We start from the raw sequence: 461,373 nt of genomic DNA, 5'->3' as shown, positions 1-461,373 counted from the left end.
CTCCTATAGAAAGTTTATAATGGTTGGTGCGGAAAAGTACATCTTGAAGTCCTTTTGCATCCTCAGATTATTCCTCTCTGAACTATATTAATTTCATTACGGTGAAACAATAGTCTTGCATAGCTTTGTTCTTTTAAAAAGAAAAGAGGCTATGAGAGAGATGAAGGGCTGGCTGGCTGGAGCTTTGATATTCTTTTCAGCAAATTTAATGGCACAATCTGGTCAAAATTACAAACAACAATTTTCACCTTCGAAGAGAGAGGAAAAGGATGAGCAACAGAAGTATTATGGGACTGTTGAAGATGAAAATCATTACCGGGAAAGTCACAACTATAAGAATACTTTTTCAAAACACAATAAGAAGACTACTACTATCATAGAAGATTGTGATGAGGCCATAAAGAGTTATCCATCTCATCAGAAAATGAAGTATGATTTGCCTGGAGGAGAATACATAGAACATAATTATAAAAGGTCATTCCCTGCCAGGAAAGAATGAGCTGATATAAACGCTCTGTAAATAAAAAAACTCATTGGATAGCTTAATACAATGAGTTTTCGGGGGTTCATTATTTTTTTATTCTTATTCTTTCAAAATAGTAATTTCAGATTTGTTTTCTTTTTTCTTGTCTCCATATCCTACTGGTTTTATTCTTGCACTTGCAATTCCTTTTTGGGTAAGATAGGTTGCTATGGCATCAGCCTGTTTCTGTGTAACATCATTATGGTAAATCTTGCGGATATATGCCGTGGTGTCCAGAGTTACAGTTTCCTCTTTTACTTCAGTGAGTTCATGTGCTTGTACTGTGTCAGACTTTACTTCCGATATAGATGTGCCTATTTCAATTGCTGCCGTAGGATTTTCCTGAAGCCATTTTACAAGTTTATCAAGATTCATAGTTGAGGAAGGAGATAGAGTGCTTCCCTCCATCTGAATATCGGAAAGATCAATAGCTGTATTTAGTTTTACTGCCGGAAGTTTAAAATCCTGCTCCTTATAAACAGATTTGGAAAGTGTATCAAGCGGAATGCTATTGCCTTTATAGAACCATCCTTTGGTGCTGCCATAAGCTGTGACATCAAAAGTTTTTCCTTTTGGAAGTATGATCAAGTATGGCTCGTCTTGTTTCAGATTTATAACTGAAATAAGTTTTTTGGAAGGAAGTTCAGTTACTATAATTTTTCCGGCAACAGTTTTTCCTGATTCTTCTTTTATTTTTCCTGCAAGCAAAAATACTCTGTCAGGTTGGAACTCTTGAGAAAGTTTACTTCTGTAAATGTCTTTAGATTTTCCATTTATGGAAGTGTAATAAATCATCTCCGCATTGGCGGGAATAGCTGCATAAACCTCGTCCTCTTTAGAGTTAATATATGTAAGCGGGATTGGAGTAGACCAGCTACCATCATCTTTACGCTGTGTCTTATAAAAGTCAAATCCCCCTTTGCTTCCGGTTCTTTCAGAAGAGAATATTAAAGTTTTTCCGTCAGAAAGAATTCTTGGAGAACATTCGCAACCTGAATTGACAGGAGAAGGAAGGTCTACTGGCTCCCTGAAACCTTCTTTGCTAGTACGCTGAGAAACTACTATTTTACCGCAAGGTAGTCCCGTAGAGGATTTTTTATCTGTCCATTTTACAAAATACAGTTGTTTCCCATCGGGAGATAAACTTGGGTCAGCTTCTCCTTGTGCAGAATTTAAAGGTTTTCCAGGGTTTTTGGGAGAAGACCAGCCTGTTGGTGTTTTTTCAACTATCCATATATCATTGCTTCCAATACCTCCATATCTGTTGCTTGAAAAGAATATTTCATTACCCATCGGGCTTAAATTATATCCAAGGTTGTTGTTAAGCTTGGTCGATGGGGTATTAAGAGCAGTTACTTCATCAGGTCTTGTCCATACCCCCGATTTAAGATAACTTATAACTGGATATGCTTTTTCCTCACCATAGTTGGATAGAAATAGTAATGTTTTGCCATCTGCGCTGACACTGGGGTTTAATTCATCCCCCAGTGGTGAATTGATTGGCTGACTGAGGCTTGTGCCTTGAGAATAAGCTTTTTTTGTTGTGTTGAAACAAATAATGAAAAAAAGTAAGAATGAAAGTTTTTTCATAGAATGTTAATACTTGTTTGTGGTAATAAAGTAAAATCCGAAGACAGGTCCAAACTTTAACGTGTAAAATAGAAAGATAGATGATCTTTGAAGCAGATTATATGAAATTTATATAGGGAAGGATGGAAGCGGTTGTGAATAAGGTTGTACTAAAATAAAGGAAGTCAGGTTAAAAGCACACTGAGAAGGTGTGCTTTTTTAAAATTAGGTTGAATACAATCAGGAAGTTTTTTTCTTTGAAGTTGCAACAGGAGTTGGTGTTGCATCAGACTTAACTTCCGCTTTTTCAACTTTTCTTTTTCTGGAGTTTCCAAAGCTCCCTTTAAAGATCTTTCCTTTTTTAGACTTTTTATCTCCTTTTCCCATGGTTATAAGTTTAAATGATTTATGAAAACTGAGAACCTTAATGAAATAATAGTTTAAAATGTTTGAGAATATTAAATATTTTTTTGATTCGAGAAAATATAAAAAGCTTATTTTTTGTCAAAAATGGCTGTTAATGAGTGGTATGCTTTTATTGTTGTTGTTGTTTTATAATTTTTATAAGGATGTTTTAATTTTGTTGGGAACGAATGAATATTTTTATAGTCTATCTTATAAATTTTGATCATCATACAGATAAAACCGTTTGTTTTATCTTAAGTGTTTTTAAAATGAAGGAGAATCATGAAGAAAATTTTACCTGCATTACTGATATTTTTCTCTCTAACTTCATTTGCTCAGTTTAAGACAATTCATTCTGACAAAACAGTTTTTTATGATAAAAAAGGAGAGAGTATTAGGTCCTTTATACCTGTGAAAGTCGAAAGTCAACAAATAGTAAACGAGGATACCCTTTTACTTAATTACCGGGTATTTAAACTAATTGAACCTTTTAACGAGGATTGTCAAGCTACCGGCAAAGGATGGCCCTGGACAGGCAAAAATATTATATTGACTAAAGATGAAAGGGAGATCTTTATTAATAAAAATGGCGACTCGATCATATTTCATAAGTATGCCGATGTTAATGATACCTGGATTTTTTGGTCTTCTGAGGAAAACTATTTTGAAGCAACTGTAATCAAAAAGGAGCAGGAAACATTTAACATATATGAAGATCAGGTAACTGATTCTGTTATGACTGTTTCTGTTACTCTTAAGAAGGTGGGAGATAATAGTCCTTTGAGCCATTCATTTAATGGTAAAGAGTGGAAAATAAGTAAGAAGTATGGCTTCGTTAAAACTTATGATCTACTGAATTTTCCTGAAGATATCAATGCCATGTTGTTGGCAGGAATAGAAGAGTCAAATATTGGAGTTAGAAATCTGACTTTAAAGGATATATATAATTTTGAAGTTGGAGATGAGTTACATGTTAGAGAATTTGAGAATTCTTCTGATCTCAAGGAAACAAAGAGCATTCATAAGGTAATTGACAAATCGATAACAGCAGGGAATGATTCAATTGTTTATCATATTTCTGTTTTGAGGAATTCAGTTTTTTTTGAATCAGGAGTAGAACAGTTTACGGTAAATGCAGATACCAATATACTTAATGTTCCAATAGCTCTGGGGGATAGCGGAATAAACTGGTTGCCATTAGTAGCACATATTGGAACTGCGTATGTAGATTATACAAGCCAGTCCTTGGATGAACCTACCTCAAGAATGTCCAAACGTTACATCTATGAAAGTTTGATTCCTTCAGATCCTTCAGATTCGTGTTATAAGCTTGTTGTTGATTGGGGAAGCGTGGATAATAGATATATTGAAGGCCTTGGTGGTCCATATAATTCAGGATGGTATGGAATGTTTTCTTATGGAAGAGAATTAGTGTATTACAAAAAAGGCTCTGTTGAATGGGGAACACCATATGATTTGGTGACGAGAGTTTTAGGAAAAAAATCAGGTGTGAACATAAGTCTTTCACCGAATCCAGCTACTGACAAAATCAGAATTTCAAGCGAAGGTATTCAGAATACTTTCTACAAGGTCTTTAATGTTGAGGGAAGGGAAGTATTAAATGGATATTTTATTGGTGCAGAAGAAACCGTTGATGTTAATAGTCTCAAAGTAGGAATCTATTCAATGATGATCCTCAATGAAGGTGGAGTTATTTATACTTCAAGATTTGTGAAAAATTGATTTTTAAAAATTAGCCTTCAGGAAATTTTCTGAAGGCTAATTATCTATTTTATGTATTCAGCATATTCCATCGATTCAAAGCCTCTCCTGAATCAAGCTTTTGCTGCAGAACAGGAATCAGATCTTTTTGTTGTATAAGGTTAAACTTTGTGATAATAACAGCAGCCTGATAAATGATAGCTTCCCTTGCAAAATTTTTCTTACCTTCAAGGGCTGCCAATCCTTCCGATAATACATCTTCCGGTTTGATGCTTTTATCCTGTTTGCTTTCCAATAGGGGAAGCCCAAAGTCTTCGGGAGAAACGAGTGATTCATATATATCATTACCATCATAAAATATGGCAACAGAGCCTCTGCTAAGCGTTAATTGTGTTGATCCCTCAAGTCCCTTAAAGATAAGTGCCATTTTACATTCACCCTGTACTTTCAGCTGTTTAACCACTTCTTCCTTATAATGTGGATGTGTGTATCCCGAGACAAGATAATTTCCCTGAGTACTTTGGATGGGCTGTAAAAGCTTTTCAAAGGTTGCCAGGAAGGGTCGTTTAACCATTTCCTTTCTCATTCTTTTGAGCTGGAAAAGTTCATTGAAAAATATTTGCTGATCAAGGTAGCAAAATCCTATAGACTTGTTTTCTAATGCTTGTTTAGCATTGGAAACAGATATGAGGGGATTTTTACCTGCCAGCTTCAAAAGCTGATGAGAGGTATATCCTTCCTTAGGGGCAACTTTGTCGATGGAGTGAACAATACAAGGAATGTCTAATGATGCAAGCAGTGCTGCGGTAAATAATGAAAAACTCGCAGTCCGGTTAAAACCATCATAGCTATCGGCAATATCAATTACAATTGGGAGGTCCGTTTTTATTCGCTCCACTTTTTTCCATAATCCTGAAAGGAAGGCTTTGTTTTCAATGAAGGTTTCACGTTTTAACCTTTGTGATTCAAGAAAAGCTCCTTTAAGATAATCAGGTATCTGACGATCGAATAATTGCTCTATCCCACTTTCAGCTTCCTCCTGGGATAAGTCTTCGTGTTTTATGACTTTAAGAATTAACTGATAAAACACATCCTTTGTATGGCCTGTAAAAAATGGTATTATTTCATCCGGAAGAAATTCTGAAGGGTACGCTTTTACCTTTTCTATCCATTCCTTTTCCTGAATATTGGCTTCAAGGGTAAGCAAAGCCGTAACCATTGTTGCAATAGTGGTAAGGCTTGCATCGGGAGATTTAAATAAATACTGAAGCTCACTCAGCTCCTCTTTTATAAGGCTTTTGCTTCCTTCAGGTCCTATACCTTTTTTCTTCAGCAATTCTGCTAATCTCTCCTGTACCATAGTATTTTATTCGTCATTAAATCTATAAAAATGTTTTTTAAAGTGAAAGATAAAATTGACTGGATGTTCAGATTTATGACTGGTTTATTTTAATTAATTGACCCTGAGGATGCAAAAGCGGCTGGTATTGTAAAATACTGGAGATGTCTTTAAGCCTGTATTTGGAGTGAACAAATAATATGCTGTTGAGTTGAAATTATGTAAGCAGCACACAAAGTTGCTGAATAATCCAATGAGAGTTTATAATTAGATACGAGGCAGAAGGCGATAATATTTATTTTGTATGGAAATACTGGAAAAGGCATTGCCAAAGGTTGAAAAACTTGTGGCAGAGAAGGGGAAAACAATTCTTGCAATTGATGACGTTGAGTCAACTTTAGATATAATTAATTGCACATTGTGTAAAAAGTATAATGTAGTTAAAAAAGCAAACGGAAAAGACGCATTTGAGTGGATGCATGAGGGAAATATTCCGGATTTGATAATTTGTGATTTGCGTATGCCCGAGATGGACGGTTTTGAATTTATTAAACATATCCGATCCAGTGGATTTTTCAGAGAGGTACCACTCCTAATTCTATCAAGTTATGAATCAAGCAGTGTTAGGATTCAGTGCCTTAAATGTGGCGCTGATGATTTTATGATGAAACCATTCAATCCTGAAGAACTTGAAATAAGAGTAGAAAATATTTTCAAAAGAATTTATAAGTAAAAAAGTATGGAGCTTATTGCACAGAAGAAGCTGGCTTATATAGACAATCAGGCAGATCGGCGTCATTCGTTTTCAAATCGGATGGCAGATGGGTTTGATGTTATTCATTTTGAAAACGGATTTAAGTTTTTCGAATGGCATTCTAAGGGTAATAAAGTTGATGCAATAATTTCTGCAGGACAATTACACAGCTCTAATGGGCTGTTATTGCTGCAGCACTTAAAACAATCGGATGTTGAGCCGGTTCCTTTTGTTTTTCTTGTTGACAGCATTACAGGACCGGTCCGTTCTGAAATGCTTAAACATAGTGTGTCAGAAATTTTTGAACAGGATGTTTCGAAAGACCCGTTTGCATTAAGATTAAATTATCTGATTAAAAATAAAATTCATTATAAACGTGCATATAAAGAGGGGCATGTAAAACATCCTGAGTATAAAATTCCTTTAATAAAAAGGATATTTGATGTCGTGTTTGCAACACTTGCACTCATCTTTTTGAGTCCTCTCTTTCTTTTGCTTGCAATATTAATCAGGCTGGAATCAAAAGGCCCTGTGTTTTATGCTGCAAAAAGGGTTGGTACGGGATATAAAATTTTTGATTTCTATAAGTTCCGATCCATGAGTGCCGATGCTGATAAAAAGTTGAAGGATCTTGCTCACATGAATCAATATAATAAAAATAAAAAAGTCTCTGAAAATGACAAAAAAAATGAAATTTCGATAGCGGTTGATGAAACGGATCATCAATCAAACCTTTGTGAAGAGTGCGCCAGAGGAAACAGAGTTTGTCAGTCTATGCTTTATCTTGATGGAAAGGAAATTTGTGAGAATAGATTTCTTTTGGAAAAGAAAGAAAAAGATGCAGCTGCATTTATTAAGATAAGTAATGATCCAAGGATTACAAAGATTGGTAAGTTTATTAGAAATACAAGTATAGATGAGCTGCCTCAGCTTTTCAATGTATTGAAAGGTGATATGTCTATTGTTGGTAATCGTCCGCTTCCGCTTTATGAAGCTGAAAAGATTACAGTGGATCAGTTTACCCTAAGATTCCTAGCACCTGCAGGTATTACAGGTCTTTGGCAGGTGACCAAAAGAGGAACCAAGGAAATGTCAGAGGCTGAAAGAATTCAGCTGGATAATGACTATGCCAGGAATTATTCATTCTTGAGAGATCTGAAAATTATTGCGAAAACCATTCCTGCATTATTACAGAAAGAAAATGTATAGTATGAATACCCTTTGGAATAATAAGCATTCTGCTAATAGTATGCTTCTTTTGATATTCACTCTGTTTTCGGTTACATCCTTCGGGCAAGTAAATAAAGATAGCGTTATTGTGCTACAGGATCTTGAAACTCAATTGCCTTCGTTGGATAATATTATTTTAATTGCAATTGAAACATCACCTTATATAAAGGTAGAGGATGCTAGTATAAAAGCTCGCAAGCAGGAAATTCACTTAGCAAGGAAGGATTGGCAAAAAGACATCCAGGCTTTTGGTAACTATGCTACAGGTGATCAGAAGTTTGGTGTAACATATGGAGACTTTAATCGTCAGACTAACTTCCTTAATGGATACAGGGTTGGCATAAATGTGAGTATACCATTGTTTGATGTTACGGCCAGACATAATAGAATAAGGTTTAGTAAGGCTGAGCTGGAAATGGCTGAAAGGAACAGAGATCGAGTAATAATAGAATTAAAAAGACAAATAGCAGCTGAATATAACAATCTTCTTGCAGCTCAGACGCTTCTTAAAATTAGAAGCGAAGGACTTCAGAATGCACAGCTTGTATATCAGATGGCAGAGAAACAATTTAAAGAAGGAACAATCTCTCTGGAAGATTATTCCTCGGTAAGTAATAATCTTTTTATGGCGGAGTCGAATTTTGAAATTGCAAGAAAGGATTATAATACAGTTTACAAACAATTCGAATATTTAATAGGGGTAAGTATTGGTTCTTTAATTAAACAAAAATGACCTTTGGTGATATATTTAGGATACTCAGAAAGCACTTGATGCTTCTGATACTTTTTCCTGTTGCAGTGGCCTCACTGGTATACATGAAAACAAGGAAGAAAGAAAAGGAATATGCTTCTACATGTCTGATTTATACAGGAGTTGCCAGCGGATACAATGTTACCACAGAAGAGCATCCGAGGCTTGATCACAATGCAGTCAGTAATGCTTTCGATAATCTTTTGAATACGCTAAAATCCAGAGAAACAATACAAGAGGTTTCTTTAAGGCTGGTTGCATCTCATATTTCCTTAGATAATCCGGATTTGAGGTACATCTCTCCTGAAAAATATAGTGAAATAAGAGCTATTGTGCCAGACTCTGTTTTGCATCAGGTAAAAGGAGCCACACCAGAGGCTACTTATGAAAAATTGCAAGCTTATATGAGCAAAAATAAGTTCAATGTATTTTCTGCTCTTGTTGCATCTCAAAATGGCATATATGGAGTAGATAAGATCCGGGAAAGAGTTAATGCTATCAGAAAGGAAAACAGTGATATGCTTGACGTGTCTTATAGTGCCAATGATGCGGCTATTTGTCAACAGACACTTTTGTTGCTCGCTCAAGTCTTTATCAGAAAATTCAGTGAGATAAAAGAATCGGAAGTTAAGAATGTGGTATCGTATTATTCTGACCAGACGGAAAAAGCAAGAGCAAGACTTAATGATGCAGAACTTAAGCTAAAGGATTTCCAGGTAAGAAATAAGATTATCAATTTTGATGAACAGGCAAAAGTATTGTCAGAGTCAAGACAAACATATGCAGATGAGATTGAAAAGGAAAAAATGATTCTTGCTTCAGCTCAGGCAAGTCTGGTAAGTCTTGAAGAAAGGCTGAAGGGAAGAAAGAATATTATGGAGAGTAATGACAGAGTATTGGCTAAAAGACAAGAGCTGTCAGATATTAATTATAAGATTGCAAATGCAAAAAACTTTGGTGAAACAAAGGAAAATTTAAGAGAATTAACAGAAAAAGCTGAGGCAATAAAAAAGGAACTTAAAGATCTTGTAAATAACCTTTACTCCATTAATAACAGTCAGGAGGGGATTCCAAGTGATAATATTCTTACGCAATGGCTAAGCAATGTTCTGATAATAGAGGAGAGTGGGGCAAGGCTTAAGATTATGCAAGAGCGTTTTAATTCCTTTAATACTACTTATAACGATTTTACTCCACTTGGTTCTTTGTTGCTTACTCTAAAAAGAGAGGTACAGGTTGCAGAGAAGGAATATATGAATAAGCTTGAGGCTCTAAATATGAACCAGCAGAGATATCAGAATGTGAAAATGTCAAGTAATATCAAACTTTTGGATCAGCCTTTTTATCCAGTAAAGCCTATCGCTTCAAAAGATTTTGTAATGATTCCGCTTTCAATGATAGCCTCGTTTTTACTATTGTTAAGTATTTATCTGGCGATGGAGTTGTTAGATTCTTCCGTGAAAAATTCCGCAAGAGCAGAGCGTCTCACAGGATTTGAAGTGGCAGGTATACTACCTAAAGTAACACAGAGAAACAGGATTACAGAATATTTTGAAGATTCTCTTATAGAGCAGGCAGTTAACAGAATAGTAATGGAAACAGAAAAGGCTGCTCCGGAAAAGAAAACTAAAATTATCCTTGTCGCCGGTACACAGATTTCAGAAGGGAAAACCTGGATGATCTATAAAATGGCAAAACGTATATCAGATCTTGGATACATTTCTGAAATATTCACTCCAGGTTCAGAAAAAGGATATCGCCCTGAAAGTATCGATAAGAGGGAAGTTGTAGATATTTCAAAAGTAAAAGTCAGACATTATGAAATTATCGAAAGGATGGTTCCCGCTACTAAGATCAGTGAAATACTTAAAACAATCGATAAAGCAGATTTCGTCTTTCTTGAAATTCCTTCACTTCAGGAATATCAACTTCCTCTGCAATTGGTTAAAGATGCGGATCTATGTCTGTTAGTTCTCAGAGCTGACAGGCCCTGGAAGGATTCTGATAATTACCTATCAGGATTGCTGACGAAGGTGTTGAAGTCAAAACCTTTATTGGTTCTTAATAAGGTTACTACAGACAGACTGATACAGATTTATGGAAGGGTGCCTAAATGGTTTTCTGCTAAACTTGTCAGTAAAGATAACCAGGATAAAAATGTGACCAAGAAAAATAAAGTATCTTATGATCAGGAATAAAAATATACTGTGCATGGCGCTTACTACATGGGATAAAGACTTTGTCAATACAGTAGTGAAGATGATGAGTATATTAAGTAAGCAAAACAGAATTCTATTTGTAGATTATGAGTATACTGTAAAAGACATTTTAGCTGCTTTGTCAGGAAAACAAAAGGTTCCTGTTACAAGAATAATAGGACTTGAAAATCGTCTGAGGACCGTCAATACAGTTTATGGAAGCGAAATACATGTATTGACTCCACCGCCGGTATTACCTATTAACTGGATTAAAAATGACAATCCCTACAGAGTATTGCTGAAGCTTAATGGCAATCTAGTAAGGGGGGCAATTCAACGAGCGCTCAAGACATTAAAGATGGAAAATCCTATTGTGGTGAATGGGTATAATCCTTTTTTTGGTCTTCCTTTAGTGGGTGATTTTAATGAGCTCTTGAATATCTATTATTGCTATGATGAGATTAAAGGTGATCAATGGTATCATTTTCACGGTCCGGAAATAGAGAAGGAATATATAAAGAAAACAGATGCCGTAATTACTACATCTGATGCTTTATTCAAATCCAAGAGTCCGTTACATCAGAATTGTTTTGTTGTTAAAAATGGAGTGGACTTTGATCATTTCAACTCCATTGCAGATTTAAAGATAAAATCTCCACATGCACCAAGAATTGTAGGTTATACAGGAAGTATAGATGAACGTTTTGATTATGAACTTTTATCATATTCGATAAAGATGCTTCCTGAAGTTCAATTCCAATTCATAGGAAGGGTTACTAATGAAATTGCGAGAATGGCATTGAAGAAATATCCCAATGCCAGGTTTATGGGAAGCAGGAAGCCTTATGAAATTCCATCTCTTCTTAAAGATATGGATGTAGGTATAATTCCATATCTGAAGAACGAGGTTACAAGTGGCGTTTATCCACTTAAAATTAATGAATACATGGCAGCCGGAAAGCCTGTCGTGATGACTGATTTTGCTAAAATTCCTGAATTTGAAAGTCATGTGTGGATAGCTAATAACAAAGAAGCTTTTCTTAATAGTCTCAGAGACGCTTTGTATAATGACTCTGTAGAAAAGATGAAAGCCAGAATAGAATTTTCAAAACATAATTCGTGGGAAAACAGAGTTGAGCAGTTCTCTTCAATAGTAGAGAGAATGCTGGAGTTGAAAAAGGAAAGAGTTATATGAGGTTTTTAAAGAAGGTTTTGTCTAATAATAATATTCTCTCTTTAACAGGTAATATCATTGCGGCTGGTTTTGGTTTTATAAGTTTTGCCTTACTCGCAAGAATATTTTCAAAGGAAGATTTCGGTAATTGGATATTGTTCATTACTGTTTATGTTTTTATTGAATTATTAAGGGTAGGTTTTTTACAGACACCATTAGTTAAATTTTGTTCAGGTGTTAGTGAAAGGGAGAAAGAAAAGGTAATTGGAAGTGCGTGGTTGTTCGCCATTCTGATTACCATTTCTTTTGTAGTCCTATGCTTTTTGCTTAAGCAAGTAATGCTCTTCTATATTGATTCAGAAGGAGCAATTTATTTTTTTAATTATTTCTGGATATTAATAATTGTTACCCTTCCTTATAATTTTTCATCATGGATACTTCAGGTAGATATGAAATTTAGCAAAATTATTTATATACGTCTGATTAGTATCGGTGTATTTATAGTTCTGTTATGCGTTGAAATGTTTCTTCATAGAGGTAAAGAGTTTATTGTTCAGTCTTACCTGATATCCCATTTTTTCGGGAGTTTATTTTGTGTTATTGCCGGATGGACAAATATAAAAAGTATCAGATTTGCTGAATGGAAGAAGGTTAAAGATTTATTTAATTTCGGGAAGTTTAGTATGGGCACCATGGTAGGTGCTAATTTGTTGAGAAGCTCTGATACCTTCCTGATCGGCGCTTTCCTGGGAGGAGAAGCAGTAGCAATATTTAATATTCCTCTCAAATTATTCGAATTGGTTGAAATTCCATTAAGGAGCTTTGCAGCAACAGCTTTACCTTCTTTTTCAAGATTAGTAAACAGTAAAGACCTTCAGGGCCTCAGTAAAAAGCTTGAACGAACTGCAGGCATGTTCAGCATTATGCTCCTTCCAATAGTAGTATTTTGTATCATATTTGCAGAATATTTGGTCGTTTTATTGGGAGGTGAAGGTTATGAAGAATCTGCCAATATTCTAAGAATATTCGCGCTTCATGCTGCTTTAATGCCAATTGACAGGTATTCAGGTTTGGCTTTGGATGTTCTCAGCAGGCCTCAGCAGAATATGTTTAAAGTCATTGTAATGGTATGTATCAATTCCCTTGGTGTATTCATCGTACTAAAGTCCTTTGGTATGTTATGGCCGGTTGCAATTGTGTCCATACTTACCTTTTCTGCAGGAGTCATTATGGGAATATTCTTCTTAAAAAGGGATATTAAGATAGTTCCTTCCAAATTATTTTCAGAAGGATTTAAAGAAATCAAAAGTTCAGTTAAAAAGTTGAAGAGTAAACTAAATCTTAGTGTTGACTGATGCTTAACCGGGATATCTTATTCGAAAATGTGAAAAAATATGGTCAATGGCCTTTATTGTTGTTATTTGCCTACTTTTTAGGTTTGTTGTTTGCCAAAGGAGGTATTGTTATTACTGCTGTAGCGGCTTCTCTTCCATTGGTACTTGTGGTTTTTGCAATTATATTCTCATATCCTATATCAGGAATGATTATGGCAATGATAGTAGGTTTGATTGTTAATGGTATCACAAGATATGTTTCAGCTCCTTTAGGAACATCTCTCGATATTGTGCTGGTAATTAGTATATTCTCTGCTCTGTTCAATGTTTCTTATGACAATGTCAAAAAACTGAACAATAGCTTAATTTGGGTATTGTTATTGTGGACAGGGTTTACAGTACTTGAAATACTGAATCCTGAAGCTGTAAGCTTTGAAGCATGGTTCTATGCGGTAAGAGCGATATCTTTTTATATCATTTTCCTTATTATACTGACATTCCTGGTGCTTAAATCAGAGAAACTCATTGATGTGTTCATTAATTTATGGATGATTGGGGCTTTGGTTTGTGCTCTATATGGAATGAAGCAAATGTATATTGGTCTTGACCATGTGGAGAAGGCCTGGCTTGAAACAGCTGCGGATACGCACATTCTGTTTGGTAAAATAAGATATTTTTCATTTTGTTCTGATGCAGGGCAATTTGGTGCCTTTATGTCTTTTTCTTCCCTAGTAGCAATTATACTGTCACTGAAATCTAACTCCACTTTTAAGTCGGGATTTTATTTTGTAGTAGCTGTACTATGTTTTTGGGGCATGGCTATATCGGGAACAAGAGGGGCTATGTTTGTGTTTGTTGGCGGTTTGTTTTATCTCTTGCTCACCAGGAACTTTAGAGTATTTACACTTGGATTCATTGCGATGGCTGCAGTATTCTGTTTCTTACGGTTTACTTTCATTGGTCAGTCTAATTATCAGATTCAAAGAATGAGAAGTGCTGTAAACCCTCAGAGTGACCCTTCTTTCAAAGTAAGGCTGGAAAACCAGAAAAAATTGAAGGTTTATCTTGCATCAAGGCCAATAGGGGGAGGAATAGGAACAATTGGCTACTGGGGAAGTCGCTTTAGTCCTGGAACATTTTTAGCTGAAACTCCTCCGGATAGCCACTATGTCAGGATTTGGGCCGAAACTGGAATTGTGGGATTGATGATTCATATATTTACTTTGTTATTTATACTTGGAAGAGGATTCTACCTGGTTTATAATCTTCGCGATCCACTCCTGAAACAGAAGATGATGGCTCTGTATGCGGGAGTATTTGGAATACTTGTAGCAAGTTATGGTAATCAGGTATTAGCTCAATTTCCTACAGTTGTGTTTTGGAGCATCTCTATTGGAGTTATTTTTCTTGCGCCGTCTTTTGATACTGAAGAAACTTCTAAAAATATAATACCTGTAAAGCCCTGACCGGTATTGGGTTGCAGGTTCTTATTAACAATCCCGTTTTTTTGTATGTTTCTCTTAAAAGAACTCATATACTGGTGATGTAATAAGAGAAAAGGTGGGACTGCAGACAGGATTTTTTTAAGATAATCTGATTCTTTATTCCTTACTATTTCTTTCCATTGACATCAAAGGGGGGTGGGTTGGTATGTTAAATTTCATTTTGATATGAGAAATGTGAGAGAGGATATTTACCCGTTGGTCTCAATAGTAACGATAAATTATAATGGAGCTGATGTGACATGCGCACTTCTTGAATCTTTACGGAAAATTACTTATCCTAATGTTGAAATCATTGTAGTGGATAATCATTCTAAAGAAGATCCTGGGGTTATTAAGGAAAGGTATCCAGAAGTAAGGCTGATAAGAAATAAAAGTAATATTGGGTTTGCTGGTGGAAATAACGTTGGTTTTAAAGCAGCCAAAGGTAAGTATTTCCTCATGCTGAATAATGATACGGAGGTAGCACCGGATTTTATGGAACCGCTTGTTTCGAAATTGGAGTCAGATCCAGGGGCTGGAGCAGCAACCGCAAAATTGATTTATTATCATAGTGATGGAAAGATTCAGTTTGCAGGAAGTACTAAAATCAACCCTATTTCAGGAAGAAATAAGTATATAGGTCAGCATGAAAAAGATAACGGGCAGTATAATCATTGTTGCTGCACTCCTTATGGACATGGGGCGGCAATGATGATTCCCAAAAAGGTAATTCAGGAGGTGGGTTTTATGCCTGAAATGTATTTTCTTTATTATGAAGAGCTTGATTTCTGCGAAAGAATAAAAGATGCCGGATATACGATCTGGTTTGTTGGTAATTCAAATGTGTTTCATAAAGAGTCTGCGACAGTGGGTAAACTTAATCCCATGAAAATTTACTATCTTACAAGAAACAGATTGCTGTTTATGCGAAGAAATGTAAAAGGAGTAAAGCTTTATCTCAGTATGATCTATTTTACTTTTGTAGCATTGCCAAAAAATTTATTGACTTATTTGTTATCAAAAAAAGTAGATTTTGCCAAAGCATTTATGAAAGGTTATTTATGGAATTTTAAGAACAAAGCATTATTGGAGAATAAAAGGATTAAACTTGAAGCCGCATGATTGCTATTAAAATTATATTATTAATTCTATTTGTTTATTTATCGGTCTGTGTATTTTATGGGTTTCTTTTCTCTTTTGCCGGAAGACTCGGTGGTCTGAGAAAATATAAATTGAAAGAACCATCGGGAAGATTTGCAGTTTTTATCCCATCATATAAAGAAGATGAGGTAATTTTAAACTCAGCAAGAGAGGCTTTGAAACAGAAGTACCCTGAACATCTTTATGATGTAATTGTAATAGCTGATTCATTACAAAACAGTACATTGAATTTGCTGAAATCAATGCCTGTTAAAGTGATTGAAGTTTCTTTCGATAAAAGTACAAAGGCTAAATCACTTAATGCAGCGCTCAGTCAGTTAGACGAGAATCTTTATGACTATGCACTTGTGCTGGATGCTGATAATATTATGAAAGAAGATTTCATAAGGAAGTTAAATTCGGTAATATCCGTAAAAGGCATAGGCGCTGTTCAAGGCCATAGAATAGCAAAGAATATGAATACTAATTTTGCCATACTGGATGCTGTAAGCGAAGAAATTAATAATCATATCTACAGAAGAGGTCATAGAGTATTAGGACTTTCATCCGGTCTCATTGGTTCGGGAATGGCTTTTCATTATAAGTATTTTAAAAAGGTAATGGCTACCAATCATGCTATAGGAGGTTTTGATAAAGAGCTTGAACATAAACTGCTGAGAGATAAAGTTAAAATCGAGTATGTAGAGGATGCTTATATCCTGGATGAAAAAGTAGAAAATGCTGAGATATTTCAGAATCAAAGAAGGAGGTGGATATCAGCTCAGCTGTATTATTTCAGGCAATATTTCTTCCAAGGACTTTGGCATCTTTTAACTAAAGGAAATATGGATTTCTTTGATAAAGCTTTCCAGCAATTCCTGGCACCAAGGGTGTTACTTTTGGGGGTAACAGGTGTAACAGCAGTATTATCGGCTTTAATTGAATTTACTTCAGGTATACTTGCCTTTCCTGGGGCATTTTACTGGATAAGTTTATTTCTTATTCAAACTCTTGGGTTGCTTATTGCTGTCCCTTCGGAGTTTTTTACCAGGAAGAATTTTAAGGCAATTGCCCAGCTTCCTAGGGCTTTCATTGTTATGGTTTTGGTACTGTTTAAGTTAAAAGGAGCTAATAAAAAATTTATACATACGCCCCATTCAGGAAGCTCAAAGGTATAAATCAAACATCCTAAAAAAAATTAATCCTTCTTAAAAGTGAAGGATTAATTTTTTTAGTTTTTAATGTTTTGTTTTAAGAGTGAAATTGATTCCTTAGGTTGTTGTTTTTTAAAATTATATATAATTCCTGCTATCAGTACTGCTGCACCCAATAGCAGTACCCTGATTTGTATTAGGTCATAAAGTATTCCGGCAAACAGACCACCAAGAAAAAAAAAGGATATAATGGTAAACCTAAGTTTGATAGAACTATAAAGCTTTAACCTTTGCTCCTTTTCTTTATAAAAGAATAGTTGTGATAACTCGATACCCAGATCAGTAAAGAGTCCTGTTAAATGAGTAGTTCTGACTGTAGCGTTACTGATTTTTGTTACCAGCGAGTTTTGCAAACCCATAGTAAAAAGTAGAATGGTTGCAATCAGATTTTCATTATTATTAATAAAGCTATAGCTCAAAATGCCTGTTGAAGTTAAAATTATACTTTCAAGAATGATTGGGACTACATATACAAATCTTGCACTTTTCCTTGAAAATATTTCTATCAATGCACCTGAGGTAAATGAGCCTGAAAAAAATGCTACGATAAAAAGTAGGTAAAGAAATGTCTGGACTATATTAAGCTTAAAAGCCTCGTCAATAAAAAAGGCAAAATGACCTGTGATATTAGTAGTAAGTTTTGCTACTGATAAAAATCCGGCAACATTAACTATTCCTGCCACGAAGGAGAGCAAAGATGCAATTTGAAGATTATGTTTGAAAGTTCTTTCTCTTCCATGATGAATAAACATTGCAAGATAATTTTCAAGGTTATAATTTACTAGTATTGATTTTCTGCAATTTATTAAAAATAAAATAAAAGAAAAATATGGAGAAGTAGTGCAAGCTTTGTTCCTATTATCTTTCCTGTTTTTAATTTATCTTCTTGATTTTATTTCTTATTCCAGTATATCTTACTATACTTTAGTTGGTCGTTATCCAGATTTAATTCTTGTGTAATATATGAATTTAAATAGGTCAAATGGTCTGAGAGATTTATTTCAACGAAGTTGTTATCTGTAAAAGTAAAATGATGTAACAGCAATGTAATTGTCATTCTTATCAATAATTGTAATTTCCAGAGTAGCTATAGCAATTCCAGAAATGCTTAATAATACTTGTCTGTATCAGTGCTTGGATTAGCATTTATATTGTTGTTTGAATAGAATGCCGGATTGTTCCATAATGTAACACGTGATTGGCATGTTGTTGTACTCTGTTTAGGTGGTTGATCTTTATTTAATATTGATAAATTTATTTTTGTCTTTATTATTATTATAGCTGATAGAATTAACATTTTCTTCTGTAATTATTGATCAATCTTTTTAATACAATTAAGGTTGAGAGAAAGCTGATTTATTATAAACAGAGATTTCGTTAAGATTATAAGAAGCTTTGAGTTGTTTATGATTGTTATTTCAGCTCCTTTCACTATTGTTCCGGACCTCAGTTTTCTTAAAGGATTATTATTCGTATGTTGGTGGTGTTTAATTGATTTGGGAGAGAACTTTGATTATGCAAATGTTATAATAATTTCTTCTAACTGGTAAATGGCTTTAAGGTTAATTTGAAAGAGTAGTAATTTTGAAATAATTAAGGGGCAGATATATTACCTGCCCTTTTTAAATTAATGTTTAATAAATTTAAGTGTTGCTGTTTTTGAATCCTTGGAAATGAGTTGCATAAAGTAAAGTCCGGGTTCAAGATCTGAAACATTTACAGATAAATCTTTTCCTTTGCTATCAGAGTTTATAATTGTTTCTCTCATTGACTTACTCATGCTATTGTATATCTTAATAGCATAGTTTTGCTCTATTTTATCTTTGAAGCTAATGTTGATGATATCTCTAGTCGGATTTGGATAAGCAATTATATTTGAAGGAGAAGAAGAATTATTCCAATTGATTGATGAAATAATTGCTGGCTTCACCTCTATGTAATCCCATGTCGCATTGAAAGTTTCATTGGCGTTTCTGGATGTAGAGATAATGCCTACAGCTAATGTGGTATCTGATTTTTGTATTGCGCCTCTCGTTCTTCCGGAAGTTGTGATTGGGGCAAAGCTATAGGAAGATTTTGCAATTTCGTACATTGGATAAACTACAGCGTTTTCAGGATCTATATAAAATTTGAATATAATTGGTCCTGTTGGAATAGTTGAACTAGGTAGTTCGTTTTGGACTATTGTTGCCTTGCCATTCACTTCTGTTACGAGAGCTATTCCTCCTTTACCGCCGTTAGAGTTAATAACAAGTTTGATATAGTTGTCCTGGTCACCATTTCCGATGTAAATCCCCTGGGATTGATCATCTTTAGGAGTTGTAGCATTAAAGTAGCTTGGAAGAATGGCGGCTGAAACCATGTATGTTCCAGAAAACTTATCGACATTTATTCCAAATTGAAATGCGTTCATCTGGGTGTTGATATCTTCAAAAGCATCCCCAGGTGTTACAGCTTCAAGGGTAAGCGCTCCTGCTGCTCCTCCTGCAACCATATTGTATGGATCGTACATATTAAGGTAATCTGTTTTGTAATTTGACATAAGTCCTGTAAATCCAAGACCAAAGAAGCCCGTTCCAGGATCATAGTTAAACAAAGCATAGTGTGTTGGAATGGTAGTAGAAGCGCCATTGTCTCTGTCTCTTACATAAAGATCTACAATATCTTTAATTCCATCATTATCATCATCATCATCTAAAAAATCACCTATTAAGTCACCATCAAAGTCAGTTGGTTTATCAGCGCCATTGCATGGATCTGTACCGCTTTTGGTTTCCTCATCATTAGAGTATCCGTCCTCATCATCATCATTAGGGGAGTTGGGCCCACTATTACATTCGATTTCTGCTCCAGGTTCAAAGATATCTATTCTGCTTTTGCCCCAGCTTGCTATCCAAATAGTTCCTTCAAATATTTCACCATCTGCCTGGGCAGTAATATCAAGAGGTTTAGCATCTCCGATAGACCATCCTTTCTCCATATTGACCCTGTTGGGCATTTGCTTATTGCGAACAGCTATTGGGTCATCGGTCATCTTTATTCTGAATATATCTCCTTCGTATCCAACAGCTAATATATCTCCATACATGCCATTACCTGAATAAAGATATTCACACATTCCATTTGTAGATTGTTCAAAGTATATAAGCGATTTGTCCTCGGTTGTTCCTGCATTATAATAATCAGCTTCTCTTGGATCTTTCATACTTTCTGGAACAGGAGGCCAGTCAACTGGAAGATCTGATTTATTAATTCTCCATTTGCTTCCATGTATTGAATCGTGTGTGAATAAACCTGCTCCTGAAGGATTAGCTCTGATAGGTGTTGGGTGCCCTGCATAAAAGTCCCCAGGTTTGTAGGTGTTAATATTACCTATATATTCCATACCATCAAAATTGTTAACTGTAAGAGAACCTGGTTCCCCTTCAGGGTAATTGTTCGTAACAGTTCCGTTTTCTTTTACAGGATATCCTCCCCAGTTCCTGTTAGGTCCGTTATCTATGCTATAGACTCTGCCACTTCTTGAGGGGTGTTTCGTAATTACAATATCATACGGATTTCGAAAACCTCCTGCATAAATTTGGACAGGTCCCCCTGGAATTATCTTTGCCTGGTTGAGCCCGTCATTCCCTCCCCAGGGATCATTAATATCACTGCCATCAGAATTATTAGGTCTGGTGGGATCATCTAAAGTTGGAATGTCATACTTATAAGGGTTTTTTTCAGTAGGATCTATCTTTGTTGGCATATCCTCAATTGCTGTAAGATCTATAACAAGTATGGCAGCACCCAGAGCATATTCTGTAATGTATGTCCATAAAGCTGAAGGTGCTCCTGCATTTGTTCCTCCCCCCTGACAAACTAAAAGTCTGTTTCCATGTTTTACTAATCCGTTTGTTGCATGGTTTTCTTCTGATCTTGGAAGACCTCTTACTAGATCTATCTTTGTCCACTTACCGTTTTCTTTAAATAATTTTGAAATGACACCTGAGTTAGTACAAAGATTAACATCTCCGAAGCTACCAGCTCCAATGCGAGGATCACTGGATGTTATATAAATGATTGGGTTACTGGGATTGCCGTCCACTAATAATCCCGTTACTTGTCTTTTCTTAGCAGGATAAGGAGTTCCATCGTCATTGTGATTAGGAATATCTCTGACTAATGTTAGAGTTTCAGTGCTTATAGCTGTATAGTTATTGGGACCATTGCGTTGTATAGTTACAATTTTTATCTGTCCATCCTGTTGCGCTATATATAATTTCCCATCTGGACCAAATTGAAGAGATGTTGGGTTAGCCAGACTAACATTTTTCAGATGGCTCATTGTGAAGTTTTGACCAAACACATTGATCAGACTAATCATGGGGAATGTCAAAATAAGTAATACTATTCTTAAAAAGCTGTGCAGATTTTTCATAATGTAGGTATTATTGAACATAAAAAATAACTGTATACCGATGTCAGCTGTTCATTGACATAGGTCAGTTTTGAGGGATAAGTTAATAAGAGAACCTCCAATGTGAAGGAAGAGAGTACTTTGTAAAAAAAAATAAAGATGAGATTTTTTGAAAAATCTCATCTTTGTCTAAGTTCTTTAGTTACTTTTAATAAATTTAACAGTTGCTGATTGTTCCTGGCCTTCAGTAATTACTTGAATATAATAGATGCCATTTGGGAAATTTTCTACTTTAATTTTATGATCATCGTTTCCAGGTACATATTCAACTTGGCTTTCATCAATTAGCTGACACAAGCTGTTAAAGATCTTTAGAGTATATTTTTGTGATGTTTCTTCATTAATATTCATATTAACGAAATCATTTGAAGGGTTTGGATACAAGTTTATATTTTTGGATTTAGCTCCATTGTGCCAGAAGTTTATAGATGTGATGCTTCCTGGCGTGACTTCTATATAATCCCAGGTAGCGCTGAATCTACTGCCAGATCCTCTGGATGTTGCAATGAGGCCGACTGCTAAAGCTGTTTCTTCATTCTGTATAGTAGTTGCAACTTTCCCTGTCGCCTGAATTGGATCAAAGCTATACATTGCCTCCTCTATTTTATATTTAGGATAAATTGTTCCTGTTTCAGGGTCAATGGTAAGGTAGAAGACGATGTTGGTTTTAGGAATATCTCCTGGCAAGGGGTTTTGAATACTGGTAGTTACACCATCTGTTTCAGTCATCAATTCAATTCCTCCTGCACCTCCATTGGCATTTAAAGAAAGTTTAATGTAATTGTCCTGATCTCCTGTTCCTATAAACATTCCATGGGATTGATAATTTTGTGGTGTTGTGGAGCTAAAGTAGTTAGGCAATATTCCTGTTTTGACAGTGAAGACACCGGTATTTTTGTTAGTATTGATACCAACCTGAAAAGCATATTGCTGATTGTTATTAGTTTGATACGCATCTCCATCTGGAACTTCTTCAACAGTAATTGCTCCGATTGCTCCACCTGCAATAATATTATCATTATTGTAAAGGTCTTGATAATCGCTGGTTCCATTGCTCATTAATCCTGTTAATCCAACACCAAAGAAGCCTGTACCAGGATCTGCATTTGTAAGATTAAAGATTTTGGGAATATTGTTTTGTAATCCATTTTGATTATCCAATGGAAAGAAATCTTTGTTGTCCGGAATACCATCATTATCATCATCAATATCCCATTTATCGCTTATCATATCTTTGTCATTGTCTGGTGGAGAATCGGCAGGATTGCAAGGGTCTGTCTGGTTATCATTTTCTTCTTGATTTGAATATCCATCGTTATCGTCATCGGCAGTAGGGGAGGTATTGCTGCATATGATAGTAGCGGGCTCAAATACTTTTATCAGATTTGCTGAATATACAGCAACCCATATAGTACCTTCAAAGGCCTCTCCATCTCCTTGTGAGGTTACATCCAGTGCTTTCCCTTCGAGCGCACTTCCTAAAGGGTTATCTAAGTTTAATCTATTGGCATCTTTATTGTTGAGAACAGCATCTCCTGTCTCATTGAGTTTTATTCTATAGAGATTTCCGTCAAAGCCAGCAGCAAGAATATCACCATAAAGTGGATTGCCTGAGTATCTGTACTCACATATTCCATTTGTTGAATTTTTGAAGTACAGAAGCGATTTGTCAGCGGCGGTTCCAGCTTTTTTATATTCACTTTGTTTTGGATCTGCAACAGGCACGGGAGGCCAGTCCTGGGGTAAAGGTAGAGTTGCGCTGTTTTTATCATAACGCCAGCCTTTCCCTGAGGGAGAATCTGTATAGAGTCCTGCGCTTTCTGGGTTTGCTCTTATAGGATTTGGATGCCCACCATAAAAAGATCCAGGAATATAATCGTCCATATCACCAATGAGTTCAAGTCCGTCAAAGTTCCCGACATCCTGAGATCCTGGTTCTGATGATGAATATTTGTTTGAAGATTTTCCATCATCACCATTAATTGGAGTTCCCCCCCAGTTTTTGTTTGGACCATTGTCTATGGTGAAAATTTTTCCAGCTTTGGATGGATGCTTTAATATTAAAACATCATATGGATTTCGAAAGCCTGAAGCAAATACTTGAACAGGGCCGCCTGTCACTATTTTAGCCTGGTTTAATCCGTCATTCCCTCCCCATGGATCATTTTGATCAGATCCATCAGGGTTATTTGGTCTGGTGGGATCATCCAGTGTAGGCATATCATATTTATACGGGTGCTTTCCTGTTGGATCTTGCTTGTCAGGAAGGTTTTCAACTACATTTAGATCAACAGAAAGGACAGCAGCAGAAAGGGCATACTCACATAAGTAAGCAAATACATTTGAGGGGGAACCTGCATTTGTCTGGCCTCCTACGGCTATTAGCATTGTTTTTTTTCCATTCCCTTCAAATAAGTATAGACCATTGCAGGAATGTGTTTCTTCTGATTTGGGAAGCCCTCTGACCAGGTCTGTTTTTGTCCATTTATTTCCTACTTTCGTTAATTTGGATAATACTCCGGAATTGGTACAGAGATCCAGATCACCATTGCTGGCTCCTCCAATTCTGAAGTCACTTGAGGTAGCATATAGTACAGGATTTTCAGCTGTCCCTGCAACAGCTATACCTGTCAGAAGTCTCTTAGATGAATTCTGAATTAATAAACTTCCATCATCACTATGATTTGGTATTTCTTTTACAAGGGTAATTGTTTCGGATCCAGTTACCGTATAGTTATTTGCTGAAGTCCGGTTGATGGTCAATACTTTTATAGCTCCATCCTGTTGTCCAACATACAATTTACCATCTGGTCCGAATTGAAGAGATGTAGGCGTAATAACTCCTGCGTTCTGAAGAGTGCTTGAAGTAAAACTCTGACTAAAGACAAAAGTTTTGTTTAGAACGAGGAACAGAAGAACAATTAAGATTTTTTTCGAAAATGGGTATAAGGTTTTCATGTCAGATAACTATGAATTTCAGTAGTAAACTGCTGTACCTTACCAGTGTTTAAGTAATAAAAAATGTATAGGGAGATAAAATAATTAATTATTCTATCTCCCTATACATTTGAACTGGTTATGGAATCTAATCTCTTAAAATCTTTATTGACATTTTTTCAGAGGGTTTTTCCGATACAATATTTACAATATAAAAGCCCTTGGGTAGTTCACTAAAGTCTATACGCTGACTGTTATTTCCATGTATAACTTTATTGCCGGTGCTGTTTATTATTTCCCAATATAGGCTTTTCCTGTTTTGACTATCAATCAGATTGAGGTAATCTTTTACTGGGTTAGGATAAATAGTTATTCCTGTTAATTTATTCTTAATCGATGCAATATTTCCAGGCTTTTCTCCATAAACCCTTATTGTTGCAGGATTATTACTCCCGGAATGGTTAATGTCTATGTAAGCTGATTTTAATCCTGCACCTCTGGGGGAAAAGCATAAATCCAAAGGGAGATTACTAAAAGGTTTAATAGTATAAGGAAATATCTGGTTCGTAGCAAAGCAGAAATCAGGAGCGTTTCCTCTTACAGATATTTCTTTGATCTGTATATTTTGTGATGTTGAATTTGAAAGGTTGACTGTTATTGTTTTCTCAGATGCAAGATAATCAAGCTTTCCAAAGTTTATAGAATCTGGGATTGTTAATGTTATTTGTTCTCCTGTTGAGGAAAGGTGATAAATTTCCTGATTTGAAAGCTCTGTACTTCCACTTCCCCCATTGGCTTTACTTCCCGATGCAATATAAATTTTGTTATTGTAAGCAATTGCCTGAGTCGCATGTCTCCCGTTATCCAGAGGGGCAAGGGTTCTCCAGGTTTGGGTAGTAAGATTAAGAGCTTCGGTTTTGTTGAAAGCCAGATTATTTACTGTACCGGGTCCTTCTCCTCCAATAACCAATAAGTCATCGCCCAATATTACTGAAGAGCATCCTCCTCTTGGAGTTGGTATATTATTGGGCCAGCTTTCCCAGGTCTGACTTGAAAAGTCAAATACATCTATTGCTGCAACTGTAAGGTTGTTGGTTTGTCCGGTAGCTACAGAAGTTCGTCTCCCTCCTGCAAGGTAAATTTTTCCATTATGTACAACAGCCTGAAAGTGATCTCTGGCATTTGGGGCATCAGGCAAAATTTTCCATTCATTGGTTTGCGGGTTGTATTCGTCGAACCAAGGTACATAATCACTATTATGCCCATTAATTAGTCCTCCAGCAATGTAGAATTTTCCTCCGTATACAACTACCCCGGCCGATCCTCTTCGTCTTTCAACTGGAATAATAGGTCCTTCAGACCAATTGTCAATAGTGGGATCATATATATATATCCTGTCTACAGGTACTTCAGAAGGATAATTTCCTGTGAATGCATTTATAATATAAATTTTATGATCGTAGGCTACAGCTTGAAAATGGTGTATTTCCAATGCTTTTGATGGAGCATCCGGGGAAGGAGGCAAGGTTGTTCCTTTTGCCCAGTCTTTAATTATAGGATCATAAATGTTCACATATTTATCGATCCCTAATCTTCTTCCTCCAATAAGATAAAATTTACCATCGCATTCAACATAACTACATTCATGTCTGTGTATTAGATCGGGATCTTCGGATTCTGTCTCCCAATAGCCCGTGTCCTGGCAAAATGAATTACAGCAGAATAAGAGTATGTAAATGCTAAAAAAGAAATATAAATTAATTTTCATTTCAATGAATTAAATTTTATATAAAAATGTTCTCTTTCCTGATTGTTAGGAATAAATTAAAACTCTGACTACTTAAAGCTCTTTGTATTTATGATATTTTAAATTGTCAGACTAATCAAAATTTTTTTGCTTTTTCTTCCTCTATATTTATTTCTCCCTTTGCAGTAAAGTAAATTCCTATTCTTGATATTTCGGTTTTTGCTCTATTATATAGTGCTTTTCCTATGGAACCATCATCCATTAACCTTCTGTCGCTCGTCCAAACCCGTGCAAGGGGAGATTCAACCAAATGGAGATCTCCTTTTTTAGTAAGACACATGGCCATCCAGCCGTCTTCACTTCTTTTAGTTATCTTACGGTTAAGCTGATGATAGAAACCTCCGACATCAAGAGCATCGGCTTTACGATAGGCAAAATTAAAGCCCATAACATTTACACATTCCCTTTGCATTCTTTTTAGTGCGAAAAAAGCATTAGCAGCGGTTTCGTATAATGCTAATGTTAATCTGTTATTCTCTTCGCCGGGAATAAATGAATATGTTCCATAACTACATGAAATAGCAGAATTGTGAAGGGGTTCAATAATTGTGTCCAACCACTCAACAGGATAAATAGAATCTGCATCAGCATTGGCGATGATTTGGGCTTTTGCTGCCTCAAGCCCTCCTTGTCTTGCATAGCTGATTCCTTGGTCTTTGACGAAGACAGATCGTACACCACATCTGTCTAATATTTCCTGTGTCCTGTCTTTAGAATTATTGTTTGCTACAATCAATTCAGTACGATAGCTGGTTTTTAATTCTGAAATTGATGACAGTGTTCTCAGGATATTTTTCTCTTCATTATATGCCGGAATTACAATAGTTACTTCCGGATCATCTTGTTGGAACCTTTTTAACTTTTCTTTGATTTTATCTACTATCTGAAGGGAATATAGATCATTCTCTTTAAACTGTATATTATTATGCCTGTACACCCAAGCAGGCATGCTAAATCTTGACATATCTATTTTATGAATTTTAATAAAATAAAAGGAAAATTAAATCTTCCATTAAAAATAGAACTGATTGAGAAGTGATAGTGTTTACACATGAACAAATATAAAAGGCTATCAACCCAGTAATAAATTAAAAACCAGCCTATAGGAATAAACTCTACTTTTTATGGAAGTCCCGGATATAATTAAACAGTCAACAATTGGGCTTCATAAATAAATCTCTAATATCTAACTAAATAAAATTTCAAATGAGACGATCCAGTATTTTGATGGCATTGTGTGCCATAGGTATTTCTTTTGCCTCTTGTAAAAAGGAACATGACATTGAAAATGTTAAGCCTTCTATGGCTGTCGGAGACAGCGCAGGAGTTGAAGGATATGCTTGTACCTATACCATAAAGGCTAATCAACCTATTGTAGATGGAAGTACGCTTAATATTCCAGCAGGAAGTGTAGTTTGTATAGAAGCAGGTACCAGAGGGCCACTGGTGCTTAAGAATTTTACCGGTCAGCCCGGAAAGCCAATTACTTTTGTAAACGGAAATGGAAAAGTAACAATACAATGTTCTCCCAGCAATGGATATGGACTAAAACTGGCCAATTGTAAATATGTAAAAGTTGCCGGCAATGGCTCTTCTGATCAGTACGGAATTCATGTAACCGGATCTCATATAGGAGTTAGCTTTGAGGCATTGTCTACAAATTGGGAAATTTCCAATGTGGAAATAAGTAAGATAGGATTTGCAGGCTTAATGGGAAAAACTGATCCTTCATGTGATCCAGCTACATGGAGAGGAAATTTTACAATGAGAGATGTATCTGCTCATGATAACTACGTTCACGATGTAACCGGGGAAGGTTTCTATATTGGAAACTCATTCTATGAAGGTGGAAGAAGCCTGTCATGTGGAAATATTTCTCCGCATAGCATAGAGGGAGTTAAAATCTATAATAACAGAGTATTAAACAGCGGTTGTGAAGGTATTCAGGTCGGATGTGCTATCAAGGGTTGTGAAATTTACAACAACTCTATAGAAAACTTTGGTAAAGACCCTTTCGCTGCAAACCAAAACAATGGTCTTCAAATAGGAGAAGGAACAGGCGGTTTGTGCTATAATAACATTATTAAAAACGGTCCTGGTAATGGTATTATCTGCCTTGGTTATGGTGACAATGTTGTTTATAATAATTTAATTATAAATGCAGGATCATTTGGTATCTTCTCTGATTCAAGATTTACACCAGGCCAGTTTTTCAAATTAGCTAATAATACTATTGTTAACAGTGGGAAAGATGGTATAATGGTTTATTCTGAAAAAATTCCGATGAACTATGTTGTAAATAACATTATTGCCGCGCCTAAAAATGGTAAGTTTATTTCAACGAGAAGTGGTAATGTAAAACTAACATCTTCCAATAACCTTAATGCTGCTACTATGGCTGAAGTTAAATTCGTAAATCCTTCAGGTAATGATTACAGAATAGCTTCTGGTTCTCCTGCCATTGATAAAGGGATGAATACAAGCTCTTATGGCATTACTTCTGATTTTGGCGGAGGAAGAAGACCAAGCGGCGTGGCATATGATATCGGAGCATTTGAAGGAAGCAGTTCTTCGCTTTCAAATATTACTTCTGGTTCTGCAGGTGCACCTGCTAGTTCAACCGGCACAGCTCAGATTACCAGCTTAACTCTTGTAAATGCAACTACAGGAAAAGATATCATGACAATATCCAATGGTGCAAAAATTAGCTTTAGTGCACTCGGTACGAATAAAATAAATGTTCGTGCAAATACATCGGCAGAAACTAAAAGTGTGATTTTTAAATATGATGGGGTGAATGTTAGAACTGAAAACGGTGTGCCATTTAGCATGTATGGAGATGCAGGAGTTGGTAATTATAATCCATGGACACCTGCATTGGGAGTACATACTATCACAACGGTTCCATATACTAAAGAAGGAGCTTCAGGTACAGCAGGTCCTTTATACACAGTATCAATTAATGTAGTAAGCTGATACATACATAAATTGTAGTCATTATGAGGTGTTCGGAAGCCTCTATATCAGAGGTTTCCGGATATTTCATTAAAAATACATGGCAAAATATAATTTACATATTATTTTAAAGTTTTTAAGGAGTATGAAATGGAGCTCTCAACATAAAGGCAATATGATATTTGATACTCCGTTTCTTAACTAAACAAAGCAAAGCTGTAAAGCAAAATTTGTCAAAATTATTTCCAATAAATCTCAAGTACCTATAAGTTAGACCTCTACTTTTTATCGTGCTTAAGGCAGTTAAATTCTGCGCAGAAACAATAAGCAATTTCGCCCGTGCTGGAAAAGCACCTTATTAAACAATCGATTGGCCTTTAATTGCGGTAAAATCCAAACAAATCTTTTGTACTCTTAACAAAAACACATTAAAAATGAGAAGATCTAGTATTTTGATGGCCTTATGTGTCATGGGTATTTCTATTACCTCTTGTAAAAAAGAACATGAAGTCACCAAAAATAATGCAGCTGAAAGTAGTTTAGCTGCTGCTGAGGGATATTCATGCGTCTATACAATTAAAACAAGTCAAACAGTAGTTGACGGAAGTACGCTTAATCTTCCTGCGGGAAGCGTTGTATGTATCGAAGCTGGTACCAGAGGTCCGCTTTGGTTGAAAAATTTTCAAGGCCAGGCTGGCAAACCAATTACCTTTGTAAACTCAAATGGTAAAGTGACTATCAGTGCATCCAGCAGCAACGGCTATGGTTTGAAATTTTCAAATTGTAAATATGTGAAATTGGCTGGTAATGGATCGAATGATCAGTATGGAATCCACGTAAAAGGTTCGCATATCGGTGTTACTTTTGAAAGCTTGTCTACCAACTGGGAGGTTTCTAATGTAGAAATCAGCAACATTGGCTTTGCAGGCTTAATGGGTAAGACAGATCCAACTTGTGATCCGGCTACATGGAATGGAAACTTTACGATGAGAGATATTTCTATTCATGATAACTATGTTCACGATGTTACTGGTGAAGGTTTTTATATTGGTAACTCATTCTACGCTTCAGGTAGAAACCTTTCGTGTGGAACTATCACGCCTCACACTGTAGAAGGGCTTCGTCTATTCAAAAACAAAGTTGTTAATACCGGCTGCGAAGGGATTCAGGTTGGTTGCGCAACAAAAGGTTGTGAGATCTTTGATAACACGATTGAAAATTATGGTAGAGATCCATTTGCAGCCCACCAGAATAATGGTCTTCAGTTAGGTGAAGGTACCGGTGGAAAATGTTATAATAATATTATCAAAAATGGTCCGGGTAACGGTATTATATGCCTTGGATATGGTGATAATGTAGTGTATAACAATTTAATACTCAATGCAGGTGCATATGGTGTATATGCCGATACCAGGTATACTCCAGGACAAGCATTCAGCTTCATCAACAACACAATTATCAATAGTGGATCTGATGGTTTCATGATAGCTGCTGGAAAAATACCGATGAATAATGTTATCAATAACATTATCGTAAATCCTAAAACGGGCAAGTTTATCAATTCCAGAAACAGTGCCAAAGTAACAGACAAAAACAACTATACAACAATGAACGTTGCTGATGTTAAGTTTGTGAATGCTTCTGGCGGAGATTATCGCCTAGCTGCAGGTTCTCCTGCCATCGACAAAGGTGCTGACGTTTCTTCTTTCGGTGTTACTTATGATTTCTCAAGCACAGCAAGACCTACAGGTAATGGATATGATATCGGAGCATACGAAGGTACTTCTTCAGGAACTTCTGTAAATCCAAATCCAGGTACTGGTGGTGGTACGACACCAACACCAACTCCAACACCAACACCAGGAGGAACAAAAGTAACTAGCATTACCCTTGTTAACGCTGATACTGACAAAGATATCATGACTTTATCTAATGGTGCAGTAATTGATTATTCTAAAATAGGTACAAAGAATATCAATGTCAGAGCTAATGTAGCATCAGGATTTGCAGGAAGCGTGCAGTTTAAATTAAACGGTGCAGTTGTTAATACTGAAAGCTACGCTCCTATAACTATGTTTGGTGATGAAGGCGCTGATTATAAGCCAGGTACCTTTGCTGCAGGAAGTCACAAGTTAGCTGTAACAGATTACGCAAGTGCAAATGCACAGGGATCAGTAGGAGGAACTACTGAGATTTCTTTCACTGTAACAAACGGAGCGACTACCACTCCGACTCCCGGAGCAACTAAAGTAACGAGCGTTACTCTTGTTAATGCTGACACTGATAAAGATATCATGACCTTGACAAATGGCGCAGTTATTGACTATTCTAAAATAGGTACAAAGAATATCAATGTCAGAGCTAATGTGGCTTCAGGATTTGCAGGAAGCGTGCAGTTTAAATTGGATGGTGCTGTTGTTAATACAGAAAGCTATGCTCCTATAACAATGTTTGGAGATGCAGGAAGTGATTATAAGCCTGGCACATTTGCAGAGGGAAGTCGTAAATTATCCGTAACTGATTATTCTGACGCTAATGCACAAGGAACTGTTGGTGGAACTACTGAGATATCTTTCACTGTAACAAATGGAGCAGTAACAACTCCAACACCTTCGACTGGTAATACTGTTGTTAGTTTCACTCTAGTCAATTCTGAAACAAATAGAGATATAGCAACGATTACTAATGGAGCTACCATCAGCCTTTCTGCTCTTAAAGCAAACAAAATCAATATAAGGGCAAATACAGGTGCCGAAGTAAAAAGTGTTGCTTTCAAAATGGATGGCAAAGCAGGCAGAATCGAAAGCGAAGCTCCGTTTGCTATAGGAGGTGATAATAATGGAAATTATGGATCTTATTACCTTGCCTTTGGAAATCACACTGTATCCGCAACTCCTTATACCCAGGCGGGAACTAAAGGAACTGCAGGGACTACGTTATCAGTGAACTTTAATCTAGTAAAATAATCATCTTAAAAAGTTAAACTTAAATACCCGGCCTTGCCGGGTATTTTTTTTATTAATATTTTTAAACAAATGTTTTTATATTTCTTTTTTATCTAAAAGCTTAATTAATGATTATCAGATTATTTCTTCCCTTAACCTTCTTATTCTTTTTTTTGAATTTTAATTTTGAGGAGCCCTCATGTCAATGCGATTTTAGAATATTGCCTGAAACTGAGCAAATTAACGGATTGAAAACTTTTATAAAGCCAGGAGACGTTGTTTGTATTATGGCTGGAAAGAGGAAAAATCTTCAACTTATTAATATTGAGGGTGATTCGCTAAATCCTGTAAAGGTCATTAATTGTGGAGGAAGAGTCGAGATTTCTAATCTGGTATTGGGTTATGGAATAAAATTAGACAACTGTCATTACATAAAACTTACAGGGACGGGAGATGAAAACTTCGAATATGGTTTTTTAATTGACTCCACCAAAAAAGGAGCTAGTGGTATCATGGTGGGTAAAGGGAGTTCAGATTTTGAAATCGACCATATGGAAATAAGGAATAGTGGCTTTGCCGGTATTATGGCTAAAACAGACCCTGAATGTGATGGTAATTACAATAGAGGCACCTTTGTTCAAAAAAACGTATCTATTCATCATAACTACATTCATCATGTTAAAGGTGAAGCACTTTATGTTGGCAACTCTTTTTATAGTGGGTGGAATGGAAATAAGAAATGTCCCGATACATTGCTCTATCCACATGAATTGAAAAATGTAAAAATTTTTAACAATAAGATTTCGAATACGCAATGGGATGGTTTGCAACTGGGATGTGCTGTAAGCAATGCAGAAATCTTTAATAACAGTATCGATAGTTTTGGTCTCGCTAATATAGGTTCTCAGAGAAACGGCATTCAGGTAGGGCTTGGCACTACAGGGCTTGTATATAACAACAGAGTGTCAAACGGAATGGGCAATGGTATTATTGTTCTTGGGATAGGAGATAATATTATTTATAACAACCTTATTTCAAACTGCGGTGAGTTTGGTATCTTTTGTGACAATAGAGAAGTAAGGGATTCTTCCAAAATAATTTTAGTTAACAATTCTATTTTAAATCCGAAAAAGCAGGGAATTAAAATGTCTAATGAATTAACAGATAACTATATTCTTAATAATGTAATAGTAAGGACAGGAGAGCCTGGCGATAAGAAAGATTATTACATATCCTTCGGAGATAAGGCTGAAGCCAAAACAGAAGGAAACTTCACTTCAAATAAAAAATCGTTACTTAAACCTTTGCTTCAGAGTGCTTTTGTTTCTGAGGTCGCTCAAAAAGGGAGGCGGCAGGATGTTTTTTCTGTAGATGAAGATATAAACGGGAAAGCCAGAAGAAAATCCGGATCGCCAGATCCTGGTTGTACTGAATTCTGATTTTTGGTAAAATAAAAGTTTTTCGTATCCCCTGTTTGTAAGGGTTTACAAGAATTTTAAAAACAAATAAAGTGAAGTTGAGATTTTTTAAATATGGAAAAGCTCAACAGCATTTTATCATATTTATTTAACGCAGTATTTTTTTTGTTTGCCTGTTCAGGCTTTTGTTATGGTGCATCCGGATGTAACTGCGACTTTATAATTGAAGAAAATATTCTTTATGTAGATGGGAATACTTTGAAAATTACTCCCGGATCTACAGTCTGCATCAAATCATCTGTAAAAAAATATTTAGGGTTTGCTAATATACATGGGACTGCAGATAATCCGGTAATAATTATTAATTGTGGAGGAAAAGTAACTGTCAAAAATAATGACTGGTATTATGGTATCAGGATAAATAACTGCTCACATTTCAGACTTACAGGTACTGGGGAATCTAAGTTAACTTATGGTTTTGCTGTAATGCAAACAGGCGAGCAGATTCCAGGTGTCTCCATTGGAATGATGTCAACGGATATGGAAATTGATCATATTGAAATCGCAAATACTGGCTTTGCGGGCATACTGGCTAAGACAGATCCGGATTGCAGCGGTATTCCTAATAGAGGCAATTTCGTTCAGAAAAATACTTTTATTCACAATAATTATATTCATAATACGAAAGGCGAAGGTGTTTATCTCGGTTTCCCTCATTACAGGGGTGTCTTTAAAGATTGCAATGGGGCTTCTGTAAGGGTTTTTCCGCATGACCTTATAGGGGTGAGAGTTTATAATAATCTTCTCGAAAATATAGGCAGAGAAGGTATACAAGTAGGATGTGCAACAAGCGATGTTAAGATTTACTCCAACAAGATTGAAAATTACGGAAGAAACAATGATAAATATCAATCCGCAGGAGTACATCTCAGTACAGGTACTACTGGAGAGTTGTTTAACAATATGGTAGCTGATGGCAGCGGACCTGGCTTATGGCTTAATGGAGCAGGTGATAATTTTGTATATAATAATGTCTTTACCGGAATAGCTAAAAACGGGGACATGGCAATTTTGCTGGAAGACAGCATGGTCACTCCAGGTAAAGGTTATCATCTCATTAATAACACAATTCTTTCAGAAGCCTCTTCAGGTGTTGTCCTGAATAATAATTTCAATAGTTCAGGAAATGAGTTTATCAATAACATTCTTGTAACAACAAGAGGAAATAATTTTTTCAGTGTCGCAAATCCTGATTCATGGAGGGAAGTTGCCAATATAAGTGCTGAGAATACGGAGGAGCTTTATCTGGATGGTTTCATGCTATCTGATAAATCTCCCATGATTGATACTGGAATAGAGGTTCCGGGCATGCCTGTTCCTGATGATTATGTGGGGAATAAAAGACCTAGGGGAAATGGAATAGATATAGGTGCAATAGAGTCTCCTTATGCCAAGGAAGTGGATGATTTTTCGGTTTATCCATCACCTTTTGCGGGAGAGGCTAAGATAGTGTTTTTCCTTAAGGAAGATAGCGAAGTTAGTCTTGGACTTTATGATGCAAGGGGAGTGTTGGTTAAGGAAATTATACCTGCTAAGAAAATGTATTCAATGTCTTATAATTATTCAATAAGTGATACGGATCTCAGTTCAGGCGTTTATTTCTGCAGGTTGCAGAGAGGTAAAAAGTTTAAAGCTAAAAAAGTAGTAGTGCAGAAGTAAGTAATAATTTTATTGATAATTTTAAATATGAAAACAATTGACGCATTTATAAAAAGAATAAAATCTGATCCTGTACTTAAGAAGATTATCCATAGATTGCTTATTCCTAAAAATCAGGCAAGGCCAAGATTCTGGGTAAAATGGCTGATTAATCCTTTAGTGCATAAAAAAGGATCAGGAAGTATTATTCGTCCAATAACGAGAATGGATGTAGTTCCTTTTAATCCGTTTGTCATGGGGAAAAATTCTACTATAGAAGATTTTTCTACAGTCAATAATGGAATGGGACCTGTAGTGATTGGTGACCATGTAAGGGTTGGCATGTCAAATGTTATCATTGGACCAGTGAGTATTGGAAATTATGTTATCCTTGCTCAGAATATTGTTGTATCTGGTTTAAATCATGGGTATGAAGATATCTCTACACCTATTTGTTTGCAGAAATGTTCCGTTGCGGATATCATAATAGAAGATGAAGTATGGATTGGTGCAAATTCCGTTATTACCGCAGGTATTAAAATAGGCAAACACTCTGTTGTCGCAGGAGGCAGTGTGGTTACTAAAGATGTACCTCCATATTCTATCGTTGCAGGTAATCCTGCTAAAATTATTAAACAATATGATTTTGGAACACAGAAATGGGAAAGGGTTAAAGAACTCGTGAAGCAAAACGGAGTTAACTAAATGGGTTGAAATATGGATGGGATTACTCTTTATTCAAAAATAATTTTCTGGATTGGCCTGTTTGTAGTATTCTATACATATATGGGATATGGTATTGTTATGTTTTTCTTTGTAAAAGTTAAGAGGTTATTTAAAGGTAGAAGAAAGACAGGTGATGTTGATTATCAGCCAGAAGTAAGTTTTGTTGTACCTTGTTATAACGAAGCTGAGGTTATAGAATCTAAAATAAAAAATTCTATTGAACTGGATTATCCTAAAGATAAACTGAAAATAATATTTATAACCGACGGATCTAATGATGGCACTCCGGAAATAGTAAAACACTATGAAAGTATACTTCTTCTGCATGAAGATCAAAGAGGTGGCAAATCTGCTGCTGAAAACAGAGCTATGAAGCATGTTACTTCTCCTATAGTAATATTCTCAGATGCAAATACTATTTTGCCTAAGCAGACAATTAAAGAAATTGTAAAGCATTATGCTGATCCACTTACAGGTGCAGTAAGTGGAGAAAAGAGAATAATGTCAAAGGAGGCAGAAAATGCCTCCAGCGCTGGAGAAGGAGTTTACTGGAAATATGAGTCTTTTCTTAAACGTATGGATTCGGAAATGTCAACTATCGTAGGAGCAGCTGGTGAATTGTTCTCTTTCAGAAAGGAATTGTTCACTGATCTGGAAACTGATACTATACTGGATGATTTTATGCTTTCTATGAGAATAGCTGAAAAGGGCTACAGAGTTGTTTACGAACCTAATGCCTATGCATTAGAAACGGCATCTGCATCAGTCAGGGAGGAACTTAAGAGAAAAGTAAGGATTTGTGCAGGCGGGTGGCAGTCTATGAGTAGACTTGTATCAGCAATGAATCCATTTAAGGATTTCTGGCTGGCATTTCAGTTTATATCCCATAGAGTGCTAAGATGGAGCATTACACCTGTATTACTGCTTCTGATGCTTCCGGCAAACGGCCTGTTGTTTTTCGAGCATTATATATATCAAATAATATTTTCGGCACAGGTGCTATTTTATATTTCTGCAATGATCGGATGGTATCTTGCCAATAGAGAGTTGAGAGTAAAATTGTTGTTTATCCCGTATTATTTCTTTATAATGAATTATGCGGTATTTGCTGGGTTTATAAGGTTTGTGAAAGGGGATCAGTCAGCAGCCTGGGAAAGATCTAAAAGGGGGGCTGTAATTTCATGATTATATAAATATTTAATGCTCCAATGACAGCCTTTAATCGCAGTAAAGGCTGTTTTTTATTTAAGTTTTTCAAGACGGACATCAAATTGATTACTTATAGAACCCTGCTTTTTAAATCTTACTCTTAAATTTAAAATTATAGAGAAAAGCGTAATTCATTTTGGCTCTCCCTTTCTTCAGGAAATACAGAATTGAAGTGCATCAATATATTTTTGTAAACACCGGGCAATATTATAAGTTTTCATAATAATCATTATTCCTGGATGCTTCTTTAGGGAAGATTGATGTTATGGATTTTTTATCTATGCAATACCTTCAGGTTTTAACCTAAAAATGATTTGATTTTGAAAATATAATATAAGCTAATTTGAATTTGAAAACTGTGGTTCAAACTTCCATTTAGGATATGAAATTTAAAGTCTGCTGTTTGCTTATTGGTCTTCCTTTGGCATCTCTTGCGCAGACGATCATTCCCGCTATTGCATCTTATAAGTTCTCAGGTTTGACGTCCTATTATCATCCCGGATTTCTTAATGATAACGGTCCTCAGTTTGAAATTTATTTTCCTCTCAATGGTTATGCCGGAATTGGTAATGATTTCATAAAGCTCAATAAATTGGTTTCTGCATTGGATGGTGAACAGAATGTTCAAAACGACATTCTTGATCATCCTGAAAATTTCAAGAATTCAAACAGAATCCGTATGAATGGGACAGCATTTACTATTTTAGCTTATTATGTTCCTGACAGACTGCGTGGCAATTGGGCTTTTAATGCAGGAATTGCAGAACGGGCAGAGGCAGGAGTGGTATTTCCCGGAGACCTTATGAGGCTTGTTCTTGAAACAGATAAAGCTTTTGCCGGTCAGAGTAAAAGAATTAGTAATATTGACCTCAATGGTATTTATTACAGGGAGTTTTTTATTGGTGGAACACGGAAAATTTTTAAAAGAAAAAACTTTTCGATTTCCACAGGTGGGAGGGTGAAGTTTCTTTGGGGAATAGCATCTGTCTTAACTAAAAATGCTTCTGTAGATTTTTATATGGATAAAAGCGCAAAGTATATAGATGTTAATTCAAATTTTGATCTCTATACTTCTAATATCTTAAATAGTTCATTAAATCCATTGAATAGTAATGGTATAGGTATGGCTTTTGATGGGGGTGTTTCTTTTAATTTAAAAGATTATACGGCATCTCTTTCTGTGGTAGACCTTGGAGGTATAAAATTCAATAAATCTCTTGAACATCTGCAGCATAGTTCATCCATTCATTTTGAAGGTTTCAATCCAGATGAAGGTTTTAAAGGGATTAAAGACGATACCATATTTAATGACTTGACAGTAAATAGAACTCCGGACCGTTATAAACATTTTTTAAATCCAAGATTGAATATTCTCTTTTCCTGGAGAAGCAAAGAGGATGATAAAATTTTGTTTAACCGAACACTTGTACAATATAGCAAACACAGGGCTTATATTTCTTTGTCAGGTCTTTTGAATGAATTCAGGATTAATGAATTGTCAAATCAGTTGTCGATTGGTTATACTTACAACTGGAAAGATTTTTTTGAGATAGGCCCTGGTTTTTTTGCGGGAGGAAATGCAAGAATTGGATTAGGATGCATGGCTTCTATTAAATACAGATGTTTTACTATAGGTGCTGCAACTTCAAACTTATTTCCTTTAGTTACCAAATTGGGAAAGGGAACAGATATTTCAATCAGTTCTCTGTTTTTCTTTTGAGTTTTATTATTTTTTTTACTCAAATTCTAGCATTCGAATTGCTTTAAAAATTTCATGGAAAATTGTAATTGTTTGTAATTCAGATTTTTTGAATTATATGTTTATAGTCGAATTTAATAAGGAAGTAATCTGAATCAAGGGTTCTTCAATGGAAAAATAATCTTCCATAAGCGAACTAATACTTAAAAATTACCTTTTTAATATTATTCTGTAAGATTTCAATCTAAAACCTGTCAGGAAATTGACGGAATCTTTATAGATTTGCCCTCTCATTGGAATAATATTATGCAATTAAGTGAACAGGAACTAATTAGAAGAGAAGAAAGGGAAACTTTGATGAAAATGGGGATAAATCCTTATCCATCAGAGACTTTTCATGTAAATGTATCAGCAAAAGACATCCATCAGCATTACGAACAGCGAAAGACCGATTATAAGAATGTTTCCATTGCAGGAAGGATCATGAGCAGAAGGATCATGGGAAATGCGTCTTTTGTAGAGCTTCAGGATAGTTCCGGCAGAATTCAGTTATATGTAAGAAGAGATGATCTTTGTCCTGAAGAGGATAAAACATATTACAATACATTCTTTAAAAAGCTTCTGGGTATAGGAGATTTCATCGGTGTTACAGGATATGTATTTACCACCCAGACCGGAGAAATTTCTATTCATGTTACCAGCCTTACATTGCTTACGAAAGCCTTAAAACCTCTTCCTATCGTAAAAGAAGCGGAAGATGAGCAAGGTAATAAAAAAGTATTTGATGCATTTTCAGATCCTGAGCAGAGATACCGTCAGAGATATGTGGATCTTATCGTAAATCCGGATGTAAAGGATACTTTTATTAAGAGAACTGCTCTTGTAAATACGATGAGAGATTACCTTAATAACAAAGGTTATCTTGAAGTCGAAACACCAATTCTGCAACCTCTTTATGGAGGTGCAGCAGCTAGGCCGTTTAAGACGCATCATAATACTCTTGATATGACTCTTTACCTTAGAATCGCAAATGAGCTATACCTGAAAAGGCTTATCGTTGGCGGTTTCGATGGTGTTTATGAATTTTCAAAAGATTTCAGAAACGAAGGCATGTCTCGTTTCCACAATCCTGAGTTTACCCAGATAGAGTTGTATGTTGCTTATAAAGACTATAACTGGATGGCTGACCTGGTAGAGGAAATGGTTGAGAAAATTGCTTTGAAACTTCATGGTACTACTGAGGTGAAGGTTGGTAACAACGTGATCAGCTTCCAGAGACCTTGGAAACGTTTTACTATGTTTGAAGCAATCAAGCATTTCACAGGTATCACTATTGATAACATGGATGAGGATGAACTTAGAAATGTTGCGAAAAGCCTTAACATAGATGTGGATGATTCAATGGGCAAAGGAAAGCTGATAGATGAGATATTCGGAGCGAAGTGCGAACCGAATCTGATCCAGCCTACATTTATCATGGATTACCCCGTAGAAATGTCACCACTGGCAAAAAGACACAGAACGAAAGAAGGTCTGGTAGAACGTTTTGAAGCTATCTGTAATGGAAAAGAAATCTGCAACTCATTCTCGGAATTAAATGATCCTGTGGATCAGAGAGCCAGATTTGAAGAGCAGCTGGAGTTAGGGAAAAGAGGAGATACAGAGGCTATGGTTCTTGATGAGGACTTCTTAAGATCTCTTGAATATGGTATGCCTCCAACAGCAGGTCTTGGTATTGGTATAGATCGTCTTGCAATGATCATGACCAATTCAAATTCTATTCAGGATGTTATCTTCTTCCCTCAGATGAAACCTGAAAAGCAGATGCAGCAGGCATCTGATGCTGAATATCTTGCCAGAGGAATTCAGAAAGAATGGATTCCATTGATGCAGAAAGCCGGAATAAATAACATTGAACAATTAAAATCCGCAAACGCCAATAAGTTGTTCAATGACCTTTGCGGAATGAGAAAAAAAATGAAGCTTGAAATCAAAGCTCCAACAATCGATGAGGTAAAATCCTGGATCGAAGCATAATTGCAAAATTATATTTATTAAAAGTGTAAGTATCGAAAGGTGCTTACACTTTATGTTTTTAATAGAACAGAGATTCCGAATAATTCCTAAAACCTCCATAAACATAATGAAATTACTTACTCCCGAACACTGGAAAAGCTATGAACTGATAGACTCGGGAAATTATAAAAAACTGGAGAAGTTCGGTGAATTCATTCTTTCCCGACCAGAACCTCAGGCTGTTTGGGATCCTTCCATGAGGGAAGATGAATGGAACAAATTGAACAATGCTGCTTTCGTTAAGAAAAAAGAAGAAGGCAATAAAAACTTTGATAGTGAAAGAGGAGAGTGGGTGCTGAAGAAAGGAATGAAAGAGCAATGGTTAATGCCATATTCTTACAAAGGAATGGAGTTGAAGTTCAGACTGGGTCTTTCAAGCTTTAAGCATGTTGGAATTTTTCCTGAACAGGCATCTAATTGGGATTATATTTATGATACTGTAAAAGCTATGTCAGGAAAGCCAAAAGTCCTGAATCTTTTTGCTTATACCGGAGGAGCTTCTATTGCAGCGAAAGCTGCCGGAGCAGATGTAACGCATGTTGATTCTGTAAAGCAGGTGATTACCTGGTCAAGAGAAAATATGGAAGCATCTCAACTGGCTGATATTCGTTGGGTTGTAGAGGATGCAATGAAGTTTGTACAAAGAGAAGTGAAAAGGGGAAATAAATATCAGGGCATTATTCTTGACCCACCTGCTTATGGAAGAGGCCCTACAGGAGAGAAGTGGATTATCGAGGAACATCTGAATCAAATGTTAAAGTACTGCGCAGATCTGCTGGATAATGAGAATTATTTCTTTATCATCAATCTTTATTCAATAGGATTTTCGGCGCTTATCCTTGAGACATTTACCAAACAACTTTTTGGCGATAGAAAAAATCTGGAAATAGGGGAGTTATTCCTTCAGGATGGGTTTAAAAAGAAATTGCCTTTAGGAGTATTCTCAAGATTTAGCTCTGTAAAAGGTTAATCCGGCTTTATAGATGCCATTGCTTCAGGCATTGGCATCTAATATTCTTTATTTTTTATAATTTTATTACTACATTTTTTCCTGCATTTTACCCACCTGTTCTTAAGCCTTAATTTTTCCCTTTTAAATCCTCTTAAAATATAATTGAATAACTATTGTTCTTCGAGCTCAGTTGAATAAATAAACATGCAATGACATCAGTATAGCTGTCTTTGCCAAAAGATAGACGCGTATGAGAAGTTGGACGAAATTAATGATGGCTCTGGTTCTATCCTTCACAGGAGTGAATCATTTTATATATGCAGGTCTTCAGGCCCCTGCTCCAAAAGACACAAATATTGTTGTTCCGGAGCGGATGAATTTCACCTTGGCGGCAGAGAGATCAAGGCCTGCTGTGGTTTTTATTCAGACATATTCAAATTCACCTCAAGGTTCTGCTTCTCTTGAAAATCCACTTCAGGATTTATTGGAAGAATTATATGGTGGTCAGGCAGAAACTCCTCAGGGAGATCAAAGTAAGGATAAGGAGCAGAAACCACAGGAGTATCCTATTGCATCAGCATCAGGGGTTATTATTTCAGGGGAAGGCTATATTGTGAGTAATAATCACGTGATTGAAGGTGCAGATAGAATTGAAATTGTACTGAATGATAAAAGAAGTTATAATGCAAAGGTAATAGGCATAGATCCCGAAACAGATTTGAGTCTTCTGAAAATTGAAAGCGGTGAAGTGACTCCTATAATTTATGGAAATTCAGACATTATAAAAATAGGGGAATGGGTACTGGCAGTTGGAAATCCATTTAACCTGACTTCAACCGTAACCGCGGGAATAGTAAGTGCCAAAGGCCGTAACGTAGGTGTGCTGGCAGAACAAAGCAATATGGCAATCGAATCATTCATTCAGACAGATGCTGTTGTAAACGTCGGAAACAGTGGTGGTGCCTTAGTCAATATAAAGGGTGAGCTGATAGGCATCAACACAGCTATTGCCAGTCCGACAGGTTCATATGCCGGATATTCATTTGCAGTACCCTCAAATATTGTTTTTAAGGTAGTAGAAGATCTGAAAAAATATGGTCAGGTTCAAAGGGCAATTCTGGGCGTTACGATTCAGGACCTGGATGCAGCTTTAGTAAAAGCTAAAAAAATTCCTGATTTCCACGGGGTCTATGTAGATTCTGTTGTAAAAGGAAGTTCTGCAGCCGAAGCAGGAATTCAAAAGGGAGATATAATTAAAATGATTGAAGGTCATATTGTAGACTCTCCTGCTGAGCTCCAGGAGATAGTCGCCATTCACAGACCAGGGGATAAGATCAAATTGTCTTATTCTCGAGATGGTAAAGTGCGTGAGACAGAAGCGCTTCTTAAAAACAGTACTGGAGGAACCAAGCTTAGCAAAAAAGATCCTAATGAAATGGGAGGGCTTGTGGGTGCTCAGATGAGGGACCTTTCAAAAGAAGAAGCAAAAAAATTTAAGGTTAAAGGTGGTGTGAAAATTGAAAAAGTATTACCGGGAAAGTTTAAAAGTGCCGGTATGGCCGACGGATTCATCATCACTCATATTGATAAAATCCCAGTGAAATCTATTGAAGATGCAACTAAGATCATTAATAAGAATAAACAAAATGGTGTGCTGGTACAGGGTATTTACCCAAATGGTGAAAAAGCATTTTATGCCATAGCTTTCTAAATTAAATAAGTTGTTTTAAGGGGAGAAATAAGCAGTCAGGAGTTGTACTCTTTACTGCTTATTTAATTTTAATTCAAAAATTTAGAAATACGATTTAGTTCGTTTTATGATTTTAAATTAATGAAAATTAGGTAGTTTATGGGGTGATTGAAATTAAGTTCTTTATATGTTTATTAAGTGAATGAACATTCATTTATATTTGCCAACTAGTATCAGAAATGAGAGCTAGAGACGAAAATAAGGAAATAGCAATCAGGCAGAAGGCTGTCGAGATGATTGTGAAGGAAGGGCTGGACGGGCTCAGTATGCAAAAGCTAGCCAGAGCTGCTGGTGTATCTCCTGCTACAATTTACATTTACTACAAAGATAGAGAAGACCTGATCATCCAACTTGCTTTGTATGCCAGTGAAAAGCTAACCTGTACAAGTCTTGAAAATTTCGACCCGGAAATGAGTTTTGAAGAGGGGATGAAATTACAGTGGAGAAACAGAGCCAGATTTTTTACAGAAAATCCAACAGAAATGCTTTTTGTGGAACAGATCAAACATTCCCAGTATTATGAGCGCTTTGTGGAAGCTAATAAAGAGCATTTCAGAGATGTAATGAGAAAATTTACACGGAATGCCATTAAAAACAATGAATTAATTGAATTACCTTTTGAAGCTTATTGGTCTGTGGCATTCGGCCCTTTATATCAATTAATCAAATTTCACTCTCAAGGTCATAGCTATGCCAATAAAGAATTTCACCTGACCGATGAGTTGATGATGCAGACGCTCCAGTTAGTTCTAAAAGCTTTAAAGCCATAATTTTTTACTGTTGGCAAAATGAAAAGTTTATTTTAAATAAGATCACTATGGAAACAAATACTACAGTGCTGGTCTTCAAGACTAATATCAATTATAAGAAAGACCTGAAGCTGATCGAACCTCTCTTCAGTAATGTAACAGAAATTTCTACATGGAGTGTAGATCTGGAAGATCATGATAAAGTACTTAGACTGGAATCTTCTACAATTGATATAAAAACAATAATTAAGATAATTAACGAAGCGGGCTTCTTTTGCGAGGAGCTTTTGGATTAAATAAAAAAATGACAACTACAATTCATAAGGAAAAACTCTTCACAGGATATCAGGTCTTCATGATTGCTATGCTGGCGATTCTGCAGTTTACAGTTATTCTTGATTTTATGGTTTTATCTCCACTTGGAGTAATACTGTTAAAAGAACTTAATATGAAAACATCTCAGTTTGGTCTGGTTGTTTCCGGTTATGCTATTAGCGCAGGTATTGCAGGAATCATGGCTGCTGGTTTTGCAGATAAATATGACAGAAAAAAAATGCTGATGTTTTTTTATATCGGCTTTATCGTGGGTACTGTTTTTTGTGCTTTGGCTACAGACTTTCTTTCACTGCTCATTGCTCGCATCGTCACTGGATTATTCGGCGGGGTTTTATCATCAATAGGCTTTGCGATTATCACAGACTTATTTAAAATGGAAGTAAGAGGGAGAGTAATGGGATTTGTGCAAATGGCATTTTCAGTAAGTCAGGTATTAGGTATACCTGTCGGTCTTTATCTGGCCAACCATCTGAACTGGCATGCTCCTTTCTGGATGATTGCAGGACTGGGCGTTATAATTGGTGTAATTCTTTTTACATATATGAAACCTGTTAATGAGCACCTGAAAATCAAATCAGACCGAAATGCATTATACCTTCTTGCAAAAACTTTTTCCAATATCCCTTATCTGAAAGCCTTTGCATCAACTACATTGCTGGCAACAGGAGGCTTTATGATTATGCCTTTTGCCAGTGCTTTTACTACTAATAATCTTGGGATTTCGCAGGAAGATCTTCCGATACTTTACGGTGTTACCGGGATATTTTCAATGATTGCAGGTCCTTTTATCGGAAAATACAGCGATGTATTAGGTAAGTTTAATATTTTCTTTATTGGAACAGTATTAAGCATTGTTACCCTATTGATCTATTGTCATCTTGGCGTTACACCTTTGTGGTTATTAATTGTTATAAATATCTTTATGTTTTTCGGAATTACTGCCCGCATCATATCTTCTTCCGCACTGATGACAGGAATTCCGAATCCTGATGACAGAGGTGCCTTTATGAGCATCAATTCTGCAGTACAGCAAATTTCAGGGGGAATAGGATCTGGTATTGCCGGACTCATAGTTGTTCAGACTTCTGTAGGAAAAATTCTTCACTACGATATACTTGGTTATGTAGTTACTGTAGCAATGATTATTGCTTTGGTTGCAATCTATTATGTCAATAAACAAGTAGAAGAAAAACAAAAGAATGTATTGAAATCAACAGGAAACCAACAAAAGATAGCTGTAGGATAGTTTATTTACTTATATCAATAGGATTCTTTCCATGTCGGCTATTTGCCTTACTCAAAATAATTTTAAATAAACATATTTATCTCTACTTTGTCACAACTAAGTTATTAGTTTTCTGCGATTTTTATTCAATGGTTTTGATACTTTGTTTAAGAGATCTTGCAGTGATAAAACCTTTTGAGGTAATAGTTTAATAATACTTTTGCAAAGTATGGGAGTAGTAGGTTGCATTCCTTCATTTCTATAGAGTTGTTTTTCTATTTGGACAAATAATAAAGCCAAGGATGTCATAGCCATGTGTCTATGCCACCCTTTATAACCTCTTATTTGATATTCATTCATCCCCAATTGCTGTTTGGCTTCCTGAAAAGATCTTTCTATAAAATATCTTTGAGCCTGCATGAAGGCAAGCCTTTCCAATGATTCATTTATTGCATTAGTTATAGTATACCTGATGGTTCCGTCCTCATCTTTACGGATTAATAATATAACATTCATTACAGATCCATCAGCTTTCTTTACAATATTTGCGGGGCAGGAGAAAAACTTAGCTTTTACATTTTTTCCATTATTGTTCTTTCTCAATATAATTTCTCTGTAATCGGTTTCCTTGATTTGACTGGCAATTTTATTAACAACTATCGACCGACCTTTAATTATTTTTCTGGTTGATTTTCTTCCCCTCTTTCCAATACTGTTAACAGGTTGTAAAACTTTTGGGAGCTTTAAATATACTGCATGGTGATTAGGAATATCGGCCACAAATGTGATAGAGAGATCCTGTAAAGAAAAAAGTAAACTAGAGTCTCTTCCGTAAAAACTATCAAAACAAACCCACTTAAATGGAATTTTAAAAACTGTTTTTACTCTGATTATAATTTCCAGAGCTATTTCTATTTTAGTCTTATAGGTTTTATCTATAGCAGGTATGTCTGTTTCTTTTATATCGATCCACTTTTGCGGTAAAAAGAGAACAGCCAAAATAAGACAGTATAGATTTCTGCAGATGAGACTAGCAAATACTCCAACTTGGCAATTGGCTAGTTTTCCGAGCTGTCCGCAATACTGATGTGAAACACCCACAGACTTGTTACCTTTTTTAGGAAAACTACTTTCATCAATTGCTAAGCATAAATCATTCTTCCAGCTTGAAGGAAGTATGCTTGTATATTTAGAGGCTATTAAAGAAAAAAGTTGATTATAATCCCAGGGACTATTAGAAATAAAATGATTTAAAGATTGTTCATTGCAGGAAACTTTCTCACTTATACTTTGACAGTTTCTTTTTTCAGAGAGAAAAAGGCCATTAAAATATTGATCACAAATCTGATCTGAAGAACTATTGTAAAGGGTGAATACTGACTTAAAACATTCTACAAAGGCCGTTAGCCGGCCTTCAAGGCCTTGCGCAAATGTAGTTTTCTTGTCATATTTGCTATTATCTTTTAAAAAGCGAGGGGTGGTTTTTCTTGTCAATTAAAAACCCTTCGCTTATTTTTTTTTATAAAGATATTATAACTTATTGAATATCTATATTTTTATTGTGACAAAGTAGAGTTATTTATATGAAATTGTTAAATATAATTATTGCGTTTGTTATGCTCACAAACCTTGCCTTTGCTCAGGGCAAAGATGTTATTTATTCCGATGGCTCTGCTTCTTTAAAAGGATATTATGCAAAGGCACAGGGTTCGAAAGGAAAAGTTCCTGGTGTGGTTATAATCCATGCGTGGATGGGACTTGATGATCATGCAAAACATTCTGCTGATAAGTTGAGCAAGTTGGGGTATAATGCCCTTGCTGCCGATATTTATGGTGAAAACTCAAGACCAAAAGACAGACAGGAAGCCGCGAAAATGTCTTCATATTATAAAAATAATCCTGCTATTTATCAATCCAGAATCAAAGCCGCACTCCAACAACTGATACAATTGGGTGCAGATCCTGATAAGATTGTTGTAATGGGATATTGCTTTGGAGGCACAGGGGCTCTGGAAGCAGCAAGGGGAGAGCTTCCGGTAGCAGGAGTAGTTTCTTTTCACGGTGGACTTGGAAAAGATACATCTCGTGCGAATGCATTAATTAAGCCTAAAGTACTTGTGTTACATGGTGCTGATGATCCTTATGTCCCAGAAAGTGAAATTAAAAACTTTCAAAAAGAAATGCGTGATGGTAAAGCAGACTGGCAGATGGTTTACTATGGAAATGCTGTCCATGCTTTTACTGAAGAACGAGCAGGTAACGACAACTCCAAGGGCGCAGCCTATAATGAAAAAGCTGCTAAGCGTTCCTGGGAAGCTTTGATCGTCTTCTTAAAAGAGGTTTTCGGAGCTTGAAAAAAGAGACTCTAATTTTTTTCATTGATGCCATCCCTTCTTGTGATGGCATCAGTTTTTTAAAACAACTTCTCATTATTCTTATGCCTGTCTTTATCTCTGATACTTTTCTTTGCCATACTTTTATTCAGAGCTTCAGTCAGATCTACTCCTGTCTGATTTGCGAGGCATATCAGTACGAACAGAACATCAGCGAATTCGTCTCCAAGATCTTTGCCATCTTCACCTTTTTTAAATGATTGTTCTCCATATCTTCTTGCCATGATCCTTGCAACTTCTCCAACCTCTTCCATTAAGATAGCGGTATTAGTCAATTCATTGAAGTAGCGGACTCCGGTAGTTTTAATCCACTGGTCAACAGCTTCCTGAGCTTCTTTGATAGTCATTTAATTTTTATTTTTTGTGTCAATAATAATAGTTACAGGTCCGTCATTTAAGAGTTGTACCTGCATATCCGCACCAAATTCACCTGTAAAAACCTTTTTCCCGAGTTCAACTTCACTAAGTTTTACAAATTGTTCATACATGGGAATTGCTTGATCAGGTCTTGCAGCATCAATAAAGGAAGGTCTGTTGCCTTTTTTAGTACTCGCATGTAAGGTAAACTGACTCACAACCAGCAGATCTCCATTGATATCTTTCAAAGACAAATTCATTTTGCCTTCATTGTCAGAAAAAATTCTCAGGTTAATTATTTTTTTAGTAAGCCATTCTGAATCTTCCTGTGTATCTTCATGTGCAATACCTAAAAGAACCAGAAGTCCCTGGACGATACTGGATTTTAGTGTGTTGTCAATTGTAACGGAAGCCTGTTTAACTCTTTGAATAACAGCAATCATTAATAAATTTTTCTAATTGAAATAAAAGTATAAATTTTGTAAAAAAATAATGCAAATGCTTTCCAAAAGCAAATCGGAAATAATCAATAATATTAAAGAAATTATTAGCGAAAAAAGAAATGCTTTAATTGCTGCAGGAATTTCTATTATAGGAATATTTCTCATCTTTATTGCTTTCAGATTTTATAAAAGTGAAAAGAATACAGTATATGAATTGTTATCTCCTTCATCAGTAGTATTAATGGAATCTGAAGATCTTACAGAAGTAATGAAGGAATGCAGGTCTTCTTCTTCCATGTTTTCCTCGGTTCCGTTTCTTGAGTTTCTATACACGCATTTAAATGAAGATCCACTTCTGGACAGCCTTATCAATTTTTCGGATAAACAAAAGGTGTACATATCTTTGAATGCTGCTGGTAAAAGTGATGTAGATCTTATTTACTATTTGAAAAGAGATAAAGAAAAAGCTCATGCCGATTTTGAAAAACTTGTCAAACAGGACGCTTCTTTAACGCTAGATCACCGGCTCTTCAATGATATCATGATTTACGATTTAGGTAGAAGGGGAGAGAGGAAAAAATTTTCGTTTATATTTTATAAAGAGTATTTTATTGGAAGTTTTTCCGGATTCCTTCTCGAAGATGTTATCAGAAATTTTGAACGGAATAAAGACCTCAACTGGACTAAGGCTAATGATTTTGATGGGATTAAAACTTCAACAAAAATATTTATAAATCATAAGAACCTGCCTGGATATTTATCACTCTATTGCACACCCAAATATGTTAAAGGTCTTAAAGGACTGGAAAGTTTTGCATCTTACTCAGGCGTCACCTGGGAAAAAGAAGGATCTGGATTGATTTTGAACGGTAAGACTGTAGCAGAGGAAAAACAGTTTCTATATACTTTTAGAAATCAAACTCCTGTTAAGTTTTCGATGGGATCTGTAATTCCTGAAAATGCTTCAACTATTTTCAGATTAAGCGTTTCCGATTTTTCCTCCTGGTTTGCTGAATATGATAAAATCAACGAAGAAATATCATTGAATGGAGGTAGCTTCCAACAATTAAATAAAACTGTTCAGCTTATTAAAGATGAAGTAGCTTGGGTGATTGTTGAGCCTGAATTTTCAGATAGAATATTTCAGTATGCCATCATAAAAACTTCTGATGCTAACAATTTTATGACGGCCTTCAGAAGCATTGCTGATTCTTCTACTTCTGTTACTTCTGCCAATCCGAACAGGAAGATTTATGCCGTACATAAAAAGGATATTCTTACTCATTTATTCGGTCCGGTATTTTCAGATTTTAAAGAATATTTCATTACAAGCCATGGCAATTTTGTTGTGATTGGAAACCAGCTGGCTGCATTGGAAACTTACCTGCAGCAGGTTCAAAACGGATACGTTCTGAAAAAGACACCAGGAATAAAGTTTTTTACAGAACCTTCGAATGTATCACTCTATATAAATCCAGCCCGTTCTGAATTCCTTGCGGGTAAATGCATCCGTGATACACAGATAAAAAACAATTGGACTAGATCCTCAGCTTCTCTTTCCTATACTGGTATAAGCTTTTCTATAGGCTCTGATGGAAAGTTTTCATTCAGGTATATTATTCAAAAGGGCAAAGCAGGCGCAACAGAAACTCCTAAGTCGCTTGCTGTCAATAAAACTATACAGTTCAATACGGGACTTATTTCGGAGGCTTATCCATTAAGAGTAATATCAGGACTGGAGGAGCATTTTCTGGTTCAGGATTCACTATTTAATACCCATCTGTTTTCCAGGTTTGGTACTTTGTTATGGAGCGCTAAAGTAGAGGGAAAATTAAGTACGGAACCGGTTTGGGGAAATATTGACAAGAAAGGAAAAGATGAAATAGTTTTTGCAGTAAGAAATAAAATTTATGCCATCAATAGTGCTAATGGTCAAGTTATAAAAGGGTTTCCACTAGCTATTGCAGGTAAAGTACATATTACTTCCCTTGCTTTGATTGATTATGATGGGAGCAAAAATTACAGAATTTTTGCGGGTGACGATTCTGGTAGTATTTATGCTTTGGATACTCAGGGAAAACTACTTGATGGATGGAAGCCTAAAAAAATTGATTATAGTTTAGTCGGCAGACCATATCATGTACGTGTAGCTGATAAGGATTACATCATAGCCTTGTCAAGGAAGGGGAAGTTGCATGTGTTCAATAGAAAAGGGCAGCTTATTGATGGTTTCCCTATAAAGCTGGAGCATGCAACAACAAGTCCGTTTTTTATCGAAAAGAGTTCTTCAGCAAGTAATAGTTATATCTCGATCCTGTCAGAAAAAGGAGAGTTGGTTAAAGTAGATTTTACGGGCAAAATAGCAAAGAGAACTCAGCTTTTTCGGTTAAGTCCTGAAAGCAAATTTTCCCTTTATCCAGATGATAGAATTAAGTCGTATACTATTGTGAGGAAAGATAAAGATCGTCTGGATTTTCTTGATATGTCTCTCAGTCCATTATTTACTCAGACAAATTTTCCCTTGGATAAGTATGATATAAAATATATCCATTCAATAGCGGCTAATATTTCTTACTGGCTTGTAATCGATCTTACAAATCGCAGAAGCATTTTGTTTACTCCAAATGGAAAATTTCTAGGCGAGGGATGGATTAAAAGTCAGGAAAAGCCTACCGCAGTTTATCTGGAAAAATATAATGAGGGAAGTTTAGTTAAAGTGAATAAAAAAAGTATTGAGATAGTCCGAATAAGATAACCTTTCGGGATTATTTCTGTAAATTTAATATACCAATCTATATAAATATACATGGCATTAAGAACAATAATTATTCTGGCATTAACTTTTGTTTCCCTGAATATTTCTGCTCAGAGCAGACCTAAAGAAGGTTTGGCTCCCAAAGCAAATATTTACCTTGTTGAGGGAGATTCGGAAAACCTGATTACATATTTGAAAAAGAACAAAGAAAACAAGATTAAAGTAAAGCTTGAAGGAGGAATAGAAAATGTAAAACACACTATGTACGTTACTTCCAAGCATGCTTCTATAAAACCGGATCTTGAAGTTGAAAACCAATACATAATCGTACCAAAGGAAGAAAACGTTGAAATCATTGTAGATATTAAGACAGAAGAAGATTACAATCAGATACAGATGGTTGATAAAAATGGTAAGCAGAAAAAGGAGATCGTGAAGAAGTTGACACCAAAGACCTATATGGTTGGTTATGAAAAGGTAAAAGTGAATTAAGCTTTAAGCAGTAGAGACGCTATGCCTGGCGTCTCATTTTCCGCCACAAATGATTTTTAAATTTTTCAGGGAGTGAGGATAAAAACTTGTAAGTGAATGTTAAAAGTCAAATGGTATCAAAGATATATCAGCATTGGTGTGAGCCTATGTTTTTATTTTAGTTATTATATTTTTTTTATTTAGTCAATGGAAAATAGTTGGAATCCTGAAAGGGAGCGTGTTAAACAATACAGAGAAAGTATCGGATGGAAAAAGTGGGGACCATATTTAACAGAAAGGCAATGGGGTACTGTAAGAGAGGATTATAGTGCTTCCGGAAGTGCCTGGGAATTTGTCTCTCATGATATGGCCAGAAGCAGAGCCTATAGGTGGGGAGAAGAAGGTATTGCAGGAATTTCAGATAATAAATCATTACTTTGTTTTGCTCTTGCTCTCTGGAATGGTAAAGATCCCATACTGAAAGAGAGACTATATGGCCTCTCAGGAAACGAAGGAAATCATGGAGAAGATTGTAAAGAGTTATATTATTACCTTGATAATACGCCCTCTCATTCTTACATGAAAATGCTCTACAAGTATCCTCAAAGGGCATTCCCTTATTCTAAAATAGTTGAAGAAAATGGAAAACGGACAAAGGCAGATCCGGAATATGAAATTCTGGAAACCGGAGTTTTCGATGATGATCGCTACTACGATGTTTTTATTGAATATGCAAAGGCTGACAAGGAAGATATTTTAGTTAAGATCAGTATTACCAACAGGGGGGCTGATCATTGCAGGCTTACAGTTTTACCTACAATATGGCTGAGAAATACTTGGTCCTGGGATAGTAAAAGTTTTAAGCCTTCCATGCAAGCCGTTTCTAATGATGAAATCAGTATAAATTACAGACGCGATAAAACCTTTCATTTGTATGCAGAGAATCATAGAAGATTCCTCTTCTGTGACAATGAGACCAACTACAAAAGACTATACAATTTTGCCAACTCTACGACTTATTGTAAAGATGGTATTAATGATTATATAGTTGAAGGTAAGAACGAAACTGTAAATTTTAAAGATGGGACGAAAGCTTCAGCGTTTTATGAACTTGATTTTGCTCCTGGAGAAACAAAAGTGATCAAGCTTAGACTTTCGGATAAGCCACATCATGGAGCGTTTGATGAGTTTGATGATATATTCGGATTGAGACTGAATGAAGCTGATGCCTTTTATAAGGATTTGCAGAAAAACGTTTTAGACCCGGAGTTGAGAATGATTCAGAGGCAATCCTATGCAGGAATGTTATGGAGTAAACAGTTTTATTACTTTAATGTAAATCAATGGCTGGAAGGAGATCCGGGGCAGCCAGCACCTCCTGAAGAAAGGAAGTATAAAAGAAATAGTCAATGGAGACACCTTAGTAATTCCAATATAATCTCAATGCCCGATAAATGGGAATACCCTTGGTATGCCGCTTGGGATCTGGCATTTCATTGTGTACCTCTTGCTCGGTTAGATCCTAATTTTGCAAAGAGACAACTGGTCGTGCTGCTGAGAGAATATTACATGCATCCCAATGGACAGATTCCCGCATATGAATGGAACTTCAGTGATGTTAATCCTCCAGTACATGCATGGGCAGCACATAAAGTTTATCAGATAGATAAAGAGTTTACCGGGAAAGGGGATTATGATTTTCTCGAAAAAGTCCTTCATAAACTCCTGCTTAATTTTACATGGTGGGTAAATCAAAAAGACATTAGCGGTAACAATATATTTGAAGGAGGCTTTTTGGGCCTCGATAATATTGGTGTATTTGACAGAAGTCAGAAACTGCCTACCGGGGGATATCTTGAGCAGGCTGATGGTACAAGTTGGATGGCTATGTATTCATTAAACCTTCTTAAAATCAGCACTGAACTGGCTATGGTGAAACCAGTTTATCAGGATTTGGCTACAAAATTTTTCGAACACTTTCTCTATATCGCCGGTGCCATTACCAATATTGCAGGACAAGGTATCAGTCTTTGGGACAATGAAGAAGAGTTCTTTTATGATGTGCTTCACAAGCCGGAAGGAGAAAGTATACCAATGAAAATCAGGTCAATGGTAGGTCTGATTCCAATGTTTGCTGTGGAAACTATAGAGCCGGAAATGGTCTCTGATCTTCCCGATTTTAAACGGAGACTGGAATGGGTGCTGGAAAATCGGCCGGATCTTTCTGTTTTAATATCCAGATGGTATGAAGCAGGGAAAGGTGAAACAAGACTGCTTTCATTGCTTAGAGGAGCAAGGCTTAAAAACTTATTGCAGAGAGCATTAGACGAAAAGGAATTTTTATCTGATTATGGTATCCGAGCTTTATCTAAATACCATAAGGATAAGCCTTATGAAATAAAGGTCAATGATAATTTATTCTCTGTGAGTTATCTTCCCGGAGAATCTGACTCAAAACTTTTTGGAGGAAACTCTAACTGGCGAGGACCAATATGGTTTCCTGTTAATTTCCTCCTGATTGAATCACTGAATAAGTTTTATCATTATTTCGGAGATGATTATAAAGTAGAATATCCGGTAAACTCAGGGAATCTTTTAAGTCTTAATGAAATTGCCCATCATCTGGGAGATCGTCTCATTAAGTTGTTTACAATGAATGCAGAAGGTAAAAGACCTGTATTTGGCAATGTCGACAAGTTAAACAAAGACCCTAATTTTAAAGACTATATTCTTTTTTACGAATATTTCCACGGTGATTCGGGCAAAGGCCTTGGAGCTTCTCATCAGACCGGCTGGACCGGGCTTGTAAGTGAACTGATATCTCAGAAATATGAATTCATGAATCGGAAGAAAGGTTAGATCTCAAAATGAACTTGTCCGGAAAGGAATCACAGGATTCTTAATCTCCGGACAAGTCATCTTTTGTACTCTGTATTAACCTCTTTAATTCAAAAAACCTGAGGGCAACGGAAATGTTTAAATGCAAACAATTTGCCGGTATTTAAATTTAGTCCGACCAGGATTTCTATGATAAACACCTGTATAGGTAAAACAGGTTTTCTATAAAGTTTCATGTGAAAGTAGTTCTCGATCATTTTTAATCGAAAAACTCCTCTGTTTTTTAAATTTGACAAAACTTGTACTATAGGGATATTTTTTATTGTTTTTTATATGTAACATATTTAGCTTCACATAACTGAATCAAATCTGATATTGTGTTTTTTCCTAAACGGAGTCATATGAAAGTACTTGAAAGAGTATTTTTTTGTCGAATCAGATAAACAATAATTGCTTTTATAGTTTTAAATCTTGAAATTTTACAAAAAAAGATTAAAAACTTTCAATTTCATGAAGCACTTCTCCTTCATTAGAAATATCGCTTTTCTAATATTATTTTTTTGCTGGCAGAATAGCTTTGCTCAAATTCCTGCAGGGTCACCCGTTGCTTTAAATGGCAAACTAAAGGTGGTCGGATCTCAATTGACTAATGAGTGTGGAAATCCGGTTCAACTTAAAGGGTTCAGTTCGCATGGTATGCAATGGTTTCCTAATTGTATGAAAACTTCTGCACTAGACGAGCTTGCCAACAACTGGGGAATAGATATCTTCCGTCTGGCAATGTATGTGCGGGAAGAGGGTTATATAACAGACCCTTCATACTGGAAAACATATATTGACACTTGGGTAGATGAATGTGAGAAAAGAGGTATCTATTGTATGATTGACTGGCACGTACTTACTCCTGGAGATCCGAATGCTAATCTTAACGAAGCCAAAGATTTCTGGGCCTATATGGCAACCAAACATGGTGGAAAAAAACATGTATTGTTTGAAATCTGTAATGAACCCAATGGAGTCAGCTGGTCTACAGTGAAGACATATGCAAATGCCGTCATTCCTGTAATCAGAGCTATTGATCCAAGTACAATTATAATTGTAGGTACACCAAACTGGAGTCAGGATGTTGACATTGCAGCCAATGATCCTTTAAACTATAATAACCTGATGTATTCTCTACATTTTTATAGTGGTACACACGGAGCATCTTTAAGACAAAAAGGAGATGCTGCGATAGCAAAGGGTAAAGCACTTTTTGTAACTGAATGTGGTTCTTCTGATGCAAGTGGTAACGGTGGTCCTTACCTTTCTGAATTTGATAACTGGATCAGTTGGATGAATTCAAAGAAAATAAGCTGGATCAACTGGAGTTATTGTGATAAAGCGGAAGCTTCTGCAGCTCTTAAGCCTGGTGCCTGTGATGCGGATGCCTGGAATGACCTTTCCACATCAGGGGCTTATATGAAAACTAAATTATCAGTTGCTGATAATTTTATTTCCTGTGTTGTAAATTCTGCTCCAACTGTTTCTATTACTGGACCTGCAAACAATGCTGCTTTTTTTGCCGGTGCAAGCATAACACTCACTGCCAATGCCGCAGATGCAGATGGGAAAATCAGTAAAGTGGAATATTATAACGGTAACACATTATTGGGGGCCTCAACTACCTCTCCTTATACTTATATCTGGACAGGAGTAGCAGCAGGAACACATACCATCACAGCTAAGGCTACTGATAACAGCGGGGCTACTACTACCTCAACAGCAGTCACTGTTGTTGTAACGGCAAACAAAGTTCCAACAGTTTCAATTACAGCTCCTGCCAACAATGCAACTTTTGAAGGAGGTACAAATATAACACTTACTGCTAGTGCTACAGATGCTGATGGCACAATCAGTAAAGTGGAATTTTATAATGGAACCACATTGTTAGGATCAGTAACTAATTCTCCTTATACATACACCTGGCCAGCAGTTGCTGCCGGAACTTATACTATCACTGCAAAGGCGACTGATGATAAAGGAGGTATTGGTACCTCAGCTTCTGTAAAGATTGTTGTCACAGTTCCTCAAACACCATATGGTGGTAAAGCTTGGCCTATTCCGGGAAGAATCGAAGCTGAAAATTACGATCTGGGAGGAAGTGGCCTTGGATATTTTGATTCTGATGAAGGGAACAGGGGGGAGGCTTTCAGAAAAGACGATGTTGATATTGAAGTGTCAACTGATGTAGGCGGAGGGTATAATATTGGCTGGACAGTCAAAGGTGAATGGCTGGAGTATACTGTGGATGTATCGGAGGCTGGGAAATATGATTTTAAAGTAAGAGTGGCCGCTATTGCTACGGGTAAAACCATGCATATTGAAATGAATGGGGTTAATGTTACGGGGGGGATTAAAGTTCCCAATACAGGTGATTTCCAGGTATGGCAGACAGTTATCATTCCTGCCGTCTCCTTAATGGCTGGAAATCAAATCATGAGGATTGTTTTCGATTCGGATGAGATAAACCTTAATTATGTCGATGTAGCTGCTGGTAATAAAGCTCCAATAGTGAGTATTACAGCTCCTGCAAATAATACTGCTTATGTTGCAGCAGCATCATTTACAATCACTGCAAATGCAGCTGATTCAGATGGTAATATTACCAAGGTTGAGTTTTACAATGGGAGTACTTTATTAGGAAGCGATGCAACATCTCCATATTCTTTCAATTGGAATAATGTTGCTGCAGGTACTTATTTGATTACTGCAAAAGCAACAGACAATAATGGAGCATCAACCGAAAGTACTCCCATTACTGTAGTTGTGAACGCCAATAAACTTCCATCTGTTGCATTGACGACCCCTGCCAATAACACGGTTCTTCAGGCTCCGGCTTCAAATGTTTTGTTGACAGCTTTTGCCACTGATACTGATGGATCTGTAGTTAAAGTCGAGTTTTATAATGGAGCCACATTGCTTGGAAGTGTTAATACTTCACCTTATACTTATACTATATCAAGTCTTACAGCAGGCACTTATACTTTAATGGCTAAAGTTACAGATGATAAAGGCGGAGTTTCTACCTCTTCAGCTATAACCCTTGTTGTGAACCAAAGTCCTCTGGTTTCAATTGCATCTCCTCTTAACAATGCATCCTTTGTAGCTCCCGGGGATATTACCATTACCGCAGAAGCTTCAGATGCAGATGGATTGATTTCAAAAGTAGAATTTTATAATGGAAGTACTTTGCTTGGGTCTGATTTAACAGCTCCATATAGTTTTACCTGGACTTCTGTACCTGCCGGAAAATACAATATTACAGTTAAAGCTACTGATAATAATGGTGGAGTAGCAATTTCTTCTTCTGTTTTGTTGATTGTAAACCAGGCACCTTCGGTTACAATAATATCACCAGCAAACAATGCGGCATTTGTAGTGCCTGCTTCGGTTGCAATAGATGTTGATGCAACAGATTCAGATGGATCAGTTATAAAAGTGGAATTTTATTCTGGAGAAGTACTGATAGGGACAGATCTTGCAGCTCCATTTAGCTATACAATGTCAGAACTACCTGTCGGTACTTATTTCATTACTGCCAAAGCAACAGATGATAAAGGAGAAACGACAACTAGTTCAGCTGTATCATTTACAGTGAATGAAAATCAGCCTCCTGTTGTTGTGGTCAATGCTCCTTTAAACAACAGTACAGTTAAAATCGGCTCATCTGTTAGTTTTGACATTTCTGTAAGTGATCCTGATGGAAGTGTTAAAAAGGTTGAATACTACAATGGAACAGTTTTAATAGGAACTTCAACTACTGCTCCGTTTAATATTAACTGGACTTTACCAGTAGCTGGTTCTTATAGTATTACTATTAAGGTTACTGATAACCATGGTGGAGTGACAGTTTCATCTCCCTTGCTATTGACTGCTGTGACAAATCAACCACCTAAAGTAAGAATCACATCTCCAAAAAATAACGATATATTTTTATCTTCAAAAGAGATAATTTTAACAGCAGACGCTTCAGATGCAGATGGAAAGGTATCAAAAGTTGAATTTTACATTGGTAGTTCACTCTTAGGAACTGCTGTTAATGCTCCATATGAATTTACATGGTTCGATCCTGGAGATGGCATATATACCATTATTGCAGTTGCATCGGACGACAATGGAGCAAAGATGCCGTCAGTTCCTGTTACAATTAATGTTGCTCCGGTTGTATCCGGAATTCAATCTGGATCAACATTGTCACAGTTGAAATTATATCCTAATCCTAGTAATGCTGACTTCAAATTTGTAGTAAATGAAGACATCGAAAGTTATTCGGTTATTAATCTTCTGGGTGAAGAGATTTCTTCAGAGGGAAGAGTCTCCGGCGGACAGGAAATGAATCTGGGAGGAGATCTTGAGCAGGGGGCTTATGTTTTAAAAGTAAATTATGCTTCTGGTAAAAAAGAGTCTGTAAGGATGATTAAAATAAAATAAAGTTATATGCCCCATTAAAAATGCGGATCATGCTTAGCATAGTCCGCATTTTTTTTAAGATATGTTGAAATTTTATAAGTATAAATGTTTGTTTAATTATTCTTTTCCTTTTTCTCCAACAAACACCTGAGATGAATTTTTAAATAATACATTGAACGTTGTTAAAGAACCATAAATGCGGGTGATATACTGCTGCATATCTACTTTTTCACTATCTGTCAATACAGCGTGTGCATTAATCTTTTGTTCCAAGACTCTCAACCGGTCTCTTAGCATTACAATTTTATGAAAGAATGTATCAAGAGGTACTTCCTTAGGTTTTACAGAATCATCATAAGATTTAATAACCAATGTACCTTTTTTCCATTTGTCTGCTATATGCACAACTTCTGATAGGTCGGACCACTTCCGGAGAATGCCGATCAATGTTGTCTCCACATCATCAGTGCTGATCATACGTTCTTCAGGAGCAAGCAACTCCAGTATTTCTATTTCTTCAGAATCTTTAGGGACTTCAATAATGCCTTTTCCAAAAAAGCTAATCCTGTAGTTTCCCAGTTTTGTTCCGGCAACTATTCCTTCCCCAAATCTATTGTGATTAATTCTGGAGCCAACGCCTAATATTCTTTCCATTTTTTGTGAAATAAAGTTTTAAGAATTTAAAATTAAAATAAGGGTTTTGAAAAATCAAATTCAAAAAAATAGAAGAGAAGTAAATATATTAATAGCACTTCCTTTTATGAGCATATAAAGCCTGGGATAAGAATTATATATATATACTTAAATATATATATGTTTATAATTTATTCTCTCTTAACCGAGGGGAAAACTGTAGAACTATTATCAATCTAAATAATTCCTGAAGCCATGGCTTTCTTTAGAAGATCGCCAGATCTTTTAACATTCATCTTCTTAAGCATATTTTTTCTATGTTTATAAATCGTATGTTCACTTACAAATAAAGAATTTGCAATTTCTTTGCTGGTATAGCCTTGGCCCATTAAATGTAACACTTCAATTTCTCTATCAGAAAGTACATGCTCAATGTTATCATTTTGAAATGATTTTTTAAATATTGTATGATATAATCCTTGTTTGTCTTTCTGTTCAATTGTGAAAATAATACTGTCATTATCTTTATAGTTGTGTATATCAGTAACCTGTTTTATTAAGATATGAGCTTTATTATTTTCATCTTTCATTAAAACTGTAATCTGATGAAGGTACCATCTTTGATGTCCTTCATTATGATTTACAAGAGTACAATATGAAATTTTCAAATCATCCACAGTGTCTGTATGGCTGTGCTCTTCGAATGCTTCAAACATCAAAGGGAAAATTTTATGAAGAACTATTTCAAGCTGGTCCGTTGGAAATATTTTTACTGTTTTGAGAAAACCCTCCTTGTAAAAATCATCCTGAGTATATCCTAGTACATCAAAAAGATTTTTACTTACATATATATATTCCTTGGATATAATGTCAATAATACATACAATGCTTGGAAAGTATGCAGTTAATGAACGGAATTGAGGTAAATCAATCAGATTGTAAGGCTTGTTATTTTGAGGATTTCTGGCTGGTATATATTGACCAATGACTTTTCCAGCTTGTTTATAATATTCTAAATTGCTTTTAGTGGCTTGGATACTTTTCATAAAAGTTAGAGACTACAAAAAAAATGGTAAGATCTAAACAAATACATTCTAATGCTAAGATACCTATTTCTGAGTATTTTAAAAATGGGATAGATTAATGGAATGTAATACGAATTAGATATTTATAAGGAATTATGGACCCTGTAAATTTTTAAAAGAGAAAAAAATAATGAAATTATGAACGTGAAGCGTTTGATTTTAAGAACCTTAATAGTTTTAAATGACTTAAAATAAGTGATTGCATAGAAAAAGCTGCCCCAATCCTGAGACAGCCTCCCTAAGGCAAAAAAAATATGAAAAAATAATTTGAAAAAAGTTAATTCACTATACAGAAATATTTAAAGTTAAATATTATTAGTGATCATTTAAGTTTGTATTTGAGTAAGATTTACTATGACAATATTAGAAAGGTTTAAGGAAGAGGTCAATTACCAATATTGGTTATTTTTTATAGCCTTCATTAAATTTTAGCTTTTAATAAGTTTCATGATTGTATTTTAGTCGAAAAAATGAAGCCCTTTATGGGGTATTCATATTAAACCTGCTTTCATTGCAGCTTTCATTAAATCTCCGGATCTTTTAACATCCATTTTTTTTAACATATTTTTTCTATGTTTATATACAGTGTGCAGGCTGATAAAAAGAGTCTCTGCAATCTCTCTGCTTGAAAATCCCTGGCTCATGAGGTGTAGAATTTCAATTTCCCTTTCTGTTAAATTGGTAGATTCCTCATCACATAAAAATGATTCTTTATAAATATTGTGATAAATACCACTTGGATTTTTTTGTGCTATTACAAAGGTTATAAAATTATCATTTTTAAAATCATGAATATCTGTTACCTGTTTTAGTAACCAGTGGGGATTGTTATCTTCATTTAGTCTCACAACAGTGATCTGATTTAGATACCATCTTTGAGAGCCATCTTTGTGGCTCATTAATGCAGAAAATGAGATTTTCAGATCCATTATTGTTCCCGATAGCTTATGCTGATTAAAAAACTTGAACATCGTAGGAAATATTTTGTCCAGTATTATTTGAAGCTGATTGGGCGCGAATAAAGAGAATGTCTTTCTGAAACCTTCTTTATATATATCGTAAGGCTCATGGCCAAGAATAGCAAGTATATTATCACTTACAAAAAGATATTCCTGAGTTAAGATATCTATAACACAAATAATATTAGGGGAGTGTTTCAGGTGCGGATAAATCTCCTGAAGTTTTTTTATTTTTTCAATATGAAAATATATATCAGGTTCATTTGCTAAAGAAACTATTTCTTGATTGATGACATTCAGTTCAGTATATTTTTTATGTAAATCGGTAGCCCCCATATTGAATAAGTTTGGTTAATAAAAAAGGTTTTGTAAAAAAAATAGATTAACCCTTCAAAAGGTACGATAAATTAAGGTGTAATAATAATAAATTTGCTGGAATAACTTAATGATAAGCAAAAAAAAACGGCAGCTTCAAAATTTGAATCTGCCGTTTTAGTTTAGTTTAGGTAAAAAAATTAGCTGGTTGAACTTCCCAAGTATTACTTAATAATCACGACACAAAAATTGAAAAATTATGACCTTAGGTCAATAACCACAAATGGTTATTTTTAATGATTGAAGAGAAAAGTTTAAAAGGAAATAGTAAGTGATAAAAGCTTTGTATAAATCTTTTAACTACGGTCTGTAAATAATCAGCTAGCCTTTTTGTGGATTCTTGCTTAGGGAAATTGAATGCCGGAAAGTTGGATAATTGCATTTAATTGTGATTGAAATAATCCTGCTAGATGAATCGGTGGTTATTAACAATGATATGCATTAGTTATATAAAAAAACGACAACTTCAAATATTGAGATTGCCGTTTTTTTAAAAACATAGCTGATTGAACTATCCAAGTATTATTACTTAATAATTACAGTACAATATTTGCCAAAAGATGAGAAGGTGTCAATAACCACAAATGGTTATTTTATTAATTGGATATAGAGAAGAAAAGGGTATTATATTTTTCTATTTAAGAAAAAAGCCCGAGAAATTTTACTCGGGCTTTTTAAGTTTAAAACGACTTAAATTATTTTTTACGGACAAAAGTGAAATACCTCACGCAATAATCCAGTTCTGGATTATTAAATAGGCCTGCTTCATCATACCCATGCCTAACATATAAAGAATCTTCGGTAATTCTCATAATTTTGCTTGTAAACCTATTTTCAAAATATCCCAAGTAACTACCGTTAAGGATTGTTAATGCATAAACATTACCAAGGTAAGTATCGTTTACAGGCGTTAGTTTAAATGGTGCTTGAGTATGCTTAGGATCTGAATATGCTATATCATTATAATCAGGTTGATTTTTCCCAAAAAAAGCGTTTGCAGCTGCCCAGTTTACTGTGACATTTGTGTTTTTAGGAATGTATTGATATCCACGAATATTGAAAGTAAACTCATTGTTTAACATTCCATTTTCAAATTCAGGTCCGGTAGGGCCGTTTAAAGCTAAGTTCCATTGAGGTACCAATGCATCTCGTCCACCATTACCACCAGAACCCTTAACTTTTGCAAGCACCCAGGTTTTGCCATTGACAGCTTCACGACCTCCAGTTAATAATCTGAAGGTTTCATTGGTCAGGTCAGGATTACTTTCATCGTCTTTTTTAACAGTAACCTTGCGTGTGATAGAAGAGGGACCTTTAGATGTATTTACCTTAAGTGTTATGTCATATGTACCGGCAAAAGGAAATTTAACGGATGCTTCTTCTGTTGTAGAACTGTCTCCATTTGCGAATTTGAAAACCTGAGTTAGAGGATTGGGGGTGGTTGATTTAACTTTAAACGTAAAGTCGTCTACCTCTTCAACTGTAAAATCAGCAGCATAAGGGCTGTTTTCTTCAATAACAAGGTCTTTTGTAATTGTTGTTGTTCCGCCTGGAGTAGAAGCCAGTAATTTTATCTTGTAAGTACCTTTATATCCGAAGAAAACAGTTTCATTAACATTTTTTGATTTTGCTACTCCTCCGAAATCCCATGAGGTGATAAAGGCTCCAGGAGTTGTGTTTCTGAAAGTATATGTATTCAGATCATTAGGATCATTAGGGTCTATTTTCCTTTCGAAAGTAAAGTCAGCTGCACTTGGTGCAGGTAGGTCTTCATCTTTGCCCTTTTGAGGTTTGCAGGAGGAGAATAATACTCCTGTAATAAGGATATACAATGAAAGTCTTTTGATATTCATGATAATTAAGATTTAAATGTTATTTTAATCCTGTTGTTTGCTTGATTTTTCCTTTTGACATATCAATTTCTGCCTGAGGTACAGGGAATACTTCTTGTGCATTGCTGAAAGTATAAGTTTTTCCCATAATCTGAGCAGCTCTTCCTTGTCTGACGATGTCAAAGAATCTATGGCCTTCTAGAGCAAGTTCCACTCTTCTTTCGCGCCAGATGATCTCTCTTAATAAATCTTTATTGGTCTCAATAATTTTAGGCATTTTAACTCTGTCTCTTACCTTTTTCAGATATTCAAGAGCTTTTTCAGTCATTCCCAGTTCATTGGCTGCTTCTGCCGCCATAAGCAATACATCTGCATATCTGATAAGTCTGTAGTTGGAAGGGCCATCGCTTTGGTTTAATCCAAACAGACTCTGAGGTTCTATATATTTTCTGCAATAAGTTCCAGTATAAGGATATGAATTGATATCAGCTTTGTATTTTTCATTTAAAACAGAATCTCCATTCTGGATAATAGTTGCTTTTAAACGAGGGTCATCATTTCCATCAACTGTTTTTTCTTTCTTAAATTCCTCCAAGAGATCAAGAGAAGGACAGTTGAAGCCCCAACCTCCATTATCTCTTCCTCTGAACATAACGTTGATCAATGTACCCTCATTCCCGTTGGACCAGTCTGAGTTATTATCCCCAGCAGCTCCACCAACTTTAGTATTGCTTTGGATTTCAAATATAGACTCAATTCCATTTTCTTTTGCCACTGTATGAATATCAGCATAGTTATTTTCCAGGTTATAAATTCCTGAATTAATTACAGATTCAGCATTAGTTAACACTTCATTCCATTTTCCATGATTATTACGAGTCTGATACATCTGAACTCTTGCAAGCAAAGCTAATGCTGCTCCTCTTGTTGCTCTCCCGGTTTCGATTGCTCCTTTTTGAGGTAGAGCAGAAGCATCTTTAAGATCAGCTTCTATTTGTTTGTAAACTTCAGCTGCCGGGGTTCTGCCCAGATTGTAATCGTTCGCTCCAAGTACTTTTGTTACCAATGGTACATCTCCATACATTTTTACCTGTTCGAAGTGATAGTAAGCTCTTAAAAACTTAGCCTCATTAATCACTCTGGTTTTAGTAGCTTCATCTGCATTTGAAAGAGGAGCTCTTTCAATTACAATATTAGCTCTATAAATACCAGTATAGTTTCTTTGCCATGGTAATAAAAGTGCAGGTAAGCCGGCATTTCCTGTGAAAGTTTCGAGTGCGTGAAAATCAGGAATATCACTGGTTCCGCTACCGCCTTTTATTGCATCATCAGAAACAACGTCTCCAAAGAAGAAAAGATTGGCGAAAATCTGACCTTTTCTTTCAGTTTCCCAACCCATTGGGTCGTATGCAGCATTTATTGCTGCATTTAGATCAGAGGCAGTCTTATAATAGTTTTCGTCTGTAACAGCAGCCTGAGGAGTCTTGTCAAGAAAATCTTTCTTGCAACCTCCCAATGTGCTGATCACGATTAAACCGATAAATGGATATATTTTTTTAAACATTGTTAATACGATTTTGAAGGTGATTAATTAAAATGAAGCATTGATTCCGAAAAACCACGTTCTGGCTTGTGGGTAAGTACCTCCTTTGTCAACTCCTATGTCAAGGTATGAACTAGTCACGTTAAAGTCAGGTGTGTAAGTTCCGATCTCCGGATCAAGTCCTGAATATTTAGTAAATGTGAATAGATTCTGAGCCATAATAAACACTCTAACTTTTTGCAGTTTCACTAATTGAGGCAATTTATCCGGCAGTGTATAACCTATCTGCATAGATCTTACTCTTAAGAATGAACCACTCTCTACATAATAGTTAGAAGGTCTTCTGTTATTATTTACATCGTTTGAAGATACTCTTGGTACATCGTTCGAAGTTCCAGGTCCAGTCCATCTGTCAAGCATAGCATCTGAAAAGTTGGAGTTTGGAACACCACCTTCAAGTGTGTATTTGCTTCCATTGAAAAGTTTGTTTCCGTAGCTTCCTTGTAATAACAATGAGAAGTCAAATCCTTTGTAAGCTACATTTCCATTAATACCATAAGTGAATTTTGGCAGTGGGCTTCCCAGCGTCGTTCTGTCTTTATCAGTAATAATACCGTCACCATCAAGGTCTTTGAATTTGAAGTCTCCAGGACGTACACCAGGTTGAGCGGTTTGAAGAGCAGCTGCTTCTTCAGCTGTCTGCACGATTCCGTTTGTTTCCCATCCATAGAATTGAGCAATTGGACTTCCTTCTTGAGTAATGTTGGTATATACAGTTCTGAATTGTCCTTGATAAATCGGATCTTCTAATTTGGTTACTTTGTTTTTGATAGTTGTGAAATTTACACCAAAGTTATATTGTAGTTTTCCAATCCAGTTGGTATAATCAGCGGCAAGCTCTAAACCTTTGTTTAGCATAGTTCCGCCGTTTACAAAAGGAGGTTCTTCAGTTCCTGCATAGTATGGAACCTGCTTTCTGTAAATCATATCTGCTGTTTTCTTTGTAAAATATTCAGCAGTGAACGCAAGTCGGTTATTCAAAAATCTTAAATCAACAGCGATGTTGGAAGTAGTAACTGTTTCCCATTTAAGGTCTTTGTTACCTGATCCAAGAGGAGCACTTCCGAAAAATCCACCATAGTTATATCCTGAAAATATGTTGGTTGTGGTAGGATATTCGGCATATCTGGCTGGATTATCCTGGTTACCAAGTTTACCATAGCTACCTCTCACTTTTATATAGTTTACATAAGATTTGATTGGTTGCATGAATGTTTCTTCTGTTAGAATCCAACCTGCAGCTATTGAAGGGAAAATACCATATTTGTTCTTGTCCAAATATCTGGAGGTTCCATCATATCTTGTGTTAACTTGAAGCTGATACTTATCTTTAAATTCATAGTTGATTCTGAATAAATAAGATAACATAGAGTATTCAGTCATCTGAGAATTCGCAGTGGCTGTACCGGTTGCAGAATTTAAATACCACTGACTCGGGTCATTGTTAAAAGTATTATTTTTTGCTCCGCGGAAGAATGATGCAGTATTATTCTGCGCTCCAAACATAAAAAGCCCGGAAAGTTTATGATTTTCGGCAACTGTTTTTTCGTAAGTTACAGAGTTTTCCCAGATAAGGTTTTTGTTCTGGTTTTGTTGTATTACAACTTGAGACTCTCTAAGGTTTTCATTTGCAGATACGAAATATCTTCCATTAAATTGTTGGTTGTCTAAGTTGTTATAAAGGTAACCCAATGAAGTTTTAATTTTCAGATTTTTAATAATCTCGTATTCTGCAAACCAGCTACCAAGAAAATTAAAACCTTTATATCTATTGTTGTAGTAAGTTAGCCTGGCAAGTGGGTTAGGAACGTCTGTTCTTGTAGCACCTGATCCGAAAATCGAATCACCACCAAGTCCTGAATACAATGGTGTGATAGGGTCCATATTCAAAGCATTTGCAATGATAGAGTTGTATGGATCTCCGTCATATAATTGCTTACGATTAAAAGATGCAATGTTCATGAAAGTTCCAACTTTCAATCTTTTTGCAAGCTGGTAATCAAGTTTTGTATTAAAAGTGTATCTTTCATAAGCAGAGTTTTTAAGAATACCCTCCTGAGACAGATAACCACCTCCCAAATAATAGCTAAGCTTATCCGTTGCTCCTGAAGCATTCAATGAATAGCTCTTCATCATTGCTTTTCTGAATATCTGATCCTGCCAGTCTGTTCCCGCACCAATTGTATCAGGGTTATAAAGAACTGTACCGTTATCTGTCATAGAAGCCTCATTTCTTAATGTTGCCCATTCTTTAGCATCTAGAAGGTTGTATCTCTTCCATTCACGAGAAACACCGGTCAGATAGTTAAAGTCAAAAGTTGTTTTTTTGGGGCTTCCGCCTTTTGTAGTGATAAGGACAACTCCGTTTGCAGCTCTTGATCCGTAAATTGCCGCAGCAGCTGCATCTTTAAGAATACTCATGGACTCGATATCGTTTGAATTAATCGTGCTGATATCAAGTACTGGTACACCGTTTACGACATAGAAGGGGCTGGAACCGTTGATTGTACCGATTCCTCTGACTCTTACTGATAAAGGTGCACCTGGGGCTCCACTGTTCTGTGTAACATTGACCCCTGTTACTCTACCCTGAATTGACTGTGTCGCATCGATAACAACGTTTTTGTTAAGCTCCGCCGATTTTACAACAGTTACAGAACCTGTTACGTCTTCTTTCTTTTGTGTTCCATAACCAACGACAACAACTTCGTCAAGTTTGTTGTCGGACGGCAGCTTCACATTTACGACTGTCTGACTTCCTACTTTTATTTCCTGAGTTACAAAGCCGATGTAACTCACAACTAATACTGAATTACTATCTGGTACCGATATGGAGAAATCTCCATTTTCGTCAGTGATTGTTCCTGCTGATGTTCCTTTGATAGCAATGGTAACTCCGGGTATGCTTTCCCCATCTTCGGATACTATTCGTCCTGTGATAGGAATTGCATTTTGTGCCATTGCCTGCATAAAGCCGACTAAAATGACAGCGAGGGTTAACGCAATCTTAAAAATTCTCGGAGATGTAATAAAATTACCTCTCCGGGAGATTTTCGGTGGTAGCTTTTTTCTCATGTTTAAGTGTGATTATTTGGTTAAATAGTTTTAATTTTTTTTTGACGAATCTGCGAGAATACAAATAAAAATAATAGGAGGCAAACAAAACCCCCTAAATTCCTTGTGAATCAATTGTGTGTTGTCACTTTTAATAAAGGTTACGTTTTTTAGATAAAAAAATTTTTTATCATAAGAAATTTTTAGTAATCTGCATTTTAGTATTATTTAAATAAAAAATTAAACTTATTGAGTGCGTTCGTTTTTTTAAAAAAGATATATCAGTGTATTATTTTATAGACTTTTTGCAATCTGATGCTTGTTAAAGTAGATAAAGATTTATTTTTTACTCACGAAATTTTATTATTAATAGGAGGAGGAAAAGGAGTTTGATATAATAATGGAAAAAAGTTGGATAGAAGACAAAGAAAAAGCCCCGACAAAAGTCAGGGCCTTTTAAAATTATGCTTCCATTAAAAATCCTTTGATATATTCGTCCAGATCGCCGTCCAGCACATTCTGAACATCGGTCCGTTCTATGCCTGTTCTTAAATCTTTGACGAGTTTATACGGATGCAGAACATAGTTTCGTATCTGTGATCCGAAATCTATTCGCTTCTTTGTGCTTTCTACGGCTGCTCTTGCTTCGTTTTTCTTGTCTACTTCTATCTGATAAAGTCTGGACTTTAAAAGTTTCAAAGCCTTGTCTTTGTTCTGGAGCTGAGAACGTTCCTGCTGGCACTCTATAATAAGTCCTGAGGGTTTGTGTCTCAATCGAACTGCAGTTTCAACTTTGTTTACGTTCTGTCCGCCTGCTCCACCTGCTCTGAAGGTATCCCATTCAATGTCTGCAGGGTTGATATCGATCTCAATAGTATCATCAACCACAGGATATGCAAAGACACTGGCAAAGGAGGTATGTCTTCTTCCACCTGAATCAAAAGGGGAGACCCTTACCAGTCTGTGGACTCCGATTTCTGATTTCAGGTATCCATAAGCGAAATCTCCAGTGATCTCCAAAGTAACTGACTTTACGCCTGCAACCTCACCAGCCTGATAATTGATTTCTTTTACACCAAATTTATGGGCTTCTGCCCACATTATATACATCCTCATTAACATTCCGGCCCAGTCATTACTTTCTGTGCCTCCTGCACCAGGATTGATTTCAATAATAGCGCTTAGCTGATCTTCCTCTCCGCTAAGCATTTTTTTGAATTCAAGTCCTTCTACATCTTTAGAAACCTTGATGAATTCTTTGCCAATCTCTGCCTCGTCCACGTCCCCGGCTTCGTAAAATTCATAAAGGGTTTCAAAATCATTGAAGCTATCTTCAACCTGTTTATAATAATCTGTCCAGATCTTTAATGACTTAATGGATTTAAGTGTTGCTTCAGCTTCTTTAGGGTTGTCCCAGAAATCGGCTGCTGTTGTAATTTTTTCTGATTCTGCTATCTGTTCTACTTTGTTGTCGTAGTCAAAGATACCTCCTCAAAGCAGCAACTCTGCCTTTTAGATCTTTGTATTGTTCGTTGGTCATACTTAATTTATATGTATATGTATTTAAAAAGATAAAACAAAATTAATATCAACCTGTTCAGGCTTTTCGGCCTTTCCAGATGTGTTCTTCAATACCTAGTTCATTGGACATTTTCCGGGAAAGAACAAATAGATAGTCAGAAAGGCGATTAAGATAAATAATAATGTTATTATTTACCGGATGTTGCTCGTGCAAGGATATTACAAGTCTTTCTGCTCTTCGGCAAATGCATCTGGTAATATGTGCATAGGACACAGAAGGATGACCTCCGGGAAGAATAAAGTTTTTCAGAGGCGTTAATTCACCTTCCATCATATCTATTGCAGTTTCCAGATTTTCAATGTCTTCATTTAACACTTGAGGTAGTTTCATTTTCTCAGGATCTTTTCCTGCCGCCAGAATGGCACCTATAGTAAAAAGTTTTTCCTGGACCTCTTGAAGGAGTTCACTTCTATCTTTATTCACTTCCTGATCTCTTACCAGACCAAGATAGGAGTTAAGTTCGTCAACTGTACCATAGGCTTCTATTCTTATATCGGATTTCGAAACTCTTCCACCTGATAAAAGACTTGTCTGACCTTGATCTCCGGTCTTTGTATATATTTTCATGTTAATCAGCGTCTTGATTTTTTGCAATCTCTTCCTGAAAGATTTTAAGAAACTTCGAAAACTCTGACGCACTCACGTAAAGTTTTAAATCTTCAAGAATACTCTCTCCGTAAGAAACCAGGTTTATCCTTACTGCTTGCAAAGCATAAGCCTTAATAAGCGGTACACTATATCTGTTGATTTCAATTCCTTTTAGCAGAATGTCATATGCTTTCTCCGATTGTTTATTTTTTTGATAAAATAATGCGGCAGCAATCCGCACCTCTTCATTGAATGGATTTAACTGTAAAGCTTTATCAAAATTCAGTATTGCATTTTGGGTGTTGGCTCTGAATTCATCATATAAAGCTTTAAAATACGATTTAAGTTTTGAATCTTCTGCATTAAGATAAACCTTGGAAAGTTGCTTGTTGAGTTCTTCATATTCACCTTTATATGCAAGGTACTTCAGATAAATTCTATTTAAAAAGCTTTGAGCATCATTTTCCTCCTTTTCAATTACCCCAAGTGCACCAAAGAAGTAATCAGCTTCTTGTATCTTATTTTGAGAAAGATAAAAATTCATAAGGTCGGCAGTGACTTCTATCTTGGCATCACCACGTGACATAGAGTTATATAATTCTTTTATTTGTTCTGTGTTTAAAAAGGCTTTTTTATAATGGATAAACTGAAGTTTCAGCTCGTCACTCCATAATTTAACTTCTCCAATACCTGAAGTATTAATGATCTTAAGAAGATTTTCTGTGATTTTATTTATGTTCTTATCAGGAATTGAGTTGAGCTGCATCAATATGATTTTACTGCCTTCAAAGTCTCCTGTTTCCATAAGTGAAATGGCATAATAAAGAATATTTGAACTTTTCAGTTCTGCCCTGCTTTTGGAAAAATAGTCTATAGCAACCTTATATAAATCATGTTGCATCATCCAAAGACCAAGTACAGAATTGTATGTTGGGGCAAAAGAAGAATTTAACCTGATGTTATCAAGTATAACTTTCCCTTTCAAACCTTCATTGTTATAATAGAAATATAATGCAGTTAAGTAAGTAAGTTGTTCTTTATAATCTTCATTTCCCTGCCATTTTGCGAATGATTGGAGTTGATCAAGGATTTCTTTGTTGCCATCTTTAAGGTGATTTAATGTTATATTGTTCAGATAAGAAAAGGATTCCAGAGATAAAATACTGTCTCTGACAAAATCATTTTTTAATCCTGATTTATATTTTTTACCATTGAAATTAAGAATAGAAAGCTTGTTTGTCTGATAGGCAATTGCATCTTCAAAAATTCCTTGGCTGCTGATTGAATCTGCTTCTGTTGTTAGTCCTTTTCTTGTAAGGAAATTCAGAATGTTTCCGGCGGCCACAGCTTTGTTCTCTTTAAGATTTTTTTCACTGTGAGTCAAATGGAAATAAGTAGAGTCAGACATGCTTTTGTTCATATATAGCAGACCAAGATTGTTTTGAATCATGCCATTTTCAGGGAATTTCTGTAGCCCTTCCTGTAGTGTAAATAGAGCAGGGAAGAACATGTTTTCCTGAAAATATATCCTGCTTAGATTTACATAAGCCTCTGCCATTGGTCTTTTGACGCTTGCTGAAGCGAAGTAATCAACAGCTTCTCTTCTGTTATTTTCTTTTTCCGCAATCAAACCCAGTGAGTAGTTGCTACGATGATTCTGAAAGTCATTGATGACTCCTTCTCTGTAATAATGCTTAGCAAGTAGAATGTTCTGTTCATGAAGGTAAACATCGCCTATTCCATTATTGTATCCCGAGATACAAAGGTGATATGCAAATCGGTTAGAATATAAAAAAAGCGCAAGTACGACTACTAACCCAATGCCTCTTACCATAAAGAATGGTAATCTTTTGGGCTGGTAGACGATATCATATACTTTAATATTCCTTGGAAAAAGTTCATAGAAGTTATATATAATATACAGGAAATATGAGGCTCCTATTCCGAGGTGTAAGTATATAATAGCATATTCAATAGATTCCTTCAACGGATCGTTTGCAGAAATAAAGGCATAACCGCAGACAGAAAGAGAGATGATTGCCAAGCCCATATAAAAATAAGCTCCAAAGGGGCGGAATGGGATTATGTCATAAAAAAGCGGAGCTCTCTTTTTGTATCCCCAAAGTCCGACAATAGAAGAAATAAGAAATATCCAGAATGCATTTAAAATCAAACTATCCCATTGGAGAATTAACATCTTTTTTAGAAGAAGAAGCAAAAGATTTCCAAGGTAAAGTGCGCTGATAATTATGAAATTTAAAATGGAGTTTTTACCAGCCATGTTTTTGGTGCCAGCTGTAAGAAATACGAAACTGTTAATAATCTCAAAAGAGATGAGAAATAGAAATAGTATAGTAAGCGCGATGGGAACAGCAATACCGAAATTGGCCATATAATAAAATGGAGTACTTACCTCACTGAACTTACCTAGGAGAATGCTGAGAACAACTGTAATAGCTGTAAATACCCCTAGCCGAACAGAAAATGCAGTATTTTTCTTAAATGCCTGGAAATAATAACTAGGGACAAGGTAGACCACTAGCATTCCTGCCAGAAATTGATTTCCATATATCTTAAAAACACCAAGTAAATCTGTTTTAAGGGTTGAAAGAAATAAAGTAAATACCAGCATTGCAGCGCCATACCATATGAGATCAAGATATGTAAAGGTGGTTAGCAGTATTATTATTGCAGCCACACACAGACCAAAGTAAATATATGAGGTTAATGGGTTCAGATGAAGACTACTACCTTTAAACGTCTGAGAAAGAAGGTAGCTGTCTGATTCAACAGTGTATTTAAAAAGATGCTTAACGAATGTGTCAATCGGAGTATCTAAAGTTTCAGCAGTCGAATCAACTTCCCATCGTATTACCAGTTTATCTTCAAGGTACCATCCGGTGAAGAAGTACATCAAAGCAAGAGCTGACAGGCCAATTGCTGAAATAAAAACTATCTTTTGACTTTTTTTCCAGGAGTTCCAGAAATAAATGCTATTCATTTTACTTCACTTTAAAATTAAATGGCAAACTTAAATCTTTAATCGGGTAAATAAAAAAAGCTTAAAGCAGAAAGTTTAAAGTTTAAGCTTCAAAAGTCGGCCAATGACCCTGTTGAATCTTTGTATTGAATATGCATCTAAGGTGACTTTTTTTAAAACTTTCATTAAAAACAAAGGTTTGAAAACCTTGACGATCTGAAAAAATATTGTTTTTTTTGGAAATATTTGAAAACAAGCAGAGTTTATAATAATATTCGTGAATGCCATCACACCTGATGCTCCCGATCCGAACAAGATTTTAGTCAATAACTTTTAAAATATTAAATCTAAAATATGGCCACATTCGGCAAAGATTCCAAACCCGTTGAGATTTCGGGAAATGAAAATACCAGTTATAAGGTGCCTTTGGCGCTTATGGTATCACTGTTTTTTATGATTGGTTTCATCACAGTGATGAACGATGTTCTGATTCCAAGTTTAAAAGGGGTATTTAACCTTCATTCCTGGAAGGTGATGCTGGTACAGTCATGTTTTTTCGGGGCTTATGCAATCATGTCTATTCCTGCCGGTAATCTTATTCAAAAAATTGGTTATAAGAAAGGGCTGGCAGTTTCATTGGGAGTTATGGCAACGGGGCTTCTTTTATTTATTCCTGCAAGTGACCTGATTTTATATCCTTTCTTTTTGTTTGCTTTGTTTGTAGTCGGGGTTGGTCTCACTATATTGCAGGTCGCTATAAATCCATATATAGTTGCCCTTGGTCCGGAGGAGACTGGTGCTTCAAGATTAAATCTTGGCGGAGCTCTTAATTCAACGGCCACATTTATAGGCCCTATTCTGGGAGGGGCTTTCATATTGGATAAAAGCCTGACTGATCCAATTCAAAAAGCTGCTGCTGTAAAAGGTCCATACATTGCACTAGCCATATTAACATTGACTATTGCAGTAATATTGTACTTTTTAAAACTTCCTAAATTAAAGTCTGAAATAGAAGAAGGAGAAATACTTGAAGGAAGTATCTGGGAGTTTAAGCATTTGATTTCCGGGGCTTTATCAATATTTTTTTATGTAGGGGCTGAAGTTGCTATTGGTAGTATTCTTATTTTATATATGGTTGAAGATCACCTGATAAAGGCTTCTACTGAAGTGATGAATCAATTTGGTGATGAAAAACTTGCATCTTCTTTATTAGCATATTATTGGGGAAGCGCTATGATCGGAAGGTTAATAGGAAGTGCTATTGGTCAGAGAGTAAGAGCAGAAATCATGCTGAGAGTTGTAGCTATTCTGGCTGTAATATTTGTAGGTATGAGTATGACAGGGCTGTTTGATTCTCAATATCTGAATATCAAAATTATGATTCTTGATTTTAAATTAAATTTTCCAATCGTATTTAGAACTGTTGAGATTCCTGTTTCTATACTTCTCTTGATTCTGGTAGGTTTGTTAAACTCTGTCATGTGGCCTTGTATTTTTCCTTTGTCTCTTACCGGATTAGGAAAATTTACAAGCAAAGGTTCTGGAATTCTTGTAACCATGGTAGCAGGTGGCGCTTTAATACCTCCACTTCAGGGAAAACTTGCGCATGTAGTTGGATATGGGTATAGCTTTGCCATCATCCTTATCTGCTATTTATACATCTTATACTTTTCTGTAAGGGGATATAAAAGCAAAAGGATCTTAACCTCTGGCGAATAATAATATTATCTTGATTTATCTCTAGTTAAAAAAATAAACTTTTATTCAGTTTATGGCATATAAGATTAATAATCTGCAGGAATATCAGACTGAGTATGCTGCAAGTGTTGAAAACCCTGAAGCATTTTGGGCGAAGCAGGCAGACAGATTTCAATGGAAGAAAAAATGGGACAGCGTGCTGGACTGGAACTTCTCTGAACCGGATGTGAAATGGTTCTCGGGAGGTCAGCTTAATATATCTGAAAATTGTCTTGACAGACATTTAAAGGATAAGGGTGATAAAGTGGCCTTCTTCTGGGAGCCTAATGAGCCTTCTGAAACAGGGCGCGCTATTACATATAAGCAATTGCATACTGAGGTCTGCAGGTTTTCCAATGTTTTGAAATCATTGGGTGCGAAGAAAGGAGAAAGAATCTGCATCTATATGCCAATGATACCGGAAGTTGTAGTGGCAGTGCTTGCATGTGCACGGATAGGTGCCATTCATTCAGTAGTATTTGCAGGATTTAGTGCAAGCTCTTTGACTGACAGGATCAATGATGCAAAAGCTGATCTAGTCATAACTTCTGACGGTTCATTCAGAGGAAATAAAACCATCGCTATTAAAGATATTGTGGATGATGCTCTGGAAAATAGTCCTGGAGTGAAGAATGTAATTGTCTATAAGCGAACTGGTCAACCTGTAAAAATGAAATCATCCAGAGATCTCTGGTGGAATGAGTTAGTGGAAAAAGCCAGTGCTGAACATAAAGCTGAAGCCGTAGAAAGCGAAGATCCGCTATTCATTTTATATACTTCAGGTTCGACAGGCAAGCCCAAAGGAGTTGTTCATACAACAGCAGGGTACATGGTATACTCGGAATACTCTTTCAGTAACGTATTTCAGTGCGAAAAAAACAGTATTTACTGGAGCACTGCGGACATAGGATGGATAACCGGCCACACTTATATTGTTTATGGACCTCTTCTTGCCGGGGTAACAAGTGTGTTGTTTGAAGGTATACCTACACACCCCACTCCATCAAGATTTTGGGAAGTTGTTGATAAATACAAGGTGACTCATTTTTATACAGCCCCGACGGCTATAAGATCTTTAATGGCTTGCGGACTTGAGCATGTTACTCCTTACAAGCTTGAAAGTCTGAAAGTGCTTGGATCTGTGGGCGAACCGATCAATGAAGAAGCATGGCACTGGTATGATGACTATGTAGGAAAAAACAATTGTCCGATAGTGGATACGTGGTGGCAGACAGAAACAGGTGGCATTCTTATTTCTCCATTAGCCGGAATTACTAAAACAAAGCCATCTTATGCAACACTTCCATTGCCTGGCATACAGCCTGTGATTGTAGATAGTGAAGGTCAGGAGCTTGAAGGTAATGATGTAGAAGGAAATCTTTGTATTAAATTCCCATGGCCCTCTATTTTAAGAACAACCTATGGAGATCATGAGCGTTGCCGTCAGACATACTTTTCAACCTATAAAAATCTTTACTTTACCGGGGATGGATGCCGCCGCGATGAAGATGGTTATTACAGAATACTGGGCAGGGTTGATGATGTGATAAATGTTTCAGGGCATAGAATGGGAACAGCAGAAGTGGAAAATGCTATCAATGAAGATGAAGCTGTCATTGAATCTGCAGTAGTTGGTTATCCGCATGATATTAAAGGACAGGGTATTTATGCGTTTGTAATATGTGAAGATTTTGATCAGGATCATGATAAAATCCGGCAAAGCATTCTGGCAACCGTTACCAGAATAATTGGTCCTATAGCTAAACCGGATAAGGTTCAGATTGTAAGGGGGTTGCCTAAGACCAGGTCCGGAAAAATTATGAGAAGGATCTTGAGGAAAATTGCTGAAGGTGATGTTTTTAACTTAGGTGATATTTCTACTTTATTGGACCCCGGAGTAGTGGAAGAAATTAAAAAGGGCGCCCTGGTAACATTAAAAGGATGATAGCAAACTTAACTTAAAGAATACAGTTCAATTAGGATAAAGAAAAAAAACAGGTATTGATATGAGTGAGGCTTCAATAAAAGGATCGACTGGCAATTCGGAAAATGGTATACAGAACAGTAATGATAAAATGTCTGTCTTAATACCTGATTCAGAATTGTCTAAACGATTTGAAAAGGTTCCTACAGAAATTTATCCGAATTCAGGAATTGCGTCAAAAGTTGTTGCTATAGAAATAGCACAGATTATTCGAAGCAAGCAAATGCTGAATAAGCCATGTATACTTGGACTTTCTACTGGTTCTACTCCTAAGGGGGTTTACAAGGAGCTTGTCCGCATACATAAAGAAGAGGGATTAAGCTTTAAAAATGTTATCGCATTTAATCTGGATGAATATTATCCAATGCAGCCAGACTCTCTACATAGTTATGTAAGGTTTATGAAGGAGCAGCTGTTCAATCATGTGGACATACTTCCTGATAATTGCTATATTCCTGATGGTACGCTAAGTAAAGAACGGATTGCCTCTTTTTGCCGGGACTATGAAAGTAGAATCGAAATGCACGGAGGGATTGATTTTCAGCTATTGGGAATAGGAGGTAATGGACACATCGGATTTAATGAACCCGGTTCTACATCCAACAGCAAAACAAGACTGGTTGCCTTGGATCACAGCACTCGTGCTGCCGCTTCTCAGGAATTCAATGGATTGCATAATGTGCCAAGAACAGCTATTACTCTAGGTATATCAGCTATACTTCATGCAAAGAGAGTAGTTCTAATGGCACTTGGAGAACATAAAAGCAGAATTGTAAAGGCATCGATAGAAGGGCTTGTTACAGAGTATGTTCCAGCTTCCTATCTGCAAAATCATCCTCATGCTACTTTTATTCTGGATGAAGCCTCTGCGGCAGAACTTACTCGAGTTAAAACTCCATGGCTTGTTGATACATGTATCTGGGATAAAAAGCTAATTAAGAAAGCTGTAACAGGTCTTGCTATATCTTTGAAAAAGCCTGTGCTCAAGCTGACAGATAAAGATTACAATGATAATGGGATGGGAGAACTTGTAGCGCAGCAAGGTCCTGCTTATGATATAAACCTAGATGTTTTTAATCAGTTGCAGCATACCATCACTGGCTGGCCGGGCGGTAAGCCAAATGCAGATGACAGTATGAGACCGGAGAGGGCTTTACCAGCTGTTAAAAGGGTATTAATCTTTAGCCCACACCCAGATGATGATATCATTTCTATGGGGGGGACGTTTATGAGACTCCAGGATCAGGGGCATGATGTGCATGTAGCGTATCAGACGTCTGGAAATATTGCCGTATCAGATGAAGAAGCACTCAGATATGCTGATTTTGTTACCGGTTTTGATCAAAAGTTTGGGTTAAACAACTCGGAAATAGATACTATTTATCAAAATGCCAGAGCGTTTCTGAAAAATAAAAAGCAAAGTGAAAAGGATATTGACGAAGTAAGACAGATAAAGGGGTTGATAAGGGTTTCAGAAGCGAAAGCAACCTGCAGGTTTGTTGGGATTCCGGATAGCAACGTACATTTCATGAATCTTCCTTTTTATGAAACAGGAATGATTCAAAAGAAACCTTTGGGGGAAGAAGACATACAATTGACAGTAGATTTGATCAAACAGATTAAACCTCATCAAATCTATGCTGCGGGAGATCTTGCAGATCCACATGGCACTCATAAAGTATGTCTTGATGCTGTTTTGGAAGCTCTCAGGAGATTAAAAAAAGATCCTGAAAATCAGGACTGGATTAAAGATTGTTGGTTGTGGCTTTATAGAGGAGCATGGCAGGAGTGGGATGTTTATCAGATAGAAATGGCAGTTCCAATGAGCCCTGATCAGGTTTTGAGAAAGAGATATGGCATTTTCAAACATCAATCTCAAAAGGATGGTGTAGTATTTCAAGGGTCTGACTCTCGTGAGTTCTGGCAGAGGGCTGAAGAAAGAAATAAAGCGACAGCAGACCTCTATAACAAGTTAGGCTTGCCTGAGTACGAAGCTATAGAAGCTTTTGTAAGATATATTTATTAGGAAACGATTAAATTAAGAAGTCATTCATCATGTTAATTCTTATGATGAATGATCTCTTCATATTCTTCAGAGGTATTATTTTTTTTTGGATTAGGTATAACAACAGAAAAGCAAGAACCTTCTCCAGGCTCACTTTGCAATGTTACCTTTCCATTAAGTTTTTCCAAAGCGATTTTTACAATATAAAGTCCAAGTCCGGTACCATTTGAATTTTCGTTTGCTTTGCAAAACATGTCAAAAATTTTTGTGTGATACTCTGGAGCTATTCCTAGTCCGTTATCAGTAAATATTAGTCTCGCTTCTTCATCATCACATTCAATTTTTATTTTCAGGAAGCTTTCGTATTTATTGAGATCTCTGTATTTAATAGGGTTCTCAATAAGGTTTTGAATTATAGATTTAATCAGATTTTTATCTGAATAAAATTTTATAGCTTCATTTATCTGTATATCAAAGACCATAGATGAGAATTCTGGAAAATTTTTAAAGCTGGATATTGCATCTTCTACCAATACACTAAAGTCGATTATTTCATAGATCAGGTTTGTTTTCTTTACTTTCGTGATAGAAAGAAGATCAAACAGAAGCTTATCAAGTTTTTCAGAACTCTTTAGTATATGCTGCATATAAGGCTCTGCAGCAGGGTCCTGTATGTCTTTCATTCCTATTTTTGTAAGGGCGATAATTGATTTTAAAGGACCTTTGATATCATGAGATGCTTTGAATACAAAGGTGTCCAGCTCAATATTTTTCTCCTGAAGCTCTCGGGTTCTTTCTGCTACCTGTGCTTCCAGCTCTTTAGTGGCTTTTTCATTCAACGCTTCATTTTTTTTGTATTCAAGAATGAGCTGATCTTTTAATAGCTGGTTTTCTTTCAATTCCTGGATCATTGCTTTTTGTGCACGTTCTTTTTCTCTTTTAATCGTACGGAACCTGTCTGCAAGTGCAAATGAGAGTAATACAACTTCAAAAGTGATACCGTAGTTGAAGCTGTATGTTGTGAGTATATTGGGTTTTACAATAGATAGCACCTGCAGGATTTTAATAATGATACTCACACAAATAAATGTATAGGCTATAATAAATATTCTTGCAGGATAATAACTTCTTATAGCCATGTAAAGTGTACAGCAAAGGACCACAAGAAATGGAATCGCATAAAATATGTAGGAAGGGAAATTGAATTTTATGTAAATAAAGTTTAATGAGAAGAAAAGAAAATAGATAGCAACTGTTCCGAAAACCACAAGTCTTATCACTGGAAATCTTCTTTTCAAGCCCATGAAAGAATCAAAATAAAATACAGAACTGCAAAGGAATAATGAAGGTGCTATATACTTATATAAGTAAGGAATTACTTCAGGATAATTCTTCCATATAAACTGGAACCCAAAGCCATCTTCTGTCAGAGAAAGGAGTATAGCGGTTAAAACGTATATCACATAATACAGATAGACTTTTTCTTTGGTGCTGGTATATATTAAAGCATTATATAAAGTTATGATAAGTAAAATTCCGTAATAAATGCCTAAATAAAGATATTCATGAGTTGAATAATATGAAAAATACTGTTGACTTCTTATCTTAAACTGAAAAGGTATATGATGTTGTGATTTTAACCTTAGCAAAAGTTGGTAATTATGATTTGCTTTAAAAGGGAGATCAAAAATGATATTTTTGGTGGGATAGTCTCTTTCATAAAATGAGTATTTTTCACCGGTTTTTCGGGATTGTATTAGTTTTCCATCTTCAAAGAGATAGAGATCAATTTCTTCAGTGTGAATTGCCAGAACTTCCAATATCCATTTGGTTTTCTGATATGCTTTAAATTGGATATCTGTATTAATCCAGTATGCAGAAGCGGGGTTGTCGTTATATAGTTTCTGTTTTTGGGGAAAAGTAAGAAGCGAATATTTGACAGGATCTGTAAAATGTTCATAGGTAAAACTACAAGAAGGATCTTCTATAATTGAAAAATTTCTTTCGGTTATCATGTAATCAAACCTATTATCAATTATAACAACTGGATTTTTTGAGTTAGCATTTAAGTTACCAATAAAGCAAAATGCAGCCAATAGCCCTGAAAGTATATATCGGACAGATAATCGTAACTTTTTAAAAGATGTATGTAAAAATTGTATCTCCCACATAAAAGTCTTTACTGGTTAAATGATATGATTGTGGTCTTCTATTTATAGAATAACCAAGCATAACACTTATCATGCGGAAATGTTTAAAAAATGGAGATGAATTTTGGTAAGGATTAGCTTCCGTGATTTAAATATTGCTCAATTTTAGGGAAGCATATTAGGAACCATTTTGTGTATCTTTCAGGATACTCCTGAATGTCCTGTTTCAGGTCTTCAAGTTTTACAAATTTCCAATCTTCAACTTCATTCGGGTTAATATCCGGAATCCCATCAAATGTGCCAATGAATACATGGTCATATTCGTATTCTGTAAGCCCGTTATTAAGTTCTGCTTTGTAAATGAAAGAAAAAATTTTCTGAAGGTTGGTGGAAAAGCCCATTTCTTCAAAAAGTCTTTTTTCTGCCTCTTCAGTAATAGAAGCTCCAGGAGCAGGATGACTACAGCAGGTGTTGGTCCATAAACCTCCTGAATGATATTTTGAAGATGCCCTTTTTTGTAAAAGGAGTTCATCGGCTGAATTAAAAATAAAAATGGAAAAAGCCCTGTGCAACTCACCTTTTTGATGGGCCTCCATCTTTTCCATTATTCCTTTCTCAGAATCATTTTGATCTACCAATATAACAAAGCTATTTGTCAAGCCGATATAGTTTAAAGTAAGTTCAACTTCTGTTTTATTACAGAGTTTAATGCCAATATAATTTTTCTATTATATGAAATCCCAATTTTGTTCGTTATTATTTTTTCAGAAGAAAGTTTTTTAATCTTTTTAAATAAAGTGCTGTAATATGCATATGCTATATATAATGCTCTTTTACTGCTTTGAGGAGCTCTGTCTATGTTTTCCTTTACTTTTTTAAGGTTATCTTCAATAGATATTTCCATGGCTATTTTCATTTCTTTCGAAAGCCATTCCAGCTGGATAGCAATTGCTGTCTCTGTATTGTGATAAAGTTTTGATGAATTCGTCAGTTTATTAATCATTAGAATTGTAGAAGAAAATTTTTTAGCAGATGTTTCAAGTGTTTCATATAACTGATGATTGCCATCACATAGGGCTTTTAAGATCATTAACCCTAAAGCTTCTGCTGCACTTGTTTCATACAACTCAATCTGTTCAGAATTCCCAGGTATCTGATAGATTTTTAATTTAATACCTTCTAAGAATATCCTTATCAAAGCTGTATCAATTTGGAATTCGTTTATGACTATCTGAAAACTATTAAGAATGGGATTCAGGCTGAAACGTCTTTCAATGGCTTTATAAGTCTCATTAATGTATTCAGATATTAATTCCTTTTTGTCTCTGTTTTCAAGACTGGTTACTATCTCTTCTGCTAAAGCAGCAAATGCATAGATGCTATATATCTTATCCCTTAAATGATGACTTAATGTATTTATCACCATAGTGAAATCAGTTCTGTATGTCTTTGATAAATCTTTGCTGCAATTAAAAGAAACTTGGTCGAATAGATTATTCATATGTTTAAAAGGTAGCTATTGGGATGATAATCAAAATGATTAAAAAAAATGGACATCCGATTTAAAATATGAGTAATAGAATTCAAACCTGAAGAGGATGAAATTGTTCGACGTTCTTTATTCAGGCTTCTCTTACATAAGTATTATTTAGGAGTAATTTGAAAATTATTTGTTTTCAAGTGCCAGAAATTCTTCTTAATTTTCAAATTGTTAAATACTTTTTCACATTGCTTAATTAAGTACAAATTTATGATTAAATTATCCATAATTGCAGCAGTTGCTACTTTAAGTTCTTTCTGTACATTGGCTCAGGTGCCGTCATATGAAGGAAAAATTTATAACATGCAAGGTAAAAGTGCAGCTGCCTGGGATTTCAGGAACGATAAGCAGAAGTTTTTGTCAGACAGCGATTCTGAAAAAGATCTCGTAAACCTTACTGAAAGCGCCGACCTGCCTTCTTTTAAGTTAAATTTTGCAAGTAAAAATCAAACTTCTTTTGTAGCTGCAGAAATTTCTAATCCTGCTTCTGCATCTTTTGCAGAAATACAAAAGATCTATTCAAGGGGAAAAGCATCGGTTACGCTTAATGATATTAAAAGTCAAAGCTATTATGTAGCAAGATTAAGGGGAGGTGAAGATTATTTGGTTGTTCGTTTTGATAATGCTATGGATGATAAAAAATCATTGGCCACAGGTGGTGATAATTTAGATTATATCAGTTTTACATATTGGAAGGGTTATTTAAATCCAAAATATCTTTCTGATCTAAAAAAGGAAGCTTTGGAAGAGTTGAAAAAAGGTAATTTTATGGTGGCTCTTCAAAAGGCTGAGGCGTTGTCAAAGCATGAAAAAGAGAACTATGAAGCTTATTATATCTCTGCGGTAGCCAAGTCTGAATTAGGTGATATTGAAGGGGCAATAGAAGATTTTAATAAATGTATTCGCTATAAACCTGACTATACAGATGCCTATATCAAAAAGGGGATAGCGGAAAGCAAAAATGGAATGAGATCTGAGGCGATTGAAGATTTCACAGCGGCATTAAAGCTGGACTCTTCAAAAGTGGAAGCACTGGTTCATAGAGGACATGAATACTATCTTTATAGCAGATATCCTGATGCAATTGCAGACTTTACCAAAGTGATATCCAAAGATCCTCAGAATTTTCAGGCATACTATCAAAGAGGTCTGGCAAGAAACGAGTATGGAAAATTTGAAGAGGCTATAGCAGATTTTACAAAGACAGTTGAATTGTATCCAAAATACAATTATGCTTACTTCTATCGTGGCTTTGCAAAGAGTGCTTTGTATAGATTCGCAGAGGCTTCTGCAGATTATGATAAAGTAATAGAGTTGGATCCGAATGATAAAGTAAGTTATTTTAACCGGGGGAATTGTAAAAGAGAATTGAAAGATTATAAAGCAGCTATTGCTGATTATGAAAAGGCTATTGAACTTGATCCTAGGTTTAATGATGCTTATTTCGAAAAAGCGCATTCAAAGTTTTTATCAGGAGACATAAAGTCAGCTATTATGGAGTATAACAATATCATAGAAAAGTTTCCTAATAACAGTCAGGCATATTTCAACAGGGGATTGTTTAATCTTCAGTTAAAGAAAGATCAGGAAGCTTTGTCTGATTTTACAAAAGCAATAGAGTTAAATCCCAGGGATGGCGAAGCATTTCATAACAGGGCAGTTGCCAAAGAGCAATTAGGAGACGACAGTGCATGTATCGATGCAAAGAAGGCAGTAGAGCTTGGAGATAAAGAAGCGGCAGAGTTGGTCAAATCTATATGCGGTAAATAATAAACTAAAAATTATAATGAAAAGAGGCGGTTTATCCGCCTCTTTTTGTTTCTGTCTGTTAAAACATCATTCTGTTTGAAATGTATAGTAATAAATTTCAGATATGCTGTTTAAGATTTTTATTGCTCTCATCCTTGTATTAATAAGTTTAACCTCCGTAAGGTTAGGAGACAAATGGCCGGAAGGCTATCAGGTTTATTTTGCAATTTATAAAGATGATTTGAAAACTGAGAAGAAACTCATCCTGAGAGAATTTCTTCAGGAAGGAAAGAAGTACTTTTTAGTAATTAACCCACATACCCTGAAGACTAGCATAATTGAAGCTTCTGAAATAATTCCCCCAAGGATTACATGGCAAGAGGTCAATCTGGAGTTTAAAAACACTCCTTATATACGTTTAATTGATAGTTCAATAAAAAATAGCAGTAACCTTCAGGATGCAGGTATTACACATGTAATGCCAGACCAGAAAGGTATTGACCTTACTATTGATCTTTGTCCTTCGGAAAGGCCTCTTGATAAAAGAATTTTTACTTCAATAATAGCAGAGTTTGAAAAAAATGATCACCCTGTTCCACTTGCTATTTCTGTCTCTGGCCTATGGATGGAGAAACATCAGGAGGATCTTAACTGGCTCAAAAAGTTAATAAGAGAAAATAGAATTACAGTGGAATGGATCAATCACAGCTATCATCATAAGGTAAGTGTGAATGAGCCTCTGAAAGAAAATTTTCTATTAGAAAAAGGAACAGATATAAACGAAGAAATACTCGATACTGAAAGGATAATGATTAAAGAAGGTTTGATACCTTCCTGTATGTTTAGATTTCCTGGTCTTGTTTCTGACAAATCCCTATTTGAAAAAGTTACAACCTTTGGACTGTTGCCTATTGGTACAGATGCCTGGCTTGCTAAGGGACAAAAAGTTTATGATGGAAGTATTGTATTGATTCATGGGAATGGTAATGAGCCACTAGGAGTAAATGATTTTTTGAAGCTTATTCGAACCGAGGGGCCTAATGTGCAAGCTGGAGATTGGTTACTATTTGATCTACGGAAAAGCCTTACCAATAAAATTCGACGATAACAATAAAGTCGGATAGATTGTTTGTTACGGTATTTATTTTAATTAAGTTTTAATGTGTTCATTTTTAGTGTTTTATGTGCTTGTTTGTGAGTCGTTATAAGGCTTGGTCAGCAAAACAGGACTTCCTACTTTACCCCATTTAACAAATGGTATTTTAATATTCTTATTATTTATGATGAGAGTTTTAATGAAAGGAGGGTTGATGAAAAGGATTATTAAAGCTTATCTTCAAAAACTACTGGGGTTCAGATTTTATCTGCACCTGTTTTCCTTATATAAGATCTATTCGTTAAGGATAGATAAGGGGGAGAAAGATTTTCTTCACTTTATCAAGCTTATTCCCAAGGATGGAATTATACTGGATATAGGAGCTAATATCGGTCTCATGACTGTAACACTTGCTAAAAAATTTCCAAAATCTACTGTTTATTCATTTGAGCCGATACCATATAATCTGATAACGCTGAATCAGAATATTGAGTTGTTTAAACTTGATAATGTTAAGGTGTTTCCTATGGCTTTGGGAAATGAGGATAGTGAAATCGACATGGTGATGCCTGTTGTAGATTCTGTAAAAATGCAGGGATTATGTCATGTAATTCATGATGCTATTCCGAAAAGCAGTATAGGCGAAACTTTTTCAGTGCCGCTGAGAAAGCTGGATAGTATTAAACACCTTAAAAATGCTTCTCAGGACATAGTGGCTATTAAGCTGGACGTTGAGCACTTTGAATGGGCAGTTCTTGAAGGAGCTCGCAAGATATTAAACAAACACAAGCCTGTCATCTATTGTGAATTGGGGGAAAATGAAAATAGAACCAAAAGTATGGAAGTATTATGCGGACTTGGATACAAAGCAAAAATTGTTGAAGGTAATAATCTGATTGATTTTGATCAGGAGGTACATAAAGCAACAAATTTTATCTTTATGCATTAGTATTTGAAATTCCGTAAGCTAAAGGGCAAGGTATTGTAGCCTTGCCCTTATTCTTTTTGGGGAGTTATTTTTTTAAGATTTTTTTCTTTACATCCCTTACCTTTTGTAATATTCCTTTTTCTTCAAGGAATGTAAGAGTGTTTCGGTAATATACAGATCCATGGGTTTGGAATTTTTCCTTAAGTACTTTTTCAAATATTTCGAATACAATAAAACCTATTAATATCGATACTATCCATTCAAGCTCTGCAAAAGCTGATTTACTAATGATTGTTTTCTTCGCTTTTAATCCCCAAAGGTTTTTAAGGCTTTTGGTTTCGAAGAAATGAGAAACTACTGTACTTGCCCAGGTACCGACTACAAATCCAAGTAGTCTTCCTGAAAGAATACTATACAGGTAATTAAGAAGTACTTCTTTGGATAAGTATTTTTTCATGATTAATCAGATGTTAAGTAAGTTTATTTCGAAACGACCGAATCTACCACTTGTTTCATCTAAAAAAAAGAGGTCTTTTTGAAAACAGGGAAAACTTTGTGGAGTAAAATATTAAAAGGATTCTATATTAAATTGAATGCTGATGATTATAGCTCTCACAATCTCTCTGGCATCTATAACAGATCTCAGCGCAGCTTTTGCATAATGGAATCTCTGGATGATTTTCACACTCTTCAGCACAGAGCCTGCAGATCTCAATGCATACTTCGAGTTGTTTGTAAAGCACTGCAGATCCTCTTACTGATAATTCCCCTGTAATATTTGTAATTCCGGCGCAATCAAGGTTCAGTCTGGCACAAATGGAATATTTTTCAAAGTTATTTTCCATTAAACATGCTGCTGCACATTTTTTACAGACTACAGAACACGCTGAAAGTATCTCTATAAGTTCATCCTGATTAACCATATATTGTTTCCTTGGTTATCAGTTAAACATACTTGCTCCTGCTATTGTTATTCTGTAGTTTAAGCTACAGAGTTTACAGCATTTTCAGTATTTGCAAGTTCCTGTTCGGGAATGTTTTTGGTTATGAAGTTGAGGAACGGCCCTGTCATGAATGTGGTAACAAGCGCCATAATAACCATCATTGTAAATATCTCAGGACTTAATACTCCCAAATCATATCCGATATTAAGGACCACAAGTTCCATGAGACCTCTGGTATTCATTAAAACTCCTATAGATAAAGCCCTTTTCCAGGAAAGGCCTGTAATCTTTGCTGCAAGTGCGCTACCTACCAGCTTTCCAAGAACAGCCAATACAATGATACACAGGCAAACCATCCATAAGTGGGGATTATTTAAGAGGTTGATGTGTGTTCTCAATCCTGTGAATACAAAAAATAGAGGGAGTAGTAAAACAAGGGCTACGTCTTCAATTTTTTCGGAAATGACTTTCTTCAGGTTTACCTCTTCTGGCATAATGACTCCCGCTATGAATGCTCCGAATAGAGCATGTATACCAATGACTTCGCATATATAAGATGATAACAATAATATAAGAAAAATTATCCCCGTCAGGGATCTGCTGACTTCTCCGTTTTGTGCCTTAATACTAAAAAGTTTATTAAGTCCAGGTTTTACTACATACAACATGATTAGAATATAAGCAGCAGCAAGAACAATTGTAAGAAGTGCGGAAAGGATAGTGCTAGCTTTTACGATTGCAATCACAGCTGCCAATACACACCATGCAGTAACATCATCTGCTGCTGCACAAGTAAGTGAAACAATTCCTATGGGATGTTTGCTTAATCCTTTTTCATGAACTATTCTTGCCAGTACAGGGAAAGCTGTTATGCTCATAGCGATTCCCATAAACAAGGCAAAGGCTACGAATGGTATATTTGTTGGCGCAAAACTGCTATACAGGAAGAAAGAACTTACTACTCCAAGGAAAAAAGGAAATATAATACTCGCATGGCTTATGATCACTGCCTGATGAGCCTGGTTTTTTATTGTGGAACTGTCTATCTCCATACCAACAATAAACATAAAAAGTATAAGCCCGATTTGACTTAAAAACTGAATGTTTCCTAAAGAAGATGCCGGGAAAATGAAAGAGGAAACTTCCGGTAGGTATAAACCTAAAAGCGATGGCCCTAAAACTATTCCTGCTAATATTTCTCCGACTACTGAAGGTTGTCCTGCTTTCCTGAACAGATACCCTAATATCCTTGCAACTATCAGGATAACAGTTATTTGTAATATTAAGGTGCTGAGTGAATTATGGATATTACTGTTCAATCCTGAAAATATCGAATTATTTTCAGAGGAAACTATTTGTGGCAATATTCTATTTGTCTCCAGATCTTTTCCATTGTTTAGTAAAAGCCAGATAAGCAGAGAAAAACCGCCAGTAAAGAGGGTATAGAAAATAAGATTTTTTTTCATAATAAGTAGTGGACAAAACAGTTGAAAAGGTTTTTGAAGACCTGTTTGTCAAATAAAATGGTGCTGCCTGCTAGGGTAAATTTACGAAAAATATTCTATATGAATGACTTTAAGGGTTCTGGAAAAATGTAGTATGATTATTGGGTACAGGTAATTCTGAGAATAATAAAATATCTGCAAGAACCTCCGCTTGTACCCTTAATTCCGGTACTGCAGTTGATTCAAATAGTACTCCTGTGAGTGCAGAACCAAGAGCATAAATGATATTTTCATTATAGTGATTTTTTACTTTTCCTTCTGGTGTAGCATCAACTCCCAAATTGAGAGGCCCAGGGTGAATCAGCCCTTTTTGAATCATATTTTTTATCAATGGATTTTGTAATTTGAGATAGTTCAGCTGTGGACCTGTGCAGTTTATAACCCTATGAACACTAAGGGAGGTAGGTTGTTCATTGTTCTTTTTTCTAACTGTTATATTTAGTTTTCTTCCAGTTTTTACAATTGTATCTATTTTACCTGAATGAATCTCCAACATATTATTCTTTAATAATTCATCAATAGTTATTTGATATTCCTGCGGTATTCTGTGTCTTGAAATACTCCATAGTCTGTTTAATTTTTGAATGAAAAGCGCTTTGTCATTAGTGGAAAAATTCATCCAGATTTTCTGGTTATAAGGTCTTAAACTGTCAATAATATCTCTCCAGTCTCCACCTTGTTGTTTGTGGCTGTGCAGATGTTTTTTTACTATGGATAAAACCTCGGATAAAGAGCTGGTCTTTTCGATTTCATGATAAAAAGGTTCATAGAAATACACTGGTTTATGCACAGCAGGTAAAAAGCCATGTCTGCTAAAGGCATGTATTTTCCCTTTGTGAGAATTAAAGTATAAGGTTGTGCATAAATCAATCATTGTTAATCCGGTTCCAAGAATAAGAATATCTTCTTCCTTATGAATTTTATCAATGATCGTTTGATGATTCCACGGATTCGTGAAATATATACCATCATCAATGTATTTTTCAAAAGGGTCATTGTCTGATTGAGGAGAAAAATTTCCCGGGGCCAGAACTACTTTATCACTAATGATTTTTTTTCCACTTTCAAGTAGTATAACTGCTTTATCATTTTCCAACGTGACGTCAATTGCCTCTTCAATGTGAATGTCAACATTATCGGGGGCCTCATTCAACTCATGGTAAAGAAGATTTGAAAGATAGTTTCCATAAAGCTTTCGGGGCACATAGTCTTCGTTGTTATAAGGATATTTATTCTCTTTCAGCCAGTTAATGAAATTATCTTCATCAGATTGTAAAGCGCTCATTTTGCCAGCGTTGACATTCAGCAAATGAAAGTTGAATTCTGTAGAATATGCTGCTCCTTTGCACAGTTTTTCGGACTTATCAATTAGATGTATTTTTATTTTAGATTGCCTTTTTTTTAGTAAGTGCAATGTGAGCATGCATCCGCAGAATCCTCCGCCTACTATACTGATAGTCTTCATACTTATTAACCTTTAAAAAGAACTGCATGGAAAAGAGATATGTTTAATCCTTTCAGTTAAGGTTTGTATATGAAGCAGTAAGGGAATGCTCAGTGGTGAACTCGTAAAAAGATGTTAAGTAAATAAAAGAAATGAAAGCGCTCTTTATTTCTTTTATTTACTTAGGAGGAATTTATTTTTCAATAGAAAAAGATAGTCCGAAATTGAATTCGAAGTAGCCCAGACTACTGAATTCCTGGTAGGAGTAAGTGGCATAGTTATACCTTCCGGAAACGATAAGCCCCAGGCCGTTTTTCAGATTTATTAGCGTACCAATCTCAGGACGCAAGCCAAAACTTGTTTTAGTATGTTTGGATTCTAAAGTCGAAAGATACTTCTGATAATTACTTACAAATGCACCTATTCCGATACCAGCGTATGGCTTGAATGCTGATATAGAATTGAGGTAATAAAAACCTGTTGCCAGCACAGGAACAGTATTGAAATATCTCGTCTGTACTGCAGATATATTACCACTTGCTGTAGGATACTCTTGCCGGTCAAAATATTTTCTGAAATCATTATAGCCCAGATTCAATCCAACAGATAGGTTCTTGTTGATAAAATATCTGCTTTCTATGGAAAAGCCATCAAATAATTTTTTGTCTATATACGACTTTAAATCCCCGGAAGCGAAACCCATTCCATAGTTATAGGAGAACAGTGACCTTATATTATCCTGAGCTTTGCAAATGCTTTGAGCGAAGACTAGTATTATGGTCATTAAGACCAGTAAAATATATTTTCTCATCTTTTGAGTATGAAGTCTGTATGTGTTTGTTGAGTTTATTGTCCTGCAAATAAATAGGGAGACTGTTTAAAAAGACTATTGATGCCATCTTTGGTTCTTTGTTCAGTTCCGGGAAATGCGCTTATTAATGCTCCAACAACAATACCATTCCAAATAATATTTAAAGAGTCGGTTGATGATTTTGCATTCACCATATCAATAGATAAGCTTCCGCTTATTACTGCTGGATTAGTGAATTCTAAAGGTGCTGAGAATGGTTTTGGAAAAAGAATTGTATCAGGATTTGCAAGTCCTTCATAAATCCCATTGTTAATATAAGAAAAGTCATTTCCACCAGTGTAAAACAACAAGCGGGATATAATTACAATAACATCAGGATTTGCATTTTTATCTACTCGAATAAATCCTCTTTGGGCAAGATTCGTATTTATAAGGGAAATGAATGCAGTGTCTACGTTTTTATATTGTGTAGTATCACTGGTAAGTTTTAAGGGAGTAACTTTATTGCTTATAAAATAAGTTTTTACTGTATTGAAATCAAAGTTCTTGTCATGATTGGTGACATATATATCCTGATCCTCAAATGAAAGATCATTTGCGGGGTCGACTTTCTGGCAGGAAAAAGCTATAGTTAAGAAAAGTAAGCCTGTCAGAAACAAATTTATTTTAGACATTGATAAGGGGATTGATTTTAGTGCCACAAAAATGATAAAATAAGTTTAGAAAGACAAAATGGAGTAGAGAATGAGAATAGGTGGGGATGAGTGAAAGTATTATTTCTAAGATATTTATCGGAAACAATTGTTGCTGATTTTGATTAATTCATTGATAATGAAGTTGAATGTTTATCTTTGGCTGATTGGTATAACCTTATTCTCTTGCAGAGGAAATCAGGAAGAATATTTTCGGTTCTCAAAGATTCCTGAAAGTCTGGAGCAAGTATTACATTTTAACGATGTTACTTTTAATGTTTCAGTAAAAGGAACAAGCAGTTTGAAAAAAATTACCATTATCATAAAATCACCAGAACTTAATGATACTTTAATAAGGATAGTTAATGGAAAAGTTTACGGAGTAAAAACAGGTGATCTCAATAATAACAATCTTCCGGAAATATATGCATTTGTAATCGGTAGAGGTAATAATGCAAAAGGTAGTTTTGTCGGATATGAATTTGGTAGTGATGAGGTAGTTCAGTTAGCTTTTCCTGAGCCAAATCCCAAGCTTATGGAAGGATATATGGGGCAGGATTCACTTTTTATTCAGGGGAAATACCTGGTAAGACAATTTCCAGTCTATAATGATTCTGATTTAAGTCTAACTCCCACTGCAAATACCCGGGTAATAGAGTATTCCCTGGATGACTCACATCCATATAAAGATATTCGCCTTCTGCATCTGGAAAATAGTTATGTGAAATAGCTATAAAAAATAATTTAATCTTTTGGCTTTCGTTAGCTTTTACCGACCCAGCTAATGGAATATTTGATTGAATTATGAAGAGTACCTTGCTAGCTATTTTAGTCTTGATCACCCTGAATGTAATGGGGCAGGATAGTACTTGTGTAAACACTGACCCGGAAGATTCTCTGGTAGTTTATACGCCTGATTTTAAGTTTAAAAAGGGGATTTACCTTACTTATGATGATTTTAAGAATAATTCTCCATTACCTTTATCTGCTATTAAAACTGATCTGGATTCAAATTCTATCCATTTTTTTAAAGACCTATTGAGTCATAAAAAAATTTACATTTATGAGAATGGGCAGCTGAAATGGCTTAAAAATACGGAATATTGGGGGTATTCAGACGGTAGAAGGGTTTATTGTAACTCATACGGCCGTTTTGCCAGACTTGATATCATCGGTAGTATTTGTTTTTTTGTAAAGGTCTCTCCAATGCTTGATTTCAACGATGCTTATTATTCCCATGCATACACCCATATTACCAGACGGAACATGATGGATCCGGGAAGAAAAACTCAGGCGGATAAATACATTATGAATTTTGAAAATGGAGAAGTGTTTTTGCTTAATAAAAAACAACTTGCAAATCTCCTTTCTAAGGATGCAGAGCTATTAAATGACTATAAAAGATTTAAAGGGAAGAAGGATGTAAAAACATTTATGTTTATCATGAAGTACAATCAAAAGTATCCCATTTCGTTTCTAAAATAGTATCGTTTAGTTTAATTTTCCCAATAACCCTTTTCCTTAATAGGAAAAGGGTTTTAAGGGAGATTCTGACTTGTTTTTTAAAGTTTATTCAGAGCTGCAGTTACCCAGTCTTCCGGGATATTTTTCAGAGCCGCTCTCAACTCTTCTTCCCACTTTGCTGAAATGTAGTGAAGGTCATCTTTTTCATATCTATGCTCCACCATATTAAATGTATCGGACTTATACAATACAACATCCAGAGGATAATCAACATCATTGGCACTTACTCTTGTTGAATCAAAAGATAGAAAGCCAGCTTTTAACGCTTCATTAAAATCTGTTTCATAAGTCAGTATTCTGTTGAGTATAGGTTTCCCATAACCTGAGTTTCCTATTATTACGAAAGGGGTGCTGGTAGAAATTTCTATCCAGTTTCCTTCTGGGTAAAGTAGAAATAGCTTATGCTCTTCATCGTCTTCAAGTTGTCCTCCAACTATGGTAAACAGGTTAATGAACAGACCGGATCTTTCAAGTGAACTTCTGTCTTCTTCAGCTACCCTTCGCAACTGAGAGCCAAATGCGTTAACAATTTTATATAATTTGTTAAAATGTTCGCCTTCGTTTTCCTCTATTACATCTTTAAAGTAGGTAAGAGCTTTATCTCTCACTGATCTCAGACCGCTTGTCATAATGAACACAGCATGTCGTTCTTTTTGATAAACATATACTTTTTTGGCAGTAGTAGTTTCTGATCCTGAAGTTATTCTTGTATCTGATAACGCAACAAGTCCTGATTTTAATTTAATTCCTAAACAATAGGTCATGTGATAAACAATATTTTATAATTTAATCTAAATGTTGATATTATTGTTGCTGCTGACTTACATGAACAAGATGGTGTGTTTTATTTTCTCCGATAGAAAGCAGCACTCCTTTAATCGGGCTGCAATCGTTATAATCTCTTCCATGGGCAACTTTTATATATTGGATGTTGACACGGGAGTTATTGGTAGGGTCAAAGCCTGTCCAGCCCATTCCTGGAATATAAACTTCTGCCCAGGCATGCATTCCGGAAGTGCCTGTATAAGTTGTTCCCTGGTCAAGGTAACCTGATACATAGCGGCAGGCAAGCCCGTTGCTTCTTGCCATAGCTAGGAACAAATGTGTATAATCCTGACAAACACCCTTCTTTAATAGGATAACCTCTGCTGCTGTAGTGTTTACATTTGTTACTTCTTTTTCATAAGATATAAGGTTATGAATATGTGAATTTAATTCCAGGGAATAGTCAAGCAGATCAGAACTTCTTCGGTAAATTAAAATTTCATTCTGATTTTGTTTGGGAATAATAGTGAGAGGGGAGGCATGGAGATAAAGAAAATTGTCTATATAAAAGTTTGTTGAGTTTATTTCGGCCCACTGCTCATGTGCTGAAGGTCTGAGGTTGTCATTATTATTAATTCCACCCTTTTTGACCTTTGTAGAATATTCCAGTTTAAAACTTTTGAAATAACCTGCAGGTCTTATTCTTATCTGATTAAATCCAAAACTGTTTTTAGTAGTGAAAACATCTTGTCCAGTAGAAGTTTTTATCTGAAATTCAACTAACGTCTGAAACTCGCATTCGCAAGGAGAGATCATAAACTCGAAAAATGCTTCCTTAACAGGATATTCATATTCGCTTATGGACTGATATACAATGTCAAAAAAAGTAGACATATTTTTATGTTAAGAAATTTTCTGGTCCACCAGCGATCCCAGTTTATATAAATCATCAAGTGTTTTCTCAAGAAAGGGAAGTATTTTGTCTTGAATTTCTTCTATAGTGAGGTAACTATAAGAAGCTTGCAGTTTTCCCGCAAAGAATTCCACAGAACCTTTTTCTTCCCCTTTTACAAGGCTGATTTTTTGAAGACAATCATTTACTGCTTCCAGATTAAATATAATGGATCTTGGGAAATCTTTATTGAGAATAAGAAATTCAAGAGCTTTTTTAAGGTTTGGGACAGATTTATAATGTACCCTGCTCATATCATATCCTTCAGCACTCTTTAGCATAGCAATGCACTGATATGTTTCCATTGCCTTCCCGAGCTTCAGCTGTTCTGTTTTTTCAATGTCACGAACCTTTGCTATAAGCATACGTGTCAGCTGTCCTGCCGCTTCAGTATGTATGCCTAATTGTATAAGCGACCATGTTTCATCATGAAGTAGGCTGTGATCAATATAACCATTTACGATCGCGCACTGGTGCACTACCATTTCAGTGAAGCTAAGTATCTCTTCTTCAGAAAGTGTTTTGCTTTGATATTCATTGGCGCTATGGTAAAACTTATTGATAGATTCCCAAAGCTCTGAAGAGAGAATGTCCCTGGCTCCTCTGGCATTTTCTCTTGCATTATTGATAAAGGATTTGATGGAAACCGGATTGGTTTCATCAAGTGTGATTTTATAAATAAGATTCTGATCTTCGAGATTAAGAATGTCTTCATCATATTCATAACTAAGGCCTGTCATGCATGAAATAGAATCCAATACATATTCTTTTTTGGATAAATTGGGTGCATCCAAAGCAGAAAAATAATGAACATTCACATAACGGGCAGTATGTTGAGCTCTTTCAAGGTAACGACCCATCCAGAGCAGACTATTTGCGATTCTTGATAGCATAGTTGTTTAACCTTCTAATACCCAGGTGTCTTTGGAGCCTCCACCTTGTGAGGAGTTTACAATAAGGCTTCCCTTTTTTAAAGCTACTCTTGATAATCCACCTTTAAGAACAAAATCCTTATTTTTACCCATCAGGCAAAAGCTTCTAAGGTCGATATGTCTTGGCTCAAAAAACTCAGACTCTTCAATAAAAGTTGAATGAACAGACAAAGACATGATGGGCTGAGCTATATACTTTCTAGGATTCTTTTTAATTCTTTCCTGAAACTCCTTTCTCTGTTCTGCTGTGGATTTATGGCCCATGAATATGCCATATCCTCCCGATTCGTCCACTGGTTTAACTACAAGATTTTCCATGTTTTCCATAACATACTTAAAGTCCTCTTCCAACTCACACCGATAGGTGTGTACATTTTTTAATATTGGTTCTTCGGAAAGATAATATTTGATAATGTCCGGAATGTAAGTATAGACAGCTTTGTCATCTACAGCTCCTGTGCCTGGTGCATTGATGATAGTAACATTTCCTTCTCTGTAGCAGCCCATTAGTCCTGGAATTCCGAGTACCGAATCTGCTCTGAAGCAAAGAGGATCTATAAAGTCATCATCTATACGTCTGTAGATTACATCGATTCTTTTAGCGCCGTGCAGTGTCTTCATATAGACAAAATTTTTGTCAACATAAAGGTCTCTTCCTTCAACAAGTTGTATCCCCATGCTTTGAGCAAGGAATGAATGCTCATAGTACGCTGAATTATACATTCCGGGAGTGAGTACGACGCAGGTGGGATTGTCTACTCCTTCCGGGGCTACCGATTGGATCATGGATAAAAGCTGTTCCGGATAATCGTGAACGGGTTTTATATTATAGCTTGAGAATACCTTGGACAAGGTTCTTTTCATAGCCTCCCTGTTAGACAGGACATAGCTTACACCTGAAGGACAACGAAGATTATCTTCCAAGACATAATATTCTCCGTCTTTGTGTTTAATTAAATCGGTTCCGGAAATGTGTGTATAAACTTTACCCGGCGGGGTAAATCCAATCATTTCCTTAAGGTAGTAATTGGATGAAAATATAAGTTCGGAGGGAACGATTTTATCTTTCAAAACCTTTCTGTCATGGTAAATGTCATAAAGAAACATATTGATAGCCCTGTTTCTTTGAATAATACCTTTTTCAAGGTTTTCCCATTCTTTTAAAGTTATGATTCTCGGAAATAAGTCAAAGGGGAATATTCGTTCAACACCTTTCATGTTATCCGAATAGACAGCAAAAGTAACTCCCTGATTGAAAAAGGAAGCCCTCGCAAATTCATTCAGCTTCTTTAAGTCTTGTAATGTAAGTTTATTAAATAAAGATAAAACTTTCTGGTAGTACTTTTTTACCTTACCGGTTTGGTCGAAGACCTCATCATAAAGGTTTTTCTCCAAATTATAGGAGGAGAAAACTGAATTGTCGCTGAGTTGGATGCTGTCTTTCATAAAAATATTAATTTTCTAATAATTTAATTTTAAACATAAAGGATAATATATCCTAATGTTTTTGGAGTTTTTTTATTATTATCCCCAAATAAACATGTAAATCAATTAATTGTTTTAGATTATTTATATGGGTTTTAATTTTTATCATATAGGGTATTTATATAATAATAATAATATTTGTGTTAGTTTTTCGTAAAAAAATTATATTTTGATTATTTAAGTTGAAAATTCGATTTGATTATTTTTTAGTATTATATAAAATGTTTAATATGATTAAAATTTCAACTAGTATTTTGATTAAGTGAGTAGTATTCGTCAAAGTAAGTTTAAAAGATGAGTGTTATAATTTGTGAGTAAAGCTCTTTTTAAGCGAAAAAATTTGGGGATTAAGGGTAGAATTTGTTCCTTGGTAGTAAATGGAATATTTAATTGAATTTTTTAATAAAGTCGAGCCCCTGAGTGAGGCTAGTAAAGAAATTTTACGAAGTTTTTTATATACAGAAAAATTGAAAAAAGGTAGTTTTTTTCTGGAATTAGGTACTTACTGTATGTAATAAAATAGGTTTTGTTAAATCTGGAATAATCAGAGTTCAGTTTTTAAATGAAATTGGAGAAGAATTCACCAGGTATTTTATTGATGAAGGACATTTCGCTGTGGATCTGACAAGTTTTAATGATAGGACTTCCTCAAAAGAATATCTTCAGGCTCTTACAGATATGGAATTGGTTATCATAACAAGAGAAGCAATGGAGTATTTTGCAGTCAATATTTCTAACTGGAATAGTATTATTAGAAAGTTAACTGAAAAAGCTCTTTTAGAGAAATTAAAACTTAGTAATGAAATGGTGCTGGATGATGCCTATACCAGATATCAGAAATTAATGGAAAGGCAGCCGGAAATTGTACAGAGAGTTCCTTTGAATATTATTGCATCATATCTCGGAGTAAGTCAATATACTCTTAGTCGGATAAGGAAACGATATCGGTGAGTTTTTGCCAAAAGGCAAAATTTTTTCAGTATCCATACTCTTACTTTGCCTGAAATCAATATTAATAACAATGACTCAAAAAACGGTTGTGATTACTGGTGTTTCTTCTGGTATTGGAAACGCTACGGCCAAGCTTTATCTTTCTAAAGGATATAGAGTGTTTGGATCTGTAAGAAATGTCAATGATGCTCAAAAGCTGAAAGCCTTATTGGGTTTTGACTTTTACCCTTTGATAATGGATGTATGTCAATTGGATGAAATTGAAAAATGTGCAGAAGTTGTTAGAAAAGAGCTAAATGGAAAACCTCTGGATTGTTTGATTAACAATGCTGGAATGGCATTGGCTGGTCCCCTAGAATATCAGAACATTCAAGAAATACAGAATATTTTTGATGTAAATGTTATAGGATTGATTAAAGCGACAAGGGCTTTCCTGCCAATGTTAAAGGTAAGAGACTTTAACACTAACAGAGCGGGAAAGGTAATCAACATCAGTTCTGTTGCCGGTAAGATATCGGCTCCTTTTTTAGGGGCATATGCCTCGTCCAAACATGCTGTTGAAGCGATATCTGCAAGTTTCAGAAGGGAACTTATGCCTTATGGAGTAGATGTGATCATTATTGGTCCTGGTAATGTACGCACTCCTATCTGGAATAAGGCAGCAAGACTGAATGAGTATGACCATACCAGCTATAAAAAAGCATACAGAAACTTTATTGACTATGCACTGGAAGGGGAGAAAAAAGGTATGGCTCCGGAAGAAATTGCTGAGGTTATATTGAATGCCTGTGAAGCAAGACAGGCCTCTTCCAGATATGCGCCCGTTGCACAAAAGGTCATTAACTGGATATTGCCAAGGTCTTTTTCAGATAGGACTTTAGATAAAATTTTCTACAAAAATTTTAAAATGGGAGTTTGAGCAGATTTTAAAAAAAAGAGAAAGCTTACTGTTCTATTTTAGATGGTCAGCTTTCTCTTCCTCAAGTGTAGTTTGTCTTATAAGAAAAGGCTTAGGGTTAATTGCAAAAATTAACAACCTGGTTTCTTCTCTGTTTAGTCTTTCGTTGATGTAGATAACTCCCAGGTTTGCATCAAAATCTACTAGGCTATCTTTTCTTAGTGAAGATAATTGATCCCAGTCGCAGGCTTTAAGATCGTTTAATTCTATACGTTTCAACGCATAACTGCTGATGGCAAGCTCGAATAGTTTTATTGTGTTTTCACGAGCTTCATTTTCTGAATGATAATACCATTTTGTAGCACTATCAGGCATACGAAAAACTTTGCCACTGTTGTAAAAAGTAATGTCAGGGTTCTTCTCCACAGTATATAAGGGAGGAGGGCCTTCAAATTCCAACAAAAGGTGAGTTTTTATTTTTCCTTTGTTGATTAGTTCGAGAACTTGTTTGTCTGTAGCGGATTGAGGAATTTGAAATTCAAGTGTGTCAAACAAATATTCAATATCCCCATCAGGATGCTCCTTTACAAGCGCCTTTCCAAATTGATCAGTGAAATATTCATTGATCATTAAAATTCTTTCATCTGAGAGAGTCAGGAGTAGATCGTAAAGTTTGCTTTCCCTGACTTTTAAGATGCATAATTCATTAAATTTCTTCTCTGCAGATAGCTTATTGTCAAACTCAAAAAGGATATGGCCGGGACCAAGCTCGGATTTTTCCCTGACAATTTCACGGATAATAAATTTATTTTGTTTGTCCAATTTCAATAAGGTTGTTCATCGGACTAAGATAAAACTCTCTAATGTTTTAATTAAGCATTTTTTGCTTTAAGAGGAGTTTTTTGTGGATTAAACTGATTTTTGGAAGGATGTAAAATCAGTTTTATCAATTGGTAAATTGTAAATACTTCAGATACAATTACTGATAAGCAGTATATTATAGCGAATAGCACGCCTCTGATTATAATTGAAATAATTTTGAAAACTATTTTCATGATGTATTACGTTTAGGCGTGAAAAATTACATGTGATATAAGAACAACCCACGAACTTCTTATTTGTTCTGCAGTCTGTAAATATGTCTGGGAATTTAGAACAATTCTATAGTTTTATTACTTTTAGATGTAGAAGCAAAATAAGATGGAAATGGAAAAGCATATCCCAAAGATCGAGACAAGGTATGATGACATGGCAGGCGCAGTATCATTGAACTTTAATGAAACTATGGATTTTAATGCCTTTTCTGAATCGGTAATGGGGGTTAATCTTCTTCAATATGAACCTATTTCGTTAAGGCTGTATCTGAATCATAAAGATATGGTCGTTACTGTTTATGCTATTGATAAAAAGTTTTTAGTAACAGAACCTCAGAATGCAGGTAAAATCAGAGTTAAGAAGTTTAAAAAGGATGTAGCCCCTGAAATACTTTTTTCCTATATACGGCAAATAGATTTCACCCTTGTTAACGGTGATTTTGACATTGAATCTTTTGAAGTGGTGAACTAATTGCGTTTGATTGAAATTTCTACATCAATTATTTTTGAGAGACTTATTTTTTAATTTTTATTTTATTATGAAAACGAACAATTTTTATTTTCTTTTATTATCAGGCATATATGTAATTGTGAATGATCCGTGGTTAGCTGATATCTGCCAGCTAATCCCAAATGTATCTCCGAAAGTTATGATAAAGTCGTTGCAATAAATGATAAGTATTTTTGCTTTATTGATGAAGAGGGTTTATTTGCTTCTGAAGGCAAATTATTAACGAGGTTAAAAGATATTTCGAAATATGGCTTATTTATAAAGGATCTAAAAGTATATCTTTTATATTATGGGAGTTCAGTTTTTATAAATGTTTATACAAATTTGGAAACCGGAAATTTATATTTTCTAATTTGAAATTGTTGAGATCCAATTTTATAGTTTTCAGGTGTTAATATATACTCTTGTTGAATTAATATAATTAGTATTGATAACGTTTATTTAACTTTCTTAGTAATTATTAATTTTAATGAAATAAAATCAAATTAATGTCATCTAGATCTTCTCTGGCTTCAAAATCAAAACACCTGGGGTTTCTTTCAGGAGAAGGAGAAATGGCATTACTCACCAAGACATTTGATTGGTGTAAGACTTCTGTAGGGGCAATAGAGCAATGGCCCCAAAGCCTCAAGACTGTTGTATCTATGGTTTTGTCTTCAAAGTTCCCAATGTTTATTTGGTGGGGAGAAGAGCTAATTCAGTTTTATAATGATGCATATCGCCCTAGTTTAGGAAATAATGGGAAACATCCTCTTGCACTTGGCCAAAAGGGAAAGGATTGCTGGAAGGAAATCTGGACCATTATTTATCCCTTGATAAATCAGGTGATGACCACTGGGGAAGCTACCTGGAGTGAAGATCAACTAATTCCTATTTACAGAAATGGCAAAATAGAAGATGTTTACTGGACATTTGGGTATAGCCCAATAATTGATGATTCAGGCGGAATAGGCGGGGTGTTAGTTGTTTGCAACGAAACAACTGAAAAGGTTCTTAATTCAATTAAGCTAAAAGAGAGTAAAGATCAATTGCATTTCGCAATAGAATCTGCCGAATTGGCTACCTGGGAATACAGTCCTTTAACTCATACCTTTAAATGCAACAACAGGTTAAAAGATTGGTTGGGAATTCCTGTGAATGCAGAGATAAGCTTGGAAGAGGCTATTAATAATGTTGCAAGCGTCGAACAGGTTACTGTCAGAGATGCCATTAAACAATCGCTGGATTCCAGTTCTGGGGGATTATTTAATGTTGTCTGTACAATACTACATTCGAAAACCGGAGCAGAGCGTATCGTAAGGGCAAAGGGCAGAAGTTATTTTGATCTCAAAGGCAAACCTTACAGATTTAGTGGGATTATTCAGGACATAACTGATGAGGAAATAGCCAAAAAAGAACTGGCAGATAACCGGAAAAGTCTTGAATTAAGGAATGCCGAACTCTTAAAGATTAATAATGATCTGGATAATTTTATTTATACAGCATCTCACGATCTGAAAGCTCCGATCTCCAACATTGAAGGGCTCCTTCAGGCTTATATGACGGAGGGATCATTTGATGAAGAGCAGCAATCATTAATTGATATGATGCTTTTCTCTATTGAAAGGTTTAAAACAACAATTAAGGATCTGACAGAAATTAGCAAAGTGCAGAGAGTAAGTAATCAAGAACCTGAAGAACTTACTTTTTCTGAGATCTATAATGAGGTAATCCTTGATATAAGGGAGCTTATAAAGGCCAGTAAAGAGCCTCTTATAGTTGCAGATTTCAAAATCGATAAGATCAGATATTCAAGAAAAAATCTGAGAAGTATTATATATAATCTTTTATCTAATGCATTGAAATACTCTTCTCCTGAGAGAAGACCAGAGATTCATTTGTCTACCCGGCTGGCAGATGATTTTATTTTGCTTGCAATATCTGATAATGGTCTAGGGATAAATCAGGAAAGTCAGCATAAGGTTTTTAATATGTTTGAACGGGCTCATCAGCATGTAGAGGGAAGTGGAGTAGGCCTGTATATTATCAAAAGAATTATAGAGAATTTCGGAGGGAAAATTGAAATTCAAAGTACAGAAAACGTTGGAACAAACTTTTATGTGTATCTGAAAAACTTGTAATATATAGTCAAAACAGTTGATCTGATTTGACTATATTTTATTAAATGGAATTTTTATGAATGTTGTTTCTGGGCTCCATTAAATATTTTTTGACATATAAATACTAACAACAGGATAATGATTGCCCCTGAGAAAGCCAAGCCCATATCTTTCTGCGCATCCCAGATATCTCCCTGTGAACCAAGATAAGCAGCTCCCTGCTCCGGAAATAACAGATCTGCAACAGCCCATTCTATCAGCTCATACATGGCGCTGAAGGACAGTGTTATTTCAGCTGGAAGAAGCCAGCAATATTTTTCAGGAAATTTAAATGTGTTTTTGAACAGATCTCGCATAGGGTATGCAAGCAGGAAACCAAAACTAAAATGAACAATTCGGTCATAATGATTTCTTGATGTATGTAATACTTCCTGAAGCCAGAATCCAAAAGGATTTTCAGCATAAGTGTATTTAGCTCCGTAAATGTGAAGGTTAAGGTATACAAAAATGAAGGTATAGCTGAGGTCTGAAAGTCTGTATTTTTTATATGTAAGAAGCAGGGTACTTCCGAATAAGAAGGTCAATGTATTTTCAAGAAACCAGTTGTTTATATCTGAGGTGTCTATCAATGTCCATAGCCATACCCCCATAAACAAAGCCAGGAGCGCCAATGGAAAGGTATTCGATTTTTCTTCCGAAAGTTTTAAACTTGAAGCTGTAGTGTAATTCATAATTCAGGTTTTCTGTGTAATCGTTTGATAATGATAGTATTTTGTAATTTATATTTTTTTAATAATTGATATACGTAGTTTCATAGAAACTGATTGTTAAACATTTGAATAGTCGTCGGGTATTTTACAAATAAGGGTAAAATTTCCGCATTATTATTTGAATGATAAGAACGATTGAAGTTAATATAGGGGTAAAGTTGGATGATTATGACTTGTATGCAACACTTTCACCTGGATTGCGGGCGCTGCAAAGTGAAGCATGTGTATTAGTGCCAAAGCTGAAAGGTACAAAAGTCTGGATGGTCAATTCTACGGCTCAGGGTGGGGGAGTTGCAGAAATGATGCCTCGTCTTATAAGTCTGTTCAGACAGATTGGAATAGATACTGATTGGGTTGTTGCAGGATCTGATAAAATAGAGTTCTTTAATATTACCAAAAAAATCCATAATCTTATTCATGGGGTTTGTTGTGACTTTGTATACGAAGAAGAAAGGGCATTGTATGAGCAGGTAAATAAAGAAAATGCAGAAGCCTTGCTCAAATTATTAAAACCTCATGATATTGTAGTAGTGCATGATCCGCAACCTGCAGGTATGATCAAATTTTTAAAAGGGAAACTTCCCTTAAAGTTTATCTGGAGGTGTCATATAGGAATAGATCAGCATAATGAGCAGACTAAAAACGCCTGGGACTTCCTTCTGCCATATACTGAACTTTATAATTTTAATGTATTTTCCGCTACAGCATATATTCCCGGTCATTTAGCTGGGAGGGCTACAGTAATGCACCCTACGATAGATCCTTTGGATCATAAAAACAGATATCTTTCAATTCACAAAACAGTTGGCATTCTAAGTAACTCTGGCTTATTAAGACCTTATCAGGCAGTTCTTACACCTCCCTTCTCCAACATGGCTAAGAGACTTCAGCCTAATGGCAATTTATCTAGATCATTTCTCCCCTCAGATCCTGGCTTGTTATTTAAACCATTCGCTTTACAGGTTGGTCGGTGGGATAGGCTAAAAGGTTTTTTGGAATTGATAAAGGGGTTTGAATTGATGAAGACCAGGACTTCTTATCAATATGATCACAGACATAGAAGACGACTGGAGATGCTTAAGCTAGTATTGGCAGGTCCTGACCCGAGTTATGTTTCAGATGATCCTGAGGGAGAAGATGTATTAAATGAAATTTTTGATTACTATAAAAGTCTTTCAACTGCACTTCAAAGAGATATTGTAATTTTAAATTTACCAATGGAGTCGAGGAAACAGAACCATCTTATTGTTAATGCTCTGCAACTTTGTGCTTCTGTAGTTGTTCAGAACTCTATCAGAGAAGGGTTTGGTTTAACTGTAACAGAAGCCATGTGGAAGAAGAAACCTGTGATAGGAGGCTATACCTGTGGAATAAACGAGCAGATAATGGATGATATTCAGGGGAAGATTATTAAAAACCCTGCAAACCCTGAGGATGTAGCACATGTTATGAATATGCTGCTTAAGGAACCTAAAAAAAGAGAAGTCCTGGGGCACAGAGCGCAGAAGACTGTAATAGATCACTTTTTGATTTTCAAACAGATTCTGCAGTGGTTACATTTGTTTGATAAATTTTAACTACTATCTCATATTGTTGGTACAATAAGGATAGGGATATCAGTGCAGCATGGCAATCTTTCAATATTATCCTGTTCAATGATCATCTGAAATATTCTGCTTGATTTTTCTATACAGATCACATCAGCTTTTTGTTCTCTGGCAAAGGTTTCTAATTGTATTAATACATTTTTACAGTCATGAATATGAACATCAATAGGAGGTGTTTTAAGAGAATGATGGAGGCTTTCAAAGTTTGATGCTATGTCCTTTTTCTCAAACCATTTAAGTCGGTCTTCAGCAAAGTATAGTACTTCAAACCTTCCGGAGTAGGGACGAATGAATTCAGCAATCCATCTGAAGCTAAGGTAATTCTGGTCTTTTAAATGACTAACAAATAGAAATCTGTTAAAGCTTTGGAAATTAGCATCAGGGGGAATGATTAATATAGGAAAACTGGACTGGTTTACAATTGATAAAGTTACTTTACTGATGAAGAAGTTTTCTTCTTTGTTTTTTCCTAAACTACTAATTCCTACTATGTCTGCATGAGTTTTAGTAATCTCATTGACAATCTCATCCGTTACATTTCCCCAAAGCACCAGTTTTTCATGTTTAATGTCTTGAAGTAATTCTTCCATTTCTGATGATAAAGAATGAGGAATAGGTGTTTCTACATGTACCAGCTCAATATTTGCGTTGCTTAAAGCGGCAAGATCTTTAAGGTACTTGATAGCATTGAATGAATTGTCGGAATAATCAGTTGGGCAAACTATTTTGCTGATCATGATGCAATGGTTTATTATCTCTATCACAACCCCATTCAACAATAAGTGTTAAAAAAAGGCAGGATAAAATTACCTGCCCTTGGATTTAACTGAATGTATTTTTAGCGAAAATCAGTTCTATTGTATTAAAGCCTTGCTGTGAGGCTTTTTCCACTAGACTTTTGGTTGTTTCCAGGTCAAGCTCGGGCTTTCTGCTCAATATCCATAAGTATTTTCTTGATTCAGTACCAACAAGGGCATACTGATAATCAGGGTCAACCTCAATGATATTATAATCACCAGTAAATGGCCAGAAAAACTGAACTTTTAACCGTGCTTTATCTGATGGATCTACAACCCATGCAACGGCTTCTTTAGATTTACTTTCTCCTTCTGTATCTGTCTTACAGGTGTTCACTACTTTGATGGTCCCATCTTCATTTAGTGAGTAATGAGCTTTTGAAGCGTAGCAATGCTTTTCATACCAATTTGGGAGACGAGCAATTTCATACCATTCCCCTGAATATCTTTCAAGGTCTACATTGGAAGCTACGTCAAGGGGAGGCCATTGATCAGTATTTTTCTTGTATAAATATACAAGTCCAGCCGTTACCCCTGCTGCAGCAATTGTCCCAAGGCTTAGCGTCAAGGTTTCTTTTATCTTTTGTTTTTTTCGTCTGTTCATCTGTCCCTCGTTTACTAATTTAAACATCCATAAGGAAGAGGAAGGTTTCTTGTCAAAGCAACCTTAAGATTTACAGTGATTTAGTTTTTTCCAAATAAGCGGATAATCCAACTGTTTCTTACTCTGCAGCTTGTAAGACCTACATCATCAGCAACAGTGTTTATCTTATTCATGGTTTTGTCAACGTTTTGAGCCATAACGGTATCAGCAATGAATTTTCCAAGAGTGCTGCTGTCATTATCCAGCTTTTCGGAAAATGAAACAATATTTGATGATGCAGTTATTGCATTGCCACTGGCGATTTTAAGACTATCTGTTAATTGAATCATATTTTCAGAGGCACGCTTTGTTTTTTTACCGGTTTGCTCAAAAGCGAGCACCATCTCCTGAACCTGATTCAGTAGTTGCTTATTAGTAAGCAATGTACCAAGTGTTCCCTCACCATTGTTTATCCTTTCGGTCATGGTGTTGATGTTATCGGTAATATGTTTTGCATTGGTCCCTGTTTCATTTAATTCAGCCAATAACCTGTCAAGATCCAAAGGTTCTGTGGTAGAAATTTCTTCACCAGTGCCAAGACTTAATTCTTCAGGCGTTCCTGGGGAAATATTTACGTATTTGGTTCCTAGTAACCCTTCATTACTTATGCTGGCCTTTGAGTCTTTTTTAATAAATTCAGAAGAGTTCTTATCGACCGCCATAGTTACCCGTATATTTGAATCTGATATGATCTGGATTGATTCAACTGAACCTATTTCCACTCCAGAATATCTTACAGCGTTACCTTCCTTCAGACCACCTACGTTCTTAAAGTTTGCAATAAGTTTTCTTTTTGTCCCGAACATTTGCTGATTAGAGCCTATATAAAAGATTAGTACAGTAAGCAGCACAATCCCCAGCAGCATAAAAACTCCTAACTTTATTCTGTCTAATATCCTTTTCTTCTTCATCTTTTTTATTCAAAGAATGCTCTTACCCACCCTTTATCCGATCTCTTCAATTCATCAAAGGATCCTTCAATATCCATCTTACCATTGTTCAGGAGTAATATCCTGTCAGCGGTTAGTCTTGCACAATACATATCGTGCGTTACAATGATAGCTGAAATTCCATAAGTAGCTCTCATCTCTAATATTAACTCTATTATTTCTTTAGATGTTACAGGATCAAGTCCTGTAGTGGGTTCATCGTATAAAATCACCTCAGGTTCAAGAATTAATGTTCGTGCCAGTGCAATTCTTTTCTTCATGCCTCCGGAAAGCTCTTGTGGCATTTTATTTATGGAACTTAATAATCCAACTCTCTTAAGTGCAAGTTGCACTGTAGCTTTGATTTCTTTGTGTGACTTAGGATGAGGCTGTCTTTTCAGAGGGAAAGCAAGGTTTTCTTCAACATTCATGGAGTCATACAGCGCCCCTTCCTGAAATAAATAGCCCACTTTTTTACGCAATGAAATGATTTCATCTTCATTGAGGTCATCAAGGTTTTTTCCAAAAACACTTATTGATCCTGAGTCCGGTTCAATCAAGCCTATTATAGAGCGCAGCAGAACCGATTTTCCGGATCCTGACTTTCCAATGATGCATAAGTTTTCTTCTTTCTTTAAGTTGATATTAATCCCTTCAAGCACCTTCTTTCCATTAAAGGATTTGAAAAGATCTTTTACTACAATAACATCTTCTTTCATACAAAATTACTTTGATAATAATGTGACAATTGTGCTGCCAACATATCAAGAAAAAAGATTATCAAGGATGAAATTACAACTGATGCATTTGCGGCTTTTCCTACACCTACTGTTCCATAATCGGCTCTGTATCCATAGAAACAAGAGACCATAGCTATTGTAAATCCAAAGAAAAAGGCCTTAATGATTGATGGAAAAAAGTCGTAGAAATACATGTAGTCAAATGCAGAGTTAATATACATTGTGACACTCATGTCATCTGTGATGTTTACTGCGATATATGATCCTACCAGAGACAATGCAGCGGAATAGATTACAAGAAATGGCATCGTTATAGTCATTGCTAATACCCTTGTTACTACCAGATATTTGTATGGGTCTACACCTGATATTGACATCGCATCTATCTGATCTGTAACTTTCATAGATCCGATCTCTGCACCAATTCCGGAGCCCGTTTTTCCTGCGCAGATAAGACCTGTAAGCACAGGCCCGATTTCCCTTATTACAGCGATAGCCACCATGTTAGGAATCAGATCTTCTGCTCCAAAAGTCTTCATGGAAGGATATAGTTGTAATGACATCACAAAGCCTATAATAAAGGCTGTAGTAGTCACAAGAAAAAGGGATTTATAACCAAGTCTGAAAATTTGAGTAAATAATTCATCAAGCTCATAAGGCGGAGTCCATACCAATGCAAAGAAACGAGAGGTGAATACAGTCAGTTCTCCGAGTGTACGAAAAAAATTTCCATTCTTTTTTTCGCTCTTTTCGGGTGTGTTTTCCTCAAGTTGTTCGTTATCTTTTTTCATGACTTAAAAAGGATCCCTCTGTTCTTCCGGGAGTATATTTTAATAACATGTTAGAACAAAAAATGGCCATAGAATAAATAAAAAAAATCGGAGCATCCTTATTATCAATGTCTTTGAATGAGAATTTTTGTAAATTTTTAATGTGTATAAAGAAATTGGATGGTGAAGTTTATTGTATATCTTTGTATAGTCAATATTCCTCCTGACTGCTTGGAAAAAATTCTTAAACATAAGGTTCTTCCTTTATTAATCCTGATAAGCATATTGTTTACTCAGGTAGCGGTCAATTATTTCCATCATCATAATGAAGACTCCTCAAAGGAACTAAGCATAGAAGTTGCAAAGGAAAAATGTAAAGTCTGTTCAATTGACCTTTATCATGATGTCTTTTATCAGGATATTCATACTTTATCATTCCAGCACAAGTATTTTGATATAAAGGGTAACTTTATTATCATTTACTTTGACAAGATTACTTTTTTCAAGTCCGGCCGAGCTCCCCCTTCCTGCTGAAAGTCATTTCTTTATTTGAATACCTGGATTATGGGTATTTATTTCCTTTAATTTTATACTATTTTATTATTCATTAAGGAAAATGAAAGTTCGGATACTTTTGGTATTTGGTCTTTTATTGTTTTCCTCAATTGTCTATGCCCAGAGAGATTCAGCTATTTCGAATACCTGCAGGTATAGGCTCGAGGGGGATATTAAAGACGGAGAAACCAATACCATTTTGCCTGGTGCTACTGTAGTTATTGATAGTGTTGAGGGAACTGTTTCTGATGAGGCAGGTCATTTCCATTTCATTAACCTTTGTAAAGGAAAGTATATGATTACTGTTACTTTTCTTGGCTATAAAACTATTGTTCAAACTCTGGACTTGAATGAAAATCTATATAAAACTTTTATTCTTCATTCAGACTCATGTTTGCTTGAATCTATAATAGTAACGTCCACCAGGCCAGTTCATGAAAGCAGTCAGAGCGTTCAGGAAATTTCGGGAAGAGACCTTGACAGAACCAGAGGTTTTTCTCTGGGTGAATCTCTTAAAGGTATAGCAGGTGTTAATACATTGCAGACCGGTCCTTCTATTTTCAAACCTGTTATTCAGGGTATGTATGGAAACAGAGTTCTGATACTTAACAACGGAGTAAGACAGGAGGGGCAACAATGGGGTTCCGAACATGCTCCTGAAATAGATCCCTTCATAGCTGATAAGATTAAGGTTGTTAAAGGAGCTTCTGGTGTCTTATATGGCTCTGATGCAATTGGCGGAGTAATACTAGTTGAACCCAGGCCTCTTCGAACAAAAAGCGGAGTAGGAGGTGAATTAAATCTTGCAGGATTCTCGAATAATCGGGAAGGCGTTGCTTCCGGAATTATTGACTATAGCGTTAAGCAAATCAAAGGTTTAAGCTTCCGACTTCAAGGAACGTTGAAACAGGCAGGTAATTCAAAAACTCCTGATTACTACATGAAAAACACGGCCTTCAGAGAACAGAATTTTTCCTGGGCTGCAGGGTACAAAAGGGAAGAATGGGGTGTTGACGTATTCTATAGTCAGTTTAATTCTAAGATAGGAATACTTTCAGCTTCTCATATCGGAAATCGCGATGATCTGATTAGAGCAATTGAAAGCCCCGTACCTTTGGAAACTTCAGGGTTTAGCTATGCAATAGACAGACCATATCAAAAGATTTATCATGAACTTGGCCGATTGCATGCTTTTCGGAAATTCCATAACAAAAGTAGTCTAGAGTTGATCCTTGCCCGACAATTTAACGACAGATCTGAATATGATAAGCATAAGCAGTTTAAGGATCAGTTTAAAAATGGCCCCGATTCAAGATTCAAAATAACAACGTATACTGGAACACTCTATCTGAATCAGAACTATTTTAAAAAGTATTCGGGTACCTGGGGGCTTAGTTTTATACAGCAGTCCAATACTGTAAGCAGATCTTTTATTCCTAATTTCAGAAGTTACGCCGGAGGTATTTTTCTTACAGAAAGAAGAAAGATTGAAAGTCTTGAGATAGAAGGAGGTCTACGCTATGATTATAAATGGATGCGTATCTATAAATATGAAAGTGGAGTTATTATTTCTCCTTCATTTGTATTTTCTAATCTCTCAGGCACTATAGGTGCAGTTAAAACAGTTAACGAACATCTGAAAGTAAAATTAAATTTAGGTACATGTTTCAGGCCTGCAGCTGTGAATGAATTATTCAGTGATGGGCTGCATCACGGTACTGCCAGAATTGAAAGGGGAGACAGGAAGCTTAATTCAGAGTATGCATATAATACTTCTCTAACTCTTGATTATAAGTTTAAGGAAATTTATGGAGAAGTTAGTCTTTATAATAATTTTATAAAGGATTACATATACTTGGTCCCGCGGCTTGTGCTTGACAGTTCTGGCAATTACGTTCCTGAATATGAATCATTGATAAACGGAACTTTTCCTGTCTTCAATTATGTCCAGACGGACGCTATGTTTACAGGAATTGATTTAACTTTTAATGATTCATTAAGCAAATATTTTATATTCAGCACAAGACTGTCTTTACTGCGAGCTTATAATACTAAATCTAAGGAACATATTATCCTGACGCCTCCTGCTAATATGGAAAATGGTTTGAAGTATTCATTTAATTTTATTCCAACCCTAAAAGAAGCTTATTTCAAAGTAGGGAATACTATAGTTCTTCAGAAAAGAAATATCCCTTCCGGTCAGGACTTAAAGGCAGCACCTAAAGGATATGTTTTATGGTCTTTAGAGACTGGCTTTGGAGTAATGGCAGGTAAGCAAGAGCTTAATTTTACATTTACTGTTTATAATCTTCTCAACAAAAAGTACAGGGATTATCTGGATGCCTTCAGATACTTTACTAACGAACCCGGAAGAAATTTTGTGGTCAGGTTAAAAATTCCTTTTGATTTATCAAAAAAATAATTTCCAAATCTTTAAAATTTATGAACTTTAATAATCTTACAATTCTACTGTTTCTTGGAGTTTTATTATCTTTTTCAGCTTGTAAAAAAGATGATGCTAATGTGGCCAATCCTGAAAATCCTAATGAAAATGAACTAATTACTACGGTACAGGTGCTTCTTACAGATACAGCAAACCCTGCAGACGAGATCAAGGTTACTTACAGACAAATGCCTGGACATAGAACTTCACTTTCGCCATTTGTAGAGTCAATGAAGTTGAAAGCAAATACAACTTATTCAGCAGAAATATTTTTGCTGGATGAGACTAAAACTCCTGCAGATACTCTTTCCGAAGAGGTGAGAGAAGAAGGCGATGAACATCAATTCTTCTTTAAAGTTCAGGATGCAAACCTAACTGTTTTATATGACGATGCGGATGATAATGGAGTTCCGATAGGTCTGAATAACATTTTCAAAACAGGAGAGGCAAGTACAGGCAGTCTTAATATTAAATTAAAGCACCAGGGAGAAGAAAAGCCTAAATCAGGAAAGGGAAACGAACTGCTTGGTTCAACTGATGTTGATGTAAGCTTTATTGTTGAAATTGAATAATATCCCGTATTTGAGATTTTGAATACAAATGGCTCATTGTTTTGCGATGGGCCATTTATATAATATTTTTCTCAGTATTTGGTTATATATTAATTGCGTATCTGGGAATATGGATGTGCTAGAATAGTTTGAAAAATGATTTCCTGCGTATTTAAAAAAATATCTTAATTTTACGGTAATGAAATCATTTATATCCATAACGATGGCAATGCTCCTTTTTCTGGGTGGATTGTTTTGCAACGATATGGAGGAAGTTTTTAAAGTGCCCTCTCTGATAAATCATTATCTGGAACACAAGAAGGCTGCCTCTGGTGATTTCAGTTTTCTGGATTTTCTGAAAATGCATTATGCAAGCAGTCACGCGCATGATGCCAACAATCCGGATTTGCCTTTTTACCATCACAATTATCCTCCTTTAACTTTCACAATTACCATTCCTTTTGAAATGAACTTCCGGATCTTCAAAAAGGAAAAATTCTATTACTCTCTCTATAAAAGCAATTATTTTTTAGATGTAGCACTTTCTACTTTTAAGCCACCTAAGGTTTAATCCCTTTTCTTCTTTATAAAATTTTGTTGCTTCTGTCACCCCGGAACCAGGCGGTGATGGCATGCTTTTATTTCATTTAGTAATAGATTATTATGATTAATAGGATCATTCGATTTAGTATTCAGAATAAATTGATTGTCGGAGTTTTTATAGCCATTTTATTGGTCTTTGGAGGATATTCTCTTAAAAACCTTCCGATAGATGCTGTACCTGATATTACCAATAACCAGGTACAGGTCATAACATTTTCACCAACATTGGCTGCGGAAGAAGTAGAGCGTTTTATTACTTATCCGGTAGAACTGCAAATGGCAACAATACCAGGTGTCATTGAAATCCGCTCTGTATCAAGATTTGGTCTTTCTGTAATTACCATAGTTTTTAAAGATGAAGTGGAAATGCTTGAAGCCCGTCAGATGGTGGGTGAAAGGATTGCTATGGCTCAGCAAGAAATTCCTCAGGGACTGGGTAATCCTGAAATGGCACCTGTCACAACTGGGTTAGGTGAAATATATCAATATATAGTGCGGACCAAACCAGGATATGAGAATAAATATTCTGCTATGGATCTCAGAACCATACAGGATTGGATCGTCAAAAGACAATTGCTGGGTACCAAAGGCGTAGCTGAAGTCAGCTCTTTTGGCGGGTTCGTAAAACAATATGAAGTAGCGATAAACCCGGAAAAACTACGAGGAATGAATGTAACCATTTCGGAGATTTTCAAGGCACTTCAGTCAAACAATCAGAATACAGGTGGAGCGTACATTGATAAGAAGCCTACTGCATATTTTATCAGAGGGGTTGGTCTTATTGAAAATGCTGCTGATATTGATGAAATCGTTGTTAAAAACGTTAATGGAATTCCTGTGATGATGAGGGATGTAGCAGAAGTGAGGTTGGGTTATGCAAATAGGTATGGCGCTATGACCTATAATGGTGAAGGAGAAGTTGTAGGCGCAATTGTACTTATGCTGAAAGGAGGGAATTCTGCTGAAGTAGTGGGAAATGTTAAAGAACGTATAGCGAAGATATCCCAAACACTTCCTGAAGGTGTTGAGATAGTGCCCTTTCTTGATAGGTCCGATCTTGTGGATCGTGCTATAAAAACAGTTTCAAAGAATCTTATCGAAGGCGCCTTAATAGTCATTTTTGTCCTGGTTATTTTTCTCGGAAATTTAAGAGCAGGATTGATTGTCGCTTCTGTAATCCCTCTCTCAATGCTTTTTGCGATAAGCCTTATGTACCTCTTTGGTGTGTCTGGTAATCTTATGAGCCTTGGTGCTATTGACTTTGGTCTTGTTGTAGATGGTGCAGTAATCATTGTAGAAAGTGTAATTCACAACCTTGTTTTAAAACATCCATCCCTGAACAGAAGACTTACTCAGAATGAGATGAATGAAGAAATTTATGGCTCTGCTACCAAAATGATGAATTCAGCAGCATTTGGCCAGATTATTATCCTTATTGTTTATTTGCCGATACTGGCACTTGTAGGTATAGAAGGGAAAATGTTCAGGCCAATGGCACAGTCCGTTTCATTTGCTATTCTTGGAGCGCTTATTCTTTGTGTTACTTATGTCCCGATGATGAGTTCCTTGTTTCTGAGCAAAAAGGTTTCCCAGCACAAAAACTTCTCTGACAAGATAATGGAAGCGCTGCATAAGGCTTATTTACCTGTCATTAAAACTGCACTAAAAGCAAAAGCCCTTGTTGTAAGTATTGCTGTGGTATTACTCGGAGTGAGTATCCTGATCTTTATAAATATGGGTGGTGAATTTCTGCCAACTTTAGAAGAAGGTGATTTTGCAGTAGAGACAAGGCTTTTGCCTGGAAGCTCGATTTCTCAGACCATTGAAACTTCATTAAAAGCTTCAGATATTCTTTTGAAGAAATTTCCTGAAGTAAAAATGACTGTTGGTAAAATCGGCACTGCTGAAATACCAACAGACCCAATGCCTATGGAGGCATGTGACCTTATGATTATTTTGAAAAACAAGGATGAATGGACTTCCGCCGAAACACGGGAAGAGCTTGCAGAAAAGATGTCAAAGGAATTGGAGCGCCTTCCCGGGGTTAACTTTGGATTTCAGCAACCTATTCAAATGAGATTTAATGAGCTCATGACAGGGGCTAAGCAGGATCTGGCTATAAAGATTTTCGGGGAAGATATGGAGGTGCTTGCATCTCAGGCGAATCAAGTTGCAAACCTCATAAAAGATATCAAAGGTGTTTCGGATATTTATGTTGAACCTGTAACGGGACTTCCTCAGATTACCGTGAAATACAAACGTGGTAAGATTGCTCAGTATGGTCTTGCCATTTCTGATGTAAATGACGTGATCAGAACATCTTTTGCCGGTTCTGTTGCGGGGCAGATTTTTGAAGGTGAACGGAGATTTGATCTTGTAGTACGTTTGCAGGAACCTTTCAGAAAGGATATAAAGGATGTTAAAGGAATGTATGTGGTTATACCTTCAGGCATGCAAATTCCTATTACGGAGGTTGCAGATATAGAATATTCAGAAGGACCTATTCAGATATCAAGAGAAGATACGAAAAGAAGAATAGTGATTGGTGTCAACGTTCGTGATCGAGATGTGGAATCTATGGTCCAGGAAATAAGCAGTAAGCTGAATTCAAAACTTACACTTCCTGCAGGATATTTTATCACTTATGGCGGGCAGTTTGAGAATCTTGTTGAAGCAAAGCAAAGACTTTCACTGGCTGTTCCTGTTGCGCTAGGACTTATTTTAATTATTCTCTTTTTTACTTTCAAATCACTAAAAGAAACTATGCTGATTTTTACAGCAATACCGTTCTCTGCTATCGGAGGTATTTTGGCATTGTTATTAAGGGATATGCCTTTTAGTATTTCTGCAGGCGTCGGATTCATAGCTTTATTTGGTGTGGCAGTGTTAAATGGTATGGTACTGATCAGTTATTTTAATCAGCTGAAAGCGGAAGGTGTTGTTGATGTTCAAGAACGAGTTTTAAAAGGTACAGAAATGAGGCTAAGGCCAGTGATTATGACAGCGTCTGTTGCCTCAATGGGATTTTTACCAATGGCATTGTCAAATACTTCCGGAGCTGAGGTACAAAAGCCTTTAGCTACGGTAGTAATAGGTGGGCTAATATCGGCAACTTTACTCACTTTAGTGGTATTACCTGTGCTTTATACTCTCTTTTATAAGAGTGAAAATAAAAATAATGAGTCAGGAATTAACAAAGCATTGGTGTTGATTCCATTGTTTCTTCTGGGTTTTATGTCTATAGGCTACGGACAGATTCAGGGAAAAGCATTAACATCTGACGAAGCATTTAATATTGCTTTTCAGAACAACCCTTCTATGTCAGCAGCAAGATATGAAATTCAGGCTCAGGAAGCCTTGAGAAAAACTTACCTGGATATTCCTAAGACCAATGTCAGTCTTATGTATGGTCAGTTTAACAGTCTTAATAATGACAATAACATTACCATTAGTCAATCTATAGCTTTCCCTACATTTTATACAAGTCAGAATCATTATTACAGAGAGCAGATAAAGGCTTCAGAAGCTAAGGCTGATATCACAGGTAATGAATTGAGGAAAAATGTCAGAAGCGCTTATTATAACCTGCTATATTTTGAATCAAGGCATAAGCTTCTGAATTATGAAGATAGTATCTATAATGATTTTATGAAAGCTGCAGATCTTCGATTTAAAACCGGTGAGTCTACTTATCTGGAAAAGATTACAGCAGAGGCGCAACTGGCAGATTTCAGGAATCTTATTTTAAAGAATCATGCTGATATGCAGATTTATCAAAAGCAGTTGAAGGTTTATTTGAATGTTTCGGATAGTATCATAATAGCTGAAAAATTTGAAAAGCTACAGCTTTCTGTTTCTGCAGATTTAGTCTCTGTTTATACCAACCCATTGCTCCGTTATATGCGCCAGCAATTAAAGGTGAGTAAAGCTATTTTAGGAGTTGAAAGGGCAAAGTTTCTGCCTGATTTCAATTTTGGATATTTTAATCAGACTTTGCAGGGAACGCAAAATATAAATGGAACAGATCGGTATTTTGGAGCTGGACACAGGTTTAAGGGGGTAACTGCCGGAGTTTCCGTTCCAATTATTTTTAGACCTTATCAAGCTAGAATCTTGAATGCAAAGTTGAATCAGAAAATAACAGAAAGTTTACTAGAGTATAATTCTAAAAACCTTGAGGGAGAATATTCTATGCTGATGCAACAGTATAAGAAGAATCTTAACAGTCTTGCCTATTACGAATCAATTGGTCTTAAACAGTCCGATCTTATTATTATTAATTCACAAAAGGCTTTCAAAGCTGGTCAGATTGGATATGTAGAATATCTCCAGGGATTAAACCGAGCTTTATCCATAAAATCCGGTTATCTGGACACAATCAATAATTACAATCAAACTGTCATTGCCATAGACTATATCGCAGGAGGAAATTAATTATGAAAGTTTATAATATAATAGTGCTATTAGCTTCTCTTTTTCTTTTTACACTATGTAATTCCAAAAAGAAAGAAGTCTTAGCAGAGTATTCTAAAGAGACAACTGTTACTGATACAATAAAGAACGGTGAAGAATTGAAAAGGATAGAGTTGTCCGAAGATCAATTTATTACAGCTGGTATTGAACTTGGAAGCTTTGAAAGAAAAAAACTCAAAAGTGTAATAAAATCCAATGGATATCTGGAGGTACCGCCTCAAAAAAGGGCATTTGTTTCTACTTTTATTGGAGGTGTGGTGAAGTCTTTAAATGTTATCCAAGGTAAGTTTGTAAAAAAAGGACAAACACTTGCGGAACTTGAACACCCTGATTTTACAAGAATACAGGAGGAGTTTCTAAAAACTAAAGATAATATGGCTTTTCTTGAAAATGAATATGAACGACAGAAAGAGCTCTATAAAGAAAATGTTTCGGCAGGAAAGGTGTTTCAGCAGGCGGAAGCAAACTATAAGGCAGAGAAAAGCAGACTAGCTTCTTTAAAAGATCAGTTAAATAAATTAAATATATCCATTACAAATTTAAATAATGGAATTATAGCTTCATCCGTTTCTGTAAAATCTCCCATTGATGGATTTATCACGGAGATTAATGTCAACATAGGAAGTTTTGCTCAACCTGCTTTTCAACTCTTTGAAATTGTAGACAATAGTCATCTTCATGTTCAACTAAATGTTTTTGAAAAGGACTGGTATAAAGTAAGACCTGAACAAAAAGTATTATTCACTCTTCCTTCAGGTAGTGAAAGGAAAATTGAGGGACATGTGTTTTCAGTAGGCAAGACGATTAATCCACAATCCAGAGCACTGCCTGTGCATGCTGAAATAGTTGGTAACACCGATTTGGTTCCAGGAATTTATGTTCATGGTCTTATTGATGTTGGCGAAAGTCAGGTGAATGCATTGCCCGATGATGCTATTCTAAAATTGGGGGATAGTGACTATATCTTTATATTGGTTGAAGAGAAGAGGAATGAAAAAGGTAAGGTCTATATTTTTGATATGGAAGAAGTTAAAACGGGTATAAGTGAATTGGGATATACAGAAGTGGTTCCTGTTCAATCATTAGATAATAAATTGATTGTAAAAAAAGGAGCTTATTACCTTTATGCCAAAATGAAGCAAGGGGAGGGTGAGTAATGGAGCAAGAGCAACACCAACAATACCACCACCAACAACAACAACAAATAAAAACAACAATATCACTGAAGGACTTGATCTTGCTCAAAGTATTGGTATATTAACTGTGCTGAAAAGATTGAAGAATTTTGTAAAAATGATTTTTGAAAAAGGAACAAACATTAAGTTCCTTTTTTTATTTTTAAATGGCGGGTAGATTAATAAAACAGAGTTTATATGGATTCTTCAATAAAGCATATTTTTGATCAGCAACAAATTTTTTTTAATGAACATCTTAGATATCAGGAAATCAGATTTAGAAAGCAAAAATTAAAAAGCATTCGAAAGTGGATTTTAAATAATCAAAAGGAGATCAGGAAAGCCTTATATGCAGACCTGCGAAAGCCTGAACCTGAGGCTGATTTTGGAGATATTAAACCAGTGCTTTGGGAAATAGATCACACATTGGAAAAGATTGATGAGTGGGGAAAAGAAAGAAGGGTTGAAAACATTGCTGCCATGTATGGAGTAAAACCTTCAGTGATCTTCGAGCCTCTGGGTGTTGTGCTTATTATATCCCCCTGGAATTTTCCATTTAACTTATCAATAGGACCGTTAGTTTCTGCTATAGCTGCAGGAAATTGTGCGGTTATTAAACCTTCAGAGTATTCAGAGGCAACCACAAAGATCATTATAAAAATGATCGAAAGTTTATTTTCTGAAAAAGAAATAAAAGTAGTTTCGGGTGAAGCGGATGTAGCGGAAGCATTACTAAAGCTACCTTTCAACCATATCTTTTTTACTGGAAGTACAGATGTAGGAAAAAAGGTAATGAAGGCAGCAGCAGAAAATCTGAGCTCTGTAACCTTGGAACTGGGTGGATGCAATCCTGTTATAATCGATGAAAGCGCTGATCTTAAAGATGCTGCGAAGAAGATTTTATTCGGGAAGTTTGTGAATGCAGGACAATCATGTCTTTCAGTAAATACAGTTTTTATAGATCATAAAGTTAAAGAAAGGTTTGAGAAAATACTATTAGAACATTTTTACAAGTATTATCCCGATTTTAAAAGCGGAAAAATGAAAGATCTGGCCTCTATCATCAATCAAAAGCATGTTGAGAGAGTATGCAAGATTATAGATACCGCAATAGCCTCAGGAGCATTAAATCTTCTTGATAAGATTGCCCCAAATGAAAATTTTGTACCTCCGGCAATCCTTACGAATGTGTCATTGAATGCTACGATTCTTAAAACTGAAATATTCGGCCCGGTTCTTCCAATAGTAGAGTATAGAAGAGTTTCTGAAGTAATAAATTTTATCAGGGCTAACCACAAACCATTGGCACTTTATATTTTTTCAAAAGAGCAGGATTCAGTAGATTATATAACACAAAGCCTGTCTTCAGGCACTGTTTGTGTTAATGATACAACATTACATTTTATACATCCATATCTTCCTTTCGGAGGAGTAAATTATAGTGGTATAGGAAAAGCTCACGGATATAGCGGCTTTAAGGCTTTCTCTAACGAACGATCTATGTTGAAACAGAGAGTAGGATTTACTGCAGCAAAGTTGATTTATCCTCCATATAATAAGAAGGTAAAGTTCTTAATCAGGTTTATAATGAAGTTTCTATGATCGGGAGCTATTCCTTAAAGTATGCCCAAGCTTTTATTTTCTCTGTTCTTTCTCCTAAATGTAAAAAAAATGTTTTTCGAATAGATGAAGAGGCAATGCTGCCACCAATGGTAAGCAGATGACTTGAGGAGGAGAGATAAACAAATTAAAGGTGCTGTCCGTGCAAGTCCCAAAATGCTAAAAAAATATCATGAGATTTATTAAGATGGTGTGATGATCAAAATGAAAATGCTTTTTGTTCATTTTACTTTTTTCAATTATGTAATTTATTAAGGATTGGGGTTAATAGAATATATAAAACGGTTAGCAGGATAAACTAATACACATTTTGGCTGTTTGATGTTACATGAAAAGTCAAAGACTTAAAGGGCAATCTGCTATAGTAACAGGTTCCAGTTCAGGCATAGGTATGGCTGTTGCAATAGAACTCGCCAGTGAGGGAGCAAAGGTCGCAATTAATTATTCTTCTAGCGAAAAAGATGCTTATGAAGTTGTTAAAACCATTGAAAAGGATGGCGGAGAGGCAATTGCAATTAAAGCAGACGTAAGCAGGGAAGGTGATGTGAAGGATATGTTTAAAAAGACTATTGCTACCTTTGGAACAGTAGATATACTCGTGAATAATGCAGGGATTCAGAAAGATGCCAGTATAACTGAAATGACTTTGGAAGAGTGGAAGTTGGTGCTGGATATAAACCTGACTGGCCAATTTCTTTGTTCTCGTGAAGCCATTAAAGAGTATAGAAAGCGGGGATTTACACAAAATTCCTGTGCACTTGGTAAAATAATCTGTATGAGTTCTGTTCATGAAATCATACCATGGAGTGGTCATGTCAACTATTCAAGCTCAAAAGGAGGAGTGAGTATGTTTATGAAGTCCATGGCTCAAGAGGTAGGTAGGGATAAAATAAGGGTTAATGCAATAGCTCCGGGAGCAATTAAAACAAGAATTAATAAGGCGACTTGGGAGACAAAGGAAGCAGAACAAAAGGTTTTGGAACTCATCCCATACAATAGGCTGGGAAATACAAAAGATGTTGCTAAAGTGGCTGTCTGGCTGGCCTCTGATGACAGTGATTATGTTCATGGTACTACAATATTTGTTGATGGGGGTATGGCTCTTTATCCCGGATTTGTAGACAACGGATGATATTCCGAATAATAGGAAGAAAAATCCTGATAAAGTATTGTCATTTATATATAGGAAAAGACTATTAAATTATATTATAGCTTTTGTACAATGGAATTTTTTAAACATGTTTTTTACCATTATATGTGACTTCAATTCAGAATTAATATTTGAAAAAAAAAATAGAATATTTTGATATAGAATTAATTATTTTATAATTGTTTAAATTTATCTTGTATCAAATTTGGGCTAACATGAATAATCTGGTTGAAATAGGCAAAAGACTTAAAGAGTTTCTTGATTATAAAAAGATGAAGGTTAATGAGTTAGGCAGAATGAGCGATACTTCAGGAACTCAGATTTATAATATAGTAAAAGGAAAAAAATACGGTGTAGATAAATTTATTAGCGTAGTAAATGCCCTTCCTGACTTAAATATCTACTGGTTGTTGTTTGGAGACGGTCAAATGTTAAAAGATACCGTTTTAAAATATAATAATGTAACTTCAGGTGAATCAGAATTACTGATAAAGGAACTTGAAAATCTGAAAGTGCTCATCAGTTATCAGGAAATGACGCTTAATGCTTATAAACGATCTCTTGATATGGCTGCAAGTACAAATGATGATTTGAAAAAGATGGTTGAGTTCTACAGATCTCAGGCTGAGAACAAATCTTCAAATATTAAGAGCGCCTGATTGAGCAGATCTTTATGACTTTTACTCTGAAAAAAATCAACGACCCGAATGTTTACCGCTCAATTGAAATCATTAGAGTTAACGACAAGTATTTTGTGGAGATTGGAGAATATGAGAATGTTGAGTCATTTGCAGATCTTACCTTATTACTAGCTTCACATATTGACTTTTTAAAAGCAAGGGTAGATTATCTGGAAAACGAAATTAAAAAATTTGATGCTTAATAGGGGCTACATGGCAGGCTTTTAATCCATTCTATTGCTTCTTTTTCCTTTCTGAAAAGTTTTGCTGGTATTGGCGGTTTATGCAAATTTAAGTATAATGTTCCTGTAATTTCCTGAAAAAGGCTTTCGACTATGAAAGCTCCGGCACATAACTTTTCAATACACTCAGGACGAGAAAGATATTCCCTGCTGGCTTTATCTATACTTTTTAGTTTGCGTAAATCTAGAACCAGTGGAAATTTTTCTCCATAGCAAAGCTTTAGCCTTTGCTTTACAATTTCTTTAGCAGCTTCCAGTGACAGGTTCTCAGTGAGATGATTTATAAAGATAATACCATTATCAATATGTATCTCTACATGTTCATTTACAAAGCTAGTCTTCATTCTCATAGATGTTTGAATTTCAAAAATAAATTATTCTATCATAAAAAAAAAGATTTCTTGTTGGTTATGAGGTTATTGTGCCACATAGTGAATTGGGAAATATTATGCGAATAAATCATAATTACTAAAAATAGATCATTGAAAAATAAGGGGAAGATCTGGCTGATATATGGATAATTTTATGTTAAATCTTTTTTCACCCACAAACTATTAAAAAAAATAAGGGTTTAGTAGATGGAAAGGAAGGTCATGGTTGAGAAAAAATCCATCCCCATTACAGATCTGACAGCAATTGTATTATTAAGGCTGGGCAAGGCTTTTTGCCTGATAGGGACAGTTATTCCTGTTTTAATACTAATTGGGCGTTTAATAGATTATCCATTCGTAGTGAGCCTGACACCAGGGAAACTTATTGTTATGAACCCGCTTTCTTCTATTTGTTTTATTTTAGTTGGTATTGCAATTTGGCTGGTTTGGGATGTTAATGCTCCTCAGAAAAACAGAAGGAGATCTAAGACATTAGTAATAATTGTTTCTTTTATTGGTTTTTTAAAATTACTCTCTCTTTTCATCGGTTTAGATCTCGGTTTAGATCTGGTTTTATTTAAAGAACAGCTAAATTTCCATAAAGAACTCTTCAATACTTCCTATAATGAAATGGCTCCCAATACTGCCTTGAGTTTCTTGCTGCTTGGCATTACAATATGGAGAATAGATTATAATGATAGTAAAGTCAAGTATTTTCAGTACATCAATTACTTTATTATTCTTATAGCTTTACTCTCACTATACGGATATATCTATGGTGTTAAGAATCTTTATGGGGTTTTTCACAGGGTGCCGATGTCCTTTTATTCGGGACTTTGTTTTCTGCTTTTTTCAATTTCTGTATTATTTATAAGGCCTATGAAAGGATCAATGGCTATCCTGGTAGGAGAAAATCCTGCAGAAGTAGTGCTACTGAGATTTCTTGCATTTGTCTTGCCGTTGATTTTTGGTTGGTTAAAAATTCAGGGGGAAAGACTTGACCTGGTTGAAAAGGAACTAGGTACAGCTGTATTGGCTGTGCTCACCTATGTCATATCTATGTTACTTATTGCCCGCAAATCTTCAGTGCAATACCGTCTTAGAAAAGCCAGAAAAAAGATAGTGGATTTAATCGAGGAGGATAACAAAAGGTTAAAAAGAATTCTTGATAACTCACCTACCTATATTAGCATCTATGACCTGGAGTCTGGGTTTGTTGTTTATTCCAATAATACCACAAGTATCTTTGGAAATAGGGAAAAAGTTACTTCAATACCTTTTGAAGATTTACTGAAATCAATTATACACCCTGATGACCTTGAAAAAATGTTGGATAAGTTTAAGAGGTATTCTTCTTATAAGGAAGATGAGGCCGGTCAGATTGAATTCAGGATGATAGATAAAGACGGTAAGTTACGTTGGTTCTATTCAAGAGCAATCCCTTTTAAGATCGATAATGGTAAAACGAGACAGATACTTATTAATGCTATGGATTTTACTAACTTTAAAAAGGCAGAGCAGGAGTTGCAGGAACAGAAAAAGTTTATAGGGAAGGTTGTCAGCGCTTCTCCTAATGTTATTTATATATTTGACATCAAAAACAGACAGAGTAATTTTTTTAGTAAAAACTTTTTTGAATCTCTTGGATATAGCAAAAATAAGTTTAATCCGTCAGATATTAACTTCCTTAGTACCTTGATATATCCCAGAGATCTGGTTCGCTTGCAAAAATATTTTCTGGATTTTGTATATGCCCGGAGTTTTGAGGTAAGGGATATAGAATACAGAGTTAAAGATGCAAAAGGAAACTGGAGGTGGATATATTCAAGGGAAACCGCTTTCGCCAGAGATGAGGATGGTTTGGTATCGCAGGTTGTAGGAGTTTTGCAGGATATTACTTCAAGGAAAAGAGCAGAAGAAGCTTTAAAATATAGGGAACTTCAGCTGGTAGAGGCACAAAAAATTGCTCGCGTAGGAAGTTATGAGTGGAACGTGATTAAAAATGAAATTGTCTACACTGAAGAAGCTTATAGAATTTTTGGTTTTCCAATCGAAAAGAAAATTTTTACAATAGAAGATTTCAAGGCGTTACTTTCAAATGAAGATCTGATCAAGTATGAGATAAACATGTCTATTGCCCTTCAGGAAAGCGATAATTATGAAGGGGAATTCAGAATTTACCTTGCAGATAAGACTCAGAAAACTATTCTTAATAAAGCAAAGATTGAAAAGAATGGTAATGGTAAGGCGATAAAAGTTTTTGGCACTATCATGGATATTACAACTCATAAACGGGATCAGGAGAAGCTCAGACAAAAAAATGAAGAATTGTTCCACGCATATGTTCAGTTGCAGGCAACCCAAAGAGAGCTGAGTATTGCCAATCAGGAGCTTGAAACAAAAGTGGTTGAACAGGGAGCTGAGCTTTCTGGAAGTGAAGAACGTTACAGGTCATTTATCAGTAATAGTTCTGAAGGTATTTACAGGTATGAGTTTAAAGGTATAGATCACGTAGATACATTTCTGCCAGCAGAGGTACAGGCCAGACTTATTCTGAAGCATGCTTATATTGCTGAAGCCAATGATATGATGGCCTGGATGCATGGATTTGATTCGGCTGAAGAATTGATTGGAGTAGGCCTTACCAAATTTATTATTCTTCCTGAAGCAGAAAAGGTGGAAATGTTAAAAAACTTTATTTTATCCAGTTACAGGCTTTCTGATATTCAGACACCTGAAGTTGATAAAAACGGAAAGCTCAATTACTACCTTAGTAACATAAGCGGGGTTGTCAAGCAGGGGAAGCTTCTGAGAGGTTGGGGGACTCAGAATAATGTTACGCAAAAGGTGTTAACCATGGAAGCTTTAAAAATAAGTGAAGAAAAATACAGGTTTCTTGCAGAGAATGTCCCAGAGATTTTCTGGACTGCTGACCCTGATGGTACTGTGGATTATCATAATAAAAGATGGTATGAATATACTAAAAGCAAGAAAGCTGACTCTTTAGAATGGATATCTATGGTCCACCCGGATGATTACCCTGAAGTCGAAAAGCTTTGGAATGAAAGTATGCAGACCGGTAAAGAATTTAATGCTCAATATAGATTGAAAGGTGCTGGTCAGGATTACAGATGGAATTTAGGAAAGGCTTCTCCCCTCAGGGATAATGAAGGGAAAATTGTAAAATGGATCGGAACTTCTGTCGATATTCATGAAGGAAAAATGCTTTCTCAAACACTTGCAGAAAAAAATGAAGAGCTCACAAGAATAAATAATGATCTTGATAATTTTATTTATACAGCCTCTCATGATCTGAAAGTGCCTATTACAAATATAGAGGGACTGCTTTATATTCTTCTTGAGGAAATGGGCGAGGTTTGTCGTTCTGATAAGGATGTAAATGAAATTCTTCTTCGGATGAACATATCTGTTAATAAATTTAAAAAAGTGATTACAGACCTGACTGAGATTACCAGAGCTCAGAAAAGTAATGATGATGAAGTTGTTGAAAATGAATTTTCTGAAGTTCTTGACGAAGTCCTTTTGATAATCAAGGACCTGACAGATACAACAGGAACAACAATTCTTACCGATTTTTCTGAATGTTCAACGATTTATTTCTCGGAAAGAAATCTTAAAAGTATTCTATACAACCTTATTTGCAATGCAATAAAATTTGCTTCTCCGGAAAGAGCTCCTGAAATTAAAATTACTAGTAGCTGTGTTAATGATATGATACTTTTGAGGGTAGAAGACAACGGTGCAGGATTTGATATTTCGCAAATAGATAAGGCATTTTCAATGTTTAAGAAACTTCATTCTCATAAAGAAGGCTCAGGTATTGGACTCTACATAGTTAAAAGGATTGTAACCAATGCAGGTGGTAAAATTGAAGTTGAAAGTGAAAAGGGAAAAGGGTCTGTTTTTAAGATATATCTTAAAAGGAATACTCAATAATTCTTTAATCAAATTTTTTATCTGAGCCCAACCGACAATTTCCTGATGTCTTTAGTTTCTGGCATGTAGTAAACCACAAATATAAATGTAAAGAGTGAGATCACAGAAAGAACGATGAAGCAATTATTGTAACCGAATAAATTTGAAATTTGGCCGGTGACATAGGCGCTGAGACCAGTTCCTATACCAATACAGGCGGTCACAACACCTTGAATAAAATTGAATCTGCCCGTTCCTTCCGTCAGATCAGCAATTATAATGATGACCATTACACCAAAAATCCCGCCTGCTATACCATCAAATAATTGTGTTATTGTCAAGTAAACGGGATCGCCTGTCAAAGTTACCAGGAGTGCTCTAATTGGGAGTATTAAAAATGAAACCATAAAAATACTTTTCCTTTTTCTGTTTGCGGAAAGCTTGCCGGAAAGTCTTGCCATAATGATCATTACCAGCTGAGCGATAATGATACAGCAGGACATAAATATATAAGCATTTTCTTTTTCTGTAGTTGCAATTTTCTGCCCTACCAGAGTCATCATAGAACCATTGCAGAATCCGAATAGAGTAACTGTGGTAAGGAGGATTATAATGTTTTTTTCTTTCACAATTTCTGTGTATGCGATAGGTTTGTGTTGAATATTACTTTCATCTTTAGCCCCTCTTGCAAGTGAGTGATCTATATCACTTCTTTTAATCATCAATACAGATATACTGCTGGCTATAGCCATTAATGTAACAAGGTAAAATATTCCTTCCAGAAACATATAATAACCTATTGTACCCGCAAGTATGGCATTAAGTACATTTCCAATGTGATTAAAAGATTCATTTCGTCCAATTCGTTTGGCCAGTCGGTCATAACCTACCATTCCAAGTGTAATTGCAGCTACTGTTGGTGTGTATACTGACGTTGCCAACCCTATGATGCATTGTGAAATACAGATAATGACAAAAGTTGGTGAAAATACGTCAATCAGGCAGGCAATTCCGATCATAAGGGATGAGAAAACAATGAGTTTCCTTTTATGATGGGTTTTATCTATCCATGCACCTGAGGGAGTCTGTACCAATATTCTGATAAATCCGGGTAAGCCCATGATTAATCCTATATCAGCTGCATTCCAGTTTTTTTCAGTTAAAAGGTAAATGGCAAGATATGGTCCTAAACCGTCACGCACATTAGCTAAAAAAAAGCTCAGGCAATCCAGTCCTCTCAAACTCCTCAGTGTAGTTCCCATAGAAAAATTACCAATTCTGATAGATATATAAAAGATAACTATAGTTTAAAAGATTGGTTTATTCATTTAGATTGAAATTTATTTTACTCTAAGTAAGGAGGATAAGATTTCTTTAAAATTATTTCAATTACATTGTTTATATTTGATTTTTCAGAACAGAAATAAACTATTTGTTTAAATGAGGGTTGTACTTTGTCCGGTAGATTTTTCGGAAAACTCGCTTAAAGCTTTAGAGTATGCAGCTGCTATTTCAGCTCAAACTAAGACGAAGCTTTTTATATTAAATAAATTTACCCTTACTGGGGGTGAAAAGGTTGAAGTGAGGGATAATGTTTTTGACAAAACAAAAGAAGAAGCAGAAGAAAAACTTAATGAATTAAGGAATATAATTCAGGCCGAACATAAAGATTTGGTGGTGGATGTGTCTGTAGCTTATGGAATTGAACCTTCTCAAGTTATATTGGATTTTGCAGAAGAAATTAAAGCAGATCTTATTGTGATGGGGACTAAAGGGGCGGGAGGTTTTAAAGAAATTTTCTTCGGAACTACCACTACATCCGTTACCAGCAAGGCATCGGTTCCTGTACTAGCTTTTCCGGTTACGGCAAAACCTATTTTGCCTAAGTCAATCGTATATGCCACAGACCTTAAAAGGGAAGATGAAGCGGTATTATATCCTTTATGGAATTTTGCAGTAATTCTTGATGCTCCGCTCACATTTTTGTATGTCGCAAAGGATGAAGAAAAAGGTATAGATGTTATCAGAAAAGAAATGGAAAGCAGTGAAGGGTTTACCAGAATAAGAAGAACATTGCAAGTACGTTTTGCGGAGGTAAAATCCAATGATGTTTTTGGTGCAATTCAGGATTTTGCAAATGAAACCAATGCAGGGCTTATAGTTCTTGGAAATCATCAGAAAAATTATCTGGAAAAATTGAGAAAAGGAGACTTGACTCGTTTGATGACTATGTATACTGAAGTTCCTTTACTTATTCTTCATAAAAACAAATAAATGTGAAAAACGCAGATGACCTGATTGTAGAATTGAATAAGTCTACAGAACTTCTTATCAGGGAAATTAGCCTCTTTAAAGAAAGTAATTTTAACATAAAACCTCATCCTGATCAATGGTCAGCCGGTGATATTGCGGAGCATATAGTTGTACTGGAGTCGTTTATTAATAAAGTACTAACAGGAACATGCGTTCCGGCAAATAGAAATCCGGAAGAAAAGATTTTGATTGTCAAAAACATTTTTTCAGATTTTGATAAAAAATTTAATGCTCCGAAGCCTGTTGCTCCTTCGGAAAATTTAAAATCCATAGCTCTGTTATCAGATGAAATCAAGGCTTCAAGAGTGGTAACCGAAGAAATTGTTATCGCTAATGATCTCACCTTAATTTGTAAAGATTTTGTTCATAGAGGCTTTGGAGAGATGACGCGCACGGAGTGGATTCATTTTTGCATTTATCATACTGAAAGACATCTTTATCAAATGCAAAAAATAAAAGAAAAAATAATAAGGTAGTTTATATTTTATTTTCCAAAGGATATAAGTTTTCTTGAATAGAATGGTTTTTAAACTATTATTCTTAGGTCAGTTTTTTAAAGTTATTAAAGTGACTTTATTTTTTTGTTTTTAGTCGATTTATTATAATCTTTCAAGCTTCATTTGATACCCAATAAATAGAAATGGTTGTAGAAATTATCATCATTCTCCTCTTGATCATAGTGAATGGTATTTTTTCAATGTCTGAAATTGCTCTTGTTTCTTCCAAGAAATATAAACTTGAATCTGCATCCGAAAAAGGTAATAAAGGAGCTAAAGTAGCTTTGGATCTTTCAGAAAATCCGGGAAAATTTCTTTCAACGGTTCAGGTTGGAATTACACTGATTGGAATTCTGACGGGAGTTTTTGGAGGCGCATCTATTTCAAGAAGGCTTGATGATTATTTTGAATCAGCTGGAATATTCGGGAATTATTCTGAAACAGCAGCAGGACTTATTGTAGTATTAGGAATTACTTATGTTACACTTATTCTGGGAGAACTGCTTCCCAAAAGAATAGGCATGAATAGTCCTGAGAAAATTGCTTCAGCTATTGCAATTCCGATGACAATCCTTGCTAAAATTGCCAAACCATTGATATGGTTACTTTCTGCATCAACTGATCTGTTTATTAAGATTCTTCAACTTAAACCTCAGGAAGATCATTTTGTAACAGAAGAAGAAATTAAAGCAATGCTGGAGGAGGCTTCTGATATAGGTGAAGTTGAAAAGGAAGAGAGAGAAATGGTGGAAAGGGTATTTTTTCTTGGTGATACTGATGTCGGTTCATTGATGAGCAGCCGCGCGGATGTTGTTTCCCTTGATATTAATGAAGACCTGGAGGTCAATAAGAAAATCATGGCCGAATCCATTCATACACATTTTCCGGTTTATGAAAATGAATATGACAACATCATAGGTATTTTAAGTCTGAAAACCTTCAGTTCTTCTTTATTAAAAAAAGAGGAAATAGACCTTCGCTCTATGCTTATTGAAGCCTTATTCGTACCCGTCCAGATGACGGCTTTTAAACTATTGGAAAATATGAAAGCCAGGAATACTCATTTCGCTGTCGCTGTGGATGAATATGGTTCCGTGAAAGGCGTAATTACTACCAATGATCTGGTCAATGTGGTAATAGGAGATGTATATCGAAAAGAGGAGGCAGAGATCATAAAAAGACAAGATGACTCTTACCTGGTAGATGGGCTAATCTCCCTGGATGAATTTTTTAGATATTTTGAAGTTGAGAAAACTGAAGAGATTGAAAAGGAAGGTTTTTATACTTTAGGAGGATTAATACTTTACATTTTTAAAAGAATCCCTTCATCAGGTGAAATTATTGACTGGAAAAATTTACATTTCGAAGTCCTTGATATGGATGGACAGCGGGTTGATAAAGTCCTTGTAAGACCATTGGATTCTTAATAGATTGGTATTGCCATGTAAACTGTGTAAGTTAATTAAGTATTTTGTTTAGCAATTTTCTTCTTTGATTTTTAATTTTGTAATTACACTTAATTAATTATGAAGAAGTTAATCTTATTAGTTTTTATTATCTTAGCAAACAATGCTTTCTCACAAACAGATTTTTCTAATCAGGATACTATTCCATCTCCTTGGAAAAAATCAATTGAAACCGGAGCCAATATTAATCAATCATCTTTTAGTCCAAATTGGAAAGGGGGAGGAGTAAATTCCATAGCAATGGGCTTGCTGCTGGATGGTCGTTTACTCTATGAATCAAGTAAAATTTCATTTGATAATGTACTTCAGTTACAATATGGGATGGTTAAAAATGATAATGCCATTTACAGAAAAACAACAGATAAAATATTTTTTGATTCAAAGTTGGGATACAGGATTACAGAAAAATGGAACGCGTTTGTTTCTGTAACCTTTCTTTCTCAATTTGCCCAAGGCTTTAAAGTTGTCAAAGACAGTCTTGATAGAGAATCCCAGCAATTGATTTCAAGATTTATGGCCCCCGGTTATCTTACTTCCTCTCTAGGTATGGAGTATAAGCCAGTAGATTATTTTTGGTTAAGATTTGGGGTAGGTAGCTTTCGTAATACTTTTGTTACAGATACCACACTCTATAGAAGTGTACCACAGAACTATGGAGTACCTATAGGTAAAAAAGTAAGAAATGAACTCGCGTTTGCACTCACAGCTAACTTTGATAAAGACATTGCTAAAAACCTTCACCTTTATACCAGATACGTGATGTTTGCTAACTATGAAAATCTCAAAGCCATTGACTCTCGTCTTGATCTTACCTTGTCAGCAAAAGTGAACAGATATATCAATGTGAATCTTACTGCAACCGCCTTATACGACCAGGATCAGGACTATGAGATTCAGTATACCCAAATGCTGTCTTTGGGTCTTTTATACAGGTTCTCAGAGTTTGATCCCAAAAAGTAAGTAGTAAAAGTTTTATAATGAAGAAATCAGATTATTAAGAACGGGCTTGTTTTGTTATTGTCCTTGATACAACAAAACAAGCCTTTTTTATTATTTTAACAAATAAGTTGCAATGCTTAAAATTCCAGTTACTATCATTACAGGCTTTCTGGGAGCAGGAAAGACTACCTTACTCAATTATCTGATCTCTAACCAGAAAGAAAAGAGATTTGCTGTGATTGAAAATGAATTCGGAGAAGTGGGCATTGATGGTGCTTTGGTGATGGATGCCAAGGAAGGAATTTTTGAGCTTTCTAACGGATGTCTTTGTTGTACACTTAATGATGATTTAATTAATGTTTTACAGAAAATTCTGAATAGAGATAGAAGAATAGAACACTTGCTTGTGGAGACTACAGGAATAGCTGATCCCGGACCAATCGCCATGAGTTTCCTTTCGGATCCATATGTCAAAGAGGCATTTTATATTGATGGTATTATAACTTTGACTGACGCTCAGTTTATAGAGCAGCAGCTGGAAGATCAGGAGATTGCTTGTAACCAGGTAACAATGGCAGATGTTATTATTATTAATAAAATTGATAAAGTTGATTCCTATCAGAGAGATACTGTAAATAATATCCTTCGCCGCATGAATCCAGGGAGTCGGATTATATTACATGGAAAAGATTCTTCATATGATGTAAATCTGCTTGAGCTAAATGCATTCTCCGAGCAAAGTTTTCTGAATACTTTCAATACTTTAAAAAAACAAACCCATACCTATCATAACGATACTACATCTTTTTCAAATTTATTTAGTCCCACAAAACAAGTGAGACATTCAGGTATTTATTCTCATTCCTTTGTATTTAAAGCACCTTTGGATGTACTTAAGTTTAATATTTTTATCAGAGCCCTCTTAACTGAGCATTTAAATGTATTTCGAATAAAAGGAATTTTGCATCTTAGTTCAGTTGAAGAAAAAATTTTATTTCAGGCAGTGAACAGTCAATATGCTACTGATTCAATGGGACCTTGGGTTTCAGAAGATGAAAAGGAAACCAAAATAGTTTTTATTGGAAAGAATCTAAATAATACATTACTGCAAGATGCTTTGGATTTATGTAGTTCTTCAGACGCATTTGAACCGGAAATTTTTTATAATCAATTGAATAGGATTATTTTGGGGATGAAGATATAGGGCGTACTGTGTTTTATTTATATTTTGTTGTATTATTTATAGAGGTTTGAGTTTCTGAAAAAATATCCCTGATAAGTTATATTTTTGGTGTTTACCTTTTCGCCCAAGTAATTATTAAAGAATATATTTTTAGCTCTTGTTGCCTGAAACTTTAAAAGTATAAATCTACGTTTAGCTTATTTTGAATTGTTATTTTTAGATATTAGACTATAAAATTGTTATATTTGTCTAAAGTAGTTGTTTTTAAATTTTGTTTTTAAAGATTCTTAAAACAATAGAGACTGATTCCTTATGATGACTTTTGAGACCTTGAAAAAATACCATCTATCAAAAATTAAAGTGGTATTGAAATCCGGAGAGGAATATATAGGAATAATCACTTCTCATGATTTTATAGATAAAGAAAGGGTAGTAATAGACCGAATATCTTTATTGGGTGATCTTAATATCTCTAAAATTAAATGTGAAGATATTCAGTCTATTTCTTTCGCTAAGGATTAAAAGAAGGCCTAGAAGGTATATCTTATACCCGTGCTTATATCCCCTTTTATAAACATCGGACTATTAAATACCTCGGTGTAAATTGTGTTTTCAGCAAATACCATGAGCGGGAAATTTTTTAAAGTGTATTCGATTCCCAGTACTGCGTCCGCCCCCATGGAAAATGTTTCTATATATTCCTTATCATAAATCACAGCATTGTTTTCTGAATAGTGGTAATTACAGTAGTAATTTGAATATCTTGATTGAATTCCTGCTCCATAGTACCATCTCAATCTAGGCAAAAGCGAGATATTATGATGTACAAGATAATGTAGCTGTAATATCCAAGGTCTTTCTGTATGATCATAGCCATCAAATATGTATCCCTTATTTCTAAGTCGTCTTTTGTTGCTGCGGTAATAATAGTCATAGTTTTTATAAGACCCATTTCGACCCGCCACAAATTCTATAGCTTTGTTTCCAAAATATTTTTTAATGGTAATCCCTCCGGGATTATGAAGTTTAAAACCTGCAGTCCAATTAAGAGTCCTTGTAGAAGCCGATTGACTGCTATCTGTCTGGGCGGTCGCATTAATAGAGAAAATTAAGAGTGTAATAATGAAGAAATTCCTGAAGGATATACTTCCTGAAAATGTTGTCATCTTGGTAATAGTTTTTTTGATTCTATTACTATGACAATCCTACGATCAGGGACCCCTATTCAGAAAAAAAATATTTAGCGGAAAAACCGGGCTAGATTTTACATGCAGGAAGTTCCACTGAAAATGTAGTCATTATACCAGGAGTGCTGTATGCATATATGTCACCATTATTCACATTGATAAGCTGTTTGCACAAAAGCAATCCTATTCCAGACCCCTTTTCTGCATTAGTGCCTAATCGGGTTTTTGAGATATTCGGTTCAAAAAGCTGGTTTAACAAGACATCAGGAATACCTATGCCATGATCCTCTATAGTTATTTGGATTTTATTATTCTTGTTAACGGCATAGACAATGACCTCTTGTCCGTTATGACTGAATTTGATCGCATTTAGGATAAGGTTTCTGAAAGTTATTTCCATCATGTCGTAATCACACCAGACATATGTATTAGCAGCAATTGAGTTTGTCAGCTTTACATTTTTATTTATAGCAAGGTAGCCTGTATAGTGAAATACATTATCAATAAGCTCCTTCACGCAGATTTTTTTTGGATCGGGTGAATGGTTGGTGAGATGTGTACTAGACCAATTAACTAAGTTATCAAGTAGCTGTTTGGTGTGAATAGAGGACTCTTTAAATTTTAGTGCAACAGCTTTTATTTCTTCTTTCTTTATTTTTTCTTCAAGAATCAGTTCTGTAATGGCCTGGATGTTGTTAATAGGACTTTTAAGATCATGGGAGAGGATGGATAAGAGTCGATCTTTTACTGAATTTAATCTCTCCAGTTCGCTTTTGGTTTTTTCCAATTCACTGTTTTGAGCCGACAACTGTCTTTGTTGTTCTCTAAGTTGATTACTTTTTTCATACAATAGTGTTTCTCCTAATTCTGACAAAGAAAGAAACAGATTTGCCAGAAAGATCATACAGAATATAGCTGTCAGATTAAATCCAGTATTAATCCATCGTTTTATTTCCGGAGAAATATTTTGTGCAGGCAAAGAGAGATTATATTTATCAAGGCTATAAATGATAGCTATATTTAACAGGGTAAATAATATGGATATATTAAAAAGCGGTCTTTCATTTTTCCCAAATATGATAAAAGGGATAATGGCAATTGGAATATAAAATACTTTGAGATCTAATTCACTTCCCAGGCTGGCAGACATAGATAATACCTGAAGTAATAGTGAAAAATATAATACAATCTTTGCAACTCTTGAAAATCCTGCCATGCAGATTCTCCAGGTTGAGAAATGAACTAAAGCAAAGAATGCAAAAATAAAGTTTAAAGGAAAAATATTAAAAATGAAAAACCCAATTCCAAATGTCACGCATAAAAAAATACAAAGAATTGAAGTGTATGCGGTTATTTTAATCCTTTTTGTTTCCAGTTGATTTTGACTTGGAGGGATGTCTTCTGATAAAAAAGATTGGATCATTCATTCTTTATTTACAAGTATGCAATAAAAGGTCTATAGTATTGAATTTTAATCTACAATATACCTATTTCTGATTTTAATTCTAATATTAGGACTTTTTTTGTGAGTAAATTCTGTTGTGGAAAAATACATATTCTTTTTTTGCAAGTAATTTAAAATCCGCTGAATAATTTATTTACCAGGATTATCATGTCTTCATAATATCGATAAATGACTATTTGCCCAATTAATAAAATAATCCAATTGCATAATTGGAGTAAAATGCTGCCAGAAATCAATTAATAAATGAAATAAATACTTTCGGGAAAAGATTACATGTATTTATATTCCGCTCAAATGCATTTGGTCATTATCCTGATAGCAATGATGGTCTACTAATGACGCTTCAGGATAAGCATCTTTATTGGAGCAGGATGGTGGTATGAAATTCTAAAATAGTTTGATAGATTTTTGGAAAAGATTTTTGATGAAAGACTTTCAGCATTGGTTTTTGAAATTGTGATATAGTAAGGATTTTAAAGCTAAAACTACTGCACATTTCAAAGCGAGCTTTGAAAACTATAATAACTCGTCGAAATGGCTAAACTTATATTGGAGAATCGTTCGATAATTTTTACCTTTAATAGCTATTTTTCTGTGCTTTAAGAGAACTGATTCGGTCAATCATTATTCCAGAAAAATCTAATTTCAATCCTATTTAAATTGTCATTATGCATAAAAGCAGTTTTTTAATCCTTTTTTATTTCCTCATTGTTTTCAGTTCCATTGCCCAACCCGCCGCTATTGATTCATCATTCAATAAAGCAGGTGTTTCTCCCGGAATTTTTGAAACAAGATTTTACGGTAAAGAGGAAGAAGCCAGAAGGATTGCAGCTCAATCGGATGAAAAGATGGTCATGGTTGGAACTTCATTGAATGGTTCTGATGGTCATGTTTTTACTTGTGTAAGAATCAATCCGGATGGAACGCTTGATGAAAGTTTTGCATCAAAAGGCAGGGGAGTATATTCTATTTCAGATTCTACAGATGATTATGCTGAAACAGTTGCAATTGATAAGGCCGGAAGGATTCTGATAGGAGGGTATTATAAGGCGGCAAGAACTACTTTGCCGGTAATTATCCGATTGACTCGCGATGGCAATATTGACAAGACGTTCGGAAAAGAGGGGAAGTTTTTTCCTGATCTCACTACCAAGAAAATGACAGGAATATATTCACTGAAAAGACAGGGAGATAAAATTCTTGCCGTTGGATCATATATTGATTCAATCGATATGTTTATAAATGGTCCTACTACAGTGGTTTTCCGGTTGAATGACGATGGAGAAGTTGACAGAACTTTTGGAAGCAAAGGTGTAACCATATTAGAACATGTAGCCTGCTATCAGATTGCATTGAATGAAACCAGCATTGCCTTGGGAGGTTATTATCCTATGCCGGTTAAAACATCTTCAATGACCAATCCTGCAATAGCAATGCTTAAATCCGATGGGATTATCAATACAAATTTTGGAGCAAAAGGCTTTTACAAAAGAGAGGTTGTCGCTGAGGAATTAATTGCAGATCTGGCCTTTCAGAAAGATGGTAAACTGGTAACAGTTGGGCACGTGAACAATCAAAGTGTTATTATGCGTTTAACTAATTCCGGAAAAATAGATTCATTATTTGCAACTAACGGAAGGCTTGTCAACCTTTTTGCTTACCTGGAACTAGGAAGGTCGATATTTATATTGCCGAATGGAAATATTTTAGCTGCAATTGAAGCAACTTATTTGAATGGAAATTTTACGAGTAAAAGATTGAGACTTGTCAAACTGAATGAAAAAGGACAGTTTGGCTCTTTTGGTTATGAGCAGATTTCAGATTTTTCAACATCATTTAATAACGCAGTTCTGACCTCCGACTACAACTTAGTATTTGCCAGATCAACCGGATATGATTTTAGTGCATTTAAAGTTAAAACGAGAATCAATACAAGCATAAGATTTAACGAATTGCCCAAATTAAACATAGCAAGTGGCAGTACTCCTCTTATTGCAAATGCTTCTTTCAACCTTCCTGTTTTGTTTAAATCGGATAATCCAAATGTTGCTGAAATCAGTGATAGTACTCTGATTGTTACAGGTGCAGGAATTACACTCATTACAGCATATATAGAAGGAAGTATAGATTATGAAGGTTCTAATGCTATCCAAGCCATTTTAGTTTCTCCTGCAGCTGAATTTCTGGTGGGTAAAAACTATACAGGCGCCAAAAAAGTACAGACCTATGCTGTAATTCCTTATAGAAAAGAATACTATTATGAATGGTCTTTTTCAGGGGAAAATGCATACTTGCTCAACACCAATCAGGAAGGCGACTCTACCAATAAGGTTAATATATATTTCACAGAAACTGCCAGCGATGGATTGCTAACTTGCAGAGTTTATGATCAGCAAGGGGCATTAAGATCTTTGTTAAGAAAAGAGATTCAGGTGGTGCAGGATGCAACAGATGGCAATATAAGCGAAAATAGCTGCCCTAAAAGTTTTGCTCCATGTTTTGCTACGCATATCAATTCATTCAGGATTAATACGCTGAAAAGTGATTCTTCAGGATGTCAGGGAACCGGATATACCGATTTTACAGAATCAGGCAGAACTACAGAGCTTTTTCTCGGGAATGTATACACTGCAGATCTTGAAATAGGTTCTATAGGCAAATCCAGTAAATACATCGGTATCTGGATAGATTATAATAATGATGGAGATTTCGAAGATGCTGACGAATTTGTAAATGCATCCTTCGGAGAAGATTCTCTTTTTTCAGTGAAACCTATCATCATTAAAAGTTCTAAAGAATATGCGGGTAGCAGGAGATTGAGAGTAAGATGCAGAACCAATGGTCGCTTTACATCTTCGGATGCATGCATTCTTTCAGGTGAAGCAGGGGAGACAGAAGATTATATGATTACTCTTAAAGCTCAGGATGCTTTGGAGGCCCCGGAAATTATAACTCCTAATGATGATGGAAAGAATGATTACTTTGTCATAAGAGGAGTTAACGACAAATCAGACAATAAACTGGAAGTCTTTGATAAATGGGGAGATATCAAATACAGCAAGGATAATTATCTCAATGACTGGAATGGGAAAACAAATAATGGAGATCAGATTACAGAAGGGACCTATTATTATGTATTTAAAAATGGAGCTAATGTTCTCAAAGGATTTGTAGAAGTAAAGTACTAAGTTTTAGAATTCAATATTTAAAGTAATATACAGCTCATGTTTCGCTATCTTTTATTATCAGTATTTTTAGTAAGCCTGACTATAAATACCATGGCACAGCAAATGCCCCTGGTTTCTAATTTCATGTTTAATCAATTGATCTATAACCCTGCCGCCGCGGGTATGCAGGAAACACAGTTCAATGCAAATCTCGTGTCAAGATTTCAATGGACAGGTATGAATGGGGCTCCTGTTACCAATATGTTCTGGGCAGATTACAGATTTCCTGCAAAGAAAATGGCACTGGGTCTTAATTTAAACTATGACAAATTCGGAGCGAATAGAAATACAGACTTTCTTCTTAATTATGCATATTACGTTCCGCTCACAAGCAAATGGAAGCTTTCCATGGGTTTGAGAATGGGATTTACCTCAGCTAAGTTCAGTACTGCTTATCTGGACAGAGTATGGGATCAGGGAGACCCCGTTGTTGAAGCTTCCAATGTGAGTGCTATGATGCCCAAAGCAGGAGCAGGATTGCAACTTTCTGCCAAAAACTTTTATGCAGGTTTTACAGCCCCTGACCTCATCATGAGTGACAAGCAGAACCTTTATGGTAATGAAGGCAAACCTTTCTTCAGTAAAAAAAGAAATTATATGATGATGGCTGGGTACAGGGTTAAGCTTAGCGATTCTTACAAACTTTATCCAAACCTCAGAATCTCGTATTTCCCGGATTCAAAAGTACGGGCAGATTTAAATTTGATTTTCGAAATTACTGACTATTTCTGGGCTGGAGCTACTTATTCTTCATATAAAAGTCATGCTTTGATGGCCGGTACTCATATAAGTTCAAGGGTGAGATTTGCATATGCATATGAGTTTAAAAGAGATTTGGGGGTTAATTTAAATACTCATGAGATAAATCTCATGCTGAATCTTGATGGTCTGTTTAGAAAAAAATAAAATTATGAATCGTTTTTTACTGGGAGTCTTCCTTTGTTTTCTTTCTCTGGTTACAAAAGGAGGAGACAATGAAAACCATCTGAAACAGGCTAAGAATGACAAAAAACTCGCTTTTCTTAAATATAAGTTTGATCAGGGGGAGTATGAAGAATGTATTGATGGAGCTAATAAGTTTGCCAGAAGCTATGACAAAGGTAAGGTAACCATATCCGATGCTACCAGGGCAAAGTTACTGGAAGCAAGTTCTTATTTTTCCATGTTGTCATTTGAAAAAGCAAGTCAAACCTATAATGCAGCTTTAAGCCTTGCAGAAAAAAGTAAAATTCAGCCAAGAGACGAACATAAATGCCTGCTTTATATTGCTCAATACCTTAATGAAACGGGAAATTATGTTGAAGAAGAAAACGTCCTTCATCAAATAGATAAAATTTCCGGAATAGATAAGGCTTCTACGGAGGTATTGGATTTTTTATTAACCCGTGCAGAACTTTATAAAAACCAGGGATACTGCTTTAAGGCACTTGAAATAATTGAAAATCAGGAGCCGTATAGATTAAAAATGGCATCATCTCAGTTGGTTGAAGATAAAGATAAAGCAGCACAGGATAAAGATATTGATTTTCTAACTCGCAAAGAGACCTATTTACATTTACTCAATCTTAAAGCAACTTGCTTGTTTCAGATAGGTAAAACAAGTGAGGCGGAAATGTTAATTAAAAACAACCTTTTGTGGGGTAATAAAAATCTTTCCTCTTCAAACAGATATGTGATTGAAGCATTAAGAGGGGAAGCAGAACTACTGGATAAGAAAAAATCTTATGGCAAATCAGCAATGGCCTATAATCAATGTTACGGTCGTTCCTCAGCAGCGGAATATGAGTCATCAAAAGTGGAAGACCTGGTCAATCAGACTATTGAATCTATAAAGGATGGACAGATCATTCAATATAAAAATTATCTGCGCAGACTTCAGATGTATGCATTCAGGTCAGTTGGGACAAAGGATAGATATGAAATTGCTTATAACTATTGTGAAGCTCTCAGATCCTTTTATGAAGGTGACCTGCAGGCTGCCGAAAGCAGACTTAATTCTTTGGTTTCTATAATTAAGTTTTTACCTCCTTACCATCCTTATCACTATAAGACACTTCAATTAAAAGCTGATATTAAGCTAAGACAGGGAGATCTGAAAAGCTATAGGAATGTATTATTGTCAAGAGCTGAGTTTAATTCAAAATTTAAAGGTGCCAAGTCCCCTGAATTTTTTAAAGCTAATTTGGAACTTGCATTGTACGAACTTAATTATGGTTCTGATCTGAATATGGCTGAAAAGATGTTCTTTGCCAATTATTCATCTCGCCTTAAAAACGAAATTGCAAAAGAAAGTGATCTGAATATCTTTTATTTAAAAGCGTTTGCAAGACTATTAGAGAAAAAAGATAAGCTGGATTCGGCCATTACTGTAATGAAAGATGTCGTATCAGGTTCTGTTCTCCAACATGGAGAAAAGTCTCCTGAATACGCAGCTGGTATTGCTAAATTGGGGGAATTACTGATTCTCTCAGGTAAATACGAAGATGGCTTTTCTTCAGTTCAAAAGGCTGAAATAGCTATGGAGTCTGGAAAGGAGAATCGTAACGAGCTATCGATAGAAGCTTATCTGATAATTTCCAGGCTTTATGCATTTAAGGGTGAATTTGATAAGAGTAAGAACTTGTTGAATAAAGTAGCACAATTGAATCTTAATAAAAAAGGATTTGATCCTCTTGCAGATGCAGTAGAGCATGAACAGGCAGCTTCTCTTTATCTTATGACTGGCAATTATTACAAAGGTGAGAAAGAAGTAAAGAAATCACAGGAGATAAAGGAAAGAATTCTTGAAGGAGGTAGTTTGCAACTTTTATCTGTTTATGAAACTTTAGCCAGACTTAATTTAATTAATGGAAATTATAATTTGGCAGATCAATATTTAAAGTATTCAAAGGATATAGCTGAAAAGGTTTTTGATAAACAGTCCCTTTATCAGACCGGAATACAGCTTATGCAAGGAGATTATTTTAATGAGATTGGTGATTATAAGAAGGCTGAAGATGCATTTGCTAAAGCTGATGAAATCTTTTTATCAAAACTCGGAAAGGAAAATCTTAAGCGTGCAGAAACTTTGTTTAAGCTCGCTGCTCTAAAATACAAAAGAGGAGCAAAGGTAGCAGAAGCAGAAAAGCTTTATCAGGAAGCCGGAAAAATTATTCAAAAAAGCGTTGGAGAGAATAATCCCCTATATGCACTGCATTTACAGAAGCTGGCTGAATTTTATATTCAGATAAAAAGAACTGAAGAAGTTGACAGACTTTTAAGCGAAGCAGAAAAATACTGGGATAAAAAGATAGGCTCGGATAACAAGTATAATGCAGAAATTAAGCTTCTGCAGGGTGATATAGCTTATAATAAAGAGAAGTTTGATGTTGCTGAGAAAAATTATCAGAAGTCAAGGCAGCTTTTTAGTACCATATTTAATGAAAAACATCCGGGTTATATACAGGCAACAGGCAAGCTTGCCAGAGTACAATATATGATGAAAGGGTATGATAAATCTCTGGAATTAATGGAAGAGATCATTCCGAAGTACCTGGATTATACGAGAAATTACTTTCCATCTCTAAGTTTCAGGGAAAAAAGCAAGTTCTGGAGTAAGATGAAAGACGAATTTGAATTTTATAATTTCCTTGCTCTTGATGTATTTGGCAACAAAAAATCCAGATTATCTTCTGAGGTATATAACAATACTATTGCAACCAAAGCTCTTTTGTTAAGTTCCAACATAAAGTTGAGGGAACAGATTCTGAATAGCAAAGATACAGTTCTTATAGGAATGTATAATGAATGGATTATGCAAAGCGAATCCCTTACCAGTTCGTTATCTTATACAAAGGAACAACTTACAGCTCAGAATATAGATCCTCATCGTATTGAAGCGTCTATTGAGCATCTGGAAAAAGAAATGAGCAAGCGCTCCACTCTCTTTAACGGAGAAGAAATCAAGAGAAGGGCTACCTGGAAAGAAATAAGAACAAACTTAAGTGAAAATGAATATGCAGTGGAGATGGTGCGTTATAGGTTCTTCAATAAGATGTTCTCCGACTCTGTAATCTATACAGCGCTTATAGTTAATAAACATTCAAGCGAATCTCCTGATGTGGTTTCATTTTCTAATGGTAATGCTATGGAAAAGAAATTTCTGAAATATTACAGGAATGTGGCAAATATGAATATAGCGGATGAATACTCTTATGATACTTATTGGAAAAATATCAAAAGTAAAATTCCCGATGGAGCTACAGTTTATTTTTCTTCAGAGGGTGTTTACAATCAGCTAAATATTGAAATGATGCCTGCACCAGATGGCTCTTTTGTATTAGAGAAGAATCAGATAGTTCTGGTTACAAATACTAAAGATTTACTAGGTGTTGCTGAGAGTAAAAAGAAAAGCAATATTAAAGAGGTAAGAAGAACTCATTCGGATGAATATCTTCTTTGTGGTAATCCTGATTTCTATTCAGAAAAAAACAATGGAAAAAGTGCTTCAGTTGTTGCCTTGCCTGGAGCTGAAAAGGAAGTGAATGAATTAACAACTTTACTTAATGGAACCGGAAAAAGGACCGTCAAAGTTTTAAGTAATCATGTGACGGAGGATACTATTGGTTCCTTCGTCAACCCGAAGGTGTTTCATATTGCTACTCATGGTTATTTTAAAGAAACCATGGCCCGAGTTAATGATGATGACTTTGCATCAAATCCTTTGTTAAATTCAGGTTTAATGCTGTCGGGAGCAGGGGAAATACTTAGCAATGCCGAAAATACATACGTGAATCAGAAAGATGGAATACTCACAGCTTATGAAGCGATGAATCTAAACTTCACTTCTACAGAACTCGTGGTGCTAAGTGCTTGTGAAACAGGTCGAGGGGATGTTCAGGTAGGGGAAGGCGTTTATGGTCTTCAAAGATCCTTCCTAATAGCTGGTGCTGATGCAGTAATTATGAGTTTATTTAAAGTAAATGATGAAATAACTCAAAAACTAATGCTTTCTTTTTATAAAAAATGGATAGAAAGTGGAAATAAAAGAAAAGCCTTTCTGGAAGCTAAGCGCGAAATCCGAAAGATATATGACAACCCCTTGAGTTGGGGGGCATTTATTATGATTGAGGGAAGGCCTTATCGGGAACAAACCTTGCAGGCTTTGGTTAAAGAATAAAGGTGTATACGGCTTATGATTAATGACGAAGACTTCTCAAAATTACCTTTGGAGGACCAGGCACTATTTTTATGGGAGCATGGGCAATTTGTGGATCTTAGAAAAGATTTGAATCATACCATTCAGCTTTATGCTGTTGGAAAACTTTTTTATGAGGTCTGGTATGAAAATGAAGACAATCAAACAGAAAAGATCCAAAAAATTGATGCTGACGATGTAATTATTCTATATCCGTAATTAATAATCATGGAAATAAAAAATGCCCCGGAATGTATTGTTTAAAGCATAGGTCGGGGCATCTTTTTTAGGCTTTTATTTGGAGAAGTTCAATGGAGTATTTAAAAAGTACTATTGTTCCTAATTAGAATTCTGATTTTATTATATCCATTTATAAAAATTTTTATTGTGTAATCTTTTGTTTTTTAGTTAGTTGTATTTTTTTGTTGATGTTTTTACTCCCTTGGTCTTTGTTTTTAATGATACAGCTCCTGTTTTCAGTGCAATTTATGTTGGTTGGAAAATCAAAGATTAATCTTTAAATTATTCAATAAATTTAAAAATATCAGGATGAAATTTATATCTAAAATTCAGTTTCTCTTATTATTCTTCCTCCTAGAGTCCAGCATAAATGCTTTTGGTCAATATCCTGCCGGATCTCCTGTTGCTATTAATGGTAAGCTTAAATTAATCGGTAATCAACTTAGTAATGAGTGTGGGAACCCTGTTGTTCTGAGAGGAATCAGTTCACATGGAATGCAGTGGTTTCCGGCCTGTATGAAGGATGAAGGGCTGTCTGAGCTGGCTAATAACTGGCAAATTGACGTATTCCGCCTCGCAATGTACATTCCGAGATCCGATAATGGATACCTAACCAATCCAAGTTATTGGAGAAATTATATTGATACCTGGGTTGACAAGTGCGAAAAGCTTGGGATTTATTGCATGATTGATTGGCATGTGCTACACCCGGGCGATCCTAATGTTTATGTAAAAGAATCAATGGATTTCTGGGCTTACATGGCCTCAAAACACAAAGGTAAAAGGCATGTGATATATGAAATCTGCAATGAGCCAAATGGACTTAAAGCAGATGAAGAACCGGTAGAATGGGAAGATGTGAAAAAGTATGCTGATCAGGTAATTCCTGTTATTAGGAATATTGATCCTAGTACAATTATCATTGTGGGAACTCCAAATTTTAGTCAGTCTGTAGATAAACCTTCTCTTTATCCTTTACAATATGATAATATAATGTATGCTCTTCATTTTTATTCAGGAAGCCATGGGGTTTCTTTAATGAAGTTAGCGGAGAGAGCTTTAAGTAGAGGAATAGCCTTGTTTATTACAGAAAGCGGTACCAGCGATGCAAGCGGAAATGGAGGTCCTTATCTTGATAAATATAAAGAATGGATAAATTGGATGGATAAAAATAAACTAAGCTGGATAGTCTGGAGCTTCGCAGATAAAAATGAATCTTCGGCTCTTCTGGCACAAAGGGCATGCGCTTCTAATCAATGGAACAACTTATCTGAGTCTGGCACTTTCATTAAAGAAAATATTAACGCACCAGCTGATAATTTTATCGCTTGTAATCAATCGCCAAAAGTTAATCTGATTTCTCCTGCTCAGGATACAACAGTTGTTTCTCCTGAGGAGTTAATATTGAAGGCAAATGCGGTCGATCCCAATGGTAATATAGTTAAAGTTGACTTTTATCTGAATACATCTCTGATAGGCACTGTTAATGCCCCATCCGATTCCTATAAGATAAGTTTGGCAGATATCCCTTCAGGGGTACATACCATTAAGGCAGTTGCAACTGATGAGAAAGGTGCTTTTGGATCCTCGCTAAGAACAATTACTGTCAATTCTGTAGATGGTTTGTTTTCAAAGCAAGTTTATGGAGCTGCGGAAAATCTTTTCCCAAATCCAAGCAGTAGTTCTTTTGCATTTAAGGTACCAGAGCAGGTTAGATCGCTTCATGTGCTAAACCTATATGGTGAGATTATAGAATCTAAAGAATATGTAGCTCCTGGGCAAACGCTGGATTTAGGTAGTACTTATGCTAATGGTACTTATATTATGAAGGTGCAGTATGATTCTGGAATTTCAGAGATATACAGGATGATAAAGGTGAGATAAAAGTTATCTTAAAAAATTAAAGTGGGTAGTCTGTTTGTGCAGGCTACCCATTTTTTTTGCACATTAACAAACTAATAATCTCGATTGGTCTTCCTGATAATAATAACTAGGAACTACTATTGATGGACAGGCATTATAATACAGTCCATATAACTTGAAAGCATAATTGTTAAAAATATTTAAAGAGGTATTTTGTATGCAACTTTAAAGGTGTATATTTGGTGCAACTTTAAAATCTACTAAAATTATGTTAACAAAAACAGAAATTGACTTAATAAAAGGTACTGTTCCTATATTAAGGGAGCATGGCCTGTTGCTGACCAAGCATTTTTATCAGAGAATGTTTAGGTTAAATCCTGAGTTAAAAAATCTCTTTAATATGGGAAATCAGAAAAATGAAACTCAGCAAACTGCACTTGCAAATTCTGTACTTGCTTATGCTGAGAATATAGAAAACCCTGGAGTTTTGTTACCTGTGTTACAACATATAGGAGAGAAACATACAAGTTTGATGATTACTGCAGAACAGTATTCAATAGTAGGAGAGAATTTATTAGCTTCAATACAAGAAGTACTTGGCGAAGGAGCTTCAGATGAACTCATTGCTGCATGGGGAAAAGCTTATACAATCCTAGCAGACATAATGATTAATCTTGAAAAATCGATTTATATTGAAAAAAGCAGTTTATCAGGAAGTTGGAGCGGATGGAGGAAATTTGTCATAAAGAAGAAAGTGCAGGAATCTGAGGAGATTACTTCATTTTACTTATATCCGGAGGATGGAAAGGATGTTTCATTACATAAGCCTGGACAATATCTAAGCATCAGAGTTTTTGTAAAAGAGCTAGGTATATTTCAGCCAAGGCAATATAGTATTTCATCAGCTCCTGGAAATAAATATTACAGAATTTCGGTTAAAAAAGAAGTTGGACAGGGGGTAGCAAAAGAAGATGGAATAATTTCTAATTATCTTCACAACTCATTGGGTGAAGGGGACATTGTTGAAGCTACACCTCCAGCCGGCGAATTTGTGTTAAATCTAGAAAATAAGGGTCCGGTTGTCCTTATCAGCGGAGGTATAGGTCAGACACCATTTATGTCCATGTTGGAATACCTTGCTGGTGAATCTGAGAGGCGTGAAGTAAAATGGATTCACGGTTGTCGATCAGCAAACGTTCATGCATTTAAGAATGAGGTCAGTGACTTGAATAAAAAGTTTGACTGGCTTGAGCATATTGTATTTTATGATGATTGTTCCGGTTCGGAGGAAAATGTTAAAAAGGGAAGAGTAGAACTGTCTGAAGTAAAGGAAACAATATTATTACCCGATGCGGATTATTATATTTGTGGTCCCAAATTATTTCTGGAAAAGGCAATAAAGGATCTTGCAGCATTGGGGGTCGATAGAGAACATGTCTTTTTTGAAGAGTTTGGTCCTCAGACATTGAATTTGAATTAGAATATAAAGGAATGAAACTGAATCAATTTACTGATTATGGATTACGGATTTTGATGTATATCTCACGAAAGCCGTCAAACATGCCTGCTACAACTATTACTGAATTGTCTGAAAGGTTTGGAATATCCAGAAATCACGTGGCAAAAGTGGTTCAGTTTCTTTCCAATAATAAAATTATTGATGCGCAGAGAGGAAGAGGGGGCGGATTGTATTTGTCAGATAAACCTGAAATGTATAAGATAGGTGATCTTATCCGTTTACTTGAAATGGAGGAGGAACTAGTCGGATGTGAAACCCCTCCCTGTATACTTGCTGATAGCTGTGGTTTTAAATCAGTTCTGAAAAGCGCATTATATGCCTTCTATGATTACCTTAATCAATATACATTAAAAGATATCAGCAAACCAAAGGTTACCAGAGCTCTTGATAGTCTGATAAAAGGTTAATAGGTGAACGCATTTGTATTTTTCCTTAAAGCTAAATCATTGCATTAATAATCGTATAAGGAGACCTCATTATGAATTATGGAAAAGAGTTTCATGTAGCTAAGCATATATAATTCCCTTGCTTTAAAAAAGTTTGTTAATAATTCCATTGGCGGGATTAAGCTAAATTTAGTCTATTTTGAATAATGCAGTAAGTTGAAAGTTCGGATATCTTTACAACTACCAACGATAATTTTTGAAAGCGCCTCACTAATTAATATTTTAGGCTTAATAGACCTTTCAAATCATTAGAGCTGATTCTGTTTTTCATAAATCTAAATTGTATGATTGCAACGGTAAAATATCCCATTGTTCTGATAAGTGTTTTTTTGTGGTTAGGATTTGCCTGTGCTTTAGATTTTATAGAGTTTAGTATTGAGTATAAGTCAATTTCTGTATCCACTTCTATTGAAATATTTTTGTCCGATTTGATATATAATACTATGACTAATTTTGAGTGGTTCTTCGTATTGTTGATTATTGGAACAACTTATTTCACAAGTATAGAAGAAATATTTCCTTTGTATACTTTATTTATTATTCCTTTCATTATCCTTAGTATTCAGACGTCCAGATTATTTCCAGGTATGAATAATCATTCGGTTTTTGTGATAGGAAAAACCAGTTATAGTTTATACAGTTCCTTTTGTTATCAGATCCTGGAGGGAATAAAGGTTATGTGTCTGCTGATATTCGGTTTAAAACTTATAAAGTTAACTAATAATAAAGAGGGAGCGAATGATAGATGATATAGTCTAAGCGTTCAGATTGGTAAAGGTTCCGGTTTATATTAAATTTTTTATTGATAAGGGATGACATTATTGCAAATTATATGGAGAATTAATTTAACTAATAAATCCAATGGGAAATCAAATTTTTGAATGTAGTCAGGTTATGGATTTTTTGAAAAATGAACATCATGTTATTTTTGAGTTGTGTTACAGAATAAGGGTTGGCCTATATCAAAAGGTACAAACAAAGAGAATAAAGATTTATGCAGACTTGTTTTACCACGAATATCTAAAACCACATTTTGAGCTGGAAGAACAATATATTTTTTCTGTTTTTGAAAAGGATAATCTTTTGGTAAAAAGAGCAGTATCGGAGCATAGAAAATTAAAGAGATTATTTGAAAACGGTGATAATATAGAAGGATCGCTCAGTCTTATCGAAGAGGTATTGGAAAAACATCTTCGATTTGAAGAGCACGTATTATTTACCAGTTTAATGGAAAAAACAGAGAGTAAAAAAATCTTATTTATTATGCCTGAACTTAATGAAACTTTAATTGAATGGCCTGATAAGTTCTGGGTAAATTGAATAGAGTTTTTTTACTTTTCTTTCTTAAAATCAGAAGGTCTGTAATTAGTAAGTTTTAAGAAAGTGCTGCTGAAAGATGCAAGGCTTTGATATCCGACTGTGTAAGCAATTTCACTGAGAGATAGATTGGTTTGAAGCATTAATTCAATTGATCTTACCATTCGAAGTAGTTTTAAGTATTGAAGAAATGACATGTTCAGTGTTTGCTGAAAAAGTCTTGATAATGATCTTTCACTCATCCCAAATCTATGGCTGATGCTTTCAAGAGAGTGTGTATCACCAATGTTTTTTTCCAGGTATCTTAGTATAGGAAGCATTCTTTCATGTTCCGTAAAAGGTAGAGCGAATGGGATTTTTTTTGAGCTGATTTCTGGTAAAATATTTTTTATAGCTGAAAGAAATAAAAATCTGTTATCACCAGGTAAAATATGTCCGTCCCATGGCTCAGAGTATTTTATCATCTGCATCAAAAGATCATTAATGGGGTAAATTCCCATCTGTGAATAAAATGGAGAGGTATTATCATCATGAGTATAAAAAAATAATGATCTGAGAACTGTTCCGGAATGCCCAATTTTTAATACATGTGATAGTCCTGTTGGAATCCAGAAATAATGTCTCGCAGGTATGACGTATCTTTGATTGCCTATATCAAGATAAGCAATTCCACCTTCTACATAAGAAAGCTGTCCCTTCGTATGTTTATGGTTAGGAATATATTTTTCAGATCGTTCATGCATAACAAATACTGACTCAGGACGCTTGTCAATATCAGGTAAACTTGCAATCAGACTCATGATATTTTAATAATATTATTATATATAATAAACGATGCAATCTATAAAAACATCCTTTATAAGGAATGAAAAATTTTACAAATTTTCTAAAAAAAATGATTGGCTGGAATAAACTAATATTAGTCCATTTTGGATAAAATTGAATTATATAAGACAAATAACTTTACAGCATAAATAGTAACAGAATGTTTAGCTGTCTTAGAAACACAAGTATATTAAGTATTCTTATTTTAATTTCCATTTCCATTCCGGTTTTTTCTCAAGATTCTCTTAACATGCCCATTCCTCTTTACATGGACAATATATGGCAGAAAGCTCTTGAAAATAGCAAAAAGATAGAATTGTCATATTTTGAAGAGTCAATTGGAAAAGAAGAAATCAGGGAAGTACAATATGAAAGACTTCCGGAAATACAATTCAGTGGACATATCGAACATGCTACGAACCTTGCTGTGTATACCCATGGCCTTTTAAATAAACCTGAACAACATGAGGTCATTCATACTTTGTACAGATTAGGGACTGATTTTTATCTTAATATATATGATGGAAATAAGTTAAATCTCTCCGTCGATAAAAGGAAACTTTTATATGAAATAGCTATGGAACAAAGAAAATATACTGTTTCTGATATCAAGCTGCAGGCATCGGTTTATTATTTGAATTTAATGCGGAATCTGATTTTTAAAGATCTTATGATAAAGGACATTGAAAATCAAGAGAAGCAACTCGCAGAGATCAAAGAATTATATAGCAATGGGGTGGTGCTGAAGAGTGATGCATTAAGGGTAGAGTTAAAACTGTCCAATCAGAAACTGATGCTGGTGCAGATTGAAAATAATATTGCGATAGCCAATCAAAAGTTAAATATACTTATTGGTCTTGCTGATACTGTTGCTGTGTTGCCAAAGGAGATTATCAATCCTGAGCTAATTTCATTAAAATCTTATGAATCTTACCTGGAAGAGGCAATGTCTAAGTCTTTCATATATCATATATCCGAGAAGAAAGAAAAGATCAGTCATATTCAGCTTCAATACACGAAAGCAGCGGTAAGACCAAGGTTTGGCCTATACGGAGATTTCTGGCTTGCAAATCCACAGATATTTCTTTTTCCATATTCTCCCAGCAACTATACGCTAGGTGTGATAGGATTCAAAGCTAGTCTTCCAGTCTCAGAATTGTATATCAATAGACCCAAAACAAAACTTGCTCATTTGAATCTGAAGAAAGAGGAATTAGAACACCATGATACAGAAGACAAGATAAGGAAGGATGTCTATGAAGCCTTTCTTAGATTCAGGGAATCACTTGTACGGATTAATGTTGCCAAGGCTAATATTGATCAGGCCGCTGAAAATGCAAGAATAGTAAGAAATAACTTCTTTAATCAGGCTGCTTTAATAACTGATCTGCTGGATGCGGATATTCAGGCTTTGCAGACACAGTTTGAATATGCTTCTTCCAGAATGGATGCACAAATCCAATATTATAAGCTTCAAAATATATTAGGTAATCTTTAATGAAAAAGGCAAGTCAATATACGTTAACGGATCAGTTGATCACCAGGATTACTGCATGGATAGCTGGTGGAATTGGAGTTGTTTTATTTATCTGGGGGGTAATAACCTTTTGGGATCTCTATAAAAATGAAACAACTAATGATGCACAGGTGCAGGAATATATCAATCCTATTATTTCTCGTTCAGGAGGTTTTATTGTAGAAGTGAAGTTTGATGAAAATCAGCCTGTGAAAAAAGGAGATACATTATTGCTTATTGACGACAGGGAATATAAAATACAACAAGCCCAGACAGAAGCCGCTTTAATGAATGCACAGGCACAGTTAAAGGTATTAGAAGTAAAAATAGTAACTCTGAAAAGGAGCTCTCAGGTTAAGTTTGCAAGGATAGCAATAGCAGATGCTGAACTATGGAAAAAGGAACTGGATTTTGTAAGATATAAGAAGCTACTGGCAACTGAGTCTGCCACACAGCAACATTTGGAAACTGTTGAAGCTGCATATAATGTGGCTAAGGCCGAAAGGCTTTCAGTCGGAGAGGACTACGAAGCTTCGGTTTCACAGGTTGAAGATGCAATTGCTCAAAAAGATGTAATAAAGGCAGAAATAAAGAGGTTGGAAGCCTTGTTAGAAAGGCATAAGCTTGATGTTTCCTATACGGTTATTACAGCATCTTATGATGGTGTAATGGGAAGAAGAACAATAGAAAAGGGACAGATGATTGAAGTGGGAGAGATTCTTGGTTATATAGTTAACAGGGAGACAGATAAATGGGTAGTGGCAAATTATAAAGAAACTCAGATTAAATCTATGGACATAGGGGATACAGCAGAGTTCACAGCAGATGCTTTTCCTGATAAGATTTTTAAAGGGATAATAATTTCTTTATCACCTTCAACAGGTTCCAGCTTTTCTTTACTTCCACCTGATAATTCCACTGGTAACTATGTGAAAATTGTTCAACGTATTCCTGTTCGTATTCGTGTAACGGGATCAGTAAAAGATGTCAGCCTGCTTAAGGCTGGAATGAACGTTAATGTTTCGGTACGCAAAAAATAAAATATATGCTGGAGAAAAGTTTCTTGTTTAAAGAGTGGGTGCCAGAATGGTTGGTTAAGATTACTCTGTTTATGGTCCTTCTGCCCGGCCTTGTTCTTTTCTTTCTTCCTCTGACTAATTTAAATGCTTCTGCAGGTAATACAGGCATGGAGACTTATGATGTATATTATTCAGTGGTCCTGTTCTATGCAGGTTATGCCAGTTTCTTTTCACTTGAAAGGAGATTCTTCAACTTTCTTGCTGCAAAGGAATATTTTGTAATTATTACATTTATTCAACTCCTAAGCTCATACATCTGTTTTATGACAGACAAGACTCTGGTACTGTTTATATTCAGATTTATTCAGGGAATGGCATTTACTATGACTGTCAATCTTGCTCTGACTTTAATTTTTATGCGGCTTCATTCTGAAAGGGCAAGGACAATTGGGTATTCTATATTTTTTGGTATGCTGGTTTGCATGATACCATTTAATAATTTTGCTACCTCAGAAATTGTAGACTCGTTTAATTTTAACTCACTCTATAAATGTGTGATGTATTCTTATCTTCCGGCACTTGGGCTCCTTTTGTTGCTGATGAACGATGTCAGAATCAACGTAAAATTTCCATTGTACAAACTGGATTGGCAGAGTTTTTTATTATATGCAGCTTTTCTGTGCCTGGTTGGATATATAATGGTTTATGGTCAACAATACTATTGGTTGGAAGATCCAGTAATCCGGGGATGTGTTGGCCTGATATTTATCATACTGACTTTATTCATAGTAAGACAGATTTATGCGAAAAGACCCTATTTTAATCTGGAGATCTTTCGTTATAGGAATTTTAAGGTTGGTCTCTTTCTTATGCTGATATTTTATATTTGTCGTTTTGCCTTCGGTATAACTACTAATTATTTTCAGTTTGTTTTAAAGTTAGATCCTATAAATATCGGATATATCACTTTGCTGAATATAGGGGGAATAGTTGCTGGAGTAATCATCGCCTGTGTGTTTGTTCTTGCAAAGCGCCCCATCAGACTTCTATGGATTTATGGTTTTTCAATATTACTTGTCTTTCATTTTTGGATGATTTGGCTGTTTACTCCTCAGGCAAATGAAAGCGAGTTTTTCATTCCCCTGATCCTTCAAGGATTAGGGGTTGGTTTGATTATGACACCCACTATTATATATGTTGTAGCATCTGTTCCTGAGAAATACAGTGCCTCTGCTGCTGGAATTTGTTTGTTTATGAGGTGTTTTGGGTTTTATTTAAGTATCGCCCTGATTAATTATTTTGAATTGCTTTCTAAAGGTATTCACTACAATACCTTCCAGGATCATGTTTCAAAACAAAATCCAGTCCTAATTCAGTCTGTCCATAAAATTAATCACTTGTTATCTATTCATGGAGCTTCTGTTGCAAATACCGCCAGGATGAGTAATAAAATGCTTGTAAATACTTTAAATGTTCAGACGCAGATAAGGTTTGCAATTGATTATTATGAATTGATATGCATTATGCTTGTTTTTACTGTTATACTTGTTGCGCTCTTTCCATATATCAACAGAACTATTATGGCTCTTACAAAGAATCAGCCATCCCCATTTTAATGTTAAATATTACTTTACATAGTACGTTGTAGAAGACTACAGTATCATAATCAAGAATTACACAAAAAATATATAACATGAGTAGAATCTGGATCTTTTTATTTATAAGTCTATTACCTGTCAGCTGTAAGAAGGATAGGTATATTTTTACAATGAAAACCATTAAGCTGAATTCTTACAGAAGGGCAAATTTCCCTTCTCAATTTCTGACTGTTAAAGTTGTGAATACAGGCTTTGGAAATCACATACTGGGAACCACCGGAAAATATCCAAGTGATTTTACGCTTCCTGCTATATTTGCACTGGATAAAGAGCTTGAATTACATTTGTATAAAGAAGATCATATCAGTATACAGTTGTGGGGAGATTCTACTGGGTTTATAGCTTCCAGTACTATAGACATGGAAGAGTATAAGATCATTTATCCGATAGATATGGAGACCAAAAGTGATAGTGTTAGTTTTTCTGTAATGGGTAGTTGGGAATAATATACAAAAATATAAGTATGGATTTTATACCAAAAGAAGACAAACTATTGATTCAATGGTTAAGAAATTATTCTCTCCATTTAACATCAGTAGGAGCTACATTAGGAATTACTCCAGCAGAAATAGCTTCATTAAATGCATTAATCTTTGATGTGACTACAGACCTTATTCAGGGTCGATATAAAGATGAAAATGATAAAAAGGATATAATGCTTAAGTTTTTAATCAAAATGATTAATAAAATGAAGAGCCATCCCCTGTATAATGAATATGAGCATGGAAAAAAGATGGGATTTGCTTGAAGCTACTTCTTTGAGGATATCCTGTTTAGTATAGCTTGTTGAATCTTTGTTATATCTGTTGATATCATTGCTGGAAGAATATAAAAAAACGGTTAGTAAGCGCCGGACCTTCCGATCCGACACTACAATTAACCAAACAAGTTTAAGGATTGATTCCAATAATAACTAGATTCAATCAATGTTTCCTGGTGACGATGCTATCTTATAGCTGAATATATCTATGGATTCTAATAATGCTACTTATACTTACTAAGCACTTTTTGAAACTACTTCCTGAATCTCATTGGTGATACTGGCCTTTGATATCAGGGAATCTTCGTAAAATTCAACCAGACCTGTTTCAAGGTTGTGCATAGCGCCTATAATTGCAATTTCTCCTTTTTCAACCATTTGTTCTAATATATAACTTCTGGATATAATCGAATTAACTGCTCTGTAAACATTGATAGAAGCAACATTTTCTACAAATTCGGCATTTGAAGAATTTCTAAGTTTAACGTCTGTAAACTTCTTTTCTTCATAAACTGCAGGTTGAAGCTTTGCCAGGAGTTCTGATAAATTTCCCATTTCAACATGATCGCAAGCTCCTTTTATTGCTCCGCATTTTGTATGGCCCAACACAACCAGTAATTTTGATCCTGCAACTTTACACGCAAACTCCATGCTTCCAAGGATATCTGTGTTAATGATATTGCCTGCAATTCTTATTGAAAATATATCGCCGAGACCTTGATCGAAAATTAATTCAGAAGAGGTGCGGCTATCAATACAACTCAAAATTGTCGCAAACGGCCATTGACCATTTCGCGTATCATTTGCTTGTTGTAGTAGGTTACGATTTGCTTTTAAATTATTTATAAATCTAATATTTCCCGCTTTTAAAATTTCAATTGCTTTAAGCGGCGTTATAGTAGCTTGAATTTCTTTGGTGCATGTTTTCATATACTTCACATTAATATTAGACAATAGATTAAATTTTAAAAGATTATTTCCTGTTAGAATTTAGGAATTAACAGCTTCCTCAGTGGATGCCTCTATAGAGGTCACTCTTGTTGAGTTATTTATTTTATACTCCTTTCTGAATCCAACTAATTGAACGTTGATTTTTTTATCTTTGGAACCAAATTCCAGAAAATCTTTTATTAGTTGTAATACATCATGATCTATGTATACTGTATGTGATGCATCTATGATTACAGAACTGTTAGCGGGGATATGAACCAATGTCTGTTTGATAGCAGCTTTATTAAGAAATGAAACTTCCTGAGCAAGCTCAATGTGTATCACTTCTCCTTCCTGATGTTCTTCTTTTTTGAAAAAATAAGCAAGTTTTATGTTTCCCTTTAGTATAAAGAAAATGCTTACAGCAAGTCCGATGCCTACTCCCTTCAAAAGGTCGGTAGCTACGACAGCTATTACGGTAACCACAAATGGAATAAACTGGAATTTACCATTATCCCACATATGTTTGAAAACAGAAGGGTTGGCTAGTTTATAACCTATCATAATTAAAACACCTGCAAGACATGCCAAAGGAATTTTATTTAAGATGAAAGGTATTGTCAGTACCGCTGTCATTAAAAATGTACCATGTGCTATAGTCGCAAGTTTGGTTCTTCCACCGGAATTGACATTTGCTGATGTTCTTACGATTACTGAAGTCATTGGAAGTCCTCCGATTAAACCACTAAGAATATTTCCGAAGCCCTGAGCTTTTAGCTCTGTATTTGTATTGGTAAATCTTTTAAGAGGATCTAACTTATCCGCAGCTTCAATACATAAAAGCGTTTCAATACTCGCTACTGTTGCAATAGTTGCAGCCACGATCCAAACATCAATGTTCATAATCTGAGATATGTCCGGAGTGGCAAATTGCCCTATAAAATCACTCATTGACTCTGGTATAGGAAGATTTACCAAATGTTCCTGACTGATAATTAAACCGGAACCTGTAGCTTTAAAAACTTCATTGATGATTGTACCGGCAATTACTGCAACCAGTGCTCCCGGTAAAAATTTTATTTTCTTAAGAAAAGATAATTTATTGAAACTTATAAGTATAACCAACGAAACAATGGTTACAATTATAGCACCAGGATGCGAAAAGTTTACTGAATCAATAATATTGGTAAATAAAGTATGTTTTGATTCTTTATCTATATAGAAGAAGTCTCCTTCATTGGCTATATCATAACCTACTGCATGAGGTAATTGAGTTAGTATAATAATAACTCCAATTGCTGCAAGCATTCCTTCAATAACATTTGAGGGAAAGTAGTTTGAAATACTTCCGGCTTTCGCAAAGCCTAATGCTACTTGCATCAGTCCTGCCAGCACTACAGCCAATAATAATGTTTCAAAAGAGCCAAGAGTTGCAATAGCTGTCAAGATTATAGCTGTAAGTCCTGCCGCAGGTCCGGCAACACTTATCTGAGATTTACTTAAAAAACCTACTACAACACCTCCGATTACTCCCGATATAATACCGGAAAATAAGGGAGCTCCACTTGCCAATGCAATTCCTAAGCAAAGAGGTAGGGCTATTAAAAATACCACTAAACCTGCTAAAATATCTGATTTTAGGTATGTTGAATTGAAATTTCTCATTGATATCCAAATTAAGCCTCAAAAGTAAATGACATGACCTTAAAAAAAACTTAAAATGAATAAAGATTAGCTTAAAGGAATTGGAATAGCAGATTTGTTAGTTTGTATTTCCCTTTTAAACAGATAGTTCCTTGACTTGATCTTTATAATATGATATTTTTGTTAACAGAGATGTACCTTAAGTTTCTATATTAAACTGTTATAATATGGTATCAACTTCATGATTTATTAATGTATGATTTATTCACAAGTGGTAGTAAGCTTTTCAGTGGTATTGAATTCGAAATGATCAGGGGGATATATTTATTTATATACCTGATAATTATATGCTGGATAGAAAAATGCTAAATGAATTCATTTAGTCCTAACTTGGTGGCCTTTTGTTAATGTGATATTATCTCTGGAATATATAAATATTGGAAACGAAAAGTATAGATTGTAAAGAGGAATACCTTATGTCATAATGCTATTAATATAAGCAAGGAGAGGTGATATTTAATTTCGAAGCATATGAGTGTTCAATTTTTTATTACAAATATAAAGTTGTAATATTTAAAATTAAGATCAGTTTAGTGGAAGTGTGATGGTAAATTTATTTGAATTGGCTTCTTCATTTGCTACATAAGAAATTGTTCCATCGTGCATCGTTAGGATCTTTTTTATAAAAACAAGCCCCAGACCGAATCCTCTTTTCCCTTTGCTGTTTTCTCCTCTGAAATAGCGCCCGTAGATATATTGTCTTTCGTTTTCATTTATAACAGGACCGTTATTTATGAAATCTATTTGAAGTCGTTTATTTACCGGTGTAATAACAATTGTTGCCAGATTATCTACACTATATTGGATGCAGTTAATCATCATGTTGGACAAAGAAGCTTTTAAAAGACGCAGGTTAGCAAATATAGTGAGCTTGCTTTCATCTTCTATAGACTCGGAATATTTAATGGAAAACTGAAAGTCCGGGTATAATACATTGAGCTCATCAACCAAATCAAAAATAAGTTCGTCAATCCGTATTCTTGACAGTTTGGGAGTGTTGCCCGATTCCGTTTTGGCAATTTCCAGCAATGAGTTTATGATCTTACTTAAGTTTTCGGTGTCCTCTTTCTGATCTTTTATTAAAAATTTTATTTTATTAATATCTACCTCTTTCTCAATTCTCTCAAAGTTGGATACCAAAACTGCAATTGGTGTTTTTAATTCATGAGATATATGGTGAACGGCATTCTTTTGAAATGAAAATGCTTCATTCATTCTTTGCATTAATTCGTTGAACCTTTGCCCTAAAACCGCGACTTCATTTTTCCTGCCATCCATTACAGCAATTGGTTCATATTTACTTTCAAAGTTGAAATCTTTTATTTGTCGGGTAAGTGCAACGATAGGATTTGTTATTTTTTTTGAAAGGTAATATGACATAAAAATAACCACCAGAACGATTATCATAAAGGTTAGAAAGAGAATGTATTTGAGATAATTCAGCTTATGGTATCCTGGCAAGTCATAAGCATTACTGATTCCATAAAACACTTCTCCGTCTTGTTCCACATAGATTCCTAGTACATCATAACGGCCGCTTTTCTGCTCTACCTTTGTTTTAAGGGAAGATAGTCGGGAGAGAATATTCTTAGTAAGATCGGTGGGCTTATGATCCAACCTTGAGTAGAGGAGGTTTTTATCCTTATCAAAAATAAAGAGTTTTTGAGCATAAACATCATTAATTGTGATCCGATCCATAGCGGAAATCAATTCCTCATCTATCTCTTCAATTTTTGTGAGGAACTTTAATGTGTTAATTATTTTCTCCTTCTGCTGTTGGTGGAAATCTTCAGCACGGTATTCATAGAATAACATATAGATAAAAAAGAAGGCAGCTCCAACCATAACTATAGTTACTACTGAAAAGTAAAATAATATCTTTTGTTTAATACTCATTTTTCGTCAAAGTAGTATCCAAATCCTATTTTTGTTTTTATTGAATCCTTTCCAAAAGGTTTGTCCAGTTTCTTTCTGAGAAAGTTTATATATACTTCAATAGTGTTTGTATTTGCGTCAAAGGCTGTTCCCCAGATTTCTTTTATTAATTCTTTTTTAGGAACCAGTTCCCCTTTAGATAATACTAATCTCAATAATATCTGATATTCCCTTGGAGTTAATGTTATTTCTGTTCCCTGCCTTGAAACTTTTTTGTTATTTGTGTGGATAACAATATCACCAACAACTAATGTTGCAGAAATTGAATCTTTTACGCTTACATTTGAAGTGCTTCTTTTCAGAAGTGAAGTTACCCTTAGAATAAGTTCCTTCATGTAAAATGGTTTTGTTAGATAATCATCAGCCCCGCAGTCATAGCCTTGAACTTTATCTTCAAGTTCATCGAATGCCGTTAATATCAGAATAGGGGTTATTGTATTGTGTTTCCTAAAGTCTTTGCAAAGTTCGTAACCATTTTTGTGAGGGAGATTAATATCCAGTATAACACAATCAAAGTCACTTTTTTTTAGAACTTTTTCAGCGAGAAGTCCGTCAAAAACAGTTTCAACCTCCATTTGCTCTGCCGATAATGCTTCTTTGATATTCTTATTTAAGGCAGGGTCATCTTCTATGATTAATATTCTTTTCAATTTCTCTCTGGTTATAGCCTAAACCAAATTTATCATTTAAAAGTATGGAAGACAAATATCCTTTTTATCTAACCTATAGGGAAATGGTTTACCTTTAACTTTAACTCTACGGGCTCGTCCTTTAGTTCCATCATTTCTAAAAAATGGGCTCAATTGCAACGAAACTATTAATGGTAAGATATATTAGATCTGAAGGCAGTATTTATATGTTGGTCAGATCGTTTAAAGTACAATCGGCTTGCCGATATGTATTTTACTGGAATTAAGTAGCAGTAAACCTAAAATTTGATAAAATGATTCTTTATTTGAATACCATATTTGTGTAATTATATTTAAGAAACCAACCTTTATTGTTTGTTCTGAATGCTAGAAGATTTAGTTAACTAGATGGTATGTCTGAAAGTATAAAAATAGAAAAGCCTTGTCATGAAGACTGGAATAAAATGAAGCCGAAAGGTCAAGGGAAGCATTGTGAATTATGCAATAAGGCTGTAATTGATTTTACTAATGCAAAAGAAGATGAGATAATAAATTATTTAAAACAAAATTCAGGACAAAGAGTCTGCGGTCATTTTAAATCTGATCAGCTTACTAAAAAGCATTCTTATACTGATAGGTTGCTGAATAGTTTACTTGTATTTATTGAAAAGAGATTTTCAGTACGAATATTAACTAGTTCTTTTAGCTTTATAGTGGGAGTGCTCCTTGTTATGATCGGATGTCAAAACAGAACTACAGGAGAGGTGGAGCTTCAGAAGATTGATATAAAAGACAGTTCTGGTAATATGGGATCAATCGGAATTTCTGGGGGGAAAGTTAAAAAATCTTTATTTTGTACAAAGTTATGCAAAGTGAAGATTATAATTTAGTTAGTTTAGTGCTCCCTTCAGGTATCCTTGACTTCTTTTCAATAACCAAAGTTGCTCATACAGAAGAAGTACTGAATATTTATCTTGAAGAGAAAAACATAAAACCAGAAGAGTTTAAGACAAGCAAGCTCACTAGCAAGGGCTTTTTTGATGAAATAAAAGTTCAGGATTTTCCAATCAGAGGCAAAGATGTATTTCTTTATATCAGACGCAGGAGGTGGGAAGATGAGGAAGGATCGATTGTTTATCGGAACTGGGAACATGTAGCCAAAGGAACGCGAATGACAAAGGAATTCGCGGCTTTTTTAAAAGTTATATCTCGATTCCAGACCGGTAAGCTGTAAAAGTTTAGGAGATTATTTTGGAGTTGATGGTAAACTTCTGGAAGAACAATATAGAGATCATCTTAGCAATTTTCATTGCTGGGATCAACTAGAACATGCCGAGCAATGGATCCTTTATGAAGATAATCTTGGTCCATATTTAAGTATCGATGAAACAGCTCTTTCTCAGGGAGAGTTGTATACAGTTATCACTAATAAAGAAGCCAGAGGGCAAAAGGGATGCCTGGTAGCAATGATCAAAGGCACCAATAGCCAGACCGTACGAGAAGTTCTGAACAGGATACCAGATTATAAAAGGCATAAAGTAAAAGAAGTCACTCTGGATATGGCAGCTTCAATGGAAAACATAGTCAAATATTCATTTCCTAAAGCTACTCTTGTTACAGATAGATTCCATGTTCAGAAACTTGCATTTGATGCAGTGCAGGAAATGAGAATTCAGCTTCGCTGGGAAGCGATAGAACAAGAGAATAAAGAGTTTGAGCTCAGTAAAGAATTAGGGAAAAAGTTTATCCCGGATATTTACGAAAATGGAGATTCATTGAAACAATTGTTGGCCCGTAGCAGGTACTTGCTATTTAAAGCAAAAACAAAATGGACCCCATCACAAATACACAGAGGCGAAATTCTCTTTAGACTCTATCCATCGCTGGAAACGGCATACAATCTGTCAATACAGTTAGGCAATATATTTCAGACTATAAAAGATAAAAGAGTAGCCTTTACTAAACTGGCTCAATGGTATGATAAGGTAGAGAAAGCAGGATTTGAATCATTCATGACAGTGAGAAGATCAATTGAAGCTCATTATCCCACTATTTTAAACTTCTTTGATAACCGCAGTACCAATGCTTCTGCTGAATCTTTTAATGCAAAAATCAAAGCCTTCAGATCTGCTTTCAGAGGAGTAAGAAATGTAACTTTCTTTTTATTCAGACTTGCAAATATCTATGCTTGAAAAAATTATATCGCTCCCCAGGTTTTCCGATTGATCCGTAATATGCATCAAAGTCTAAGCTGTGATACATCTGAATCTGTTATGGCTAAGCCTATCTGGGTCAAAGATTCTGTAAAGATGAAGAATATAGATGGTAAGAATTAAACCATTTCTTTTTATGAGGAGGAAAGTCGGAGTCTTTTGGCTGATTTTCAAAATAAAAAAGCCTTCAATTGTAAGATTGAAGGCTTTACTCTTGTGGGCCCTGCTGGAATCGAACCAGCCACCTACTGATTATGAGTCAGTTGCTCTAACCGAATGAGCTAAGGGCCCCTTCCCTAAGAAGACTTTTATAAGCCCCCTTGAATTTGGGAGTGCAATTTTACATATTTGCATTCATATTGCCAAACATTTAAACACTATTTTCATTTGAATTTTTCAGAATATAAAAATATTATTTTTGACCTGGGTGCTGTAATCATCAATATTGACTTTCAAAAAACTTTTGAAGCATTTGCAAAACTTGGGAATACTGATGTATTACAGGTACTTAAGAAATTTGAAGATCAGAAAATATTGCATAGGTATGAAACAGGAGAGGTAGATGACAACGGTTTCAGAAACCTCATCAGGGAGGAGTTCGGAAGTCAGTTGTCAGATGATCAGATCGACAATGCCTGGAATGCCTTGCTTCTGGATATCCCTCAGGAAAGAATAAATTTGATATTAAAGCTGAAAAACAAATACAGATTATTTATACTGAGCAATACCAATGCAATCCATATAAAGGGTGTAAATGCTATATTGCATAAAACTACCGGTACCCCGAATCTGGATAAGATTTTTGAAAAGGTATATTATTCTCATGAGGTTTTGTTAAGAAAACCGGATGTAGCCATTTATGAGTATGTTTTGAAAGACAAAGACTTAAAGGTCTCCGAAACAATCTTCCTTGATGATAATTTAGATAATATAAAAGCATCTGAAAGGGTGGGAATTACAAGCTTATGGGTAAATCACCCATTGACGATTTTAGATTTATTGAAAGATGCGTAAAGAAAAAATTAAAACATACCTGATTCAGTTTTTCCTATTTGTTGCAACTTTAACTACTACAACTTTAGCAGGTTATACCTTTACATCTTCAAAGTCTGATAGCTTTGAAGCGATATTACAGGGATTATATTTTTCTATCCCATTTCTTGGTATACTTACCATTCATGAATTCGGACATTATATAACAGCCAGATTGTATAAAGTAAAGGTAACACTGCCTTATTTCATACCATTTATCACTTTTATAGGCACACTCGGAGCTTTTATAAGGATTAAAAGTAAGCTGGGGTCTAAAAAGGAAATCTTCGATATTGGTATTGCTGGACCACTGGCTGGATTTGTTGCTGCTTTGATATTGTTGTTTTACGGCTTTACCCATTTGCCTTCGCGTGAACATATTTTTACCATTCATCCTGAATATGAACAATATGGTCTGGAATATGAAAAATTTGTCTACACTCAAAAAAATCCAGACCCAAATGTTGTCAATTACAAATTAGGAGATAATCTCCTGTTTAAGTTTTTCAAGGAATATGTTGCACCTGATCCTTTAGCAGTGCCTAATGCTTATGAACTGATTCATTATCCATTTCTTTTTGCCGGTTTCTGGGCATTATTCTTTACTGCGCTTAATTTGCTGCCAATAGGGCAGACAGATGGTGGGCATATTTTGTATGGACTGGTGGGAGCTAAAAGACAAAGGCAGATAACTCCTGTAATCTTTACCTTATTTGTATTTATAGGTGGATTAGGAATTTTTTCCAATGATAATGTTTTTGGAAGTTACGTACCCTTAGGTTCATTTGAAAACTTTATTGGATTTGCTCCTTTTTACCTGTTTATCCTTTATGTGATATTTTCCAAGGTCAGCGAAAGCAAAGTCACTAATTTTTTAATTGCCACTGTTATATTTACACTGCAGTTTTTCCTTAGTATAATGTGGCCAACCATTCAGGGTGCTATAGGTTATTTGGTATTTGCATTATTGTTCGGGCGTTTTCTGGGTATATATCACCCACCGGCAGAAATAGAAGAACCATTAAGTACCTCAAGAAAAATATTAGGCTGGGTAGCTTTGATTATTTTTATAATCTGCTTTTCTCCCCAGCCTTTAATGATTGAATAGAAAATTTATTTGTTGAGTAATACCTTTTTAACAGTCAGCGCATTGCCGTCAGTAAGGTAAAGGAGGTAAAGACCATTATTCAGATGGCTTATATCCATCGTGTTTTCTGAAAAAGTATAATTATCGTAAAGCTGCTCAGCCATTACACGGCCAGACAAATCATATAATGTTGCTTTGGAGATTTTACCAAAGATATTAATGAGCCCTGCGCTTGGATTTGGGAAAACAGAAGCTTCAAGCTCTTGTACAGGAGGTTTATTCCCAACAGGAAATCCTTTTCCAAAGACGGGTCTGATCATGATAGTGCCGGCAGCTCTGTCAAAATGTTCCCAAACGTTTCCAAGATTTACATACATTTTATCCTGGTTATCATTATTCTTGTCAAAGCCAATTCCCAGCTGATAAGTATTACCAAAATTCTGGCGATATCCAACATAGAAGGAATCTGTTAATAATACCGGATTTGTCAGCTGATATCTCTTATAAGTATTGAGACTTGTGTATTCAATAATAATTTCTTGTGATGATATGATCTCTTCATTGTTAGTGCCAGGACTTATAGATTTCCAGACATGCAATCTGAGAGGTTGTTTGTCAAATGAGATTCCAACTCTTGGAATATAAATTTCTATATCGGTGATGGTATCAGGTTGGTTTAAACCGAACTTCAAGGCGAATCTTGATCCTGCAGAGTTAGAGCCTACATAAAATTCAGCAGTGCCATCATCATAAGCAAAATAATCGGATAAAGCCGTACTTCTGCATATACTGTCATTTACTCTGTAATCAATTCCTTTTTCAATAGTATCCTTTGCGTGAATAGCAAAGCATTGATTGATGTAAACAGGTTCATATGTTTCCGTTATATTAATATCATCAAGATCCCATGCGATAGTTGCCTGAGCAAAAGGGCCAATCAAAGCTCCCTGCAGGTTTCGAGTCTGAAGGATGTTTTCAGTGGTTTTATCAATTGCATAACTCGTATAGGTAGGAGTTCGGGTAATACCCATATTATGAACACGTACATTGCTTGATGATGCTATTGCACTTCCTCCACCAGCTACAAATTGATTTACCGGCATTGACTGATAATTTTTAAGTAAGGAGGTAGGTAAGGTTATAGGGGCAGCATCCGGATATAATGTATCACTTTGAGTTCTGTTGGCATCCAGGATGATGTAATCTATATTCCAGATATCAAAAGATCCGCTTTGTCTTCCATAGGAAGTAAAGCGAAACTGAAAGCCACCATGGAAGAAAGAGGAGTCTGTTAGCGGAATAATTTCCTGAAAGAAATTTGATTTATCAGCAATCGGAGGTTTTTTAGACCAGACTTTTTTCCATTCTTTTTTTGCATTTTTAAATTCAAGTCTCAGGGAATCAATTTTATTTTCAGAAGGGTCTCCGAAACCTGAGTTTTGCCAATAAAAACTCAGCATGACTGAGTCTGCTGGCGTTAATGTCTGAAGATTTATTGGTCTGGAGGTAAGGTCGTCTGTTTTTCCCTCTGCCGTTGGTATAGAAAAATTATATGGCATTCCTTCAGAATTGAGACCATCAAAAGTTGCTACTTTTACACTCGGAGGATTCATGGCGTAATCCTGGGAGATAAAAGTTCCACTTCCAGATTCCCATCTGGACAGATCAGGCGTACCTGTATTGTTTTGAGAAAAATCTTCGAAGAAGGGTAAAGAGAGCGTGTCATTAATAGCAGCTACTCTTGCATTTTTATTTAATCCTCTTGAAGGATCGAATTCGAGGGGGCGGATAAAGATCTGCCCCCAGGTATTTTCATTGAACAAGAAAAAAGAAAAAAGGAAAAAGAAAAATGGAGATCTTATAAAGCTTTTTAGCATATAGATAATTTTAACGAGTCAATGTAGTCGGTTGACCGGCTACCCATACATCAACGATTTCTCCTATTTTTAATTTTTCTCCGGCAGCAGGTTTTTGTCTGATTACTGTTCCTTCCGGCTCTGTGGATTCAGGGTCAGCTTTTTCTGAAATGGAAAGTCCCGTTCCGGCAAGTAAAACTCTGGCTTCATCCAGAGGCATTCCTATCAGATCAGGTATTTCTTTTTCTTCTGTCCCGGTTCCATTTCCTACCATTAATGTTACTTTGGTTCCTTTTGATACTGGTGCACCATGTTCGATATGCTTTCCGTCCACCAACTGGTCTATTACCACATTTGAGTATGGGCTTGGCACATATTGTGTTCCGGCAAGAATAAGATCATAACCTTTAAGCATCATTTCGGCACTTTTCAGGGAAAGGTCTACAAGGTTAGGCATTTTAACTTTTGGGGGATTCAAAGAGCTTACAGAAATATAAATCTTTCTGCCATCTTTTACTTTTGATCCTTCAAGTGGGTGTTGGGAAAGGACAGTATGTGGCTTGCTTCCGCTTACATAAGTAGAGTCATTGATTTGGTATCTCAGGTTTCTGGATGAAAGAAATTCGTCAAGTTCCGCTACAGTCATTCCGGTTAGTTTGGGTACTGTTATGCTTTCCCCATGCTTCGTGGCAGAAGGGAGATAGAAGTAAAAGAACATGGCCAACAGTCCGAAAAATAATACTGCAATGATGATCACATGAATGACTATGTGCTTCCAGGAGTTTGCTTTAAAAATCATTTATATTAAAACTTTTCTGTTATTTCTTTCAATTCCGAATGTAAGTATTTTGTCAATGAAATCATAAGGCTTATAACCGTTGATCGCAGTCTGGTGGAAAATACAGGTTGCCGGAGTCATACCTGGCAACGAGTTTACCTCTATAACTATTGTCTCTGCTCTGTTATCATCATATATTTTAACGAATGCATCAATACGGGCATATCCCTGAATATTAAGAATTTTTGCAGCTCTTTGCAGTTCAGTTCTTACCTGGGACGAAATATATTTCTGAGCTTCAGGATCTTTGCTGTATCTGGCTGGTGTTATATTCTGACCTTCACCGGCAAGAAATTTCTCCTCAAGAGAAAGGACATCTCCGGTAGCCAGGGTTTCACTAGGTTCAAACATTTCATATTCAATTTCCCCGCTTGCATTAAATCTGGTAAGTAAACCTCCTGTAACTTCAAGGAAATGTTTTGCATCACCCTTGCTTACAAGATCTTCTATCAGAAAATAGTTTTTGCAGGGAAACTCTTCGTTGTACTTTAGTTTTAAAGTTCTTGAAGACTCTGAATCTTTTAAATCATCCCATGCAAAGATCAATTTTGCATAAGCTGTCAGTTCTTCCAGGTTGTTAATTTTCTTTACCGCAGAGCTGCAACCATCGTCAGCTGGCTTTGCTATGATAGGATATTGAAAAGTGCTTTCGATTTCTTTAATAAGAGTTTCATAGTTATCTGCCCACTCATTTTTGAATACGAGTTTATGATTGGCAACCTTTACACCATTTTCTCTGAGAAGTTTATTTGTCTCATATTTATTAATGGTAATCTTAGAGCTTTCAACTCCTGATCCATTGTATGGAACACCGAATTTCTCCAGATTACTTTGAACTACACCATCTTCTCCGGGTCTTCCATGTAATGCAATAAATACCGAATCAACTTTTTCCGCCAGTTCCGGATAGCTGATTTCTCTGGGCTCAAGAATGGCATTACCTGTATATTTAACAGTGATATCTTTCGCTTCAGTGATTACTTTCTGTATAACAGGATGTTTGGATTTTGAATCCGCAGCAAGGACTTTGTCTCTGATATCATCTGCATTGTCTTTCAGCATGATGTTTACAGGGATAAGATACAATTTGTGCGAGTCTTCATTTCCTGTGAGGAAAATCGGTACAGGCTCATATTTCTTGCTGGAGGCCAGTTTCTCAAAGATGTTCCTTCCGCTTTCTACGGAGATATGTCTTTCGGAAGAATAACCACCCATGATTACAGCTACTTTTGTTTTTTCAGAAGCCTCTGTATTCAGTCTGTGCAGATTTGTATCAAGAGTGTTTAATAACTGCTTGAATGCAAAAGTTTTCTTACCTGTTTTTATTCTTTCCGCAATGGATGTTCTGATAATATAGGTCAGGAATTGAGATGGATTTAACCCTATCTCGGCAGCCTGATGGAAAAAGAAACTTGATGGAAGCATTCCCGAAGTAGTATTCGGATCGTTCAGAAAAATTTCTCCTTCCTGATTGATGAACCCATCAAGTCGTGCATATACATTAAAGTTTAATTCATTGAAAAGACGCTCGCATGCTGTTCGGATTCCTTCTATCTGATTGGTTGGAATGTCAATCGGTGTAACTTTCCTGCTCATTCCCGGAAGGTACTTTGAGCGATAGTCAAACACTTCATTGCCTTTGCGAATTTCTGTAGGAGGAAGGGCTATAGCTTTCCCATTTTCATCCTGCACTACTATACAACTGAACTCTTTGCCACTGATAAAACCTTCAATGACAATTTCTTCTTCGTTGTCAAGGCTTTCAAGGATCAGCGTGGAGTCAGACTGGCTGAAGTGATAGTTTAGTTGATCGAATAGATGTTCCGGATGATTGACTTTATTGCCACTGATCATTACCGGCAGACCTATACCATCACGTATATCCGTTAATGTTCTTATGAAATTGATTTTGCCTTCTTCTGAAAGGCTTGTCCAGTCGTGTTTTGAAACCGGCTGCATGAAAAAGCTTCTGTAAACAGCTTTCTCAAAAGCCTGAGTATCTTCTTTGCTGATTACCGAGATTCCTATTGAAGATCCTTGATAAGGAGCTTTTACCACAAATGGAAGTCCCAGTTCATTTCTGAAGTGATTAAAAAAAGTAGATTTGTCTGTTTCATTCAGCCAATCTGCTTTTTTCAGATAAAGATTTTTAGGTCCTGGAAATCCTGCATTCTTCATCAGTTTCTTCTGAACGATCTTATTGATTCCGATTGAAGAAGGGAGTATGCCTGATCCTGAATAAGGAATATTATACCACTCTAATAATCCCTGAATATTACCATCTTCACCGTATGGACCATGAAGTGCAAGAAATGCAAAGTCAAAGAGTTTTGAAAATTCATCCGGTTGAATTCTTCTTCCAACCTGACGGATAACGTTCTCTCTTTCTTCTATAGTTAGATCACCCAGAGATTCGATATATATCTGAAATCCGTGCGGAGTAGGAGGAAGATGGTTAAATGGGGGAAAAAAGTCTCTGATAGTTCCTTTATATATATATTGCCAATCCAGAAGGATAAAGTCACCTACACTGTCAACAAAGATTGGGACGGCTTCAAATAAATTCTTGTTAAGGTTGTCATAAACGGTACGTCCACCTGCAAAGGAAATTTCTCTTTCTCTTGACTGTCCGCCAAAAAATATTCCTATTTTCATGATATAATCCTTCTTTTTACCGGTTAAAGTATGTTTGGTTTGTTATATTAAAAATTAATACCGACAGCAATGAGGTATTATTGTTTTCGCACTAAGTTGAATAACTACTAGTATACCGTTGAAGGCATTACAGCGTGCGGGTCATCCGGGGCTGTGATATTTACAGCAACCACACTGGTAATTTCAGGAACAGCTTTTTTGATCGCTTCTTCAACTCCTGCTTTTAATGTCATCGTTGACATCGGGCATGAACCGCAAGCTCCCAGAAGCTCAAGTTTGGCAACCATATCTTCTGTTACTTCTATTACTCTTACATTACCTCCGTCAGCTTCTAGGTATGGTCTGATGCTGTTTAAAGCAGTTTCTACTTTTTCAATTAGTCCTGAATTTGGTGCTGTAGTATCCATTTTATCTTATATAAGCCTTTTAAACTTAATGTTTTAAACTTTTATTTCTACTCTTTTGGTAGCTTCTGCACTTGCATTTCTGATCGCTACTTGTTGAGCCAGTGTTTCTGCCAGTTCTCTGAATGCTTCGGCAATAACGTCATTTTGCATCGCTGCCGGTTTTCCGTTGTCTCCGCATTCTCTGATTCCCTGCACCAAAGGTATTTGTCCTAATAAAGGAACGTTATTACTTTCGGCAAATTCTCTGCCTCCATTTTCTCCGAAAATAAAGTATTTATTATCAGGGAGTTCAAGAGGGGTAAAATAAGCCATATTTTCAACAACTCCCAAAACAGGTACGTTAATTTGTGGTTGTCTGAACATCCCTAATCCTCTTTGTGCATCTGCAAGTGCAACTTTCTGAGGAGTGGTCACCACTATTGCCCCTGTTACTGATACAGTCTGTACGAGAGTCAGGTGAATATCGCTGGTTCCGGGAGGCAGATCTATCAAAAGATAATCAAGTTCTCCCCATTTGCAATCTGAAAAGAATTGCTTCAATGCAGAACTTGCCATTGGACCTCTCCAAACCATTGCATGGTCAGGAGGTGTAAGGAATCCGATAGACATTAATTCTACACCGTATTGCTTTACAGGAATGATGAAATTTTTTCCGTTTTCCTGAATAACGCTCGGGCGCACATCTTCAAGGTCAAACATCGTAGGCATTGAAGGCCCGAAAATATCCGCATCTATCAAACCTACTTTAGCTCCTAGTTTGGTAAGAGCTATGGCAAGATTGGCAGTTACAGTAGATTTACCTACACCGCCTTTTCCTGAAGATATGGCTATAATATTTTTGACTCCCGGAAGCATTGGTCCCGCACTCGTTCTTGCCGATGTAACGTCTGCAGTCATATGAACTTCAACCTTAGCATCAGCAGATACATGTTGGTGAATTGCTTCTATGCATGAAGATTTGATAAGTTCTTTGAGTGGGCAGGCAGGAGTTGTTAAAACTACTGTAAATGAAATTTTATTCCCTTCAGTCTGAACGTCCTTAATCATGTTTAAGGTAACAAGATCCTTTTTCAGATCAGGTTCCTGAACTGTAGATAAGGCTTTAAGAATTTGTTCTTTAGTAAAAATCATCAATTAAATAATCCTTCTGTTGTATCTGTGCAATTTACTCAAAAATGCTCAAAAGTCTTAACAAAACTATTCCCGAATAAGTTGTCCTTTCCCTTAATTAATTGAGTAATTATTCTTTTGGTGAAAATAATACTACATTATTTTTTACGGGAGGAATAGTTTTAAGGTAGGCATAAAGAGCTTTAAGGTCTCCTTCTTTCATTCCTGCATACATCGTCCATGGCATTGTCGTATTGAAACGCCCTTCCTGAACATTCATATTCCTTGCTGCTGAGTCCGAATAAGCCTTAAATCTTTTTACAAACTGCTCTTCAGTCCAGTTACCTATACCCGTCTCTTTATCAGGAGTAATATTTGCAGATCTGACAGTACCGCCATAAGGAAGGGGAAATTCAAATCCTCCGGCATCTTCCATGCCTTTGATTTTGCTTCCATTGTCTTGTTTGGTATGGCAATCCGTGCAGGCGGCTGCAGTATAGATATACTTTCCGTAGGCTATTTGATCTGTGGTGTCGGGAACTTTTTGAAAATCAGGCTTTTGAGGGATGGTATTGATAATGAAATTCATAGGGAAATCAGCTTTAGACTTCGGAGCCTGTTTGCCTACAGGCTTTAATGTTCTGAGATAAGCGATGATACATTTGATATCTTCTTCATCCATTTTACCATAGGCAGGGTGTGGCATCACAGGGAATAAGGCTGTTCCGTTTTTGGAAACTCCACTTGTAATTGCTCTGAAAATTTCTCCGTCTGTCCAGTCGCCAAGTCCGATTGGTGAAATATTATGTGCATAAAATGCACCTGGGAATCCGAATATCTGACTGAATTCTTCCCCTCCGCCGCCAAGTGTTCCTTCTATCATCGGACCTGCAAATTTATTCCAGTCTCTTCCCGAATGGCAATCCATGCAAACAGATACATGATTAGCAAGGTATTTCCCCCTTTCAATTCTTTCCTGACTCATATCGACTTTCATTTCCGGAGCGGGGCCAACATTTGGCAAAGCGACTTTCATATAAGTAAGAGCACCGATAAGCAAAATAAAAACGCCTGAAAAGATGAATAAGAGTGCTCTAAAAAGTTTTTTCATAAATAATTTTTAATCGAGTTTTAAAGGTAATAAAAAAAATAGGTCAAAGATACTTTTCCACATTAGGATTAATGAATGCGTGTATAATCTGTTGATAAAATGTGGGATATGAGAAATGAAAATTCATTTTCAATTCATTTGGACAAGTCTTTAAAAATGTTAAAATGTTATTAATCGTATAATAAAAAGTGTTGTTTCAATGCCTCATTTAAATTTGTTAAATTTAATACCTCATAATTTTAAGGCAGAATGGCAGTTTCAAAGGAGATCCTCGACAAGATTAATGAAAGCATTGATATCGTAGAAGTCATTGGGGATTTTGTAACACTCAAGAAAAAAGGTCATTACTACAGTGCCTGTTGCCCTTTTCATAATGAAAAAACACCCTCATTTGCAGTAACTCCGGCAAAAGGCATTTACAAATGTTTTGGTTGTGGCAAAGCCGGAGATGCTATCCGTTTTGTGATGGATATTGAAGGTTTGAGCTATATTGAGGCAATGAGATATCTTGCTAAGAAATATGGCATAGATATACCGGAAGGATCCACCAAAGATGTTGACTTTCATAAGCAAAATGAAAGGGAAAGTCTCCTGATCGTCCTGCAATATGCAAAGAATTATTTTCAGAAGATATTACAGGAACATGATAAAGGACAATCTATTGGTTACAGCTATTTCAAAGAAAGAGGTTTTTCAGACTCTACTATTAAGAAGTTTGATCTTGGCTATAGTCTTGAGGAATGGGAAGGGCTTTTTAAACAAGCTGTAAAAGAAGGTTTTTCTATTGAAATGCTGGAGAAAGCCGGATTGGTTGTGCGGAAGGAAAATGCGAATGATAAAAATTCTGTAAGACACTACGACAGATTCAGGGCAAGGGTAATTTTTCCAATTCACAATGTGACAGGAAAGGTAATTGCATTCGGTGCCAGGATTCTGAAAACAGATAAAAATCAGCCTAAATACCTGAACTCTCCTGAAACTGAAGTTTATCATAAAAGTAAAATACTTTACGGAATCTATCAGGCTAAACAGTCTATTCGTCAGGAAGATAACTGTTTTCTTGTCGAAGGTTATACAGACGTAATAAGTTTGCACCAGGCAGGAATTGAAAACGTGGTAGCTTCTTCAGGTACTTCACTGACAGAGGATCAGGTGCGACTGATAAGCCGGTATACCATTAATATTACCATACTTTATGACGGAGATATTGCTGGTATAAAAGCATCCATGCGTGGTATCGACATGATATTGGAGCAAGGGATGAATGTGAATGTGGTGACCTTCCCCGATAGTGAAGATCCAGACAGCTTTGTCAGAAAACTAGGAGGTGAAGAATTTAAGAAGTATATAAAGGCTTCCAAAAAAGATTTTATTAGTTTTAAAACAGCTCTATTTTTAAAAGAAACGGAAGGTGATCCTGTTAAAAAAGCAGGAGTGATCAGAGAGATTGTAGAAAGTATTTCTAAAATCCCTGATGCTATTAAAAGAGCTGTTTTTTTCAAACAATGCAGCGCCCTCATGGAAATAGAGGAGCAAACCCTCATTTCCGAATATAATAAGATTGTCCTTAAAAAGAATCAGGAAAAGAAGCACGAAGAAATTCCTCCTCCTGACTTGCCACCAGATTTTTTCAATCCTGATTATGAGCCTATCAGGGAAGAGAAAAAACCTGAAATGAGTGCTATTGAGGCACACGAGAGGGAAATATTAAGGCTTATTGTAAATTATGCCCCTGTAAAGCTGGAAGAATCGAAAAGATTATATGAGTATGTACTGGAGCAGGTGGAAGATATTGATTTTCATACTGATATATACAGGAGGATGCTCGAAATGATCAAGTCAGAGCATGATATGGGCAATTTACCTGACAAAGGCTTTTTTATTCAGCATAATGATGAAAAAATCAGAAATGAGGCTGTGGATATGCTGGTTACCAAATATGACTATAGCCCAAACTGGGAACAAAAGTTTAAGATCTATATTACCAAAGAAGAAGATAATTTAGCGGAAATAATATATTCCTGTGTTTTAAAGCTTAAAAAGCTAAATGTAATGTTCCTGTTGGAGCAAAATAAGGAACAACTGAAAAATAATCCTTCGGAAGAGGAACAGATAAGGCTTATGATGATCTATACAAATCTAAAAAAGGTTGATATGGAACTGGCTAAGATGCTAGGAAACGTAATCTCCAAATAATTTTTCTGATTACTTAATTTTTGTAATATTGTTAAACGTATAATTTAATTTTAAAAAAATGTCGGAATTTTTAAATTCGATTGAAGTAAAAACGGATTGTCTCTATTTTAAAGGAGATATTCCCTGCAAACCTAATAAAGAATTTGGGTACCACTGCCAAGGTTGTCCTTCCTACAAAAAAATCGAATACAAAATACTTATAATAAAGTTGGGGGCAATTGGAGATGTAATAAGAACTACCCCTATCCTCAGAAAGCTTAGAAAAGAATATAATAATGCGAAAATATCCTGGCTAACACTTTCTCCGGATATTCTTCCTAAAAGTTCTGTAGAGGAGATCCTTAATTTTGAATTAAAGAATATCCTTTACATTGAAAATACACATTTTGATGTATTGATAAATCTGGATAAAGATAAAGAGGCCTGTGCACTTGCTTCAAAAATCTCCGCTGGGAAAAAAATGGGATACATTTTGAAAAACGGAGTGCCGTTTCCTGTTTCATCTCTGGCTAATCATAAGTATCTCACTGGAATTTTTGATGATGTAAGCAAAGCAAATAAGAAATCTTATGTTGAGGAAATCTTTGAAATCCTTGACTGGAAATTTGAAAATGAAGAATATTTATTTGATGATCATGAAGATAAAGGTTTTGTCTGGAACCTTGATAAAAATAAAAAATACATTGGTTTAAATACAGGCTGTGGAGATCGGTGGACCAGCAGGTTATGGCCAAATGAGCAGTGGCTGGACCTAATAAAGATTCTTAAAGAAAATGGCTTTGAGCCAGTGCTTTTGGGAGGCGCACAAGAGAACGAGAAAAACAAGATGTTATCTGAAAAATCCGGAGCTCTGTATTTTGGATATTTTCCATTACCTCAATTTGTAAATCTGATGAATCAGATGGAGTTAATTGTTACACAGGTGACCATGGCGATGCATATCGCAGTCGGGTTAAAGAAAACACTTGTGTTGATGAATAATATTTTTAATCCACATGAATTTTATCTCTATAACCGAGGCCAGATAGTATCACCTCCAAAAGAATGCGAGTGTTTCTACAGAGGGGTTTGTGTGCATGGTACATCTTGTATGGCACAGCTTTCATCAGAAACAGTTTTTAAAGCAATAGTGAGTAGTTTAGAAAAAAGTTAAGTTAATTGAAAATTTTATACATCAGTCCCAGAGTTCCATATCCGCCTACAGATGGAGGAGCTATTGGGATATATAATATTGTAACCGGGGCTGCAAGAGCAGGGCAGGAAGTTTATTTATTGTCTATAAATACTCCTAAACATTTTCAGGAAGGACCTGTTGTGCCTGGGCTTGCATATCAGCAGACCGTATTCGTAAATACAAATTTTAATTTATTCAAAGCTTTAAATAATCTTTTAAGGAAAGAAATTCCCTATATAGCGGAAAGATTTATTTCGGATGATTTCTCCAAAGCACTTGAAGAGCTTCTGAAAAAAAATAAATTTGATATTATTCAATTCGAAGGAACTTATGTAGCATGGTATATAGATGTTGTTAGAAAGTTCAGTAATTGTCCTTTAGTTATTCGTGCCCATAATGTGGAGTATGTAATATGGGATAGAATGGCGGAGAATACGATGAATCCAGTCAAAAAATTCCTTTATAGTTCATTTGGAAAAAGGTTAAAGAAATTCGAAACCTATTATTACAATAAATTTGACGGAATAGCTTCTATTACAGATGATGATACAGACAGGCTAAGGGGGATGGGCATTATTAAACCTTCCATAAAAGCGGTTCCATTTGGTGTCAATATTGAAAAGTTTCTTCATCGTGTAGAGGTGCCTAAAAAGCCTTTTACAATTTTTATGTTAGGTTCTCTAGACTGGATGCCAAATCAGGAAGCTGTTTTTTGGTTTCTTAAAACAATCTGGCCTGAAGTACAAAAAGAAATTCCTCAGCTTGAACTTCACATTGCAGGCAAAAATGCTCCCAAGAAGTTTTATGAGCTGAATTTGCCTAATGTGACCATGCATGGATTTGTAGAGGATTCTCTGAAGTTTATGCAGCAGTATGATCTAATGGCTGTTCCTCTCTTATCTGGAGGTGGAATGAGAGTGAAGATTATTGAAGGAATGGCAGCACATAAGGCTATTATCTCATCCAAAGTAGGAGCAGAAGGAATAATGTGTGAAGATGGAGTAAATATACTTATGGCAGATAGTAAGGAAGAATGGATACAGAAAATCAAATTATATTTCTCTGACCAGGAAAGATTCTCATCAATTGGCAGAAATGCCGGGCGTCTTATTGAATCTACTTATTCAAATCAAATCGTTACAAGGAGTTATATTGATTTTTATAAACAACTTATTATAAAGAGAAAGGCATGAAAATACTAGTCGCGCTGTCCAGGTTTCCTTATCCGATTGACAAAGGAGATAAACTGAGAGCCTTCTATCAGATTCAGGGACTGAGCAAATATCACGAGGTTCACCTGGTTTGCATCGCCGATAAAACTCCGTCTCCAGCTGAATATAATGAAGTAAAACAATATTGTAAAAGTATTGAAGTCATTGAGACTGGAAAGTTAAAGCGCTTCATCAATCTTGGCTTGGGGCTTTTTAATAATCTACCTTTTCAGGTAAATTATTTTAAGTCATCAAGAATGAAAAGAACCATTGAAAAGGTGCTTAAGAGACACTCAATTGATATGTGCTATGTACAATTGGTGAGGCTGGTTGGAAATATCCCTTTCAGTCTTAATACAAAGTATTATCTCGATTATATGGATGCTTTATCTGAAGGCATGTATAAGCGTATAAACTTGTCCAGATGGTATGAAAAACCAGTGGTAAAACTTGAAGCAAAAAGATTGAGGGATTTTGAAGCAAAAGCCTTTTTTTTCTTTAATGGGTATTCAATCATTACAGAGTCAGATGCTACGGCTTTCCCTTTAGATATAAAAAAAAGGATGGATATTATTCCTAATGGTATTTCCAGTGGATTTTTTAACTTCCGGTCTTTTCCTAAAGATAAGAGCTATGATATCATATTTACAGGTAATATGGGTTATCATCCTAATGTTCAAGCATCAAAGTATTTGGTCAATCGGATCATGCCCTTATTGAACAAACAAAATGTAAAAATTTGTTTATCGGGAACCAGCCCATCTATTGAAGTGCAAAACCTTGAAAGCGAAAATGTGATTGTTACAGGTTTTGTACATGATATCAGAGACTATCTGGCCAAAGCTAAAATCTTCGTAGCTCCTTTGTTTTCCGGATCTGGGTTACAAAATAAATTGCTGGAAGCTATGGCAATGGGTATTCCGACCATTACTACTTCTTTGGCTAATTCTGCTTTGGGAGCAAGACCGGGACAGGAAATTATGGTTTGTGACGATGAAGAGTCTTTCGTGAAAGCAATCCACCAGTTACTTTCTGATCCTGAGTTTGCAAGAGAAATTGGCGCCAAAGGAAGGCTGTATATTCAGAAAAACTTTAACTGGGAAGTAAGTAATGACCTGCTTGAAAAAGCATTTAGAAAAATATTAAATTAATATCCGCAGAAACTTAAATCTGCAAGCTCATATGTCAGAAAAATTAGACACAATAGAAGAAGCACTCGCTGAGATAAAAAAGGGTAATGTAATCATCGTTGTCGACGATGAAGACAGAGAAAATGAGGGAGATTTTATCTGTGCAGCGGAATGCATAACGCCTGAGATTGTTAATTTCATGGCTACTCATGGAAGAGGCCTGATCTGTGCTCCTTTAATAGAAGATCGTTGCGAGGAACTTGGCCTGGATTTAATGGTAGGCAGGAATACTGCACAGCATCATACTCCTTTTACTGTTTCTGTTGACCTGTTAGGGCATGGATGTACTACAGGTATTTCTGCAAGTGACAGGGCTAAAACCATTAAAGCACTTGTGGATCCTGCTATAAAACCTGAAGAACTGGGAAGGCCTGGACATATTTTTCCTCTGAAAGCTAAAACAGGCGGTGTTTTAAGAAGAGCAGGACATACAGAAGCTGCCATAGATTTTGCAAGACTTGCAGGTTTTCAGCCTGCTGGGGTGTTAGTGGAAATCATGAATGAAGACGGCACCATGGCAAGGCTTCCGGATCTTAGAAAGGTTGCTGAAAAATTTAAGCTGAAGCTAGTCTCCATTAAAGATCTGATCGCTTACAGACTTAAAAATGAATCTTTGATAAAAAGTGAGATCGGTGTAAAAATGCCAACAGAGTTTGGTGACTTTGAATTACTCGCTTTTCGTCAGACCAATACTGAAGATCTACATCTGGCTCTTGTAAAAGGGACCTGGAAAGAAGATGAACCGGTACTTGTAAGAGTACACAGTTCCTGTGTAACGGGTGATATCTTCGGCTCTTGTCGTTGCGACTGTGGCCCTCAGCTGCATAAAGCAATGGAAATGGTAGAGAAGGAGGGTAAAGGTCTTGTACTTTACATGAACCAGGAAGGACGTGGTATCGGACTCCTTAATAAACTTAAAGCATACAAACTTCAGGAGCAGGGGAGGGATACCGTAGAAGCCAATCTTGAGCTGGGATTCAAGATGGATGAGAGAGACTATGGAGTTGGTGCACAGATTATAAGAGAACTGGGAATTACCAAGCTTAAGCTTATTACCAATAACCCGGTGAAAAGAGCCGGCCTGATAGGTTACGGTCTTGAAATCGTTGATGTAGTTCCTTTGGAAATCAATCCAAATGCTTATAATGAGCAATATCTTATGACGAAAAGAGATAAAATGGGACACAATATTCTTAATCCGAAAAAGAAATAAACATGGTGAAGGGAAAGAAAACAGCACCGAAAAAAAAGCCTCTGATATTAGTGTCAAACGATGATGGAATTTCTTTCTATGGAATAAGATTGCTGGTAGACATTATGAAGGAGTTAGGTGAAGTAGTTGTCGTTGCGCCAAGCGGTCCGCAGTCAGGAATGGGGCATGCTATTACTATTGGTAATACACTTCGTCTGGAAGAAACAAATATATTTAAAGGTGTAAAAGCTTTCGAGTGCTCCGGTACGCCGGCAGATTGTGTAAAGCTTGCTAAAGACTTTGTCCTTAAAGGAAGAAAACCTGATCTGGTTGTAAGCGGAATCAATCATGGTAGTAATTCTTCAATCAGTGTTCTTTATTCGGGAACAATGTCTGCTGCAATGGAAGCGGCTATTGAAGGAATGCCTTCCATTGGTTTTTCTTTATGCGACTATTCTCCGAATGCTGAAATGGAACACGGAAGAAAATTTATTAAGCAGATCGCAAAACAAGTCCTTGAAAAAGGAATGCCGAAAGGTATTGCGCTTAACGTTAACATTCCAGCCAAATCAAAAGGGAAGATCAAAGGTATAAAAGTCTGCAGGCAGGCCAGAGCCAGATGGCAGGAGAAATTTGAAGAGCGTAGAGACCCGAGAGGCAGAAGATATTTCTGGATGGATGGCAACTTTGTAAGCCTTGATAATGGACATGATACAGATGAGTGGGCATTGGATAATAATTATATATCTGTAGTGCCATGTTCTTTTGATATGACTGCTCATGAGACTTTGGCTGAGTTGAATGCGAGCTTTAGTAAGATGAAAAAAGCTTAAAGCGGAAAGCATAAGGCTGAAAGTATAATGGGCTAAGATCCAAATTTTTTGGTAGCATCAAGAGAGGTGTATAGAGTTCTTCTCTTGTTGCTTTAAGTCATTTTTTATGAAATACACGAAAGTTTATTGGGGGAGATTTTTAGTATATTTAAGTATCGTTTTATTTTTTGTATCCTTCTTTTTACCTGCATTTACTCTAATGGATGAAGGCAGTTTGGAAACAATTCAAGGTTTTTCTGCCGCACTATTAGGTGTTTTCTTGGGGATATTAGCTTTACTTTCAGCAGATAAAAATTCTTTATATGTTATAACTCTGCTAAGTGCATGGTTTGCAAATCCATTATATGTATTTCTGGTAATTGTAAAGTTAAAGAAACAGAGACTTCGCTGGATAAACTGGGGACCTAGTTTGCTTGCATTTTCATTTATATTTTGGGGGACGATGAGGGATGCAGCACATTTGGAGGAAGGGGATATGAAATTGCAAATTGGTTATTTCGTATGGCTTTGTAGCATAATGTTAATTTCATATTCATTTCATTTTCCTAATCCCGTAAAAGCTAAAATAGGTCCCAAAATAGGGGAAAGAGTAAATAAGAAAGTCAGGTATAAACAACTTCCATCTGCTGATATTCGAAGGATGCAGAAGCTTAGGAGAAGATAAGTTTTTTATAAATGCGCTTTATAATTCAATCTTTCCTCAGACCGGATATTCTGTTATATCTGATTGTTCTGGGTTTGATATTTCTTACAATAAAAGTCAGAGGACTCGTCGCTTGATATACAATTGAACGATACTTACTATGTTGTTGAATACCATTATTTCCTATATCCGTTTATTATTCTGTTTGCTATAGAGGGATTGGTTTATTTTCTGTTATATTTTTTAAGAAATATCCTAGTTATATACTTAGTCTGATTTATTTTATTGTATCTATAGTGTCTGTAATAAGTCTTATTACGGCAATGCAGCCTTTGATAGGCTTACATATATTTACTCGTCGATATTATTCTTTTGTGGATCCCATCTATCCAAGTCTTAAGGATGTACCGCTTCTTCTGATAGTATTTATTCTATCTAAAGTAATTTATGGGTTGAGTCTGCTGTTTAGAAGGAAAGGAGCTTTTTGAAAAATACATTGTTATCAAAAACTTTCTTTTTACAATAAACTTGAAGATATTTTAATGTCTAGGCTTGTTACCTTTCCTCATTTTACTCACCCACATAAAAAGTGTCCAGATTAATGTAACTGCAAAGATAATGGTAAGCGGAATGTAGTACCTGCTGAAGAATTCATGGAAGTAGGAACCTATGATTACATAAAACGAAGCTATGCAAAGTTTGAAAGGAGCAAATTCTATGTTTGACCAGGTAGTTTTTCGTGTAAAGAAGTTCATATAGTGTGATAAGATTTTAATTCATTAATTACTTTACGCCATTTTAGTTTTACACTTATGTATTTTATTCCTCAGGTGGAAATCTCTTTTCAGCGGCTTTACTATTCTTCAGTTTCAATGAATTTAACTTCGTGATTTAATTTTTTGAATTCGCCATTATCATAGATTAATGAGCCAGTTATTAACGAGTCAGAATCAAGCTCGCAGCAATATGCATAGTTTCTCCCAAATCTGTAATATAAAGTAGATATCAGAGTGTCAAATGTTAATTCTGGTTCTTCTGAAATGTTATGTTCCTGGCAAAATGTAAAGCTATTATTGTCAAATTGGAAGTCCTTTGAAAAATTATCATCAGTAACATCTTTTATTACTGGATAAAAAATTAAAGAATCATGTTTAATAGAAACTATTAATGCTGTTCTGCAACTTACAGATAAGACAGAGGCTGCCCGATAGAATTCTTCTTGAAATATCAAATATTTATTGTCATGTAATTTATAAATATCTGTTATATAATTAAAAGGTGAATCAACTTTCATTAATAGTTTATTACCAAGTTTTGAATAAACATGGGATTCCCAAAATGGATTACAATAACCTCCACAGCTTTGTCCTAAAATGACATAGATCTTAAACAGACTATCCGGTGAGTAAACGACTCTTCCATCACAACAAGTTGTTTGTTGCATATATAAAACCTCATTAACACTGTCCCAATCAATTATTGAAGATGTGTCAATGTCCCCAGATACAAAATCAAGTTTTAGGTTATTAATGAAATTTATGATTCTTATGGAATCCAAATTCGAGTTATCTGGTATTATTGCATCTTGAAAAAAAAATGTTGTTGTTTGTCTTGAACAAGAAGCGAAAAGTATACTTAGTGATACTATAAAAAAGAGCTTCTTCATCATTGTTAGAAAAGTTTTTAGTTCTTTTATAAGACAGTGATTGTTAAAAAAAAATAAATTAACAGCAGCTTCAGGAATGATTTTGATATAATTTGTAAGTGCTGAATATTAAATTAATTAACTTATTATCCAACACTTACTATGCTATCTTGTTATAAATTTTAATACTCTTCAATTTCAAACTCAGCATCTTTTTCCCAGATCTCCATCTCACAAGGCTTACAGTTGAATTTAAGTTTATATTCTACTTCACCGTGCTTCAATACAAGTGGTTCAGAGAGTTTTTCTCCCATTGTATCTTTGTTGTATTTCCAGCATTTTCCTAGTTCGTATTTCACACAATATTTAGTAACCATCACACGAGACTTACCAGGATCCCATTGCAGTTCAAAAGCTTTTTCAATATCTGTTACTCCATGCCTGTGATAAAAAGCTCTTGCCATTTTATTGGATACATTGTAAGTAAAATCAAGTTGAGCAACAGGGTAGGGGTGGTCCGTTTTAGTCATCTGGAACTCTTCGCGATGATATCCTTTAATGCGCACATCTATCAATTCGTCTAATACTGTTCTTCTGATATCATTGATTTTAGAGGTTGGCAGAAACCAGTTGTCAGATAATTCAATATTTATTTCATCAACAATAAAGGGAGTGCTACCTGCTTTCGCAAGGTTCTTCTTAATGCCTGAAATCGATTCTCCGCTTTTACTGATTTCCTTGGCAGCCTTAATAGTCGCACTGCTCGTGTGTCCGTCTTCATCTTCTACAGTCAATTGGAATCCATCGCCTGTTTCAGTAAATGTCATCTTAACTCCGATCTTACGGACAGCGCTGTCTTCCCGCTCTACTATTTTATTGAATTCAGCATCAGAGTTCCTGTAAATCATCGTACCTTCTTTGATAGGCTTGAAGGTATTAGGTATGACAACATTATTCAAAATCACATTAACCTGAGCCCCGTCTGCTTCTCCTTGTTCATTTACAAAGTAAAGTCCATCTCCGTTGTTCAAAAGATCTGAATTCTCGATGATATAACCCTTTCCTCTTACCTCAACCAGTTTACCTATCTGTTGACCTTGTGATTTGGGAGTTTCCCAGGAACCGATTCTTTCTTTTCTGTGATTAAGGAAATAGTCTGTATAACCCCTGTTGAAGCTTCTGTCCATTTCCGGTACGAAATTGTAAAACGTTCTTCCTGATGAAGCTTTCTCAAACTTGTCATTATTTTCGAGAAAGGCATCAAGCTTTTGCCTCAAGTAAGACACATTGTTTTTGACATAGACAATGTCCTTCAGACGGCCTTCGATCTTAAATGAAGTAATACCAGCCTCAATCAGGTTTGGAAGTTGATCACTCAGGTCAAGATCTTTTATTGACAATAAATGACTATTCTCTATCAGCGTTTCACCTTTACCATCGAAAAGTCTGTAAGGCAGCCTGCAGTTTTGTGCACACGAACCACGATTAGCGCTACGTTCACCATTGGCAACGCTCATATAGCAGTTACCACTAAAAGAAACGCATAGTGCACCAGATACGAAAAATTCGAGGTCTACATCCGTAGCATTTCGTATCTCCCTGATCTGGTCCAGATTTAATTCCCTGGCTAGTACAACCTGTTTAATCCCTGCATCTGCAAGAAATTTAACATGTTTTGGATCTCTGTTATTAGCCTGTGTGCTGGCATGAATGACAATCGGAGGCAGGTCCATTTCCAAAATAGCCATATCCTGAACGATCAAAGCATCTACACCAATAGCATATAGTTCGTAAATCAGCTCGCGACAGGTTTCCAATTCGTTGTCATACAAAATGGTATTGAGTACCACATAAACTTTTGCCTTGAAAAGATGGGCATATTCAACCAGTTGTGCTATATCTTCTACCGGATTGGTTGCATTGCTTCTTGCGCCAAACTGAGGCGCACCAATATAAACGGCATCAGCGCCGGCATTTATGGCGGCCATGCCCTGATATAAATTCTTAGCAGGAGCCAGAATTTCAACTTTCTTTTTCATATGAACTATAAATTTCCGCAAATTACCCCTGCTTTCCAAGTGAAGAGTGGACTTTGAAGCGATCAGTAAGAACAAGGGAAAAAGTTTAAAAGTTGCTAATTGATATTTGAATAATATTTTATAAGGTATAAGCTCTGTTTTTCAGTATATTAGAAAGTGTTTAGAATGCGAGGGTAATAATATTCTCCTGGTAAACAGTGAAATATATTTACCTAAGGAATACTTTGCAAAACAATTGAAATACAGGCAGGGTTTTAAAAGGAAGAAATAATATTTTTAAACGATCGGGTACTTCAAATCTTCAGTGATTTGTAAGACTGAAGTGAAAAAACTATCACAAGAGGCATGTATGTTTCGGAAATATTTTTTTAGGATCTTTTTGGCTTTGACATCTATCCTTGTCTTGTACTTCGGAATAGTATTTCTGCTTTCCGTAAATTACAAGCATGAGATTCGCGATTTTATTATCAGAAACATCAACGATAAGATTAAAAAGCCTGTAAAGGTCAAAGATATTGACTTATCTCCATTTTCAGATTTTCCATATATTACATTAATACTACATGATGTAATAGTTCCCAAATCTGACTCTAATGATCGCCCATTATTAAAACTTAAGAAAATTGAGGTTCTATTGAAACTGCATCGTCTCTTATTTAAAAATTATAATATATCAGGATTAACGCTTTCAGATGGGATGTTTGACGGGCGTGTTGATTCCTCGGGTACTAATGATTTTGATATTTTTATTAAAAGAGATTCTGTAAATGAGAAACCTCGACTTTCTGAAATTAAAATTGATAAAGTAAAACTCAAAAATTTCGAGATCTATTATGAGAATCAATACAAACCTAAGTGCATACATCTCCTTTTCAAAAATACTGAAAGCAGGTTAAGTCTTGATTCAAATAATGTCAAGATTGCTTTAGATGGCACTATATATTCCGAAGAGGTAACGCTACGTCCTGGAACTCTTTTTAAAAAGGCGGATCTTCAGAGCCAGTTGTTTATAAACTATGATTTCAATTCTAAATTATTGTCATATGATAACTGTACTTTAAAAGCTTATAATGATCAATATTATGTCAGTGGTAATGTTGATTTTTTAAATAAGTCTTTAATGACTTTGAAGATAAAAACCAAAGACGCGAGTGTACAGAATATATTCAGGCTGCTACCTGAAAGATGGACAAAAAGTATTGAACTATTGAATGTATCAGGAAGAGTCAATGCAAAAGCTTCTATTGCCATAAATCTCCTGCCTGGAAATAAACCAGATTTCAAAATAGATTTTTCCGGACAGGGGTTTTCTATTGCAAATAAATTACTGAATGCAAATGTTCATGACATATCCTTTTCTTCAGCCAATCTGACTTCTAACGGTAATATGGGGGCAGAACATTATACAATCACTTTTGAAAATTTGAAAGGAGTGATTAATAGAAGTGATTCAATTAAGGCTTCTCAGCTAATGTTTAAGAATTTTATTGATCCTGATGTAAATGCAGAAGTAGCCTTTAAGTTAAGAAGCAAGACGCTTTTTGATATTGTATATTTTGATAAATATTCCGAAGCAGGTGGGAGCTTTTTTATAAAGGGAAGCTACAAGGGTAAACTGAATTATTTATTGGGGAAGCCAACTAAAGTTCCTGTAATTAAAGGCATTGTAAACCTTCGTAATGTCAGCGTGAAGTTGAATAAAGTTTATTTTGCTTTTGATACACTGAATGGGGAAGCTGAGTTTCATAATGATTTTATAAGAATGAAAAAGCTGAGAGTCCAGTGTGGTAAAACTGATATGGAAGTGAATGGTATAGCAAAAAATCTGTTTAATTCTGTATACAATGATAAGCCTGGTCTTCAATTGGATCTTAAGTTTGTCTCTGAACAATTTTATTTCAGTGATTTCACTCAATTCCCTAGATCTAAAGAAAAAAATGAAAAAAGAAATATCCGGTTGGTAAAGGGAAGCCAATTTATATGGCCATACAATCTTAGAGCAAGATTAACTGGACGTACATCAAAATTTTATGCTCAGAATTATCAGGCTAATGATATAGAACTTGGTATTCAGGTGGACAGCAAAAACCTTAGAGTGTCAGAGTCCCTGAATTCATTTGGTGGCACAATGCGTTCTGTAACAGATTTTATTCCCAGAAAGAATCATATTCATTGCAACACAGACGTCAGAATTGAAAAGATAAGGATTGATAAGATATTCAAGGCCTTCAACAATTTCGGTCAGGAAATAATATTGTCAGACAATATCAGAGGAATAGTCAACGGAAAGTTTGATACTTATTTCAGGATGAACTCGTCATTAGAGTTGGACAGCACTTCTGTTTATGTAAATGGTAATTATGAAGTTCATAAGCTTGAAATGATAAATGTTGAGCCTGTTATGAAGTTGTCAAAGGTGGGATTTAAAGAAGAAGAACTTCAAAGGGTAACTTTCGATAAGATCAAATCTTCTGTTATTATCAAAAATAATGTGATAGATATACCGCGTACATTATTCGTGACCAATATCTTATATTTTTATCTGAATGCAACCATTCAACCTGATGGGGAAGCAGAGTTTAAAATGTTAGTACCAGTTAAGAATCTGAAGAAAAATCCCGACACCAGTGACTTAACGAATGATTCCAAAGCTGGTTTATCTCTACCTTTGAAGCTTAAAGGAAAAGCCGGAAAACTGAAAGTTTTATAGCTTTTCCTTTCAAATAATAAAATTTAATAATTGTCTAGTTCAAAATTTATCTTGTCCTGCTTGATCAGCTGTTTGAGCTCTTCTTACTTGGGCAGGTAGAGTAACTATTCGTTATTTAAATAAGGTTATTCTTATCATTAACATCAGAGGTTTTTAAGTTAATGGATATTGTTTTTAAATGATTAAAATTATAAAGAAAAACATCCGAAGAATAAGAATAGAATCTGCGGTGAAAAAAATCAAAACAATTTAAGAAATTAATTGAGTTACAATAAATAAAAGATTGGGTTGGATGAGATCATTTTTTGATAAGATCTTATTTACAATGTTTACTGATCAGCTCTTTTACCTCATTACCATAGAAGGTAGAAAATTTATATTTTTCTGCAGTATAAAGATCCTGGCAAGCTTCGGAAATCTGCTTAAGCTCAATATATATTAAGGCTCTGTTTCTGTAAGCGTAAGAGTTTTCCATATCCAGTTCTAATGATTTATTGATGTCCTTAAATGCTCCTTCATAATCCTTTAACCTGAATTTTACAAAACCTCTGTTATTGTAGGAGAAAGCCTTTAAAGAGTCTTTGGAGATAGCTTTATTATAGTCTTCTATGGCTCCCTTAAAATCTAATAGGGAATTTTTAATTAAACCACGATTGTTATAAACCACAAACGTAGTTGAATCCAAAAGTTCAGCTTTGTTTAAGTCTTCAAGTCCTTCTTCCAACCTGCCCATACTGAAGCCCAGTAATGTACCTCTTGATATATATAAACTGCTGCTATTGTTATTGAGGCTTATCGCTTTATTCATGTCAACCAGAGCCTCGCTGAATTTTCCCTGAAATTCCTTTAGTTTTCCTCTTCCACTATAAATAAATGCATTGTTAGGGTTATACTTTAGCGCAGTTTCGAAATCCAAACTTGCCTCTGAAAATTTACCAAGAAGTTTATATGCATCTCCTCTGGCCCTATAGTATTCATCATTTTTTTTGTTAAGTGAAATTTCAATTGTATAATCAGCAACTGCTTCCTGCAGATAACCAAGATTTACCTTGGCATTTCCTCTTCTATACCACGCCTGTTCGTATTGATCGTCAATTTTTAAGCACATATTAAGATAACGCACTACTTCTTTATCGTCATTTCTTTTTGAATATGCAATAGCTTTATTATAATAAAGAACAGGATTGTTTGAGCCTTTGACTATGGCTATATCATATGCCATTAGTGCACTATCAAGTTTATTCAATAATGCAAAATACACACCTTTGGCATGGTAATACTCAGCAATATTTGAATTATGCTCAATGGCTTTATTGATATTCTTAAGAGCGCCTTCATAGTTTTTAGTTTCCCCTTCCCAAATGCTAATCATGTAAAATGCATGTGCATATGTATGATCAATTTCTAGAATTTGCTTATATACTTTAACTGATTCTTCAAGCTTATTTTGTTTAGATAAAGTTTCAGCTTTTTTTATAAGCTTTTCTAAGGACTGCCCTTGTACTAAATTGTTAAAACTAATTGTTAAGACTAATAAAAGAATGCCAAAGGAATGGGTAAAAAGAGTTGAGGATCTCATTGCAACAGGAATGAAGGAAGTTTTAATTTTGATTTAGTAAATGCTTTGTTAATACTAATTTGAATTCAAAATATAAAAGTCAGGTCTAAGACCCTACTTTATACTTAATACTTACAACCTTCTAAAATTCCACCGGCCTTTGAAATCCCCAGCTTATGTTACCACGGTTAATGTCCTGGGTCATTACAACACTGAACTTCCCTGAATTCCACATACAGGACTTGGAGTAGTGATTGTGTTCTTCAACTTTTTCCTCTTTACAATGACCAAACTCTTTGTTATAAAACTGCTGAATTCCCAGGTAGATATCAGAAGCTTTTTCATAGTCCGCTTCAGTGATCGTATAGTAATAGCTGTATAAAGTGTCGTTTTTCATATTGAATTCAAGATCAGCTTTTTTGCCCATCAGGTCAAGCTTTACTGATGCTTCTGTATAACCTTGTTTGGCCAGTTCTGCGCTTCCGCCTTCTGGACGAGGGTCCTTCAAAGGTGGAAATAGTTCTTTAATCTTTTTGAAAGGAGTACCAAGCGGCAACTCTTTAATAACCATTAGATTCTTTTTGTCATCTTTTGTCAAACCTAGATTCACTACTTTTTCCTGTTCTACTTCCTCATGCTTAGGTTCTTCTATCACCACAGTGTCTTTTGGTTGGATAACTACTGTATCTTTAACAATTTCTTTGGTATCATCCTGAGCTTCCTGATTGCAGGAAATCAGACCTATCATCAGCAGACAGCAAAGGGAAATATTTAATGTAAGCTTCATATTTTATATACTCTTTTCTAAGTTCGAAAATAATGAATAAATCTTAAACAGGGTCTACGTCGCAGACAATAATCGAGTTTTTAAAAGCAGTTTCTGCAAGAACTTTCTCAATAGCTTCCTTGATTTTAAATTTTATAGCAGGAAGGTTTGCCTTATTTCTTTCAAATTTCAGGATTATTTCTTCCAGGTAGTAATTCCTTATTTTGTTGATTAAAGGCTGCTCAGGACCAAGAATTTGTTCTTTTGGTATGAAATATTTCAGTTTCCCGAAAAGCCTGTCAGCACCCTTGGAAGCGATTCCAGCATCGGGATCTTTAAATGTAATGCTTATAAGCCGGTAAAAGGGAGGGTAATGAAATTTTTCCCTTTCTGAAATCTCTGTATTAAAGAATCCCGAATAATCCTGTTGAAGCAATTTGCCTATCACAGGATGATTTATAGAGGAGGTTTGAAGAATTACAGTTCCAGCCTTCTCTCTTCTTCCTGCGCGGCCGCTTACTTGTGTAAAAGTCTGAAAAGCCTTCTCATGTGCTCTGAAATCTGGAAAGTGTATGAGTGAATCTGCATCGAGTATGCCGACAAGATTTACTCTGTCAAAGTCCAGCCCCTTGGTTACCATTTGGGTTCCAACCAGAATGTCAATCTTATTGTTCTGAAAGTCTTCAATGATCTTCTGGTAACTGTTTTTCTTACGCGTAGTATCCAGGTCCATTCTCTGGGTGACAGCATCTGGAAACAAAAGTTTAATATCATCTTCTATTTTTTCTGTACCCAGTCCAACTGTCTTTATTTTATTGGATCCACAAGCTTCACAACGTGTAGGGATACTTTCATGGCTTCCGCAATAATGGCATCTCAGCTCTTTATGATACAGATGATAGGTTAGGCTTACAGCGCAATTGTCACATTTAGGAATATGTCCGCAATCTTCGCAAGATATATAAGGAGCATAGCCCCTGCGGTTCTGAAACAGGATAACCTGATTTCTTTCATGAAGGCTCTTTTCTATTTGTTGAGTAAGCAAGCCTGTAAAGTCACCATGAAGTTTTCTGTCTCTCTTTTCTTTTCTAACATCTACAGCAATCAATTGAGGAAGCTTCGCATTTCCAAAGCGTTGTGTTAATTCCACCAATCCCCACTTTTTATTCACTGCTTGAAAATATGATTCGACAGAAGGTGTGGCAGAGCCTAATAGAGTTTTGGAATGATGCATTCTTGCCAGCATCAGAGCTGTATCTCTTGCATGGTATCTAGGTGCAGGATCATGCTGTTTGTAAGATGTTTCATGTTCCTCATCTATAATGATCAAACCAAGATTATCAAAAGGAAGAAAGATGCTGCTTCTTACTCCAACAACGAAGGAGAACCTTCCGGATATTATACCTCTCCATGTTTCCACACGTTCATTATCTGAAAATTTGGAATGATAAATTCCCATTTTATCCCCAAATATCTTGCGCAAACGCTGTACGATTTGGGTAGTAAGGGCAATTTCAGGTAAAAGATAAAGAACCTGGCTACCACCACTAAGTACATTTTTGATGAGTTCGATGTAGATCTCTGTTTTACCGCTTCCGGTAATGCCATGAAGCAGCACAGCTTCTTTTTCTCCGAATTGTTCGAGGATTGAATCTTTAGCGCTCTGCTGAGTTTCAGACAAGCGAACTTCTGCATATTTACTTTCTTCGTCGTCCTCTTCAAATCTTGAAACAACTATTTCATACTCTTCAAAAAATCCTGCTTTTACAAGAGATGTAAAAGGGGATAGAGAACTTTCTTCAATCAGTAGATTTTTATTAATGCCAGTTGTATTCTTGTCAGGGTTTTCAAGAAAGCCGGTAAGCTTTATATACTTTAATAATAGATCTGTTTGCTTGGGTTTTTTCTCCAGTTTTATAAAGAGTTCCTGCATGTTTCCCTTTTGATCATAGGGTGGACAGAGTCTTACCTTCTTTATTATTTTCGGAGTAAATTTTTCTTTTACCTCTTCAAAGACGATGATCCGATTTTTCTTAATCAATGACTTGATGAGAGAAGAGCCGCTTTTCTTTCCAACAATAAGACTTACTTCATCAAAGGTCAAAGCTTCTTTTTTCTCAAGCATTTCAATGATCAAAAGCTCCTTATCTGCAAAAGGTATTTTTTCTTCAAGATCTTCAAAGTTAGGGTTCAGTTGAATTTTGGATTCACTGCTGACTTTAAGTCCTGAAGGTAATGCTGCATTCAATACTTCTCCCGGATGACACATATAATATTCGGCCATCCATTCGAAGAGCTTGAGCTGAAAGGCATTTACTGAAGGTGCATCATCAAGAATTTCTATAATGTCTTTGGCTTCATATACATCAGGTTCTATAGAATGTACTTTAACTATTATTCCTGTTAAGATCCTTTTCTTTCCGAATTGGACAATCACTCTTGAACCTATGTTTACTTTTTCCCTTTCCGTATCAGGGATACGATAAGTGAAAGGCCTTGGTAAAGGCAGAGGAAGCAGAATATCTGCAAAGAGCCGGTCTTTTGTATTTTCCTTATTAAACTCCACTTATAAATTAAATAGTTTTATTAATCTGTTTCCAGGCTTCATCAACGCTCATGACCGGCCATTGACAGGAATTATTGTAGCATACGAAAATCCTTGTCTGATCTTTAGTAGCAGGACGATCAATCAGTAGGGGGAACTCACTTCTTGAGGCTGTGCCGGCAAGGATTTTATTAGGATAAAATGTCTTGTCAATTTCTTTTCTTATGTTCAGGTATTCCCTTCCTGAAATGGCAATCTCGGCAGTGGGCTCTATCAGAGAAGTCACAAGGCTGGCCCAATTGGAAACCCATGAAGGATCTGTTGTAATGAGTTTTTTCATATTGGAAGCCATGTTTTTTGCAAGATTACTAAAATCAGATCTTTCGAATAAGATACCAAGTTTATAAAGGTTTTGGGCCATCACAGAATTAGAGGCAGGAATCACGTTGTCAAAAAATTCTTTTTTTCTGGCTATTAGTTTCTCTGCATTATCAGAGGTGAAATAGAAAAGGTTTTCTACTTCATCGTAAAAATACATCACCACATGCTCTGTCAATTCCTTTGATAATGTGAGCCATTGTTCATCAAATGTAGCCTGATAAAGAGAAATAAAAGCATCTATAACCCAGGCGTAGTCTTCCAGAAAGCCTTCCTGACTTGCTTTCCCGTCTTTGTAGTTTCTGAAAAGTACTTTATTGTTGATCAGTTTATTTTTAATAAAAGAAGCGTTGAAAAGAGCGAGCTCAAGATATTCAGCTTTATCAAAAGTTCTGTAAGCTTCTGTTAATCCTTTTAGCATGATTCCATTCCAGCCAGCAAGGATCTTATCATCCAGGCCAGGGGAGGGTCTTTTACTTCTGGCTTGAAGCAAAATCTTTTTCCAGTTTGCGATTTTTAATTTCAGTTCATTCAGTGGAGTCTCAGAATAATTGGCAATCATTTCATCTGTTACCGCTCTGAATAGTATATTTTGGCCATGTTCCCAGTTTCCATTTTCACTGATGTTATAGTAGGATTTGAATAAAAGAATATCATCATGTATTAGTTTTTCAACTTCCTCCAAAGTCCATGTATAAAATTTCCCTTCCTCCCCTTCACTGTCTGCATCTAAGGCAGAGTAAAATCCACCCTCAGGAGATGTCATTTCTCTCCTAAGCCATTCAAAGGTTTCATTGACTATTGCTTTATAAGTTGTGTTTTTTGTTAATGTATATGCTTCAGAGTATAGGGCCATGAGCAATCCATTGTCATATAGCATTTTTTCAAAATGAGGAGCAAACCACTCCGCATCTGTGGAATACCTGGCAAAGCCGCCGCCTATCTGGTCATAGATGCCGCCTTTGGCCATTTCATCTAATGTCAGAACTAATTGTCTTAATGCAAGATCATCTTTAGTAAGATGATAGTACCTGAGCAAAAAGAAATACAAGGTTGGCATTGGGAATTTAGGCTCTTTGTCCATTCCTCCAAGGGTAGTATCAAACTGGGCTGACATGTTTTTGAAGCCAGTATTAAGGTCTTCTATGCTGAAATCAGTTTGAGTTTCTGTTAATCCATACTTTTGGAGTTCTGAAGTATTCAGAGCATTGGTAAAGGAATCTGCAGAATCTTCCAGAGCCTTTCTTTGATCCTGAAAAGCTTTTAAAACTTCTTTTAAAACATGCTTCCATTGTTCGCGGGGAAAATAAGTGCCACCGAAAAAGGGCTTGGCATCAGGAGTAAGGAAAACGTTCAGCGGCCAGCCCCCACCCAAATTCATCTGCTGGATTGCTTCCATATAGATATGATCCAGATCCGGCCTTTCTTCACGATCAACCTTGATGTTAATGAATCCGGAATTCATGATTTCAGCTACACCATCGTCTTCAAACGATTCTCTTTCCATCACATGGCACCAGTGGCATGATGAATATCCGATGCTGACTATTATAGGTTTATCTTCTTTTCTCGCCTGCTCCAGCGCTTCATTTCCCCAAGGCTGCCATTCTACAGGATTGTATGCATGTTGCTTCAGATAAGGACTGCTTTCCTTAAGCAATTTATTGGCTTTTTTGGATGTTGTATTTTCCTGCATATCCGTATGGCTTTTATTCATTAACAAAAATAAAAAGGAAAACGGGTCATAAAAGGTGTTTTTCCAAAGCTCTCATTTCAGCATCTACTGAAAAAAGGTTTTTAAATTTACTCAGTTTGTTGATTGTATCCCTGAGAAATTTTTGATGAGCAGCAGAAGAAGGATTAAATGCTTTGTGGTTCAGTGCTTTTTGAATCAGGCTCCATTCCAATAGAATGCTTCTTGTTTTTTCTGAAAAATAACACTCAGAAAATTTTTCCCAGATATAATTTTCAGCCATTGAAGTTGGGTGAATCAGATCATCTTTATAAAATCGATAATCCCTTAAATCATCCATCATTAGTTCATATGCAGGGAAGTAATACACATCTTTGAATTTTTCTGTAAGCTCATGCACTGCCACTCTTAAAATGGACTTGCTTACAGAATTTAAGGTAATGGTATCTTTTATATGTCTGACCGGACTTACCGTTAAAAGAATTTTGAGGTCCGGATTGAATTTCCTGAGTTGGGGATAGGCTTCAGAAAATGCTCTCACGATTTCCTCAGACTTCAGAAGGTATTTACTGAAATAGGAAGAAGGTTTCTTATGACAATTTGCTACAGCTTTGTTGTCGGGTAATAGTTTGTATATATAAGAAGTGCCTAAGGTAATAATGAGTAAATCAGCCTTTTTAAGAAAGCTATTCGTTTCATTAATTCTGGCTCTTATTTTATCCCAGAGTTCGTTTTTAGTAGGAGCAGAAAGGTCAGAATGGAAATCGTAGTTATACCATATGTCGTCTTGTTGGATAAAATAATCCTGACTAAGGTATTGATTGTCAATTGAGTTTTGGAGTAATGAAAAAAGTGAAAGCGGATTAAAAATGGTCCCGAAGGGATTGACAAGACTTTGGAATTTAGCGTCTTTTAGTTTATTTCCGATCACTTCAGCAAAGCAAGAGCCGGCTGTGAGTATGGTTGATTGATGGGAGAGTGTGAATCCCTGATTTTCTATTGTTAATTCAGTTCTTAGATTCATAGTTGTATAAAAATAAAAAATCCCGGATAAGCACTACCCGGGATTTTAAAATATTCTAAGTAAGTGCTTAACCAGCAACAACTTTGAATTTTACTTCGTGTTTTACTTCTTTGTGAAGGTCAAGGATTGCAGAATACTCTCCAACTTCTTTAACTTCAGATTTGAAGGTGATTTTCTTTCTGTCAACATTGAAACCTTTGTCTTTCAAAGCATCAGAAACCTGAAGAACTGTAACAGCTCCGAAGATTTTTCCGCTTTCACCTACTTTTGCAGGGATAGTAAGAACCAAAGCACCGATTTTTTCAGAAAGAGCGATAGCGTCTTTTTTAATTTTCTCAGCTTTGTGAGCAGCTTGTTTCAGGTTTTCCTGAAGCATTTTTTTGTTGCTTTCGCTAGCAATTACAGCAAGTCCTTTTGGGATAAGGAAATTTCTGCCGTGACCAGGTCTAACCTTTACAAGGTCGTTTTTGTAACCTAATCCTTTTATATCTTCTTTTAATATTACTTCCATGGATCCAAGAGATTATTTTAGTGAATCAGTTACATAAGGTAGTAAAGCAAGGTGTCTTGCTCTTTTTACCGCCTGAGAAACTTTTCTTTGAAATTTAAGACTAGTACCTGTTAACCTTCTTGGTAAAATTTTACCTTGTTCGTTTACAAATTTCAGAAGGAAGTTAGCATCTTTATAATCAATGTATTTGATGCCTAGTTTTTTGAATCTGCAGTACTTTTTGCGATTCTCAACTCTGTTTACGGGTTCGTTTACTAGTGTCATTATGCTTTTTCCTCCTGTTTTTCAGCTGATTTCTTAAATTCACCTTTTCTTCTCTTGTTGTTGTAAGCAACAGCGTGTTTGTCAAGAGATACAGTCAAGAATCTCATCACTCTCTCATCACGTTTGTACTCAATCTCCAAAGTGTTGATTGTAGTAGGCTTCGCGTTGAATTCGATAAGCGTGTAGAAACCTGTTGTTTTGTGGTTAATAGGGTAAGCTAGCTTTTTCAGACCCCAGTTCTCCTCGTTAATGATTTGAGCACCCTGATCTTTCAGAACTTGCTTAAATTTTTCTACGGTATCCTTCATCTGAGCTTCAGACAAAACGGGAGTTAAAATGAATACCGTCTCGTAGTTATTTAATTCCATAATTACTTTTATGTAAAATGATAATTTTTAAGACCGCAAATATACTGAGAATTACCGGAAAACAAAAAAATCTTTGGAAGAGGTTTATTTATAGAAATTATTTTTATTGTAAGTTTTTAAAATCTAGCACTTTGTCAGATTGTGAAACAAGAAAACCCGAACGATTAACTCGTCAGGGTTTCTTATACTTTCAGCTTTAAGCCTTTCGCTTCCCGCTCAAAAACCTATTTCACCAGAAAACTTCCCTTCCCAATTTCCTGATTCTCTGTGTATATTTGATAGAAATAAATTCCCGGCCTCAAGTCACTTCTGTGGATTGAAACTTCATCACCAGAGCCATCTTTTTCAAGAAGTTTAATTCCTTTTGAATCATAGACAGCTGTTTTGAATGCATTCAAAGTAGGAGCAATTCTTATGACAGAAGATTCTGTGATTGGGTTGGGGAACAGAATGATGGAATGAATAGAAGAAACCTTTTGAGTTCCTGTTGTGATGGATTCTTTATATGTTTCAGTTTCCTCTTCAGAACTGATAAGAGTGGTGGCTCTGTTGGTGATAACAGGTTCATTGTAGTCAAAATAAATGGCCGCTCCATTGGATACGATAGTTTTATCTTCTAGTCCGTCTTTCAGGTCGATGGAGAAAGAAATGAAGCCTTGACTTAGTTCTTCACTTTGGCTTTGATAGGGGAGATTGATGTTTTCAAAAAGCCATTCGATAATTAATGGATCAGAACTGATGATTTTAGTTGAAGAGCCATGACTTGTCTGTATAGAACGAATGGAATGAATGTCTAAAGAAGATGAAAGTGTGTCAACAACCCTGACGGTACGGGCCTCTCCGTTGCCTGTATTCTGGAATCTTATAAGATAGTTGAGCTCTTTATTTCCGTCAAAATAATCTTCAAAGTTAATTAATGAAGGAAAGACTTGTTTATCATTAGGATCAAAAGAGCCGGTAACAGAGAATCTGATTATGACTGTATCTTTACAAAACTTAGGTTTGATGCAATTGGTCGTTGTGCTCACTATTGATCTTATGTTTGCCACATCATTAAGCATTGCAATGCAAGAGATAGAATCTATTAATTTTATAGTTTTGATTTTCCCAGTCTCAATTTTTCCGACATTGAATTGAATAAACTTATCACTTTTTAAAAAGGGAAAGTTAGCCTCCTTTATGAAATAAAAGGATGGAGCCTCTACTGAAACGGTTACATTTTCAGCATCGGCAAACCCATAATTGGCTATTGTGATAGTAGATGCCCCGGTGAAGCACCTTGTTCTGTTGGATATGGAATAATTGATCTTCAGATCCGGATTCAATTCTTGTTTAATAAAGAAATCATTACCAGTAGAATCTTTCTGTTTCTGATTAAAAAGTACCGTCCTGAAAGGATAACATGATGATGATTGATTCCCGATCTTGCTGTTTATTATAGGAATTATTTTGTATGAAATACCAGTATCCACAGCTATGGAATAATTGCCGGATTCGTCTGTAATGGCATAAAGATTCTCTGGTTCGGTTTTTACTAACATGCCAGACATGTTTTTTGGTTCATTGCCATCTAATGAACAATTGTTATTGATGTCTTTGCTAATTTTTCCTTTTATATAATTGGAGTATATTTTCCCGTTTTTATCTCCTCGAATTAATATTGTTTTGTTGCCATCAACAAATGTGGTACAGGCAGCAATAAACCCTTGGTCAGGAAGTGCACGTACGGATAAGATTCTACTGGAAGGAATATCTAAACTCCATAGTTCTCTGCAATTTAAATCGTATTTGGTAAGATTTGCTGGAGAGTTATTATCAGAAGCCAGGAAAAAACCATCTTTTGTTTGCTCTATACAAGAGATGTATGATTTTTTGATAACGTTGGATCCAAGTGTGTCTCCGGCTTCACTGATTATGAAAATTTTTCCATTATTGCCAGTGGCAATTAGGTTCCCGTCTGAAGTTTGTGATTTAGCAAAAAGTGATGTCTTATATTTTTTTGTATAAATAGTATCTCCTAATTCGTTTAATTTTGAAAAAACTATTTTATCACCTTCCTGTCCGACTATTTTATATTCATTATTGTCAGAAAGATTAATGGATGCAACAGTAAATGGATAATTTTTTGTCCATAATTCTTTTCCTGTAGGACTATATTTTATAATCCGTTTCCCATTACTAGCAAGGAGATTTTTTTGAAGATCCTCAAGCATGAGAGTTGTATAAGAATTTGCTTCCCAAATGGTATTGCCGTCTGAATCCAGTTTCAGTAATTTACTTATTGGATAATCTCCGGCGTAATATGCACCATTATACGAGGATTGAACATCCATTAAAAACGAATATTCATTTTCTGATCGAAAATTAATTGGTTTTGAAGTTAATATATTGCCTTGTTGATCTATTTTTAAAAATGTATATCCTAAAGTTGTTAAAATATTACCGTTTTGATCAATTCCAATATCATAGAAAGCCTCTTTATAATACTTCATAAACCCTTGCCCATTCACCCAACAAGGAATAAAAATCAATAAAAATAGTATTGCTCTTTTCATATAAAAATTAAAATTATTTTTGCTATATACGAAGTTAAGGGAAATAAGCTTAGCTAAAAAAGAAAAACCCCGACGATCATCTCGTCAGGGTTTCTTTATACTTTAAGCTTTTAACTTTTAACTTTTAACTTATTTCACTAAGAAGCTTCCTTCTCCAATCTTATGTCCTTCTGTATAAACTTCAACATTGTGTTTTCCCGGCTTGTAAGCGCTACCTTTAACATAGGTGAAAACAACCTGAGGTTTTCTGTTGTCAAACAATACATCTTGTTTTAAGGTGTAGAAAATTTCTTTGCCTTCAAACTGGAAGCTTCCTCCGCCTGTCCCTACATCAAACAATGCACTTCCGTCCGGCTCAATTACTCTCAGGATAATTTCTTTTCCTTCTTGTTTCGCTACTTTGTTTTCGCCCAGGTAGAAAGAGATTTTTAATTTGTCAATGTTCTTAGCTTTAAATTCTCCACCATCTTTAACTTTACCTTTAGCTGTGATAGCATCTATCTGGAAACTTTCTGCTTTTAATACACTGGCGATTGCCACTTTTTCAGCAAGTTCGTTTTGGGTAACTTTAAGTTTATTGATAGTGTCGAGGTTAGCAACAACTTTAGTCTGATAATCTTTAATGCTGGAATCAGCTGCAGCCAGCTGGGCTTTAAGCCTGTCAACTTCAGCAGATGCTTCGCGCGCAATCTGATTTGCCTTATCTATTTCTTTCTTAATTCTGATGTATTTGCTGTAGTTTGCAGCACTTTCATTTTTCAGTTTTTCACTTTCAATTTCCAGGTTTCTTATTTGTTCTCCAAGTGCCGCAGTATCTCCACCTAGTCTTTCGATTTCCAGTTTCTTTAATTTCAGATCATCAATTGCTTTAGTCAGCTCTGAAGTAGTGCTGTCAATTTTTGCATTTGCTTCAACAATTTGTTGGTCCTTTACTGCAATATCGTTGCTTTTGTTGATATTAAGGAAAAGTTGTACGGCATTGATAGCCAATAAGATAATGATGAAAGCAATGATCAAGCCTTTTTTGCTTCCGCTTTTTTGCGTTTCTTTTGGTTCGTTAACTTCGGCCATGATTGTTGGTTAATGGGTGTCTTTTTGTTGAAATTTACGGTGTAAAATTAATTATATATTCAATTTTATCAATTTTTTTTTAAAAAAGGGCGTTAATTACAGCTAGATATGAATATAAATAAAGAATTTTGGGATCAAAGGTATGTCTCCAACGACACTGGTTGGGACGCCTCTTATATAACTACTCCGATTAAGGATTATTTTGATCAACTTGACGATAAAGACAAGAATCTCCGCATTTTAGTTCCCGGATGTGGAAACGCACATGAAGCGGAGTATGTTTTCCGTTCCGGGTTTAAAAATGTATTTGTAGCTGATATTTCTGCTTTTCCTCTCGAAAATTTCAAAAAAAGAGTTCCGGATTTTCCAGCTGAACAGCTCTTGCATGTGGATTTTTTTCTTTTAAAAGATTCATTTGATATTATAATCGAGCAAACTTTCTTTTGTGCTCTGGATCCAAAGCTAAGACCTCAATATGCAGCTAAAATGGCAGAGCTACTTAAAAAGGGAGGTAGACTTGTGGGTGTTCTCTTTAATGATCCCTTAAATAATGATAAACCTCCTTTTGGCGGTACGAAAGAGGAATATATTTCTTATTTTCGTCCTTATTTTGAAATAAAATATTTCGACAATTGTCATAATTCAATTCCACCGCGTGCAGGAAGGGAGTTGTTTATTTACCTGATAAAAAAATAAAGTTTATAATGATCAAATCCTTTTTACCGGAGATCAAACATACTGATTCCGGAAACTTCTTTCTGATTGCTGGTCCTTGTGTGGTAGAAAGCAGAGAAAATGTCTTCGAGGTAGCTGAAAAAGTTATTGCTATTACCGAAAAACTTAAAATACCATATATCTTTAAAAGCTCATTTAAAAAAGCAAATCGAACAAAAGGTGGTTCTTTTATGGGCATAGGGGATGAGAAGGCATTGGAAATTCTGGCTGAGGTAAAAGCTAAATTTGGCGTGCCTGTAGTTACGGATATTCATGAAAGCCAGGATGCTGCTTTTGCTGCACGTTATGTAGACATTCTGCAGATTCCGGCCTTCCTTTGTCGACAAACTGACCTGCTGGTTGCTGCTGCTAATACAGGAAAAGTTGTGAATGTAAAGAAAGGACAGTTCCTTTCCGGAGAAGCTATGAAATTTGCAGTTGACAAAATTGTTGATGCTGGCAATAAAAAGGTTATGCTGACCGACAGAGGTAATTCATTCGGTTATACTGATCTGGTTGTAGATTACAGAAATATTCCTGCGATGAAAGAGACAGGCGTTCCGGTAATTATGGATTGCACACATTCTCTTCAGCAGCCTAATCAGGCTTCAGGAGTTTCAGGAGGAAAGCCAGAGTTGATAGAAACAATAGCAAAAGCAGCTATAGCAGTAGGAGCAGACGGTTTATTTATTGAAACTCATCCGAATCCAAGTATAGCAAAATCCGATGGTGCTAATATGCTTAAGCTGGATTATCTGGAAGATCTTATGGTTAAGCTGGTAAGATTGAGACAAGCGTTGTAGAAGTTATAAGTTGTAAGTGATAAGTTTTAAGTCGAGAAATTACTTATAACTTATTACTTACAACTTTAGAATAAAGTGCTGTTTCGGTTGCTCTCTTCTGAAGAATACCAGGCCAACTTCAAAGAGATCAATAGTTACAACCGTTCTGTTATCTTCTATTATTTCCTTCCAGGCTTTTTCCATTCCTGGCGACCAGTGGATGTCATCAAAAATGAAAAGTGTGTCGTTATGAATTTTTTTGATGCACCATTCGAAATACCTTTTGGTAGCCTCATAGGTGTGATTGGCATCAAAATAAGCAAGGTCTATTTGTGTAATTTTTTCTATTTGTGCTGGCAAGGTGTTGTCAATGTTTCCCTCTATTGTAAGAACATTATCCGCTTGGGCAGTTTTGAATAATTTTTTTGCATATTCAACTGTATCATGGCATCCTTCAAAAGAGTATACAATACTTTGCTGAGACGCTTTAGATAAATACAAAGTGGTTAATCCGACAGAAGTACCAAGATCTATCAGGATAGAAGGATGAAAATGATTTGTTAGCCTGAAAAGTAACTCGGAAATTTTAGTGCTTTTGCCTGAATTTTTCACAATATCACTGACCAACCGTTCTTTGCTCTGATTTACTTTAGAGCCAGCTCCCAGATCATTTATTTTAAGGACTGTTTGGTCTGATAATAGATTGTGTCGGATTTTATTCAGATCTTCAAAAGCATAATAGTGCTTTTTCTTTATGATAATTTCCCTGTAAAGGTTAAAGACAAAAGGACTGTGAATTGAATGTTCGTCTTTGGAAGAAAAAAAGTATTTTATATAACTAATTATAAAAAAGAAAAAACGCTTCACACAAAAAGAACTCTATTATAAATTAATTTAGTTTATAAGGTACAACCATTACAAATTGTGGAATGACAGCTTTGAATTGCTTTCCATCTACAATCCTTTCCATCAGATAAGAACCTTTCATCTTTCCCAATTCTGTTTTGAGGTTGCAACCAGAAACATATTCATGAGCCTGACCTGGTTCTATGATTGGTTGTTGCCCAACAACGCCTTCACCCTCTACTTCTCTGATAATGCCATTTGCATCATAGATATACCAGTGCCTTTTTAGCAATTGCACGGTGTAATTGCTGAAATTTTCAATTCTGATTTTATAAGTAAAAACAAAATGAGATTGAGAAGGGCTGGAATACTCAGGCTGGTAAGAAGTAACCACGCTGACTTTAAGACCATCTGTGATTTCTGTTACCATATTTTTCTGAGTTTTTGAAGTTTTGACACTTAACTCTAAAGTTAAAGAGAAGTTTGTTTAATTCAATGATTTTGTTTGAAAATCTTTTAGGCATTGAAAGCTACATCGAAGGCTACCATTCATCGTGAGGCTATTTCTTATAAAATTAATTAAGTACAATTTGTCTATTGAATAATCTGATTTTAAATTGGGACAGCAAAATTTTAGTTAAATGGATGTTAAAATAGAATCTTCCTGGAAGGAGAGGGTTTATAAGGAGTTTGAAAAACCATATTTTCAGAATCTGGTAAACTTTTTAAAGCAGGAAAGGCAAAATCATACAATTTATCCTCCCGGAAATCAGATTTTTAATGCATTTGAATGGTGTGTTTTTGATAATGTAGAAGTTGTAATTATCGGACAAGACCCTTATCATGGGCCTGGACAGGCAAATGGATTGTGTTTTTCGGTTGCAGACCATGTTCCTCTTCCGCCCTCATTAAAAAATATTTTTAAGGAAATTAACAGAGATCTTGGAAGGCCGATGCCAAAATCAGGAAATCTTGAGAGATGGGCAAAACAGGGCGTCTTATTATTAAATGCTACTCTTACAGTTCGCGCTAATACGGCAGGTTCTCATCAGAAAAAAGGCTGGGAAGAGTTCACTGATGAAGTCATCAGGATTTTGTCAGCTGAAAAAGAGCATCTGGTTTTTATACTTTGGGGAGCTTATGCCCAGAAAAAAGGAAGTGTAATTGACCGTTCAAAGCACCTCGTATTGGAATCAGCACACCCTTCACCATTTTCAGCCGAAAGAGGATTCTTTGGGAATAATCATTTTAGCAAAACAAATGAATATTTGAGGGAAATGGGAAAGCGGGAAATTGACTGGTAGCTTTAAGTTGAAAGTAGTAAGTTTTAAGTTTTAAGTTTTAAGTTGAAAGTTTTAAGTTGAAAGTTGGAAATTGGAGAGGAAAGTAAACAACTATAAGAACTCTAAAAAGTTAAATTTATTCTCAAAAGTAAAAGTCTGAAACACACAGAGCCCCGGAGTGGGGATTTTGTCAGCATAAGGTGTTAGCCCTATGTTTCAGTGAAAAGAAATAATATTATGCATACCCTTACAGAGACGCCATGCTGGCGTCTTTATATCCAATATCATTGCATTTTATTTTTTTGACCAAGAATGAATTATTAAAAAAGCATAAAAAAAATCCCGGATTTTAATGTCCGGGATTTTTTTATTATCTAATAATATTGAAGAATCTGTTCCAGCGTATTTTATCAATAATGCCGCCGTTCTGATCAAGTGAAAGCCAGATAAACAAGGCTTTTCCAACTATGTGATCTGCTGGCACAAAACCCCAGTACCTTGAATCCAGAGAGTTATGTCTGTTGTCTCCCATCATGAAGTAGTAATTCTGCTTGAAGGTATATTCTTTAGCTTCTTTACCATCGATAAACAGCTTGTCATCCTCTAGTCTTACATCATCAAGATTCTCATAATTTTGGATTGTGGTTCCATAGAGAATAATGTTTTCAGGAGTCAGCTGGATTGTTGCACCTTCTGCAGGTACCCAAAGTGGTCCGAAGTTGTCTTCGTTCCAGTTAAATTTTGAAGAATGAGGAAATATTCTCGGTTCGGGTTCTCCTGCTGGTCTAATAATTGGCTCAACACTTTTGATTCCCTGAAAACCTTTAAATATGTTTGCCTGTTCTTCAGTGGTAAAGATATAGAATCCATTTTGTACAGGCTGATATTCCGTTACTCCAAATTTCCTGAATTCTTTTGAAGAAAATACTTCAGGAGTTTGCATGAAATACCTGTACTGAGTTTTAGGAGGATCTGCTACTGGTTTACCATTAACAAAAACTTTTGCTTTTTTGAGAGTAATAGTATCTCCGCCAATAGCGATACACCTTTTTATATAATTGGTCTTCAGGTCTGTTGGATATTCTTCTTCCGGTGGATAGTTAAAAACTACTACATCATTGTTTTTCACCTTGCTGATACCTGGCAGTCTGTATTGAGGAAGTTGGATCCAATCAACATATGAAGGTATTTCCGTTCCCCAGATTTTCTGATGTGTCAACGGCATCTGTAAAGGAGTTTTAGGGGTTCTGGCTCCATAGTGAAATTTACTTACAAATAGGAAGTCTCCTACTAGTAATGATTTTTCCATGGACGGGGTTGGGATAGTAAAAGCTTCCATGAAAATCCATCTGATAAGGGTGGCTGCTACAACTGCAAATACAATTGCATCTACCCATTCTCTGGATTTGGATTTCTTTTTTTGTGGTTCTTTTTTCTTTTCCCAGAATTTTAAATTCATACCTTATATGATTTATAAAAAAATACTTATTTTCTCTTAGTAACTGATTTTTAGCATATCGTCCATGCCAAAGACACCTTTTTTACCTACCAGCCATTCAGCTGCTACTACAGCACCTTTGGCAAATCCTTCACGGGAATGTGCTGTATGTGTTATTTCAATAGTATCAACGGGTGAATTATAATAAACAGTATGTGTACCAGGTACAGCATCAAGTCTTTTTGATGTAATTCCTAACAGACTTTTTTCTTTGGTAGGTTGATTTACCCAGCTATTGATTTTCGGGGTTGCATCAATAATTCCTTCAGCTAAAGTAATGGCAGTTCCGCTTGGTGCATCCAGTTTTTGTTTGTGATGAATTTCTTCCATGCTCACTTCATATTCAGGAAAGGGATTCATGATTTTTGCAAGCAATTTGTTAAGATGGAAGAATAAATTTACTCCTACACTGAAATTGGATGCATAGAAGAAAGCACTGCCATTTTTTCTGCAAAGCTCTTCCAGCTCTTTTTTCTTTTCAAGCCAGCCTGTAGTTCCACAAACTACCGGTATACCTTGTTCTATACAGTATTTTACATTGTTGTATGCACTTTCCGGTTGAGTAAATTCTATTGCAACGTCAACCTGATCTTTAGTTATTGAAGTAAGCGAACTGTAATTCTCAAGATCGATTTTGAAAGGAGCAGTGTGGTTACGACTTATGGCAATTTGCTCAATGGTTTTTCCCATTTTGCCATAGCCCAAAAGTAAAATTCTCATTTATTTTATAGTAAAGTTTAATTTTATTCCTCCTGCAAATTGGGAATAATTATAAGAATATAAAAGCGGATGAACAGATAAAGAAATATCTTCATTAATGTCAAATTGCCTCAGATGAGCATCTACATATGCATCCACAATGTTTAATGCATACACAGCTGTAGAGATGATAATCGAAAACTCAAGATCTCTTCTGTACGAGTCTCTTGTTAACTTTAACTCATTATCACTGTAATCTTTAAATTCACCTGGCTGTTTTACACTTGGATCATTACTGATTCTGAAGCCAACGCGACTACTATAGGCATTATGGAACCTGGTGTACTCAAGTGAATTAAACCTTATCCAATAGGCAAGTGCAGCAGCTCCTGCATATATAATAGGAGGTTTCCAGTATCTGCGGTTGTAAAACTGTCCTGCTCCGGGTAGAACTGTGGAAAGCAAAGCAGCTCTTCCTGGACGGTAATTGTGTTTGGGTTTTGATTTTTTAACGGGTGCCTGAGAAAGGGTATCATTCTGGGCTGTGGCCCCCATTGCATTAATAAAAGTTATAACCGTTATTAATACAATGGGTCTTACCAGCTTTAATATCATATCTAAAAATTTAATATATCTAATATCCGGTTTAAATCATCCGCATTTACAAATGGGATCTTAATCTCGCCTTTGTTTTGTTTATCACAATTAATATTGATTTTTGTTCCGAAATGTGTAGACAATTTTGTCTGTATATGTACTATTTCAGGGTTGAAGTAAGTCTTCTTGTCTTCACCTTTCGATTCCGCAACTTTTGCTTGTGAAGAAGGCTGAGAAAGTGATCTTACCAGGTCTTCAGTTTTTCTAACCGATAATTCTTCATCCAGAATTTTCTTGAAGATACTCAATTGATCATCAATTCTTTCAATGGTAATCAAGGCTCTGGCATGCCCCATTGAAATTCTGTTATCTCTTACAGCAGCCTGAATGTCTGGCGGAAGTTTCAGAAGTCTTAAGTAATTGGTTACCGTAGTTCTGTTTTTCCCCACGCGGTCCCCTAATTCTTCCTGCTTCAGACTGCATTCAGAAATTAATCTCTGATAGCTCAGTGCAATTTCAAGCGCATTTAAGTTTTCTCTCTGAATGTTTTCAATAAGAGCCATTTCCAGCATTTGCTGGTCATTAGCGGTTCTTATATAAGCAGTAATTTTAGGAAGTTGAGCAAGTTTGGTAGCCTGAAGCCTTCTTTCTCCTGAAATCAATTGATATTTACCAGGTGAAAGTTGTCTAACGGTAATTGGCTGAATAATGCCCTGCACCTTTATAGATTCAGAAAGCTCCTGAAGGGCTTCCTGATCAAAATGAGTCCTTGGCTGATATGGGTTGACTTCAATACTGTCAACAGGTATTTCGTTAATTGCACTTTCTGGTGCTCTTTCAACTTCTACTTTTCTTTCGGGTTTTGCAGTATCGGAATCCTGAAGCAGGGCTCCTAAACCTCTTCCCAAAACACTTTTTTTTGCTGCAGGTATCTGCGATTTCTTATCGTTCATTGAAATCGGGTATTAACTTAATGCTACTTTATTTCTTTCAAGAATCTCCTGAGCTAGATTCAGGTAACTGATAGCTCCTTTGCTTTCTGCATCATGAGCTATAACAGGCAATCCAAAACTTGGAGATTCACTGAGTTTAATATTTCTAGGAATAATAGTTTCAAATACAAGGTGCTGGAAGTGAGTTTTAACTTCTTCCACTACCTGGTTTGATAATCTTACCCTTGGATCATACATTGTAAGGAGAATTCCTTCGATTTCAAGCGCAGTGTTAAGTCTGGTCTGGATAATCTTAATAGTATTAAGTAGTTTTCCTAATCCTTCAAGGGCAAAGTACTCACACTGAACCGGTACTAATATGGAATCAGCAGCAGTCAAGGCATTTACCGTGATAAGACCAAGTGAAGGTGAACAGTCTATAACTATATAATCGTATCTTTCTTTTGCATTCTTTAAAGATTCTTTCATCTTTTCCTCTCTGTGATCAAGGCTGATCATCTCTACTTCCGCACCTACAAGGTCGATGTGAGCTGGAAGGAGGTCCAGGAATGCTACATTGGTGTTAAGAATTAGCTCATCAGCATTTATTCCGTCAACCATGCATTCATAGATACTTTTTTCAATTGTCTTTGGGTTAAAACTTAATCCTGAGGTTGAGTTAGCCTGAGGATCAGCGTCTACCAATAGGGTCTTAAATTCCAGAGCTGCAAGACTGGCAGCCAGGTTGATAGCGGTTGTGGTTTTACCTACTCCACCTTTTTGATTGGCAATTGCAATGATTTTACCCATTTAAATTAAAATAATTAAGTTTAACTGAATCTCCTATTTCCAAATAAAATTAACGCTTTTTCTCCTCATTGTGCAATTATTTTTACTTCAGGAAGCCAATTTAAATTTCAGATATTGATCTGTTTTTTAATTAATTGATTTTCTTTGGTTAAGAAATAATGCGCCAGAGGCTTATTACGCTCTGAAAACAATGCAGGATTTTACTCCAATCTTTTTCCAAACGAAGCTTTTAAGCAGTGGTTGGTGAATAAACATCAATTTTTCAAAATTTTTCAGAACTTAAAAGACATTCAGTTTCGAATATTTTCAAAATTTCTGACAAAGTGATTTTTAAAATTAAGATAAAATGAAATGAAGGTGTGCTAATTGTTTATTTTATTATACACATATTTTGCACTAATGGGATGTGGAAAGGATGTGGATAAGTGGAAGGTTGCTGGATGTTAGAGGGTTACTTTGAGTTAAAAGTTTAAAGTCGAAAGTTTAAAGTTTGAGAATGTATTTTCTCGTTCTGCAAAATATGTCTGGTTCAAAAGGCGAGGTCTTTCAATAAAAGTTGTCTTTTGTCTTGCTTCAAAATGAAAAAAGCAGCAAATCAGATCTCTCTGTCTTGCTGCTTTTTTACTTTCAACTTTAAGCTTTTAACTTTTAACTATTTTTTCTTCTTTTTAATTTCTTCTTCTCTAGCCTTCATAGCCTCCTCAACTCTCTGCATCCATTTGGATTTTTTCCCTCCTGTGGTAGCATATTTCTTTCTGTTTTCATCTAAAACAGCTCTGATTTTGTTTTCATCAACAAATCCTTTGATAATATATTGCTGCCCGATTGAAACTAAGTTGGAAACTAGGTAATAGAAACTCAAACCTGCAGGGAAGGAGTTAAGAACAAACATAAAGACAACCGGCATGATGTATGAAACAGATTTCATTGGTCCGGTAACTGTACTTACCTGATTATTTACCCAAGTTAACAAAAGGGTAGAAAGGGTCATCAGGAAGGTAAATAAGCTGAAGTGATTTCCGTAGGTATCGCTAAGACCCCAGATATGAGTGTTCCATGAGAAGATAGAATCATATGTGGAAAGGTCATTAGCCCATAAGAATGGCTCTTGTCTTAGTTCTATTGAGTTCGGGAAGAAGTTGAACATCGCAAGGAGGATAGGAGTCTGTAAAAGCACAGGAATACATCCGCTTAAAGGATTAATTCCAACTTTTTGATATAACTGCATCTGCTCAGCCTGCACTTTTTGCATATCATCGCCATTTCTTTCCTTTATTTCGTCAATTTCAGGCTTCAATACCTTCATTTTAGCCATTGAAATGTATGACTTGTAGCTAAGAGGAAATAGAATAGCTTTTAGTAAAAAGACAAGAATGATGATGATAACCCCGTAATTTCCAATAAACGTTTCGAAGAAATTAAATACTGGAATTACTATGAATCTGTTGATCAGATTGATAACGGGCCAGCCAAGATAAACGTTTTTGTCATAATCAGGAGCAGGAACTGCTCTAAGTGTTTGATAATGATTAGGGCCGAAATAAAATTTATATTTTCCTTTTCCTGAAGTTAAATCATTATAGGGCAATGTCACTGAAGCTTCCAGATGCTTCAGACTTGCAGTGTCTCCTTGATTTACATGACTTTTAACTGTCCCGTTAGAAAATTCATTTTCAGCGATAAATCCTGCGTTGAAGAATTTTTGCTTCATGGAAACCCATTTAATCGGTTCGCTTAAAGTAGTGCTTTCCGGATCATTTGAGGTTTCGTTAAGATGATCAAAACCTTCTTTTACAGTATAATAATTTACTGAGGTGGTAATTCTGCTTTGTTTCAGGTCATATTCCACCTTTGGGGCATCTGCTTTCCAGTCAAAAACAACAGGTTGGTTTTGCAGAATACCGGTCATACCGTCAAATTTCAGGTCATAGTTAACCAGATATCCTTCAGGTGCAATAGAATAAGTCTGGGAAATCGCATTACCTGGAGATAAAGTAGCCTTGAAAATTACCTTTGTTGTATCTCCTGACTTTTGAGTCTCAGCCTGATAAAACAGAGTTGATAAGTCAAGATTTCCGGTTTTAGATGCAGCGAGAAGGGATATGTTGCTATTAGCTTCATCTAAAAGGTATAAAGGTTTTTTCTGATCGGTCAGATAGTGTTTCAAAAGTACACTTTTGATTTTACCACCTTTTGAGGAAAAAGTAACCTTGATGTCTTTGTTTTCAGCGACAACATCTTTTGCTTCTCCTGAGGCCAGATTGGCAAGCTCCCCATATGCAGCCTTTAGCTGCTGTTGTTTTACCGAGTCAGGAATTACTTCTTCTGTTTTTTGGGGAGTAACCTGAGTCGATTGTTGTTGTTGTGCGTTTGGTTGGGGTTTATCTTTTTGCCCGAAGTACATAAAGTACAGTAACATCATGGCAGTAATTAACACTATCCCCGTAACCTGATTCTTATCCATCTTAAATTATTAATTATCTAAAAATATTTTCAGTTATTATTCTGTTTTAGACTCTTTTTCTTTTGAAAATTCAATGGCTGCTTTTACAAATTTAACAAACAGCGGATGTGGATTTAATACTGTACTTTTCAGCTCTGGGTGGAACTGTGTACCTATATAAAATCTGTGATCCTTTAATTCAATAATTTCTACCAGGCCAGTATCCGGATTTATTCCGGAAGCAATCATACCAGCTTTTTCAAACTGTTTCAGATACTTGTTGTTAAATTCATATCTGTGTCGGTGTCTTTCGGTAATTTTAGATTTACCATAGATATGATGCGCTTTACTTCCCTTAGTTAATTCGCATGGATAGGCTCCCAATCTCATAGTTCCGCCTTTTTTCGTAACATTTTTCTGAGATTCCATCATATCAATAACCGGGTTAGGGGTCTTTTTGTCCAATTCGGCAGATGCAGCATCTTTTATACCAACCACATTTCTGGCAAATTCGATAGCTGCACATTGCATACCAAGACATATACCGAAGAATGGAATGTGATTTTCTCTGGCAAATTTTACCGCTTGAATTTTTCCTTCAATTCCTCTTTCTCCAAAACCTGGTGCTACCAGTATTCCATCAAGATTACCTAAAACAGAAGGAATAGTTTCGGCAGTAAGGTGTTCAGACTGAATCCATTTAATTTTTACCTTACATTCATTTTCTGCTCCCGAATGTACAAATGCTTCAGCAATAGATTTATAAGCATCAGGTAATTCTACATATTTTCCTACAAGACCAATCTGTACTTCATGGGTAGTATTTTTCAGCTTTCCGAGAAAATCTTTCCAGGTGTCGATTTGAGCTTCTCCTTTATGTGGAAGTTTCAGCTTGGTTAACACTCTTTCGTCCAGTTTTTCCTTTTTCATTAATAAAGGAACATCGTAAATCGTTTCAGCATCAAGAGATTCAATAACTGAGTTTACATTTACGTTGCAGAAAAGGGCAAGCTTTTTTCTGATTTCAGCAGGAATTGGATGCTCTGAACGGCAAACTAATATATCCGGCTGAATTCCTGATTCAGAGAGTTGTTTTACAGAGTGTTGAGTTGGCTTGGTTTTTAATTCTCCTGCTGTTTTAAGGAACGGAACCAGGGTAAGGTGGATCACAAGCGTATCATGTGGACCAAGATCCCATCTTAATTGTCTTACAGCTTCTATAAAAGGAAGAGACTCAATATCGCCTACGCATCCGCCTATTTCTGTAATAACTATATCATAGTTTCCTTTTTCTCCTAAGGCAAGAAAATTTCTCTTGATCTCATCTGTAATGTGAGGAATAACCTGAACGGTTTTTCCTAAGAATGCACCTTCTCTTTCTTTCGAAATTACATTATGGTAAATTCTTCCTGTAGTGACATTGTTTGCCTGAGAAGTGTTGATATTCAAAAATCTTTCATAGTGACCCAGATCCAGATCTGTTTCAGCTCCATCCTCAGTTACATAGCATTCGCCATGCTCATAAGGGTTAAGAGTCCCCGGATCTATATTTATATAGGGATCAAATTTTTGAATAGTGACGGAAAACCCTCTGGACTGAAGCAGTTTCGCAAGAGATGCGGAGATTATTCCTTTTCCTAATGATGAGGTTACCCCTCCTGTTACAAAGATATATTTAGCAGAAGCCATAAGTACTAAAAAGACTCTATTTTACTTATGGGATACAAAGGTATATGTTTCGTCTTATAAATTTATACAAATCCCCTTTTTTGTGTATTATTTTTTTGAAAAGCTAAGAATGTGAAACTTTAATAAGGGTATACCATGAATCCACCTCTTGGAAATGGAAATCTGTCAAAATAAGTTCTATCATTATCACTTTTTGATTATCTTGTGAAGTTGTTTTCTGCAAATAAGGCACACCTGATCAATTGTTTATTGGATAAATTATAACAGTTGGGATTGTATTTATGCGTGAAAAGATATCATTTACCTGGAAAATCTGTATTTTATTTTTATTGAGTCTGGATTCATTTGAAGTCTTGGCTCAATGTCCTTTACCAGAGTTATATGATTTAACTTTCGCAAATCCTTCCTCTTCCCAGACATGGGTCAATTGTATCGATAACGAAACTGATCCGGATATATATAATCTGGAGTTGATGTCTCCTCGTGATATTGAAAATTATACCATTGATTTTGGTGATGGTTCTGCGCCCATATCAGGTACACTCTGGCCTTCCAATACAGTACTTTCTCACTCATTCGGTTTGGGGAAATTTTCAATAACACTTACGGAGAAGAAAACAGGTTGCACTATAAAAACAATAAAAGGTACCTTTATTAATGACCGAAAAGCGGGAGCAGCAGCTTTGCCTCCTACCATAGGAGCAAGTACCTGTGCACCCAATATTCTTTCATTTAAAAATACTTCCACCAATACTTCTCCTTTTACAAAGTTCGAATGGTCTTGGGGAGATGGGACTAAAGATGTAACAGATGCTTCCAATGCAGGACAGGTAATGTCACATACTTATCAAAAAGGAACGTCCAGTTGCAATATGATTGTCCGACTCACTGCCACGGGTTTGTGTGATGCCTCATTTGCAAGTTATGGCCCATTTAATTTTTGGGATACTGATTCGGCTATTATCAGTGCTTCTGTGAAACAAATTTGCGGGGCAGATTCAGTGGTTTTTAAAGATGTTTCTAAATATAACTGTAATAATAAACAGGCCAGGAAAATAAAATGGGAATCGGCTGATTTAGGTATTTCAACTTCCTGGCTTCAGGCTTCTCCCATAAACAGATCCCTTAAGGCATTCATTACCGGAGTGCCAGGTGCCACTTTTAATATCACACTTCTTGATTCCAACTTTTGCGGGGTTAGTCAGACCTCTATGAAAGTAGAAATTATTGATCCTCCTGTTTCTCAATTTACCACTTCATCTACTGATATTTGTGCAGGGGATTCAGTATTATTTCAAAATAGCTCAACAGGCGGTGGAAACAGATTTAGATGGAATTTCGGTGATGGAACGGGTTGGATTGAAAATAATAATCCTACTCTTTTCCATCAATACAGTGCTGCAGGAAAGTATACGGTCCAGTTGGCTTCCATTCAGGATAAAGCCCTTGGCTGTTCTGATACTTCTGTCTCTGTAATATCTGTTGTTGGGATTCCTCAAGCCAATTTTACTTTTGTTAAACCTACAAGTTGTGGAAAGGCCTCTGTCTTGTTTAATAATGCGTCGATCGGAGCATCTTCTTATACATGGGATTTTGGAAATGGAATAACTCAGACTGGTCCTGGCCCCTGGACTATTGACTTCGATCCAGGTTATTATAGTGTCCGATTAATAGTACATAACAACCTAAACTGTAGTGCAGAAAGAACTGCTGCTGTTATCGTACCTCCGGATATTTCATTTAATGTGTCCTCAGATCCTGTATGCCAGGGGAATATTAGTAAGTTTAAAAACTTATCCGATTTATTGCCTGCAGTACCTTGTGCCTCTGGATCAATATTGAGAGAACAATGGGATAATATTACAGGCGCAGCTACTGTAGTAAGACTTACTTCTCATGCAAATTTTCCGGATAAGCCTTCCTCAACTTCTTTACTTACAGATTATTTTGAGGGGCCTGTGAATATCGGAGATAATTACGGCTCCAGAATTCATGGATTTATTTGTCCTCCATCTGATGGTATTTATACATTCTGGATCTCAAGCAATGGAGATTCTGAACTCTGGCTTAGTTCCAGTTCAAAAGTTTCAGATAAAACAAAAATTGCTTATGTATCCGGAACTACCACTTTGAGGCAGTGGAACAGATATATTTCTCAGCAATCTTTACCTGTCTTTCTAAAAGCAAACCAAAGGTATTACATAGAAGCACTTCATAAGGAAAGTAATCTGGATGATCATTTATCAGTTGGCTGGCAATTACCGGATGGGACTTTTGAAAGACCTATTCCCGCAAAATATCTTAGCCCATATACTCCGGGAACTGAGATAACATCCTGGTCCTGGACCTTCGGAGATGGAGGGAGTGCTTCTGTAAAGCAGCCTGGTCATTTATATAATACTCCCGGTACTTATGAAGTGATTATTGAGGCAGCTACAGATGTCTGTAAGAGGAAGGATACAGTTTATACTATTGTCTCACCATTGCCGGTTCCTTCTTTTGAGTCAGATAAGTGGAAGGGGTGCGCTCCATTTGATGTTAAAATTGCTAACAAATCACAAAATACCAGCGCCTACGAATGGAGTTTTGGGGATGGTTCGCCAGGACTGTTTACGTCAGATAACTTAGATACTATCTTTCATACTTATTTAAATAAAGGGGATGATAGTTTGAAATTTCCATTGAAACTTATTGCCAAATCCGATAAGGGATGTATGGATACGTTAATTCGAAATGTTACTGTTTATCCGTCTCCTGTAGCTGATTTTTTGTACACTCCTTCAATTCCTCAGTGCAGCCCATCCAGTATAAAACTGTCAAATAATTCATCTTTAGCGTCTTCCTTTAAATGGACGATTGAGGGTAAGGATACTATTGTCTCTTCAATGGAGTTTAATCATACTTTTGTAAACAAGACAGGTATAGTAAAAGATGAATCCATATCCATCAGAGCTATTACAGATCATGGTTGTTTTTTAGAAAAAAGTAAAACTATAATTGTATATCCTGAGCCGGAATTCAAGATCGAAGCCAAACCTAAGGAAGGTTGTCATCCGCTTATCGTGGGTTTGTCTTCTGGAGGAGCACAATATAAGTTTGACTGGGATTTCGGTGATGGTTTTAAATCTTCTGCATCTACACCAACACATGTTTTTAACAATATTACTGATAAGGATACTTTATTTAGGATCTCTCTGAATGCCCTATCTTCATTTAATTGCTCTTCAACAGTCTATGACACAGTAATTGTACATCCCAAACCTGAAGCTGATTTTAGTGAATCTGTTTCCTTTGGGTGTAGTCCTTTGTCTGTAAGCTTTTCCAATAACAGTCAGAAGGCAGGATGGTATAAATGGGATTTTGGAGATGGTATATTGCTGGATACTTTATTTGGAGATGTTACCCATGTATATGAAAATAAAACAGGTTTAATTAAAGAGTTCTATGTGAAGCTGATTTCAGGAACTGCTAATAACTGTGCAGATACTATGATCAGAAAGATTTCTGTTTTTCCTGAAGTTTTTCCTGATTTTGTGGGAGAAATGGAAGGATGCAGTCCTTTCAAAACAAAGTTTGCACCATCAGGTTCATTAATATCAAATTACACCTGGGATTTTGGGGATGGAAGTACTTCTCTAGAAACTTCTCCTGTTCACATTTTCCAGAATCCATACGCAGAGGATACTGTATTTAATGTAATTCTAAAAGTTAAGTCAGTACACAATTGTGAGGCAGAAGTAACAAAGTCTGTTTCAATCTGGGCTGGTCCTGAAGCAAATTTTACAGTAACCTCAAACACTATTCAATTACCTGATTCTGCCATTTATATAACTAATAATACTGTTGCCGGAAACTTTGATATTAAATGGGATTTTGGAGATGGAAATACATCCGGTTTAAGAGATCCTCAGGTTCACTATTATGGTTTTTATGGCAACTACAAGTTGACTCTTTTTATAAATACAGGAAAATGCACAAGCTCTTTAACGAAAGATATCAATGTGTTGGCAACTTCTCCGATTGTTAATTTCACTGGAGAAGGAGAAGGGTGTTTGCCTTTGGAGATTTCTTTTAACAATACATCTAAATTTGCGGAGCAATATTTATGGGAGTTTGGGGATGGTGAGACTTCAGAATTGAAAAATCCAAAGCATAATTATGAATTTCCTGGAGTTTATTCTGTAAGACTTTTGGCGAAAGGTAAGGGGGGCGAAAATTATCTTATGAAAGATTCAATCATATACGTAAGACCTGTTCCGGACGCTTATTTTGTATCTCAGCCTAAGGTTGTTTTTATACCCGATCCGATTTTTTTTAATAATAAATCTAAAAATGCTATCAAGTTTACATGGGATTTTGGAGATCAATCTTTTTCTGAAGAGGTGAGTCCATTGCATATATATCAAACACCAGGCAGGTATAAAGTAAAACTTTTAGCTGAAAATGAATTCGGATGTGTGAATAGCTATGAATTGGATGATGCAGCATTTGCTGAAGAAGGCGGTTCAATTGAAATTCCAAATGCCTTTACACCCAACCATGGAGGTTCGAGTGGCGGGCGAAAAGATGGAAATGGATTGAATGAAGTCTTTTATCCGCGCCTACATGATGTTACTGATTTTTATATGAGTATTTATAATAAATGGGGAGAGATGCTTTTTGAAACAAAAGATTCTTCAATAGGATGGGATGGGTACTATAAAAATCAGCTTTGCCCGGAAGATGTATATGTGTATAGGATTAAGGTGAAAATGCCAAGTGGAAAGGTGAAGGAATATGCCGGTGATGTTACTTTGATATGGTAATGGAGCTTAAAGCTTAAAGTTGAAAGCTTAAAGTAAAAAGTATAAATAATCATGGTGATTAAGGTTTTAATAAAGACCTAAAGGTTGGTGATTAAAACTGAAATCTACACTGAAAGCTTACGGAAAATGATTAAAGATGAGGTCTTTTAAGTTGTACGTAACTTCACCTTATTTAAAAAAAACAATAAAACCAAAGCGATATAATGTCAATTGCTCATATATTTTTGAGCTCTAAGTTTTCCACTTTAAACTTTAAGCTTTTCGCTTTTCGCTTTATGCTTTTGGCTTTAAGCTTATCTAACTATGTGTATGCTCAGGACCCTCAGTTTTCCCAATATTATGCTGCACCTTTATATCTCAATCCTGCTTTTGCCGGTGCCACACATGAAAGCAGGGCGATGTTTAACAACAGGTATCAATGGGTGAACCTCCCAAAGCCTTTTATTACTTATGCAGCATCGTTAGATCATAATTTTGAAAAGTTCAGAAGTGGTGTTGGGCTAATGGCAATGCTGGACAAAGCAGGAGAGGGAGCATTAAAATCAGCCTCCATAAACGGAATGTATTCCTTTCGTGTAAATCTTTCAAGCAAACTGGTTTTCAGACCAGGAATTCAATTTGGATATGTTTCAAGAAGTATTGATTATTATAACCTTACATTCGGAAGTCAGCTTGATGGAGTTTCCGGAATTCCCTATAATGTAGCAGGCAAAAGTTCAAGTGTTAATTACTTTGACTTTGGAGCAGGTTTTTTATTCTATAATAATAAATTCTGGATGGGAATGGCATCCAGTCATATTAATCAGCCGGATCAGTCATTGAATACAGGTGGAAATAAACTTCCCATAAAAACGACAGTACACGGTGGTGTAAAATTTTTTTTGAAAGAAGGGGTACACAAAAAAAAATATGGAGAACAAAAAGAAAGAAGCATTTCTCCGACTTTTGTATATAAGCATCAGGAGGATTTCGATCAGCTTGATCTTGGTTTGTATGTATGTTATGAGCCTGTTGTTACAGGACTTTGGTACAGAGGAATACCTTTTAAACGATATAATCAGGAGAATTTCAATCACGATGCAGTTGTAGTAATGGTGGGAGTGCGGACAGACAGATGGGGGATAGGATACAGTTACGATCTGACCATTTCTAGCTTAACTGCTACAAAGACAGCAGGAGCACATGAATTTTCATTGTCGTATGTTTTTAAAACCAGGAAAATAATCAGAAGGAAAGATATGGTTATTCCTTGTCCTAAGTTTTAAATACTTTTGGGAAAATATGAATGTTTTCTAAAGTAGATTTCTTGAAGACTTGTGTTCCAGTATATTTTTAAAAAAAACGATCAGAAAATAAGGAGTAATAGGAGATGTTAGTCTTTAAATTTGTAATTACTGTCTATCTTTGAGAAAAATCACTAATCAAAAATAACCTAAATGAAGTCTGAGGAAGAGATTAACCTCTGTATTGAGCAGTTAAAAAAGGGAAATGTGATTGTGTATCCTGCAGATACAATATGGGGGTTAGGCTGCGATGCTACGAACACTGAAGCAATCAGGAAAATTTATGATATAAAGAAAAGGCCGGATGCCAAAGCCATGATTGTTCTGATTCATGATATAGGACAGTTACATGACTATGTTGTAAATGTGCCTGAAATTGCATGGGATTTGGTAGATTTTGCAGAAAGACCCTTGACAGTAATTTATCCCAAAGGTAAAAATGTAAGTCCGGATTTGCTTGGTGAAGATGGAAGTATAGCTATAAGGCTCATAAAAAATGATTTTTGCAATGCCCTGCTGAAAAAGTTCAGAAAGCCTTTAGTATCAACTTCTGCCAATATTAGTGGAAGTCCTTCACCAATGAATTTTGCAGGTATTGACGAAGCAGTACTGAAACAGGCTGATTTTGTAGTAGATGTCAAATATGGGAATAATATGACTTCAAATCCTTCAACCATTGTGAAGTTAGGTCTTGATGGGGAAATAAAATTTATCCGTAAATAATCCGGAGAATATTCGTTTAATGAATTTTTCAGAACTTTTAAATGGTAACAAATTATTCAATATTGTTGCCGAAGCTTCCAGGGAACTTGGAGTTGATTCTTATGTGATTGGTGGTTATGTCAGAGACCTTTTGCTGAAAAGACCATCCAAAGATATTGATATAGTTAGTGTAGGTAGTGGTATAGCATTGGCTCAGAAAGTGGCTCAAAAGATGGGAGACCTTCCTGTTGTTGTGTTCAAAAACTTTGGAACCGCAATGATCAAGATGGATGAGGGAGAGCTTGAATTTGTAGGTGCCAGAAAAGAATCATATAGCAGGAACTCAAGAAAACCTGTAGTAGAAAACGGAACATTACAGGATGATCAGAACAGGAGGGACTTTACCATAAATGCTCTTGCTATTAGTTTAAATGAAAATAACTATGGTGAGTTGCTGGACCCTTTCAATGGAATGTCTGACCTCAAGAGAAAAATAATTAAAACTCCCCTTGACCCGGGTATTACATTCTCTGATGATCCCCTCAGAATGATGAGGGCAGTAAGGTTTGCAACCCAATTGGGCTTTGATATTGATCCCAATACATTTCAGGCTATTATTGATAATAAGGAAAGGATCAATATTGTCTCTTGCGAAAGAATTTCTGATGAACTTAATAAAATTGTTTTAAGCCCTAAGCCTTCTTATGGTTTTAAACTGCTCTATCATTGTGGTTTACTGGAAATTATTTTTAAAGAACTTACAGATTTGCAAGGAGTGGAATCTGTTGGGAACAGAGCACACAAAGATAACTTTTATCACACCTTGCAGGTGTTGGATAATGTTGCTGAAAAGAGCAATGACCTTTGGTTGAGATGGGCTGCTATTCTTCATGATATAGCAAAGCCGGCTACCAAAAGATATGACGAAAAGATCGGCTGGACATTTCATGGCCATGAGGAATTAGGAGCGAGGATGACCCCTCATATTTTCAGAAAGCTTAAGCTTCCTTTGAATGAAAAAATGAAGTTTGTGCAAAAACTTGTACGTCTCCATTTAAGACCAATTGCACTGGTTAAAGAAAATGTTACAGATTCCGCTCTGAGGAGGTTGTTATTTGAAGCAGGAGATGATATTGATGCACTTATGACATTGTGCCGTGCTGATATTACTTCCAAAAATGAAGTGAAGGTTAAGAAGTATCTCACAAACTTTAATTCTGTAGAGCATAAATTAAAAGAAGTTGAGGAAAAAGATAAGCTGAGAAATTTCAAACCTGTTATAACCGGAGAGATTATTATGGAAACATTTAATCTGACTCCGGGGAAAGTTGTAGGAGATATTAAAGACGAGCTTAGAGAAGCAATATTGGCAGGAACTATTAAAAACGAATATGAAGAAGCTTATCAGTTTATGTTGGAATTTGCTTCGGATCGATTTAATCTGCAACCTGTAAGATAAATTTGGAGTCCGACTTTAGCATTAAGCGTATTTACTTAATTTTTCAAGATTCTTAGTTGGACAAAAACAGGTAAATATTTTTAGATTTTGACTAAGTTAAGCTTAGTGTGTATCAAGGAATATTTATCTTCCCGCATTTATTCTATTAGGACTTACTTTCCAAATCATCTTTTGAATCCAGCAGGACTCTGTCTTTGATTTTTAAGATTCTATTGGGGAATTTATTAATCAGCTCATAGTTATGAGTAGCCATGAGCACAGCTGTACCACTGTTGTTAATTTCTTTGAAGAGATTAAAGATTTCCTCAGCAACTTCAGGATCCAGGTTGCCAGTTGGTTCATCTGCAAAAAGGATAAGGGGCTCATTTATTAATGCCCTTGCAATAACTATTCGTTGCTGTTCACCTCCGGACAGTTGATGAGGCAATTTAAAAGATGCAGCACCCAGTCCTACGCGCATCAACACTTCGGATAATCTTGCTTTCATGGCAGCATTGTCTTTCCAGCCAGTAGCTTTCATTACAAAAAGAAGATTATCGGAGATATTCCTATCGTGAAGCAACTGAAAATCCTGAAATATGATACCAATCTTTCTTCTAAGGTAAGGAATTTTGGATCTTTTGGTTTTGGAGAGATCGTATCCTGCGACGTAGATTTTTCCTTTTTCAAAAGGAAGGTCAGCATACAGCGATTTTAATAATGAGCTTTTTCCGCTACCAGTTCTTCCTATAAGATAGACAAATTCACCTTTGTTAATGTCAAACGTTATATTGTCCAGGACTAGTTTGTCTTCCTGATATATGCTCAGATCTTTAACAGATACTACAGGTTCTGAGGAAAATGCCATCGATTATATTTTCAGTTTTTGAAGTTTTCCAAAAGGAAGATCTTTTATTACTTCTTCCAAAAGTTTTTCTTTACCCTCAAGCCCTGTTTTCTTTGGAAGTTTCACAGGGCGATCTGCCCGGAAATAAGCTACCAAAACGAAGTTTTCGTCTCTTAATTGAATGTAATCTGGAATTTTAGCTTTTCCTTTTACTTTGATAATGTACATTCTACTGAGCTTATTTCCGGCAAGATTCCTGATTAACCATTAAGCTTTTTATGATCTGCTAGAAACTTCTGCAAACCGATGTCTGTCAATGGATGATTTAATAAACTTGTAATCACGCTTAGAGGGCAGGTTGCAACATCAGCACCAATTTCAGCACATTGAATGATGTGCATTGGATGTCTTACCGAAGCAGCCAGTACTTCTGTTTCAAATCCATAATTATCATAGATCTGAACGATCTGGCTTATAAGCTCAAGTCCGTCAGTAGAAACGTCATCAAGTCTGCCAATAAAAGGAGATATGTAATTAGCTCCGGCTTTTGCTGCCAGAAGTGCTTGTCCAGGGCTGAAGCAAAGGGTACAGTTTGTTCTGATTCCGTTTTTAGAGAAATATTTTATCGCTTTAATTCCATCTTTGATCAAAGGAACTTTTACAACAATTTTCTCATCAATTGTAACCAGTTCTTCTCCTTCTCTGATGATACCTTCGAAATCAGTTGCAATTACTTCTGCACTTACATCTCCGTCAGTAATATCGCAAATAGCTTTATAATGGGCAAAAACGTTATTTTTCCCTTTAATCCCTTCTTTGGCCATTAAACTCGGATTCGTTGTAACGCCATCTAGCACACCAAGTTCATGAGCCTCTCTTATTTCATTAAGATTAGCCGTGTCAATAAAGAATTTCATTATTTGAATTATTTTTTACAAAGTGAAGGTACAAATCTAAGAATTTATTTCAACCTGAGTATAGGTTGGAGATAGCTATAAAACAAAAATGGCAAATCGTATATCGCACCGCTCTACCGTCTACCCTTGCTTCCTTCCGGACCTGGGGGGGTTCAACAGGAGCTGGTCGTATAGATTTGCCGGTGCAAATGTATATGAATTAATATTAGATTCAAAAGCTAAAGAGAAAATATTAATTTAAATCAATAATAATTTTTATTTAAGTTGAGAAACAGGTGGTTGAAGAGTAATAATATTTTCTTTTAAAATAAAAATACAAGAAAAGTGCCGGAGACAGGAATCAGAATGAAACCAGTTATCTCCGGCATAGGTGAGAAGGAAAATTATCTTACCAGTATATGCTTCATTGATTTTAATTTTTTCAATGAAGTGGAAGTTCCTTTTATAACTGATAATAAACTGTTTTCACAAAGATGAACTTTAAGCTTTGTCTTTAATTCCAATCTTTTGTCAAGTCCCTTTAAATTACTCCCTCCTCCTGTAATATGAATACCTTTCCTGTAAATGTCTCCAGCAAGTTCCGGTGGGCAGGTTTCTAGTGTCTTTATCACGGATTCTTCGATTACTGATATCGATTTTTCCATTGCAGCGGAAACCTCTGTATAATTAACTGTTACCTCTTTAGGAAGTCCGGTCATCATGTCTCTTCCGATTACAGTAAAATTAGCAGGTGCTTCATCCAGCTCCTGAAGGGCTGCGCCTACCTCGATTTTAATTCTTTCTGCTGATCTTTCTCCTATTAACAGGTTATGGCTCCTCCTCATAAAGTTCAGAATATCTTTATTGAGTTGATCGCCTGCAATTTTCAAAGATTGATTACATACTACTCCGCATAGGGATATAACTGCAATCTCTGTAGTTCCGCCACCGATATCTATTACCATGGAGCCGTTCGGTTCCTCAATATCTATTCCGATTCCTACAGCAGCAGCTATAGGCTCATGTATAAGGTATAGTTCTTTTACGCCTGCATTTTCAGCCGAATCTCTAACAGCTCTTTTTTCAACTTCAGTTGCCCCGTACGGAATGCAAATCACCATTTTCTGGGCAGTTTTAATAAGAGATTTTTTGCCTTCAAAAATCATTTTGATCATTCCTCTGATCATTTGTTCGGCTGCATTGAAGTTAGAAATAACACCATCCTTAAGCGGTCTTATGGTTTTGATGTTTTCAGGAGTTTTTTCGTGCATTTCCATAGCTTTTCTGCCAAGGGCAACGAGCTCTCCCGTAATTGTATCCACTGCAATAATAGATGGTTCGTTTAGAACGACCTGGTCGTTTAGCATGATCAGAGTATTGGCTGTTCCCAGATCCATGGCAATTTCATTATGAAAAAGATTTCCGAATAAACCCATATTATGGTTGATTATTTATTTTTTGAAGCTTTGTTTGATCAGTCAACATCAATAATGTTTTTAAAAGTTCATCATGATTTAAGAAAATATAAAGATTGGATTATGATTTGTTAATAACCTTTATTGCAATCTCTAGTTAGTATGACTCTATGCAAGTAACATTATATAATTGTTATGAAATTAATCAGTAAATACAATTATTATGATGCTTAAGAGGTTTGTTTAATAGTGAACACAAAATAATATTGATGCATTCTCTCCTTTATATTATACTACATGAGCTGGATTAGATCAACAAAATAAAATCATGGCATTAATTTGGAAAGAAGATAGAAGTTTCTTTATTAGTGTAATGGTTAAAATAATAATTATAGTATTCAGTATTAATAACTTATAGTGGATTATGCCAAGGAAAAGTTGAACGAAATATGAATCCGCAGAATTTTATAATCAAGATGAATTTTTTAAAAATATTTGTTGTTAAACCGGAGTAAGAATAAGTAGTATGGTAACAAGTCAAATGAAAAGGAATAATGTAAAGATCCAGTACAAATGTATTAGGACGCCTGATAACAAGCAGCTAAAAGATTTTAAGGAGAACCAGATTTATCGCGGTAGATCCTTTAATGACCTCTTTGAGGTGTCTACAGAATGGGCAAGTCATAAGCCGACTTTTTTGTTGGAGAAAAAAGATTTTGAAAAGTATTTTGAATTGCTGACACCAATAGAAGCAGGAGTATAACATTACTTCATGTTAGAAAAATGAACTAGAAAACCTGCAGATGGCAGGTTTTTCTATTTTATGGAATATTGTTCCTTTTCTTCAAAATTTCTCTAAGACATTTCAAAAAAACAACTTTCAGCTTTCAACTTTCAGCTTTCAGCTTTCAGCTTTCCACTTTTTCCAGTATGTTTATAACTTGTTCCGGAAAGGATTTACTTTTTTTGGAAAAACCGGACAACTAATGTTAATTTTACATTATGACTGAAAAAATATTAATTCTGGATTTCGGATCCCAGTATACTCAACTTATAGCCCGTAGAGTCAGAGAGTTAAATGTTTACTGCGAAATTCACCCTTTCAATAAAATTCCTCCTGTTGATTCAAGTGTAAAAGGTCTGATACTATCAGGAAGCCCATGTTCTGTTCGCGAAGCTAATGCTCCGGACGTAGATTTAACACCTTTTAAAGGAAAAATGCCTGTTCTTGGAGTTTGTTATGGCGCACAGTTAATGGCCCATAAAGCAGGCAACGATGTATTGCCTTCAAAGATAAGAGAGTACGGCAGAGCCAAACTTGTGAGCATTCACAACACAGATAAGCTGATGAAAGAGATAACGCCTGATTCTCAGGTTTGGATGTCTCATGGAGATACTATCTCAGGCCTTGATGACAAATTTGAAATTCTTGCCAGCACAGAATCTGTAAAGGTAGCTGCATATAAAGTAAAAGGGGAACAAACCTACGGAATTCAATTTCACCCAGAGGTAACCCATTCTCTTGAAGGTAAAGTAATTTTAAGAAACTTCGTTGTACACATCTGTGGCTGCAGTCAGGATTGGACTCCGGATATTTTCATTGATTCTACTGTTGCTGAACTGAAAGCTACTTTAGGGAATGATAAAGTAGTATTAGGTTTATCAGGAGGAGTGGATTCTTCTGTTGCTGCTGTACTTATTGATAAAGCTATAGGTGACAGACTTACCTGTATTTTTGTCGACAACGGATTGTTGAGAAAAAATGAGTTTGATGAGGTTTTGGCATCCTACAAAGACATGGGATTGAACGTGATAGGGGTTGATGCAAAAGAACAGTTTTATTCAGCTTTAAAAGGACTTTCTGATCCGGAACAGAAAAGAAAAGCGATCGGAAGAGTTTTCATAGAAGTCTTCGATCAGGAAGCACATAAAATCTCTGATGTGAAGTGGCTTGGACAAGGCACGATTTATCCCGATATCATAGAATCCGTTTCTGTTAAAGGACCTTCAGCAACTATTAAATCACACCACAATGTTGGTGGCCTTCCTGAAAAGATGAAGATGAAAGTTGTAGAGCCTTTAAAGACTCTATTTAAAGATGAAGTAAGAATAGTTGGAAAATCTCTTGGAATAGACGATACAATCCTTGGTCGTCATCCTTTCCCTGGTCCTGGTCTCGCAATCAGAATACTTGGAGATATTACCGCTGAAAAGGTTTCTATACTTCAGGAAGTTGATCACTTGTTCATTTCAGGCTTAAAAAGAGTAGGAGAATATGATAAGGTTTGGCAGGCAGGAGCAATTTTACTTCCCGTTAAATCTGTTGGTGTAATGGGAGATGAAAGAACATATGAAAATGTAGTAAGTTTAAGGGCTGTTACAAGTACCGATGGTATGACTGCCGATTGGGCCCATCTTCCTTATGAGTTTCTTGCAGACATTTCCAGTGAAATTATCAATAAAGTAAAAGGAGTTAACAGAGTAGTTTACGATATAAGTTCAAAACCACCTGCTACCATTGAATGGGAATAAAATGATCAACCGGATGAAAAAAATCTCATATGTACTAAGCTTTCTTGTTCTATATTTTATCTCTAATAATGTTTTAGGACAAACGGATTATCAGGGACAATTCCTGATTGGTAAAAACTTCCTTAAAGAAGGTAAGTACCAACAGGCGATGGATGTTTTTCTTCCGTTGACCAAAGAAAGCGAAGAAAATAAATTCGAAGCTTATTCTGCCTATTACTATTCTCTTGCTGCTCTCAAAAGCGGAAAGCTGAATGAAGGAAAAGCAATGGTCATGCAGATCAGGCAAAGGTATCCGGACTGGGACAAAATAGAGGATGTGAATTATCTTTATGCTAATCTGTATTTTGAACAGCAGAGATATTTTCAAGCCATAAAGATTCTTTCTTCCCTGAATTCTAAGGAACTGAAGCAGGATGCAGATAAGCAGAAAAACTACTATTTGCAGAAAGCCCCATTAGATACGCTCAAAAATCTGCAAAAACTTTTTCCAAATGATGCTGTGATAGCAAAAAATCTTATCAATAAACTTAGTTATACTCAGCTGAATGAGAAGGATAAGATGTTGCTGGAGTACCTTAGACAGGAATTTAAATTGGAAAAGGAAGATCTTCAAGCTACACGAGCCTCTGTAAAAAAACAGGAATATCATGTAGCTGTGCTGTTTCCTTTTATGGAAAAACAATTAAGTTCTGAGACATGGGGTAAAAGTTATCAATATGTCTTTGAGTTGTATGAGGGGATGAAAATCGCAATTGATTCTCTGAAAAAAGATGGTGTTAGTATTGTGCTCCATCCATATGATACAGAGAAGGATGATGCAAAGGTCGCCCAGATATTGAAATCTCCCGAACTTGTCAATATGGATCTTATTATTGGTCCCATTTTTCCTGCTAACTATCCGCTATCGGCTGAATTTTCTTTAAGGAACAAAATATCAGGAATAAATCCTCTTTCTAATAATATTAAATTCGTGGAAGGTAATCCATATGTGTTTTTATTTCAGTCAAGCCTGGAAGCTCAGGCAGGAAGAGCTGCTGAAATGGCTGCTGCAAAATTTCCTGTAGAACCAATGTCTGTAGGAACGGGAAAGAAAGCCAACACAGCACCTGAAAGAAAAAATGTGTATATATTCTTCGGCCAGGAAAACAGAGATTCTTTATTGGCAACAAGATACAGAGACAGCATTTCTCTGAAAGGATTTGCAGTGACTCAGTTTGAGAAAGTTGCTAAAGATAAACTTAAAAACATGCAAAAGCTTTTGTCTGATTCTGCAAAGCTTTTAGGTGTCAATCATATTTTCATAGCTGCAAACGATCAGGTAATTGCAGCTAACTTCATCAGTCAGATGGAGATCAGTAAATTTTCAACACCTGTAATCACAAGACAGGAATGGTTGCAGTTTCCTTTGCTTACCTTTGAACAGTTTGAAAGGAGAAATGTCCATTTTATCAATCCAGACTATATAGATTATGACAGCTATGCAGTTCAGAGTTTCAGGAATACATTTTTGAAAAAAGCTTATATCATTCCCGAAATTTATGCTTACCAGGGATATGATATGATGAGATTTTTCGGAAATGCATTGAAGAATTTTGGTAATGTATTCGGTTCAGGGCTCTCCGCTCAGGGATTTACCAGAGGGTATACACTATATGGTTATAATTTTACCAATTCAAATTCAAACTTATTTGTTCCAATAGTAAAATTTGAAGGGAACAAAATGGTAGTAGCAAATTCTGTAGATCAGATCAAATAAGTATATGAAGACTGAAAAAAGCCACAAACTTTTTGAAAGAGCCAAGAATGTAATTCCTGGGGGCGTTAACTCTCCGGTAAGAGCATTTAGGGCTGTGGGAGGAAATCCTTTATTTATCAAAAGAGCCGAAGGGGCTTACTTGATAGACGAAGATGATAACAAATATATTGAGTTGATCAACTCATGGGGGCCAATGATTCTTGGTCATGCCAATACGGATATTGAGAACGCTGTTTGTGAAGCGGTTAAAGATTCACTTTCATTCGGAGCTCCAGGAGAAAGGGAAGTATTTATGGCTGAACTGATCACTACTATGATTCCTTCTATTGAGAAGGTGAGAATGGTTAGCTCAGGTACTGAAGCCACAATGGCTGCTGTGAGACTTGCAAGAGGTTATACCAACCGGGCAAAAATCATTAAATTTGAAGGTTGCTACCACGGCCATGGGGATTCATTTCTGATTGCTGCAGGAAGTGGTGCAATTACCCTTGGCGTTCCGGATAGCCCTGGTGTTACTCAGGGAGTGGCCAATGATACACTTACAGCTCCTTTTAATAATCTTAAAGCAGTTCAGGATCTAGCAGCTGCCAATAAAGGTCAGATTGCAGCTATAATCATTGAGCCTGTAGCAGGAAATATGGGACTGGTTGTACCGGAAACAGGCTTTCTGCAAGGGCTTAGAACACTGTGTGATAACGAAGGCATTGTCCTGATCTTTGATGAAGTTATGACAGGTTTCAGATTGTCTAAAGGAGGAGCTCAGCAAATTTTAAATGTGAAACCAGACATTACTACTTTAGGAAAGATCATCGGAGGTGGAATGCCTGTTGGGGCTTATGGAGGAAAAAAGGAAATTATGGATTTTGTTTCTCCTGCAGGACCGGTATATCAGGCAGGGACTCTTTCCGGAAATCCTGTGGCTATGGCGGCTGGTTTGGCAATGCTAAATTATTTAAATACCCATCCTGAAGTATATACTCATCTGGAAAATATCACTGCCAGAATCTGTGAAGGCTTTGAGAAAAACCTTAAAGAGCTTGGTATAAAAGGAACAGTAAACAAGATCGGATCTATGTTTACATTATTTTTTACAGATCAGAAGGTTAAGGACTTTGAAACAGCCAAGACTTCTGATACCGCCCTTTTTGGCAGATACTTCAGAGCAATGCTGGAAGAAGGAGTTTATCTTGCTCCCTCACAATATGAAAGTCTGTTTATTTCAACGGCAATTACCGAAGAGCTTGCAGAAAAGATAGTAAATGCAAATTATAAAGCATTAAAAGCTGTGCTTCAAAATGCTTAAAAGAGAATTAATATAGATTGAATATGAGAATTGCAATTCTTGGCGGGGGAAATATGGGTACTACCTACGCCAAAGCCTTTGTTAGAAGTAACATTGTAAAAACAGGTGACCTGCTTATTATTGAAAAACATCCTGAGAAACGTAAAAGTCTTAGAGAGGAGGGTGTGGCTGACCTTAAGGAAGAAATAAACGAAAGTTTATCTACCTATGACATTCTGATTGTTGCAGTAAAACCTCAGGATTTTAAATCTCTGGTTCCGGATCTGGTAAAGGTTTTAAAGCCGAGTCAGCTGATTATATCAATTATGGCAGGAATTACGATTTCAACTATTCAGACGCTTCTGAAACATGACAAAATTGTGAGAGCAATGCCAAATACTCCTGCGCAACTGGGCTTTGGTATAACAGCTTTCACTGTTTGTAAGGATGCATCACTTGATCAGATATCTATCGTTGATACATTGCTGGAAACTACTGGTAAAGCAATTTTTATGAAAGATGAAGAATTGCTGGATGCCGTTACTGCACTAAGTGGAAGCGGGCCTGCTTATTACTATTATTTTGTGAAACATATGATAGAAGCTGGAAAGCAAATGGGAATGGAAGAACCTGTTGCTGCCATGCTTGTAAAACAAACAATGCTGGGAGCTTTCCAGATCATGAGCAATAGTAAAGATTCCCTGGATGATATGATTAAAGCTGTAGCTTCCAAAGGCGGAACAACCGAAGCAGCTCTGAATTCTTTTGAAAAATCAAATGTAGGGCAGGATATCATTGAAGCATTAAAATCAGCTGAAAAGAGAGCGAAAGAGCTTTCCAGAGAGTCAGCCTGAGGAGCTTTAAAAGTATAAAGTTAAAAGTATAAAGTTAAAAGTAGAAAGTTAAAAAAATCTGTAGGATTCATTACTTTCTGCTTTTAATTTTTGTCTCCAGTGAGACTTTCAAATTTTGAAAAACACTTTTTTTCTACTTTCAACTTTAAGCTTTCAACTTTTTACTTTTAAAAAACTTTTCGCTTTAAGCTTTCTGCTTTACGCTTTACGCTCCATATCTATTGATTAATAGATAATTATCCTCTTGTATTTTTATCCCTATAACTATTTGATTTTTTCCCTGGTTAGATTTATAAAGTCATTAATAATGAAAAAGCAATGGGGAGTTCTGCTGATGTTCATGGTGATGTTCTCAGTGGTCAGCGCTCAGGAGACTGAAAGTTATAAATCGGGAGGGCCTGTGAAAGACCTGTGCGTAAAAAGAATAACTCAAGTAAAAGATAGCATCAATACTAGTTTACAAAATGTAGCTTACCTGAGTTCGAAAAAGATAAGTAGTAATATCAGATATGACTTTGAAGCTGAACTTCAGCAAAATCTGGATGCAAAGAATATTTACTATAAAGATACTTCTACTGATTATGTAGAAGAAGTGAAAAAGCTAAAAATGCTTCAATGGCCTTTCCAAAAGAGACGAGGAGAAAGAGAGGGTTCGGCAAGAAGGGTTCGATATGAAAGAAGAGGACACGGAGAGGCCGGCAGGGACATGCAGGTAGATGAAGAGGTGTGTATATAGTTGAGGCGAGTGTTTCTGTTGCAGAATTTTCCGGAAAGTATTAAATGTTGATTGTGGGGAAGAGCTTACCGGAAAATTCTTTCACTTTAATAATTAAGGAAAAACAAAGGATGTTTTTCCTTAGTTATTTTATAAGAGTAGAATTAGTTGGTGATTAAACGTGAGAGATATGAGAGTAGGAAAATCGCTATTAATGATAATAATGGGAATAGGTTTTTCATTTATGACTATTGCCCAGGAAGATGATCAGGATCTGCAGGGAAGAGTCCAGTATGAAAGAAAAGAAAGTGAGCCGACTGTTAAAAGTAATCCTTCAAAGCCTGAGGTAGTGGAAGGTGAAATGGAAATGTCTCCTTCTATGACAAGGTTGTTTGAAAATAATCTTGCTGATCCGGAGAAGGAAGTCGAAGTCTTAAGAGTAATTGAAGACAAGGCCTTTATTCAGTCTTTGTCCGGACAAAATGATATGCCAGAAGACTTTGAATATAAGGATGATAAATTTGTACTAAAATATAAACGTTCCGGAGCCGAAGAAAAAATTAAAGCAGAAGGGGACCCTTCGGAATTTGTTGCTAAGTATAATGCATTCAGGCAGAATCAGGGTATCACCCCCGTGGAAACTCCGATAAGTAGAAAGGAGAGTCTATTTGCTGAGCCTAAAGAGGTAAATACCTCTACCAGAGGCGTAGATGCCAATACCAGAGCAAGAAATTATGAGCCTGAACAGATGAATATTATCAGAATAGGTGTTCCTATAGAAGAAACGGAAACTTGTCCTATGAATAACCCTGCTATGAAACAAAAGCAGATGAAAATGAAACGAAGTTGTCCTGGTCATTCAATAAATAAAGGTAGTAGTTCCACTGAAGATTATCACTACAATTCTTCAGGGGGTGAAATGAAAACCAAGAGGGAAAAGTATAAATCCAATTAACAGGATTTATAAATAAAAACTGAAAGTCTGGGATTATACTTCCGGACTTTCAGTTTTTATTTATATTTCATTTATAAGAATCTTTATTGCTTATTAAGGTTCTCAAGATGTTTTACCAGTTTACGACATAAAGCATGCATCTCCTCTGCCATAATATCATCACCTGTTGAGGTTTTTACAGTTTCAGCCATTCCTCCGATAGCTTCAATGAAGAAGCGTTTCATTTCATCTACGGGCATATCTTTTTCCCAAAGGTCTATACGCATAGTTGATTGTTGCTTTTGGTCCCAAATATTGAGGCTTATAGCTTTTGCTTCGGAAAGACTTCCCTGAGGGCTATCTGTAGCATCCCATTTTATCTTCTCTGGAATATTTTCGCTGTCTAGTTCAACTACAAATTTGATCTCTGATTTTTTCATTAATTATAGTCAGGTAATTTTTTCTTTACTCAAATTTACTTTTAATTTATAGGATTTCCATTACTTCTTATGAAGAAAATACTTTGGCTGTTCCTTACTCTTATAGTTACCTTCGTTTTATCCTTTTGTCTTCCTGATGAAAAATCTGATGTAAATACAATAGCATTTTATAATGTCGAAAATCTTTTTGATTATCACGACGATCCTGAGGCAAATGATGATGATTTTCTGCCCGGTGGTAAATATCACTGGACTCAAAAGCGATATGAGAAAAAGCTTAAGCAGATTGCGACTGTAATGAGTAAACTAGGTGATCATGATGGACCGGAATTGCTGGGATTAGCGGAGATAGAGAATAGCCATGTGCTAAAGGATCTCATTAATGTTAGTGCTTCATCGGATATTTATGGATTTATTCATCAGGAATCTTGCGATAACAGGGGTATTGATGTGGCACTTTTATATAAAAAAAAATCATTTAAACCATTATCTCATAAGCTATATTCTCCTAAAAGCATGGAAGGAGTAAAGTCAGGTTTAAGAGAGCTTTTATTGGTAAAAGGAATTCTGAATAAGGATACAACCTATCTGCTTATAAACCACTGGACATCAAGAAGGACAGGGGTGGAAAAGTCTGAAAGAAAAAGGCTAATTATGGGAATGTTGGTCAGAGAATTGTGCGATTCACTTTTCAAAATTAATAAAGACTCTGAAATTATTGTAATGGGAGATTTTAATGATACTCCACATGATCCAAGTATTGTGGAAGTTATAATGGCCAAAGGTGATGCAGAGAAAATGGGAGAGGAGGATCTCTTTAATGGATTTGGAAATTTTGATGCTTTGAAAATCGGATCTACTAAATACGGAAAAAATTGGCTGACCTTTGACCAGATCATGATGAGCAAAGCATTTTATAAACAGCATTATAAAAAAGGCTCTTCAGAGATTTATCATCCGGAGTGGATGCATTATAAAAGTAATCTGATGAATGGGCCTTACAGAACTTTCTCCGGGTCAAAATATCAGGAAAATGGTTTTAGTGACCATTTTCCTGTATTTATCAATTTCAAATAGATTAAAATCCTAGTTCCTGCTTCATTTGCTGAAACCCATTAGGATTTTTTTCAGTCACACTGCATCCAAGAGAGCTGGCCTTTGCTTTAATATTTTTAACTCTGTCATCTTCAGACGGGTGTGTGCTTAAGAAAGCAGGTGTGTTAGAACCAGAACCTGAAGCAAGTAGTTTTTCAAAGAAGCCAGCTGCTCCATCTGCAGAGTATTCGGCAGAGCTCTGACATAGGTATTGTACTGAATAATCATCAGCATCATTTTCATCCTCGCGGCTGAACTTTAATGAAAGTAGGCCTTCTGTCATCTGTCCTAACATTCCTTTGTTCTGGCCTAAAACCAGGCTGAATAAAGTTTCAACTCCATATTGTTTAGACATTTGAGATGTACCATGTCTTCTGTCTGCATGGGCCATTTCATGTCCCATCACCCCAGCAAGATGATCTTCTGACTCAAGATATTTAATAAGCCCTGTATAAACATACATATAGCCCCCTGGCGTAGCGAATGCATTGAGTGTATTATCGTCTCTGATGATGGTTACTTTCCAAGGAAAATCATTTTTATATTTCAGCTTTCCTGATGCCAGTATATAATTCCTTATTTGTTTAAGTCTGCCATAGGAAATTGGATATTGATCTTCTCTTAATACAACCATTCCTGATGAATCTGAGTTGATATAAGCATCCATCTGAGCACCCAGCTCTTTGTCTTTTTCAACCGGGAAGATATTAATTTTTGCGTCCTTGTCTTTTTTACAGGAAACAAAAATGATAAGAATAAAAATGGATAACAGAAATCCCTTTTTCATACTATTGAATTTTATTTGAATTAAGAATTATGATAAGTTTTATTATAGTTTTCAAGAATAGCTCTGGATTGTTTTTCATCCTCTTTCAGCTGGTGTATTAACGCATCGAGGTCAGGAAATTTTGCTTCGAATCTTAAAAATTCCAGAAAAGAAACTTCTACTGTTTCTCCGTAAATATTTTTATTGAAATCAAATATGTGGACTTCCATGCTTCTTCCTTTGCCTTCAACAGTAGGATTGAAGCCGAGACTTAACATGCCTCCGTACAATTTACCAGCTTCTTTTACAAATACTGTATAAATTCCGTCGGCAGGAAGAATTTTTTCAGGATCTTCCACTTCAATATTAGCAGTTGGGTAACCAAGCTCTCGTCCAAGTTTATTGCCTTCAACTACTTTGCCTTTGATACTATAGGGGCGGCCAAGTAATGTGGTCGCTTTGGATACATTATTCTGAGAAAGCGCTTCCCGAATTGCTGTAGAACTTATTGCATTATGTTCAATATCTTCTCTTGGTATTTCTTCAACCTGAAATCCGATTCTTGAGGCGTTTTCTTTCAGATATTCAAAGCTACCTTCTCTGTTTTTGCCAAATTTATGATCGTAGCCGATAACAAGTTTTTTAGTACCTATTTTGTCTATCAGAATCTTTTGTATGAAATCTTCTGAAGTTGTAGAACTGAATTCTTTTGTGAAAGGAATGAGGAGAAGGTGATCTACACCGCAGGATGCAATCAATTCTATTTTTTCTTCAAGGGTAAGCAGAAGCTTGAAAGAGTCAGCACCTTGGAGTACCTTTCTCGGGTGAGGCCAGAAAGTAATCACTACGCTTTCTCCTTTTTCTTCATTTGAAGTTTCCTTAAGACGACTCAAAATCTTTCTGTGTCCGAGATGAACGCCGTCAAAGGTACCAATGGTGACAATGGCATTAGGCAATCTGGTGAATTCATCGAAAGAATTATAAACCTTCATTTCCTTGTTTCTTTCCTGCTAACTTAAGAAAATCTTCTAATTTATAGGATTTATCTATCGTGAAACCTCCAATTCTGGTTCGTCTCAACAGAGCAAGGTGGGATCCTGCACCTAGCTTTTCCCCGAAGTCTCTGGCGATACTTCTTATATAAGTGCCTTTGGAACAAACTATATTAAATTCAATATTGGGAAAATCGATTTTTTTTATCTCAAAGCTTTTGATGAAAACCTCTCGTTCTTTCATCTCTACGTTAATACCTTTTCTTGCGAGTTTATAAACTCTTTTGCCGTTTACCTTAATCGCTGAAAAGCATGGAGGGACTTGCATTTGCTGGCCCAGGAATTCAGAAGCTACCCTGTATATATCATCTTCAGTAATATGAGAAATGTCGAACTCCTGATCAAATTCTGTTTCAAGGTCACAGGATGGGGTAGTTTTACCAAGGCAAATCAGGCCTTCATATTCCTTTTCCTGCCCCTGATAAGTCTCTATTTCCTTTGTTTTTTTACCGGTGCAAAGAATCAATAATCCGGTTGCCAGAGGATCAAGTGTTCCTGCATGACCTACCTTTTTCATCTTAAATGTATTACGGATTTTCCTGACTACATCGAAAGATGACCATTCGTAAGGCTTGTCAATAAGAAGCACTTCACCTGCTTCAAAATCAAATGTCATTTATTGTATTTTTAAATCTACTCCGAGTGCGAGTAATATTAGAAGGATTAAGCCCAGAGCGATTCTATAGTACCCGAAAACTTTAAATCCATATTTGGTTACGAAGCCTATAAAGAATTTTATTGCAAGCAAAGCAACGATAAATGCTACCACATTTCCAACGATAAGTACGTTAAGGTTTGAAGCATCAATTGCTTTATAATCTTTAAGCAGCTTGTACCCGGATGCTGCAAACATTGTAGGTACTGCCAGAAAGAAGGAGAATTCAGCAGCAGCTTTTCTGTTAAGGTTTTGAGCCATTCCTCCTATGATCGTTGCAGCAGATCTGCTCACTCCGGGGATCATGGCTATGCATTGAAAAAAACCTATGATTAGAGAGTTTTTGTATGATAGCTCATCAAGAGATTTACCTTTTAACGGATTGAAAATTCTGTCAACAAATAAAAGGAATATTCCCCCTAATAAAAGAGAAGCAGCAACCACAATTACGTTTTCAAGCAGGGAGTCAATAAAGTCTCCCAAAAGAAAACCAATTGCAGCAGCAGGAAGAAAGGCTACAAACAACTTATAGTAAAAGTCCAGTGAAGTGAAAAATCTTTTCCAGTAAAGGATTACAACAGAAAGTATTGCACCGAACTGAATCTGTACAGTGAAAATTTTTGTAAACTCCTGCTCATTAATTCCCATTAATGCGGAAGTAATGATCATGTGACCTGTGGATGAAACCGGCAAAAATTCTGTAAGTCCTTCAACAATGGCCAGGATTATGGCTTCTATGAAATTCATTCTTTTTTACCTTGCTTATAAAAGATTGCTACAAATTGTATTATAAAACCGATTAACAGGAATATCGGACCAATTGTTAAGCCCAGAGTTCCAAAACCATGAGGCTGGTCATCTTTACTCATTGTTATAAATCCGATAATAAGAAAAGCAATGCCAATAAGCATTATGACGTAATTGGCTTTTGAAAAAACTAGTTTGTTCATGGTTATTAATATAATTCGTCTAAAGACATTTTAAGATATTTATTAACTGCTCTGAAAGAGGAGATAAGTCCTATGAAAATACCTGCAGCAATCAGGGCTCCGAATACTATAGCTATATTTTTGGTTTCACCTAATTGAGATAATTCCGGGATCTCTCTATATGCATATTGCTGTAAAAGGAATAAAAGTCCAGCCGCAATAATGCCACTGAAAAAGCCCTGAAATGTAGCATGTAATAAGAATGGTCCTTGTATAAAGGAACGTTTGGCCCCAACAAGCTGCATACTCCTGATAAGGAATCGCTGACTGTAAAGTGCCAGTTTTATTGTGTTATTGATAAGAAGGTAAGTAGCAAACAATAAAATTAATGAAAAAGAAAGCATTATCAATGCTATGATTTTTATGTTACGGTTAATTGTATCTATTAGATTTACAGGATAGTCAACTTCAAAAACACCGGTCATAGCCTTTATTTCCTCAGAAATTTTTTTCATTTTGGTTTCTTCGAAATACCTGGAGGAAATTTTAACAACAAGGGAAGGTCTTAATGGATTTTCCGTTAAAACAGCAGAGAAGTCTTCTCCGGTTTCCTTTATAAACTTTTTGGCTGCCTCTTTCTGAGAAATATATTCAATTTGTGCTTTTCCCTTTTTCTTTAATACATAAGGTTTGGAAGCAATGATATTCTGAAGCGAATCCATCATGTCCGGAGAAAGGTTCTTGTCAAGATATACGTGGAGCTCCAGATTTTCACGGATCACTGTACTTAATTTTTTACCATGTAAAAAGACAAGAGCAAATAAGCCTATTACAAAAAGCGATAATGTAATACTGAAAACCACAGTAAGGTAAGGATAGCTCCCTAACTTCTTCTTTCTTTTTTTGATTTTTAATGGCTTATTCATAATTAAGGTTAGCAAATTTACTAGAATAAATCTTATTACCGAAGTTCACAATGCGGCTTTTTAACTTTATTTATGGAAATTCTTAAAACTTCTTCAGAGTAAGGGGGCAAAAAATAAAAGGACTTTATTCCTACTTGCTTGTCATAGGAATAAAGCCCTTTAAAGTATTGATAATGATTTTTTTATTTTTTTAAAGACTCCAGTTCTCTGGTAATGTCTTTGTCATGGATTTCTTTTAAAGGTACAATATCGATTTGATTTGATTTCAGAGAGAAATAGCTTCCTTCATATTTAAGATACAATTCTCTTCCACCTTTGCTGTTAAGCTCAAGTATTTCATACGGCTTTTCATCGAATTTCCCATATAAGAAAAGTTTGTTGCTGAAAAATTGATAATGAAAGTCTTTGTTTTTCTTTTTAGCTATTTTTACTGAAATGTTATCAAGCTTTGCAGCATCGCTTCCTTGTATATCACCTTTTTGAGGTTGAACAGCGCTTTCCGTATTAAAATCTTCACTTTCAAAATCGGAGAAATTCGGTTCTGAAACATTGGTAAAGTTATGAGGTTCAGAAGTTTCTGTAATAACAGACTCAGGATGCTTTTTCAGCTGGGTAATTCTGAGTTCTCTCTTTATTTCAAATTTATTTTCTTCCAAAGTTGGAGCAGCAGCTAATGTTTCAGATGTAGTTACTTCGGATTCTGTTTGCGGAGATAATTCTTCAACAGAGAATATATCTGCTGGATGGTCTGCCGATTGTTGAATTAAAGCAGATTGGTCTGCAGGTTTATTAAATAAAGTGAAATACAGAGTTGTGCTGAGTAACAATGTACCTACAATTCCAGCTGCTATTTTAAGGCTGGTGTATGAGGAAGTAGCTGTCACATTGATATTGTCCAGACGGGCTTTTAATTCAGCTTTTCGCTGACCTTTCAGGTGGCTGATTATTTCCTCCTGAAGTTTAAGCTCATTACTAACCAATGGATCTTTAGTCATATGTTCCTCGAACATGAGCTTTTCGGTCCCAGATAGTTTCCCCGAAAGGAAATCGTCTATTTTGTCCTGACTGTAAAAGTTGTTGTCCATATTAGTCCAAAAAATCTTTAGCGGTATATAAAGATTTAATTTTATTATCTAATTCTTTTTTACACTTGTATTTTTTTGTCTTTGCAGTATCAGCATTGGCAAAACCAAGTTTTTCAGCAATATCGTTCATTGACAGATCATCAAAATAGTAGTATGTCAGAATCTTCCGGCAAGTTTCTCCGAGATCTTCAATACATTTGTTGATAATATTTGCCCTTTCCTGTTTGTCAAGGTCATAACTTTCACCTTTTTCAACCGGTTGTTCCCCTGTAAGCCTGCTTTTTCTTTCAAGCTCTTTTCTCCAGAGGTTCTGGCATATACTGTATATGTAAGTACTAAGTTTAGAAGATAAAACAAATTCCGGTGAATATGCTTTTTGCCAGACTACAATCAAGGCATCCTGAAATATGTCCTTGGCTTCTTCTTCAGAACCATTATTTCTGATGATCATTTTGACCATCATTTTATAGTTCTTCTTATAAAGATAGTCTAGTGCAGATTCATCTCGTTTTCGTATCTTCTCTAAAATCTCACTATCTTTCATAGTTTATATACTTTATATAAGCATATTGTAACCTGCTTTAATTATAAATATAGAAAAAAGTAAGGGTAAATCCTTAAAATATTTAATAATTAGAATATTAGGTTAAATATATTTTTTGTCTTGCTTTTATACAAATCTGCCATTTTTCGATTACTATTCATGCTTAATTTTTATTCTTATGAAAAAGTAACTGAAATAGAGCAATTATTATAACTCATTTATTTAGAAAAAAATATAAACATATTGCTATTTTTTGAGGTTTAATAATTGATCCAAATTTCTAACCCCTTAATTCTATGCAAAATCTAAAATATAAAATTCCAGCACTTTATAATTTTTTAAAGCAGGATATAAAAGCAAAAGCTATAAAACTTGCTTATGGTTTAATGGAGGAAGGATTTGAGAAGGATTTATGTTTTGAGGTGGCTTTAGTAAAAGCGAATCTTACTATGGCTGATAATAACAAGATTCAGAAATATTCCATACACCTGATTCCGCATATGTCTGGATGGGGGGTATGTGATGTGGATGCTAAATTATTGTTTGTAGAGGAAAATAAATCTTTGGCTTTGGCCAGAGCTAGGAAGCTTGCTAAAAGTGCCAAGATTAAGTTGTTTATTCATAATGCAGATAAAACTCTGGACTGCGAGAGTTTTGAAGTCAATTTTCCAGTTTATACAAAGCCTCCTGTCAGAAATGAATATGCTGAAAGATGGAAGGTGAGAGTAAGAACCGAAAAATAAATTGGAGTCAGGAATTATAAAGAAAACAGCGTCGCCATGGAATGCGAAGCTGTTTTCTTTTAATCTCTCAGTTTGTCCAAAAGCTTGTTTAAAATGGTGGCATCTTCAATGGTGAGAGAATTAAATACTTTTTCATATTCATGAAAATTTTTATCTATGTCCGCCAGTAAATCCAATCCTCTTTGCGAAATTAAAATATTTACAGACCTTCTGTCTTCAGAAGAAGGAGTACGCTCAAGAAGCTCTTTAACTCTCAACCTTTCAACCAGTCTTGATGCATCAGACATCTTGTCGAGCATTCTTTCCTTTAATAAATTGATAGTGGATGGATTAGGATATTGCCCTCGGAGAATACGAAGTATGTTGTACTGCTGTGGTGTCAGATCATAATTCTTCAAAAAGCTTCTTGTCCTTGCATCAAGCCAATTGAAGGTAAAAATGATGTTGACTCCGGTTTTCTGAAATTCATTTTTGAATTCCTTTTGTTTTATTTCATCTTCTAACCTCATATTTCAAAGTAATAAAATTGGAAGAACTTCTGCAAATGCTTGATTATCTAATTTTTATATATTTTTATCGAATGGAGGATAAATATAAAGTGAACTAAAAATTACATGTACAGCTGAAGAATGAAAAATGAGCTGGTAAGTTGAAAAGTAAGAGGGGCAAGAATTATATTATTAATAAAAAGGAGAAACAAGTTTTACGCTTAATTTCTCCTTTTTAGATTCTTTCTTAAACTTGTTTTGTATGGTTAAGAAATTCAGCTTTAACGGCTTCTAACTTAAATTTCCCGGAATAATGAGCTGTCACTGTTCTACTGCTGGTATCACTTACTCCTCTGGAGGCGACACAAAGGTGACTTGCATCCATGATCACCGCAACATCTTCAGTTTCCAGTGTTTCTTTTAGATCATTGGCAATCTGCACTGTAAGTCTTTCCTGGACCTGGGGCCTTTTTGAATAATACTGAACTATTCTGTTGATTTTAGAGAGCCCTATCACCTTGCCCGAACTGATATAAGCTACGTGTGCTTTCCCGATAATAGGTACAAAGTGATGCTCACAATATGAATAAAAGGTAATATCTTTTTCCACAAGCATCTCATTGTATTTAAATTTATTGTCGAAGAGTTTTATTTTAGGTCTGTTTTCTGGGTTCAGACCGCTAAATACCTCCTTAATAAACATTTTAGCCACTCTTTTGGGCGTACCTTTTAAACTATCGTCGTTAAGGTCCATACCCATAATGGTCATAATTTCTCTGAAATGGTTTTCAATGAGCTGCATTTTAACTTCATCGCTCATTTCAAAGGCATCTGATCTTAATGGTGTTTCATAGGACCCAGGCACATGATCGTCTCCAATCTCCTCAATAGTCAGGTCTTTAATCAGCTGGGTATTCAACAAAGTTCCTTTCTGTTTCATATAAAATTACCTTAAGATCGTACTTTTTATCAATTTTATCCCTGAGTTTTGTCCAGATTACCATCGCAATATTCTCAGCAGTTGGATTGAGGTTTTTAAATTCCTCAGTATCAAGATTCAGGTTTTTGTGGTCAAATTTTTTAATTACATGCTCCTGCACCAGGTCACTTAAAAATTTCATGTCTATAACGTATCCTGTTATAGGATTAGTTTCTCCTGTGACCTTAAGAATTACCTCATAGTTATGTCCATGAAAATTCGGGTTGTTACATTTTCCAAATAAAGCGTCATTGTCTTCTTCAGACCATTCGGGAACAAATAGCCGGTGAGCGGCATTAAAATGTTCTTTTCTGTAGACGGCAGTTTTCATGTTTAACAGTTATATGAATTTACGCAAAAATAACTACAATTTAAATCTGGGAATCCAGGAATCAGGAAAAACGTGAATTTGTTCCTATCTTTAACGAAATGTTAGTTTTGGATCAATTTAATTGTATCTACTTTGATCCATAAAGATACTCTAATAAATCTTCATAAGCTTCTATTGGAGAATTTTTTTTGGTTTTTATAAAAAAAACCTCAATAAAATTCTTTTAGTTGCTGGTAATTCCTAAATTCACAGAATAAAATTTGGTTGGCCGTGGATATAGAATCAATAAAAATTAAGATAAACGAATATCTTCAGAAGGATCTGAAGTTGTTCACGACTTCTTCTTTTCAGACTCACAGTATTGTTCTTTTGCATATTCTCAGCAAAATTGACAACACAATACCTGTATATTTTATAAATACAGGGTATCATTTCCCTGAGACTGTAGAATACAGAGATCAACTGGCGGAATTAATGAATTTGAATATTCAGGAAGTAAGCTCGTTTACTCCTCGCCATATGCAAAAAGATGCTAATGGTCGATTACTGTTTGCATCAGATCCTGATTTTTGCTGTTTCCTGAATAAAACCCAGCCACTGGAGCCGGTATTAGCTGAAAAGGATGTCTGGATTAATGGAGTACGGGGAGATCAAAGTGCCGTGAGGAAGGCTTTTAAGATTGAGGAGAGTGCCCCACATAATACAATTCGTTTCCATCCTATGCTGGACTGGACAACAAAGATGATTGAATTGTACATCAAAGAACATAAATTGCCAAGGCATCCCCTTGAGGCCAAAGGTTATCTAAGTATAGGCTGTGAGCCGTGTACAAGAAAGTTTGATCTGGAATCTTACTCGAGAGAGGGAAGATGGTTCGGCTTAAAGAAAACAGAATGTGGTTTAAATACGGATTTAATAAATAAGCAATGAATGTATTAGTAACAGGTGGGGCTGGCTATATTGGGTCAGAACTGGTTTATCAGCTTAGCCAGGATAAGAATGTTGAGAAAGTTATCGTTTATGATAATTTGGGAAGAGAAAACTATAATCTTTTTACCAGCAGCAGCAACAGAATTGCAGGAGATAAAGTGAAGTTTGAGTTTGGAGATATTCTGGATACCAGAAAAATTAAAAAAGTTCTGAAAGATATAGATGTCGTATATCACCTCGCAGCAAGAGTTTCTACTCCATTTTCCAATATTGATTCTCACTTCTTCGAGCAGGTTAATAACTGGGGAACGGCAGAGCTTGTTTATGCAGTAGAAGAAACAAAAAGGGTTTCAAAATTTATCTACCTGAGTAGTACTTCAGTTTATGGTTCTTCTAAAAACCTGGCAGATGAATCTACTGAGCCTAATCCTAAAACCTTCTATAGTATTTCAAAACTAAGGGCCGAACAGCATGTACAACGCCTTAGTAAAAAAATCGAGACCGTAATCCTCAGAGGTGGAAATGTATATGGTTATACACCCGCAATTCGCTTTGATTCTGTAATCAACAGATTTATGTTTGACGCGAATTTTAACAACAGAATTTCCATTCATGGGTCAGGCAAGCAAGCAAGGTCATTTATACATGTGAAAAAAGTTGTGGATGCATTGGTTCAGCTGAGAACATTAAAAGTGCCATCTGACATCTATAACCTCACTGATAAGAATGTTGAAATATTAGATCTGGTAGATATTTTGAAAGAAATATACCCTGATCTTGAATTCCTTTTTATCAATCAGCACCTTGCACTCAGAGAATTAAAGGTAAACCCTGATTCAAAGCTGGATGCGTATTATAAAATACAGGAAAGTGATCTGAAACAAGACTTACTGGAATTTAAAGATAGATTTGCATTCAATTCACTTTCATCAGTTACAGCGGGTTAATTAACCCGCTTTTTTTTGACTATAATTAAGAACATTATCATAAGATTCATTAATATTGAGCTCTATCTTGCCAATAAATCATAACTTTTTCTTGTGAATTTTAATTAGGAAAAAGTGATATCTGATGTTTTATATTATCAGCATAGGTATTACTTTCACTCAAAATACTTGGAACCTAGAGAGATGTTCCTGGGAGCAAAATGGATAAGATAATTTCTATAACACAGCTGGACTCAGAAGTGTCGCCTCGTAAGCAATCGGCAATTTTCAGAAGCTGGGATGATGAGATTATTTATTTCATTATGCTGGATCGCTTTCATGATGGCTTGAACAGAACATCAATTGATTCAAGAACTGGTTTTGGTGATGAAGAAAAGTTGAAATCCTTTTGTGGTGGTAATCTCAAAGGAGTTCTACTCAAACTTGATTATATAAAAGCCTTGGGCTGTACTGCTATCTGGTTAAGTCCTTTTCTCGAGAACGATGACAAATATCATGGGTATGCCATCAGGAATTTTTTAAAGGTAGATCCTCGTTTTGGTTCTCTTGAAGATTTGAAATTATTGGTTGATGAATGTCATAAAAAAGATCTGAGAGTAATTATGGATGTGGTGGTGAATCACTCTGGAGATATTTGGTCCTATCAAGAACCTTCTGCTACATATGATAAAGGTAAGGTCTATACATTTGGGGCCTGGAAGTCACGGGAGTGGCCAGTGCCAATAGAATTAAGAAACCCTGGTTTATACAACAGAAGAGGTAGTATCATCAACTTTGACGAATACCCTGAAACATTGGAAGGGGACATCTTTGAGTTGAAAAGCTTCAGAAATGATCATTCACCGGAAGCTCGCAAAGTTTTGGAATTATTAGCGTCAATATATACTTACTGGATAAAGGAAATCGGAGTGGATGGATTCCGTATCGATGCTGCTAAACATTTTGGAATACCAGCCTTAAAGCAATTTGTCGAAAGTATAAGAGACTATACAGAGAAAGCAGGACATCAGGATTTTTTTCTTTTTGCGGAGGTGGCATCGGGAGATGATCTGGCAGAAGAATTTTTAAATGAAATCACAGGGCTGAACGCTGTAATAGATTTTCCTCTTCATTTCATATTGCCCGAAATGATAAGAGGGAATGCATATCCTGATCAGTTTATAAAGTTAATGAATCATAGAAAGAAACTTTCCGAAGGAAAGTCAAAGGTTACTTTCTTAGACAATCATGACCAGTTGGGGCAGCAGGTAAAAAAGCGTTTTGCAGCAGACCTTTCTGAGAAACAATTTGAGTTTGGAATAGGATTTTTGTTCTGCTTTCCAGGCATTCCATGCTTGTACTACGGGACAGAGCAAGGACTTGATGGTCGTGGGAAATCAGATAATGCAGTAAGAGAATCCATGTTTGCGCTTGATAATCAATTTGAAGACCTGTTTTTGCAGGATAATTTTTATTTCAAAAAAATTCAGGAGTTTAGTAATATACGAAAGCAATTTCCAGCGTTAAGCAAAGGTGGATTCAAACTCCTGGAAGTTCTTGAATTAACAAAGGGAGTAAAATACGGTAATAAAAAAAGTATATTAGCATTTTCAAGAACGTATGAGTCTGAATTGATGCTGATTATTTGTAATTTTTCTTCAAACAAAAAGATAAAGGGACTCGTAAGACCTGAGAAGGAAAGGTATGTTGGGGCTTTCGAAAAAATCAAAAGCACTTCTTCAAATTCAAACAACAATTTTTTAGAAGTAAAAACAGAAGAAAACGATTCAACTATAGCAGTAGAGTTGGAGCCATTTGAAATTTTGATCTTAAAGAAAATTAATGGAAAATAATAGTAATAGTTTTAAAGGTAAGAACCTGCAAATATTAATTTCATTTGGCGTTCTTTTTTTAATGTGGGGCTTTATCACAAATCTTAATTTTGTTTATAAAGATTATCTGGCCTACATTTTTAACTTAAATTATTCACTTTCTACACTTATTAACCTTACTTTCTTTACTACTTATCTGGTGGTGTCATTGCAGGCCGGAAATCTCATTTCAAAAATCGGGTATAAAAAAGGAATCATGGTAGGTTGGGTCCTGTCCTGTCTAGGATGTATTACCTTTTTTCTTGCAGTTTATTTCAGAAATTTTGAATGCTTTCTTGCTGCTTTGTTTATGCAAGCAGCCGGTATTACAATATTACAGGTAGGAGCTAATCTTTACATTGTATTATGGAAAAACTTATTGTTAAAAGCGAATATAAAAACTGCCGCTAGTCGCCTTGTATTGATGCAGGCTTTTAATTCACTTGGAGCATTTCTTGCCCCAATCCTTGCGTCTCCAATTTTATGGATGATGATTGATCTTCCTTCAGAGACCAAGAATATTATTTCAAGCGCTGACAGATTTTTAATTGAAGCACCTTATGTACATTATCCATATTTATTTGTAGCCATTGGAATGACAATGTATGCGATATATCTGTTTTTTGTGCAAATACCGCAGATCGACACCTCCGGAGTTGAACCGGCGAATAAGATGCCTCAGATCAGAAGACGTCACGTAATGCACTTCCCTCAGCTTAGATTGGGAGCTTTTGCCATATTTGCGTATGTAGGAGCAGAAGTGGCATTGGGGAATTACCTGACAGATTTTTCAAAAGATACAGTAAGCTATTACTGGGGAGCTGCAATGGTTGGTCGTTTTGTGGGCAGCTTTTTGTTGCAGCAGACTAGTCTTAGAAAGTCTGTAGGAATTTGCGCGGGAATGTCTATTCTGTTGGTTGTATTATCGGTGATAACCGGGGGAACAATCTCTTTCTGGATGATAGTGGCAGTTGGGTTGTTTAATTCAATACTGTTCCCAGCCATATTTACACTTGGTGTAAACGGACTTGGAAAATTTTCTGAAGACGGATCGTCAGTTCTTATTATGTCTATTGTAGGAGGAGCTATCATTCCGTTTAATGTAATTAACTTCTCATATGTGAGTTATAAAATCGCATTCCTGATTGTGATTGTCTGCTACTTCTACATCGCGCTGTATGGGCTTAAGCTGTCGAGATTCGAAAGGATCGAAGAAAAAGAAGAGTTACAACCCCAAAAAATTTAAACATTTTTATAGCTTATTTAATTTTAAAATATATATCTTAATTATAATGATTTATAACTTTTTTATATTGACGTTGCATGGGTCAAAAGTTGAATACTCAAAGTCTTAATTTTTTAAAATTAGGTCTGATTTATAACTCATTTCCAGGTAAAATAAACTTTATGTACAATAGGAAACTTTTTAAAAAGCAGCTGGACACGGATTTTTTCGGAGTTTTTGCAGAAGAAGATATTGAGCCTGGTGAGATTATCTTCAGCAACTGGAATGACAGTTGTGTCAGGCTAACAAGAAAAGAGGTCGATGCACTTCCTCAACCCTACAAAACTACCTTTGAAAAATATTCTACAGAGATTGAAGAGTTTGTATATGTAGGTCCTTTTGAAAATGAAGATGTCACTCCTCAGATGGATTACTTTATCAACCATAGTTGTAATCCCAATGCATGGATGATCAATGATGATGATGTTGCTGCAAGAAGGCTTATTAAAAGAGGAGAGCAGGTCACTATTGATTATGCTACATTTATAGTGAATGAGTTTGAAAGCTCGAAAATTAAAAAGTGCCTTTGCGGAAGTACTGCCTGCAGAGGAAAATTGGGAAAGCAGGACTGGTGGATCATGAGGGACACTTACCGCGGTCATTACATCAGCTGGATTGAAAAGAAAATTGAAAATAGAGAAAATAATGTGAGTAAAGTGTCTTAGGCTTTGCTCTTGTCATTTTAAGCTATCCCATTCTTTGAGCTTATGTACTTGAAGGATGGGATATTTTTTTGGACAGATATTTTTAGACATTTATCATAATCTTAGTGTTAAGATTAATCTTACAGTTTATAGGTAGGTTATCCTCTTTCTTAACTTTCAATATATTATCTTATACCTTTGGTTAGTAGAGCTTTTTTAAATTGTAAATTCATTTGTTCTAGCAGAATTGGGTTTAATTTGGTAGTATTTTCAAGTCTTGATTGTTGTCTTTATGCTACGTTCGGATTATAGGTAAGATATCCATTTACTTTACTTTCAATATGAAGTTTCATCTGTTTGATTTGTAAAGTCTTCATCAATTCCTAACTCCAATAATTTTAGATTTTTTATTTTTTGGTGGTATCAATTCCTGAAACAGCTACCCCTTCTTTGGTTTAAGGCTGCAAAGTCTATTAACTTTGTATAGTATTCTTTATCGTGAATATTGAATATCAGATAATTGTTAATTTAATTTATTGAAGATGGTTGATTTTACTAATGTGAAGCTATGGAAAACATTAATTTTTATTTTGGTCATTTTGGGAATTCACACTGTTACCAGTGCTCAGGAAGTCCTCAAAGGCAAGATTGCAGATGATAAGACTGGTGAACCTCTTGTAGGTGCTGTTCTGAAAATCAAAGACACTGAAGAGGGCTCGGTGACCGATATTGACGGGAATTATGAATTTACCACAACTCATCCTTTTCCATTTACACTTGTTGTAAAATATGCAGGGTATGAACAAAAGGAGGTGGAGATCTACGAATCATTGGAAGAGGATCTTACCATTAAGCTTAAAAATTCTTCATTATTAAATGAAGTTGTTGTTGTGGGATATGGTACGCAAAAAAGGTCAGATCTGACAGGTTCTGTAGCAACAGTTTCTGAAGAAGTACTGAAAACTCCTGTAACCTCAGTGGATAAGCTTTTGCAAGGTTCTGTATCTGGTGTACAGGTTACTCAGTCTTCAGGACAACCCGGTGGTGCAGTTAGCATAAGGATTAGAGGTGGAAACTCAATAAACGGAGGAAATGAACCTCTGTATGTAATAGATGGATTTCCGGTTTATAACGATAATTCTGATGCTAATGCAGGTGTGACCTCAGGTGGTAGTATCAATGCTTTGGCTAGTTTAAACCCAAGCGATATCGAATCCATAGATGTGCTTAAAGATGCTTCTGCAACAGCCATTTACGGAGCGAGGGGAGCTAACGGTGTTGTAATTATAACAACTAAAAAAGGAAAAGCAGGACAGAATACCGTTTCTTACGATAGTTATTATGGGGTTTCTAAAGTCATTAATACAATTGATGTACTGACCGATGCAAAACAATGGGCTCAATTGAAAAATGATGCTCGAATAAACTCGGGTAAAACGCCTTACTATACACAGGGACAAATAGACAGTATGTCCGGTGGAACAGACTGGCAAAAAGAAGCATTCAGAGAAGCGGGCTTTCAGAATCATCAGGTTACATTCAGGGGTGGTGATGAAAAGACGAGATTCTCAATCTCCGGAAATTATTACAAACAAAATGGTGTCCTTGAAAATACAGACTTTAAACGTTATTCAGGAAGGTTGAACCTGGAGCATAATTTTACTCAAAAGTTTAAAGTTGGAACCAACCTCACAGGAAGTCAGACAAGCGCTCAAGTTGCAAATGATAATATTGTAAGATTCCTTCTGCTAATGCCTCCGACGGTTCCGGTAAGAGATGCTAATGGAAAGTATACTTATCAAAGTGCATTTGAAACTCCGATAGGTAACCCTATTGCTACCTTGAAAAATGTAGTAAACAGGACAAATACATTCCGCTTGCTTGGTAATGTATATGGAGACTATACATTGATGAAAGGCTTAACAGCCAGAGTATCGTTAGGTACAGACATTATCAATAATAAGCAAAATTTATACATCCCTTCAACAATCTATCAGGGAGCCAATACCAACAGTACGGGAACTGCTTCTATCGGTTCTAAGTTTGTGAATACCTGGCTGAATGAAAATACATTGAACTATTCGACAGTTATAGGCAACAGACATAGTATTAATGCAGTTGGTGGATTTACGCAGCAATACTATAAAAGTGAAGCCGTTACTGCAGGATCTCAACAATTTGTTTCAGATGATTTAACTTATAATGATCTTTCAACAGGTTCAATATATTTAAAACCAACATCCAACACTGCAGATTGGGGATTACAGTCATTTCTTGGCCGAATAAATTATTCTTATGCTCAAAAATATTATCTGACTGTTACAGGTAGAGCGGACGGATCTTCCCGATTCGGAAAGAATAATAAATGGGGTTTTTTCCCATCAGCAGCTCTTGCATGGAACTTAAACAGAGAAAGCTTCCTGGCATCAAGCAACTATATCAGCACATTTAAATTGAGGTTAAGTGGAGGTATTACCGGTAACCAAGAGATTGGTTTGTACCAATCTTTATCAACACTTTCTACGAATACTTATTTTTTCAATAATCAGACGGTTATAGGGTTTTCTCCAAACAGGATAAGTAACCCCGATCTGACATGGGAAAGGACAAGACAGTATGATGCAGGTGTTGATATAGCTATTTTAAATAACAAAATTAACCTGACAATAGATGCATATTACAAGAAGACCAGTGATCTGTTATTAAATGTTCCGATACCTTATACTACAGGGCAGTCTACGGCACTTCAGAATTATGGAGTTGTATCTAACAAAGGTTTAGAGCTTGGATTGTCAACTCAGAATATTAAAACAGAAAAATTTAACTGGACAACCAGCTTTATATATTCAATGAATCGAAATAAAGTGGAAAGTTTGGGAGACGGAGTAGAGTATATCATTTCAGGTCAGAGTATTGCCAAAGTGGGACAATCATTGGGCTCTTTCTACGGATATAAATCTGTCGGTATTTATCAGACAGGTGAGTCTACGCCTGGTAGTATTAAATATGCAGATATTAATGGTGATGGCAAAATTACTCAGGATGGAGATCGTGTAGTAATAGGAAATGCTCAGCCTAAATTCCTTGCAGGGCTAACCAATAATTTCTATTACAAAAATTTTGATTTAAGCATATTCTTTTATGCGTCTTACGGGAATAAGGTATTCAATCAAAACAGACAACAATTGGAGCAGCTAACCGGTCAGCAAAATGCATCCACGGAAGCGTTAGACAGATGGACCCCTTCTAATCCTAGCGCCACTATGCCAAAAGCTTTTGAAGATCCCGCAGTTATCGTATCAGACAGACATGTTGAGGATGCGTCATTCTTAAGGCTTAAAAATATTGTATTGGGATATACGTTGCCTGCTAACCTGATCAATAAAACCCGTTTCGGAAATGTAAGATTTTATATAGCAGCTCAGAATATTATGACATGGACTAAGTATACTGGTTTTGATCCAGAAGTGAGCAGAAATGAACAGAGCACGCTTACACAAGGGGTTGACTATGGTGTTTATCCGAATAGTAAATCCTATCAGGTAGGTTTGAATGTAACCTTTTAAGTGTTACATCAATCGAAAAGCTTAAAGTATTTAGAATTAAATAAGTTAAAAGGACCACAGAAAAGTTTATGTCTATGAAGGTATTAAATTATACATATATATTAGTATTGATAGCAGCAATTGTTTCGTGCAAGAAACTTGACGAAAAACCAGCATCTGTTTTTACAGCGGATCAGTTTTATAAAACCCAGGAACACGCTATAGCAGCAGTAAATAGCATTTATAACGGAGGTTTGAATAATGGAGGTCTTACCATGTACAACCGATTAATGCATCTGGGGTTTGAGATCATGTCGGATGATGCTATTGCGGGTCAGAGAGTAACCAATGCCGATGTTCGATCAATTGCAGTATTAAATCATTCCACAACTAACGATAGAATAGATGAACTATGGAAAGAGCATTATATAGCCATCAACAGAGCGAATATAGCTATTGATCGCATTCCATTAATCGAAATGGATGCTACATTGAGGGTGAGACTTGTAAATGAAGCAAAATTTTTACGTGGCCTACTTTATTTCAATCTGGTAAGACTTTGGGGAGAAGTTCCATTGGTCTTGCATGAAGTAACATCGTTGGATAGATCTACAATTCATGTTGCTAAATCTCCGATAGAAACAATCTATACTCAAATTATTGCAGATCTTACCGATGCTGAAAAGCTACCTCCTGTAATGGGGGGAGCTGATGCAGGCAGAGCAACGGGCGGAGCCGCAAAGTCTATACTTGCCAAGGTTTATTTGACAAGGAAAGAATGGGAAAAAGCAGCAGCAAAATCTCTGGAAGTAATCTATGGCCCTTACGGCTACGATTTGTTTGAAGACTATGCGGATGTATTCAAAGCTGAAACCAAGAATGGTAAAGAACATATATTTTCAGCTCAATTTAAATCATTTGTAAACGGACAAGGGAATCGTTTGGCTTCATCAGCTACACCAGTTGGAATTCCGGGAATAGCTGCTGCAGGTACCGATGAACCAATGCTTCCATCTACCTATGCACTTTATTCTGAAAATGATAAACGTCGGGATGTAACATTCTTCACAGAGATTGTAAGCCCTTCCAATGGTAAAGTATACAAATTCGAACCCAGATTCTTTAAATACTTCGATCATTCTACAATTGCTAATCCAACAGAATCACCGAGAAATGTTCCTGTTATACGTTTTGCTGAGGTGCTCTTAATATATGCAGAGGCAGTAAATGAAGTATCAGGACCTGGAGGTGCTTATGATGCAATTAACAGAGTTAGAAAAAGAGCCGGTCTGGATCCTCTTTCAGGTCTGGATCAAAGTAGCTTCAGGGAGGCCGTTTACCTTGAACGCCGATTGGAACTTATGTTTGAATTTCAGCGCTGGTTTGATTTGATAAGAACAAAGAGAATGGTAACTGCACTACATGCTGTAGGCAAAACAAATGCATCTGAAAAGCATTATCTGCATCCTATACCACAAAGAGAGATAGACTTAAATCCAAAGCTAGTGCAAAACGATCTTTGGAAGTAAATTTTCACCACTATCAATTATTTAATCGGACAGGCATTCTCTGAAAAGTTGAATGCCATTTATAATCAATTATAATCTTATGAAGATAAAATACATGATTATTCTGACATTGATTTTTCTATTTGGAATCAACGTTGAATTTGCAGAGGCGCAGAAAAGTAGACCCAATATATTATTCATATATATGGATGATCTTGGATGGACGGATGTAGCCGCCGGCAGCAAGTATTATGAGACTCCTAATATAGATAAACTTGCTTCTGAAGGTATCAGATTTACTCAGGCTTATTCCTGTGGTCCCAATTGCGCTCCAAGCAGAGGTTCTCTTATGACTGGTCTTTATACTCCAAGACATGGAATCTATACTGTTGGTACAGCAGAAAGAGGAGACTCGTCTCAGAGAAAATTAATACCTGTAAAGAATAATACAATATTGGCTAATTCTTTTGTGACGATTGCTGAAGAGCTTAAGAATGCAGGTTATTACACCGGATTGATAGGCAAATGGCAGTTAGGAGAAAAAAGTCAGAATACAGATCCGAAATCTCAAGGATTTGACTATGTAATAGGAGGCGCCGGAGGAACATCATCCTATTTCTATCCATATTCCATGAAGAAAGACAAGAAGCCTTTTGAAGGTATTGATAGCGGTAAAGAAGGTGAATATCTAACAGACCGCCTGACGGATGAAGCACTTAAGTTTATCAATAGAAATAAAGAAAAACCTTTCTTCCTTTATCTGTCCTACTTCGCTGTTCATACTCCGATACAAGCTAAAGATTCATTGATTGAAAAATATAAGGCAAAGCAAGGAACAGAGTACCATAACAATCCTACTTATGCAGCCATGATCGAAAGCGCAGATCAGGGAGTTGGAAGGCTACTTGAAAACCTTAAGCGTTTAAATCTTGATAAAAATACTCTTGTAATTTTTTATTCGGATAATGGAGGATATGGTGGTGCAACTTATCAATATCCATTAAGAGGATCAAAAGGAATGCTTTATGAAGGTGGAGTTAGAGTACCATTATTCGTTCGCTGGCCGGGAAAAATTAAAGCAGGTGGGCAATCTGAAATACCTGTTATCGGAGTTGACTTCTACTCTACACTGCTTGAGGTAGCCAATATTACTAAGCCTCTGACAAAATCTAAGCTAGACGGACAAAGTTTTGCACCCATTTTATTTGACAAATCTTATAAAACGCGAGATGCAATTTACTGGCATTTCCCGGCTTATCTGGAAGGGTTTTCAGCAGATAAAAGGAACAGAGATCCTTTCAGGACAAGGCCGGTAAGTGCTGTCAGATCCGGAGATTATAAACTTCTTGAGTTTTATGAAGATAAAAGAATAGAGCTTTATAATATCAAAGAAGACATTGGAGAAACTAATAATCTTGCGCAAAAAAATCCAGAGAAAGCAAAGGAGTTATATGAAAAATTAGATACATGGAGAAAGCAGGTAAATGCTCCAATCCCAACAAATGCTAATCCTTGGTATGTTCATCAAGAATAAACTTTAACATAATATAAGCAAATGAAATTTAAATTTATAATTCTTCTGCTGATTGCGGTATTGTTCTCATTCACCAATGCTTCAGCTCAGACAAAGAAAAAAAGTACTCCTAATATTATTCTTATCATGGCGGATGATATGGGTAAGGAATGTTTGGGTACTTATGGTGGTACTTATAATACCCCCAATCTTGACAAGCTAGCCTCTGAAGGTTTGAAGTTCAATTATGGATTCTCTCAGCCTCTTTGCACACCTTCAAGAGTGCAGATTATGACAGGGAAGTATAACTATAAGAATTATGTGGAGTTCGGATATCTTGATCCTAAACAGAAAACTTTTGCACATCTGGCAAAGGATGCAGGATATAGGACCTGTATTGCAGGTAAATGGCAATTAGGAGCTAACAATAAGTTACCCGCTCACTTTGGCTTTGATCAGTATTGCTTGTGGCAGCTTGTCTATTCCAGGGAGCAGGGAGAGCGTTATGCGAATGCGTTGATAGAGCAGGATGGAAAAACATTAAGTCGTTCAGATGATGTTTATGGTCCTGATATCTTTACAAACTATATCCTTGATTTTATAGAAAAGAATAAGGATAATAAATTCCTTGCCTACTATCCAATGGCTCTGGTGCATGATCCTTTTTTACCTACTCCTGATAGTAAAAGCTGGAAAGAAGGAGCGGAAGCAAGATACAAAAGAGATACAGCGAATTTCAGAGATATGGTTGCCTACACCGATAAAAATGTAGGTCGCATCATTCAGAAGCTTAAAGATCTTGGTTTGTATGAAAATACTGTGATCATTTTTACAGGAGACAATGGTACAGGCAGATCTGTTGTGACACAGATGAAAAATGGTTCATATGTGAAAGGGGGAAAAGGACTTACTTTAGATAGAGGGCATCATGTACCTTTAATTGTTAATTATGGCTCCAACAGATATAAGGTTCATGAAACTGATGATTTGGTTGATTTTACAGACATACTTGCTACAATAGCTGATGCTGTTCAGGTTAAAGTACCAACGGAATGGGATACTGATGGAAAAAGCATATTTCCACAAATCAAAGGAGAAAAGGGAAAACCGCGTGAATGGATTTTCTGCCATTATTCTCCTTTACATAGTAATGAGATAAACAAACAATCTGCAAGGTTCTTCAGAAACCATAGATATAAGCTTTATCATGACGGGCGCTTCTATGATCTGGTAAAAGATATTGAGGAGATACAATCGATAGCAGAAGGTGAGGGAAGTCCTGAAGCTGAAGCTGCAAGAAAATTATTCAAAGCTGAATTTGCAAAACTTCCGGCTTGGAGTTTTGGAGATCCAGGTAAACCTAAATATGTTTTACCTGGTCTGGAATCGCAGAGGACCTCTGAAGTTAAAGGAGAATAAAGGTTCAATTGACAGTTTTTAATAAAAAAGTTAAACAAGAATTTTAAAAGGAAAACCTGTTATCATCCCTAGGAGATAATAGGTTTTCCTTTTTTTAGTGGTAAGATGTTCAAATAGATAGACTTCCCAATTGGCAATGATTTTAAGTTCTGTATTTTTGTATACCTATCCGATAGAGTTTGTATAATATTTTAATTATTTAAAAACTGCCGAATGAAAAAACGCTATACCACTTTTAAATTTAAGTACCTCTTTATAGCCTTCTCCTTAATCCTGATTGTGCAGGGTGTTGCGGTTGCGCAAACTGTTATTAAAGGAAGAGTTGTTGATGATAAAACTTCGGAGCCGGCAGTAGGAGCCGTAATTCAGATAAAAGGTACCAAAGAAGGTACTATCACAGATATAGATGGTAATTATGAATTAAAGACTGACCATTCTTACCCGTTTACACTTGTGCTTCAATATTCAGGTTATGAAACTAAAGAAGTTGAAGTGTATGAAGCTCCTGAAGAAGATTTAAATATCCAGTTAAAGAGCCGTCAACTGCTTAACGAAGTTGTAGTAGTTGGTTATGGAACTCAAAAGCGAAGTGATTTAACAGGGTCTGTAGCTACTGTTCCTGTAGAAAGCCTGAAACAACCTGTTAGCTCTGTTGAGCGTCTGTTGCAAGGGTCTGTTGCAGGTGTCCAGGTAACACAATCTACCGGACAGCCGGGAGGTGGAACCTCAGTGCAGATTAGAGGAAATAACTCCATTACTGCAGGTACAGAACCGCTATATGTTATCGACGGTTTTCCGATATACAATGATAATGCAAGCAACGACGCTGGTGTAACCAATGGATCCAAGATCAATCCCTTATCATCCATTAACACATCAGATATTGAATCTATAGATGTACTTAAAGATGCTTCTGCCACTGCCATCTATGGTTCAAGAGGTGCAAATGGTGTTGTTATTGTAACAACAAAAAAAGGGAGTTATAATAACTCTTCTATCAACTATGATGGATATGCAGGGGTACAAAGTGTTGTCAGAGAGATTCCACTAATGAATGCAAAAGAATGGGGAGCTCTTAGAAATGATGCTTTGATAAACTCTAATAAATCTCCCCAATATACTGCTGCACAATTAGACAGCCTTGGAGAAGGTACAGACTGGCAAAAAGCTGCATTCAGACAAGCTGCCATACAGAATCACAATCTTTCAGTACTTACCGGTAATGATAAAACAAGAGTTGCAATTTCAGGTAATTATTTTAAACAGGATGGTGTCTTAATTAACACTGACTTCGAAAGATATTCCGGAAGATTGAATCTTGACCATGAGTACAGCAATAGATTAAGAATCGGCTCCTATATCACAGCAAGCCAGATCTCTTCCAATGTAGCGCCTCAGGCGGTGGTTCCGGCCTTATTGTTAATGTCTCCTGCCGTGCCTATCTATAATCCTGACGGATCATTTGTATTAAGAAATCTTTTTGAAGGAGTATACGGAAACCCGATCAATACACTCAAGAACCAAATAAACGAAACTAAGACAGGACGTTTCCTGGGAAATGTTTCAGCAGAATATAAAATCTTTGAAGGATTGACATTCAAGGTGCTTGCTGGAGCGGATGTACTTAATAATAAACAGAACAGATATTTACCTTCTACTGTTTACGAAGGTTCTGGCTTTGGTGGATTGGCTCAGGTGGGATCTATATTCTCTACCAACTGGTTGAATGAAAATACAATCAACTACACAAGGAGGATTAGAAATGTGCATAACCTGAATGTCCTTGCAGGTTTTACCCAACAGGAATCAGTGACGAAAGGCTCTGTTTCCGGTTCAAGCGGATATGCAACAGATGCATTTGATTATAACAATCAGGAGGCAGGTAATGTGACATCCATCAGATCAAGTGGATTTGCACCTTCTCCTTCTTCTTTTGCAAGCAGATGGGCTTTGAGATCTTTCCTGGGAAGGGTTAACTATGGCTATAGAGAAAAATATCTATTAACAGTGTCTTTAAGAGCTGATGGTTCTTCTAAGTTTGCTCCAGGACATAAATGGGGATACTTCCCATCTGCAGCGGTTGCCTGGAATGCAAGCAACGAGGACTTCCTTTCTCAGATTAAAAATCTTGGACACTTGAAATTCAGACTAAGTGCTGGTCTTATCGGTAATCAACAGATTCCTTCTTATCAGTCCTTCTCACAATTATCTTACTACAGATATAACTTCGGAAATAACACAGTATCAGGTTTTGCACCAAACTCTATTGCTAACCCGAATTTAACCTGGGAAAAAACAGCTCAATATGATTTCGGAGCTGATCTGGGTTTGTTGAAAAACAGAATTGTTATTGCTGCTGATATCTATTATAAAAAGACAACAGATTTATTGTTGAACGTGCCTCTTCCGTCTACATCCGGACTTTGGAACATTGTAGTCGTAAATGGATCTCTTTCTACACCTAATCCTCAGGTTTATCAAAACTATGGGGCTGTTGAAAATAAAGGATTTGAACTTGCTGTTTCTTCCAAAAACCTTATAGGTAAGTTCCAGTGGAGCACTAGCCTCGTATACGCAGTAAACAGAAATAAAGTGTTAAGTTTAGGTGATGGAATTGAACAGATCATTCCTAACAGTGCATTACCTTCCATTGCTGCAGTTGGAAAGCCAATAGGTTCTTTTATAGTTTATCAGACAGATGGTGTTATACCAGTAGGTACATCTCCTGATAAAGCATTAACACCTGCCGCAAACAAGAATCCTGGTGGTCAGCAATACAAAGATATCAATGGTGATGGCAAAATTACACAGGCAGGTGACCGGGTAATTATTGCCAATCAGCCTAAGTTTATAGCTGGTTTGACAAACACCTTCAGCTATCGCAACTTTGACTTAAGTATATTTTTACAAACATCTTACGGAAATAAACTTTATAATCAGAACAGGGCAACCCTTGAACTGGGAACTGGATATACCGGTGCTTCTACAACGCTGTTGAACAGATGGACTCCTACTAATACCAATACTGATGTTCATAGTGCATATCAGGATCCTGCAGCTACAATTTCCGACAGATTTATAGAAGATGCTTCCTATATAAGACTTAAGAACCTGACATTCGGATATACTTTTCCTGAGCACCTTGTAAATAAGGCGAAGGTTAAGAACATCAGAGTATATATATCATTGCAGAACTATCTGACTCTGACAAAATATACCGGATATGATCCAGAGGTCAGCAGCAATGGTCAGTCTGCAATTGATCAGGGTGTAGATAATGGTGCTTATCCGAATAGTAAGACATTCCTTGGAGGCCTTTCATTCTCCTTTTAATAATCTAAATACCTTTTAAAATCAACAAAGAAATGAAGAAGTCGATATATATATTAATAGGATTAGCGGTAAGTATTTTTTCCTGTGCTAAACTTGAAGAGGAACCAGAGTCATTTATGGCAGCTAATGACTTTTATAAGACTCCATCAGATGCGGTAACTGCAGTCAATTCAATTTATTTTCTGTTAAATGCAGGAAGTAATGCTGTTCAGACTCCATATAATACTTTGTTTAATACAGGTATGAATTTTATGGGAGATGATGAAAACCCTGGTCCCGGAGCAACTAACCCTGATGTTAGATCTCAATCTGTTCTGGGCCATGCATCAACAGGTCTGCGTGTATTACAGATATGGCAACAACATTATTCAGGAATCAAAAAAGCAAATATAGCTATTGAAAAAATCCCTGGGATTGATTTTGGAGCGAATACAAAATTAAGAGAAAGACTGATAGGAGAAGCAAAGTTTCTAAGAGCCCTTTATTACTTTAATCTTGTAAGACTATATGGAGGCGTTCCTTTGATATTAAAAGATCTATCGACACTTGAAGAAGCGCATTCAAAGCCGAGAAGAAATACAGTTCAGGAAGTTTATGCACAGATTGAAAAAGATCTGATAGAAGCGTCTACTGTCCTTGATCCTATTGCCGGAGGTGCTGATGCAGGTCGCGCTACAGCAGGAGCTGCAAAGGCATTGTTAGCGAAAGTTTATCTGACACAAAGAAAATGGGAGAATGCTATCCTTAAAGCGAATGAAGTAATCACCGGGCCTTATGGTTATAACCTCGTTCAGAACTATGCTGAAGTTTTCCTTCCAATTTATAAAAATGGTCCTGAGCATATTTTCTCTGCTCAGTTTAAATCCGTTTCTCAGGGACAGGGAAATAACCAGGCACCAAGATCAGTATTAACTGGTGTTCCAGGAATTGTAGGCTCCTATGCAGATCAGGTAGTATTCTATTCTGTACCTGATGCCACTAAGCCAGGAGGAGTTGATAAGTTTTTCAGTGTCTATAAGTTGTATTCTAAAAAGGATAAGAGACGTGATGTGACTTTCGTTACGAAATTCAAAAGTCCGACTAACGGTAATTGGTATGGAAGGTTAAATGATCCTGCAATCCCCGGAGATTCTGTTCCCTTCTTTAATAAATACTGGGATCCTGCTAACGTTTCAAACCTTGCGGAGTCAGGAGCAAATGTTCCTATTATAAGATTCTCTGAAGTATTATTGATTCTTGCAGAAGCTGAAAATGAACTGAATGGCCCAACTGGTATTGCTTATACGAACATTAACAAGGTTAGGAGAAGAGCAGGTCTTGATGATCTGACTGAAGGTCTGTCTCAACATCAGTTCAGGGATTCGCTTTATCTGGAAAGAAGACTGGAGTTTGTATTTGAATATCAGAGATGGTTTGATCTTATCAGAGAAAGAGATGCTGCCGGTAATGGAATACTTGAAAGCAGCTTGCATAAAGTAGGAAAGACTAATGCTAGCGCAAAACATTATCTGTTCCCGATACCTCAACAGGAAATTGATCTGAATCCTAATCTGGAGCAAAATCCAGGATGGTTGTAATAAAACCTACTGTTCATATTGCATAGCCTTAAAACAAGAAAGATGAAAAAGAAATTCCTGCTGCATTATTCAAAATCCATAATCAAGCCTGTTTTATCAGGCTTGATTATAAGTTTTCTGGTACCTGTCAGTTCCTTTGCTCAACATGATCCTGCAAAGCCGTTTACAGGAAAAATAGGAAACACTCTGGAAGGAACAGAGCAGGTTTGGCCTGAAAGAGTGAAAGCACCTAAAGGTGCTCCAAATGTAGTATGGATCATGCTTGATGATGTTGGCTTCGGTGCCACTTCTGCATTTGGAGGTCTTATTGAAACACCAACATTTGAATACCTTGCCAATAATGGTTTAAGGTATACCAATTTCCATACAACAGGTTTATGCAGTCCGACAAGAGCTTCTTTGCTGACAGGCAGAAATTCTCATTCTGTGGGAATGGGACATCATGCTGAGCTGGGAATCGGAACACCAGGATATAATGGTGATATCCCTTTTGAAGCAGGAACTGTTGCAGAGATCTTTAAAGAAAATGGATACAATACTTTTGCTTTGGGGAAATGGCATGGTCAGGTATCTAAAGATCTAACTGTTGCCGGTCCATATAACAGATGGCCAACAGGAAGGGGATTTGAACATTTTTATGGATTCCTGGGAGGTGCAACAGATCAGTGGCACCCGAATCTGGTTGAAGAAAATAACTTTATAGATATAGAGCCTAATACCAAGCATCTTAATGAGCTTTTGGCTGATAAAGCTATTGCCTATATAGCAAATCAAAAATCAGCAGATCCTGATAAACCATTTTTTCTATACTTAGCTCCGGGAGCAACACACTCACCGCATCAGGTAGCCAAAGAATGGAGTGATAAGTATAAAGGCAAATTTGATAAAGGCTGGGATGCCTATAGAGAAGCTGTCTTTAAAAGACAAAAAGACCTTGGTTATATTTCTAAGAATGCAACCTTGCCACCTCGTCAGAACGGAATAAAAGCATGGAACTCTTTATCACCTGAAGAACAAAAGGTCTTTGCACGTTTCATTGAAGTGTATGCAGGATTCCTTTCTTATACAGATTATGAAATAGGCCGTGTAGTAAATTATTTGAAGCAGATCGATCAACTTGATAATACTGCAATATTTCTTTTAATAGGAGACAACGGAGGAAGTAAAGAAGGAACCTACACTGGAACGCTTGGAACTGCAAATAAAGCAAATGGCGATGACATATCATTCCTTTTAGCAAACATAGATAAAATAGGGACTGAACTGACTTCTCCGAATTACCCTTTGGGCTGGTCACAGGCCATGAATACGCCTTTCAGATACTGGAAAAGTGATGCAAATTCAGAGGGTGGTACCCGCAATCCATTGATTGTACATTATCCTAAAGGAATTAAAGATAAAGGTGTAATCAGAGCTCAATACGGACATGTTACGGATATTCTTCCTACTACCATTGCGTTAACCGGAGTTAAAGTGCCTGAAGTTATAAATGGTTACAAACAAGTTCCTTTTCATGGAACAGCTTTCAATAATACTTTTGAAAATGCACAAGCACAAACCAGACATACTATTCAATACTATGAATTGCATGGGGGAAGAGCTATCTATAAAGATGGATGGAAAGCTTCTGTATACCATCCAAGAAATATCTTCAGTGAGACAGGAAATAGCGATCCTAATTTTAGTCCTCGTCCTTTTTCTGAAGATAAATGGGAACTCTATAACCTTATAGATGATCCTACTGAATTAAAAGATCTTGCTTCAAAATATCCTGATAAGCTTAATGAATTGAAAGCTTTGTTTGATACAGAAGCCAGAAAGAATAATGTATATCCATTAAGAGACTACAGAGCTGGAGTACCTGAGCCTGCAGTAAGAAAGAAATCTATTATCTATCAGGGAACGACAGGTAAGACCAAAATAAATATTGGAAAGAAGCCTTTGCAGATTACTGTTGAGGTAGAAATACCTAAAGAAGTTCCACAGGGAGTTGTATTCGCAAGTGGTGGATATTCCGGTGGAAATGCTCTTTATTTTAATAATGGAAAACTGCATTATACTTTAAATGACGGTGTTAAGGAGATTACTTTTATTTCTGATAAACAGTTGCCGCCTGGTAAAAATACTGTCAAAATAGATTTTCCTGATCTGACCTCTGTGGCCATATTCATCAATAATGAAAAATTTGGTAGTCAAAATTTCAAATCAAGAAACAGCTATCTGAACTCCATTGCCAGCGAGGGAATTAGCGTGGGGAAGGATCTTAACGTACCGGTAACGAATAGCTATAAGGCACCTGCTCCATTTAACGGTGTGGTTTCGAAGATTGTAATTGAGCAGGCTGTTGAGGAAGTTTCTTCAAATGATGAGAAGGATAAATAAAATGTATAGAGATTAATTATATAGTCCCATATCAAATTCAAGTAAACCTCATCCCTAACCCTTCTCTTGAAGAAGAAGGGAACAGTCTACGATAAAAAGTTGAATTAAAAGTGATATAACTAATAACATACACATTAAAGTCCCTCTCCTCCAGGAGAGGGATTTAGGGTGAGGTCTATTGAAAGTTTTACCTAATATGTTCATTATTATCAACGGGACTTAAATAGCTAATCTTAATAATATGAATAAAAACTAAATAGATGAGAGAAAGAAATTTTCTGTTAATGGTTCTTTCCTTTTGGGTTACTGGAGCTTACGCCCAGTCAACTATTAAGGGGCGAATCATAAATTCTTTTAATGGGAATCCAATTGAGTTTGTAAATGTCACTATTTACAAGGGAGAAGATAATGTTCTGCTTGATGGCCGATTAACCGATAGTACCGGAGTATTTGAATTTAAAAATTTGAAGTCCGGTATTTATGATTTGAAGGTTACCTCAATTGGTTATAATTCCGGGGAAATAAAGAACATAGCAACAGACGGTAAAAACCCGATTAACCTTGGAGATATTTTAACAGAAGAGGATTCATCCTCTTTAAAAGAAGTGGTAGTAAAGGGACAACAGCAAACGCCTTTTAAGCAGGTTTTTAAAGCAAATCAGATTGACGCCGCAAAAGGTGGGACAGCTATAGATGTTCTGAAAAACATGCCCTCTGTAAGTGTGAATGCTGAGGGTGATATAAGACTAAGAGGCTCTGCTGGCTTTTTGATTCTTGTAAATGAAAAACCTGTTTTAAGTGACCTGAAGACAGTGCTTTCTCAGATTCCTGCAAATGCTATTGAAAATATAGAGATCATAACTTCTCCCTCTGCTAAGTATGATGCGGATGGAAAGGCCGGTATCATTAATATCACCACTAAGAAAGGCGTGGATGATGGCTTAAGCTTTACTTCAAACGTTCAGTACGGTCTACCAAGCATTCATGATTTTTCAAATAGAGAAAAGCCTTACAGATACGGAATTGATGCTACTCTGAATTATAAAAAAGAGAAATGGGATGTATCGGTAGGTGGTAGCTACCAGCAGAATGATTTGGCAGGAAGAAGGGAAGGAGATGTAAATACCACGTTCGATAACAGGTTTACTTCTTTTCCATCAGAAGGAGAAAGAAGTTTTAAAAGGACCAATTATTCGGCAAGGGCCTTAGTGACATACACGCCCAATGAATCCAATACATTTAATGTTGGTTTTTACAATGGTCAAAAGGTTCAATATAGAAGAGCAGATATAAATTATAAGAACTTTAAAAAGGATGTCAATACAGAACAACCCTTGGCTAGTATTGAATACTTTAACTCAAATCTCGTAAAGAAACAAGGTAATTTCTCTTTAGCAAATATTGACTATTCCCATAAATTCAGGAACAAATCTTTACTGACTCTGTCAGGGTTATATGAATATGCTGTTCTTGATGGATATACCAAAAATCTTAATACCAGCTTAAATAATTATGCTGATACTATGGATTATGTATTGAACACTGGTAACAGTCCGATCCATGGCCTTAGAGGTAAAATTGATTATGCTCTAAATATTGGAAAAGGTAAACTGGAATCCGGATACCAGGCAAGATACCAGCAACAGACAGGAGCTTATATGTATAAAGATGCCATACTTGGGACTGGGCATTATAGCATTGTTCCTGAATTTAGCTCTGATATCAAGGTTTTAAATCAGATTCATAGTGTTTATTCTCAGTACTCTGGGAAAGGCAAAAAGTTAAGTTATATAGCCGGACTTAGATATGAGTATTCTTACAGAAAATTTGAAGCTGATAAACTTAATGAACCTTATGAACTTAACTTATCAAGCTTATTTCCTTCACTTAATTTAAGTTATAATCTTAATAGCACATTAAGAGCGAAAGGTGGATTCAACAGAAGGGTTCAGAGGTCAACAAGCAATGAATTAAATCCATATCCGGAAAGAGAACATTCTGAAACGCTAGAACAAGGAGATCCGAGAATTCTGCCTGAGTTTGTAAACCTCTCCGAAATCGGTCTTATAAAAGATATAAAAAATGAAGGTTCCGTTTTTATTACCCTTTACAATCAGGAAATAAAAAATGTGGTAAACAGAGTGAATAGTGCCTACAATGATACTATTCTGAACAGGATATACACCAATGCCGGAAAAGCACATGTATGGGGGATTGAGACAGGTATAAACGTGAAGCCTGTAAAATGGTGGTCTGTTTATCTGGGAGGAAATATTTATAACTATAGAATAGTTGGTACGCTGTTTAATAATACAGTGCAGGTAAGGAATTCAGCCTTTGCTTATTCTTTTAATACCAACCATAATTTTCAATTATCTAAAACTTTGTCTTTTCAGTTTAATCTGAATTACCTGTCTGAAAGGCCGACTGCACAAGGTGAAGATTCAAGATTTGTAAGTCCGAATTTATCATTGAAAAAAACTTTCCTGAATGGAAGGCTGAGCACTTTGGTACAATGGCAGAATATTGATTTGGGATTGATCCCTTCCAATGAACAGAGAATAACAACAAGAGGAGTGAACTTCTATACAACAACCAATTACATTCAGGAGAAGGATGTATTCCTTATTAATATCAGTTACAGTCTAACCCAGTCTGCCAAGAAGGTGAAGCTGCCGTCTAGTGAATTTGGAGAAAAAGAATTTTAACATAATAACATAAGCTATGAAAAACATGATCAGACTAGTACTCATATTGGCTATTGCTTTTACTTATTCTCTTAGTATACAGGCACAGGAAGATAACAGCATATCTTTAACACTTAAAGAGTTTGAAGATAAAGTGAATAAAGAAGGCGCTAAAGCTCAGATTATCGATGCTCGTTCATTTGAAGAATATCAGCAAAACCATTTAAAAGGGGCAATCAACCTTAATGTCTCTGATGAAGCTGATTACCAGAAGCAGGTGAGCAAATTAAAAAAGAATAAGCCAGTATTTGTTTATTCTATTGGCAATGGAAGAAGTAAGACTCTGCGAAAGAAGTTGCAATCAGAAGGTTTTTCAGAAGTATATGAACTCCCTGGTGGTTTCAGTAATTGGGTTGGATCTGGTAAACCTGTGGAAAGTGCTACCGGGAGCGGCCTTACTTCCGATCAATATAATAAGCTTATTCAATCTGATAACATTGTGCTTGTAGACATCGGATCAAAATATTGCGGAGGCTGCAAGAAACTGATACCTGTTATTGACAGCATTTCTCAAAATCATCCGAAAGATCTTAAAGTTGTAAAAATTGAATTCTTTGAGAACAAACAATTGGGAATAGATCTGAATATAAATTCTTTACCAACATTGATACTATATAAGGATGGTAAAATTGTATGGCAAAAAACAGGTTTCAGTTCAACTGCAGTAATAGAGAAAGAAATACTGGCTATTCAGAATAAATCAGCATCACTAGAAAAACCAGTTAGCGGTCATTAATTGCATTCACATAATCTTTTAATAAAATGAGTAACCACCTTAAAACTAAAGGAGCTGCATTTATTGCATCTCTTTTTTTAACTCTTCCTTCCTTCGGTCAATACAGTCCGGAGCAAAAGTTTGAAGGAGAGATTGGTAAGACTTTACCAGAGTCTGTACCATACAAAATTCAATTCAATAAAAAAGCCTCACCAGATGCTCCTAACATTGTATGGATCTTAATTGATGATGCCGGTTTCGGGGCCACAACTCCTTTCGGAGGTCTGGTTGAGACACCGAATATTGAAAGGATTGCAAATAATGGTTTGAAGTTTACCAATTTTCACACAACTGCAATATGCTCTCCAACAAGAGCTGCATTGTTAACAGGTAGAAACCACCATTCGGTGCACGTAGGTTTGTTAACACCAGCAGCTATTGATTTCCCTGGATATGATACCCGTATTCCTTTTGAAAAGGCAACGGTAGCTGAGATTCTTAGAGAAAATGGTTATAATACTTTTGCTTTAGGTAAATGGCACTTAACTCCTGTTGTGGAAAATTCTCAGGCAGGACCATTCAACAGATGGCCTACAGGAAGAGGCTTTGATCACTTTTATGGTTTTCATCCGGGAGCTACTGATCAGTGGCATCCTGAGTTATGGGAAGATCAGACTAAGTTAAGCATAGAGCCGAATACAAAACACTTAAATGAGTTATTAGCTGATAAAGCAATTAAATACATTGCAAATCAGAAATCTTCAGATCCTGAAAAACCTTTCTTTCTGTACCTTGCGACTGGCGCTACTCATTCCCCTCATCAGGTAGCAAAGGAGTGGATAGATAAATACAAAGGTAAATTTGATCTTGGCTGGGATGAGTATAGAAAAGTTGTAATCGAAAGACAAAAAAAGCTGGGCATTATTCCTGCCAATACTGTCTTGCCTGAATGCAATCCGAATGTAAAAGCCTGGAAAGATTTGTCTGAAAAGGAGAGGAAGGCTTACGCTCATTTCATGGAAGTATATGCTGCTTTTTATTCCTATACTGATTATGAGATTGGTAGAATCATCAATTATTTAGAGCAGATCGATCAGTTGGATAATACGCTGATTGCCATTGTTCTGGGTGACAACGGAGCCAGCAAAGGAGGAACTCAATATGGTACTGTTAATCCTCAGATAAACAAGTTGAAAGGTGAAGAGCGTATTGATGCGATATTAAATGCCCGCGACATCATAGGTACTGATGAATCAAGTACTGATTATCCTATAGGTTTGGCAATGGCAACCAATACTCCATTCAGATACTGGAAAGCTGATGCTAATACGGAAGGAGGTACACGTAATCCTCTTATTATTTCCTATCCTAAAATCATTAAAGATAAAGGAGGTATCAGACATCAGTACGGACATGTTATTGATGTGTTGCCTACAACCTTAGAGCTTGCGAAAGCAGAAGTGCCGGAGGTAATTAACGGATACAAGCAGAAAGCTGTAGAAGGGGTCAGTCTTGCATATTCTGTGGAAAATGCAAAAGCTCAATCACGTCATACTGTACAGTATTATGAGATTGCCGGTTCCAGGGCAATATACAAGGATGGCTGGAAGGCCGGTGCACATCACGAGATAGGGGAGACTATCAACATTGGTGAAAAAGCAGACCCGTCAGGAAAGAAAATTGATTTCAGCAAGGATGTATGGGAGTTGTATAATCTGAACGAAGACTTTAATGAGAGAATCAACCTTGCTTCAAAACATCCGGAAAAGCTGAAGGAATTACAGGCTCTGTTTGATGAAGAAGCGAAGAAGTACAATGTATTTCCATTGAAGGACTTTACTGCTCATAACATGCCTGAAGGCAGAAGTATATATGGGAAATCATCTGTGATTACATTGTATCCAGGAGTTGATCATCTTGTCGGAGTGAGCAATCCTTTATATGATGGTAAATCATTTAGTGTTAAAGCAGAAGTAGAATTGGTAACTGGTAAAGAAGAAGGTGTTTTGTTTGCTCTTGGAGGTGAAAATAATGGAATAAGCCTTTTTATAAAAGAAGGTAAGTTGCTGTTCGCTCATAGGTCCAACAATCAGATTGCTCACCTTGTGTCAGATAAGCCACTTCCTAAAGGAAAGTCAGTATTCCGATTTGACTACAATTTTAATGGTGGTGATGCTAATGAAATTGCAGGGACTGAAGCGCTTTACATTAATAATGAAAAGATCGCCGAAAGAAGCTTTACAAAGAAGGAAGCAACTGTCTATGCAGGAAATAAAGTAGATGGAACTGATGTGGGAAGAGATCTCATTGCTCCGGTTTCCGATAGATATCAGGTTCCTTTTGACTTCAATGGTAAGTTGAAAAAAGTTGTCATTGAATTTGCCAAAAAGGATAAGATAACAATTTCTGAGGAGAAGTAAGGTCAAATATTAACTCACTATTTATAATTCAATCAAGATTACAACGCTACAATTTTATAATTCAATGAAAAATAAAATTATCTTTTCAGTTTTATCTGTTTTCATATTTGGAGCTGCTATTGCTTCTCCAGTAGACAAACCTAAATCAAATAAAAAGTATAATGTACTTTTCATAGCTATTGATGATCTTAATAATGATTTAGGTTGCTATGGAAATGCTTTCGTAAAATCTCCTAACATTGACAGATTGGCTGCCAGGGGAGTAAGATTTGATAAAGCCTATAACCAGTTTCCTTTGTGCAGTCCAAGCAGAACTTCTTTGCTTACTGGTACAAGACCTGATGTTAATGGTGTCTATGAATTACAAACACATTTCAGAAAAAATCTTCCTGATGTAGTAACGCTGCCTCAGTTATTCAAGAACAATGATTACTACAGTGCTCGTGTTGGAAAAATTTTCCATTATGGAGTACCAGGTCAGATTGGTACAAATGGTCTTGATGATTCTATCTCCTGGAATGTGAGAATTAATCCTATAGGCAGAGATAAAGCAGAAGAAGCTCTGATAAAAAATCTTACACCTGAAAGACATCTGGGAAGTGCTCTGGCCTATAGAGCAACAGGAGGGACTGATGAAGAGCAGACGGATGGTTTAATTGTTAATGAGGCTATTAAAATTTTAGAAGAAAAGAAAGATGAACCATTATTTCTTGCTGTAGGATTTTTCAGACCTCATTCTCCTTATGTCGCACCTCAAAAGTACTTTGATTTATATGATGAAAACAAAGTGCCTTTAGCAAAAGAAAAAGAAAATGATTTAGCGGATGTTCCTGAAGCTGCTTTATTTACAACTCCTCCTCATTGGGGACTTGATGAGCAGAAAAGGAGGGAAGCACAGAGAGCCTATTATGCTACCGTATCTTTTATGGATGCTCAGGTGGGCAGACTTTTGGATGCTCTGGATCGTTTAAAACTTTCTGAAAATACTATCATTGTTTTATGGAGTGATCATGGCTATAACCTTGGCCAGCATGGGCAGTGGATGAAGCAAAGCTTATTCGAAAATTCTGCAAGAGTACCATTGATCATATCTGTTCCAGGGCAGGGTGGTAAAGCGTCATCCAGAACGGTTGAACTACTTGACATCTATCCGACACTTGCTGAGTTATGCGGACTACCTGCACCTAGACATTTGCAAGGTAAGAGTCTTACACCTCTTTTGAAAAATCCTTCTGCTACCTGGGATAAACCAGCTTTTACTCAGGTAAAAAGAAAAGATATTATGGGAAGAAGTATCCGCACGGAAAGATGGAGATATACAGAGTGGGATGAAGGTAGAGCAGGAGTTGAGTTGTATGATCATCAGAATGATAAAGATGAATTTACCAATCTTGCCAATGATTCTAAATATGCTGAAACAGTAAAAGACCTTTCAGCGAAATTGAGGAAGAATTATGCAGTGAATAAATCTGAAGCAGTTATAAAAGAATAATTAAATATGAAAAACAAAAGAACCACCGTTATTGCGGCTTTTATAGGACTTAGTCTGTTTGCTATAATAGTACCTGCATTTAAGAATGTTCAGGATCCTAAAGTAGCTGATGGAGGATCAAAGACTGTAACTAAAAAAACAGAAGGGAAAAATGCATGTGATGTTAGTAACGGAAGAGCAGCATTATTGTCGCAGAAGACGAAATCATCACAATATGATCTGGGTAAGCTTCTTGCTAAAAAGGAGCTGATGGTCGTCAATAGAGAAGTAACAGCTTCTCCTGATAAGAAATACAGTGCAGTAAAGATTAGTGAAAAAGATGGAGAAGGAGTAGTCTGGATAAAAGGAGTAACCTTTTCAAAAGGAATTATAGAGCTGGATCTTAAAGGCAAAGATGTTTTGCAGAAGAGCTTTATCGGGGTTGCATTCCATGGAGCTGATAACAAGACATTTGATGGTATTTACTTCAGGCCTTTCAATTTTAAAGCCACAGATTCCATTAGACATATTCATGCTGTTCAGTATATCAGTCATCCTGATTTTCCCTGGAAAAAACTCAGAGATGAAAAGAATGGACAATATGAAAAAGCTGTAGCGCCGGAACCTGATCCTAATAATTGGTTTCATACAAGAATAGAAGTAGGTGACAAAGAAGTGAAGGTCTTTGTAAATAATGCAACTAAGCCTTCTTTAGTTGTAAATAAATTAAATAACAGAAAATCAGGAATGATTGGTTTATGGACAGGTGAAGGCTCGGGAGGAGAATTTGCGAATCTGAGCATTACTAATAATTAATTAAATGATTTTGATTTCTGTTAATGGCCAAAAAGGGTAGTTTGGCTAACTCCTTCAGTTAATTAGTTTTAACTACCTGGGTTAGTTGTACGAAAACCAAGATACTTTTGGGTTAATAGGATTTAATTCGTTTGTATGTTTACTTTGTCTATAGAATAAGTATAGTAAGAATAAAACAATTTTAATTTGATTACTTCTTCCTTATTACTCAGAATCACCAAATAATATAATAAATGAATACTTACAGAACCATCCTTTCTTTTTTTCTCATGCTTCTGTTATCTGCTTGTCAAAATAGAAATACTCAAATGAAAGATATACAGAACGAACAGCAAAAATCCTCTCAGATAAAGGCTGAATCTAAAATGGTTTGGATACCAGGAGGTACGTTTCTTATGGGGTCTGATAATCCAGATTTTCCTGATGCTCATCCACTACATGAAGTAACGGTAAATGGTTTTTACATGGACGAGCATGAAGTTACTAATGCTGAGTTCGCTAATTTTATAGAAGCCACACATTATGTAACTGTAGCAGAACAAGCTTTAGATCCTAAAGATTATCCAGGCGTTCCTTCGGATCAGTTAGTTCCAGGATCGGCAGTGTTTACACCTCCTAACAGAAAAGTACATCTGAATGATGCATTGCAATGGTGGACTTATGTTCCAGGAGCTACATGGAATCATCCTTTTGGCCCATCTTCATCGATTAAAGGAAAAGAAAATGATCCAGTTGTTCATGTTTGTTATGAAGATGCTGTTGCTTATGCTAAGTGGGCGGGGAAAAGGCTTCCTACAGAAGCAGAGTGGGAGTTTGCTGCTCAGGGTGGACAAGGCAATAATAAATTTTATTGGGGTAATGAATTAAAACCCAATGGCAAATGGACAGCTAATATTTATCAGGGAAACTTTCCTGATAACAATACTATTGAAGATGGCTATGCTGGTGTTGCACCTGTGAAAACGTTTCCTGCCAATCCTTACGGCTTGTATGACATGGAAGGAAATGTATGGGAATGGTGCAACGATTACTATCGCCCAGACTACTTTGCAAAAAGTCCTAAGGTAAATCCTCAAGGTCCTGAAGATAGCTTTGATCCGGATGAACCATCAGCAGTTAAACGTGTTCAAAAGGGTGGTTCATTCCTTTGCAGTGATCAGTATTGCATTAGGTATAAAAGCGGAAGCAGAGGCAAGGGAGAGGTAACCAGCGCTTCGAATAACCTTGGCTTCAGATGTGTAAAGGATAAGGTAGAAGGTGATAAATAATAATCTATATATGCTAAGAATTAGTGCAGGAGTAATTTTAACAATTGTAAGTTTATTCTCAGGTGCCCTGTTGGCCGGGACTGTAAAAAAGGAAAAGCAAAACCAACCTAATATATTATTCATTTTATCAGATGACCATAGCGTACCTTTTCTGGGATGCTATGGTTATCCTGTAAAAACTCCAAACATTGATAAACTTGCCAAAGAAGGCATAATTTATAACAGGGCTCATACCACTGCGCCTCAATGCGTCCTTTCAAGAGCAGCTATCATGACCGGAAGGTCTACACTTGACATTCGCATGACTCGCTTCACAGCGCCTTTATCAGCAGATGTAATTTCTTATCCTGAATTACTAAGAAAGGGAGGTTATTATACGGGTGTATGCGGAAGAAATTTTCACTTAAATGGTGCGAGAACGACAGCGGTATCGGAAGAAGTGTTTGATAAATATAACCTGGAGACCTTTAAGAATCGTGTAGATTATTTAAAGACTACCGGAAACATGGATAGCATTTATTATCAGTATAAAGACTTTCTGAATACAATTCCTAAAGGAAAACCCTTCTTTCTTCAGTTAAGTTATTCAGATCCTCACCGAATCTTTAATGCTAAAGAGTATGAGCCCGATCCTGATACTATAAAAATTCCCGAAGGATGGCCTGATACAAAATTATTAAGAAAAGATTTAGCAGGATATCTTGGAGAAATTCAGCGTCTTGATCATGAAGTAGGAAAAGTTTTTGAAGAACTTAAGAGAAGAGGACTGGATAAAAATACATTGATTGTCTTCATGGGAGACAATGGTGGTGCACTTGTAAGAGGTAAAGGTACATTGTACAAATTAGGATTGAATGTTCCGTTAATCATGCGCCTTTCTGATCTTATCAAACCAGGACAGGTAAGCAATATTTTAGTATCAGGAGAAGATATTGCTCCTACATTATTACAAGTCGCAGGTATTGCTGCACCAAAAGAATTTACTGGAGTGAGTATTGTTCCTTCATTTCAGGATAAACCCTTCCAGGCACACCAATACATCTATGCTGTAAGAGGCGCTCATGGTTCAGGCCTTCCCACGAATACGGCTCACTTCGATCTTGGCAGAACAGTTATTTCAGACAGGTATAAGTTAATCTATAATGCATTGTGGCAACTGCCTTATTATCCTGTAGACTTCTCAGGACAACCTTTCTGGCTTGAACTCCAGCAACTTCATAATGAAGGAAAGCTTGAAGAAAAATGGGATAAGCTTTTATTCTCTGAAAGAAGATCAATGTTTGAGCTTTTTGATGAACTAGCAGATCCAAATGAATTCAATAATCTCGCAGGAAAACCTGAGTATAAAGAAATAGAAGAAAAACTTAAAGGCAAACTTCAGGAATGGATGATCCTTAATGAAGATTACCTACCTCTTCCGGTAACACCGAGACCTAGATAAGTTGTAAGTTATAAGTAGTAAGTTAAAAGCTTAAAGCGGAAAGCAACAATTGAGGTTTGCAATACTTTATGAAGTCCTTCTTATATAGAAGAAAGCCTTTAGTGAGATGTTTTATATCAAGTAAAAGTCTTAAACCTACAGAGCCCCCGGAGGGGGTGATATTTTGTCAGCATTGGGTGTAAGCCCTATGTTTCATTAGAGGGAAAAATAATATTATGCAATATCCTTGTAGAGACGCCATGCTGGCGTCTCTCTATCAAAAAGCTTTGCATGTTGATGAATAAAAAACTCTTAGAGTAAGTTAAAAATAATAAAGTCTTAAGCATACAGAGCCCTCAGGCGGGGTGGTATTTTATCAGCATAGGGTGTAAGCCCTATGTTTCATTGGAGGAAAAATAATATTATGCAATACCCTTTATAGAGACGCTATGCTGGCGTCTCCCTATCTAAAAGCTTTGTATATTGATAAATAAAACACTCTTGAGCAATTTTAAAATAATAAAGTCTTAAGCATACAGAGCCCCCGGAAGGGGGTGATATTTAGTCAGCATAGGGTGTAAGCCCTGTGATTCGGAGGAAGAGGATATATTATGCAACACCCTTTTGTAGAGACGCCATGCTGGCGTCTCCCTTGCTAAAGGCTCTGCATATTGCTTTATAGTGAACCCATGCTGGCGTCTCTCTGTCCTCTCTGTCCATTATGCAGGCCTTAATGCATTATATAAATGAATCGTGAAATACCTTTGTTCACCCTTTTGAAAGGGTAATGTTTTGTTAGTATAGGGTGAACCCTAGCCTAATTGTAGTGCAATAAATCATACATACAATAGATCAAGTAATGAGTTTGAGTACATTTAAGAGAGCGATTGTTTTTGTTATCGCAATAGTATTTTTGAATCACAACATAAGTAAGGCACAATCTGCCGGAAAATATAACGTGTTGTTCATTGCTGTTGATGATATGAATGATTGGATAGAGCCCTTTGGTGGTTATAAAGGAATTATTACTCCTAATCTGGACAAGCTGGCTAAGTCAGGCGTGAGGTTTGAAAAAGCTTATTGTTCTGCTCCGGCATGTAATCCTTCAAGAGCCAGTTTACTTACAGGAGTGCGTCCTGCTACATCAGGTGTCTATCACAATGATCAGCCATGGAGGCCTGTATTAAAAGACGCTGTGACCCTGCCTCAGTATTTTACAGCAAATGGATATAAGGTGGAAGCAGCTGGTAAAATTTACCATAATAGTTATAATGACGATGCATCATGGCCTATCTACCATGGTGTCCCAAAAGATCCGGAACCACCTTCTACACCTGTTAACGGAAGAGCAAACTTTGACTGGAGTCCAGTGAATGTGAAGGATGAAGACATGGGAGACTATAAAACGGTTTCTAAAGGTATTGAGTTTCTTGAGAAGAATCATGATAAACCATTCTTTCTGGCGATAGGTTTTACAAGACCACACCTACCATGGTATGTTCCGCAAAAGTATTTCGATTTATACCCATTGGATAAAATTACTTTGCCTTCTGTAATCCCGAATGATTTGGCAGATGTTCCATCCGCAGGAGTGGCAATTGCTAAGCCAGATGGAGATCATAAGTTTATTGTTGAGTCAGGTCAATGGAGAAAAGCTGTTCAAGGGTATCTGGCGAGCAATACTTTTGCGGATGGACAAATCGGCAGGCTGGTGGATACTTTGAATAAGAGCAAGTATAAAGACAATACGATCATCGTACTCTTTGGAGATCATGGCTGGCACTTGGGAGAGAAGGAGCATTGGAGGAAGTTTGCTCTTTGGGAAGAAGCAACAAGGGTTCCGTTTATTGTTATTGCTCCAGGTATTACAAAAGCCAATACAGTCGTGAAACGCACTGTAAACCTAATGGATATTTATCCTACATTGATAGATTTATGTCAGTTGCCTTCAAAAACTGGATTGGAAGGAAATAGCATAGTACCTCTGTTAAAGAATCCTTTGGCAATATGGAATTATCCTTCTGTTACTACACATGGTTTCGGTAATCATTCTGTCCGGAATGAGAGATATAGATATATCGTGTACCAAGACGGGACTGAAGAATTGTATGATCATGATACAGATCCTCAGGAATGGAAGAATATCGCTAATGATCCGAAATATGCGAGTGTTAAAAAAGAATTGATAGCATTTCTGCCAAAAGTTAACGCTCCCAATGCCCCAAGACTTAAAGGGGGAGGAAAGGAATAATGAATATAAAACTAAAGAAATGAAAAAGAGATACCTGTTTTCAATCCTGGCCCTTTGCCTGACTTTGGGAAAAGCTCATGCACAAGCAAATCTAAAGAACGCTAAACCTAATATCATCTTTATTTATACTGATGATCAAAGATATGATGCTTTAAGCATTGTTCAGGATGAACAGGGAGCTAATGCCCGTTTCCCATGGTTTAAAACACCCAATCTTGATAGAATCGGAAATGAAGGTGTCCGCTTTAGAAATGCATTTGTAATCAATTCTCTTTGTTCTCCAAGCAGGTCGACCTTACTCACAGGAAGGTATAATCATTTAAATGGAATTGCTAATAACCACACAAACTTTACAGATACATTGGAAACATATCCTGTTTTGTTGAAGAAAGTTGGTTATAATACAGCATTTTTTGGTAAATGGCATATGGGAAAAGAAACTGGGAAGAGACCTGGATTTGATTATTCCGTAAGCTTTGTAGGGCAAGGAGCTTATTTTGATTGTCCATTAGAGATTAATGGAGTAAGCCAACCTACTGTGGGTTGGGTGGATGACGTCACAACAGATTTTGCGCTTGATTATATAAAAGGAAATAAAGATAAATCATTTGCTTTGGTGCTTGCATATAAATCAGGACATGGACCTTTTCAACCTCCTGTCAGACATACCAATACTTATGCGGATGTTGAACTGATAAAGCCATCGAATGAACATCTGGAGGCTCCGTATAAAAACAAGATTGAATCGAAAAGAAAAAATACAAATATCGCTCAGAACAAGAGCACATCATGGACAGATAACAACGAGAAGACAATCAGAGGATATTTCGGAGCATTAAAGGGAATTGACGAAAATGTCGGAAGAATCTTGAATGTATTGGATTCATTGAAGTTGACAGAGAATACTGTTGTAATTTTTTCAAGCGACAATGGCTTCTTCTTTGGTGAGCATGGATTAGGTGATAAGCGTGCTGCCTATGAAGAATCTATGAGAATTCCTCTTCTCGTTCGTTACCCTGCAAGATTTCCAAAAGGAAAGACTATAGACAAACTGGTGTTGAACCTCGATCAGGCTCCTTCCATTCTTGATTTAGCGGGTATCAGCGCTCCTAAGTCTTATCAGGGCAAGAGCTGGGTACCACTTATAGAGAATAAAATTAAAGACTGGAGGACTTCTTTCCTTTACGAATACTTCTATGAAGATGGAACAACAACGCCTACAATTAAAGCTGTTCGTACAGAGACAAGCAAGCTTATTGTTTATCCCGGACAAGATGAATGGAATGAACTTTTTGATTTAACCAAAGATCCACAAGAATCTAATAATCTGATCAATCAGAAGGAAGCGACGAAACTCAAGGAGCAATTACAGCAGGAACTTTCAAAGCAGGAAAAAGCTGTGGGTTATGTTATTCCAACATATGCTGATGAAAGACCTTTAGATAAAGATGGTAAATACATTCCTCCAAAACCGATGGATGTACAATAGTGAGTTGTAAGTTTTAAGTTAAAAGCTTAAAGGTTAAAGTTAAAGTACAACAATAGAGGTTCCCCTTTGTAGAGACGCCATGCTGACGTCTCTCTATCCAAAGCCTCTGCATGTTGATGAATAAAACCACAATTGGAGTAAGGTAAAAATAATATTAGCATAGGGTGTTAGCCCTATGTTTCGGAGTGGGAAAGAAATAATATCATGCAATATCTTTTGTAGAGACGACATGCGTGATGTCTATTTGCGTTCATCCTAGTCCTTCTCTTTCATGAGAAGGATTAGGATGAGATTAAGGTCGCAATTACATTTTTGAAACTTAAAAATCAACCAATTATATGAGCAAAAGAATATGGTTAATTTCAGCCGGCCTGGTGTTGGCTGGTGGCGCAATTGTTTTTAGTTCACTCAGTAATAGTGAAGATATCAAAGGGGAAGCAGCTGAAACCCTTGTGGCTAAACCTAATATCATCTTCATCTTTGCAGATGATTTTGGTCAGAATGTACCATCTGTCAATGGTAACAAATATATTCAGACACCGAATATAGATGCCATAGCTAATGAAGGTGTCAGGTTTAAACAGAATTATGTTACAGCGCCGATTTGCTGTGCTTCCCGTGCAGCTTTGCTTACAGGAAGATACCAGCAACGATTTGGATCAGAATTTCACCTTCATTATCCATCTTTTTCAGCATACACTGCCGACAGTGTAAAATATGTTAGAAGCTTGCTTCAGCAGAATATAGCCCCTGATGAGAAAACGCAAGGTATTCCCTCAACGGAAATTAATTATGCGGAGTTGCTGAAGAAGAATGGCTATACAACAGGAATCATAGGTAAATGGCATGCTGGTTTTTATGATGGTTACAGACCACACCAGCGAGGTTTCGATTATAGCTGGGGCTGGTATGGTGGTTCTACTTTATATTATACAGATGAAAATGATCAGGAGAAAGTGACCTTTAAGAATAAGGAAGGATACCATCATTATGCCTCAAATACTAATAAATATCAGTGGAAAAGAGACCCTATTGCTACCGGTATTTTCAGGAATGGAGAAATTGTTGATGAGAAGGAATACCAGACTTCCGCAATAGCAAGAGAAGCTGTTAGTTTTATTGATGTGAATAAAGACAAACCATTTTTCCTCTATGTGCCTTTCGGAGCAATCCATACACCATTGCAGGCTGTAAAACAAGATTATGATAAGCTGACACACATTAAAGATGAACAACAACGTATTCTCCTTGCAATGACGGTAAGTCTGGATCAGGCTGTAGGAAGGATTCTTGATAAACTAAAGCAGGAAGGATTAGATTCTAATACGATCGTTGTGTTTTCAGGCGATAATGGTTCAACCTATCACAAACTCAATTACAATGGCACTAAGGAAGGTATTACTTTATACGATGGAAGCTATGAAAACATTAACTATCCTTTGAAAGGAGGGAAGTTAACCCATTATGAAGGTGGTATCAGGACTCCTTTATTTATAAAGTGGCCTCAAAAAATCAAAGCAGGGATAGTCTTCGAAGCTCCAGTAAGCACTTTGGATTTATTCCCGACATTTGCAGCAGCCACATTTACAAAGTTACCAGCAGACAGAACCTATGATGGGGTTGATTTATTACCATATATAACAGGAACTAATAAGAGCAAGCCACATGAGACTTTATACTGGAGGAATGGTTTTGTAAAGACAATCAGGAAAGGTGATTATAAATTGCTCGTAAATGAAAATGATAAGACCGTATTTTTATATGATCTTAAAAATGATCCATATGAAAAAGAAGATCTTTCTTCAAAGTTAAGTCAAAAGGTAGAAGAACTTAAAACAGATTACCTGGCATGGGAAAAAGGGTTAGGCCAGCCTAGATGGAAATCGCCTAAAGTAACGAAGATCATAGTGGAGGGAAAGCAGGTTTCTTTTCAACCGTAATCACAATGATATATTATGACTTTATAAAAGTCTGAAGCCATTCGTGAGCATCTGAAATCCTGGTAAATAATTTTACCGGGGTTTTAGGCTTATGGAATTTAATATAAATCTTGCCAATTACTTCCTGTATTTTAGAATGAAAAACGATGGCAGTAGCTAATGTTTTGTTTGAAGGTCCTGCTAAAAATGCTCTGGCATCCCTAGTGATATATTCAATTTTAGAAATATCAGCAATAACCAGGAGCGGGGCTTTTTTGGCGAGTTTTTCTCTTTCTTTAATGGAATTTTGAACTGCCTTTAAGTCTATTATTGATCTTTTTTTGTAATCAACTAAAAGTATTTTTCCTAAATAAGAAAGTGAAATGATATTATTTTCAAAAATTGGAGTGTTATTCATACTTATCATTTAAAAATTTGTCAGAATAAAGGGTGGAAGCACCTTGCTTTGAATTCCAATAAATAATAGGCAGCCTGGCCTTTAAAAATTATAAAAGTAAAAGGTTGCTGAGACATATACGTTCCCGGCAACCTTTTAGTTAAAACTTAAGCAATTTCTTCGAATACCATTTGAAGGTGCTCAGCGATCATTTCAGCAGATCTTCCTTCAATATGATGTCTTTCAACAAAATGTACCAGTTCTCCATTCTTGAAAATAGCCATGGAAGGAGATGAAGGAGGATAAGGGAGGAAATATTCCCTTGCCTTTTGAACGGCTGCAGTATCTACACCTGCAAAAACAGTTGCCAATACGTCAGGTTTTACTTTACTTCTGCTTACTGCAAGTTTCGCTCCTGGTCTTGCTGCTCCTGCAGCGCAACCGCATACAGAATTTACAACAAGCAACACAGTGCCTTTCTCATTTTTAAGCAACTGATCTACCTGCTCAGGTGATTTTAATTCCTGAAATCCGGCAGTGCTTAGATCCGCGCGCATTGGCGCAACTAGTGCTTCTGGATACATATCTTTAAACTATTGGATTAGTGATTTTTGATTTTTTAAAATTGGTTATTAACCTATTGACATTTTGAGTGTTCACTCACAAATTCTATAAAAAGCCCAACTCAAGTTTGGCAGCCTCACTCATCATGTCCTGATGGTAAGGAGGATCAAAAGTCAGTTCTACACTTACATCGTTGATCCCTTCGATTTCTCTGATCTTTTGCTCAACTTCTCCTGGTATGGTACCAGCGCTGGGGCAGGAGGGAGATGTAAGGGTCATAACAACATGCACGTTATTTACCGGAAAAACATTAATATCATAAATCAACCCTAATTCATAGATATTAACAGGAATCTCAGGATCATAAATCGTTTTGATAGCGTCAAGGACTTTTTCCTTTAAGGCTTCATCGTCATGATTTAATTTAGTCTCTTCTGAACTCATTGGTTTAAGAAGTTATTTACTGTTTGGACTGTAATAAAGCCTGAAATGCAACTGCATCCAGTTTCATTTGCTTCAGCATAGATACAAGACCATTAGATCTTGTAGGTGAAAGGTGTTGCTTTAAGCCAATTTCATCAATAAAATCAATATCGGCTTGAGCAACTTCTGCTGGCGGATGGCCTGAAAAGACTCTTACAAGTAAACTAACCAATCCCTTTACAATCACTGCATCGCTATCAGCCTGATAATAAATTTTGTCATCTTTCAGGTAAGAATTTAACCATACCTGTGACTGACATCCTTTTATTTTCTTTTCTTCTGTTTTATGAGATGGATCTAGTATTTCCAGTTTTTTACCCAATTCAATCAGATAGGCATATTTTTCATCCCACTCATCGAAAAATGAAAACTCTTCGACTACCTGATTTTGTATTTCCTTAACTGTTTTTTCTGCTGCGCTCATTTTTGAAATTCCCTTACTTCAACATCTTTACAGCTTTTTTAATTCCAGCTTCCAGTCTGTCTATTTCTTCAAAAGTATTATAAACTGCAAAGGATGCCCTTGCTGTACCAGGAATGCCGAAATGACCCATCAATGGTTGAGTACAATGATGACCTGTTCTTATAGCTATGCCTTCCTGATCAAGCAGAATTCCCAGATCCTGATGGTGAATACCTTCAATCACAAAAGAGATTACACTTACTTTTTCTTTTGCAGTTCCTTTAATGGTAAGACCAGGAATCGCAGATAGTTTTTGAGTGGCATATTCTAAAAGCTGATTCTCTACCTCTCTTATCGCTTGCTTTCCAAATTTATTGATGAAATCTACGGAGGCCTTTAAAGCAATAGCATCTGCAATGTTTGGAGTGCCAGCTTCAAATTTATATGGTAATTCATTGAATGAACATGAAGCATAAGTTACTTCTTTGATCATTTCTCCTCCTCCCTGGTAGGGCGGCATTTCTTCCAATAGGGCTTTTTTACCGTACAGTATGCCGATTCCGGTAGGACCGTACATTTTATGTCCGGAGAATGCATAGAAATCAGCATCCAGTTTTTGAACGTCGATGTCAAGGTGAGAAACTGCCTGAGCCCCGTCTATAAGCACTTTAACGTTTTTGCTGTGTGCTATTTTGATAACCTCAGCTATTGGATTAATGGTGCCTAATGCATTGGAAACATGATTAAGGGCAATGATTTTGGTCTTATCTGTAATCAGGTTATTTAAGTCAGAAAGTATCAACTCTCCGTTTGCGTTAACCGGAATAATCTTTACGATAGCGCCTTTCTCAGCTGCAAGTATCTGCCAGGGAACCATATTGGAGTGATGCTCCAGGCCGGAAACGATGATTTCATCACCCTTATGGATGTTTTCTTTTCCCCAGGTTGCAGCTACAAGGTTTATAGACTCTGTAGTTCCTTTGGTAAAGATAATCTCTTCGGTAGATGAAGCATTTATAAAAGCTCTGATCGCCTCTCTGGTGCTTTCAAAAGCAGCAGTAGCTTTTTCTGCAAGGGTGTGAATGCCACGATGAATATTGGCATTGTAAGATGAATAGTAGCTTACAAGGCTGTCAATAACTGCCTTGGGTTTCTGAGTGGTAGCTGCGTTGTCAAAATAAACAAGAGGTTTCCCGTTTACCTGCTGATCCAGCACAGGGAATTCTTCTCTAATTGTCGTAAGGTCTAGCCCTTTTATCTTTGTTCCACTCATCTTACTTTGCTTTTATCTTAACTTAATCTGTCGAGGATGGTCTGGTCGAGCAACTCTTTCAATGGCTCTAGTTTGATGTATTCAAGGATGTCAGCAGCAAAAGCATGCATTAACAATGCTTTTGCTTTTTTCTCACTGATACCTCTTGATCTCAAATAGAACAATGGCTCTTCATCCATCATACCTGTTGTGGCTCCATGTGAACATTTAACATCATCAGCAAAGATTTCAAGCTGAGGTTTTGTGTTCATGGTAGCGTCCTTGCTCAGAAGGATATTTTTGTTTGACTGAAATGCATTGGTTTTTTGTGCATCCTGTCTTACATAGATTTTACCATTAAATACACCTGTTGACCTATCATCCAACAAACCTTTATATAGCTCATTGCTGTAGCAGTTGGCTTTTGCATGATCTACAAGGGTATGGTTATCAATGTGTGTATTGCCTTTTACCATATATAGTCCAACCAGAGATGCCTCAGAATATTCTGAAGAAAGGCGGATGTTAAGGTTGTTTCTGATAATGCCTCCGTCTAGAGTAATTGTGGTGGCTGCAAAATTGCTTTTCTCAGGCTGGTAAACCTGCGTAGTACCAACATGATCAGACTTGGCATCATTTTGTATTTTGTAATAGGTTGCATAAGCATCTTTCTTTACAACAATTTGAGTAATGTTGTTTGAAAAATGAGCGTTTGAGCCTATTGTAGAATAGTTTTCGATGAAAATAGCCTGAGCATTTTCTTCAAGAATGAAAATGTTTCTTGTATTGGAGAAGATATTACCCTTTCTGCCATCACCGATAAAATGAATAATAATTGGCTTGTTTACTACTTTTCCTTTTTTAACAGTTATCACAACACCATTAGCCAATGCTGTGTTGAGTTCTGTAATGCTATCATTTAGAGTGATAGATGAAGCTGTAAGATATTCATTGATATCTCCTGACTGGCTCAGGTCACTGATAATAATTGGCTCATCAGCATTTACCGATGACAGTTCTTTATTATAGTTCCCATTAACAAAAACAAGATGATTAGCTTCCATTGATGAAAGCAACAAACCATCTATATCTTTTTTATTCAGGGTGGTTGTATCCTCAATCAGATAATCTCTTCCTAGTACAGGGGCGAGATTGGTATATTTCCACTCTTCATGTTTTCTTCCCGGAAAACCTTGCTTCTGAAACGCAGAGATCGCGTCTTTCCTGACATCAGACTGAGCAGGAGAGAGCCTTTTTGAGTTTTCGTTGAAGGTTTTTACCAGTTCTTCTGTAGTTGTTAAATTCATGGTTTAAACTGCAGATCCTGCCTTTACTTCGTTTTTAATCCAATCGTAACCTTTTTCTTCAAGCTCAAGCGCAAGTTCTTTTGTGCCTGATTTTACAATACGTCCGTTATATAGCACGTGTACAAAATCAGGAACAATGTAGTCCAGAAGTCTTTGGTAGTGGGTAACTACTATTGATGCAGTTTCTTTTGACTTCAGAGTATTTACGCCATTAGCAACAATTCTCAATGCGTCGATATCAAGTCCTGAATCCGTTTCATCAAGGATTGATAATTTAGGCTCAAGCATTGCCATCTGGAAGATCTCATTTCTTTTTTTCTCACCTCCGGAGAATCCTTCATTCAAAGATCTCTTTAATAAAGCCTGATCGATTTCAACAAGCTTCATTTTTTCCTTCATTATATTAAGAAATGTTACAGAATCAAGAGGCTCTTGCTTACGGTACTGGCGAATTTCATTCACAGCAGTTTTCAGAAAGTTTGTATTAGAAACTCCAGGTATTTCTACTGGATACTGAAATGCAAGGAATACACCTTCTCCAGCTCTCTCTTCCGGAGCAAGATCCAATAAATCTTTTCCTAAAAACTCAACACTTCCGCCTGTTACTTCGTAATCTGCTCTACCTGCAAGTACAGAGGCAAGTGTACTTTTTCCTGATCCGTTAGGTCCCATGATCGCATGGACCTCGCCAGCCTTTACTTCCAGGTTTATTCCTTTCAGAATTTCTTTTCCATCTACGGAAGCTTTAAGGTCTTTTATCTTTAACATAAAAGTTTATTGTTGAATGTTGAATTTAAATGTTGAAAGCTCCCGGGAACAAAGCCAGTGGCTGAATCTCCGGGAGCATTATTGTTAATGCTGATAATATCTAATTAATATCGGTTAACCGACACTTCCTTCAAGACTGATAGCAAGAAGTTTTTGCGCTTCAACTGCAAATTCCATAGGAAGCTGATTTAATACTTCCTTGCAATATCCATTTACAATCAATGCTACGGCAGCCTCTGTTCCTATTCCCCTTTGGTTGCAATAGAAGATCTGGTCTTCTCCGATTTTGGAAGTAGTCGCTTCGTGTTCTACAGTAGCCGTATTGTTTTTTACTTCTATATAAGGGAATGTATGCGCTCCACATTTATCTCCCATAAGAAGGGAATCACATTGAGAGAAGTTTCTTGCATTTTCAGCTCTCTTCATAACTTCAACAAGACCTCTGTAGCTGTTCTGACTTCTTCCGGCAGATATCCCTTTAGATACAATCCGGCTTTTTGTGTTTTTTCCAATATGGATCATCTTCGTCCCTGTATCTGCTTGCTGCATGTTGTTTGTTACAGCTACAGAGTAGAATTCTCCGATAGAGTTATCTCCTTTAAGGATTACGCTTGGATATTTCCATGTGATGGAAGAACCGGTTTCAACCTGTGTCCAGGATATTTTTGAATTCACACCGCTGCAGATACCTCTTTTGGTAACGAAGTTATAAATCCCCCCTTTACCTTCTTTGTCTCCAGGGTACCAGTTTTGTACGGTAGAGTATTTTATTTCAGCATTGTCCATTGCTATAAGTTCAACAACGGCAGCATGAAGCTGATTTTCGTCTCTCATCGGTGCTGTACAACCCTCAAGGTAACTTACATAACTTGAATCTTCTGCAACGATCAATGTACGCTCAAACTGGCCTGTATTTGCAGCATTGATACGGAAGTATGTAGATAGTTCCATCGGGCATCTGACGCCTTTAGGAATAAATACAAATGATCCGTCACTGAATACTGCTGAGTTAAGAGCAGCAAAATAATTATCTGTCATGGGAACTACTGTTCCCAGATATTTCTTCACCAATTCAGGATGCTCCTGAACAGCTTCGCTTAGAGAGCAGAATATAATTCCCTGTTCTGCAAGCTTTCCTTTATAGGTTGTAGCTACGGAAACACTATCCATTACAGCATCTACAGCTACACCTGAAAGTCTCTTTTGCTCATCAAGGGAAATGCCCAGTTTGTCAAACGTAGCTTTTAATTCAGGATCAATCTCGTCCAGGCTGTTTAATTTTACTTTAGGCTTAGGAGCAGAGTAATATATAATGTCCTGATAGTTAATTTTAGGGTAATTAACATTCTGCCAGTTAGGTTCTGTAAGTGTCAACCAATGTCTGTAGGCTTTCAGTCTCCATTCCAGAAGCCACTGTGGTTCATTTTTCTTTGCTGAAATGAACTTCACAATATCTTCATTCAGCCCTTTAGGTGCAGAATCCGCTTCAATTTTAGTCTCGAAACCGTATTTGTACTCAGAGCTTGTTATTTCTTCCAGAATTTTTATATTCTCACTCATCGCTTTTTTTGTTGTGGGAGCTTATTTAGAACAAATCTAATTTAATTTACAAATTTAGAACAAAACATCCAAATATAGGTTCAAAAAACCTTTTTTTTAAGGAGAAGTAAGGAATATGTTGGTTTTCAAGCATCAAAAAAGTTTAATATTTCTATTTATAGATTCTTCGAGAGATATACTTGTTTCAGTACGTTGAATACCAGATACTTTTTGAATTTTATCGTGCAAGACCTGTCTCAGGTGTTGGGTGTCTTTACAGATTATTTTTACAAACATGCTGTAATTTCCTGTGGTATAGTGGACATTGACCACTTCTGGTATTTCCAGTAATTCTTTTACTGCCTGATCATAAAAGGAACTCTTTTCCAGATATATACCAAGGAATGCCGTTACATCATAACCCAGACGTGCATAATCAATAGAAAGATGGGATCCTTTGACAATTCCCAGTTGCTCCATTTTTTTCATTCTAACATGTACTGTACCAGGGGATACAAATATTTCCTTTGCTATATCGGTATATGCAATTCCCGCATTTTCCATGAGTAAGGAAAGGATTTTGAGATCCACATTATCAATTTCAGAATTTTTGTCCATTTTAGAAAAGTTAATTTATCTTATTTTTAATAAAACTAGTTATTTATTGAATAAAATGTAAATATTTATAAAGAATTATGAATTATTTGTAAATTATAGATGAGTCTATTACTTTTGTATCAGTTCTTCAATGAACAACAGAATGTAGGGTGATGAAATTGGCAGACATGCCCTCCTGTCTCGGGGGTGAGGAATAACGGGATAAACGTAACTTAATGGGTTGACCACTATTAATCTTTCTGAGTTATAGCTAACTGCCTCTTGGAGGTTCGACTCCTTCTCCTACAGCAAATAAAAGGCCATCTGGATGAGATGGCTGAAAAATACTTATGATCACACAATGTAGGGTGATGAAACTGGCAGACATGCCCTCCTGTCTCGGGGGTGGGGAATAACGGGATAAACGTAACTTAATGGGTTGACCACTATTAATCTTTCTGAGTTATAGCTAACTGCCTCTTGGAGGTTCGACTCCTTCTCCTACAGCAAAACAAAAGGCTGCCCTAGTTAGGTGGCCTTTTTTCATTTTATAATTCATAAAAAATAAAAAGCCCCGGAACTTCTACCAGGGCTTTTTATTTTGGATCTGACCACTATAATCTTTCTGATAATCGACTTTATAATCAGAGAACAAAAATCAGGTTGTGTTTAATTCTTTATTTCACCTCTTTTAATGCTAATTTCGCTTTACTATTTCCACATCACATTCAATATCAATTTTTTCTCCTACAATAGCACCTCCGGTGTCCATTACATTATTCCAGTTTAATCCGAAATCAAACCGATTTACCCAGGCAGACATACTAAATCCTGCTCTTTCTTGCCCGGATGGGTCTATGGTTATACCTCCGAGATGAACGTTCATTAAAATACTTTTTTTTACATCTTTTATTGTGATATCTCCTTCAACTTCAAACTCTTTAGAGTTTATTCTGCGTATGGAGGTGCTTATAAAATGAATATGAGGATATTTTGATGCCTTAAAAAAATCCTCAGAAAGAAGATGGGTATCGCGTTCTTTTTTTCCAGTATCAAGACTTTTTACTTCTGCTTTAAATTCTATTTCAGCAGTTGAAAAATCATTGCCCACAGATTTTACCTTTCCTTCAAATGACTTGAATATACCTGAGATTTTAGATATGATAAGATGTTTGGCAAAAAACCTGATAGTGGTATGGTCCTGATCAATAATCCATAAGGTATCTCTTTCTTCTGAAATATTGGTTTGTCGCTTTGATTCTGTCTTCATCTTAAATGGTTCTGTATTTGCTCAACCGGAGGCTTTGATTTTTGTTTCCTCATCTTTAATGAATTATGGTTTAACTTTTATAGACCACCAGGAGTTCTTTATCTAATAAGCATTCGTTCATACCATGGCAGAGCAAAAGATTAAGAAACTTGCAGATAAAATCAGAGAATTGATTAGAAAAGAGGGGCAGCATTCACTGGAACCTGAAGTAGTAGTAATCACTGGTGGTACTTCGGGTGTAGGAAGGGCTACTGCAAGGGAGTTTGCCAGTAAAGGAGCAAAGGTCGCAATCCTTGCGAGGGGCGAGGATGGTTTGCTGGGAACAAAAAAAGATATTGAAGAATTAGGTGGAGTAGCCCTGACAATTAAGACTGATGTTGCAGATCCTGTTCAGGTGGAGAAGGCATGCAGAGAAGTAGAAGAAAAACTTGGTCCTATAGATGTCTGGATCAACAATGCCATGACAAATATTTTTTCTCCCGTTAGTCGTATGAGACCTGATGAATTCAGAAGGGTGACGGACGTAACATATCATGGACAAGTCTACGGTACACTTGCAGTTCTTAATAGAATGTTATCAAGAAACAGAGGGGTAATTTTATTTGTAGGGTCCGAAAATGCTTCCAAAGGAATTCCATTGCAATCCGCTTATTGTGGCGCAGAGCAGGCTATAATTGGTTTTGTTGATTCACTCAGAAAAGAACTGGTTCATGATAAGAGTAATGTAAGGGTAACTCTTGTTCAGTTACCAGCAATTAATACTCCTCAGTTTAATATAGTTAAAAGCAGTCTTTCCAATAAAACTAAGCCTTTAGGGAAAATCTTCCAGCCTGAGGTAGCTGCTGAGGCAATATATTTCGCATCAAGACACAACAGAAAAGAAGTTTATGCAGGTAACCCTTCATTGGAGTCTATTTTGGGAGACAACAATCCACTGGTTGGTGGGAAGTTCCTTTCTTCTTCTGAAATTAAACGCCAGCTCTTAAATGAACCTGAAGATCCTGGAAGAAGAAATAATCTTTGGGAACCTGTGCCCGGAGACCCGATGGCTCGCGGTAAGTTTGACGATAATGCTTCTGATTTCAGTCCGCAGCTATGGTTAACAAAACACAGGGGAGTACTTATGGCAGCCGCAGGTGTATTGATGGCAGGCATCTTTGTCATAAAAACTCTATCAGGGAAAAAGTCCAATGTACCTCTTTCCGAATAAGCCGATTTTCAATTCGGATAAACATCCTAAGTAATTATAGGTTAAGCCTAAGTGTATAAAACTGCTTAGGTAATTATGAAAGTTTTTTTCTGGACCATTGCGGGAATTGTAGGGATATCACTGTTTTATGTTTTTCTGAAAATCTTATCTGATTATATTCTTTACAGGAAAAACGAAATTGAATCAAAAGAGGACTATAATTCTCTAAATGCTGTTTTGCTCATTTCATTCCTTGTTACTGGGCTGCTTCTATTCTTTGGTTATAACTACTTCCATGAAAGTCCATTTCTTCCTGTAAATGCATCTGTGCATGGAATATATGTGGACAGGATGTTCTGGATAACTATTGCATTAACAGGTATTGTATTTTTATTGACACAAATCCTGTTATTTTATTTTTCTTATAAATACGCAAAGGGAAAAAGCAAAAAAGCCTTCTATTGGAAGAACAATCTCTTTATAGAAGCAATCTGGTTTTCTGTGCCTACACTTGCTTTTATAATTTTGTTTATGACAGGAAACTATTACTGGAATATAATCAATCAAGGTGTAAGTGAAGATGTTTTGGAGATAGAAATTCTGGGAGAACAATTCAATTGGAGGCTGAGATATCCTGGGAAAGATGGTAAACTTGGCAATTATAATTTTCATTATATCGATGGTATCAATGCCATGGGGTTGGATCTCAGAGATACCAATGGGTATGATGATTTCATGCCCGTGCAGTTACATCTTCCAAGAAACAAAAAAGTCATGTTGAGGATTCGTTCAAGAGATGTCATACACAGTGTATATATTCCTAATCTTAGAGTAAAGATGGATGCAGTACCTGGCATGCTTACAAGATTTTCTTTTATTCCAAGGTATACAACTGAAGAAATGAGGGAAATTACCAAAAATCCTGACTTTAATTATGAAATAGCCTGTGCTGAACTTTGCGGGAGAAATCATTTTTCAATGCTTTTAATTCTGGTTGTAGAAGATGAAGAGGATTATCAACGTTGGTATAAGAAGCAGATTCCCTGGCTGGCGAGGAATTCTGAGTATCTCGTAAATGTTCCTGCAGCTGGAAAAGAAAAAGCAAAACAAATAATTGAAGCATTTTCAGGAAAGATAATTTCTAATCTATAAAAACTTATGGAGGGAACAACACCCGAAAGGAATAAACTGTTTAGATTCATCTTTACCTATGTGTTTAGTCAGGATCACAAAATGATCGCTAAACAATATCTTTTTACAGCAATATTCTGGGCACTTCTGGGGTCTTTATTTTCAGTAATTATGAGAATTCAACTCGGATTTCCCGATGCTGATGTTTCCTGGCTAAAGCCTCTTCTTGGGAGATGGATTCAGGATGGAAGACTTGATCCCGAATTTTACCTTTCAATGGTTACGATCCACGGAACAATCATGATCTTTTTTGTGCTCACAGCAGGTCTTAGCGGGACTTTCAGTAATCTTCTTATTCCTTTGCAAATAGGAGCAAGAGATATGGCTTCTCCTTTTATCAATATGCTCAGCTATTGGTTATTTTTTATTTCAGGATTTATTATGTTTTGTTCCTTATTTCTCTCTACTGGTCCTGCTGCGGGAGGCTGGACAAGTTATCCGCCTTTAAGTGCTCTCCCTGAAGCATTGAGAGGGTCGGGGGGAGGTGTGACGTTATGGATCATCAGTATGGTTTTCTTTATCGTCTCCACACTTCTTGGAGGATTGAATTACATTACGACTGTTCTTAATTTACGAACTCATGGGATGTATATGACAAGACTGCCTCTTACTGTATGGGGTTTATTTTTTACAGCAATTCTGGGCCTGGTTTCTTTTCCGGTTTTGTTCTCGGCAATGCTACTATTGATTTCAGACAGGACATTCGGCACGAGTTTTTTTCTTTCAGAAATTTACATAGGCGGAAAGCCGCTTCATTTCAGTGGAGGAAGCCCGATTCTATTTGAACATCTGTTTTGGTTTCTTGGTCATCCCGAAGTATATATAGCCATTATGCCAGCATTTGGTATTACGTCAGAGGTGATCAGTATTTTTTCCAGAAAACCCATTTTTGGCTATTCTGCAATGGTAGTTTCTTTTTTAATTATAACAATACTGTCAGCATTGGTATGGGCTCATCATATGTTTGTTTCAGGAATGAATCCCTTTCTGGGCTCTGTCTTTAGTTTGACTTCATTTATAATAGCAGTACCTTCATCAGTAAAAGTATTTAATTGGCTTGCTACGCTCTGGAGGGGAAGCATTGAATTTACACCTGCCATGTTATTTGCAATTGGAATGGTTTCATTTTTTATCACTGGTGGACTTACCGGATTATTTGTTGCGAATCCTGCTATAGATATCATGGTGCATGATACACACTTTGTAGTTGCTCACTTTCATCTGGTGATGGGCAGTGCAGCGATGTTTGGCTTTATTTGCGGGGTTTATCATTGGTATCCTAAAATCTTTGGAAGATTGCTAAATTCTCAATTAGGCTATCTGCACTTCTGGATTACATTTGCAGGTATCTATCTAATATTTTTTCCGATGCACTATGTTGGAATGGCGGGTTTCCCAAGAAGATATTATTCATTTACAATTTTTGAATCTTTTAGTAAATATTATGATTTGAATATTCTTATCAGTGTCGCAGCGTTTGCCACTTTTGGCGGGCAGCTTATCTTTATTTATAACTTCATTCACAGTATGTACCGTGGTAGAGTAGCAGGTGAAAATCCTTGGAGAGCAAATACTCTTGAATGGACTACTGAACCAGTACCAGGTCACGGAAACTGGAAAGGTCCGTTGCCTATTGTTCATCGCTGGCCTTATGATTACAGCAAACCGGGAGCAAAGGAGGATTATATTAGTCAGACTGTTCCTTATTCTGAAACAATGGATTCTAATTTGCCCGAAGATCAGAAAAGAGGCGGAAAATCCAATATTATAGAAGGGGAGAAGAAAGATGAAGATCTCTGATTGTATATTATTTATTCTTCTGTTTTTACTTATGACGTTTCCTGGAAGCTCTTCAGGGCAGAGTAAGGAATTACCTTCTGATAGGGAGAGTATTGATAAAGGAGAAACATTGTTCCTTAATAACTGCAATGTTTGTCATGCCATACCCGTTGAGCGAATTGGACCTGCCTTATCCACAGTCACAAAAAAAAGATCATTAACCTGGTTACTTGGCTTTATTAAAAACTCTCAAAGTATGATTACTGCAGGAGATACTCATGCAGTCTTTATTTTTAGAAGTTACAATAACACAGTAATGCCTTCATTTAAGAAACTTTCGGATGACGATATTTTTGATATATTGGCATATATTCAGGATGCATCAAAGACGGGTTCTCCAAAAGATTTACATCCGGAAGTTCTGTTAAGTGGCAAGTATGGCGATGCTATTTTACACGGCAAGTTTCTTTTTGATCAGCAGTGCGCTGTGTGCCATGCATTCGACAAAGAGGTAATAGGTCCGGCTTTAGGAAGTACACCTAAAACTCTCCCTCTGAGCTGGTTGATTCCTTTTGTGCACAATTCTCAGGAGGTGATAAAGAAGGGGGATATTTATGCCAATTTTATATCAGAACAATATGATCATTATAAAATGCCTGCTTTTACATATCTGAGTGAAAATGACATACGGGATATTTTTCTTTATCTTAATGCTAAAGCCACAGGTCCGGTCCACATTTCAGGTTCCAATGCAGCTTTGAATCCTGACCTGTCTCCAATGTCAAAATTAAAAGTAGATCCGGGGCCTCCCAGGATGAGCTTTGAAGAAGGGCGTCATTACAGAAGATATATAAGTCTGAATCTGATACAAGGTTTATTCCTGTTGGGGGCCTTGATTCACATAGCCTTTATAATCGCTTTAGCATTTATATTTTTCAGGCTGATAAATAAATGATAAGGGATTTAATCTTTTTCATATTTGGAGAAAATATCCTTCTGTTAGTGTTGTGATGGTGTTGATTTTCAGTGGTATTGCTCTTTTTGAGCTGTGTTTCAATCCAGGATAAAGCAAAGGGAAGGGAACTAATCAAAAAAAATATCCTTTATAAGAGAATAATGAATTTTATACCAGGGAATAATTTTTTAATTTTATCCTTTCTAAGGAAAGGTTAGGACAAAATAAAGCATGAGACACAAGATATTAAGTGGTGGAGCAAAAGAACTTAGCTATGAAATAAGGGAAATAGTGAAGAAAGCTGATCAGTTGAAAGACCTTGGCTTAACTATTTATTGGGAAAATATCGGGGATCCGATCCAAAAAAATTCCGAAATCCCTCAATGGATGAAGGAAATTATTTCCGGCTTGGTGATGGATAACAAATCTTACAGTTATTGTCCTTCCAAAGGTAATCTTGAGACAAGACACTTTCTATCCAAATTGAATAATGCCAGAGGCGGTGCCCAGATTACAGCGGATGATATATTATTCTTTAACGGACTTGGAGATGCTATCGCAAAGGTTTATCAGTTTATTGATCCAACACTGAGGGTTATCGGGCCTTCTCCTGCTTATAGCACCCACTCTTCTGCTGAAGCTGCACATGCAAACCAGGTTCCGATTACATATAAGCTTGATCCTAACAATCATTGGTATCCGGATCTGGACGATCTTTATAACAAAGTAAAATACAATCCGAATATAATAGGAATTCTGATTATCAATCCTGATAACCCTACAGGAATGGTATATCCTTATGAGACATTGAAAAGAATTGTAGAGATCGCAAGAGAATTTAAACTGATGCTGATCAGTGATGAGATTTATCTTAACATTACATATAATGGTGCCAGAGCTTATTCACTTGCTGAAGTAATTGAAGACCTTCCTGGAATTGCAATGAAAGGTATCTCTAAAGAGCTTCCTTGGCCTGGCTCAAGATGTGGTTGGATGGAATATTATAATAAGGATAAAGATAAAGAGTTTACCAAATTCTGTGCTGCTTTGGATAATGCAAAGATGATCGAGGTTTGCTCGACTACTTTACCTCAGCTTGCCATTCCAAAAATCATGGGTGATCCAAGGTTTCAGCCATACAGAAAAGAGCTTAATGAACGTATAGGAAGAAGAAGCAAGATTATAGCAGATATCCTGGGCGAAATTCCAGAACTGATGTTTAATGAAACATTTGGCGCATTTTATAATACTATTATATTCAGGGAAGGGGTATTAAGGCCAGATCAGAAATTAAAGATTGACAATCCGGAAGTAAAGAAGCTTGTAGAGAGCTGGGTTGAAAAAGAAGATGTGGCTTTAGATAAGAGATTCGTTTATTATCTGCTTGCTTCTACAGGAATATGCGTTGTCCCCATTTCCTCTTTCTGCTCAGATCTGAAAGGCTTTAGAATTACACTGCTGGAAGAAAATGAAGATATGCTTAAAAATAATTTTATAAGACTCAGAGAAGCTATTAGAGAATACCTTGCAAGCAAAACTGAGACTGTAAAAGCTATGGTTTAAGAAAGTATATAAGATGCATAAATTGAAAGCCTTTGCGTATTAGAGATACAGTAAAGGCTTTTTTTATTTAAATGCAGACAATGTTTCTTTTTGCGATTTTTTTTTTATTTATAATTAACTAAATTTTAATCTTGAATTTTTTTTAAAAAAAATCATATGTCAGAAAAAGCACCTTTTAAAATTGGAGAAGGCTATATAAGTAGTTATAGCTGTATATTTTTAGGTTTGATATCATTATTTGCAATTGTATGTTTTCATTTTCCAGAACATTTTACAACTCCGGAATTTCGTGAAGTATACACAGGGGAAATGATGAAAACTATATTAATGGGTGTTATCATTGCTTCATTCTTTTTTGCTGCTCTTGGTTTTTTGCTCAGTAAAAAGAAAAAGCTTCCTGTAATAGGTATAGTTCTTTGCACGCTATCTATAGCCTTGGGAGGCTTTGAAGTAAAAGCAAGAGCTGTTGACAAAACAGCATGGAGCATAGGTCTGGACTGGCTATTAATCGATCTGTTTATACTTGCCTTGATTTTTATTCCTATAGAGATGGCATTTCCCAAGCGGATTGGACAAAAGAGATTTCATGCAGAATGGAGAACAGACCTGGTATATTTTGCAATCAGTCATTTGTTTGTTCAGTTTTTCGGAGTTATTACACAAGCACCGGCAAAGGTATTGTTTGGTCAATTAGGTCTTGATAGAATTCATACATGGGTTCAGGAACTACCTTTTGTTGCAGAGTTTTTACTTGCTTTACTGGTTACGGATTTATTTCAGTATTGGGCTCATCGACTTTTTCATTCGCATGTATATTTATGGAGATTCCATTCTGTACACCATTCGACGCAATCTATGGACTGGCTCGCAGGTTCAAGGACGCACTTTGTGGATATTTTTGTTACAAGGTCAATCTCTTTTATTCCTCTATATATATGCGGCTTTTCAATGATTACATTTAATACATATATAATTTTTGTATCTATCCATGCAGTGCTGATTCATGCCAATACAGGGATTAATTTTGGTATATTCAAATACATTTTTGTAACACCTCAGTTTCATCATTGGCATCATAGCGATGATCCGAATATTTATGGTAAGAACTTTGCCATTCATTTCCCATTTTTAGATAAGATTTTTGGAACCTATTATTTACCCGGTGATGTCTGGCCTGAAGGAACAGGAGTGAGGGAAGCAAATTACCCTAAAGGATATTTGAAACAATTAATTTATCCGTTTACCAAAAGTCCTTTTGATAAAGATTTAAACATGATTGATAAAAGTGAAAGATGAATTTTGAGTGGTAAGTACTAAGTTATAAGTGGTAAGAAAAGAAGTGCATGTATTCATTATACTTCAAGTCTCGTTTTGTCATGGTGAGTGATGGCATGAATTGTTTTAAGATAAAATAGAAAGAGCCTGCGCTTTTAAACGCAGGCTCTTTCTATTAATTAACTGAATGCAACCCAATTCGATTTCCTTCTGTGTCTATGATGTGTGCTATAAATCCATATTCTCCTATGGAAGTTTTAGGGAATACAATTTTCCCTCCGCTCTTTTCAACTCTTGAAAGTTCATTCTGAATATCATCACATGAGAAATATACCACTGTGCCTGATGAACTAGGTGTTGTTTCCTCACCTTTAACCAAAGCTCCTCCCGAATTAGGACCATCATCAACCATGTCAAAAGTTGCCATCTCAAGATCATCCATTGGCATGTCGGTTAATTTTTTCTCAAAAACCGTACTATAGAATTTTTTTGCTCTATCCAATTCTTTTACTGGTATTTCAAACCAGCCTACTACGTTTCTTTCCATATCTTTTAATATTGTAATACCTTTATTGAAAAAACGAAACACAGTGAATATGGGTTCTCTATCGATAACCATTACCTTTTATGATCAAGGAATATGGTGTTCTACAGGAGGATTCGGAGCAAGTTAATGAGCGTAAATAAAAAAGGAGAACTAAAATTGTTCTCCTTTTGTTACTCACCTTTTTTATGCTTGCGATGCTTTTTGCCAAAGAGCTTAAGCCTTTCCATATACTTATAATTATAGGTTTTGGCATTGCTGGCTTTCTTTTCATGAAAAGCAGCACCTGTTGTTTCGTGCTGTTCTTCAGCTTCACCTTCCTTGTGACTTTTGCGGTCCCCCTCTATAATCAGTCCCAATGGTAATTCCTCAACAGGAAGGTTCTGACCGATCTCCTGTTCTATTTTTCTGACAAGAATCAATTCAATGTCTGTTGCAAATGAAAAGGAAAGTTTTTCATTGTTTTCTGACGTTTCCTTTTTAATTCTGTCAATGAATAATACTTTGGATGGAGGAATATCAAAATGGAATATGAATGGAATATCGACCGTATCTGTAATAGGGTTTTCTTCATTTGAAACAATGAGCATTCGAATCTCAGGATTTTCAATGAATGTTTCTATTGATGGAAGAGAAGGGTAGGATGACCTAGTTACTTTAAATAAAGCGACTTCTCCGGGATTCCTTTTATCAAGACTTTTGCAGATACTTTCAGCTGTTATCTTAGTATTGGCAAAAATTACAACTTTAGAGAATTCCTCTGTATCTCTCATTAAAAGGTTAATTAGGTTTAGCTTGGTCTTGTAGTTTGGTACATGATAAAGAACCTGATCTATCACATCCATTTGTTCAATGCTTTCTATATCTACTTCAACAGTATTGTAATGCTTTAGAATGGGTTCAACCAGACGTTCGAGTTTCTCATGATATACTTCGGAAAAAATAAGATGCTGGCATTTTAAAAGACTTTCGGCTATCTGCAGAATGATTGTCTGGAAACCTTGTTTAATATGACGTTCAGCATCATCCACTATAAATACTTTCAGTTGGCTTAGATTGATTTTGGACTTATAGTACATTGCCTGAATCCTGTCGGGAGTCCCAACTACTATATCAACACCTTTATCCAGTTCTTCTTTCTGACCTTCCATTCCAGCACCAGGAAAGATTCCCATATATCTCAGATCGGTGTTTTTGCCTAATAATTGAAAATTTTCAAGCAAAGCAAGCCCAGATTCTTTATCCGGTACTAAAACCAAGGCTCTGGGAGCTTCTTCCTGTGCATACTTCAGGCGCATAAGAGTTGTTAATACCAGGGAGGTAGTTTTACCGCATCCTTCAGGGCCGATACCGAGGAGATCCTGCCCTCCCAGAATTCTGGAAATTGATCTGGCCTGAAATTCTCTTACTTTGCTGAATCCTGCATCCTGCATTGCAGTGATCAGTTGCTTGTTCAATTTTAATTGTTCCAAAGACATGTGGAATGTATTTAATTTGCAAAAATACAAAACTTATTTCTGCAAATAGCAAGAATACAAGGCAATTACTTACATAGTTTAATATATATGTAATAAGGTTTGAAAAAATGCTTCCGATTGACAATCAATGTGATTGTGCTGATTATGTCAATCCTGTTCTTGTTTGATTACAAAAGACAATAAAGCCACACTTAGACCAAGAAAGGAAATAATGAGGAATGAAATCCTTAGGCTTGTTAAGCCTGCAAAAAGACCAATGAGAGGTGGTCCTATCAGTAATCCGATAAATCCTATGGAAGCAACTGCTGTGAGGGCAATTTCTGTAGGTACTTTCGTAGATTTGCCGGCAGCGCCATAGGCTAACGGGACGACTGATGATACTCCGAATCCAACAAGCAAAAAGCCTGCAATTGCAATGTATAAGGTTGGAAATATGATTGCAGTGAGCAGGCCAACAGTTATTAACAAGCCACTGACAAACAAGGTTTGTTTTAATCCGAAACGAGTTGTATAGCTATCCGCAAAAAATCTTCCCAATGCCATTGTGCTCATGAAGGCTGAATATCCAATTCCAATCCAGCCTTTTTCAGCAAGTACAACTTTTTTGAAATAAACACCACTCCAGTCAAACATAGCACCTTCACATGTCATACAGCAAAAAGCAATAAGCCCGTATATGAAAATTGATTTATCAGGCAAAACGAATAAGGGCCCTTTGTTTTCTTTCCTTACAGCTTTGGGTATAAAGAATGAAACAATAGCAGCTGCGCAGAAAATAAAGAGAGTAACAATAAAAAAGTGGAGCTGGGGAGAATTTCCTTTGCTGATCATAAATGATCCCAGGGCGGCTCCGCTGAATCCTGCAAGGCTCCATAAACCATGAAAGGAAGCCATAATGGAACGATGATATAATGCTTCCACTATTAAAGCCTGGGTATTGACAGCAATATTTACCGTGTTACTAGCCACTCCAAAGAGGAACAATGCAAGGATTAACTCATATTTATCTTCTGCCAGTCCGATAAAGGATAGAATTAAGCCATACGATAGAATTGCTCCCAGAACAATCTTACTGCTTCCATATCTGGCTGTCAGCCACCCGGACAAAGGCATGGAAGCCAGCAAGCCTATGGGCAAAGCGAACAATACCATTCCCAGCGAAACTTCGGTTAATTTTAGTTTTTGTTGAATATCCGGGATTCTTGAAGCCCAGGAAGAAAAACAAAGACCATGAAGGAAAAATAATAAACCTACGGCAATTCTTTGTGTTGTACGACTATGTTCAGACATTGACGATAAATATTGATTTGATTGTGCCACAGAAATATTATCTAAACTTATAAAACACAAAAGCAGAAAGAAAATCTTCCTGCTTTTGTTTATAATTATATGGTTAAATTTTATTTTTTCTCAATGTAGTTGTTTAATTCACTCACAGACGAGGAGAATGAGAATATATCGTTCACTCTGTAGTAATTTTGTTTGTCTCCGGTAAAGTCATAAAGGTATTTTGCAAGATCAAGTTTGTCCTTTTCAAAAGAGAATAATGTCATTAATTCCACAACCTGTCCTGTTGATAGACACCTTCCTTTTACTCCCTGTTTGGTGACAGTCATCATTGTTTCACTAAAACTTTTTGAAGAGATACTTGATTTTAACCTTGAAAAATCATCGCTGGTAAATCCATCATTTACGCAACAGGTATTAGTACCATTGTTGGATGTCTGGATGTTGTTTGAATTATTGCCGGTATTATTCCAGCCCTTTGAACTGGTCGATGGCTGGTTGTTGTTGTTTAGATTTTTTGTAGAAAGAAATTGATCGAATTCTCTTTCATAGGTTGATACAGAGAAAACTGCACTAACCATGTAATATCCTGGTTTATCACATGTGTAGTCATAAAGATACTTGGCCATTTCCAATCTGTTCCTTTGTACATCTAATAACTTTATCAGTTGAGTACACTGATCTACAGTCAACATTTTAGGCCTGGCCACCTGTTGCATCAAAGATTTACGACTAGTCTCTGTTGTTTTGTTCTTTATTAAGTTGTATGATTTTATAAATTCCTGTTCTGTCATACCATTCTTATGGCATCTATCAGAAGATTGATGAGGCGAATTACTGCTGCTGTTACTGTTTTGTCGTCTTCCGCCGGAATTGCTATTAACTCCACTATTATTTTGTCCGTTGCCAGAATTTTGCTGATTGGATGTGTTATTACTATTGGCGTTTCCATTATTGATAATAGTGGTATTGTTAATAATGGTTGTGGAGTTATTGTTATTGGTAGTATTATTAGAATTATTATTGGAGCTGTTATTGTTAATATTGGTGTTGTTGATTGCGGTAGAACTATTCCCGTCACTATGATTGACATTGTTGGTTGAAGAGGCAACATTGCTGTTTCCTCCACCACCATTATTTATATCAATATTGGTATTAGAGGCATTTACCTGATTATTGGAGGTTCCCTGGTTATTACTGTTACTATTGTCTGATGCAGGATTGTCCGGAGAGTTATTGTTTGATGAATTATTCTCGAAAGTTGGATTATTACCTACTATAACTATGTTATCTTTATTTATAGCATCAAAAGGATTGGCTGTGATATAAAATAAGACATCATTAAAATCATTGTCGCTTCCCTGATCTCTTCTGGTATCTTCAAATCCAAGAATTAATTTGTTGCTGCCAGATAAATTTAAAAGGACTGTATGAGCCTTATCTGTTTCTTTACTTTCGGGATTAAAAGCAGCGTTGGAAAAAATAAGGTAGTTTCCTTTTGTAACCCTTTCATTTCTCCAACCGTCCGCAATCAGAAACCAACCTATTCCTGTATTAGGGGTAAAGTTTCCTATTTTAACAGTATTTCCCGGATTCAGATTACCTCCTCCTCCAACTTGTGATGCATTTGGGAAAATTATAAAATAGTCTTTTATATCAGTAACAGAGCGGGGAGGATTATTTATATCATAAGTGTAAAAACCCAGACTATTTTTCCACCCAGCCACTTCTCCGACAAACGTAATCCAGACATCAGCTTGTTTGAAAAGCTTTAGATCTGTTTCAGCCTGTTTGGAAATATATTCAGGGTGAAATTGAGGTACAGGTTTCCTGTCCGGTAATGCATCATTTATTTGTTTTAGTAATGACTGATCCGGAGTAATTGTGGTTGTTTCCAGGTATTTAGGAATTCCTTGCTGGTCAAAGGATCCCAAATATTTAAAATTTTGCGCAAATGCAAAATTGGTTATAAGCGAGAATGGAACAAGCCATTTTAAAAAAGATGTTCTATAAAGCATAAATGCGTATAAGACTAAAGATGAGTTAGTTTATACGCATAATTTTATAAAAAAGATTGTTCTGACTTTTCTTAATCCTGAAAGAGAAAATAAAAGAGTAATGCAGGCTTAATATTATTCGTAACTGATAATCTCCTGTATGTTTACCTTCATTTTGCCGGCCATTTCATCAAAAGGCAGGTCATTAAGGTCTTTACCGAATGGCTCTTCTATTTCTTCTGCAGTAAGAACGATACTCATCATGATGTAATATAGAATTATTTCCAGGGGTAAGGCTCCCCAGCCAAGATCATGAGAAAGACCTATAGGTAAAAGGATTACATAAATGTTAATGAAGAATTTAAGAAGCAATCCGTAAGCAATGGGAATAGGAGTGTTTCTTATTCGTTCACATTTTCCGCAAATGTCTATCAGGGTATTAATTTTAGTAACAAGAAGATATTGCTGCATATCTGTCAGGATCTTCTCTTTCCAGAGAATTTCAATTCTTGACATAATAAGGTTAGCAATTGCAGAAGGTTTATGCTGAGCCTGTTCAATTATTTTGTAGTCAGCATCTTCAAGTTCCTGCATATCTTTCATTTTTACTCCATTTCTTAAGTGCTCTTTAAGAGCATATATGAAGCAGGTAAGTAAGGTGGCAATTCTTGTTTTTTCCTTACTTCCAGGAGGTAGAAACCCATTAATATCAATAGCGAAATTTCTGGAAATGTTTACAAGGGCCCCAAGTTCTTTTCTTGCTTCCCACCATTTGTCATATGCAGTGTTGTTTCGGAAAACAAGAAGTAAACCCAGTGCAGCTCCCATATAGCCAGGCAGGGCATTACTTATCTGGATATGAAAGATATCTTTCTGCTCCATATAAAGTAATATAGCTGTAACGGCAGTAATGTATACAAGCCCCTTTAATAGTCTTTTGATTAAAGAACTTTTGAAGGAAAATAATAATCTTATGTCGTTTGGGCTATACTTGATACCTAGAAAACGTTTCATCAGATTTTCTCTTTATTCATTACTTGTGCCTGTCCATCAATAATGACCTTACCAGTTTCTTTGTCAAGGACTTTGGTTTCAATGACTGCCTGATGTTTGTCTCTGTTTATTTCCAGAACTGTCAGTACTGCTTCATAGGAAGTGCTGGCATACATTGGGCGTTTGAAGTTTACTTCCTGTTTTAAGTAAATTGTTCCTTCGCCTGGGAAATTCATTCCAAGTATTTTAGAGAAAATACTGGTACCTAGGATACCATGAACGATAGGCTTTTTAAAAGCGGTTTTAGAAGCATAGTCAGCGTCCAGATGTACAGGATTATGATCTCCTGACACCTCGGCGAATCTGATTACTTGTTCCTGTGTAAATGAAAACACCTCGGAATAAACCTGACCCGAATCAAGCATAATTAACCGATTGTTTTCTTAAGCGCATTCACAAGCTCTTCCGTTTTTTCAACAGAATAAGCCGGGAAGTTCGCTATTCTTATTTGTTTTTCTTTATAGCTACTGTAACCACTTCCTACTGCAAGGTCAAATTGTTCCAGTTTCTTGTTCACTTCAGGAGCAGGTATGGCAGTATTGGCAACTATGGTAGTTTTAGATCTGTGAGCCGGATCTTCAACGCCGAAAGAAAAGTTGTTGCTGTCTTTTATATAATTATAAAGCATATCAGCTTTTACTTCAGTTTCTTTTCTGATGGTAGCAATACCTTTCTTATTCATATCCTCGATTACTTTGCCCAGCAGGAATATATTCCAGACATTTGGAGTTTCCGGTGTCTGGTTATCTTTTGCTTTGCTGAGAATAGAAGATATAGTATGATAGGTTCCTGTGAGCACTTTTTTCGCTTCCAGTTGCTTAGCCTTTTCAATAACTCTGTCATTCAGAATCCACACTCCAAGTCCTGCAGGAAGGCCAAAACATTTCTGCACCGAGAAAAAGGTTGAATCTATTTTAGTAAAGTCAAACTCCGGGTAAGGGAGAGAAGAAACTGCATCAACAAATAACAGTGCTTCTTTATTTTTCTCTCTTATTTTATTGATATCTGCTACAGGCATAGATACACCTGAGCTGGTTTCATTCTGGGTAAGACAAATGGCTTCTGTTTCAGCAGGTATTTCAAACTTTTCAGGATAGAACCCTTTTCCGAATGCAGCTTCTTCTTTGAAAGCCTTTTTGCCAAGCTCTCCTGAAAATTCATAGAACCTTTTTGAGAAACTACCATTTACACAGTGAAAGCTTGTGTGCTCTACACAGTTCTGAATAATTCTTTCCCAGATTTCAGTAGCACTGGAAAGAAAGAATATCTGATAGTTATCAGGTATGTTCAAAAGGGTTCTGAGTCCGTCTGTTGTATGTTTGTACAACTCCTGGAATTGCTTGCTTCTGTGAGATATAACTCCGATTTTTTGCTCCAGTGCAGTTTGAACGTGCGCTGGTACTGTCGGGTATAGCTCCGATGGCCCTACCGTGAAAAATGTCTTCTTTACCACTGTTGTTATTAATACAATATTCTAAATTTGATTGTGTTGTTGATAGCTTTAAGCTCCTGTATTACTTGCTTATCATATTCCTTATTGATGTCTGTAATCACATATCCGACAGTCTCATTGGTTTTAAGATACTGACCAAGAATATTGATATTGTGTTTAGCAAGCACATTATTGATTTGTGCAAGTATACCAGGTACGTTCTCATGCAGGTGAATAAGTCTGTGCGCATTATTCAATTCAGGTAACTGAATATTTGGAAAGTTTACGCTTTGGAATGTATTTCCGGTATTGATATAGTCCAGTATTCTGTTTGGCACGAAGCTGGCGATATTGAACTGAGCTTCTTCTGTACTTCCTCCTATGTGAGGAGTCAGGATTACATTTGGAAGACCTCTTAGTTCATTTATAAACTCTTCGTTATTGTTTTTCGGCTCATAAGGGAAAACGTCTACGCTGGCGCCAAGGATTTTTCCACTCTTTAAATTCTCTGCCAAAACCGGAACATCTACTACATGACCACGGCTTAAGTTAAGGAATATTACGCCTTCTTTCATCAGGTCGAATTCCTTCTTGCCTATAAGATTTTTGTTGCTGGCTCTTCCATCAACGTGTAAAGAGATCACGTCAGCAAGGCTCAGCAATTCATTCAGACTAGAACATTTTTTAGCATTACCAAGTTGAAGTTTTTCCACTATGTCATAATAGTAAACTTCCATACCCATAGATTCCGCAAGAACAGAAAGCTGAGATCCAATATTTCCATATCCAACGATACCTAATTTTTTACCTCTTATCTCATAGCTGTTTTTAGCAGATTTATCCCATTTACCTTGATGCATTTTATTGCTTTTCTCAATGGTATTTCTGTATAGCATGATGATCTGTCCGATTGCAAGTTCCACAACACTTCTGGTATTGCTGTATGGAGCATTGAACGCCGCTACACCACGTTGCAGGCAAGATTTAAGATCTATCTGGTTTGTACCGATGCAAAATGCACCAACTGCGATAAGCTTATTGGCACTTTCGAGTACTTTTTTAGTTAATTGTGTTTTTGATCTGATACCAAGTATAGAGACGTTTTTAATACGTTCACAAAGTTCATCTTCATCAAGGCCGCTTGAAATCACTTCAACTTTATAACCTTCGCTTTTGAATAATCTTAAAGCTTCCGGGTGAATGTTTTCAAGAAGCAAGACACTTATTCTGTTTTTAGGATAAGAAATTGCCATTGGAAGGTTGTTCTGATAAAGGAATTCATCAAAGCTCGGAGCGATGTGCTCTGCTTTTGCAAGTACAGCGTCTCTTTCAATATTCTCTGTAAATGCGTAAAATTTATTCGCAAGACCAGCTTCTTTGATTTCGTAATCAGTATATCCATCACCGATTACATATACATCACCTTTTAGGTTTAAAGCTTTCAGTTGTTGAATTTTACCTTTGTCAAGACAAAGTACATTGTTTTTGTCAAACCCTGTAATATTACCTTGTTCATCATACACAAAAGTATTGGCGTAAATATTTTCTTCTTTTATTCCGAATTCAGTAACTATAGGGGTAATGAATTCTTTGAAGCCACTGGATACAATAAGAATATTATCAGAAAAGTCTTTGAAAAACTCTCTGTTTCTCTTCACTGATTCAGAAACCTTGGTTTTAAGCCTTGAAATTAGAGGAGTAAGGTGTCTTTTATTAGCTCTTAACAACTCAAGTCTTCTTGTAAGATTCTGAGTGAACGACGCTTTTCCCTCCATTCCGCTGTTTGTCAGCTCGACGATTTCTTTTAAAATTTTATCTTTTTGCGGATCACCGTCAAGTGAAATATCTCCCAGTTCGTCAAGAGCTTCTACTTGTGTGAAAGTGCTGTCAAAATCGATGATGAAATACTTAATATTCTCCATTTTGTTTCCCCAGAAAATTTTTAAGGCACTAATTTCTTTAATTTTTACCAATAATGGAATTTAAAAAAGCTTTTATTTTAATTCTTGCAGTCAAATCTAAATTATAAATAAGGGCTAAAAATCTATTTTCTCCTTATGATAAATTATTTCTGCATCATTGTTTTGTTGCAAAGCAAAGTTTCCAGATTCGTTCAATGTGAAAACAAAAAGGAAGGGGAAAACCTTCCTTTTTTCTTAGTGATTGTAAATCAGTATTTTAAAATCTTTCTTTCTTTTTCCCTGCTGTCGCAGTTTTAAATTGTGCTATGTTAATAAAGTCTTTGAATTCCAGATCTGTTTTAGCTTTCTCGCAGTAGGCTGGATTGTCCTCACATGCCCTTTGTAGATTTTCTGTCACCATTTCTTCATTATTGGTCCTCGCTCCAACTACAGCTAATGCATAAAAACCATTTGGGTCATCCGGATTGGTATTGGTGTAGCTGTTCAGATCTTTTTCTGCTTGGGGGTAGTCCTTTAAAAGCAATGATACGACCCCCTTGTTATATTTTACTTCAGGTAATTTTTCTTCAGCAAGTTTAAATTCAGCTAAAGCTTTTTCATATTCACTTAATTTAGCATATGCAAGCCCCAGATTATAATGAGCTTCCGGACTTTTTTTCTCTTGAAGTGACAATTTCAGGTATTTGATCGCTTCTTCGTAGTTGCCCTCCTTCATATAAATAAGACCCAGATTGTTTAACATGCAATGATTGTGAGGATTTTTCTCCAATTCAGCAAGGTAATGCTCTCTGGTGTTTTCTGCCTTGGCTTTTCCTTCTGGGGAATTTATATTTAATGAATTATCCAGGGCAAATGTATCCGGTTGGGGTATTTTGTAGAAGGCAAGAAACATTGTCTTTTTACCCTTATGGTTAAAATTGCCCGCTTCCTGATCTATCCATTCACCCTCTTTGAATACTTGGTTCACAGGCATCTCTGCAGTTGTCTGACTCGCTTCTGCAATCGTGTCTTCAGCTGTAAGGTGTGAACCAGATACGATAATATTGGTCCTTCTTAAAGGAGCCAGGTAAGGTACCAGCTTATCCATTCCTCCTGCAATCTTTAAGATTTCTTCTTCCTTAAGATCTGAATCAAGGTCAGATCCTGCTATATCTATAATTTCTCTTTTCTGATCGATGCTAAAATCTGAATGTTTAATACTTTGCTGGAGTCCTTCCCAATCTTCTGCTACAATGCTGACCTTGATCTTATTTTTTATTTTTTCATAAAGTGAAGGGGAAGTTGCTTTAATTTCATCTTTGACAAGTTGTTCAAGTTTGATAGCTCTTTCTTTTGCAAGGAGTTCATTCCTTTCCAACTTGCCTTCAGGAGATGCAAAACCTTTTATTTCAATAGAAGAAATATCCTGCTGATCAGAAATAAAGCTCCTGAATGTTGAATAATCGGATTTTTCCATTGACTGAGCATTCAAATCATAGATGTTTTTTGGAAAGTTAAATTGAGCTATAAGTTTAAGTGCTTCTTTTTTTTCCGATTTCAAAGGAAGAAAATATCCGTCAGAACTTAGCAGTTCTCCACTTTTCAGACAACAGTATGCCAGGTTCTCTAATGTCTTAAATTCATACTCATCAGCATTTTTATCGAAATAGTATTGTCTTGCACTCATGTATTTACCCATCATATCAGGATGGAATGGTGCTGAAAAAATAAAGGTACAATCGGCATCAGTGGGTACATCCACTTCACATTTTACACCGTCTACTGCAATGGTATCTAAATGATAACCAGCGATTTCTGGTACAATATAATATTCAGATTTGAACTCCAGTCCAGAGTTTTCGGGAATGATTACCTGGGCATTGAATCTTATACTATCACCATGAACTTCCAGTAGTCCAGGTTTTACTTCTACTGTTGCTCCTTCAAATTTTTTTTTCTCCGTGTTTTTGCAGCTTTCCAGGAGTCCAAGCGAAACTAATAAAATAAAATAATAGACGACCTTTTTCATGCACTTCTCCATCTTTAAGTCTGTGTAAGTTTAACTGTCCCTAAAAATGGAATGTTATTGAATGAAAATTTGTTAAGTATAATTTGTTGATTTGTTGTGTATTGCAGATGTAATGATGGGAGGGGAAGTTTGCAAAAAGATAAAAAGATTAAAGTAAAGGAGTAGATTCATGTATAAAACAAAAAAGGCCGAAACGAAATGTTCTGGCCTTTATATTTTGTGGTTTAAAAACCAACGTTATTTAAGATTCATATCATTGATAACGTTTTCAATCTTCTTGTCAAGTTCAATGTTTACTTTGTCGTAATCTTCTTTTTTACTCAAAGGTGTATTTACACTAATGTAGAACTTAATTTTTGGTTCTGTGCCTGAAGGTCTTGCAGAAACAAGTGTTCCATCCTCTGTCAAGAATTGAAGAACATTTTCTTTCGGCAGATTGGTAGGGGTTTCCTTGCCTGTTTTAAGATCTTTGATGGTTTGTGCCTGGTAATCTTTCAGCTGAATCAAGGCAGAACCTGCAACGACTTTAGGAGGGTTGTTTCTAAGGTCTTTCATCATTTGCTGTATCTCTTCAGCTCCTGATTTTCCTTTTTTGGTAAGTGAGATAAGTTTTTCTTTATAGAAACCATATTTCACATACATGTCACGCATCATGTCAAATAAGCTAACCCCCTTGTCTTTGGCATAAGCCGCCATTTCAGCAATAAATGCACAAGATGAGATAGCATCTTTATCTCTAACCTGATCTCCAACAAGGTAGCCATAGCTTTCCTCTCCTCCTCCAATAAACAATTCTTTACCTTCAAGTTCTCCGATCAGTGCTGCTATATATTTAAATCCGGTAAGTGTATTATAGCATTTAACTCCATTATCAGCAGCAATTTTATCTATCAGATAGGTGGTAACGATTGTCTTAACTATAAACTCTTTTCCTTTTATCTTTCCTGCATCTTTCCAGGCATTGATGAGATAATTCAAAAGTAAGCTTCCTGTCTGATTACCATTAAGTAATTGGAATTCACCTTTGTGGTTTTTTACCGCAATACCTACACGGTCAGAATCAGGGTCCGTGCCCATTAGAATATCAGCATCAATCTCTTTTGCCTTTTTTAATGCAAGTGAAAGGGCATCCGGTTCTTCAGGATTAGGATAAACAACAGTAGGGAAATTGCCATCCGGCTTAGATTGCTCTTCAACAACATTGATGTTGGTAAAACCGAATTTTTTCAATACATCCGGAACCAGCACAATACCTGTTCCGTGGATAGGAGTGAAGACAATTTTTAGGTCCTTTTGCCTCTTGATAGCATCTTTGGAAATAGACAAAGAATGGATCATATCAAGGTATTTACTGTCTACCTCTTCGCCTATAATTTCAATAAGTGCATCATTTCTTTGGAATTTGATATCGCTTACGTCTTTAATGTTCTGTACTTCTGTGATGGTATTCTTGTCATGAGGAGCAATCATCTGAGCGCCATCTTTCCAGTAAGCTTTATATCCGTTATATTCTTTCGGATTGTGAGATGCTGTAAGCACCACACCTCCATGGCATCCAAGTAATCTTACTGCGAAAGAAAGCTCTGGTGTAGGTCTGAGTGCCTTGAAAAAATAAACTTTAATGCCATTTGCAGAGAAAACCTCCGCAGTGATTTTAGCAAAGTAATCGCTGTTGTTTCTGCTGTCGTGAGCAACAGCAACTTTTAGTTGCTCTCCCGGAAAGCTTTTCTTCAGGTAATTGCTTAAGCCTTGAGTGGCCATCCCGATTGTGTATTTGTTCATTCTGTTTGAACCAACACCCATAATACCTCTGAGTCCACCAGTACCGAATTCGAGATCTTTGTAAAAACTGTCGATCAGCTCGTCTTCCTTTCCTCTTTTAATAAGACCTTTGATTTCATCTTTCGTCTGACTATCATAGTTGCCATTCAGCCACTGATTAATCCTGTCTTTCGTTGCTTTGTCGATTTTTGTTGACTCAATTAATGTGCCTTCCATATTATTTTTCAAAAATTGTGTTTTATAAAAAGATCTGCTCTCAAATTAAGAACAATGCAAGAATATTAAACTCTTTTTTACGAAAATAGTTAAGGGCTGGTTTAATTTTTTGTAAAAATTAAATTTTAAAAAGATTACGTTTACTTTTTTTAATTAAAATTTATTTTGAGATGTATTTTTGAATAATTTGCAGTCCTTAATTTTAATGAAACTGAATTAGGTCTTATGGACACGTTACAACTCAATAAAGCACTGAATGCAATTGTAGAAAAGAAGAACCTTCTTGGAACTTTATCTTATGATGATAAGAAGTATGATAAAATAGAAGAAGAGCTTCATGATCTTGAAGATGACTTTATGGACAATTTTGGAGATGACCTTGAAGAAATATTACAAGATGTACATGATGAAAAGTGTCCTGATAATGAGGTTCTTATGCCAATAGCTTACTTGGCTAATAAGTATAAGGAAGTTGGTAAAAATGCTGACGGATCTAAAATCTATGAAGCGCTTCCTAAAGAAGGTGTAATGGTGGATGTTGATGACTTTGCAGGAAAGGATACAAGACTTGTGCTAATCCCCAACCCGACAAGACTCGAACTGATCATAGATGGGAAGAAAAAAGTGGTGCTTTGGGAAGCAGGTAAAAGTAATAAGTAATAAGTTTTAAGCTTAAAGTTAAAAGTTTATCAATACAAATAATGAAAGTAAACTGAACTTTTAGATTTTGTCATCCCGAGGAACGAGGGATCTGTGTTTCTTTGAATCTCAGATCCTTCGCGGGGCTCAGGATGACAAAGTAAATGTTTATTAAAGGCTATAGCCTAATTTTTTTCTGACTCTTTCGAGGACTGAATGTGCTATGGAAGAAGCTTTTTCTGCTCCGATTTTTAACCTGTTTTCAATCTCTCCTTTGTCATTCATAAATCTGTTAAAGTCTTCTCGTTCTTTAGCATAGGTAGAAACAATAGTGTCAAAAAGCTCTTGTTTTGCATGACCGTAACCATAACCTCCTGCCTCATATTTTCCTCTTACTTGTTTTATATGATCTTCAGAAGCAATGAGCTTAAATATGTTAAACACATTGCAGGTGTCAGGATCTTTTGGTTCTTCCAGACCTTTGCTATCTGTAACTATGGTTTTTACTTTCTTCAGAAGTTCTTTATCCGGTAAAAAGATATCTATATAGTTATCACGCGATTTACTCATCTTATTTCCGTCTGTTCCTGGCACGATCATGACTTGCTCATCCGTTTTGGACTGCGGAAGAACGAAGGTCTCGCCATAAGTTTTGTTAAAGGTCGTTGCAATATCTCTTGTAATTTCAAGATGTTGCAGCTGATCTTTTCCTACCGGGACAATCTCAGCATCATAAAGTAGGATATCAGCAGCCATCAGCACTGGATATGTAAAGAGTCCCGCGTTTACATCTGATAGTCTGCTCGATTTATCTTTGAATGAATGCGCATTGGCAAGCATTGGATAAGGAGTGAAGCAATTCAGATACCATGCAAGCTCACATACCTGAGGAACATCAGATTGACGGTAGAATATATTTTTATTGGTATCGAATCCAAAAGCAAGCCATGCCGCCGCTACTGCATAGGTGTTTTCTCTCCTTAGAACAGGATCTTTAATATTTGTAAGCGTATGAAGGTCTGCAATGAAAAATAAAGATTCGTTTTTTTCGTTTGCAGAAAGTTTGATGGCAGGTAATATTGCCCCTAATAGATTACCTAAATGAGGTTTACCTGTACTTTGAATACCTGTTAAAATTCTTGACATAATGCGGCAAAAATAGAAAAAAACTCCATTGGGAGCGAAATTTCTCTATAGGAACCCTTTATTATAGGATTAAAGTTCAGAAACAATAGAAAATTGCATAGTTTTTGACTTGATTGCGTAAATTAACGGATTCGTTTTTATTAAAAAATATAGTAGTTCAATATGAGACGTATAGCATTATTATCCTTCTTACTCTCCTTATCAGCGTTTCAGCTGTTTGCACAAAGTGGTAAGTTTGAATTTGAAGAAACTTCATATGATTTTGGAAATATTCATGAGGGAAATGGAAAAGTTTCCCACGAATTTAAATTTACAAATAAGGGGTCAGCTCCGCTTTTAATCACGAATATAGTGCCATCCTGCGGGTGTACCAGTCCGACATATCCAAAAGAGGCAGTAGCCCCTGGACAATCAGCTATAATAAAGGCAGAATTTGATCCGTTGGGAAGGCCTGGTGACATTCATAAAACACTTACCATTGAAGCCAATACCGAACCTGCTACCACTGTTCTTTATATTACAGGAATGGTAATCCCCAAGCCGAAATCTCTGGCAGAAGAATTTCCGGATTCGCTGGGAAGTATAAGATTGGCATCTAGATATATGAGCCTGGGAGGAATAACTAATAAAGAGCCTGTTACAAAAGAATTTGGGGTCTATAATGATGGTGATGCTGCGGTTACCTTTAAACCTGTTGAGGGGTTGGATAAACACATGAAGGTTGACTTTGAACCAATAATCCTGCAACCTAAACAAAAGGGAATTATCAGAATAACCTATGATGCCAAAGCCAAGAATGATTTTGGAGGTGTGACAGACAATTTCCAGCTTGTTTCGGATGATAAAAATGGCACTAAGACTGCAATAACTGTAAATGCTACCATCAACGAATACTTCCCTCCAATGGATGAGGTTCAGATAGAACAATCGCCTCGACTGGAGTTTAGCAAGACTGTTCATGATTTTGGATCTGTGAAATCTGATAAAATTGTAACTACAGAATTTGAATTTACCAACACCGGAAAGCAGGACTTGATCATTAGGAAAGTGAAATCCAACTGTAGTTGCATAGTTACCACACCTCCTAAGACTGCAATAAAGCCGGGTGCAAAAGGAAAAATTAAAGTTTCTTATAACTCAGCAGGAAGGGAAGGGGCAGAAAGTAAGACAGTGACTGTATACAGCAATGACCCGAGGGGAGCAAATCAGGCACTGGTAATAAGAATGAAGGTAGGGCAGGAATAAAAGAAAGCTCAAAATGAAAAGGGATCAAGTGATTGGTCCCTTTTTAATTGGGATTTTTTCATCAGATTTTGAGAAGTTAAAACAATATGCCCTTTAAAATTTTATCATAAGACTAAAACAAAAGAATTAGAATTAATACGTTTTCATTTGATTAATTAACTTAGCATTTCAATTTTTGCAGTAGAATAAAGGAGTTTATATGGTACGAATAACTGTTATTGTTGCATTTTTAATTTTCCTAAAGTTTCAGCTTTTTGCTCAGACGGGGGTAATTCAGTTTGAAGAAACTACTTTCGATTTTGGTTCAATCAACGAAGAAAAAGGACCGGTTTCTCATGAATTCAAATTTACCAACAAGGGATCTGCACCTCTTGTAATCAGTGAAGTAAGAGCGTCTTGCGGGTGCACTACTCCAGCCTGGACGAAAGAGCCTGTGCTTCCAGGACAGACAGGTGTGGTCAAAGCGCAGTTTGATCCTAATAACAGACCTGGTGCTTTCAATAAATCGTTAACAATAACGGCTAATACAGAACCAGCAACGAATGTTGTATTCATTAAAGGAACAGTGATTCCTAAACCTAAAAGCCCGGCAGATGAATTTCCGGATACACTTGGAAGTCTCAGAGTTACTTCAAGATATATGAATCTGGGAGGTTTGACTACTAAAGAACCTGTGGTAAAGGAATTCGGAATATATAATGATGGAACTACTCCTGTTACCTTTCAGCCAGCTCAGTCGGTACCCAAACACATGAAAGTAGTTGTGGAGCCTGCTACACTTCAGCCAAAGCAAAAAGGTATTATTAAAATTACTTATGATGCTAAAGCGAAAAATGATTTCGGTTATGTACATGACAATTTCATTCTTGTTTCTAATGATAAGAAAGGTGGAAAGAGAAATATCAATGTAGTGGCAACAATTAATGAGTATTTCCCTCCTATGAATCCAGAGCAATTGGCCCTGGCACCTCGGTTATCATTTGATAAAACAGTCCATGATTTTGGTTCTGTAAAAGAAGGAACTACTTCAGAAACAGAATTTGAATTTACCAATACCGGTAAGCAAGATCTTATCATCCGCAAAGTAAAAGCAAGTTGTGGATGCACTGCCGGAACACCGGAGAAAACGCTTTTAAAGCCAGGAGAAAAAAGCAAGATCAAAGTCACCTTCAACTCAGCAGGAAGAGAGGGTATGGAGACTAAAACTGTAACGATCTATAGCAATGATCCTCAGGGCTCAAATCAGACTTTGACGATAAAGGCTAAGGTGGGCAAGGAGTAGAGGAAGTTTGATAGGGATTTGATACAATCGATAACACATTTAAATTAAATAAAAAGGGAACAATTCAATTTTGATCGTTCCCTTTTTATTTACTATTCTTAATTCCTTTCCAGTATCAACCTGTAAAAGGTAATAGCTTCCATATAATTTTTAGTACTTATTCTTTCATTGTTCCCGTGGATTCTTTTCAAATCATCTTTCTGAAGGTCCCATGGATTAAACCTGTATATATTTTTACTGATACTCCTGTAATGCTTGGAGTCTGTTGTTGCCAGCATTAGATACGGTGAAACCACAGCCTGTGGAAAGACTTCAGAAACTGATTGACTAATGAGTTTGAAGGCTTCATTATCCGTATCTGACACCTCTGAAGCTTCAATCTGATCAGGAAGTACTTTAAGTTTTATAGCTGGATTATTAATAGTTTTGGTAATGTAATCCAGTATATACTGAAGTGTATCTCCCGGAAGTGTTCTTAGGTTTACCACTGCTCTTGCTTTCATGGGAAGAACATTTTCCTTTGTTCCTGCATCAAAGATAGTAGGAGCCATAGTGGTTCTTACAGAAGCATTGGTACTTTCAGTTTTTTCCATCTGACTTGTTATAACCGGCTTCAATAGTTTATAGTTGGCAAAAACAATCTTCATTGGAAACTCCATTTCAGGGGCTGTGAACTTAAAAAGCTTTTCTGTTGCACCGGCAATTTTTGCAGGAAAAGGATGTTTCTGAAGCTCTGCTATTGCTTCACTTAATAGTCCTACAGAGGTTTTGGGAGGAGGCATAGAGCTATGTCCTCCGTCTGTTTCAATAGAGAGTTCAATACTTAAATAACCTTTTTCTGCAATGCCGATCACTGCTACAGGAGCTTTTACACCTGGCATGATGCCATGAATGATGGTTCCTCCTTCATCCAATACATAATCAAAAGTGATCCCGCGACTTTTAAGAATTTCAGCCATCTTCCTGTTTCCATTATCACCACCCAGTTCTTCATCATGGCCGAAGGCAAAATAGATAGACCTTTTAGGCTGATAATTTTCTTTCAGAAGAGATTCAACAGATTCAAGGATTGCAAGTAAAGCGCCTTTATCGTCCAGTGTTCCCCTTCCATAGATATATCCGTTATGTAAATCCCCAGAGAAAGGTTCTTTCTCCCATTCTCCTGCAGGGGGTACAACATCCTGATGAGCCATCAGAAGGATAGGAGCAAGTTGTTTTTCTTTGCCTTCCCACTGAAAGAGAAGACTAAGGCCATGATTTTCTTTCTTTAGCTTACTATGTACTAAAGGAAATTTCTGTTCGAGAAATTGATGAAACTCCAGGAACATAGAAGTATCGGTCTTCCCACTCTCATGTGAAACTGTTTGAATCTGCAACCCTTTACTTAATCTGGTCAAAGCAGATGTGTCAGAATATAGTCTGGCCTGCTGTATGTTTTTTGGTTGCATGCTTTTTAAAGTGAAAGTATTAAAAAGCAGAACTGCCACTACCAGTATTACCAGTAGTAGCAGTATAATGACGATAGTTCTCATATCTTATTTAAAAGCAGAAATACCTGTAATGTCACTACCTGTTATAAGCTGATGGATATCATGTGTTCCTTCATAAGTGATAACAGATTCAAGGTTCATCATATGGCGCATAATCGGGAATTCGCCTGTAATCCCCATACCACCAAGGATTTGTCTCGCCTCGCGTGCAATGGTAATAGCCATATGAACATTATTCCTTTTAGCCATACTGATCTGTGGAGTTGTAGCTTTACCTTCATTTTTCAATGTGCCTAGTCTCCATGCAAGCAACTGTGCCTTCGTGATCTCTGTAATCATTTCGGCCAGTTTCCTTTGAGTCAGCTGAAAGCCTGCAATAGGTTTACCAAATTGATGTCTTTCAATGGAATACTTTCTTGCAGTCTCATAGCAATCCATTGCTGCGCCGATTGCTCCCCAGGCAATACCATATCTTGCGGAGTCCAGACATCTGAGAGGTCCGCTAAGTCCGTCAGCATGAGGGAGTAGGTTTTCTTTAGGTACTTTTACATTATCGAAAACAAGTTCTCCGGTAATACTTGCTCTCAAAGACCATTTATGGTGTGTTTCAGGAGTGGTAAAACCTTCCATTCCTCTTTCAACAATAAGACCTTTAATGCGGCCTTCCTGGTTCTTAGCCCAAACAACTGCAATGTCAGCTTTAGGTGAATTAGTAATCCACATTTTGGCGCCATTCAGAAGATAGTGATCTCCCATATCTTTGAAGTTTGTAACCATTGCAGAAGGATTAGAGCCATGGTCTGGTTCTGTGAGTCCAAAGCATCCGAGAAATTCACCTGATGCGAGTTTGGGAAGAAACTTTTTCTTTTGTTCTTCAGAACCGTACTTGAAGATCGGAAACATTACTAATGAGCCTTGAACAGAAGCAGTACTGCGCATTCCGGAATCACCTCTTTCGATCTCCTGCATCATTAATCCGTAAGAAATATAATCAAGCCCGCCACCACCATATTCCTGAGGTATTGTAGGACCAAAAGCTCCCACTTCTCCGAATTTTTTAACAATTGATTCAGGAAAATACGCTTTCTGAGCACAATCTTCAATGATGGGTATAATTTCCCTGTTTACAAAGTCCCTGATCGCTCCTCTCACAAGCTTCTGCTCGTCAGTCAAAAGATCATCTATTTGATAATAGTCAGGCGCATGAAAATCTGTTCTTGCCATGAGAAGTTATTGTTTTAAAAAAATTAAATGATCAAATTTACAACCTACTAACGCATTTAATGTTCCTAAGATGCAGAATCCTGAAAAAGAAACCAAAATACAAGAACTTTTAAAGCTCCTGGAAGATAAATATGCCAAAGAAGGGCAGGATCTGACAGTACACCTGGAAGGCCTCCTTAATTCTAAATACCTCAATTACTGGGATTACATTCATCTTGACGCGTTATTGAATCTTCAGGTGCCCAAGACAGATTATTCAGATGAGCTGATGTTTATCATTTATCATCAGATCACTGAGCTGTATTTTAAAATGATTCTGCATGAGATCAATAATATCAGAAAACAGGAAATTATTGATAAGGAATCTTTTTTTCATCGGTTAAACAGGGTCAATTGGTTTTTCGGACAGCAGATACAATCGTTTGATATTATTTCGATTGGAATGGAGCAGGAACAGTTTCTGAAATTCAGAACTGCTTTACATCCGGCAAGTGGTTTCCAGTCTGTCCAATACAGAATGACAGAAATTGCATCTACAGATTTTATCAACCTGGTGAGCAAAGATCACAGAGATGATTTTCATGATTATTCTACCATAGATCAGATGTTTGAAAAGATCTATTGGAAAAAAGGAGCTATAGACGTAGCTACAGGCAGAAAGACTCTTACCCTAAAGCAATTCGAAGAAAAATACAGTGAAGTTTTGATCAGGTTTGCCAATGATTGTGTTTCTACAAACCTTTGGTCCATCTTCAAGCGGTTACCTTTTGAAGCCCAGGAAGATGAAAGGTTAATATCAGAGATGAGGAAATATGATACTTATGCAAATATCAACTGGCCTTTGGCACACTACAAATATGCAGTTAGTTATTTGATAAGATCTAAGCAAATTGTGCCGTCTACAGGCGGAACCAATTGGCAGAAGTATTTACCTCCAAGATTTCAAAAACAGATATTCTTCCCATCTCTGTGGTCTGAGCAGGAATTGCAGGATTGGGGAAAAAGCTGGGTGGAATCAGAAGTATTTGCACACCTGATGTAAAAATCATTGAAAGCCTGAATTATAACATGTAATTCAGGCTTACTTTTGCGTTTAAGCTTAAAAAAGTAGTTTGTGAAATATTATATTCTATTTTTCTTAACGTTTATTTTTTTTCTCTCTCACCTACATGGTCAACATATTCAGGTACAAACCTGGTATGACCAGAAAAAAACACTTTTGAAAGAAGATTATTTTGTGAAATCTTCAAATACTACTGTTCTCGATAGCCTTTATGTCTCTTACTATCAGAATGGAAGAGTAAAATCAAGAGGTCATTATACTCAGGGCAAAGCCAATGGAACATGGGAATATTTTTATGAGAATGGTAATCCTAAAATGAAAGGAGAGCTAAAAGATAATATTAATCAAGGTTACTGGACCTATTACTATGAAAATGGAGGCATTAACATGGAAGGTGAAGTAATTAAAGATCAGCGTGAGGGGCAGTGGAAGTTTTACTACGAAAATGGAAATATAAAATCAGAAGGGCTTTACAGGAAAAATTTGAAAAATGGTCCCTGGAAGTATTATTATGAGGATTCAAAAAGTAAGGGAACAGCTTATTTTCAGGATGATAAAGGGAAGTTTATGGAGTTTTATCCTGATGGAACCATTAAGAGTAAGGGGGAAATTGCAAATGGTAAAAGCAATGGCCTGTGGAAATATTACTTTGAAGATGGCTCTTTAAAATCTGAAGGATATGAGAAGAACGGCCAGAAAGAGGGGATGTGGAAGTTTTATCACAAAAACGGAACTGTTTCAAGTGAGGGGATCTTTGAAAAAGGAATACCAGAAGGGAATTGGAAGTATTTTTATGAAAATGGAGCTTTAAGTTCTGTAGGGGATCAAAAGGAAGGTAAGAAGGATGGTTACTGGAAATTGTATTACAATAACGGAAACTTTAAAGGGGAAGGGAATTTTGTGAGGGGAGAAGGTCCTTACAAAGAGTACTATGAAAATGGAAAGCTGAAAATTGAAGGTCAGGTAAAAAATGACAAAAGTGAGGGGCCATGGAAATATTATTATGAAAATGGCAAGCTAGAGGGAAGTTGTTATTTTAATCAGGGGGAAGGAAATTATACAGGATATTACGAATCCGGAAATAAAAAAATGGAAGGTCGTATTGTGGACGGTAATAAAGTGGGAATATGGACTTTATATAATGAAAATGGCCATCTTGCTGGTTATTACAGAACTTATTACGAAAATGATCTTCCGGTTTTTAGAGAAATAAAGGATAGTTTGGATAAAATTAAAGGAGATACTGTTTCGCCTTCCAATAAGCCGAGATTAAAGATTCCAAGAAAGAGATCACGCTATTTTACACCAAAAGTAAATGAATATCAGGGATTCATTATAGCTTTTGGACCATTAGGAGTCGCTAAAAAATTAATCATTGGTAGTCAGTCCAGCGCTATTCCTTTTTCTGTAGAATACTATTTTCAGGAGAGGCTGGGATATGAATTAGGTTATGTCCTCATCAGGGACCCTTTTTTCAAAAGTTCGCATGAATATAATGTACTTTATAAAAGGGGAAATGCCTTCTATTTAAGGCAAAAGTTTTATCAGAGAGACAATGATAATGGTATGTTGTATTTTGGTCATGAAATAAGATATAGTAAAATAGATAACACTGTCAATAAAACAGGAATTCCAGGAACAAATCATTCAAAGGGGGTAACACTCTCCCAGAGTATCATGGAATATTCAATTCTTGTTGGAGATAGATTGTCTAAAGATGCGAGAAAAAAGGGCTGGACTGTAGATGTTTTTGCAGGGATAGGAATAGGTTACAGGCTTATTTCCAGAAATTGGAATCCTTCTGTTGATAATTATGAAAAAGATTTTCTTAGTGTTAAGGGCAGAGGAGTTACTATTCCGTTTCGCTTTGGTGTAAATATTGGCTACAGCCTTAAGAAGTAATAAGTGGTAAGTAATAAGTTTTAAGTTGAAAGCTTAAAGTTTAATGAGTTATAATCAGGGGACTCCCTGGCTTTTAAGGATAAAAACCTTACAGAATGAGACAAATAGTTGAATTAACTGTGCCTGTGCAGGTGGCAGAAAATCCTGATTTGCTGCATCAGGAAATTTTAAAAAAGGCCGGTATCTCTTCCGGGGAAAATGTGCTTTTCAGGCATCTGCGTCGCTCCATAGATGCCAGGAGTAGACAGGTTAAGATTAATTTTCAGACGGAAATTTTTGTAGATGAAGCCCCTGGTTCCCGGATCATCTGGAAGAAAGAGTTTCCTGATCTGACAAAAAAGCCTCAGGCTATTGTGGTTGGAGCTGGTCCTGCCGGACTTTTTGCTGCTATCAGACTTATAGAGCTTGGTATTAAACCTATTGTGCTAGAAAGAGGCAAGGATGTCCGCACCAGAAGACGTGACCTCGCAGCTATAAATAAAGATCACATTGTTAATCCTGAATCTAATTATTGCTTTGGAGAAGGAGGTGCAGGTACCTATTCTGACGGTAAACTTTACACCCGATCGGGAAAACGTGGTGATATAAGACGAATCCTGGAAATTCTCGTAGCCCATGGTGCTACAGAAGAAATTCTTATCGATGCGCATCCTCACATTGGGACTAATAAGTTGCCAATGGTTGTTCAGGAACTCAGAAATACAGTCATTGAAGCAGGAGGCGAAGTAAGGTTTGATTCAAAGGTAACAGATTTTGTTCTGGAAGGTGAGGAGGTAAAAGGTGTTGTATTAAGCAGCGGAGAACGTATACCAGGAATCGGAGTGATACTTGCTACAGGGCATTCTGCCAGAGATATTTTTTATCTTCTTCATGATAAAGGTATCATAGTGGAAGCTAAACCATTTGCACTAGGAGTGCGGGTGGAACATCAGCAAAGTTTGATAGATTCCCTTCAATACCACTGTGAGTTTAGAGGAGATTATCTTCCGGCAGCAAGTTATGCGCTGGTAAGTCAGGTACCGTTCCAGGGAGTTCAAAGAGGGGTATTTTCTTTTTGTATGTGTCCTGGAGGATTTATTGTTCCAGCAGCTACTGCTCAGGAAGAGATTGTTGTGAACGGCATGTCTCCATCCAGAAGGGATTCTAAGTTTGCAAATAGTGGCATTGTCGTATCTGTTGAAAAAGAAGAGTTTAAAGAATTTGAAAAGTTTGGCCCATTGGCGGGATTAGAGTTTCAGAAAAAAGTAGAAAGGCAAGCCTGGGTAATGGGAGGAAAGACTCAAACAGCCCCTGCCCAGCGACTCTCGGATTTTGTTCAGAAAAAAATATCTTCTTCCTTAATTGAAACATCTTATCAACCTGGATTAAAATCCTGTGAAATGGGGGATGTGTTGCCTCCTTTTATTGTTCAGAGATTAAGACAAGGTTTCAAGGATTTTGGTCAGAAAATGAGAGGATATCTGACCAATGAAGCTCAGATTGTAGGTGTTGAAAGCAGAACGTCATCACCGGTATCTATCCCGAGAAAAAAGGAGGAAAGGGAACATATACAGATCAAAAGATTGTTCCCTTGTGGTGAGGGAGCCGGATACGCAGGAGGTATTGTATCTGCTGCCATGGATGGCGAAAAATGTGCGGAAAGTCTTGCGGCAATTTATGGATCTAAGAATCATTGATTTTTGAATATTATGAATAAAAGAACTGTCATTTTGGGCGCTACCCCCGATTCATCAAGGTTTGCATATAAAGCAGCTCATATGCTGGTGAAATTCGGTCATGAAATATTTCCTGTAGGAATTAAAAAGGGTGAGGTTGCCGGAAAAACTATTATGAATGACAAGCCAGACATCGAAGAAATAGACACCATCACCTTGTATGTTGGTCCGCAGAATCAGACCAGTCTTTATGAATATATAATCAATCTGAAGCCCAAAAGGATTATATTTAATCCAGGTACCGAGAATGATGAACTGATTGAGTTGGCTCAGAAAAATAATATAGAACCAGTAATGGGGTGCACACTTGTGATGTTATCTGTAGGGACATATTAATGATCTGATAGATAGTTGGTTGGTTGTTTTGAAAACTTATTTCGCCCTGTTGATAAATATTTATCCATTCCTCCCTTATAAAGGCGAATAATCTAATTAAAAATTGTAAATTTACACTTTACAATACCCTTCTATAATGAGCGAAATTACTGATAAAGTGAGCAATTACTCAGCGGATAACATTCAAGTTCTGGAAGGCCTGGAAGCTGTTAGAAAGCGTCCGGCCATGTATATCGGAGATATTGGCGTTAAAGGTCTTCATCACCTTGTCTGGGAAGTAGTGGATAACTCCATTGACGAAGCCCTGGCAGGCTATTGTGATACGATAAATGTCACTATAAATGAGGATAATTCAATAACTGTTTCTGATAACGGTCGTGGTATTCCAACAGGAATTCACACTAAGGAAAACAGATCTGCACTTGAAGTCGTTATGACGGTACTTCATGCAGGAGGAAAATTTGATAAGGATACCTACAAAGTATCCGGAGGTCTTCACGGTGTGGGGGTTTCCTGCGTAAATGCATTATCTATCCATTTAAAAGTGACTGTTCACAGAGAGGGAAAAATTTTCCAGCAGGAATATTCAAAGGGTGTCCCTCAATATGCTGTAAAAATCATAGGAGAAAGTGAAAAAACAGGAACCACTGTTCATTTCATGCCTGATGATACGATATTTACAACAAAAGAATATAAATACGAAACCGTTGCAACCCGTTTAAGAGAATTGGCATTCCTTAATAAAGGAATTACAATTAACCTTACAGATACAAGAACGAAGGGAGAAGACGGGACTTCTATTACGGAAACTTTTTATTCGCAAGGTGGTCTGAGAGAGTTTGTTCAGTATCTTGATTCAACAAGAGAGAAACTTATTCCTGATCCATTATACATGGAGAGCGATAAAGGACCGATTCCTGTTGAAGTTGCAATGCAGTATAATACTTCTTATACTGAAAATGTATTTTCCTACGTCAATAATATCAATACAATTGAGGGAGGAACACACGTTGCCGGTTTCAGACGTGCCTTAACCAGAACCTTGAAAGCTTATGCTGAAAAATCAGGAATGCTGGAGAAGCTGAAGATTGAAATCAGTGGAGATGACTTCAGAGAAGGTCTGACAGCAATTGTTTCAGTGAAAGTGGCTGAACCTCAGTTTGAAGGTCAGACAAAAACAAAATTAGGGAACTCTGATGTAATGGGAGCTGTAGATGTGGTAGTGGGAGACATGCTTACTACTTATCTGGAAGAACACCCGAAAGAGGCGAAATCAATAGTGGCCAAAGTAGTTCTTGCTGCTCAGGCCAGGTTAGCGGCTAAGAAAGCAAGGGAAATGGTTCAGAGAAAGAACGTACTTTCCGGAACTGGTTTACCAGGTAAACTTGCAGACTGTTCAGAGTCTGATCCTTCACTTTGCGAAGTTTACCTTGTAGAGGGTGACTCTGCGGGAGGATCTGCAAAACAGGGAAGAGACAGAAAATTCCAGGCAATCCTGCCACTAAGAGGTAAAATTCTTAATGTGGAAAAAGCCCAAGAACACAGAATTTACGAAAATGATGAAATAAAAAATATCATCACTGCACTAGGTGTCAGCTTTGGAACTCCTGAAGATGATAAAGCCCTGAATCTTGATAAGTTGAGATACCACAAAATCATCATCATGACCGATGCTGATATTGATGGTAGTCACATCAGGACTTTGATTCTTACTTTCTTCTTCAGATACATGAAGAAGCTGATAGAAAATGGCTATCTCTATATTGCACTTCCACCACTTTACCTTGTTAAAAAAGGAAAAGAGGAAAGATATTGCTGGACTGAAGATCAACGCGATATGGCAATAAAGGAAATTGCTAAAGAAGGAAAAGAAGACTCTGTTAACATACAGAGATATAAAGGTCTCGGAGAGATGAACCCGGAGCAGTTGTGGACAACAACTATGGATCCGGAGAAAAGAAGTTTAAAGAAAGTATCTATCGAGTCTGCCGCGGAAGCAGATCACCTGTTTTCAATGCTGATGGGAGATGAAGTAGCGCCTCGCCGCGAATTCATTGAGAAAAACGCTAAATACGCAAAACTGGATATCTAAAATATATCGGTGGTACTCAGGTAATTTTAAACTTTTTCCGGATATATATTATTTTTATATCAAGGAAGGTTTATAAATTGCATTTAATTATGCATACCTCTAATCATTGAAAGTGAAAATAAGAAAGCTCCTGGGAGGGTTCCGAACTGTTGAGACGATAAAAAATAAACTTAACAGGTATAGAAGACATATTTCAATGTTACTGCAACAGACCCCGGTAATTACCAATAGTAAGTACATCAGCAGAGATCTTAGCTGGATGAAATTCAACTACAGAGTTTTGGACCAGGCTAAGAAGTCTAATCGGACGATTTTTGAAAGACTTAAATTTCTTGCAATAACGTCTTCCAACCTTGATGAATTTTTTATGATCAGGGTTGGAAGTCTTTACAATTATATAGATTACGGTAAGGAAAGAGTCGATTATTCCGGCCTTAGAGAGATTCCTTTTAGAAAAACTCTACTTAACGAAGTTCAGGACTTTTGTAAAGATCAGGTTGCATATTATGGAAAAGAACTTAAGCCATTATTTTCGGAAAACGGATTTGTAATTGCCGGAATCGAAGATCTTTTTGAGGAAGAAAAGGAGAAGGTGATTTCTTATTTCAAAAAACTCGTCTTCCCAATGCTTACTCCGATGGTATATGATAATTACCATTCGTTCCCAATTCTAATGAATAAAATCCTGATTTTTGGTGTCATTACCAGGAATAAGGAAAGTGCTTCCGACCAGAGAAAATTATCCTTTGTTCAGATTCCCCAAAACCTGCCTCGATTCTTTGAAATTGAAAGGGACGAGAAAATTATCTTTATTCCTATTGAAGAAATAATTCGCTGGCAAATTCATAAGCTGTTCAGAAATGTCGACATATTATCTGTAAACCTCTTCCGTATTACAAGAAACGGCGATTTTTCACTTGAAGAAAGTGATGATATGGAAGCTCAATTTATTGATGAAATAAAGAGGAAGCTAAAAACCAGAAGAACAGCAAGGGTTGTGAGGGTTGAAGTAGAGCCAAAATATTCTCAATGGATGATGAAGCTATTAACGGAACGTTGGGAAATTGATGAATCTAATATTTTTGTCAATGACAACCTCATTGATTATACCAGCCTTTGGCAGATTATCAATCATAAAAGATTTAAAGACAAACTTCCAACTCTTGCAGCTCCTGTAAAGCCTATAAGCTTTGGCAAAGAAGTGGATGAAGACCTTTTCGAGTATCTTAAGTTTCATGATGTACTGCTACATCATCCTTATAATAATGTCAGACCTGTTATTGATCTGATAGAACGTGCTGCTGAAGATCCGGATGTACTTTCAATCAAAATCACAATATACAGATTGGCTAAGGAGTCTAGAATAACAAATGCTTTATTAAAGGCAGCTGAAAATGGTAAACACGTTTCTGTTCTCTTTGAAGTCAAAGCCAGATTTGACGAAGAAAATAATATTAAGGAAGCTCAGAGACTCCAGAAAGCCGGTTGCTTCGTAATATATGGTGTAAGCAACTATAAGACGCACACCAAGCTGATGATGATTGTTCGTAAAGAGGACAACGAGAAAGTAACAAGATATGTGCATATGTCCAGCGGTAATTATAATGAAGAGACTGCTAAGTTTTATACAGATCTTGGACTGCTTACTACCAATGAGGTTTATGCGCATGACATCAATGAATTCTTTAATGTTATAACAGGCCATTCTGTACATTCGGAATATAAATATCTGATCACCGCACCTGGAAATATGCGGAAGAAGCTTATAGAGCTTATCAATCAGGAGGCTGAAAATGCGAAGAACGGATTGCCTAGTGGAATTGTAATAAAAATAAACTCTCTTCAAGATAATGAAACGATAGACGCTCTATATCTTGCATCTCAGGCGGGAGTTTCAATAAAACTGATAGTAAGAGGAATGTGTTGCCTCAGACCAGGTGTGGAAGGCGTTAGTGAAAATATCTTTGTTAAATCAATTGTAGGTAACTTTCTTGAGCACTCCAGAATCTACTATTTCCATAATGCAGGCGATTCAAAAGTATACGGCGGTAGTGCCGATATGATGGTGAGAAGTTTTGAAAGAAGAATTGAATCTCTGTTTCTGATTGCAGATCCATTATTGAAACAACAAACAATCAGTATACTAGATTACTCACTTAAAGATAATGTGAACAGCTATGTGTTGTTAAACGACGGTACTTATGTTAATCAGGCCACTGAAGGAGAAGAGCCGTTTAATGTGCATGAAGAGTTTTATAAAGTTACCAAAGAAATCGTTTTAAAAGCAAAGCTCTTCTAATTCAGAAGGGCTTTGTTTATTTTTACCCGCAATATTTTAATAATAAAATTTTAATGGAAGAACCAGAGAGAAAAAGCAACAGGCTGGAAACTTACTGTGGCTTGTTGTTAGCTGTATTTGCTGCAATACTTGCTATTGCAGATCTGGGCGGAGGGAAATACGGAGATGATGAAATTATTGAGACGAATGAGAAAAGCTCAGCTTATATGTGGTATCAGTCCAAGAGTATTAAAGAATCATTGGCTGAAGGACAAGGAGAGTTATTAAAGTCATTGCTTAGGTCAGGAGTGATTGTAGAGGATAAAAGGACAGCTATTGAAGGTGTTGTTGCAGGACTAGAAAAAGAGGTGGAGAGATATTCAAAAGAGAAAAAGGAAATTCTCCTTGGATCAAAAGCAGTAGGAGAGGAAAACTGGGTACAGGAGCTGAATGGAAAACTTGGTCAGGTAATTGGGGTAAAAGAATGGGAAGAACATCTGCAGGTGCTCGGAAGGGCAGGAGATTATTTTGATCTTGCCACACTCTTTCTTCAGCTAGCTCTTGTGATGGGTGCAATAAGCCTTATTTCTTCAACAGAGAAAAGTAAAAAAGCTTTTTTTATGTTGCTAATAGGTCTTGGATTAGTAGGAAGTTCGTTTACAATTTATGCATTCAGCATTGTTCATTAATATATGAAAGTACCTGTATCTGCTGTCGTCATAACATACAATGAGGAAAGAAACATTGAAAGATGTTTAAAATCTCTTGCTCGCATTACTGATGATATTGTAGTAGTGGATTCCTTTAGCAGAGACAATACTGAAGACATCTGCAGAAGATACAAAGTTAATTTTCTGAGAAGAAATTGGGAGGGATACGGTCCTACAAAGAATCTCGGCAATAGTTATGCTCGGTATGATTATATACTTTCTCTGGATGCTGATGAAGAGCTGTCCGAAGAGCTAATTGAAGAAATCAAAAGCGAATTGAATCATCCTCAATTTGATTGCTACGAAATACCTAGGAAGTCTAATTTCTGTGGGAAATGGCTGAAGTTTGGGCACTGGAATCCGGAATCACATGTAAGGGTTTTCCGTAAAGATAAAATCAAATGGGATAATAGTCCGGTGCATGAAAAGCTGAATATGGAGAAAGGGACGAGTGTAAAAAAACTTAAAGGAGCCATTCTTCATTATACTATTTATTCACTTGATCAGTATGATCAGAAAAATGATAAGTATAGCACGCTGGCAGCTGAAAGACTTTTTAAAGAAGGAAAAAAGCCCGGATTTATGAAATTATACATAAGTCCGTTTTATAGATTTTTCCATTCCTACATCCTTAAGTTGGGTATTCTGGATGGCTATTACGGTTATATCATAGCAAGAGAAACAGGTAAAGTTACCTTTCAAAAATATAATAAACTAAAAAAGTTAAGGGCGGAAAAGTAAGTTCCCGGATTATTTCGGGAACTTATTAGTATTAATAATGGTGACTTGATTTACATCGAGCATATTTCTCCTGAACAACATTTGAATCAATCCATCTTTCAGACCTAGTTCAGGCACAAGCATTTCTTTAGCTCCTGCATATCGCATTACCGATATATATATATCCGAAGCGGGAACAATAACGTCAGCCCGGTCAGGGTTAAGATTTAACACATGAATTCTGTCTTCATAGGTCATAGCGGCTACCTGTTTCTGGACTCCTTCAATCTTGTCAATCTTTATGCTAGGTTTCAGGTCTTTGGATCTTGAGAGGTTTGCAAGTTCATATATTTTTCCAATATTACCTCCTGTACCTATAGCATATACAGGCTTTTCAGCTTTTGAAATATTATCGCTAACCCACTTTTCCATTCTATTCCATTCCTCAGGCGCATCAAGTTTGTTCAGTCTTCTTACAGATCCGATTTTAAAGGATTGTGCAGCAACTTTATTTTTGTTTACAAATATGTTCAGCTCTGTGCTACCGCCACCTACATCAATATGAATGTAACTTTTTTCATCAAGTTCATTGAAAAGTACCGCATTGATGAGATCAGCTTCCTGATCTCCATCAATAATATCAATTGAAATACCAACCTCTTTCTTTACTCGTTCTGCAATTTCCTTTCCATTGGTGGATTCGCGCATCGCTGAAGTAGCGCAGAAGATATAATCATCTACTTCATATAGTTCTAAAAGCATTTTAAAGGTTTTCATGAGCTTTACGAACTTTTCTGCTTTTTCAGGACTGATCTTATTAAACTGAAATACATCCTGACCAAGTCTAAGCGGAAAACGAACATATTCAAGTTTTTTAAAATTGAATATTTCATTGTGTTTCAGGATGCTTGTTATCTGAAAACGGATAGCGTTGGAGCCAATGTCTACTGCAGCAAATTTCAAATTAATTGATGGGTTTTAATGTAAAATTGAACAGCATTGGATTTCAGGAGTTAATCTGAAATAAAGCTGTTTGTAATTCAATCCAAAAATAGAGGAATTAAGGAAAAGACATGTTTAAAATGTTGAAAAATTATTACATCATGCGTGGAAAGGAAAGAATTTTGGATATAATTTATTTAAAAAGAAACTTTATTAGTAATTTGCATTGAACTTATCCGGAAAGACGGAGGGATTGGGCCCTTAGATGTCTTAGCAACCCTTTAATAGAAGGTGCTAACTCCCACTCTGAGAATTTTATTTTCAGCAGAGAAAGATAAGGTAGAACTCCTTCCCCGGGAATCTCTCCGTTTAAGCTCTTCATCATATTATTCATCTAAAAAAAGTTATTGAAAAATGACTGTTGACATTCAGGAAGTATTAAAGAAAAGAATACTTGTGCTTGATGGCGCTATGGGAACCATGATTCAGGGATATACCCTTGAAGAAGCTGATTTTAGAGGGGAAAGATTCAAAGATCATAAAGGAGATTTAAAAGGTAATAATGACTTGTTATCGCTTACTCGTCCTGATGTTATCAAAGAAATCCACTTGAAATACCTTGAAGCGGGCGCTGATATAATTGAAACCAATACTTTTAGTGGTACTTCGATTGCTATGGCGGATTATCATATGGAAGATCTTGTTTATGAACTAAATTTTGAATCTGCAAGAATTGCCAAAGAAGCTACAGATATATATAATAAGAAGGATCCTTCAAAACCCAGATTTGTGGCTGGTTCTATAGGTCCCACAAACAGAACGGCTTCCTTGTCTCCTGATGTCAATAATCCTGGCTACAGAGCAGTAACTTTTGATGATCTTGTAAAAGCATATTATGAACAAGTAAAAGGGCTTGCAGAGGGAGGGGCAGATCTGTTTCTTGTCGAAACGGTTTTCGATACACTTAACTGCAAAGCGGCTTTATTTGCAATTGAATCGTATAAAGAAGACACAGGATCAAAAATTCCTGTTATGATCTCAGGCACCATTACGGATGCAAGCGGAAGGACCTTATCCGGACAAACAGTCGAAGCTTTTTTATATTCTGTTACTCACTTACCTGTTTTAACTGTAGGCTTTAACTGCGCATTAGGAGCAAAACAGCTGAAGCAACACATCAGAGATTTAGCAAAGGAATCAGTTACAGGGATCAGTGCACACCCTAATGCGGGGCTGCCCAATGAATTCGGGCAATATGATGAAAGTCCGGAGGAGATGGCTTCTACTATCAAAGAATTTCTTGAGGAAGGTTTACTGAATATTATAGGTGGATGCTGTGGTACAACACCTGCGCACATTAAAGCAATTGCAGATTTAGCAGCTAAATACAAGCCAAGAACAAAACCTGAATCAGATCATCTTTCAAGATACAGCGGACTTGAGCCATTGAAAGTCTTCAAAGGAGCTAACTTTATCAATATTGGAGAAAGAACCAACGTAACAGGTTCTAAAATGTTTGCACGTCTTATCAAAGAGGGTAATTATGAAGAAGCCCTTGCTGTAGCAAGAAACCAGGTTGAAGGTGGTGCTCAGGTTATCGATGTGAATATGGATGAGGGGATGCTGGATTCTGAGCAGGCAATGACAACCTTCCTTAATCTTATAGCTTCTGAGCCCGATATTGCCAAACTTCCTATTATGGTGGATTCGTCCAAATGGTCGGTAATTGAAGCTGGCCTTAAATGTGTTCAAGGTAAAGCTATTGTAAATTCAATAAGCTTAAAGGAGGGAGAAGAGAAATTTAAGGAACATGCGAGGAAAGTCAGAAAGTATGGAGCTGCTGTTGTTGTCATGGCTTTTGATGAACAGGGACAGGCAGACTCTTACCAAAGAAGAATAGAAATTTGTAAAAGAGCTTATGATATACTAACCAAGGAGGTTAACTTCCCTGCAGAAGACATCATTTTTGATCCGAATATTCTTACTGTTGCTACAGGTATTGAAGAACACAATAACTATGCAGTAGATTTTATCAATGCTACCAAATGGATTAAAGAAAATCTACCTGGAGTAAAAGTAAGTGGAGGAGTTAGTAACATATCTTTTTCTTTCAGAGGAAATGATGTGGTTAGAGAAGCGATGCACTCCGCATTTCTGTATCACGCAATTAAAGCTGGCCTAGATATGGGTATTGTGAATGCGGGTATGATTGAGGTCTATGAAAATATTCCTAAAGATCTGCTGGAGCATGTTGAAGATGTATTGCTTAACAGACGTCCGGATGCCACCGAACGAATGCTCGAAATGGCTGAAAAGGTTAAGAACAAGGGTAAGGAAACTGTTAAAGATGAAACCTGGCGCAAGCTTCCTGTGAATGAAAGGTTAGCTCATGCTTTGGTTAAGGGTATAGTTGATTATATTGATGAGGATGTTGAAGAAGCAAGGCACATGTTCGATAAACCTTTGGAGGTTATTGAAGGACCTTTAATGGATGGAATGAACATTGTTGGTGATCTTTTCGGTGAAGGAAAAATGTTCTTGCCTCAGGTGGTCAAGAGCGCAAGGGTAATGAAAAAAGCAGTAGCTTATCTGCTTCCATTTATAGAGGAAGAAAAGAAAAAAGGAGGAGGAGAAGGGCAAAATGCTGGTAAGATCCTTATGGCGACTGTAAAGGGTGATGTTCATGATATTGGTAAAAATATAGTTGGAGTAGTCTTAGGTTGTAATAACTACGAGATCATCGATCTTGGAGTAATGGTGCCTACTGATAAAATCATTAAAGCGGCTCAGGAAAATAATGTAGATATCGTAGGATTAAGCGGTCTGATAACTCCTTCTCTTGATGAAATGGTTACAGTTGCAAGGGAAATGGAAAAAGCAGGTTTAAAAGTCCCGCTTATGATCGGAGGTGCTACAACTTCAAGAATACATACCGCAGTGAAAATTGATCCACATTACAGCGGATCTGTTGTTCATGTTCTGGATGCCTCAAGAAGCGTTCCGGTTGCCGGAAGCCTTATGAATCGTGAAGCCAAAGATAATTTTATTAAGAATCTTAAAGCCGAATATTCTAAAGCACGCGAAGAACATTCTAAAAGGCAGAAAGATAAAAATTATATCACCATTGATCAGGCAAGGGCTAATAAAGCTCCTATTGACTGGACATCTACTAAAGTCACCAAACCTGCTTTTCTGGGTACAAAATTCTTCGATGATTACTCCTTATCAGAAATTAGCAAGTACATCGACTGGACTCCTTTCTTCCAGACCTGGCAGCTTAAAGGAAAGTTTCCTAAAATTTTTGAAGACCCTATTATCGGTATAGAGGCAAAAAAACTATATGATGATGCTAGAGCTCTATTAAAAGAGGTAATCGACAAAAAATTACTTCAGGCAAAAGCAGTTATAGGCTTCTATCCTGCAACAAGAGGAGGTGATGATGATATCATTCTGCATGAGTTTAATAAGGAAGTAATTGATCATGGTAATCACAAGCATGAAGTTTTCAGAGAAGATAGAAGTAAAATCCTTACGACTTTTCATACATTAAGACAACAAGGATTGAAAGGCAAAGGTATACCTAATTTGGCGCTCAGTGATTTCATCGCCCCAAAAGAATCGGGAATTAATGATTACATCGGTGGTTTTGCAGTGACTGCAGGTATAGGTATTGAACCTTTACTCGAAAAGTATGAAAAAGATCACGACGATTACAACTCCATACTTATCAAAGCTATAGCAGACAGACTGGCAGAAGCTTTTGCAGAATGCATGCATGAGAAGGTAAGAAAGGAGTATTGGGGATATGCAAGTGGAGAGTCGTTTGATAATGAAGCTTTAATAAAAGAAGAGTATGTGGGGATAAGACCTGCTCCAGGATATCCTGCATGTCCGGATCATACAGAGAAAAGTATTTTATTCAAGTTGCTGGATCCCAACTGTAGAACAGGAATTGCGCTAACTGAGAGCTTTGCCATGTATCCGGCATCATCTGTTAGTGGCATGTATTTTTCTCACCCTGATTCTAAATATTTTGGATTGGGTAAAATAGAAAAAGATCAGGTGACTGATTATGCCAAGAGAAAGAACATGTCTGTGGAAGAGGTTGAGAAGTGGCTTAGTCCGGTTTTGAACTATGATTAGAAGCTAAAAGCTAAAAGCGGAAGGCGAAAAGTTGAATGGCTGTCGTGATGGGCAGCCATTCTGCTTTGAATAGATTTAAAAAAAGCTGTCTCATCATATCTGAGACAGCTTTTCTGTTTTTTTTATAAAACCAGTATTATGGGTTAGCCTGAGCTTGAGTTTGCTGGCTGTAGTCATTGATCAATGAGAATGCAGATTGTTTTAAAGTATTTAATTTTTCAACTCCTTTCTGCACCTGGTCATTTACATCGCTTTTTAATTGAGATGCTTTATCAGAGATATTTTTTCTGGTTACATCTCCTTTTTCCGGTGCTAATAAAATACCGGCAATTGCGCCCGTCGCCGCTCCGGCAAGGAAACCCAAAAATATTTTCACATTTTCGTCCATAATTACATTAGGTTTTGGTTGTACATCCAGTTCCTTTACTGTATAATAAGTGATTTTGAGTGAAATATGTTTCCTTTAGTGAGTAATAGTTAATGGAAAAAATTGGTGAAATTGGACTTTTTTTACCTTCAAAGGGATAGATACTTGTATTTTATAGATGAAAATCCTATATTTTGTGTATCAAAAGTATCACTGTTTTGCTTCTTAGTTGGCAGTGAAAACAAAATCCGCCAAAAATGTTTTCCCAAAGTATTGATCATTTACGTCTCGAGTGGCTCATTAATTTTTACAATAAATTAACTGAGTTAAAAGAATTTCTGGAAATTTCGGATGAAGCGCTGAATTCTATACGTAATGATTTGAAAATGTATCAGTTCTCCTTGAAAAGAATTGAATTTGCAAAGAAACAAGTTAGAAGGAATAACCTTGTAAAAGATTTTTATGCCTATGGCGAAAAAATTGAAGTGCAGGAAACGTTATCAGATTTTGATGAAATTGAGGTTCCTCAAAACGTCACACCGGGAATATTTAAAAGAATCTCTGAATATGTAGAGCACCTGAAAAAAACACCTCAGTTTTGTCGCGAGATTGATCAAAGTCTGGCTTTATACAGGTTTAAAGTTTTGTTTGATATTTCTGTAACATTGGAACCTCAGCTTCAGATTTTTCTGGATGGAGGAAGGCCATTGATACGGTTGATGAATCGCAAGGCTGATTCCCTTGATTTATTTGTTGACAGGAAGGATGGCAGAGGGTTTGTCTTTTTAGCAAATCATACCCTTAAGGATTTTATAGACACTCATCCAATCCCCCCTAGTTCCTCTATGGTAGTCTGGCAATATATTGCCATATTCAAAATAGCTGAGGACCAGGTTGGAAACTTTTCGGACCCTATCTCTATAAACGTCCAGAGAGAATACCCTCAAAGCAAAGACGGGAATTTGGCGCCTGGCTTGTTTTAAAAACAGCCCTAGTTTGCTTAAAATTTCCCTGTGATAACTAAATACTTATAATCAATTTTTAAAAATGATTAAAAGCTTAAACCTTTTGACGTTTATTGGTTAAACTCTTCGATAAAAATAAGTATTTTTGAGCTTCACTTATCCAAGAAGATGAAAGTCGTAGAACACCTGAAAAACGCTAAAAAGACTCTTTTTTCTTTTGAAATTCTTCCACCTTTAAAAGGACAAGATATTCAGTCTCTTTTTGATGGAATAGATCCTCTGATGGAGTTTAAACCTCCTTTTATAGATGTCACATACCATAGAGAAGAGTTTGTATTCAAGAAAAGAGAAAACGGTCTTCTCGAAAAAAAATCAATCAGAAAAAGACCTGGAACTGTAGGAATTTGTGCAGCTATCATGAATAAATACAGGGTAGATGCAGTCCCTCATATTATATGTGGCGGATTTTCAAGGGAAGAAACAGAAAATGCTCTCATTGACTTGAATTTCCTGGGTATTGATAATGTATTGGCCTTAAGAGGAGATGCTATAAAGTCAGAGGGTACCTTTATTCCTGAAGCGGATGGTCATCATTATGCTTCTGATCTTATTAAGCAGATAAAATGTATGAATCAGGGCGTATATCTTGATGATGATTTGCAGAATCCTGTTCCTTCCGATTTCTGTATCGGAATAGCAGGCTATCCTGAAAAACACTTTGAGGCTCCCAATCTTCAGACTGATATCAAATATCTTAAACAAAAAGTTGATCTGGGGGCAGATTATATAGTTACTCAGATGTTCTTTGATAACCAGAAGTTTTTTGATTTTGTAAAAAAATGCAGGGAAGAAGGAATTACAATTCCGATTATTCCCGGGTTAAAACCAATAACTACACAAAAGCAGATTACAATATTGCCAAGTATATTCCATATGGATATTCCAGTAGAATTGTCCGAAGCAATTAGTAAATGCAAAACAGCAGATCAGGTCAAAGAAGTTGGAATAGAATGGACAATTCAGCAATCCAAAGAGCTAATGGAGTTTGGAGTACCTGTCCTGCATTATTATTCAATGGGAAAATCTGATAGCGTAAAACAAATAGCTTCTGCTTTATTCTAATCATTAAAGATGTCTGTGGTAAAAATTATAGAATGCCCCAGAGATGCGATGCAGGGCATTAAGGAATTTATTCCTACTGAGCTTAAAATAAAATATATCAACCAACTTCTGAAAGCTGGGTTTGATACTATTGATTTTGGAAGTTTCGTATCTCCTACAGCTGTGCCTCAGATGAGTGACACTGTAAAGGTACTCGAGCAGTTAGATCTTTCAGGGTCAAAGTCAAAGTTGCTTGCTATCATCGCAAATGTAAGAGGAGCGCAGGATGCTGCCAGCCATAATGAAATATATTACCTGGGTTTTCCGCTTTCACTTTCTGAAACTTTTCAGAAAAGAAATACCAACAAAAGTATTGAAGAGGCCTTTGCTCAAGTGAGAGAAATTCAATCCATCTGTGAGATACATAAGAAAGAGTTTGTAGTTTATCTTTCAATGGGCTTTGGAAATCCATATGGAGATCCTTATGATGTAGAGTATGTAAAAGACTTTACAGGAAAACTCTTTGATATAGGCGTAAGAATCGTGTCCCTATCAGATACGATAGGAATAGCAAAGAAAGAAGATTTACAATATTTATTCACTTCTCTGATTCCTGCTTTTCCAAGGATAGAATTCGGTGCACATTTACATGCTTCGCCTTTCAATGCTGTTGATATGGTAAAGGAAGCCTATAAAGCAGGCTGCAGAAGGTTTGACGGAGCAATCAAAGGCTTTGGAGGATGCCCAATGGCTAAAGATGATTTGGTAGGGAATATCCCAACTGAAAAAATGATTGAATATTTTATCTCTCACGACATAAATACCGGAGTTGATTTAAACGCACTTGAAGAAGCAATGGCAATAGCAGGAAAGGTTTTCCCTCAATAGTATGCGCGCGGTTGAAGTAAATCTTTTTGTACCCTGTTCTGTTAACCATTTTTTCCCAAAAACCGGATTTAATACTATACGATTACTCGAACACCTGGGATGTAAAGTCCATTTTAAGGAAAATCAAAAATGTTGTGGCTTACCTTTTCTAAATCGTGGAGCTTTTGATGATGCAATGGAGTTCGGAGTGAAGTTTCTGGAGGAGAACTCAGCATCTGTTAATTACACAGTTATTCCTTCCGGAGCCTGTCTCAATATGGTTCGTAACAATTATAAGCTATTCTTTGACAGTTCTTCTCACAGGAATGACTATAAGAATGCGAGAAAAAAAACATTTGAACTCAGTGAGTTTATTGTCAATGTCCTTAAAGTTGAGAGTTTAAAGGGAGCCAATTTTTCAGCAAGAGCTGTTTATCATGACTCTTGTACTGCACTTAATTTTTGTCAAATTAAAGATGCTCCAAGAACATTGTTAAAGTGTATCAATGGCCTGGAATTATTGAATTTTAAGGAAAGCAGCTGTTGTGGTTTTGGTGCCAACTTTTCTTTGTGCTCTAGTAAAGCTTCTGAAAACATACTTGCCAAAAAGGTTGAGGAGGCATTAGTCATGAATGCTGATTATATTATATCAACAGATTATTCATGTTTGAGTCACTATGCTGAATATATCAATAAAATAAGGAAACCACTGAAAGTAATTCACCTGGCCGATATACTTGCCGAATCGCTGCTTATTGCACAATAAGTTTTTTTTCTGTTGGCTGAAATCCTGTAATAATACCTATTCCTCCGGTTACATTTGACATAATCCTCGATGGTTGTGCAAATGGGTTTCCATTGGAGTCTGCCGCATTTTTTGTCGAAGTGACATAGTCATAGTAATCTTTGTTAATATGAAAGAGTTGTACTATGACTTTGCTCCCCTGAAATAGTATATAACCTGAATTAACTCCTCCAAGCTCACTCTGAATGGCTTCATCGTTAAAAACCTGATCCCACTTACCTTCCCCAGTAATGGAATCCTGTACAACTATGACTCTGTAGTAATCTTTTGTTGCAGGATTGTCCTGAAACTTAACAAGTATAGCTGCCTTTTCAGGGTCATCGGTGAAAAAGCTAATAGTATCAATGACTACGGGCCGCATAATAGTGGTGCGTCCTTCTATAATTCTTCCGTTTTTGTCTTTTATTGACACGAAAAAATCATTGTCAAAATCAAGGGGCACTACGGTGTTTTTATCAGTGCTATAGTTGTAAAATTTTCTGGTAGCAGTGTCGATTCCAAATGGTTGTGGGGTCGGATAGTAAATTTTGCCGGCGTGTACTACTTCTATTGTAGCTTCGTCAATAGGCGTTACCTGTGGAGGATCGAAATAGCCAGCAGATTCAGTAAGCAATAAACGGAATGGTTTTCCTGGCTGAAGGTAAAATTCAACAACAGGCTGGCTAATATGTTCCGGCAGCTCAACAGTTATATTTTTTTCTCTGTTACAAGAAAATAAAAGTACACAAACAACTAAATAAATAATCCGTCTCATACTTTATTAAAACTTAAAATTATATGTAAGACTAGGAATGATTGGAAATAATGAAACCTGCTTTGCCTGAAACTTTGTGGTGACCCCAAATTCATTTTGTATTTCATCAAAATAAATGAAGTAGGCATTTTTACGGTTATATATATTATAAATGCTCAAGGTGAGGTCAGACTCTGTTCCTTCTTTTTTAGGCTTAAATTTATATATTAACCCCAGATCCATTCTGTGGTATGGAGGCATTCTAAATCCATTTCTTTTACCATAAACGGGAATCACCTTAATATTAGTGCCTTCTAAATCCTGCATAATAAATCGACCATTAGGTAATGAAACGGCGTTTCCTGTTCCATATACCCAGGTACCGCTGATATTTAGCCTTTCGGTGAGCCTGTGTACAATTACGATTGAGAGATCATGTCTTCTGTCGTATCTGGCAAAGAATTTTTCTCCATTATTGATATAAGGAAATTGTTTCCAAGTCCATGACAAAGTATATCCGACCCATCCGGTGGTCTTACCTTTTCTTTTCTCCAGGTATATTTCGTTTCCATAAGCCCATCCTTTTCCAAATACAAACTCCTGATCCAGGTTAGGATTTGAATATATCATTGCGCCATCTTTGAAATCAATCTGTCTTTTCATCCACTTATAGTAAACTTCATCAGTCAGATAGAATTTATCTCCAATGATTATGGAAAGGCCTGTTGCTACTTGATCTGAACGTTGAGGTCTTACAGTGCTGTTGGAAGGATACCAGATATCAGTAGGAAGACTTGCTCCTGAATTTGAAATTAAATGGATATACTGGTACATTCTGGCAAAGCTTCCTTTCCATGACATCTTTTCATTGATAAGGTATCTGAAAGCAACTCTTGGCTCTATTCCTCCAAAATAATTTGCTTTGTTCTTGAATAAAGATAAACGAAGTCCGGTATTAAATTTCCAACGAACTCCGACATCAAATTCGTCAGATGCATAAATGGCACCTTCCTGAGAACTAAATACTGACCCAAGGCCAAGTTGTACTTTACCATCATCAGTACCAGCTCTTAATCTTCCTACTATATACCTGTGATTACTTGTATATATACCAAATTTAATATTATGTTTTTCAGAGTGTTTGTATGTAAAATCGCTTTGTATCGTATAGTCTCTGACCATAGAGCTTAGTTTGAAAGAGAAATCTTTAAACCTGTTTTTGATGTTATATCTGTAATCTGAATAAATAACAGATGTAGTAACCTTTAGCTTATCAGAAAAAATATGATTCCAGCCACCTACAGCAACTGAATTTCCCCAGTTAAATGTGAAGTCAAGTCGATTTTGATCATAATTAAAAACATCTCTGCCAAAATATCCAGTCAGATAAAATGAATTCTTTTCGTCAAATTTATAATTTACTTTTCCGTTCAGGTCATAAAAATAATAAGCGGGAATTGGATCATAAGATGAATTGTTTTTATTCATTCTGTTGAGCTGACTTGTGAATATATCAAAGTAAGTACGTCTTGCAGAAATGATATAAGATGCTTTATCTTTTTTTATAGGTCCGTCTACCGTCAGTCTTGACGCAATTAGGCCTATTCCGCCTCTTACTGAGGTTTTAGTTGTGCTACCTTCATTCAGTTTAACATCTACCACTGATGATAATCTGCCACCATATTGTGCAGGGAAATCACCTTTGTATAAGTCGATGCTTTTTACAGCATCTGTATTAAAAATACTGAATAAGCCAAAGAGGTGATTGGGGTTATATACAATTGCATTATCAACTACAAAGAGATTTTGATCTGGTCCTCCACCTCTTACATACAGACCGGAAGTTCCTTCTCCACCTGATTGAATACCAGGTTTGAGCTGAAGGATTTTTAAAAGGTCAGGTTCTCCAAAGAGAACTGGTACCTGCTTAGCATCTTTGGCAGATAAGGAAATTTTACTCATTTGAGTGGAATTGATCGCTTCTTTGTGAGGATTTCCTTCAATCACAATTTCCTTTAAATGCTCATCATCATCGGCTAGCAAAAAATCCAAAGACATATCCTGACCAAGATTGATGATTATTACTTCCTTCTTGTAGCCAAGTTGTTCAACAATAAGGGTAATGGTATCAAAGGGAATTGATATGCTGTAAAATCCGTTTTCGTCTGACATAGTACCTGCCTGGGCTGAAGGGGCAGAAACAATTACTCCTATAATAGGCTCATTGGTTAACTTATCTTTTATAGTTCCTGATACAGTGTATACATTTTGAGCATACAAAGTATTTAGTATGCTGAAAAATGAAAACGTTAGAAGAAAAGTAAATTTGCAGAAATTATTCATCCCACTAAACGATTACGGCCCTAATTACAAATAGTTAGCCATGTTTCATAAAACACTTGGTTTTACTAATCCATACTATGTTTCTTAAAACGCTCTGTTTATGCCGATTACGTATCTGAATTTAAAATAATCAGATACAGCCGGGGGCGTGTTTACAAAAATGGGCATATCAAACCTGAGGGTTACAGGTTTCATATCATATGGCCCGAATTTGAACGTAACAGCAGACCCTATACCAGCATCTAACCTGAATTTTCCGAAATAGTTTTTCGATGAGGAGGTCGTATTAAGAATACCTAAATCGGAGAAAAGGTAAGTGTCTACCTTGAAGTTTTTTGTAATTCCTTTCGCGGGAATTTTTATATATTTATCAAAATCAATTTCTGCATTAAAGGCAGCTCCGGAATTTCCGAAATAGTTGTAAACTAATATTTCTTGCCCATTGATTGTATGGATTTCAGGTGCAAGGTAACCAGCAAATCCTCTGAGATTCAAACCTCCTCCCATATGGAAGTGATTGGTATTCTGACCATACCCTAACCAGTCATTTGGTACAAAACCTCTCGCTTGTGTAAATCGGTTATCCAACATTTGTTCCTGGTTTGCACTTGCAAGATATAAAGTAGATTCAAGAGGGATGTCACCAAATCCTATTTGTCCGAATACCCTTGTTCTGAATTCAAACTTTTTAAGTGTGAATCGGTTAATGGAGTTTAGCTGAGCATAAGAATAGTTATAATCAGATCTCACGGATGGTATTCTCACATTGAACGTGTATTCTCCATTACCTTTTCCATAGGTATAGTAACGAAAGTATCCCAGATTAACGGTTGCATTCACCAAGCCAGATGTGAAGTCGCCCTGATAGCGTCCCCACTGTTCAGGATATAGCCTGTAAACAAAATAGTTATCAGTAGTTATGAGATATTTTGTATTGATAAAGAATTTGGAATACTTCGATGCTCTTTGATCAGGCTCGCGCACCACTTTCTCAAGACCGGCATTTAAATTGGCTATTCCCGCATTGTAATATAAATTGCTATTGGCGCTTAATCCTTTCCAGATTAAGGAGAGGTTTCGTTTTAAATAGATGTCAGCAGCCACCCATTGATGTTTAAGATCTAGGTCTTTTTCATTTTTGCCCTGTGCCAAACCTGTGTTAAACCAGACTCCGGCCGAATACTGAAATTTGCCAAAGTAACTTCCTTTAAAGTATGGTCCAACCTGAAAACCATCAAAACTATTGTACCAGACATCGGGTCTAAATGTATTTTTCTGAACTTTCCAGCTTGTAACGTTAGGTACTCTGTGTTCGAATTCAAGTATTTTAATTCCTCCATCACCGGCTTTATTGTTTGTCAGATCAATATCAGCAAGATAATGTGTGGGATCAATCTCAATGGTTTTAATCGGAGAAGGTAATTTGATTTCAGCTTTATAAGTAGGATTTAATTTGCCCCAACCATACCATTTGGGTAAAATAGTTGCATTTGTTTTTTTAATAAACCATGTATTGGGTATATGGAAATCATGAATACTGCCATCGGAAGCTTTAACTCTAAAGTCCAATGGCATTTGCATGCTCCCCTTTCGTCTGAACTTTATTTCATATTCATTTTCTTTACTTACTCTATTTACATCATCAATGCTGTAATCAATGTATTTGGTAGTCTCCATCCACTGGTCAAAGAACCAATTGAGGTCGGTCTGAGTGTATTCAATAATAGCTTCACGAAAGTCTTCCGGATAAGGATGAGCGAATTTCCACTTGTTAAAGTAGTGCTTCATAGCTTTGGAAAATAATTCATCTCCAAGAACATAGCGAAGGTTATAGAGCATTGTTCCGGCTTTGTAATAAACCAGACCATAGTTTCCTCCATGTCTTATAGCGCCGTGAAAGTCAGAGCTGTGGGTGTTAAGCGCATCATCATAACCTTCTACAACATGATTGATGTAGGGGTAGTAGAGATTTTCATACCTAGTATCTGATGAGTCTACGTGTTTAGTGATGTATTTATTTTTACCAATTCTGGCTCTCTTTTCTCCGACAATCTTATCCATAGCCCATACTGTTAAGAATTGAGTGAAACCTTCGTCCATCATTGCTCTGTATGTTTCATTGGTGCCTACCATTCCATAAAACCACATGTGTCCTACCTCATGAGCCAGTAGATTTTGATGTTGAGGATAGGTACCATTATCCAGTGTAAGCATTGAATATTCCATGCCGTCTTTAGCGTCTGCTACCACTATTTTCGGCCAGGCGTACATTCCGAAATCCTGAGAATATACTTTGATTACATTAGCAGTAAAGTAAGCTGATAATTGCCATCCTGCAGCATTTGGTTCCTGAGCAATAGCAACTACTCTGATGCCATTCCACATCAGTTCTCCTATTCTGTATAGCGGGTCTGCAGTGAAAGCGAAATTATGGACATTTTTTGCATGATAAACCCAGGTCTTATATTTCCCTTTCTCTCTTGGAATTATAATAGAAGGAGCCTCTTTTAATGGCTTTTTGGCAAAGTTTTTTAAATCCAGCTTTTGTCTAAGTGTATCAGGTAAAACTTCTTTTTCGTTGAGTAGTGTTCCTGTGGCCTCAAGCACATAATTGTTGGGAAGTGTTAATTTTATATCGAATGCTCCAAAGTCGGAATAGAATTCTTTGTCAAGGTGTTGTTCGGTTTCCCATGCAAACTTGTGGTCATATACCGCTATTGCCGGATACCAGTGTACAGCATCGAAGTGCTTAAAGCCAAATGATTCATAAAGCTTCATCCTTCTTCTCATGCTTCCGGATGGATCAAAATATGTTTTGAAATTCATTGTCACAATAAGCGAATCTCCCGATTTAAGGGGCTTATTGAGATTTACTTTCATGATCGTATTATCTATGATCGTCTTCACTTCTTCACCATCAATTCTTATGCTATCTACTACAGTACCAAGTCCTTTGGCTTCTGTAGGTCCAAATTTTACCTTAATATCATTTTCAATATTCAAAGCATGATAATAGGACCCAGGAATGAAGGCATTGTTATGTAAATGGAAGTAAAGCTCCTTTAATTCAAATGGAGAGTTGTTGTAATAAACAAGTTTATAATCAGGACAAACAAGTACATTATTGGAATCATCAAGAAAAACATCCATATAGTAATGCACATCCTGTTGCCAATATCCGGGAGTAGGTGGATTGTTTTTCCAATAATAAGGATTTTGTTTACTTCTATACGGAACCTCAGGAGATTGATGAGCAAAATCCTGAGAAAAACTAAAGGAAAATGAAATTAGAGAAAGAAGAGTTAATAAAAAAACGCGCATAAACTTTAATTCAATTTGGAAAAGTTAAAAATAGGAAAAAGGATCAATTTGTTTAGTCCTTCTCATCATTTATCTTAAGACAATACCTGCGATGTAGTTTTTTTGCCTGTCGTATATCATATTCCAGAGCTTTTTTAAAATCAGAGCATGCACTGGAAGAATCCACAATTCTGGAGTAAGCCAATCCTCTATAATAATAAGCTATTCCAGTACTTTGCTCGTTTTTAATCATGTTTGTATAAATACCTATAGATTTTTGATGTTGATCTAATTCCTGATAGCAGTTGGCCAGATCAAGAAGAGCCATTTCAGACTCTGGTTGATGTTTCAGGAACTTTATATAATCAAGATGTGCAGATTGACAATCTCCCTTGGCGTATTGAAGTAACTCGCCCCTATACAGATAACTGCTATCTTTACCTGGATTTCTTTTTATAGATTCATTAAAATCTTCAAGGGCTGCTGAATTTTTTTTGATTTTGACATTAGCCTTTCCGCGTTCGTAAAAAAGATCCCATGAAGGATTGTCTGAATTGTCAATTGCTTTGGTAAGATCTAATACAGCTCCAGGATAATCGCCCAGCATGTGAAGTCGCAATAAAGCTCTTTTTTGAAAAGAAGGAGCATAGTCTTCATCAAAGGAAATGCTTTCTGTATAGGACTCCAAGGCTTTTAACCATTCTCCTTTTTTCTCAAATTGAACAGCTTCCTCATGTGTTCTTGCTGCCATTCTGTTATTCATATAATGATAAAAAAGAACAGAACAAACCACCAGTAATATCAATGCCAGTCCCGTGTATAGGTAAATTCTTATTTCCTTATTTGAACCTTTGGATTCAGGAGTTGTAGCAGGTTTAGGCCGAGGCTGTCTGCTGGCCCTTGGTTTAGAAGCGCTGTTGGCAGGGGCTTTTGCTGGTTTTAGTGGAGGGTTATAGTAATAATGAAGTTTTAAATCGTATAATCTTCTCTTTTGTGAATCAGAAAGGGTTTGATAAGCAGCGTTTACCTTTTTAAACAGATCTTCATAATATTTATCACCCTGATGTTTATCAGGATGATATTTCTTTGCCAGACTTTTATACACGACTTTGATTTCTTCAAAGGAAGCCGTGTTTTTTACGCCCAAAGTCTCATAATAATTTTCCATAGGGAAAATATACGAAAGAAGACTATTTCAGACTAATTTATATTTTTTCCCTGGTAATGATTTTATCTGATTATTGAATTCCAGATTAAGCAGGAGGGATGCCATCTTACTAACAGGGATCTGGCTTTTCCAGCATAATTCATCTATATGTGTTTCTCCGTTGCTGATTAGCAACTCAAATATTTTCTTTTCATCATTGGTAAGTCCTTCAGGAATTTCTCTAGTTTTATTTTTAGGCTTGGTTAAAACGGAGAGATCCCAATTCATGAGCTCAATAATATCAGATGTCTTGGAATAGATTTGGGCTTTGTGAGATTTTATCAGGTTGTTGCATCCGACAGAATATTTGTTATTAATATTTCCGGGTACAGCCATTACTTCTCTGTTATACCCATTTGCAAGTTCTGCAGTGATTAAAGCTCCTCCGGAGTTTGAGGCTTCAACAACTATCACTATATCGCTCAGGCCAGCTATAATTCTATTCCTTGCAGGAAAGTATCCGGGTTCAGGCTTTGTGTCAAATGGATATTCGGAAAGTATACCACCTGATGTCTGCATTCGGTTTGCCATTTCCTTATGAACTGCAGGATATACAATGTTTACACCTGTTGCCATGACTCCAATCGTTGACAATCCATTATCCAGGGCTGATTTATGTGCATAACTATCTATGCCGTAAGCCAGACCGCTGATAATTTGAATATTTTGAGACTTTAATTCTGAAATGATTTTTTCTGTCATTTCCTTTCCATATCCTGTAGCATTCCTCGTGCCTACAATTCCTACTGTTTTCGGGAAATTTACCGGGCCCTGACCTTTGTAATAAATCAGGGTTGGTGCGTCCGATATGGTCTTTAGCCTTTCCGGATAGTCATGATTGGTATAAAAAAGAATTTTAGTTCCTGTTTTAATGGCCATTTCTACTTGCTTTTCGGCTTTGGAAAATATGTCGGACTGAATAATGGATTGAGCAATATTTTCTCCTATACCGGGGATTTTAAGCAGTTTGCCTTTCTTTTCCCTGAATACTTGTTCCGGATCGCCACAATAACTTACTAATTGCCTGGTGAGTTGATTACCAATGCCGGGAACGAGGCCTATAGCAACCTCATAAACATTTGCATGAGTCATTAAAAATTCCTTATAGCTGTTGAAAATGAAAAATTTATTAAGGAAGGCTTTTCTTTAATTCAATCAGAAAAGCTTTTACCTTCTGAAGAGATTCTATAATCTCTGTCTTCTCTTTGGCTTTTGTGCCGTGAATTTTAATATAGTCCTTTGCCCCCTGAAGAGTATATCCTCTTTCTTTCACCAGATGATAAACCAACTTGATGTTTTCTATATCATCTTTGGTGTATTGCCGGTTTCCCTTTCTGTTTTTTCTGGGGGTAATAATGTCAAACTCAGTTTCCCAAAAGCGAATCAGAGAAGCTGCAACTCCAAACATCTCGGCGACCTCACCGATGGTGTAATACATCTTATCCAATTTTTTGTCCTGGTAAGTCAAATGCTTCTGGTTTTGAGTGGACTATTAAATTCAAAAATAGAAATAAAATTTCGTTTTTTTTTACAAAAACTAATACCTCTTATGTATTAAATACTTCAGTTGTAAAAGTCTAATATGCAATATCTTCTAAAAAAAAGCATTGAGAATGTATTCCCAATGCCCACAAATTTATAATAATTTTCACTATGAAAGTGATTGATTTTCAACAGATGCGAGCTCCAGTATTTTTTGATATTCAGCAGGTGATAGGTCTATGTAGAAATAGTGAACCGGGTTTACTTTTTTGCCATTGTGAATGACTTCATAATGCAGATGAGGGGCGGTGGAAGATCCGGTATTTCCTGAAAATCCGATTAATTCGCCTCTTTTTACTTTTTGCCCGATTCTTACATTGAACTTGTCAAGATGTGCATATTTAGTTACATATCCATAACCATGGTCTACTTCAATTTCATTACCATACCCACCAGGGTTAGAAGCTACTGTTTTTACAATACCGTCTCCTGTTGCATATATCGGAGTACCTTTAGGTGTTGAAAAATCACAACCAGTATGAAGCTTCTTAACTTTATAAATAGGATGAATCCTATATCCAAATCCTGATACGAGCCTTGTAAGCTCTTTATTAGAAAGAGGCTGAATTGCAGGGATACTAGCTAGCATTTCAGCTTTGTTTTTCGCAAGTTTTATTATCTCATCATAAGACTTGGTCTGGATGTACATTTTCTTTTTCAGGTTATCCAGCTTGGCAACAGTTGAAACTATTAGTTCTTCCCTTTTTAATCCTCTATCCAGTAGTTGCTTATATTTTGTAATACCAGCCATTTCGGAATTTCTTACCGAGTATGGGATTGGTTCTGCTTCAAAAATAACTCTGTAAATATTGTCATCTCTCTCTTGAAGAGCGATGAGCATTTTATTCGCCTGATCTATTTCCTGATTGAGGAGATCGTAGTATAGAGAAAGCTCTTCATTTTCTCTCCGCAGTAAAGTTTCATGCGGGGATTTGAAATATTTGGTATAAACATATACCAGAGCAATCGCAAAGATGAATGATATAAATAGGAAGCCAAGCGTATTAAGTACTAGATCCCAGGTAGATACCTTAAGACGCTCATACTTGCAGGTTTCCGTGTCATAATAATATTTTATTCTGGCCATTACTGAACTTCTGAGATTTATACTAAATTTGCGCCTTCAGATAACGGTGAATCAGGTGAAAATTATGCCTGATTTGTCGACGAAAAGCTTAAAATTATAAAAAAAGTATAAATATTTAAAGGTCTTTCCTAATTAATGGATTCCAAAAGCATAAGACAGAAATTTCTTGATTTCTTTAAGGAAAGGGGACACCACATTGTTCCATCTGCTCCAATCGTTAATAAAAACGATCCAACCCTGATGTTTACCAATGCAGGTATGAACCAGTTCAAGGATATTTTTCTTGGAAATCAACCTGCAAAATATAAAAGGATAGCCGATACTCAGAAATGCCTTAGAGTAAGCGGAAAGCATAATGATCTGGAGGAGGTTGGTATAGATACTTACCACCATACCATGTTCGAAATGCTGGGGAACTGGTCTTTCGGAGATTATTTTAAAGAAGAAGCAATAAAATGGTCGTGGGAGCTTCTGACTGAGGAATATAAACTTCCTAAAGAAAGAATTTATGCAACGGTTTTCGGAGGAGACAAAGGAGAAAATCTTGAGCCTGACAATGAGTCTCTTGAGTTGTGGCTGAAATATCTTCCTAAAGAAAGAATTCTTTATGGTTCCAAGAAAGATAATTTCTGGGAAATGGGAGACCAGGGCCCTTGCGGACCGTGTACTGAAATTCATATAGATTTAAGAACAGAAGAAGAAATTAAAAAAGTACCTGGAAGGGACAGAGTCAACAACGACGATCCTAGAGTTGTTGAAATCTGGAATAACGTTTTTATTCAATACAACAGGAAGGCTGATAAAAGTCTGGAACCACTTCCTGAAAAGCACGTGGATACAGGTATGGGCTTTGAGCGCCTTGTAATGGCGATTCAGGCGAAGACTTCAAACTACGATACTGATGTATTCCAGCCAATGATTAAATTCATTGGAGATGCATGCGGCAAAACTTATGGAAAAGATCTGAAAACTGATATTGCAATGAGAGTGCTTTCTGATCACATCAGGGCGATTTCATTTACAATTGCAGACGGTCAATTACCGGGTAACGCAAAAGCCGGATATGTTATCAGGAGGATATTGAGAAGGGCAGTTAGATATGGTTATACTTTCCTGGGCTTTAAAGAGCCATTCCTAAACAAGATGGTACCTGTGCTTGCAAACCAGTTTGCAGAAGTTTTCCCTGAGTTAAAAGCTCAACAGGATTTCGTGCAAAAGGTAGTTCTTGAAGAAGAAATTTCATTCCTGAGGACGCTTGAGATAGGATTGAAAAAGCTTGAACAGATAAGAGTAAACATAGAAACATCCAAAGGATCAAAAGTCATTGATGGAAAAACCGTATTTGAACTGTATGATACTTTTGGATTCCCTGTTGATCTTACTGCCCTTATTGCAAGGGAGTATGGCCTTGAAATAGATGAGGCTGAATTTGAAAAAGAAATGGCTGTCCAGAAGGAGAGATCAAGAAAAGATGCAGCTACTGAAACTACGGACTGGGTACTTGTAAGAGAAGAAGAAGGTGTTGAGTTTGTAGGTTATGATCATTTGCGTGCTAAATCAAAGATTGTAAAATACAGGAAAGTTACAGCAAAAGGCAAAGACCAATATCAGGTAGTGCTTGATACTACGCCTTTCTATGCTGAAAGCGGCGGACAGGCAGGAGATACAGGTGTGCTTCAGTCAGGAAAAGAAAAGATTCAGGTGCTTGATACTAAAAAAGAAAATGACCTGATCATTCATATCATTGATAAGCTTCCAACGGATGTTAAAGCTGACTTTGAAGCGAATGTTAATGAGAAGAAAAGACTTCTTACTGAAAATAACCATTCAGCAACGCATTTATTACATGCGGCATTGAGAGATGTTCTTGGAACTCACGTTGCCCAGAAGGGTTCCTTGGTAAATGATAAAGTGTTAAGATTTGACTTTTCACATTTCTCCAAAATGACACCTGAGGAAATTGAAAAAGTTGAAAAGATAGTTAATGCCAAGATCAGAGAAAATATCCCATTGAATGAAAGACGTAATGTCCCGATCAATGAAGCTAAATCTCTTGGAGCAATGGCTTTGTTTGGTGAGAAATATGGAGAGTTTGTAAGAGTCATAACATTTGACCCTTCCTATTCAGTAGAATTGTGCGGAGGTACTCACGTATCAGCAACGGGTAAAATCGGATTGTTTAAGATTGTTTCTGAAAGTTCTGTAGCAGCAGGTGTAAGAAGGATAGAGGCAATTACTGCTGATGAAGCTGAAACCTTTGTGGATACTCAGCTTTCAATTATTGAAAAATTAAAAGAGGTTCTTAAAAATCCTAAAGACATATTAAAAGCTGTTGAAGAACTTACAGCTGAAAAAGCAAAGCTTCAGAAACAGATTGATGAATATGTCAGCAAAGAAGGCCAGGGCATCAAAGAGGAGTTACTAAAAAAAGTAGAAACAGTTGATGGAATTAATGTAGTCATATCAAGAGTAGACCTTTCTTCAGCTGATGCTTTAAAACAGCTGGCTTATGATGTAAAGGCTAAGGTTGATAATTTATTCCTTGTTCTTGCGGCCAAAATAGAGGATAAGCCTCAGATCGCAGTAATGATCTCTGAAAATCTTGTTGCAGATAAAAAACTTCATGCAGGTAACCTTGTTAAAGAGCTTGCTAAAGAAATTCAAGGTGGAGGTGGTGGACAACCTTTCTTCGCAACAGCGGGAGGAAAAGATCTTACCGGACTCGATAAAGTTTTATTGAAAGCTAAAGGTGTCCTTAAAGAAAAAGTATAAGTAAAATTCAGTATTGCTTTAAGATGGATAAATCAATCATAGAAAAATATCAGCCGGTAATCGGTCTTGAAATACACGCACAGTTAAGTACGCAGAGTAAAATCTTCGCTTCAGATTCAACTGAGTTCGGAAGTATGCCAAATACGAATGTGAGTGTAATTACTCTGGCACATCCGGGAACACTACCTTTGTTAAATAAAAAGGTGGTTGAATATGCAATTAAAATGGGCTTAGCGAGTGGCTGTGAAATCAACAGAGTAAATTTCTTTGATAGAAAGAATTATTTTTATCCAGACCTTCCGAAAGGATATCAGACTACTCAGGATAAGGCTCCTATATGTAAAGGGGGAGAAGTTGTGATTCGTATGAAAGAGGGAGAAAAAGTGATTCGTCTTAATAGAATTCATATGGAAGATGATGCGGGTAAAAACCTTCACCTTGCAGGTGAGACAGATACACTCGTGGACTATAACAGAGCAGGAGTTCCTTTGATTGAGATCGTTACGGAACCTGATATCCGCAGTTCGGAGGAAGCCTTTCAGGTAGTAACTGAAATCAGGAAACTTGTAAGGTATCTTGAAGTATGTGACGGCAACATGGAAGAAGGTTCGATGAGATGTGATGCAAACGTTTCTGTGATGCTGAAGGGAGCAACTCAGTATGGGAAGAAAGTGGAAATCAAAAATATGAACTCCATCAGAAACGTACAGAGAGCTATAGATCATGAAATTGAGCGTCAGATTGAGCTCATAGAAAAAGGTGAAGCAATTTTCTCTGAGACGAGAATGTTTGATGCTACCACTGGCAGTACTTACGGAATGAGAACCAAAGAAGAGCTGAACGATTATAGATACTTCCCTGAACCTGATCTTCAGCCTTTGCATATTTCTGATACATGGTTGGCGGACATCAAGGCAACTATGCCAAGTTTACCAAACTTTCTGTACAAGAAGTTTACAGAAGAGTTTGGGCTTCCGCAATATGATGCTCAGGTATTGACAGATTCAAAAGAAATAGCATTGTATTTTGAAGACCTTTGCAAACATACCAAGAACTATAAAGCAGCTTCCAACTGGGTAATGGGACCTGTAAAGGGGTATTTGAATGAATTAACACTTCATATAAATGATTTCCCATTGTCTACTCAAAAGCTATCAGAGCTGATTGCATTGGTAGAATCAGGAAAAGTTAGTTTTGCAGTTGCCAGTCAAAAGATTTTCCCTGAAATGATCAATCAAAAGGGAGGCTCAGCTCAGCAGATAGCTGAAAAAATGAATTTGATTCAGGAAAGCGATACTGGTGCTTTACAACCTTTGATAGATGAGGCTATTGCAAAGTATCCAAATAAAGTAGCTGAATATAAAGCTGGTAAAACAAATCTTTTAGCTATGTTTATGGGTGAAGTTATGAAGCTGACCAAAGGTAAGGCTGACCCAAAAATTACAAGCGAATTATTAAAAAAGACACTGGATAATCTGAATTAATCTGATGAAGGTATTACGTTATCTGCTAATCGTAGCGGTTGTTTTCGGGTGTTCTGAGAAAAAGGAATCTGAAAAAAAAGAAGAAGGAAAATTTTCTTTCGAACTATCAGGAACAATTAAAAATGGCGGTGGTAAGAAATTATACCTTGATAAACTTGAAAACCAAACCTGGGCCCATTTGGATTCTGTCGAAATCGGATCTGATGGATCTTATCAATTTAAAAGCGCTCTTGCTGAGCCTGACTATGCTCTTTTGCAGATAGATACTCAGAATGTCCTTATTATTATTGACGGCCAAAATATTAAGTTTAATTCTGATCTGAGAGATTTACCGGGAAATGCGTCAGTTGAAGGTTCTAAGGCAACTGCGGAATATCTGGCTTTTTTTAATCAGATGAATGAAATTCAAAAGGCTCAGAACAAGTTGCAGCAAAAGGGAATGTTATTTCAGATGAAGAAGCAGGAAGACTCTATTCCTGCTATAATGACAGAATTAAAAGGCCTTCAGGAAAAGTCCCGTAAACTAACGATGGCTTCCATAGATTCTGTACTTCCTTCGCTTTCTGTATTTTCAATGGTTAACTACCTTGATTTTCAGTCCGATCTCCCTTTCCTGAAAAAGATAGCTGATGAAATGAATAAGGCCTATCCCAATTCAAAATACACAAAGCTCCTGTCTTCAGAAGTGGAAAAGGCCCTTGCAATGAAAAAGCAAGAGGAGGAAAAGGAAAAACTTAGTAAAGTCAGTGTGGGGAAAAAAGCTCCTGAAATTGCACTTCCTAACCCCAACGGAAAAATTATCAAGCTTTCAGATTATAAAGGAAAGTATGTAATGATAGATTTCTGGGCTTCCTGGTGTGGACCGTGTCGTATGGAAAATCCTCATGTAGTGGAGCTTTATAAAAAATACAAGGACAAGGGCTTTAACATACTTGGAGTTTCATTGGATGAAGACAAAGAAAAATGGAAGAATGCAATTATGAAGGATGGTCTCATTTGGGAGCAGGTTTCAGATCTAAAAGGATGGGCCTCTTCTGTAAATCCTGTCTATGAAGTTCAGGCAATTCCGTTAACATATTTGGTTGATAAGGAAGGAACTATCGTTGCAAAAAATCTTCGTGGTCAGGACCTTACTAATAAGTTGGAAGAACTATTTGGCAAGTAACCTTATTGTGGGATAAATTCTCCTGAACCTTGCCTGTGAGTACCAATTATCTTAGGATTGCCACTATAGTAGACGTTTCCTGTTCCTTTAATGGTAGAATAAAAAATGCTGTCGGAAAACACATAACTCATGCCGGGGCCTTGATTAGTCAGAGAAACGATCTTACTATTAAGTGTATTTACTTTTAACTGCCCTGATCCATAATTAATACCATAAAATTCCTTTGTATTACCTGTTATGGATACATTGCCAAGCATATCCATGTCTAGCCAGAGATATTCAAGATCAACATTTAAATTTATATCTGTGTTAGAGTAATTATGAATGAATAGTTTATCTTTTTTTAGTATACCTTCATTGCTCACCGTACCATATCCCATAAAAAAAAAGTCCTTAAATTTTACCGCATCAATAAAGACTTTTATGTCTTTTTTATAGGTTCTGACCCAATTGCAGGTATTGTTGTTTTTTATTTTCAAATAAGTACCATCATGATCCGTTGTTATTTTTTTTAACAGATTTTCACCAGCTTCGACAATTATTGTATCACCTAGATTATTTTTAAAGATAAGATTGATATTGTCTTCGATTCTTATAAAAAAACTTCCTTTGACTATCCTTCTTTCCTGGGCAATTTTGCCAGTGCTCTTTACACAATCCCAGCTATCTTCTTTATTGCAGGATAAGAGAATAGCTGATATAATAGCGATATATAATAAACCTGAATTTTTCATTTTAATGTATAACCAACCGTCCATTCAACTAACTCTGCCTGGCCGAAATGGGCTTTGAGCGCTATTCCGGCACTGATTGCATCAGTAAAATTATATTTGATAGTATAACGTTGATAAAGAGGTTTATATCTTTTTAATGGATCATAAACATAATACCCACACTGACCAACAAAGGATACCTGGCTTATAAAATAATGAAATCCTAATGCGACACCATGTCTCATATAATTACCATTTACAAGTTTCTTATCATAGGTACCTCTCTTGATTTCGGCCTTTGCAGAGTAGTCATAAATGAAATCGTATCCAAGATTAAGGCAGGTGCGTGAGTTAATGCCAAGATCGTAGTAAGCAGAAAATACTCCTGCAAAATATCTTGATCCTCCAATAGGCTTTATTGCCTTAAATCCTCCTCCAATTGACAAGTTTAAGGAATTGGACCTTTTTTTTCTTTCAGGTTCAGGAGCATCAAATGTAACCTGTTTCTTGGAAGTGAAACCCAAACCTGCATAGACAGCAGGTATATTCATTCCCAGATTAGGTATCTTCATTGCTCCATTACTTAAATGAAACAATCCGATTCCTGCATTGAAAATTAATCTTTTTGAAATTATTGAACTGAAATTTACGGCTCCATTAAGACAATAATTAAAAGTACTTCCTGTGATATTGTCTTTATTGTTTTTTACAATGTCAAACTTTCGGAATACAATTCCCGGACCTACACCTATTCTCCATCTTAGCTCACTTTTAGGAGTTCTGAAAAATGCTTTGCCATAATATAGGATTAAGCCTAAAGCGTCGCCGACAGGCTTGTTCGGATCAAAATGAATGTAGTTTAATGAGTACCCTACAACAGGATAGTTATTATTGACCTGCCAGCCTTTGCTTCCATCTGTTTGTATTTTGAAATCGAGTTCAAGTTTTAGTGGTCTTTGATTGGCAAGATGCCCCATTTCATCCCCATGTTTCATCAGAAATCCATAATGATAATTCAATGAAAGGGCATATTTTGTAGCTGGTGCTTTATCCTGTGCGGCCACAACGAAACATTGGAGGGAAAAAATGATGAGCAAAAAGTGAAATTTCAATAAATGCATTCTAATTTAGCAAAATTAATACCCCAAAATTATCATAAATTCATATTACTTTAGAAGAATAATCTAAATAAAAATGAAAGCTGTAGCGTCTGATAAGCCTGAAAAGGCATTAGTTGTTTTTGTTGCCATGACCTTTGTATTATCAATCATTTTATCTGGCAGTAAAAGGTTTGAGAGCATAACATGGGCTCCATTGTTTGCGGGAATATTGTTGTTAGGTTATTATATCTTTATAATCAATAATTTAAAGATGAAGGCGCTTATGTTTGGCATGGCAATTTGCCAGGCAGGTTTTGCTTTGGACCTCCTTAATATCGGATCTGCACAAATTTTTTTATATATTGGTTTGATTACCTATTTGATTTTGTCCGGGATTTTTGTTGTGAAAGCAATTAAAGACAGCTTAAAATTCAGGAACTTTGAGATGATGGTATTTCTTATGGGCTTGTTTTTACTGTATCCTGCTGCCTTTATTTTTTTTATGGAAGTTCAGAACTTGCTTCTGATCCTTTGTTTCGGACTTGCTTTTGTATCAGCAACTATTATTTATAATGACAATCTTTGGGATCGATTTTCAGAAGGGGAAAGAAAGATTGTCATATTCCAGTTGCTAAATTCGGTTGTAATCATTTCAGGCATATCATTGAAGAATTTTTAAGCAAAAAAGTATATTATGAATTTAAAGGATAAAATTGCTATTGTCACTGGAGCGAGTAAAGGTGTGGGACTTGAAATAGTAAAAGTATTGTTGGAAAAAGGTGTAAAGGTTGCCGGATGGAGCAGAACTGCTCCCGATTATAAACACGATCATTTTAGATTTTATGCTACGGATGTCGGAAATATAGATTCTGTAAATGGATCTTACAATGCAACTATTAAAGATTTTGGAGAAAATATTAGTATTCTGATTAACAATGCCGGGTTGGGTTATGCAGGTCTGATTGAAGAAATGCCAGTTGAAGAATGGAAAGAAATGTTTGATACCAATGTCCATGGAGTCTTTTTCTGCTCTCAGATGGTAGTGCAGAAAATGAAAGAGTTGGGCGAGGGGCATATTGTTAATATTGCATCAATTGCAGGTAAAGAAGGCATTGAAAAATTTGCGGGGTATTGCGGGACTAAATTTGCTGTCAGGGGTATTTCTCAGTCTATGTATAAAGAACTCAGGGATTATGGCGTAAAGGTGACTTGTATTGTACCCGGTTCTATTCATACCAATTTCTTTGATTCAATAGATTCAATTAGTGTGCATCCGAATATGATGAGGCCTGAAGATATTGCCGGGGCTGTTCTATATTCCTTGGAAACCTCGGAAAATTTTCACCCTGTAGAGTTGGAATTCAGACCATTAATGCCTAAAGGCAGGAAGTCAATTTAAGAAGCGGAAAGCTTAAAGTTAAAAGTTTAAAGTTTGCACAACTGTTAGATGGTCTGGGAAATTATCCGAGACTGCTCCCTTCTCCTGAAGGAGAAGGGCTGGGGATGAGGTCTTTTAGGATTTAAGTGAGCAATAAAAAATGGAAAGTTAAAAGATCGGAAAAAAGTTGTCATCTTAAAACTTAAATCTATTATGTGTTCGTTCTTAAAAGAAACCCAAACTTTCAGCTTTGGGCTTTCTGCTTTAAGCTTGAATTCAATAAATTTGCAAAAGATAACATACAGTCATAGTGAGTTTAAAGGTACAGGAGTTAACTAAAATTTATGGCGAGCAGAAAGCTGTAGACCATATCAGTTTCGAGGCTGGTAAAGGGGAAATACTTGGGTTTCTGGGACCCAATGGAGCAGGTAAATCTACAACAATGAAAATTGCTACTTGCTACATTCCTCCTACATCGGGAGTTGTTACAGTAGCCGGGTATGACGTTGTGGAATCTCCTTTGGAGGTGAGAAAGAATGTCGGATATCTGCCAGAGCACAATCCTCTTTACCTCGATATGTATGTGCACGAATACCTTGAGTTTATAGGTTCTCTCCATGCTTTAAAAGGAAGTAAGCTTAAAGGAAGGGTTCAGGAAATGGTGGAAATGACTGGGTTGACTTTAGAACAGAATAAAAAACTTGGGGCCTTGTCAAAAGGGTATCGTCAAAGGGTAGGCCTTGCACAGGCCATGATTCACGAACCTCAGGTGCTTATACTTGATGAGCCTACCACTGGTCTGGATCCAAATCAGATTCTTGAAATCAGAAGTCTTATTAAGAATATAGGTAAAGAAAAAACAGTTCTTTTTTCTACACACATTATGCAGGAAGTACAGGCACTATGTGACAGAGTGGTGATTATTAACAGAGGAAAAATTGTTGCCGATAGTCGTGTTAGTGAGTTGAAAGGACTTCAGACCTCAGGTAAAAAGATCATTGTAGAATTTTCAGGTGCAATAGAAGTAGAATATCTAAAGTCTCTATCCGGTGTAAATGAGGTAAATTATTTAGCAGGAGGGAAGTATGAGTTGTATTCTTCAGGAGAAAATGATGTAAGAGGAGCTATTTTTAAATTAGCATCTGAGAGGAACTGGGCTCTGATAGGCTTAAATCAGGAAGAGCATTCTCTTGAAAATATCTTCAGAGACCTTACCGGAAAGAAGAATGATTCCATATAATTTAAAATTTTAACTTGAAGGATTTGTGTTAAGCATCTTTAGAAAAGAAATAAACAGTTTTTTTAATTCACTGATAGCCTACCTTGTCATCAGTGTGTTTCTTACATTAATTGGATTGTTCCTTTGGGTTTTTCCGGAAAGCAGTGTATTTGAGTTTGGTTTTGCGGACCTGGAAAGTCTTTTTGCATATGGTCCAATTGCCTTTCTGCTGCTGATTCCTGCAATTACTATGAGAACTTTTGCAGAAGAAAAAAGAGAAGGGACTATGGAGTTATTGCTAACGAGGCCGGTAAAAGATTGGGAAATTATATTAGGTAAATATTTGTCAAGTCTGGCTTTAGTGCTCTTTAGTCTTATGCCAACATTAATTTATTATTATTCAGTTTATCATCTTGGAAGTCCGGTTGGAAATATAGATTCGGCAGCTGTATTTTCATCTTATATTGGTTTGTTTTTACTTGGAGCTGTATTTACTTCTATTGGGATATTTGCATCAGCCATCACTAGAAATCAGATTGTAGCCTTTATAATTGCGGTATTACTTTGCTATACTCTCTATGATGGAATGGCAAGGGCTGCATCAGTAAACTTCTGGGCAGCGCAAGCCAATATTCTTGTAAAGCTCGGGTTAAGTTATCATTATGAAGCATTGAGCAGGGGATTAATAGATTCCAGAAATGTTCTGTATTTCCTAAGTATAATTTTTATAATGCTTCTTTCAACAAGATTGGTTTTAGGTAGCAGAAAATGGTAAGTAGTTTATGAATTTAAAGAAGTTTGATATTATCCGGTTCCTGTTGCTTTTAGGAACTGTTATATTTATTAATATATTTTTTTCAGAGCATTTCTTCAGACTGGATCTTACTCAGGATAAGAGGTACACCATTAGTCCCTCCACTAAAGAAAAACTTAAAAATCTTAACGAACAGATATTTGTTGATGTCTTTCTTGATGGAGATTTGAATCCTGATTATTCCAGGCTTAGAAGATCCATCAAAGAAACGCTGGAAGAGTTTAGGGCTTATTCAGGAGATAAGATCGTTTACAGATTTACAGATCCGAATGCAATTGAAGATAAGAGACTTCGTGAACAGTTTTATTCCCAGTTGATTCAGAAGGGGGTACAGTACAAATATGATCTTGTACAACAGGGCGGTGCTAGAGAAGAGAAAATTGTTTTTCCTTCTGCTCTGATCTCAATGGGTGATAAAGAAACTCCCATAATGTTCCTGAAGGGAAGTAAAATTTTACCAATGGCTCAGCAACTGAATCAGTCGGTAGAAGGAGTTGAATATGAATTGATGGCAGCTATCAGAAAGCTTAACAGTGAAGTTACCAAATCAGTGGCATTTACAGAAGGGCATGGGGAGCTTTCAGCAGGGGAGACCGGTGATATTTCTACAGCGCTTAGTGAATTTTATAATGTAGAAAGAACGGTTATTACTGATTCATCAAAACTTAGTAATTACAAAGCTCTGATCATTGCAGGCCCGACAAAGCCTTTTTCTGAAAAGGAAAAATTCATACTTGATCAGTATGTTGTTAAAGGCGGAAGAATATTGTTCTTTATTGATCAATTGAATTTAAATAAAGATAGTCTTGTATCAGGAGTTACTTATGGTTTCTCATATAATCTAGGGCTTGAAGATTTGCTTTTCAAGTATGGTGTAAGGATTAATGATGACTTAATACAGGATCTGAATTGTGCATTGTTGAAAGTTGAAGTTCCGGGAGGTCAGTCTGAAATGGTGTCCTGGCCTTACTTTCCTATCTTTTATAATTTCGGAAAACAACCAGTTGTTAAAAATCTGGATGCAGTATTAGGGCGATATGTCAGTTCCATTGATACAGTAAAGGCACAAGGGATAACCAAAATTCCATTGATTTTTACATCAAAGAATACAAGACTGATAAAGGCTCCACTTCCTGTAGATCTAAATGAGGCACGGAAGAACCTTGATCCGAAAGACTTTAATGTTGGAATGTTACCTGTCGCATATCTTTTAGAAGGTCAATTCGAATCGGTTTATAAAAACAGACCTTCTCCTATAGCAGGTGTTCAGGTTATTAAACAAGATAGTTCCAGTAAAATCATAGTAGTGTCAGATGCGGATTTTATCAGAAACGAAATTGACAAAACGAGGAACCAACCGATACCATTGGGATATGATCCTGATTTAAAATATTTGTTTTCCAATAAAGAGTTTATAATGAATGCAGTAGATTATCTGATGGACGAACCAATCGTTGCTGCAAAAGGCAAAGAAATACAACTAAGACCTTTGGATAAAAATAAACTTGCAGAAGAGAAGACTTACTGGCAGATTGTGAATCTTGTGGTGCCTATCGTCCTTCTTGTTGTTTTTGGAGTCAGCAGATACTATTTGAGAAAGAGAAAATATACAAGCTTTAGATAAAATGAGGGAGTTGAAGAAGTTAAGTCCATATATCTTTTTATTCGTGATTACCGGATTGGCAGCCTTGTATACATTGCTGGGTGGAAGTGGTTCCGATTCTTTTAACAATGAAAAATTATCAGTAGGAGTGGCTGACACTACAGCTATAACATCTGTTAGTTTTCAAGTTAATAACCAGACTACCAATCTACAAAAAAAAGCTAACGGTAAGTGGTCGGTAAATAATAAATATGATGCAAGAGAGAAGCTGATAAGTCTTTTGTTTTTCGGATTGAATAAAATTGAGGTAAAAAGACCTGTTGCTGACAACAAAAAGACTGAGGTAGTTAAGAAACTTAAACAAGACGGGGTTAAGATATCAGTAGAATCTTCGGGTGAAAAGAATGTGTTTTATGTAATGTCCAACGAAAACGATGTGAATAGTACATATTTTTTGTCTGAAAGCTCTTCTGATCCGGTAATTGTATTTGTTCCTGGTGTAAAAGGGGATCTTTCTGAGTTGGCAAGTCTGAAAGAGCAGGATTGGAGATCCAGGATTTTATTTAACAGCAGTCCAAGAAGTCTTCAAAAAGTATCAGTAAGTTTTCCAGCTGCCCCTTCTGAAAATTTTACAATAGTTTCCAGGGGTAATAAGTTTGAAGTTGAAAATCTTCCTTTGCAAGACAGCTCCAAAATCCACAGGTATCTGATGCTCTATGGAGTAACAAATGTGGATAAGTATATAGTGGATGGCAAAGATACTATTGTGAATCAACTTCATAAAGCGAAGCCGTTTTCAACAATACAAGTGGATGATATTGTGGATAACCTAAGTAAGACTGTTGATATTTATCTCGATCCTTGGAAACAAGGTAAGATCTATGCTCTCATCAGGAATACAGGAGAGTTGATAACATTGAATCCTGAGCTGACAAACTATCTTCTGGTAAAAAAATCTTTCTTTGCTCCTTCAAATAAGTAAGAGGGATTTTTTTAGAATTTGGTTTTTTATAATTAACTTTATCCCCTTCATATTTTACTAGAATAGGATAAAAGAGCTATATGAAATTTGTTGTTTCTTCAAGTGCCCTTCTTAAACAATTGACTGCGATCAATGGGGTTATCACCACTAATCCGGTTGTGCCGATTTTGGAAAATTTCCTGTTTGAGGTTTCTGTGGGCAAACTTACTGTTTATGCTTCAGATCTTCAGACTTCCATGATTACAGAAATTGTGGTGGAGTCTAAAGAAAAAGGAAATATTGCAGTACCTGCCAAAATACTTCTTGATACACTTAAGAACCTTCCGGAGCAGCCAGTAACCTTTACAATTGACGAAGAAACCTATAGCATTGAAATCAGCTCTGATAATGGAAGGTATAAACTATCAGGTGAAAATGCGACTGATTTTCCTAGGGTGCCTGCTGTTAAAAACGGGTATGCCGTAGATGTTCCATCAGACATTCTGACAAGGGCTATTTCAAGTACGATTTTCGCAGCTAGCAACGATGAGTTAAAACCTCAGATGACTGGAGTTTTCATCAATATTTCAGATGCAAATACAACATTTGTAGCAACTGATGGCCACAGACTGATCAGGTACAGAAGAGCAGATATTGCTTCTGAAAGTCAAAATACGCTGTTAATACCAAAGAAAGCTCTTAACCTTCTTAAAGCATCTCTTCCTACTGACAATACTCTTGTCAAGATGGAGTTCAATGCATCCAACGCTTTCTTCAGCTTTGCCAATATCAAGATGATCTGCCGCCTTATCGACGAGCGTTTCCCTGATTATGAGAATGCAATTCCTGCAAATAATCCGAATAAACTAACGATCAACAGACAGGATTTGCTTAATTCATTAAAACGTATCTCTATTTATGCAAACAAGACTACACATCAGGTGCGTCTTAAAATTGCAGGTAGTGAGTTACAGATTTCAGCTGAAGATCTTGATTTCAGCAATGAAGCAAATGAAAGGTTGTCCTGTGAATATGAAGGAGACGATATGGAAATCGGGTTTAATGCAAAATTCCTTATTGAAATGCTGAATAACCTTGATTGTGAAGCTATTGATATTAATCTGTCAGCTCCGAATAGAGCGGGTATACTAAATCCGGCTAAAAAAGATAAGAACGAAGATGTACTTATGCTTGTAATGCCGGTGATGCTTAATAACTATGTATAATTGTGAGTTAATAGTGTTATAAAAGAAAAGGCTGGTCAATCTGATCAGCCTTTTTTAATTTATTTCATATTATGAAAAACGTTTTGAACATCATCATCCTCTTCAAATTTACCAAGGAGTTTTTCAATTTCTGCTTCCTGTTCTTCTGTTAATTCTTTGGTATCTGTAGGAATCCTTTCAAAGTCAGAACTAATCACTTCATAACCTTTTTCCTCAAGAAATTGCTGGATTTTCCCATAAGCATCAAATGTGCCGTATATAACAATTTCATTCTCATCCGCACCTATTTCATCTGCACCGAAGTCAATCAGTTCCAGTTCCAGCTCTTCAATATCAATATCTTCTCTGCTTTTGATTTTAAAGATACATTTTCTTTCAAAAAGGAAATCAAGAGAGCCCGTAGTACCAAGTGATCCGCCGCTTCTTGTGAAATAGCTTCTGACACTGGCAACGGTTCTTGTGGGGTTATCAGTGGCAGTCTCAACTACAATTGCAATTCCATAAGGACCATAACCTTCATATACCACTTCTTTATAATCTTCCTGTTCTTTAGAAGAAGCCTTTTTTATCGCCCTTTCTACATTGTCTTTAGGCATGTTTGCAGCTTTGGCATTCTGGATCAAAGCACGGAGTCTTGAGTTGGTAGTAGGGTCGGGGCCACCAGATTTTACAGCCATGGCAATGTCTTTACCGATTCTGGTAAATGTCTTCGCCATTTGTCCCCATCTTTTCATTTTTCGGGCTTTCCGGAATTCAAATGCTCTTCCCATTGTAATATACTTTTAAAATAATATCAGTTATTGCTATAATTCTTCTGTAAAAAAGGTAAAGATAAAAATCAAAGAAACCAGAACAAAGGTTAAACCATATAAAATTCCAATGGTAACATCGCGTCTCTTTGATATAAAGGCAATTATGATCGAAATGAGGATTAGTGCAAAATAAAGTACATAGGATATAGTGGTCGGAAGAAAGTTGATAAATCTGAAGTAAACGTAAGAAATAATAATAAGTATGATGGCTATTAAAATCCTTAGTTTATTGCTTTTGATTTCCATATCATTCATAAAAAAGGAGCCGGAATAAGGCTCCTTTGTACAAAAAGATTATTTAAGAAATTCTTCTTATTTCAGCTCCAAGTGCATTCAGCCTGGTATCAATATTCTGATAACCTCTGTCTATTTGTTCTATATTGTGTATAGTACTTTTGCCATTGGCAGATAAAGCAGCGATCAATAAAGCCACTCCAGCTCTGATATCAGGAGATGTCATCTGTATTCCTCGAAGAGGAATTTGTTTATTAAGCCCAATTACTGTAGCCCTGTGTGGATCGCATAGAATTATCTGTGCTCCCATATCTATCAGTTTGTCAACAAAGAAAAGTCTGCTTTCAAACATTTTCTGATGTATCAGTGCAGAACCTTTTGCCTGGGTAGCCACAACCAATGCAATACTCATAAGGTCAGGTGTAAATCCTGGCCAAATTGCATCAGATATTGTAAGTATAGAGCCATCAATAAATGTTTCTATTTCATAGCTATCCTGAGAAGGGATATGAATATCATCCCCTCTGAATTCCATTTTAATACCAAGTCGTCTGAATATGGTCGGGATAATTCCCAACATATCAATTCTGCAATTCTTTATTGTGACTTCAGAACTGGTCATTCCTGCCATACCGATAAAACTTCCTATTTCGATCATATCTGGAAGTATAGTATGTGCAGTACCTCCTAAAGAATCCACACCTTCTATAGTAAGAAGATTGGAACCGATACCGCTGATTTTCGCACCCATGCGGTTTAGCATAGAGCATAGCTGTTGCAGGTATGGTTCGCAGGCTGCATTGTATATGGTGGTTTTGCCTTTGGCAAGAACAGCAGCCATCACAACGTTGGCAGTTCCTGTTACGGATGCTTCGTCAAGGAGCATATAGCATCCTTTTAGATTACTTGCATCAATTTGATAAAAACTATCTCCGGAATCATAGGAGAATTTTGCACCTAATTGTTCAAAACCCAGAAAGTGGGTATCTAGTCTGCGGCGTCCGATTTTATCACCTCCCGGCTTGGGCATTTTGGCTTTCCCAAATCTTGCTAATAGCGGACCAAGGATCATTATGGAGCCTCTTAGCGCTGCAGCTTTCTTTTTAAAAGAATCAGTTTCTAAAAAGGCAATATTTACATTTTTGGCTTCAAACAGATAAGTGGATTCTCCAGTCTTTTCTACTTTTACACCAAAATCTTTTAACAATTCAATAAGTTTGTTAACATCAATAATGTCCGGTACATTATGAATAGTAACAGGTTCCGGAGTTAATAAAACAGCACAAAGGATCTGAAGCGCTTCGTTTTTTGCTCCCTGAGGATAAATGTCTCCTTTAAGACGTTTACCACCGATAATTTCAAATGAAGCCATTCCTTAGTTTTTTCTTCTTTTATCCTTAGAGTATTTATTGTCTCTGTTATCTCCTCTGTTGTCCCTGTATTCTCTGCTGTTGTCTCTACTGTTGCTATCTCTGCTACGGAATTCTCTTTTGTATCCATTACCATTGGAACCGCCTCCACTTTGGCTGCTGTTTTTCGGCTCACGCATTTCTTTAACCTGAGAATCGAAAAGATTATTAGCTTTAATTTTTTCGGCATTGATAGGCAACTTATTCTTGGACATTGTTATAAGTTGTTCAATGATGATATCGTCGGTAATGTTTTCCTTATTCCAGGTCTGATAAAATCTCTTCATAAGCTTACCTATATATATTATAGCAGCTTCTTGTTCGTCTTTATCTTCCAGTTGCAAAGCTTTCGCTATAAGCAATTCTATATTTTTTCCGTAATGTTTATAATAAAGCAAATTATTATTATAGCCAACGGTCATTGGTTTTTTCCCAAGCAATGATTTCTCCGGCATAGGGAAAGGGGTTTCTACATCGAGTTTAAAATCAGACATGATATAAAGGTGGTCCCAGAGCTTTCCGAAATCCTGGGTATCTCTCATGTTTGGATTAATCTGTTTCATTAGCTCGATAAGCGTTTTCGCATAACGTCCTCTCTCTTCGCGGTCTGGTATGCTTATCACAAAATCAACAAGCTTTTGAATATTTCTTCCGTATTCTTTTAAAACAATGCCTGTTGAAGGATCTGGTATCTCCATAATGTAGTGTTAGATTGCGTGCTTAAAAATATTAATAATTATGTAGTGTGAATTTTTAGTTTAGCGAAACTCAAAATCAATGTTTTTTCTCCATGATCGTTAAATTCGATAATAGCTTTTCGGTCGGTGCCGGATATATCCATTGCTTTTACCGTTCCATATCCAAATTTGAGGTGTTCTACTCTCATTCCTGGTTTTAACAGTGAAGTATCACTTGGTTTAAAATCCGGAGAGGGGACATAGTTACTCTTTGGTTTACTTAAAACAGGTGAAGCGGTTTTTGGTTTAGCTTTTATTACCTGAGGAGAAGAAGAAGTTGCTGCTGCCGGAGTAGCAGCAGGTTCTGGTCTTGCTCTTCTGCTGATATTCAGGTATTGAGGGTCTAATTCATTTAAGAATCTGCTGGGTTCGCATTCTTTTAATCGCCCGAACCGATATCTAGTAGCTGCGAAAGAAAGGCAAAGATTACTTTGTGCACGTGTGATTGCTACGTAGAATAATCTCCTTTCTTCTTCCAAGTCTGCTCTGCTGCTCAACATCATCTGGGAAGGAAACAATTCTTCTTCCATTCCTACTATATATACGCTCTTAAACTCAAGTCCTTTGGCTGAGTGAATGGTCATAAGCACAATGTAGTCATTATCTTTGTCCTTTTCTTCTTCAATATCTGTCAGAAGAGATATTTCCTGCAAGAAAGAACCAAGCTTTTTATCCTCAATATTAGGGTTGTCTACAAATTCTTTAATACCATTCAAAAGTTCCTGAACGTTTTCATACCTGCTTAGCCCTTCAACAGTTTTATCTTCATACAATTCTTTCAGTATTCCTGAAGACTGAGCTACTTCAATAGCAGTTTCAAAGGCGTCCTTGTTTTCAGCAAGGCGCATGTAGTTTTTAATTTGTACTACGAAACCCTCAATAGCTGCTGCAGCCCTTCCTGGTATAACTGAATGTACGTTATTTAATACATCCCAAAGTGGGGCGCCTTGCTCTTCGGCAGTAACCAATAGTTTGGATACCGTAGTATCACCGATTCCTCTCTTAGGATAATTGATAATCCTTCTTAAAGCTTGTTCATCATTAGGGTTAAGGGTAAACCTTAAATAAGCAACAAGGTCTTTAATTTCTTTTCTCTGATAGAAAGATAAGCCTCCAATTACCTTGTATTTAAGGTTCATTCTTCTCAGTGCTTCTTCAAATGCTCTTGATTGTGAGTTAGTTCTGTAGAGGATAGCAAAGTCTTTATTCTTTAACTGGTGAGCCATTTTTTCTTCAAAAATAGCTGTGGCAACCATTCGTCCTTCTTCATTGTCAGACGTAGCCTTGATTATTTCTATCAGCTTACCGGTTTCGTTTTCTGTAAAAACGTTTTTCTTAAGCTGTGCTTTGTTTTTGCCTATTACCGAGTTTGCAGCATTAACAATAACTTTAGTAGACCTGTAGTTTTGTTCCAGTTTATAGACCTGCAATTCCGGATAATCTTTTTCAAAGTTCAGGATATTCTGAATGTCTGCCCCACGAAATGCATATATACTTTGAGCATCATCTCCTACTACACAGATGTTACGGTTTTTTGCCGAAAGCTTTTTTGTAATGCTATACTGGCTAAGGTTGGTATCCTGAAACTCGTCTACCAGCACATATTTGAATATGTTCTGGTATTTGTTAACTACATCAATATGATTTTTAAACAGAATGTTGGTGTTAAAAAGCAAGTCGTCAAAATCCATTGCTCCAGCTTTGAAGCATCTGTCCTGATATAGTTTGTACAATTTCCCCATTTCAGGCCTCATGGCCGAAGCGTCATCCGCCATGAAATGAGGGTTGTTGAGGTATTCCTGAGCAGAGATCAGACGGTTTTTGGCTCCTGAAATTCTGGCTAAAACAGTGCTAGGTTTATAAAGTTTCTCGTCAAGGTATTGCTCTTTGACAATTTGTTTAATTAGTGTTTTGGAATCGTCTGTATCATAGATGGTAAAATTGCTGGTATAACCTATTTTTTCTGCTTCAGCTCTTAATATTCGGGCAAATACAGAGTGAAAAGTTCCCATCCAAAGTCCTCTGGCTTCCGGACCTACAACCTTTTCGATCCTTTCCCGCATTTCCTTTGCGGCTTTATTGGTAAAGGTAAGGGCTAGAATATTGAAAGGATCTACTCCTTTTTGTATAAGGTTGGCGATCCTGAAGGTTAATACTCTGGTTTTCCCAGATCCGGCACCAGCAATAATCATGCTTGGGCCTTCAGTATTAATAACAGCGTCTTTTTGGGAGGGATTAAGGCTTTCTATGTAATCCATTTGGGCTTGCTAATCTAGTTTGCAATTTACAATATATTTCTCTTCAAATCCCATTTAAAGTTTGAATTCTGAAAAACTTATATTTTTGAATCCGGAGATGGATATCAGGAGGAATTGAATTGATAATTTTTAAAATTTAGGAATAGAAAATAGATATTCTTTTAATTCCAGACTTTTCTAATCTAATAAGGAACATCTCCTGAAATAGAATGGTTTCTTAGATCTTCTATTCAAAAGGGACAAGATGTTTTTTTATTATTGTATAATTGACTGATAATCAGTATTAAGTTGCCCTCATGTTTTTTAAAAAAACAACTCCATATTTTTTAATGTAATACAGCAAATATAACCGTCTAGGAATTATATTTGTAATTAGTTGATTTTGAGGTGTTATTAGGTGTTTTAAAAGAAGTAAAGATTCCCCTTTTATTTTAATATTGGCAAAATATCAGGATGAGTAATTGGGAATAGAGTTTTTGGGGAATAATTTTTTAATTTTGAATTCTTCAACTAGAAAAACAGTTGGAGTTAAAAAGAAAATCAAGTGATAGTACAGGGAAAAACGGTAATTAGCGACGATATCGCAGATAAATTTTTTGTCTGTGATTTAATTAAATGTAAGGGAGCCTGTTGTGTAGAAGGTGATGCAGGCGCCCCATTGGAAGAGGATGAAGGGATGATCCTGGAAGAGATTTACGATAAGGTAAAACCATATTTGTCAGCAGAAGGAATAAAGGCAATTGAAGAGCAGGGGTTGACAGTCATTGATAGTGACGGAGATCTTACCACACCAACTATTAAAAACAGGGAGTGTGCCTATGCTATTTATGAAAAGGGAATTCTTAAGTGTGGTATTGAAAAGGCATACTTAATGGGAAAGATTGATTATAAAAAACCAATTTCATGCCACTTGTATCCTATAAGAATTAGCAAGTATGAACATTATGACGCATTAAACTATGACAGGTGGAATATCTGTAGCCCCGCATGCAGCAATGGAGAGTCATTACAGGTTCCTATATACAAATTTTTAAAAGATCCATTGATCAGAAAATATGGAGAGGATTGGTATAACTCGTTGGTGAAAACTATAGAGAAAATCTAGCGAATTTCTGATTTGTCACTCGCTTTTGATTTTACCATATTGAAAAGTGCAACAGCTGTCCAAATGATATTTACAAAGGCAGAGGGATAAGCTTTCAGGTATATGGTGTTTATGATCAAGAATACAGCACCCGTCGCGTTGAGCAGCTGATATGAGAATTTTTCCGAAGTAACTCTATTCGTGGAAATAAGAAAATAAGCAATCAATACTTCTATAGCACCAATCCAACCGGTTAAATTTAATAAATATTCCAACTTTACGATTTTATTATTTTGAAGTATCCGGAGAGGTTACGGTTTTATTTGTATTTAATGGAATAAATACGCTAAACTTTACCGTGAGGATATTATCCTTTTTCTTTTTTATTCCCCAATTGCTGATATTATCAAGATAATCAGAAGTAGGGTTTAAGTAACCTGCTTGTAATCCAATGGCGTACCAAGATGGAAGGAAAAACATAACACCTGCTTTAGTGGGAAAGACAAATGTTACATTGTTATAATCTTCTCCTTTTGCCCTTGTACTTAGTTTTGTTTGAAGTTTGTCATTATTCTGATCTTTTGGCGTAAATCGCATAAGACCAATACCCTGACTTATAAAAATGCATCCCCATTTCCTTTTTATTAAATTGAGCTGCAAATCATAATTTACACCAATTACATTAGTTTTGAAATAGGTATTGGGAGTGGGGGATGGGTTCAAATCTGGGTTAAATTCATACTTCCCATTTTGTCCCATGATATTTCCCACAAAAATATTTATACCACCATTGATTCTTTTTTTCTTATAGAATTTAATACCGGCATTATATAAAGCAGTCCACTGCTGAAAAGAATTATTGAGGTCTCCTCTGTAGGAACTTGGGCTGATGCCAGCCTCAATAAAATGTTTTGGGGAGTCTTGAGATTGCGCATTAAGAGCAATAAAAATCAGAGAAAATGAAAAAAAAAGTCTTAAGAAATTGAAGCTTTGAGTGGCTTTCATGGGGGCAAAATTTATTGTAAATACCTTCTTAAGAATGAATGTAACCTTAAAAAGAAAAGCTGCTTTGGAGCAGCTTTCTTTTTATCTTATTTTTTATTTCAGTTTTGAAAAGTCGAATGATTCAAGAAATGCAGTATTGAATTTACCGGATTGGAACTGAGGGTCTTCCATTAATTTAATATGGAATGGAATTGTTGTTTTAACACCTTCAATAACAAATTCCTCCAAAGCCCTTTTCATTCTGGCCAAAGCCTCTTCTCTTGTAGAACCGCTTGCAATAAGCTTTCCGATCATTGAGTCGTAGTTTGGAGGAATGGTATATCCATTGTAGCAATGAGTATCAACCCTTACACCATATCCGCCGGGAAGGTGGAAGTTTGTAATTTTACCAGGATTAGGTCTGAAGCCATTAGCTGGATCTTCTGCGTTGATACGACATTCTATTGAGTACCTTCCAGGAATAAAGTTCTTATTTGGAATGGCGCCACCAGCTGCTACTTTAATTTGCTCTTTCACCAGGTCAACACCGGTTACTTCTTCAGTAATAGTATGCTCTACCTGGATACGGGTATTCATTTCCATGAAATAGAAGTCACCGTTTTTGTCTACAAGGAATTCAATAGTTCCGGCACCTTCATATTTAATAGCTTTGGCGCCTTTTACAGCAGCCTCCCCCATTTTAGTTCTTAGTCTTTCAGTGATAACCGGTGAAGGTGTTTCTTCTACAAGCTTTTGATGTCTTCTTTGTATAGAACAATCTCTTTCGGAAAGGTGGATAGCTTTACCGTATCTGTCTCCAAGTATTTGTATTTCTATATGTCTTGGCTCTTCAATAAATTTTTCAAGATAAAGCCCGTCGTTACCAAAAGCAGCACCTGCTTCAGTTTTCGCATCTACCCAGGCTTTTTTGAATTCTGCGTCATTGCGAACAATACGCATACCTCTTCCACCGCCACCTGCTGTAGCTTTAAGGATTACAGGATACTTTATCTTGTTGGCAAGTTTAATACCTTCATCCATGGATTCCAGCAAGCCCTCAGATCCAGGGATAGTAGGTACGCCAGCTTTTTTCATTGTAGCTTTAGCTGAAGACTTATCACCCATTGCATTGATCATGGCAGCGCTGGCGCCAATAAATTTAATGCCATAGTCTTCACATATTTTTGAAAATTCAGCATTTTCAGAGAGGAAGCCATAGCCTGGATGAATAGCGTCTGCATTTGTAATTTCAGCAGCAGCAATGATATTGGGAATACTTAAATATGATTTGGATGAGGGTGCAGCACCGATACAAACCGCTTCATCAGCAAATCGAACGTGCAAGCTGTCTTTGTCAGCAGTTGAGTATATAGCAACAGTTTTAATTTTCATTTCCTTGCAAGCGCGAATTACACGCATAGCAATTTCGCCTCTGTTTGCTATTAATATTTTATTAAACATAGATATGGTTAATTAAAATTGAAATTTTGGTCATAAAAAAAAGGGATAGGACATCCCTTTTCAAAATGCTGTACTCTCGTTATTTAGGTTCTACCAGGAATAGTGGCTGATCGTATTCTACTGGAGTCGCATTTTCTACGAGAACTTTTACAATTTTACCAGAAACTTCTGATTCAATTTCATTGAATAATTTCATAGCCTCGATGATACAAACAGTCTGACCCTGTTTTACTTCATCACCTACGTTCACAAATGATGGAGAATCAGGATTAGCTGATCTGTAGAAAGTACCAATCATTGGTGATTTGATTGTAATAAGATTTTTGTTTGATGAGTCTGCAGGAGTAGAAGGAGTTTCTACTTTAGGTTGCGCTGCTGGTTGCGCAGCCGTTGCCTGTGCCGGAGCTACAGGTTGAGCAATAGCCTGAGGAACCTGAGTTACTGTTAGAGCCTGAGGTTCTGAATATTTTTTTACAGCAATTTTAAATTGTTCTGTTTCGATGTTAACCTCAGCAAGACCTGAACTTGCGATAAAGTCCAGCAACTCCTGTATTTCTTTAGCTTTCATATTCTGCTTGTAAATGTTTTTTCAAATATCGAAATTTTCCTGGTTAATATATTGAGGGGTTGTATTATTTAGGGTCATATGCCCATTTCAAGTATACTGACCCCCAAGTGAAGCCTCCGCCAAATGCAGCCATTACAACATTGTCCCCTTTCTTGAATTTTTTCTCATAATCCCAAAGAAGAAGAGGAATTGTGCCATTGGTAGTATTGCCATAACGGTCAATATTGATGAGTACTTTTTTGTCATCCAGACCCATGCGTTCTGCAGTAGCATCGATGATTCTTTTGTTTGCCTGGTGGGAGACAAGCCATGCAACATCGCTTGAAGTGAGGTTGTTTCTGCGCATAATTTCTGCAGAAACATCTGCCATATTGGTAACAGCAAATTTGAAAACTGTGGCACCCTCCTGGTAAGCAAAATGTTCTTTGGCAGCAATAGTTTCCAGGCTGGCAGGTTTTCTGCTTCCCCCGGCTTTCATGCATAGATATTTTGCTCCGGAACCATCGGTTTTCAATACACTGTCCATTACTCCGTGGCCAGTAGTGTCCGGTTCTAAAAGTACAGCACCCGCACCATCTCCGAAAATTATGCAGGTAGTACGGTCTTCATAGTTGATAATAGAAGACATTTTATCTCCACCAACTACGATTACTTTTTTGAATTTTCCGCTTTCAATAAACTGACTTCCTGTTACCAGGCCATAAATAAAACCTGAACAAGCCGCATTAAGGTCATAACTGAATGCATTTTTTAACCCTGCCATGTCGCAAAGTAAATTGCCAGTAGCAGGAAATACATAGTCTGGCGTTGTAGTGCAGCAAATTAATAGGTCGATTTCATCAGGATTGGTATTAGTCTTTTTTAATAACTCATTCACTGCATGAATCGCAATATTAGAAGTTCCTTCTCCTGGGTTTTTAAGCAGTCTTCTTTCCCTGATTCCTGTTCTGGTCAATATCCATTCGTCTGTGGTGTCAACCAGTTTTTCGAGCTCTTTATTGGTTAGAATGTAATCTGGAACATAACCTCCAACCCCTGTAATAGCAGCTCTTAATTTGCTCATCTGCCTGATAAGATTTAATTGTATGCGTTTTTAATTTTATCTACTATTCCGGCTTCGGTAAGTTGAACTGCCAGGTTAAGCATATTTTTGATTGCAATTGGTGTGGAAACTCCGTGGCCGATAATAACATTACCATTAACACCAAGGATAGGGCTACCGCCTACACCAGCATAATTGAACAATTCTATGAATGGATCCATGAAATTTCTCTTTTCCATTAGTTCATAAAATGTTTCTGCCAGCTTAAGGACAACATTTCCCGTAAAACCATCTGTAACAATTACATCAGCTCTATCATTAAAAGCATCTCTGCCTTCAATATTTCCTACGAAGTTAATTTTTGGATTATTTTTCAGTAGCTGATGAGTTGCTTGAGTCAGGATTGTACCTTTTTGCTCTTCTTCTCCCAGGTTCATTAAACCTACTTTGGGATTTTCTATATTAAAAATATATTTCGAATATAAAGAGCCAAGTACCGCAAATTGATCTAAAAACTCAGGTTTGCAATCTGCATTAGCTCCTACGTCCAGAAGAATTCCGTATCTGCCGTCTTCTTTAGGGATAAAACCAGCAATTCCAGGTCTGTCGATTCCCGGTATTGCTTTTATTGTAAAAAGTGAGCCGACAAGCATTGCTCCTGTATTGCCGGCACTGCAAAAGGCGTCAACTGACTTTTCCTTAAGCATTTTGAAACCTAACATAATGCTGGAGTTTGGCTTTTGACCAATAGCTTTAGTCGGGTGTTCACCCATTTGTATTACATCTTCAGTATGTACAATTTCAAAAGCATTTTTATCAGCTCCCAATTTTTCAAAATGGGAGTGAATGATCGCCTGATTTCCAATTAAAACTATTTCTTTGTTTTCTTTGGAAAAAGACTCCTTTGCCATTAAAGCACCCTGAAGGACAGCCTGGGGGGCGTAATCACCACCCATTGCATCCAATGCAATTCTCATAGAGTTATTTTATGCCAGGATCTCTTTTTCCATTACAACTTGGCCTTTGTAATATAATTTACCTTCAGACCAATGTGCTCTGTGTCTCAAGTGTGCTTCTCCAGTAGTTGGACAAATTGATAATGTCGGAGCACTTGCCTTATAATGAGTTCTTCTTTTGTCTCTTCTGGTTTTCGAAATTTTTCTCTTAGGATGAGCCATTGTATTTGATTAATTTATTATTTTTTTAATTTATTTAATATATCCCATCTGGGATCTATTTCGTCGTCTTTAAGTTCGTCTTCATCCAGGTCAATTGGAGTAGAATAAATCAAAAGCGTTTCTTCTTCATCATTTTCTTCTTCTTCTTCTTTTATGAATTTTGGATGAAGTTTTTTCATCGGAACAGCCAGTCCTATGAATTCATATATAAACTGTGACAGATTTAATTTTTGAGTTTCAAAAGGAATAGTGATAATTTCTTCACTGATTTCCGCATATTCCTTTCCATATTTGAATATAATCTGATCATTTGTATTGATTTGATATTCAAAAGGGTCCAGGCTTCTGTCACATATTAATTCTACCCAGCCTTCTACAGCAATTGATGCTTGTATCATCGTTTCCGATTTATTAAGCATCACAGTTACTTTCAGCTGACCTTTTTCTAACAGGCTGTCTTCAAAATTCTCAAAAAACGTACTGTCCAGAGTGTAGTCATAGTAGTGTTTCGAATTACTAAGACTTACTATTTCGATGTCAAAAGTTCTTAATCCTTTCATACAAGTCATAGCTCCGCCCTGAAATCTAGGGCGCAAAGTTAATATATTATTTTAATTAACAAAAATGTTAATTTGAAGTAACACATTTGTAAGGTTTTTGTATTGATAATCAGTGTTTTTGATTTTTATTCACTGGCTAAACTGTCACCGGTTTGCGGTTTTTTACTATATCGCATGCCAAAAACACTGCTTCCCTGAACGAAGATTCGTTCGCAATATTTTTCCCAGCTATGTCATACCCTGTGCCATGGTCAGGAGAAGTTCTGATTACGGGAAGGCCTGAAGTATAATTTACTCCCGAATCAAATGCCAGGGTTTTGAATGGTATAAGTCCTTGATCATGGTACATTCCTAAAACAGCATCAAATTTTTTGTACTGTTTTGTTCCAAAAAAACCATCTGCCGAAAATGGGCCAAAGATTAAAACTCCTTTAGCTTTTAACTCTTCAATAAGTGGAGTAAGTAATTCTATTTCATCTTTCCCCAATAATCCTTCTTCACCTGCATGTGGATTTAACCCTAATAAGGCTATTTTTGGTTTCAATATTCCAAAATCATTTTTCAACGCTTTATATAATACATTGATTTTGGAAAGCAACTTTTCCTTAGTCAAAGATTTTTTCACTTCAGAAAGGGGAATATGGCCAGTAACTACACCGACCCTGAGATCTTCACTTACTAATAGCATTAAACTGTCGTTTACTCCACTTTTGTGTGTGAAAAACTCTGTATGTCCTGGGAATTTAAATTCCTCAGATTGAATATTCTTCTTGTTAATCGGGGCAGTTACCAAAGCATCGAGCTTGCCGGAAAATAAATCTTCAGCAGCTCGTGAAAGTGATATGTATGCAGATTGTCCTGACTCTGCAGTGGGCTTTCCAGGATTAATTTCGTAATCTTCTTCCCAGCAATTAATAATGTTAATTTTCTTAGGATTAACCCCTTCCGTATTTTTTGTCTGATGAAAATGCAATTCCTCGGACGTTTCAATCAGTTTTTTGTACTTGCTGAAAATTTTAACAGAACCATAAACAATGGGTAAGCAGATTTTTGTGATTCTGCTATCTGACAATGTTTTAATAATTACCTCCGGACCTATCCCATTAAAATCTCCCAGTGTAATTCCGATTACAGGTTTTTCTGAATTATTTGTTAAGTATCCCATTTTTAGTTTTGTTGACTTAATTTTTTGAAAAAATCATAAAATAACCGAACGCCAGTTCCTGTGCCGTTCTTTCCTCTATAGCTATCTTCAGAAGTTAAAAATGCACTTCCTGCAATATCAAGGTGTAACCAGTCATATTTTACGAAATGCTGCATAAATTTTCCTGCAGTAATAGCACCGGCATCTCCGGATCCTATATTTTTAAGATCAGCGATATCAGATTGTAATTGTTTTCCATATTCTTCCCAAAGAGGAAATTCAACCAGCCTTTCATAAACTGTTTTTCCAGAATTTTCCAGAATATTTTTCAATTCTTCTTTAGCAGTTCCCATATATACAATGCCCTCTTTTCCGATTGCCCTTGCAGCTGCTCCTGTTAATGTAGCAAGATCTGCCACAAAAACAGGATCATATTGGGCTGCATAAGCCAATGCATCTGCCAATATTAGTCTGCCTTCTGCATCAGTATTCAAAACTTCCACAGTCGTGCCATCATACATCTTTATAACATCCCCAGGAGTCATGGCATTACCATCTGGTCGATTTTCTGTAGCTGGTACAAGACCAATGATGTATAAAGGAAGTTTACTTTTGGCAATAGCATATAAGATCCCTGCCACTGCTGCTCCTCCTGCCATGTCAGATTTCATCAGATCCATGGAGTTTGGAGTGGGCTTAAGCGATAGTCCTCCTGTATCATAAACAACACCTTTGCCAATTAGAACATAAGGTTTGGCATTTATGGCATTTGCTGGTTTGTATTCGGCTATGATAAATACCGGTGGATTCGGGCTCCCTAAGTTAACGCTTAATAAGCCCCCCATTTTAAGATCTGTTATCTTTTGCTTATCAAATACTTCAACATTAAATCCAGCTTCTTTCCCTAAAGCTTTAAATTCTTTTCCTAGTTGCTCTGCTGTCAGGAAATTTACCGGTTCATTGACAAGGTTTCTCGTGTGGTAAACTCCATGTATAATATTTTGAAGATCAAGAATATCACTTTCGTTTAAATCCTCTGAATATATATTGATTTTTTCAGGAAAGGTTGAAGTTGCAGCGGATTTGTATTTGCTGAAATTGTAAGCACTTAAGGCAATACCTTCTGCCAGGGCAAGGGTTCCTTCACCGAAAGAGCCTGTTATCTGGATTGTTTTCAGCTTTTCCTTTTTTATTAAAGAGCAAAGTTCTGCACCGGTCTTTCTTAATTTTTCTTTGTTGGAATAATCAAAGGTCTTGCTGTTGAAAGAGATAATATAGACATTTCTATATAGTTGGTTAACAGCAACTATAGAAGTAGTTTCCAGTTTTTTTTCAACATATTCAATTTCTTCGGCCTTATTTAAGTACTTTTTTACATCTGTTATAGAATCTGCCAAAATAGCAAGATTTTCTGTTTCAGAAATATTACCTTCAAAATTTAACCGGATCATACTTTCTTAATCTGTGAACGGCAAATTTATCATTTCCCTTTTAAAACAAAAACAGCACACTTCAATTGAAATATGCTGTTTTTGAAAATTTACGAAACAGGTACGAAAAAGAAAAACTAAAATATTACCATATAATTACTATTTATATCTGAATACCTTTCATGCAAAAAAGGTAACCTTAAATGATTACTTTTGGGAATGAAATCTGTAAAGCCTAAAAAGTTTCTTGGTCAGCATTTTCTCAATGACCTGAGTATTGCCAAAGATATAGTAGACGGACTGTCTGGTTATAAAGGATATACGAATGTTCTGGAGATTGGCCCTGGAATGGGAGTACTCACTGATTTTTTATTGCAGGAAAAAAAATATTCTCTGTTTGTAAGTGAAATTGACAAAGAGTCTGTTCAGTATCTGAAAATAAAATATCCGGAATTACATAATAATATCATTGAAGGAGATTTTTTGAGACTTCCTTTAGAAAAATATTTTGAAGGTCAATTTGCCATTATTGGAAACTTTCCATATAACATTTCTTCTCAAATCTTTTTTAAAGTTTTGAATTACAAGGAACAGATCGTCGAAGTCGTGGGAATGCTTCAGAAAGAAGTGGCCAAAAGGTTAACTTCTGGTCCTGGAAATAAAGATTATGGAATTCTCAGCGTATTGCTTCAAGCATACTATGATATGGAATACTTATTCACTGTTGATGAACATGTATTTAATCCTCCTCCAAAAGTTAAATCTGGTGTTATAAGGATACGGCGTAATCAGCGTACTACAATGCCTTGTTCTGATGAAGACTTCAAAAAAATAGTCAAACAAAGTTTTAGCAGCAGAAGGAAGACCTTGAGAAATGCCTTAAAAAGCCTAAATTTGACAGAATCTGTTCTTGCCAATCCCATCATGGAGAAACGTGCTGAACAGTTGTCCGTAGAGGATTTTATAAATCTAACTTGTATGATAATCAAAGAGTAGAACGATGCAGTTTGAGTTGACAGAGGAATATTTGGATTCGTTTATTCAGGCAGTGGATGCCAGGAAGAATTCATGGATCAGGGAGCAATTGGATGAATTGCATCCTCAGGATATATCTTCTGTGGTGCACGAACTGGATTCTGTTCACTCTAAATATGTAATAAAGCTACTTGAGAATGAAACCGGAGCTCAGGTTATAAGAGAACTCGATTCGGAATATAGAAAAAGACTTTTAAAAGAATTTAATCCTGATGAAATCGCGGCATACATTAGTTTCATAGATTCAGATGATGCAGTAGATATAATCAATGAATTACCTGTTAAAACAAAGGAAGAAGTAATTTCCCTTGTTGATAACAAAGAAAAAGCTGATCATATCAGAGATCTTATTCATTACGATGAAGATTGTGCAGGAGGTTTGATGGCAAAGGAGTTGATCCGGGCAAACCTTAACTGGTCTGTAACCCAATGCATCGAAGAAATAAGAAGACAATCCAGAAATGTTTCCAGAATACATTCTGTATACGTAGTGGACAACCTGGACAAGCTTCTGGGGATAGTATCACTAAAGAAGATGTTGCTTGCAGATGATAATACTTTGATAGCTGATATATACGAACCCGAAATTATTGCAGTCGAAACATTTATCAGTGCTGAAGAGGTATCGCAGATCATGGAAAAGTATGACCTTGAAGCTATTCCTGTTGTGAATGTGCATGGGAAACTGCTTGGCAGAATTACCATTGACGATATTGTTGACGTTATCAAAGAAAGAGCTGAGCAGGATATTCAGATGATGGCTGGTATCAGTGGTCCTGCAGAAGACGATGACAGCGTCTGGACATTATCTAAGGTGAGATTGCCCTGGCTTATTATTGGAATGTCAGGTGGGATGCTTGGGGCAAAGTTTATAGGCCTTTTTGAAAAAGACATAAGTATGATTCCCGCAATGGCATTTTTCATTCCCTTGATCACAGCTACTGGCGGAAATGTAGGAATACAAACAAGTTCTGTTGTGGTCCAGTCTTTGGCCAAAGAGTCTGGATATGGATCATTCAATTTCGCTAGTTTTTTGAAAGTATTAATCGTGGCGCTAATTAATGGAATAGCATTAAGTTCGCTTGTATTCGGCCTGAATATGATTTTGGGAGAAGATACCAAATTGGCGATTATTGTTTCAACAGCACTTATGAGTGTTGTGTTATTAGCAACAGTAATGGGTACCATAACACCTTTGGTTTTAGATAAATTAGGATATAATCCTGCCCTTGCCGCTGGTCCTTTCATTACAACAGCTAATGACCTTTTAGGTCTTGCAATTTATTTCCTAGTCGCCCAGTCGCTTTATCATTTGTAAAAGAAATCATGAAATTTATTATTGTTGATGAAATGCATCCTTCCATAGTTTCTATGTTGGAAGGGATAGGCATAGTACCTGATTACAGGCCGTCTATTACCCGAGCCGATCTTTTAAAGATTGTGATGAATTATGAAGGGCTGATAGTAAGAAGCAAAGTGAAAATCGATAAGGACTTATTGGAAAAGGCATCTAGTCTTAAGATAATAGCAAGAGCCGGGGCAGGGCTAGATCAAATTGACATAGAAGAAGTCGAGCGAAGAAAGATAAAAGTTTTAAATGCTCCTGAAGGAAACAGAGATGCAGTTGGCGAACATGCTGTTGGAATGCTTCTATCATTAATGAACAAGATGCAGACAGGAGACAAGGAAGTGAGGAACGGAATATGGAAGAGAGAAAAAAACAGAGGATATGAAATAGGAGGGCTTACGATCGGAATTATTGGTTATGGTAACATGGGTAGAGCATTTGCTAAAAGGATCAAAGGTTTTGGATGCAGGGTTATAGCCTATGATAAATATATATCAGGATATTCGGACGAATTTGCTGAAGAAGTTACAATAGAAAATATATTTAAAAATGCTGATGTATTAAGTCTGCATATCCCATTGACAGAAGTGTCAAGAGGAATGGTTGATAAGAAATTTATCAAAAACTTTACAAAGGATTTCTGGTTAGTTAATACCGCCAGAGGAGAAATTGTGAAACAGGCAGATTTGATAGAAGCATTGGATTCAGGTAAGATAAGAGGGGCAGCATTAGATGTTCTTGAAAATGAAAAATTTGAAACATTAACATCGATTCAAAAACTTAATCTTCAGAATCTGGTTGAAAGAGAAAATATGTTGTTTACCCCGCATGTAGCAGGGTGGACCTATGAGTCATTGGTTAAAATTAATGAAGTGATAGTTAAAAAGCTCAGAGAATCAATAGGTAAGATTTGAGGGTTTGGAATTGGTTAAAAAAGTCTTAATTTTGATTCCTGAACGGTTGAGGAAGCCGTTTTTTTTATTGTACCTAAGCAATTGCAAAGAGATATGGCATACACGTATTATACAGAAGAAGGACTTAGAAAATTAAAGGAGGAGCTTGCTATGCTCAAAACCAGAGGACGTGCTGATATGGCTAAGCAAATAGCGGAAGCTCGTGACAAAGGAGACTTAAGTGAGAACGCAGAGTACGATGCAGCAAAAGATGCTCAGGGATTGCTTGAATTAAAAATCAGTAAACTGGAAGATGTAGTTGCTAATGCACGCGTAATCGATGAGAGTAACATTGATACATCCAAAGTATCAATTTTATCTAACGTCAAGATAAAAAATAAAAAGACGAACGCCGTAGTCAACTATATCCTTGTATCTGAAGAAGAGGCTGATCTTAAGAGTGGAAAGATTTCTGTAAAATCACCAATAGGTAAAGGTTTGCTTGGAAAAAAAGTCGGAGATTCCGCATATATTGATGTACCTGCAGGAAAACTTGAGTTTGAAATCTTAGATATCACTAGATAAATGGCAAGCATTTTTACAAAAATTATAAACGGTGAAATTCCAGGTTATACAATAGCTGAAGATGATCGCTGTTATGCATTTTTGGATATATCTCCATTGGTAGTAGGACATACACTTGTAGTACCTAAAGCTGAAATAGATTATATTTTTGATATCGATGATGAGCTTTTGGCTCACCTTCATGTATTCAGCAAAAAAGTTGCAAAAGCATTGCAAAAGGCTGTTCCTTGCAAGCGAATTGGTGTTGCAGTTATTGGACTTGAAGTACCTCATACGCATATACACCTTGTGCCAATGAATTCTGCAGATGATCTCAACTTTACAAGGCCTAAACTTACTGTTGCAAAAGAAGTAATGGAAGAAACTCAGAAAAAAATAAAGAGTTACCTTTAAAATATCTGTTATTTTGAAAAAAGAGGCTGTCTTACTACCAAAGACAGCCTCTTTTTTATTGGATTGATTATTCTCAATTATTCTTTTTACCGGACACAATTCTGTCAGGATTGTCTTTGAGAAAGGAAGACCAGTTCCCAGATTGAACTTTCAATGATCCACCCTGAAAATGATGGCATAATGCAACTGCAAGCGCATCTGTTGCATCAAATAATTTAGGTGCTTCCTGAATTTTAAGCAAGTTACAAAGCATGCTGGAAACTTGTTCTTTGGACGCATTTCCATTGCCAGTAACAGATTGTTTAACCTTTTTGGGAGCATATTCACAAATTGGAACCTCTCTGGAAATTGCAGCTGCAATTGCTACTCCCTGAGCTCTCCCTAGTTTGAGCATAGACTGAACATTTTTTCCATAAAAAGGAGATTCAATTGCCATTTCATCCGGATGGTATTCATCTATCAGTTGAACAACCCTTTCAAAAATTTTACTTAATTTTAATCCATGGTTGCTATACTTGCTCAGGTGAATTACACCAAATTGCAGAAGACTGATCTTGCTTTTCTGGATATGAATAAGGCCATATCCCATGATCGTAGTACCTGGATCTACACCTAAAATTATTTTGTCCTTCTCTATTTCTTTTCCTTTAGAAATCATTCCATGCAAGTTAACCACATCCTTTCGGCTTTAAAAGAGAAAATTAATCCCAATTTTTCCCTTTTTTTTAAGTCATTGGTATTTATTGTTTCCTTATTCCTGATTTTTTACACACTGAATAATAAAGATGAACTTACAGGAAACTACTTTTTTGAAATTTTAAATTCCTGGAAAATTAATTCCTGGATGATCTATCTTGCTATTTTATTAATGCCACTCAACTGGGGAATTGAAGGTTTAAAATGGAAGTTTCTAGCTTCTAAAGTTGAGAAAACCTCGTTCTTAAGTGCTTTGGAGGGGGTAATATGTGGTACAACGTTTGGGTTTATCACTCCTCACGGATTGGGAGATTATCTGGGAAGGATATTAATTATGAGAAGTGCTGAAAGGTCTAAGGCATTAGGAGCCATATTCATAAGCAGGATAGCTCAATTTTATTCTACTATATATTTTGGAAGTATTTCCATCTTCTTTTTATTATTCTCATGGGTGCCATTTTCTGCCACACAAAAAAAAACCATTGTAATTACTTTGTTGCTGTTTCATATAGCCCTTCCTGCCTTCCTATTTTTTCGTGAAAATATTTTAAGACATCTTGAGAAAAACAAAAGATTAAAGCTCTTCGTCAGTTATTTTCTTATTATTAAAAATTACAATCTAAGAGAAATATTACTAGTGATTGCACTATCTGCTTCCCGGTATCTTATTTTTCTATGTCAGTTTATTTTGGTTATCAATTTCTTTCGGGTTAAAACCGATTTGTTCTTTCAATTTCTCGCCGTACCCTTTGTTTTTCTTGTAAAATCTATCATACCTACGATATTCGATTTTGGAGTGAGGGAAGCAGCAGTAATGTTTATTTTTAATGAGGAAGGGGTTGATTTACAGAGAGTATTATATTCAAGCTTAACTGTCTGGCTGTTAAATGTTGTAGCTCCTTCAGTCATAGGGCTTTTTCTAATTTTCAGATTAAAAATAAAAGGGCCATTCTGATGATAATAATTATTGCTTTAGTTTTTCTGATTTATTCCATTGCTCTTATATGGGCTATGGGAGTATGGAGAAAAATGGAATTATGGTCAAAGCATAAAAAAGCCTCGACAAGGAGATTCGTCTCAGTGATTATTCCCGTGAGAAATGAAGAGTCAAATATTTTAAATCTGCTTTCAGATTTATCTAGGCAAGAATATCCAAAAAGTAAATATGAAGTGATTGTCATTAATGATGGATCTGATGACTTAACTGTATCCCTGGTTCATGAATATCTTGAGCGGACTGATATTCAGTTGATGCTTCTTCATTCGGAGAATTATCAATCAAATGCTGCCCCAAAGAAAAAGGCCATTGAATATGGTATTTCAAGATCTAAAGGTGATTTGATATTGACGATAGACGGTGATTGCAGGTGTGGTGAACACTGGATATCAACAATGGCAGGTATGCTTGAAGTATCGGATAGTAAAATGGTTTGCGGACCGGTAGGCTTCGACACGAAAGGCACTTTGTTTGAGAAAATGCAGCAAATAGAATTTAGTGCTGTAATGGGAACAGGGGGTGTTTGCCTGGCTTCAGGATACCCTACAATGGCTAACGGTGCAAATCTTTGTTATGAAAAAAAAGCATTTTATGAGGTTAGTGGATTTAGTGGGTTTGAAATGATAGCATCAGGAGATGATGAATTCCTTTTACATAAAATTTACGAAAAATATCCTGGAAAAGTGTTATTTGTATGTAGAAAGGAAGCCTTAGTGAAGACCTATCCTAAGGCTTCTGTTAAAGATTTTTTGGAACAAAGAAAGCGGTGGGCAGGTAAGTGGAAAATGCATAAGAACAAAAGAAATCAGTATTTGGCATTATTTATTTTTTTAGTGAATTTTTTATTTTTAGTTTCGGGAGCATATTCATTGGTAGATAAAAGGGGATTGCTGGTTTTTGCAAGTTTAATCATTGTAAAATTTGTAATAGAGTTTTTGTTTCTGAAACAGGTTTCCCGGCTTTTAAATCATCAATTTAATCCTATAGAATTTGCAATTACATGGGCCATTTATCCGTTTTATGTTATAACTATTGGATTATTAAGTAATTCTGGTAGTTTTGTCTGGAAAGGAAGAGAAATAAAAAATCTGAAAAATTGACACCGCAAGAATACGATATTCTGGATGAGCTTTATTTTATTTGCACCTTGGAGCAATTGTTGAAAAATTTAACTATGGATGATTCGGAATTACGGAATCATTTGGAACAACTTTTCCGTAAAGGGTGGGTAAAAGTTTTTTATAAAGGTACAGAAGATGAAGTCGAATCCGGAGAAGTTTCAATGGGACAATTCGAAAATTACCATTTTCTAGCTACCAAAGCAGGATTAAAAGCTCATAACACCTTATAAAGTGGTTAAGTCGAAAGAGAATACCGTCAAAACACCTTCTTATTATGTTCGCAAGCGGCTATGGAAAAATAAGCCTGCTATTGCCGGATTTATAGTTATTGTTTTTGCTCACATTATCGCAATACTTGGTTATTTAATAATGCCCGATCATACACCTAATGCTAATGACGGCTCTGCACTTATTAAAAAGAAACCTATAGGGTTTGAATGTACATTGTTGAAATTCCGGAAAAACAGAGAAATAGAGAAGGGGAACTTTCTGGAAAAAATGTATATGGGACAGGAAAGTGAGTATATAATTCAGCCTGTCAGTTCGTATCAGATTAAAAACCTCAAGGTGTATTATTCCCTTTTTGGAAAAGAAGGTGAAACAGAATCTGCGGATATAGTTGCTGTTACTAAGACTCTTTTTGTAGGTACTTCCTCTAAGCTTAAGCCAGACTCTGTTTACAACTATATGGTAAAAGGCGATATCATTACCTATCTTGATTTAAATGAAAACCCTGTTCAGATCACCAAAGAGGAATTATTAAGAGACTTTTTGGACAATAATATAGAAAAAAGAGAATATCTTTTAGGAACTGATAAGGCAGGTCGTGATATTCTGAGCAGGCTTTTGTTTGGTACCCGTATTTCGCTTTCAATAGGATTTATTTCAGTGCTGATTTCCATTCTTGTTGGGGTTACACTTGGAGCTTTAAGCGGATTTTTTGGAGGTACAACAGATAAGTTTATCATGTGGCTTATGACTGTAGTTTGGTCTATTCCAAGTATTATGCTGGTTATTGCCATTAGTCTTGCTTTACAAAGCAGAGGAGTCTGGGTCGCGTTTGTAGCCGTAGGATTAACGATGTGGGTTGAAGTGGCAAGAGTTGTGAGAGGACAGATTTTAAGTTTAAAGGAAAAACTTTATGTTGAAGCGGCAAAGGCACTTGGAGTGGGGGATCTCAGAATTATTTTTGTGCACATTCTGCCTAATATTGTAGGTCCTTTGATTGTAATTGCTACTGCAAACTTTGCATCTGCCATTTTGATAGAGGCTGGTTTAAGTTTTCTTGGTCTTGGAGTACAACCACCAATGCCTTCCTGGGGAATGATGGTAAATGAAGGGTACGGATCGATGTTGGCAAAAGATTCTGGTTATTTGGTAGTACTTCCAAGTTTGTGTATTTGTATTCTTGTATTGGCATTTAACTTGTTCGGAAACGGCTTAAGAGACGCATATGATCCCCAAAGCGCCGTCAAATGGTGAAAAAGAAGGTGGTTTGGAAAATTCACTGCAGCTAAAACAGCTCGAATTAAACTCTCTTCTAGAAGTAACTCAGGCAATAAATTTCAATTTGCCTGAAGAATCTTTATATAAGATATTTTACTTCACTTTAATTGCTAATCTTAAAATTAAGAAATTTGCCCTTTATGTTTTTGATTCCGGATGGAGCTGTAAAGTTAACAATGGAACAAAGACGAACTTTAAATCAATTGAATTAGATCAATCATTTTATAATGTCAGCAAGATATTAAAACTCGAAAAGGCGGCTGATCAGTTTTCTGAGTTTGATTTGTTGATTCCTGTTGCTCATAAATCTCAACTGCTTGCCATAGTATTTATTGGAGGTCTGGAACCTGGTGAAGAAAATACAGACGTATCCTTTGTCCAGACTTTTGCCAATATTATTACGGTGGCAATTGAAAATAAAAAGCTTGCAAGAAAAGAGCTTCAGCAGGAAGCTTTCCGGAAGGAGCTTGAAATTGCAAGAGATGTACAATCTCACCTGTTTCCAACCTCGCTTCCAGATAATAAGAAAGTTGTAATAGAAGCGGATTACCTGCCGCATCAGTCTATAGGAGGTGATTATTACGACTATGTAGCTTTGAATGATAATGAATTTTTTATCTGCGTTGCCGATGTTTCTGGGAAAGGGATACCTGCTGCCCTTTTGATGTCCAATTTTCAGGCTTGTTTAAGAACAATGTTAAGGCAAACCTCAGATCTCAAAAAGATAGTTACAGAGCTCAATTATATTACTCGTCTCAATGCAAGAGGGGAAAGGTTTATTACTTTTTTTGCCATGATTGTGGATCTGAAATCCAGGAAGGCTAGGTATATAAATGCAGGTCACAATCCTGCTATTATTATTCAGGACGGAATAGCTGAAACACTGGATAACGGGACTACCATTTTAGGAATTTTTGAAGACCTGCCGTTTCTCAGTGAAGAGATGTTGGAAATAAAAGAAAATTCATTGTTATTCTTGTATACTGATGGTGTTACGGAAACATCTAATATAGGAGAAGAAGAGTTTGGCATGGAACGATTTGTTCAATTATTAAGTGAGAATTCAGATCAGGAAAATCGGTTAATCCATAAAAAACTCATGGAAGAACTGAATTCATTTAGAGGTAAAAAAGCATTTCCGGATGATATTACCTTTGTTTCCTGTAAAATCAAAGGCTTTTAAGTTGATTCTCTTTATTCCACTGATTGATCTTTGCAAGTATAGTAATGGAAACAAGGAAGAATGACCCCACCTTATCACTTTCTGTAAAATCTGAAAACATCATGCATACTATTATAGAGGTAAATGCCAGGTAAAAGCCTGCAGTAAGGTGTTTTGTATCGGGATCAGAGCATTCGTTGTAAATTTTGCTCCCTCTTATAAATACCATAATTACCAGAGTTGTAAAAAGTAAAAATCCAACCAACCCCTGTTCAGTAAGAAACAAAAGGAAGTTATTATGAGTAGTTGATTGTTCCGGATTGTTACTTACATAAGTCCTGAACCGATCTATCGCAAATTTTTTATATTCAGGGTAAAATGTTCCAGGGCCGGAACCCATTATAGGTTTTTCCTTTACCATATTTGCACCTGCCACCCACCTGTATATTCTTTCCATACCTGAAACATCTTTCAGAGAATAGGTTGCAGCAAGATGTCCTTCAATGTCTCCTTCATGAAATATTGTTGTAGTATAATCAGATGCATAATCAAGATAACGATCATTATTAAATAAGTATCCAACAAAACAAGTAATTACAATTACTCCAATGCTTATCGTCAAGGTTACTTTTTTATAATTCAATAAGATATAAAAGATAATACAAACAATTAATGCCAGCCAGGATCCTCTTGTATATGAAGTAATAAGAGCAAATAAAAATAGTATCAGTAAGAATTTGAGATAAAAGGAACGTTTGACAGAAAATTTTGGGGTTGTTTTAAGCAAAAACCAAGTTAGCGGTATTCCAATTCCTATTACAGTTGCATAAAAAACATGATTAACAAAGATAATTGAGGATATGTAGTTGATGTTTTCAAATGAAAAACCATCTGCAGCATGGAGGAAGATAGTATATAAAACTCCTATGAATAAACCTGCTGTATAAGCATATATGAATTTTTGAAGATCATGCTTGGATCTGATGATGGTGAAAGTTAAAAACAGAAAAACCAGGTAGTAAAGCGTTTTAGCAATGATATATTTTATTGTTTTTAATTTTTCAATAGAGAATGGGTATTCAAAAACAGCCCAGAAATATAGTAGGAGAAGGATTATAATCATTGGATCTTTTAGTAGGTCAAGATCACATTTTCTCTGAAAAATAAAGGAAATAATATATATAAATGCAAGGACGATTATTAAACCCTCCGAGGGAAGACTTAAATTACTGTTTCCAATAATTGGGAATTCTTTGGATAAAGGGAGGGTGAATATTAATACATAGTATACGAACTCGTAATCAAAAATACAATAAAGCCCAATAGAACACATTACTGGAATTAACAGTATTGAAGCATTACTAAAATAAATTGCAGCTATTCCACTCAATATAATTATGATAGTGAATGAAACTAAAAGTGGCTTTGCTAGTGTCGGTAATGACTTCAATTGGATTAATCTTCTCTTTTTGAAAATGATTCAGCTATTGATATAATAAAAAATACTATAATCATCATACCTACAATACCAACTAGAATTACAAGGGATTTTACTGGCTTTGCTTTGTCTAAAGCTGGTTTGGCAGGTTCCAGTACGTAAAGTGTTTCAATTTTTTCATCCAAAACCTTTAACTCTTGTTGAACATCTGAAAGTTTGGTGTAATTATAAATATATTCATTTGCAAGAAAGTCGGTATTGAATGCGGTATAATTTTGGTTAGGCTTAAGGTTCTCAATTAATTTTTGAATATCCTTTACTTTCTCTTCCTGACTTTTTAAATATCCTCTCAGGATTTGGTTATTGATAATAGAAATAGGTTCTCTGTTCTTTTTATCTATAAATTTAATTATTTCATTGGCCATGTCAGCAGCGATTTTCGCATCCTTGTCAAATACAATGACTTCAAGTCCGCCTGCCAATGGAGTTTTTTTAATTGTTACCTGACTCATAAATTCGTCAAATACTCTTTTCTCAGCTTTAGCTTCATTTTTTTTAATATTGTATCTCTGATACAAATTAAACTTTTCTATCATGTAAAAAGCCAATTCTCTTGATTCTCCAACGGCAAGTATCCTTTCAACTTCTTGCTCACCTGCATAAATACCAAATCCAGGATTTTTGACCAAGGCAAATCTGGGGTCATAAGAACGTGGATCAAAAGGATAAAAAATTACTACAGATTTATAATAAATAGGCAGCATGAATGCAACTATAGTGCTAAGTACCAGACTTAAAAGAAAGGAGCCTATAATCAGTTTTTTCCACCTTTTTATAACATCCCAAAAGCTCAATAAATTAAAATTATTCTCTTTCATTAACTCAATTTTAAAAATATTAAAGTTTAAAATTATATAATTTTGATAAAATTGTAACGATTTATTTAGTTTTAGGTGGAAAAAATTTAACGACTATTAGTAAAGTATTTAAAAACATCGGCCTATCGGTTTTTCTGAATATATTAATTAAACCGATTTGGATAATTTTAGAAAATCTGGTTCAAAATAAAATAGGTCATGAGGACTATGGATTGTATTCTGCTCTTTTTTCCTTTGGATTTATATTCATAATCTTAACAGATTTTGGAATTAATTATTATGTGACCAAATCAATAGCCAGAAATTCTTCTGAAACTGCTTCATTATTTTCTCAGGTGACTTTATTTAAGGTCTTACTAACTGTTTTATTCCCCATTGCCTGTACTTTTTTGGGGTATTTATGGGGGTATAAAGATGAACAACTGATCTTTCTTTTCTTTCTGTCATTCACCAATTCTTTGTTGCAGTTAGTCCTTTATGGAAAGGCAATTCTACAAGGAAAACAGGAATTTTATCTTGACAGTTATTTAGGGATTTTGGATAAGTTCTTGTTAGCTCTATTTACCTTTTTTCTCATAATTTTTTCGGAAATTTCATTGGAAAGCTTTATTGCCGTCCGTTTGCTTACGGCAATATTAACTGTTGGAATGGGATATTATTTTCTGAAAAAAGTCATTGGGTTCCTCCATCTGACTTTTAATTGGAAACAAATTAAGGATATAATTATCAGTAGTTTGCCATTTGCCTCGATGGCGGTTTTGTATTCAGTAAATGATAAAATTGATCAAGTCCTATTGGAACGCCTGCTGGGAAAGACTCCAACAGGATTATACGCTGCTGCATATAGATGGCTGGATGCAACTATGATGTATATATGGATTATTATGCCAATCTTTTTCGCAAGATTTCCATTTTACAAAGAGGACAAACAGCAGGTGCAAAAATTATTTAATGCAGCTCAGCTTATTGCTGCAATTCCTGTTATTTTGGCAGCTTCATTCGTTTTCTTTTATCCTGAAGTCCTGGTTTATTTTCTAAATAATAGTTCTGAATCTGAATTGGAGGTGATTAAAGAATTGTTAAGAATCCTTTTTGTATCCTTATTGCTTAATGGTTTCTTTAATATTTACTCAACCTATTTGAATGCGATGGGATATGTGAAAATTGTCAATATCTCTATTCTGATCAGTGTGTTTTTGAATATTCTGCTTAATTTTATGATTGTACCTACTTATGGGGTAATTGCTTCAGCATGGATTACAGTGATCTCAACATTCATATTGTGTGTGTTTGCATTTGTATATATTGGAACAAAAACTATTATAAATGTTCCCTGGAAACTTTTATTTAAACTGTCTATGCTATTGATTATTTTGTTAATCATGTTTGCAATATGCAGGAACTACGATCTCAATTGGATTTTAGCAGGTATTTTGTCCATTATAATAACAGTTTTATATTCTTTGGTATCCGGATTTAAACAAACTTTGAAAGAGTATAAGTAGAAAGGAGTTTGAACTTGAAAATAGCCGTAAATACAAGATTTCTCTTAAAAGATAAACTTGAGGGGATAGGTACTTTCACCTTTGAAGTATTGCAAAGGATGGTTAAGAATCATCCTGAGCATGAATTTATTTTTCTGTTCGACAGGCCATATCATAAACAATTTTTATTTGCAGATAATGTAAAACCCATTCAGCTTTTCCCTCCTGCCAGGCATCCATTTCTCTGGTTTTGGTGGTTTGAATTAAGTGTGCCTAAAGTTTTAAAAGAAGAAAAATGTGATCTGTTTATTTCTACAGATGGCTTTAATTCTTTACGTTCAGAAACACCTTCCCTTATTGTAATGCATGATCTGGCATATGAGCATACAAGAGGAGGGCTGAGTTATCTGATCTATAAGTACCTGAAGTGGTTTGGTCCGAGATATGCCAGAAAAGCTTCAAGAATAATTTCAGTTTCAGAATATTCCAAACAGGATATTGTTAAGTTATATAAGATCGAACCTTCTAAAATAGATGTAGTAGGAAATGCAGCGCATGGTGAAAGTTTTTATCCTATTACCTTGTCAAAACAGGAAGAATGCCGAAAAACATATAGTAAAGGAAAACCTTATTTTATTTTTGTCGGAGCCCTGCACCCAAGAAAAAATATTTTAAATCTACTTAAGGCTTTTGCTGAATTCAAATCAATGAAGCCCAATGACACCAGACTAATGATAGTTGGAAGAAAAGGTTGGGGCACAAAGGAAATATTTGAGACATTAGAAAGTAATCCTTTTAAAGACGATATCATATTTACCGGGAGAGTAAGTAATGAAGAATATCGTCATTTGCTGGGGGCTGCATTGGCACTTACATATGTTCCTTTTATTGAAGGTTTTGGTATCCCCATTTTAGAAGCTCAGAAATGTGATTGTCCTGTAATTACTTCAAATGTAACAAGTATGCCTGAAGTAGCCGGTGATTCTGCAATTCTGGTTGATCCGTATTCTGTTAGTTCAATTGCTGAGGGGCTATATCAAATGGCTTTCGATCAGGACAAACGGCAAGAGCTTATTGAGAAAGGAAGGGTGAATTGTGAGAGATATAGTTGGGATAATTCAGCAGAATTATTCTGGAAGTCTGTAGAAAAATCCTTAGCCTGAATTTATGTATTTCAATAACTACACATGGGCATTTCAGCTATTGTATCCTTCTCTGGTCTGGAAGAAAAAAGTAAAAGGTAATGAGCTTTTCCTGACCTTCGATGATGGACCTGTTCCCGATGCTACAGAGTTTGTTCTTGAAGAATTAGACAAGTGGAATGTTAAGGCTACTTTTTTTTGTGTAGGTGATAATGTAAGGAAGTATCCTCACCTGTTAAAGGAAATAATCAAAAGAGGACATATTGCCGGCAATCATACTTTTAATCATTTAAACGGATGGAGAAATGATAATGAAGAATATTTCAATAATATCGAAAGCTGCCAGGCTGCAATTGATGAAGTAAAAAGAGAAGTAGGAGTAGACCAGGGAGCCACCAAAGATTTGTTCAGACCACCTTATGGAAAAATAAAAAGTTCTCAGTCTAAAGAACTACAAAAATCATATGAAATAATTATGTGGAATGTACTGACCGGTGATTATGACCAAAATCTAAAGGAAGAAGAATGTCTTGCTAAATCCATCAAATACTCAACTCCTGGGTCCATTGTGATCTTTCATGACAGTATCAAAGCAAGCAAGAATATGAAATATGTACTTCCCAGGTATATAGAATATTTTTTATCCAAAGGGTTTGAATTTAAGACTTTATGAAAGTCCTTGTAACATTATTGTTGCTCTATTTCCTTGTTTACTTACTATATATTCTTGTTTTATTTATTTTTTTTGAAAGGTTAAAACCATACATAGCTAATCCTTCTTTAACTGACTATCCTCAGGTATCAATATTAGTTGCAGCTCGCAATGAGGAAGACAATATTCTAGAATGCATGAAGGCATTGTCTTCAATGAATTATCCTGAAGATAAATTTGAAGTGCTGATAGGTAATGATAGATCTGAAGATAATACCAAGCTGATTACGCTTGAATTTATAAAGGCACATAAGAATTTTAAGTTATTAGACATTACAGAAAATGTTGGTCATGCCAAAGGTAAAGCCAATGTGCTTGCCCAGCTTGCAAGAACAGCGAATGGTGAATATCTTTTCATAACAGATGCTGATATCTCAGTGCCGGAAAACTGGATACATGAAATGCTAGGCAATTATAAGAAATCATCGGGTACTATCTCCGGTGTTACTATGATCAAGGGGGAAACTTTATTTGCTAAACTTCAAAGCATAGAATGGATACATGCTTTTGGAATGGTTAAAGCAGTATCTGATCAGAATATTCCAGTTTCTGCTGTTGGTAACAACATGATGATTCCGCGCAAAGTCTATGAAGAAACAGGTGGATATGAAAATATTCCATTTTCTGTTACAGAAGATTTTGAGCTTTTTAAAGCTACTCTGGGCCTGGGTTATGATTATCAGCAACTCATGGGATCAGGAGTACTCGCTTATTCCAAACCTCTTAATAGTTTAAAAAGATTGTTAAATCAAAGGCGTCGATGGATGCAGGGTGCAGTTCATATTCCTATTGTATTATCCACGCTGCTTTTATTGCAATCCTTATTTTTTCCAGTTATTCTATGTACAATGTTTGTTCTGCCCAACTTTGCCATACTTATTTGGTCGGGCAAATTGTTATTACAATACTCATTTATAAACAGGGTGTATAAAAAGATTGATTATAAGTTTCCTTTGTGGAAGTATATAATCATTTATGAATTTTATACCGGATTTATTTCGTTATTAACTTTATTATATTACCTGAAGCCCGGTAAAATCGAGTGGAAGGGAAGAAGATTTTAAATTATGGATTTTACTTATATCGATACTCACGCGCATATATATGCTGAAGAGTTTGAAAAGGACACTACAGATGTACTTGAAAAAGCAAGAGCATCTGGTCTTAAAAAACTCTTTATGCCAAACGTGGATTTGCAAAGCATAGACAGGATGCTTGAAATGGAACATAAGTATCCGGATCTTTGCATGCCAATGATGGGGCTACATCCATGCTACGTGAAGAAAGATTTTGAAAAAGATCTTTATGAAATTGAAGCCTGGCTGAATAAAAGAAAATTTGCTGCTGTAGGAGAGATCGGCATAGATCTATACTGGGATACAACTCATAAAGATTGGCAGGAGGAAGCATTTGCTATTCAGATCCAATTGGCAGCCAGACATAACTTACCTATATCAATCCATTGCCGCAATTCCTACAGAGAAACCATGGATTTGCTATTGAAGGTTAAATCAGATCACCAGACAGGGGTATTTCATTGTTTTACCGGTGAAAAGAAAGATATCGATGAAATAAATGAAATCGGATTTTACATTGGAATAGGCGGAGTTATTACTTTTAAAAATAGCGGTCTTGATAAGGTGTTGGAATCAGCAGAACTCTGCAATATAGTGCTGGAAACGGATGCCCCTTATCTGGCGCCTGTTCCGTATAGAGGTAAAAGAAATGAACCTGGATATATTCCTTTAGTGATAAAGAAGCTGGCAGAAGTTAAAAGATGTTCAGAGGAAGAAGTAGCCAGAGTTACTTCTGAAAATGCAGATAAGCTTTTTGGAAATGTTTACTCCTAAGGTAGAACTTCATATCAGCCCTCAAGCTCAGGGGCGGATGCTTATCATATATACTGGAGGTACCATGGGAATGCATTATGATCCTATGGTCAGAAGCTTAGTGCCATTCGATTTTTCTGATATCATCTCGACATTGCCTGAATTAGGTAGATTCAATCTGACTCTGGAGTTGATATCTTTCGTGAAACCGATTGATTCGAGCAATATGAAGCCCTCGCACTGGATTGCATTGGTAGAGCTTATTTATCAGCAATATCAGGAGTATGATGGTTTCGTGATTTTGCACGGAACGGATACAATGGCTTATACAGCTTCTGCCGTGAGTTTCATGATGGAAAATCTTAATAAGCCCGTAATCTTTACTGGTGCTCAGCTTCCTTTGTCTGAGGTTAGGTCAGATGCAAGAGAAAACCTTGTGACAGCCATAGAAATTGCAGCAGCAAGAAAAAATGGTAAACCGATTGTCAAAGAGGTTTGTATTTACTTTAATCATGCATTAATGCGTGGCAACAGGTCAAAGAAACTTCAGAGCAGCCATTTTGACGCTTTCTTATCAGAAAATTACCCTAATCTTGCAGAGGCTGGAATTTCAATAGAGTTTAATGAAGCAGTTTTGTATAGCCCTCCTGACAAGCCTTTTAGAATATATACGAAGCTAGATTCCAATGTCCTTATAGTTAAACTATTTCCTGGGATTACCAAAGAGGTAGTAGAATGTCTTTTCAATACTTCAGGTTTGAAAGGTGTTGTTCTGGAAACTTTTGGATCTGGCAATGCTCCGACGGATGCATGGCTTGAAGATATTTTAAAAAATGCATCAAAGAAGGGGATTGTAGTTTTAAATGTAAGTCAGTGTATTGGAGGAACTGTTTTTCAGGGAAGGTATGATACAAGCAGACACCTGGAAAAATCCGGAGTAATCAGTGGTAAAAATATTACTACAGAAGCTGCCATTACTAAAATGATGTTTGTGCTTGCTAATAAGCCTTTTAGCGAAAATGTAAAAGCCTCTTTAGAAGATTCAATGAGAGGTGAGATGGATTAAAAAGTCAGAGGATGGATTTATTTTATCATTCCTTTTTGTGTTTTAATAAAATGTTGGTTTCTTTGCACTCTCATTTTTCAATAGTGAGTATTTTACAGAGAGGTGTCCGAGTGGTTGAAGGAGCACGCCTGGAAAGTGTGTATACCTCAAAAGGGTATCGAGGGTTCGAATCCCTTCCTCTCTGCTTTTAGAAAAAAGCCCTGATTTTCAGGGCTTTTTTTGTTTGTGGATTTTTGCTCCCATCCTTATTCTTAATTCACAACTTTTCAATTTAGGATACTTTAGTTTCTTTTCTTTTTATCTAATTAAAATATGAAAAGTATTATTTAAAAAAGGGATTTTAATGCCTTTTTTAAACTATTTCTGTTATTTTATTACTCTCTGTTGTAAGTTAGATTATTTGTTTTTCGTTTTACTTGTATTCTATTTTTTATTTGAATAGTTATATTTACAGTGTTGATACTAAGCTTTTTATTGGTACGTGAGTATTTTTATTGGTTTGGTCTATTTTTTTATTGAAATTTTTCTATTTGGCGGTTACTTTAGATTTTTTTGCGTATTAAAGTATATAATCTTCTGATTACTAACCAAAACATCTAAAAGATGAAACCCCTCGAAACTTTCGTGAAAAAAATTGTTTTGATTTTTATCACGATAATATTACATAATGGTCCTACCTTTTCCCAGATTTGTTCATCTGTCTCCAGCGGAACCAATCTTGTAAAAAACGGCGATTTCTCTCAGGGATATGCTGACTGGACTTATACCAGCGATCCATCCCGAACAAATGGTTACCTTAAGTTTGACCCTCCGGCTACTCAAAACTTTTCTTCTCCTGGTTTTATCCATGTGGGAAGTAACCCAAGTGTATTTAACTCAGCATTCAATGCAGCTTTAACAGATCACTCTCCTTCTGCAGATAATAATATGTTAATGGTAGACGGTATTTGTGTGCCGGGAATTAAACTCTGGCAGCAAAGCGGAATTGTTGTTGAGCCTAATACAAACTATTATTTCAGTGTCTGGATAAACGCATTAAAGAATAATAATGATCCTCCTGGTACTTTGCGGTTTACTGTTGGTACCACGGACTTACCAACAACTATTTCAGCACCTACTACAAGTGGAACATGGGTTAAATACGAAGCAGTCTGGAATTCAGGTACATCGTCTGGCCCTACGACTATTAGTATTGAAAATACTACAACTACAGGTTGTGATCAATATGTTGACTTTGCAATTGATGATATTTCGTTTATTCCTGGTTGTGCATATGGAGCTCCAGGTCCTCAGCCAAATCTGGGTGCAGATAGGACTATTTGTGGTACTGGTGGTTCAATTACTCTTGATGCTGCTATTCCTCATAATTCAACAACATCAGTTACCTGGTCAGATGGTCCTTCCGGAATGGGCATGTCTGCTCCTTATTCAAGGGTAATAACTGCCCCCGGTACTTATACCGTTTGTGTCTCTGATAATGGATCTTGTCCAAAATCTGATCAGATTGTTATATTAAATACTTTTACTGTGGATATTCCTAATCTTAGTTTATGCGATCCGGCTTCTGTTACACTAGATGCCGGACATGCAGGGGTTGGGGTTAAATATAAATGGTATAAAGGATTTCCGACACGTGCAGGTGGTAATGATTCTTCGAAGACTTTCTTTGTAAATACTCCAGGCACCTATAGGGTCGATGTTATAGATCCAACTTGTGGTACTGTATCAGACATTTCTGTCATTACGACAACTGCTCCTGTACCTCAGAATACAATATTTTGTCCGGTAAAAAATGCAACAGTTTCAGTGACTCCTGCAAATAGCGGTAAATATAAGTGGTGGAACAGTCCAACAGGAACTGCTCCTGCTAACCTGCTTCAGAAAGGAGGAAATACATATACCTTCTCTGCATCCGCAACTTCTGACTATACTTTTTATGTAGAAGATACCTCTTCATTTAAGGCAACAATAGGGCCTTCTTTGGCTTCTACCGGCTCTTTCACTGGTTTTGGCCAGCGTGGAGTACAAAATGAAACTAAGTTTGTCTTTGATGCAATAACACCATTTGTGATAGATTCTGTCTGGATGTATGTAATAGTTTATGGTTGTCCCACGACCATGGCTTTTAATATTGTAAATTCATCTGGTACTATAATACCTGGGGGATCTGTAACTTATAGTTATCCTACTGGCGCTGGTTGTACAGCAGGTGGAACATGGCAATGGGTAAAAGTACCTGCAAATGTTTCAGTACCGGCAGGGACAGGATATAGAATTGAATATGCTGAACCGGCTCCAAATAATCATGATATGGGATGGTATAATGGTGGTATGACATGGGGAACAACATATGCGTCTTCTGTCAGATTTGTCGGACCGATGTCTGGTCAGCCTGCCTCTTCTGTTCCTGGTATGTGGAGATGGGCAATATCTGCGGGCACTCCATGTGCCCGTGTACCGGTAAAAGCTATCTACGAATGTACGTTGCCTATAGAATTCCTGAATTTTGCTGCTAAAGGCATCAAAAATGGAGTTGAAGTAATCTGGAGTACAGCCTGGGAAAATAATAGTAATAACTTTATTGTAGAAAGATCTGTAGATGGTATATCCTTCCAGAAAATAGGTACTGTTCAGGCAAGTGGCAATACTTCATTGGTTACTAATTATTCCTTTGTTGACAAAAATCCTGTAAGTTCCGTAGCTTATTACAGAATCGTAGAAGTTGACACTGACGGAAGTCAAACAACAAGTAAGATGGTAGCTGTAAATTTTGAAAACCTGTTTTTCTCAGTTTATCCTAACCCCGCGAAGGATGTGTTGACTATTCAATCAATGGTAAACGAAAATCAGGAACTGGTGATAAGCATTCAAAACTCTTTTGGAAATACAGTGTACCAGAATAGCAGAACAGATCTGAAATCAGATGACGGTCTCGCTGTCGATATCTCAGGTTTTCCAAGTGGTTTGTATTTTGTAATGATAGAGGCAGGAAATATTCAAAAGGTATATAAAGTAATTGTAGAGTAATAGTTTCTATGTTTTGGTTAATTTAAAGTTGGGCGGGAGAGCGATCTCCCGCCTTTTTTATAACTTTTTTTAATCGTAATGACTTAAATATTCAGAAAGGTCTTGCGATGAGGAAAATTTATACCGTTTTGTTTTTTTATATTCTCTTTATTTCATCTGTTTTCAGTCAGAAGAGAATAGTTTTTATAGGAGTTGACGGGTTGGGTTCAAGAATACTGAAAAAAGCCAATACACCGGTGTGGGATAGTCTCGCTACTATGGGCTCGTATTCATACAATGTCAATGCAGTACTGCCCACTTTGAGTAATCCTAATTGGGCCTCATTGCTTATGGGGGTATCTACCAAAGATCATCAGATAAAGGATAATAAATGGAGAAAATCAGATTTTAAAGACCATTTTTTTTGCAATCAGGAGAAGGGAAATACTGTACCCACTATATTCAAAGTTATGAGAGATAGATACCCTGATGAAAATATAGTTGTGTTTCATGAGTGGAAAGAATTTACAGAACTAATAGAGTTTAATACTTTAACTTATAGTTATCATGAGAAAGGAAGTGGACTAATATTAAAAGCTTCTGATTATATAATTAAAGAAAAGCCATTGCTGACCTTTATTCATTTGGACCTTGTTGATAAAGCCGGCCATACTTATGGATATCGTAGTAATCAGTATAAAACTGCTGTCGAAAGAGCTGACTCACTTACGGGAGTTATACTTGAAAAGATGAGGGAAGGAAATGCGCTGGATAGTACAATTTTTATTATTACTTCAGATCATGGATTTAATGGAAAAGGGCATGGAGGCAGATCAAAGAAGTTAAGAGAGGTTCCTTTGATTTTAGCAGGTGTCGGAATTCCGGTTGGATTAAGGCTTCCGGATAGATTGCATAATTATGATCTTCCTGTTACGCTTGCCAGTATTCTAAACTGTACGATTCCTGGCTGCTGGAAGGGAGAGGTAATTAAGGCATTGATGGAATTGCCTGATAATAAAAATAAGTTACAATAAGGCCATTTTTGTCATGAATACTCGGGCAATGTTCATGGCTCTTGACAGGGCTTCATCTGCCTTAGGGCCTTCAAAATTTTCCTCCAGTGTAGCAGTAAATAACTGTATCCATCTTTCGAAATGCTCTTTTGTTACAGGCAGAGTCATATGTTTTGGAAAGGGTTGTCCTTTATATTCCATAGAACCAAAAAGAAGGCTGTTCCAGAAATCATACATAGTAGGAAGGTGTTCCGGCCAGTCCACTTCAGCATGACCGTTAAATATAGGTGACAGCAATTCATCACTGTTTACTTTTTCATAAAAGCGGTCAACTAATGTCTTGATATCGTTTTTGTTGGAGATGTCGTTCATGGTCTATCCGATCTTCATTCAAACAATTGATTTATTGCTTGAAGTTCAATTAACATAAATTTTACTCATATCACAATCGAAATTTTTTAATATATCTTCACCTTAAAAATATATTGATCCAAATGCTTAGCTTTTTCCTTTCTGTTCAGTGTTTTAAGCTTGTTTTTCTTATTTAGTTTTAAGTCTTCCTTTGAGTTTTTAATAAACTCCTGAATGATTTCAGATTTAACTGCATAAGAAGCTCCTGGGGAATCTTTTGGTTTTCCCTTAATCATTCCAATCAATTCACCTTTATCATTGAATACGGGACTTCCACTGTTTCCAGGGTTTGCAAATATATTCAGCTGGAAAGAAGTGGTATCCCCATTAAATCCATTGGTGCAAACGATCACACCTTCACCGTAAACCATATCTTTATCAGGGTAACCAAGTATGAAAGCTTTTTCAACAATCTCAGGTGCCTTAGTATAAAAGTTGTAAGCAGGAGCAGGAAAGTCTGTCAGGGAGTCAGAAATTTTTAGCAAAGCAAGATCATTAACTTCATCAAGCTTAATAATTCTGGCTTTGAAAGATTCTGTATTGTTTTCAACTTCTAGTTTATCAGCTCCCTTGAGACCGTGAGCAGTTGTGAGAATATAACCTTTGTTATTCAGGAGCAGGCCGGTAACAGACGCATTATATCCAGGAGTGCTAAGCTTTTTCGTAATAACCTGTTGCCATGTTCGGATATGATCAACATCTTTTTTCAGTGCTTTGTACTCATCATTATTGTTATTTGATTTCAAATAAAAATAACCTCCGAACAGGGTAAATAAAGAGGTCAGAGAAGCTGCCACTGCATATGTTTTTACGTTTATCCGGAATCTGCTAAGTTTCTTTTTTAAAGGAATAGCATCCAACCTTTGTTGCAGCGCTTGTCTTTCTGAATATTGCTGAAAGGTATTCAGCAGTTCATTATGTTGTTCAAACTTTTCTCTGAATGCAGAATCAGATTTCAGTTTAGCCTGAAATACCGATGTTTCCTGTGGATTTAATTCTCCTTTAAGGAATTTTTCAATTTCATCCCATAGTTCAGGCTTCATAACTTTCTGTTTCTTTAGATTGGTTGAAGAATATTTTTTTTAACCTTTGAAGACATTTGTACTTCTGGTTTTTTGCATTGTCTGCATTGGTATACCGGAATTTTATACTTATTTCTTCCATCGACTTTTGATGCATATAAAAGTCTTCAAGTAATCCTTTGCAAGGTTCTCCAATCAGGTTTAATGCAGATTGCAGTTTTATAAATTCGTTTTCTCTATGCTCAGCTTCATAAACTTCATCTTCGACAGAAATAAAGTTTTCAGATTCATTTGTAACTACAGGAAAACGTTTCTTCTCTGTTAGCTTTTTCAGCCAGAGATTTCTACAAATGGAATAAAGGAATGTCTTAGGCTGACATTGAAGTTTGAAATTTTCACTTTTCATTTTTTCATAGAAAATAATAAAAGCTTCCTGGTAGATATCCCTGGCTTCATTTTCAGAACCATTGTTTTTAACCACCATCCGGTTAATCATAGGAAAATGTCTTTTGTAAAGAATTTCCAGCGCTCCGGAAGAAGGATGATTGTACATTCCTTCAATCAGCTTCTCATCAGAAATAAAGTCCATTCCTTTAAATTTTGCCCTTTTAATACACAAACGAAAATCAGGTAACCCAATTTTAAAATATTTTTTTTATATGGGTTACCCTCGATAAAAAAATGGATGAAGTGTAAAATTTAACAAATATACCTATGAGAAATTTAATGATCCTTGCAGCTATAGCTGCTTCTTGTTTACTTACATCATGTGACTTTTTATCATTTAATAATTACGGTAAAGCAGGAAAACCTGCAGATACGACACAAAAAGCGCATGTAGAGGAAATTGATCCTTCAGAAATTGAACCCACATCAAAAGATTCTCTTATTAAATCAGAACTGGAAAAAGTATCAGAGGAAATCGACAGTGATGCGCCGGCTGCGAAATAGCATATTTTTTACTGTTAATCTTCCGGATCTCTTTCCGGAAGATTTTTCTTTTTATCCCTTTAAAATACTTTCCTTATGAAACGAATCATTGCTATTTCATTATTCTTTGTTAATATATTTTCCTCCTGCGCTCAAAAAGAAGAAAAGGCAGAAGCCTCGGACATTGCAAACCAATCGCAAGAGGTAGTTTCGATAGATGTAAGAAAAGATAGCCGGATTAAAGCCCCAGGAAAAATCATCCGCAAAGCCAATATAAAATTTGAAACAAAGGATCTTCAGAAGACAACAGCCGAGCTGGAATTTCAGGTAAATCAGTTGAATGGTTTCATGGAAAGCTCAGAGCTTTTGACCGGCAATTATGAACATTCATATAAAATGATTCTTCGTGTGCCGGCTTCTGCTTTTGATACTATGATCAGAATATTATCAAAAGAGGCATTGTTTATGAATGAAAAAACGATCACCTCAGAAGATGTTTCCGAAGAATTCGTTGATGTAACCTCCAGGTTAAAATCCAAGCGAGAGGTGGAACAAAGGTATATTGAACTATTGAGGAATAATGCCAAAACTTTGGAGGAAGTTCTGCTAGCAGAGCAACAAATTGCTTCGCTTCATGAAGAAATTGAAGCAAAGGTGGACAGGCTTAATTATTTGAAAGATCAGGTCAGTTATAGCACGATAGCTGTAAAATTTTATCAAAAGATAGAATATGTTCCTGAACCTGACATGACGGAAGTTGGAATGTTGGTGAGGTTTAAAGAAGCATTCAGCTCAGGGTGGGATGGAGTTATGAGTCTTGCGATAGGTTTAACTTATATCTGGCCTTTGTTAGTGATTATAGGAGCTGCCGTTTTATTCATAATAAATAGGAAAAGGATGGTGTAGAGACGCCATGCTGGCATCTCAAGAAACGGTGATAATAAATAACAATGGAAATATAGCAGGCATTATTCAAAGGTGAAGGCAAATTAAATTCAGCACATGGTGAACAGGGAGACGCCAGCATGGCGTCTCTACAATTTCATTCAATCCACAAAATGAATCTTGGATTTAATTAGTTTCACCATTATCTCATTTCCCGGAAAGATGTTCTTTTTTCTGGTATTGATACGTATTGTAATTTCATTTTTTACAGTTGCTACAACTTCATAGCTGTCACCTCTGTAATATATTCTTTCAACAGTAGCTTTGAAATCACCCTTGTCGTCTTTAGTAATGCTGAAATGTTCAGGTCTAATGCTGATTTTTGATTTTGTTGGTTTACATCCTGTAATACCTGTGCTTTGAAAGAAATTTTCAGCATCAAAAATATTTACTTTTCCAAATAAATATGCCGAATATTCATCAACAGGCTTCTCATATATTTTTTCAGGTACATCAAGTTGTACTATCTGTCCAGCCCTCATGATCATGATCCTGTCCGCCAGACTTAATGCATCCCCCAGATCATGGGTAATGAATATCAGGGTTTGACCTTCTTTCCGTAAATGATCCAATACCTGTATTTTAATCTGGTCTTTCAGCATTACATCCAGATTGCTGAAGGGTTCATCCATCAATAGAAGCTTAGGCCTGTCAGACATGGCCCTTGCCAAAGCAACTCTCTGGTGCTGACCACCTGAAAGCTCAGAAGGTAGTTTGTTTTCAAGACCTTCAAGTTTACAGACTTTAATAAGTTCATTCAACCGCTCGTCCTGTGCATCTTTGGAAAAATACCTCAACTGGTAGGTGATATTTTCTTTTACAGTATGTTTTGGAAAAAGATTGAATTCCTGAAAAAGCAGGTTGATATCAGGGTGACCCGGGACAAGGTTTTCGGAAGGACCTTTAACTTTTTTATTTTCAAGAAAAACACTTCCCTGGTCTGGTTCTATTAATCCATTGATGAGCTTTAACAGAGTAGATTTTCCGGAACCGTTTTCCCCAACTATTGCAATGAATTCTCCTTCGTTGCATTCAAATGATACATTGGTAACTGCAGATTCAGGTTGATTTGCGTATTTTTTAGAAAGATTTGATATCTTAAGAAAGGACATTACGTAAAACGATGAATGTAATTAATAGGAAACCAAGGTAAATCATTTATTGCTTTTTTCTTATTTTGCAGATAAAATTAATTGGGCAAATCCTGGTAATAAACCCACAGTAAAGCAAGTAATCCGCTATATATCAATGAAGAATAATAAAAAAATACAGAATGCCTGGTGCATGTATGACTGGGCTAATTCTGTTTATTCCCTTACTATTACCACTGCAATATTTCCAAGCTATTATGCAGCTGTTATGCCCGAAAGGCCGGATAAAGTAAATTTCCTGGGATTTGAGTTTTATAGCTCAGCACTTTATTCATTTTCGCTGGCAGCAGTATTTTTGCTTGCAGCCATTTTAAGCCCCATATTAACTCCAATAGCAGATAATACAGGAAAGAAAAAGTTTTTTATGCAGATGTTTTGCTATCTGGGAAGTTTAGGGTGTGCATATCTCTTCTTTTTCCATAAAGATGCCGGAGTCCTTTCTCAGTTTACTTTAACAACATCCATATTAGCTTTTATTTTGGCAGGATTGGGATACAGCGGTAGTATAGTATTTTATAATTCTTTTCTTCCTGAGATAGCAACGGAAGATCAGTATGACAGGCTTAGTGCGCGTGGTTTTGCTATGGGATATATCGGAAGTGTACTGCTTCTTATTTTTAATATCACAATGTTAACTATGCCTGATCTATATTTTAATGTTGATGGAAAGGTGGATGAATTGATGGCTTCAGGCCTTGCCAATCCGGAAGCTAAAGAACAGGCGAAGTCGTTTTATTCAGGACTGGCAGCAAGAATTTCTTTTCTCTCTGTTGGAATATGGTGGTTTCTCTTTGCTCAGTATTCTTTTTATTATCTGCCATCGAATGTTTATAAGAAAGAAAGTCAGGGTAACTGGTTATGGAGCGGATTCAGAGAACTTAATAAAGTACTTTCAGAAGTCAGAAAAGAAAGATACCTTAAAATTTTCCTGCCCGGATTTTTCTTTTACAATCTTGGAGTACAGACTGTAATGTACATGGCGGTAATATTTGCAGAAGGAGAGCTTAATCTTAAGATGAGTGAACTGATCATTGTTATCCTCATTATCCAGCTTCTTGCTATTGTTGGTGCAAATCTGAGTGCGAAACTGTCAGGCAAAATCGGTAATATCAGTACCTTGCGTTATATTAATATGATATGGGTACTTGTTTGTATAGCTGCATATTTTGTAAAAACGGATGTTCAGTTTTATGGGTTGGCAGTAGTGGTAGGATTTATAATGGGAGGAGTTCAGTCAATATCCAGATCTACTTATGCAAAACTGATTCCGGAACAGACCACAGATCATGCTTCCTATTTTAGTTTCTATGATGTGGCGGAAAAATTATCCTGCTTTTTCGGACTTTTTCTTTTTGGGGCAATAGAAGAACTGACAGGAAGCATGAGACCAAGTACTTTGACATTGGGTATTATATTTATCATTGGGATAACATTTTTGTCCTTTATTCCTTCTTTCAAATCTTATTCAGGACAAACTGAATTAAAATTGGACCATTCAGGAAAAAATGCATAGAGTTGAAATTTCAATTTGCATTTATAAATAAATAATATGTAATTCGCATTCATATTATGGGATGTTAGCTCAGTTGGTTCAGAGCATCACGTCGACAACGTGGGGGCCACTGGTTCGAGTCCAGTACGTCCCACTAGGACAAATCAGTCAAAGTGCTGGTTTGTCCTTTTTTATTTTTATTCAATCTCTTATTGTAATTGGCAAGCTAAATTAAAATTATTTTGCTTGATGGGTTACAAAAACCGATGATTGTAAATACTCCCCTCAGGAAGGAGCAGACTTATTCTTTGAAATGTTAAAAGTGCCGGAATGTTCATTTAGATTCCTTATCAAAATTACATTTTTTCTTCTTTTTGTTTACTAAATCTTAAGCTGTTTTGTAGGGGACATTATTTTGAAAGCTGTCTATGAAAACAATGTTATACCACTTCTTTTTACTTGCTTTTTTTTCTTTTGTTGCAGGTGATGTTACCGGCCAGATGGCAACTAACCCCATTATTTTTGCGGATGTTCCTGATCCTGATTTTGTCAGGGTAGGTGATACGTACTACATGAGCAGTACCACCATGCACTTCAACCCGGGAGTACCCATCATGAAGTCAAAAGACCTGGTGAACTGGGAGGTCGTAAACTATTGCTATCCCGTTATGGCTAATACTGATGCATTGAATCTCAATGCTGGAATGGAAGCCTATAGCGGAGGTACCTGGGCCAGCAGCATCAACTATTATAAAGGAACATTCTATGTCAGTTCTTTTTCCTATTCTACCGGAAAAACTTATATCTACAAAACTACCAATATTGAAACTGGACCGTGGACTACGATTACTTTAAATAAAGTGTATCATGATCATTCTCTTTTCTTTGATGATGATGGTAAAGTATATTTTGCTTATGGTCATGATAATATTCAGCTGACTGAAATGAAACCAGACTTGACAGGAGAACAGCCAGGGGGAGTAAACAAAGTCATCATCTCTAAAGCTTCATCCGTAGCTGGAAGCAATATGATATTGACTGCTGAAGGTACCAGGATGCAGAAAATTAACGGACAATATTATGTGTCCAATATCTGCTGGCCTTCGGGAAAGGGACGTACTCAGATCATTCACCGTTCAGGGAGTGTTGCCGGCACTTATACAGGCCGGATAGCCTTTCAATCTTCTAATGGTTCTGCTCAGGGAGAATATATCGACACGCCAGATGGAAAATGGTATGCAATGTTTTTTCACGATCATGGTGCCGTAGGTCGTATCCCTGACCTGATGCCTGTAACCTGGAGCAATGGATGGCCAACAGTAGGGGTAAACGGACAGGTACCGGCTACTCTGGATATTCCCAAAGGGGCAGGATCACTGAAAGGAATTATTACTTCAGATGAATTTAGCGCTGCACCTCCATTAAAACTACAATGGCAATGGAATCATAATCCTCAGAACAATTACTGGTCACTGACCCAACGTAGTGGTTATTTACGGTTAACAAACGAACGTACGGATGCTAATGTGCTTCGTACTACTAACACTTTGACCCAAAGAACCTTTGGTCCGAAATGTTCTGGTTATGTTTCTATAGATGTCTCAGGTTTGAAGGATGGAGATTATGCAGGATTGGTGGCTCTTCAAAATAAATATGGTTTGGTGGGGGTAAAGATGACCGGTACAAGTAAAAGTATTGTAATGGTAAATGGAACAGGTTTTAGCGGGACACCTGTTGAAGTGGCCAGTGTTCCTGTAAATCAAAATACTGTTTATCTGAGGATAGATTTTGATTTTACCAACAGGACTGATAAAGCTTATTTTTATTACAGTTTAAATGGCTCTACCTGGACCGCAATTGGTTCAACACTTCAAATGAATTATGATCTGGAGCATTTTGTGGGGTATCGGTTCGGATTGTTTTCTTATGCCACTAAATCAAGCGGAGGTTATGTTGATTTTGACTTTTTCCGGGTAGGAGCTAATATTACTGAAGCCCAGAATGTAGGTCCTGTAGTCTCAATTACAAGTCCGGCAAATGGGACACGCTTTAATGCAGGATCAGATATAAATATAACTGCTACTGCAATTACTACTGCAGGAACCATAGCAAACGTTCAGTTTTATAATGGAAATACCTTGCTCGGTTCTGATAATTCTTATCCTTATTCCTACAACTGGATGAAAGTATCGGCGGGCATTCATCTTTTGAGGGTAATTGCTACAGATAATGCAGGAAGAACTTCAGAAAGCCAGGTAAGTGTAACTGTAAATGTTCCCAAAGGACCTTTTAATGGTAATTCTCATTCCATTCCTGGAATGATAGAAGCAGAGGATTATGATGAAGGAGGTGAAGGGGTTTCTTTTCATGAGGTCAATACAAATGGTAACGAAGGAGGAGCGACTTTTAGAAATGATGAAGTTGACATTGAAAGGACAGGGGACGTTTCTGGTTCTTTTAACATAGGTTATATTCTTAAAGGAGAATGGCTTGAATACACTGTAAATGTAACTGAAACAGGAATCTACGATGTGAAGTTCAGAGTGGCAGCAGATGGAACAGGCAAAACATTTCATGTAGAAATGGATGGAAAGGATATTACCGGAGTTGTTTCTTTGCCAAATACAGGAGGATGGCAGAACTGGGAAACCATTGCTGTGCCTGGTATCGAGCTTATGAAAGGCAAGCATGTGATGCGGATTGTTTTCGATTCAGATTATATGAATCTGAACTGGATTGAATTTACAAATGAAGTTATTACAGATCTGGAAAAGGAAAACAACTCACCTGTCAGGTTATTTCCCAATCCTTTCCAGGAAGTCCTTCAGATTATCTGTGATGAAAAAACGGAATACCAAATTCTGGATCTTACAGGGCGTGAGTTAGAGTCTGGTATTCTATATAGTAATGCTACAGTTGGAAAGTCTCTTCCCAAAGGTCAGTATCTGTTGAAACTTACCAGCGAAAAAGGCATGAAGGCAGCTAAAATACTTAAACAATAATAATCATCAGAACTCAACTTAATCTATTGTATTGATTCAAAATTATGTTTTATGAAAATACTACATTCAGTACTCATCTTAATTTTTCTGGGAATCTGTAATAAATCTTTTGCTGATTATCCGATAGTTGGATACCGTTTTTTGGCTGATCCTGGGGCCCTTGTTTACAATGGTAGGGTTTATGTGTATTGTTCTAATGATGATGAAAACGATGATGATAGTTATGATATGAGTTCTATCGTTTGTGTGTCGAGCAGTGACCTGAAAAACTGGACAGACCATGGGATAGTCTTCGATGTGCCACGAGATGCATCCTGGTCAGGCCTGAGCTGGGCACCTTCACCTGCCTATCGGAATGGAAAGTTTTACCTCTATTTTGGGAATGGTGGAAGTGCTATAGGTGTGGCAGTTTCCGATAGCCCTATCGGTCCTTTTAAAGATCCTGTAGGCCGTAACATTGTAAATGGCAATACATCGGGAGTTCAACCTTTTAACGGCTGGCTGTTCGACCCAATGACTTTTATTGATGATGATGGTCAGGCATACATGTATTTCGGAGGGAACGGAGACAACAACCTTCGTGTGATTAAGCTGAATAATGATATGATCAGTACAAGCGGATCTGCCGGTAAATTCACAGTGCCCAATTTTTTTGAAGCAGCATGGATGCACAAGCATAATGGGAAATACTATTTTTCCTATTCTACAACGCCAAGTGCAGGCATGAGAATTGATTACATGGTGAGCAACAATCCTATGTCTGGTTTTACTTATGGAGGAGTACTTTCGCCGCAACCGCCAACCAATAATAACAATAACCACCACGCTAATTTCTTTCTTAATGGTCAATGGTATCAAATGTATCATAATCGCATTGTTGCCTCTCAAACAGGAGTGGGAATGGCTTATCACAGAAACTTAGCCATTGATGCTTTTTCACACAGACAGGATGGAACCATTGTACAGATGGTAAATACAGTGAATGGTGTTAAACAGATTAAATACCTTGATCCTTATGTACGAGTAGAAGGAGAAACCATGAGTGACCATAAAGGCATTAAAACTGAAGTTTGCAGTGCAGGAGGTATGAACCTGGCGTATATCGATAACGGTGATTGGGTAATGGTGGAAGGAGTTGATTTTGGCTCAGCAGGTGCAGGAAGATTCTCTGCAAGTGTAGCAAGCAATAAAACAGGCGGAACCATCGAAATCAGATTAGGGAGTGCAACGGGAACATTAATCGGAACCTTACAGGTTCCCAACACGGGCGGGTTTCAGACATGGCAGACTGTTAATACCTCAGTGAATCAGACAACTGGTGTGCACAATGTCTATCTTGTATTTAAAGGGAGCGGAACGAGTCTATTCAATGTTGATCACTGGAGTTTTTCATCAGGTGGTCCTTCTGTTACGATTACTTCACCAAAGAGCACAGATATTCTTTTTACGGGTAATGAAATTACAGTTTCAGCTAATGCTCAAGCCCAAAGCGGCACTCTTGTATCTGTAGAGTTCTTTTATGATGGAAAATCAATAGGGGTTGACAAAGACGCTCCTTATTCGGTAAAATACACACCTGCCGCCAGCGGATCACATACGATCACAGCTACTGTTACAGACAGTCAGGGAAATAAACGTTCTTCAGAAATCTCTATAACTGTATATGTTCCTCAGGGGCCTTATAAAGGCTCCCCGTGGCCAATTCCTGGAATAATAGAAGCGGAACATTATGATGAGGGTGGGGAAGGATTTGCATATCATGAAGCTAATACAAATGGAAACGAAGGGCTGGCCACTTTAAGAAATGATGAAGTGGATATAGAACAAACAGGAGATATCTCAGGCTCCTATAACGTTGGATATATTCTTTCAGGAGAGTGGCTGGAATATACGGTAAATGTAACTGCCACAGATAAATATGATTTAAATCTGCGGGTGGCAGCGGATGGTGCAGGAAGAACCTTTCATGTGGAAATGGACAATGAAGACATTACAGGGGCCATCACTGTTCCAAATACAGGGGGCTGGCAAAAATGGGAAACTATTACTGTCCCCAATATCAACCTAACTTCAGGCCAAAAGGTAATGCGGATTGTTTTTGAATCAGATTATATGAACCTGAACTGGGTTGAATTTAAAAATGCTATAGTCACGGGAATGGAGTCTTCCCAAAAAGAAACTATTGCGATTTACCCTAACCCTTTCACTGATAAAATTCAATGTAACATCACCGGAGAGTATGACTATCAGTTGTTAAATATGGAAGGTATGGTATTAGAAGATGGGACAAGTTTAGGTGAAATACATATTCGTAAAAATTATCCCAAAGGGGCCTACATCTTAAAGATAAAGCAAAATGACTTAGTTAAGGTGTATAATGTTGTAAAAGAATAGTTGCAGGTATTCGTCTTCATCCTGCTTCTGGTTAATAAGTTTATTAAAAATGAATCATATTATGCTATTTTAATTCTGATCTTTGATGACCAATAAATTGAAATTATTTTTATGCCTGATTCTTACTTTAGGATCAGGCATTTATTGCTATGCAGCAAGTAGCATTACTGAGGTAACGTACTTTTCCAAAACAATGAATAGTAACCGGAAAATGAATGTTTACCTGCCGGATGGATATAATCAGAATACCTATTATCCCACATTCTATCTCATGCATGGAGGAGGCCAGCGTTACTATACATGGGCCAATCCCGTTGATGGGAATGCTAAAGCTATTTTGGACCAGGCCATTTCCTCAGGCAAAGCGGTTCCAATGATTGTTGTAATGCCTGATGCCCCGGATTTTGCCCCCAACCTCTTTACCCGTGAACTCTGTGACGATATAATACCTTTTGTAGAAAAGACTTATAGGGTAAAACCTGAAAAAGACAGCCGTGCTCTGGCTGGCCTGTCATGGGGAGGTTTACAAGTGCTGGATGCCGGTTTATACCGCTATGACCTTTTTGGTTATCTGGGTGTATTTAGTTCTGGTTGGTTTATCGGCGACAATATTTATAATGTAATGAGAACGTACCTTGCTTCCAATGGTGCAAAAATTGAACAGAGCATGCGCTATTTCTACTACGGGCAAGGTGGAACCAGTGATATTGCTTACAATAACGGGGCTGAAACTATGAAACTGTTGCGTGCTAATGGTATTACAGTAAATTACTGGGAACATTCTGGATCTCATAGTTTTGTATGCTGGAGACAAGACTTACAGGAAATTTTACCTTTTCTTTTTAAGTATGGAACTCCGTCTGTAGCAATTACTGCCCCTGCTACCAATGCATCTTTTACTGCCCCTGCTGCAATTAATATTACGGCAACGGCTTCAGATCCAAACGGAACTATATCTAAAATTGAATTTTTTAACGGAGCCACTAAGCTGGGAGAAGATGGGAGTGCCCCTTATGCCTATTCATGGACAAACGTACCGGCAGGAACTTATATCATTACAGCTGTAGCAACTGATAATGCAGGCACAAAAGCAACATCATCAGCAGTCACACTTAAAGTAAACGTTGCTCAGGCTGCATATAATAATGTGGTTCATTTAATTCCAGGTACAATCCAGGCTGAGGCTTTTGATGTGGGTGGTAATGGCTTCGCATATTTTGACAGGACTCCTGGAAGCGAAACAGGAGTTTCTTTTAGAAATGATGAGGATGTAGATATTGAAAATTGCACGGATGTCGGAGCTAGCTACAATGTTGGTTGGGCAACTTCTGGAGAATGGCTGGAGTATACAGTCAACGTTCAGAAATCAGGTCTATACAATATGGATCTCCGCATAGCTTGCAATGGAGAAGGAAGAACTTTATCCGTAAGTATGGATGGTGCGAATATAGCAAGTAACGTAGCTATTCCCAATACTACAGGCTGGCAAATCTGGCAGACTGTCAGAGTAAGTAATATACAGCTCAACGCAGGCCAGAAGATCATGCGGTTAACTATAGGGGATGTAGACTATATCAACCTCAATTTTGTAACCTTTACTCTGGCCAATATTCCTCCGGAAGTGACTATTACAGGACCATCAGATAATAGTATGTTCAATACCCTTCAAACAGTGGAGCTTAATGCTTCAGCTTCTGATGCAGATGGAAGTATTGTTAAAGTTGATTTCTATCATGGTTCAACATTTCTTGGAACAGACAATACTTCACCTTTTAGCTATGATTGGTCAGGCATGCTGGCAGGAATTTATACGATCACTGCCCAAGCAACTGATGATAAAGGAGCAGTTACTTCATCTGGCCCAATTACTGTAGTGATTCAGGAGGTAGTTACCGGAGTGAATGAAAAAACGGACCAAGATCATGCTATATATCCGAATCCATTTGAAAATGGTATTATCCTGAAATACCCAAAGGAATTCAAATACGAACTCTCTGATATGAGTGGAACCGTATTGTTTGGAGGAACAGGGGAAGGTGAAAAAAGCATTGGAGAAAACCTTCAATCAGGAATGTATTTATTGAGAGTGACCAATAATGGGAACTCTAATGTTTTTAAGATTCTGAAAAAATAACAGGAGGTTAATTTTGGACATATGAAATTTTTCGTGGTCTGCAACCTTTGCAGATCACGAAAAGATCTGCTTCATTGTAGCACGTGAATGGAAAAATTATGGAATAAGATTGCAGTCCTCAGCACCTTATTCCAAGTTGTAATATTTTTTTTATCGCACTGGAGTCCGATACTTTAAGCTTAAAGTACAAATCGAACAACAGTGATCTTTTTCTTTTTACATATTATGGAGCATCAAAGAATAATACTCAAGATTACATTATTGTAAGAGCAGTATTTTACACTCCAATGACTTATATTTTTTTAAAAACTCTTGTTTACTAAACCTTTTGAATGATTGTAGGACTATTCTTTAAAGAACCCATTCAGCAATGCCTATATCTGTTATAAAAAAAAATCTGTAAGACTCTGTAGTCATTTGTAGTCATTATCGAATGGTGTATTGTCTGCATCAGGTTGTGAAAGGCTTGTGAAGAAGATTGGATATGAAGCCTGATGAATGATGATAAGAAGTTCAATGAATTATTGAGTTTTTTTTATTAAATAAACTTTCATGGATATAAATAAATATAAACTGTCGGCCATACTGTGTCTGGTCGTTCTGGTTGTCGGACATATAAAAGGTCAGAATCCGGGAGACCTTACCTTATGGTATAACAAAGATGCCGGGACTGTTTTTACTGATGCTTTGCCTATTGGCAACGGTCGTTTAGGAGGAATGGTATATGGAATAGTGTCAAGAGATGTTATTGGCTTGAATGAGTGTACAGTTTGGAGTGGAAATCCAGGCAATAATAACAAAGCAGGGGCAGCCAGTTCACTTGCGACAGCAAGGAATCAGATATTCGCAGGAAATTATGCAGCAGCAGATGCAACTGTAGGTAATATGATCGGCTCCGGACAGGAACGTTTTATGCCTGTGGGAAATCTTTACCTGAACTTTCCCGGACATATTGCTACTAACTATTACCGTGAGCTAAATCTTCGTACAGCCATTGCCAAAACTACATACTCCTATGCAGGGGTAAATTATACACGTGAATACTTTGCCAGTTATCCAGATCAGATAATAGTAATTCGTCTCACTGCCAGTCAGCCAGGTAAAATAACTTTTTCCACAAGCATGGATTCTCCTCAGACGCCGGTTACCATATCTAATGTCGGAAACGATCAGCTTTTTCTTAACGGACAGGCAGATGCTGTAAAATTCCAGAATAGGGTAAAGGTGAAGACAGAAGGAGGAACACTAACAGCTAATAACAATAGTATTACAGTTTCTGGAGCTAACAGTGCTACAGTGATCCTGGCAATCGGATCTAATTTTAATGCCTATAATAATGTCAACGGTGATCAGGTTGCCAGGGCGGCCAGTTTTATTGATAATGTCAGTGCTAAAAGCTATACGCAGCTTCTTAATGCTCATCTTGAAGACTATCAGGCTTTGTTTAACAGAGTAGATATCAACCTCGGGCCTGGTAATTCTTCAACCCGTTTGCCTACTGATCAAAGGGTGGCGAACTTCAGCACTTCAGATGATCCTCAGCTGGTAAGATTGCATTACCAATTCGGTCGCTACCTTATGATTGCTTGTTCGAGACCAGGAAGTCAGCCTGCAAACTTACAAGGTGTATGGAACAAAGATATGTATCCTTCATGGGGAAGTAAATATACTACCAATATTAATTTCCAGATGAATTATTGGATGACAGAATCCGGAAATCTTCCGGAATGCGCTCATCCTATGATCGAAAAAACAAAAGCTCTTGTAGCTCCTGGTCAGCAATCTGCTCAGGCCCACTGGGGAGTAAATAGTGGATGGGTGCTTCATCACAATACCGATCTGTGGAACCGCACTGGTCCGATAGATGGAGCGTGGGGACATTGGCCTACAGGAGGTGCCTGGTTATGCTATAACCTTTGGGAACATTATCAATTCTCTAAAGATAAAACATATCTGAATGATGTATATCCTACTATTAAAAGTAGTGCTCAATTCTTTCTGAATAGTCTTGTGCAGGAACCAATAAGCGGCAACAATTATCTTGTAACATCTCCAAGTACCTCTCCTGAACTTGCACATGGTGGCTATTATACATGTTTTGGTCCAACTATGGATATCCAGATTATCCGGGATTTGTTTAATACAGTTATCAAAGCATCTGAAATTTTAAATATTGATGATAACTTTCGTAACCAGGTAAAAGCATCTCTTGCCCGTCTTCCTCCACATCGCGTTGGACGTTATGGGCAATTACAGGAATGGTTTCAGGACTGGGATAATCCTAATGAGAAACATCGCCATATTTCCCATTTGTACGGCCTATTTCCTAGCAATCAGATATCCTTAAGAGCTACTCCTGTTTTGGCGAATGCTGCTAAGGTTACCCTTGCACAACGCGGTGATGATGCTACCGGATGGTCCCTGGCTTGGAAAATAAACTTCTGGGCCAGAATGGAAGACGGAAATCATGCCTATAAGCTCATTCGTATGTTAATTACTCCTGAACGTACCTATAACAACCTTTTCGATGCTCATCCTCCTTTTCAGATTGACGGTAACTTTGGTGCGGTTTCGGGAGTGAATGAAATGCTGATGCAAAGCCAGAACAATGAGATACAGTTTCTGCCGGCACTTCCAACTATCTGGTCAAATGGAAATGTAAAAGGTTTGAGAGCAAGAAGTGGATTCCTTATTGATTCAATTAGCTGGAAAAGTGGAAAGCTTTCACAAGCGACAGTAACATCACAACAGGGAGATACATTGAGGCTTAGGTATGGCAATATTTCAAGAACATACATTACCAGGATAGGTAAAACATATGCTTTTGATGGATCATTGAATTTAATAGGTGCGACGGACAATACAACTCCATATAAAGGAATACCTCACGCAATTCCCGGGCGAATCGAAGCGGAAGAATATGATGATGGCGGAGAAGGATTTGCTTACAGGGAAGCCGATAGAAAAGGCAACGAAGGTGGGGCAACTTTTAGAAATGATGAGGTGGATATAGAAAATACCATGGACGAGGAAGGGAAATATAATATCGGATACATTCTGAATGGGGAATGGTTATTATATACTGTGAATGTAACAAAAACCGGTAAATATAATCTGGACCTTAGAGTGGCTTCACCTGATGATGGTAAAACTCTTCAGATTGAAATGGATGGAGAAAATCTCGCAGGGCCTGTCACTATTCCCAATACTGGCGGGTGGCAAAACTGGGAAACAACTTCAGTAATGGATCTTGATCTGACCCAGGGGCAACATAAGATGAGAATTTTGTTCAACGCTGATTACATGAATTTAAATTACCTTGAGTTTAAGCCATCAATAGTGACAGGTTTGGGAGCTGAAGAAACGGAGATAGTGCATATTTATCCAAATCCGTTCAATAGTGAAGGTATCACTGTTAAACATAAAGGTATTTTCAGATATAAAGTAGACGATGTTCTTGGAATTCAGGTAGAATCAGGTAGTGCAACAGATGAAGGAAAGATAGGTGCTGCATTGGGAACAGGGATATATGTATTAACGATAGAAACTCAGAATGGAATCACTATCCATAAAATTGTGAAACGTTAATTGATATAGGATAATAGGTGTTTCCTGAAGAGTGGCTTTTTGGTGGTTTTTTCGTTGCCAATTAATTTCAGCAAGATTTATAGTCATGAAAAATTCAATAATGTCAGGTCGAAAAGACCTGACATTATTTTTTAATATAGGATGCTTCAATTCGTCACAATTTCTTAAGGTAGGGAGTAATAGATAGCCAGTCCGGATTATTAAGTTCTTTCTGAAGTTTCTCATAAAACAATCCCATATGATACCCATCCATAATTCCATGATGTATCTGAAGTCCAACAGGTATCTTATAAACTCCGTTTTCTTCAAAGTATTTACCCAGGGCTATAATTGGTATTGTTCCATTAACAGGATCATAAGGATGTGTCAGGGATGTGAACGAAAACCAGGGCATACTCGTGATGTAGAACTGATGATTGTTATCTTTAGAGGATTTATTGTTTGATAAAATATTTTGTGGTGTAATGTTTTGGTAGTCAGTTTTTTTGTTGATTTTTTTTACAACAAATTCTTGATGGAATTGTTATAGGTTGAAATTTTATTTGTTTGATTATTAGGTGTTCACATGGAGTGTTAATCAATTTTGTTTGTCCTTAATTCTGGGGTATTGCATTCCTTTTGGTAGGTTTCCTTATTTATAACTAAATCATAATAACATGAAAAAAATCACTCTATATTTTATTGGAGTTCTTTTCAAATTTATTTTGATAAATAACTCCTCAGCAGCTGTTATCTTTGTTCAGGATACTACTGATTCCGGTCCGGGATCATTGAGAACTGCAGTTAAAATAGCCCGAAATGGAGACATTATAAAGTTTAATCCCTCTCTTAATAATGATAGTTATCTTTTCCTTCTTACAACAGGTCAAATTGTAATAGATAAAAACATCACAATTGTAGGACTTGATAATGTGACTAACAATCTAAAAGTTAAAATAACATCATTTAATTTTTCCAGGATCTTCTATATTTTGCCTGGAAGAAAACTAACACTTGTTAATTTATGGCTGGTACAAAATTTTTCCGTTGGAAATATTTCGAGTAAGCCGAATTTTAATGGTGATGGTGGAGCAATATTCAACAAAGGAATGGTTACCATTAAAGATTGCTGGATTACGGATCAAACTATCGCTAATACTGCAGCTAAAGGTGCGGCCATCTATAATGAAGGAAGTTTATCTGTAATTGATACTTATTTTGCATTTAATACTGCTACGGGATTTTCCGTAGCAAAGGGAGGGAGTTTATATAATACAGGAAGGGTTAGCTTGGAAAGATCTTATTTTTCTTCAAGCGGTACAGACGCTCCTGTTTCTAAAGGGGCAGGTATTTATAATGAAGGTATAATTACCATGAGTCAGAGCTCAGTTTATAATTGTTACTCTGTTAAAGATTGTGAAGGGATTGGTATTTCAAATGCACAAAATGGATCATTCTCCTTGGTGAATAGTACAGTTAGCGCCAATTTACTAAATCCTGGCAGTTATGTGCTGGGAGGAGGGGTGTTCAATGCTGGTAAGATAGATTTAGTTAATGCCACAATTTCAGAAAATTCAGCAACTATTGGAGGAGGAATAGCAAGCGTTGGTAAACTCACTATCAATTCTACAATTGTTGCCCAAAATACAGCAATTATTAAAGGCCAGGATGGCTATACTTCTGGGTTAATAAAAGACAAAGGCTATAATTTAATTGGTGTGATCAATGATTTTAATCTTACCTCTTGTACAAATATTTATGGTACTTCGGTAATCCCTTTGGATCCACTCATTCAAATAGTTATTTATGGTAATGGCAGTTTCCCTGGTGTTGCATATGAACCCCTTCAGAATAGTCCGGCAATTAATAATGGAGATCCTTTGAGTCATCTTAAGGTAGATCAGCTTGGTAATCCAAGACCGTTTTATGGACGTATTGATATAGGTTCTGTAGAATATACTGGTTCATTACCTACAGCTTTTTATTCAAAAGAAAGAGAGGCATTATTATCCTCTGAGCTAAAAAGTGTTTCAATGTCTCCTAATCCTGTTCAGGATATTTTGATTATTTCTGAACCTTCAGAAGATTTGCAAATCACAATAGTAGATATAACAGGTAATATAGTTTATCAAGATCGATGGAGTGGTTTGGATGAAGGGAAAGTCCAGTTATCATTCCTTATTCCAGGGCTTTATATAGTTCGTCTGGAGACATTTAAAAACCAATTAGTACGTGTTGAAAAGATTTTGAAGCTTTGAAGGTTGGATAAGGTTAAAATCAGGAAAGTCAGATATAAAACTAAAATGGACAAATCTGCAATTGCAAAATTTGTCCATTTTAGTTTTGTAAATTTTATAAAAGTTCAGAGCCAGTCCGACAGATCAAGTTCCTTCTGCAGGTTCTCATAAAACAATCCCATATGATACCCATCCATAATTCCATGATGTATCTGAAGTCCAACAGGTATCTTATAAACTCCGTTTTCTTCAAAGTATTTGCCCAGGGCTATAATTGGTATTGTTCCATTAACAGGATCATAAGGATGTGTCAGGGATGTGAACGAAAACCAGGGCACACTTGTGATGTAGAACTGATGATTGTTATCTCCGTTGGATTCATTCTTGTCTGATAAGACTTCCTCCATATCCTTTAGTATATTTTCATAGAAAGTAGGAAAATCTGCGGAATGTCTGGTTGAACAGAATGAAAATTCAGAGTCAGGAAGAAGAACCGTGTAGCCTGGATCAATGCTGGTATATTCGTAAAGCTTATTGTCTATGATTCTGTGCCTGAACTGAGGTATTTCATTCACCACTTTGGTCAATGCAAAACAGATACTGGCAAAAAAGCGAAGGTTATTTTCTTTCACTTTCTTTCGGAACCTTGTAATATCGACATTGCTTGATGTGCTGACGAATGGAATAAGCTTTCTAGAAAAGATTTCAAACATTCCCCTGCGTTTATAGGTACTCAGATCAATTTCCTGCCTTGATATAGTATTCATTTAAATAATTATGGAACTTCAGTTTGTAAATTAAGAATATTCGGTTAGTTAATCCTAATTTAAATACTATATCAATACAGTAGCAGTTGTGAAATCAAGTCTTCTTGTTTTTTATTTAGATATCTGGGAATCAATATTCTCAGGTTCTGTGGAGGATTAGTATGGGCAGATCTCCTTTTTTTATAAAAGCCCTTATAATACTTTTATGAAATAGTTCATCAAGCCATTTACGGCTATATTTTATTAATACAAGGAGATCCGAACTGTCTTCTGAGAGTGAAGTTTTCAACCCTTCTTCAACATTGTTAGAGATGCAGGTTTTAAGTTTGATACTCGAATAATCAATGAAGTTTTTGATAAAATCGGCAAAGAGAAAATTTCCTTTGGATTCATTAACTTTATTATTTGGCTTTACATGCAAAAGTGTAATAGAAGCTTTAAAGGACGAAGCCAGATTAATTAATTGAGACGCTTCCACAGCGTCTTTGGTGATATTCTCTATTGCCATATGGATTTTTTCAATCGGAGCCACAATTGTGTTTTCATGGACAATAAGGAGAGGGAAGCTGACAGTATCTATAATTCTTGAAGTAGTACTCCTGAGAAAGGCTTGTAAATTGTCTCTTGAATTGGTTCCCATTATGATCAGATCAGGTTTTTTAAGGTGCGCAACATTCTTAATTTCCGTTTCAGGAACAGAATAAGCAGATACATATTCGCATTCAAGCTGTTTACCGGAATCTGAAAAATGCGATGATATTTTTTTGCAAATGGAAATAAGTTTGGAATCAGTTTTTTGTACAACTTCTTCTATCATACAATCCATGACGGAAGGAGCTAAGATAGAACTGAATACTGGTAGCAGGTAAGCATGTGCAACTACAATTCGGGCATTGTTTCTTTGGGCGATAAGGATGGCATACTCCATTGCTTTTTCCGAAGCTTTAGAGAAATCTGTGGGGAGTAATATGGTTTTCATTATTAGTAAATTTGTGTAAAAATGAATCCTCCTGCAGAACTTACTCATGATAATAATTATGAAAAAAAGTGAGGAATGTCACTCTGGTGTAATGAAAAGTAAGGAAACGAAAATAAATAAAATGTAAAAAAGTATTTTATAAAGGTTTAAGGTTTTTTATGTTGATGAAATGCTTTTCATAAACTTCATATCTTAATGAAAAAATTAAAATACTTATTTCGATCCTTTCAATTATACTTCCTATTTAGTGAATGATAAATAGGAAGTACAATCTTTTGAATATATCTTCTAGTCTAATGAATTCATCTTTTCTGCAAATTTCTTAATCACCATTTGAGTAGAAGTGTCAGTATCATAAACAGAATACCAACCTTGGAGTTCGTGAGGGGGGTCTCCTGTAAAGGGATCACCTTTTTTCCATATGGAACCTGGAACCCTTGGTCTGCCTTCCCCAGACCAAGCCCAGAAATTTACACCTGCTACAGGTGAGCTTAATGAAGCATAGTTGTAAGCATCTTGAAATATTTTCGAATAGTAATTATCTCTTACTGTTGTAGATGAAGTTGGTGAAAAATCTCCACCATTTCTCGCAAGACCAAATTCTTCAATTACTAGTGGTTTTCCTAATTTCCTAGCTGCATCGACATGAAGCTTCAGATAATGTTCCATTTTATGAACTGCAGAATCGTAAGTTAGATCTGCTTTCTTTGGATCGTACCATCCCCAATTTTCAACCCAGATATGGCAGGTGACATAATCTATGTTTGGTCCATTGTTATTATCATTTACATCGACACCTGCATATTCTGGTGCAGATGTGTATCCTTCTGTTCCTGCACTGACTAAATGATTAGGATCCCATTGTTTTATGAGGGCCGCAGAATAGTCTATCCACTTATTGTATTGCTTTTGGTTGTCCATTCCTCTTGGCTCATTGCACAATTGCCAGGCCATAATAGTTGGATCGTCTTTGTAGTTGATTTTTGTAATTGAATTTTCTCTTGTTACAATTTTTTTAACTGCATTATAATACATTTGAACTGCTGAGGAATCTGAATAAAATCTTGCAGAGAATTTCTGATACCTGTCCCAGTCCCCTCCAGGGTGCGGAGGAGGGTAAGGGATACTATCTGCTGATTTACTCCAAAGCATATATTGACCCCATCCGCCGGACCATGGCCAGAAGTTTCCTAAACATACTACCGCATACATCTTTCTTTTGCCCATTTCAGAAAGTAAAAAGTCAAGGCCTGTTAAAAGATCCTCGTCAAACTTCCCGGGAGCGTTTTGGACAGCAGGAAGCATTCTATATGGGTGGTTATCCGGGCCTTCACTTAAACCCACAATCCGTAGATTGGTAATTCCTAAATTTTCAAGTCGATCCAATTCCCTGATAAGACGAGTTTTCTGGCCCCCTTTTTCTGATCCTAGATTTATCCCATACCAAAAGTTTGTACCCAGAAAATAGTAGGGCTTCCCATTCACGTAAAAGCCCGTATTAGCGACTTTAACAAATTTATCGACACGTTCCGGTCTCCTTTTTTCAGTATTGCATGAGCTCATGAAAACAAAGAAAAGTATTAGATGCAAAAAGTATTTTACCATATCAGAATAATAATATTAGGTTGAATGGAGTCAGATTGATTAATAAGGCGTTATAAATATAGAAAATTAGTATTAAACCTCAGTTATAATTAGGTATAAATAAAAAGGTCTTTAAACGCAAGTTTAAAGACCTTTATTATAGATAAATAAATATCTACTCTTTTACGAGTTTATAAACGTAGACTGCATTATCTGATATCAGTTTTAAAGTATAAACTCCTTTTGCCCAGTTACTCCCTATTAAAGTGCTTCCTGTGGCCAGGTTATCAATTTGTTCCAGTTCCTGTCCTGTTGAGGAGTATGCTGCTAAACGGAACTTTTCTAAACCGTTAATCTGCAGATTAAATGCATCAAGAGAAGGGTTCGGGTAAATTTTTACCAGCAGAGATTCTTCGCTTACCCATCTGATCTGACTGTACTTAAACTGGCCATTATTGTCAACTTGTTGTAGTCTGTAATAAGCGATATTTAGAAATTCCTTATCAACAAATGTATAAGTTGAACCAGATGCTGTGGTTGAAGGTATAAAACCAATTGAGTTGAAATTGATACCATCAATAGCTTTTTCAATGTAAAATCCTCTGTTGTCAATCTGATTAATCACAGACCATTTGAGCAATGCCCCGCCATCAACTTTGGATGCAGTGAATGAGAGAAAATCTACAGGAAGAACAGTTCCGCATTTGTCGACTTCCTGTGCTCCGAAATAATTAGTGGGGACTCCCATCATATTAGCGAAGACTATATTATTTACAAAGCCATTAGGACAGGTGTTTAGTTTGACAGAAAAACTGAATGCTACAGAATCTCCAAATAGCATGGGCGTTTTGCCTGTTTTAAGAACCCATTCAATTGTATTTGTTGCACTGTTATAAACAGGAACAGGTTGAGACGTCGTTAATCCTGGAGAAGAGAAAAGTTTAGTTATAGATGAAGCTGTATAAGTCACATTTGATGCAAGGGGATCTGTCAAAGAGACTTCAAATGCTGAGTCAAAATGTGTATTCCAATATAATAATTTATGAGAAGGATTTCCTGATCCTGAAGTAGCTTCATTGGAATTATAAAAACCAACATATCCGGCATTCATATAAGTGATGTTGTCAAACTCATATGGCAGAGCATTAAAATTATTGATCCAGACCGAGAGTTTGTTATCTATAAGTTCGGCCTTAATTGTTAATGTATCATTAGGTGAAGGATAGGAGATATCTACTTTGGAACCCAATAGTGTACCATTTTGGAATAACTTGATGGCAAGCTGAGAACAAGAGTTATTCACAAATGTAAGCATCAGTCCTTTCAAGGGATTTCCTGAACAAACTGGTGTTCCTCCATTATGTCTGAATATAAGCGAGAATGGTTGAGCAAGTTCAGGTTTTATTTTAGTAATAAGTGTTCCATTTTTACCATGAGAGTAATCATAGGTAGCAAGTTTAGGAGTGCCTCCCGGATTTTTCGTATTTGTAAAATCCATTAAAGGTTCACCACAATGCGATGTCCAGTCAGCAGAAGATGGCAAAGCAGGGTTGGCAATAGTACCTTGTGTCTGCTTGAATGATACAGTATAAGGAATAATTTCATTTATATCATAACCTTCAGCAGGTGAGCTTTTCTTTATGGTACTGGCAATCGGATTTAGAGGTGGAATCGGTTTACATGTCACCAATACCTTAAATGAAGAGTCTATTGGTGCTTGTGAAGAAGACTGAATCCATGCTTTATTGTCAACCAGAATGTCGGCACTGCAATCGCTTTTTGCTTTAGCGGAATATTTAATCATTCCTGATGCTCCCGGCAGCATAGAAGGAGTGCACCAGCTGATGACTCTGGTAGATGGATTGTATGTAGCTTTAATTCCGAGTGCCTCTGATTCAGTGAATCCCTGCCATTCCAGATCAGCTGGTAATGTATCTGTAACACATACGTTTTGCATTTCCATACCAGGAACAGGTCCTCTTCCTAAGATTCTTCTCCATACATAACCATCCCATTCTTCAACCAATAAACGATCAAAGTTTTTATTGTAATTGGGTTCACAGGCATCCACGTGAACTTCATTAATAGTTGTGGAAAGAGCAGCATTATATGTACTCTGGTAATCAAACCATCCGGGTGTTATAGGAAAGTAGAGATGTTTGTCATTTGTACCTACATCCAGAGTATTATCAAAAGACCAGTCATCTGCCATTAAAGGGCCTACCGGTACAGTACCACAAGCAGAACTTCCTCCTTTGGCCTGAAACTGAATAGCCATTCTAAATGGTGCAGCAATACCTTTATGGACAAAAAGTACTTCGTTTGGTTCTCCTGCTTTAGCAAAGAACATATTGGTATGTTGTGAAGTTGCCATAAGAGTATCCGGAAAACGCATGATCAAACGTTGATTCCATTTTCCTTTCGCGTCTTCTCCAAATGTATATTGTTCAGAAGTAAACTTGACTTTATTAGGATCGCCACCTTCCAGAATTGTGACCTTCAGATCCCAACCGTTGATATTGGTAACAGGGTCGTAAATACCTATTCTTGCAGCATCATTCAGGAAATAAGATATTCTGTAATTACCTGGATTAATATACGGTTCTTGAGCTCCATGAAGTACTCTGAAATAGTGGTTTCCGGCATTTGGCCCTGAAAGTCCATAAGAGTATGTCACTCTCACATCCGGACGACCACCGTTTAACCATCCGTTCTGGGATGAGTTGCTAAAGCGAAGTGTATAGTTAATAATATCTCCGTTTGCAGCTATATTTCTATCAGCGACCTTGGCAATTGACAACGACCTTGAAATGATATTTACACAGTTTTTCTCAAATGTAGCAGTTTCGTTGTTTGGAAATTCATTACTCGTATGAGGCTCACTGTTGCTTGCAGTGATAGTAGCCTGATTACATATAATGGTGTTTTCATAACCAGCTTTCACTCTTACCTTAAACTTTACTTCTCCATAGGTTGGATAAGATTTTGGATTAAAGGTTTTCCAATCATCTCCGGTTTCTCCTGTTGAAGTATATCCTGGAATACTTCCAATATTCCATGTGATTACTCCTCCGCTATTTGTTCCTCCGATTGCTGAAATAAACTCTACTTCAGGAGGTAGAGGATAGGTTATTACAACATTCTCAGCTTGTAAAATGGAAAAGTTTCTATAGCTGATGGTGTATGTTATTTCATCTCCCGGAGTGACTGTTATTCCATTTACAACTCTTGGGCCTGATGCTACTGTTTTATTATTGGCAAGATAGACTTTAAGGTTGGCTTTAGCATCCGGCTTCGCCATTAGCGATGGAGCATAGTAATTTCCTGTTACAGTTAGTAAACCTAATACTCTGAACCATTCGTGGAAATATTTAGGTATACTTTTTATATATCTGTTATCAGGAACAGGAGAAGTTACCATATCTGCATCCCACATTAAGGTTAACTGTCTATACCAGTCAGCAATTAGATCTTTGCTTTCAGCATTATTTTGATCTTTATGGTATGCTACGATAGCAGGGGAAAATGATCCAAGATTGTAATTGATGTGATTACCAACATTAACAGGGAGTAAACCTGCAGGATCCATAGGGATTTCATTGGTTATTATTGCTGGTCCTACGAATTTCAAATCAGTTGGGTCATTACCTAGTTTATGGCAACCCTTATTCCGAAGCTTGCTATAATTTCCTACTCTTATAGCATTGTCATATTCAAAAGTATTTCCACCTGGTTGTGGTTCGTGCAATACTGGATTCCATGTGGTAGTAGGATTACCATTCCAAACATAATTTACAATGGTCCTCCAAGGATTTCGTGCATCTTCTGCAAAATTAGCATCATTGAAGCTTATGGAGTTGGTAGGGGGAGGACCAATTTGACTTATGTTTCCACCTGTTGGTAATTTTCCTTGTGCATATATTTGACCCATGATCCAGTCAGATGAAGCTTCAGCTCTTCGAAACTGATTAATATTCCAATTATGTGCGACAGCATCTTCTTCTTCGAGAAATTCTGCAAAAGCTCTGAAATAGGAGGGAGCGATATAATCCAGCCATTTGGATGTGACATACATGCTTCTGGGATGTATAACCTTTCCATTAAAGAGATATCCTTTTTGTGGATTATTCCCGGGGCCTGTTGGTGTTGCCCAAGTAGTCATCTCTCCCCAGGTATTACCACTTTTTACGTAACCGTCAAAACCAATATCTCCGGAGTAGTAACCATTGGCACCTGTAGCATCAACCCTTGGATCCGGTCCATTAGGACACCAGGAGGGATTACAAGTCCAGCTGCCATCGTTATAGAAAATTGTATCACTGATAGTTTTAAGATATTTTGTCAATAATTCTTTATAAGTTCTTGTCCTTCCGCAATCATCTTTAATTCCCAGAGTTGGCCACTGACGGTACGCAACAAGCAATCCCATAGCAATATCAAAATCTCCATCTGCAGCAGCATCTTTATCAGCATCTGCAGTGCCAGGTCTCCAGCCTTGAGTTCCGATTCCATATCTATAGTTCGGGTTTCTTATGACACCGCATTGAGAAAACATTTCTACCACACTGCCTTTATGATCATGGATGTACATGTAAATACCATCAAAGGTAGGCTTGTCAGCCATATATGCAGCAGCTAGTAAAGCATAACCATCTCCTTCAGAACAGTCTGGTTCTGGTCCTGTTGATCCCAATCCCGGAGGGTTGAAAATAATGTATTTAGTCCCTTGAACTGTAGTGCCTTCGTAGACCGCACGATTCATCATAATCTGATAAGCCTCTCTTGTATTCTTTTCCATTTCGATATCGGTGATGCCATCAGCATTATCGCGGCCAAGGGTTTTTCCACCTTTATAATCAAGAAATTGAGGAAATGGAATTCGGGGATTATTAGAGTTGATATGTACAGTAATAGGATTAGGATTGACAACAACTGCCTGTCCTTTCAATAAAGTCATTTTAGAAAGGATGATTAATAAAATGAGTAAGGTTATTCTCATATTCGGGAAACTAAACTTGTTTAAATTGTTGAAAATCAGTAGTGTGTGGTCGATCACCTGTGCTACTTCATACGTCTCCATCTGTTTTTGTAACCACTTTTTATACTTTTCCAATGTATAATTTACGTAATTCAAAGTTTAATTCAGAATTTTGTTAAAATAGTACAATGGTTTGGTTTTAACAATGCTTTGGAAATGCATTATGTCATGCTTTGTAAACAGTCTGGACTAATTCCTTGCGGTTGTTTTTAGGCTCCTAGAAAGTATTTTAGGTATTCTTCTCAAGTTCAGTTTTAAATTCTATTTGGGCATTTAAACAATTTTTATATTTGTCTATTAATTCTATAGAGTAATAAGAATTTAATTTTTCCATTAATGATTCATCTTTAAAACATAGAAAGAAATGAAGAAAAGACTACTAAATGCCGCTCTTGTGTTATTGGCATCGGCATCATTGAATGCACAGAATATCAGCCAGGAAAAATTGGTCATTACAGGTACTAAGTTTACTTACCCACTCCTGGAGAAATGGGCTAAAGAATTTGAAGCAATCCATCCGGAGGTAGATGTAAAAGTTGTTTCTAAGCTTCAGGCAAATGAAACAGCAGATCTGAAGATTGTTTCTCATGAGAGAAAAAAGGAAGAGATTCCTCAAGCTGAAAAATCTGTAGTGCTGGGAAAATATGCGATACTTCCTGTAGCCAATATTAATAATCCGGCTTTAAAAAATATATCAGAGAAAGGCTTAAAGGAAAAGGAATATAAAGAATTGTTTTTTGAAGATGAGAGTGAGCAGTTTGAAGAAAAAAAGAAAAAGTCAAAATATGAGGTGAATTTATATACTCGTGAAAGCAGATCCTGTGCTCCAATAGCTTTTGCAAGTCATTTCGGGTATGAACAATCTGCTATAAAGGGCAAAGGAATCAGCGGTGAGGATAAATATCTTATCTATGCCGTAAAAAAAGATACGGCAGGGGTAACTTACAATAACCTTGGATTCATTTATGACCTTTCAACCAGAAAAACTGTTGAGGGAATTGCCGTACTCCCACTGGATTTCAATAACAATGGAAAGCTGGATGCCGATGAAAAGATATTTGATAACCTTGATAAAGTGATTGAAAGACTTGAAAATGAAAAGATATCCTCAGTGCCGGTTGAAAATATAAATGTAGTTTATAACTCAGATAATAATAATAAGAATATTAAACTTTTCTTATCTTGGGTATTAGATCAGGGGCAAAAATACAATCACGATTATGGCTTCTTGAATTTTGATACTGAAACCTTAAGTAAGCAAAAAGAAATCCTGACCTTGAATAAATAATAATAGTCTTGTTTTCTCTTTAATAAAAGCCTGCCTCAGACGGAGCAGGCTTTGCCTTTTATAAGGTTAATATTTTTTTATAAAAATCCAGCTTCACTTATTTTAAGTATGAAGAAACTGAGATGGATCAGTGACTTATGGAGTAGAAAAAAGAATGCTTAATACTCCTTAATTATACCATTCATTGTACAATAGCAGGCTTTTTTTTTGAAAGTCTAAGAAAGATTCATTCCTAAATCTTTCTTCTCGGTGGCAAGACCATCAACTTTGCATATAAGATTCAAAATCTGAAATGTGACTTTAAATAATACGGGTATATATTCTTTGTCATTTTAAGTCCCTGAAGGCTTGAGGCATAAAGAAACCAGGGCTCTCGGTCCTCGGGATGAAAAAAAACAAGGTTTCTACTGAAGGAGATGGATCTTAATGCCCCAAGTACTTAACTACTTTCTGCTTTCACTCCTGATTTTCAAAGGTGGATTATTCTCCAGAGATAGGCAGAGGACAAAGTATGAAAGTATAAAGAAAAGACTTAGAAGTTGACAATGAAAATATAAGTATTTTCAAAGTGTCACATTCAACCTTTGGCCTTAATACTTTCTCTTAAAACTTATTACTCATCCCAACTAATCTTTTATAGAAAAATTTTCCATAGATAAATACCAGAAACATTCTCTTGAAATCGGAGAAGAAAAAGCATAGTAAGAGGATTACATTTAGTAGAATGGAGATAAGTGCTGGGTCTGGAAAATAAAAAGATAGAATTGCAGAAATAATAATAAATCTTAGGCATTCAAGGTGAAAAATCCATGCTTTTTGTTCCATGATTGCACCGCAGTTAATGAGTGTGATTAAGATTAATGCATTCAATTGAAATACCATTTCTCCTGCTATATTTTTATATAGCGGAATAAGCAATGTGAGCAGTAGTATGATCAAACTTATCTGCCCCATTATATATTTTTTTTGAATTTCTCTCTTTTGATTATTAGTGACATTTTTTACAGAAAGAAATTTCTTTTCCAGTTGTTGTCGAAGGTCAGGAGATATAGTTTCAGGCTTAGCAAGTGCAATCTTTATTTTTTGTTTCAAACCAGGCATATTCTTTATAGATTCTAATAATTCCAGCAGTTGATGGAAATGTTGCCACAGAAAGCTTCTGCTGTTCAGCGGTTGAGTAAGTCCATATTGAGGCTCTTCTTTTTCTTCTGCAAATGTTCCAAAGAGTTTATCCCAGAAGATAAAAATATCAGCATAGTTTTTATCCAGGTAATTAACATTGGAGGCATGGTGCACTCGGTGGTGGGAGGGAGTTACAAAAATGTATTCAAGGAAACCAAGTTTACCTACCATTCTTGTATGAGTAAAGAAACTATAGGCAGCATGTATCAGGAGAATGATCATTACCATGTGAACCGGAAATCCAATCAATGGCAGTATGCACCAGAATACATTTCTTATAAGAGCCTGAAAAACGGTAATTCTTGCAGATACCGTCAGATTAAATTCTTCACTTTGATGATGGACTATGTGAGCAGCCCAAAGAATATTTATTTCATGACTGAATCGGTGATACCAATACCAAATGAAATCTGTTAAGAATAAGAGTAATATCCAGGTGAATAATGTCTCTTTTATAGTGAAAATGGCAAAGTATTGGTGAATGTTTTTGAATATAGAATAGAAAACTCCTGTCAAGGCAAGGCTTGATAGGCGTTCAGCAATACCGATACTTATATTTGATATGGTACTGTTAAATGTAAAAGCTTTCACATTCTTCTTTTTTGATAAAAAATATTCAATAGCAATAGCCAGTAAAAATATAGGTATTGATATTGTCAGCAATAAATTATTCATAATGGAGTGGTTTAACTTAAAACAGAAGGCGATTTATTCGTGGAGGGTTTTGATAATGCTTGAATTAGGACTGTTCATGTGTTGAAAAGATGTTTCTTTATTAGGCTTTAGTTTTAGCAATGCCTGAGCAAAAAATATAAAGAGCACATACATTAATATAAATGCAGCCATCTTTTTCCCAGAATTGATTTGTGGTGTTTTAATATTCATATACAGGGATTTATTTGCTGATAAGCCCTACAATACTTGTCTGAATAAGTCTATTAAGTCTATAGATAAAATTAATTACTAGCAAGTTTGTTTCAAATTATCCTGTTTTTTTTCTGGAAAGAGTACAACCAGGGCTTTTAGGAAAATGACACTTATCAGTAAAATGAATAAGTTTTATCTATTTCTTTATTGATAATATTGATTTTTTCTATTCCTCAGGGCTTTCTATTTTTGATTTATAATTAAAACCTGGAAATTATGGAAAAAGCAAGCCTAATAGGTCTGGATTTGAGACAGTCACAAATCCTCTCAGAAGAATTAAATATTCTTTTAGCTAACTATCAGTTATTTTATATGAATCTAAGGGGATTTCACTGGAACATTAAAGGTGAAAAGTTTTTTGAATTGCATGCAAAATTTGAAGAATTGTATAATGATGTGCAGCTTAAAATAGATGAGATCGCTGAAAGAATTCTCACATTAGGCTTTGTACCTGAACATACTTTTTCAGATTACCAAAAGAAATCAGAAATTAAAGAAGCGAAGAATGTAATTGAAGGAACCGAAGCTGTATCTTTGATACTTCAGGCTTTCAAAATACTATTGGTAGAAGAAAGAAAAATATTGAAGATTGCTTCTGAGGCGGAAGATGAGGGGACAAACTCTTTGATGAGTGATTATATTAAGCAGAAGGAGAAACAGGTCTGGATGTTTTCCGCTTACCTGCAGAAGAAGTAAAACAATCATGAAAGTTCGAAATCATTCAGGATATGAAAATGTAATTTAATGCTTGATTTCAATTAAGGTAAAGTTCTTTCTTGGAATAGGATTTAGGATAAGGTCTTTATTAGGCATTAAAAAAAAGAGGGACTCATATGGAAGTCCCTCTTTTTTATTCAAAAATCAGATGTTTGACTGATTCTCCTGATCCGGCAAGCTCAGTTAGCGAATCCAGACCTATTTCGAGATGTCTTTTTACATATTTTTCAGTAACAGTTTTGTCACTTTTTTCTGTTTTAACTCCTTCCGGGTCCATTGGATTATCAGAAACCAGTAATAAAGCTCCGTGAGGAATTCCATTTATAAAGCCAACAACAAAAATAGTGGCTGTTTCCATGTCGATTCCCATTGTGCGGATATCCCTCAGGTATTGTTTGAATTTCTCATCATGTTCCCAAACCCTTCTGTTTGTCGTATAAACTGTCCCCGTCCAATAATCCAGTTCATGTTTTTTTATCATACTGGAAACTGCTCTTTGTAAGCGAAATGAAGGAAGAGCAGGAACTTCAGGAGGTGCGTAATCGTCTGAAGTTCCTTCCCCGCGTATGGCGGCAATTGGAAGTATCAGGTCACCAACTTTTGTTTTTTTTAGTCCTCCGCATTTTCCGAGAAATAAAACAGCCTTTGGAGGAATTGCAGAAAGTAAGTCCATCACAGTTGCAGCCATAGCACTTCCCATTCCAAAATTAATAATCGTTATGTTATTGGCAGTGGCTGTTTGCATAGCCCTGTTTTTTCCTTGAACCTCTACCTTAAATTTCTCCGCGAACAGTTCAACATAGTTAATAAAGTTTGTAAGAAGAATATATTCCCCAAATTCAGAGATAGGAGTACCTGTGTATCTTGGTAACCAGTCTTTTACGATTTCTTCCTTTGTTTTCATGGCATTAAAAAATTTGATAAATTTGTTTTTATGATTCCCCTCAATCTCCCCTCGTTTGATATTAAAGTTAAAGACTACGAAAATAAAACATGGATATTTGATATACTAAGAAAAAAGTATGTTGTTTTAACTCCTGAAGAATGGGTAAGGCAACATTTTATTAATCTCCTGATTACGCAGTTTAATTACCCTAAATCTTTAATTAAATGTGAATCGGGACTTAATTATAATAAGCTACGGAAAAGGTCAGACATTGTTGTTTATAACAGAGAAGCTATCCCTTTTCTTCTTATCGAATGTAAAGCTCCGGAAGTGAAAATTACTGATGCTGTTTTTAAACAAGCTGCTACATATAACTTTGTCCTGAAAGCCCCTTATTTTGTTGTAACCAATGGTATTAATACTTTTTGCTGTAGTGTTAACCATGATACAAAAGAGGTAGGCTATGTTAATGGCTTACCTGCATTTCCTGAAAACTGAAGAACCCCTTAATGGTTTTGACTATTGTACCAATTATTGTCGATCAGGCCATTGTTAAAGTATTGTATATAAGCTTTTAATACTGATTCAAGCTTTTTCTGTTCGGGTACTTCCTGTAAATGAGTGATGTTACGGGGCGGATCTATTTTAAAACACTGGCATTGGTTTTCCTGATTTAAAGAGAGGTACAAATCTTTTTTTATCAGATTATAGGAACCGTTGGAAAAGTTTAAAGCATAACCTTCTTCTTTTTCAGAGAATATTGATGTGCCGAAATAATTGCTCTTAGGGTTTTCTATATTCAGGAAGTCAAGGATAGTCGGTAGGATATCTGCATGCTGACAAATTTTTTCATCATCCGGAACGGTAATTTTTTTCGAAGGATGAAATAGAATCAATGGTACATCAAATGCTCCCAGCTCATTAGAATATTCCGGTTGTGAAGACATTTGCGTATGATCGGCAGTGATAATAAACAAAGTATTGGAATACCAGGGTTGTTTTTTAGCAGTCTCAAAAAACTTCCGGATTGAATTGTCTGAATAAGCGACACATTCATGAATGGGCAGATCTCCTTTGGGAAATTTACCTTTATATTGCTCTGGGATAGTGTAAGGTGGATGGGAGCTTAAAGTAAATAATCCTGTAGCAAAGGGTTGCTTAAATGTACTGAGTTTATGAGCAAAAAACTGAAGGAATGGTTCATCAAATATTCCCCAGTTGCCATCAAAATCTTTATCCTGATCCGGATATTCGTTTTTCCCATAGTACTCTTCAAATCCTGCATTTTGGGCGAATACGTCAAATCCCATGGTACCATTTTTACCACCATGGAAAAAACTTGTATGATAACCTTCTTTTTGAAGGATATTTCCAAGTCCTACAACTTCATTAGTCTGATATATCGATGTTATATATGGCTCAGTCATCAAAGATGGTATGGAGGCCAGGATGCTTGGTAGTGCTTCGATGGAAGTACGTCCGTTGGCATAAGCATTTTTCATCCATACACCTTGGTTGGCCAGAGAGTCAAGAAAAGGGGTAAAACCTTTATAGTTATTTCCAAGTCCAGTATATTCAGATCCAAAACTTTCACAGATCAGAATCACTACATTTTCTTTTGCTTTTGTTGAAACAGCTTTTTTTTCTTTAGTTTTTCTGATAAGGTTGAATAATTCTGACTGATTAGAAAAGAAATGAACTCTTTGAACAGGTTGAATATTGGATGTTGCTATCAGGGAGAATGGAGTATTTAATACAAGATTTCCCAAAATATTAGGATTTAAAGTAAAGGCATGATTAGGTCTTAAAGGCTTTAATTGTAAACCTCCACGTATGATCAAAATATTTAAGGCAAGGAAGCTAATTAATAATGGTGCTGCGATGTATAGTTTCAGCCTGACGTTCATCGCATTTTTGGATTTGGGATATAGCCAGGCGATAATTGCAATGAGAATTGTTCCTGCAAGCAAAACTGGCCAGTAATTCAAGGCTAACTGTGGTCCCTGATCCAAAATGTCCTTTTGCAGGCCTGCGAGATGTTCATATGTGGACCTTTTTCCGGTAAACCTGAAAAACTCAATGTCCACGAGATTAACGAAAAGCAGGGGGGGGTTAACAACAAGGAAAAGAATTTTGAGAAATTTCTGGTATCCGGATTTGCTAATGAATGTAACTGGAATAAGTGATAGCAGCGTAAATGGCAGATTGACCATAAATATAACGGAAAGGTCAAATCGTATACCAGATACAAAGGCTTCCAACACTGAAGAAGCAGAGGCTTCTTTGAAGTATGAGTAGTTATAAACAAAGAAGCAAACCCTGCAAAGTGTATAAATTAGGGTTAAGAGTCCAAGTCTTTTTAGAAGTATTTTATATTGAGTTAAATTCATTTTTTAGAAATGATTTTTTAACAGGTGTTGTATTATTGCAAACAGATCCATCAGATAAGCAATACCCAGGTGAATCAATAATCCTCCCCAGATAGATCTGCTATAATATGTAATTATTCCTAAAATAGTACCTCCGAATATAGATCCGACAGCTTCTCCAAACGGTTTTCCAAAATGAAGGTAGCAGTATAAAGCAACCATAATGAATACAGCTCCTTTGTCAAGATATTTGATCATTGCCAATACCAGGAATCCTCTGAACAAAAATTCAATAGATAAGAATCCCATTCCATAAAAGATTTCGTGGATACCAAATGTGGCCCAATAGGGCCATCCAAGATAATTTTCCGCTAATCCTGGTTTATATTCAGGGTAATAATTCAGAAAGTCCTGCTGAAAGGAAGCCCAGAATATAAAAGGAGACATGAGTAGCAGAAGAAGAAGATAGGGGGTCAGTTCCAGGGAGTTTTTCTGAAATCCGTAGAGTGGAATGTTTTTCCTGTCTACCCAATACCAATAGCAGAGGATAGGAATGATTATAATGAAGGAGCTTACAAATTCGGTGACAAAGGAAGAAATAAACTGACTGACTTCAAATGGCACTTCCGTTCTGATCCAATCACGATACAAATAGAATGATGTTTCGCTGAAAATTAATATCAGGATTACAAACAGTATTGTAAACCAATATGATGCAGAATATAAATGTAGCTTTCTGTTATAAAAATAGGCATAAGTAAGAGACAGAAATAGCAATGGTACAGAATAAAAAAGAAACAAGTAAACATTGTATATTTTCTGGCCAGCATATTTTTCCAGAATGGAGTTTTCAAAATCAAGGCTATAATTAAAAGCCAAACTGGCTCCCAAAAACAGGATAAGCACCAGGAAAAATTTCAGATTGAATTCTTCCTGGAAAAATGCTTTTTGATATTTTATAATTTGTCTGATTATTCTGTTCGTTTAGCTTAAATGATGCTCTACCTCAGAATAGGGTAACTCAAATGCTTCTGAAATTTTCTTATAAACGATTTGCCCGTTCACCACATTTAATCCCTTTTTCAATTCCTCATTTTCCCTGCAGGCTTTTTGCCATCCTTTGCTAGCAATCTGACAAACATACGGATATGTAACATTAGTCAAAGCCAGGGTAGATGTAAACGGAACTGCTCCAGGCATATTAGCGACACAATAATGAACAATACCATCTACAACATAAGTAGGATTTTCATGTGTAGTTGGTTTACAGGTTTCAATACATCCACCCTGATCTACAGCTACATCCACGAGAACCGTTCCTGGTTTCATTGTTTTTAGCATATCCCTGGAAATTAATATGGGGGCTTTAGCGCCTGGAACAAGGATTGCACCAATAATTAGGTCTGCGGTTTTTACAGCCTCGTTGACATTACTTTGGCTGCTATATAATGTATATACATTAGCAGGCATAATGTCTTCCAGGTATCTTAATCTGGCAACATTGATATCCATAATTGTCACATTAGCTCCCAATCCGGCAGCCATCTTCGCTGCATTTGTTCCAACGATACCTGCCCCTATTATTACCACATTTGCAGGTTTAACACCAGGGACGCCTCCCAGTAAAATACCTCTTCCTTGGTTATGTTTTTCAAGATAATTTGCGCCCTTCTGAACCGCCATTCTTCCTGCAACTTCTGACATGGGCACCAATAATGGTAATGATCGATCAGATTTTTCCACTGTTTCATATGAAATACATACAGCACCTGATTTGATCATGGCTTCTGTAAGCTGTCGCGAGGATGCGAAATGAAAATAGGTAAAAATTGTCTGTCCTTTTTTTATTAGAGAATATTCTTTTTCTAGAGGTTCTTTGACTTTTACAACCAGGTCGGCTCCGCTATAGACATCTTCAGCCTGACAAATACTAACTCCGGCGTTTTGGTATTCCTCATCCAAAAATCCAGATCCCTCTCCGGCTTTTGTTTCTACCAGCAGTTTATGACCTAGTTTTACAAGGTCTGCACAATGCGCAGGAGTAAGGCCTACACGATTTTCTAGTGTCTTTATTTCTTTAGGTACTCCGATGACCATAATATTCGTTTTTGCAAATATAATTAACACGATATAAAACAAAAGCCAACGATTATGTCGCTGGCTTTTGTTTTTTCTTACGATATAGACCTTTGCAGGTTTTTATTTTCCAAATGGAACTGTATTTTTTTCTTCTTTTAAAGGGGTCGGAGTAGACAGACTTTCTACAACTTCGCCTGAAAGAGTTACAATTACACGTGGATTACTTGGATCGTTAGTGAAAATGGTTAAAATATCAGAGTTTTTTCCGTCAAAAGTCGGATTGTAGGTTAATTCAAGAACTGCAGATTTGCCAGGCGCAATTGTATCAGAAGCAAGTGTATGGTTTATGCAGCTGCATGCTGACTGGAAAGATGAAAGCGCAAGTGGAGCTTTTCCTATATTTTTAACAGTAAATTTTTGGGCAACTTTTTGTCCTCTTTCAATTTTTCCAAAGCTATGCGTGTTTTTGTCTAGGGAAAATTTAGGCGCTGCCTTTAGTTCTTTAGGAGTTAAAGCAACTTTAGGTTCTTCTTTTTTTACAACAATACCTTTAATATAAACTACTTTGGAAGGTTCTGAAGAATTTGAGGTAATCGTAATGCTTTTGTTGAACACACCAATTCTTCCGGAACTATTGTATGAAGCTTTTATTGATCCCTTGCCCCCAGGAGGAATTGGATCCTTGGTCCAAGAAGGAGTAGTACAACCACAAGATGCTCTTACGTCAGTTAATACAATCGGAGCATCTCCTGAGTTTTCAAACTCAAAATCGTATTCAGCCTGAATACCTTCTTCTACGATACCAAAATCGTGTTTGTCTTCACTGGTAAATTTAAAAGCACCTTGTGCAAAAGCTCCTAGTGTCAGGAAGGATAGGAAAGCTACAGAGGCAATTCTTTTTATCATTGGTTTATTTAATTTTAATTAATCTGAAAAAAATAACATTTAGACCGTCCAAATATAAGTATTATGTGACAATTTTAATACCGATTTTTTGTGGAGGAATATTTTATTTAATACCGATTTTTTTCTGAGTAGGTATTTTTCAGAAAATAATATATTTAATCATAATTTAACTGTAAGAATAACAGTAGAGTATGAATTTAAAAAGAAGTCTATCAGATTCTTAATTTGATAGGTTAGTCTTTTTATCTATTTTTGAACTTTAACGTACGTAATTATATTAGTTTAATTAGAAAAATACTGTTATTACATAGTGAGCACCCAGGAAACCATAAATGATCTTACTTTAACCAAAGAGGAAATTCTTAATGATTACAGAATACTCTGTGAAAGTCGTCAGGCAAGTATTTTGGGTAGAAAAGAAGTTTTTGCAGGTAAGGCTAAATTTGGAATTTTCGGAACCGGGAAAGAGCTGGCACAGATTGCTATGGCTAAATATTTCAGGTTTGGAGATTTCCGCTCAGGGTATTATAGAGATCAGACTTTTATGATGGCTATAGATGAACTGAGTCTTGAACAGTATTACGCTCAACTTTATGCTCATACAGACATTGTTGCAGATCCGGCATCCGGAGGCAGACTTATGATTGGTCATTATGCCACCAGAAGTCTAAACAACGATGGGCATTGGAATGATCTCACCAAAATAAAAAATTCAAGTCCGGATATCTCACCTACAGGCGCTCAGATGCCAAGGCTTGTGGGACTTGCCTATGCTTCAAAATTGTATAGGTTAAATCCGGAACTTAAAGACATACAGGGATTTTCAAATAATGGAAATGAAGTAGCATTTGGAACTATTGGCAATGCTGCAACTGCAGAGGGGATTTTCTTTGAGGCTATCAATGCTGCCGGAGTATTGCAGATTCCAATGGTTGTATCCATCTGGGATGATGGATATGGAATTTCCGTTCCTCAGGAATATCAAACCACTAAAGTTGATATTTCTAAAATGTTTGAGGGGTTTAAAAGAACTGAATCTGAAAGAGGTATAGAAATCTTTAAGGTGAAGGGCTGGAATTATGAAGATTTATGCCGTACCTACAGAGATGCTGCTCAACTGGCCAGAGAGCAGCACGTCCCTTCATTGGTTCATGTGGAGGAATTGGCCCAGCCTTTGGGACACTCTACTTCCGGTTCTCACGAAAGATATAAATCAAAAGAGAGACTTGCCTGGGAAGAGGAATTTGATTGCAATAAAAAATTTAAAGAGTGGATTCTTGACAATTCGATTGCCACATATCAGGAATTAAAAGAGATTGAAGATACTGCTTTTGAAAAGGTAAAAAAAGCTCGTCAAAGTGCCTGGAATAGTTTTGTTGAATCCATGAAAGGGGATTTGGATGAAGCGCTTTACTTGATCCAAGAAGCATCCTCTCAAAGCACTCAGAAAGAGGCTCTTCTTTCAATAAAAAATGCTCTGGAAAAAACGCTGAATCCAATCAGAAGTGATGCAGTTAAAGCAGTAAAAAAAGCATTAAAAATACTTCGTTTTGAAGAACTTCCTGCAAGGACTAAATTAATTGCCTGGGTTGAAAGGACTTCTGAAGAAAATTTCCAGAGATATAGTTCTCATCTTTTCAGTCATTCGGATCAGGCGGCGATTAAAGTAGAAGAAATAAAGCCTGAATACAATGAAAGCAGTCCATTTGTAGATGGGCGCGAAGTTCTTCAGGCAAACTTTGAAGCCCTCTTTCGGAAGGATCCACGAGTCTTTGCTTTTGGAGAAGATGTAGGGATGATCGGTGACGTAAATCAGGGTTTTGCAGGTTTACAGGAAAAGTTTGGTAATCTGAGGATTATGGATACCGGTATTCGTGAAACCTCTATTATTGGTCAGGGCATCGGTGCAGCAATGCGAGGGCTTAGGCCAATAGCTGAAATTCAATATCTTGATTATTTATTATTTGCAATCCAAACGCTTTCCGATGACTTGGCTACTCTTCATTACAGGACAGTAGGAGGACAAAAAGCTCCAATGATTATCAGAACCAGAGGGCATAGGCTTGAAGGAGTCTGGCATTCTGGCTCTCCCATTAGCATGATCCTGGGAAGTTTAAGAGGAATATATTTGCTGGTTCCCAGAAATATGACCCAAGCCGCCGGATTTTATAACACCATGCTAAAGTCTGATGATCCAGCTTTGATTATAGAAACTCTGAATGGTTATCGATTGAAGGAAAAAATGCCTTCAAACCTTGGGGAGTATACTGTACCCCTAGGCGTTCCAGAAGTATTAAGAGAAGGTAGTGATGTTACGGTGGTCACCTATGGTGCTATGTGTAAGATCTCCCTGGATTCAGCGGCACAATTGGAAGAAATGGGAATATCGGTTGAGGTAATAGATGTACAGAGCTTAATGCCTTTTGATATTCATCATATTATAGCTAAGTCTGTTAAAAAGACCAATCGAGTAATATTTACAGATGAAGATGTACCTGGTGGAGGTACTGCTTATATGATGAAGGAGGTTCTTGAAACGCAAAAGGCTTATCAGTGGCTGGATTCTGCACCAAGAACATTGCCTGCCAAAGAACATAGGCCTGCATATTCAAGCGATGGAGACTATTTCTCCAAACCCAATGCAGAAGATCTGGTGGACCTGGTGTATGAGATAATGAATGAAGCAGATCCTGTTAAGTATCCTTCATTGTATTAGTAATCAATTATTTGGTGCCTAGGTTAATAGGGGTGGTTTCAGTCCAGTTACTGTAATTTCCATCTTCATCTCGTATTTTAATCTTAAACTTAAATGTTCCTTTAGGTAATTCAGGAATTAGGTTAAACACGGTAGTCATATTAGTTCCCTGGTTCAAAACTCCATCTATTGGTCCTTTTTTTCCTGTATTATTTAATGGAGGGAAACTGGCATTCAGAAAACTGAACTTGCTTATTTGAAAACTATTGGTGATTGTATCTAATATGTAGATTTCAGCTATAAAATTATGGGTTGCATTTTGTTCAATATTACCCAGATTTCCATCCCCGTCCTGAAAATTTATAGATATTGAAAGCGAGTCTATAAAGGTGCTGCTCAGGGGATTATAAATATTAAATTTTTGGATCTTATTGAAACTAATGACAGGTACTTCTGAGTAATTCGGAGCTCTGTCGCAGGCAAATAATAAACCTATGACAAACAGAACAGGTATAGTATGTTTGAAGTATGCTTTCACTTTTCTGATATTTTAAATTCAATTTATTAATAATAATGGACTTCAAAGAAAGTTTTAAAAAAGATTTATTCAATATCTCGGATCAAAACTTTAACGATAAAGCCATACTTTTATTCAAATATCAGGCAGAACATAACCCGATATATAAACAATACCTTGATCTTCTCGGAAAAGACCCCAGCAAAATCTCTCTGATTGAGGAAATCCCATTTTTACCGATTTTGTTTTTTAAGACCCAGGAAATAAAAACTGACATTTTTTCTGAAAAGCAGATCTTCTATAGCAGCGGCACTACCGGTTTTCAAACCAGTCGACATTATGTAGCGGATCCTGAGTTTTATTTGAAGAACTGTGAAGAAATTTTTAGGAAATTTTACGGCAGTCTTTCTGATTTTATAGTATTGGCATTATTGCCTTCTTACCAGCAAAATCCTGGATCATCTTTGATTTACATGGTCAATCATTTTATTAAACAGTCTGGTAATCCGTTATCCGGATTCGTTAATGAAAAACTACTTATTGATAATCTTAAAAAATATAAAGAAAATCCCGCAAAAAAATTATTGATAGGAGTTTCTTTTGCCCTCTGGGATTTAGCGGAAAATGACCACCCGGATCTGTCAGATTTTATCGTTATGGAAACAGGTGGCATGAAAGGTAGGAGGGAAGAGCTGGTTCGGGATGAATTACATCAAATTCTGAAAAGTGGATTGAATTTAAAAAATGTTCATTCTGAATATGGTATGACAGAGCTTTTATCTCAGGCATATTCTGCTGGAAATGGTTTTTTTTCGGGGCCCGACTGGTTTAAAATCCTATTGCGGGATATTAATGATCCTTTGACAATAGGATCTGGAAGGTCTTCAGGTGGAATTAATATTATTGATCTGGCCAATGTAGATTCCTGTGCATTTATTGAAAGTCAGGATCTTGGGAAAATTTCGGATGATAATAACTTTGAAGTGCTTGGCCGGTTTGATAATTCTGACATAAGAGGCTGTAATTTGCTTTACTTAAACTAGTCTTTGAAAAGTTCAAAATTAAATCGAAAAGATTTAATTTTATTTGCTGTTTGTTTTAATTATTGAAAATGAATAATTAATTTTACAAAGAATTCAGGTACTAATTTAAAATTAAACACTTTATGAAAAAGTATTCACTAGTTGTATTTTCTTTTGTGCTTTTGCTAGCTTCTGCTTGCGCAACTCACAGAACTTGCCCGACCTACACTAAAGAAGTTAAAAAATCTGCTTCTGTAGCAAAAATTTAATCTGGATTTTTTTAAAGTGATTCTGTCCTTAAAGGTAAAAGAAATCGACGGAGTTAAGATTTAGAAATATTCGGTTTTGTTGATAAAAAAAGAAAGCTTCTTTAAACTAAGGAAGCTTTCTTTTTTTATCAAAAAGTTTCAAAAAAATTACTTATTAGCATATTTTTGAGCGTCTTCAAGAGAAATAACGGAATCACTCATTATTATCAGCCTTTCTACTACATTTTTCAGTTCTCTGATATTTCCAGGCCATTCTAAAGTCTGAAGGTAAGCTACAGCCTTAGGGTCAATTTTTTTGGGCGTTGTTTTATATTCGTCAGCAGTTTCTCCTAAAAATTTTTCAATTAGAAGAGGAATATCTTCTCTTCGCTCATTTAAAGGAGGAACCTGGATAAGGATAACTCCCAGACGATGATATAAATCTTCTCTGAATCGATTCTCTTCAATTTCCTTCAATATGTTTTTATTGGTAGCGGCAACAATCCTTACATCTACTTTAATTTCTTTTTCTCCACCAACCCTAGTGATCTTGTTTTCCTGTAAGGCTCTCAAAACCTTTGCCTGTGCAGAAAGGCTCATATCTCCGATTTCGTCCAGAAAGAGGGTCCCACCGTTTGCCTGTTCAAATTTTCCTATTCTTTGTTTGATGGCTGAAGTAAATGATCCTTTTTCATGTCCAAATAATTCACTTTCAATGAGTTCTCCAGGAATTGCAGCACAATTGACTTCTACCATCGGACCATTAGCCCGGTTACTTTTCGCGTGAAGCCATTTAGCCACAAGTTCTTTTCCAGAACCATTGGGTCCTGTGACAAAAACCCTTGCATCTGTAGGTGCAACTTTTTCTATGGTTTTTCTTACTTCTTCAATTGCAGGAGATTTTCCAAGTATGTCAAAAGTTTTGTTGATCTTCTTCTTGAGAACTTTTGTCTCAGTTACCAAGCTTGATTTGTCCAGTGCATTTCTTACTGAAACAAGCAGTCTGTTAAGATCCGGTGGTTTTTGAATGAAATCAAAGGCGCCTTTCTTAGTAGCCTCTACAGCCGTTTCAATGCTGCCATGGGCAGATACCATGATAAATTGAGTGTCTTTCCCGAGTTCAAGAGCTTTTTCAAGTACTTCCATGCCATCCATTTTAGGCATTTTAATGTCGCAAAGTACCAGGTCATAATTATTTTTTTCAATTAATGCCATACCTTCTTCCCCGTCTTTTGCTTCATCTACCTGATATTTCTCAAACTCCAGAATTTCTTTCAGAGTGCTTCTGATGCTCCTCTCGTCATCTATTATTAGAATATGAGCCATGTTTGTGCCGTTGTTCGGTTTTAAAGATTAAATAAAAAAAATGCAAGCCGTTAAGCCGGGTTCTGTCTTGTCTTATCATTTATCTGGTCCCGAAGTCGCCATCGGGAATCAAACGACCTACCCATTCCGCCATTCCGTTAGCCGGAATCAGAGCGAGCAACTCTGTTGTAGACGGAACCTATTTGGTCTTTCAACCCATAAGGTTTACCCCAATTTTACATCACTGCAAAACGAGTGAGCTCTTACCTCACTTTTTCACCCTTACCTTTTGCAAGGCGGTAATTTTCTGTGGCACTTTCTGTCCTTTCATAAAACTATGAAAAGCCTTCCCGTTAGGAAGTATGGTGCTCTCTGTTGCCCGGACTTTCCTTCCCGACTCAAAAGTCGGAACGATAAGATGGCTTGCATTCAATTACAAATGTATATCTGATTTTACAATCCCCAAAGCTTTCTGGTTTTAGTTAATCTTTACCAGCGTCGCGCCATATCCAAATTTTTCTTTTTTTGCATCTTTGAAATAGACTATGTTTTTGGTTCTGCTTAAAATTTCCTGAATTTTTAATTTCAAAATTCCGTTGCCAACTCCATGAATAAACGTTATTTCATCCATGCCAGAGGCAATTGCGTTATCTAAATTTTTCTGAAAATGCCTGATCTGTATTTCCAACATTTCGCTGTTGTTTAACTTCAAATGATCAGGAGTTAGTTTTTCTATATGAAGGTCTATTTCAGGAGCTGGTCTGGAAAATTCTTTTACTTCCTGAGGAGCAGAATACATTTCCTGAACAAGTTTTTCCTTATTTATAGGAGTCTGTTTATCATCAATTTTAAACAGATAACCTTGTTCATTTATAAGAGGAATCAGCTTTTTATTTTTATAAAAAGTTGATGCTTTTATGCTTAGTTTTCTTACCAGTGGCTCTTTGTAAATAGTTCGTCCATAACTAAAATATAGACATTGTGTTATCCATGATGGCCAGGAATCAAAATCTTTTACAGATGCTTCTCCAACTTTGATATGAGCTTTTGTTTTCAGGTTTCCGGTACTAATACCTATATAATTTTCATCAGTCAGGCTGCCGAAGGTAAACGAAATATCAAGGTCACTTTCATTTATAAGCTGAATGGAATAAATTCTATCATTGAAAGGAACAAAGGCAAGATAAATGCCGTCCGTTTTGAGCCTTTCGGGTGCAATTTCCTGTCCGGGTTCTTCTGCTGCAATAAAGCTTTCTGCTGATGCAACCACCACAAGTTCTTTTATTAGTGCAGGAATAAGAAATCCATCCTGGATCTCTACTTCAACGTCTCTGGAATTGATGATTTTTCTGACAATTCCTTCTTCTTTCCCATGTATAAATCTGACCTTATCTCCTGGTTTCATAGTTTTAAAAGTAAACAGGATGAAATTTAAATCCTTTTCTGCTGTATTCCAAAGCCGGAGCAGGAACATGCAGTATGTTTAAGCCATAATCAAAAATGAAATTCAATACTTTGCTTCGGGTTCTTATTTTAGTGAAATCAATGTCAAGACTTAGAAAATACTGTCTGTAAGGATCATATCCTGCAGCCTTGTTCTGGACGTCTTGGGCATAAATCATATTTTCAGCACTATAACCTAATGAAATATTTAGCCATTGGGGAAATCTACTTTCTTTATTTGGAAGAAATGAATGAATATTAAATGATAACCAGTATGACTGGCCGTTGTAGTCTTTTAGTAATTGTTCATTAAGCGATTTTCCCAAAACGTTAGGTCTTTCTTTTGCAAATTTTGTTTTGTGAAATGAAAATTTTGGCTGAATTCTAAGCTCGTCCCAAAGGAGGTATTGCCCGATTACAAGGGCAGAACCCGATGCATTGGCGGCAACATCTGTCCAAGAAAAGCCATATTCGGAAGAATAAGCATCAAGAAATTCAATAGGAGTCTGGAATACGAATCCTGCCAGACCTCCTATGATATAAGCCTTTTTCTTTGGTACTCCGCTCCATTTGAGAACATCAACAGCAAAGCGGCTTTCATGAAATGAAGTAGTAGCATGGCCCAGCTTATCCATCTGTTTCCATTCCCCGGAGTCGTCAAAAAAGTGGAATGAACTTCTTGGGTTATTCTTATACCAAAGCTCATTTAGACCAATCATACTTGCTGTATATAATCCTACAATGCCTGTGGTGACAGGTATAAGTCTTTTTTTATTTATTGCAGAGATAGTATCCTGGGCCGTGGATGCAAAACTTATTAATGAGATAAAAAATAAAATAAAGATTCTCATTTATTTAGCTTCAGCTTCGTCTTCTTCCCTATGAGGAGTGATAGTAGTATTATTAATCGTATTATTGCTTTTCTTCTCTTCTTCTTCCTGTTCTCTTTTTTTCTCCTCAGCCAGCTCTTCGAATATTTTTCTTCCTTCCCCCATATCAAAAATTATGGTGTCTCTCTTTGGTTTTTCTTTTTTTCCGAAAAGTTCTTTCAGATTATTAAATCCCTGTGTGTGCATAATGCTGAAGCCTGCAGAGGTATTGTTGATATTGTTAGTGGCAACTGAGTTTAAGAGTGCGTTATTATTATTCTTATTGTATAGCTTAAGTCTTAGCCTTCCGTCCTGACTAAGAAGGTACTCAATAGTCCACTCTCCTGCAATACTTGAAAAGTTATTCTGATTGCTGCTATTGGTGTTTTGATAACTTCCGTCACGGGATATTCTTAGTCGACCTTCCAGCATCGTATAACTGAATCGTAACATAAAGGTGTTCATTGCATTAAGGTCTATATCCACCTGAAGGTTTTTATCAAGTTGAGATAGCCAGCTGCTTAGCTGATTAGAGAGAAGTTCGCTCAGATTACCGCTGGATCCTCCAATACCATTAAAAGATCCGTCCTGAGCGGAGAAACTTTTCAGGATAAGTAAGCTGAATACCTGTTTATTTAATTCCTGTTCGTTGGTTTTAATTTTGGATTCAAATTCGATAACATCTTCCACCATATTTGGGTCAGACTTAAGGATATCAATATCTAGATTGATACGTGGAGACATTAAATCTCCTTCAATTCCCATTAGTACATCTACAGGGTATCGGTTTTTTAATTCTGGATTTTTTCTTACTCTTCCTGTATCAATTAGAGGGGCAAGGGAAACGTTTTGTCTATAGGCGGCCTTGATATCAAGTAACCCTTTATAAGGGTCTCCTGTCCAGGAGATCCTGCTATTGGGGAGCAAGGTAAACTCTTTGCTGATAATGTTTGCTAGTGAGAAATTGTAAGTACCTTTTTCTATTCGATAATTTCCAAACATATTGAAATCGCCACGGGTATCAATGCTCATTTTTATATTTCCGGAACCATTTCCTCTGAGTTTATCACCAGCTTTTTTATCAAAAATGATTTCAATATTCGCATCAGTTGTTACGTCAAAGTTAAAGTCAAGTGTTATTCCTGATAAGTCAACAGTTTCTTTGGTAATGGCAGCTTTACTTTTGGAAGTTGTAAAAGTGATATAACTTTGTTCTTCAACTGTAGAGTATTCTGTCAGAGGAATATGTATGTTTGTACCTTTCTGGGATCTGGCATTGGCTGTTATTTTCAAATCCGAAAAAGCACCCAAAATCTCCAGATTTCCGCTTACTATCGCCTTTCCATAGAATAACTCATTGTCTTTTTCTGTAGTGTTCAAAACGCAAACCTTATCGAGATAGCCTTTTAGGTTTACTACAAATTTTCTGAAGTTATCATGAAAAATACCACCATCTAAAACAGCATTATTCCCTTCTGAATCTTTGAGCTTTAACCTCTTGAATCCTATCAGGTTTTCGTCGAAATAAATATTGTCAGAGAAATAATAAGTTGTGCCAAGGTAATCTACTTTGAATTTGCCACTCTGAACATTCCCATTACCTTTCAGCACAATGTTTTTCAGAGAGCCTCCAATGGTGAAATTTCCTGTTATTTTGCCCGAAACTTCAGATAATACGCCCTTGAATATAGGATTAAGTAGATCCAGATCCGCTTTGTCTAATTCAGCAATGAGGTTAAGGTTTTCACTTTTACCGTTTTTACCTGGTTGAATATTACCTTTTACATTAATTATAATGTTGCTCAACCGCTCGACTTCTACATCAAGGTCCAGAACACTTTTTTCAGTATTCCATGAAGATGTACCGATAATGTTACCTACTAAAAAATTGTTTACATGTAAATCATTGATAAATAAACTGCTTCCTAGGTTAGGGTTGTTGAATATATCATGAATATTCACTGATCCTGTAAGGACACCTTTTAATGAAACGTCTGTCAATAACGGGTTTATGGTCTCTAGCTGAAAGTCAATTACTTTGAGAAAAGCCTCGTCAGAAGAAACCTCTGATAATGTACCGTCCAGACTTACTGTTTGTTTGTTGTTGGAAACAGTAAAATTTTCAAATAGGATTTTTTCAGAATTGAAAGTAATAGAGTTGGATGGATGAATCTTCCATCTCTTATTCAGAAGATTCAGGGAAGAATTATCGTTAAGATTTACAACTCTGTGGTTTTCATTGAAATCAAGATTGCCTGATAGCTTAGCAGAGTTACTGCTTCCTTTTTGTGCTATCTGTGAAGTGAAGTTTACTCGGGTTCCGTTCCAGATGCCTTCAATCTGAAGATTTTTGGTTGGAGTAAAAGATTTAAGAATTTGCTCATCTGATTTTACAAAGAACATAGCGAGCACATGGCTGCTGTCTGAAAGCTTGGAAGCGGAGATTTGTGCTTCTGTTTTTAATAACTCATATTCATTGTAATACAAAGTATCAACCTTTGTATAAAGGTTGAGGGTACTTGAATACCCTGATGTGAAATCTCCTTCAATATTAACACCAGGAGAAAGATAGAGCTTGGGAAGGTATATCGCTAAAATAGCATTGATATCTATTAGGTTGATTTTAAAATCAAGCCGGTATTGGTCAAAAGTTTTCTTCTTGTTGGCATAATATTTATCAAGTTCACTCCTTTTATTCCTGGCAGTCATTTCATATTCATTCCATAAAGTTTCAATGTTTGAAGCTAGTGTGGTAAAGTTAAAATTACCTTCAGCCTGTATAGTTGCAAGGTCTGATTTTACAGAGAAATTCCTTATGCTATCTGTTTTTGAGCTTATTATTTGCATAGAATCAAGAAATACTTCTCGGTTTTTATAAACCAGATAGCTATTTCTGAAAATTGCTTTACCGAATATTTCATCCAATGTCATTCCTGTGAAATTGAAATACGCTTCTGTTTTCACAAAAGTCTCTATTGAAGAAAGGTTAATTGCTTTCAAATTAGCTTTCTCAAGATTGGCCTGAATATTAAAGTGATTTTTATGTTTGTTTAGATCTACTTCCCCATTAACAGAAAGCACGATGTTGCTGTCCTTTATTGCTACAGCTCCATTAAAAAACTGCTTACTTAGCTTTGCAGTAGTTGTGATATTCTTAAAATTGTAGTTGTTTATTCCGATCCTGTGGACTTTCCCATTTATAAAAACTTCTGCATCGTCCAAAGTGAATCCTTTGCCTTCGATTGTTCCTTCCATGTCAAGCAATTGAACTTTATTCTCATATCCTACAAGTTTACCGAGGTTGAAAGACTTTGTGACTAGGTTTCCTTTATAATGTGCTTTGGGATGCGTATTCTCCTGAATCTTTAAATTGATGTCCGATTCTACTACGCCCAGGCCGGTTGTGAAATTTCCCTTTGCTACAAAGTCGTTTAGGAAGCCGGTAAATATTCCACTGCCTTTTATTTTCCCCAGTTTTTTAAGAAAGTTGGCAGCATCATCACCCACATATTGTTGTATGTCAGCAGCGTAAATGTCTGTTTCTTTAAAATTAAGATCCATAAAAGTCTGCTCCAGTTCAGGTAAACCGTCAAATTTGGTTTTACCTTTCATTCTGCTTCTGTTACCAAATTGCAGATCAAAATTGTTTACAGAAAAATTGATGACCTTTCCTTTAAATTTTCCCGAAAGCGTGTAAATGTCATTATAGCCTTGCAGATCCGGGGCGAAGTGTGAAAGGTTTCTGCTGGTTACTACTGATTGATTGATATTACCAGTCATGACAATCTGTTCATTAAAATCTCCCAGATCATCAATTGTGTTGTAATCGAAACGGACATAATCTTTAACAATACTTTCACCAATTTCAGCATAAAGATCTTTGAACTCCATGTTCCTTTTCGTAAAGGTAAAGAGGGTTGTAAGCTGATGAACATTCAGTTTGGTTTGCCTGTCATTAGTGCTTAATCTATGTACATTTATCTGGACAGTATCCTTAAAGAACTTAAGTTTGGTCGCGTCAGCAGAAATATCAGTGAGCGCAAAATGATAATAGTCGTATCCGTAGGTGATTTTTTCTTTTCTGAAATCATGATAAGAGAAAAGCATGTTCTCAACATTGACCGCTTCAATCACAAAAGGAGCTGACTGCGTTGCAGAAGTGTCAGAGGAGGCAGAAAGGTCCTGGATAGCTGCCACAAAGTCGGATATGTTGATGCCACCATCTTTGTATCTGAATACTTCAACTTTTCCATTTGCCAGGCTTATTTTGTCTATGGCTACATTACCATAAAGGAGGTTAAGAAAATTCAGATCAACTTTTGCATAACCAACCGAGATCATTTTCCCATTGTGAGTGTCATTTACTTCCAGACCTTCCAGAATAATCTTGTCAAACCAGTTAATGTCTACATATTTTACAGAAATAGGATAATGTAATTTTTCTGAAATATAGGAAGAGGCTTTATTAACAGCCCAAGTTTGTACTTTTGGGGAGCGAATGGCAAAAATCATCCCCATCAGCAAAAGGATAATACCTAATGCAGTAAATGAGATGGTTTTTGTTAACCTTTTAAAAAAAATCAGGTATTTTCGCCTTGTATTCAAAATTTATAAATGGGTCCTTATATTTTAGCAATAGAATCATCTTGTGACGAGACTGCGGCTTCGGTAATTGGCAACGGTAAAATTCTTTCAAATATTGTAGCAACGCAAGATGTGCATATTAAATATGGCGGCATTGTCCCTGAACTTGCCTCAAGAGCTCACCAACAAAATATTATTCCTGTTGTCAATCAGGCATTGCTAAACGCAAATATAACAAAATCCATGCTAAATGCAGTTGCTGTTACTAAAGGCCCAGGTCTTTTAGGATCTTTACTGGTTGGGATTTCTTTTGCAAAGTCATTTGCGTTGGGGCTTAATGTACCTCTTATTGAAGTGAACCATATGCAAGCGCATATTTTATCTCATTTTATTGATGATCCAAAACCTGAATTTCCTTTTATTTGTTTGACAGTGAGTGGAGGACATACTCAGATAGTGTTGGTTAAAAATCATCTGGAAATGGAGATTCTCGGAGAAACTCAAGATGATGCTGTAGGAGAAGCTTTTGATAAATCGGCCAAATTATTGGGACTTCCATATCCGGGTGGACCTTTAATTGATAAATATGCTCAAGAAGGAAATTCTCAAGCCTATACCTTTCCAAAAGTCGACACGCCCGGATTGAATTTTTCTTTTAGTGGTATAAAAACTGCAATTCTTTATTTTCTTCAAAATAATACAATGAAGGATGAACAGTTTATTGCTAAAAATCTTAATAATATCTGTGCAAGTATTCAATATACTCTAATTGATATTCTTATGAGAAAACTCAGAAAAGCAGTTCAGGAAACAGGAATCAGGGAAGTGGCCATTGCTGGTGGAGTGTCAGCTAATAAAGGATTAAGGAAAGTGCTTGAAATGGAGGCTAATACTCAAGGATGGAAAGTTTACGTTCCTGATTTTCAGTATTGCACAGATAATGCTGCAATGATTGCAATGGCAGCACATTTTAAATATGTTAAAGGAGATTTTAGTAGTCAGGCATTAGTACCTGATCCAAGAATGAATTTTTAAAAAATGGCAGCAAAGGAAAAAATATCATCAGATATCAATATCAGAAATAAAAAGGCAGGATTTGAATTCCAGTTTCTTGAAAATTTTACCGCAGGAATGGTTCTTAAAGGCACAGAAATCAAAGCCATTCGCCAGGGGAAAGTAAATTTTCAGGATGCCTTTTGTTTTTTTAAAGGGAATGAATTGTATGTCAAGAATATGCATATCTCGATTTATACAGAAGGAAGTTATTATAATCATGAACCATTGAGAGATAGAAAACTGTTGCTCAACAAAAAAGAACTAAGAAAACTGCTTATAAAAGGAGATGAAAAAGGGCTCACTATTATTCCGGTCCGTTTGTTTGTAAATGACAGAGGGTTTGCCAAATTGGAAATAGCCTTAGGTAAAGGAAAAAAACTTTATGACAAGCGGGAAGATATTAAGGCAAAAGATGTTAGAAGAGAGCTTGAAAGAGATCGTTATTAACCGTAAGTTTATTTTTTTATATTTAAGCTGAAAAAAATTATATAAATAATGCATCAAGAGCCTTTACTGGAAATTTACGGAGTCTGTGGTTTGAGTGTAGTGCCTGTTAAATTAGAACCATCTGACAAGAGTGAAATCGGAACACAACTATTGTTTGGAGAACTTTTTACAATATTGAATAAGTCTGAAGATGGAAAATGGGTTTACATAGAAATCGTTCAGGATCAGTATAAAGGCTGGATTGATTCAAAACAATATGAACCGGTGGGAAAGGAGTATTTCACTGAATACCAAAAACTACAATGGCCAGTTTGTAAAGATGTTATGGGAGTGATTCAAGGAAATGGGAAATATTTTCCGATTTTAATGGGAAGTACACTTCCATTTTATAACAACGGTACCGTGATTATCGGGAAAAATATCCTCAGATATGACGGTGAAGCTCAATTTATTAATCATACTCCGGATTTGAAATTTCTTGAGCGTACTGCTAAATTTTACCTTGCAGCCCCGTATATGTGGGGAGGAAAATCTCATTTTGGAATCGATTGTTCTGGCTTTACTCAACAAGTAATGAAACTCTGTGGGAAACAATTACCACGAGATTCATACCACCAGGCAGAGTGTGGTTTTAAAAAGCCCTATTCAGAGCGTCTCCCAGGAGACCTTGCATTTTTTCATAATGCTCACGGTAAAGTCATTCATGTTGGTATTTTGCTTGATCAGAATGTGATAATCCATGCATCTGGAGAAGTAAGAATAGATATGCTTGATGAAAATGGAATTTTCAATAAGGAGAAAAATATTTATACACATAAGTTATCCTCCATTAATCAAATCTTTTAAAATTAAAATCTTCTATAAATCAGTGATTTTAGAATTGTGAGAAATTTTCTTACCTTTGCACTCCGTTTTTGAGAATAAAGCGGTGCTGATTAAAGGCAGATAAAACTATTTTATGTTAAACCAAAATTTCAGTCGTATTGCCCGGCGATTGATGTAAATAGGGCAGACTATTAATTATTATGGCAAAACCAAAAGAAGATTTTAACTGGGAAAGCTTTGATACCAAAGGTTTCGGTTCAGGTTATGATGCTAAGAAAAGAGCAGAATTGGAGGCTCTTTACGAAGGTACAATCACCCAGGTAAATGAGAAAGAAGTTGTTAAAGGTACTGTTGTAGGTATCACAGACAGAGACGTGATCCTTAATATAGGCTTTAAATCAGACGGATTAGTTCCATTGTCAGAGTTTCGTGATGTTGAAGATCTGAAAGTGGGACAAGAAGTAGAAGTATTTGTAGAAGATCAGGAAGATGCTCAGGGACAGCTTATCTTATCAAGAAGAAAAGCTAAGATTGTTCAGGCTTGGAGCAATATTCAAAAAGCACTTGATAACGATATCGTTATCGAAGGAATAGTTAAAAGAAGAACTAAAGGTGGTCTTATACTAGACATCTATGGCGTTGAAGCATTCCTTCCAGGTTCTCAGATTGACGTGAAACCAATCAGAGATTTTGATGTGTTTGTTGGCAAGAAAATGGAGGTAAAAGTTGTGAAAATCAACTATACCAACGATAACGTAGTAGTTTCTCACAAAGTACTTATCGAGAAAGATATCGAGAAGCAAAAAGCTGAGATCCTTAACAACCTTGAAAAAGGACAAGTACTTGAAGGTGTTATCAAGAATATGACAAACTTCGGTGTGTTCATTGACCTTGGTGGAGTTGACGGCTTATTGCACATCACTGATATTTCATGGGGTAGAATCAATCATCCAGAAGAAGTTCTTAAACTTGATCAAAAAGTTAATGTTGTTGTACTTGACTTTGATGACGAGAAGAAAAGAATTTCTCTTGGTATGAAACAACTTACTTCTCATCCTTGGGATTCACTTCCTGAGACTATTCAGGTTGGTTCAAAAGTTAAAGGTAAAATTGTTAACGTTGCAGATTATGGCGCATTCCTTGAAATCCTTGCAGGAGTTGAAGGTCTGATCCACGTTTCTGAAATGTCATGGTCTCAGCATTTGAGAAATCCACAGGATTTCATCAAAGTTGGTGATGAACTAGAGGCTGTTGTTCTTACTCTTGACAGAGAAGAAAGAAAAATGTCTCTTGGTATCAAACAATTAACTGAAGATCCTTGGACTAAACAAGATGTACTTACTAAGTATGCAGTAGGTTCTAAGCATTCAGGAGTTGTGAGAAACCTTACAAACTTCGGTCTTTTCATCGAGCTTGAAGAAGGTATCGATGGACTTGTTCACGTAAGTGATCTAAGTTGGACAAAGAAAATCAAACATCCATCTGAATTTGTTAAAGTAGGAGATAAACTTGATGTTGTTGTTCTTGAGCTGGATGCTGAAAACAGAAGACTTGCTTTGGGACACAAACAACTAGAGGAAAATCCTTGGAATACATTCGAAACAATCTTCACTGTAGGTTCTGCTCACAAAGCAACTATCATCCAGAAAAATGATAAAGGTGCTGTGCTTGAGCTACCTTACGGAATCGAAGGATTTTCAAGTGCAAAAAATCTTGTTAAACAAGATGGTAAAACAGCTGAAGTTGGAGAAAGCTTAGATTTCAAAGTTCTTGAGTTCTCTAAAGATGAGAAGAGAATTGTTCTATCTCATACAAGAGTTCATTCTGCAGCAGAACAGGCTGAAGAAGCGAAAGAAGTTAAGAAAACTGCAAAAGCAAAAGCTCCTGCAAAAGCATCTTTACCTGAGGTTGAGAAATCAACTCTTGGAGATTTAGAAGCACTTTCTGATCTTAAGAAGCAAATGAATAAAGACGAGGCTACTGCTGAGAAAAAAGCAAAAGCTAAGAAAAAAGAAGACGGAGAATAATCTTTTCCTATAAATAGAAATGCTCGTAAGAGCATTTCTATTTTATAATAAATGTTATTTTTTTTTGAAGTTAGAAGTATTTGTTATAAGTTTGCATCACCAAAACATGGTTCTGTGGCCGAGTGGCTAGGCAGAGGTCTGCAAAACCTTTTACAGCGGTTCGAATCCGCTCGGAACCTCAAAAGGTCCTTAGGTTACTAAGGACCTTTGTTTTTTATATACCTTTTGGAGACTAATTGCCACTAATTACCTATTAACAATATTTATCTCTCTTTTAAAATTTCTGCAAATATTTAACATATTAATTAAATTGTTACGTATTAAATTGATACTAAAAAAATCTTTTCAATGTTTACTCAATATAGACTGAAGTTTTTCCTGTTCCTTCTTTTGTTGCTTTTTCATTTTAATACAAATGCCCAGAGCAATAAGAAGGAAGTAAAAAGATTAACTGATGAGGCTGCTAATTTTTTTCGAATTGGTAAGTCCGGAGATCAGGAAGCCTTTATAAAAGCTTTGAATTTATTTTTAATAGCTGACAGTTTACAGCCTGATGATCCTGAAATTTCTTATTCAGTGGGTTTGTGTTATAATCACACAGATCAAAAGCTTAAAGCTTTGCCATATTTGGAGAAGGCCAAATCGGGAGGGGTTAAGTATTCTGACCTCGATTATTATCTTGCGGTTTCTTATCATCTTGCTCATAGATTTCAAGAGGCTATAACATTATTGAATACATACAAAAAAAATGTTCCTTCTGATAAGCAGACTGCAGAAAGACTTATTGCCAATTGTGAGAATGGAATAGAATTGATGAAAAATCCCAAAGAAGTAAAAATTACCAATCTTGGTCCAAATGTCAATTCAAAATTTCCAGATTATCACCCTTCCATATCCGCAGATGAAAGCACTATAATATTTATATCCAGAAGAGACACCACCACTGGTGGCCAGATAGATATACAGGATAATAAATACTTTGAGGATATATACATCTCAAATAAAGTAAATGGAGAGTGGACCAAACCTCAGGATTTGGGAAACGGAATCAATACAGATTCTCATGATGGTTCTGTAGGTCTTTCTGCAGATGGGCAGGAATTATTTATATACCGATGGTCTAAAGAAAATAATGGAGACTTGTTTGTCAGTGATTTAATGGGAACTGAATGGTCTGCACCACGCAATATTGGCCGTAACATAAATACCAAAAAATCCTGGGAGTCTGATATGAGTATTACGCCGGATAAGAAAATTATATTTTTTACCAGTGACAGACCAGGGGAGGGAGGGCGTGATATCTATATGGCAAGAAAATTACCTAATGGTGAGTATGCTAAACCAATCAATCTTGGCCCTAAAATAAATACGAAATATGATGAAGATGCTCCTTTCATTCACCCGGATGGAAAAACACTTTATTTCAGTTCAAAAGGACATAAATCTATGGGAGGATATGATATATTTTCTTGTACTATAAATCTTGAAACCGGGGCTATCCTTACTGAACCTGTGAATGTCGGATATCCTATCAATACTGCAGATGATGATGTTTTCTTTGTGTGGTCTGCCGACAACAAGAGGGCTTATTTCGCATCTGAAAGAGAGGGAGGCTATGGTGAAAAAGATATTTATATGCTTGAAAGAACAGATGTTGAAGCTGCTCTGGTTGTGTTAAAAGGAAAGATACTTAATTGTAACTTAAATAGCCCGATTACTGGAAAGATAACCGTTACAGATAATACTACACAGGAGGTGATTGGTATCTATACGCCTAATTCAAGTACTGGTAATTATATAGTTATTCTTCCTGCGGGAAAAAACTATGGTGTAAGTGTAGAGGCACCTGGTTATGTTTTCTATTCTAAGAATATAGATATTCCATTTCTTGAGCATTATCAGGAAATCGATGATCAGATCTGTATGGAACAATTGAAGAAGGGAACCAAAATTGTCTTAAGAAACGTCTTCTTTGATGTTGATAAGGCAACACTTCGAAAAGAGTCTGAGGCTGAGCTTGAGAGGTTGGTAGAGCTGTTGAATAATAATAAGAGTATCAGAATTCTCATTTCCGGACATACAGATAGTGATGGAAATGATGATCATAATCTCAGGTTGTCAGATGCACGTGCTAAAGCTGTAGTCGATTATCTTATAAGTAAAAATATAGCAGGCTCCAGGTTGACTTCGAAAGGATTCGGAGAAACAAAACCTATTATGCCTAATGATACTCCTGAAAATAAACAAATGAACCGAAGAACTGAAATAGAAATTATAGAATAAAAATTATATATTTTACTTAGTTTTTAAAAGGGGTTGCGGCACGCAACCTCTTTTTGTTTATAACCTCTTTCCTGATTTCCTGCAGCATTATGAGGATCAAAAATAATTTTCTAGCATAGATATTTGCTAGAGAAAGAAAGCTACATATATTACTCTTCTGACAGTAGGCTCTCTGAAAGCATTGATTTTTTGCGTTGAAGGATCCTGCAGAAGCATTGATACAACGTCTATCGCAGAAGTTTAAAATAGTAGGAAAGTGAACTTCAATTTGGGAAATGATTATCCGTTTTATTTTAAGAACTATAATTAAAAATACTTTTAGCTGTTAACTGATAATGAAGCTAAGAGGATTATTCTAAAGGTTTGATAGAAGTTGTTAAAGATTGTATTCTTATTCCTATTTATATTAATGCAAGAATCTGAAATAGGTAAAAGAATAGTTTATAGGATTCCTTTTTATCAATAAAAAAAAGACTTTAAGGCAGATTCCTTAAAGTCTTTTTTTATTGAAATTAAGTTGATTAGAATGATGGACAAGGCAATCTCTTCATAATTTTTTTCTTATGTTTCTTAGGGAAAACATAAGTTAAATTGAATTCATGTGAACCACCGGTGCCTGCTCTGGCCAATCTTGATACGGTAAGGTCATAGCTATAACCGATTCTGAGCGTTTCTCCTTTCCATCCAACAAAACCAATGATAGATTCATTGTTTTGTATTCTTTGTTCATACCTCTTAATAGGAATACCCCTGTACCAAAAACCAACTAAGAACTCATTTACAGCTCCATATAATCCAAGATCCAATTGGTCTGATTTACCTTGCCATTTATACTGAAAAGTAGGAGTGACACTTATTTCTTCTTTGTCATGCTGCATCGAAACCCTTTGAAATAAAACATACTTATAACCGCTGACAATTGAATATTGAGCGGGAAGAGTACTTACATTAGCTCCTCCATCAAAAGACTGGTTCGGAGTGTTCACATGGTGGCCAGCAAATCCCAGCCAGAATTCTTTTGTATATAAAATTCCTCCTGCTGATAAGTCTGCATAAGCTTTTGCTCGATTTAGTAAATCCTGCGGGTCTGTTCCACTGACAAGACCTTGTGTATTATTGAATTGGTGAGGAAACCTAAGTTCTGCATAATTGAGAAATCTTGAAACATAAGCTGCTTCAATTCCCGGCTTAAAAGTCCATTTTCGGTTTATATTCACTTCATAAGAATACATAAAGTGTACCTCAGTGCTACTTATTTGCCCTCCTCCCTGATTGTCTTGTAAAACCATCAGTCCAACACCACTTTTATATTTGGAGAAATAAGTATCAGCGGATAAAACGGAAGTAGTATATTTAGCATCAAGTTTCGGCCATTGTAACCTCTGGTGAAAACTGACTCTTGTTCTATGCAATGATCCGGCAAATCCAGGATTCATGTACAATGGTACATTGTAGAATTGGGAAAATTGAATATCCTGAGATTTTAACTCAATTGAGTTTAATATCAACGTAATCAGTATAAGGCTTTTTATGTAAATCTTCATTTTCTAAAGTTTAAAAAAGTGATGATTAATACAGCTCAAAAGAAGTATCAGGTTTGTTTACATTATTGTATTTTTTGTTTTTGTTGAGATTCTTCAAAGCTGAAGCCTGTTGTTTCTTATACTGAGCAGCAGATGCATTTTTCTTTCCTTTATTATTGGTATACACGTCATCAACTTTATGATAATGCTTCTTACTATTGTGAAATTTATTGGAACGATATGAAGCCCTGACCTTTTTTGTCTTAGGCTCTTTTTTAGTCTCTTCACCGACATTAATATTAATGCAGGAATAGAGAAATATACCAGAGGCTAACAGCCAGAATACTCGTGCTATCATAAATCTAAAAAACTGAATCTTAGTGAGGATACGGGTATTGCGTGACTAATGTTGTTTAAATATTCATAAGCTAGAGGAATGAAAATATTTTTTTTAGATGAAAATCAGAAGGGTTTCGATAAACGGTTTTTGTGCTTTGGTAAAGTTTATTTGTTTATAACTTTTTAATCTTATTTAATCTAATTTTCAAATATTTATTAACCTGAAAAGGCAAATTTCGTACTACACTTTTAATCTAAATGACATATTAGGAGGACACAACTTAGTGATTGTCGAAGGACTATAGTCTTATGAGGCTCATCGGTTATTAATCAATGAATTCCAGAGGGGCAGACGCAAACGACCATCACCATTAATTACAAATACAGATTTATTTCTTTGACTGAATTAGAAAAAATTAATAAAATGGATCACGGGAAACATTTTTTATGCTGGTTGGCTTTTTTTATTTCTTTTCTATTTGTAGAAATAAATGCTTATGGCCAATGTACAGGATGTACAGTCAATACTTCGGCGACAAATATTAGCTCTACTGCTGCCGGGCAAACTATCTGTATAACTTCAGTCCCTGCAGGGAATGTTAATTTTAATCTGGGTCATAATAATGTCTCTCTTAAAGTCTGTGTGGACGGCGTTACAATTAATAGCTTTAATGTCAATAACACAGGTTTTAGGTTTGAGTCCTATGGAAATAATAATATTTCTGTTGGAAGCTGGAATGCTAAGGCTTATTTCTATACAGCCAAAAATAAGACATTGAACCTTACCACAAATGCTATTACTGGAGCTTTGGATCTGGATGTGGATACCAATGGAACTATGAAAATTACGACACCCGCTGGTCAAGGGATGCGTGTTAGTAATAGTATTATTAATATAAGGTATGGAGCTACACTTGATATGAAGGGATATATTAATATTGATTTGGCTAATAATTTTAATAATGCAGGAACAGTAATTACCCAAGATTATTTCAGACTTCAAGGTGCAGGTAACATTTTAGATAATTCATGCGGAGAATCGAAGATTATTGCAAACTCGTTTGAGTTGAATGATGGAATTGCATACAATAGGGGACTTATCGAAGCAAAATCAGCTAACATTCAATCTCCTACATCAGGCAATTTCAGATTTGACAAAGGTTCACTATTAAACGTTACTGGCACTGCTTCAGGTGAAGGTTTGACTGTAAGTTCTTCAAACCCTTTTGCGTTTGTTGGTGGGCCAGGTAATTGTGCCAAAATGAATATCAGCCGGGTTAATTTAATTAATTTTAATTTGACGACCTCAAATCAAATTAATTATTGTGGACCTAATATAGGAGCTAGAATAGGAAGTGCTGCAAATAGTTGTGCAGATTGTATAGGACAGGTTAAGTTGTGTATTTGTGATGTACCTCCTAAAGTAGTTACTACCAATCAGACGGTTTGTTCTCCCAATACTGTGAACCTTTCTGCTCCTGCTGTAACAGCAGGTTCCACTTCCGGATATGCACCTGGGCTTACATTTACTTACTGGCAGGATGCAGCAGGTACTATTCCTTTAGTGAATTATACAGCAGTAGCTACTTCTGGGACATATTATATAAAAGGTACTAACTCAGGAACATGTTCTGATATAAAGCCGGTAGTAGTCACAATTAACCCCAGGCCAACAGTAGTAGTTACTAATCCGGCAGCCGTATGTTCCCCAAATACGGTAAACATCACAACAGCAGGAGTAACAGCTGGTTCAACAGCCGGTCTGACTTATACATACTTTACAGATGCAGCGGGAACAACAGCACTTGGAACACCAGCGGCAGTTGCAACCTCAGGTACCTATTATATAAGAGGTACAGTCGCAGCTACGGGTTGTTTTGATATTAAGCCGGTAACAGTAACAGTTAATCCAACGCCAACAGTAGTAGTTACTAATCCTGCAGCTGTGTGTTCACCAAATACGGTAAACATTACAACAGCCGGAGTAACAACAGGTTCAACAGCCGGATTGACTTATACATACTTTACAGATGCAGCAGCAACTACAGCACTAGCTAATGCCAATGTAATTTCAACATCTGGTACTTATTATATTA

At 36.2% G+C, this 461,373-nt stretch carries 360 protein-coding genes, 4 tRNA genes, 2 other RNA genes, 2 pseudogenes and 1 riboswitch; of the genes and pseudogenes, 198 read left to right on the top strand and 170 right to left on the bottom strand.

Annotated features, from left to right (window positions below; translation table 11 throughout):
• Positions 1 to 151: 151 nt before the first annotated feature.
• A complete protein-coding gene (locus MYP_RS12100; protein ID WP_045463539.1) occupies positions 152 to 499 on the top strand; it encodes a hypothetical protein in 348 nt (115 codons plus the stop codon).
• Between the two features lie 84 nt (positions 500 to 583).
• Here MYP_RS12100 and MYP_RS12095 read toward each other — a convergent pair whose 3' ends face one another.
• Together MYP_RS12095 and MYP_RS25720 are read right to left on the bottom strand one after the other, a co-directional pair.
• Positions 584 to 2,113, bottom strand: coding sequence for an OmpA family protein (locus MYP_RS12095; protein ID WP_045463536.1), 1,530 nt, complete (start codon positions 2,111 to 2,113; stop codon positions 584 to 586).
• Positions 2,114 to 2,332: 219 nt separating this feature from the next.
• Positions 2,333 to 2,479, bottom strand: a complete 147-nt coding sequence (locus MYP_RS25720; protein ID WP_081990498.1) for a 30S ribosomal protein THX — start codon at positions 2,477 to 2,479, stop codon at positions 2,333 to 2,335.
• A gap of 300 nt (positions 2,480 to 2,779) precedes the next feature.
• Here MYP_RS25720 and MYP_RS12090 point away from each other — a divergent pair, with 300 nt between their 5' ends.
• On the top strand, positions 2,780 to 4,240 hold the full coding sequence (locus MYP_RS12090; RefSeq protein ID WP_045463533.1) for a T9SS type A sorting domain-containing protein: 1,461 nt from the start codon (positions 2,780 to 2,782) through the stop codon (positions 4,238 to 4,240).
• Between the two features lie 49 nt (positions 4,241 to 4,289).
• Here the strand turns inward: MYP_RS12090 and MYP_RS12085 are convergent, their stop codons facing one another.
• A complete protein-coding gene (locus MYP_RS12085; protein WP_045463530.1) occupies positions 4,290 to 5,579 on the bottom strand; it encodes an anthranilate phosphoribosyltransferase in 1,290 nt (429 codons plus the stop codon).
• A gap of 283 nt (positions 5,580 to 5,862) precedes the next feature.
• Between MYP_RS12085 and MYP_RS12080 the strand changes: the two genes are divergently transcribed.
• The 9 genes from MYP_RS12080 to MYP_RS12040 all read left to right on the top strand — a co-directional run bounded on the left by MYP_RS12080 (position 5,863) and on the right by MYP_RS12040 (position 16,801).
• Positions 5,863 to 6,291 carry a response regulator gene (locus MYP_RS12080; RefSeq protein WP_045463526.1) on the top strand — a complete coding sequence of 143 codons (429 nt, stop codon included), beginning with the start codon at positions 5,863 to 5,865 and terminating at the stop codon, positions 6,289 to 6,291.
• 6 nt (positions 6,292 to 6,297) lie between these two features.
• Positions 6,298 to 7,521 carry a sugar transferase gene (locus MYP_RS12075; protein WP_045463523.1) on the top strand — a complete coding sequence of 408 codons (1,224 nt, stop codon included), beginning with the start codon at positions 6,298 to 6,300 and terminating at the stop codon, positions 7,519 to 7,521.
• Between the two features lies 1 nt (position 7,522).
• Positions 7,523 to 8,275: a TolC family protein gene (locus MYP_RS12070; RefSeq protein ID WP_045463519.1), complete on the top strand. Its 753-nt coding sequence runs from the start codon at positions 7,523 to 7,525 to the stop codon at positions 8,273 to 8,275.
• Complete coding sequence (locus MYP_RS12065; protein ID WP_045463517.1) at positions 8,272 to 10,491, top strand: GumC family protein; 2,220 nt, start codon at positions 8,272 to 8,274, stop codon at positions 10,489 to 10,491. Before MYP_RS12070 ends, MYP_RS12065 begins: the two co-directional genes overlap by 4 nt.
• The gene (locus MYP_RS12060; protein ID WP_045463514.1) at positions 10,478 to 11,686 is read left to right on the top strand and encodes a glycosyltransferase; all 1,209 of its coding nucleotides are present in this window, start codon (positions 10,478 to 10,480) and stop codon (positions 11,684 to 11,686) included. The genes MYP_RS12065 and MYP_RS12060 overlap by 14 nt, the downstream gene beginning before the upstream one ends.
• Complete coding sequence (locus MYP_RS12055; protein ID WP_045463511.1) at positions 11,683 to 13,020, top strand: lipopolysaccharide biosynthesis protein; 1,338 nt, start codon at positions 11,683 to 11,685, stop codon at positions 13,018 to 13,020. Before MYP_RS12060 ends, MYP_RS12055 begins: the two co-directional genes overlap by 4 nt.
• Positions 13,020 to 14,465, top strand: a complete 1,446-nt coding sequence (locus MYP_RS12050) for an O-antigen ligase family protein (protein ID WP_045463508.1) — start codon at positions 13,020 to 13,022, stop codon at positions 14,463 to 14,465. Before MYP_RS12055 ends, MYP_RS12050 begins: the two co-directional genes overlap by 1 nt.
• A 204-nt stretch (positions 14,466 to 14,669) precedes the next feature.
• The gene (locus tag MYP_RS12045; protein ID WP_045463506.1) at positions 14,670 to 15,605 is read left to right on the top strand and encodes a glycosyltransferase family 2 protein; all 936 of its coding nucleotides are present in this window, start codon (positions 14,670 to 14,672) and stop codon (positions 15,603 to 15,605) included.
• Complete coding sequence (locus tag MYP_RS12040; RefSeq protein WP_045463504.1) at positions 15,602 to 16,801, top strand: glycosyltransferase; 1,200 nt, start codon at positions 15,602 to 15,604, stop codon at positions 16,799 to 16,801. Before MYP_RS12045 ends, MYP_RS12040 begins: the two co-directional genes overlap by 4 nt.
• A 53-nt stretch (positions 16,802 to 16,854) precedes the next feature.
• On the opposite strand, the gene MYP_RS12035 is transcribed toward MYP_RS12040, so the two are convergent.
• The 5 genes from MYP_RS12035 to MYP_RS12015 form a co-directional block, all read right to left on the bottom strand.
• Complete coding sequence (locus tag MYP_RS12035; RefSeq protein WP_045463502.1) at positions 16,855 to 17,589, bottom strand: YoaK family protein; 735 nt, start codon at positions 17,587 to 17,589, stop codon at positions 16,855 to 16,857.
• A gap of 875 nt (positions 17,590 to 18,464) precedes the next feature.
• Positions 18,465 to 21,257 carry a T9SS type A sorting domain-containing protein gene (locus MYP_RS12030; RefSeq protein WP_052430135.1) on the bottom strand — a complete coding sequence of 931 codons (2,793 nt, stop codon included), beginning with the start codon at positions 21,255 to 21,257 and terminating at the stop codon, positions 18,465 to 18,467.
• 177 nt (positions 21,258 to 21,434) lie between these two features.
• Positions 21,435 to 24,254, bottom strand: coding sequence for a T9SS type A sorting domain-containing protein (locus MYP_RS12025; RefSeq protein ID WP_052430134.1), 2,820 nt, complete (start codon positions 24,252 to 24,254; stop codon positions 21,435 to 21,437).
• 127 nt (positions 24,255 to 24,381) lie between these two features.
• Positions 24,382 to 26,001, bottom strand: coding sequence for a Kelch repeat-containing protein (locus MYP_RS25015; RefSeq protein ID WP_052430133.1), 1,620 nt, complete (start codon positions 25,999 to 26,001; stop codon positions 24,382 to 24,384).
• A 115-nt stretch (positions 26,002 to 26,116) separates the two neighbouring features.
• A complete protein-coding gene (locus MYP_RS12015; protein WP_052430132.1) occupies positions 26,117 to 27,004 on the bottom strand; it encodes a glycosyltransferase family 2 protein in 888 nt (295 codons plus the stop codon).
• Between the two features lie 242 nt (positions 27,005 to 27,246).
• Between MYP_RS12015 and MYP_RS12010 the strand changes: the two genes are divergently transcribed.
• From MYP_RS12010 to MYP_RS11950, 13 genes are all read left to right on the top strand, one after another.
• Entirely contained in the window at positions 27,247 to 29,016 is a 1,770-nt protein-coding gene (locus MYP_RS12010; protein WP_081990495.1) for a right-handed parallel beta-helix repeat-containing protein, read from the top strand.
• 413 nt (positions 29,017 to 29,429) lie between these two features.
• A complete protein-coding gene (locus MYP_RS12005; RefSeq protein ID WP_081990494.1) occupies positions 29,430 to 31,961 on the top strand; it encodes a right-handed parallel beta-helix repeat-containing protein in 2,532 nt (843 codons plus the stop codon).
• 227 nt (positions 31,962 to 32,188) lie between these two features.
• Positions 32,189 to 33,379 carry a right-handed parallel beta-helix repeat-containing protein gene (locus tag MYP_RS12000; protein WP_197060068.1) on the top strand — a complete coding sequence of 397 codons (1,191 nt, stop codon included), beginning with the start codon at positions 32,189 to 32,191 and terminating at the stop codon, positions 33,377 to 33,379.
• Between the two features lie 93 nt (positions 33,380 to 33,472).
• Entirely contained in the window at positions 33,473 to 35,077 is a 1,605-nt protein-coding gene (locus MYP_RS11995) for a T9SS type A sorting domain-containing protein (RefSeq protein WP_045463490.1), read from the top strand.
• Positions 35,078 to 35,104: 27 nt separating this feature from the next.
• A complete protein-coding gene (locus MYP_RS11990) occupies positions 35,105 to 35,761 on the top strand; it encodes an acyltransferase (protein ID WP_045463487.1) in 657 nt (218 codons plus the stop codon).
• 12 nt (positions 35,762 to 35,773) lie between these two features.
• Positions 35,774 to 36,967, top strand: coding sequence for a glycosyltransferase family 2 protein (locus tag MYP_RS11985; RefSeq protein ID WP_045463485.1), 1,194 nt, complete (start codon positions 35,774 to 35,776; stop codon positions 36,965 to 36,967).
• Positions 36,968 to 37,373: 406 nt separating this feature from the next.
• Complete coding sequence (locus tag MYP_RS11980) at positions 37,374 to 38,711, top strand: DUF5723 family protein (protein WP_045463483.1); 1,338 nt, start codon at positions 37,374 to 37,376, stop codon at positions 38,709 to 38,711.
• A gap of 285 nt (positions 38,712 to 38,996) precedes the next feature.
• A complete protein-coding gene (gene lysS / locus MYP_RS11975) occupies positions 38,997 to 40,727 on the top strand; it encodes a lysine--tRNA ligase (RefSeq protein ID WP_045463480.1) in 1,731 nt (576 codons plus the stop codon).
• 106 nt (positions 40,728 to 40,833) lie between these two features.
• On the top strand, positions 40,834 to 41,736 hold the full coding sequence (locus MYP_RS11970; RefSeq protein WP_045463950.1) for a class I SAM-dependent methyltransferase: 903 nt from the start codon (positions 40,834 to 40,836) through the stop codon (positions 41,734 to 41,736).
• 232 nt (positions 41,737 to 41,968) lie between these two features.
• On the top strand, positions 41,969 to 43,429 hold the full coding sequence (locus MYP_RS11965; RefSeq protein ID WP_052430131.1) for a trypsin-like peptidase domain-containing protein: 1,461 nt from the start codon (positions 41,969 to 41,971) through the stop codon (positions 43,427 to 43,429).
• Positions 43,430 to 43,647: 218 nt separating this feature from the next.
• Positions 43,648 to 44,238, top strand: coding sequence for a TetR/AcrR family transcriptional regulator (locus MYP_RS11960; protein WP_045463478.1), 591 nt, complete (start codon positions 43,648 to 43,650; stop codon positions 44,236 to 44,238).
• Positions 44,239 to 44,285: 47 nt separating this feature from the next.
• Entirely contained in the window at positions 44,286 to 44,513 is a 228-nt protein-coding gene (locus MYP_RS11955) for a hypothetical protein (RefSeq protein WP_045463475.1), read from the top strand.
• A gap of 8 nt (positions 44,514 to 44,521) precedes the next feature.
• A complete protein-coding gene (locus tag MYP_RS11950) occupies positions 44,522 to 45,799 on the top strand; it encodes an MFS transporter (RefSeq protein WP_045463472.1) in 1,278 nt (425 codons plus the stop codon).
• A gap of 96 nt (positions 45,800 to 45,895) precedes the next feature.
• Here MYP_RS11950 and MYP_RS11945 read toward each other — a convergent pair whose 3' ends face one another.
• On the bottom strand, positions 45,896 to 47,272 hold the full coding sequence (locus MYP_RS11945) for an IS701 family transposase (protein ID WP_045463469.1): 1,377 nt from the start codon (positions 47,270 to 47,272) through the stop codon (positions 45,896 to 45,898).
• A gap of 122 nt (positions 47,273 to 47,394) precedes the next feature.
• Here MYP_RS11945 and MYP_RS11940 point away from each other — a divergent pair, with 122 nt between their 5' ends.
• On the top strand, positions 47,395 to 48,132 hold the full coding sequence (locus MYP_RS11940; RefSeq protein ID WP_197060067.1) for a dienelactone hydrolase family protein: 738 nt from the start codon (positions 47,395 to 47,397) through the stop codon (positions 48,130 to 48,132).
• Between the two features lie 59 nt (positions 48,133 to 48,191).
• Here the strand turns inward: MYP_RS11940 and MYP_RS11935 are convergent, their stop codons facing one another.
• Positions 48,192 to 48,518: a nucleotide pyrophosphohydrolase gene (locus tag MYP_RS11935; RefSeq protein WP_045463463.1), complete on the bottom strand. Its 327-nt coding sequence runs from the start codon at positions 48,516 to 48,518 to the stop codon at positions 48,192 to 48,194.
• On the bottom strand, positions 48,519 to 48,971 hold the full coding sequence (gene dtd, locus MYP_RS11930) for a D-aminoacyl-tRNA deacylase (RefSeq protein WP_045463460.1): 453 nt from the start codon (positions 48,969 to 48,971) through the stop codon (positions 48,519 to 48,521).
• A gap of 55 nt (positions 48,972 to 49,026) precedes the next feature.
• On the opposite strand from dtd, the gene MYP_RS11925 reads away from it, so the two are divergent.
• The 4 genes from MYP_RS11925 to MYP_RS25010 all read left to right on the top strand — a co-directional run bounded on the left by MYP_RS11925 (position 49,027) and on the right by MYP_RS25010 (position 59,508).
• Complete coding sequence (locus MYP_RS11925; RefSeq protein WP_045463457.1) at positions 49,027 to 51,726, top strand: PQQ-binding-like beta-propeller repeat protein; 2,700 nt, start codon at positions 49,027 to 49,029, stop codon at positions 51,724 to 51,726.
• A 51-nt stretch (positions 51,727 to 51,777) separates the two neighbouring features.
• On the top strand, positions 51,778 to 52,218 hold the full coding sequence (locus MYP_RS11920; protein WP_045463454.1) for a hypothetical protein: 441 nt from the start codon (positions 51,778 to 51,780) through the stop codon (positions 52,216 to 52,218).
• A 186-nt stretch (positions 52,219 to 52,404) separates the two neighbouring features.
• Positions 52,405 to 55,056 (top strand): MGH1-like glycoside hydrolase domain-containing protein, encoded by a 2,652-nt coding sequence (locus tag MYP_RS11915; protein WP_045463451.1) that lies wholly within the window; start codon positions 52,405 to 52,407, stop codon positions 55,054 to 55,056.
• Between the two features lie 489 nt (positions 55,057 to 55,545).
• Positions 55,546 to 59,508, top strand: coding sequence for an Ig-like domain-containing protein (locus tag MYP_RS25010; RefSeq protein WP_052430130.1), 3,963 nt, complete (start codon positions 55,546 to 55,548; stop codon positions 59,506 to 59,508).
• A 96-nt stretch (positions 59,509 to 59,604) separates the two neighbouring features.
• On the opposite strand, the gene MYP_RS11905 is transcribed toward MYP_RS25010, so the two are convergent.
• The 9 genes from MYP_RS11905 to MYP_RS11865 all read right to left on the bottom strand — a co-directional run bounded on the left by MYP_RS11905 (position 59,605) and on the right by MYP_RS11865 (position 74,199).
• Positions 59,605 to 60,141 (bottom strand): hypothetical protein, encoded by a 537-nt coding sequence (locus MYP_RS11905; protein ID WP_045463448.1) that lies wholly within the window; start codon positions 60,139 to 60,141, stop codon positions 59,605 to 59,607.
• Positions 60,142 to 60,356: 215 nt separating this feature from the next.
• Positions 60,357 to 61,166, bottom strand: a complete 810-nt coding sequence (locus MYP_RS11900; RefSeq protein ID WP_045463445.1) for a response regulator transcription factor — start codon at positions 61,164 to 61,166, stop codon at positions 60,357 to 60,359.
• Positions 61,167 to 61,696: 530 nt separating this feature from the next.
• Positions 61,697 to 62,500 carry a response regulator transcription factor gene (locus tag MYP_RS11895; RefSeq protein ID WP_045463441.1) on the bottom strand — a complete coding sequence of 268 codons (804 nt, stop codon included), beginning with the start codon at positions 62,498 to 62,500 and terminating at the stop codon, positions 61,697 to 61,699.
• Between the two features lie 734 nt (positions 62,501 to 63,234).
• Positions 63,235 to 64,392, bottom strand: a complete 1,158-nt coding sequence (locus tag MYP_RS11890) for a PKD domain-containing protein (RefSeq protein ID WP_045463438.1) — start codon at positions 64,390 to 64,392, stop codon at positions 63,235 to 63,237.
• A 19-nt stretch (positions 64,393 to 64,411) separates the two neighbouring features.
• A complete protein-coding gene (locus MYP_RS11885) occupies positions 64,412 to 65,935 on the bottom strand; it encodes a RagB/SusD family nutrient uptake outer membrane protein (protein ID WP_052430129.1) in 1,524 nt (507 codons plus the stop codon).
• Between the two features lie 27 nt (positions 65,936 to 65,962).
• Positions 65,963 to 69,049: a SusC/RagA family TonB-linked outer membrane protein gene (locus MYP_RS11880; protein WP_081990493.1), complete on the bottom strand. Its 3,087-nt coding sequence runs from the start codon at positions 69,047 to 69,049 to the stop codon at positions 65,963 to 65,965.
• 441 nt (positions 69,050 to 69,490) lie between these two features.
• A protein-coding gene (prfB, locus tag MYP_RS11875; RefSeq protein WP_156140524.1) for a peptide chain release factor 2 occupies positions 69,491 to 70,568 on the bottom strand; the annotation gives its coding sequence in 2 pieces (ribosomal slippage) (positions 69,491 to 70,507 and positions 70,509 to 70,568; 1,077 coding nt in all).
• A gap of 57 nt (positions 70,569 to 70,625) precedes the next feature.
• Positions 70,626 to 71,177 (bottom strand): cob(I)yrinic acid a,c-diamide adenosyltransferase, encoded by a 552-nt coding sequence (locus MYP_RS11870; RefSeq protein ID WP_045463430.1) that lies wholly within the window; start codon positions 71,175 to 71,177, stop codon positions 70,626 to 70,628.
• Position 71,178: 1 nt separating this feature from the next.
• Positions 71,179 to 74,199, bottom strand: a complete 3,021-nt coding sequence (locus MYP_RS11865; RefSeq protein ID WP_045463427.1) for a tetratricopeptide repeat protein — start codon at positions 74,197 to 74,199, stop codon at positions 71,179 to 71,181.
• 333 nt (positions 74,200 to 74,532) lie between these two features.
• Between MYP_RS11865 and MYP_RS11855 the strand changes: the two genes are divergently transcribed.
• The 3 genes from MYP_RS11855 (at position 74,533) to nagB (ending at position 79,925) form a co-directional block, all read left to right on the top strand.
• A complete protein-coding gene (locus tag MYP_RS11855) occupies positions 74,533 to 75,897 on the top strand; it encodes a sugar MFS transporter (RefSeq protein WP_045463419.1) in 1,365 nt (454 codons plus the stop codon).
• Positions 75,898 to 75,949: 52 nt separating this feature from the next.
• The gene (acs, locus tag MYP_RS11850) at positions 75,950 to 77,860 is read left to right on the top strand and encodes an acetate--CoA ligase (RefSeq protein ID WP_045463416.1); all 1,911 of its coding nucleotides are present in this window, start codon (positions 75,950 to 75,952) and stop codon (positions 77,858 to 77,860) included.
• 61 nt (positions 77,861 to 77,921) lie between these two features.
• Positions 77,922 to 79,925: a glucosamine-6-phosphate deaminase gene (gene nagB, locus MYP_RS11845; protein ID WP_081990492.1), complete on the top strand. Its 2,004-nt coding sequence runs from the start codon at positions 77,922 to 77,924 to the stop codon at positions 79,923 to 79,925.
• A 32-nt stretch (positions 79,926 to 79,957) separates the two neighbouring features.
• On the opposite strand, the gene MYP_RS11840 is transcribed toward nagB, so the two are convergent.
• From MYP_RS11840 to MYP_RS11830, 3 genes are all read right to left on the bottom strand, one after another.
• Complete coding sequence (locus tag MYP_RS11840; protein ID WP_197060066.1) at positions 79,958 to 81,919, bottom strand: sensor histidine kinase; 1,962 nt, start codon at positions 81,917 to 81,919, stop codon at positions 79,958 to 79,960.
• 269 nt (positions 81,920 to 82,188) lie between these two features.
• Positions 82,189 to 82,713 carry an isopentenyl-diphosphate Delta-isomerase gene (idi, locus tag MYP_RS11835; protein ID WP_081990491.1) on the bottom strand — a complete coding sequence of 175 codons (525 nt, stop codon included), beginning with the start codon at positions 82,711 to 82,713 and terminating at the stop codon, positions 82,189 to 82,191.
• An 11-nt stretch (positions 82,714 to 82,724) separates the two neighbouring features.
• Positions 82,725 to 83,555 (bottom strand): squalene/phytoene synthase family protein, encoded by an 831-nt coding sequence (locus tag MYP_RS11830; RefSeq protein ID WP_045463410.1) that lies wholly within the window; start codon positions 83,553 to 83,555, stop codon positions 82,725 to 82,727.
• A gap of 249 nt (positions 83,556 to 83,804) precedes the next feature.
• On the opposite strand from MYP_RS11830, the gene MYP_RS11825 reads away from it, so the two are divergent.
• The 3 genes from MYP_RS11825 (at position 83,805) to MYP_RS11815 (ending at position 87,388) form a co-directional block, all read left to right on the top strand.
• A complete protein-coding gene (locus MYP_RS11825; RefSeq protein ID WP_052430128.1) occupies positions 83,805 to 85,364 on the top strand; it encodes a tetratricopeptide repeat protein in 1,560 nt (519 codons plus the stop codon).
• A 103-nt stretch (positions 85,365 to 85,467) separates the two neighbouring features.
• Entirely contained in the window at positions 85,468 to 86,451 is a 984-nt protein-coding gene (locus MYP_RS11820; RefSeq protein ID WP_052430127.1) for a hypothetical protein, read from the top strand.
• A 172-nt stretch (positions 86,452 to 86,623) separates the two neighbouring features.
• Complete coding sequence (locus MYP_RS11815) at positions 86,624 to 87,388, top strand: FkbM family methyltransferase (RefSeq protein ID WP_081990490.1); 765 nt, start codon at positions 86,624 to 86,626, stop codon at positions 87,386 to 87,388.
• 64 nt (positions 87,389 to 87,452) lie between these two features.
• Here MYP_RS11815 and MYP_RS11810 read toward each other — a convergent pair whose 3' ends face one another.
• The 6 genes from MYP_RS11810 to MYP_RS11785 form a co-directional block, all read right to left on the bottom strand.
• Positions 87,453 to 87,824 (bottom strand): hypothetical protein, encoded by a 372-nt coding sequence (locus MYP_RS11810; RefSeq protein ID WP_045463405.1) that lies wholly within the window; start codon positions 87,822 to 87,824, stop codon positions 87,453 to 87,455.
• Positions 87,825 to 87,951: 127 nt separating this feature from the next.
• Entirely contained in the window at positions 87,952 to 88,290 is a 339-nt protein-coding gene (locus MYP_RS11805) for a four-helix bundle copper-binding protein (protein WP_045463403.1), read from the bottom strand.
• A gap of 59 nt (positions 88,291 to 88,349) precedes the next feature.
• Positions 88,350 to 89,777, bottom strand: coding sequence for a cation:proton antiporter domain-containing protein (locus MYP_RS11800; RefSeq protein ID WP_052430126.1), 1,428 nt, complete (start codon positions 89,775 to 89,777; stop codon positions 88,350 to 88,352).
• A gap of 109 nt (positions 89,778 to 89,886) precedes the next feature.
• Entirely contained in the window at positions 89,887 to 91,281 is a 1,395-nt protein-coding gene (locus MYP_RS11795; RefSeq protein ID WP_045463401.1) for an FAD/NAD(P)-binding protein, read from the bottom strand.
• Positions 91,282 to 91,453: 172 nt separating this feature from the next.
• Positions 91,454 to 92,071 carry an outer membrane beta-barrel protein gene (locus MYP_RS11790; RefSeq protein WP_081990489.1) on the bottom strand — a complete coding sequence of 206 codons (618 nt, stop codon included), beginning with the start codon at positions 92,069 to 92,071 and terminating at the stop codon, positions 91,454 to 91,456.
• Between the two features lie 35 nt (positions 92,072 to 92,106).
• The gene (locus MYP_RS11785) at positions 92,107 to 92,745 is read right to left on the bottom strand and encodes a DUF4136 domain-containing protein (RefSeq protein WP_045463397.1); all 639 of its coding nucleotides are present in this window, start codon (positions 92,743 to 92,745) and stop codon (positions 92,107 to 92,109) included.
• A 157-nt stretch (positions 92,746 to 92,902) separates the two neighbouring features.
• Here MYP_RS11785 and MYP_RS11780 point away from each other — a divergent pair, with 157 nt between their 5' ends.
• A complete protein-coding gene (locus tag MYP_RS11780; RefSeq protein ID WP_045463395.1) occupies positions 92,903 to 93,493 on the top strand; it encodes a hypothetical protein in 591 nt (196 codons plus the stop codon).
• A gap of 74 nt (positions 93,494 to 93,567) precedes the next feature.
• A complete protein-coding gene (locus tag MYP_RS11775) occupies positions 93,568 to 94,248 on the top strand; it encodes a hypothetical protein (protein WP_156140522.1) in 681 nt (226 codons plus the stop codon).
• Positions 94,249 to 94,325: 77 nt separating this feature from the next.
• Here the strand turns inward: MYP_RS11775 and MYP_RS11770 are convergent, their stop codons facing one another.
• Genes MYP_RS11770 through MYP_RS11755 form a run of 4 tightly spaced genes read right to left on the bottom strand, consistent with a single transcriptional unit; the run spans position 94,326 to position 98,382 of the window.
• Complete coding sequence (locus MYP_RS11770) at positions 94,326 to 95,051, bottom strand: peptidase (protein WP_045463388.1); 726 nt, start codon at positions 95,049 to 95,051, stop codon at positions 94,326 to 94,328.
• 40 nt (positions 95,052 to 95,091) lie between these two features.
• The gene (locus MYP_RS11765) at positions 95,092 to 95,946 is read right to left on the bottom strand and encodes a transglutaminase-like domain-containing protein (protein WP_045463385.1); all 855 of its coding nucleotides are present in this window, start codon (positions 95,944 to 95,946) and stop codon (positions 95,092 to 95,094) included.
• Between the two features lie 9 nt (positions 95,947 to 95,955).
• Positions 95,956 to 96,897, bottom strand: a complete 942-nt coding sequence (locus MYP_RS11760; protein WP_045463381.1) for an alpha-E domain-containing protein — start codon at positions 96,895 to 96,897, stop codon at positions 95,956 to 95,958.
• A 6-nt stretch (positions 96,898 to 96,903) separates the two neighbouring features.
• Positions 96,904 to 98,382 (bottom strand): circularly permuted type 2 ATP-grasp protein, encoded by a 1,479-nt coding sequence (locus MYP_RS11755; RefSeq protein WP_045463378.1) that lies wholly within the window; start codon positions 98,380 to 98,382, stop codon positions 96,904 to 96,906.
• Between the two features lie 654 nt (positions 98,383 to 99,036).
• Between MYP_RS11755 and MYP_RS25005 the strand changes: the two genes are divergently transcribed.
• Positions 99,037 to 99,372, top strand: coding sequence for a hypothetical protein (locus tag MYP_RS25005; protein WP_052430125.1), 336 nt, complete (start codon positions 99,037 to 99,039; stop codon positions 99,370 to 99,372).
• A 70-nt stretch (positions 99,373 to 99,442) separates the two neighbouring features.
• Complete coding sequence (locus MYP_RS11745) at positions 99,443 to 100,291, top strand: SDR family oxidoreductase (protein ID WP_045463377.1); 849 nt, start codon at positions 99,443 to 99,445, stop codon at positions 100,289 to 100,291.
• A 33-nt stretch (positions 100,292 to 100,324) separates the two neighbouring features.
• On the opposite strand, the gene MYP_RS11740 is transcribed toward MYP_RS11745, so the two are convergent.
• Positions 100,325 to 101,092: a hypothetical protein gene (locus MYP_RS11740; protein ID WP_156140520.1), complete on the bottom strand. Its 768-nt coding sequence runs from the start codon at positions 101,090 to 101,092 to the stop codon at positions 100,325 to 100,327.
• Positions 101,093 to 101,476: 384 nt separating this feature from the next.
• On the opposite strand from MYP_RS11740, the gene MYP_RS11730 reads away from it, so the two are divergent.
• Complete coding sequence (locus tag MYP_RS11730) at positions 101,477 to 101,836, top strand: hypothetical protein (protein ID WP_156140518.1); 360 nt, start codon at positions 101,477 to 101,479, stop codon at positions 101,834 to 101,836.
• 527 nt (positions 101,837 to 102,363) lie between these two features.
• Positions 102,364 to 103,995 (top strand): PAS domain-containing sensor histidine kinase, encoded by a 1,632-nt coding sequence (locus MYP_RS25000; protein WP_052430124.1) that lies wholly within the window; start codon positions 102,364 to 102,366, stop codon positions 103,993 to 103,995.
• Between the two features lie 53 nt (positions 103,996 to 104,048).
• Here the strand turns inward: MYP_RS25000 and MYP_RS11715 are convergent, their stop codons facing one another.
• Positions 104,049 to 104,705: a DUF2238 domain-containing protein gene (locus MYP_RS11715; protein ID WP_045463361.1), complete on the bottom strand. Its 657-nt coding sequence runs from the start codon at positions 104,703 to 104,705 to the stop codon at positions 104,049 to 104,051.
• A 161-nt stretch (positions 104,706 to 104,866) separates the two neighbouring features.
• On the opposite strand from MYP_RS11715, the gene MYP_RS11710 reads away from it, so the two are divergent.
• Positions 104,867 to 106,321, top strand: a complete 1,455-nt coding sequence (locus MYP_RS11710; RefSeq protein WP_052430123.1) for a glycosyltransferase — start codon at positions 104,867 to 104,869, stop codon at positions 106,319 to 106,321.
• Positions 106,322 to 106,329: 8 nt separating this feature from the next.
• Here the strand turns inward: MYP_RS11710 and MYP_RS11705 are convergent, their stop codons facing one another.
• From MYP_RS11705 to MYP_RS11685, 5 genes are all read right to left on the bottom strand, one after another.
• Positions 106,330 to 107,088: a universal stress protein gene (locus tag MYP_RS11705; protein WP_045463358.1), complete on the bottom strand. Its 759-nt coding sequence runs from the start codon at positions 107,086 to 107,088 to the stop codon at positions 106,330 to 106,332.
• Between the two features lie 85 nt (positions 107,089 to 107,173).
• On the bottom strand, positions 107,174 to 107,752 hold the full coding sequence (locus MYP_RS11700) for a lipocalin family protein (protein WP_045463914.1): 579 nt from the start codon (positions 107,750 to 107,752) through the stop codon (positions 107,174 to 107,176).
• An 80-nt stretch (positions 107,753 to 107,832) separates the two neighbouring features.
• Positions 107,833 to 108,702: an MlaD family protein gene (locus MYP_RS11695; protein ID WP_045463355.1), complete on the bottom strand. Its 870-nt coding sequence runs from the start codon at positions 108,700 to 108,702 to the stop codon at positions 107,833 to 107,835.
• A 5-nt stretch (positions 108,703 to 108,707) separates the two neighbouring features.
• The gene (locus MYP_RS11690) at positions 108,708 to 109,439 is read right to left on the bottom strand and encodes an ABC transporter ATP-binding protein (RefSeq protein ID WP_045463352.1); all 732 of its coding nucleotides are present in this window, start codon (positions 109,437 to 109,439) and stop codon (positions 108,708 to 108,710) included.
• Positions 109,436 to 110,251: an MlaE family ABC transporter permease gene (locus MYP_RS11685; RefSeq protein WP_081990488.1), complete on the bottom strand. Its 816-nt coding sequence runs from the start codon at positions 110,249 to 110,251 to the stop codon at positions 109,436 to 109,438. The genes MYP_RS11690 and MYP_RS11685 overlap by 4 nt, the downstream gene beginning before the upstream one ends.
• Positions 110,252 to 110,846: 595 nt before the next feature.
• Here MYP_RS11685 and MYP_RS11675 point away from each other — a divergent pair.
• From MYP_RS11675 to MYP_RS11630, 10 genes are all read left to right on the top strand, one after another.
• Positions 110,847 to 113,207, top strand: a complete 2,361-nt coding sequence (locus MYP_RS11675; RefSeq protein ID WP_045463346.1) for a TonB-dependent receptor — start codon at positions 110,847 to 110,849, stop codon at positions 113,205 to 113,207.
• A 20-nt stretch (positions 113,208 to 113,227) separates the two neighbouring features.
• Positions 113,228 to 113,800 carry a hypothetical protein gene (locus MYP_RS11670; RefSeq protein ID WP_045463344.1) on the top strand — a complete coding sequence of 191 codons (573 nt, stop codon included), beginning with the start codon at positions 113,228 to 113,230 and terminating at the stop codon, positions 113,798 to 113,800.
• 178 nt (positions 113,801 to 113,978) lie between these two features.
• Positions 113,979 to 114,350: a hypothetical protein gene (locus MYP_RS11665; RefSeq protein ID WP_156140516.1), complete on the top strand. Its 372-nt coding sequence runs from the start codon at positions 113,979 to 113,981 to the stop codon at positions 114,348 to 114,350.
• A gap of 92 nt (positions 114,351 to 114,442) precedes the next feature.
• The gene (locus tag MYP_RS11660; protein WP_045463341.1) at positions 114,443 to 118,816 is read left to right on the top strand and encodes a CusA/CzcA family heavy metal efflux RND transporter; all 4,374 of its coding nucleotides are present in this window, start codon (positions 114,443 to 114,445) and stop codon (positions 118,814 to 118,816) included.
• A gap of 2 nt (positions 118,817 to 118,818) precedes the next feature.
• On the top strand, positions 118,819 to 120,012 hold the full coding sequence (locus tag MYP_RS11655) for an efflux RND transporter periplasmic adaptor subunit (RefSeq protein WP_045463338.1): 1,194 nt from the start codon (positions 118,819 to 118,821) through the stop codon (positions 120,010 to 120,012).
• Positions 120,005 to 120,208: a hypothetical protein gene (locus MYP_RS11650; protein ID WP_045463335.1), complete on the top strand. Its 204-nt coding sequence runs from the start codon at positions 120,005 to 120,007 to the stop codon at positions 120,206 to 120,208. The genes MYP_RS11655 and MYP_RS11650 overlap by 8 nt, the downstream gene beginning before the upstream one ends.
• A 20-nt stretch (positions 120,209 to 120,228) precedes the next feature.
• A complete protein-coding gene (locus tag MYP_RS11645; RefSeq protein ID WP_052430120.1) occupies positions 120,229 to 121,632 on the top strand; it encodes an aldehyde dehydrogenase family protein in 1,404 nt (467 codons plus the stop codon).
• Between the two features lie 346 nt (positions 121,633 to 121,978).
• Positions 121,979 to 122,782, top strand: a complete 804-nt coding sequence (locus tag MYP_RS11640; RefSeq protein ID WP_045463332.1) for an SDR family oxidoreductase — start codon at positions 121,979 to 121,981, stop codon at positions 122,780 to 122,782.
• A gap of 233 nt (positions 122,783 to 123,015) precedes the next feature.
• The gene (locus MYP_RS11635; protein ID WP_045463329.1) at positions 123,016 to 123,459 is read left to right on the top strand and encodes a helix-turn-helix transcriptional regulator; all 444 of its coding nucleotides are present in this window, start codon (positions 123,016 to 123,018) and stop codon (positions 123,457 to 123,459) included.
• A gap of 14 nt (positions 123,460 to 123,473) precedes the next feature.
• On the top strand, positions 123,474 to 123,683 hold the full coding sequence (locus MYP_RS11630; RefSeq protein WP_045463326.1) for a hypothetical protein: 210 nt from the start codon (positions 123,474 to 123,476) through the stop codon (positions 123,681 to 123,683).
• Here MYP_RS11630 and MYP_RS11625 read toward each other — a convergent pair.
• Positions 123,680 to 124,066: a DUF7793 family protein gene (locus MYP_RS11625; protein WP_045463323.1), complete on the bottom strand. Its 387-nt coding sequence runs from the start codon at positions 124,064 to 124,066 to the stop codon at positions 123,680 to 123,682. The two genes, MYP_RS11630 and MYP_RS11625, sit on opposite strands and share 4 nt — an antisense overlap.
• Positions 124,067 to 124,300: 234 nt before the next feature.
• Between MYP_RS11625 and MYP_RS24995 the strand changes: the two genes are divergently transcribed.
• A complete protein-coding gene (locus tag MYP_RS24995) occupies positions 124,301 to 128,050 on the top strand; it encodes a PAS domain-containing protein (RefSeq protein WP_052430119.1) in 3,750 nt (1,249 codons plus the stop codon).
• A gap of 17 nt (positions 128,051 to 128,067) precedes the next feature.
• On the opposite strand, the gene MYP_RS11615 is transcribed toward MYP_RS24995, so the two are convergent.
• A complete protein-coding gene (locus tag MYP_RS11615; RefSeq protein ID WP_045463321.1) occupies positions 128,068 to 129,291 on the bottom strand; it encodes an MFS transporter in 1,224 nt (407 codons plus the stop codon).
• Between the two features lie 178 nt (positions 129,292 to 129,469).
• Between MYP_RS11615 and MYP_RS11610 the strand changes: the two genes are divergently transcribed.
• From MYP_RS11610 to MYP_RS11585, 6 genes are all read left to right on the top strand, one after another.
• Positions 129,470 to 130,303 (top strand): universal stress protein, encoded by an 834-nt coding sequence (locus MYP_RS11610; protein WP_045463319.1) that lies wholly within the window; start codon positions 129,470 to 129,472, stop codon positions 130,301 to 130,303.
• 2 nt (positions 130,304 to 130,305) lie between these two features.
• A complete protein-coding gene (locus tag MYP_RS11605) occupies positions 130,306 to 130,818 on the top strand; it encodes a DinB family protein (RefSeq protein WP_045463316.1) in 513 nt (170 codons plus the stop codon).
• A gap of 164 nt (positions 130,819 to 130,982) precedes the next feature.
• Entirely contained in the window at positions 130,983 to 132,266 is a 1,284-nt protein-coding gene (locus MYP_RS11600; RefSeq protein ID WP_045463313.1) for a hemolysin family protein, read from the top strand.
• A gap of 99 nt (positions 132,267 to 132,365) precedes the next feature.
• Positions 132,366 to 133,265: a DUF3078 domain-containing protein gene (locus MYP_RS11595; RefSeq protein ID WP_045463310.1), complete on the top strand. Its 900-nt coding sequence runs from the start codon at positions 132,366 to 132,368 to the stop codon at positions 133,263 to 133,265.
• Positions 133,266 to 133,377: 112 nt separating this feature from the next.
• On the top strand, positions 133,378 to 134,448 hold the full coding sequence (locus MYP_RS11590; RefSeq protein ID WP_052430118.1) for a CobW family GTP-binding protein: 1,071 nt from the start codon (positions 133,378 to 133,380) through the stop codon (positions 134,446 to 134,448).
• Positions 134,449 to 134,739: 291 nt separating this feature from the next.
• The gene (locus MYP_RS11585) at positions 134,740 to 134,949 is read left to right on the top strand and encodes a hypothetical protein (protein WP_045463307.1); all 210 of its coding nucleotides are present in this window, start codon (positions 134,740 to 134,742) and stop codon (positions 134,947 to 134,949) included.
• Positions 134,950 to 134,957: 8 nt separating this feature from the next.
• On the opposite strand, the gene MYP_RS11580 is transcribed toward MYP_RS11585, so the two are convergent.
• Both MYP_RS11580 and MYP_RS11575 read right to left on the bottom strand, forming a co-directional pair.
• Positions 134,958 to 135,593 carry a hypothetical protein gene (locus tag MYP_RS11580; RefSeq protein WP_045463304.1) on the bottom strand — a complete coding sequence of 212 codons (636 nt, stop codon included), beginning with the start codon at positions 135,591 to 135,593 and terminating at the stop codon, positions 134,958 to 134,960.
• Between the two features lie 91 nt (positions 135,594 to 135,684).
• Complete coding sequence (locus MYP_RS11575) at positions 135,685 to 136,830, bottom strand: sensor histidine kinase (protein WP_197060065.1); 1,146 nt, start codon at positions 136,828 to 136,830, stop codon at positions 135,685 to 135,687.
• 917 nt (positions 136,831 to 137,747) lie between these two features.
• On the opposite strand from MYP_RS11575, the gene MYP_RS11570 reads away from it, so the two are divergent.
• The 9 genes from MYP_RS11570 to MYP_RS11530 all read left to right on the top strand — a co-directional run bounded on the left by MYP_RS11570 (position 137,748) and on the right by MYP_RS11530 (position 150,870).
• Positions 137,748 to 140,267, top strand: a complete 2,520-nt coding sequence (locus MYP_RS11570) for a gliding motility-associated C-terminal domain-containing protein (protein ID WP_045463298.1) — start codon at positions 137,748 to 137,750, stop codon at positions 140,265 to 140,267.
• Positions 140,268 to 140,303: 36 nt separating this feature from the next.
• Positions 140,304 to 141,212 (top strand): PorP/SprF family type IX secretion system membrane protein, encoded by a 909-nt coding sequence (locus MYP_RS24990; RefSeq protein WP_081990486.1) that lies wholly within the window; start codon positions 140,304 to 140,306, stop codon positions 141,210 to 141,212.
• Positions 141,213 to 141,216: 4 nt separating this feature from the next.
• A complete protein-coding gene (locus tag MYP_RS11560) occupies positions 141,217 to 145,464 on the top strand; it encodes a CHAT domain-containing protein (RefSeq protein WP_197060064.1) in 4,248 nt (1,415 codons plus the stop codon).
• Positions 145,465 to 145,479: 15 nt separating this feature from the next.
• The gene (locus tag MYP_RS11555; protein ID WP_045463292.1) at positions 145,480 to 145,701 is read left to right on the top strand and encodes a hypothetical protein; all 222 of its coding nucleotides are present in this window, start codon (positions 145,480 to 145,482) and stop codon (positions 145,699 to 145,701) included.
• 330 nt (positions 145,702 to 146,031) lie between these two features.
• Positions 146,032 to 147,606: a cellulase family glycosylhydrolase gene (locus MYP_RS24985; RefSeq protein WP_156140514.1), complete on the top strand. Its 1,575-nt coding sequence runs from the start codon at positions 146,032 to 146,034 to the stop codon at positions 147,604 to 147,606.
• 247 nt (positions 147,607 to 147,853) lie between these two features.
• Positions 147,854 to 149,065 carry an NO-inducible flavohemoprotein gene (gene hmpA / locus MYP_RS11545; protein ID WP_045463290.1) on the top strand — a complete coding sequence of 404 codons (1,212 nt, stop codon included), beginning with the start codon at positions 147,854 to 147,856 and terminating at the stop codon, positions 149,063 to 149,065.
• Between the two features lie 11 nt (positions 149,066 to 149,076).
• The gene (locus MYP_RS11540) at positions 149,077 to 149,511 is read left to right on the top strand and encodes an RrF2 family transcriptional regulator (RefSeq protein WP_045463288.1); all 435 of its coding nucleotides are present in this window, start codon (positions 149,077 to 149,079) and stop codon (positions 149,509 to 149,511) included.
• 323 nt (positions 149,512 to 149,834) lie between these two features.
• A complete protein-coding gene (locus MYP_RS11535) occupies positions 149,835 to 150,299 on the top strand; it encodes a hypothetical protein (RefSeq protein ID WP_045463286.1) in 465 nt (154 codons plus the stop codon).
• Between the two features lie 112 nt (positions 150,300 to 150,411).
• Positions 150,412 to 150,870: a hemerythrin domain-containing protein gene (locus tag MYP_RS11530; protein ID WP_045463284.1), complete on the top strand. Its 459-nt coding sequence runs from the start codon at positions 150,412 to 150,414 to the stop codon at positions 150,868 to 150,870.
• An 11-nt stretch (positions 150,871 to 150,881) separates the two neighbouring features.
• Here the strand turns inward: MYP_RS11530 and MYP_RS11525 are convergent, their stop codons facing one another.
• The gene (locus MYP_RS11525; protein WP_045463282.1) at positions 150,882 to 151,667 is read right to left on the bottom strand and encodes an AraC family transcriptional regulator; all 786 of its coding nucleotides are present in this window, start codon (positions 151,665 to 151,667) and stop codon (positions 150,882 to 150,884) included.
• A gap of 185 nt (positions 151,668 to 151,852) precedes the next feature.
• Between MYP_RS11525 and MYP_RS11520 the strand changes: the two genes are divergently transcribed.
• From MYP_RS11520 to MYP_RS11500, 5 genes are all read left to right on the top strand, one after another.
• A complete protein-coding gene (locus tag MYP_RS11520) occupies positions 151,853 to 153,190 on the top strand; it encodes a TolC family protein (protein WP_045463279.1) in 1,338 nt (445 codons plus the stop codon).
• Positions 153,190 to 154,248, top strand: coding sequence for an HlyD family secretion protein (locus MYP_RS11515; RefSeq protein ID WP_045463276.1), 1,059 nt, complete (start codon positions 153,190 to 153,192; stop codon positions 154,246 to 154,248). The genes MYP_RS11520 and MYP_RS11515 overlap by 1 nt, the downstream gene beginning before the upstream one ends.
• A gap of 5 nt (positions 154,249 to 154,253) precedes the next feature.
• On the top strand, positions 154,254 to 155,843 hold the full coding sequence (locus tag MYP_RS11510; RefSeq protein WP_045463272.1) for an MFS transporter: 1,590 nt from the start codon (positions 154,254 to 154,256) through the stop codon (positions 155,841 to 155,843).
• Between the two features lie 152 nt (positions 155,844 to 155,995).
• The gene (locus tag MYP_RS11505) at positions 155,996 to 156,331 is read left to right on the top strand and encodes a hypothetical protein (protein ID WP_045463269.1); all 336 of its coding nucleotides are present in this window, start codon (positions 155,996 to 155,998) and stop codon (positions 156,329 to 156,331) included.
• 17 nt (positions 156,332 to 156,348) lie between these two features.
• Entirely contained in the window at positions 156,349 to 156,633 is a 285-nt protein-coding gene (locus MYP_RS11500; protein WP_156140512.1) for a hypothetical protein, read from the top strand.
• A gap of 249 nt (positions 156,634 to 156,882) precedes the next feature.
• Here the strand turns inward: MYP_RS11500 and MYP_RS11495 are convergent, their stop codons facing one another.
• The 4 genes from MYP_RS11495 to MYP_RS11480 all read right to left on the bottom strand — a co-directional run bounded on the left by MYP_RS11495 (position 156,883) and on the right by MYP_RS11480 (position 161,864).
• A complete protein-coding gene (locus tag MYP_RS11495; protein WP_262506766.1) occupies positions 156,883 to 157,590 on the bottom strand; it encodes a carbonic anhydrase family protein in 708 nt (235 codons plus the stop codon).
• Positions 157,591 to 157,635: 45 nt separating this feature from the next.
• Positions 157,636 to 159,240 carry a SulP family inorganic anion transporter gene (locus tag MYP_RS11490; RefSeq protein ID WP_045463261.1) on the bottom strand — a complete coding sequence of 535 codons (1,605 nt, stop codon included), beginning with the start codon at positions 159,238 to 159,240 and terminating at the stop codon, positions 157,636 to 157,638.
• Between the two features lie 564 nt (positions 159,241 to 159,804).
• Positions 159,805 to 161,175, bottom strand: a complete 1,371-nt coding sequence (locus MYP_RS11485; RefSeq protein WP_045463258.1) for a sensor histidine kinase — start codon at positions 161,173 to 161,175, stop codon at positions 159,805 to 159,807.
• A complete protein-coding gene (locus MYP_RS11480; RefSeq protein WP_045463255.1) occupies positions 161,172 to 161,864 on the bottom strand; it encodes a response regulator transcription factor in 693 nt (230 codons plus the stop codon). Before MYP_RS11480 ends, MYP_RS11485 begins: the two co-directional genes overlap by 4 nt.
• Positions 161,865 to 162,256: 392 nt before the next feature.
• On the opposite strand from MYP_RS11480, the gene MYP_RS11475 reads away from it, so the two are divergent.
• The 3 genes and pseudogenes from MYP_RS11475 to MYP_RS11465 all read left to right on the top strand — a co-directional run.
• A complete protein-coding gene (locus MYP_RS11475; protein WP_045463252.1) occupies positions 162,257 to 162,733 on the top strand; it encodes a hypothetical protein in 477 nt (158 codons plus the stop codon).
• A complete protein-coding gene (locus tag MYP_RS26380) occupies positions 162,709 to 163,077 on the top strand; it encodes an ISAon1 family transposase N-terminal region protein (RefSeq protein ID WP_045463249.1) in 369 nt (122 codons plus the stop codon). The genes MYP_RS11475 and MYP_RS26380 overlap by 25 nt, the downstream gene beginning before the upstream one ends.
• Positions 163,078 to 163,111: 34 nt before the next feature.
• A pseudogene (locus MYP_RS11465) lies at positions 163,112 to 164,035 on the top strand (ISAon1 family transposase); the annotation flags it as partial.
• A gap of 238 nt (positions 164,036 to 164,273) precedes the next feature.
• On the opposite strand, the gene MYP_RS11460 reads toward MYP_RS11465, so the two are convergent.
• Positions 164,274 to 164,347 (bottom strand) — tRNA-Ile (locus MYP_RS11460).
• Between the two features lie 96 nt (positions 164,348 to 164,443).
• Between MYP_RS11460 and MYP_RS11455 the strand changes: the two genes are divergently transcribed.
• A complete protein-coding gene (locus tag MYP_RS11455; protein WP_045463243.1) occupies positions 164,444 to 165,070 on the top strand; it encodes an HAD family hydrolase in 627 nt (208 codons plus the stop codon).
• A complete protein-coding gene (locus MYP_RS11450; protein WP_045463240.1) occupies positions 165,063 to 166,196 on the top strand; it encodes a site-2 protease family protein in 1,134 nt (377 codons plus the stop codon). Before MYP_RS11455 ends, MYP_RS11450 begins: the two co-directional genes overlap by 8 nt.
• Before the next feature lie 5 nt (positions 166,197 to 166,201).
• Here MYP_RS11450 and MYP_RS11445 read toward each other — a convergent pair whose 3' ends face one another.
• The 6 genes from MYP_RS11445 to MYP_RS11420 all read right to left on the bottom strand — a co-directional run bounded on the left by MYP_RS11445 (position 166,202) and on the right by MYP_RS11420 (position 174,152).
• Positions 166,202 to 168,052, bottom strand: coding sequence for a T9SS type A sorting domain-containing protein (locus tag MYP_RS11445; protein WP_045463237.1), 1,851 nt, complete (start codon positions 168,050 to 168,052; stop codon positions 166,202 to 166,204).
• A gap of 10 nt (positions 168,053 to 168,062) precedes the next feature.
• Complete coding sequence (locus MYP_RS11440) at positions 168,063 to 168,830, bottom strand: PASTA domain-containing protein (RefSeq protein WP_045463234.1); 768 nt, start codon at positions 168,828 to 168,830, stop codon at positions 168,063 to 168,065.
• Positions 168,831 to 171,524, bottom strand: a complete 2,694-nt coding sequence (locus MYP_RS11435) for a D-alanine--D-alanine ligase family protein (protein WP_197060063.1) — start codon at positions 171,522 to 171,524, stop codon at positions 168,831 to 168,833.
• Between the two features lie 107 nt (positions 171,525 to 171,631).
• The gene (locus MYP_RS11430) at positions 171,632 to 171,931 is read right to left on the bottom strand and encodes a NifU family protein (RefSeq protein WP_045463228.1); all 300 of its coding nucleotides are present in this window, start codon (positions 171,929 to 171,931) and stop codon (positions 171,632 to 171,634) included.
• A gap of 33 nt (positions 171,932 to 171,964) precedes the next feature.
• Positions 171,965 to 173,062, bottom strand: coding sequence for an Mrp/NBP35 family ATP-binding protein (locus MYP_RS11425; RefSeq protein ID WP_045463225.1), 1,098 nt, complete (start codon positions 173,060 to 173,062; stop codon positions 171,965 to 171,967).
• 109 nt (positions 173,063 to 173,171) lie between these two features.
• Positions 173,172 to 174,152, bottom strand: coding sequence for a c-type cytochrome (locus MYP_RS11420; RefSeq protein ID WP_045463222.1), 981 nt, complete (start codon positions 174,150 to 174,152; stop codon positions 173,172 to 173,174).
• A 249-nt stretch (positions 174,153 to 174,401) separates the two neighbouring features.
• Between MYP_RS11420 and dnaG the strand changes: the two genes are divergently transcribed.
• The 7 genes from dnaG to MYP_RS11385 all read left to right on the top strand — a co-directional run bounded on the left by dnaG (position 174,402) and on the right by MYP_RS11385 (position 182,612).
• Positions 174,402 to 176,348, top strand: a complete 1,947-nt coding sequence (dnaG, locus tag MYP_RS11415) for a DNA primase (RefSeq protein WP_045463219.1) — start codon at positions 174,402 to 174,404, stop codon at positions 176,346 to 176,348.
• A 58-nt stretch (positions 176,349 to 176,406) separates the two neighbouring features.
• Positions 176,407 to 177,501, top strand: a complete 1,095-nt coding sequence (locus MYP_RS11410; protein WP_052430114.1) for a glycosyltransferase family 9 protein — start codon at positions 176,407 to 176,409, stop codon at positions 177,499 to 177,501.
• A gap of 5 nt (positions 177,502 to 177,506) precedes the next feature.
• Complete coding sequence (locus MYP_RS11405; protein WP_045463216.1) at positions 177,507 to 178,715, top strand: glycosyltransferase family 4 protein; 1,209 nt, start codon at positions 177,507 to 177,509, stop codon at positions 178,713 to 178,715.
• Positions 178,712 to 179,884 carry a glycosyltransferase gene (locus MYP_RS11400; RefSeq protein WP_045463213.1) on the top strand — a complete coding sequence of 391 codons (1,173 nt, stop codon included), beginning with the start codon at positions 178,712 to 178,714 and terminating at the stop codon, positions 179,882 to 179,884. The genes MYP_RS11405 and MYP_RS11400 overlap by 4 nt, the downstream gene beginning before the upstream one ends.
• Positions 179,885 to 179,915: 31 nt before the next feature.
• On the top strand, positions 179,916 to 181,136 hold the full coding sequence (locus tag MYP_RS11395) for a bifunctional 3,4-dihydroxy-2-butanone-4-phosphate synthase/GTP cyclohydrolase II (protein WP_045463211.1): 1,221 nt from the start codon (positions 179,916 to 179,918) through the stop codon (positions 181,134 to 181,136).
• A 2-nt stretch (positions 181,137 to 181,138) separates the two neighbouring features.
• Positions 181,139 to 181,948: a 5'/3'-nucleotidase SurE gene (gene surE / locus MYP_RS11390; protein ID WP_045463203.1), complete on the top strand. Its 810-nt coding sequence runs from the start codon at positions 181,139 to 181,141 to the stop codon at positions 181,946 to 181,948.
• Positions 181,949 to 182,054: 106 nt separating this feature from the next.
• Positions 182,055 to 182,612, top strand: coding sequence for a hypothetical protein (locus MYP_RS11385; protein WP_156140510.1), 558 nt, complete (start codon positions 182,055 to 182,057; stop codon positions 182,610 to 182,612).
• A gap of 518 nt (positions 182,613 to 183,130) precedes the next feature.
• On the opposite strand, the gene MYP_RS25715 is transcribed toward MYP_RS11385, so the two are convergent.
• From MYP_RS25715 to MYP_RS11375, 3 genes are all read right to left on the bottom strand, one after another.
• The gene (locus tag MYP_RS25715; RefSeq protein ID WP_081990484.1) at positions 183,131 to 183,346 is read right to left on the bottom strand and encodes a hypothetical protein; all 216 of its coding nucleotides are present in this window, start codon (positions 183,344 to 183,346) and stop codon (positions 183,131 to 183,133) included.
• Between the two features lie 101 nt (positions 183,347 to 183,447).
• Positions 183,448 to 184,260: a hypothetical protein gene (locus tag MYP_RS11380; RefSeq protein WP_045463197.1), complete on the bottom strand. Its 813-nt coding sequence runs from the start codon at positions 184,258 to 184,260 to the stop codon at positions 183,448 to 183,450.
• A gap of 158 nt (positions 184,261 to 184,418) precedes the next feature.
• Positions 184,419 to 186,275 carry a peptidase U32 family protein gene (locus MYP_RS11375; RefSeq protein WP_045463194.1) on the bottom strand — a complete coding sequence of 619 codons (1,857 nt, stop codon included), beginning with the start codon at positions 186,273 to 186,275 and terminating at the stop codon, positions 184,419 to 184,421.
• A gap of 349 nt (positions 186,276 to 186,624) precedes the next feature.
• Here MYP_RS11375 and MYP_RS11370 point away from each other — a divergent pair, with 349 nt between their 5' ends.
• The gene (locus MYP_RS11370) at positions 186,625 to 188,985 is read left to right on the top strand and encodes an AsmA family protein (RefSeq protein WP_045463888.1); all 2,361 of its coding nucleotides are present in this window, start codon (positions 186,625 to 186,627) and stop codon (positions 188,983 to 188,985) included.
• Positions 188,986 to 189,301: 316 nt separating this feature from the next.
• Here the strand turns inward: MYP_RS11370 and MYP_RS24980 are convergent, their stop codons facing one another.
• The 10 genes from MYP_RS24980 to MYP_RS11320 all read right to left on the bottom strand — a co-directional run bounded on the left by MYP_RS24980 (position 189,302) and on the right by MYP_RS11320 (position 201,718).
• The gene (locus MYP_RS24980) at positions 189,302 to 190,564 is read right to left on the bottom strand and encodes a tetratricopeptide repeat protein (protein ID WP_052430112.1); all 1,263 of its coding nucleotides are present in this window, start codon (positions 190,562 to 190,564) and stop codon (positions 189,302 to 189,304) included.
• 121 nt (positions 190,565 to 190,685) lie between these two features.
• Entirely contained in the window at positions 190,686 to 191,330 is a 645-nt protein-coding gene (locus tag MYP_RS11360) for a hypothetical protein (RefSeq protein WP_045463191.1), read from the bottom strand.
• Between the two features lie 43 nt (positions 191,331 to 191,373).
• Entirely contained in the window at positions 191,374 to 193,875 is a 2,502-nt protein-coding gene (priA, locus tag MYP_RS11355) for a replication restart helicase PriA (protein WP_045463187.1), read from the bottom strand.
• 7 nt (positions 193,876 to 193,882) lie between these two features.
• Positions 193,883 to 195,949 carry a thioredoxin domain-containing protein gene (locus MYP_RS11350; RefSeq protein ID WP_231570035.1) on the bottom strand — a complete coding sequence of 689 codons (2,067 nt, stop codon included), beginning with the start codon at positions 195,947 to 195,949 and terminating at the stop codon, positions 193,883 to 193,885.
• A 25-nt stretch (positions 195,950 to 195,974) separates the two neighbouring features.
• Positions 195,975 to 196,949 carry a GSCFA domain-containing protein gene (locus tag MYP_RS11345; protein WP_045463184.1) on the bottom strand — a complete coding sequence of 325 codons (975 nt, stop codon included), beginning with the start codon at positions 196,947 to 196,949 and terminating at the stop codon, positions 195,975 to 195,977.
• A 67-nt stretch (positions 196,950 to 197,016) separates the two neighbouring features.
• Entirely contained in the window at positions 197,017 to 197,460 is a 444-nt protein-coding gene (gene rplI / locus MYP_RS11340) for a 50S ribosomal protein L9 (RefSeq protein WP_045463181.1), read from the bottom strand.
• Positions 197,461 to 197,472: 12 nt separating this feature from the next.
• Positions 197,473 to 197,724 (bottom strand): 30S ribosomal protein S18, encoded by a 252-nt coding sequence (rpsR, locus tag MYP_RS11335; protein WP_028979359.1) that lies wholly within the window; start codon positions 197,722 to 197,724, stop codon positions 197,473 to 197,475.
• On the bottom strand, positions 197,724 to 198,092 hold the full coding sequence (rpsF, locus tag MYP_RS11330) for a 30S ribosomal protein S6 (protein WP_028979360.1): 369 nt from the start codon (positions 198,090 to 198,092) through the stop codon (positions 197,724 to 197,726). The genes rpsR and rpsF overlap by 1 nt, the downstream gene beginning before the upstream one ends.
• Positions 198,093 to 198,316: 224 nt before the next feature.
• A complete protein-coding gene (locus MYP_RS11325) occupies positions 198,317 to 200,647 on the bottom strand; it encodes a T9SS type A sorting domain-containing protein (protein WP_045463177.1) in 2,331 nt (776 codons plus the stop codon).
• 129 nt (positions 200,648 to 200,776) lie between these two features.
• A complete protein-coding gene (locus MYP_RS11320; protein WP_045463175.1) occupies positions 200,777 to 201,718 on the bottom strand; it encodes a hypothetical protein in 942 nt (313 codons plus the stop codon).
• 108 nt (positions 201,719 to 201,826) lie between these two features.
• Here MYP_RS11320 and MYP_RS11315 point away from each other — a divergent pair, with 108 nt between their 5' ends.
• On the top strand, positions 201,827 to 202,414 hold the full coding sequence (locus MYP_RS11315; RefSeq protein WP_045463172.1) for a methyltransferase domain-containing protein: 588 nt from the start codon (positions 201,827 to 201,829) through the stop codon (positions 202,412 to 202,414).
• Positions 202,415 to 202,422: 8 nt separating this feature from the next.
• Entirely contained in the window at positions 202,423 to 203,235 is an 813-nt protein-coding gene (kdsA, locus tag MYP_RS11310; protein ID WP_045463169.1) for a 3-deoxy-8-phosphooctulonate synthase, read from the top strand.
• A gap of 57 nt (positions 203,236 to 203,292) precedes the next feature.
• On the opposite strand, the gene MYP_RS11305 is transcribed toward kdsA, so the two are convergent.
• Together MYP_RS11305 and apaG are read right to left on the bottom strand one after the other, a co-directional pair.
• Positions 203,293 to 204,081 carry an O-methyltransferase gene (locus MYP_RS11305; protein ID WP_052430111.1) on the bottom strand — a complete coding sequence of 263 codons (789 nt, stop codon included), beginning with the start codon at positions 204,079 to 204,081 and terminating at the stop codon, positions 203,293 to 203,295.
• A 22-nt stretch (positions 204,082 to 204,103) separates the two neighbouring features.
• Positions 204,104 to 204,490 carry a Co2+/Mg2+ efflux protein ApaG gene (gene apaG, locus MYP_RS11300; protein WP_045463165.1) on the bottom strand — a complete coding sequence of 129 codons (387 nt, stop codon included), beginning with the start codon at positions 204,488 to 204,490 and terminating at the stop codon, positions 204,104 to 204,106.
• A gap of 211 nt (positions 204,491 to 204,701) precedes the next feature.
• Between apaG and ung the strand changes: the two genes are divergently transcribed.
• Positions 204,702 to 205,364: a uracil-DNA glycosylase gene (gene ung, locus MYP_RS11295; RefSeq protein WP_045463162.1), complete on the top strand. Its 663-nt coding sequence runs from the start codon at positions 204,702 to 204,704 to the stop codon at positions 205,362 to 205,364.
• A gap of 349 nt (positions 205,365 to 205,713) precedes the next feature.
• On the opposite strand, the gene lepB is transcribed toward ung, so the two are convergent.
• The 7 genes from lepB to MYP_RS11260 all read right to left on the bottom strand — a co-directional run bounded on the left by lepB (position 205,714) and on the right by MYP_RS11260 (position 214,011).
• Positions 205,714 to 206,802, bottom strand: a complete 1,089-nt coding sequence (lepB, locus tag MYP_RS11290) for a signal peptidase I (RefSeq protein WP_045463159.1) — start codon at positions 206,800 to 206,802, stop codon at positions 205,714 to 205,716.
• A 36-nt stretch (positions 206,803 to 206,838) separates the two neighbouring features.
• Entirely contained in the window at positions 206,839 to 207,561 is a 723-nt protein-coding gene (gene dapB / locus MYP_RS11285; RefSeq protein WP_045463156.1) for a 4-hydroxy-tetrahydrodipicolinate reductase, read from the bottom strand.
• Entirely contained in the window at positions 207,562 to 208,155 is a 594-nt protein-coding gene (locus MYP_RS11280; protein ID WP_052430110.1) for a DUF5683 domain-containing protein, read from the bottom strand.
• Positions 208,156 to 208,157: 2 nt separating this feature from the next.
• Positions 208,158 to 209,090 carry a ParB/RepB/Spo0J family partition protein gene (locus MYP_RS11275; RefSeq protein ID WP_045463153.1) on the bottom strand — a complete coding sequence of 311 codons (933 nt, stop codon included), beginning with the start codon at positions 209,088 to 209,090 and terminating at the stop codon, positions 208,158 to 208,160.
• A gap of 12 nt (positions 209,091 to 209,102) precedes the next feature.
• Positions 209,103 to 209,879, bottom strand: coding sequence for a ParA family protein (locus MYP_RS11270; RefSeq protein WP_045463150.1), 777 nt, complete (start codon positions 209,877 to 209,879; stop codon positions 209,103 to 209,105).
• Between the two features lie 652 nt (positions 209,880 to 210,531).
• Complete coding sequence (gene yidC, locus MYP_RS11265) at positions 210,532 to 212,343, bottom strand: membrane protein insertase YidC (RefSeq protein WP_045463146.1); 1,812 nt, start codon at positions 212,341 to 212,343, stop codon at positions 210,532 to 210,534.
• 36 nt (positions 212,344 to 212,379) lie between these two features.
• Positions 212,380 to 214,011, bottom strand: a complete 1,632-nt coding sequence (locus tag MYP_RS11260; protein WP_045463143.1) for a CTP synthase — start codon at positions 214,009 to 214,011, stop codon at positions 212,380 to 212,382.
• A 281-nt stretch (positions 214,012 to 214,292) separates the two neighbouring features.
• On the opposite strand from MYP_RS11260, the gene MYP_RS11255 reads away from it, so the two are divergent.
• The 4 genes from MYP_RS11255 (at position 214,293) to MYP_RS11240 (ending at position 222,260) form a co-directional block, all read left to right on the top strand.
• Positions 214,293 to 218,816 carry a PKD domain-containing protein gene (locus MYP_RS11255; RefSeq protein WP_045463140.1) on the top strand — a complete coding sequence of 1,508 codons (4,524 nt, stop codon included), beginning with the start codon at positions 214,293 to 214,295 and terminating at the stop codon, positions 218,814 to 218,816.
• 203 nt (positions 218,817 to 219,019) lie between these two features.
• On the top strand, positions 219,020 to 220,081 hold the full coding sequence (locus tag MYP_RS11250; RefSeq protein ID WP_052430109.1) for a PorP/SprF family type IX secretion system membrane protein: 1,062 nt from the start codon (positions 219,020 to 219,022) through the stop codon (positions 220,079 to 220,081).
• A gap of 171 nt (positions 220,082 to 220,252) precedes the next feature.
• Positions 220,253 to 220,822, top strand: a complete 570-nt coding sequence (locus MYP_RS11245; RefSeq protein WP_045463137.1) for an L-threonylcarbamoyladenylate synthase — start codon at positions 220,253 to 220,255, stop codon at positions 220,820 to 220,822.
• A 19-nt stretch (positions 220,823 to 220,841) separates the two neighbouring features.
• On the top strand, positions 220,842 to 222,260 hold the full coding sequence (locus tag MYP_RS11240; protein WP_045463134.1) for a CCA tRNA nucleotidyltransferase: 1,419 nt from the start codon (positions 220,842 to 220,844) through the stop codon (positions 222,258 to 222,260).
• 145 nt (positions 222,261 to 222,405) lie between these two features.
• Here the strand turns inward: MYP_RS11240 and MYP_RS11235 are convergent, their stop codons facing one another.
• The 5 genes from MYP_RS11235 to MYP_RS11220 form a co-directional block, all read right to left on the bottom strand.
• Positions 222,406 to 223,107 carry a cell division ATP-binding protein FtsE gene (locus MYP_RS11235; protein WP_045463131.1) on the bottom strand — a complete coding sequence of 234 codons (702 nt, stop codon included), beginning with the start codon at positions 223,105 to 223,107 and terminating at the stop codon, positions 222,406 to 222,408.
• Positions 223,108 to 223,110: 3 nt separating this feature from the next.
• A complete protein-coding gene (locus MYP_RS11230) occupies positions 223,111 to 223,314 on the bottom strand; it encodes a hypothetical protein (protein ID WP_045463128.1) in 204 nt (67 codons plus the stop codon).
• A 32-nt stretch (positions 223,315 to 223,346) separates the two neighbouring features.
• Entirely contained in the window at positions 223,347 to 224,003 is a 657-nt protein-coding gene (gene fsa / locus MYP_RS11225; protein WP_045463126.1) for a fructose-6-phosphate aldolase, read from the bottom strand.
• A gap of 84 nt (positions 224,004 to 224,087) precedes the next feature.
• Positions 224,088 to 224,187, bottom strand: an RNA gene (gene ffs / locus MYP_RS25710) — signal recognition particle sRNA small type.
• Positions 224,188 to 224,386: 199 nt separating this feature from the next.
• Complete coding sequence (locus MYP_RS11220) at positions 224,387 to 225,418, bottom strand: rod shape-determining protein (protein WP_045463122.1); 1,032 nt, start codon at positions 225,416 to 225,418, stop codon at positions 224,387 to 224,389.
• Positions 225,419 to 225,938: 520 nt separating this feature from the next.
• Between MYP_RS11220 and MYP_RS11215 the strand changes: the two genes are divergently transcribed.
• From MYP_RS11215 to MYP_RS11180, 7 genes are all read left to right on the top strand, one after another.
• Entirely contained in the window at positions 225,939 to 226,160 is a 222-nt protein-coding gene (locus tag MYP_RS11215; protein WP_045463872.1) for a hypothetical protein, read from the top strand.
• Positions 226,161 to 226,399: 239 nt separating this feature from the next.
• Complete coding sequence (gene guaA, locus MYP_RS11205) at positions 226,400 to 227,929, top strand: glutamine-hydrolyzing GMP synthase (RefSeq protein ID WP_045463116.1); 1,530 nt, start codon at positions 226,400 to 226,402, stop codon at positions 227,927 to 227,929.
• Positions 227,930 to 227,942: 13 nt separating this feature from the next.
• Positions 227,943 to 229,685, top strand: coding sequence for a hypothetical protein (locus MYP_RS11200; protein WP_197060062.1), 1,743 nt, complete (start codon positions 227,943 to 227,945; stop codon positions 229,683 to 229,685).
• 4 nt (positions 229,686 to 229,689) lie between these two features.
• On the top strand, positions 229,690 to 230,988 hold the full coding sequence (gene hemL / locus MYP_RS11195; protein WP_045463110.1) for a glutamate-1-semialdehyde 2,1-aminomutase: 1,299 nt from the start codon (positions 229,690 to 229,692) through the stop codon (positions 230,986 to 230,988).
• 23 nt (positions 230,989 to 231,011) lie between these two features.
• Entirely contained in the window at positions 231,012 to 231,821 is an 810-nt protein-coding gene (gene proC / locus MYP_RS11190; RefSeq protein WP_045463108.1) for a pyrroline-5-carboxylate reductase, read from the top strand.
• Between the two features lie 307 nt (positions 231,822 to 232,128).
• Positions 232,129 to 232,557, top strand: a complete 429-nt coding sequence (locus tag MYP_RS11185) for a hypothetical protein (RefSeq protein WP_045463106.1) — start codon at positions 232,129 to 232,131, stop codon at positions 232,555 to 232,557.
• Between the two features lie 169 nt (positions 232,558 to 232,726).
• Complete coding sequence (locus MYP_RS11180) at positions 232,727 to 233,491, top strand: hypothetical protein (RefSeq protein ID WP_156140504.1); 765 nt, start codon at positions 232,727 to 232,729, stop codon at positions 233,489 to 233,491.
• An 83-nt stretch (positions 233,492 to 233,574) separates the two neighbouring features.
• On the opposite strand, the gene gldC is transcribed toward MYP_RS11180, so the two are convergent.
• Positions 233,575 to 233,910 (bottom strand): gliding motility protein GldC, encoded by a 336-nt coding sequence (gene gldC / locus MYP_RS11175; RefSeq protein WP_045463102.1) that lies wholly within the window; start codon positions 233,908 to 233,910, stop codon positions 233,575 to 233,577.
• A 69-nt stretch (positions 233,911 to 233,979) separates the two neighbouring features.
• On the opposite strand from gldC, the gene MYP_RS11170 reads away from it, so the two are divergent.
• Positions 233,980 to 234,987, top strand: coding sequence for an endonuclease/exonuclease/phosphatase family protein (locus MYP_RS11170; RefSeq protein ID WP_052430108.1), 1,008 nt, complete (start codon positions 233,980 to 233,982; stop codon positions 234,985 to 234,987).
• A 1-nt stretch (position 234,988) separates the two neighbouring features.
• Here MYP_RS11170 and MYP_RS11165 read toward each other — a convergent pair whose 3' ends face one another.
• From MYP_RS11165 to MYP_RS11135, 8 genes are all read right to left on the bottom strand, one after another.
• Positions 234,989 to 235,792 carry a M48 family metalloprotease gene (locus MYP_RS11165; RefSeq protein ID WP_045463100.1) on the bottom strand — a complete coding sequence of 268 codons (804 nt, stop codon included), beginning with the start codon at positions 235,790 to 235,792 and terminating at the stop codon, positions 234,989 to 234,991.
• Positions 235,793 to 235,812: 20 nt separating this feature from the next.
• Positions 235,813 to 236,763, bottom strand: coding sequence for a bifunctional riboflavin kinase/FAD synthetase (locus tag MYP_RS11160; protein ID WP_045463097.1), 951 nt, complete (start codon positions 236,761 to 236,763; stop codon positions 235,813 to 235,815).
• The gene (gene truB, locus MYP_RS11155; protein ID WP_045463094.1) at positions 236,750 to 237,439 is read right to left on the bottom strand and encodes a tRNA pseudouridine(55) synthase TruB; all 690 of its coding nucleotides are present in this window, start codon (positions 237,437 to 237,439) and stop codon (positions 236,750 to 236,752) included. Before truB ends, MYP_RS11160 begins: the two co-directional genes overlap by 14 nt.
• Entirely contained in the window at positions 237,440 to 238,225 is a 786-nt protein-coding gene (locus tag MYP_RS11150) for an undecaprenyl-diphosphate phosphatase (protein WP_045463091.1), read from the bottom strand.
• The gene (locus tag MYP_RS25705; RefSeq protein ID WP_081990483.1) at positions 238,222 to 238,428 is read right to left on the bottom strand and encodes a DUF3098 domain-containing protein; all 207 of its coding nucleotides are present in this window, start codon (positions 238,426 to 238,428) and stop codon (positions 238,222 to 238,224) included. Before MYP_RS25705 ends, MYP_RS11150 begins: the two co-directional genes overlap by 4 nt.
• A gap of 5 nt (positions 238,429 to 238,433) precedes the next feature.
• Positions 238,434 to 239,333, bottom strand: coding sequence for a cell division protein FtsX (locus tag MYP_RS11145; protein WP_045463088.1), 900 nt, complete (start codon positions 239,331 to 239,333; stop codon positions 238,434 to 238,436).
• A gap of 182 nt (positions 239,334 to 239,515) precedes the next feature.
• Entirely contained in the window at positions 239,516 to 240,418 is a 903-nt protein-coding gene (locus MYP_RS11140; RefSeq protein ID WP_045463085.1) for a hypothetical protein, read from the bottom strand.
• Between the two features lies 1 nt (position 240,419).
• Positions 240,420 to 240,962: an RNA polymerase sigma factor gene (locus MYP_RS11135; RefSeq protein WP_045463082.1), complete on the bottom strand. Its 543-nt coding sequence runs from the start codon at positions 240,960 to 240,962 to the stop codon at positions 240,420 to 240,422.
• A gap of 296 nt (positions 240,963 to 241,258) precedes the next feature.
• Between MYP_RS11135 and MYP_RS11130 the strand changes: the two genes are divergently transcribed.
• On the top strand, positions 241,259 to 241,705 hold the full coding sequence (locus MYP_RS11130; RefSeq protein WP_045463079.1) for a DUF2188 domain-containing protein: 447 nt from the start codon (positions 241,259 to 241,261) through the stop codon (positions 241,703 to 241,705).
• Between the two features lie 59 nt (positions 241,706 to 241,764).
• On the opposite strand, the gene MYP_RS11125 is transcribed toward MYP_RS11130, so the two are convergent.
• The 3 genes from MYP_RS11125 to MYP_RS11115 all read right to left on the bottom strand — a co-directional run bounded on the left by MYP_RS11125 (position 241,765) and on the right by MYP_RS11115 (position 243,503).
• The gene (locus MYP_RS11125) at positions 241,765 to 242,214 is read right to left on the bottom strand and encodes a MarR family winged helix-turn-helix transcriptional regulator (RefSeq protein WP_045463077.1); all 450 of its coding nucleotides are present in this window, start codon (positions 242,212 to 242,214) and stop codon (positions 241,765 to 241,767) included.
• Positions 242,215 to 242,440: 226 nt separating this feature from the next.
• On the bottom strand, positions 242,441 to 243,133 hold the full coding sequence (folE, locus tag MYP_RS11120) for a GTP cyclohydrolase I FolE (protein ID WP_045463075.1): 693 nt from the start codon (positions 243,131 to 243,133) through the stop codon (positions 242,441 to 242,443).
• Positions 243,093 to 243,503 carry a 6-pyruvoyl trahydropterin synthase family protein gene (locus MYP_RS11115; RefSeq protein WP_045463073.1) on the bottom strand — a complete coding sequence of 137 codons (411 nt, stop codon included), beginning with the start codon at positions 243,501 to 243,503 and terminating at the stop codon, positions 243,093 to 243,095. Before MYP_RS11115 ends, folE begins: the two co-directional genes overlap by 41 nt.
• A gap of 270 nt (positions 243,504 to 243,773) precedes the next feature.
• On the opposite strand from MYP_RS11115, the gene MYP_RS11110 reads away from it, so the two are divergent.
• From MYP_RS11110 to MYP_RS11005, 22 genes are all read left to right on the top strand, one after another.
• Positions 243,774 to 244,433, top strand: coding sequence for a phosphoadenylyl-sulfate reductase (locus MYP_RS11110; RefSeq protein WP_045463070.1), 660 nt, complete (start codon positions 243,774 to 243,776; stop codon positions 244,431 to 244,433).
• Positions 244,430 to 245,380, top strand: a complete 951-nt coding sequence (locus MYP_RS11105; RefSeq protein ID WP_045463067.1) for an NAD-dependent epimerase/dehydratase family protein — start codon at positions 244,430 to 244,432, stop codon at positions 245,378 to 245,380. The genes MYP_RS11110 and MYP_RS11105 overlap by 4 nt, the downstream gene beginning before the upstream one ends.
• Before the next feature lie 200 nt (positions 245,381 to 245,580).
• On the top strand, positions 245,581 to 247,212 hold the full coding sequence (locus MYP_RS11100) for an alpha-amylase family glycosyl hydrolase (RefSeq protein ID WP_052430107.1): 1,632 nt from the start codon (positions 245,581 to 245,583) through the stop codon (positions 247,210 to 247,212).
• Positions 247,202 to 248,476, top strand: a complete 1,275-nt coding sequence (gene gluP, locus MYP_RS11095; protein WP_045463064.1) for a glucose/galactose MFS transporter — start codon at positions 247,202 to 247,204, stop codon at positions 248,474 to 248,476. The genes MYP_RS11100 and gluP overlap by 11 nt, the downstream gene beginning before the upstream one ends.
• A gap of 161 nt (positions 248,477 to 248,637) precedes the next feature.
• On the top strand, positions 248,638 to 249,180 hold the full coding sequence (locus tag MYP_RS11090; protein ID WP_197060061.1) for an SET domain-containing protein-lysine N-methyltransferase: 543 nt from the start codon (positions 248,638 to 248,640) through the stop codon (positions 249,178 to 249,180).
• A 521-nt stretch (positions 249,181 to 249,701) separates the two neighbouring features.
• Complete coding sequence (locus tag MYP_RS11085; RefSeq protein ID WP_045463058.1) at positions 249,702 to 252,725, top strand: SusC/RagA family TonB-linked outer membrane protein; 3,024 nt, start codon at positions 249,702 to 249,704, stop codon at positions 252,723 to 252,725.
• Positions 252,726 to 252,799: 74 nt separating this feature from the next.
• Positions 252,800 to 254,233, top strand: coding sequence for a RagB/SusD family nutrient uptake outer membrane protein (locus MYP_RS11080; protein ID WP_045463057.1), 1,434 nt, complete (start codon positions 252,800 to 252,802; stop codon positions 254,231 to 254,233).
• A 79-nt stretch (positions 254,234 to 254,312) separates the two neighbouring features.
• Positions 254,313 to 255,746, top strand: a complete 1,434-nt coding sequence (locus MYP_RS26570; protein WP_045463864.1) for a sulfatase — start codon at positions 254,313 to 254,315, stop codon at positions 255,744 to 255,746.
• Between the two features lie 21 nt (positions 255,747 to 255,767).
• Positions 255,768 to 257,144, top strand: a complete 1,377-nt coding sequence (locus MYP_RS11070; RefSeq protein WP_052430106.1) for a sulfatase-like hydrolase/transferase — start codon at positions 255,768 to 255,770, stop codon at positions 257,142 to 257,144.
• 213 nt (positions 257,145 to 257,357) lie between these two features.
• Entirely contained in the window at positions 257,358 to 260,477 is a 3,120-nt protein-coding gene (locus MYP_RS11065) for a SusC/RagA family TonB-linked outer membrane protein (RefSeq protein WP_052430105.1), read from the top strand.
• A gap of 32 nt (positions 260,478 to 260,509) precedes the next feature.
• The gene (locus MYP_RS11060; protein WP_045463055.1) at positions 260,510 to 262,054 is read left to right on the top strand and encodes a RagB/SusD family nutrient uptake outer membrane protein; all 1,545 of its coding nucleotides are present in this window, start codon (positions 260,510 to 260,512) and stop codon (positions 262,052 to 262,054) included.
• A 42-nt stretch (positions 262,055 to 262,096) separates the two neighbouring features.
• Positions 262,097 to 264,436, top strand: coding sequence for an arylsulfatase (locus MYP_RS11055; RefSeq protein ID WP_045463053.1), 2,340 nt, complete (start codon positions 262,097 to 262,099; stop codon positions 264,434 to 264,436).
• Positions 264,437 to 264,696: 260 nt separating this feature from the next.
• Positions 264,697 to 267,144, top strand: coding sequence for a TonB-dependent receptor domain-containing protein (locus MYP_RS11050; protein ID WP_045463051.1), 2,448 nt, complete (start codon positions 264,697 to 264,699; stop codon positions 267,142 to 267,144).
• Between the two features lie 16 nt (positions 267,145 to 267,160).
• Positions 267,161 to 267,919, top strand: a complete 759-nt coding sequence (locus tag MYP_RS11045; RefSeq protein ID WP_045463049.1) for a rhodanese-like domain-containing protein — start codon at positions 267,161 to 267,163, stop codon at positions 267,917 to 267,919.
• A gap of 26 nt (positions 267,920 to 267,945) precedes the next feature.
• Positions 267,946 to 270,318 carry an arylsulfatase gene (locus MYP_RS11040; RefSeq protein ID WP_045463046.1) on the top strand — a complete coding sequence of 791 codons (2,373 nt, stop codon included), beginning with the start codon at positions 267,946 to 267,948 and terminating at the stop codon, positions 270,316 to 270,318.
• A gap of 64 nt (positions 270,319 to 270,382) precedes the next feature.
• Positions 270,383 to 271,810 carry a sulfatase gene (locus MYP_RS11035; protein ID WP_045463043.1) on the top strand — a complete coding sequence of 476 codons (1,428 nt, stop codon included), beginning with the start codon at positions 270,383 to 270,385 and terminating at the stop codon, positions 271,808 to 271,810.
• 6 nt (positions 271,811 to 271,816) lie between these two features.
• On the top strand, positions 271,817 to 272,605 hold the full coding sequence (locus MYP_RS11030; protein ID WP_052430104.1) for a family 16 glycoside hydrolase: 789 nt from the start codon (positions 271,817 to 271,819) through the stop codon (positions 272,603 to 272,605).
• A 308-nt stretch (positions 272,606 to 272,913) separates the two neighbouring features.
• On the top strand, positions 272,914 to 273,873 hold the full coding sequence (locus tag MYP_RS11025) for a formylglycine-generating enzyme family protein (protein WP_231570034.1): 960 nt from the start codon (positions 272,914 to 272,916) through the stop codon (positions 273,871 to 273,873).
• A 10-nt stretch (positions 273,874 to 273,883) separates the two neighbouring features.
• The gene (locus tag MYP_RS11020) at positions 273,884 to 275,314 is read left to right on the top strand and encodes a sulfatase family protein (RefSeq protein ID WP_045463853.1); all 1,431 of its coding nucleotides are present in this window, start codon (positions 273,884 to 273,886) and stop codon (positions 275,312 to 275,314) included.
• An 892-nt stretch (positions 275,315 to 276,206) separates the two neighbouring features.
• A complete protein-coding gene (locus MYP_RS11015) occupies positions 276,207 to 277,544 on the top strand; it encodes a sulfatase (protein WP_231570033.1) in 1,338 nt (445 codons plus the stop codon).
• 19 nt (positions 277,545 to 277,563) lie between these two features.
• Positions 277,564 to 279,033, top strand: coding sequence for a sulfatase family protein (locus MYP_RS11010; RefSeq protein ID WP_045463850.1), 1,470 nt, complete (start codon positions 277,564 to 277,566; stop codon positions 279,031 to 279,033).
• 338 nt (positions 279,034 to 279,371) lie between these two features.
• On the top strand, positions 279,372 to 280,973 hold the full coding sequence (locus MYP_RS11005) for a sulfatase-like hydrolase/transferase (protein ID WP_052430102.1): 1,602 nt from the start codon (positions 279,372 to 279,374) through the stop codon (positions 280,971 to 280,973).
• Between the two features lie 13 nt (positions 280,974 to 280,986).
• Here MYP_RS11005 and MYP_RS11000 read toward each other — a convergent pair whose 3' ends face one another.
• From MYP_RS11000 to MYP_RS10955, 10 genes are all read right to left on the bottom strand, one after another.
• A complete protein-coding gene (locus MYP_RS11000) occupies positions 280,987 to 281,370 on the bottom strand; it encodes a DUF7793 family protein (RefSeq protein WP_045463035.1) in 384 nt (127 codons plus the stop codon).
• Positions 281,371 to 281,516: 146 nt separating this feature from the next.
• Entirely contained in the window at positions 281,517 to 281,933 is a 417-nt protein-coding gene (locus tag MYP_RS10995) for a BrxA/BrxB family bacilliredoxin (RefSeq protein ID WP_045463033.1), read from the bottom strand.
• An 85-nt stretch (positions 281,934 to 282,018) separates the two neighbouring features.
• Positions 282,019 to 282,357 carry an SUF system Fe-S cluster assembly protein gene (locus MYP_RS10990; protein WP_045463030.1) on the bottom strand — a complete coding sequence of 113 codons (339 nt, stop codon included), beginning with the start codon at positions 282,355 to 282,357 and terminating at the stop codon, positions 282,019 to 282,021.
• A 16-nt stretch (positions 282,358 to 282,373) separates the two neighbouring features.
• Complete coding sequence (locus MYP_RS10985) at positions 282,374 to 282,820, bottom strand: SufE family protein (protein ID WP_045463027.1); 447 nt, start codon at positions 282,818 to 282,820, stop codon at positions 282,374 to 282,376.
• 13 nt (positions 282,821 to 282,833) lie between these two features.
• Positions 282,834 to 284,072, bottom strand: a complete 1,239-nt coding sequence (locus MYP_RS10980) for an aminotransferase class V-fold PLP-dependent enzyme (RefSeq protein WP_045463024.1) — start codon at positions 284,070 to 284,072, stop codon at positions 282,834 to 282,836.
• A 17-nt stretch (positions 284,073 to 284,089) separates the two neighbouring features.
• Positions 284,090 to 285,358, bottom strand: a complete 1,269-nt coding sequence (gene sufD, locus MYP_RS10975; RefSeq protein ID WP_045463021.1) for a Fe-S cluster assembly protein SufD — start codon at positions 285,356 to 285,358, stop codon at positions 284,090 to 284,092.
• A gap of 3 nt (positions 285,359 to 285,361) precedes the next feature.
• Positions 285,362 to 286,126 carry a Fe-S cluster assembly ATPase SufC gene (sufC, locus tag MYP_RS10970; RefSeq protein ID WP_045463018.1) on the bottom strand — a complete coding sequence of 255 codons (765 nt, stop codon included), beginning with the start codon at positions 286,124 to 286,126 and terminating at the stop codon, positions 285,362 to 285,364.
• 114 nt (positions 286,127 to 286,240) lie between these two features.
• Complete coding sequence (gene sufB, locus MYP_RS10965) at positions 286,241 to 287,686, bottom strand: Fe-S cluster assembly protein SufB (protein ID WP_045463015.1); 1,446 nt, start codon at positions 287,684 to 287,686, stop codon at positions 286,241 to 286,243.
• A gap of 132 nt (positions 287,687 to 287,818) precedes the next feature.
• On the bottom strand, positions 287,819 to 288,283 hold the full coding sequence (locus tag MYP_RS10960) for an Lrp/AsnC ligand binding domain-containing protein (RefSeq protein WP_045463012.1): 465 nt from the start codon (positions 288,281 to 288,283) through the stop codon (positions 287,819 to 287,821).
• Between the two features lie 676 nt (positions 288,284 to 288,959).
• Complete coding sequence (locus MYP_RS10955; protein ID WP_045463009.1) at positions 288,960 to 289,532, bottom strand: YceI family protein; 573 nt, start codon at positions 289,530 to 289,532, stop codon at positions 288,960 to 288,962.
• A 124-nt stretch (positions 289,533 to 289,656) separates the two neighbouring features.
• Between MYP_RS10955 and MYP_RS10950 the strand changes: the two genes are divergently transcribed.
• The 6 genes from MYP_RS10950 (at position 289,657) to MYP_RS10925 (ending at position 297,505) form a co-directional block, all read left to right on the top strand.
• Positions 289,657 to 290,742: an SDR family oxidoreductase gene (locus MYP_RS10950; protein WP_081990482.1), complete on the top strand. Its 1,086-nt coding sequence runs from the start codon at positions 289,657 to 289,659 to the stop codon at positions 290,740 to 290,742.
• Between the two features lie 75 nt (positions 290,743 to 290,817).
• Positions 290,818 to 291,873 carry a cytochrome c oxidase subunit II gene (locus MYP_RS10945; RefSeq protein WP_045463006.1) on the top strand — a complete coding sequence of 352 codons (1,056 nt, stop codon included), beginning with the start codon at positions 290,818 to 290,820 and terminating at the stop codon, positions 291,871 to 291,873.
• 6 nt (positions 291,874 to 291,879) lie between these two features.
• Positions 291,880 to 293,712, top strand: a complete 1,833-nt coding sequence (locus tag MYP_RS10940) for a cytochrome c oxidase subunit I (protein ID WP_045463003.1) — start codon at positions 291,880 to 291,882, stop codon at positions 293,710 to 293,712.
• Complete coding sequence (locus tag MYP_RS10935) at positions 293,699 to 294,646, top strand: c-type cytochrome (protein ID WP_045463000.1); 948 nt, start codon at positions 293,699 to 293,701, stop codon at positions 294,644 to 294,646. Before MYP_RS10940 ends, MYP_RS10935 begins: the two co-directional genes overlap by 14 nt.
• A gap of 231 nt (positions 294,647 to 294,877) precedes the next feature.
• Complete coding sequence (locus tag MYP_RS10930) at positions 294,878 to 296,209, top strand: pyridoxal phosphate-dependent aminotransferase (protein ID WP_045462997.1); 1,332 nt, start codon at positions 294,878 to 294,880, stop codon at positions 296,207 to 296,209.
• Between the two features lie 156 nt (positions 296,210 to 296,365).
• On the top strand, positions 296,366 to 297,505 hold the full coding sequence (locus tag MYP_RS10925) for a sterol desaturase family protein (protein ID WP_045462994.1): 1,140 nt from the start codon (positions 296,366 to 296,368) through the stop codon (positions 297,503 to 297,505).
• Between the two features lie 154 nt (positions 297,506 to 297,659).
• On the opposite strand, the gene MYP_RS10920 is transcribed toward MYP_RS10925, so the two are convergent.
• The 10 genes from MYP_RS10920 to MYP_RS10875 form a co-directional block, all read right to left on the bottom strand.
• Positions 297,660 to 298,031, bottom strand: a complete 372-nt coding sequence (locus tag MYP_RS10920; RefSeq protein ID WP_045462991.1) for a VOC family protein — start codon at positions 298,029 to 298,031, stop codon at positions 297,660 to 297,662.
• Positions 298,032 to 298,201: 170 nt separating this feature from the next.
• Complete coding sequence (locus MYP_RS10915) at positions 298,202 to 299,506, bottom strand: DEAD/DEAH box helicase (RefSeq protein WP_045462988.1); 1,305 nt, start codon at positions 299,504 to 299,506, stop codon at positions 298,202 to 298,204.
• 147 nt (positions 299,507 to 299,653) lie between these two features.
• On the bottom strand, positions 299,654 to 300,796 hold the full coding sequence (locus tag MYP_RS10910; protein WP_045462985.1) for an MFS transporter: 1,143 nt from the start codon (positions 300,794 to 300,796) through the stop codon (positions 299,654 to 299,656).
• Positions 300,797 to 300,906: 110 nt separating this feature from the next.
• On the bottom strand, positions 300,907 to 302,811 hold the full coding sequence (locus MYP_RS10905) for a DUF4476 domain-containing protein (protein WP_045462982.1): 1,905 nt from the start codon (positions 302,809 to 302,811) through the stop codon (positions 300,907 to 300,909).
• 114 nt (positions 302,812 to 302,925) lie between these two features.
• Entirely contained in the window at positions 302,926 to 303,804 is an 879-nt protein-coding gene (locus tag MYP_RS10900; protein WP_045462979.1) for a bestrophin family protein, read from the bottom strand.
• Positions 303,804 to 304,208, bottom strand: a complete 405-nt coding sequence (locus tag MYP_RS10895) for a MaoC family dehydratase (RefSeq protein ID WP_045462976.1) — start codon at positions 304,206 to 304,208, stop codon at positions 303,804 to 303,806. Before MYP_RS10895 ends, MYP_RS10900 begins: the two co-directional genes overlap by 1 nt.
• A 2-nt stretch (positions 304,209 to 304,210) precedes the next feature.
• Positions 304,211 to 305,296: an aminotransferase class V-fold PLP-dependent enzyme gene (locus MYP_RS10890; protein WP_045462973.1), complete on the bottom strand. Its 1,086-nt coding sequence runs from the start codon at positions 305,294 to 305,296 to the stop codon at positions 304,211 to 304,213.
• 8 nt (positions 305,297 to 305,304) lie between these two features.
• Positions 305,305 to 307,197 (bottom strand): phosphoglycerate dehydrogenase, encoded by a 1,893-nt coding sequence (gene serA / locus MYP_RS10885; protein WP_045463841.1) that lies wholly within the window; start codon positions 307,195 to 307,197, stop codon positions 305,305 to 305,307.
• A 256-nt stretch (positions 307,198 to 307,453) separates the two neighbouring features.
• Entirely contained in the window at positions 307,454 to 309,205 is a 1,752-nt protein-coding gene (locus MYP_RS10880; protein ID WP_197060059.1) for a tetratricopeptide repeat protein, read from the bottom strand.
• 237 nt (positions 309,206 to 309,442) lie between these two features.
• Positions 309,443 to 311,203 carry a phospho-sugar mutase gene (locus MYP_RS10875; protein ID WP_045462967.1) on the bottom strand — a complete coding sequence of 587 codons (1,761 nt, stop codon included), beginning with the start codon at positions 311,201 to 311,203 and terminating at the stop codon, positions 309,443 to 309,445.
• A 225-nt stretch (positions 311,204 to 311,428) separates the two neighbouring features.
• On the opposite strand from MYP_RS10875, the gene MYP_RS10870 reads away from it, so the two are divergent.
• Positions 311,429 to 311,863 carry a hypothetical protein gene (locus tag MYP_RS10870; RefSeq protein ID WP_045462964.1) on the top strand — a complete coding sequence of 145 codons (435 nt, stop codon included), beginning with the start codon at positions 311,429 to 311,431 and terminating at the stop codon, positions 311,861 to 311,863.
• 150 nt (positions 311,864 to 312,013) lie between these two features.
• Here MYP_RS10870 and trpS read toward each other — a convergent pair whose 3' ends face one another.
• Complete coding sequence (gene trpS, locus MYP_RS10865) at positions 312,014 to 312,988, bottom strand: tryptophan--tRNA ligase (protein WP_045462961.1); 975 nt, start codon at positions 312,986 to 312,988, stop codon at positions 312,014 to 312,016.
• A gap of 162 nt (positions 312,989 to 313,150) precedes the next feature.
• Between trpS and MYP_RS10860 the strand changes: the two genes are divergently transcribed.
• Complete coding sequence (locus MYP_RS10860) at positions 313,151 to 314,233, top strand: DUF1573 domain-containing protein (RefSeq protein ID WP_045462958.1); 1,083 nt, start codon at positions 313,151 to 313,153, stop codon at positions 314,231 to 314,233.
• Between the two features lie 199 nt (positions 314,234 to 314,432).
• On the top strand, positions 314,433 to 315,515 hold the full coding sequence (locus MYP_RS10855) for a DUF1573 domain-containing protein (protein WP_052430101.1): 1,083 nt from the start codon (positions 314,433 to 314,435) through the stop codon (positions 315,513 to 315,515).
• A 98-nt stretch (positions 315,516 to 315,613) separates the two neighbouring features.
• Here MYP_RS10855 and MYP_RS10850 read toward each other — a convergent pair whose 3' ends face one another.
• Entirely contained in the window at positions 315,614 to 317,047 is a 1,434-nt protein-coding gene (locus MYP_RS10850; protein ID WP_045462955.1) for a M20 family peptidase, read from the bottom strand.
• Positions 317,048 to 317,050: 3 nt separating this feature from the next.
• Positions 317,051 to 318,229, bottom strand: coding sequence for an acyl-CoA dehydrogenase family protein (locus MYP_RS10845; protein ID WP_045462952.1), 1,179 nt, complete (start codon positions 318,227 to 318,229; stop codon positions 317,051 to 317,053).
• A gap of 70 nt (positions 318,230 to 318,299) precedes the next feature.
• On the opposite strand from MYP_RS10845, the gene MYP_RS10840 reads away from it, so the two are divergent.
• From MYP_RS10840 to MYP_RS10805, 8 genes are all read left to right on the top strand, one after another.
• Positions 318,300 to 319,271 (top strand): tryptophan 2,3-dioxygenase family protein, encoded by a 972-nt coding sequence (locus MYP_RS10840; RefSeq protein ID WP_045462949.1) that lies wholly within the window; start codon positions 318,300 to 318,302, stop codon positions 319,269 to 319,271.
• 72 nt (positions 319,272 to 319,343) lie between these two features.
• Complete coding sequence (locus MYP_RS10835) at positions 319,344 to 321,194, top strand: toxin-antitoxin system YwqK family antitoxin (RefSeq protein ID WP_052430099.1); 1,851 nt, start codon at positions 319,344 to 319,346, stop codon at positions 321,192 to 321,194.
• Between the two features lie 95 nt (positions 321,195 to 321,289).
• Positions 321,290 to 322,870, top strand: a complete 1,581-nt coding sequence (locus MYP_RS10830; RefSeq protein ID WP_045462946.1) for an NAD(P)/FAD-dependent oxidoreductase — start codon at positions 321,290 to 321,292, stop codon at positions 322,868 to 322,870.
• A 12-nt stretch (positions 322,871 to 322,882) separates the two neighbouring features.
• The gene (locus MYP_RS10825) at positions 322,883 to 323,245 is read left to right on the top strand and encodes a CoA-binding protein (RefSeq protein ID WP_045462943.1); all 363 of its coding nucleotides are present in this window, start codon (positions 322,883 to 322,885) and stop codon (positions 323,243 to 323,245) included.
• A 136-nt stretch (positions 323,246 to 323,381) separates the two neighbouring features.
• Positions 323,382 to 325,337, top strand: a complete 1,956-nt coding sequence (gyrB, locus tag MYP_RS10820; protein WP_045462940.1) for a DNA topoisomerase (ATP-hydrolyzing) subunit B — start codon at positions 323,382 to 323,384, stop codon at positions 325,335 to 325,337.
• 196 nt (positions 325,338 to 325,533) lie between these two features.
• Positions 325,534 to 327,636: a polyphosphate kinase 1 gene (ppk1, locus tag MYP_RS10815; RefSeq protein ID WP_045463832.1), complete on the top strand. Its 2,103-nt coding sequence runs from the start codon at positions 325,534 to 325,536 to the stop codon at positions 327,634 to 327,636.
• Between the two features lie 53 nt (positions 327,637 to 327,689).
• Positions 327,690 to 328,304: a DUF4337 domain-containing protein gene (locus tag MYP_RS10810; protein WP_045462937.1), complete on the top strand. Its 615-nt coding sequence runs from the start codon at positions 327,690 to 327,692 to the stop codon at positions 328,302 to 328,304.
• A 3-nt stretch (positions 328,305 to 328,307) separates the two neighbouring features.
• Entirely contained in the window at positions 328,308 to 329,066 is a 759-nt protein-coding gene (locus MYP_RS10805) for a glycosyltransferase family 2 protein (RefSeq protein ID WP_045462935.1), read from the top strand.
• A 9-nt stretch (positions 329,067 to 329,075) separates the two neighbouring features.
• Here the strand turns inward: MYP_RS10805 and MYP_RS10800 are convergent, their stop codons facing one another.
• Positions 329,076 to 330,008, bottom strand: a complete 933-nt coding sequence (locus MYP_RS10800) for a Ppx/GppA phosphatase family protein (protein ID WP_045462933.1) — start codon at positions 330,006 to 330,008, stop codon at positions 329,076 to 329,078.
• Positions 330,009 to 330,216: 208 nt separating this feature from the next.
• A riboswitch (SAM riboswitch) is annotated at positions 330,217 to 330,328 on the top strand.
• A gap of 73 nt (positions 330,329 to 330,401) precedes the next feature.
• Between MYP_RS10800 and metH the strand changes: the two genes are divergently transcribed.
• On the top strand, positions 330,402 to 334,130 hold the full coding sequence (gene metH, locus MYP_RS10795; RefSeq protein ID WP_045462931.1) for a methionine synthase: 3,729 nt from the start codon (positions 330,402 to 330,404) through the stop codon (positions 334,128 to 334,130).
• A 136-nt stretch (positions 334,131 to 334,266) separates the two neighbouring features.
• Here the strand turns inward: metH and MYP_RS10790 are convergent, their stop codons facing one another.
• Complete coding sequence (locus MYP_RS10790) at positions 334,267 to 334,518, bottom strand: YtxH domain-containing protein (protein ID WP_045462928.1); 252 nt, start codon at positions 334,516 to 334,518, stop codon at positions 334,267 to 334,269.
• A 236-nt stretch (positions 334,519 to 334,754) separates the two neighbouring features.
• On the opposite strand from MYP_RS10790, the gene MYP_RS10785 reads away from it, so the two are divergent.
• From MYP_RS10785 to MYP_RS10770, 4 genes are all read left to right on the top strand, one after another.
• Positions 334,755 to 335,480: a hypothetical protein gene (locus MYP_RS10785; protein ID WP_045462925.1), complete on the top strand. Its 726-nt coding sequence runs from the start codon at positions 334,755 to 334,757 to the stop codon at positions 335,478 to 335,480.
• Between the two features lie 150 nt (positions 335,481 to 335,630).
• Positions 335,631 to 336,584, top strand: a complete 954-nt coding sequence (gene metF, locus MYP_RS10780) for a methylenetetrahydrofolate reductase [NAD(P)H] (RefSeq protein ID WP_045462923.1) — start codon at positions 335,631 to 335,633, stop codon at positions 336,582 to 336,584.
• Positions 336,585 to 336,593: 9 nt separating this feature from the next.
• Positions 336,594 to 337,451, top strand: coding sequence for a hydroxymethylglutaryl-CoA lyase (locus MYP_RS10775; RefSeq protein ID WP_045462920.1), 858 nt, complete (start codon positions 336,594 to 336,596; stop codon positions 337,449 to 337,451).
• Between the two features lies 1 nt (position 337,452).
• Positions 337,453 to 338,196, top strand: a complete 744-nt coding sequence (locus tag MYP_RS10770) for a (Fe-S)-binding protein (RefSeq protein ID WP_045462917.1) — start codon at positions 337,453 to 337,455, stop codon at positions 338,194 to 338,196.
• Here MYP_RS10770 and MYP_RS10765 read toward each other — a convergent pair.
• The 7 genes from MYP_RS10765 to MYP_RS10735 form a co-directional block, all read right to left on the bottom strand.
• Positions 338,183 to 338,989, bottom strand: a complete 807-nt coding sequence (locus tag MYP_RS10765; RefSeq protein WP_045462914.1) for a DUF4249 domain-containing protein — start codon at positions 338,987 to 338,989, stop codon at positions 338,183 to 338,185. The genes MYP_RS10770 and MYP_RS10765 overlap by 14 nt on opposite strands.
• Before the next feature lie 6 nt (positions 338,990 to 338,995).
• Complete coding sequence (locus MYP_RS10760; RefSeq protein ID WP_045462911.1) at positions 338,996 to 341,311, bottom strand: TonB-dependent receptor; 2,316 nt, start codon at positions 341,309 to 341,311, stop codon at positions 338,996 to 338,998.
• A gap of 84 nt (positions 341,312 to 341,395) precedes the next feature.
• Positions 341,396 to 344,632, bottom strand: a complete 3,237-nt coding sequence (locus tag MYP_RS10755; protein WP_045462908.1) for a M1 family metallopeptidase — start codon at positions 344,630 to 344,632, stop codon at positions 341,396 to 341,398.
• 52 nt (positions 344,633 to 344,684) lie between these two features.
• Entirely contained in the window at positions 344,685 to 345,779 is a 1,095-nt protein-coding gene (locus tag MYP_RS24975) for a J domain-containing protein (RefSeq protein WP_052430098.1), read from the bottom strand.
• A 27-nt stretch (positions 345,780 to 345,806) separates the two neighbouring features.
• Entirely contained in the window at positions 345,807 to 346,910 is a 1,104-nt protein-coding gene (gene dprA / locus MYP_RS10745; RefSeq protein ID WP_045462905.1) for a DNA-processing protein DprA, read from the bottom strand.
• Positions 346,911 to 346,947: 37 nt separating this feature from the next.
• Complete coding sequence (locus MYP_RS10740; protein ID WP_231570032.1) at positions 346,948 to 347,256, bottom strand: MerR family transcriptional regulator; 309 nt, start codon at positions 347,254 to 347,256, stop codon at positions 346,948 to 346,950.
• 213 nt (positions 347,257 to 347,469) lie between these two features.
• Positions 347,470 to 348,447 carry a M23 family metallopeptidase gene (locus tag MYP_RS10735; protein ID WP_045462902.1) on the bottom strand — a complete coding sequence of 326 codons (978 nt, stop codon included), beginning with the start codon at positions 348,445 to 348,447 and terminating at the stop codon, positions 347,470 to 347,472.
• 135 nt (positions 348,448 to 348,582) lie between these two features.
• On the opposite strand from MYP_RS10735, the gene alaS reads away from it, so the two are divergent.
• From alaS to MYP_RS10720, 3 genes are read left to right on the top strand one after another with little or no spacing between them, the layout of a single operon-like run.
• Positions 348,583 to 351,219, top strand: a complete 2,637-nt coding sequence (alaS, locus tag MYP_RS10730; protein WP_045462899.1) for an alanine--tRNA ligase — start codon at positions 348,583 to 348,585, stop codon at positions 351,217 to 351,219.
• Positions 351,220 to 351,242: 23 nt separating this feature from the next.
• On the top strand, positions 351,243 to 352,703 hold the full coding sequence (gene gatB, locus MYP_RS10725; RefSeq protein ID WP_045462896.1) for an Asp-tRNA(Asn)/Glu-tRNA(Gln) amidotransferase subunit GatB: 1,461 nt from the start codon (positions 351,243 to 351,245) through the stop codon (positions 352,701 to 352,703).
• 4 nt (positions 352,704 to 352,707) lie between these two features.
• On the top strand, positions 352,708 to 353,868 hold the full coding sequence (locus MYP_RS10720; protein WP_045462893.1) for a TlpA disulfide reductase family protein: 1,161 nt from the start codon (positions 352,708 to 352,710) through the stop codon (positions 353,866 to 353,868).
• A 2-nt stretch (positions 353,869 to 353,870) separates the two neighbouring features.
• Here the strand turns inward: MYP_RS10720 and MYP_RS10715 are convergent, their stop codons facing one another.
• Together MYP_RS10715 and MYP_RS10710 are read right to left on the bottom strand one after the other, a co-directional pair.
• Positions 353,871 to 354,602 carry a GIN domain-containing protein gene (locus MYP_RS10715; RefSeq protein WP_197060058.1) on the bottom strand — a complete coding sequence of 244 codons (732 nt, stop codon included), beginning with the start codon at positions 354,600 to 354,602 and terminating at the stop codon, positions 353,871 to 353,873.
• Entirely contained in the window at positions 354,599 to 355,702 is a 1,104-nt protein-coding gene (locus tag MYP_RS10710; protein ID WP_081990481.1) for an acyloxyacyl hydrolase, read from the bottom strand. Before MYP_RS10710 ends, MYP_RS10715 begins: the two co-directional genes overlap by 4 nt.
• A 73-nt stretch (positions 355,703 to 355,775) precedes the next feature.
• Here MYP_RS10710 and MYP_RS10705 point away from each other — a divergent pair, with 73 nt between their 5' ends.
• From MYP_RS10705 to dnaN, 7 genes are all read left to right on the top strand, one after another.
• Positions 355,776 to 356,360, top strand: coding sequence for a hypothetical protein (locus MYP_RS10705; RefSeq protein ID WP_045462884.1), 585 nt, complete (start codon positions 355,776 to 355,778; stop codon positions 356,358 to 356,360).
• Positions 356,361 to 356,375: 15 nt separating this feature from the next.
• Positions 356,376 to 357,080, top strand: coding sequence for an SDR family oxidoreductase (locus tag MYP_RS10700; RefSeq protein WP_045462881.1), 705 nt, complete (start codon positions 356,376 to 356,378; stop codon positions 357,078 to 357,080).
• A gap of 289 nt (positions 357,081 to 357,369) precedes the next feature.
• A complete protein-coding gene (gene gldA, locus MYP_RS10695) occupies positions 357,370 to 358,299 on the top strand; it encodes a gliding motility-associated ABC transporter ATP-binding subunit GldA (protein ID WP_045462878.1) in 930 nt (309 codons plus the stop codon).
• 25 nt (positions 358,300 to 358,324) lie between these two features.
• Positions 358,325 to 359,053 carry a gliding motility-associated ABC transporter permease subunit GldF gene (gldF, locus tag MYP_RS10690; RefSeq protein ID WP_045462875.1) on the top strand — a complete coding sequence of 243 codons (729 nt, stop codon included), beginning with the start codon at positions 358,325 to 358,327 and terminating at the stop codon, positions 359,051 to 359,053.
• A 7-nt stretch (positions 359,054 to 359,060) separates the two neighbouring features.
• Positions 359,061 to 360,716, top strand: coding sequence for a gliding motility-associated ABC transporter substrate-binding protein GldG (gene gldG, locus MYP_RS10685; RefSeq protein ID WP_045462872.1), 1,656 nt, complete (start codon positions 359,061 to 359,063; stop codon positions 360,714 to 360,716).
• A gap of 1 nt (position 360,717) precedes the next feature.
• Positions 360,718 to 361,677, top strand: coding sequence for a hypothetical protein (locus MYP_RS10680; protein ID WP_045462869.1), 960 nt, complete (start codon positions 360,718 to 360,720; stop codon positions 361,675 to 361,677).
• A gap of 80 nt (positions 361,678 to 361,757) precedes the next feature.
• The gene (gene dnaN, locus MYP_RS10675; RefSeq protein WP_045462866.1) at positions 361,758 to 362,882 is read left to right on the top strand and encodes a DNA polymerase III subunit beta; all 1,125 of its coding nucleotides are present in this window, start codon (positions 361,758 to 361,760) and stop codon (positions 362,880 to 362,882) included.
• Between the two features lie 59 nt (positions 362,883 to 362,941).
• On the opposite strand, the gene MYP_RS10670 is transcribed toward dnaN, so the two are convergent.
• The 4 genes from MYP_RS10670 to MYP_RS10650 all read right to left on the bottom strand — a co-directional run bounded on the left by MYP_RS10670 (position 362,942) and on the right by MYP_RS10650 (position 368,332).
• Entirely contained in the window at positions 362,942 to 363,652 is a 711-nt protein-coding gene (locus MYP_RS10670) for a YebC/PmpR family DNA-binding transcriptional regulator (protein WP_045462863.1), read from the bottom strand.
• Between the two features lie 340 nt (positions 363,653 to 363,992).
• Positions 363,993 to 365,300, bottom strand: coding sequence for a UDP-N-acetylglucosamine 1-carboxyvinyltransferase (gene murA, locus MYP_RS10660; RefSeq protein WP_045462858.1), 1,308 nt, complete (start codon positions 365,298 to 365,300; stop codon positions 363,993 to 363,995).
• A gap of 3 nt (positions 365,301 to 365,303) precedes the next feature.
• A complete protein-coding gene (locus MYP_RS10655) occupies positions 365,304 to 366,035 on the bottom strand; it encodes a DUF4290 domain-containing protein (protein WP_045462855.1) in 732 nt (243 codons plus the stop codon).
• Positions 366,036 to 366,073: 38 nt separating this feature from the next.
• Positions 366,074 to 368,332, bottom strand: a complete 2,259-nt coding sequence (locus tag MYP_RS10650) for an ATP-dependent helicase (RefSeq protein WP_045462852.1) — start codon at positions 368,330 to 368,332, stop codon at positions 366,074 to 366,076.
• 544 nt (positions 368,333 to 368,876) lie between these two features.
• Here MYP_RS10650 and MYP_RS10645 point away from each other — a divergent pair.
• Positions 368,877 to 369,437 (top strand): DUF3109 family protein, encoded by a 561-nt coding sequence (locus MYP_RS10645; protein ID WP_045462849.1) that lies wholly within the window; start codon positions 368,877 to 368,879, stop codon positions 369,435 to 369,437.
• On the opposite strand, the gene MYP_RS27000 is transcribed toward MYP_RS10645, so the two are convergent.
• From MYP_RS27000 to MYP_RS10595, 10 genes are all read right to left on the bottom strand, one after another.
• Entirely contained in the window at positions 369,434 to 369,691 is a 258-nt protein-coding gene (locus MYP_RS27000) for a CBU_0592 family membrane protein (RefSeq protein ID WP_045462846.1), read from the bottom strand. The genes MYP_RS10645 and MYP_RS27000 overlap by 4 nt on opposite strands.
• 13 nt (positions 369,692 to 369,704) lie before the next feature.
• Positions 369,705 to 370,421: a hypothetical protein gene (locus tag MYP_RS10635; protein ID WP_045462843.1), complete on the bottom strand. Its 717-nt coding sequence runs from the start codon at positions 370,419 to 370,421 to the stop codon at positions 369,705 to 369,707.
• Positions 370,422 to 370,514: 93 nt separating this feature from the next.
• Positions 370,515 to 371,861 (bottom strand): acetyl-CoA carboxylase biotin carboxylase subunit, encoded by a 1,347-nt coding sequence (accC, locus tag MYP_RS10630; protein ID WP_045462840.1) that lies wholly within the window; start codon positions 371,859 to 371,861, stop codon positions 370,515 to 370,517.
• Positions 371,862 to 371,940: 79 nt separating this feature from the next.
• Entirely contained in the window at positions 371,941 to 372,429 is a 489-nt protein-coding gene (gene accB, locus MYP_RS10625) for an acetyl-CoA carboxylase biotin carboxyl carrier protein (RefSeq protein ID WP_045462837.1), read from the bottom strand.
• Positions 372,430 to 372,493: 64 nt separating this feature from the next.
• Entirely contained in the window at positions 372,494 to 373,492 is a 999-nt protein-coding gene (locus MYP_RS10620) for a beta-ketoacyl-ACP synthase III (protein WP_045462834.1), read from the bottom strand.
• 14 nt (positions 373,493 to 373,506) lie between these two features.
• Positions 373,507 to 374,448: a phosphate acyltransferase PlsX gene (gene plsX, locus MYP_RS10615; protein ID WP_045462830.1), complete on the bottom strand. Its 942-nt coding sequence runs from the start codon at positions 374,446 to 374,448 to the stop codon at positions 373,507 to 373,509.
• Positions 374,449 to 374,457: 9 nt separating this feature from the next.
• Positions 374,458 to 374,649 carry a 50S ribosomal protein L32 gene (gene rpmF / locus MYP_RS10610; RefSeq protein WP_028979491.1) on the bottom strand — a complete coding sequence of 64 codons (192 nt, stop codon included), beginning with the start codon at positions 374,647 to 374,649 and terminating at the stop codon, positions 374,458 to 374,460.
• Between the two features lie 17 nt (positions 374,650 to 374,666).
• The gene (locus MYP_RS10605) at positions 374,667 to 375,245 is read right to left on the bottom strand and encodes a YceD family protein (RefSeq protein WP_231570031.1); all 579 of its coding nucleotides are present in this window, start codon (positions 375,243 to 375,245) and stop codon (positions 374,667 to 374,669) included.
• A gap of 100 nt (positions 375,246 to 375,345) precedes the next feature.
• Positions 375,346 to 376,374, bottom strand: a complete 1,029-nt coding sequence (gene pdxA / locus MYP_RS10600; protein WP_045462823.1) for a 4-hydroxythreonine-4-phosphate dehydrogenase PdxA — start codon at positions 376,372 to 376,374, stop codon at positions 375,346 to 375,348.
• A 2-nt stretch (positions 376,375 to 376,376) separates the two neighbouring features.
• On the bottom strand, positions 376,377 to 377,804 hold the full coding sequence (locus tag MYP_RS10595; RefSeq protein WP_045462820.1) for a leucyl aminopeptidase family protein: 1,428 nt from the start codon (positions 377,802 to 377,804) through the stop codon (positions 376,377 to 376,379).
• Between the two features lie 198 nt (positions 377,805 to 378,002).
• On the opposite strand from MYP_RS10595, the gene rsmA reads away from it, so the two are divergent.
• The 5 genes from rsmA to MYP_RS10570 all read left to right on the top strand — a co-directional run bounded on the left by rsmA (position 378,003) and on the right by MYP_RS10570 (position 382,037).
• Positions 378,003 to 378,779, top strand: a complete 777-nt coding sequence (gene rsmA / locus MYP_RS10590) for a 16S rRNA (adenine(1518)-N(6)/adenine(1519)-N(6))-dimethyltransferase RsmA (RefSeq protein WP_045462819.1) — start codon at positions 378,003 to 378,005, stop codon at positions 378,777 to 378,779.
• Between the two features lie 4 nt (positions 378,780 to 378,783).
• Positions 378,784 to 380,136 (top strand): magnesium transporter, encoded by a 1,353-nt coding sequence (gene mgtE, locus MYP_RS10585; protein ID WP_045462816.1) that lies wholly within the window; start codon positions 378,784 to 378,786, stop codon positions 380,134 to 380,136.
• 8 nt (positions 380,137 to 380,144) lie between these two features.
• Positions 380,145 to 381,080, top strand: a complete 936-nt coding sequence (locus tag MYP_RS10580) for an NAD(P)-dependent oxidoreductase (protein ID WP_045462813.1) — start codon at positions 380,145 to 380,147, stop codon at positions 381,078 to 381,080.
• A gap of 93 nt (positions 381,081 to 381,173) precedes the next feature.
• Positions 381,174 to 381,644 carry a transcription elongation factor GreA gene (gene greA / locus MYP_RS10575; protein WP_045462810.1) on the top strand — a complete coding sequence of 157 codons (471 nt, stop codon included), beginning with the start codon at positions 381,174 to 381,176 and terminating at the stop codon, positions 381,642 to 381,644.
• The gene (locus tag MYP_RS10570) at positions 381,645 to 382,037 is read left to right on the top strand and encodes an HIT family protein (RefSeq protein ID WP_045462808.1); all 393 of its coding nucleotides are present in this window, start codon (positions 381,645 to 381,647) and stop codon (positions 382,035 to 382,037) included.
• 73 nt (positions 382,038 to 382,110) lie between these two features.
• Here MYP_RS10570 and ruvC read toward each other — a convergent pair whose 3' ends face one another.
• Complete coding sequence (ruvC, locus tag MYP_RS10565; protein ID WP_045462805.1) at positions 382,111 to 382,695, bottom strand: crossover junction endodeoxyribonuclease RuvC; 585 nt, start codon at positions 382,693 to 382,695, stop codon at positions 382,111 to 382,113.
• 3 nt (positions 382,696 to 382,698) lie between these two features.
• On the opposite strand from ruvC, the gene MYP_RS10560 reads away from it, so the two are divergent.
• The 5 genes from MYP_RS10560 to MYP_RS10540 are packed head-to-tail and all read left to right on the top strand — an operon-like array spanning position 382,699 to position 387,540.
• A complete protein-coding gene (locus tag MYP_RS10560) occupies positions 382,699 to 383,688 on the top strand; it encodes a lysylphosphatidylglycerol synthase domain-containing protein (protein WP_045462801.1) in 990 nt (329 codons plus the stop codon).
• The gene (locus MYP_RS10555; protein WP_045462798.1) at positions 383,688 to 384,830 is read left to right on the top strand and encodes a glycosyltransferase; all 1,143 of its coding nucleotides are present in this window, start codon (positions 383,688 to 383,690) and stop codon (positions 384,828 to 384,830) included. Before MYP_RS10560 ends, MYP_RS10555 begins: the two co-directional genes overlap by 1 nt.
• A complete protein-coding gene (locus MYP_RS10550) occupies positions 384,827 to 385,081 on the top strand; it encodes a hypothetical protein (RefSeq protein WP_045462795.1) in 255 nt (84 codons plus the stop codon). Before MYP_RS10555 ends, MYP_RS10550 begins: the two co-directional genes overlap by 4 nt.
• 1 nt (position 385,082) lies before the next feature.
• The gene (locus MYP_RS10545; RefSeq protein WP_045462792.1) at positions 385,083 to 386,333 is read left to right on the top strand and encodes an ABC transporter permease; all 1,251 of its coding nucleotides are present in this window, start codon (positions 385,083 to 385,085) and stop codon (positions 386,331 to 386,333) included.
• Positions 386,305 to 387,540: a GAF domain-containing SpoIIE family protein phosphatase gene (locus tag MYP_RS10540; protein ID WP_045462789.1), complete on the top strand. Its 1,236-nt coding sequence runs from the start codon at positions 386,305 to 386,307 to the stop codon at positions 387,538 to 387,540. Before MYP_RS10545 ends, MYP_RS10540 begins: the two co-directional genes overlap by 29 nt.
• On the opposite strand, the gene MYP_RS10535 is transcribed toward MYP_RS10540, so the two are convergent.
• Together MYP_RS10535 and MYP_RS10530 are read right to left on the bottom strand one after the other, a co-directional pair.
• The gene (locus tag MYP_RS10535; protein WP_197060057.1) at positions 387,527 to 388,642 is read right to left on the bottom strand and encodes an O-antigen ligase family protein; all 1,116 of its coding nucleotides are present in this window, start codon (positions 388,640 to 388,642) and stop codon (positions 387,527 to 387,529) included. The genes MYP_RS10540 and MYP_RS10535 overlap by 14 nt on opposite strands.
• 332 nt (positions 388,643 to 388,974) lie before the next feature.
• Positions 388,975 to 389,835: a hypothetical protein gene (locus MYP_RS10530; RefSeq protein ID WP_045462782.1), complete on the bottom strand. Its 861-nt coding sequence runs from the start codon at positions 389,833 to 389,835 to the stop codon at positions 388,975 to 388,977.
• Between the two features lie 50 nt (positions 389,836 to 389,885).
• On the opposite strand from MYP_RS10530, the gene MYP_RS10525 reads away from it, so the two are divergent.
• The 9 genes from MYP_RS10525 to MYP_RS10480 all read left to right on the top strand — a co-directional run bounded on the left by MYP_RS10525 (position 389,886) and on the right by MYP_RS10480 (position 400,108).
• The gene (locus MYP_RS10525) at positions 389,886 to 391,340 is read left to right on the top strand and encodes an oligosaccharide flippase family protein (RefSeq protein WP_081990480.1); all 1,455 of its coding nucleotides are present in this window, start codon (positions 389,886 to 389,888) and stop codon (positions 391,338 to 391,340) included.
• A gap of 14 nt (positions 391,341 to 391,354) precedes the next feature.
• Positions 391,355 to 392,482 (top strand): glycosyltransferase family 4 protein, encoded by a 1,128-nt coding sequence (locus MYP_RS10520; RefSeq protein ID WP_045463826.1) that lies wholly within the window; start codon positions 391,355 to 391,357, stop codon positions 392,480 to 392,482.
• 4 nt (positions 392,483 to 392,486) lie between these two features.
• Positions 392,487 to 393,134: a polysaccharide deacetylase family protein gene (locus tag MYP_RS10515; RefSeq protein WP_045462778.1), complete on the top strand. Its 648-nt coding sequence runs from the start codon at positions 392,487 to 392,489 to the stop codon at positions 393,132 to 393,134.
• Complete coding sequence (locus tag MYP_RS10510; protein WP_045462776.1) at positions 393,131 to 394,237, top strand: glycosyltransferase; 1,107 nt, start codon at positions 393,131 to 393,133, stop codon at positions 394,235 to 394,237. Before MYP_RS10515 ends, MYP_RS10510 begins: the two co-directional genes overlap by 4 nt.
• A gap of 3 nt (positions 394,238 to 394,240) precedes the next feature.
• Positions 394,241 to 395,023, top strand: a complete 783-nt coding sequence (locus MYP_RS10505; RefSeq protein WP_045462774.1) for a TatD family hydrolase — start codon at positions 394,241 to 394,243, stop codon at positions 395,021 to 395,023.
• Complete coding sequence (locus MYP_RS10500) at positions 394,989 to 396,068, top strand: asparaginase (RefSeq protein WP_231570030.1); 1,080 nt, start codon at positions 394,989 to 394,991, stop codon at positions 396,066 to 396,068. The genes MYP_RS10505 and MYP_RS10500 overlap by 35 nt, the downstream gene beginning before the upstream one ends.
• Positions 396,069 to 396,164: 96 nt before the next feature.
• Positions 396,165 to 396,252 (top strand) — tRNA-Ser (locus tag MYP_RS10495).
• A 419-nt stretch (positions 396,253 to 396,671) separates the two neighbouring features.
• Complete coding sequence (locus tag MYP_RS10490; protein ID WP_052430096.1) at positions 396,672 to 399,095, top strand: T9SS type A sorting domain-containing protein; 2,424 nt, start codon at positions 396,672 to 396,674, stop codon at positions 399,093 to 399,095.
• Positions 399,096 to 399,202: 107 nt separating this feature from the next.
• Complete coding sequence (locus MYP_RS10480) at positions 399,203 to 400,108, top strand: alkaline phosphatase family protein (protein WP_045462770.1); 906 nt, start codon at positions 399,203 to 399,205, stop codon at positions 400,106 to 400,108.
• Here the strand turns inward: MYP_RS10480 and MYP_RS10475 are convergent.
• The 3 genes from MYP_RS10475 to MYP_RS10465 form a co-directional block, all read right to left on the bottom strand.
• Entirely contained in the window at positions 400,100 to 400,459 is a 360-nt protein-coding gene (locus tag MYP_RS10475) for a group III truncated hemoglobin (protein ID WP_045462768.1), read from the bottom strand. The genes MYP_RS10480 and MYP_RS10475 overlap by 9 nt on opposite strands.
• 86 nt (positions 400,460 to 400,545) lie before the next feature.
• On the bottom strand, positions 400,546 to 401,541 hold the full coding sequence (locus MYP_RS24970; RefSeq protein ID WP_052430095.1) for a S1 family peptidase: 996 nt from the start codon (positions 401,539 to 401,541) through the stop codon (positions 400,546 to 400,548).
• Positions 401,531 to 402,109, bottom strand: a complete 579-nt coding sequence (locus MYP_RS10465) for an RNA polymerase sigma factor (protein WP_045463815.1) — start codon at positions 402,107 to 402,109, stop codon at positions 401,531 to 401,533. Before MYP_RS10465 ends, MYP_RS24970 begins: the two co-directional genes overlap by 11 nt.
• 125 nt (positions 402,110 to 402,234) lie before the next feature.
• Here MYP_RS10465 and MYP_RS10460 point away from each other — a divergent pair, with 125 nt between their 5' ends.
• Together MYP_RS10460 and MYP_RS10455 are read left to right on the top strand one after the other, a co-directional pair.
• A complete protein-coding gene (locus MYP_RS10460) occupies positions 402,235 to 402,471 on the top strand; it encodes a hypothetical protein (protein WP_045462766.1) in 237 nt (78 codons plus the stop codon).
• A gap of 75 nt (positions 402,472 to 402,546) precedes the next feature.
• The gene (locus MYP_RS10455) at positions 402,547 to 403,356 is read left to right on the top strand and encodes a DUF4349 domain-containing protein (protein ID WP_045462764.1); all 810 of its coding nucleotides are present in this window, start codon (positions 402,547 to 402,549) and stop codon (positions 403,354 to 403,356) included.
• A 140-nt stretch (positions 403,357 to 403,496) separates the two neighbouring features.
• On the opposite strand, the gene MYP_RS10450 is transcribed toward MYP_RS10455, so the two are convergent.
• The gene (locus MYP_RS10450) at positions 403,497 to 404,507 is read right to left on the bottom strand and encodes an ABC transporter ATP-binding protein (protein ID WP_045462762.1); all 1,011 of its coding nucleotides are present in this window, start codon (positions 404,505 to 404,507) and stop codon (positions 403,497 to 403,499) included.
• A 136-nt stretch (positions 404,508 to 404,643) separates the two neighbouring features.
• On the opposite strand from MYP_RS10450, the gene MYP_RS10445 reads away from it, so the two are divergent.
• From MYP_RS10445 to MYP_RS10420, 6 genes are all read left to right on the top strand, one after another.
• Positions 404,644 to 406,059: an MFS transporter gene (locus tag MYP_RS10445; protein WP_045463812.1), complete on the top strand. Its 1,416-nt coding sequence runs from the start codon at positions 404,644 to 404,646 to the stop codon at positions 406,057 to 406,059.
• Positions 406,060 to 406,117: 58 nt separating this feature from the next.
• Positions 406,118 to 406,192 (top strand) — tRNA-Val (locus MYP_RS10440).
• A 274-nt stretch (positions 406,193 to 406,466) separates the two neighbouring features.
• Positions 406,467 to 409,040 (top strand): family 43 glycosylhydrolase, encoded by a 2,574-nt coding sequence (locus tag MYP_RS25700; RefSeq protein ID WP_081990479.1) that lies wholly within the window; start codon positions 406,467 to 406,469, stop codon positions 409,038 to 409,040.
• 51 nt (positions 409,041 to 409,091) lie between these two features.
• Complete coding sequence (locus MYP_RS25695) at positions 409,092 to 411,434, top strand: carbohydrate-binding protein (RefSeq protein WP_081990478.1); 2,343 nt, start codon at positions 409,092 to 409,094, stop codon at positions 411,432 to 411,434.
• Between the two features lie 85 nt (positions 411,435 to 411,519).
• Positions 411,520 to 413,568, top strand: a complete 2,049-nt coding sequence (locus tag MYP_RS24965) for an Ig-like domain-containing protein (RefSeq protein WP_052430094.1) — start codon at positions 411,520 to 411,522, stop codon at positions 413,566 to 413,568.
• Positions 413,569 to 414,120: 552 nt separating this feature from the next.
• Positions 414,121 to 417,156 (top strand): glycosyl hydrolase family 95 catalytic domain-containing protein, encoded by a 3,036-nt coding sequence (locus MYP_RS10420; protein ID WP_052430093.1) that lies wholly within the window; start codon positions 414,121 to 414,123, stop codon positions 417,154 to 417,156.
• Positions 417,157 to 417,310: 154 nt separating this feature from the next.
• Here the strand turns inward: MYP_RS10420 and MYP_RS10415 are convergent.
• Positions 417,311 to 417,652: pseudogene (locus MYP_RS10415) on the bottom strand (CatA-like O-acetyltransferase); the annotation flags it as partial.
• A gap of 160 nt (positions 417,653 to 417,812) precedes the next feature.
• On the opposite strand from MYP_RS10415, the gene MYP_RS10410 reads away from it, so the two are divergent.
• Positions 417,813 to 419,393: a choice-of-anchor Q domain-containing protein gene (locus tag MYP_RS10410; protein ID WP_045462759.1), complete on the top strand. Its 1,581-nt coding sequence runs from the start codon at positions 417,813 to 417,815 to the stop codon at positions 419,391 to 419,393.
• Positions 419,394 to 419,497: 104 nt separating this feature from the next.
• Here MYP_RS10410 and MYP_RS10405 read toward each other — a convergent pair whose 3' ends face one another.
• The 4 genes from MYP_RS10405 to MYP_RS10390 form a co-directional block, all read right to left on the bottom strand.
• On the bottom strand, positions 419,498 to 420,139 hold the full coding sequence (locus tag MYP_RS10405) for a chloramphenicol acetyltransferase (protein WP_045462757.1): 642 nt from the start codon (positions 420,137 to 420,139) through the stop codon (positions 419,498 to 419,500).
• Between the two features lie 139 nt (positions 420,140 to 420,278).
• Complete coding sequence (locus MYP_RS10400; RefSeq protein WP_045462756.1) at positions 420,279 to 421,118, bottom strand: universal stress protein; 840 nt, start codon at positions 421,116 to 421,118, stop codon at positions 420,279 to 420,281.
• Positions 421,119 to 421,406: 288 nt separating this feature from the next.
• Positions 421,407 to 422,723: a glycoside hydrolase 5 family protein gene (locus MYP_RS10395; RefSeq protein ID WP_045462754.1), complete on the bottom strand. Its 1,317-nt coding sequence runs from the start codon at positions 422,721 to 422,723 to the stop codon at positions 421,407 to 421,409.
• A 154-nt stretch (positions 422,724 to 422,877) separates the two neighbouring features.
• The gene (locus tag MYP_RS10390; protein ID WP_156140498.1) at positions 422,878 to 427,815 is read right to left on the bottom strand and encodes a glycosyl hydrolase family 8; all 4,938 of its coding nucleotides are present in this window, start codon (positions 427,813 to 427,815) and stop codon (positions 422,878 to 422,880) included.
• Positions 427,816 to 428,104: 289 nt separating this feature from the next.
• Between MYP_RS10390 and MYP_RS10385 the strand changes: the two genes are divergently transcribed.
• Positions 428,105 to 429,028 (top strand): hypothetical protein, encoded by a 924-nt coding sequence (locus MYP_RS10385; protein ID WP_045462750.1) that lies wholly within the window; start codon positions 428,105 to 428,107, stop codon positions 429,026 to 429,028.
• Between the two features lie 603 nt (positions 429,029 to 429,631).
• Here the strand turns inward: MYP_RS10385 and MYP_RS10380 are convergent.
• Positions 429,632 to 430,885 (bottom strand): sterol desaturase family protein, encoded by a 1,254-nt coding sequence (locus tag MYP_RS10380; RefSeq protein WP_045462748.1) that lies wholly within the window; start codon positions 430,883 to 430,885, stop codon positions 429,632 to 429,634.
• A 33-nt stretch (positions 430,886 to 430,918) separates the two neighbouring features.
• Positions 430,919 to 431,095: a hypothetical protein gene (locus tag MYP_RS26080; RefSeq protein ID WP_156140496.1), complete on the bottom strand. Its 177-nt coding sequence runs from the start codon at positions 431,093 to 431,095 to the stop codon at positions 430,919 to 430,921.
• A 258-nt stretch (positions 431,096 to 431,353) separates the two neighbouring features.
• Here MYP_RS26080 and MYP_RS10375 point away from each other — a divergent pair, with 258 nt between their 5' ends.
• Positions 431,354 to 431,833 (top strand): Dps family protein, encoded by a 480-nt coding sequence (locus MYP_RS10375; protein ID WP_045462746.1) that lies wholly within the window; start codon positions 431,354 to 431,356, stop codon positions 431,831 to 431,833.
• Between the two features lie 154 nt (positions 431,834 to 431,987).
• Here the strand turns inward: MYP_RS10375 and MYP_RS10370 are convergent, their stop codons facing one another.
• A complete protein-coding gene (locus MYP_RS10370) occupies positions 431,988 to 432,758 on the bottom strand; it encodes an AMP nucleosidase (RefSeq protein ID WP_045462743.1) in 771 nt (256 codons plus the stop codon).
• Between the two features lie 30 nt (positions 432,759 to 432,788).
• On the opposite strand from MYP_RS10370, the gene MYP_RS10365 reads away from it, so the two are divergent.
• Positions 432,789 to 433,238 (top strand): type I restriction enzyme HsdR N-terminal domain-containing protein, encoded by a 450-nt coding sequence (locus MYP_RS10365; protein ID WP_045462741.1) that lies wholly within the window; start codon positions 432,789 to 432,791, stop codon positions 433,236 to 433,238.
• An 8-nt stretch (positions 433,239 to 433,246) separates the two neighbouring features.
• Here the strand turns inward: MYP_RS10365 and MYP_RS10360 are convergent, their stop codons facing one another.
• The 4 genes from MYP_RS10360 to MYP_RS26370 all read right to left on the bottom strand — a co-directional run bounded on the left by MYP_RS10360 (position 433,247) and on the right by MYP_RS26370 (position 438,094).
• Positions 433,247 to 435,130 carry an LTA synthase family protein gene (locus MYP_RS10360; protein WP_045462738.1) on the bottom strand — a complete coding sequence of 628 codons (1,884 nt, stop codon included), beginning with the start codon at positions 435,128 to 435,130 and terminating at the stop codon, positions 433,247 to 433,249.
• A 3-nt stretch (positions 435,131 to 435,133) separates the two neighbouring features.
• Entirely contained in the window at positions 435,134 to 436,015 is an 882-nt protein-coding gene (locus MYP_RS24955; protein ID WP_156140494.1) for a CPBP family intramembrane glutamic endopeptidase, read from the bottom strand.
• A gap of 78 nt (positions 436,016 to 436,093) precedes the next feature.
• Positions 436,094 to 437,206 carry an alanine dehydrogenase gene (gene ald, locus MYP_RS10350; RefSeq protein WP_045462735.1) on the bottom strand — a complete coding sequence of 371 codons (1,113 nt, stop codon included), beginning with the start codon at positions 437,204 to 437,206 and terminating at the stop codon, positions 436,094 to 436,096.
• Between the two features lie 102 nt (positions 437,207 to 437,308).
• On the bottom strand, positions 437,309 to 438,094 hold the full coding sequence (locus tag MYP_RS26370; protein ID WP_045462732.1) for a DUF1573 domain-containing protein: 786 nt from the start codon (positions 438,092 to 438,094) through the stop codon (positions 437,309 to 437,311).
• Between the two features lie 310 nt (positions 438,095 to 438,404).
• Here MYP_RS26370 and MYP_RS10340 point away from each other — a divergent pair, with 310 nt between their 5' ends.
• Positions 438,405 to 440,810 carry an alpha-ketoacid dehydrogenase subunit alpha/beta gene (locus tag MYP_RS10340; RefSeq protein ID WP_045462729.1) on the top strand — a complete coding sequence of 802 codons (2,406 nt, stop codon included), beginning with the start codon at positions 438,405 to 438,407 and terminating at the stop codon, positions 440,808 to 440,810.
• 7 nt (positions 440,811 to 440,817) lie between these two features.
• Here the strand turns inward: MYP_RS10340 and MYP_RS10335 are convergent, their stop codons facing one another.
• Positions 440,818 to 441,327: a hypothetical protein gene (locus tag MYP_RS10335; RefSeq protein ID WP_045462726.1), complete on the bottom strand. Its 510-nt coding sequence runs from the start codon at positions 441,325 to 441,327 to the stop codon at positions 440,818 to 440,820.
• A 35-nt stretch (positions 441,328 to 441,362) separates the two neighbouring features.
• Here MYP_RS10335 and MYP_RS10330 point away from each other — a divergent pair, with 35 nt between their 5' ends.
• Together MYP_RS10330 and MYP_RS26740 are read left to right on the top strand one after the other, a co-directional pair.
• Positions 441,363 to 442,349, top strand: a complete 987-nt coding sequence (locus MYP_RS10330) for an acyltransferase (protein ID WP_045462723.1) — start codon at positions 441,363 to 441,365, stop codon at positions 442,347 to 442,349.
• A 122-nt stretch (positions 442,350 to 442,471) separates the two neighbouring features.
• Positions 442,472 to 442,597: a hypothetical protein gene (locus MYP_RS26740; RefSeq protein ID WP_262506754.1), complete on the top strand. Its 126-nt coding sequence runs from the start codon at positions 442,472 to 442,474 to the stop codon at positions 442,595 to 442,597.
• Between the two features lie 147 nt (positions 442,598 to 442,744).
• On the opposite strand, the gene MYP_RS10325 is transcribed toward MYP_RS26740, so the two are convergent.
• From MYP_RS10325 to MYP_RS10310, 5 genes are all read right to left on the bottom strand, one after another.
• Positions 442,745 to 443,902 (bottom strand): sigma-54-dependent transcriptional regulator, encoded by a 1,158-nt coding sequence (locus MYP_RS10325; protein WP_045462720.1) that lies wholly within the window; start codon positions 443,900 to 443,902, stop codon positions 442,745 to 442,747.
• Positions 443,903 to 443,937: 35 nt separating this feature from the next.
• Positions 443,938 to 444,311: RNase P RNA component class A (gene rnpB, locus MYP_RS25045), an RNA gene on the bottom strand.
• A gap of 48 nt (positions 444,312 to 444,359) precedes the next feature.
• Complete coding sequence (locus MYP_RS10320; RefSeq protein WP_045463794.1) at positions 444,360 to 445,286, bottom strand: Smr/MutS family protein; 927 nt, start codon at positions 445,284 to 445,286, stop codon at positions 444,360 to 444,362.
• 4 nt (positions 445,287 to 445,290) lie between these two features.
• The gene (locus MYP_RS10315) at positions 445,291 to 446,175 is read right to left on the bottom strand and encodes a DUF2279 domain-containing protein (RefSeq protein ID WP_045462717.1); all 885 of its coding nucleotides are present in this window, start codon (positions 446,173 to 446,175) and stop codon (positions 445,291 to 445,293) included.
• On the bottom strand, positions 446,176 to 450,798 hold the full coding sequence (locus tag MYP_RS10310; protein ID WP_156140492.1) for a translocation/assembly module TamB domain-containing protein: 4,623 nt from the start codon (positions 450,796 to 450,798) through the stop codon (positions 446,176 to 446,178). It lies immediately after the preceding gene.
• Positions 450,799 to 450,807: 9 nt separating this feature from the next.
• On the opposite strand from MYP_RS10310, the gene tsaD reads away from it, so the two are divergent.
• The 6 genes from tsaD to MYP_RS10280 all read left to right on the top strand — a co-directional run bounded on the left by tsaD (position 450,808) and on the right by MYP_RS10280 (position 457,415).
• Positions 450,808 to 451,812, top strand: coding sequence for a tRNA (adenosine(37)-N6)-threonylcarbamoyltransferase complex transferase subunit TsaD (gene tsaD / locus MYP_RS10305; RefSeq protein WP_045462711.1), 1,005 nt, complete (start codon positions 450,808 to 450,810; stop codon positions 451,810 to 451,812).
• A 3-nt stretch (positions 451,813 to 451,815) separates the two neighbouring features.
• Complete coding sequence (gene smpB, locus MYP_RS10300) at positions 451,816 to 452,280, top strand: SsrA-binding protein SmpB (RefSeq protein WP_045462708.1); 465 nt, start codon at positions 451,816 to 451,818, stop codon at positions 452,278 to 452,280.
• A 48-nt stretch (positions 452,281 to 452,328) separates the two neighbouring features.
• Positions 452,329 to 453,126: a C40 family peptidase gene (locus tag MYP_RS10295; RefSeq protein WP_052430086.1), complete on the top strand. Its 798-nt coding sequence runs from the start codon at positions 452,329 to 452,331 to the stop codon at positions 453,124 to 453,126.
• A 179-nt stretch (positions 453,127 to 453,305) separates the two neighbouring features.
• Positions 453,306 to 455,132: a 30S ribosomal protein S1 gene (rpsA, locus tag MYP_RS10290; protein ID WP_045462705.1), complete on the top strand. Its 1,827-nt coding sequence runs from the start codon at positions 453,306 to 453,308 to the stop codon at positions 455,130 to 455,132.
• Between the two features lie 108 nt (positions 455,133 to 455,240).
• Positions 455,241 to 455,311 (top strand) — tRNA-Cys (locus tag MYP_RS10285).
• Between the two features lie 169 nt (positions 455,312 to 455,480).
• Positions 455,481 to 457,415: an OmpA family protein gene (locus MYP_RS10280; protein WP_045462702.1), complete on the top strand. Its 1,935-nt coding sequence runs from the start codon at positions 455,481 to 455,483 to the stop codon at positions 457,413 to 457,415.
• Positions 457,416 to 457,936: 521 nt separating this feature from the next.
• On the opposite strand, the gene MYP_RS10275 is transcribed toward MYP_RS10280, so the two are convergent.
• A complete protein-coding gene (locus tag MYP_RS10275; protein ID WP_045462699.1) occupies positions 457,937 to 458,959 on the bottom strand; it encodes a PorP/SprF family type IX secretion system membrane protein in 1,023 nt (340 codons plus the stop codon).
• 25 nt (positions 458,960 to 458,984) lie between these two features.
• Positions 458,985 to 459,296, bottom strand: coding sequence for a hypothetical protein (locus tag MYP_RS10270; protein WP_045462696.1), 312 nt, complete (start codon positions 459,294 to 459,296; stop codon positions 458,985 to 458,987).
• 405 nt (positions 459,297 to 459,701) lie between these two features.
• Between MYP_RS10270 and MYP_RS10265 the strand changes: the two genes are divergently transcribed.
• The coding region (locus MYP_RS10265; RefSeq protein WP_156140490.1) for a hypothetical protein at positions 459,702 to 461,373 on the top strand (1,672 nt) is incomplete at its 3' end.

This window comes from Sporocytophaga myxococcoides, assembly GCF_000775915.1.
Lineage (GTDB): Bacteria > Bacteroidota > Bacteroidia > Cytophagales > Cytophagaceae > Sporocytophaga > Sporocytophaga myxococcoides_A.
Note: the sequence above shows the minus strand (reverse complement) of the source record. Positions and strands in the feature narration are given on the sequence as shown.

Excerpts from the sequence above, each read along its gene's own strand:
- MYP_RS12100 (WP_045463539.1), top strand. The coding sequence starts at position 152 with ATGAGAGAGATGAAGGGCTGGCTGGCTGGAGCTTTGATATTCTTTTCA.
- MYP_RS12095 (WP_045463536.1), bottom strand. The coding sequence starts at position 2,113 with ATGAAAAAACTTTCATTCTTACTTTTTTTCATTATTTGTTTCAACACA.
- MYP_RS25720 (WP_081990498.1), bottom strand. The coding sequence starts at position 2,479 with ATGGGAAAAGGAGATAAAAAGTCTAAAAAAGGAAAGATCTTTAAAGGG.
- MYP_RS12090 (WP_045463533.1), top strand. The coding sequence starts at position 2,780 with ATGAAGAAAATTTTACCTGCATTACTGATATTTTTCTCTCTAACTTCA.
- MYP_RS12085 (WP_045463530.1), bottom strand. The coding sequence starts at position 5,579 with ATGGTACAGGAGAGATTAGCAGAATTGCTGAAGAAAAAAGGTATAGGA.
- MYP_RS12080 (WP_045463526.1), top strand. The coding sequence starts at position 5,863 with ATGGAAATACTGGAAAAGGCATTGCCAAAGGTTGAAAAACTTGTGGCA.
- MYP_RS12075 (WP_045463523.1), top strand. The coding sequence starts at position 6,298 with ATGGAGCTTATTGCACAGAAGAAGCTGGCTTATATAGACAATCAGGCA.
- MYP_RS12070 (WP_045463519.1), top strand. The coding sequence starts at position 7,523 with ATGAATACCCTTTGGAATAATAAGCATTCTGCTAATAGTATGCTTCTT.
- MYP_RS12065 (WP_045463517.1), top strand. The coding sequence starts at position 8,272 with ATGACCTTTGGTGATATATTTAGGATACTCAGAAAGCACTTGATGCTT.
- MYP_RS12060 (WP_045463514.1), top strand. The coding sequence starts at position 10,478 with ATGATCAGGAATAAAAATATACTGTGCATGGCGCTTACTACATGGGAT.
- MYP_RS12055 (WP_045463511.1), top strand. The coding sequence starts at position 11,683 with ATGAGGTTTTTAAAGAAGGTTTTGTCTAATAATAATATTCTCTCTTTA.
- MYP_RS12050 (WP_045463508.1), top strand. The coding sequence starts at position 13,020 with ATGCTTAACCGGGATATCTTATTCGAAAATGTGAAAAAATATGGTCAA.
- MYP_RS12045 (WP_045463506.1), top strand. The coding sequence starts at position 14,670 with ATGAGAAATGTGAGAGAGGATATTTACCCGTTGGTCTCAATAGTAACG.
- MYP_RS12040 (WP_045463504.1), top strand. The coding sequence starts at position 15,602 with ATGATTGCTATTAAAATTATATTATTAATTCTATTTGTTTATTTATCG.
- MYP_RS12035 (WP_045463502.1), bottom strand. The coding sequence starts at position 17,589 with ATGTTTATTCATCATGGAAGAGAAAGAACTTTCAAACATAATCTTCAA.
- MYP_RS12030 (WP_052430135.1), bottom strand. The coding sequence starts at position 21,257 with ATGAAAAATCTGCACAGCTTTTTAAGAATAGTATTACTTATTTTGACA.
- MYP_RS12025 (WP_052430134.1), bottom strand. The coding sequence starts at position 24,254 with ATGAAAACCTTATACCCATTTTCGAAAAAAATCTTAATTGTTCTTCTG.
- MYP_RS25015 (WP_052430133.1), bottom strand. The coding sequence starts at position 26,001 with ATGAAAATTAATTTATATTTCTTTTTTAGCATTTACATACTCTTATTC.
- MYP_RS12015 (WP_052430132.1), bottom strand. The coding sequence starts at position 27,004 with ATGTCAAGATTTAGCATGCCTGCTTGGGTGTACAGGCATAATAATATA.
- MYP_RS12010 (WP_081990495.1), top strand. The coding sequence starts at position 27,247 with ATGAGACGATCCAGTATTTTGATGGCATTGTGTGCCATAGGTATTTCT.
- MYP_RS12005 (WP_081990494.1), top strand. The coding sequence starts at position 29,430 with ATGAGAAGATCTAGTATTTTGATGGCCTTATGTGTCATGGGTATTTCT.
- MYP_RS11995 (WP_045463490.1), top strand. The coding sequence starts at position 33,473 with ATGGAAAAGCTCAACAGCATTTTATCATATTTATTTAACGCAGTATTT.
- MYP_RS11990 (WP_045463487.1), top strand. The coding sequence starts at position 35,105 with ATGAAAACAATTGACGCATTTATAAAAAGAATAAAATCTGATCCTGTA.
- MYP_RS11985 (WP_045463485.1), top strand. The coding sequence starts at position 35,774 with ATGGATGGGATTACTCTTTATTCAAAAATAATTTTCTGGATTGGCCTG.
- MYP_RS11980 (WP_045463483.1), top strand. The coding sequence starts at position 37,374 with ATGAAATTTAAAGTCTGCTGTTTGCTTATTGGTCTTCCTTTGGCATCT.
- lysS (WP_045463480.1), top strand. The coding sequence starts at position 38,997 with ATGCAATTAAGTGAACAGGAACTAATTAGAAGAGAAGAAAGGGAAACT.
- MYP_RS11970 (WP_045463950.1), top strand. The coding sequence starts at position 40,834 with ATGAAATTACTTACTCCCGAACACTGGAAAAGCTATGAACTGATAGAC.
- MYP_RS11965 (WP_052430131.1), top strand. The coding sequence starts at position 41,969 with ATGAGAAGTTGGACGAAATTAATGATGGCTCTGGTTCTATCCTTCACA.
- MYP_RS11960 (WP_045463478.1), top strand. The coding sequence starts at position 43,648 with ATGAGAGCTAGAGACGAAAATAAGGAAATAGCAATCAGGCAGAAGGCT.
- MYP_RS11955 (WP_045463475.1), top strand. The coding sequence starts at position 44,286 with ATGGAAACAAATACTACAGTGCTGGTCTTCAAGACTAATATCAATTAT.
- MYP_RS11950 (WP_045463472.1), top strand. The coding sequence starts at position 44,522 with ATGACAACTACAATTCATAAGGAAAAACTCTTCACAGGATATCAGGTC.
- MYP_RS11940 (WP_197060067.1), top strand. The coding sequence starts at position 47,395 with ATGCTCACAAACCTTGCCTTTGCTCAGGGCAAAGATGTTATTTATTCC.
- MYP_RS11935 (WP_045463463.1), bottom strand. The coding sequence starts at position 48,518 with ATGACTATCAAAGAAGCTCAGGAAGCTGTTGACCAGTGGATTAAAACT.
- dtd (WP_045463460.1), bottom strand. The coding sequence starts at position 48,971 with ATGATTGCTGTTATTCAAAGAGTTAAACAGGCTTCCGTTACAATTGAC.
- MYP_RS11925 (WP_045463457.1), top strand. The coding sequence starts at position 49,027 with ATGCTTTCCAAAAGCAAATCGGAAATAATCAATAATATTAAAGAAATT.
- MYP_RS11920 (WP_045463454.1), top strand. The coding sequence starts at position 51,778 with ATGGCATTAAGAACAATAATTATTCTGGCATTAACTTTTGTTTCCCTG.
- MYP_RS11915 (WP_045463451.1), top strand. The coding sequence starts at position 52,405 with ATGGAAAATAGTTGGAATCCTGAAAGGGAGCGTGTTAAACAATACAGA.
- MYP_RS25010 (WP_052430130.1), top strand. The coding sequence starts at position 55,546 with ATGAAGCACTTCTCCTTCATTAGAAATATCGCTTTTCTAATATTATTT.
- MYP_RS11905 (WP_045463448.1), bottom strand. The coding sequence starts at position 60,141 with ATGGAAAGAATATTAGGCGTTGGCTCCAGAATTAATCACAATAGATTT.
- MYP_RS11900 (WP_045463445.1), bottom strand. The coding sequence starts at position 61,166 with ATGAAAAGTATCCAAGCCACTAAAAGCAATTTAGAATATTATAAACAA.
- MYP_RS11895 (WP_045463441.1), bottom strand. The coding sequence starts at position 62,500 with ATGGGGGCTACCGATTTACATAAAAAATATACTGAACTGAATGTCATC.
- MYP_RS11890 (WP_045463438.1), bottom strand. The coding sequence starts at position 64,392 with ATGAATATCAAAAGACTTTCATTGTATATCCTTATTACAGGAGTATTA.
- MYP_RS11885 (WP_052430129.1), bottom strand. The coding sequence starts at position 65,935 with ATGTTTAAAAAAATATATCCATTTATCGGTTTAATCGTGATCAGCACA.
- MYP_RS11880 (WP_081990493.1), bottom strand. The coding sequence starts at position 69,049 with ATGAGAAAAAAGCTACCACCGAAAATCTCCCGGAGAGGTAATTTTATT.
- MYP_RS11870 (WP_045463430.1), bottom strand. The coding sequence starts at position 71,177 with ATGAAAATATATACAAAGACCGGAGATCAAGGTCAGACAAGTCTTTTA.
- MYP_RS11865 (WP_045463427.1), bottom strand. The coding sequence starts at position 74,199 with ATGAATAGCATTTATTTCTGGAACTCCTGGAAAAAAAGTCAAAAGATA.
- MYP_RS11855 (WP_045463419.1), top strand. The coding sequence starts at position 74,533 with ATGGCCACATTCGGCAAAGATTCCAAACCCGTTGAGATTTCGGGAAAT.
- acs (WP_045463416.1), top strand. The coding sequence starts at position 75,950 with ATGGCATATAAGATTAATAATCTGCAGGAATATCAGACTGAGTATGCT.
- nagB (WP_081990492.1), top strand. The coding sequence starts at position 77,922 with ATGAGTGAGGCTTCAATAAAAGGATCGACTGGCAATTCGGAAAATGGT.
- MYP_RS11840 (WP_197060066.1), bottom strand. The coding sequence starts at position 81,919 with ATGATAACCGAAAGAAATTTTTCAATTATAGAAGATCCTTCTTGTAGT.
- MYP_RS11830 (WP_045463410.1), bottom strand. The coding sequence starts at position 83,555 with ATGAATAATCTATTCGACCAAGTTTCTTTTAATTGCAGCAAAGATTTA.
- MYP_RS11825 (WP_052430128.1), top strand. The coding sequence starts at position 83,805 with ATGATTAAATTATCCATAATTGCAGCAGTTGCTACTTTAAGTTCTTTC.
- MYP_RS11820 (WP_052430127.1), top strand. The coding sequence starts at position 85,468 with ATGCTGTTTAAGATTTTTATTGCTCTCATCCTTGTATTAATAAGTTTA.
- MYP_RS11815 (WP_081990490.1), top strand. The coding sequence starts at position 86,624 with ATGATGAGAGTTTTAATGAAAGGAGGGTTGATGAAAAGGATTATTAAA.
- MYP_RS11810 (WP_045463405.1), bottom strand. The coding sequence starts at position 87,824 with ATGAAAAAATACTTATCCAAAGAAGTACTTCTTAATTACCTGTATAGT.
- MYP_RS11805 (WP_045463403.1), bottom strand. The coding sequence starts at position 88,290 with ATGGTTAATCAGGATGAACTTATAGAGATACTTTCAGCGTGTTCTGTA.
- MYP_RS11800 (WP_052430126.1), bottom strand. The coding sequence starts at position 89,777 with ATGAAAAAAAATCTTATTTTCTATACCCTCTTTACTGGCGGTTTTTCT.
- MYP_RS11795 (WP_045463401.1), bottom strand. The coding sequence starts at position 91,281 with ATGAAGACTATCAGTATAGTAGGCGGAGGATTCTGCGGATGCATGCTC.
- MYP_RS11790 (WP_081990489.1), bottom strand. The coding sequence starts at position 92,071 with ATGAGAAAATATATTTTACTGGTCTTAATGACCATAATACTAGTCTTC.
- MYP_RS11785 (WP_045463397.1), bottom strand. The coding sequence starts at position 92,745 with ATGTCTAAAATAAATTTGTTTCTGACAGGCTTACTTTTCTTAACTATA.
- MYP_RS11780 (WP_045463395.1), top strand. The coding sequence starts at position 92,903 with ATGAAGTTGAATGTTTATCTTTGGCTGATTGGTATAACCTTATTCTCT.
- MYP_RS11775 (WP_156140522.1), top strand. The coding sequence starts at position 93,568 with ATGAAGAGTACCTTGCTAGCTATTTTAGTCTTGATCACCCTGAATGTA.
- MYP_RS11770 (WP_045463388.1), bottom strand. The coding sequence starts at position 95,051 with ATGACCTATTGTTTAGGAATTAAATTAAAATCAGGACTTGTTGCGTTA.
- MYP_RS11765 (WP_045463385.1), bottom strand. The coding sequence starts at position 95,946 with ATGTCTACTTTTTTTGACATTGTATATCAGTCCATAAGCGAATATGAA.
- MYP_RS11760 (WP_045463381.1), bottom strand. The coding sequence starts at position 96,897 with ATGCTATCAAGAATCGCAAATAGTCTGCTCTGGATGGGTCGTTACCTT.
- MYP_RS11755 (WP_045463378.1), bottom strand. The coding sequence starts at position 98,382 with ATGAAAGACAGCATCCAACTCAGCGACAATTCAGTTTTCTCCTCCTAT.
- MYP_RS11745 (WP_045463377.1), top strand. The coding sequence starts at position 99,443 with ATGACTCAAAAAACGGTTGTGATTACTGGTGTTTCTTCTGGTATTGGA.
- MYP_RS11730 (WP_156140518.1), top strand. The coding sequence starts at position 101,477 with ATGGAAAAGCATATCCCAAAGATCGAGACAAGGTATGATGACATGGCA.
- MYP_RS25000 (WP_052430124.1), top strand. The coding sequence starts at position 102,364 with ATGTCATCTAGATCTTCTCTGGCTTCAAAATCAAAACACCTGGGGTTT.
- MYP_RS11715 (WP_045463361.1), bottom strand. The coding sequence starts at position 104,705 with ATGAATTACACTACAGCTTCAAGTTTAAAACTTTCGGAAGAAAAATCG.
- MYP_RS11710 (WP_052430123.1), top strand. The coding sequence starts at position 104,867 with ATGATAAGAACGATTGAAGTTAATATAGGGGTAAAGTTGGATGATTAT.
- MYP_RS11705 (WP_045463358.1), bottom strand. The coding sequence starts at position 107,088 with ATGATCAGCAAAATAGTTTGCCCAACTGATTATTCCGACAATTCATTC.
- MYP_RS11700 (WP_045463914.1), bottom strand. The coding sequence starts at position 107,752 with ATGAACAGACGAAAAAAACAAAAGATAAAAGAAACCTTGACGCTAAGC.
- MYP_RS11695 (WP_045463355.1), bottom strand. The coding sequence starts at position 108,702 with ATGAAGAAGAAAAGGATATTAGACAGAATAAAGTTAGGAGTTTTTATG.
- MYP_RS11690 (WP_045463352.1), bottom strand. The coding sequence starts at position 109,439 with ATGAAAGAAGATGTTATTGTAGTAAAAGATCTTTTCAAATCCTTTAAT.
- MYP_RS11685 (WP_081990488.1), bottom strand. The coding sequence starts at position 110,251 with ATGAAAAAAGATAACGAACAACTTGAGGAAAACACACCCGAAAAGAGC.
- MYP_RS11675 (WP_045463346.1), top strand. The coding sequence starts at position 110,847 with ATGAAAGTTCGGATACTTTTGGTATTTGGTCTTTTATTGTTTTCCTCA.
- MYP_RS11670 (WP_045463344.1), top strand. The coding sequence starts at position 113,228 with ATGAACTTTAATAATCTTACAATTCTACTGTTTCTTGGAGTTTTATTA.
- MYP_RS11665 (WP_156140516.1), top strand. The coding sequence starts at position 113,979 with ATGAAATCATTTATATCCATAACGATGGCAATGCTCCTTTTTCTGGGT.
- MYP_RS11660 (WP_045463341.1), top strand. The coding sequence starts at position 114,443 with ATGATTAATAGGATCATTCGATTTAGTATTCAGAATAAATTGATTGTC.
- MYP_RS11655 (WP_045463338.1), top strand. The coding sequence starts at position 118,819 with ATGAAAGTTTATAATATAATAGTGCTATTAGCTTCTCTTTTTCTTTTT.
- MYP_RS11645 (WP_052430120.1), top strand. The coding sequence starts at position 120,229 with ATGGATTCTTCAATAAAGCATATTTTTGATCAGCAACAAATTTTTTTT.
- MYP_RS11640 (WP_045463332.1), top strand. The coding sequence starts at position 121,979 with ATGAAAAGTCAAAGACTTAAAGGGCAATCTGCTATAGTAACAGGTTCC.
- MYP_RS11635 (WP_045463329.1), top strand. The coding sequence starts at position 123,016 with ATGAATAATCTGGTTGAAATAGGCAAAAGACTTAAAGAGTTTCTTGAT.
- MYP_RS11630 (WP_045463326.1), top strand. The coding sequence starts at position 123,474 with ATGACTTTTACTCTGAAAAAAATCAACGACCCGAATGTTTACCGCTCA.
- MYP_RS11625 (WP_045463323.1), bottom strand. The coding sequence starts at position 124,066 with ATGAAGACTAGCTTTGTAAATGAACATGTAGAGATACATATTGATAAT.
- MYP_RS24995 (WP_052430119.1), top strand. The coding sequence starts at position 124,301 with ATGGAAAGGAAGGTCATGGTTGAGAAAAAATCCATCCCCATTACAGAT.
- MYP_RS11615 (WP_045463321.1), bottom strand. The coding sequence starts at position 129,291 with ATGGGAACTACACTGAGGAGTTTGAGAGGACTGGATTGCCTGAGCTTT.
- MYP_RS11610 (WP_045463319.1), top strand. The coding sequence starts at position 129,470 with ATGAGGGTTGTACTTTGTCCGGTAGATTTTTCGGAAAACTCGCTTAAA.
- MYP_RS11600 (WP_045463313.1), top strand. The coding sequence starts at position 130,983 with ATGGTTGTAGAAATTATCATCATTCTCCTCTTGATCATAGTGAATGGT.
- MYP_RS11595 (WP_045463310.1), top strand. The coding sequence starts at position 132,366 with ATGAAGAAGTTAATCTTATTAGTTTTTATTATCTTAGCAAACAATGCT.
- MYP_RS11590 (WP_052430118.1), top strand. The coding sequence starts at position 133,378 with ATGCTTAAAATTCCAGTTACTATCATTACAGGCTTTCTGGGAGCAGGA.
- MYP_RS11585 (WP_045463307.1), top strand. The coding sequence starts at position 134,740 with ATGATGACTTTTGAGACCTTGAAAAAATACCATCTATCAAAAATTAAA.
- MYP_RS11580 (WP_045463304.1), bottom strand. The coding sequence starts at position 135,593 with ATGACAACATTTTCAGGAAGTATATCCTTCAGGAATTTCTTCATTATT.
- MYP_RS11575 (WP_197060065.1), bottom strand. The coding sequence starts at position 136,830 with ATGGCAGGATTTTCAAGAGTTGCAAAGATTGTATTATATTTTTCACTA.
- MYP_RS11570 (WP_045463298.1), top strand. The coding sequence starts at position 137,748 with ATGCATAAAAGCAGTTTTTTAATCCTTTTTTATTTCCTCATTGTTTTC.
- MYP_RS24990 (WP_081990486.1), top strand. The coding sequence starts at position 140,304 with ATGTTTCGCTATCTTTTATTATCAGTATTTTTAGTAAGCCTGACTATA.
- MYP_RS11560 (WP_197060064.1), top strand. The coding sequence starts at position 141,217 with ATGAATCGTTTTTTACTGGGAGTCTTCCTTTGTTTTCTTTCTCTGGTT.
- MYP_RS11555 (WP_045463292.1), top strand. The coding sequence starts at position 145,480 with ATGATTAATGACGAAGACTTCTCAAAATTACCTTTGGAGGACCAGGCA.
- MYP_RS24985 (WP_156140514.1), top strand. The coding sequence starts at position 146,032 with ATGAAATTTATATCTAAAATTCAGTTTCTCTTATTATTCTTCCTCCTA.
- hmpA (WP_045463290.1), top strand. The coding sequence starts at position 147,854 with ATGTTAACAAAAACAGAAATTGACTTAATAAAAGGTACTGTTCCTATA.
- MYP_RS11540 (WP_045463288.1), top strand. The coding sequence starts at position 149,077 with ATGAAACTGAATCAATTTACTGATTATGGATTACGGATTTTGATGTAT.
- MYP_RS11535 (WP_045463286.1), top strand. The coding sequence starts at position 149,835 with ATGATTGCAACGGTAAAATATCCCATTGTTCTGATAAGTGTTTTTTTG.
- MYP_RS11530 (WP_045463284.1), top strand. The coding sequence starts at position 150,412 with ATGGGAAATCAAATTTTTGAATGTAGTCAGGTTATGGATTTTTTGAAA.
- MYP_RS11525 (WP_045463282.1), bottom strand. The coding sequence starts at position 151,667 with ATGAGTCTGATTGCAAGTTTACCTGATATTGACAAGCGTCCTGAGTCA.
- MYP_RS11520 (WP_045463279.1), top strand. The coding sequence starts at position 151,853 with ATGTTTAGCTGTCTTAGAAACACAAGTATATTAAGTATTCTTATTTTA.
- MYP_RS11515 (WP_045463276.1), top strand. The coding sequence starts at position 153,190 with ATGAAAAAGGCAAGTCAATATACGTTAACGGATCAGTTGATCACCAGG.
- MYP_RS11510 (WP_045463272.1), top strand. The coding sequence starts at position 154,254 with ATGCTGGAGAAAAGTTTCTTGTTTAAAGAGTGGGTGCCAGAATGGTTG.
- MYP_RS11505 (WP_045463269.1), top strand. The coding sequence starts at position 155,996 with ATGAAAACCATTAAGCTGAATTCTTACAGAAGGGCAAATTTCCCTTCT.
- MYP_RS11500 (WP_156140512.1), top strand. The coding sequence starts at position 156,349 with ATGGATTTTATACCAAAAGAAGACAAACTATTGATTCAATGGTTAAGA.
- MYP_RS11490 (WP_045463261.1), bottom strand. The coding sequence starts at position 159,240 with ATGAGAAATTTCAATTCAACATACCTAAAATCAGATATTTTAGCAGGT.
- MYP_RS11485 (WP_045463258.1), bottom strand. The coding sequence starts at position 161,175 with ATGAGTATTAAACAAAAGATATTATTTTACTTTTCAGTAGTAACTATA.
- MYP_RS11475 (WP_045463252.1), top strand. The coding sequence starts at position 162,257 with ATGTCTGAAAGTATAAAAATAGAAAAGCCTTGTCATGAAGACTGGAAT.
- MYP_RS26380 (WP_045463249.1), top strand. The coding sequence starts at position 162,709 with ATGCAAAGTGAAGATTATAATTTAGTTAGTTTAGTGCTCCCTTCAGGT.
- MYP_RS11450 (WP_045463240.1), top strand. The coding sequence starts at position 165,063 with ATGCGTAAAGAAAAAATTAAAACATACCTGATTCAGTTTTTCCTATTT.
- MYP_RS11445 (WP_045463237.1), bottom strand. The coding sequence starts at position 168,052 with ATGCTAAAAAGCTTTATAAGATCTCCATTTTTCTTTTTCCTTTTTTCT.
- MYP_RS11440 (WP_045463234.1), bottom strand. The coding sequence starts at position 168,830 with ATGATTTTTAAAGCAAACTCCTGGAAGCACATAGTCATTCATGTGATC.
- MYP_RS11435 (WP_197060063.1), bottom strand. The coding sequence starts at position 171,524 with ATGAAAATAGGAATATTTTTTGGCGGACAGTCAAGAGAAAGAGAAATT.
- MYP_RS11430 (WP_045463228.1), bottom strand. The coding sequence starts at position 171,931 with ATGGATACTACAGCACCAAATTCAGGACTAATTGAAAAAGTAGAAACT.
- MYP_RS11425 (WP_045463225.1), bottom strand. The coding sequence starts at position 173,062 with ATGATTTTTACTAAAGAACAAATTCTTAAAGCCTTATCTACAGTTCAG.
- MYP_RS11420 (WP_045463222.1), bottom strand. The coding sequence starts at position 174,152 with ATGAAAAAACTTTTTAGAGCACTCTTATTCATCTTTTCAGGCGTTTTT.
- dnaG (WP_045463219.1), top strand. The coding sequence starts at position 174,402 with ATGGCAGTTTCAAAGGAGATCCTCGACAAGATTAATGAAAGCATTGAT.
- MYP_RS11410 (WP_052430114.1), top strand. The coding sequence starts at position 176,407 with ATGTCGGAATTTTTAAATTCGATTGAAGTAAAAACGGATTGTCTCTAT.
- MYP_RS11400 (WP_045463213.1), top strand. The coding sequence starts at position 178,712 with ATGAAAATACTAGTCGCGCTGTCCAGGTTTCCTTATCCGATTGACAAA.
- MYP_RS11395 (WP_045463211.1), top strand. The coding sequence starts at position 179,916 with ATGTCAGAAAAATTAGACACAATAGAAGAAGCACTCGCTGAGATAAAA.
- surE (WP_045463203.1), top strand. The coding sequence starts at position 181,139 with ATGGTGAAGGGAAAGAAAACAGCACCGAAAAAAAAGCCTCTGATATTA.
- MYP_RS11385 (WP_156140510.1), top strand. The coding sequence starts at position 182,055 with ATGAAATACACGAAAGTTTATTGGGGGAGATTTTTAGTATATTTAAGT.
- MYP_RS25715 (WP_081990484.1), bottom strand. The coding sequence starts at position 183,346 with ATGAACTTCTTTACACGAAAAACTACCTGGTCAAACATAGAATTTGCT.
- MYP_RS11380 (WP_045463197.1), bottom strand. The coding sequence starts at position 184,260 with ATGATGAAGAAGCTCTTTTTTATAGTATCACTAAGTATACTTTTCGCT.
- MYP_RS11375 (WP_045463194.1), bottom strand. The coding sequence starts at position 186,275 with ATGAAAAAGAAAGTTGAAATTCTGGCTCCTGCTAAGAATTTATATCAG.
- MYP_RS11370 (WP_045463888.1), top strand. The coding sequence starts at position 186,625 with ATGTTTCGGAAATATTTTTTTAGGATCTTTTTGGCTTTGACATCTATC.
- MYP_RS24980 (WP_052430112.1), bottom strand. The coding sequence starts at position 190,564 with ATGAGATCCTCAACTCTTTTTACCCATTCCTTTGGCATTCTTTTATTA.
- MYP_RS11360 (WP_045463191.1), bottom strand. The coding sequence starts at position 191,330 with ATGAAGCTTACATTAAATATTTCCCTTTGCTGTCTGCTGATGATAGGT.
- MYP_RS11350 (WP_231570035.1), bottom strand. The coding sequence starts at position 195,949 with ATGAATAAAAGCCATACGGATATGCAGGAAAATACAACATCCAAAAAA.
- MYP_RS11345 (WP_045463184.1), bottom strand. The coding sequence starts at position 196,949 with ATGAATCTAAGAACTGAATTAACAATAGAAAATCAGGGATTCACACTC.
- rplI (WP_045463181.1), bottom strand. The coding sequence starts at position 197,460 with ATGGAAGTAATATTAAAAGAAGATATAAAAGGATTAGGTTACAAAAAC.
- rpsR (WP_028979359.1), bottom strand. The coding sequence starts at position 197,724 with ATGACACTAGTAAACGAACCCGTAAACAGAGTTGAGAATCGCAAAAAG.
- rpsF (WP_028979360.1), bottom strand. The coding sequence starts at position 198,092 with ATGGAATTAAATAACTACGAGACGGTATTCATTTTAACTCCCGTTTTG.
- MYP_RS11325 (WP_045463177.1), bottom strand. The coding sequence starts at position 200,647 with ATGAAAAGAGCAATACTATTTTTATTGATTTTTATTCCTTGTTGGGTG.
- MYP_RS11320 (WP_045463175.1), bottom strand. The coding sequence starts at position 201,718 with ATGGCCGAAGTTAACGAACCAAAAGAAACGCAAAAAAGCGGAAGCAAA.
- MYP_RS11315 (WP_045463172.1), top strand. The coding sequence starts at position 201,827 with ATGAATATAAATAAAGAATTTTGGGATCAAAGGTATGTCTCCAACGAC.
- kdsA (WP_045463169.1), top strand. The coding sequence starts at position 202,423 with ATGATCAAATCCTTTTTACCGGAGATCAAACATACTGATTCCGGAAAC.
- apaG (WP_045463165.1), bottom strand. The coding sequence starts at position 204,490 with ATGGTAACAGAAATCACAGATGGTCTTAAAGTCAGCGTGGTTACTTCT.
- ung (WP_045463162.1), top strand. The coding sequence starts at position 204,702 with ATGGATGTTAAAATAGAATCTTCCTGGAAGGAGAGGGTTTATAAGGAG.
- lepB (WP_045463159.1), bottom strand. The coding sequence starts at position 206,802 with ATGAATTTAAAATTCTGGGAAAAGAAAAAAGAACCACAAAAAAAGAAA.
- dapB (WP_045463156.1), bottom strand. The coding sequence starts at position 207,561 with ATGAGAATTTTACTTTTGGGCTATGGCAAAATGGGAAAAACCATTGAG.
- MYP_RS11280 (WP_052430110.1), bottom strand. The coding sequence starts at position 208,155 with ATGATATTAAAGCTGGTAAGACCCATTGTATTAATAACGGTTATAACT.
- MYP_RS11275 (WP_045463153.1), bottom strand. The coding sequence starts at position 209,090 with ATGAACGATAAGAAATCGCAGATACCTGCAGCAAAAAAAAGTGTTTTG.
- MYP_RS11270 (WP_045463150.1), bottom strand. The coding sequence starts at position 209,879 with ATGGGTAAAATCATTGCAATTGCCAATCAAAAAGGTGGAGTAGGTAAA.
- yidC (WP_045463146.1), bottom strand. The coding sequence starts at position 212,343 with ATGGATAAGAATCAGGTTACGGGGATAGTGTTAATTACTGCCATGATG.
- MYP_RS11260 (WP_045463143.1), bottom strand. The coding sequence starts at position 214,011 with ATGGCTTCTGCTAAATATATCTTTGTAACAGGAGGGGTAACCTCATCA.
- MYP_RS11255 (WP_045463140.1), top strand. The coding sequence starts at position 214,293 with ATGCGTGAAAAGATATCATTTACCTGGAAAATCTGTATTTTATTTTTA.
- MYP_RS11250 (WP_052430109.1), top strand. The coding sequence starts at position 219,020 with ATGTCAATTGCTCATATATTTTTGAGCTCTAAGTTTTCCACTTTAAAC.
- MYP_RS11245 (WP_045463137.1), top strand. The coding sequence starts at position 220,253 with ATGAAGTCTGAGGAAGAGATTAACCTCTGTATTGAGCAGTTAAAAAAG.
- MYP_RS11240 (WP_045463134.1), top strand. The coding sequence starts at position 220,842 with ATGAATTTTTCAGAACTTTTAAATGGTAACAAATTATTCAATATTGTT.
- MYP_RS11235 (WP_045463131.1), bottom strand. The coding sequence starts at position 223,107 with ATGGCATTTTCCTCAGAACCTGTAGTATCTGTTAAAGATCTGAGCATA.
- MYP_RS11230 (WP_045463128.1), bottom strand. The coding sequence starts at position 223,314 with ATGTACATTATCAAAGTAAAAGGAAAAGCTAAAATTCCAGATTACATT.
- fsa (WP_045463126.1), bottom strand. The coding sequence starts at position 224,003 with ATGAAATTCTTTATTGACACGGCTAATCTTAATGAAATAAGAGAGGCT.
- MYP_RS11220 (WP_045463122.1), bottom strand. The coding sequence starts at position 225,418 with ATGGGTTTATTCGGAAATCTTTTTCATAATGAAATTGCCATGGATCTG.
- MYP_RS11215 (WP_045463872.1), top strand. The coding sequence starts at position 225,939 with ATGAAAAGGAATAATGTAAAGATCCAGTACAAATGTATTAGGACGCCT.
- guaA (WP_045463116.1), top strand. The coding sequence starts at position 226,400 with ATGACTGAAAAAATATTAATTCTGGATTTCGGATCCCAGTATACTCAA.
- MYP_RS11200 (WP_197060062.1), top strand. The coding sequence starts at position 227,943 with ATGAAAAAAATCTCATATGTACTAAGCTTTCTTGTTCTATATTTTATC.
- hemL (WP_045463110.1), top strand. The coding sequence starts at position 229,690 with ATGAAGACTGAAAAAAGCCACAAACTTTTTGAAAGAGCCAAGAATGTA.
- proC (WP_045463108.1), top strand. The coding sequence starts at position 231,012 with ATGAGAATTGCAATTCTTGGCGGGGGAAATATGGGTACTACCTACGCC.
- MYP_RS11185 (WP_045463106.1), top strand. The coding sequence starts at position 232,129 with ATGAAAAAGCAATGGGGAGTTCTGCTGATGTTCATGGTGATGTTCTCA.
- MYP_RS11180 (WP_156140504.1), top strand. The coding sequence starts at position 232,727 with ATGAGAGTAGGAAAATCGCTATTAATGATAATAATGGGAATAGGTTTT.
- gldC (WP_045463102.1), bottom strand. The coding sequence starts at position 233,910 with ATGAAAAAATCAGAGATCAAATTTGTAGTTGAACTAGACAGCGAAAAT.
- MYP_RS11170 (WP_052430108.1), top strand. The coding sequence starts at position 233,980 with ATGAAGAAAATACTTTGGCTGTTCCTTACTCTTATAGTTACCTTCGTT.
- MYP_RS11165 (WP_045463100.1), bottom strand. The coding sequence starts at position 235,792 with ATGAAAAAGGGATTTCTGTTATCCATTTTTATTCTTATCATTTTTGTT.
- MYP_RS11160 (WP_045463097.1), bottom strand. The coding sequence starts at position 236,763 with ATGAAGGTTTATAATTCTTTCGATGAATTCACCAGATTGCCTAATGCC.
- truB (WP_045463094.1), bottom strand. The coding sequence starts at position 237,439 with ATGACATTTGATTTTGAAGCAGGTGAAGTGCTTCTTATTGACAAGCCT.
- MYP_RS11150 (WP_045463091.1), bottom strand. The coding sequence starts at position 238,225 with ATGAATTTCATAGAAGCCATAATCCTGGCCATTGTTGAAGGACTTACA.
- MYP_RS25705 (WP_081990483.1), bottom strand. The coding sequence starts at position 238,428 with ATGAACAAACTAGTTTTTTCAAAAGCCAATTACGTCATAATGCTTATT.
- MYP_RS11145 (WP_045463088.1), bottom strand. The coding sequence starts at position 239,333 with ATGAATAAGCCATTAAAAATCAAAAAAAGAAAGAAGAAGTTAGGGAGC.
- MYP_RS11140 (WP_045463085.1), bottom strand. The coding sequence starts at position 240,418 with ATGGACAACAACTTTTACAGTCAGGACAAAATAGACGATTTCCTTTCG.
- MYP_RS11135 (WP_045463082.1), bottom strand. The coding sequence starts at position 240,962 with ATGAAAGATAGTGAGATTTTAGAGAAGATACGAAAACGAGATGAATCT.
- MYP_RS11130 (WP_045463079.1), top strand. The coding sequence starts at position 241,259 with ATGCAAAATCTAAAATATAAAATTCCAGCACTTTATAATTTTTTAAAG.
- MYP_RS11125 (WP_045463077.1), bottom strand. The coding sequence starts at position 242,214 with ATGAGGTTAGAAGATGAAATAAAACAAAAGGAATTCAAAAATGAATTT.
- folE (WP_045463075.1), bottom strand. The coding sequence starts at position 243,133 with ATGAAACAGAAAGGAACTTTGTTGAATACCCAGCTGATTAAAGACCTG.
- MYP_RS11115 (WP_045463073.1), bottom strand. The coding sequence starts at position 243,503 with ATGAAAACTGCCGTCTACAGAAAAGAACATTTTAATGCCGCTCACCGG.
- MYP_RS11105 (WP_045463067.1), top strand. The coding sequence starts at position 244,430 with ATGAATGTATTAGTAACAGGTGGGGCTGGCTATATTGGGTCAGAACTG.
- MYP_RS11100 (WP_052430107.1), top strand. The coding sequence starts at position 245,581 with ATGGATAAGATAATTTCTATAACACAGCTGGACTCAGAAGTGTCGCCT.
- gluP (WP_045463064.1), top strand. The coding sequence starts at position 247,202 with ATGGAAAATAATAGTAATAGTTTTAAAGGTAAGAACCTGCAAATATTA.
- MYP_RS11090 (WP_197060061.1), top strand. The coding sequence starts at position 248,638 with ATGTACAATAGGAAACTTTTTAAAAAGCAGCTGGACACGGATTTTTTC.
- MYP_RS11085 (WP_045463058.1), top strand. The coding sequence starts at position 249,702 with ATGGTTGATTTTACTAATGTGAAGCTATGGAAAACATTAATTTTTATT.
- MYP_RS11080 (WP_045463057.1), top strand. The coding sequence starts at position 252,800 with ATGAAGGTATTAAATTATACATATATATTAGTATTGATAGCAGCAATT.
- MYP_RS26570 (WP_045463864.1), top strand. The coding sequence starts at position 254,313 with ATGAAGATAAAATACATGATTATTCTGACATTGATTTTTCTATTTGGA.
- MYP_RS11070 (WP_052430106.1), top strand. The coding sequence starts at position 255,768 with ATGAAATTTAAATTTATAATTCTTCTGCTGATTGCGGTATTGTTCTCA.
- MYP_RS11065 (WP_052430105.1), top strand. The coding sequence starts at position 257,358 with ATGAAAAAACGCTATACCACTTTTAAATTTAAGTACCTCTTTATAGCC.
- MYP_RS11060 (WP_045463055.1), top strand. The coding sequence starts at position 260,510 with ATGAAGAAGTCGATATATATATTAATAGGATTAGCGGTAAGTATTTTT.
- MYP_RS11055 (WP_045463053.1), top strand. The coding sequence starts at position 262,097 with ATGAAAAAGAAATTCCTGCTGCATTATTCAAAATCCATAATCAAGCCT.
- MYP_RS11050 (WP_045463051.1), top strand. The coding sequence starts at position 264,697 with ATGAGAGAAAGAAATTTTCTGTTAATGGTTCTTTCCTTTTGGGTTACT.
- MYP_RS11045 (WP_045463049.1), top strand. The coding sequence starts at position 267,161 with ATGAAAAACATGATCAGACTAGTACTCATATTGGCTATTGCTTTTACT.
- MYP_RS11040 (WP_045463046.1), top strand. The coding sequence starts at position 267,946 with ATGAGTAACCACCTTAAAACTAAAGGAGCTGCATTTATTGCATCTCTT.
- MYP_RS11035 (WP_045463043.1), top strand. The coding sequence starts at position 270,383 with ATGAAAAATAAAATTATCTTTTCAGTTTTATCTGTTTTCATATTTGGA.
- MYP_RS11030 (WP_052430104.1), top strand. The coding sequence starts at position 271,817 with ATGAAAAACAAAAGAACCACCGTTATTGCGGCTTTTATAGGACTTAGT.
- MYP_RS11025 (WP_231570034.1), top strand. The coding sequence starts at position 272,914 with ATGAAAGATATACAGAACGAACAGCAAAAATCCTCTCAGATAAAGGCT.
- MYP_RS11020 (WP_045463853.1), top strand. The coding sequence starts at position 273,884 with ATGCTAAGAATTAGTGCAGGAGTAATTTTAACAATTGTAAGTTTATTC.
- MYP_RS11010 (WP_045463850.1), top strand. The coding sequence starts at position 277,564 with ATGAAAAAGAGATACCTGTTTTCAATCCTGGCCCTTTGCCTGACTTTG.
- MYP_RS11005 (WP_052430102.1), top strand. The coding sequence starts at position 279,372 with ATGAGCAAAAGAATATGGTTAATTTCAGCCGGCCTGGTGTTGGCTGGT.
- MYP_RS11000 (WP_045463035.1), bottom strand. The coding sequence starts at position 281,370 with ATGAATAACACTCCAATTTTTGAAAATAATATCATTTCACTTTCTTAT.
- MYP_RS10995 (WP_045463033.1), bottom strand. The coding sequence starts at position 281,933 with ATGTATCCAGAAGCACTAGTTGCGCCAATGCGCGCGGATCTAAGCACT.
- MYP_RS10990 (WP_045463030.1), bottom strand. The coding sequence starts at position 282,357 with ATGAGTTCAGAAGAGACTAAATTAAATCATGACGATGAAGCCTTAAAG.
- MYP_RS10985 (WP_045463027.1), bottom strand. The coding sequence starts at position 282,820 with ATGAGCGCAGCAGAAAAAACAGTTAAGGAAATACAAAATCAGGTAGTC.
- MYP_RS10980 (WP_045463024.1), bottom strand. The coding sequence starts at position 284,072 with ATGAGTGGAACAAAGATAAAAGGGCTAGACCTTACGACAATTAGAGAA.
- sufD (WP_045463021.1), bottom strand. The coding sequence starts at position 285,358 with ATGAATTTAACAACTACAGAAGAACTGGTAAAAACCTTCAACGAAAAC.
- sufC (WP_045463018.1), bottom strand. The coding sequence starts at position 286,126 with ATGTTAAAGATAAAAGACCTTAAAGCTTCCGTAGATGGAAAAGAAATT.
- sufB (WP_045463015.1), bottom strand. The coding sequence starts at position 287,686 with ATGAGTGAGAATATAAAAATTCTGGAAGAAATAACAAGCTCTGAGTAC.
- MYP_RS10960 (WP_045463012.1), bottom strand. The coding sequence starts at position 288,283 with ATGGACAAAAATTCTGAAATTGATAATGTGGATCTCAAAATCCTTTCC.
- MYP_RS10955 (WP_045463009.1), bottom strand. The coding sequence starts at position 289,532 with ATGAAGACAGAATCAAAGCGACAAACCAATATTTCAGAAGAAAGAGAT.
- MYP_RS10950 (WP_081990482.1), top strand. The coding sequence starts at position 289,657 with ATGGCAGAGCAAAAGATTAAGAAACTTGCAGATAAAATCAGAGAATTG.
- MYP_RS10945 (WP_045463006.1), top strand. The coding sequence starts at position 290,818 with ATGAAAGTTTTTTTCTGGACCATTGCGGGAATTGTAGGGATATCACTG.
- MYP_RS10940 (WP_045463003.1), top strand. The coding sequence starts at position 291,880 with ATGGAGGGAACAACACCCGAAAGGAATAAACTGTTTAGATTCATCTTT.
- MYP_RS10935 (WP_045463000.1), top strand. The coding sequence starts at position 293,699 with ATGAAGATCTCTGATTGTATATTATTTATTCTTCTGTTTTTACTTATG.
- MYP_RS10930 (WP_045462997.1), top strand. The coding sequence starts at position 294,878 with ATGAGACACAAGATATTAAGTGGTGGAGCAAAAGAACTTAGCTATGAA.
- MYP_RS10925 (WP_045462994.1), top strand. The coding sequence starts at position 296,366 with ATGTCAGAAAAAGCACCTTTTAAAATTGGAGAAGGCTATATAAGTAGT.
- MYP_RS10920 (WP_045462991.1), bottom strand. The coding sequence starts at position 298,031 with ATGGAAAGAAACGTAGTAGGCTGGTTTGAAATACCAGTAAAAGAATTG.
- MYP_RS10915 (WP_045462988.1), bottom strand. The coding sequence starts at position 299,506 with ATGTCTTTGGAACAATTAAAATTGAACAAGCAACTGATCACTGCAATG.
- MYP_RS10910 (WP_045462985.1), bottom strand. The coding sequence starts at position 300,796 with ATGTCTGAACATAGTCGTACAACACAAAGAATTGCCGTAGGTTTATTA.
- MYP_RS10905 (WP_045462982.1), bottom strand. The coding sequence starts at position 302,811 with ATGCTTTATAGAACATCTTTTTTAAAATGGCTTGTTCCATTCTCGCTT.
- MYP_RS10900 (WP_045462979.1), bottom strand. The coding sequence starts at position 303,804 with ATGAAACGTTTTCTAGGTATCAAGTATAGCCCAAACGACATAAGATTA.
- MYP_RS10895 (WP_045462976.1), bottom strand. The coding sequence starts at position 304,208 with ATGCTTGATTCGGGTCAGGTTTATTCCGAGGTGTTTTCATTTACACAG.
- serA (WP_045463841.1), bottom strand. The coding sequence starts at position 307,197 with ATGGAGAATATTAAGTATTTCATCATCGATTTTGACAGCACTTTCACA.
- MYP_RS10880 (WP_197060059.1), bottom strand. The coding sequence starts at position 309,205 with ATGAAAAAGGTCGTCTATTATTTTATTTTATTAGTTTCGCTTGGACTC.
- MYP_RS10875 (WP_045462967.1), bottom strand. The coding sequence starts at position 311,203 with ATGGAAGGCACATTAATTGAGTCAACAAAAATCGACAAAGCAACGAAA.
- MYP_RS10870 (WP_045462964.1), top strand. The coding sequence starts at position 311,429 with ATGGACACGTTACAACTCAATAAAGCACTGAATGCAATTGTAGAAAAG.
- trpS (WP_045462961.1), bottom strand. The coding sequence starts at position 312,988 with ATGTCAAGAATTTTAACAGGTATTCAAAGTACAGGTAAACCTCATTTA.
- MYP_RS10860 (WP_045462958.1), top strand. The coding sequence starts at position 313,151 with ATGAGACGTATAGCATTATTATCCTTCTTACTCTCCTTATCAGCGTTT.
- MYP_RS10855 (WP_052430101.1), top strand. The coding sequence starts at position 314,433 with ATGGTACGAATAACTGTTATTGTTGCATTTTTAATTTTCCTAAAGTTT.
- MYP_RS10850 (WP_045462955.1), bottom strand. The coding sequence starts at position 317,047 with ATGAGAACTATCGTCATTATACTGCTACTACTGGTAATACTGGTAGTG.
- MYP_RS10845 (WP_045462952.1), bottom strand. The coding sequence starts at position 318,229 with ATGGCAAGAACAGATTTTCATGCGCCTGACTATTATCAAATAGATGAT.
- MYP_RS10840 (WP_045462949.1), top strand. The coding sequence starts at position 318,300 with ATGCAGAATCCTGAAAAAGAAACCAAAATACAAGAACTTTTAAAGCTC.
- MYP_RS10830 (WP_045462946.1), top strand. The coding sequence starts at position 321,290 with ATGAGACAAATAGTTGAATTAACTGTGCCTGTGCAGGTGGCAGAAAAT.
- MYP_RS10825 (WP_045462943.1), top strand. The coding sequence starts at position 322,883 with ATGAATAAAAGAACTGTCATTTTGGGCGCTACCCCCGATTCATCAAGG.
- gyrB (WP_045462940.1), top strand. The coding sequence starts at position 323,382 with ATGAGCGAAATTACTGATAAAGTGAGCAATTACTCAGCGGATAACATT.
- ppk1 (WP_045463832.1), top strand. The coding sequence starts at position 325,534 with ATGTTACTGCAACAGACCCCGGTAATTACCAATAGTAAGTACATCAGC.
- MYP_RS10810 (WP_045462937.1), top strand. The coding sequence starts at position 327,690 with ATGGAAGAACCAGAGAGAAAAAGCAACAGGCTGGAAACTTACTGTGGC.
- MYP_RS10805 (WP_045462935.1), top strand. The coding sequence starts at position 328,308 with ATGAAAGTACCTGTATCTGCTGTCGTCATAACATACAATGAGGAAAGA.
- metH (WP_045462931.1), top strand. The coding sequence starts at position 330,402 with ATGACTGTTGACATTCAGGAAGTATTAAAGAAAAGAATACTTGTGCTT.
- MYP_RS10790 (WP_045462928.1), bottom strand. The coding sequence starts at position 334,518 with ATGGACGAAAATGTGAAAATATTTTTGGGTTTCCTTGCCGGAGCGGCG.
- MYP_RS10785 (WP_045462925.1), top strand. The coding sequence starts at position 334,755 with ATGTTTTCCCAAAGTATTGATCATTTACGTCTCGAGTGGCTCATTAAT.
- metF (WP_045462923.1), top strand. The coding sequence starts at position 335,631 with ATGAAAGTCGTAGAACACCTGAAAAACGCTAAAAAGACTCTTTTTTCT.
- MYP_RS10775 (WP_045462920.1), top strand. The coding sequence starts at position 336,594 with ATGTCTGTGGTAAAAATTATAGAATGCCCCAGAGATGCGATGCAGGGC.
- MYP_RS10770 (WP_045462917.1), top strand. The coding sequence starts at position 337,453 with ATGCGCGCGGTTGAAGTAAATCTTTTTGTACCCTGTTCTGTTAACCAT.
- MYP_RS10765 (WP_045462914.1), bottom strand. The coding sequence starts at position 338,989 with ATGAGACGGATTATTTATTTAGTTGTTTGTGTACTTTTATTTTCTTGT.
- MYP_RS10760 (WP_045462911.1), bottom strand. The coding sequence starts at position 341,311 with ATGAATAATTTCTGCAAATTTACTTTTCTTCTAACGTTTTCATTTTTC.
- MYP_RS10755 (WP_045462908.1), bottom strand. The coding sequence starts at position 344,632 with ATGCGCGTTTTTTTATTAACTCTTCTTTCTCTAATTTCATTTTCCTTT.
- MYP_RS24975 (WP_052430098.1), bottom strand. The coding sequence starts at position 345,779 with ATGGAAAATTATTATGAGACTTTGGGCGTAAAAAACACGGCTTCCTTT.
- dprA (WP_045462905.1), bottom strand. The coding sequence starts at position 346,910 with ATGACTCATGCAAATGTTTATGAGGTTGCTATAGGCCTCGTTCCCGGC.
- MYP_RS10740 (WP_231570032.1), bottom strand. The coding sequence starts at position 347,256 with ATGTATTACACCATCGGTGAGGTCGCCGAGATGTTTGGAGTTGCAGCT.
- MYP_RS10735 (WP_045462902.1), bottom strand. The coding sequence starts at position 348,447 with ATGGCCAGAATAAAATATTATTATGACACGGAAACCTGCAAGTATGAG.
- alaS (WP_045462899.1), top strand. The coding sequence starts at position 348,583 with ATGGATTCCAAAAGCATAAGACAGAAATTTCTTGATTTCTTTAAGGAA.
- gatB (WP_045462896.1), top strand. The coding sequence starts at position 351,243 with ATGGATAAATCAATCATAGAAAAATATCAGCCGGTAATCGGTCTTGAA.
- MYP_RS10720 (WP_045462893.1), top strand. The coding sequence starts at position 352,708 with ATGAAGGTATTACGTTATCTGCTAATCGTAGCGGTTGTTTTCGGGTGT.
- MYP_RS10715 (WP_197060058.1), bottom strand. The coding sequence starts at position 354,602 with ATGAAAAATTCAGGTTTATTATATATCGCTATTATATCAGCTATTCTC.
- MYP_RS10710 (WP_081990481.1), bottom strand. The coding sequence starts at position 355,702 with ATGCATTTATTGAAATTTCACTTTTTGCTCATCATTTTTTCCCTCCAA.
- MYP_RS10705 (WP_045462884.1), top strand. The coding sequence starts at position 355,776 with ATGAAAGCTGTAGCGTCTGATAAGCCTGAAAAGGCATTAGTTGTTTTT.
- MYP_RS10700 (WP_045462881.1), top strand. The coding sequence starts at position 356,376 with ATGAATTTAAAGGATAAAATTGCTATTGTCACTGGAGCGAGTAAAGGT.
- gldG (WP_045462872.1), top strand. The coding sequence starts at position 359,061 with ATGAATTTAAAGAAGTTTGATATTATCCGGTTCCTGTTGCTTTTAGGA.
- MYP_RS10680 (WP_045462869.1), top strand. The coding sequence starts at position 360,718 with ATGAGGGAGTTGAAGAAGTTAAGTCCATATATCTTTTTATTCGTGATT.
- dnaN (WP_045462866.1), top strand. The coding sequence starts at position 361,758 with ATGAAATTTGTTGTTTCTTCAAGTGCCCTTCTTAAACAATTGACTGCG.
- MYP_RS10670 (WP_045462863.1), bottom strand. The coding sequence starts at position 363,652 with ATGGGAAGAGCATTTGAATTCCGGAAAGCCCGAAAAATGAAAAGATGG.
- murA (WP_045462858.1), bottom strand. The coding sequence starts at position 365,300 with ATGGCTTCATTTGAAATTATCGGTGGTAAACGTCTTAAAGGAGACATT.
- MYP_RS10655 (WP_045462855.1), bottom strand. The coding sequence starts at position 366,035 with ATGGAGATACCAGATCCTTCAACAGGCATTGTTTTAAAAGAATACGGA.
- MYP_RS10650 (WP_045462852.1), bottom strand. The coding sequence starts at position 368,332 with ATGGATTACATAGAAAGCCTTAATCCCTCCCAAAAAGACGCTGTTATT.
- MYP_RS10635 (WP_045462843.1), bottom strand. The coding sequence starts at position 370,421 with ATGAAAGCCACTCAAAGCTTCAATTTCTTAAGACTTTTTTTTTCATTT.
- accC (WP_045462840.1), bottom strand. The coding sequence starts at position 371,861 with ATGTTTAATAAAATATTAATAGCAAACAGAGGCGAAATTGCTATGCGT.
- accB (WP_045462837.1), bottom strand. The coding sequence starts at position 372,429 with ATGAAAGCTAAAGAAATACAGGAGTTGCTGGACTTTATCGCAAGTTCA.
- MYP_RS10620 (WP_045462834.1), bottom strand. The coding sequence starts at position 373,492 with ATGAGCAAATTAAGAGCTGCTATTACAGGGGTTGGAGGTTATGTTCCA.
- plsX (WP_045462830.1), bottom strand. The coding sequence starts at position 374,448 with ATGAGAATTGCATTGGATGCAATGGGTGGTGATTACGCCCCCCAGGCT.
- rpmF (WP_028979491.1), bottom strand. The coding sequence starts at position 374,649 with ATGGCTCATCCTAAGAGAAAAATTTCGAAAACCAGAAGAGACAAAAGA.
- pdxA (WP_045462823.1), bottom strand. The coding sequence starts at position 376,374 with ATGGGATACTTAACAAATAATTCAGAAAAACCTGTAATCGGAATTACA.
- MYP_RS10595 (WP_045462820.1), bottom strand. The coding sequence starts at position 377,804 with ATGATCCGGTTAAATTTTGAAGGTAATATTTCTGAAACAGAAAATCTT.
- rsmA (WP_045462819.1), top strand. The coding sequence starts at position 378,003 with ATGAAATCTGTAAAGCCTAAAAAGTTTCTTGGTCAGCATTTTCTCAAT.
- mgtE (WP_045462816.1), top strand. The coding sequence starts at position 378,784 with ATGCAGTTTGAGTTGACAGAGGAATATTTGGATTCGTTTATTCAGGCA.
- MYP_RS10580 (WP_045462813.1), top strand. The coding sequence starts at position 380,145 with ATGAAATTTATTATTGTTGATGAAATGCATCCTTCCATAGTTTCTATG.
- greA (WP_045462810.1), top strand. The coding sequence starts at position 381,174 with ATGGCATACACGTATTATACAGAAGAAGGACTTAGAAAATTAAAGGAG.
- MYP_RS10570 (WP_045462808.1), top strand. The coding sequence starts at position 381,645 with ATGGCAAGCATTTTTACAAAAATTATAAACGGTGAAATTCCAGGTTAT.
- ruvC (WP_045462805.1), bottom strand. The coding sequence starts at position 382,695 with ATGATTTCTAAAGGAAAAGAAATAGAGAAGGACAAAATAATTTTAGGT.
- MYP_RS10560 (WP_045462801.1), top strand. The coding sequence starts at position 382,699 with ATGCAAGTTAACCACATCCTTTCGGCTTTAAAAGAGAAAATTAATCCC.
- MYP_RS10555 (WP_045462798.1), top strand. The coding sequence starts at position 383,688 with ATGATAATAATTATTGCTTTAGTTTTTCTGATTTATTCCATTGCTCTT.
- MYP_RS10540 (WP_045462789.1), top strand. The coding sequence starts at position 386,305 with ATGATCCCCAAAGCGCCGTCAAATGGTGAAAAAGAAGGTGGTTTGGAA.
- MYP_RS10535 (WP_197060057.1), bottom strand. The coding sequence starts at position 388,642 with ATGATTATAATCCTTCTCCTACTATATTTCTGGGCTGTTTTTGAATAC.
- MYP_RS10530 (WP_045462782.1), bottom strand. The coding sequence starts at position 389,835 with ATGAAAGAGAATAATTTTAATTTATTGAGCTTTTGGGATGTTATAAAA.
- MYP_RS10515 (WP_045462778.1), top strand. The coding sequence starts at position 392,487 with ATGTATTTCAATAACTACACATGGGCATTTCAGCTATTGTATCCTTCT.
- MYP_RS10510 (WP_045462776.1), top strand. The coding sequence starts at position 393,131 with ATGAAAGTCCTTGTAACATTATTGTTGCTCTATTTCCTTGTTTACTTA.
- MYP_RS10505 (WP_045462774.1), top strand. The coding sequence starts at position 394,241 with ATGGATTTTACTTATATCGATACTCACGCGCATATATATGCTGAAGAG.
- MYP_RS10500 (WP_231570030.1), top strand. The coding sequence starts at position 394,989 with ATGCAGATAAGCTTTTTGGAAATGTTTACTCCTAAGGTAGAACTTCAT.
- MYP_RS10490 (WP_052430096.1), top strand. The coding sequence starts at position 396,672 with ATGAAACCCCTCGAAACTTTCGTGAAAAAAATTGTTTTGATTTTTATC.
- MYP_RS10480 (WP_045462770.1), top strand. The coding sequence starts at position 399,203 with ATGAGGAAAATTTATACCGTTTTGTTTTTTTATATTCTCTTTATTTCA.
- MYP_RS10475 (WP_045462768.1), bottom strand. The coding sequence starts at position 400,459 with ATGAACGACATCTCCAACAAAAACGATATCAAGACATTAGTTGACCGC.
- MYP_RS24970 (WP_052430095.1), bottom strand. The coding sequence starts at position 401,541 with ATGAAGCCTGAACTATGGGATGAAATTGAAAAATTCCTTAAAGGAGAA.
- MYP_RS10465 (WP_045463815.1), bottom strand. The coding sequence starts at position 402,109 with ATGGACTTTATTTCTGATGAGAAGCTGATTGAAGGAATGTACAATCAT.
- MYP_RS10460 (WP_045462766.1), top strand. The coding sequence starts at position 402,235 with ATGAGAAATTTAATGATCCTTGCAGCTATAGCTGCTTCTTGTTTACTT.
- MYP_RS10455 (WP_045462764.1), top strand. The coding sequence starts at position 402,547 with ATGAAACGAATCATTGCTATTTCATTATTCTTTGTTAATATATTTTCC.
- MYP_RS10450 (WP_045462762.1), bottom strand. The coding sequence starts at position 404,507 with ATGTCCTTTCTTAAGATATCAAATCTTTCTAAAAAATACGCAAATCAA.
- MYP_RS10445 (WP_045463812.1), top strand. The coding sequence starts at position 404,644 with ATGAAGAATAATAAAAAAATACAGAATGCCTGGTGCATGTATGACTGG.
- MYP_RS25700 (WP_081990479.1), top strand. The coding sequence starts at position 406,467 with ATGAAAACAATGTTATACCACTTCTTTTTACTTGCTTTTTTTTCTTTT.
- MYP_RS25695 (WP_081990478.1), top strand. The coding sequence starts at position 409,092 with ATGAAAATACTACATTCAGTACTCATCTTAATTTTTCTGGGAATCTGT.
- MYP_RS24965 (WP_052430094.1), top strand. The coding sequence starts at position 411,520 with ATGACCAATAAATTGAAATTATTTTTATGCCTGATTCTTACTTTAGGA.
- MYP_RS10420 (WP_052430093.1), top strand. The coding sequence starts at position 414,121 with ATGGATATAAATAAATATAAACTGTCGGCCATACTGTGTCTGGTCGTT.
- MYP_RS10410 (WP_045462759.1), top strand. The coding sequence starts at position 417,813 with ATGAAAAAAATCACTCTATATTTTATTGGAGTTCTTTTCAAATTTATT.
- MYP_RS10405 (WP_045462757.1), bottom strand. The coding sequence starts at position 420,139 with ATGAATACTATATCAAGGCAGGAAATTGATCTGAGTACCTATAAACGC.
- MYP_RS10400 (WP_045462756.1), bottom strand. The coding sequence starts at position 421,118 with ATGAAAACCATATTACTCCCCACAGATTTCTCTAAAGCTTCGGAAAAA.
- MYP_RS10395 (WP_045462754.1), bottom strand. The coding sequence starts at position 422,723 with ATGGTAAAATACTTTTTGCATCTAATACTTTTCTTTGTTTTCATGAGC.
- MYP_RS10385 (WP_045462750.1), top strand. The coding sequence starts at position 428,105 with ATGAAGAAAAGACTACTAAATGCCGCTCTTGTGTTATTGGCATCGGCA.
- MYP_RS10380 (WP_045462748.1), bottom strand. The coding sequence starts at position 430,885 with ATGAATAATTTATTGCTGACAATATCAATACCTATATTTTTACTGGCT.
- MYP_RS26080 (WP_156140496.1), bottom strand. The coding sequence starts at position 431,095 with ATGAATATTAAAACACCACAAATCAATTCTGGGAAAAAGATGGCTGCA.
- MYP_RS10375 (WP_045462746.1), top strand. The coding sequence starts at position 431,354 with ATGGAAAAAGCAAGCCTAATAGGTCTGGATTTGAGACAGTCACAAATC.
- MYP_RS10370 (WP_045462743.1), bottom strand. The coding sequence starts at position 432,758 with ATGAAAACAAAGGAAGAAATCGTAAAAGACTGGTTACCAAGATACACA.
- MYP_RS10365 (WP_045462741.1), top strand. The coding sequence starts at position 432,789 with ATGATTCCCCTCAATCTCCCCTCGTTTGATATTAAAGTTAAAGACTAC.
- MYP_RS10360 (WP_045462738.1), bottom strand. The coding sequence starts at position 435,130 with ATGAATTTAACTCAATATAAAATACTTCTAAAAAGACTTGGACTCTTA.
- ald (WP_045462735.1), bottom strand. The coding sequence starts at position 437,206 with ATGGTCATCGGAGTACCTAAAGAAATAAAGACACTAGAAAATCGTGTA.
- MYP_RS26370 (WP_045462732.1), bottom strand. The coding sequence starts at position 438,094 with ATGATAAAAAGAATTGCCTCTGTAGCTTTCCTATCCTTCCTGACACTA.
- MYP_RS10330 (WP_045462723.1), top strand. The coding sequence starts at position 441,363 with ATGGACTTCAAAGAAAGTTTTAAAAAAGATTTATTCAATATCTCGGAT.
- MYP_RS26740 (WP_262506754.1), top strand. The coding sequence starts at position 442,472 with ATGAAAAAGTATTCACTAGTTGTATTTTCTTTTGTGCTTTTGCTAGCT.
- MYP_RS10325 (WP_045462720.1), bottom strand. The coding sequence starts at position 443,902 with ATGGCTCATATTCTAATAATAGATGACGAGAGGAGCATCAGAAGCACT.
- MYP_RS10320 (WP_045463794.1), bottom strand. The coding sequence starts at position 445,286 with ATGAAACCAGGAGATAAGGTCAGATTTATACATGGGAAAGAAGAAGGA.
- MYP_RS10315 (WP_045462717.1), bottom strand. The coding sequence starts at position 446,175 with ATGAGAATCTTTATTTTATTTTTTATCTCATTAATAAGTTTTGCATCC.
- tsaD (WP_045462711.1), top strand. The coding sequence starts at position 450,808 with ATGGGTCCTTATATTTTAGCAATAGAATCATCTTGTGACGAGACTGCG.
- smpB (WP_045462708.1), top strand. The coding sequence starts at position 451,816 with ATGGCAGCAAAGGAAAAAATATCATCAGATATCAATATCAGAAATAAA.
- MYP_RS10295 (WP_052430086.1), top strand. The coding sequence starts at position 452,329 with ATGCATCAAGAGCCTTTACTGGAAATTTACGGAGTCTGTGGTTTGAGT.
- rpsA (WP_045462705.1), top strand. The coding sequence starts at position 453,306 with ATGGCAAAACCAAAAGAAGATTTTAACTGGGAAAGCTTTGATACCAAA.
- MYP_RS10280 (WP_045462702.1), top strand. The coding sequence starts at position 455,481 with ATGTTTACTCAATATAGACTGAAGTTTTTCCTGTTCCTTCTTTTGTTG.
- MYP_RS10275 (WP_045462699.1), bottom strand. The coding sequence starts at position 458,959 with ATGAAGATTTACATAAAAAGCCTTATACTGATTACGTTGATATTAAAC.
- MYP_RS10270 (WP_045462696.1), bottom strand. The coding sequence starts at position 459,296 with ATGATAGCACGAGTATTCTGGCTGTTAGCCTCTGGTATATTTCTCTAT.